The organism is Rothia nasimurium, from assembly GCF_928381705.1.
In the GTDB taxonomy this organism is placed as follows: domain Bacteria; phylum Actinomycetota; class Actinomycetes; order Actinomycetales; family Micrococcaceae; genus Rothia; species Rothia nasimurium_G.
Genome location: NZ_CAKMSR010000002.1, coordinates 1 through 335420, shown reverse-complemented (window position 1 = coordinate 335420; position 335420 = coordinate 1). Strand labels below are relative to the sequence as shown.

Here is a 335420-nt window from a genome sequence, read left to right as displayed (position 1 = left end):
TGATGGGGTTGATAGGCCAGGTATGGACGCGGGGAATGCCCGTGGAGTTGACTGGTACTAATAGTCCGAAGGCTTACACTTTTATGACTGAGTTTGTTGTTGTTTGCGTCCACTGTATGGTTTTGAGGCAATAACCTGATTGGGGTTGTTGTTGCTGCCCTCCCTGTTGTGGGTGGGTGGTCATCGTAGGTTTACGGTGGTTATAGCGAGAGGGAAACACCCGGTTCCATCCCGAACCCGGAAGTTAAGGCTCTTTGCGCCGATGGTACTGCACTGGTGACGGTGTGGGAGAGTAGGTCACCGCCGGTTTTTGATTGGGATACAGGAAGAGCCTGAGCTTTATAGCTTAGGCTCTTTTTGTTTATGGCTCGGAGCTATCGCTCCGAGCCCTTTTTGTTTTAAAGCGCCGGCCAAGCGTGAAGCTGTGTGCCTGAAAACGCACCGGTAAGACCAGGCAGCCCCTACGCAAGGTACCCCAAGCCAGATAGACTAGAACCTAGCATTAAAAACAGGGCAGAAAAGAGCCCAACCCCCACCACAAACACCATAGAGGAGCTCACTTGGCTGAATACTCACGTAACCACTCAGATAAAAACCGCGGTGGCTACAAGAAGAACAACGACCGTAACTCCTCACGCCCCTACCGCAGCGACCGCTCCGACCGTAACGACAGCGGATACACTAAGCGCGACGGCGACCGCCCCTACGGCGACAAGAAGAAGCCCTTCGATAAGAACCGCGGCGGTGGTAAGCGCTTCGACGACCGTAAAAACAACGGTAACGGCCGCGGCGAACGCTCCTTCGACCGTAAGGGTAATGGCCCCCGCAAGAACTTCGACCGCGACCAGAATAAGCGCGGCTTCCAGGGGGAGCGCAAAGACCGTAACTTTACTGCTGGGGCAAAGAACCCCAGCGGTGACTACCGTCCGTCAAAGAACGCACCCGAAATCGACACTGACGTCACCGGTAAAGAACTTGAAAACTGGACCCTGCGTGCCCTGCGCCAGCTAGAAGCCCAGAACGCAGATACCGTAGCCAAGCACCTGGTCATGGTCGGCCGTTACCTCGATATTGACCCCGATTTCGCCCTGGAACACGCTGTTGCTGCCTCAAAGCGCGCAGGCCGAATCGGCGTCGTCCGCGAGGTCGTCGGTATCGCAGCCTACGCTGCAGAGGACTTTGAACTGGCCCTGCGTGAACTGCGCACCCACCGCCGTATCTCGGGCTCCAACGAGCACCTCGCGCTGCTCGTAGACTGCGAGCGTGCCCTGGGGCGTGTCGAAAAGGCCCTGACCCTGGCTGAAGAAGCGAAGAACGAAGAGGTACCTGCCGCCGTCCGCTCTGAGGTCGCTATCGTTGTCTCCGGTATCTACAGCGACCAGGGCGAGCTGAAGAAGGCTCTGAAGGCCCTTGAGATTCCTGAGCTGAACCCCAAGCGCGGGTTCGACTACTCACCCCGCCTCTTCAACACCTACGCTGAACTGCTGGAGCAGGACGGGCGTAGCAAGGAAGCAGCCCGTTGGGCGCGCCTTGCCCTGATGACTGAGGCCGCTCTAGGCCAGGGTGACTTTGTTGAACCTGAAATCTTCGATATTTTCACTGAGCAGGACCTGCTTGAACCCGAAGAACCCTCCGTTGATCTTGAAGCCGCTGAAGCCCAGGCACCGGCTGCTGAAGCTGTAGAGGCCGACGCGGAAGCAGACGCTGCTGAAGCCGCCGAAACTGAGGCTGTCGATGCAGTAACCTCCGAAGAGCCTGAAGCCAGCGAAGACGGCGCCCTTTTTGAGGTCGACGAAACCCTGACGACCACTGAAACCGTAGTAAGTGAAGACCAGGCAGAGGAAGAAGCCCTCTTCGAGCTGTCTGCTGAAGCTGCTGAGGAGGACCGCGACTAATGCTGCTGGCAGCCCACGACGCTATTCTCTCTGACCTTGATGGTGTAGTGTATGCCGGACCCTTCGCTATTGAAGGTGCCCCTGAGGCTCTGAACAGGGCACAGGATGCCGGGGTACCGGTAGCCTTCGTGACCAACAATGCCTCGCGCAGCGTCCAGGCCGTTGCTGATCACCTGGTGGAACTCGGCGTCAACACCGATGCCGACCATGTGATTAGCTCAGCCCAGGCGGCAGCTGAGCTACTCAAGGCCCAGCTACCTGCTGGGGCTAAGGTGTTGATTACCGGGGCACAGGCTCTGGCCGATTGCGTGGCGGCTGCCGGGCTAACCCCCGTCACCAGCCAGGCTGACGAGCCGGTCGCAGTGGCCCAGGGTTTCAACCCTAAGATTGTGTGGGAAGATCTCGCTGAAGCCGCCTACACCCTGGCCGATGAGAAGGTGCTGTGGGTTGCCTCGAACACCGATTTCACTATCCCGAAGGAACGCGGCATCGCCCCCGGTAACGGCACCCTGGTAGGGGCTGTGGCTACGGCTACCGGGCGAACCCCGCAGGTGGCGGGCAAGCCCGAGTCACCTATTTTCGTCACCGCTGCCCAGAAGCTGAACTCTCAGCGTCCTGTGGTGGTGGGCGATCGCCTGGATACCGATATCCAGGGCGGTAACCGGGCAGCGATGGCGACGGCCGTGGTCATGACCGGGGTGGAGACCTACCAGAGCATTCTGGCGGCTATTCCGCTGGAGCGCCCCACCTATATTCTGGAAGACCTCGCCGGTTTCTTTGAGGACTATCCCCAGATCCAGGTGCAGGCTACAGCAACCGGTGTGAGCGCCCGGGGCGCAGGCTGGTCCGCTGAGGCAACCGATACCGAACTCACCATCACCGGTGAGGGTAGCGAGATCGATAGTTGGCGTGTGGCCTGTGCAGCCTGGTGGGCTGCCCACCCCGATGCGTCCGCCCCGGTGTCTCCTAGCCAGGTGCACCGTGGCTAAGGGCGCGGACGAAACCGCCCAGAGTCTCGAAGAAAAGGCAGTTTCGGGGCTACCGACTGAAGAAGCCGAGGCTCTCGACCCCGAGTTCGAGGTGGCGCTGACAGCTGCCCTGGCTCTGGATGCCACCGAACGGATTGAGAGGCTGGGGCAGCTGGCGTCCGCCCTCAAAGAAGACCTAGATTCAAGCCGCTAGAGCTACGCGCGGGGCGGGAAGGAAGAACATGCGACTGGACCAGTACATGGTGCAGGCAAAGATTGCCCGCTCCCGCACGCTGGCGGCCAAGATGGTTGAGGGCGGGCACATCAGCGTGAACGGCCGTACCGTGACGAAGCCAGCCCAAAAGCTGAAGGAGGGGGACCGCGTCCGCGTCCGCCGCAGCGAGCTGACCGAGTATGTGAGCCGTGCCGGGCACAAGCTGGCCGGGGCGCTGGATGCCTTCCCCGAGATTACCGTTGCCGGTAAATTCTGCCTGGATGCAGGCGCCTCTACCGGCGGCTTTACCGACGTGCTCTTGCGCCGGGGTGCCAGCCGGGTTGCGGCGGTTGATGTGGGGCACGACCAGCTGGTCGAACAGATCCGGAACCACCCGGCCGTTGACGTTTATGAGGGCATGAACGTGCGGCACATGAGCCCCGAGGACATCGGCGGGCAGGTTGCCCTTACGGTCTCAGACCTGAGCTTTATCTCCCTAACCAAGGTCGTTGAGCCGCTGGCTGGGGCAACGGCCGCAGGCGGGGACCTGCTGCTCATGGTTAAACCCCAGTTTGAGGTGGGCCCGGCCCGCATCGGCAAGGGCGGGGTAGTGACCGACCCCGAGGTGAGAGCGGACGCCGTGGCGTCCGTCCGCGCAGCAGCGCAGGACGCCGGCCTGCTCGTGCTGGGGGAGCAGGAAAGCCCCCTGCCGGGGCAGGACGGCAACGTAGAATTCTTCCTCTGGTGCCGCAAGCCTGACGAAGCGACCCCCGCTTCATAAGACACCCAAAGTCGAATAAATATTCGAAAAAATCCGGTGTGTTGGGCCCAGAAAAACAGCAAAACCGTTTACGGTCAGCTAGCCTAAAAGTGTGAACGAAACACCTGACACCGCCCTCACACCCCAGCAGACCAAGACACCGGGGGAGCGCAATATTCTTGTCTTCGCCCATACCGGCCGTCTTGAGGCCCGCAACGCTGCTCGTGCTACCTGCACGCAGCTGCACCGGGCTGGCCTGGTGCCCGTGATGAACCGCGCTGACCTGGAAGCCCTGACCGAAAAGTGGGAGAACCCCGTCCCCGTGGCGGTGGCCCACGAGTCTGTGGCGCTCAAAGATATCGAGCTGGGTATGGTGCTGGGCGGTGACGGGTCGATTCTGCGCGCTGCCGAGATGATTCGCCACACCCAGATACCCCTCATCGGCGTCAACCTCGGCCACGTAGGGTTTCTTGCAGAGGCCGAAGAATTCGACCTGACCGAAACCGTTGAGCGAGTGGTCTCGGGCGACTACACGGTCGAAGAGCGCATGGCGATCGACGTGAAGGTCTGGGACGGCAGCCAGAAAATTCTTGAAACCTGGGCCCTTAACGAGGCCAGCGTTGAAAAGGGCAACCGCGAAAAAATGATCGAGGTGGTCATTGAGGTAGACCGGCGCCCGCTCTCGTCCTTTGGCTGTGACGGCGTGGTGTTGGCAACCCCGACCGGATCAACCGCCTACGCCTTTTCTGGCGGTGGCCCGATTGTCTGGCCCAGCGTTGAGGCTATGCTGATGGTGCCCCTCTCGGCCCACGCTCTTTTTGCCCGCCCCCTGGTGACCGCACCGACCTCGATGATGGCGGTAGAGCTGATCTCCACCAACGGGGCAGAAGGTGTGCTCTGGTGCGATGGACGGCGTACCCGCGACCTGCCTCCCGGGGCCCGCGTCGAGGTGACCCGTTCGTCTAAGCCCGTCCGCCTGGCCCGTATGCACCCGGCCCCCTTCTCAGAACGCCTGGTCAAGAAGTTCGAGCTACCTATTGCGGGCTGGCGCGGCCCCCACACCCCCGGCCCTGCGACCAGCGCCCTGACCGTCATCCGTAACGACTAACCTCGTCAAGAAAGTTTTCCCACGTGATTGAAGAAATTCACCTGCGCGATTTGGGCGTTATTACCGATGCCCGCCTGCCTCTTGAACCCGGCTTCTCGGTGCTGACCGGTGAGACAGGTGCCGGTAAAACCATGGTCGTGACGGCTCTGGGCATGCTGCTGGGCGCTCGCTCCGATGCCTCTAGCGTGCGCAACGGCGCTAAGAACGCCCTGGCTGAGGCCGTTATCCGCCTGCCTCAGGGGCACCGCGCCCTAGCCCTGGCCGAGGACGCCGGTGGTTCGGTTGAGGAACTCGACGGCGGTTCTGCCGAGCTGCTTCTGGCCCGCACCGTCAGCGCCGCCGGTCGCTCTCGCGCCCACGTGGGTGGTGTCTCTGCCCCTATCGGCACGTTGGCAGATATCGGCCATACCCTGGTTGCGGTCCATGGCCAGTCCGACCAGCTGCGCCTCAAGGACGCCGCCGAACAGCGTCACGCTTTGGACTCCTACGCCGGGAAAAAACTTGAAAAGCTTTTAGCGGCCTACACCGTCAACTACGAGCGCTACCGTCAGGCCGCCGGGGAACTTCGCGACGTCCGTGAAAATACCCGCGCCCGCGCACTGGAAGCCCAGACCCTGCAAGGGGCTCTAGCAGAAATCGATTCGGTGCAGCCTGCCGAGGGCGAAGATGAGGCCCTGCGGGCAGAAAGCCAAAAACTGGCCAACGTTGAGTCCCTGCGTCTAGCTGCGGCGACGGCGTCCGCCGCTCTATCGGGCACCGAATACGGGGACGCGGACGAGCCCAACGTGCTGGGGCTGCTCGATGCCGCCCGCACCGCCCTGGCCGCAGAAGCAGATGCGGACGCCGACCTGGCAGCTCTCGCTGGACGGCTGAACGAGGCCCTGATTCATGTGACCGACATTGCCGAAGAAATCTCGGCTTATACCTCTGGGCTAGATACCGAGGGGCCAGAACGCCTTGCTGAGGTCGAGCACCGCCGGGCCCAGCTCAAGAGCCTGACCCGCAAGTACGGGGCTGATATTGCCGAGGTGCTGGCCTGGGCAGAAGAATCCCGCGCTCGCCTGGAAACCCTATCCGATGACCCCGCCCGTCAGGAGACCCTGGAAGCCGAACTCCGCCAGCTGCGTGAGACCCTGGGGGAGCAGGCTGCGGAGCTCACCGACCTGCGCACCAAGGCAGCCCGCAAACTGGCAGCGGCGGTCAGCGAAGAACTCTCAGCCCTGGCCATGCCGAACGCTTCGCTGGTGGTTGAGGTAGAAGAAACCGAAAAGTTCCACCGCTACGGTAAGGACGCGGTGACCTTCATGCTGGCTCCCCACGCCCAGGCCGTCCCCCGCCCCCTAGGCAAGGGTGCCTCGGGTGGTGAGCTTTCCCGCGTGATGCTGGCCCTCGAAGTGGTGCTCTCAGAAGTAGACCCCGTGCCCACCTTCATCTTTGACGAGGTGGACTCCGGCGTCGGCGGTAAGGCAGCCATTGAAATCGGTCGCCGCCTGGCTATGCTCGCTAAGAACGTGCAGGTACTGGTGGTCACCCACCTGCCCCAGGTAGCTGCCTTTGCCGACCAGCATATCCTGGTACGCAAAAACGATGACGGCTCCCTCTCACGTGTGCAGGTTCTCACACCCGAGGAACGAGTCGTAGAGCTTGCCCGCATGCTCTCTGGCCACGACCAGTCAGCAGCAGCCCAGGAACACGCCCGAGAACTCCTGGCCGACGCCGGTCAGATCTAGCCCCCGGGCAGGTGCCCTACCTGCTCAGCAGAAGCCGGGGCAGGCGTCCGCCCACCGGGCCCTGCCCCGCAGTGTTTACACGCGCGAAACAGAAACGGTGATAGGCTGGAATTCCGTGGTAGATACAAACGCATCAAACAACGGTAAAGTCACCCGCCAGATTTTCGTCACCGGCGGCGTAGCATCATCTCTCGGCAAAGGCCTCTCAGCCTCATCTCTCGGCCGACTTCTTCGCTCCCGCGGTCTCTCAGTGACCATGCAGAAGCTCGACCCCTATCTCAACGTCGACCCCGGCACCATGAACCCCTTCCAGCACGGTGAAGTATTCGTCACCGACGACGGGGCAGAAACCGACCTCGACATCGGCCACTACGAACGCTTCCTCGACGAGAACCTCTCCCAGGCAGCAAACGTCACCACCGGCCAGGTCTACTCCCACGTCATCGCCAAGGAACGCCGCGGTGAATACCTGGGCGATACCGTACAGGTCATTCCCCATATCACCGATGAAATCAAGCGCCGCATGCGCTTGCCTGCCGAAGGCGAGAACGCCCCCGACATCATCATCACCGAAATCGGTGGCACCGTGGGCGACATCGAATCCCTGCCCTTCCTCGAAGCCGCCCGCCAGGTCCGCCGCGATGTAGGCCGCCGCAACGTCTTCTTCCTGCACGTGTCTCTGGTGCCCTTCATCGGGCCGTCCGGCGAGCTGAAGACCAAGCCCACCCAGCACTCCGTTGCCGCCCTGCGCGGCCTGGGTATTATTCCCGACGGCCTGATCCTGCGCTGTGAACGCGAAGTGCCCGAGTCACACAAGATCAAGATCGGTCATGCCTGTGACGTAGAGCCCGAGGCCGTTATCTCCTGCGCTGACGCCCCCAGCATCTACGACATCCCCAAGACCCTGCACAGCCAGAACCTCGACGCCTACATCCTGGACTACCTGGGCATCGACGCTAACCCCGTTGACTTCACCCAGTGGGATAAGCTGCTGAGCGCCGTCCACACCCCCAAGACCGAGGTCAACGTTGCTCTGGTCGGTAAGTACATCGACCTGCCCGATGCCTACCTGTCGGTCGCAGAGGCCCTGCGCGCCGGCGGCTTTGCCAACGACGCTAAGGTCAACATCAAGTGGGTTGCCGCCGACCTCTGCGCGAGCCGCGAGGACGCCGCCCACCAGCTACGCGGCATGGACGCCATTCTCGTGCCCGGTGGCTTTGGCATCCGCGGCCTCGACGGCAAGATTGGCGCCCTGCGCCACGCTCGTGAAAACAAGATTCCTACCCTGGGCATCTGCCTAGGTCTGCAGTCCATGGTGCTCGAATACGCCCGCAACGTACTCGGTATCAAGGACGCCTCATCGACCGAGTTCGATCCCGAGACCGCATCCCCGCTGATCGCCACCATCGAAGAGCAGAAGGCCTTCGTGGACGGCGCAGGCGACCTGGGCGGCACCATGCGCCTGGGCCTCTACCCCGCAACCCTGGCAGCAGGTTCACTGGCTGAAAGTGTCTACGGGGCAACCGAGGTAGCAGAACGCCACCGCCACCGCTACGAGGTCAACAACGACTACCGCCAGCAGCTGGAAGAAGCCGGACTGGTGATCTCCGGTACCTCACCCGACTCGTCCCTGGTGGAGTTCGTTGAGCTGCCCGTGAGCGAGCACCCCTACTACATCGCCACCCAGGCCCACCCGGAATACCGCTCCCGCCCCACCCGCCCCCACCCCCTCTTTGCGGGGCTGATCAAGGCGGCACTTGAGGCCCGCAAGAACGGCTAGTACTGTTCTAAGGTATGCAACAGAATCTCTCGTATGAGGTGGGGGACGCCCCCCGCCTCGACGCCCCGGCGCTCGCCGCGACCCAAGATACAATCGCTGACATCGCCAACCCCCGCTACGTCACCAGCCGCACCACCAAATTTGAGGGCTACGTCTGGGACGTTATCCGCGAGGGCATAGCACTGGAAGAAGGCGCTGAACCCTTCGAACGAGATTTTCTGTTGCATCCCGGGGCGGTAGCCGTCCTTGCTCTCAACGAGAAGAACGAGGTGCTGCTCATCAACCAGTACCGCCACCCCGTCCGCGCTAACCTTTGGGAAATCCCCGCAGGTCTACTCGACATCGACGGCGAAGACCCCGTGCACGCTGCCGCCCGTGAACTGGCAGAAGAAACTGACCTCCAAGCCGCCCGGTGGGATACCCTCATGGAGTTCTACAACTCACCCGGCGGTATGGGCGAGGCCTGCCGTATCTACCTGGCCCGCGATCTCAGCGCCATCCCCGCTGAAGACCGCGAAGAGCGGGTCCACGAAGAATCAGAAATCGTGCAGCGCTGGGTACCGCTCGATGAGGCCGTCCGCGCTGTGCTGGCCGGACGAATCCACAATGCCGCCTCCACCAACGCGATCCTCGCCGCCGACGCCGCAGCCCGCTGTAACTTTGAAACCCTCTACCCGGCGTCCGCCCCCTTTACCGCCCACCCCGCCCTGCGCGAGGCAAACTACCGCGGCGAAATCCGCCCCGCCGAAGGTCTCTAAGGTGTCCCCCAGCGCCCCGGCTGCCCCCACCCCGCTCGACAGGGCCATCGAGGCCTACCTCAACCACCTGGCCATCGAACGCGGTCTAGCCGCCAACACCCAGGCAGCCTACCGCCGCGACCTCACCCGCTACAGCACCTACCTGGCAGACCAGGGCGTGATCGACCCTGGCACCATCACCAAAAAACACGTGCGCGACTTCGCCGCCCACTGCTCTGCCCCGGGCAAGGACGGGGGAGCAGACCTCGCAGCGAAATCGGTCGCCCGCATCATCAGCGGCGTGCGCGGCGCCCACTCCTTCTGGTACCGCGAAGGCACCACACCCACAGACCCCGCGGCGACCGTCCGCCCGCCCACCCCCGCCGCCCGCCTGCCCAAGGCTCTACCCTTAGCCGACATCACCCGCCTGCTGGAAAGCCCCGACCCCGCCACCCCCGCGGGGCTGCGCGATAGGGCCCTGCTCGAATTCCTCTACTCCACGGGTGCCCGCATCAGCGAAGCCATCACAGTTGATATCGATGACCTGGTCATCGACCGAAACCCCACGGAAGAAAACCCCCAGCTGCCCGCCGTCGTAAGACTCTTCGGTAAAGGCAACAAGGAGAGAGTAGTGCCTGTTGGCTCCTACGCTGCCCGGGCTATCGACGACTACCTGGTGCGCGGACGCCCGGCGCTCGCCTCCCGGGGTAGGGGAGGTGCTGCCCTCTTTCTCAACGCCCGAGGCGGGCGCATCACCCGGCAGGGAGCCTACCTGATTCTTAAAAATCATGCTGAACGCGCAAAAATTCAGGCCGAGATTTCACCGCACACCCTGCGCCACTCCTTCGCAACCCACCTGCTGGAGGGCGGGGCCGATATTCGCGTGGTGCAGGAACTGCTGGGGCATGCCTCGGTGACCACAACCCAGGTCTACACCAAGGTCACCGCAGATACCCTGCGCGAGGTATTTGCCGCTAGCCACCCCCGTGCCCGCTAGATAGAGGAAAGAATACGATGAACCCTTCCGAACAAACAGACAAGACTTCGCCTGATGACGATACTTTTGACGTACTTGTCATTGGTGCCGGGCCGGTAGGTGAGAACCTTGCCGACTACGTCACCCAGGGTGGGCTCAGCGCTGCCCTAATAGAACATGACCTGCTGGGTGGTGAATGCTCCTACTATGCTTGTATGCCCTCCAAGGCGCTGCTGCGCCCCCTGCAAGTGGCGGAAGTCGCTGGGCACCTTCCGGGGCTTACCGGCACCACAGTAAACTCACATGACCTGCTGAAACGGCGCGATGCCTGGGTTTCTCGGTACAGGGATACAGGGCAAATGCGATGGGCAAAGTCCGCCGGTATAACGGTAGTGCGCGGTCACGGTGAGCTAGTCGGTAGGAAAACTGTCAGGGTGACCTCTGCAGATGGGTCACACCGAACTCTGAGGGCGCGAAAAGCCGTAGTTCTGGCAACCGGATCTCGCGCAGCGGTACCTGATCTCTATACGGGGCTTGAAGCCTGGGATAACAGGGACGCCACCGGCGTGGTTGAGGTTCCCCGACGACTCATCATTGTGGGAGGTGGGGTGGTGGCAGTGGAAGCTGCCACCTGGATGACTGCCCTGGGAAGCGAAGTGACCCTGCTGGTGCGCGGACAGCATCTGCTGGGGCAACTAGGGGCCGAGGTCGAGGGGCTCAGCGACCTGATTGCTTCGGCTCTCGCCGACTATGGAGTAACCCTGCACCTGGGCGCTAGAGTTACGGACGCGCGGCGCGAGAACCCCCGCCCTACCGGGCTGGGGAGGGTACACGGTGGGCAGGTGACGCTCACCCTTGACGATGGCCAGGTGCTAGAGAGCGAAGAGCTGCTACTGGCTACCGGGCGTACCCCGACTTTAGACTCGGTAGGTTTAGAGAGTATTGGCTTGAGCTCAGAAGAAGCTCTAGCCGGGCAGGGGCCTGACTGGCTATACCTCATCGGGGACGCAGCCGGTCAGGTGATGCTGACCCACCAGGGCAAATATCGGGCCAGAGTTCTAGGGGCTGCCCTGACCAGCCAGGAAGAATACACCCCGAAGCAAGAAGTCCCGGTGCCGCAGGTGATTTTTAGCCAACCCCAGGTAGCTCAGGTGGGGCTTACCCACGCCAAAGCTCTCCGGCAGGGTCATGCTGTGGTCACTAGCCGCGCCGCTATGAATGAAGCTGCTGGTGCCTCCCTGTTATCGAACCTCAACCGGGGTTTTGCAGAACTGACCGTTGACGCTGATACCGGCGTCCTGCTCGGCGCTGTCTTTGTGGGCGAGGAAGCCGCCGAACTCCTGCACGCAGCTACTATCGCAGTTACTGCTCAACTGCCCGTAAAGGTGTTGCGGCACGCGGTACCCGCCTATCCAACGGCCTCAGAGATCTGGTTGAGACTGCTAGAAAAGCTGCCTAGAGAGCTCCGCTAAAGATACTTACCTACCACAAAAGGCCGGCTGGTTCTGAAGTGATTGACCTCAGAACCAGCCGGCCCTATAGGTGAGCTTATGGGGCTTGTGCTTTAGCTCAGGTGGCGCTCGTCCACACCGTTGTAGGCAGAGAGCGGGCGGATCAGTGAATTCGCTGCGCGCTGCTCCAGGATGTGGGCGGTCCAGCCGGTGATGCGGGAAGCCACGAAGATGGGGGTGAAGGTGGGGGTATCAAAGCCCATCAGGTGGTAGGTGGGGCCAGCAGGGTAATCCAGGTTGGGCTTGATCCCCTTAGCCTCGTCCATTGCTTCAGCCAGACCCTGGTAGAGACCGATAATGTCGTGGCGGCCGTAGTATTCGACCATGTCGAAGAAGGACTTCTGCATGGTGGGCACACGGGAATCGCCATTCTTGTAGACCCGGTGACCGAAGCCCATAATCTTCTTCTTCTCTGCTAGGGCGGCCTCCATCCATGCCTTTGCACGAGCCTTAGCGTCTGCCTGGGACTCACCCTCAATCACACCGATTTCATCGAAGGTGTGCTGCACGGCCTCGTTGGCACCCCCGTGCAGGGGGCCCTTGAGGGCACCGATAGCGCCGGTGACGGCTGAGTGCAGGTCTGAAAGGGAGGAGGTAATGACGCGGGCGGTGAAGGTAGAGGCGTTGAAGGAGTGCTCGGCGTACATGACCATGGAGACGTTGAAAGCGGTCTTGACCTCGGGGGCCGGGACTTCGCCGAAGGCCATGTAGAGGAAGTTGTCGCAGTAGTCCAGGTCTTCGCGCGGGGCGATGATGCTCTGGCCCCGGCGGCGACGCTGGTCGTAGCAGACGACAGCCGGCATGACCGCGAACAGTTCCTTGGCCTTGAGCAGTTCGGTCTCGGGGGAGAGATCCTCGCTCTTGGGGTCGGCTGCGCCCAGGAAGGAAGTTGCTGTGCGGCAGACATCCATGGGGTGGCAGTCGGCGGGCAGGGCGTCGATCACTGCCTTCAACGCTGCCGGTAGCTCACGGTGGACTCGCTCGAAAGCGGTGAACTCTGCCAGCTCTTCGTCGGTGGGTAGCTCCCCGTTCCAGAGCAGCAGGGCTACCTTCTCAAAAGGAACAGTCGCCAGTTCCTGCACCGGGTAGCCCCGGTAGAGCAGGGAGTTGGTTTCTGCGTTGACCTTTGAGATGGCGGTGTAATCAGCAACTACACCGGCCAGACCTTTTTTGACCTCGTTGTCGCTCATGTCTGTTTCTCCTTGTGCGTTTAGGCTTCGAACTTACCGGGAACCTCGAAGTTGAAGATGCCGGTGTCGAACTGGTTGTAGGCCTCGTAGTCGACCAGGTCGTAGAGGCGGGAGCGGGTGAACATTTGGTCCACGTAGGCCTCCTGGGTGCCATCACGCTCGATGGTTTCCAGGACGCGTTCCATGGCTCCCAGCGAGGAGCGCAGCAGGGTGACGGGGTAGATAATCATTGAGATACCCGCTTCAGCTAGCTGTTCCTTGGTGTAAAGCTCGCTCTTACCGAACTCGGTCATGTTGGCAAGAACAGGCACGTCCACAGCGTCGCAGACAGCCTTGAACTCGTCGAGATTCTTCATGGCCTCGGGGAAAATCGCATCGGCGCCGGCATCGACCAGAGCCTTGATACGGTTGATGGTTTCCTCAAGGGAAGAAGTGCCGCGCAGGTCGGTGCGGGCCATAATCAGGAAGTTCTCGTCCCGGCGGGCCTCGGCTGCTGCCTTGATTCGCTTGGTCGCGGTTTCAAGGTCAACCATGTTCTTGTTGTCGAGGTGGCCGCAGCGCTTGGGGTTGAACTGGTCCTCGATGTGGCAGCCTGCCAGGCCGTATTCTTCGAACTCCTGGATGGTGCGGGCCACGTTCATGGGCTCACCGAAGCCGGTGTCGGCGTCCACGATAGCGGGCAGATTGGTAATGCGGGCAATCTGCCCTGCGCGCTGGGCTACCTCGGAGAGGGTGGTGAGGCCGACGTCCGGAAATCCCAGCTCGTTGGCCAGCACTGCACCCGAGATGTAGATACCGTCAAAGCCTTTTTCTTCAATCAGGCGGGCTGAGATGGGGGTGTAGGTGCCGGGGAACTGGCGAATCTGGTCGCTGGCCAGCATCTCGCGCAGATCCTTGCGCTTTTGGGCAGCGGTTTTTGAAGCGTACAGCATTAGAAGATACCCTTCTTGCCGGTTTCCAGGTCGATGGAGGCGGTGATGTTGAGGGCGTCCAGCTCACCTGCACCCAGGTTGGCCAGGTTCTCGGCGGCTTCGATGAAGCGGTTCTGCTCTTCTTCAGAGACCTTGCCCTCGGCCAGCTTGCGGAACTTGCCGATGTAGTCCTCGCGGGCGAAAGGACGGGCGCCGAGCGGGTGGGCGTCCGCCACAGCGATTTCTTCGCTGAAGGTCTCGCCGTTAGCCAGCTTGATTTCAACGCGGCCACCGAAGGCCTTTTCTGCGGGGTCGTTGGAGTGGTAGCGGCGGGTCCACTCGGCGTCCTCGGCGGTGGTGACCTTGTGCCAGAGGGCTACGGTGTCTTCGCGCTGGGCACGCTCGGGGGCGTAGGAGCCGACGTGGTCCCACTCGCCGTCCTGCAGCATAACGGTGAAGATGTAGGGGATGGAGTGGTCCAGAGTCTCGCGGGTAGCGGTGGGGTCGTACTTCTGGGGGTCGTTGGCGCCAGAGCCGATGACGTAGTGGGTGTGGTGGGAGGTATGCAGAACAATCGACTCGATGTTCTCGGGGTTGGTGAATTCGGGGTGTTCGCGGTGCAGCTTGCGGGCCAGGTCAATCCATGCCTGGGCCTGGTACTCCGCGGAGTGCTCCTTGGTGTAGGTGTCGAGGATTGCTCGCTTGGGCTCGCCGATTTCGGGCAGGGGCACTTCGTAGTGGGCGTCGGGGCCGTCCAGCATCCAGGCGATGACGCCGTCCTCACCTTCGTAGATCGGCACGGGGGAGGTCTGGCCGCGCATAGCGCGGTCGACCGCTTCAACTGCCATCTTGCCTGCAAAGGCGGGGGCGTGGGCCTTCCAGGTGGAGATTTCGCCCTTGCGGGACTGGCGGGTTGCGGTGGTGGTGTGTAGGCCCTGACCGATGGCCTGGAAGATGGTTTCGGTATCCAGGCCCAGCAGGGTGCCAATACCGGCAGAAGCGGACGGGCCGATGTGGGCGACGTGGTCAATCTTGTGCTTGTGCAGGCAGATGGCCTTGACCAGATCAACCTGGACCTCATAGCCGGTGGCGATACCGCGAATCAGGTCACGGCCGGTAGAACCAACATGCTGGGCTACTGCCAGAATCGGGGGGATATTGTCGCCGGGGTGGGAGTACTCGGCAGCCAGGAAGGTGTCGTGGTAGTCCAGTTCGCGCACGGCCACACCGTTAGCCCAGGCAGCCCACTCGGGGGAAACCTTGGTGCTAGCGGGGACGCCGAAGATGGCTGCACCCTTGCCGTTGGGGGAGTGGGCGTGGGTCAGGGCCTGGTCGCGGGCGGAGATGATGGGGCCGCGGTTGAGAGAAGCAATAGCGACAGAGGCGTTGTCGATAATGCGGTTGATGACCATCTCTTCGACCTCGGGGAGCACCTCAACGGGGTCGGTGGCTACCTGGGCGAGCTTGTAGGCGAGCTGGTCTTCGCGGGGCAGGTTTTCTTCGGACTTATAAACTCGAACGGAGTGCAGCTTGGTCACTGATGTTTCCTTTCAGGTTGTTCCTACCGGCAGCGGCGCCGGTGAGGGGATTCTTAGGCTGTTGGTTCTGGATGGTTGAAAAGACTGTGTTGGCTCTGAGAGGCTGCGGCCTCTTCGATGGCGTAGAGCGCGTTGGCCAGGTGCAGGCGGGTAGCGGCTTCAGCAAGCTGCGGGTCGCCGGAGGCGATGCAGCGGGCAATCTGGGCGTGCTCTTCAGCCGCCTGCTCTAGCCGGATGGGGTTGGCCTTAGAAAGCTTGCGGATGCGGGTGAGCTGGGTGCGCAAGGACGTCTGTGCTTGGTGCAGGTAGCGGTTGTTGGCTGCCGCGTCGATTGCGGTATCGAGCTCATCCACCAGGGAGTAGTACTCCGCCAGCGAGGCTTCTCCGCGGTGCAGGGCGAACGATGCCTCTTCAAAGGCCTGTGCCAGCTCTTTGAAGACCTTGGAATCGCCTCGACGTGCCGCAAGCGCTGCCGCCGTGCTGTCGAGCGAGGTGCGGAGCTCAAAGAGGGCGTACACATTCGCTAGAGAAATCGGTGCAACGATGACGCCGCGGCCCGGTGCCGGTTCGGCAAGACCCTCGGCAAGAAGGCGGGATATAGCTTCGCGGACGGGGGTGCGAGAGACCCCCAGGCGCTCTGACTGTTCTACCTCTGCAATCACAGAACCGGGAGCGAGCATTCCCTCCATGATGTCGCTGCGCAGGCTCTGATAGGCCAGTTCACCAGCTCTCATTCGCTCTCTCCTTTCACAGTTTTGTGATGTGTTGCACTGAAATTGGCGGTTGTGACCACTCTAAAACACCGACCCGAGTTTTGTATACAAAAGGGGGGAAATTTTCGGACTATGCATGAAATAATGTGTCATTTTCACCAGTTTCACAAATTTCTGTATACAAAACCTTGCTAAATGTGACCCCTCACACTAGGTTAGAGTCACTCCCTCATGACAACCCACCACCGGCGTCCGTAAAGGAGCACCCCACATGGCAACATACGCTGACACCTACACCCGCAGCATCGAAAACCAGGAAGAGTTCTGGCTAGAGCAGGCACAGGCCATTAGCTGGTCAACCGAACCAACCCGCGCCCTCGATAGCGATGCTGCCCCGCTGTACCGCTGGTTCCCCGACGGCACCCTCAACACCTGCTACAACGCCGTTGACCGCCACGTAGAAGCCGGCCACGGCGATCGCACCGCCATCACCTACGACTCAGCCATGCTCGGCACCCGCCAGAACATCACCTACTCAGAACTCAAAGGCGAGGTAGAAAAAATTGCCGGGGCGCTCGCGTCCGCCGGGGTCGAAAAAGGCGACCGCGTGCTCATTTATATGCCCATGATTCCCCAGGCAGCCATGGCTATGCTGGCGGTAGCCCGCCTGGGGGCTGTTCACTCGGTGGTCTTTGGTGGCTTTGCCCCCAACGAACTGGCTAGCCGTATCAACGACTGCTCGCCCACCGTCGTCCTGACCGCCTCTGGCGGTGTGGAACCCAAGCGCCGCATCGAGTACATTCCCGCCGTCGAAAAGGCTATTGAGCTATCGCAGACCAAGCCTGCGACCGTGCTGGTCTTCGAACGTGAGGGCTTTGAGAATTCAGTATCTGATGCGGTGCGCCGAGCTGAAGAGAACTCCACCGGCGTGACCTGGCTCGATTGGGGTCAGGCCGTTGCGGCAGCCCAGCCACACGCGCCTGTCGAGGTGAAGGCCACCGACCCTCTCTACATTCTGTATACTTCCGGCACGACCGGCTCTCCCAAGGGTGTAGTGCGCGATAACGGTGGGCACGCCGTGGCCCTGACCTGGACCATGAAACATATTTACAACGTGGGCCCCGGCGAAGTGATGTGGTGTGCCTCGGATGTGGGCTGGGTTGTGGGCCACTCCTACATTGTCTACGGTCCCCTGCTGGCCGGGGCAACCACCGTTCTGTACGAGGGTAAGCCTGTTAGCACTCCGGATGCCGGCGCCTTCTGGCGGGTTATCCAGGAATCTGGTGCCAAGTCCCTCTTTACGGCTCCCACCGCCCTGCGAGCCATCCGCAAGGCTGACCCCGAGGCTGAGCTGCTCGGCGGCTACGATATTTCCTCCCTACAGCTGCTCTTCGTTGCCGGTGAGCGCCTGGACCCCGAAACCTACCACTGGGCCACCGAGAAGCTGGGCGTGCCCGTGATTGATAACTGGTGGCAGACCGAAACCGGCTGGGCCATTGCGGCTAACCCCCGTGGCCTGGAAGCCCTGCCGCTGAAGCCCGGTTCTCCGTCCGTTCCTTCACCCGGCTACAACCTGCAGGTGCTTGACCCCTTCGGTGAGCCCGTCGGCCCCGGCGAAGAGGGCAACCTTGCCATCAAGCTACCCATGCCCCCGGGCACCCTGCCCACCCTCTGGGGTAACGACGACCGCTACATTTCCTCCTACCTCGATGCCTTCCCCGGCTACTACACCACCGGCGACTCTGGCTACATCGACGAGGACGGCTATGTCTTCGTTATGGGGCGCACGGATGACGTCATCAACGTATCGGGCCACCGCCTCTCAACCGGTGCTATGGAACAGGTACTCGCCGGCCATCCGGCTGTCGCTGAGTGTGCTGTGATCGGTGTGGCTGACCAGCTCAAGGGCCAGCGGCCCGCCGGCTACGTGGTGCTCAAGGCCGGTGCCGACATCACCGAAGAACAGCTGGCCGCCGAACTTATCGCCAGCGTGCGCAATGATATCGGTGCGGTAGCCGACTTCAAGGACGTCAAGATTGTGGAGGCCCTGCCCAAGACCCGCTCCGGTAAAATCCTGCGCAAGACCATGCGTCAGATTGCCGACGGCGAGCAGTACACCGTGCCCTCCACCATCGAAGATATGAGCGTGCTGGACGATATCACTAAGGTGCTGCGTAGCTAATTCATAAGGGGCTTCGCAGGCTCACGCTGGATGGAGCCCAGTAGATTCCGAGCGCGCGAGGAAATAAATCTGCGGGCGGAATAGGCGTAAGCCTGACCCTCACGCCCCGCCTAACGGCGGATTCCGTTCGCTCTTATGTGCTCGCGCGCTCGCACCCGCTCACTTCATCTAGCCAGCAGCTTCGCTGTGAGCCTGCTTCACCCCATTCTGTGAATAAGCCCCTTGGCTTACCCTGGCAGGGGTAAAGTGCGAAATGGGTAGGGCTGGTTGCCCATGTCATACTGGTAGCCATGACAACCCTTCTCGCCGCTGCGCCTGCCCTGCTCGGATTGGGACTCATGATGGGCTTTAGCCCCTCGCTCTACAGCATCACCTTTCTGGCGCTCATCAACGACCCCAGCAAAATGCATATTGTCCGCTGGATTAGTGGCGGGATTGTCATGGGGGCTACCGTCCTCGTCCTACTCTTCCGCTTCGTTGACCCAGAGAACCTGATACAGCTGGTTCACAGTGATGCGAGCAAAATCCTCGTGCGAAAGAGCATCGACGCCGGCGCTGCCCTGCTGCTTGCACTATCGGCAGTCCTGCTCTGGACGCGCAGAAACCGCCCCAAGAGGGCACATAAGGTTAAAAACTTACACCTCTCACCCCGGAAAGCTGTGCTAGAAGGCTTTTTGAATTCGGCTATCGGATTGAGCTCGATGGCAACGATGTATATGGTGGGTCGCCTGCTCACACCGGTGAGCCACAACGCGGTTGAATGGGTGCTGGCCTATCTCATCTTTACAGTCGGTATGGTTGGGCCCTACCTGCTACTCGAAGCAAGCTGGGACCGCTTCCCGGGCTTTGCTCACGCTGTCACAGGTGCGCTTACAAGGATTAAGAATGCCAACCTAACCGCTCTCTATAGCCTAATGCTGCTGGTTGGCGCAGTCTTCTTTGGGGTGCTGGCTGTTCGTTAGCTGGGGAAGATTTGATTTGTGTCGATTCGTGCCCTATATTTGTATCTGTTGCTGAAACAAATACAAAAAGGATGTTCTGTGGATACAAAATTCTCGGTCGCCGTACACACCCTGGTTATGCTCTCGGAAGCCGACGACAAACTCACCTCCGAGGCCATAGCAACCAGCGCGGGCACCAACGCCAGCTACATTCGCAAAATCATCTCCCTGCTCAAAAAAGCAGACCTGCTTGACCGCATCCCCGGTAGCTTTGACTACCAGCTCGGTAAGCCGAAAACCGAAATGACCCTGCTCGATATCTACCGGGCCGTTAACCCCAACATCCACATTGATACCCACCAAAACGCCAACCCGGAATGCCCGGTAGGGGGCCACATTAACTCGGTACTCGACCCCATCGCCGCCCGCGCCGAACAGGCCATGACCGACCAGTTAGCAGGAATCACCCTGGAGGCGGTCATCGAAGATATCAGGGCCAGCTACCTAGCAGCCCAGCCCGACGCTTAAATCTAACATCACTATCATCACCCACCCGAAAGAGAAAACCATGAAAGCATTTACCCTCACCTCCTACGTCGACGGCGGCGCTACCCAGTGGGCGGACGTCCCCGCCCCCGTCGCCGGGCCCGGCCAGGTGGTTGTTGGCGTCCGCGCCGCAGGCCTCAACCCGCTTGATGCCATGATCTCCCGCGGTGATTTCAAGCAGCTCCTGCCCTACAAGCTCCCTCTCATCCTGGGGCAGGAAGTCGCCGGGGACGTCCTTGCCGTCGGTAGCGGCGTCACCGACTACGCGGTGGGGGATAAGGTCTTTACCCGCCTGCCCATCGACGCTATTGGTGGCTTCGCCGAGCAGGTCGCTGTAGACGCTGCCCAGGTTGCGCCCATGCCTGCCAACCTGACCTACGCTGAAGCTGCTGGCCTGCCCCTCGTCCTGCTGACCGCTATCCAGGCCTTCACCGAAAAGGCTCCCATCAAGCCCGGCGATAAGGTCTTCATCCAGGGCGGTACCGGTGGATTGGGCTCTATCGCTATCCAGGTCGCCAAGTATCTGGGCGCAACCGTCGCCACCACCGTCAGCACCAAGAATGTCGAGCTGGCTAAGACCCTGGGCGCCGATGTGGTCATCGACTACCGCACCCAGAACTACGAGGAGCACATCTCGGGCTACGACATCGTGCTCGACACCCTGGGTAAGGGGGAAACCACTCGCTCCATGAAGGTACTGGCACCCGGCGGCACCCTGGTGACCGTGGTTGGCACCCCCGACACCGACTTCGCCGCCCAGCTCGGTAAGAAGGCCCTGACACCGGTTATGTGGTTCCTCAGCCGAAAGGAGCGGGCTGCTGCCAAGAAGCTCGGCGTGACCTACAAGTTCCTCTTCATGCGGGCCGAGGCAGACCAGCTCAAGAGCTACACCCCCGCCATCGAATCCGGCGCTATTAAGCCCCTGGTCGCCCAGACCCTACCCTTTGACCGCCTGGAAGAAGCCCTCAACCTGCTCGCCGCAGGTAAGGGCGGTCCCGGCAAAATCGTCGTTGAAACGAATTAGAGGTAATCGAATTTTGAGTGAAACCACCGAACTCTCGAGAGTTCGGTGGTTTCACTTAATAATCTTACTTCAACAATTGAATTTAGCTTTTCTTTCTATTTTTTAGAGAAAGGGGAAGCTTTCCTTTTGCTGAACCGATAATTTGTTTAGCTTGCTCTTTTTTGTTGGTCTTGGACTCATCTTCATCGAGGATAAACTCTTCGGGCACCTTGCCATCGGGCCATGCTAGTGGGAGTCCCTTTAGGTGCTTCTGAAGCTGGCCTGATTGGGATTTAAGGGACGCGTAGGTTAGGCTTCCGGAAATTATCCCGCCAGCCAGGGGGACAGCCTTTGCTACACCTTTTGCAAAGCTGTCTTTGGTAACCTTAACCCCGATAAATCTCAGTGTCTTTTTGATTGGGTCGTAATAAAAGGTTTTCGTTAGAGCCTTTTTAGCGATATTTCGTTGAACAGCAGGGCGAGCTATATCGTTCGCAAATTTCATGAGATTATTTGCCGCACCCCCTACTCCAAGCATTACTCCAAGAAACATCGCAAATTTTGCAACTGTTTCATCATCTTTTTCGTTCAAATCAGAGATGAACGACTGCCATCCATACAAATATGCTAATTTCTGCATCACGCGGAATGCATGTACATAGTATTGCGTAACATCAGCGGGAATGGTTGCAATCATTCCAAACCCGCCAGGAAGGCCGGCAGCAAAAGAGATTGCTGAGGATTTACGAGTCTCAAATTCGATAGCAGATTTTGCAAGTTTATCGATAAGACGCGAGTCTATACCGGCCTGAGCGGGAGTAGAATTGATTACCTCATCAATTTTGTCTTCAGGAATGAATGCCTTTTCAAGTTCACTCCTAATGAACGCCTCTCTGTCAATTTTGACACCCTTAAGGCGAGTGATGGTAGTGATAAATTTTCTACCTATTTCTTCTGCCTCGTCGTCAGTAACTTCGTCTGTAACGGGTTGAAGGGCCTCAGACGGGGGTAACGCTGAATCTAGATTTAGTTCAGTGCTTTTAGAGTCTTCATCTACTGTTGGCCTAGCGGCAGGAACTGTGGAATCCATGGGCAACCTTTACTTATAAAATCAAGAGATTTGGAGTTCTGATGAGTTGTTAACGATTGTAGTGGCATGTAGTCACCGCACAGAAGGTTTTGAGATTCCAAATCTGGTAAATCTGTAACTTCAGTGACTGCTGAGGTCGCTCATACTGATAACTCACTCAAGGTGTTCCCTAACAACGATCATTGGTTTAATCCTTTGGAGCTGTGGTAACAGCTACCTGGCATAACCTCCTGGTTCCTAGCGTTTGGAAGAAGCCCTCGACCTGCTCGCAGCAGGCAAGGCGGCCCCGGCAAAATCGTCGTTGAAATGAACTAGAAGGTGATGACTTGCACCCACCGGCTAAACTGATAGGTAAAAGTCTTAGAACCCAACCAAAGGTGAGAACACAGTGACTGAAACCGGCGCTGAGCAGCTCGGCCCCACCGGCCGCCCCCTGCGCATCTACCCCGACCCCGCCCCGCTCTCCACCCACGGGCCCGCCCGCATCATCTCCATGGTCAACCAAAAGGGCGGCGTCGGAAAAACAACCTCCACCATCAACCTCGGTGCAGCGCTCGCAGAAGCCGGACGTCGCGTCCTGCTCGTTGACTTCGACCCCCAGGGCGCCCTCTCCGCCGGTTTCGGCGCCAACCCCCACGAACTCGACCTCACCGTCTACAACGTCATGATGGACCGCAAGGTCGACATCCGCGAGGTTATCCAGAGCACCGAATTCGAGAACATCGACCTGCTCCCCGCCAACATCGACCTCTCCGCAGCCGAAGTGCAGCTAGTCAACGAGGTCGCCCGCGAGCAGGTTCTCGCCAGCGCCCTGCGCAAGGTCGAAAACGACTACGACGTTATCCTGATTGACTGCCAGCCCTCCCTGGGCCTACTCACCGTCAACGCCCTGACCGCCAGCCACGGCGTCATCATCCCGCTCATCTGCGAGTTCTTCGCCCTGCGCGCGGTAGCCCTGCTGGTGGACTCCATCGAAAAGGTCCAGGACCGTCTGAACCCCAAGCTCGAAATTGACGGAGTGCTGGCCACCATGTTCGACTCCCGCACCCTACACTCAAAAGAGGTGCTGGCCCGCATCGTTGACGCCTTTGGTGACAAGGTCTTCGACACCGTCATCAAGCGCACCGTTAAGTTCCCCGATGCCTCCGTATCGGCAGAACCTATCCTGTCGTATGCCTCTAACCACCCCGGTGCCGAGGCATACCGCCAGCTGGCCCGCGAGCTGATCTCCCGCGGCGGCGCCCCCTAAGCCCACCTGCCCCTATGCTCTAGGCTACTTTTGCCCGTCTGCCCTTGAAGAACCTCGGGGCAGGCGGGCACAATGGTTAAAACACAGTAAAAGAACGGCTCATGAGAAGCCGCCGAATCCTGGCTCAAAGACCCACAGGAGACTCGCTGCCGTGACGGTACCGAACATACTTACCGAGAGCGCCCCTGCGCCCTTTACGCTCACCCTGAGCAACTTCGAAGGCCCCTTCGATCTGCTGCTCACCCTGATTTCCCGCCGTAAACTCGATATCACCGATATCGCCCTGGCCGAAGTCACCGACGAATTTCTCACCTACATCCGCCCCCTGCTTGAAGACGGCAGCGATGCCGCCCTCAACACCGCAAGCGACTTCCTCGTCACCGCTTCCACCCTGCTCGAACTCAAAACAGCGCGACTGCTCCCGCGCAGCGACAAAGCTCTAGCCGCTAACCCCGACCTGCTTGAAGCCCGCGACCTGCTCTTTGCCCGCCTGCTTCAGTACCGGGCCTACCGCGAGGTGGCAAGCGTGCTCGAAGAGCGCTTCACCGCAGAAAATCAGCGCTTTTCCCGCACCGTAGCCCTCGAACCGGCCTTCACCAAGGTGCTACCCGAGCTGGTCTTCGACCTGACCCCGCAGGCATTTGCTGAGATTGCCGCCCGCGCCCTGCGCCTGCACGAAGACCCCGACATCGAGCCGGAACCCGAGCACATCGACACCGGCCACATCTACACCCCGGCCACCACCATCGCAGCCGAAGAAGCGACGCTACTGGCCAAGCTGGGGGAGAGCGGCGGGCAGTTGAGCTTCGCCGAGGCCTGTGCGGACGCTGCCAGCCGCGAAGTCGTGGCCGTCCGTTTTCTTGCGGTTCTAGAACTCTATAAAGAGGGCAAACTCGCCGTAGAACAGAGCCAGGCCCTGGGCCCCATCACCCTGCGCCTTGAAAGCTCAGCAACCGCCCACCGGGAAGGAGAGACAGAATGAGCGGGAACCCCGACTACACCGACGATGACCTCAAGATTCTGCTCTCCGGCAGCTGGGACGCTGAACCGGAGCCGGAGCCCGAAGCTGAGCCAGCACCGCAGCCCGAGCCAGTACCAGAAGAAACCTCCCCGGTAGCACCCCAACCCGTTACCAAGCCAGCGAAAGCCGCTCCGCAGGTGGCGGCGTCCGCCCACGAACTCAACCGAGTTGAGCTCCAACCCGGCGGTGTGAAAGCCGCTATCGAGGCGATTTTGGCGGTAGCCGATGTGCCGGTGAGCGTCCGCGAGTTCGCGGCGGCCCTGATCGTCTCAGAACGAGCCATCGAAACCGCCCTCGACGAGCTGATGCGCGACTACGACGGCTACGACGATGCCACCGGCACTCACGAGCCCCGCGGCTTTGAGCTCCGCCAGGTGGCAGGTGGCTGGCGGCTCTACTCCCGGGCTGATTTTTCACCCTGGGTCAGCCGGTTCGTGGTGGGCGCCCAGACCGTCAAACTCACCAAGGCAGCCCTCGAAACCCTGGCCGTTATTGCCTATCAGCAACCGGCCACCAGGGCCTATATTGCCCAGGTGCGCGGGGTTTCGGCAGACGCGGCGGTGCGCAACCTCCTACAGCGCGGCCTCATCACTGAGACCGTGCCCGATGAAACCGGGGCCACCCAGTACATCACCACCGACACCCTGCTTGAAAAGCTGGGGCTGAACTCCCTTGACGAGCTTCCCGCCCTGGCCCCCTACCTACCCGACCCCCACGAGGTGGGCAGCAGTACCACCCTAGACTTGGATGACCCCAGCTAGCGCACACGCTAGCTGCGGCATCACCAGAAACTACGACACAGAGGAAAGAGATAAAAGAAATGGCATACGGAAACAACTCATCACGAGGTAACTCAAACCGCGGCGGCCGCCCCGGTGCAGGCAAAGCAGGATCCGGACGCGGCGGCAAGGGTTTTGCCGGCGCTGGCAAGGGCGGAGCCGGTAAGGGCGGTTCAGGCCGCTCAGGTTTCGCCGGTAACAAGGGCGCTAAGCCCGGCACTCCCGGTGGCCCCCGCAAGGCCGGTACAGGTAAGGGCCCTAAGTTCCGCTCAGGCCAGCCCTTCGCTAAGGAAATGGGCGAGTTCCGCCCCGCTAACCGCGGCTCCAAGAACTTTGGCCCCCACCGTCCGCGCCGCCCCAAGAATGCGCCCGTTGACCACTACCCCTTCTACGACCATGAGGGCGTCCGCCTGCAGAAGGTCATGGCGTCCGCAGGTGTGGCCTCCCGCCGCGTCTGCGAAGAGATGATCGAAGAAGGCCGCGTCACCGTCAACGACACCCTCGTGACCGAACTGGGTGTGCGCGTCAACCCCGATAAGGTCACTATCCAGGTCGACGGCATGACCATCCAGACCAACGACAAGCTGGTCTACATGATGCTCAACAAGCCCGCTGGCGTTGTCTCAGCCATGGACGACCCCGACGGTCGCCCCAACATCTCCAACTTCCTGCGCTCCTCCATGACCGAACGCGTCTTCCACGTGGGCCGACTAGACGTTGAAACCGAAGGTCTGCTCCTGCTGACCAACGACGGCGAACTAGCCAACCGCCTGACCCACCCCTCCTACGAGGTACCCAAGACCTACCTGGTGCAGGTACCCGGCCCCATGGAACCCGGCATCGGCGCAGCCATGAAGAAGGGGCTACGCCTGGAGGACGGCGTCACCCGCGTCGACGAGTTCAAGCTGGTGGACTCCACCCCCGGCCACGTACTCGTTGAAGTCACCATCCACTCCGGCAAGAACCGCATTATCCGCCGCATGTTCGAGCACGTCGGCTACCCCGTCGAAAAGCTGGTCCGCGTCGAAATGGGCCCCATCCACATCGGCTCCCAAAAGCAGGGCACCGTCCGCAACCTCTCCAAGGTCGAAATCGGTAAGCTGCTGGCCTCGGTAGGTATGTAATGAGCGGAGCAACCCCCGCTTTTGACTCCCACCTGCACGGCCCCGTCCTGGTCATCGGGGCGGGCCTGCTGGGCGCCTCCATCGGGCTGGGTTTGAGCCACCGCGGCTACACGGTCTATATCTCTGACATCTCACCCACCACCGAAGCCGTCGCCGAAGACATCGGCGCCGGCACCTCCCTGCGGGCTCTGACCCGCGAATGGCAGGGCAAGGACGGCCAGGACGCCCCCGCCCAGCTGGAACTCGCCCCCCAGCTGGTGGTCGTGGCAGCACCCCCGGACGTCACCGCCGACCTGGTGGTGCGTGCGCTCGCCGACTACCCGGCGTCCTTTGTCATCGATATTGCCTCGGTCAAGTCGGGAATCTTGAGCGCAGTGCGAGTATCTGGGGCCGATGTGAGCCGCTACCTGGGCACTCACCCCATGACTGGGCGCGAGAAATCTGGCCCCGTGGCCGCCCGCGGTGAGCTGTTTTCAGCCCGTCCCTGGGTGCTCTGTGACCACGAGACAGTGCGCCCCGAACTGGTCAAAGTGGCCCAACAAGTAGCCACCGAGCTGGGCTCAACCATCACCCATATGGATGTGGACGAGCACGACCGCACCGTCGCCTTGATTTCGCACGTGCCCCAGGTCATGAGCTCCCTGCTGGCTTCCCGCTTGCAGGACACCCCCCTCTATGCGCTGGGGCTGGCCGGGCAGGGCTTGCGCGATACCACCCGTATCGCCGCTTCAGACCCGGGCCTGTGGGTACAGATACTCTCAGCCAACGCCGAACCTGTGGTACAGACCCTCTACGGGGTGCGTGAGGACCTTGAACGTCTCATCAGTACCCTGGAAGCTCCCACCGCAGCCGGAGCCCGGCTCGATATCGCTCAGCTCATGAGCGAGGGAAACTCGGGTGTTGCCCGTATCCCCGGTAAGCACGGCGGATCGCCGTCCGCTTTTGCCCAGCTCACCGTGCTGGTGGACGACGCCCCCGGCACCCTAGCCCGACTGCTCGTAGAAATCGGTGAACTGGGAGTCAACCTGGAGGACCTGCGCCTAGAGCATTCCCCCGGTGCCCAGGTCGGCATGGCCGAAATTTCGGTCAACCCCAATGAACACGAAAAACTCATCGAAGACCTCACCAGCCGCGGCTGGAAGGTCGTCAAGTAAGGAAGAAAACTATGTCTGACAAGCTCGTGATCGCCATTGACGGCCCTTCTGGCTCCGGCAAGTCCTCGGTCTCTAAGGCCGTGGCCCGCCACTACGGGCTCGAATACCTGGACACCGGCGCAATGTACCGCGCCCTAACCTGGTACTGCCTGGACGCCCAGGTGGACACCTCCGACGCTGCCGCCCTGGTTGCTGCTGCCCGCAGCTTCCCCTATGTGCAGGGCACCAGCCCCGACGAAGAGGTCATCGAAGTCGGGGGAGTAGACGTGCGCGAGGCTATCCGTGAGCCCCGCATCTCAGAGGCCGTCTCAGCGGTTGCCTCGAATATGGACGTCCGCCAGATCCTGATTGACCTGCAGCGGGATTTCATCGCCCGTTCTAAGACCGGCATGGTGGCAGAAGGTCGCGACATCACCACCGTCGTTGCCCCCGACGCCGACGCCCGCGTCCTGCTCACTGCCAGCGAAGAAGTTCGTCTGGCCCGCCGCGGTCTGCAGCTGGGCGGCACCCAGAACTCCGAACAGCTGGCCGCCCAAGTCTCAGCCCGTGACGCCAAGGACTCCAAGGTCACCAGCTTCACCGAAGCCGCCGACGGAGTTACCCTCGTTGACTCGTCAGACCTCAACTTTGAAGAGACCATCGCCGCCGTCATCGACGCTGTAGAAGCCCAACTCAACAGCTAAGACCAGCCCGGGCGGCCCGCGTCCGCCCCATTCATTAGACTTAAGACCACACCCCGGCACCCGCCGGGCCCGCACCACAGGAGGTATCGCCCATGAGCGACGAACTCACCCCCCACGACGACTACGAGGTCAAGTTCCTCGGCGGCGACGATGACGTATCGGACCGCCTAGCCGACATCGACGACGAAACCGCCAACCAGCGAGCCGAAGCCCTGCTGGCCGGCCTCGAAGACTACGACCTGGACGAAGAAGACCGCGCCCTGCTGGGCTCCTGGGGATTCGATATCGACGAGGATGACAACCAGGAAGCTGACCCCGTTGTCGCTATCGTGGGCCGCCCCAACGTCGGTAAGTCCACCATCATTAACCGAATCCTTGGCCGGCGTGAAGCCGTGGTTGAAGACAAGCCCGGCGTGACCCGTGACCGTGTCTCCTACAAGGCCGAACACAACGGCAAGGACTTCACCCTGGTCGATACCGGCGGTTGGGAAGCCGACGCCAAGGGCATCGACGCGCAGGTTGCGGCTCAGGCCGAAATCGCTGTTGCCCACGCCGACGTCGTCCTGCTCGTGGTAGATGCCATGGTCGGCATCTCCGCCACTGACGAAGCTATCGTGCGTATGCTTCGCCGCGTCGACAAGCCCATCCTGCTGGTTGCCAACAAGGTCGACACCGAACACCAGGAAGCTGAAATTCACGCGCTCTGGTCACTCGGCATGGGCCAGCCCCACCCCGTCTCAGGTGTCCACGGCCGCGGCCTGGCTGACATGCTCGACGCCATGATGGAAGTACTGCCTGAGCACTCTCAGTACGCCGAGCCCGAGGCCCTGGGTGGCCCCCGCCGTATCGCCCTGATTGGTCGCCCCAACGTGGGCAAGTCCTCCCTGCTCAACAAGCTGGCAGGTGAAGAACGAGCCGTGGTCAACGACCTGGCTGGCACCACCCGCGACCCTGTGGACGAAATCGTCGAACTGGGCGGTCGCCCCTGGCGCTTCGTCGATACCGCAGGTATCCGCCGCCGCCAGCACATGGCCAAGGGCGCTGACTTCTACGCCTCCCTACGCACCCAGACCGCGATTGAACGCGCCGAGGTTGCTGTTGTTCTGCTGGATGTTTCTGAGCCCCTGAGCGAGCAGGACGTCCGTATCGTCCAGATGGCTGTTGACTCCGGGCGCGCCATGGTGCTGGCCTTCAACAAGTGGGACACCCTGGATGAAGACCGCCGCGAAATGCTCGAACGCGAAATCGAGCGCGACCTGGCCCATGTGAAGTGGGCGCCGCGTGTGAATATCTCAGCTAAGACCGGCTGGCACAAGGACAAGCTGGTTCCCGCCCTGGAACACTCCCTGGAATCCTGGGATTCCCGTATTCCTACTGGCCGTCTCAACGCCTTCCTGGGTGAAATCGTGGCCGCCCACCCCCACCCCCTGCGCGGTGGCAAGCAGCCCCGTATCCTCTTCGGCACCCAGGTGTCCTCCCGTCCGCCTAAGTTCGTTCTCTTCACTACCGGCTTCCTGGACCCCGGCTACCGCCGCTTCATCGCCCGCCGTCTGCGTGAAACCTTCGACTTCACCGGCACCCCCATCGACATCACCATGCGCGTGCGTGAGCGCCGCAGCCTAGGGGAGCGCCAGAGCGGTAAGTCAGGTAAGGGCGGACGCCGCTAACACCGGCCCATTTGAAATGTGACCTAAAACGCTCCAAAAAAGCCCCAAAAACCCGGTTTTCGATTTTGCACTCTCTCAAAGAGGTGTGTATAGTTATACGAGTGCTCAAGGGAACAGCAAAGTTCACGAGAGACAATCGGGTTGTGGCGCAGCTTGGTAGCGCACTTGACTGGGGGTCAAGGGGTCGCAGGTTCAAATCCTGTCAACCCGACAGACAAAGCCCCGGTTACTAGGAAAAACACCTAGTAACCGGGGCTTTTCTTATCGGTACAAATACCCCCAGTCCATCAAAAACCCATCAAAATCACTTCATCTCCAGAGCAAGAGCCGAATCAATCACCTCTGAGAAGTCCACGATCTGATCGCGCTCCACGTAATACTTCCGAGTAATCTCCGGCGAGGAGTGACCCAGGGCCTTGCCTGCTGCCTCCATACCTTCTGCGCGTTCAATCAGCGTAGCTACGGCCTTCCGATAATCAGCAAAAGATACATGGGAGTATTTTTCGCTCACAGCCGCCCGCCACATGCGGCGCATGTTCGAGTCACTTATATAGGTGCCGTTGCGGGTAGCAAAGACTGGGCCGTCCACTGGGTTGCCTGCCCGTGAGCGCCGCGCCCATAGCACTCGCTCTACCAGCTCCGGCATGCGCAGGCCGCGCTCCGAGTAAAGGCTCTTCGGGGTCGGCTGCACTACTAGCCCCTGCCCCTTGACCTGTGTCAAGGTGGAATGCACAAAGATGACTCCGGTGGCGAAAGAAATATCACGCCAGGAAAGGGCCAGCACTTCACCCGGGCGCATACCGGTACCGGCCAAGACGTCCACGAAGTCTAGGAGCAAGTCGGCCTGCCGGGGCGGGCCTGGTACCCGCTGGGCACCCCAGGCCAGAATATCTTGCCGTATGCCGAGGATATCCTCTACAGTCATGGCCTTGACCGGGCGGGCTCTGCGGCGCGGGGCCTGAGCGTGGGTTACGGGGGAGTGCTCCAGTACGCCGTCGTGTATGAGCATTTTGTAGATCAGGGAGAGGCAGATTTTGGCGTGGGCGGCTGAGGTTGGCCCTCCTAGTGTCGTGCCGTTGTTGTCTGTGGGTCTGGGTTCGGCTACCTGCTGTAAGAACTCGGTGACTCTGCTGGTGGTGATTTCTTGGATGGAGAGTTCGCCGAGCAGGGGGATGATGTGGAGGCGTGTGGCTTGTTCGTAGGTTCTGATGGTGGAGGGTTTGAGGCCGGAGCCGGTGAGGGTGGTGACCCATTTTTCGGCTGCGGTGGTGAGGCGGGTTTGGCCGGTGATGGCGCTGGTGCCTGTGGGGAGGGTTTTGGTGGCTTTGGCTTTGAGAGCGGTGGTGGCGCGGGTTTTGGTTTCGGCGGTGGCTTGGAGTAGGTGGGTGCGTCCGTCTTTGCCTCTGATTCTGGCGCGGGCTTCCCATTTTCCGTTGGGGAGTTTGCGGGTGTTGATGCTGCCGAGTTCGCCGATGGGGAGTCTTTCGCGGGGCATGGTAGGGGTGTCCTTCCTGTTTTTGGGTGCGCTGATGTAGCGCCAGTGTGTGTGAGTGAAGCGATAGGGGAGGGGTTAGAGTTCGCCGCGTTCTATTAGGAGCCGGTCTGTGAGGACGGTGAGGGTCACGTCGTAGTGCTCTGCCACCTGATGCGGGGTGAGGTCGTCGTGGGCTGTGGGGAGCTGGGGCAGGAGTATGAGCGCGGTTTCACGGCGGGCGCGGCGCTCTGCCTTCTCGCTGTGGCAGGTGTCCCCGTGGGCGAGGTGCCGGTGTTCGTGGACGAGGGCGCACCGGCGCTCTGTGCGGGTGAGCCGGGGGTCTACCCATATGCGCCCGAGACCGTCTGTATATGCCACCGCTACGGCGAGGTGGGTGCTGATGATGTCTAGGCAGTAGAACATTAATTCGACATTTAATCGAATGAGTGTACCAATTTTATTTAGTATGTTTTAGGCGTCTGGGGCTTAGAAACAACCTGCTTATAGACCTGCGACAAGAGAGTGGCAACCTTGGCAAAAAGGGTAATCGGGGTCAGGGCCGTTGCGGCTACCGCCGCTGAGGCGATTGGGCACAGCGCGGTATTTGCAGGGGTAACCGCGATAATGCATGCCAGCACGGCTGCAGAGGCGGCGGAACAGCATGCACCAAATAGGAGCAGCGTGGCAGTATGATCCACAAACCTACGTTCAGGGGCTCTGGAGTATGTGTACTCTTCCTCTTGCTCTGTTAGCTTTTGCCTAATTGTTGAGTAGTGGACGAAGCCTGAAAGATACCCGCTAAAGAGCAACGCGACCATGGTTAGAATCGCGGCAGGCGCAGTAATAGAAACATTGAAGAAGAGAATGAGCAGGCTAGCGGCCAGAGGGACACCAAAGATAAACAGGGCCCACCTGCTCACGCGAGGAAGCCTGGTACTGCCTTGTATCTCCTTAAGTGCATCTTTCACTAGCATGCTGCACCTCCTTTTAACTTTCCTTTGTTATAAATCTAGCTCAATCTCGAGGGGTTCTTGAAGAGCATGTGCTGTAGATCGTGAACTGTCGATGAACTCCATCATCGATGGGCGACGTGTTCCCAGGTGGTATTGAAAGACAGCTGACATGTCGTCGGGGCTGATGGTTTTGTTCTGGCCATCATCGGTGCGGAAAGTAATTGATCCGTCATTCCAGTCGATGTTTTCAACTTCAGGTGCGACATGAGCAACTACGTCTCTGATGTCTGAGTCGTCTTCCATTTCTGGGGTGATCTTTTTCCGGAACCAGCTGGTGGATGTGCGCTTGACTTCAGCTGCTTCATCGTCGGTAAATGCTGTTTGAGTGTAGGTTTTCTCAGCTTCGTGGCGTCGTCCGTCTTGATCTACACGTTTTACTTGGAGCTTTACCTCTTTGATGGTTCCATTTTCGAGTTGACGTTCGAGCCTGTTGGCGTCTGCTGCGGGCTGGATGCGGAAGTCCCACCACCCGGGCTGTGGGAGTGGTTGAGCAACGCTGTAGTCTTCGAGTAGGCATGAGATATATCTGATGAAGTCTGAGGCGACGTTGAGGCGGCCTAGTGTTTCTACGGCGAGAATTCCGGTCTTGGTGTTGCCCTTTGGTAGGTATAGGACTGCTCTGAAGAGGTTTGAGGGTGCGGCTTCGGTGCCGAGTGGTACGTCGACATCTCTGCGGCTGAGGGCTGTGTCGTGGGAGCCTGGTTTGCCCCAGCGGAACTCGAAGGTGATGTAGCCGCTACTGTGCTCGGCGCTAATGAAGGTAAGTGCTTTGTCTTTTTCGGGGTCGAGCTCGTTGCGGTCTTCTGGCATGTAGCGTAGGTGCTTCAGAGGGTGGAAGTATTTTACGCCGATGTTTGCGTTGGCGATGTTGAGGATGTCATCTACTGCTGTGCCGTCTGGTACGTGCAAAGCATCAGTGGTGAAAGGGAGTGCTGTTCTGCGGTGTTCTTTGAGGAGATTGATGGTGAAGAGTCTGTAGCCGTATTTCATGTTCTGCTTTCCTTGTATTGTGTGGGTGTTTTAGTCTTGTGGTTCTTCGCCGAGGTTGTCGAGCCAGTCCATGCGCGCCCGGGCTTCGTCGTCGTGGTGCGCAGCCAGATCATAACCAGCCCGCTCCGGGTGGAAGTCACCAAACTTATTCGCCAGGCGCTCCAGTTCTTGCTCACGCCGTATTTCTTCTACCTGGTGAGCGACGGTGCCGGGGAGCGATGTGGGTAGCTTGCTGGCAACCATGACGTCAATGAGATGAAGAATCGCGGCACGCTCCGCTTCGTTGAGGGTTGCAGCTTTCGCAGGTAGCTCGAAAGGATACCCTTCCTCCGACTGATTCCCCAGCTCTATGAGAGGTTCAACAGAGACGCCGAAAGCTATTGCGAAAGCTTCCAGAGGGGCGCGCTTGGCGGGGATTGGGTGATCTCCCCGCAGGTAGCGAGACAGTGTTACATGGCTTGCTGATACACCCTGCTTGGCGGCCATGTTGGAAATTTGGCGCGTCGAAAGCTCTCCGCGGTTCAAATTGTTTAGGTGTTCAGATAGTTTGCTCATGTCTTGATAGTCTCGCTGAAATGTCGCCCTGACAAGGGGTTATGTTTATGGATTATAAACAAATTACAAGCGTGAAACTCGCGTACTTCCAAGCCCCACGAGAAAAATTATCTCATGTGCGTTTACAAAATCGTAAACGTGTGTGTATGCTGGAGGTGTGCCAAACGGAACAGAAACGAACGAAACAGGTGACGCCATGAAAGTGCGAACCCAGCCCGGTCGAATCAAGGTTGATACCTACAATCTGAACTGGGCTATGGAAATCCGAGGGCTGGACTACAAGGCCCTTGCAAAAAGAGCGGGGCTAAACCCTCAGACGGTCTGGAACATATCCAGTGGCTATCGAGGTACTTGCAGCTCTAAGACGGCTGGGGCTATCACTGAGGCTCTGGCTATGAAAACTGACCATATTTTTTTGGTCGAGCTGTTTCAAATGGAACAGAAACAAATGGCTTAGATGGTCTGCGACTTACTTGCAGGTCATGTGAATTGGAAAGGATCCCCTACTCATGGAGCTAATCAAGATTGAGAACACCCCCGGCCTACAGGTGGTCGAGGAAGAGTTTATTGCTCTGAAGCCTATGTGCGACGCCCTCGGAATCAGCTTCGCTAGCCAGACTGTAAAGCTGCGAGAAAAGAGCTGGGCAACTGTTTCGAAAATCGAAACGGTTGGTGCGGACGGGAAAACCCGTGAAATGACGGCTTTGCATAAGGACGCTGTGCCGATGTGGCTGGCGGCCCTTAGTGAGAACAAGGTTAAGCCTGAGGCTCGCCCGGTGCTTATCGCCTACCAGAAGGAGGCTGCTAAAGCCCTCAATGATTACTTCACTACCGGCTCTGCGACTCGTTTCAACGTGCAGGTGAAGGAGATTGAGGTCGCCCAGTTCAAGGAGCAGGCGTTGCAGCTTGCCTGTCAGTCTCAGCTTAACGCTTTGCAGGCGGCTAAGGGTCTGGTTCACCCTGACCACCTAGAAGCTAAAGCCCGTGTCGTCCTTGCTCGCTCACTCCATGAAGTGCCGGAGCTTGACCCAGCTCGTACCCCGCTTTATACCACTGATTTCTTAAAGGAAAAGAACCTGTCACGGTCGCAGATGAAGCGTGCTGGTCAGTTCGGCAAAGAAGTGAAGAAGGCCTACATCTCGGAGCACGGTGTGGAACCTGGCAAGTCGCCGCTGACGCTTGCTAATGGGCAGGTTCGGCAGGTTCTGGCGTATACGGAAGCTGACCGTCCTTTGTTTGAGCAGGTTTTTGCCCGTTATTTTGGGCAGTTTCTTTTGGCGGCTTAGATGTTTGAGCCGTTAGATCCGAGGGCGCGGCTGACTGAGTCGGAGGCTGCGGAATATCTCGGGGTGAAACCCGAGACTTTGCGGGGCTGGCGTACCGCCGGTACTGCACCAAGATTTACCCGCGCTGGGCGACAAGTTCAGTACCGGGTGCAGTGGCTTGAGGATTACCTCGATGCCCATGCGGAAGAGCCGATTTATTGGCCGGGCGCCGCAAGGCGTAAAGGCTCGCAGGTTCTGCGGGCGGCCTAACCCCTGGGCTATAAGCGGGGGTGCTGTTTGGAAATTGAATATCCCGCCGTGGAGAGATACGGGGCTAGCGAGACACCGCGCTCGGCCCTACACCCTGAAAGAGCCCCTGCCAGAGCGTAGGGGGGTACAGCCCATAAGGCTTTCGGGAGGTAACGGTAGACGGTTGGGAGTCATGGCGCTAGGTCGCGCCGTGCAAGATATGCCTCTCACCTTGTAGAGACACTGCTGGGTGCAAGACCCAGGGGAGGCGCGAAGCGGGACACCCCACCTAAGTGCAAAAAGCTTTAAACATGACAGTTCACCCATTTAGCTTTTGAAACCCATTGGGGTGCCCCGCTGACCTACCTGAAAAAGGAAATGACCCGCAAGCGGAAGGAGCGTTGCGGGCCGAATGTTGCAAAGGAGTCTACCAGATGGCCAATCTACTCGAAATACTAAAGCAACGAGGAGAAGTACAGGGCGCTGTCATGCGCCGTATGGGCGAAAATATCGACTCTCCATACGGGCTTGACCCTCGCATTGTGCAGCTCATTGATTTTGAGCAGAAGCTCAGCGAAATTGTTGCTCAAAAGGGTGCACGGCTTGACGAGCCAGCGTTCTCTTACCTTGAGATTTCAACATTCATTTGGTCTGAGATTCGTGAGATTAGCCAGCAGATATGGCAGGAAGAATTCGAGAAGTTAGGAATGGGTAAGTCAAATGCGTAAAATTAAAGAAAAGGATAACTCTTTGTCTGAGAAAACAACTATTCTTGAATTTTTCAATAGACCAACATTTATCCCATTTTCCCACAGACTGAAATTAGAGAATAAGCTCAGGGAACTTGATAACCCATACGACCCCGTAGAAGTTTATGACGCCGTGGCTCCCTTTGTGGTGACCTATTTACTCTGCGAGGGTAAAGCCGCCGTCAGCAACGATTTGACATATCGTTGCCGCCAGAAGCGCCTGGGTCTTGGCGTTCTCACGGGTAGGCTCAACAGATTCCAGCGTTATGTTTCCGCCGTGATGTACTTCAGCGTAGGGCATCATCTTAAGCAGTTCGACGAACTTGAGCACAGGGCTCGTGTCCTCGCCGGGCTTAAGCGGGATTGAGCAACGGTACTTACTGGGCTTTACCTCAATATCTCGTATGAGTTTTGTGATGGTTGAGTTGTTATTTTTCGGGTGAACAATTGGCTTGAGGATATTCTCTACAGCTTTGCGCGCTTCATCCCATGCCTTCTGTGGGTCTCCCTTGTGCCCGTATGCTTCTTTCCATGCATTTGAGAGTAGGTGAGATGTCACCTCGGGAACTGTGTGAGCGGTATGTAGGTACTGCTTCTGAACTGCTGGTAGAACGCGGTGCATAAGCCTGTGTGGCGCTTCTTCGCTGTATTGGTAGTTCAGGTTCGCAGCTTCGGTAATAAGGCTAAACTCTTTGAGTTTTTCGTGCCCTGTCCAGGTATTAATGTGCTGAAGAATAAAATCTATTCCATCGAGCAAATTTTCATCTGACTTGCATACCCAAGAATCGAAAGTCGCTACGTAGTCTATAGAGTCAAACCTTGAATATTTAAAATTATCAATATCGTACTGAAGTAAGAAACGTTGAAAGTCCGAATCGTCTCCTACGTAATAGGTGGCACTGCTTACCCATAATTGTAGTGCTATTTTCGCGCCGGGTCGGTCGGAAATTTTATCAGTAAGTGCGAAAGGCTCTCGAAGCCCCATTCGGTGAGTATAGGGAGCCACACGAATCGGTTCAAACATATTTTCTTCTCTATCGGTCAATCAATATAAAGGTTAGCCCCCTGGCGTGTACAGCACACAGGGGGCTTTTGATTTCCCATGAAAGGGGATTAATCCAATGGAAATTCTATCAAACAACAACGCACATGCTGATGTGCAGACTTTCGACTTCAACGGGCTGACCCTGCGGGCGCTGCTCGTAGAGGGTGAGCCTTGGTTCGTGCTGGCTGACTTGGTGAAGGCACTTGGGCTGACCAACGCCTCAGTGGTAGCCAACAGGCTCCGCGAAAAGGGGGTAAGCAAAACTTATACCCCTACGGCCGGTGGTCGTCAGCTCACCACCATCATTGACGAGGGCAACCTGTACCGGGTTATTATGCGCTCTAATTCCCCAGCTGCGGAACCATTCGAATCGTGGGTAACAGACGACGTCCTCCCGGCTATTCGTAAGACCGGGGCGTATGAGAAGCCTAAAACTGAGGCAGAGAAGGTGCTTGAGGTTTTCGAGCTGCTTCGGGCGCAGGCTGAGGAGTCACGCCGGGAGTTGGAAGTTGCCCGCCCCAAGGCTGAGGTGTACGACAAGATTCTGACACCTGAGCATACTTTTGGTTTCCGTGATCTGTGCAAGTCTCTACGCGAACATTTCCCCGTGAACGAAGCTGATGTGAAGCGAGTGTTGCGGGAGAAGAAGATTCTTACCCCTGGGTTTCGTCTTGATGTGTATTCGGCGGCGATTGATAAGGGGTACGCGGTTCGCCACCCCTCCGGTAAATGGGGTGGCAAGGAGCGATTCCAACCCAGGTTCACGACTAAGACTCTGGAGTGGTTGCTGGCTGAGCTGGCCCCGCTTGAGGAGGTGGCGTAAGTGCCTTTTCCGAAGCATTGGACGGTGGCTATGCACGCTCAGCGGACGCCGGTGAGTGACCGTGTGAGCCCGTCATATCGGCCAGTTGATTTGACGGTTATCCGTGCTGAGTGTTCGAAGCCTGACCCGCGCCGAGTCGCCTTGAACCTTGCGTATTTGACCAAGGGACTGCCGGTGGGAGACCGCCGGGAGCTATTCAAAATGATGGGAGTCACCCCGTGAGCATTATCAGCCCTGACCATTTCCTGTTTGACACGCTGCCGGAGGACGAGGCGACCTGCCCCGACTGCGGCGGCTCCACCCGCTACCCCTATATCTGTGATTACTTCGCAGACCCCGACGATAAGGATTTTTACAATGACTGATTTACATTATGAGTTCACTGGTGAGACCAAGGTTAACTGGGCTGGTGTGACTCTGCACCGTATCCGCGCTACTCGTGATTTGCCGCGTTTTGTTGTGTCTGCTGGTGATGAGGGCGGCTGGGTTGAGGATACGAAGAACCTCTACGGCGACGCTTGGGTCTCCGGCGACGCTGAGGTCTACGGCAACGCTCGGGTCTACGGCGACGCTCGGGTCTACGGCGACGCTGAGGTCTACGGCGACGCTCGGGTCTACGGCAACGCTGAGGTCTACGGCGACGCTGAGGTCTCCGGCGACGCTTGGGTCTACGGCGACGCTGAGGTCTACGGCGACGCTGAGGTCTCCGGCGACGCTCGGGTCTACGGCAACGCTTGGGTCTACGGCGACGCTTGGGTCTACGGCGACGCTGAGGTCTCCGGCGACGCTCGGGTCTACGGCGACGCTTGGGTCTACGGCGACGCTTGGGTCTACGGCGACGCTCGGGTCTACGGCAACGCTCGGGTCTACGGCAACGCTCGGGTCTACGGCAACGCTCGGGTCTCCGGCAACGCTCGGGTCTCCGGCAACGCTCGGGTCTCCGGCAACGCTCGGGTCTCCGGCAACGCTCGGGTCTCCGGCAACGCTGACTACATGCATCTCATCACCTGCACCAGTCTGCGGCTGATAACCACTCTCTTCAAGGAAAAGAACGGCAAGCACACCATCAAAATGGGTTGCTGGTCAGGCACCGTTGATGAGCTAGAAGCACTTTTCAAGCGTGATGAGTGGGTTGATACCAGCGGTGACGATGCTGACGAGGCTCGTGAAGAAATGCTGGCGCTGTGCCAGGTGTTCCGCGCCCGTATTGCGAGGTGGGGCAGTGAACCTGAGAGCTAAGGCCCTGCTGTGCTGGGGGTTGTTGATACCTCTGGCTGTTTTGAACCCTACCCCTACTGGCGGCGCGATGTTGATTATCGCGCCGCTTGCTGTTTTTACCTACTACACCACAAAGGACTGGCTCTATGACCGAACCCATCGTGAAGCTCACCAAGAAGCAGAAGAAAGCTATCAAGAAGCAGCAGAAGCGGCAGGCTGAAAAACACCGCCTGCACGCCCTGCTCATTGAGTACAGGTTAGCGGCTCGCCGGGAGGCTTATGAGGATATTCATGAGAGCAATATCAGCGCATTAGGCGACGTGGAGAATGAGCGGGAAATAGCCCAGCGGGCGGTTGATTCTTCTAACGAGGCTCTGGACGGTTTCGCTGCCGCTCACCCGAATATCCGCCCTCTAGAGGTCGTGCACCGGCAGATTATAGGAGACTGACCATGACTGAATTGTTTACCGCGCCGCCCTGTGAAGGTTCGCCGGAGGAAAGCCCGGAGCTTCTGCGGAAGTGGTATTTTGACCGCGCCGGGGTCAAGGGAGTCACCCCCGGCGATGATACGCACAAGCGGCTGATGACGGCCTCAAAAATTAGTGCCGCCTTTATCCCCTCCCGCTCACCCTACGAGTCCTACTACAGCCTCTGGCACAAGATGGCGGGCACCATTGACCCGCTGCCCCCGAATGAGGAAGTGCTAGAGCGCGGGCACATGCTGGAGCCCGCGGTGGCCTGGTGGTTCGCGGCCCGACACCGTGAGCTCAACGTCCGCAACCCCAAGAACAAGGTCTGGTTCTACGACCGAGAACGCGGGTACGGAGCCACCCCCGACCGCTACCTGGAACAAGGCGGTTACGTCGTCGGGCTTCTGGAAATCAAGACCTCGACTAGCCCGGACGGGTGGGGTGAACCCGGCACCGACCAGATACCGGCCCATTATTACGATCAGGTGCAGTGGCAGATGCTCTGTACGGGCGTGCCGGTGACCTACGTGGCGCGGCTTGGCTCCCGGTTCACTTATGACGAGTACAAGGTCGAGGCGAACCGGGCGTGGCAGAACACGATGCTTAAGGCCGCTGACCGGCTGACCGAGAGCATCAAGACTGACTCGAAGCCTTCCCTTGAAGATGTGGAGCACACCGCCACGTATGAGGCGGTTCGTGAGCTACACCCTGAGATTGACGGCTCCACCGTTGAGGTGCCCGCTGAGATGGTGCGCGCATATTACGAGGCAGTTGAGGCTAAGAAGGCTGCGGAGATTGCAGAGCGCGCAGCTAAGACCCGCATTCTCGATTTTATGGGCTACGCCAAGACCGGCACCGTCGAGGGTGAGAAGTTCGTGACCCGTACTGCCCGCAACGGTGGCACCCCCTACCTCCAAGCGGTGAGAGGCAAAACCACCGCAGACCTACCAACCTACGAGCTGAAAGCAGCATAACAATGACAGACGCAATCGCAACCCGAAAGCACAACGCAGTAGCCCTCGTAAACCAAGCGCGGGAAGACTTCCAGAGCGCGCTACCTGTTGACCAGCAACGCTCCCTTAACCAATGGCTCACTCATGCGCAACTTGTCTTGGTGGAGAACGAAAAAGTCGCTGAAGTTATGAAGGTAAACCCTTCAAGCGCCCTGCTCGCCCTGCACCGAACCGCAGCCCTTGGGCTTGACCCGACCCCCAGCGCTAAGCAGGTCTACTTCATTCCCCGAGGCCGAGAAATCACCCTCAACGTTAGCTACATCGGCTACATCGAGCTGATGATGCGAACCGGCCTAATCGAACGTATCGAGTCCGATGTGCTCCACGAAAACGACGTCGTGGAGTTCGATGCCGATGAGACCCCGCGCATTATCGCAGGCGGGCAGAACGCCGACAGTCGGGCGCGGTTCCTTGGCAAGGCGGTACGCGGTGAGCCTATCGCCTCATACGCTTACGCACGCTACAAGGACGGCACCCGCTCCAACGTCGTCATTGCCGACGTAGACCGCGTCAAGCGAGCCCGCGAAGCCTCCGAATCATACAAACGCGACAAGAAGAACGGCACCTCCTACTCACCGTGGAATAACGACCCGGTGGCCATGATCCGCAAGACCGCGATTCATGACCTGGTGAAGTGGGTAGATATTTCCACTGAGGACTGGCGCGAAAAGGCTCGTCTGGAGAGCATGGACGCCACCGGCGAACTCACTCTGGCAGCGTCTAAGGCCAAGGCACTTGAGGCGCTAAAGAATGCTGAGGCTATGGACGGCGAAGTGATTGAGGAAGAGCCAGCGCCTCAGTCTAGCGGTGAGCTTATTAGCCAGCCGATGGCTAACGAGATTATTTCTCGGGCTCGGGCTAAGTGGCAGGTGCCTTCTGCTGAGGCTCTGGACGCTGAGCTTGCCAACTTCTTCCAGGTGGAGGGGCTGACGCTTGGGCAGCTGACGGTTGAGCAGGGCAGCACGGTTTTGGCTGAGCTTGCCAAATAGAAGAATACGAACCCGTGAGGGGTCAGGGCGTGATGTTCTGGCCCCTCACCTTTTTTGAGAGGAAGTTATGAGCGTTCAGGCGACGTCCTGGGTGTGGAATCATTCCCAGGCTGAGGGGACTGCACGGCTGGTGCTTTTGGCTATTGCGGACGCCGCCAACCGGGAGGGGCAGAACAGCTGCCAGTCGGTGCCGACCATAGCCAAGATGTGCAGGCTTCACGACGCTACTGTTTATCGGAAAATATCGGAGCTGGTAGCTATTGGTGAGCTGGCGAAAACGGGTAGTGACCGTAAGTACGGGACGACGATTTATGCACTGCCGAAGATGAGTGACCCCTCGCAATCTGCGACCCCTCGCAATTCAGACATGACCCCCTCGCAATCTGCGACCCCTCGCAATTCAGACATGACCCCCTCGCAAAATGCGACGGCACCCCTCGCACCGTTGCGAGACAACCCCATTAACCCCAGTAGTTCTAAAGAACTACACCCCATTAATAACGCGCACACGCACGAAACAGTGGGGGAGCGGCAACGCCCCGCCCCCGGACGCGTCCACTACTCACCAGCCTTCGAACAATTCTGGGAAGCCTACCCCCGCAAAGAAGGCAAACTCGACGCCTACAACGCCTGGCGCTCCGCCTCCCACTTCAACAACCCCTCCCACCTCATAGCCGCAGCCGGACGCTACCGCGACAACCCCAACCGCGACCCCAGATACACCAAAACCCCCACCCGCTGGCTCAACACCCGAGGCTGGGAAGACGGACCCGCCGAACCCCCACGCCCCCAACAACCCACCCGCGTCCCCGGCTGGGTCGAACGCTCCCAAGTAACAGCACAAGCAGGCCAACAATTCCTCAACCGCTACTACCAGCAACACGAAAACAGACCCGAACAGGGCAACGATTGGATAGCAGGAGAACTCGCATGACCCCCGAAGAAACCATCTGGTTCGTCGACTGGCTCAACAAACTAGACCCCCGCGTCGAAAACAACGACCCCAGTATCGAAGCCTGGCACCGCGCCCTCAAACCCTTCGACCTCCGCATGGTCAAAGAAATCACCCTCTCCTACCGCGAAACCACCGACAAAAAACCAGTCGTCTCAGAAATCAAGCGCCTCTGCTCCGCCGAAAAACAGCGCATCAAAGAACTCAACGAAGCCTTCGCCGCCCGAGCAGTAGACCCCCACAAAGTCACCCTCGCCACCTGGAAGCAACGCCACCCAGGGCGCTGGGAAGATCTCCGCGAAGAAGGAGCCCGGCTCCGAGACCGCGACCTCACCCAACGAGGCATACCCACAGACCCCCGCCTCATAACCCCCGACCTGAACTTCATCTACGCACCACACCCCCGCATGGTCTAAACCACCAGGAAGGAGAACCCCGTGAGCGCCCCCGCCCAGCTGCCCGGCCAGCTCGACCTGCTCGACGCCCTAACCGCAGAGGAAACCCGCCTAGCAGAGGGCCGGGCCTACATTGCCACCGAGCTAGCCAGAACCCCCGACGTCGAGCGGCCCCTGGTCTGCCCCTGGTGCGGGTACGCCAGCACCTGCCGCGCCTACAACATGCGCGTCTACCACTGCTGGAAAGAATACGACCCGGTAAAAGAACCTGGGGTCTGCTGGTCGATGTGGCTCACCCGGAACCACGTCCGCCACGGCCTTCAAACAGAAACAGGGGCGAAACTGGCAGCGACCCTCCGCCGCGCCTACACCATCTGGGGCGAAAGAGCCCGCACCTTCATACCCGCAGAGCACTGGGAAACAGCCACCCAGAAAGGCTAGAACCATGCCCAGAGCCCCTAACACCCCAAAACCCACCAACCACCCACCCCAACCATTTCCAGCCCCGCAGAAAGGCGCGCAGCAAACATGGACGAACCAACCCTCGCCACCCTCCATGCCGCACACATGACCATCTACGAAGCCCCCATCGAATTCCACCGGGAAGCACACCCCCACCTCACCGAAGCCGAAGCAGAACAAGCGCAAAAAGTCGTTGACGCCCTCCAAGCCGAGCACAAAACCCGAGCCGACCTACTCACCACCAACACCCGAACCCCACTCATCTACGAGGAACAATAACCATGACCGACCCACAAATGTTCATCACCCACATGACCAACCTGGTCTACCTCAGCACTATCACCCAAGTCCTCCACTCGACAGCATTCGAAGAAGCCCAGAACGAAACAGCGCAGCCCCTGAACCAAGCAATGGGCAGCTTCACCAGCGCCGACGTGAAAGAAGGCTGGGAACTCACCTGCGAAAGCATCACCACCGCCGTCCGTGAAATCCAAGCCCAAGCCTACGAGCAAGCTGTGGACACCGCCTACGAGCACTACCTCACCGAAGAACAACGCGACCACCTGCACACCCTCAACCCCTACAAGGAGACTAACTAAATGGCTGACATCCGCTTCACCGCCTTCGTCCAAGGCGTCAACCCCAACACCGGCAACGGCAAAAACCCCGAACTTCGCCACACCAACAGTGGCCTCCCCGTCCTCAACTTCAACACCGCAGAACCCCACTCCACCAAAGACCAAAACGACCCCACCGGCTACCGCAAAACCGGCACCACCTACCGCAAAATCACCCTCTGGGGCACCCTCGCAGACACCTGGGCCAACATCCAACCCGGCACCCGCATCGAAATCATCGGACGCGAAGAAACCCGCGAATACCAAACCCAAGACGGTGCTGCCGGGCGCTCCCTCGAAGTCACCGCAGACTTCATCCGAATCGCCCCCACCAAAAACGGCCAACAAAACCAGCAGAGCAACGCCACCGGCCCCGTCCAAAACGCCTACGCAGGCGGCTTCGGCACACCCCAAGGGGGTACACAACCCCAAGGACAGAACCCCCAGCAGAGCGCACCCCAAGCCGACCCGTGGGCACAGCAAGCTCAGGGCAACTACGACTGGGGGCAGGGTGGGGCCGATGAAAACCCGCCCTTTTAGGAAGGTGAACCCTCATGAATCTGTGGCTTATCATCGCGTACTTCGCGGTAGCACTCGTATGGTTCGTATCGTTTGGCCTTGCTGCTGAATCATTTAGGAAGAAAGGGGAGACCCAGGACGCGAAGTTAGCTAGCACGTTTGGTAGCGCTTTTCTTGTGTGGCCGGTGGTGCTTGCATACGTCACGCTGGTCTCGCTGGTGAAGATTTTTGCCGCCCCGTTTACGAAGAACCGCAAGAGATAGCTCTGCTCTAACTCCCAAAATGCCCCTGTTTTGGTAGTTAGCACCCCGCAACCCTGCCCCTATCTCCCAAAAACACCCGTTTTTGTGAGATTAGGGCACCCCCTTATCTGTCAAGCGCCAGGGGCTACCCAGAAACTTTGACAGCAACCCGGCCCCGGCGCACCCTGCCGGGGCCTACCCACACCCAAAGGAGAAACACCAATGACCGTGAATAAGTACCCCGAAGATATTTACCCGAAGCTCGGTTTCAGGACTGATGGTTTTGGCCGCCTAACGTATCGGACCACTTACAACAGCGACTTCGAGCGCGCCTACGACCTGGGCTACCAGGACGGCCAGCAAGCCCAGGGCGACCACCCCCTGGCGGGCTGGTCTAACCTCACCGAAGCTATCGCCGATGGTGAGCGTATCGACTGGGAGAAGCTAGACGGCCTCGAAGCCAAGTGCGTCCACCCAGAGCTGGGCGCCCTTACCCACCGGATGGAGCGTGACAGCGCCTACCCGCCCTATGAATACGTCGGATGGGACGAGGAGGCCAGCTTCGCCGTATGGTCTGAAGCCTTTTACAGCGCCTGGTACGGGCGTAATGGTTGGTCACTCTGGGTCAAGGGTGACCTGCCCCTACGCAAGCTGACCGCCAACCAGCTGGCCCTGGGCACTATCTTCATCGGTAAATGCCCGGCAGAAGGCGAAGACATGAGCCCCGAGCCAATGTTTCGAACTGCCGGGCATGTAATAGCTTTCGATTATTTTCAGCTCCTACAGGTAGACCCAAGCGAGGTCGAGGTTTACAAAGTCGTCGGTCAGCTGAAGACCCCCAAGGAGGACGCATGACCCCGGTTCGTGTCCAGCGAAAGCGCACCAAGGGGTGGCGCATGCCCGAGAACACCGTCTACGTCGGACGCGGCTCCAAGTGGGGCAACCCCTACAAGGTAGGAGCTGCGTACCCTGGCATCGTCTTGGCTCATAACGGGGCCAAAGGGCTCCGGCTATTTCTATCTGGAATGCTCCGGGTCAAGGACAGGGCTGACGCCGTTTACCGTTTCAGCTGGCTTCTACGCCCGGTAGAGAACCGCGATGAACTGCCGTCGTATCCGACCCGTGCTGAGATTTGGGCTGAGCTGGCTGGTAAGAACCTGGCCTGCTGGTGCCCGCTCGACCAACCGTGCCACGCCGATGTGCTGCTAGAAATCGCCAACTACAAGGAGAACCAATGACCCCCGATGAGCTAACCCGGCTCCGTGAGCTACACGAAGACGCCAGCCCCGCGCCGTGGAAGATTGAACCCTACATAGAGGGGCAAGAACCAAGCAATCCAGTGATTGATTCAATCGCAAGTCTTGAAGGTCCCATAATCTCTCAGCTAGGTTGTGGCTGCTGCGACGTTGGGCTGGAATCAAACCGTCTGGCTAACTTCGAGCTAACCATTGAAGCCCGTAACGCTCTGCCCGGCCTGCTAGCCCACATCGACAAGCTCACCCGGCGGCTTGAAATCTACGAGGCGCGCCTGGGCAGGGTAGCCCGCAACCACCCCGAAGCCTACGCGCAGGCCCTGGCAGGTGATACCGAGTGACCCGCGCATCTGAGGCAGATATGACCCGCCTACTGCACCGCAGATACTCAGGCCGCAACCAGGCAGGTCTACCCCGCTACATCGCCGCCTCACAAGTCCTCATGGCCGACCCTGGCAAGGGCATACGACGCGCTGACTTCATCGCCCTTGACTCGCAGACAGAGGAAGTCTGGAACGAAAACAAGGAAAGGTTCGAACGCCACCGCCCGCCTGTTCATGGCTTTGAAATCAAAGTTTCCCGCGCAGACTGGCTCACCGAGCACCGCACAGCTGGGGAGAAATCAGAGGCCTGGCGCTCCTACTGCAACTACTGGTGGATAGTCGTCCCAGAACAGGGGATAGTCAAGCCTGAAGAGCTGCCGGAAGGCTGGGGACTACTTGCCGGTGTCAAGCAACTCCGGGCAGTTGTGAAACCTGCACGGGTAGACGCCAGGCCGCTGGACGCTGAGCTTGTTCTGATGATTGCCCGCTATTCACAAAGGAGAAAGAAATGACCCGCCGTGCCCCTGCCGCCGGGTGGGTGCTCCTACCCGTCCTGCTCCTGCTGGGTGGGTGCGTGGGCACCTCCCCAGCGTCCGCACCCGCCACTGAGTCCGCCCCTGCCCCTGTGGCGGGGGCAACCCCCAAACCCAAACCGCCCATGAAGTTCCACTACACCTCCCGCGAACCCGTCATAGGCGCATACATCACCACGGACGGCACGCCCCGGGCGGAACTCGATGGGTGGTCGACCGGCCCCACCGGAACCGAGGGCATCTGGTACGCCAACGGCAAGGAAACAGACGAGCTGCTGATTAGCTCCACCAAGACCGTCACCCGCATCACCTGGGTACTCCCAGACGGCTCACAACGCATTCAGGTCGGCGACCTCACCTACTACAACCCAGAAACAGGGGAGTACCAGTGACCCTAGCCGTCCTCACCTGGGCTACCCTCACCGCCGCCGCCCTTGCCATTGCCTGCCTGGGCGCAGCAGTGACCCTAGCCATCATTGCCCCTGCCCGCGCCGTCCTCACCTGGTGCGGGCTCACCTTTACTCACCTCACCGCCGAATGGTGGTGGGGCCTCACCGAAAGAAATAACCCATGATCTTCCAACGCAAACTCACCCCGGACTCTGACAATCTTTGGGCCTGGCAATGCCCCCGCTGCCTCAACGGCCTCTGGGGATTCGACACCGAAGCCGAAGCAAAAGCCGATGCCCGCACCCACAACTGCTGCACGGAGGCACCATGCTAACCAGCCAAGCCCCCGACAACTGGGGCGGCTGGTACTGGGCCCACTGCCCCCCACCCCACCTGCTACTGGGTACACCGTGCCGCCACCCTCCTTGATGCCAAGGCCGCCCTATCCATTCACCAAGCGGAGGCACACCGATGACCACACAGCCCCACGACCCCTACATCATCTGGCTACCCCGCACCCGCAAACCTGTCGCCCGCTGCCGGTTATGCGACTGGTACGCCACCCAAACACCATTCCACGCCGCCGCCCAGCACCTCATACACCAAGGAGAAGAACCATGCCCCGCACCTGGACACTAAAACTCACCGTCGAAAACGGGCGAAAATGGCTCTCCCTCAACGACCGCGACCATTACCGGGCCCGCGCTGTGAAGGTCAAAGCCTGGCGAACCTACGCCGAACACACCACCCGCACCGCCGAAGTCCCCACCCTGGCACGGGCAACCATCACCGGCCACATCTACAAAAACCGGGCAGGCCGCTACGACCCCCACAACCTCTTCGCCACCCTCAAGGCATGTATTGACGGAATCGTAGACGCCGGAGTCCTCGCCGACGACGACCACACCCACCTACGAGCCGCCCTAGAACACGGCGGCATCGACCGCACCCAACCCCCACACATCATCATCACCATACGAGAGGACACCAATTGATCCACCAAACCACCGTCGCCCGCGTCCGCACCTTCTGGGGTCGAACCCTCTACCAGGTAACCTGCACCTGCGCCCAGCTCCACACCGAAACCGACTCCAAGGCGCTGGCTAAATCAGTCGCCCGAAGCCACGAAAGGACAGCCCGCTAATGGCCCAGCACCGCGTCACGTACACCGAGATACCCGGCCCCACCGGCGAACCCGTCTACATCAAAATCACCTGCCACATCTGCGGCCCCCTCGGAACCCACAAGACCGAGGACGACGCCGACCACCACGCCCGGAAACACATTCACTAACCACGCCCACCCCCACCCAGTTAGGAGCCACCCAGTGCCCCACCCCTGCCAAATCTGCACCAACCCCACCCACGCCGCAACCTGCCCCGACTGCGTCGCCTTCACCGAAACCCAGCTCACCCAGTCAGCGACCCTCCTTGTCGAGCTACGTACCGAAGCCGCCAAAACCACCACCAAAACCCAGGGCGGGTACACCACCGGACAAGAGGGCCAGCCCCTCGGCATCAACCTCGGAGCACTCGCCGTCAGTGACCGGCTCACCCGCGCTATCGGCGACCTCGGCGCACGGGTAGGCGTAGGCTCCACCGACCCCCACATAGTACGGGAACAGGTCTACAAGCTCGCCTGGGCTCAGCAAGACGACCCCGCCCCCGAACTCGTCCGCGAACTCGCTGAGGCCGTGAACGCCGCGACCCGGCTCGTAGACCTCGCCCCACAGATACGCACCCACGGCAAATGCACCACATGCGGGGTATTCATCAAAGCCCCCGCAGACCGCCAAGTCCACTTCTGCACCGCCTGCGGCACCGAGCAGAACCTCGAAACCGTCCGCGAAAACCTGCGCGACCTCGTCCTCGACGCCCTCGGCGGGGCATGGTTCACCTATCAGGAAATGCCCGCAGCAATCAAACTCTGCGGGTACGAGATTAACCAGATGGACGTGCGTAACTGGCACCGACGCGGCAAACTCCCAGCAGGTAGACGCAGACGCACGGGCGGCGGGTACGAGTACCTTTTCGATGATGTGCTGGACGCCGCAGAGCGACAGGCAATCAAACGGGCGTGGGGTGCTTGACCTGAAAGCAATTTTGAACAAGAATAAAAGGTAAGTTCGGAAGTCCTGTAAGCAGGGGCGACCGGGCTTTTTTGTTTGCCTGGGTAGCCGAGTGGGGGCGTCAGTAAAAGGGGCGCTCGAACGCGCCCCCGCCGGTCCAGGTAAAAACTCGAGCCGTCAAGCGCTGCTCTTCCATGTGTGTACAAAGAAAGGAGCCCACCCTAACCGGTGGGCTCCTTTTTTGCGTTAAAGGCGGTGACAACGATGACCAGACGACTACCTGACCTGTACGAGCTTCTAGCCGCCGACACCAAGCGCACCGCCCCCGCTGAGCCTGCCAAGCGCGCCCCGGCCTACCTCCGCCAATACATCACCCCAGACCTCACCGAGCGCAAAGACGCGCCATTACCCCATGCAGACCCCACAGCACGAAAGGCGGTAGCCAATGCAGAACCCCGACGCAAACGACGCCGCCGACGCCGTCGCCACCTGTAACCTCGACTGCTTCGCCACCGGACGCTGCACCTGTAGACCAGACCCCAGAGAAGAAGCCGCCTAAATGCAATACCAGGGCGGTAAAACATACACCCCCTGTTAGGAGGCAACCCGCATGGCTCAGCCTCGCCCTGATGATAAGCGATGTACGGCGCTCTCCCGCAACACCGGGGATCGCTGTGGGCAGTGGGCCATGAAAGGGCAAACCAAGTGTCGCTACCACGGCGGGAAGTCCCCCAACGCCCTGCGGAAGGTCAAAGAACGCCAGGTTGAGAAGAAGATTCTTACCGAGCTAGAGCGCAAAGCCCTCACCGGCAAGGCCACCCAGGGTAACACAGACCCGCTAGGGGAGTTGCAGAAGCTCACCGCTGAGCTGGTTCACATGAAAGACCAGCTCACCCAGCGGGTCAATGACCTGGGCGACGAGCTGGCGAGCTACACCGCCGAGGGCGCGGAAACCGTCAAGGTCGAGATAGACATCTACCTGAAGGTTATCGACAAGCTCACCAAAACCCTCGACATTGCTTTGAAGCACGATATTGAGGGGAAGAAGCTCAGCCTCGAAACCGCCAAAGCCGAACTCGTAGCAGCCTGCCTGATTCGCGTCCTGACCGCCCTAGACCTCCCCAAGGCAACCACAGACCGGGCCAAGACTCTACTAGCTGAGGAGTTTCAGAAGATAGGAGCCTAAAAGCCGTGGCCTCTAACTTCTTCACCGCCCTCGCAGGGCACTTCAAAGCCCCAGAACAGCTCTGGGCAACCCCCTACGAGGCAGCACGGCACTTTGACCCCAAAACCGTGCAAACCCCAGCCCTCGAAGCTATCGACCAGTTCCTCATGAAGGCGTACACAACCCCCGACTTTCGGGGCATTATCAGTATGCCGCCGCAGAACGGTAAAAGCCTGCGGGCCTCTATCGCCTTCCCCGCCTGGGTACTACAGCAAGACCCCGACACTCGTATCGTCATAGCGTCCTATGAATCGCAAATCGCTATCCGCTTTTCTGACGCGCTGCGCCGTCAAATCAAAGACCGAGGCGAAAGCGCCGGACTCGTAATCGGCGGCAAAGACACAGAACGCAACTGGCAGATACGAGGACACCGAGGCGGCGTATACGCGGCCTCCGTTGGCGGTGCGCTCACCTCCCGCTCTGCTGACCTGCTCATTATTGACGACCCCGTCAAGGGCTTCGCCGAAGCCGCCTCACCCACCTACCAGACAAAAACCTGGGACTGGTGGACAGGCACCGCACTACCCCGCGTACAGGGTGGAAGCTCCGTTATCGTGATCCTCACCCGCTGGCATGACGACGACCTCGCCGGGCAGCTCATGAGAGCAAACCCCGGCGTATGGGAGTTCCTACGCATACCCGCCCAGGCTGACCACCGCCCCGAGCTGGGGGAGAGCGACCCGCTAGGCCGTGAGCCGGGCGAGTATATGAAGTCGGTTCAGGGCTTCACCCGTGAGCAGTGGGAGGAACGCAAAAAGCAGGTCGGCCCCAAAACCTGGGCGGCCCTCTACCAAGGTGTGCCGTCACCTGATGAGGGCGGTATCTTCCCTGCCGAGTGGGCACGCTATGAACAACCCTTGTGGGAGGTTCAGCCGAACGGGGCGCGCCTGGTGCCCGGTGTTGGCCGTGCTGACCATGAGCTAGTCCAGTCCTGGGACTTGGCTTTCAAGGGTACGGACGGCTCCGACTACGTTGTTGGGCAGGTCTGGCTCCGCGTCGGGTCACAAGCCTATCTGCTGGATATGGTGCGCGACCGAATGAACTTCACCCAAACCCTCGACGCCATTCGGGGCCTGTCGGCCAAGTGGCCGCAAGCCTACGCCAAATACGTCGAGGATAAGGCTAACGGCCCTGCGGTGATGACCACGCTCTCCGGCGAAATTGGCGGGCTAATACCCGTAAACCCCGAGGGCGGGAAGATAGCCCGCGCTAACGCCGTATCAGCCTACGCCCACGCCGGGGACATCCTGCTACCGGCCCCGGCCCTGCTGCCGAACGTCGGGGAGCTACTGGAAGAGCTAAAACTCTTCCCCGCGTCCTCTCACGATGACAGCGTGGACGCGCTCACCCAAGCAGTGTCCCAGCTACTGCTATACCGCATAGACACCGAGGTTGAGGAAACCTTCGAGCTCTTCGACGACTACACCATAGCCCCATACGACTACTAGACGAGGAGGGGGTGAACCCTTTTGGGTATCATCAAGAACCTACAAGAATCAGTGATTACCCGGCTGGGGGGTGAACCCGACCGCCTCGGCGTCACCCAAACCATTGAGCACCTGCGCGAAGCCATGAGCGATATGTCCCTCTCCCTGCGCCGTGAGGACGCCGGGTGGGCGCGACTAGGAGGCACCACCGGCGCTGACGAGTTTGACCATGCCGCCCGCGTCCGCAACGCCGAAACCTGCCGCGTCTTTGCCGTCACAAACCCCCTCGCCAAGCAAGGCCTAGGTATCCGTGCCGCCTACATCTGGGGCACCGGCCTAGGTATCACCGCAACTGACCCCGCCGTAAATGAGGTTATCCAGGGCTTCCTCGACGACCCGGCGAACCGGGGCACTTTCACCGGGCACCTCGCCCGCCTTTCCCTAGAATCAGCCCTCAGCACTGACGGCAATGTTTTCGCCGCCTGCTTCACCGACCCCCGAACCGGGCGCGTCCAGGTGCGCGTCATACCCTCGGTTGAGGTTGCCGAGATCATCACGAACCCGGAGGACGCCGCCGAACCCTGGTTCTACCGGCGCAGGCATACCGTGAACCGGAAGCAGGTAGAGACCCTTTACCCGGCCCTGGGCTATTCCCCGGTGGCTCGTCCTCGTATCATGGGCGGAACCCCGGTGGAGTGGTCGGCACCGGTCTATCACGTCAAGGACGGGGCACCGAATGGCTGGCAGTACGGTGTAGGCGATTTGTACGCCGCGGTGCCCTGGGTACGCGCTTACGATACCTTCCTCACCGATTGGTCACGCCTGACCAAGGCCGTCTCAATGATTGCCTACAAAATCACGGGCAAGACCAAGACCGATACGATGGCCGCCCGCGCCGCCATGCAGCAGGCAGTAGCCCACGGTCAGGCCGGGGGAACCTTGGCTATGACGGGTGCGGACATTCAGGCCATGCCCTCGACCGGCGCGCAGATTGACGCAACCAGCGGTGACCCTTTGGCGCGTATGGTTGCCGCAGCCCTCGGCCTACCCATCACCCAGCTACTAGGCGACCCTGGGTCTACGGGGGCGCGGGCTGTGGCTGAGACACTGACCCAGCCGATGGTGCTGCGCTTCAAGAATCGTCGGGAGGTCTGGACAGAAACCTACCGCGCCATTCTGAACCACGTTATGGACGCCCACCTCGCCGCGCCGCTGGGTGACCTGACCGGCACCGCCCGAATCACCGGCGGCCGCAAGACCTGGCACCTGACCAGCGGGGAGCGAACCCTAGTCTTTGACTGGCCTGAGATTGAAGATATCGGCCTAGCTGAGACTCTGAAAGCTATCACCTCGCTGGACGCGTCCGGGCTTGCCCCCAAGGAGACTCTGGCGCGTCTGGGTCTGCGCGCCCTACGCGTCCGCGATGTAGACGAACAGCTCGACTCCATGCGGGACGGGAATGGGGAGTTTATCCCCGCCGGAGCCCAGGTTGCTGACGCCCTCATGGCCTCCTATCAGGCCGGTGAAGCGTGATTGAGCAGACTCAGGCGCTGGCTCTGGCGCAAGACCGTTGGCTCACCGCTGCCGAGGCTAACCTTGCCCGCCGGTATTCGGAGCTGTGGGAGTCTCTGGCGGTGGAGCTAGAAGCCGAGCTAACCGCAATCTTCGATAAGCACCAGCTTGGGGGTCTGCCCGCCTGGCAGCTGGCGAAGTCGCGTCGCCTGGCTCTGGCTATCAAGAAAGCCCACGACGAACTCAAGGCCCTGCTGGAAGAGTACGGGGCAGAAATCACCGGGGCACTACCCGCTGAGGTGCAAGCCGTCCTGACCCTGCATGACCAGCTCCTACAGGCTCAGCTACCCGGTGCGCCGGGGCTGGGGGTGAACTTCGTTGGGGTCAACGACGAGGCTATCCAGGCTATGGTCACCAGGGCCGGTGAACGAATCACCGCCCTACACCTGACCCTACCCGCCCAGATTGAAGAGCTACTGCGCGCCGAGCTTATTCGGGGCGTGGCTATCGGAAAGAACCCGAGAGAAACAGCCCGCCGAATCATCAACCAGGCCGGGGGCCGGTTCAAAGGCGGGCTACCGAGAGCCACCATGATAGCCCGCACCGAAACTATGGACGCCCTACGCGCCGCCGCCAAAGCCCACGACGACGCAAACGCCGAAGTCTTGAAGGGCTGGGTGTGGACGGCAACCCTCGGGGCGCGAACCTGCCCCGCCTGCATAGCCATGCACGGCAGCGTCCACCCCCTCAGCGATCCAGGCCCGCAAGGCCACCACAACTGCCGCTGCGCCCGAACCCCCTTGACCATGTCCTGGGCTGAACTCGGGTTCAAAAACCTGCCCGATGCCCGCCCGGTGATTCAAACCGGCGAGGACTGGTACAACCAGCTCACCCCCGAAGCACAGGCGGCAGTGGTGGGGGAGCGGCGGCACCAGCTCCTACAGGCCGGGCGCATACAGTTCTCCGACCTGGCCTACACCCGGCACACAGACGGCTGGCGCGACGCCATACACCCGACCACTATCAAAGATTTGGAGGCAATCAGCCGATGAAACTAACCGAGCAAGGCGGGGCTACCAGCTCCACCACATCGACCGGTGCCCGGGCCCGGGTCACTATCATCAGCCCCGGCCAAGGCTCCAGCGGGTACTACTCCCCGGAGGTTATCGCCGAAGCTGCGCCCCTCTTCGAGGTAGGTACGCACATGTACCTTGACCACGCCACCGAAACCGAACGAGCAGAACGCGGCGTCCGCTCCCTCGACCGGCTGGTCGGCGTCCTCGAAACTGCCCCCACCCTCAACCGCAACGGGGCCCTGGTCGCGGACGTCAAGATTATGCCCGCCTGGCGTGAATTTGTGAAAGAGGCCTACCCCTACATTGGGGTGTCTATCAGCGCGTCCGGCGAAATCGAGGAATCAGAGCAAGGCCGCGTCGTCAAAAAGCTCACCGCCGTCGAGTCTGTGGACTTTGTGACTAAGGCCGGGCGCGGGGGCAAGATTGACGCGCTCCTAGAGTCTGCCGTCACCGAAGAAGATTTATCCGAATCAACCGAAAAGGAGGGCGGCATGACCGTCACCATCACCGAGGCCGAACACAAGGCCCTCACTGAAGCGGCAGAAACTGCCGCCACCGCCAACAGCAAGGTCGCGGAGCTTGAAGCCAAGAATGCTGAGCTCACCAAGGAGCTTGAAGCCGAGAAGGCTAAGGTCGCCCAGGCCCAGGAATCAGCCGCGCATGCCACCGCTGAAGCCGTCAAGACCCAGGCCGCCGCCATCGTCGAAGAAGCCTTCCAGGGTATCACCGCCCCGGCTGGCAAGGCCCGCCTGATTGAAGCCGTAAACGTCGAGGGCTTTGACGCTGAGGCATTCCGTGCCGCCGTCACCGAAGCCGCAGCCGAATACGCGCCCGCATCACCCGTCAAGGGCATGGGCGCACCCGGCCCCGAACCCCAGTCCATCGAAGAAGCCGAAAAGGCAATCCTCACCAACCTAGGAGTAACCCGTGGCTAAGAACCGAATCCTCCCCGAAGCCCGCCATATCGCCCTGACCGCCAACAAGGCCTACAAGTCAGGCGACCCCGTAGCAATCGGCCAGATCACCGGTGTTGCAATCACCGACGCCGAAAACGGCGCGCCCCTCTCCGTCCACACCGACGGCTCCTGGGCGCTGACCGTCACCGGCGCTCTCACCCAGGGCCAGGCCGTTTACATCACCTCAGCAGGCAAGCTCACCGCCACCCAGGACTCCAACAAGCCCTACGGCGTCGCCCTGAAGTCTAAGGGCTCCGGCGAAGGCCTGGTCGAGGTCGCCCCCTACGGCTACGTAGCCGCCTAACCGAAAGGAAAAAACACATGTCTTTCACCATTGAAGCCCTAGAAGAGGGCGCAGCAAAGGCCAAGGTGGCTAAGACCGCCGAAGCCACCAAGATTCTCACCGAGGGCCTGCGCGGCGGAACCCACGCCATGCACCGCCTCGAAGAAGCCATTTCCACCAGCGATTTCCACACCAGCCTGCTGGACGGTTTCAAGCTCGCCTCCGTTGAGCTCATGGCCCAGGCAACCCGCGAATGGGAACCCCTGGCACTGCGAACCACCGTCCCCGACTTCCGCACCGTCAAGGTACGCGACTTCTTCGGCGGCCTTGATCTGAAGCGCGTCCCCGAAGGCACCGAGTACCCCCTCGCCTCCGTCGAACAGACCGAGCTTGAACTCAAGGCTGAGAAGTTCGGCTCCGGGTTCCTGTTCACCTGGGAGATGTGGAAGAACCGCGACTTCTCCGGGCTGCTGAATATCCCCCAGATGTTCGCAAGCGCCGCCATCGAATCAGAAAACCGCAACGTCTTTGGTCTGCTCCTGGACGGCGCTGGCGGTCTGAACGCTGGCTTCTTCAAGGAAGCCTCCGCAGGCACCGGCGCACTCTCCTGGGACTCCCTCGAAGCCGCGTACAAGGCGCAGGCTCTGCGTAAGCGCATTGATGGCCGTTCCGGTGTAGACCTGAGCGATTACTACCTGGTGGTTCACCCTGCTGCCGCGATTGACGCTGAGCGTCTGATTAGCGCGTCTGAGATTGAGGTGACCGAGGGTAAGCGCAAGGTTCGTGAAGCTAACCCCTTCCGTGGTCGCCTGAAGGTGCTGGCACCTCAGACCCTGGCAGACCTGGGCATGAAGCCCAAACAGTGGTTCCTGCTGCCCGGTGCGAAGTCCAAGAACCCCGCCCTGGGCATCACCTTCCTTCAGGGTCATGAGAACCCTGATATGCGTGTCCAGAACAACCAGGGCAATGCCCTTGGTGGCGGTCAGATTCTTTTCGAAGATGGTTCGTTTGAGAATGACACCATTCACTACCGTGTTCGCCATGTCCACGGCGCTGCGACTCTGTTCGATTCTGCGGCTTACGCTTCTACCGGCGCTTAGACGCTGACCCGCTAAAGAGGGGGTGGCTTTGAGCCACCCCCTTCTTGTGTACCCGTTTAGGAGGTGTAGCTGTGTCCTGCGAATACTACGAACAGCTAGACGACGTCCGGCTACTGACCGGCGACCTCGACCCAGAGAACCAGCTCTTCACCGATGACCAGGTTTTAGCCTTCCTGCGCCTGGCAGAGGGCAGCGCCTACCGTGCTGCGGCTGAGGCTCTGCGGGTCATGGCCCGGTCTGAGGTGATGATCTCTAAGAAAATCACCACGCAAGACCTCTCGACTGATGGGCCTGCGGTGGCGGCTGAGCTGCGTAAGCAGGCGGCTGAGCTGGACGCTAAGGCTGATGCACTGGACGCGGCGGGTGAGGGGTCTTTCGCGGCGTTTATCCCCGGCCCCGGTTCGGGTGCTGGGCACCTGGAGGGGGTAGAGCACCGTGTCACCTATCCCTGGTAGCCGGGTTGTCCCCGCTGGCTGGTCTGAGCGTCACCGACCGGTTGCTGTTGGCTCTATGACCGGGCGGGCTGATGTGGTGGTGACGGTGCCGCGTACTTCGATTCTTGACGAGGGCGGCGACGCCCTGGTCGCTGAGGGCGTGCCCTGCCGGGTGCAGCAGCTCAACCGCGCCGCCAACGGTGCCACGGTCGGGCAGGAAGCCCACCTGCGTGACTACCTAGTAACCGTGCCTGTCGATACCCCCGTGGGCTTCCGCGCTGGGGCTGACGGGCACCGCCTCCGCATCACCCAAGCGGACGCGACGGCGGCTGTGGGGCTGGAGCTGACCATCAAGCAAGTTCTCAAAGGCACCCTGCTCTGGGAGCTTGATTTGATTTGTGAGCACAACCAGACCCAGCAGGGGGCGTAATGGCCTCGCTCTACGACGGCACTGAGGTGGAGGCCTTGGCCCGCAATCTCACCGCCAGCGGTGACGCCGCCCGCCTGAAAGCCCGCCTAGCTGTCCGCAAGGCAGCCCGCGATGTGAAAAGCAAGGCGCAATACTACGCGCCGGTTGATACTGGTAACTTGCGTTCGAGCATTCACACCAGGGCGGAAGATGACTTGACGAGTGTCATCGCTTCTACGGCTGATTACGCGGTTTTTCAGGAGTACGGGACGCGGTTTCAGCCGGGAACCCCGCATATGGGGCCTGCTCTGGACGCTGTCGAGCCTACCTTTATCGAGGCTATCGGTCAGATTGGAGATGAGGTCTTGTGATTACCCCCGCTCAGGTGCGTGAGGCCCTGGCTGAGTCTCTACGCTCTGCCCTACCCGATGTGGTGTCGGTCTATACGGGGCGCGTCCCCAGCAAGGTGCCAACCTACCGCGACGGGACTATCAAGCCCTACATAGGCTTATGGGTCTCAAACTCCGTGGGTGACCCGCTCATGAAGGCGCTGGACTCACTCAGCCCAGTGGACGCCGTGCGCGTCACCGTGCAAACCCAGATAGTCGCCGCCACCGAGCCGGACGTGTACGAGACAGCTGATTTGGTAACCAAAGCCCTCACCAACCACCAGGTTGGCGGGGGCTTTCTGCTGCCCGACGCCGACCAACACGCCAACGCCTACCCGCTTTGGGACGAAACCACCACCCCCGCTATACCCTACCTGCCGCTACTGTGGCGGCTCGAAACCCAATAAAGGAGAACCTGTGGCTGAAAAAAACCCCTCAGACCTGGTGCTAGCCAAAAACAAACAAACCGGCGAAACCGCCTGGGTCAAACGAAACCTGGTCACCAACTTCCCCAACACCTGGGAGCTATCCCCCAAGGGCCGCTCCATCGACGCAAAGAAAGAGAGCAAATAAAACATGGCTGATGTACCCAAGACCCTAGCCGACGGTCACACCCTGCTTATGCTGCTGGCGGCAAAGCCCGCAGATATGAAGAAGCCCACCGTCGCCGAGATCACCGCAGGCAAGGATATCTCCTGCCGTATCACCAAGGCCGACTTCCGCCTGTCGGCTACCGCTTCTGAGACCGTGGACGGCACCGCCCTCTGCGACGAGGCGACTGTGAACGTCTTTGGCGCCTCCAACTTTGAAGGCACCATCGCCCCCTTCCGCTACTTCAACCCCGAACAGCCCGGCCAGCACGACACCGAGGGCGACTTCGCTTTCCAGGCCTTCAAGGAAAAGGGCGTCACCCTCTACCTGGTTGTTCGTAGCACTGGTAAGAAGTACGACGCGCCTATCGCCGCTGGTGATGAGGTCTCCGTCTTTGAGGTTATCCCTGATAACTGGCAGACCCCGAGTGAGTCTGGCGGTTTCCAGCGTCGCCTGGTGCCTCTGTCGGTTACCAAGGCTGAGCTGAACGCCGTCGTCGCCGCCTAAATGCTTGCCCCGTGCTGGTTTATTTTGGTCAGTCCCCAGCACGGGGCACACCTCATTCTCTGACTGGCCCCCACCGTTTTTGAAAGGACTGACACCCGATGACCGAAACCCCCGACACCAAGACCTTTGACCTGACCGACTGGTTGGTTGGTGGCACCGAACACCGCGCCACCAAGACCGTCACCATCTACCGCGACGCCAACCTGGTAGAAGAGATTGAAGTGTACAAGGCACGTCAGACAGCTATCTCCGAGGGCGAAGAAGCCACTGGGTACGATTCCCTGGGCGAGGCAGACCCCGCCGAGGATGTGGCGCTGCTGGCTCGTATTGAGGCGTCCAAGGCTGAGGTGAAGGTATTTGCCCTGATTGAATCGGAGATGAAGCAAGCCCGCGCCGCCCTCGGCGAAAAACCCGAAGGGTACGACTACGGGCAGGACACCTCCTACTGGTACGAAGTTTTCTCCCGCGCCGCCACTCTGGAAGGTCATAAGCTCACCGCCGAGCAGTGGGCCCAGGTACACAAGACCATCGGAGCCCAGTTCGCCCAGATTATCCAGGCTTACGTTATCGCTATGCGCCCGGATGTGACGCCTCGATTTCGTGGCCGAGGTACTGGCCGACCAGCCTAACCCCTCCCTGCTGGCGGTTATCAAGACCGCCCAGGCGTGGGGTAAATCCCCGTCCTTCATGCTCACCGGCGCGGGGGAGTGGGGGGAGCGCGACAGGGTAATAGCTATCGGTTACCAGCTCTACCAGTCTATGTTGTGCCCCGAGTGCGGGAACCCGCTAACAGTTTGCCGCGACGAGGGCAACGTGGGCTGGTGGGAAACCAGTACAGCCACCTGCCACGCTGCTAAAGCCGTTGCTGAGCGTACCAGCGAACCGGGCTACAAACCCCAGCCCGGCCAAATCATCTACCCGGTACTAGAGAAAACAGAAGGGGGCGCACCAGGTTACGGCGCACCCCCAGAAGGCTGGGAGTTTTAGGGTTTATTTTTTGGAAGCAATTTTCTGTAGGTAACCGATAAGTACCAGGAAGCCCGAGAAAACTGACAGGGCGATAAAGAAGCCGAATGGTGTTCCGCCTGCAATCCCAATGATTGCGCTAGCAATAAGCGTGGAGATAAAGAAGATTGTCCCGCCCGCAATCAGCGTCTCTCCAGGTTGCGCTGTGCTTTTCCTCTTCATCTGGAATGTGCCGTAACCGATAAGAAGCATGGAAAACGGAAGCGTCATCAGGACTAGTGCGTAGCCTCCGCTGCCCATTGCGGCAATTATTCCAAGTACTAGAAGTGCTGTGGGGAGTACGGCGAGTGTGAGGGTCGTCTTGTACCAGGGCGTGTGTGTATTTTTCATAATCAAAATTGTATAAGGAGTTTCCTTGGGTAACCGCGATGTGACAGTCCGTCTTAAGGCAGAAATTAGTCAGTATGAGCAGGCTATGCGCCGGGCCAGCTCAGCTACCAAGGAAGTTTCCACCAGCGGGCAGGGCGCTTTCGATAAGCTGGCACAGGCCCAGAGGGAGCATGAGCAGTCGTGGTCTACGCTTTCTACCGCCGCTATGGTGGCGGGCGGGTCTATGGTCGCCGCCGTCGGCTCCGTGGTAGCCAAGTATGCCAGCTTTGATAAGGCTATGAGCGCGGTGCAGGCTTCTACCCACGCTAGTGGTGTGGAGATGGAACAGCTCCGTGAGCTAGCCATGCGCGCCGGTGCTGACACCGCTTACTCGGGTGAGGAAGCTGCCGCCGGTATCAACGAACTTGCCAAGGCGGGTGTCTCGACCAACGACATTTTGCGCGGGGGTCTGACTGGTGCTTTGTCTTTGGCGGCTGCTGGTGAGATTGAGGTGGGGGATGCCGCCGAGCTGGCCGCTACCGCTATGACCCAGTTCAAGCTAGAAGGCAAGGACTTGGGGCATGTGGCGGACTTGCTGGCGGCGGGGGCAGGCAAGGCTCAGGGCTCAGTGGGCGACCTCGGCTACGCTTTGAAGCAATCCGGCCTTGTGGCTTCGCAGGCGGGTATCTCGATTGAGGAAACCGTGGGCACTCTGGCTGCTTTCGCCTCCGCAGGCCTCACCGGCTCCGACGCCGGTACTTCCTTCAAGACTATGCTTCAGAAGCTACAGAAACCCAGTGACCAGGCCGCGCAGACTCTTAGCGAGCTGGGCGTGAGCATGTACGACTCCCAGGGGAACTTCGTGGGTATGGTGGAGCTGGCTGACCAGCTTCGTGCTGGCATGGAAGACCTCACCCCGGCCCAGCGCGACGCCGCGATGGCGACCATCTTCGGTTCTGACGCCGTCCGCGCCGCAAACGTCCTCTACGCCCAGGGCGGAGCCGGTATCCAGGACTGGATTAACAAGGTCAATGACGCCGGGTACGCTGCTGAGACCGCTGCTGCGCTACAGGATAACCTCGCCGGTGACTTGGAGAAACTGGGTGGCGCTTTCGACACTCTGGCTCTGCAGAGCGGCGGTTCGCTGAATGACATGTTCCGCGATATTGTCCAGGGCGCGACTGATCTGCTCGAACTCATCGGCCAGATTCCCGGGCCGGTACTGACCGCTACCACCGCTATTGTCGGCCTCGGCGGCGCTGGCCTGCTGACTGTCGGCGGAATCATGAAGGGCGTCGCGGCTGTGGCGGAGTTCAAGGACGCCGCAGACGACCTCGGCCTATCCCTGCCGTCACTTGATGGAAAAATGGGCAAAATAGCGGGAACGGCAACAGCGGTCGGCGCGGCCTTTGCCGCTCTGGCTATTGCTGGCCAGCTGGCAGGCTCAGGGCTTGAGAAGCTAGGAGATGCGACAGAGTACGCAACAGCTTTAAAGATACTTGAAACAGATGCTGAGGCAGGCGTTAGACGGCTAAACGAACTAAGCACAGCGTCCGGTTCAGCAGGAACAAGTGTTAACGGACTAGGCTATGCCCTAGAGACTGTTAACATGAATGGCTTTATGAAAGGCTTAGATTTCGTTGGTTCAGGATTTGGGAAATTCGACTCAGATGTAAAACTGGCTGAAGAAGCGTTAAAGAATTTCGACGCAGCTCTAGCAACTACAGCTTCTACTTCACTGGAATCCGCAGCCAAGGGATTTCAAGAGTTTAAGACTCAGGCTGAAAATAGTGGCATGTCGCTAGAGCAGGCCGCCGCAGCTGTCCCTGGCTACGCTAACGCGCTGAGAGATCTTGCTGTCGAGCATGGCGTGGTTCTCGAAGGAGAAGAGCTTTATCAGGCAATGCTAGGCAATCTACCCCCGAAGCTTGTCGAGGCTCAGGCGGCAGCGGAAGGCGCGTCCGGTGGGTTAGGCGAATTGGAAGGAAGTCTAGCTGATACGGCTGAGCAGGCAGAAGCCGCCCGGCTCCCGCTTGATGAACTTGTCGAGGCATTCCGTGTCCTCGGCAACGTTCATATGAGTGAGACCGAAGCTATGGGGAACTATAACGAGAAGCTGGTTGAAATGCAGAATAATCTCGCTCTCACAGGTGCGGGGTTGGACGCGACGGGTGATCGTTTTGATACCACGACTGAGGCAGGTCGAAAGGCGAACGCCATGCTTGCCGATAACGTAGATGCTATGTGGGAGCTGACTGAGGCGCAGGCTCGCAACGGGCGCTCCCAAGAAGAGTTGCAGGCCACTATGGCAGGTACTTATAATTCCATGATTGCGTCTATGGAATCTATGGGGCTGACCACCGAGCAGGCAGATATTCTGACCCGCGCTGTTCTCGGTGTACCCGAGGGCGTGTCCATCGACTCATGGATGTCGGATAAGGCATACCAGATGGCGAATGATACTACGGAGGCTGTGAATGCGGTTCCTGATGAGCATTTCACTGATTTGACAGCTGGCTCTCAGGCGCGGGATATGGCTAACCAAACCCACGACGCAATCGTGAATATCCCTCTGCGTAAGGGGGTCACGATTGAGGTGAACGAAGTAACCACGAAGTCCACACTTTTCAATGCTTCTGGCGCTGGCAAGTACACCGGTGGTTTCGCGTCACCGTCACGGGGCTTCTTCTCTGGTGGCCTGCCGGGCACTTTTGATTCACTGCGGCGCTTCGCCTCTGGCGGGCTGCTGCCTGGGGTGCCGCCTGCGTCCCCGACGATGGACAACCTGGCGGGGTATGTGGTGGACACAGGGGAACCTGTTCTTTTGCGTTCCCGTGAGTACATCGTGAACGAACCAGGCACCTGGCGCGGGGAGAACCTGTCCTGGCTGCGCTGGATGAACGCCGGTGGGTCTATGCCCACGCCTGCGCCCCGTGGTTTTGCGGTCGGCGGGTCACCCGCCACCCTACCAGCACCCGCCGGGGTTGGGGCTGAGGTTCAAGCTACCCCTATCCATGCCGCCATAGAAAGCGGTATTGACTCAGCGCTTTCACGCTGGCAGATCCGTATCGAAGAAAATGACCGTGGCTTTGCGGCCCGCATGAACCGCGTACAGAAAATGAGGTAAACACATGGCTGGTCATATTGGCACGCTTGCCCATCTGCTACCTGCCCTGCCGACCCGTGAAGCCCCCGCCACCGCGCCTGACCGCTTCGCACTTCAAGAAGCAGCGCATAAGCGGTGGGCTTTCGTGGAGCGCACAGGCCCGCGCCTGCGCACCTGGCAGGTAGACTCCACAGCACTGACCAGCGAGCAGGCCGGGGTGCTTGCTGAGCTGGCAGAAGGGGCCTGGGGGTACGGACCTTTCATCTTCATCCCGTGCCCCGCGCATGCGACGAATGTGCTGACCCCAGCCCAGTCGCTCCTAGAGGGTGTGGCAAATGGTGGGCCTGTGGGTCTGCCGGGTGGGGCTGTGGCCCCGCGCACGGTAGTCGGCGGGCAGACCGTGACCCTGGCCGATAAAGTGCCGGTGATACCCGGTAAACCTGTCACCGTCTCGCTCTACATGGCTGGCGGGTCTGCCGCCGTCTCTTTCAAGACCCTCACCGGCTCCACGGTCGGCTCCCGGCCTCTTACCCCCACCGGCGATTTGATGCAAAGGGTCAGCGCAACTGCTCCTTCTGTGCCTGCAACGGCCCGGTACGCGACCATCACGGCCACCGGGTACACGGCCCTGGCCCGCCCCCAGCTATCTTGGACCGCCGAAACCGTGCCCTGGGCAGCTGGTGGTGGGGCTGCACAGGTCGTCATTCAAAATAGCTCCCCGACTCCCATTCGTGGGGGCTGGTCAACCGCAAGTACGCAGATAGTGGAGGTAGGCTAATGCTCCCAGGGAAGTATGAGCCCGGCCCGGTCATTGAGGCCACCCTGCGCATCTACGTGAACGGGGTCGAGCGACCTCATATCTCCGCCTCCTGGGAGGGTAATACCACCGGTGGGCTGCCTGAGTCCCTGGTGGCTGCCGGTGACGACATCTACTCCCGCACCGGCAAGGTAACCTGGGCACCGGGGTCGGCAGTGACTTTGCACCCGCTGGCCCCGGTCGGCGAAACCCGCTGGACCCCCCAGCACGGGGATAAAATCTACATCGAAGCTGAAGTGGGCGGGGTGAAATTCCCGCGCTTCACCGGCTACCTCGGGGCATCCACCTACGACCTCACCGAAGACCAGGTGACCACCAAAATCACTGATGGTCTCGGCGCGGCCCTGCAAACCATTATGAGCGTACCCCCTGGCCTTGGCCGGTACCTGCGCTCTTCCTGGGTAGCCTACCGCGCTATCGAGCAAGCAGGGCTGGGCATTCTGCCCCCGGTCACCGCTGATACCGTGCTACAGGACGCCTACCAGGGGGGCATCCGCCCGGTCGTCGGTGAGACCATCGCCACCGGCAGCGAATTCGGGGGGCAAGCCGGCGTGATAGCTTGGACCGGCACGAGAACCCGCCCTGCCGCAGTCGCCCGTGCTGGCCGAGATATTATGGCTTACTCCCGGGCATGGGATACGGCAAATATTTCTGAGCTTCGCCTGACCCTCAGCAGTGGCCAGGTCGCCGCTTTGCGCTATGACCCCACCGGGAGGTGGCTTAGCTTCACTATCAGTGGAATCGGCGTCCTTTTTCAGCAGGCCCTTCCAGCAGCATCTACCCCACGTATCCTGGCTTTCAAAATGAACGCCGCCGGGACGCGTATCTGGCTTTCGCAGGAAGAGTCTGTGCTAGTCACCGCGGCCACTATCCCAGAAGATGTTACCGTCACTGAGGCGACTGGCACCCTTATCGCCGGGGTAAAAATCGATTACCTGACTGACTGGGAAGACGGTGGGCGCCGGGTGGCCTCCATGCCTGAGAAGCCCCCTATCCTCAAGCTCAGTGCCTTGGAGACCCAGCACCTGCGCGCCGTGCGCGGCTTCGAAAACGTCACAGCCGAGAAGATAATCTCCGAGTGGTGCGCAGCAACCCTGGGCACGGTCTGGGTCGATGAGGAAGGCCGCCTGAACATGGCGGCCCGCGACCGCCTAGCCACCGGCAAACCGCAGATCACCGATACCTTGGGGGAAAAGGTCTTTGCCGGGGCCTGGACCACCGCCCGCGATGGCATACGAGGCGAGGTGCTCGTCAAATCGCAAGAACCTCATTTTGAAGGAAGTAGCGAAAATACCATCGCCAAGGTCTACCAGCCAGAAAATATAATCGAGCTAACCCCCAACGAGCCCAAAGAAATCTTCTACACCCTGCCTGATGAGGTGGATATGGTGGGCCTTGATACGAATTTCAGGCCGGTGGTCAAGGCTCGTGATGGCATCTACGATTGGGTTGCCTTTGATGCTCCCGCTGGGTCGTGGTGGGCTATCAGCTTTGAAAATGGTGGGGAGCCGGAGGGCTACCGGTGGACCGGCAGTCACCAGGAACATGAAATCCTTTCAGCTTCCCTAGAGGCCCTGGGCCAGCGGGCCTTGAAAATGACCTTCAAGGTCGACACGAACAAAAGCCGTGGTATTGAAAAGTACTACCTTGTCACGCCCACTATTGCTACCGGTGATTTGCGCTACGGTAATCGCGGGGTGCCCATGCCGCTTATCCGGGCGAACTGGGTCATCATCTGGGTAGACAAGCCAATTCGCGTATCCAGTGGCGCGCCCGGCGCTGACTTCGAGCTGGAGGCCACCTGGTGGCTCCAGCCAGAGGACGCCACCCGGGTAGCCCAGGCACTCGCTGATGAGATAGGTCAGGAGCGAATCACCTTCGATTCGCTGGCCATGCTCTGGGACCCCCGCAAGCAAATTGGGGACTCTCACACCTTGAAGGCCACAGATGAAGCCGGGGACCGGTGGAAAGTCGAATACATCCTCACCGGCTACAAGGAGGCCTGGGAAGGCAATGTGCCAACCTGCTCCTATGACTTGGACGCCAAGCGGCTGACGGACCTTCGCGCCGGTAAAACCTATGCTGACTTGGGTAAAGCCTACGGCACGTATGGTGATATCCCCGCTGCAAGCTATGGGCAGGTTTACGCTGCTCTTCCTGAAAGGAGCCAGTAAATTATGGCTGATTACGGCGGCACCACCCCGCATGCCGGTATCCCCTACAAGGGCAATGATTCACCGGCCACCATTGATGATGACAATGAGGCCGCTTACTTGGTGATTGATGCCAAGCTCGCCGAGCTGGAGGCGCGCCTTTCAGCCCGGGAAACCATTTTCGCCACCCATGAAGGGGACGGCACCTGGTCTTTCACCAATGGGCTAGGCGAGCCAGTCGCTTTAAGCAATGATGGCGATGATGGATATCAAATCATCACCTAAAACCAAGGAGAAAAATGAGCAACAACGTTTTTAGAGGGCTGAAGCCTGATGGGACTTTGGGTGCTACCGCCACCGGTCAGGTCCAGGCCATGATTGACGCCGCGTCCAAATCTTACAAGCCTACCCGCGAGCAGATTTTTACTGCTATCGGCGCAGCCCTGCATATCGGTGATATCGAGCCGCCTGCTTCCCACGAGTATGGGCTGCCGGTCATCTGGCTTGATACGAGCGTTCAGCGTCAGCGCTCTGCCTGGGTCCCGAAAGCCCCGGTCTTTGATTTCGAGCATAAAACGTACATCATCCCCCGCGATGAGGGAGTGACCTACACTGTGGCAGGGAAGGACACCGCCCCTGGGGTATACCCTGTCGTGCCGCCTGCTTCTATCAGCGTGCAGGCTACAGCTATGCCTGGGTACACCCTGGCCGGACGCACTAGCTGGGATGCGGTTTTTGAAGAGAGCCTAGCCCCTTATGACATTCTCGCTTTGGGGGCTTCCCCTGAATTTTATTGGCGTATGGATGATGCCACGAGCTCTACCAGCATGCCACGAAACCGCGGCCAGGCCGAAGCTCCGTATTTCAATTCCAGGATAGCTTCTGGCACCTTCGCAGAGCCTGGGGTTGGCCTTGGCCCGACGGCTTTCCAGGCAGGGACCTCTGGCACTATGGTTGTTCTTTCCGATGACCGAGTTTTCAGTGAATTTTCGCTCAGCCTGGTGACGGTGCTTGCTCTGAAATCTCCCGAGCTTGTGCCTGCTCGCACGTGGGATGGTCGTACATCAGTCTCTGTGCGTATGGACCCTTGGGGATCCTCGAAGGCGACTTTTTCCGGCAAGGTTTTTGGGGTCGCTTTCTCCAAGAACCTTGGTATATCTGATGGTCAGCTGGGGCGTCCTATCCATATCGGGGTGACCCTTAAATCTGGAATTTTCGCCATTTTCCTTGATGGCCTAAAAATTCATGAGCAGGCCATTAGCGGTGAGCACACGCTCTCAGCAGGCATCAGTCTTGCTCAAGCCACTGGCGGGACCATCCCCCTGGGGGGTTTGATGCTGACCCGCTCTAGCGCACTGAGCGAAGCAACGATGATTGCCCTAGGAGAGGCGGTGAAAGCATGAAAATGAAAGTTTTTCAGGAAGGCACCTGGGTGCTAGCAAACCCTCAGAGCGCAGACTCTGAGCCGCTGACCCTGCCTACTGAGGGGAGCGTCCGAAATATTGGCACGCTCTGCGCGGCCTCTAATATTGGCAAGCCCATCGCCTATGGGGCCACCCAGGCTCTGGTGGGAACTCGCCATTTGATTACCTGTGATGCGACCAGCTTTACCCTGGGCTGGGAGGTATCGCAGGGCTTCTTGAGGTCCGCTGCTGGTGCTGATTATCTCTTTTTCTATAGCATCAATTCTGGCAAGCCTAAGCAGGTCGCCTTGGTGGGCTCCGGGATGGCCCCGGTAAGGCTTGACCAATCCACGGTAAAGACCCTGGTCTCAGAAAGGATTGAGGAACCAGTCCGCGCAGGCGACTGGGTCGTAATCTACGCGCATGCGACAGCCACAGCCGGAGGCGCTATTCCTTCTGACCTCAGCGGGGAGCGAGCCGGTGACTTGCGCCAATTTGGGCCGGTGGGCTCGGCTCTTGATGATGCTTACCCACTGGCTGATTCGGTGGCTGCCCCTGAGAGCTTCTCTATGCGCCCGGCCCGTATCGCAGCGCTTTCGGATAAGCCTTCCATTCTTTGCTTTGGTGATTCGATTATGCAGCAAGAAGATTCCTACTTGGAGAAAGCCTGCTCCCAGCTTCATCTGGCGGCAGTGAAAGCAGCCGAGGGTGGGGCAGCCTACCGACATGGCAAGAGCATGTATCAAAAATTGGTTTCCCCCCATCTGCCCTACGTGACCCACTGGATTGATGAATTTGGCACCAATGACTGGCAGGCTTCCTGGGCTTCTACTGCTGCTTTAGCGGTGCAGTGGTGGCAGTGGGCTAAGGAGGTAGCGCCTGGTGTAGAGATCATCAAGAACACTATCACTCCCCGCCCCAGTAGCTCGGATAACTGGGTCACTCAGATACCTTATGGTGGGGTTGGCAAGGTGAATAATGATGCTTTCAATGCGTGGTTGCGTGCTGGTGCTCCCCTCGTTGATGGGGCTCCGGTGGCTCCTGGGACGGGGGGCGCGGTCACCTGCGATGTCATCGGGTTTGATGGGAAGATGCGACCCGGGTCTGGGGGGCATCTTCTGCGTGCTGTGATAGATATCGCTGGGGCGATCGAGTCAGCTCCTGATAGCGGCATCTTTAATGAGTCTGCGCGGGCTTTGATGGCTCAGTTTAAACATCGTGATGGTTTGCATTTTCATGTGTCAGTGCATGCTCTGGTGGCGCAGCGTGTAGTGGAGGACTTGCTGAAGCTGGGGATTTCGGCGTGATTTTTCCTCCTATCCCTGCTGAGGCTTGGGCCTTGCTCGGCGTCGCTATCACCGCTATCGGCGGCGTCTCTGGCGCGCTGATGACGGCCTGGGTGCAGCGCGGCAAGAATAAAGCTGATGCCTCCGGGGCCCTGGTCGATAACCTCCAGGAAGAAGTCGCGGAGCTACGAGCCGAAGTGCGCAAGCTGCGCGATGAAGCGGCCAAAGCCCATAAAGAGATGCATGAGGCCAAGACCGAGGCTTACGCCATCAAGGACGCCGCCAGGCTGCATATCTCCAGGAGCGCGGCCTATATCTACCAGCTGCGTGCGCATATTGATACGGCGCAGCCGCCGCCTGCCCCGCCTATCCCGGATGAGCTGATTCAGTTGATGCCGGATTTCTTGAAGCCACCTACCTCATAGGTGGCTTTTTCTTTACCCAAAACCCAGCGCCCCTTGGCCCATTGGCTGAGGGGCGCACCTATTTAAGAAAGGAAAGGCCCAATGCCTTTTATCACTGACCTGGCCGATAAGCTCCGCTCCTACACCGCCCCCGATGGCTCCAAGCTCACCGTCGTGGAGACCTCCGGCTGGAAGACCCGCGGCTATGCAGGGCAGGGCATGGCAAGCGTCGAAGGCGTCCTCTGGCACCATACAGCCACCGCCGAGGCTGCCTATGCTCGCTCGAACGCGCCGACCCTTAACATCCTTATCAACGGCCATTCTTTCCTGCCTGGCCCGCTCTCACAGCTGTCCCTGGGTCGGGATGGCACCGTCTACGTCGTGGCAGCTGGCCTGTGCAATCATGCTGGCACCGGTAGCGCCTCCGGCCTCTACCGCAACGTCGGCAATTCGTATTTCATTGGTATCGAGATGGAATCCTCCGGCGTGCGTGACGACTGGACCGCGGCTCAGCGTCGCGTCATGCCTCACCTCGGTGCTGCCCTAGAGCGTGGCTACGGCAAGAGCAAGGACTTCATCCAGATTGGCCATAAGGAGTATTCTGACCAGGGCAAAATTGACCCGGCGTATATCGATATGAACGCCCTGCGCCAGTCCATCAATGATCTGCTTTACGGCGGCACCACCCACGTGGCCCCCGCCGCGCAGAACGCCGCCCCCGCAACCGGCCAGCAGACCGCTGTGGGTAACAACCTCAACGCTCCGCACTGGACTGTGCGTTCAGGCGATTCACTGGGCCGTATCGCCCGCTACTACTTCGGCTCTGCAACTGCTGCTGAGGTGAAGAAGATTGCAGATTACAACGGCATCAAGGACGCTAACCGTATCTCGGTAGGCCAGCGCATTTTCATCCCTGGCCCGCTGGTATGGACCGTGCAGGCTGGCGACTCTTGGGAGAAAATCGCCACCTACTACGGCTACAGTGTGCAGGCGGTCAAGGACCGCAACCCGAGCAAGAGCCTCACCCCGGGAACCGTGCTGCAGATTTGGGGAGCAGGTGAACGCTAATGGCAGGCCCCAGCTTTTCCCACGATGTAGAGCCGGTGGTGAGCGTGGACGGACGGACTTCGGACGCCCCTGCTCCGGCCCCGGTACCTGAGGCTAGTGGCGCGGTGGCCGAGCTGATTACCGCCCGTGCCCGCCGCTGGGTCTACGCCCTCTACGCGCTAGGATCGGTAGTGCTTGGTGCTATCCAGGTCGGCTATTCGGCTGGGGGCTTTGCCCACCCAGTCTGGCTGACCATCGCCACCGCCGTCTGGGTATTCCTCGGCGGCCCACAGGGCCTACTCGCCCTACTCAAAACCCCGCCAGAATAAGAAAATCGCCCCCGACCCTTAGCTGGGCCGGGGGCGCTTTTTCTATGCTCTATAAGGTAGTACATGTACTACGACGTTGAAGCCGTGGGCTTTCCGCTCCCCGAAGATTACAACCCCAGCCCCAAAAATACCTAAGAATTTTTAGCCGGCCACCCAGCAGCAGGCACCCTAGCCCGCCAAGCCTCTAAGTGCTCCCGCGTCCACACCGGCTTACCGTTATACCGATAACCCTGGTCAGGGATGGGCCACTGCGCCATAGCTTTCCTAAACCCCGAGAGGGTCTCATACCCCGCCTCCTGCGCCGCGCCATTACCCCCAAAAAGCTCCACCAACTGATTTTCTGCCACAATCTTCCTCCCAATCATGTAAGATGGTCCATGCGCTATACCTTTGGCGCGTTGTTCCCCGCAGTAGCGGGGGTGAGCCATTGTAGATTAAATATCTTCATGTGGCTAAAATTTTGCCCCGCGTAGACGGGGATAGCCCCGGCACCTGCTTTCCAATTTCGGTGCCGGGGCCTTCTTTTATCGGATGTAGCTACGCAGGGCTTCTGCAATCTCACCGGCTAGCCCATCGTAGAAATCAGCTTCCTCTACGCCGCATGCAAATCGCCCCTGAGTCCATGCTCGGTAGTCTGATTCAGGCAATGTGCGATTCAGCGTTTTGTGCTGAGCTGTCGCGTAGTGACCAGCTAGGTGAGCTACCGACGCGAAATCCTCTACAGCCACCGCAGCAGCCTCTAGAGCCTGATTACGCTGCTGGACATCCATGGTCTCGCTGTTGAAGCAGATGAGGCTCAGGGTCTCCTCGGCCTTTGCGTATGCTTCTGCTGCTTCTTTTTCCTGGCCGGCAATCACTGCCAGTGATCGTGCAATTTTCTTAGCCTCGATAAAATCTTTTGCACCGAAGTGTACAGTGTAGGCTGAGATAATTTCGTTGGTTTCTACACCGCGGGCTTCTGCAATGCGGGCGCTTTCCGATGCGGGTGCAGTGCCGCCACGGCGGGCGCGGCGAGGCTTTTCGTTGGTGATGGCCTGGATTTCTTCCTCAGTCAGCTCTATAGTGTCAGCTTCTGCCGCGTCTTCGCGGTAGTAGTCGGGGTCTGATAGTACGTCGATGAGGATTGAGGCTTCGTGCTTTTCCCAGCGGTATCCGTCGAGGTTTTCTGCGCGGACGTTGTCCCACTCGTCGGTGATGTTCAGTTCTGCTTTTGCTACCTGGAGGGCCAGAGTCTTGTCCTCTGCGCTTGCCTTCTTGGTTAGGGTTTCGAGGTAGTTGCGCTGTGCCTTGGTTGCGTTTGCCATTGTTTTTTCCTTTGTTTGTTGTTCCCTGGCCGGTTGGCTTTGGGGGTTTGTGGGGCTTTCCTTCCCTACATCTCTAGTATACAAAAGATGTCCTAGAGTTGTAAACCCCATCACCAAACTTTTCCCAAAAATCTTCCCAGCCCATCAAAAACCCATCACATTCACGCCCCCACCAGAACCGCCAACCACCTCTAAACACCGCCACACACCAGATACCACCACCTCACCAAAACACCCTGAACCTAAACCACCAAGCCAGACCCCATTTAGACCCGATAACAAGGGGTCGCAGGTTCAAATCCTGTCAACCCGACAGATAAAGCTCCGGCCACTAGGGTAAAACCTAGTGGCCGGAGCTTTTTTGTTGCCTGAAGAGCGGGGCTAGCTGGTGAAGCTGCCCTGTGGATATCGCTTACCGGGCGTCATAGTCGCGTCACGGCTCCACCGTTTTCGGGGAGGTGCGGACGCCCGCACCCCGGGTTTGCCCGGAAAATACGGGGTAGGTGCGGTTACAGGGTTATCCACAGGCTGCCCCTGCCTGTACTGGTCAGCCCTGTATTTTCTAGCCTGGTGGCATGACTCACCTTGAAGAACTTAACCAGAAACTACTGACCTGCCAGCAACTTGCCGCCCGTTACCCCAACCGCTACCAGCTTGAGGCGGCTATAGCTCGCGGGCGCTACCGGCGGGTAACCCGCGGTTTTTACCTGCACCGCAGTGACTGGGACAAGCTCACCCCGGAAGAAACTTACCTAGCCCGGGTACTGGCCCTGGCTGCGTCCTACCCCGGAATTATCTTCTCCCACCAGACAGCCGCTCTGCTCCACGGGCTGCCTCTAGAAAGCCTGCCCGAGACTGTGCACGTCTACTGCTACCACCGCACCCGCGCCAAAGACTACACCGTGCACCACGGGGAGCTGCACCTGCCGACCGATACCACCGTGCTCGCCCCGGGCATTCGCATCACCAGCCTGGAGAGAACCCTAACTGACCTGGCAGAAAATCCGAGCGCGCAACGTTACCGCATCAAACTATAAAGAACCGCCTGCCCCGAAGTAGCCGGAGCAGGCGGTCGTACTGCTATCTAGTAGCACTCACAGGCAGGTGTAAGGCAACTGCTACTTGTTGTGAGCGTAGCGGTAGATAAACGCGGCCATGGCATCGCGCTTAATAGGCTCGTAGGGGCGGAAGGTGCCGTCGCCCCACCCCGTGGTGATACCGCGAGAACGCAGCCACATAATTTCACGGTAGAAAATGGTGCTCTCGGGAACATCCACAAACTGCGACCCCTTAGGCGCTACATAGTAGGGCTCACCCGCGTAACGGTAGAAGAAGGCAGCCATGGCATCGCGCTTAATAGGTTCGAAGGGGCGGAAGGTGCCGTCGCCCCAGCCAGTGGTAATACCCTCAGCCTTGAGCCACTCAATTTCCTTGTAGAAGGGGTGGGTCTGGTCTACGTCCTTGAAAGAGGGGGTCTCGGGGGCCTCAAAGGCGGGGGAGCCCGCTAGACGGTAGAAGAAAGCGGCTGTAGCTCCGCGGTCAACATGGTCGTAGGGGCGGAAGGTGCCGTCTGCCCAGCCGGTCGTGATGCGCTGCTGAGCCAGCCACATAATTTCACGGTAGAAAATATCGGCTTCGGTAACATCAACAAAAGAAATCGGCTCGGGAGTCAGGTTCATACCGACCAGCAGGGGGTCGTGGTCTGATGAACGGAACTCGTTAGCCTCGTAGAAATCGGTGATGTTGCTGTTGTAGCGGCTGTATTCGAGCGCCACGGACTCAACAGAGTTGATGTTCCAGACCTGGGCGCTCTCTACCTTCTCAGCCAGGGCAGGGGAAGCCAGAATATGATCGAGCGAGCCAACGCGACCGCCGTACAGGTAGGTATGGCCAGCGTCGTACTTCTCACCCAGGTTGGTGTAACCGGCAGAGTAGAGTACCTGCATGGGGTCCTCCTGGGTGTAGGAGTTGAAGTCACCCAGCAGCATGATGTTCTGGGTGCCGTGCCGTTCCCCCTGGGCCGCAGCGAAGTTCACCAGAGCCTGGGCCTGGGCGACGCGAGAAGCGTTGGAGCTACCCTGGCCGTCATTCTGGTCAGCATCGGCGCCGCTACCGGAGCCCTTGGACTTGAAGTGGTTAACAACAGCTACAAAGACATCGTCACCGCTGGTTGCTGCTGAACCTGCGGGTACAAAAGCCTGGGCTAGGGGCTGGCGGGCATTAGAGAAAGCTGCATCATCGAGAATTGCGGACTCACCGACCGGTTTGACCTCAGAGGGTTGGTAGATGAAGGCGGTGCGAATGACGTCCTCGCTGGCAGGCAGAGCACTGGGTGAAGCAACAGCCGCCCACTTTTCGTAACCGGCGTCCTTATTGAGCTCTTCAACCAGCTTGTTGAGGGCGATATCGCGGTTATCGTGACCGGTGGCTAGTGTGTTCTCGATTTCTTCCAGGGAGAGCACAGAAGTATCAATCTTGTTGATAGCCTGAACAATCTTTGACTGCTGGCGTTCGAAGCTAGCTAGGGTAGCTGCCCCTCGTACCGCGCAGCTGCCGCTGACGGTGATGGGGTTTTTCTCGCGGTCGGTGTAGAACTTGCAGCCTGCGACGGTGTCGCCCACGGTGGTGAAGTAGTTGAGGACGTTGAAGCTAGAGATGCTGTGCTCGCTTGCTACCTCAGGGGCCGCTGTGCGGGTGTTGGACCAGGACGCCGGCAACGCAGCGGGGTCAGTTGCGCCGTTGACCGGAGCGGTGGGCTGCAGACGCCAGGCGTTGAAAGAGTAGCCCAGAACAACCGGGTTGTTGAAGCTGACGGCAGCTCCGACGCGCAGCGGGTTGCTGGTGGAGACATAGGGCAGCGGGGTGCCGGTGCCTGCTCGGCTGTAATCCACGGTTGCACCGTCATCGAGCAGAAGAACCTTAGCCGCATTATCTGCTTCGTAGGCGAGGGCTGCGGCACCGGGGGCTACGACGTCGGTTGCGGTGCGCAGGGCCTGGGTGCCGTTGACAAGGCCAACTTCACCGTAGCGGTTGGTGTTGTAGTTATCGGTGACGGTGATATCGCCGGTGGGCTGTAGGAGCATGCCTTCGAGGGCTTCACGGGCCTCTTCACCCTCAGGTAGCTGGCCGGTCACCGGGGCGACAGGGGCAAAGGGGACAGCAAGGACGGTGAGGTCAGCCGCGCGGGACACCGTAATCTGGGTTTGCCCATTATATTCAGAAACTGCGCCGGTTACTTCAACGAGGTCGCCCTGAGAAACCTGCGCTACGGTGGAGGGGGAGTAAACGAAGATGCCGTCAGAAGCACCCGGAGTGCGGTTCTCTGCACCTGTTCCCTCGGTCTGAATAAAGTAGCCGCGTAGGCCGCCCTCGGCATAGACGGCTGTGACGACACCGCGGGTAGTGACGCTTTGACCGGCGAGCGGGCTGGTAGCTCCGGTGCCCTGGATAGTAGCAATCGGGGTGAGCTCGGCAGCCTGGGCCGGAAGGGCCGTGAGTAGGGGAGTCAGCGTGGCGGTAGAGGCAAGAAGAGCAAGCGCCGCACGGTGGTGTGACAGGCGTCGGAAATCAGGCATGAGAATCCTTGGGGAATGTTAACAGTAGATGTGTGGTGATGTGACTCATGGAGCCACCTCACACCATTCTAGGGTCTTGCCTGTACAAAATTTAAAGCCGCGATTCAAAAATTAAGTAGCGGGACGGTTAATTTTTTACTACTTCGTCGGCGGGTATGTGTGGGTCTGTGGGTTTTGCTTAAGCGGTGTGGTTATTGGGGTGGAAACTGTTGCTGGTGTAAGCAAGTCCACGGTGTTAGGGTGGGGGTGTTTTTAAGTGGGGTAACACATGTTGAGTGGAAGGGTGAGTTGCTTTTGACTAGGCCTGATGTAAAAATGAACCCTCCGATGCAGGTATGCATCTTAGACAGGCTCACTTAGGTCTTTTTTGACCTTTACAGATACCCTCGCGCGGGGTTGGTTTTTGTAAGTTTTGTGTGTGAGTTGGTGGTAATTTAGGAGGTAGAAAAGTGCAAACAGCACACAAAACCAATCGCGGAACGTACCTCCGCAGCGAAGGAACCCATCCTCATGTGGCAGCAGGTCTACGACCCACTGAACAACCAGGCACTCTCAGCCCTCGTGGCGGCAGTGCCGATCCTCGTCTTCCTCTTAGGGCTCACCATCCTGAAAATGAAGGGTCTGCACGCAGCCCTTGTATCCCTGGCCTCAGCCGTGGCGCTGGCCGTCCTCGTTTTCGGTATGCCCTTTGCGTCTTCCCTCTCAGCCATCGGCTACGGCTTCCTCTCCGGTATGTGGCCCATCGGCTGGATTGTGCTCATGGCCGTTTGGCTCTACCGCATCACCGTCCGCGCCGGTAACTTCGAAGTGATCCGCGGTTCGGTTTCCGCAATTTCAGCTGACCAGCGTATCCAGGTGCTCCTGATTGCTTTCTGCTTCGGCGGCTTCCTCGAAGGTGCTGCGGGTTTCGGTATCCCGATTGCTATCTGTGCAGCCCTGCTGGTAACCCTCGGTTTTGAACCCGTCAAGGCATGTCTTCTGGCCCTGGTCTCCAACGTTGCCTCCGGTGCCTACGGCGCTATCGGCATCCCCGTCCTCACCGGCTCCACTGTCTCCGGTGTGCCCCAGGCTGAACTGAACTCCATGATGGTCTGGGTGCTGCAGATTATCACCATCTTCATCCCCGTTCTGCTGGTCATGATGCTGGACGGCATCCGCGGCCTCAAAGAAACCGGCCTGGTCGCCCTGGGTCTGGGCGTGGTTGTCTCCGCTGCCCAGGCAGGCGTTCTGCTGGCTATCGGCCCCGAACTCGTAGACATCATCCCCTTCCTGCTTGGCCTGATTCTGCTGGCCGTCACCATGATGAAGTGGCAGCCCGCCCACATCTACCGCGAACCCGGCGCTCCCTCCCTCGAAGAACTTAAGAAGAGCCCCAGCGCCTTCACCTTCTCCGGCGTCGTCAAGGCTTGGAGCCCCTTCATCATTCTGTCCATCATGATTCTGCTCTGGTCGACTCCCCTCATTAAGGCCCTGGTTAAGGCTGAGACCGAAACCAGCGCAGCGGGTGCCCTTAACTGGACCACCATCCCCGTCCAGATGCCCGCCCTGCACGGCCAGATTTCCCAGGTCGCTCCCATCGTGGCAGAAGAAACCGCCATGAAGGCAGTCTGGAACTGGACCCTCTTCGGCGCATCAGGTACAGCTATCCTCTTCGCCGCCCTCATCACCATCGCTATCTCTAACATCAGCTGGAAGGCCGCCTTCGAAGAACTCGGCGGCGCCTGGAAGCAGCTCTGGCAGCCCATTCTGCTCATCTGCCTGGTCATGGCTGTTGCTAACGTGATGAACTTCGGCGGTATGTCCTCCGCCCTGGCTCTGGCCCTGGCCGCTGTCGGTTCTATCTTCCCGCTCTTCTCGCCCATCATCGGCTGGATTGGCGTGTTCGTCACCGGATCCGTGGTCAACAACAACACTCTCTTTGCCGGCCTGCAGGCCACCACCGCAAGCCAGATTGGCGCCAACTCCGGCCTGCTGGTTGCAGCTAACACCGCCGGTGGTGTGATGGCTAAGGTTGTTTCACCCCAGTCCATCGCGATTGCGGCGGCATCGGTGAACATGTCTGGCCAGGAATCAAAGATCACCAACGCAGCCATCAAGTACTCGCTGGCCCTGCTGGTTATCCTCTGTGTCTGGGTCTTCGTACTCTCGCTGATCATGCCCGCCTAAGGCTGACGACAGCACCCGGCGCTGATATATCAGGACGCCCGCCCCACCACCCTGCCACCGGGCAGGGGAGCTGGGGCGGGCGTCCTTTTCTTGCTCCAGCAAAGTGAAGGCCAACTCGCCTGACTAGCTGGTCTAAATACCCGCTGAAAGAAAGTAAACTGTTGGTATGAGCATCACACCCGTAAAAAACCTATTGAATGACCAGCTGCCCAGCTTCATCAAGCAGGGCTACCTCTTTATGTCGCACCAGCGCCGCAAGGCCGGGGTCTCCGCAGAGTCGCACTGCCCCGTCACCTTCTCCGCTCTGGGTGGCACCGCAACCCTGATTCGTGGCGAAGAAGCCGTGGATTTCTTCTACGACGAGTCCAAGATTAGCCGCGGAGGCGCCATGCCCGCAGCAATCCAGGGGCCCCTCTTTGGCGAAGGTGCCGTTCACACCCTCGACGGTGAAGCCCACAAGGTTCGTAAGGCCAAGATGGCTGAAATGGCTTACGCCGACGAGCGCGTTGAGGCTTTCAAGGGCTTCGTTGAAGAAGAGATGAAGGCCCTTATTGAACGGTGGAAGACCAACCCCGGTAACATCTACGACGATGTTGCTGTAGCCTACGGTCGCGCCGCCTTCCGCTGGGCCGGGGTGCCCGCGTCCGACCGCGAACTCAACAAGCGCGCTACCCAGATGAGCCATCTGCTCGACACCTTCGGTGAGCTCAAGCAGAACGTACTCTCATGGATTGACCGCAAGAAGCTGGATGCCTGGGCCGAAGAGCTCATCGAAAAGGTCCGCTCCGGCGAACTGACCGTCGAACCCGACTCGGTAGTACGTCACATGGCTGACCTGCGCGACGAAAAGGGCGAGCTGGTCACTGCCAAGCTGGCCGGTATTGAGTTGCAGAACCTCACCCGCCCCACCGTGGCTGTCTCCCGTTTTGCCGCTTTCGCAGCCGTCGCTATGGTCGAGAACCCCGAGTGGGCCGCTAAGGTCAAGAAGGCAGTGGAGGACGCCGACGGACGCCTGGTCAACATCCCTGAAGCCGTTGCTTTCGCCCAGGAAACCCGCCGCAAGTACCCCTTCGTTCCCATGCTCCCCGCCATGGTCAAGGAAGATACCGAGCTTTCGGGCTGCCCAATTCAGAAGGGCCAGCGCGTGCTGCTGGACGTTCTGGGTACCAACACCTCACCCCAGCTCTGGAAGAACGCCACCAGCTTCGATCCACAGCGCTTCCTCGACCAGCCCGACTACGAAGCGATCAAGGGCTTCATCCCCCAAGGTGGCGGCGATGTGCTCACCGGTCACCGTTGCCCCGGCGAGAAAATCGCGGTGGCTGCGCTGTCCTCCACCATCGCAGCGCTCTCAGCAGATAATGTCACTATCTCTGAAGACGCTGAAGACACCACCTTCAGCATGACCCAGCTGCTGACCCGCCCCAAGACCGGCGTACGCGTCACCGTCAGCTAGGGCAGGCGTCCGCCCCGCTCAGTAGAGAATAAATCAGCCAGGTCCCGGCTCCCCACCCGCACGGTGGGAAGAAGCCGGGGCCTAGCTATTTTAAGGACGCCCCCGCTCGCCTTCCGCTGCTCACCGCGGATTTGGCGCCACAAGACCAAGAAATCGTCGAGGGCTCCCTGCACTAGCTGGTAGGTTTCGGGGTCAAGCCCCTGCGCTTTGGTGCGCATGAGCTGGATGAAGGGCACAATGTTCTGGCTAATAGCTAGCAGGCTGGTGTAGCCCTCATCCATGGCTAGGCCAAAACAAATATCCACCACCTGCTGCACCTCTTCGGGGGAGTGGCGCTCTAGCCAGGCCCGGGTGACCGTCTCAACCCGGTCGCTGGCGGGCGTGGGGTGCTCAGCCAGCATGAAGTGCCCCCGAGCATCAGCATGCCAGTTAAAAATGGAATGCTGAACCAGGCCGAAGAAGCTACTGGCCACCGCCTGCGGGCTGCCCTGCTTGAACATCAGGCGGCCCACGATGCTGTCGACCGGGATGTACTCCACCGTTTTATCCAGGGTGCGCCGGTAGCCGGGGTGGTCGAGAAAGTCGGGAACAAAGCCCGGGGAGTCAAAGGTAATCAGCTCGTCAATGCGATTCTGGGCCTGCTCGCTCTGCATGCTGGCTGCATGTACCGCCAGATGCCCACCCTTAGAATGGCCGGTGACATACAGGGGCGTATTCGGCGCCCGGGCCAGAGCGCGCGAGAGGTAATCAACCGCCAGCGCCTGAGCCGGGATCTGCTGCCGGGCAGCCAGATGAAAATCCTCTTTCCAGCCGGTCAGCGTATCGTCGGTGCCGCGAAAAATAACCTGTTTGAGCACCCCGGGGAGCACTAAGGTGAGAGCCGCAAACTGAACCTGCTCGGCGTCGTCCTGCCGTACCTCATAGCGGTAGAACTTGAGCCCGGCAAAGCGGGCGGACGCCGCCACCAGCTTAAGCAGCTGCAGCCGCTGGGCGGTAGCCAAGAACCAGTTGGCGCGCAGCTCGCTGTCGCTGTAGAACTCCTGGTAAATCTGCGCCGCACCTAGCCCATAGGTAAGCCCGGCATGGTGCTCTGCAATCACATCAAGGGGAAGGTAGGCCAGCTCATTGAGCAGACAGAGGTCAACGTGGGTGAGCGGACGCTCCTGCGGAGTATCGTGCAGGTGCTTCTGAGCGTAAGCGAGCAGGTTCATAGGCTCTCTACAGTTGGTTCAAATCTATCTTGCCCATGCTCAGTAGCTTGGCGCGGGCGTCCGCTCCCAGCAGGAGCAGGTCGGTGCCGTCTATGCTGAGGGTGCCCATACCGGGAGCCGGGGCGGACGCAGTCAGCGGCAGGGCTTGTGCATAGTAGGTGGCAGCCTCGGCGGCATCACCGTTAATCCAGACGCAGGCGGTGGGAGCTGAGGCGGGAGGGAAAGTGGAAGTCATAGCTCCTATCTTCGCACAGGGGAGTGAATAGATGCCTGCGGCGATGAAGCGCCAGTGACTCATCATAAATAGGTTGTAAAAATATAACTTAATTGCCCTGGTGGCCTTGTCTTGTTTTGGCCTACCTCATTATTATATTTAGGCACCCAAACTTATTTATAAGGTAGCCCTAAGTAATACGTAAGGGGCTGCCGGTGCTCTCCCTACACACCACCTCATCAAGGACGACTGACGTGAAGCCACTACTTGCTACAACCGCTCTCACTACGGCGCTCATTATGGGCGGAGCCGCAGCTCCCACCGCCAGTGCCACACCCACTGCTACTGACCTACCCGCCACCTTTGCTAGCGTTGATAGCCTGCCAGCCTCGGAAGAAAACCGCCTGGTAGCAGGTAGCGCCAACTGGAACTACGTCAATAGCTGGCGGAGCTATCTGGGGGCTAGCTCAGAAAACTTCCTCGACGGTGCAGGTCTAGTGGCCGGTACTAAAGACATCGAATGGCAAGCAAAACCCGGCCAAACCTTTGACCCTGATAACCCCGGCAAACTCCATTTCACCGGCCACGTGCACTGGAGTAAATACGATGGTTACCTCGATGTACATTTCAAAAACCTGACTATTGATTTCGCCACAAAACAACTTCTTGTCGATGCCTCAACCGCTAACACCATGGCAGGCACAGGCCCCGCAAACGCAACCCAAGAAGCCATCGCAGACCTCCCCGATTTAGCCTGGGAAATTCGCGGCAATACTCTGCTGGTCTACTCACATACCCCGGTGATTACCCAGCTCTCAGAACGCATCGTCGGCTTCTACTCCGGCGATAAAGGTGCGCCTTTTGTCGCCACCTTTGAAATCTATACCGGCGACCCCCAGGCGCCTGAGCGCCCTCTCCCTATCTTCTGGAAGCTGTTTCCCGACCGCTACGAGGACCCCTTCTACCGTCCGCCCCTGATTGATCCTGATGAAGAAACCTTCGAAGTTAATGTTCCTGACCCCACCCTGCGAAGCTGCATCTTCTCAACCCTGGGTATCCCCGAAGAAACGGCTATCGTCAACAAGGTACTGCAGCAGCTCCAGACGGTACCCTGCATCGGCTACAACGTACCTGAAGACCAAAAAATCAAAGATCTGACCGGCCTTGAGCATGCCCGTAACCTCAGCTGGCTGCGCATTCCCTACCACGCGGTAGAAGACCTTTCCCCTCTGTCCGGTCTTACCAAGCTGCACAGCATCGATATTTCGCATAATCAGGTAAGGTCTTTGGCCCCTTTAGCCAAGGTGACCTCTTTACAAAGCATCACCGCTGACAACAACAAAATCAGGACTATTGACTCTCTCACAGAGCTAACTGATTTGCAGACTCTCTCGGTGAATAATAACCGTCTCACCAGTCTGAAAGGCCTGCCTTACCATATCTACACCGTGCGGGCAGACAACAACCGCGTGAGCGATATGAGCGGAACCTCTTTCTCAACTACTCCTTATCTGCGCACGCTGTCCCTGCGCCATAACCGAATTACGTCGGTCGGCCCCCTCACTACCCTAGAAACCATTGAAAGCGTTGATCTTCGCAACAACTTCATTAGCGATCCCTGCCCTATGAAAGTCTGGGAAGAAAATACCAGCCTGACCAGCCTGCGGCTCCAGTACAACCTCTTTGACGACTGGAGCTGCCTGAGCGGAATTAGTCGAACCGATGTGGCAGACCCCGCCTGGGGTGAAATCAATGAGACTAACCCCGAAAAGCTAGAATACCTTCTTGCCCAGGATGCAGCCGAGGACGCCCTAGACGCTGAAGAGCCTCTACCCGAAGAGTCTCCGAATCCCAGCGACGAGATTGACGAGACACCCATTGCTCAGCCGGTTCCTGGCCCTGTAACAACACCAGAACCAGCTCCCGAAACAACCGAAACCCCTACGCCTGAAGCAACCCAGGAGCCCAGCCCTGAGGCGGCGCGCGACCCTGAGCCATCAGCTTCAGCTACTCCTGCTGCCCCGGTACCTGCCCCTAGCCCCTCAGCTAGCTCTGGGGCTGAGCAGCAAGCTGCCCAGACTCGACCCTCCCACGGGGGCACAGGGGCTACAGCGAATACCACTGCCGCACCTCAGATTGTAGGTTCTGCAGAACAAGCTACAAGCAGTGCAAAGACACAGGCACACCAAGAACAAACAAAGCCTTCAACAGGTCAGCTTGCCTCAACCGGCGTCGCCCCGGGCCTGGCAGCTATAGGGCTGTGTGCCCTGCTCCTGGTGATTGGAGGCGGAACCACCGTCGTACGTTCTCGTCGCTCCTCATAAAATTCAGCTTGATAAGCTATGAGCCCCGTAGCCTATGTGCGGGGCTCATAGGTTCTAGCTGGACACGGGGTGAAGCCTACGCAGGTTAGCTCTCGGCAGCTCCTATACAGATAAAGAAGCAGTTCAGTAGACTTTAAGAACGGTCACCAGAACTATCTCAGCTTGACCTACTGCACCAACTAGAGGGCCTGATACATGAATACACTGCTTCAACGTACAGAAAATGTACGCACCTCAACGCTTCAGCGCATAGGTCTAGAAAATCTGAGTGAATTTGAGCAGTTCTTCACGCCCATTGCGGTAGCGGAAATTATGGCAGACCTGGTAGACGTCTCACCATTAGCAGAGAAAAAAGAAATCAGAATTCTTGATCCCGGTGCAGGTATTGGCGTATTGGCCATTGCAGCAGGTCAACGTATCCGAGAAGCTTTACCCCAGATGCCTATCCACGTTGTAGCTATCGAAAAAGACCCTTCGCTGTTAGCAACTCTTGAAGCCGCTCTTGCTGATGCTGAGGCTCACCTGGGAGATTTCACCTACACCGTCCAGCAGCAAGATTTTGTGTATTGGGCGTACCAGGATCTTATGAGCTCGGGAGACCCACAGGAGCAGGACTTTGACGTGGTCATCATGAATCCCCCTTATGCGAAGATAGCTGCGTCAAGCGCTGAAGCAAAGCATCTGAGAGTGCACGATGTAAATGTTCCTAACTTGTATGCTGCATTTGTTGCCCTTGGCGCACAGATGCTTTCACCTGATGGGCAGCTTATCGCTATTACTCCCCGCTCATGGATGAACGGTCCCTATTTTCAACAGTACCGAGAGCTTCTGCATCGTACCTGCTCACTTACCCATATCCATACCTTTAAGTCTCGGAAAGAAGTATTTAAAGACACCGGAGTACTTCAAGAATCGGTCATCACTAAGTTCGAGAATAAGCTGCCAACCGAACACGTGCTGATTAGCAGCTCAGTAGCGCAAGGGCAAGAAACCAAGACCCGAACCGTTGCTAGAGAAGCAGTTGAGTCGCAGGGAGTAATCTTTGTTCCTGCCCATCAAGAAGATGAAGAGATTATCGCTTGGATGGCACGGGCTACTCATCACCTCAGCGATATTGGACTGCAAGTGTCAACTGGAAAAGTTGTTGACTTTAGGAATAAAGATAAACTTCAACTCAAGCCGAATAAACTAACTGTTCCCTTGGTATATCCAGCGCATTTTACAGCAGGAAATCTGCAGCACCCGAAAGCAGATCTGAAGAAACCTCAGTATTACCAAACAACAACAGAAGATAAAAACACTGTTGCCCCTGGTATTTTTGTGCTGGTTAAACGTTTTAGCGCTAAAGAAGAAAAACGTAGAGTTACAGCAGCGATCTGGTCGTCGAAAGAGAAGGCTGCTTTTGATAATAAGACCAATTACTTTCACAGTCAGGGGGAGGGGCTTTCGCAAGATTTAGCTCTAGGGCTAACACTGTGGCTGAACTCAAGCTACGTCGATAGATACTTTCGTATTTTCTCTGGCCATACTCAGGTGAACGCTACCGATTTACGGATGATGCCCTACCCTTCGACACAGCAACTAAGAGATATAGCGCGCACCGGGCTTGACCCCGATGCAGCTGTATACGAAGTGCTAGGCAACAAGGACAAAGTGCATGCCGCAGCTTAACGACGCACAAAAACTTCTCACTACGCTAGGGTTTGATAGGCAGCGCACTAACGTAATGGCCGCAAGAACCCTTCTAGCTTTAGCCCAGCTTAATTTTGAGCAAGACTGGGCCGAAGCAAGCAACCCTCGCATGGGTGTCCGCTCGATTATGGACTGGATGCGGCAGGAGCTAGATTTTCAGGTTGCTGAAAATACGCGAGAAACTATTAGACGATTTGTGCTGAAGCAGTTCGTTGAAGCGGGGTTTTGTCTACATAATGATGATGACCCTGAAAGACCCACAAATTCATCAAAAAATGTTTACCGTCTTTCTGATGAAGCGCTCGCAGTCGTCCGCTCCTACCAGGGCGATAGCAGTGGAAAAATAATAGAAAAATATCTAAAGTCCAAGGTCGTTCTTACCGATAAGTACGCTAAAGCTAGAGAGCGGTCGAGATTTAGCATAACTCTGCCGCAAGGGGAAAAGGTCTCGTTAAAGCGAGGCGGGCAAAACCAGCTGATTGAAAAGATCATCACAGACTTTTGCCCTCAGTTCATTCCTGACGCTCAGGTTCTCTATATCGGCGATGCTGATAGTAAGGAAGGCACATACGATAGGGAACGGCTTCGTGAGCTAGGTATCGAACTCCCGGAACATGGAAAAATGCCGGATCTTATCGTGTATCAGCCCGATAAACATTGGCTGTTTCTTATAGAGGCATGCTCAACGCACGGCCCTGTCGACCATTGGCGTTATTCAGAGCTCGAATCTCTATTTTCACAGACTTCTGCGGGGCTGGTATATGTTTCTTGTTTCCCAGACCGCGCAACGCTTCGGAGGTTTATTGCTGATTTGGCGTGGGAGACCGAAGCCTGGATTGCTGAAGAGCCAACTCACATGATGCATTTGAACGGTTCACGATTCATGGGTCCTTATAACTGATGTTCTAGAAGCTTGCTTGGCCATTGAATCTGGCTCCCCGCATACGGAGTTTCAGTTTCGCCGCGTGCCGTCCTCGCTCCACAGGCCTGAGATGCCGCGGCGGTGGGAGACCACCAGGTGGGTATCGAGCACGCCGATAGCTTCCATCATGGCGTAGGCACTGGTGGGCCCGATGAACTTAAAGCCCAACTTCTTCAAGGTTTTGGAGAGAAGCAGGGAGTTCTCATCCTGGGTGGGAATATCGGAGAGGACGGCCGGGGTCGGGGTGCGCTCGGGCATGAAAGACCAGATGAGGGCGGGTAAACCTGCCTCAACCTGCTGGCCTGCCGCAAGCGTCCGCGCCGCTAGGTCGATGGCGGCTCCGCCGGGAGCCGTCACGCAGCCGACCGACCGCAGGGCGACTGTTGCCTGGGCGTTGCCGATAGCTGCGCGAATCTTGCCGCGGTGGCGAATAATGCGGGCGTCCGCAGCTAGCCGCTCCACGTCGTCCTCGGTGAAAGCCGCAACCTTCTCAACCTCAAAGCCCTCAAAGAGCTCGCGGAAGGCCTCGCGCTTGGTCAAGATAGTGCGCCAGGAGAGCCCGGCCTGAAAACCTTCGAGGCAGAGGCGCTCAAAGACTCCCTGCTCGTCGGTGACGGGCACACCCCACTCGGTGTCGTAGTAGGCCTGCATATCACCATCGTCTGCGGCCCAGACCGGGCGCACTAGCCCGTCGGTACCTACCCGGGTATCGGTCATTAGAAGAGCCGCCCTTCAATCTCGGCGCTGGGCTCTTCGAGGGCCAGCAGAAACTCTTTACGTTCCAGCCCGCCCGCGTAGCCGGTGAGCTTGCCGTCTGAGGCTACCACCCGGTGGCAGGGGATAAAAATGGTGACCTTATTGCGGCCCACGGCCTGGCCAACCGCCTGAGCCGGGGCACCCGGTCCCACAATCTTGGAAATAGCCCCGTAGGTGGTGGTGTAGCCGTAGGGAATCTCGCGCAGGGCCGCCCACACCGCCAGCTGAAAATCGGTGCCGTCAGGAGCGATCGGCAGCTCAAAAACGGTCCGTTTCCCGGCAAAGTATTCCAGCAGCTGGGCCTGGGCATCGGTCAGCACCTCACAGTCGCTCACCTCAACGCGATGCCCCAGGTCCTCCTGCTTGGGGAAGTGGGCTTGGCCGGTAAACCAGGCACCGGTGAGGGCCTGCCCGTCGGAGGCCAAGATCATTTCACCCAGCGGGGTAAGGGTATGGGCGTGGTAGGTCATGTAAGTAGTCTAGTTCGGCGGTATACAAATAGCCCTGCACCTCACCGGTAGGTGACGATGCAGGGCTATTGTTTCAGCGCAAGACAACCAGCCTAGCGCTAGATTGCGACTTAGCCGGGTGCTTAGTCCTGTTCGACGTCCTCATCGACCCAGTCCAGGGTCTTGGAGACAGCCTTCTTCCACAGGCGGTACTGGCGTTCGACCTCGTCCTTGTCCATCTGGGGTTCCCAGCGCTTGTCTTCGGACCAGTTGTCGATGACGTCCTGCTCACCGTCCCAGAAGCCGACGGCGATACCTGCGGCGTAGGCGGCACCCAGGGCGGTGGTTTCAATGACCTTGGGACGGATGACGGGTACGCCCAGCAGGTCAGCCTGGAACTGCATGAGGAACTCGTTGGCGGTCATACCGCCGTCCACGCGCAGTTCCTCTAGGGAAACCTTGGTGCCGGCTGCCTCGGCGTCGGCGTTCATGGCGTCCAGCACTTCGCGGGTCTGGAAGGCGGTTGCTTCAAGAGCAGCGCGGACGATGTGTGCGCGGTTGACGTAGCGGGTCAGGCCAACGATGACGCCGCGGGCATCTGACTTCCAGTGGGGAGCGAAGAGGCCGGAGAATGCGGGGACGACGTAGGCGCCGCCGGAGTTCTCAACGCTGGTCGCCAGTTCTTCTGACTCGGAGGCGTTGTCGATCATCTTGAGGTTGTCGCGCAGCCACTGGATCAGGGAGCCGGAGACCGCAACGGAGCCTTCGAGGGCGTAGACGGGGTCGGCGTCACCCAGCTTGTAGGCCACGGTGGTGAGCAGGCCGTTTTCTGAGATAACGGGCTTGTTACCGGTGTTCATGAGCATAAAGTTACCGGTGCCGTAGGTGTTCTTGGCCATGCCCTTTTCGAAGCAAGCCTGGCCAAAGGTGGCTGCCTGCTGGTCGCCCAGAATACCTGAGATGGGGGTGCCGTTGAGCAGGCCCTTGGAGCGGCCGTAGCCGTAGATTTCGGAGGAGGACTTGATCTCGGGCAGCATGCTCATGGGAATGCCCATGTCAGCGGCAATTGATTCGTCCCATTGAAGGGTCTTGATATTCATCAGCAGAGTGCGGGAAGCGTTGGTGACGTCGGTGACGTGTACGCCGCCCTCAACACCACCGGTCAGGTTCCAGAGCACCCAGGTGTCGGTGTTACCGAAGAGCAAATCGCCTGCTTCTGCCTTCTCACGGGCGCCTTCGACGTTGTCGAGGATCCACTTGACCTTGGGGCCTGAGAAGTAGGTGGCCAGGTTGAGACCGACGATATCGTGGTACTTACCGGGGCCGTCCTCACCAGCCAGCTCGTCGCAGATTTTCTGGGTGCGGGTGTCCTGCCAAACGATGGCGTTGTAGACGGGCTTACCGGTGTTCTTGTCCCAGACAACGGCGGTTTCACGCTGGTTGGTGATGCCGACGGCGGCGATTTCGTGGTGGTTAACCTCTGCCTTGGTGAGGGCTTCACCGACGGCCTTGCGGACGTTCTCCCAGATTTCCAGCGGATCGTGTTCAACCCAGCCAGCCTTGGGGAAGATCTGTTCGTGCTCGTACTGGCCGACGCTCTTGATTTCACCGGACTTGGTGAAGAGAATGGCGCGGGAGCTGGTGGTGCCCTGGTCGATGGAGAGGACGTACTTCTTACGCTCGGGGAGCTGTGACATGGTTTTTCTCTTTTCGTGTGCGCGCCGTCCTTGGCGCGGTAAGGGGTTGTCTTTAGTTTAGGGCGCGGACGCCGGTGCTCGGCTTAGACCAGCAGAGCGGGGACGAGGATGGCAGCTGCTGCTGCACCGATGAGGGGGCCAACAACGGGAACCCAGGCGTAGGCCCAGTCGGAGGAACCCTTACCCTTGATGGGCATAAGGGCGTGGGCGATACGGGGAGCCAGGTCGCGGGCGGGGTTGATGGCGTAGCCGGTGGGGGTACCCAGGGAGAGGCCGATTGCTACAACGATGAAGGCGACAGCTAGAGGGCCAAGACCCGAGGGGGTGCTGCCGGAGGCCAGGACGAAGCCCACCAGAACGAAAGCGCCGAAGGCCTCAGTCACGGTGTTCCAACCGTAGGAGCGGATGGCCGGGCCGGTGGAGAAGATGCCCTTGGTGGTTCCGGGCTCTGCCTCATCGAAGTGCTTCTTGTAGACCAGGTAGGCGCCCCAGGCGCCGAGGAAGGCGCCGATCATCTGGGCTGCGACGTAGACGAAGAAGTTACCGATACCGGGTGCAATTCCGGGGGCAAAGTCGTTGCCAGCAATCAACAGACCCAGGGTAACAGCGGGGTTGAGGTGAGCACCTGAAGGGGCAGACATATAAACGGCCGCGAAAACCGCAAAACCCCAACCAAAGGCGATGGTCAGCCAGTCGGTATTCTTAGCGGCTGACTTGGGCAGGGTAACTGCGGCACACACGCCAGCACCCAGCAGAATCAGAATGCCGGTACCGATAACTTCAGAAACAAAAGCGCCAAGCAGGGTCGCATTGCCGTCTGCTGAGATAAGGGCGCTTGCCTGGACGCTAGCTTCAGCGCCAGCTACCAGTAGTGAGCTCATCGTTGACCTCGTATTTTCTGTGCGGGCCGGGTGCCCGAAACGGGCACCCGGCAGTTGTTAGTGATTAATGATGTTTTAGTGGAGAGTAGTGACAGGACGTCGGGGAGCCACGTGGGTTGCCCCGAGAACCTCAGCCGCGGCGTCCGCGTCCTCGGTATGGGTTTCAGCTGCGGCGATAGCCTCAACCCGCTCGGCGTAAATCGCCTTTTCGCGGGCCACGGTGGCCTCGTCCCAGCCAAGTTCAGCGGCCATAATCTCAAGGATCTCGTCGGCGGCGGACAGGCCGCGGTCGGTAGCCTCAAGATCCAGGCGGACGCGGCGCACCAGCACGTCCTCAAGGTGCAGGGCACCTTCGGCACGCACGGCCATGGCCACATCGGCCCGCAGGAACTGGGGGGCCTGCGCCAGGGGAGTACCCAGGGAAGGGTCTTCCTTGATGAGGGCGATAATATCGGCCAGCTCAGCGCCGTAGCGCTCCAGCAGGTGCTCCACGCGGGCAGCATCCCAGCCGTTCTCAGCGGCCAGCGCATCGGCGCGGGCAGCCAAAGCTTCATAACCTTCAGCACCGACCAGCTTGATGTTCTCGGTGACAGAGGGCAGGGTCTTAGCGCGGTCGCCCAGGGCAAAGTCCACGGCGTCCTCAGCCATCACGCGGTAGGTGGTCAGCTTACCACCGGCAATAGCGCTCATACCCGGGGCGATTTCCATGACGGTGTGCTCACGCGACACCTTGGTCGATGCGGCGTTCTCACCCTTCTTAGCCACCGGCTGCAGCAGGGGGCGCAGACCAGCGTAAGAGCTAATGATATCGGCCTCGGTCAGCTCATCGGCAATCAGCTTATTGGCCTGGTCGAGCACGTAGCGAATGTCAGCCTTGGTGGCGACGGGGCGCTCGCGGTCCTCGGTGTAGGGGGTATCGGTGGTACCGATGATCCAGTAGCGCTGCCAGGGGATGATGAAGAGCACGGACTTTTCGGTCTTGGTGAAGATACCGCTGGTTGCCTTGATACGGTCGCGGGGCACGGTGATGTGCACGCCCTTAGAAGCCAGCACCTTCAGACCCTGCTCCTTGGTTGCCATGGACTCTGACTCTTCGGTCCACACGCCGGTTGCGTTGATGATATGGGCGGCCTTGACGGTCTTCTCGTCGCCGGTTTCAAGGTCTACGATCTGGGCGCCGGTGACTCGACCGGCGGCGTCCTTGTTAATAGCGGTGACCTGGGTGCGGGAAGCTGCCAGAGCGCCGTAGCCTGCGGCGGTGCGGACGAGGTCGATGACCAGGCGGGCGTCGTCCACGCGGGCATCGTAGAACTGAATAGCGCCGGTGAAGGCTGAATCTTTGATACCGGGGAAGACCTTCTTGGTGCCTTCCTTGGTGAAGTGGCGCTGGGCGGGCACGGTGCGGTGGCCGCCGGCACCGGCGAAGGCCATGGTGTCGTACATGCCGATACCCACAGCGGAGTAGGCGCGCTCAATCACGGGCATTTTGAGGGGCCAGAGGAAGGGCTGGGCCTTGACCAGGTGGGGGGCAGTGCGTTCGAGCAGCAGGCCGCGCTCCTTGAGAGCTTCGGCAACCAGTTTGAAGTCGAGGTTGTAGAGGTAGCGCAGGCCGCCGTGCACGAGCTTGGAGGACCAAGCGCTGGTGCCAGCTGCCCAGTCGCCTGCCTCAACGATGGCGGTGCGTAGGCCGCGGGTTGCGGCGTCCAGGGCGATGCCTGCGCCGGTCACGCCGCCGCCGATGATGAGGACGTCTACGCCCGCTTCATCGGTCATGGTGGCTAGGGCCTGGGTGCGGGTTTCTGCGGTGAGGTGGGATTGGGTGGTGAAGGTGGCAGTCATGGGGATCTTCCTTGCGACGGGTTGCCTGTTATTGTCTTTGACACTATTTCAATCACTGGGTGTAGGTTAGGCCAGCTGGGTGAACGAAGTTTCATCTATGATGGAGGGGTGGTGAACAAAAGTCAGAATCAGGTGGTTGAAGCAGCCCACCTTTACTACGGGGAACATCAGACCATGGCAGCGATTGCCAGCCGCCTGGGGGTGTCTCGGCCAACGGTATCCCGCCTGCTCAAAACGGCTCGTGAAACCGGGGTTGTAACTATTCAAATTCATGAACGCGCCTACCGGTCCGACCCCCTTGAAAAACGTCTTTCTGATATGTACCGGGTCAGAGCTACGGTGGTGCGGGCCCCCGGTCATGCAACTGAGCAGGCCCGGATGCGCCGGGTGGCAATAGCTACAGCGAACCTGGTGGATTCTTTGATGGTTCCCGGCACTACTCTGGGGGTTGCCTGGGGTTCTACGGTCACCGAGGTTGCCCAGTTCCTCCCCAAGCGTCCTTTGACCGGTGTCACTGTGGTTCAGCTCAACGGGGCGGGCAACGCGGTGCATACGGGCATTCCCTATTCGGGGGCGATTCTGGGGCAGGTGTCAGCTGCCTACGGGGCCCAGATGGTTCATTTTCCGGTACCTGCCTTCTTTGATTTTGCCGATACCAAGGCTGCTATGTGGCGGGAGCGGGCTGTCCGCGGTGTGCTGGCGGTGCAGCGGCAGGTTGATGTCGCCCTCTTTGGTGTGGGTGCTTTCGGTGGTGAGCTGAAATCGCATGTCTATAGCGGTGGCTATTTTGATGGTGAGCAGATGCGGCAGCTGCAGACTGAGGGGATTGTGGGGGACTTGTGCACCGTCATGATCCGGGAGGACGGTACCTGGGCTGATTTGGCGGTCAACCAGCGGGCCACCGGTCCCACCCCGGCTGAGCTGGTGAAGATCGGACGACGGGTGTGCGCGGCTGCTGGCCGCCACCGCGCAGTTGCCCTGCGGGCCGCCCTAGCCACCGGCGCGATCACCGACCTGGTGGTAGAGGCAGACCTGGCAGAAAGGCTTCTCTAGGCTTTTCTTCTGGCGGCGGTGCCAGCTACCAACACTGGCCTCAGCTGCCCGCCTTTCTTTCGAACGTCCGAAAATCTTACAGACATTCGAAAGAAAAGTGGGCACTGGACGCTGAGGGTCGGGACCAAAAACAGCTACAGTAGAGACTGACCCTTAGACCTCAGCAGCCACTTCATACGCCAGAAAGGGCAACCATGCCAACCGCCAAACAGCGACTAGCCGCCTGGCTCGTCCACGCCTTCACTCTCACAGGCCTCGCCTGGGCAACCCTCGCCGGGATCGCCCTCATAGAAGGGGACTACACCGCTATGTGGCTGTGGCTGGGCATTGCCTTAGTCGTTGACGCTGTTGACGGAACCCTGGCCCGTAAGGCCCGGGTTAAGGACGTCATCCCCTGGTTTGACGGAGGAATCGTCGACATCGCCGTCGACTACCTCACCTGGACCTTCATCCCTGCCCTCTTCATGTACCTTGCCCTACCACTCGGCCCGCAGCCTGTGGCCTTGGCCCTCGTTATTCTGGTTCTGACCTCTTCCATGTTTTGCTACGCCAACGAACAGTGGAAATCCAGCGATTTCTACTTCGTTGGGTTCCCCGCAGCCTGGAATATCGTTGCTGCCGTGATGTTTATTATGGGCACCGGTGCCACCTTCAATATCATTGCTATCGTCCTCCTGGCCGTCTTGACCCTGACCCCCACCTATTACACCCATCCTTTCCGTGTGAAGAGGTTTATGGGTATTAACATCGCAGCTATCACTGTTTGGATTGCAGCAACGGCTGCCCTCATTGCCCTTGCCCCCGCAAAACCCTTCTGGTTGCTGGTGGCTTTTTGGATCAGCGGGGGCTGGTTCGTTGTCACCTGTGCCTGGCGGACCTTCTTCGGTGCAGAGCAGCCCAGAAAACTGGCTGACTAGGATAAGCACCCACCGCAGTTATCGGTGAAAAGGGGGAGCGCCTGCCTGAGCTACTCGGGCCCGCACCCGTTTTTCGCGTATATATCGGAAAACTTCAAATCCTACCGCGCAGGTGATAATGCAGGCCACAATGACATTGACATAGAAAGGGTAGTGTTGGCCAGCGGACCAGAAATAGGCATAGGGGGCCAGGAAGGTAATAAGCGCAAGGACGAGGGCGGCAAGGCGTACCAGGACCTTTTGGGCGGTAAACATGGCAATGACACCCCAGGCATAGGGGAGGGCCCCGCCGACGTCTAGGCCCCACAGTATCCATATGTTGCCCTGGAAACCTGGCAGGAAGGCCACCGGAATTGCCCGGCATGCCGAATAGAGCATGATCAGGGCGTAGGCCCACACTATCGGTGAATGGGCTAGCCGGAATGGTAGGGAGCGGGGAACCATGGGGATTCCCTTGCTCTGCAGCTCAAGGAGTTCTGACCTGGCTATACGTTTGGGGTCGATGCCTTCAAGGTGCCGCAGGGTACATTCTTGGAGGGGGCTGGAGGGGGCTAGGAGGATCCGCAGGAGTCGCTGGGGGCTGACGGCGATGGGCTGGACGCTGGAGCTTGTAGGTAGACGGTGTTTCCAGCTCTCAGGTGGGCTGACTTCTGGGCCCGCTACTTGGCAGGAGTCACCAAGAATAGCCTGGATACGGGGTAGGTCATTTACATCTACAAGACCGAGCCAGAGGCAAATCCGCCGTTCTATGGAATAGCGAAGGGCAGGTCCCAGGTTTTCCATTGCCGCGGTGGGGGCTTGGCTACCCAAATAACTCAGAGATTCAACCTCAAGTACATGGGAAGAGAGTAAGCGCCCTAGGCATGGAGTGTCAGCTACTTCAGCCAGTACGGTGGGGTCAAGGGAAAAATCTTGGGCGATGGGGGTCTCTGCAACTGAAAAAAGGGTGAACATGTGTTTTACTGCCTTCTTTTTGGGTCCAGATGCGGGGGAGTGTCCACCGCTGTTTGCAGGGCGTCCTTCACCGCCCTAATAGCGGGTTGGCCTGTGCTTTCGGTGCGGGTAGCCACATAAATTTCGCGGTAGGGGGCACCTGGCAGCGGAATAGCCTTCACCCCGTGTGCCCGGCTCAACTCGTTGCCGGCAGCGGGCAGGGCAAAGGACGGCATAATGGCCGCTGCCCCGCCCGCTGCCAGCTGCAAATGCGTGTTCAAATCATCGATTACATAGCGCACCTGCGGCTCAAACCCCGCAGCCCGGCACTGATTGATACCCCAGGTGCGTGACGTATTATGCTCACCCTCAAAAACCCAGGGCAGGCGGGCTGCATCGTCCAAGCTCTCAACCTCGGAATCGGTGGCAACTACTAGGTTGAGGGCGTCCTCGGTCAAGAGTTCAGAGGTGAGCTCGGGGTACTCGGGAATGTAGTGGTGGGGGTAGGACTCCGCAATCACAAGGTCAAACTCCCGGCTTCGGGTCAGTGAGAGACCGGTTTCGGGGTCAATCTGCACCACGTGCAGCTGCACCTGCGGGGCGTGCTCCGCCAGATGAGCCAGGGCGCCCGGCAACAGAGCCTTGGCTGCCGATTGGAAAATCGCCAGTCGTACCTGCCCGGCAGGTACCCCCTCCAGCAGGGTGATGCGGGTGCGGGCGGCGTCCAGCTCCTTCAAAATATTGCGGGTGCTCTCCACCAGAATTAGGGCCTCGGTGGTCAGCTCCACTCGGCGCCCCACCTTACGCAGCAGGGGAGTGCCCACCTCTTTTTCCAGGGTGGTTATCTGCTGGGATATAGCGGAGGACGTCAGGTGTAGGTCTTTAGCTGTAGCGGCGAGCGTGCCTCGCTCGTGGATCTCAAGCAGCATGGCCAGGCGGCGCAAATCGTACATGGGGCACTCCTTAGGAAGGGGTGAATAGCGTCACGAATACAGATTAGCAGAACTAAACGTACTGCCTAAATAATATTCATTTTTTCTAATAGTGTAACTTACACCTAAAGATGGTGAAATGGATAACAAGCAACAAATTCACCCCGCCCTTGTGCGGGCTAGCAGGAGGTACCACCCTTGGCACAGCCTTTTAGCGATACCCACCATCAGCAGCTAGCTGACCAGGCCGTCCAGCTCGTCGCGGACTGGGTCAAAGCAGCCCAGAACATCCCCGCCGACCCCGCAGCAGAGAAGCTGGCAGGCGTCCTGAAGGACCCCAACGGCCTTGAATTTACCGTCGGCTTTGTCGACGGTGTGGTACGCCCCGAAGACCAGGCCGTTGCCGGTAAGAACCTGGGCCGCATTGCCCCCATCGTGCCCTCCTTCCTTCCCTGGTACATGAAGAGCGCCGTAGGTTTGGGTGGCAAGCTGGCCGCTAAGGCCTCCTGGCCCACCGTGCCGATCGCCCGCACCGTCCTGCGCCAGATGGTCGGCCACCTGATTGTCGATGCCCGCGACGAAAAGCTGGGCCCCGCCATCAAGCACCTCACCTCAACCGGCAACAAGCTCAACATCAACCTGCTGGGCGAAGCAGTGCTCGGCGACCGCGAAGCAGAGCGCCGTCTGACCGAGACCAAGCGCCTGCTGGCCCGCGACGACGTCGACTACGTTTCCATTAAGGTTTCCTCGGTATCTGGCCCCCACTCCCACTGGGCCTTCGAAGAAGTCGTGGACGAAGCCGTCCGCCGCCTGACCCCTCTCTACGAGCTAGCCGCTAACTCTCCTGTCCAGAAGTTCATCAACCTGGATATGGAAGAGTACAAGGACCTCGATATGACCATCGAGGTCTTCACCAAGATCCTTGACCAGCCCCACCTGAAGAACCTCGAAGCCGGTATCGTGCTCCAGGCCTACCTGCCCGACACCCTGGCTGCGATGCAGCGCCTGCAGGAATGGGCAGCTAAGCGCGTTGAGGCCGGTGGTGCCCGTATTAAGGTCCGCCTGGTTAAGGGTGCCAACCTTTCTATGGAGAAGGTTGAAGCCGCTGTACACGGTTGGCCCCTGACCACCTGCGACTCCAAGCAGGACTCAGATACCAACTACAAGCGCATCCTCAACTACGCCCTGCAGCCCGAGCACACCAAGAACATCCGCCTGGGTGTTGCCGGCCACAACCTCTTCGACGTCGCCTTCGCCCTGCTGCTGGCCGAAGACCGCGGTGTCGAAAAGGACATCGAGTTCGAAATGCTCATCGGTATGGCCTCCCAGCAGGCTGAGGTCATTCGCCAGCGCGTAGGCCACCTGCTGCTCTATACCCCCGTCGTACGCCCCGAAGAGTTCGACGTCGCAATCTCCTACCTGGTTCGCCGCCTGGAGGAAAACGCCTCAAGCGAGAACTTCATGAGCGCCGTCTTTGACCTCGATTCTTCACTGGCCCTCTTTGACCGCGAGAAGAACCGCTTCCTGCGTTCCCTGAATGAGGTCACCGACGAGGTACAGCCCCCGCAGCGTACCCAGAACCGTCTGGAAGAAACCGAAGAGAACGTATTCAAGCCCGCCGACGGCACCTTCGAAAACACCCCCGATACCGACCCCGCCCTGGCAGGTAACCGCGAGTGGGGCCGCGCTATCCTGGAGCGTTCAAAGACCACCCAGATCGGTATCGAAACCCTGGCCGCCAATGAGCTGGGTTCTGCCGAGGACGCCGAAACCCTAGTTGCCGAGACCGTGGCAGCTGGCGAGGCCTGGGGTGCCCGCCCCGCCTCAGAGCGTGCCGAGATTCTGCGTAAGGTAGCTGTAGCCCTGGCAGTACGCCGCGGCGACTTCATGGAAATCATGGCCCACGAGGCTGGCAAGACCCTGGACCAGGGCGACGTTGAAGTCTCAGAAGCCGTTGACTTCGCCTACTACTACGCCATGCTGGCAGAGCGCCTCGACTCGGTAGACGGCGCCCAGCACCGCCCGGTCAAGCTAACCCTGGTCATCCCGCCGTGGAACTTCCCCACCGCAATCCCCGTCGGTGGCGTTATCTCAGCCCTGGCAGCGGGTTCAGCGGTTATCTTCAAGCCCGCCTCCAACACCGCCCGCATCGGTGCTCTCATTGCTGAGGTGCTGTGGGAAGCTGGTGTACCCCGCGAGGCCCTGCGCCTGGTCAAGGTCACCGACCGCGACGCCGGTTCAAAGATGATTGCCCACCCCGCCGTTGACCGCCTGATTCTGACCGGTGGCTACGAGACCGCCGAGATGTTCCGATCCTGGCGTAAGGACCTGCCCCTCTTCGGCGAGACCTCCGGCAAGAACTCCATCATCGTCACCCCCAATGCCGACCTCGACCTGGCGGTCAAGGACGTCGTCTACTCAGCCTTTGGCCACGCAGGCCAGAAGTGCTCGGCTGCATCCACCGTGATTCTGGTTGGTTCGGTAGGGGAGTCCAAGCGCTTCTACAACCAGCTGGTTGACGCCGTGAAGTCCCTGCACGTTGCCCACCCCCAGGACATCGAATCAGAAATGGGCCCCGTCATCGAGAAGCCCGAGGGCAAGCTCAAGCGCGGCCTGACTACCCTGGGTGAGGGGGAAACCTGGATCATCAAGCCCGAACAGCTCGATGAGACCGGCCGCCTCTGGTCACCCGGCGTTCGCGCAGGCGTCAAGCCCGGCAGCGAATACCACCTGACCGAGTACTTCGGCCCCATCCTGGGCGTCATGAAGGCCGCTACCCTCGAAGAGGCTATCGAACTGCAGAACGCCACCGACTACGGTCTGACCGCTGGCTTGCACTCCCTTGACTCCGGCGAGCTGGAACTCTGGCTCTCCAAGGTTCAGGCAGGTAACCTCTACGTCAACCGCGGTATCACCGGCGCTATCGTGCAGCGTCAGCCCTTTGGCGGCTGGAAGAAGTCAACCGTAGGTTCCGGCACCAAGGCCGGTGGCCCCAACTACCTGGTTGCCCTCTCCGACTGGGAAACCGCAGAGTCCACCGCCACCACCGCCCCCTCACACGCGGGCGTCCGCTCCATTCTGGCTGCCCTGCGCGAACCCACCGCCACCAACGACGGCTCCCTGGACATGCTGGCCCGCGCGGCTAGCTCCGATGCCGAAGCCTGGGCTACTGAATTCGGTGTAGGCCACGACCCCAGCCAGCTGGGCGTTGAGCGCAACATCCTGCGCTACCTACCCACCACTGTTCAGGTACGACTGGACGAGAACGGCGACCGCGACCGTGCCCTGCGCGTGCTCCTTGCAGGTGTAGCAGCCGGTGCCACCATCGAGTTCTCCACCGGCCAGAGCATCCCGGTAGCTGTTGCCGGCGCCCTGCGCAGCGCAGGCGTCACCCTGCTTGACCAGAGCGACGCCGCCTACCGGGCTTCGCTGGCCAAGATTGCAAAGACCCCCTCAAAGCAGCTTGAGGGAACCGCCTTCGAAGGTGCCCGCATCCGCTACATCGGTAGCGACGTCACCAGCATCTACGAGGCACTCGACGGCCGCCCCGACATCGCGGTCTACTTCCAGCCTGTCACCGAAGCCGGCCGCATCGAGATGCTGCCCTTCGTGCGCGAGCAGGCAGTCTCCATCACCGCCCACCGCTTCGGTAACCCCTACAAGTTCTCTGAGGGTGTTATCTAAGAGGTCTAGGTAAGGACGCCCCACCCCGCTTCCCCGGCGTAGGGAAGTGGGGTGGGGCGTCCTTTTTTATTTAAGAGAAAACCCGGTCGTTTCGGTGGCGCCCGCCACCAGCACCTGTACCCTGTGTCATATAATCGTTAGGTGAGAGCTCCTTCTCCCTCGTCGGAGCTCACCTCGTCGAGTTTCACGCACCTCGATCGGCACTCCCACAAAAGTCCCACGAAAGAAAAGGACACCTCCGATGAGCAACGTTCCTGCAGAACTCAAGTACACCAAAGAGCACGAGTGGGTCAGTGAACTCACCGCTGATGGCACCGTCCGTATCGGCGTCACCGACCACGCACAGGGCGAACTGGGCGACGTAGTCTACGTCGATCTGCCCGAGGTAGGCGAAACCATCGACGCAGAAGCAACCTTCGGCGAAATTGAATCCACCAAGAGCGTCTCTGACCTCTTTGCCCCTATTGCCGGTGAAGTTGTTGCCGTCAACGAAGACCTGGCTGATGCTCCCGAAACCGTCAACTCAGATCCCTACGGCGCTGGCTGGCTGATCGAAGTTCGCCCCAGCGACGCCGCAGACCTTGAGGGACTGCTCTCAGCCGCTGATTACGAGGCAGAAATCGCCTAAAAAACGGCTAGAACGCCCGGTTACGACCGCCTGCGAGGGCCGCCTTTTCTATGTGAAAGGGCGGCCCTTTTGCGTTCGGTAAAAATCAGGAAAATTTGGTGAGAGAACACGGCATGAACTGGGCAGAATAGGAGCGAAGTGGCTAAGATTAAACGAACGGTTCACTGTTTACCATTTTGTGACCTTGAACCGCTTACACCACACCACACATAACGTTTAGAACACAGGCACAGTACGGGCGTAGGCCCCGCCGCCCGAAGACATAAGGACGAGACCGTATGGCCCAGCATGAAGCACACCCGCCCACAAGCACCATCGCCATGGTAGCCCTGGGTGTATCCCAGTCCCATAACCCCACCGCCGAAGAACGCGACCTGCTGGCAACCCTGCCCGCCGGGTCGGCCGTCCTCATTGGTCTGGATGGCCAGTTCAAGGGCGCGCGCTTCCTCCTGAACCCCGAAACCGACGAAGATGGCGCTGACCTGCCCATCATCGCAGGCCGTAGCCCCCAGTCAGACATCTACCTGGATGACGTCACCGTCTCCCGCCGCCACGCCCTCTTCATCCCCAACGCGGGCAGCTTCATCCTGACCGATGCTGACTCCCTGAACGGCACCTACGTCAACAAGGACCGCGTGGACGAGGCCTACCTGCGCAACGGCGACGAAATCTACATCGGCAAGTTCCACTTCGCCTTCTACCAGGGCCAGGGGCAGTAACCATGGCTCAGGCTCACTCTGCTGAAACTGCTGGGGCAAAAAATAAGACCATCGGTCAGGTGCTCAGCGCCCTTGAAGGGGAATTTGAGGGCATTAGCGCCTCGAAGATTCGCTTTCTTGAAGATAAGGGTCTGGTGAGCCCGCAGCGTACCAATACCGGCTACCGCAAGTACTCCGAAGAAGATATTGAGCGCCTGCGTTTTGTGCTGCAGCTGCAGCGCGACCAGTACCTGCCGCTCAAGGTGATCCGCCAGCGCCTGGCTGACATCGACGCGGGGCTAGCACCCGCCCCCGGTAGCGAACCTGCCGAGGGGCAGGGGAGCGGGGCGGACGCGTCCGCGCAGCCGGGTGCCGAAGAGCTGCCGAGCGCCCGCCCGGCAGCCGAGGCAGAACCGGCCCGCACCTACACCCTGCGTGAGCTGGGCCAGGCAGCCGGGGTCGATATGCCCCTGCTACGTGAGCTCATGAACTACGGTCTGCTGGCAGACAACAAAGAAGAGTACGACCAGTACGACCTGGCTGTTACGAGGGTGAGCGACCAGCTCACCGCCCACGGCCTGCACCCGCGCCACCTGCGAGCCTTCCGGGCCGCTGCCGACCGCGAAGTCGACCTGGTTGAAACCGCGGTGGGCCCCCTGGCCCTGCGTAAGGACGAAGAGTCCCAGGCCCGTGCGGCCGAACTCGCCGGTGATATTGCCCAGCTGCTGCTCCGCCTGCACATGGCCCTGGTAGCCGGGAGTATGCCCAGCTTCGACTAACCCCACCTAACCTTGCGCGAGGGGCACCGGGTGAACGTGGTCTGTCTTAATGACCAGAACCACGTTAAAACGCCGGTGCCCCTGCCGACCGATTAACCGACAAAAGGGTGGCCGGGCAGGTAGGATAAGAGAGTCCATGATTAGTTCAAGGGAAGGAACCTCAAGCCGTGACACAGTACAACGGTGAACCTAGCGCTCCCGCCGCGCTGCGAGGCGTACCTGCCCCCATGGATCAGCCCCTGCTGGGCTTTGAAGATGTCATGCCCCGCACCTCACCGGTGGGTGAGCAGGGCGTCCTCTTTGACGACCCTGTTTCTCTGGTTGATGAAAACCTGGGCTACCGCGGCCCCACCGCCTGTAAGGCAGCAGGCATTACTTACCGCCAGCTCGACTACTGGGCCCGCACCCACCTGGTGGAGCCCACCGTCCGCTCAGCCCAGGGTTCTGGCTCCCAGCGTCTTTACTCTTTCCGCGATGTGCTCGTACTCAAAATCGTTAAGAGCCTGCTTGATACCGGCGTATCTCTCCAGCAGATTCGCACCTCGGTCGACCACCTGCGCTCCCGCGGCGTTGAAGACCTCGCCGGAATCACCCTTATGTCCGACGGTGCCTCGGTCTACGAATGCACCTCGGCCTCTGAGGTCATTGACCTGGTGCAGGCCGGCCAGGGCGTCTTCGGCATCGCTATCGGCCGTGTCTGGCGCGAACTGGAAGTATCGCTGAGCGAACTGCCCGGCGAAAGCACCGCCCAGGAAATCCAGGCAGAGACCGAGATCCACGACGAACTTTCGGCCCGCCGAGCCCGCAAGGCCGGCGCCTAAAGAACATAGAAAACTACCCCGCCTCGCAGATGTGATGGAGGGGTAGTTTTTTGCTGCGCTAACGGGGAGGGCACGGGCTCACGGCGAAGCTGTTGGCTGGGGCTGGCGTGAATCGCGCCTGAGCGAAGCGAAGCTGCGAGAGGGTCAACAGCAAGCGTGAGCTCCGTGCCCTCATATACGTCTTATTCCGTAGCTACATCGAGCAGGCCTGCCAGCAGCGCGGTGAAGGCGCTGGCGAGTTCCTGGGCTTCTTCTTCGGGCCAGTAGTGCACCGGGTAGGCGGATCCCTGAATGCGCTGGAGCAGGTGCGTCTCGGGCAGGATAGTCTCAGCGACCAGATCGCCGAAGAGCACCTTCATTTCCTCGATGCGGTAGTCGTGTTCGGGGTCGCCTGCGCGTACCTTATTGATCACGATGGAGGCTGACTCCACGGCATAGGGGGTATTGGCTTCGAAACGGGCGATAGCGCGCAGGGTGCGCTCGGAGCCCGCGACAGAGAAGAGGGAAGGCTCGGCGACAGACAGCACCCGGTCAGAGGCAGCCCACGCCATTTCAGTGAGACGGCCCAGGGTGGGCGGGCAGTCGATGAGAATCAGGTCAAAGCTCTCGCGCACAGGCTCAAGGAGGTCTGCCAGGCGGGGGAGCAGGGTGGCTGAGTCGAGCTGCTCTAGGGCGGTGAGACGGGCGGACGCGCGCCCAACCCAGGTGCCTGCGTCCAGTCCGGTGCGGGAGGCGTTGCCCAGGCTGCCGAGGGTAGCCCACGAAGCGGGGGTGAGCTCGTCCGCCAGGGAATAATCCGAAGGGGCGAGCAAGATGGTGCCCATGTCGGTGCCTTCGGCGGTGTTCACGCCGAGGCCGGTTGAGGCGTCCCCGTGGGGGTCGAGGTCGATGACGAGGGTGCGGAGCCCGCTGGCCTGAGCGGCAGAGGCCAGCCCCAGCACGACCGATGTTTTGCCTACGCCGCCCTTTAGGCTGCTAATACTTACCACGCTGCTCATTGCCACGAAAGCCTCTCGAATTCGGCGGATACACACTGACCTTCTATGCTACCCAACAGGGCAGGGGCCTGCCGCTAGGTGCTAGGGAAAGTCAGGGAAGCTCACAGCTCACACCCTATCGCGTGTAGTCATGCTCACAATAAAATCTTTTCGTTACGTCCCGCATCACAAAAAATGAGACAAAACCAGGTGCTTTAGGAAGTCTAAAGATATATTTGAGGTGTTCACACACGAACTGTGGCTTAGCCTCACCGCACCCCGCTGTGCTGGGTGGGGCGGAACGGAAGAAAATGTTTTCAAAGATTCTGGTCGCTAACCGCGGCGAAATCGCAATCCGCGCTTACCGTGCGGCCTACGAGCTCGGCGCTAAGACCGTCGGCGTCTTCCCCTACGAAGACCGCCACTCCATTCACCGTCAGCAGGCTGATGAGGCCTACCCGATTGGTGAAGAGGGCCATCCCGTCCGTGCCTACCTCGATGTTGAGGAGATTATTCGCGTCGCCAAAGAAGCCGGCGCTGATGCCATCTACCCGGGTTACGGCTTCCTCTCGGAGAATCCTGATCTAGCGCGCGCCGCCGCGGACGCCGGTATCACCTTCATCGGCCCCCCGCCGGAGGTTCTGGAACTGGCCGGTAACAAGGTTGAGGCTCTGAAGGCTGCCCGCCGTGCCGGTATCCCGGTGCTCAAGTCCACCGAGCCCAGTGCCGATGTTGAGAAGCTGCTGGCTGAGGCTGAAGAAATTGGCTTCCCCATCTTCGTTAAGGCTGTTGCCGGTGGTGGCGGCCGCGGTATGCGCCGCGTTGAGAAGCGTGAAGATCTGCGCCCCGCTATGGAAGCGGCTATGCGCGAGGCCGACACCGCCTTCGGTGACCCCACTGTCTTCCTTGAGCAGGCAGTACTGCGCCCCCGCCACATTGAGGTGCAGATCCTTGCCGACGGTGAGGGCAATATCGTTCACCTCTTTGAGCGTGACTGCTCCCTGCAGCGCCGCCACCAGAAGGTCGTTGAGATTGCCCCCGCCCCCAACCTTGATGAAGAGATCCGTCAGGCCCTCTTCCGCGACGCGGTCAAGTTCGCCAAGGAACTGGGCTACGTGAATGCCGGTACCGTGGAGTTCCTGGTTGATACCGCCGGTGAACGCGCTGGCCAGCACGTCTTTATCGAGATGAACCCCCGTATCCAGGTTGAGCACACCGTGACCGAAGAGGTCACCGACGTTGACCTGGTACAGTCCCAGATGCGCATTGCTGCCGGTGAGACCCTGGAGGACCTGGGCATCCGCCAGGAAGATTTGCGCGTGCGCGGCTTTGCCCTGCAGTCCCGCATCACCACCGAAGACCCAGCGAACGGCTTCCGCCCCGACGTTGGCAAGGTTACTTACTACCGCTCAGCCGGTGGCTCTGGCATCCGTCTGGACGGCGGTACCGTCTACACCGGTGCCCAGATTTCACCCCACTTCGACTCCATGCTGGTCAAGCTCACCTGCCGTGGCCGCACCTTTGAGGACGCCGTCCGCCGCGCTTCTCGCGCCCTGGCCGAGTTCCGTATTCGCGGCGTCGCCACCAACATCCCCTTCATCAAGGCGGTGCTCGAAGACCCCACCTTCCGCGCTGGTGACGTCTCCACCCCCTTCATCGATGAGCACCCCGAGCTGCTGACCAAGAAGCCCTCAGCTGACCGCGGCACCAAGGCCCTGCAGTACCTGGCAAATGTCACCGTGAATAAGCCCCACGGCGAGCGTATCGAGGGCCTTGACCCCCGCTGGAAGCTACCTGCCTTCCCCGGCGATAAGACCGAAGAGCCCTACCGCTCACCCTTCGACGCTTCTACCCACGAGCCCCCGGCAGGCTGGCGTCAGCGCCTGCTCGAACTGGGCCCCGAAGGGTTCGCCAAGGCTGTACGCGACACCAAGGAAGTGCTGATCACCGACACCACCTTCCGTGACGCCCACCAGTCCCTGCTGGCCACCCGCGTCCGCACCCGCGACCTGCTAGCCGCTGCGCCCGCAGTAGCCCACGTAACCCCCGAGCTCTTCTCAGTAGAAGCCTGGGGCGGTGCAACCTACGACGTCGCCCTGCGCTTCCTCTCCGAGGATCCCTGGGAGCGCCTGGCCCACCTGCGTGCGGCCATGCCCAACCTGCCCATCCAGATGCTGCTGCGCGGCCGCAACACCGTGGGCTACACCCCGTACCCCACCGAGGTCACCGACGCATTCGTCAAGGAAGCAGCCGAGACCGGCGTCGATATCTTCCGTATCTTCGACTCCCTCAACGACGTCTCCCAGATGACCCCGGCTATCAAGGCCGTGCGTGCCACCGGCACCGCAGTTGCCGAGGTCGCTATCTGCTACACCGGCGACATGCTGGACCCTGCCGAGCAGACCTACACCCTGGATTACTACCTGAACCTGGCTGACCAGGTGGTAGAAGCCGGCGCACACATCCTTGCCATCAAGGACATGGCCGGCCTGCTGCGTCCGGAAGCCGCCCGCCGCCTGGTTACCGCCCTACGCGAGCGCTTCGACCTGCCGGTTCACCTGCACACCCACGACACCGCAGGTGGCCAGGTCGGCACCCTGCTGGCTGCCGTTGAGGCAGGCGTGGACGTCGTCGACGTAGCAACCGCCTCCATGGCAGGTACCACCTCCCAGCCCTCCTTCTCCGCCCTGGTTGGCGCCCTCCAGTACACTGACCGCGCCCCCTCCATCACCCTGGAAGCTGCCTGCGCGCTGGAACCCTACTGGGAAGCCGTCCGCGCCATCTACAAGCCCTTCGAGATGGGCCTGTCATCGCCCACCGGTCGTGTCTACACCCACGAAATCCCCGGTGGCCAGCTCTCCAACCTGCGCGCTCAGGCAACCGCCCTGGGCCTGGGGGAGCGCTTCGAGGACATCGAAGACATGTACGCAGCTGCTGACCGCATGCTGGGGCACATCGTCAAGGTAACCCCCTCATCGAAGGTTGTTGGCGACCTCGCCCTACAGCTGGTTGGCATGGGCGTCTCACCCGAGGACTTCGAGAAGGACCCGCAGAAGTTCGATATCCCCGACTCGGTAATTGGCTTCCTCAACGGCGAGCTGGGTACCCCGCCCGCTGGCTGGCCCGAGCCCTTCCGTACCCGTGCCCTGGAAGGCCGTAAGCTCTCCAAGCCCTCGGTCAACGACCTGTCAGCCGAAGATCTGGAAGCCCTGAACGGGGACTCAGCCACCCGCCGCGCCACCCTCAACCGCCTGCTCTTTGCCGGGCCCACCCGCGACTTCGAGAAGGCCCGCGAGGAATTCGGCGACCTGTCGATTCTGCACACCCGCGACTTCCTCTACGGCATGATGTTCAAGCGCGAACACGTGATTTCGCTGGGTAAGGGCGTGCGCCTGATCGCAACCCTGCAGGCTATCTCAGAACCCGACGAAAAGGGCATGCGCGAGGTGATCTGCACCCTGAACGGCCAGCAGCGCACCGTCAACGTCCGCGACACCTCCGTGGAGTCCAACGTGAAGGAAGCTGAGAAGGCCGACGCTTCTAACCCCGGCCACATTGCAGCGCCCTTCGCAGGTGGCGTGTCTATCTCGGTCAAGCCCGGCGACGAAATCTCAGCCGGCGACCAGGTAGCCACCATCGAGGCCATGAAGATGGAAGCCTCCATCACCTCAGCGGTCTCAGGCACCGTCGAGCGCGTTGTCTACAACGAGGTCTCCCAGGTAGCTGGTGGTGACCTGCTGATCGTGGTCAACGTCAAGTAACCCCGTATCAGGAATACCCAAGGGGCGGACGCCCGCACCCGGCTTGCGTAAGCTGGGGCGGGCGTCCGCTCTTTTGCTCCCAGTAGGGACCAGAAAAGTGCCGATTGTATGCGCTGTGCAGAAGGGTTTGGGGAGGAATCTGGTCCCTACCTGTAGGCTAGGAAGCATGAACGTAACTCACCTGATAATTATTGGTTTTGGCGCAATCCTGCTGCTAGCTGGGGTTCTTGCCCCGCAGGGCGGCTGGAATATCTATGTGATGATTCTGGGCTTCCTGCACATCGTGGTCGGTAACGTGCTGGTTTTCCGCCAGATGCAGAAGAACTTCCGCGATAACGCAGAAGCTGCAGCACAGGCACGCAGTGGAGCTGACAGCCGGGAATGAAACATTAGCCTATCCCGTTGAAAACCACAGACATACCCCGCACGAAAGGTAGCCCCATGAGCTCACCCCGCCACTACGACCTCATCATTATCGGCTCTGGCTCCGGTAACTCCCTGCCCAACGAGGACTACGAGGGCAAGAAGATTGCCATCATCGACGGCGGCCGCTTCGGCGGTACCTGCCTCAACGTGGGCTGTATTCCCACCAAGATGTACGTCTACCCGGCATCTACCGTTGCCCGCGCCAAGGACGCTGCCCGTCTGGGCGTAGAGCTAGAGCACAAGCACACTGCCTGGCGGCAGATTCGTGACCGAATCTTCGGCCGTATCGACGCTATTAGTGAGGGCGGGCTGGCCTGGCGGAAGTCCCTTGAGAACGTGGATGTCTACGAGGAGTACGCTAAGCTGACCGGCCCCCGGAGCGTGGTTACGGCGTCCGGCCTTGAGTTGACCGCTGACCAGCTGGTGCTGGCTACCGGCTCCCGTGTTACCCTGCCCCAGGTCCCCGGTATTGACCTGCCCCAGGTGCACACCTCAGATACCGTCATGCGCATTGATGAGTTGCCCGAGCGCGTGGTGGTCATCGGCGGTGGCTTCATCGCAGCCGAGTTCGCTCACGTCTTCTCGGGTCTGGGCGCTCAGGTGACCCAGGCTGTGCGCTCAGACCGTCTGCTCCGCAGCCACGACGATACCATTGCCGAGATCTTTACCCGTGAGGCCGCCCGCCAGTGGGACCTGCGCACCAACCACGCCCTGAAGGCTATCGAGGCTGCCGACGACGGGTCTGTGACGGTGGTATTTGAGGACGCCGGTGAGCGGGTTGCCGTGCCCGCTGATCTGGTGCTGGTGGCAACGGGTCGCACCCCCAACTCCGATACTCTCGATGCTGCCACCTACTTTGATGTGGATGAGCGGGGCCTGGTGCAGGTGGATGAGTACCAGCGGGTGCTCTCCGGAGGCCAGCCGGTCAAGGGCGTCTGGGCCCTGGGCGATGTGAGCTCCCCCTACCAGCTCAAGCACGTGGCGAACGCCGAGATGCGCACCGTGCAGTGGAATATCGTGCACCCCGACCAGCTACGCGCCACCGACCACCGCTATGTGCCCGCTGCTGTGTTCACTCACCCGCCCATTGCCGCTGTGGGCCTGACCGAAAGCCAGGCGCAGGAGCAGGCTGCGGCTGAAGGGTTTGAGATTACCGTCAAGGAGCAGAAGTTCGGCGACGTAGCCTACGGCTGGGCTATGGACGATAGTGAAGGTGTCTGCAAGCTGATCGCCCGCAAGGATACCGGCGAGCTACTGGGTGCCCACCTTATCGGTGAGGAGTCACCCACCCTGATTCAGCCCCTGATTCAGGCCATGAGCTTTGGCCTGAGCGCCCGCGATATGGCCCGCGGCCAGTACTGGATCCACCCGGCCCTGACCGAGGTCGTGGAGAACGCACTGCTGGGGCTTGAACTCGACTAGCCTGTAACCCACCTAACGCACGACCCCCGCTCCTGATAACAGGAACGGGGGTCGTGTACTTTACTGAGAGTCCTTTTCTGCCTCGGTGACCTCTACCCAGTCACTAGCGGCCTTCTCAACCTGCTCGTCGGCATCCGAGCTGCTGGCGGCGTCCTTGTCCTTCGCTCCGGGTAGGGGAGCGACCTGCTGGATCTTATCTGCCAGCTCGTGCAGCTTCTGCCCCTGGGTTTCGGTGAACTCCTGAATCTTCTCAGCCTGCACAGCCTTGAACTGGTCCCATTTCTCGGTCTGCTCGGCACGCAGCTCCTGAACACGCTCAGCGGTATGCGCGGCGGTCTCGGTCACGGTGGACTTGGTGCGGTTGTACATATCTTCAACATAGGAGTTGAAGTCAGCCAGCACCTGCTTGCGGCGCACCTTCATGGAGGGGGTCAGGTGCCCCTCAGCCTCGGTGAAGTCCTTATCAAGAATGCGGAACTCGCGGATAGACTCGGCCCTCGACACAAAGGCGTTGGCGTCGTCGATGAACTTCTGGATAGCCTCACGGACGCGGGGGTTGGTGGAGGCCTCCTTGAGGGAGAGGGTGCGGGGCAGCCCGATGCGCTCGAGCTCATCGGGCAGGACGTCTGGGTCCAGGGTAATGAGTGCCGAGATGAAGGGCTTCTCGTCGCCCACCAGCATGGCCTGGGAGACGAAGGGGGACTGGCGCAGGCGGTCTTCGGCGGGTACCGGCATGACGTTCTTACCGCCGGCGGTCACAATGATTTCCTTCTTGCGGCCGGTAATAAAGATTTTGCCGTCATCGTCGATACGGGCCAGGTCGCCGGTGCGGAACCAGCCGTCCTCGGTGAAGGCCGCAGCGTTCTCTTCGGGGTTGTTGAGGTAGCCAGAGATAAGGCCGATGCCCTTGAACTCGAGTTCGCCGTCCTCAGCGATACGGGCAGAGCCACCGGGAATCAGGGTACCCACGTTGCCGATATCAAAGTTACGGATGCGGCCAACGGCCAGGGGCGCGGTGGTCTCGGTCAGGCCGTAGCCCTCAACGACCTCGATGCCCACAGCGTGGTAGAAGTGGCCGTAGTGGGGGGCCAGACGTCCGCCGCCGGATACCGCGAAGCGTACCTTGCCGCCCATGGCGTTGCGCAGCTTGGAGTAGACCAGTTTGTCGTAGAACCTGTGCTGCAGGGTGAGGGTGCGGGTCATCTTGCCCGCAATCTTGGCCTGGGACCACTTGATAGCGACGTCCACTGATCGCTGGAAGAGCTTGGCGTTGACCTTGCCGCCCTTTTCCGCCTTCTTGATAGCTCCCTCGTAGACCTTTTCAAAGACGCGGGGCACAACCAGCAGCATGGTGGGCTGGAAGGACGCCAGGTCGGTGGAGAGGTTCTTGATGTTGGGGGCATGGCCTACCGTCAGACCCGCGTCGAAAGCCAGTATCTGAATCAGGCGACCCAGCACGTGGGCCAGGGGCAGGAAGAGCAGGGTCGAGTTGGTCTCGTTGGCAATCTCAGGGATGGTGAGCTTGGTATTGGCAGAGAGACGGACGAAGTTACCGTGGGTAATCGGGCAGGCCTTGGGGCGGCCGGTGGTGCCGGAGGTATAGACGATGGTGGCCACGGTATCGAGGTTGGCGAGGGAACGGCGTTCTTCGACATCCTCGTCAGAGATAGAAGACCCACCGGAGACCAGGGTGGGGAGAACCGAATCTTCGATGACCCAGACGTCCTTGAGAGCATCGAGGGAGAGCTCCTCATCGGTGAGCTCACGAGCCTGCCCAATGACGTCTGCCAGTTTGCTGTTCTCAACGAAGACAGCCTTGGCGCCGGAGTGCGACAGGGCCCAGGCAGCCTGGGCAGGAGATGAGGTCTCATAGACGGGTACAGATACAGCGCCCGCGTACCAGATAGCGAAGTCAATCAGGGTCCACTCGTAGCGGGTACGGCTCATAATGCCAACGACGTCGCCTGCCCCAATACCTGCTGCCATAAGGCCCTTAGCCAGATCAATGACCTGACGGCGGAAGTCCTTGGCGGTGACAGGCACCCAGTTGCCGGTTGATTTCTGCACCCGGTAGACCAGAGGATTGCGGCTGTCCTGAGCGCGGCGTTCCACCATGTCGGTGATGTTGACTGCCGGATCAACAGTAACAATCTGGGGGGAGTGAATTTCTTTCACGGTGTTACCTTGTCTCTAACGGGCCCCGGCGGCGGGGGAGGGCTAAGGTGCGCTGGCGACGATGCCGGGCACGCGGTTCTTCCTGGCCATTTTACAGCCCGCCCCCGGCTAAAACCCCACTTTTTGCGGGTGTGACGCTCTGAGGGGAATAGCTTCACCTCGTTGGGGAGGGCTTTGTAACTCCTGTTTCTGAGCTGGTCGCCCTCGGGCATACAATATGTAGTGGAAAGCCGCTCGCTGACTGCTTTAGCCACGAGACCCCTGACATTGCTCTATCGCAAGGAGAGACACCATGTATATGCAGCTACGCACCGTGCTCAAGCCCTTCTTGCAGCGGGCCTATCACCACGAGGTTGTGGGGGCTGAAAATATCCCGGCAGCAAGCGGCGCTATTTTGGCAAGTAACCACGTGTCTTTTATTGACTCTATTTTCTTGCCCCTTGCGGCACCGCGTCAGGTGTTCTTCTTGGCTAAGTCAGATTATTTCACTACGCCAGGTGTTAAGGGGCGTGTGATGAAGTGGTTTTTCACCTCGGTGGGCCAGCTACCTATTGACCGCTCCGGTGGCGCTAAATCAGCTGAATCTCTGGCTGCTGCCGTTGCCGCCCTGCGCGAGGGCAAGCTCGTGGGTATCTACCCCGAGGGGACCCGTAGCCCCGATGCTCGCCTCTACCGGGCCAAAATTGGTGTGGCCCGCCTGGCTCTGGAGGCCGGCGTCCCCATTATCCCCGTTGCCCAGTTCGGTAACGAGGATGTGCAGGTGCCTGGCTCCAACCGCTTGCGCCTGCGGAAGGACGGCAAACCGATCCGGGTGAAGACCGTCATCGGTGAACCCATCGATGTGACCCCCTATATGGGGCGGGACGACGAATGGGCTGCCCAGCGGGAACTGGCAGACCTGGTTATTGAGCGGATTAGCCAGATGACCGGCCGCCCCATCACCCCGGTCTATGCGGCCGACGTTAAGAAGCTTATGACGGCTGAAGGAATCAGTGCGGACGAGGCCACCAGTCGTCTGCTTGAAACCCGCTCCTAGCTCGTCCGCTCCCGTTCTAAGAGCTGTATGTCACATGGTGGACACAGCTTTGAACCCTACACCTAAGCCCCAATACTTTTGAATAAGAGACAAGAGCCTAACCCTCAGCTAGGCTCTAGCGACCATATACAAAGGAGTCACCCCGTGACCAACCCCGGCGCCGTACCCACCCCGAACGACTTCCCCGAACTCGAAGAGTGGCGCTCCCTGCACATCGACCAGCACCCCCAGTGGGCTGAGCACCTCGACTTTACTGCCGTCATCAATGAACTGAACAGCGTTCCTCCGCTGGTTTTTGCCGGTGAGGTTGACCAGATGCGCGCCGACCTGGCTCGCGTTGCTGAAGGTGAAGCCTTCTTGCTGCAGGGCGGCGACTGTGCCGAAACTTTTGCTGGTGCTACCGCCGATAAGATTTCAGGCCGTGTGCGCACCCTGCTGCAGATGGCCGTTGTGCTGACCTACGGTGCCTCTATGCCCGTGGTTAAGATGGGCCGTATGGCAGGGCAGTTCTCTAAGCCCCGCTCATCGAACGACGAAACCCGTGACGGCGTCACCCTACCCTCCTTCCGCGGTGAAATGGTCAACGGCTTTGACTTCACCGAAGAATCCCGTGTGCACGACCCCAACCGTATGCTGCGCGGCTACCACACCAGCGCCAGCACCCTTAACCTGATTCGGGCCTTCACTAAGGGCGGCTTCGCTGACCTGCGCTCGGTGCACTCCTGGAACAAGGGCTTCACCTCCAACCCTGCCCACGCCCGCTACGAGTCCATCGCCGGTGAAATCGACCGCGCTATTAAGTTCATGGAAGCCTGCGGCACCGACTTCGGCCCCCTGAAGACCACCGACGTCTACACCGGCCACGAGGCCCTGCTGCTGGACTTCGAGCGTGCCATGACCCGCGTTGACTCCCGCACCCACCTGCCCTACGACACCTCCGCCCACTTCCTTTGGATCGGTGAGCGTACCCGCGGCCTGGACGATGCCCACGTCAACTTCCTCTCCAAGGTTCGCAACCCCATCGGCGTCAAGCTCGGCCCCACTACCACTGCCGACGACGCCATGGCCCTGATCGACAAGCTGGACCCCAACCGCGAGCCCGGCCGCCTGACCTTCATCACCCGCATGGGCGCCGGCAAGATCCGCGAAAACCTGCCCGCCATCGTTGAGGGCGTGCAGAAGGAAGGCGCCAAGGTCGTATGGGTCACCGACCCCATGCACGGTAACACCATCTCCGTACCGTCCGGTTACAAGACCCGCCGCTTCGATGACGTCATGAACGAGGTTCAGGGCTTCTTCGAGGTGCACGAGGCCCTGGGCACCTTCCCCGGCGGCATCCACGTAGAGATGACCGGCGACGACGTTGCTGAATGCTTGGGCGGTTCTGACCCCATCGAAGAAGCAGCTTTCGCAGACCGTTACGAGACCCTCTGTGACCCGCGTCTGAACCACCAGCAGTCCCTGGAAATCGCCTTCCAGGTCGCTGAGTACCTGGCCCGCCGCTAAGGCCCAGGCCCACAGGGCACAGAGCAAGCCGCCGTTGCCTGCCTCTTGAACACAGGTTTCAAGAGCAGGGCTACGGCGGCTTTTTCTTTGTGTGGCTTCTAGACGGGCTCTAGAGCCGGGCAAGAGCGGGCGGGTGCTAGAGAATAAGGCTGGCCAGCCACCAGCCCACAAAACCTGCGGTCACAAAGCCCAGCAGTATCAGGGTTAGGATCAGGGCCAGGGCCGCTGGGGAGAGGGGTGGGCGCCACCTCTCAGCCGGGGTACGCCGCTGCGCGTCAGTCCACTGGGCGGGGTCGGTGGGGCGCGCCGAGGCCGCTTGCGGGGCGGACGCGGGTGTGGCGTCCGCGCGCTCGCTACGGTAGGCGGCAGCCCGCTGCCGGTTATAGCCGGCCGAGATAGGGGGGTGCTCGACCACCGCTGGGTCCTGGTCAGCTTCATGCTCAGAGAGCTGGGCATCGAGGACGGCCTGGGTTTCGGTCTTGGGCCCAACCCCGGGGAAGCCGGTGGGGGCATAGACCTCAACGGGGGCGTCCGCGGCAGAGCGCACAGCCTGCTCGTGTTCGCTGAGCGGGCCAGAAGAACCTGCATCGAGTAGGTCATCGGCGGCCCCAAAGCCGGTGATAGCGGTCTGCCCGTGGCGTACCCGCCCCGACTGTTCGGCGATGTCGGCGACGTCCTCCCAGAGGGTGGTAGTGGGCTGGTCTACCTGATCTAGGCGGTAGCCCTTTTCCTGCTCGCTGGCGCGGGCCTCAATATCGCGCAGGGCCCGGTAGAGTTCGGTGGCGTCCTGGGGGCGGTCGCGGGGGTTGCGGCGGGTGCACCAGCTCACCACACCCGCGATATCGGACGAGATGCCCTCAGCCAGGTGGGTGAGCGAGGGAATGTCGGTGTTCATGTTGTGGTAGAGCACCTGCTGGTCGTTATCGGCCCCGGCGAAAGGCATACGGCCGGTGAGCATGCGGTACATCATCACGCCCAGGGCAAAAATATCTGCAGGAGGCCCGACGGGTGAGGCAACGTCGAGAATCTCGGGAGCCACAAAGGAGGGGGTGCCCATGAGCTGGCCGGTTGCGCTCTGATCGGCCCTGCGCGTCAGACCAAAGTCGGAGAGCTTAACGCCCTCTGTATCGGCCTCTAAGAGAATGTTTGCGGGCTTGATATCGCGGTGGATCAGGTGGTGGGCGTGCACCTCAGACAGGCCCTCAACCGCAGGGATCATGACATCGAGCATCTCGCCCACCGACAGCACCGGGCGCAGCTGCATGAGTTGGGCCAGGGTGCAGCCGTGCACGTATTCCAGCACCAGGAACATGACCTGCTGGCCGTGCACCAGCTCGGTGCCCTCGTCGATGACGCCCACCACGTTCTCGTGCTGAATCTTCTTGAGTGCCGAGCCCTCCCTAAAAAACTTCTGTTGCTGGGCGGGGTCGGTAGAGAGATGGGGGAGTAGCACCTTGAGCGCCACCGGGTTATCTGACCACAGGTCAACCGCATGGTACACCTCGGCCATGCCACCGCGCGCAATCAGGTGGCCCACCTCAAAATGGCCCTTGAATATCACCCCGGTCAGCCAGGGGGCAGCAGAGAAGTCATCAGTCATCCTCACCATTGTACGGGCGGCCCCTGGGAAGAGGCCGAAAACCCGCCTTAGGAGCTCCCGGGCGGGCTTGCCTACCGATTCCCCGGTTTCTGGGGCACAATGGATAGGTGACTGATGAAAAAACTACACCCGAAGTAATTGCTCTGGTTGGCGACTGGCTGACCATCCCCGATATCGCAGAAGCCCTTGATCTCAAGGTCACCCGCGTCCATAACCTGCTGGCTGACGGAACCCTGCTGGCCGTGCGCGACCCCGAAACCGGCGTCCGTAAGGTCCCCGCTCTTTTCATGCGTGAAGACCGCGTGCTTGAGCCCCTCAAAGGCACCCTGAGCGTACTGGCCGATGCCGGTTTCACAGCAGAAGAAGCTATCGTCTGGCTCTACACCGCTGACGAGACCCTGCCCGGCCGTCCTATCGACGCCCTGATTGACGGTCGCAAGACCGAAATCCGCCGCCGCGCCTCGGCCCTGGCCTGGTAAGGCTTTTAAAGATTTAGATAGAGAACAGCAGGCTCACACTCCGGTGTGAGCCTGCTGTTCTCTTACCTGATAGATGCTAGTGCTGCTCTAGAAGGAGCGGTGCAGGGCCTTGGCCGCAATGGCCCGCAGAGCCTGCTGCACTGACGCTTCGAGGGTGAGGGCCTCAAGGGTAGCTAGGGCCTCGTCCCCCTTGGCCTGGATCATCTCTTCAACGGACTGGAGGGCACCGGAGTCTCGCATGAGGTCCTGGAGCTCTTCGATGGTTTCTGCCCCCAGGGCAGGGGAGCCCAGGGAGCCTTCGAGGAAGGCCCGCTGGTCGGCAGAAACCTTCATCGCGGTAAAGGCCGTGAGGACGGTGCGCTTACCCTCACGCAGGTCATCGCCGGCAGGCTTGCCGGTGGTTTCTGGCTCGCCGAAGACCCCCAGCACGTCATCGCGCAGCTGGAAACCCTCGCCCAGGGGCAGGGCAAAGGCCCGGTAGCCATCAAGCAGCGCAGAGTCCTGGCTGTGGGGCAAGCCTAGCCCCAAGGCTCCGCCCAGGGCGATGGGGTGCTCGCAGGAGTATTTAGCGGCCTTATAGCGGATTACGTTCTTGGCCCGTTCAAGGGCAACTTCTGGCTCTTCTTCGGGAACGACTTCGCCCACAATATCGAGGTACTGGCCGGCCATGACCTCAGTGCGCATCAGGTCAAAGATAAAGCGGGCCTCACTGGCGGCGGTGAGCTCAGGAATAGACGAGAACACCATTTCTGACCACGACAGGCATAAATCGCCGGCCAAGATAGCGCTTGAGACCCCGAAGGATGAGGGGCTGGTCTTATAGCCCAGTTCCCGGTGCATGGCCTCAAACCGGCGGTGCACACTCGGGGCGCCCCGTCGGGTATCGGAGGCATCTATAATGTCATCGTGAATCAGGGCAGCGGTCTGGAAGAGCTCAATCGCCACACCCGCCCGAACGATGGACTCGGTCACTCCCGCTCCACCTGCCCCGCGGTAGCCCCAGTAGGCTAGCAGCGCCCGAAGGCGCTTACCGCCGGTAGAAAGGGCGCGGACGGACTCCAACAGGGGCAGGGTCTCAACCGAGACGGTCGCCATAAGTTCCTGCTGGGTATCAAAAAAGCGGCCCATTTCGGCTTCGAGAGCCTCAAGGTAGGCTGCGGACTCGTCGGGGCCGGTAGCGGGGGCTGGCTGGGGGGTCATGACGTCCTTGGGTCTGGGGATAGCTCTGCACACCAGTCTAGTAGATAGGGGCCTGCGCCTGGTCAAAACGTACCTGACTGGCTAGGATAAATTAGAACATAGTTTCGATAGATGGGGGTGGGGTTCATGGGCCAGCAGTCTACTCAGGGTGTGCGTGCGGATGCCCCTGCCCGCATCATCATGCACCTCGATATGGACGCCTTCTTTGTCAACGTTGAACTTCTTTCCCAGCCTGCCCTGCGCGGGCGTCCGCTCATCGTTGCCCGCAACTCGCCGCGCTCGGTCGTCCTCTCCGCCTCCTACGAAGCCCGCCGCTACGGGGTGCGCTCAGCCATGCCCCTGGCCCGCGCCCGCCAGATCTGCCCAGCTGCCCTGCTGCTGGAGCCGTCCGCCCACTACCGCAGCTACTCGGCCCAGGTCATGACTATCTTGGGAGCTATCACCGACCGCCTAGAGCAGGTCAGTGTAGATGAAGCTTTTCTGGATATTACCGGCGCCGTCCGTGCCCAGGGGAGCCCCGTCGACATCGCCCAGCAGGCCCGCGACCGCATTAAAACCGAGCTGGGCCTACCGAGCTCCGTAGGGATTTCATCGAGTAAATTCGTTGCCAAGATGGCCTCAGCCGGTTCCAAACCCAACGGCCTCTGGGTGGTCCCGCCCCACCGGGTGCAGGAGTTCCTGGACCCCCTGTCGGTGGGCAAGCTCTGGGGCGTCGGAGCTAAAAGCGCCGCCTACCTTGAGGGGCTGGGCATTCATACCGTTGCCCAGCTGCGGGAATGCGACCTGCCCTGGCTCCAGGGTCGCTGCGGGCAAGCGGCAGGCCTGCACCTCTATGAACTAGCCCGCGGCATAGACCGCCGCGAGGTCACCCCCGAGCGCATCGAAAAATCAATCGGAGCCGAACATACCTTTACCACTGACCAGACCGATGTCGAAGCGATCGCTGCCGAGCTCTACACCCTCTGCCTGACCGTAGCCCGCAGACTGCGGGCCGCCGGGCGGCAAACCCGAACCCTCAGCCTCAAAATCCGCTACTCGGACTTCGAAACCCTCACCCGCTCCTGCCCCCTACCCCTTGCAACCGTATCTGGCCGCGTCATGTTCGACGCCGTCATTGCCCACCTCAAGCAGCTCGAAGTTTTACAGGCGGACGGCTCCTCCCATCGGCCAATACGCCTGCTCGGCGTGCGCGCAGAAAAACTTGAAGGACGGGACGCCGGTGTGCAGATGCAACTCTTCACCCCAGGCTCACCAGGGGCGGCTCACCAGGCTGCCCAGCCGACCCAGGATTCCCTTGCCGAAGAATGGGAAGAAGCGGAAAACGCCATGGACACCATCAACGCCCGCTTCGGTGCCAAGGGCCTCCTACCCGCTAGCCTGCTCACTCCTGGCAGTCGAAAACAGCAATGAAATGCAAGGTCATTTTCAGGGAGCAGCTAGGCTGCCCTCAAGAGCAACCGGTAAGATGGGGAGACAACCTGACGCGCGCTCGCACATAGGCACCCTGCCTCATTCAGCGCGTTGGGGCTCACCGCACAAGCTAAGGAGACACCATGGCGCTTTCAGAACGGGAACAGGAACTTCTTGCCCAGCTCGAAAAGCAGCTCAACGAAGACCCCGCCTTCGCGTCAACCATGACCGGCCCCCAGCCCCTGGTGGCTCCCGCTGTTACCTCTTCTCCCCGCAACCTGGTCATTGGTGCCCTCGTTGCCGTTGTTGGCCTGGGCGTTATTATTGCCGGGGTATCCACCAAGATCATTCTTCTCGGCGTTCTTGGCTTCGTGCTAGCCGCCGCCGGAGTCTACTTTGCCACCACCGCCCCCAAGGGCGCGAAAGCTACCGGTGGTGGAGCGTCCGCCCGCCCAGCCACCTCAAAAGCTAAGGGCAATTCCCGCTTCATGCAGAACCTCGAAAATAAGTGGGACGAACGCCAAGGCGGCTCCCGTTTCTAGTCTCCTTCCCACCCCTATACATTAACCGCCCGGTTTGTGCCGGGCGGTTTTTTGTATGCCTTCAAAGTTATATACAGAGCGGCGGGCTGGCCTCAGTGAAAGGGGCCGAGATGGGCCCCTGTAGCAGAATCGGTCGCAACCGTCATATTCCGTGTGAAAACACTCAAAAACCCGGTAAAAATTCCGTATTTGGTACATTCGGTGGGGCGTAGTGGAGTAAAGTGGAGGGGATAGAACAACACTGATGTAGTTTCCCCGCTTGCTAGGGGGAGCACAGGCGACAGGTAGAGGCGGTGGTGCCATGTTCCTCGGAACCCACACCCCGCGTCTGGACGCCAAGGGGCGCCTGATTCTTCCCGCGAAATTTCGCGAGCAACTAGAAGCAGGTCTAGTGCTCACGCGCGGGCAGGAGCGCTGCCTATACGTCTTTACCATGACCGAGTTTGAGCGCATCCACGAACAGCTGCGCACAGCTCCACTGTCGTCAAAGCAGGCGCGAGACTACATCCGAGTTTTTCTATCGGGGGCCTCAGACGAGGTGCCCGATAAGCAGGGGCGAATCACCATACCTCAAAACCTCAGAGACTACGCTGGGCTAGAAAAAGACCTCACGGTCATCGGCGCAGGCTCACGAGCAGAAATATGGAGCACCGAAGCCTGGGAGGCCTACCTGAAAGAACAGGAAGAAGCTTTCTCCGGCACCGACGATGAGATCCTGCCAGGGCTCATGCTCTAACCCCAAAAGACAGCGGACCACAAAACCACCAACGCGAGGAGCACCCCTTGACTCAGGTAGAGAACCTCTCACCCGGCAAGGACGCCAAAGACAGGCACGTGCCGGTCATGCTTGACCGCTGCCTCGACCTCCTCGCGCCCGCAATTTCCCGCCCCGGTGCCGTCGTCATCGACGGAACCCTGGGCATGGGCGGCCATTCTGAAGCTATGCTTGAGCGCTTCGAAGACCTCACCCTCATTGGTATTGACCGGGACCTCATGGCTCACAAGCTCGCCGGTGAGCGCCTGGCCCGCTTTGGCGACCGCTTCATCCCCGTACACGCCGTGTACGACGAGATTCCCCGCGCTATGGCAGAAGCCGGCGTCACCCAGGTCGACGGCGTGCTCTTTGACCTGGGCGTATCGTCCATGCAGCTCGATGAGCGTGAACGCGGCTTCGCCTACTCCTACGACGCCCCGCTCGATATGCGTATGGACAACACCGAGGAGCTCACCGCCGCTATCGTGGTCAACACCTACGAAGAAGCAGAGCTTCGCCGCATCATCCGCCAGTGGGGTGAAGAAAAATTCGCAGCCCGCATTGCCTCCCGTATCGTGGCGGCCCGCGCCGAGCGTCCTTTTGAGACGACCGGCCAGCTGGTCAAAGTAATTCAGCAGGCCGTGCCCGTAGCCGCCCAGCGCAAGGGCGGCCACCCCGCCAAGCGCACCTTCCAGGCCCTGCGCATCGAGGTCAACCACGAACTCGATGCCCTAGAGCGTGCCATACCGGCAGCAATCGACGCCCTCAACCTGGGCGGACGCTGCGTGGCCATGAGCTACCACAGCCTAGAAGACAAAATTGTCAAACGAGCCTTCACCGCCCGGGCCACCTCCAGCGCCCCCAAGGGCTTTCCCGTTGAGCTCGAAGAACACAAACCCGAACTCAAAATCATTACCCGCGGTGCTGAACCCCCCACCGAGCAGGAAATTGAAGAGAACTCGCGGGCGGCGTCCGCAAAACTGAGGGCAGCAGAAAAAATCAAGACACCAAAGGCAACACGATGAGCGCGGAACCCCGTTTCCCCACCTCAACCGACGAGGGCGGGCAGCTGAACAAGCCCCGCCTGTCTGTGGTGCGCGATGAACCCCAAGAAGCAGCCCCCGCCCGCCGTCCTCTCTCACGCTCCCGGGCCCTGCGCGCTACCTCCAACCGCTGGCGCGTCTTCGTGGCCCTGGGCGCCATGCTCGTTGCCCTGCTCACCGTGCTGGTGCTGAGCATCGTCATGGCCTCCCGCCAGTACGACCTGGTTGAGCTACGAGCTCAAGAGCAGGCCCTCATCCAGCAGAATGAGGCCCTGGCCCAGGAAATCGAATTCCACCAGGCCCCCCAGGACCTGGCTATCCGCGCAAGCCAGCTAGGGCTGGTAGCTGCCTCTAGCCAGGCCACTCTCGACCTGCAAACCGGTGAAATTACCGGCACCCCCCTGGCTGCGGTTGAAGGCGAAGCCGCAACAAAGAACCTGATTGCACCCCCTGCCCTGGCCGACACCCAGGCCTACGAAGAGGCCAGCGCCCGGGCCGAGGAACAGCGCAAGAAGGAAGAAGCCGAAGCCAAGGCCTCAGCAGAAGCATCAGCCAGCGCGGCCGCTTCAGCAAGTGCCCAGGCCTCAGCTCCTGCCAGCGCCTCACCCGCGGCCCAGACCTCAGCCCAGCCGTCCACTGCGGCGAGCGCAGGCGGTCAATAGCAAGCGCGTGATACGGTGCCTGCCTCAGTGGTGGGCACCTGTTCGCGTTCTGAGCCAGCAGGTAACCTCGGGCTAGGCAACCGGAGGTAAGAGTGAATCACAGCAGAAGAGAAATAGGGGACGATGAGCGGCACTGAGCAGAACGAACCCGTCCAGGGCATCAAACGCACCGTAGGGAGGCGTGGCTTTATCGCGGGTACCCTGGGTATCGGTGGCCTGGGCGTCGTGGGCCTGCGCCTTGCCTGGTTGCAGGGTCTTGATTCGAACGGTCTAGCCGATGCTGCGAAAGCCCAGCGTACCCGTAAGCAGACCATTCCGGCCCTGCGTGGAGAGATTCTCGATATTAACGGCAACGTGCTAGCGCGTAGCGTGCAGCGCTACAATATCACCGTTGATCAGTCTGCCGTGGCTAACTTTAAGCGCTACACCGAGGAAAGCCGTGACCCGGTCGAAGTGACTCCCACCGAGCTAGTGTATGAGCTGGCCGATATTCTTGAAATGAGTGACGCCGATGTGAAGGCGGCGCTCGATGGCGACCTCAAATACAAGATTGTGAAGGAGAACGTTACTCCTGCGATCTATAACAAGGTCGATGCCCTGGGCGCTCCCTATATTTACGGTGAGATTCTGTCTGATCGTAAGTACCCCAATGGCCAGGTAGGTGGCTCGGTGGTGGGCCGCTTTAGCATTATTGAAGAAGCCGTGGACGGTACCAGCGGCGAGACCCGCCAGGTGAATAACTCGGTGGGTATTGAACGCACCATGGGGGAGTACCTGGCCGGTATTGATGGCGAACGCATCTACGAAATTTCAGCCGACGGCATCCGCATCCCTATCGGGGATGAACAAAACACCCCCGCCCAGGACGGCAAGAGTGTGCGCCTGACCATTAACCAGGATGTACAGTACTTTGCCCAGCAGGTGGTCAAGGCCCGCGCTGAGGAGCTGAAAGCCGAGTGGGGAACGGCTATTGTGATGGACGTGCGCGACGGCTCTATCCTGGCCCTAGCGGATTCTTCGACGATGGACCCCGGCGCTGAGCGCTTTGAGCTAGCCGATATGAACCCCCGCGCTATCACCCAGGTTTTTGAGCCTGGCTCTCCCGAGAAGATTTTGACCATTGCTGCCGTCTTTGAAGAGGGTATCGCTGAACCTGAGACCGTTTACGATGTGCCTGCTGAGCTCGAAATTGACCAGCAGACCATTACTGATCCTTTCGTGCACCCCGCCCAGAAGCGCACTGTTGCCGGTATTATTGCTGACTCGATGAACACCGGTACCGTCATGATGGGTAGCAAGCTCACCAAGGAGCAGCGATACAACTGGCTTAAGAAGTTTGGCATGGGGGAGTTCACCGGTATTGAGCTAACCGGCGAATCCCAGGGCCTGGTCAGTGACTGGCGGGACTGGGATATCCGCCAGCAGTACACGGTTCTCTTTGGCCAGGGCGTTGCCCAGTCGGCCCTGCAGACCTCAATGATTTTCCAGGCTGTGGCGAATAAGGGGGTTATGCTCAAGCCCCGAATTATTGATGCTGTGATTGATACGGACGGCACCGAGGAAGTCCGCGAGGTCGCTGAAGGTACCCGCATGGTGAGTGAAGAAACCGCCCGGAAGACCCTCCAGGTCATGGAAGCTGTCGTGTACCAGGGTCGTGGTGCGAAAGGTGCCCAGATTAACGGTTACCGGGTTGCCGGTAAGACCGGTACCGCAGAAAACGTGGGTGAGGGTTCTAGTACCTATGACGGTTGGGCTACCTCATTTGTGGGGGTCGCTCCCACCGAGAACCCCCGCTTCCTGGTCTCGGTAACCATGCACCGTCCGCAGACCACGGCATCGGCTGTTGGCCTGGCCAACGCTACGGCCCAGTTCGCGGAGATTATGGAGAAAACCCTGCACATCTACAATGTGCCGCGTTCCACCACTGAGCCGCAAGAGACCCCTAAGTTCGCTGAGGGCCACGACGAAAACGGCTAAAGTAGACCCTACTAGCACCCGCGCCCGAGGGCGCACCTCAACGATTGACCGCCTATTGGAGGGAAAGCCTGTGACAGAAAACCGAGCACTTGAGGGTAGCGCCCAGACGTTGCGCCCCCGTCAGGTTACCGAGCGCACCGGCGCTGAGGTCGCCGACTGGCTGACCGAGGTGGGGTTAGGAGCGCAGCTAGTGCAGGCGTCCGCCCGCCCTATCACGGGTATCACCATGGACTCTCGCGAGGTGCAGCCCGGCGACCTCTACGTTGCCCTGGGCGGTGCTAAGGTGCACGGGGCTGCCTTCCTGCCCGCAGCTATCGAGCTGGGAGCGTCCGCCCTGCTGACCGATGAGGCTGGCCTTGCTATTGCCCGTGACCTGGGGCTCCCAGAGGGGCTGGGCCTTGTGACCACCGACCAGGTACGGGCCGCTGTGGGGCCGCTCTCTGCCCGTATCTATGCCTCCCAGCCCAGCAGCGGGGGAGCACCCCGCCTTTTTGCGGTGACCGGTACCAACGGCAAGACCACCACCACCTACATGACCAACTCGATCATGCAGGCCCTGGGTCACACTACCGGCCTGATCGGTACCATCGAGATTCTTGCCGGTGGTCAGGCTATTCCCTCTAAGCTCACCACTCCCGAGTCCCCCCACGTGCACTCCCTTATCGCTCTGATGCGTGAGCAGGGTATTACCAGCGCAGCGATGGAGGTGTCATCCCATGCCCTGGATTACCGCCGTGTCGATGGCATCCGCTACGACATTGCGGGCTTTACCAACCTCACCCAGGACCACCTAGACCTGCACGGCACCATGGAGAGCTACTTCGACTCCAAGGCCGAGCTCTTCACCCCGGCCCGCACCCGCCGCGCCGTCATTACCGCCGACGACCGCTGGGGCCTTGCCATGGCAGAGCGCGCAGTTCAGGCTTTGGGGGCCCGCGCCGTGGTCCGCCTCTTTACCAACTTCGGTGCCGGTTACGAGCCGGGGGCGGACGCTCTCGCCTCCCTTGCTGCCCAGGACTGGGCCCTGGTGCAGGTAGAGCGCTCCGGTATTGGCCACTCCTTTACCCTGCGCCGTGGCGACGGTTTTGAACTGCCCAGCGCCACCTTACTTCCAGCTGATTTCAACGTCTCGAACGCTGCGCTGGCCGCCGTGATGGTTTTTGAGAGCGCCCGCGACGGGCTAGAGCGCGACCGTATTACCGAAGTGCTAGCCCGTACCGAGACCCTGACTCCCGTTGTGCCCGGTCGTATGCAGCTGATTTCCACCGAGCCCACCGCCCTGGTGGACTTCGCCCACAACCCCGATGCCCTGAAACGTGCGCTTGAAGCAATCGAGCCGGCAGAGGAGGACGGCAAGGTCATCATTGTTTTCGGTGCAACCGGTGAGCGTGACCAGACCAAGCGCCCCTTGATGGGCGAAATCGCCGCCACCTACGCCGATATCGTGGTAGTGACCGACGACGACCCCCACGGCGAAGACCCCGCCCCTATCCGCGAGGCTGTTGAGTCTGGTGCACTCGCAGCTCTTGAAGCCGGGGCCCGCGCCCAGCGTGTGCTCAACATTGAGCCCCGCGCCGCTGCCATCGATGAAGCTATCGCCCTGGCTGGCCCCAAGGACTCAATTCTGATTGCTGGCCGCGGCCACGAGGTAGCCCAGGACGTTGCCGGTACCGATATCGAGCTTGACGACCGTGTAGAGACCGCCCGCGCTCTTCAGGCTGCCGGTTTCAGCGTGCTCCCGGCCTACCAGAACCACCAGAAGTAACCTAAAGGTAAACCTATGATTGAACTTTCAGCGCTTGAGATTGAAGAAGCTGTAGCGGGTACCCTGCTGGGCTTAGACTCCGCCGGTGCTTCTGCCCTGACCTGCACTTCTGCTACCACTGACTCCCGTGAGGTCGGCCCCGGTTGCCTCTTTATCGCTAAGCCTGGTGAGGTAACGGACGGCCATAACTTCTTACCCGCCGCCTTCGAGCAGGGGGCCTCTCTAGCTCTTGTTGAACGTGAGGTTCAGGATGCTGCTGGTCAGGTCTACCCCTCCATTCTGGTGGACGATGTCGTGCTGGCTATGGGCCGTCTGGCCGCCTACATCGTGGCCCGCCTGCGTGAGCGCGGCGACGTGACGGTCGTGGGTATTACCGGCTCTGCGGGTAAGACCACCACCAAGGACCTGCTGGCCGCCATCTTCGGGGCAGAGGGCAAGACCGTAGCCCCCATCGGCTCCTTCAACGGCGAAGTCGGCGTACCGCTGACCGTCTTCCGGGCCGAAGAAGACACCAAGTATCTGGTCATTGAGATGGGCGCTGACCGGGTAGGTAACATCAAGTACCTGACCGATATGATTTCCCCGGACTACGGCGTTGTACTCAAGGTGGGCACCGCCCACGCCGGGGAATTTGGTGGCGTCGATAACATCGAAGCAACCAAGGGCGAGATGGCCGAGGGCGTCCGTCTGGGCCTGGGCCTGAACATCGACGACTACCGGGTGAGGCGCATGCTGAACCGGGCGTCCACCCCCGTCACCTACTTCGGCGTTGAAGGACGCGAAGCGGAACTAACCCACACCGCTAACCCCGGCGTGGCAGAAAACCGCATGACGGCGTCCAACCTCACCACCACCGATGAAGGCAAACCCGCCTTCACCCTGACCTTCCCCGACGGGCAGGCCTACGAAGTGAGCTCCCAGCTCATCGGTGAACACCACGTCTATAACCTTCTGGCGGCAGCCACCGTTGCCTACCAGGTAGGAATTGCTCCCGACCGCATTGCCCAGCAGCTCAACACCGCTGGGGCAGCCTCCAAATGGCGCATGCAGCGTACCGACCGGGCCGACGGCGTGACCGTCATTAACGACGCCTACAACGCCAACCCCGAATCCATGACCGCTGCCCTGCAGACCCTAGCCCAGCTGGGCCGTCTGCCCTCAACCAACCGCACCTGGGCCGTCCTCGGTCCCATGCTGGAACTGGGCGACCAGACCCTCACCGAACACGACCGTATCGGTCAGCTAGCCGTACGCCTCAACATCTCCAAACTCATTGCTGTTGGGGATATTGCCAAGCCCATCTACAACACCGCCCACCTTGAAGGTTCCTGGGGCAATGAGGCAACCTGGGTTGCCAGCACCGACGAAGCCTTCGAGCTCCTGCGTGGCGCTCTTGAGCCGGGTGATATCGTCCTCTTCAAGTCCTCCAATGGGGCTGGCCTGGGCCTTCTCGGGCAAAAAGTTGCCGACTATGAGGGCAACCTCACCCATACCGAGCGTGATAATGGGCAATCACAGCCCTGGTTAAGCGCCGGTGACTTTGTTCAGGCACTAAACTCAGACAGTGGCGCCCAGCCCGATGCTGCCGCCAAGACTACAGATAACTCATAACCGGGAAGGCACAGACACCGCATGATTTCTATCCTGTTGGCTGCCGCTTTCGGCCTGATCATCTCGATCGCCGGAACCCCGCTCTACACCAAATGGTTGGTGAAGCAGCAGTTCGGCCAGTTTATTCGCGAAGACGGCCCCACCTCACACCAGACCAAACGGGGCACCCCCACCATGGGCGGTGTCATGATGATGGCAGCAACCGTCCTCGGTTTCTTCCTGGCCCTGGGCCTCTCAGCCCTGCTCACCGGGACTAGCCTGGCTCCGTCCGCCTCGGTTCTTTTGGCTATGTTCCTCATGCTGGGTATGGCTGGCGTTGGCTTCATCGACGACTTCCAGAAGATTTGGAAGAAGCAGAGTGAGGGCCTGACCCCCAAGGGCAAGATTGTGCTCCAGGGGCTGATCGGTACCCTCTTTGCTGTGGGCGCCCTGCTGATTAAGGACGAACGCGGCTGGTCACCTGCCTCCTTCAACCTCTCCTTCACCCGCGACATCTCCTGGCTCGATCTGGCCTTTGCCGGGCCTGTGGTGGGTATTATCCTCTTCATCATCTGGGCCAACCTGATTGCTACCGCCACCACCAACGCGGTAAACCTCACCGACGGCCTGGACGGTTTAGCAACCGGTGCTGCCATCATGGTATTCAGCGGCTACCTGCTGATTTCTATGTGGCAGCAGCAGCACCTGTGCGCCCCCGGCTCCCTCGATAACGTCTGCTACGAGGTACCCGATTCAGGGCAGATGGCTATGCTGGCTGCCTCCCTGATTGGTGCCCTGATCGGCTTCCTCTGGTGGAACACCTCACCGGCCACCATCTTCATGGGCGATACCGGCTCCCTGGGCCTGGGCGGTGCGCTAGCTGCTTTCGCTATCATCACCCGCACCCAGATGCTTCTGCCGATTATCGCAGGCCTCTTCGTGATGATTGCCCTCTCCGTCATTATTCAGGTGGGCTACTTCAAGATGAGCGGGGGCAAGCGCGTCTTCCGCATGGCCCCCCTGCAACACCACTTTGAGCTCAAGGGCTGGACCGAAGTGAACGTAGTAATCCGCTTCTGGATTCTCGCTGGCCTGTTTGTGGCTATCGCATTGGGCATCTTCTACGGTGACTGGCTACTGAGCAACGGAGGTGTTTTCTAATGCAGGCAACTAATGCCAACCCCGTCTACGGGTATGAACGCCTGGAAAAGCTGACCAGCTGGGAGTCTGACTGGGCCGGCCTGCGCGTGGTCGTAGCCGGTTTGGGTATCTCAGGTTTTTCAGCTGCCGATACCCTGATTGAACTGGGCGCCCGCGTGGTCGTGGTGGACGGTAACGACAACGAAGCTACTCGCGGTAAGGCCGATACCCTCAAGATTGTGGGCGCTGCCGGATCAGTGCTGGGCACCGGAGCCATGGACGCCCTGCCCCTGGTCGAGGGGCAGCCCGCTGACCTGGTCGTCACATCACCCGGCCTTGCCCCTACTCTGGGCATCCTGGCAGATGCTGTAGCCCAGAAGATTCAAATCTGGGGTGACGTTGAGCTGGCCTGGCGTCTACGTCAGCGCGAAGGACGCAAGGTCGCCCCCTGGCTGGCCATTACCGGCACCAACGGTAAAACCACCACCGTGGGCATGACCGAATCTATCTTGCAGACCGCAGGCTACAAGGCTATTGCCGTGGGCAACGTCGGCACCCCTATCCTGGACGCCCTGCGCGACCCCGTTGACTACGACTTCTTTGCCGTTGAGCTCTCAAGCTTCCAACTGCACTGGACCTACTCCATGTCACCCCTGGCGTCCGTTGTACTCAACGTGGCAGAAGACCACGTTGACTGGCACGAGGGCTACGATAACTATCTAGCCGATAAAGCCCGTATCTACGAGAACACCCAGGTAGCCTGCATCTTCAATGCCAACTACCCCGAGATCGTGCAGATGGTCGAAGAGGCGGACGTCGTCGAGGGCGCTCGCGCCATCGGTTTCTGGGCAGATACTCCCGGTCTTTCCATGCTGGGTGTGATTGACGGTCTGCTCATTGACCGGGCCTTCCTTGACGACCGCCGCAACCAGGCCCTGGAAGTGGCTGAGGTAGCAGATACCGGCCAGCTGCCGACCAAGCACACCGTAGAAAACGCCCTGGTTGCCGCTGCCCTGACCCGGGCCGCCGGTATTGAACCTGAACAGGTCAAGGCAGGCCTGCAGAACTACGAACCTGGCGCCCACCGCATCCAGCTGGTGGCCAACACCCACGGGGTACTCTGGGTCAACGATTCTAAGGCCACCAACCCCCACGCAGCGAATGCTTCCTTGGCCTCTTTCAACCCCGTGATTTGGGTAGCCGGTGGCCTGTCGAAGGGCGTGACCTACGACGAGCTGGTTGCTGAACACAAGGACCGCCTCAAGGCCGTGGTCATGATCGGCACCGACACCGCAGCCCTGGTATCTGCCCTGGCTGAGCAGGCCCCGGACGTGCCGGTCTACAAGATCAGCGAGAGCTCCCTGCTGGCTGATGCCAGAGACGGACGGGCCGTCATGAAACTGGCGGTTGCCAAGGCCCACGAGATTTCGGAACAGAACGATACCGTGCTCATGGCCCCTGCAGCAGCCTCAATGGACCAGTTCACCTCGTACGCTGAACGCGGCAACGCCTTCATCGACGCGGTAGCTGACCTGGTCAACCAGATCAATTCCTAGAACCTATCTGTGCGGAGGGCGGGCAATCAGTAACCACTGGTTCCCACCCTCCCTCACCTTTAACCGCACCTACGGTGGGGCGTCCTCACCCGAGAGAAGAGAAGCGAAAAGACTATGAGCCTGGCAGCAGAACCCCGGTCACCGCAGCGTCCTGGCTTGATTCGGCGTCTGTGGGAGAAATCCCGGACCACCTGGGAGAACGCCCAGGTACGTTTGGGATCCATGGTGCTGACCGATGTGCCCATCGTGCTGGTAGTGACCGCCACCGTGCTCACCCTCTTCGGCGTGATGATGGTGCTCTCTGCCTCAAGCGTGGAACAGATTTCATCGGGCGCAGGTGCCTTCAGCCAGGCCCGCTCCCAGGGCATGTTCGCGATACTGGGTCTCGTTGCTATGCTGATCGTGGGCTACCTGGTACCGGTCATCTGGTACCGGCGGCCCTGGGTAGCGCACACCCTGCTGGGGGCAGCAGCCCTACTGCTCATCGCCGTGATTTTTGTAGGTAGCACCGTCAACGGCAACCGCAACTGGATCAACATCGCTGGTTTCTCGATTCAGCCCTCAGAATTCGCCAAGCCCATCATGATTCTCTGGCTGGCCTCGGTCTACTCCCGTCAGGGGCGCATCGACCGGGGAACCCTGGCCCAGACCGCCTACAAGGGGCTCATTCCCGCCCTCCTCGGCTTTGGCCTGATTGTCACCCTGATTCTGGCAGGCCACGACGTGGGTACCGTACTCATCTACGCCCTCTTCTTCAGCGCAATCTTCCTGGCAGCCCGCCCCTCCCGCGGGCTAGTGATGATTAGCGCGGGCCTGGGCACCTTGGCCGCCATCATGATGGTAGCCATCAGCCCCAACCGCATCGAGCGTCTCTTCAACACCTTTGCCTTCTGGCGCGACTGCGTTGAGGCCACCTGCGACCAGGCCAACTCTGGCCTGGCAGCACTCGCTACCGGCGGCTTCTGGGGCGTGGGCCTGGGCCAGTCCCGCCAGAAGTACAACTACCTGCCTGAAGCCCACAACGACTATATTTTTGCGGTGGTCGGTGAAGAACTGGGTCTGATTGGTGCTATCGCTGTGCTGCTGCTCTACGCAGCCCTAATCTACTGCGCTATGCGTATCCTGCTGCGCTCCTCTGACCTCTTTATTCGCTACGCCACCATTGGCATCATCACCTGGATCGCCGGCCAGGCCCTGCTCAACATCGCTATGGTGGTAGGGCTTATGCCCGTCATCGGTGTGCCCCTGCCCTTTATTTCTGCCGGTGGTTCCGCCCTGGTCTCGTCACTGACCGGCATCGGTATCCTCATCGCCTTTGCCCGACAGACCCCCCTCAACCCGATTGTGGGGGAGCGTACCGGCATCGCCAACAGCAAGATGCAAAAGGACGCCGCCCGCCGCCTTGCTCTGGCCCGTATCGCTGAGCGGGAGCAGGCCATCATCGCCGCAGACCCCGACGGCACAGGCTGGACTCTCGATAAGCTCACCACCCGCCTGGGCGCCCTCGTCGACGGGCGCACCCCGGCCCGCCCGGCGGCGTCCGCCCCTCAACGCGCCCAGGGGAGTGCGCGCACCGTGAGGCCCTCGGCAGCTACGGCGCGTCCGTCCGCCCAGACCGTCCGCCGGTCAAGCCCCCTGTCAGCTGAAGCCAGTGCCGAGGCCGCTATGGCCCGACGCTCTAGCTCGGCCAGCGGCGCCCGCCCCTCTGCCAGCGTGCAGCAGGCTCACACCCGCACCACTGCGGCTCAGCCCCAGCACCCTGCCCGCCCGGTTGCGCCCACCACCGCAGCCAAGCCGCAGACCACCGAGCCGCAAGCCCCCACCCCCAAGGAGCAAAAACTCCCTGCTGGCCTGCGCACTATCCGCAAAGCCCGCAAGCTCCCCGAGGAGCACTAAGGGGGTAAGGTGGCTCACGACCAGGGGCCTCAAGATGTACCTGTGGCCCAATCCGCGTAAACTAAGGGTCGAAACAGAACACTAAGGGAGTGAAACCTGATGACCCACGCACCCACTGTCGTGCTGGCAGGCGGAGGCACAGCCGGGCATATCAACCCCATGCTGGCTATCGCCCGAGCCCTCCAGGAGCGCGAGCCCGACGTCACCATCATGACCGTCGGCACCGAAAACAGCATGGAGGCCCGGCTAGTACCGGCAGCGGGCTACGACATCAGCTTCATCCCGAAAGTTCCCTTCCCCCGCCGCCCCAACCTTGACGCCATCAAGTTCCCCGGCCGGTTCCGGGCCTCGCTCAAGCAGGCCGAGAAGATTCTGACCGATACCGGGGCGGACGTCCTGGTGGGCGTGGGTGGTTACGTGTGCACCCCCATGTACCTGGCAGCCCGCAAGCTGGGTGTGCCCGTAGTGATTCACGAGGCCAACGCCAAGCCCGGCCTCGCCAACAAGGTGGGCGCGAAGAAGGCTGCCCTGGTAGCTACCGCCTTCCCCGATACCCCCATCGCCGGTGCTCGCACCGTGGGTATGCCCATGCGCCAGAACATCGCCGACCTCGACCGCGCTTCTGAACAGGGGGCTGCCCGGGAGCGTCTGGGCCTTGACCCGGCCCTGCCCACCCTGGCGGTCACCGGTGGGTCTCTGGGAGCCTTGAGCCTTAACCGGGCAGTTGCCGAAATCATCGACGAGATTGGCCCGGCAGGCTACCAGCTGCTGCACATCACCGGTCGTGACAAGGCGGTTAAGGACGAGTCCGGCCAGCTCCGCACAGCCCCCGGCTACCAGCAGGTTGAGTTCATTACCTCCATGGAAGATGTCTACGCCGCTGCTGACCTCATGATTGTGCGCTCTGGTGCGGCAACCGTCAGCGAGGTCGCTGCCGTGGGCCTACCGGCTATCTTTGTTCCCCTACCCATCGGTAACGGCGAGCAGGCTCTCAACGCCCGCTCTCTGGTGGCGGCCGGGGCAGCCCTGCTGGTGGACGACTCAGATTTCACCGCTAGCTGGTTCCGTCAGAATGTACCGGCCCTGCTAGCAGACACCGATAAACTTACCGACATGGCAGAAAAGTCCTACCGGCACGGCATCCGCGATGCTGCGCAGGTTATGGCAGACGAAGTACTGAAGGCGGCCCGCGTATGAGCACCTCACTAATGGATCTTTCAATCGACCTTCCCGCACCCCTCAACCCTCCCTTCCCCGAGCGTCCGACCCTGGCCGACCTGGGCCGGGTGCATTTTGTGGGTATTGGTGGGGCCGGTATGTCGGCTATCGCCCGGCTCATGCTGCGCGCTGGCATGACCGTGAGCGGGTCTGACCAGGCTGAAAGCGCCGCTGTTGATAGCCTGCGAGAGCTGGGTGCCCGGGTATCGGTGCCCCAGGCTGCCGAGAATATCGAGGGCATCGATACCGTGGTGATTTCAACCGCAATTCGCGAAGATAACCCCGAACTCGCTGCTGCCCGGGCCCGCGGCCTGCGCGTGATGCACCGCTCTGAAGCTCTGGCGGCGACCATGCGCGACTCCAAGGTGATCGCGGTTGCCGGTACCCACGGCAAGACCACCACCTCATCCATGATTTCGGTGATGCTAGACGGCCTGGGGCTGGACCCCTCTTTTGCGGTCGGCTCTACCATCGCCGGCTATAACACCAATGCCCACCTGGGGGCGTCCGGGCCGGAGTCCTGGTTCGTGGCTGAAGCCGATGAATCCGACGGCTCTTTTGTGCGCTACCGCCCCGAGATTGCGGTTATTACCAACGCTGAGCCCGACCACCTGGACTTCTACGGCACCAACGAGCGGGTCTTCGAGGCCTTCAACCGCTTTATCGCCTCTATGGCGCCCGGCGGTGTCTTCGTGACCTGCGCTGACGACGCCGGCGCAGCCGCCCTCGCTGCTCAGGCCGCGGACGCCGGTGTGCAGGTTGTCACCTACGGTGAGGGGGAGGGCGCCATGGTTCGCCTGACCGGTATCACCTCTGAAGGAACCGACTGCTCTTCGAACCTGGTCTGGGACTTTGCCGTAGGCGGCCAGCAGTTCGCGGGGCAGATTACCCTGACCCTGCCGGTGCCCGGCATTCATAACCAGCTCAACGCTACGGCGTCCTTTGTCTGTGCCCTGCTGGCAGGCGCCAGCCCCGAAGAGGCCGTGAAGGCGCTGGCCCACTTCTCGGGTACTGACCGCCGCTTTACCCTGCGCGGTGAAGCTGCCGGGGTTAAGGTCTTTGATGACTACGCCCATCACCCCACCGAAGTACACCGCGCCCTGGAAACCGGCCGTACGGTCGCTGCCGGGCACAACCTCTACGTAATTTTCCAGCCCCACCTTTTCTCCCGCACCAAGGAGTTCGCTACCGAGTTCGCTGAGTCGCTGTCTCAGGCTGACCGCAGCTACGTGCTCGATATCTACCCTGCCCGCGAGAAGCCCATGGAGGGCGTAACCAGCCGTCTCATCACCGAGGCCGGTTTCTCCGAGGTACACTACGCTGAGAGCACCGACCAGGCGATTGACGCTGTCGTAGCCGCCGCCCTGCCCGGCGATATCATCATGACGGTTGGTGCCGGTGACGTGACTGCCCTGGGTCGGGTGCTGGTAGAGAAGCTTTCTGCCCGTGAAGGTTCTGCACTCTAGTGGCCGATGAAAAGAAGCCCCGTATTCGCCTGAACTCCGCTAAGGTGAGCCAGCTACCAGAGGCTGGCGATAACCTGGTGGATATCTCTGAAAACAGCCGTTTCGCCCAGTGGCGCCAGGCCCAGGAAGAGGAGCGGCAGAGCGGGCAGAACGAGCCTCAGAGTCTGCCTTCTGCTCCCGTGCAGTTGCGCCCCAAACGTCGGGCAGCCGGTAGCTGGAAGAAGTGGGCCTACGGGGCAGGTGCCCTGGTGCTCGCTACCCTGATTTTTGTGGGGGTTGTTTTCTTCTCGCCCCTGCTGGCTACCCGGACGATTACGGTAGAAGGCGCTTCTTTGCTGGATGAGGCTACTGTGCAGCAGCAGCTGAGCCAGCTCCAGGGGGTGCCCATGACCCGCATTAGCGAGTCTGAGGTTGCTTCTCTGATTGGTAACGAGAACGTGCTCTACGGGGTGACCCTGCAGGCGAATCCGCCCCACGAGCTGGTAGTGCAGTTGCATGAGCGGGTGCCCGTGGCCGTGGTGGAGAACGAGGGCAGCTTCGTGCTGGTCGACAATGAGGGCATGCAACTGGGCACCGCAGCGTCGGTTGAGGACGCCGGTGTTCCGCTGGTTGCCGGAGGCCTGGATATTCTGGGATCGGCTGCTTTTAGTACCGTAACCGGTGTGCTGGCGGCCCTGCCGACCTCGATTTTGTCTCAGGTATCTGAGGCTAAGGCTGACTCTGCATCAACCATTACCCTAGAAATGGTGGACGGGACGCAGGTAGTCTGGGGAACCCCGGAAGACAGCGACCTTAAAGCTAAGGTTCTAGTTCAGCTTATGGACTCGGTGGGTGGTCAGCAGGCCGTAGAAACCTACGATGTCTCAAGCCCCCTCGTCCCCACCGTAAAATAGTTTCAACTTCTACCTGAAGTTCCTTCTTGACCTTGATATTTTCTGAGAAAAATAAGGTCATGGGTGAAACGAGGGCGACATTGCAAGGTGAAGTTGATACTCTTTCATTGATTGAAACAATAGGTTTACTCCAATCTCAACTTTCACTCTAAGGTTGAGTTGGTTTGAAACAAGGCACAAATTAGTAGGGAATCCATGGATACAGCAACTCCCCAGAACTACCTGGCAGTCATTAAGGTCGTCGGTATCGGCGGCGGTGGCGTCAACGCTGTCAACCGCATGATTGAGGTTGGTCTGCGTGGCGTTGAATTCATTGCGATCAACACCGACGCCCAGGCTCTGCTCATGTCTGATGCAGACGTCAAGCTCGACGTAGGTCGCGAACTGACCCGCGGCCTGGGCGCAGGCGCTAACCCCGACGTTGGACGCCAGGCAGCAGAAGACCACGAACAGGAAATCGAAGAGGTACTTAAGGGTGCCGACATGGTCTTCGTGACCGCAGGTGAAGGTGGTGGCACCGGTACCGGTGGCGCCCCCGTTGTTGCCCGCATTGCTCGTTCTCTGGGCGCACTGACCATCGGTGTTGTGACCCGCCCCTTCACCTTCGAAGGCCGTCGCCGCTCCAACCAGGCAGAGACCGGCATCGCCGCCCTGCGCGACGAGGTCGACACCCTGATCGTTATTCCTAACGATCGCCTGCTTTCCATCTCAGACCGCAACGTCTCCATGCTCGACGCCTTCAAGTCAGCAGACCAGGTTCTGCTTTCCGGTGTCCAGGGCATCACCGACCTGATCACCACCCCCGGCCTGATCAACCTCGACTTCGCAGACGTCAAGTCCGTCATGCAGGGTGCAGGTTCAGCTCTCATGGGTATCGGCTCAGCCTCCGGTGAAGACCGCGCCGTCAAGGCAGCCGAACTGGCTATTGCCTCACCCCTGTTGGAAGCATCCATCGACGGTGCTCATGGCGTTCTGCTCTCCATCCAGGGTGGTTCAGACCTGGGCCTCTTCGAAATCAACGAAGCTGCTCGCCTGGTGCAGGAAGTTGCCCACCCCGACGCCAACATCATCTTCGGTGCCGTCATCGACGACGCTCTGGGTGACGAGGCTCGCGTGACCGTTATTGCCGCAGGCTTTGACTCGGTCAACCCCGAAACCAACTCCAACAACACCAACCCCGCCGCTAACCAGGCTGCTCGTACCCAGCAGAACTTCGGTGGCGCTTCAGCGGCTCCCGCCGCAGGCGCTGGCTTCGGTTCAGCACCCGCAGCAGGTAACAGCTGGAACAAGGGCGGCAATGACGTTCCCACTAACGCTGGCTTCGATGTTGACCTGCCCCCCGTTGTTGAGGACTCCCAGTCAGCACGTCGTGACACCCTCGATGTGCCCGACTTCCTGAAGTAAAGACTTCAGACCCACACCCTAGACGGAAACAAGCCGTCTAAAGGCCGAGAGGGGGTGAAAGCTAGACTTAGCTTTCACCCCCTTCAGTATTTCCCGCTCTTTTTCGAAAGGTAGGCGAGGCCCATGGTCGACGCTCTTTTCTCCCACCGGCTAGTAACCCTGGCGAATGGTGCCCGGGTCAATGTAGCCTTCACATCGGCTGCTGCCGGTAACCTGGGTCTGCACGTGGGCGATGACCTTGACCAGACCCTGGCCCACCGGCAGACCCTTGAAGAAGCGCTGCTGGGGGAAGGCGCGTCCTGCGGCTTTACCTACCTCAACCAGGTGCACGGCACCGTGGTCTTTGATGCGGACGCCTCAGACCGGCTTAGCACCGAAACCGAGAAGGATCTTAACCCTCAAGAGATTCTCGATACTGCACCGGTCGCCGATGCTGCCGTCTCTTGTGAGGGGCGGCCCCTGGCCATTATGGTGGCTGACTGCATTCCCTTGGTCTTTGTGGGGGAGCACGCTGTAACGGGCCAGCCGGTCTTGGGCGTGGCCCACGCCGGGCGGCGGGGCCTGCTCGATGGAGTGATTCAACGCCAGGTTGAGGCCATGGCACAGAACGGTGCCGAGAATATTCAGGCCTGGATTGGCCCCTCAATCTGCGGACGCTGCTACGAGGTTCCTGAGGCCATGCGGCAGGAATCTGCTGAGCTGATTCCCCAGGTTTATTCCACCACCTCCTGGGGCACTCCTGGCCTTGACCTGCCTGCCGGGGCTCGTGCCGTCCTCGCCTCCCTGCCGCAGGTAACCCGCGTGCATAGCGACCTTGCGGCCTGTACCTTTGAACATGAGCACCTCTTCTCGCACCGCGGCCATACTCAGAGTCAGGAGCCCGCCGGGCGTATTGCTGGCCTGGTCTGGGTAGAAGCTGGTCCTTTGGCCACTGAGATGCCCAGCCCCTCCCACCTTTAACCCAGATGCCCGCTCTAAGGAATGGAAATATGACCCTGACCTACAGCCCCGAACGTCGTGCAGAACTCAGTGACCGTCTAGCTCAGGTGCAGGCCCGCATTCAGGACGCTGCGGAAGATATGAGCGGCGCCCGAACCGCCTCGTCCCCCCTGCCCGAGCTGATTGTGGTCACTAAGTTTTTCCCGGCCTCAGATGCCGCCGCCCTGTATGACGCGGGTGTGCGCGCTGTGGGTGAGAACCGCGACCAAGAGGCCGCTGGCAAGGCTCGTGAGCTGGCCGCCTACACGGGCAGCGATGACCCGCTGCGCTGGTCCTTTATCGGCCAGTTACAGACCAACAAGGCTAAGTCTGTGGTGCAGTACGCGCACGAGGTGCAGTCGGTTGACCGCCCCCAGCTTGCCGATGCCCTCTCTAAGGCCTACGTCAATCGTCTGGCCCGCTATGAGAACGGTGATGCGGACGCCCCGGCAGCACTGGCACAGGGTGGTCTGCGCTGCCTTATCCAGGTAGGGCTCGATACCACTGTTGAAGCCACCGCCGGGCAGGCTGCCCTGGGCGCGCGCGGGGGAGTAGACCCCACCGAGATTTTGGCCCTTGCCGACCATATTAGCTCCCTGCCGGGCCTCACCCTGGGCGGGCTCATGGCGGTTGCCCCGCTGGGGCAGGACGCCGCAGTCGCCTTTGAGAGACTGCACGGCTACTCCCAGCAGCTGCTGGAACACTACCCCGAGGCCACCACTATCTCAGCGGGTATGAGCCACGATCTGGCTGAGGCCATACGCTGGGGAGCTACCTCGGTGCGGGTTGGCTCCTCGATTATGGGAGCCCGCCCGGCCCACTAAGGGCAGACGCTCATAATTCATCGGGAATACTGAGGTTTCCCTTGGGCTTGTCTGCGAGAAAGACAGGCAACTTTTTGGTACCGTAAAAGGTTGATAGGAACAGAGGTTTGTAAGCCCCGTCAACCGGCGGACAGGCTACTCATAGGGAGGGTAAGAATGGCTCGCACACTACACCAGGCAATGGCCTACCTGGGCCTGGGCCAGGTAGAAGACGAAGCGCAGCGCACAGAGCGGCCCCAGCGCCGCCCCGAAACGATCTACGAAGAGACCGTTTTCGAGGCTGACGACCACTACGACGCCTACCCCGATGAGCTGGCTCCCACCGAAGGGCGCGCCCATATCTCATCAACCGCTGACCGCGACGTCCTTCTGGGTATTTCACCCGAGACCCCCCGCAGCCGTCCGGCTCCCGAAGCAGCCACCGGCAGCGTTTCTGTAGCCGAGGCTGACGACCAGCTTCTTGAGCAGGCCGAAAGCACCAGCACCGACTGGGACTTCCCCGGTACCCGCCAGCAGGCAACCAACTACACCTCAACCGCCCTGACCCCCTCCTTCTCCGAAGAAAGCAGCGAAGAATTGCGCCGTATCACCACCATTCACCCCCGCTCCTACAACGACGCCAAGATTATCGGTGAGTCCTTCCGTGAGAACATTCCCGTGATCATGAATGTCACCGACATGGGTGATACCGACGCCAAGCGTCTCATCGACTTCTCTGCAGGCCTGGCTTTTGCCCTGAACGGCCACATCGAGCGTGTGACCGACAAGGTCTTCCTGCTGACCCCCGCTAACCTTGAGGTTCTCGGTGCCGAAGGCACCGAAGTGCCTGTAGCTCTGGACAGCGACGACGTCACCCCCTTCAACCAGGCCTAAACCGCAGTGGGCTATCTCTTTGCACTGCTGGCCATCGCGGCCTACCTGCTGATTGTTGTGTTCATGATTCGCCTGGTGCTCGACTGGGTGCAGATGTTTGCCCGCTACTGGCGGCCCAAGGGTCTAGTGCTGGTAATTGCATCGTTTGTGTATGCGGTCACTGACCCGCCCATGAATGCTGCCCGCCGCCTAATTAAACCCATTAACCTGGGCGGTATCTCCCTGGATCTGGGCTTCATGATTCTGTTGATGGCTCTCTGGTTCGCTTATTCCTTGCTAACTAACCTGGCCTACAACCTCTCCGTTTAGAACCTGGTAGGTAAACGCCTGCTGCATGTTAGGGTGTGCAAGGTGGCTCTTGAAGCCTGTCAGTCAGCAGGCTGGGGGTTGTCCCCTCAAGTGGTGACGTGACCAGTGGCTCACACTTAACTGGGGTCATAGTGTTGCGCGGTGCCCCTTTGCCAGGTAATTTTGTGTTGTAGTAAATAGGGGACTACCCGAACTTTTAGCGCGCTGAAAGTTCGAGCTTCATGCGCCTGACTCCAGCACATACTGCGCACCGGGAACACTACGGGCCAAAGCATAAAGATTTTTAGAAAATAGAGGTGAATGATCGTGGCACTCACGCCTGAGGAAGTAATCAATAAGCGCTTCCAGCCGACTAAGTTCAAGGAAGGCTACAACCCTGAAGAGGTTGACGATTTCCTTGACGAGATTGTCATTGAACTGCGTCGTCTGAACGCCGAGAATGCTAGCCTCAAGCGCCAGCTTGAAGAGGCAGAGGCGAAGATTTCACTGGCTCCTGCCCAGCAGCAGGGCGGTGCCCTGGCCGAGGCTGAAATCGTCGTTGATTCTCAGCCCGCTGCGGCAACTCCTGCTCCGGCAGCAGCACCTGCCGCCGCTGAGCCCACTCTGTCACCCTCTAGCGCCACCGGCCTGCTGGCTATGGCCCAGAAGGTTCACGATGACTACGTCTTCGAGGGCAAGCGCGAGCGTGAACGCCTGATTACCGAAGGTCGTGACGAAGCCGCCAAGCTTGTTTCTGAAGCTGAGCAGAAGTCGAACCAGGTGCTTGGCGATCTGGAAAAGACCAAGAGCGACCTCGAGGTTTCTGTTGCCAAGCTGCGTTCCTTCGAGAACCAGTACCGCACTTCCCTGCGCGATTACCTGAACAAGCAGCTGACCACCCTCGAAGAGACCCCCGCTCTTGAACCCAAGGCTGAGGGCGCTCCCGCCGCAGCGGCAGCACAGTCCCAGGGCTTCGGCGCGTTTGGCCAGCGTAACGGGGTTTTCAGCAACAACTCCTAGGCTTTCCTAGTGTTTAGGCGGTAGCCTCAATACGCTCAGGCGGCTCCTCGGTAAGAGGGGCCGCCTGAGATGTTTAAGATACCGCCCCGCGGTACCGGCTGGGTGCCGAACGCGATAAGCTGGTGTGTGCAGTTTTTGATGTTTGAAGGCAGGGAGTACGGTGGCTAAAACCCAGCAGGAGGGCACAGTTTTGGTGCCGGTTCGTACGATTTCTGGGGTGGCTAAGGCCCTGCTAGCCCTGGCCCTCTTTGCCCTGGTATACGGGGCTGACCAGTGGGTCAAGCACCTGGTAGAGACCACCATGACCGTGGGGCAGACCATCACCGTGATCGACGGCTTGCTTTGGTGGCGTTATTACCTGAACCCGGGTGCCGCTTTCTCTATGGGTGAGGGGTCGACCTGGTTATTTACCCTGATCTCAACGGTGGGCGCCCTGGTGGCGCTGACCCTGGTGGTACGGGCTAAGACCCTACCCTGGGTTATTCTGCTGGCAACCCTGGCAGGGGGCATCGTGGGCAACCTACACGACCGCCTCTTCCGGGAGCCTGGCTTTGGCATCGGGCACGTGGTCGATTATATTTCTGTACCGAATTTTGCGATTTTTAATATTGCCGATGCCGCTATCTGCGTATCAATGGCGGCGATTGTTCTGCTGACTTTTCTGGGCTACCGCATGGACGGTCAGCGTGAAGTACGAGCCAATAAGGCAAAGAAGAACGAGGTGGGGGTCTAGTGTCTCAGAAGATTGAACTGACATTTGTGGTAGGAGCCGACCAGGCCGGTACCCGGCTTGATGCCCTGCTCGCTGAGCTGAGCGGCCAGTCGCGCACAACGGTGAGTAGCTGGGTTAAGGACGGCGAGGTTCAGCTTCTCGATGCCAAGGGCAGGGGAGTGAAGGCTAAGGCTTCGTCCAAACTGCTTGAGGGAATGACCGTGCAGGCTGCGGGCACCCCGCCGCGTGATCTAACGCAGATTGAGGCTGAGCAGGTTGATGGCTTTTCGATTGTCTACCAGGATGACGATATCGTGGTGGTCGATAAGCCTACCGGTGTTGCTGCCCACCCGTCGATGGGCTGGCACGGCCCTACGGTTGTCGGGGCGCTGAAGCACGCCGGGATTGATATTGCCACCAGCGGTGCTGCTGAGCGTCAGGGGATTGTGCACCGCCTGGACGTCGGAACCTCGGGGCTGATGGTTGTGACTAAGAACGAGCGAGCCTACTCGGTCATGAAGAAGGCCTTCAAGGACCGTACCGTCACCAAGGTCTACCACACCCTAGTGCAGGGGCTACCCGACCCGCTCAAGGGTACTATCGATGCCCCTATTGGCCGCCACCCCGGCAGCGAATGGAAGTTTGCGGTCAACGAGGACGGCAAGCCGGCTATCACCCACTATGAGGTGCTCGAAGCCTTTGGGCCAGCGTCCTTGGTTGAGGTGCACCTTGAAACCGGCCGCACCCACCAGATTCGTGTGCATTTCTCTGCCCTGCGCCACCCCTGCGCGGGCGACCTGACCTACGGGGCAGACCCCACCATGAGCGCGCATCTGGGCCTCACCCGCCAGTGGCTGCATGCCCACCGGCTGGGCTTCACCCACCCCACCAGCGGCGAGCAGGTGGAGTTCGAAAGCCCCTACACCCCTGACCTTCAGTACGCTCTCGATACCCTGCGTGAGGGCAACTTCTAGAGCCCGACGCTAAGGACGCAACCCGCATGGCTAACACCGACTTCACCCACCTGCACGTGCACACCGAGTACTCCATGCTCGATGGCGCTGCCCGTCTAACCGACCTCTTTGAGCACTCGAAGCAGCTGGGCATGAATGCCCTGGCAACCACCGACCACGGCTTCCTCTTTGGTGCCTTCGACTTTTGGAACAAGGCCAATAACGCCGGGGTTAAACCCATTATCGGTGTGGAGGCCTACCTGACCCCGGGTACCGCCCGTCAGGATCGCACCCGCGTGAAATTTGGTGAGGGCGGGCGCGATGACGTCTCCGGTGGTGGTGCTTATACCCATATGACCATGTGGGCAGAGAACACCCAGGGTATGCATAACCTGTTCCGGGCGTCCTCTCTAGCCTCGCTTGAAGGCCACTTCTATAAGCCGCGTATGGACCGTGAGCTACTCCAGACCTACGGTAAGGGTCTGATCGCCACCACCGGCTGCCCCTCGGGCGAGGTGCAGACCCGCCTGCGCCTGGGCCAGTACAAGGAGGCAATGCAGGCAGCCAGCGACTTCCGCGATATCTTCGGCAAAGAAAACTTCTACTGCGAGCTCATGGACCACGGGCTTGATATCGAGAAGAACGTCATGGCCGACCTGCTCAAGCTGGCCAAAGAACTGAACCTCCCCCTGGTTGCCACTAACGACCTGCACTACACCCACGCAGAGGACGCCAAGGCCCACGCCGCGCTGCTGTGCGTGCAGTCAGGCTCCACCCTGCAGGATCCCAAGCGCTTCAAGTTCGATGCCGATAACTTCTACCTCAAGTCGCCGGCTGAGATGCGCGAGCTCTTCCGCGACTACCCCGAGGCCTGCAACAACACCATGGAAATCGCCGAGCGATGCTCCGTGGAATTCAATACCAAGGCCAACTACATGCCCAACTTCCCCGTGCCCGAGGGCGAAAACGAGGAATCCTGGTTCGTCAAAGAGGTTGAGCGCGGCCTGCACTACCGCTTCCCCAAGGGTGTGCCCGATGAGGTGCGCAAACAGGCCGAGTACGAGGTGGGCATCATCTCGCAGATGGGCTTCCCCGGCTACTTCCTGGTGGTTGCTGACTTCATCAACTGGGCCAAGGAGAACGGTATCCGAGTAGGGCCTGGCCGTGGTTCAGGCGCGGGCTCTATGGTAGCCTACGCCATGCGTATCACCGACCTGAACCCCCTAGAGCACGACCTGATTTTCGAACGCTTCCTCAACCCCGACCGCGTCTCCATGCCCGACTTCGACGTGGACTTCGATGATCGCCGCCGTTCTGAAGTGATTCACTATGTGACCGAGAAGTACGGCGAAGACAAGGTGGCAATGATCGTCACCTACGGCACCATCAAGGCTAAGCAGGCCCTCAAGGACTCCTCTCGCGTGCTGGGCTACCCCTTCTCCACCGGCGAGCGCCTGACCAAGGCCATGCCCGAGGACGTCATGGGCAAGAACATTGCCCTGGCCAACGTCTATAACCCCGAGGATAAGCGCTATAACGATGCCCAGGAGCTGCGCGACCTCATCGAATCTGATGCCGATGCCTCGAAGGTCTTCGAGACCGCGAAGGGTATCGAGGGTCTGAAGCGCCAGTGGGGCGTGCACGCGGCGGGCGTCATCATGTCGAGCCACGACCTGATTGACGTTATCCCCATCATGCGCCGTGAGCAGGACGGCCAGGTTATCACCCAGTTCGATTACCCCACCTGTGAAGGGCTAGGGCTCATTAAGATGGACTTCTTGGGCCTGCGAAACCTGACCATCATCTCGGACGCGATTGAGAACATTAAGCTCAACCGCGGCGAAGACCTAGACCTTGAAACCCTGGAACTGGATGACGCCGAGTCCTATAAGCTCCTGGCTCGCGGTGATACTCTGGGCGTCTTCCAGCTCGATGGTGGGCCCATGCGCCAGCTTCTCAAGCTCATGCAGCCTGACCACTTTGAGCACATTTCGGCGGTCTTGGCGCTCTACCGCCCCGGCCCCATGGGCGCGAACTCCCACACCAACTACGCCCTGCGTAAGAACGGCCTGCAGGAGGTCACCCCCATCCACCCGGAGCTCGAAGAGCCCCTGGCGGAGATTCTCGATACCACCTACGGCCTGATTGTGTATCAGGAGCAGGTTATGGCGATTGCCCAGAAGGTCGCTAACTACTCCCTGGGTGAGGCAGATATTTTGCGTCGCGCTATGGGTAAGAAGAAGAAGGAGGAGCTGGATAAGCAGTATGCCACCTTCCACCAGGGCATGCTCGATAACGGCTACTCCGAAGGGGCGGTAAAGGCTCTTTGGGATATTCTGCTGCCCTTCTCTGACTACGCCTTTAACAAGGCTCATACGGCGGCCTACGGTCTGGTCTCCTACTGGACGGCCTATCTGAAGGCCCACTACCCCCAGGAGTACATGGCAGCACTGCTGACCTCAGTGGGCGATGATAAGGACAAGCTCGCCCTCTACCTGAACGAGTGCCGCCACATGAAGATTACGGTGCTGCCGCCCGATGTGAACGAGTCTGCCCTGAACTTCACCCCTGTGGGCGACGATATCCGCTTCGGCATGGGCGCTATCCGTAACGTGGGTGCCAACGTGGTCTCTGCTATGGTCGATGCCCGCGAAGAAAAGGGCCGCTACGAGAACTTCAACGACTTCCTGGCCAAGGTGCCGATTGTCGTCTGTAACAAGCGCACCGTGGACTCCCTCATCAAGGCCGGTGCCTTTGACTCGCTGGGGCACGACCGGCGTCCGCTTTCCATGATTCACGAAGAGGCTATCGACGCGACCGTCTCGGTTAAGCGTCAGGAGGCTGCCGGTCAGTTCGACCTCTTCGGCGGGCTGGGGCTGGACGACGATAACCCGGCGAACGAGCTGGCGGTACAGATTCCGGACGTCCCCGAGTGGGAGAAGCGCGATAAGCTCAACTTTGAGCGCGAGATGCTGGGCCTCTACGTCTCTGACCACCCCCTACGCGGTCTCGAAGATGCCCTTGATGCGCTGTCAGACTCTACGATTCAGGGGCTGGTCTCTGAGGATTCGGTCAAGCCTGATGGGGCGATCGTAACTATCGCGGGCATGATCACTAGCGTCTCCCGCCGTATCGCGAAGAACTCGGGCAACCCCTACGCCCGTATCGAGATGGAAGACCGCACCGGTTCTATCGAGGTCATGTTCTTTGGCCGCGCCTATGAGCCGATTGCCGGTGTGCTGGCCGAAGACCTGATTTGTACCATCAAGGGCCGCCTGCAGCGCCGTGATGACGGGTCGGTGACCCTGAGCGCCCAGGAGCTGAATATCCCCGAGATTTCAGCAGACGGCACTGGCGGTCCGGTCACTATCGCTATTCCCGAGTACAAGGCGACCGAGGAGACCCTGGGCCAGCTGCGCGATATTTTGCGGAATCACAAGGGTGAATCAGAGGTGCGCATCGCGATGACCACCCGCACCAAGCGCCTGCTTATTAGGCTAGGTGCAGACCTTCGGGTCAACCCCAACCCGGCCCTCTTTGGCGACCTCAAGGTGCTGCTGGGCCCGGCCTGCCTGGACCTCTAGGTAGCTAAGAAGCACCGGATGTGCCGCCTGATGTCGAGCGGGGGAGTAAGACTCCTGCGCTCGGAACCGGGCGGCACATTCTTTGTTAAAGGGTGTTTGTTAGAGAGCCTGGGCGGCGTCGTAGCGCTCGCGGTTGGCCTGCACCTCTTCCAGGTGGGTTTCTGCCCAGAGGCGGACGGCGGTGAGCGGCTCAACGGTGGTCAGCCCCAGGTCGGTGAGCTGGTAGTCCACGCGCGGGGGAACGCTGGCGGTGATGTGGCGGGTCAGCAGCCCGTCACGTTCCATAGAGCGCAGGGTTTCGGTCAGCACTTTGGGGGAGACCCCCTGGATGGTGCTTTTGAGATCCTTGAAGCGTACCGGTTCACCGTCTGCTAACACGGTGACAATCAGGGGAGTCCACCGGTCGGTGAGATGGCGCAACACGGTGCGTGAGGGGCAGTTCTGGTCGAGGACGTTGGCGGGCAGCTGCTCTGCTGCCGGCTGGGAGGTGGGGCGGACGTCCGCGCTGACCTGGGTCGATGATGCCACGGTGGGCCTTTCTGAAAGTTTTTTAAAAATCTTCTAATAGTTACCTTGAGGTAATTGGTTTCTAAAACATACTATAGAACTGTTTGATACAGAAAACCAACTCTTCAAGGAGAACCCCCATGAACATCTCAGTGATCGGCGCAGCAGGCATGGTTGGCTCAGCAATCGTTGCAGAAGCACAGAACCGCGGCCACCAGGTAACCAGCTACACCCGCAGCGGCTCAGCCGGCACCCTGGCCCTAGACCTGGCCAACACCGAGGCTCTCGTTGAGGTCATCAACTCATCTGAGGCAACCGTCATCTCCGTCGCCAGCCGCGACGACTACTCCGCAGCCATCGCCGCCCACCGCGCCCTCATCGCAGCAGCCCCCACCGGCCGCTTCCTCATCGTCGGCGGTGCCGGTTCCCTCACCGCTGGCGAGGGCCTGCTGCTGGAAAGCCCCGACTTCCCCGAAGAATACCTAACCGAAGCCAAGACCTTTGCTGAGATTCTGGGCGACTACCGTGCAGCGTCCGACCTGAACTGGACCATGCTGGCCCCCTCACCCATGATCGCCCCCGGTGCTCGCACCGGTGACTACCGCACTGAGCTAGATGTACCCGCCGGCATGTTCGTCTCAACCCAGGATTTCGCCGTCGCCACCATTGACGAAATCGAAAACCCTGCCCATGTTGGCACCCGTTTCACCGTCGCCTCCGCCGACGAAGCTGCAGCCCAGGGCAAGTAGGCTAGCAGGCGCGAGAAGGGAGAGGAACGGTATGCGCGAACTCGTTTATGTGCTCGATACCTACTGCGGCTGGTGCTACGGCTTTGGTCCGACCGTGCGGGAGCTGGCGGCTGACCCAGAGGTAAGCCTAACTGTGCGTCACGGTGCTCTTTTCACCGGCGACCGCAGCGTCCCCATCGGCCAGTACGGCCATATCCCCGCCGCTAATGCGCGTATTTCGGCCCTGATCGGGGTGGAATTTGGGCAGGGCTACGAGGCTATGCTGGCGGAAGGGTCAACCGTCATGGACTCGAACGACGCTGCCCGCGGGCTCATGGCCCTGCGCCAGGTAGCAGGTGAAGACCGCGCCCTGGAAGCTGTCTCGGCCCTGCAGGCCGCTTTCTACGGGGAGGGGCTGAGCCTCTCGAACGAGGCTGCCTATGATTTTGCCGCCGAGCGCTTAGGGCTGGATGCTGAGGCCGTCCGGGCGGCCCTGAAAGATCCGGACGTCGCTGCCCGCGCCGCTGCCGAGCAGCAGCAGGTGCTGGGGCTGGGCGTGGACCATTACCCCACTCTGTTGGCGGTAACCGAGCGCGGCCTGGTCGAGGTAGGCTCACCGACGGCGAGCGCAGCTGAGATCAAGGCTGCCCTGTAAGGTCGCTGCCATCGGAAAAGTGCATGTGCCGTTGCTTTTTGCAGCGGCACTTGCACTTTAACGGGGGTACTAAACTGGGGTCCATGCCCCTTTCCACCTCCCGCGCCCTCTACGAGGCGGCGTCCGCGTCCGCCCTGGCTCTGCCCGCAACCGAGCTCTACCGCTTCACCTCCCGCAGCGACGCCGAAGCTGCCCGCGTGGGCGGCAAGTGGTTCATGGTGCTAGCTGAGAAGGACGGCACCCAGCTGGTCAACCTCAAAGCCCACCCCGCCGACGTTGCAGCTATCATCGAAACCCACCCGGCGGCGTGCCCTGCCTGGCATATGAACAAAACCCACTGGTACAGTCTCGTACCCCACCCAGATGTGGCTGGTGAGCTGCTAGCCGAGCTCATCGCGGAGTCCTATCTCACCGTGGTTGAGTCCCTGCCTGCTCGTAAGCGTTCGCCCGGCTGGCAGGCCGTGGCAGAAAAACTCAAGGCGGCAGAATCTCACCAGCCGGAAAACCCACTAGCCTAACCCGCTGCGGCTTGACGGCCGCGTTAAAATCAAAGAGTGAGCACAACAGACAGCACCCAGAACTCAACTGCATCTGCAGACTTCACCCTGCGCACCATCGACCTGCGCGGCAGCAACCACTCCTACGCCGAGCTGCGCCGTATCGTCCCGCGCCAGACCACAGAGTTCGTGGGCAATGCGCTCACCACCGTGCACGAAATCCTCGAGAACGTACAGGACCGCGGCGCTGACTACCTGCGAGAACTCTCCGCCCGTTTCGATGGAGTAGAGCAGGGTGCCCTGCGCGTACCGCAGAGCGCTATCGACCGGGCGGTGGAGAACCTTGACCCGGGCGTCCGCAAGGGCCTAGAAATTGCCATCGAGCGCACCCGTGCTTTTGCAGCCGCCCAGCGCCCCGCCGATCAGACCATCGAAGTTGCCCCCGGGGCCGTCCTCACCAACCGCTGGACTCCCGTGCGCCGCGCCGGCGTGTACGTGCCCGGCGGCCTGGCCGTCTACCCCTCATCGGTCATCATGAACACTGTACCCGCCCAGGCGGCGGGCGTCGGCTCCATCGTGCTCTGCACCCCGCCCCAAAAAGAATTCGACGGCCTGCCCCACCCCACCATCCTGGGCGCAGCCGGACTGCTGGGCATCACCGAAGTCTGGGCCATCGGCGGCGCCGGTGCCCTGGGCGCTATGGCCTACGGACTGGACGACGCCGGTGAAGTTCTTGAACCCGTCGACACCATCACCGGCCCCGGAAACATCTTTGTCGCCATGGCCAAGCGAGCCCTGCAGGGCGTTGTGGGTGTGGACGGCGAAGCTGGAACCACCGAAATCGCCGTCATCGCCGACGACACCGCCAACCCCGACTACGTTGCCGCCGACCTGATCTCCCAGGCCGAACACGACCCCAACGCCGGGTCCGTCCTCATTACCCACAGCCCAACCCTCGCCGCCGCCGTGCAGGACGCCATCAATCAACGAGCCGCTGCGACGAAGCACAGCGAGCGCGTGGCCACTGCCCTGACCGGCCCCCAGTCCGGCGTGGTGCTCACCGACAGTCTCGAAGCCTCAATCGCGGTAGCCGATGCCTACGCAGCAGAGCACCTCGAAATCCATACTGAGAAGGCAGAAGAGGTGGCCGGTCGGGTGCGCAACGCCGGTGCTATCTTCATCGGCCCCTACTCGCCGGTGCCCCTGGGGGATTACGCGGCAGGGTCCAACCACGTCCTGCCCACCGGCGGTTCAGCTGCCTACGCATCGGGGCTGAACACCACCGTCTTTATGAAGGCTGTGCAGCTCATCAACTACAGTCAGAGCGCCCTGGCCGAGATCGGCGATGCCATTGTCGCGGTTGCCCATGACGAAGACCTACCCGCCCACGGTGAAGCCATCACCGCGCGTACCGGCCAGACCAAATAAGGTACCCACCGGAGGAACCACATGAACTGCCCCTTCTGCCGTAATTCCACCTCAAAGGTAGTTGACTCGCGCACTACCGACGACAACTCAGCAATTCGCCGCCGCCGCCAGTGCAGCAACTGTGGCAAGCGGTTTACCACCGTCGAAACCACCGCTGTTTCGGTGATTAAGCGAAGTGGCGTGACCGAACCCTTTGACCGGGCCAAGATTGTCTCTGGCGTGCGTAAGGCCTGCCAGGGGCGCCCCGTGGGGGAGGACGACCTGGCTAAGCTAGCGCAGGAAGTCGAAGAGGCAATCCGTGCGAAGGGTATCGCTGAGATTGACGCCCATGAGGTAGGGCTGTCTATCCTTGAGCCCCTGTCGAAGCTGGATACCGTCGCCTACCTGCGTTTTGCCAGCGTCTATCAGGCCTTTGAGTCGCTCGATGACTTTGAGCGGGCTATCGCTGCCCTGCGCGAGGCGGGGGCGGACGAGGGGGAGCAGCCTACCCTGCTCTAGCTCCAGAAAAAAGGACGCCGCCCACCCACCTTCTGCCTTACGGCAAGAAAGGTGCGCGGGCGGCGTCCTTATCTTGGGGAGCTAGTAGGGCCTAGCCCTGGGCGGCGGCGCGGCGCTCGTGTTCGCTGGGGTGGCCAGCTGCCCACAGGGCAGCACCCACAATGCCAGCGTTGTTCCGCAGCTGGGCCATGACCATGGGGGTGCGGATTTCATCCTCAAAGTAGGGCATAAACTTCTCGGGGTTCTTCGAGATGCCACCGCCGATGATGAACAGGTCGGGGGAGAAGAGGAACTCCACGTGGGAGAAGTAGCGCTGCAAACGCTTACCGTACTTCTTCCAGGACAGCTCGTGAATTTCACGGGCACGGGCTGATGCACGAGATTCGGCGTTGTGGCCGTCAATCTCAAGGTGACCCAGCTCGGTGTTCGGAATCAGCTGGCCGTTGATGATGAGGGCTGAACCGATACCGGTGCCCAGGGTAATCACGGCAATCAGGCCGTCCTTGTCCTTACCCTGGCCGTAGGTAGCCTCGGCCAGGCCGGCAGCGTCCGCGTCGTTCAGGGCGTAGACGGTACGGCCGCCCAGGGCCTCGCTCATGATGCCCTCAAGGTCAGCACCAATCCAGGACTCGTGCACATTCGCAGCAGAAAGGGTAACACCGTTCTTCACGATGGCGGGGAAGTCGATACCGATAGCCGCATCGGGCAGGGGAGCAAGCTCACGGCCCTGCAGCTCATCAACGATTTCACGGACCACAGATGCGCAGGCCTCGGGGGTGGCAGGCTGCGGGGTGGGGATGCGGAAGCGCTCGCCCACCAGCTGGCCGGTGCGGATATCAACGATACCGCCCTTCATGCCGGTGCCTCCGATATCGATACCGATAACCAGGTCAGCTGCGGTAGGTGCCGGGACCTCGGGGGTGACTGCGTCAGTCATGAGCGCTCCTTTGAGAGTGATGGTGTTTAGGGCAGGGTAAGGATGTCCACGCCGTCGGCGGTGACAACCATGGTGTGTTCAAACTGGGCGGTACGCTTGCGATCGCGGGTGACGACGGTCCAGTCGTCCTCCCACATATCCCATTCGATGGTGCCCAGGGTGAGCATGGGTTCAATGGTGAAAATCATGCCCTCTTCGATGACGGTGTTGTAGGCAGGAGCCGCATCGTAGTGGGGGATAATCAGGCCGGAGTGGAATTCACGGCCCACACCGTGACCGGTAAAGTCACGCACCACGCCGTAACCAAAGCGGGCGGCGTACTTTTCGATGACGCGCCCGATGACGTTGATTTCGCGGCCGGGGCGCACGGCTTTCATGGCCCGGTTGAGGGCTTCTTCGGTGCGTTCGACCAGCAGGCGGGACTCTTCATCCACGTTCCCAACGAGCAGGGTGCGGTTGGTGTCACCGTGCATATCGTGCAGGTAGGCGGTTACGTCGAGGTTGAGAATATCGCCGTCTTCAAGCACGGTGGAGTCGGGGATACCGTGGCAGATGACCTCGTTCAGCGAGGTGCACACGCTCTTGGTGAAGCCGCGGTAGTCAACGGTTGAGGGGTAGGCCCCGTGGTCGCAGATGTATTCGTGCACCAAGACGTCGATGTCGTTGGTAGTGGTGCCGGGAACAGCGATCTTTTCAGCTTCAACAATGGCTCCGGCGGCAATTTTGCCGGCCGCCCGCACCTTTTCTACTTCTTCGGGGGTGTAAAAGTTTGAACCCTGACCCTCGTTGGCTTCGGGCTTACCCACGTATTCGGGGCGGACGATGTGCGCCGGTACCGGGCGCATGGGGGCAACGACGCCGGGCGTCAGGTTGCCCACGGGGGCTTTGCCCGGTTCGGCGGGCAGATTGTGGCTTACAGTTGATGTCGACATGTCTTCTAGCTTATCGGCTGGTCGCCAACCTGCCGGGCTAGGTGCGTTGCCAAAAGCTGTATCTTTTGCCTAACCGGGCGTAAAGTGGTGCGTGCAACACTTTTGGCAATGAGAAGGAGACGCCGTGTCACTGAACGACTACACCCCTGGCCCCCACGACACCCAGTACTGGTACAACCTGAGCACCGGCCAGGTTGAAGAAGGTCAGCAGTCCAAAATCACCGAGCTTTGGGGCCCCTTTGCTACCCGCGAAGAAGCAGAGCAGGCCATGGAGAAGGCTAAGAAGCGCAACGAAGAATGGGACGAGGGCAAGGACGCCTGGTAGAGGTGCGATATTTCATGATTTCAGAAAATCTTTAAAAGTATTTTGCAGGTTTTTGAGGGTTATTCATCAGGGCTCTGGTGTATAACCCTCTTTAATAGATGATTTAAATTTATTGGAGATGTGATGAGTAGATTCATAGAAAATATTCAGAAATTTGGGGTTTCGGCAGATGATTATGAGGCTGTGCCGCAATGTTTTGATGTTTCAATCGACGATTTGAGAAATGAAGAATATCAAGATATCCCTCGGGGTGTAGTTTTTTCCGCTCCTATTGTGGAATGCATAGTGGAGGGGCTTGACGTCAGGCTCTATGGTTCTTCGGGAGATCTATACCTTATTTCACGCAACTATCTTGATGAATTCATTGGTAGATTTATAACCCCATATTCATCTATTATTTTCCTTGAGTCGTTGATTAAATCATGCAATAATCCTCAACTTTCTCTTGTGTATAAAGAAGAGGATATTCGCATGATTGATGAATTAGGTCAGTATGTCGAATACTCTTACAAATTAAATGAGATAGAATCGTTGTATGATGAGGTTATTGAAGGGATTTCATGTATCCATAAAATTGAGAATTCACATATTGAGAGGATTGATGCGGTCTGCGATATAATTGAAGACTTTGGGGAGTCTCGCCTATCTGTTGATAGTGCTCGTATACAGTCGGTTGCAGATGCTGATTCTCGAAGAAAGGGTGAGCTTTTGGAAAGTTTAATCTGCGATGCGTTCTATTCGGTAGGAGGGCTCCGTATCAAAGAAAGAAACCTCCATGCTGTAAATCAAGAAATTGATATCGTAGTAGAAAATTTTAGTCAATCTTTCCTGCCTTTCAGTGGAGCTAATTACGTTATTGTTGAGTGTAAAAATTGGTCTAGTACGGTAGGGCGTTCTGAATTTGATGCGTTTGAAAATAAAGTGAAAGATGGGGGTTATGATGTCGGAGTGTTTGTTGCTTGGCCTAGAGCGAGCAATGAATTTAAAATGGAGATGCTAAAAGCGTGTAGGGCGCCTTACAAAATTATTCTGATTGAAAAAAATGACTTTTTCGATAAAGAAAATAATGTCTTAAGTTTTCGCCAGGTTTTAGAAAATTCTTACACTAAAGAGTTTTCAATATCTAATTCATAAAACCATTCTAAAACTTTTTATATTGAAGAAAGTTGTGTGTGGATAAATATTGAAAATTAAATAGGATGGGTGTGTGAATCTGTGGTAGAACTTTCATTTAAAAGCTTCCTCGGATTATGTTTGTGGTGCCTAATGGGTAAGGGTGTCTGAAGAATGAGAGAGATTTAATAAATATGAAACCAGGTGCTCATATCTATTTATGATGGTACTGGAAAATTGATTTATACGCTGAAAGATTATTTTCTTGTTTACTGCTTGGATATTAAAAATTCGTATTCAGGGCCTGAACCTACGGCATAGTAAACGAGGGGGAATAGCTCTTCGTAGGCTCTAAAATTTTAGCTATCAAACCTGTGTTCCGCCGCCGGGTAGGCGCCTGAGCGCACGTCTGCCCGGTAGGCGGCTGCTCCTTCGAGCAGAGTGTCGTAGAGGTTGGCGTACTGCTTGACGAAGCGGGCCATCTTGCCCTGCCGCAGCCCGAAGGCGTCCTGCCAGACGAGCACCTGCCCGCTGACGTCCGCGCCCGCCCCGATACCGATGATGGGGATGCGCACTGAGGCGTCGATGTCGGCGGCAACATCGGAGCGGGTCATTTCCATGAGCAGGCAGAAGGCACCGGCTTCTTCGAGGGCCAGGGCTGTGTCTTTGAGTGCCTGACCGCCGTCGCGGCCCTGCACCCGGTAGCCGCCGAGGGCATGTTCAGACTGGGGCGTGAAGCCGATGTGGGCCATCACGGGTATGCCCGCTGCAACCATGGCTCGTACGTGGTCTACGTGGTGGGCGGTGGCTTCCATCTTGACCGCGTGCGCTCCGCCTTCTTTCATGAAGCGCACAGCGGTTGCCACGGCCTGGGCGGGGGATTGCTCGTAGGAGCCAAAGGGCAGGTCCGCGACGACCATAGCCCGCTTGGCTGCGGTAGAAACAGCTTTGACCAGGGGAATCATCTCGTCAACGGTAATGGTGAGGGTTGATTCGTGCCCCAGCACATTGTTGCCCGCAGAGTCACCAATGAGCAGCAGTTCGATGCCGGCCCGGTCGAAGATGGTGGCGGTTAGGGCGTCGTAGCTGGTGAGCATGGCGAACTTTTCACCGGCGTCCTTGGCCTGCTGCAGGTGCACGGTGCGCACCTTTTTGACGGCGAGGACGCTTGCCTCAGCGTCCTGAGGAGTGCTGGCGGGGGTGGGGTTTGAGGACCCGTAGGGTGCTGTTTCTTCGTTGAGCATGCTTTAACTCTAGTAGCCTGCAGGCGCACCGCAACCGGAGCGGGCCCGCTTTATCTCAGTCGGTGAAAGAAATGTTTAAAACACGTTACTGTTACCGGGGTCAGAGCGTGCCAGGTGGGCACGCGAGGCGGTTACGTTCTAGAGTTGATGCTAAGGATTCGTTTGCCCGCCCACCGGGGTGCGGGCGCCACCTTTAGACATGAACGGATAGGTTACATGGATCGTCAGCAAGAATTCGTTTTGCGCACCATTGAAGAGCGCAATGTGCGTTTCGTCCGCCTCTGGTTTACCGATGTGGTGGGCCAGCTTAAGTCTGTTGCTATTGCACCGGCTGAGGTTGAGAGCGCCTTTGACGAGGGTATCGGTTTTGACGGTTCATCGATTGAAGGTCTGTCCCGCGTCTACGAGTCAGATATGCTGCTGCAGCCTGACCCCTCCACCTTCCAGGTGCTGCCCTGGCGCGGGGATGAAGAGCCGACCTCCCGTATGTTCTGCGATATTCTCACCCCCGACGGGGAGCCCAGCGCCTCAGATACCCGCGGTGTGCTCAAGAACGTGCTGTCTAAGGCAGCGGGTATGGGCTTTACCTGCTACACCTCACCCGAGATTGAGTTTTATCTGCTCAAGTCAAAGGAACTGGGCCCCAGCGGCTTCCCCGAACCGGTTGACTCCGAAAGCTACTTCGACCACACTCCCGGCGGCGTGGTGCAGGACTTCCGCCGCAAGGCAGTGACCACCCTGGAAGAAATCGGCATCTCGGTGGAGTTCTCCCACCACGAGACCGGCCCCGGCCAGAACGAAATCGACCTGCGCCACGCTGATGCCCTGCAGACCGCCGATAACATCATGAGCTTCCGCACCGTGATCAAGGAAGTCGCCCTCTCCCAGGGTATCTACGCGACCTTCATGCCCAAGCCCTTCACCGAGCACGCAGGCTCCGGTATGCACACCCACTTCTCCCTCTTCGAGGGCGACACCAACGCCTTCTTTGAGGCAGGGGCTGAGTACCAGCTCTCCCGCACCGCCAAGCACTTTATTGCCGGCGTCCTGCGCCACGCTCCCGAGTTCACCTCGGTCACCAACCAGTTCGTCAACTCCTACAAGCGCCTGTGGGGCGGCGGCGAGGCCCCCTCCTACGTCTCCTGGGGTCACAACAACCGCTCCGCCCTGGTGCGGGTTCCCCTCTACAAGCCCAACAAGATGCAGTCAGCCCGCATGGAGTACCGCGGCATCGACTCAGCTGCCAACCCCTACCTGGCCTACGCCGTCATCCTGGCAGCTGGCCTCAAGGGCATCGAAAACGAGTACGAGCTGCCCAGCGCCGCCGTCACCGAAGACATCTCAGCGATGACCAGCGCAGAACGCCGCGCCATGGGCTACCACGCCCTGCCGTCCTCTCTCCACGACGCCATCCACCGTACCGAAGAATCAGAGTTCATGGCCGAAACCCTCGGCGAGCAGGTCTTTGAGCAGTTCCTGCGCAACAAGCGCCGCGACTGGAACGCCTTCCGCGCCGAAGTAACCCCCTACGAACTCAAGAACAATCTCGGTATCCTCTAGTGCCCGTATGCAGGCGCAACACCACAGGCGGTGTTGCGCCTGCTGTAATTAATACCCAAGGAGACAGCGGTGACCCAGACCCCGCAGAACGAAACCCCCGAAGAAGCCGCCCGCCGCGCCGAAGAAGAACGCAAGGCCCAGGTGCGTCTGCTGAGCGAGATGGCATCGCTGGGGTTCTACGATGCGGCTAAAAGCGCCCGCTGGCTCAACTCCCGGGAGCTAGAAGGCCTAGACCGCGCCAAACTGTTTGAGGGCCTGCGTCTAGCCCCTTCTCCCGATATCGCGCTTCCTGCCCTGGTTAGACTCATTGAACGTGCCCCCAAGGTGGCGCAGCTAGCTGCGCGGGGAGCGGACGCCGAGGCCCTCTACCGCTTACTGGGCGGCTCCGAGGCGCTGGGGGAGTTCTTGGTTCGCCACCCCGAGCACGCAGACCTGCTAGAGATTGACCCTAGGGCTTTTGACGGCCAAGATTTTCCCGTCTCGCTACTGCCCGAGACCGACGAAGAATACCTCACCCCTATCGCTCCGCTCGATACCGTCTACCGCCGCGACCTGCTAACGGCTGTGGGAGCCGACCCGGCTGCGTCCGCCCCGGTCGCCCAGCTCACCGGCAAAGAAGCCTACACTGCCCTGCGCGTTGCCTACCGCCGTCACCTGACCGAACTCGCGATCTACGACCTCACCAGCTTCGCACCGGTACAGTTCATGCCCACCGTTGGCCGTCTTCTGGCAGACCTGGCCGCAGCTGCCCTCGAAGGGGCTCTAGCAATTGCCCGCGCCGAAGTAGCCCAGAACCGCAGCGAACAGACCGTAGCTGCTGTAGAACTTGCCATTATCGGCATGGGCAAATGCGGTGCCCGCGAACTGAACTACATTTCAGACGTCGATGTGGTCTACGCTGTCGCCCACAAGCCCTTGGCCGACCTGCCCGAAGATTTTGCCCCCCTCGACGAAAATACCCTGACCCAGATCGGTACCGAGCTGGTCATGGCCCTCTCCAAGGCCATCATGGCCCCGGCCCCCGAACCCGCCCTCTGGGAGGTCGACGCCAACCTGCGCCCCGAAGGTAAGGACGGCGCCCTGGTACGCACCGTGGAGTCCTACACCACCTACTACAAGCGGTGGGCCGAAAACTGGGAATTCCAGGCCCTGCTCAAAGCCCGCCCCATCGCAGGTACCCCCGAGCTGGGCGTCCGCTGGGCCCGAGCCATGCGCCCCTTCATCTGGGAATCTGCCGCCCGCGATTCCTTTGTAGAGTCAGTGCAGGCCATGCGCCAACGCGTCACCGACAACATCCCCGCCGCCGACGTCGACCGACAAATCAAGCTCGGCCCCGGAGGCCTGCGCGACGTAGAATTCACCGTTCAGCTTCTGCAGCTCGTGCACGGCCGCACCGATGAGAGCGTCCGCACCCAGAGCACCACCGACTCCATCGCGGCCCTCGCAAAAGCCAGCTACATCGGCCGCAAGGACGCCCACGACTTCGCAGATAACTACGCGACCCTGCGTGTGATGGAGCACCGCATCCAGCTGCTCTACATGCGCCGTACCCACCTGATGCCGGTCAAAGAAAACGACCGGCGCTCGCTAGCGCGCGCCATGAACTCCCCCCTGGCCCCCACCCAGCTGACCGAGCCAGAGATGCTCAAACAGTGGGCCGGTATCAAACGCGCCGTGAAATCCCTGCACGAGCGCCTCTTCTTCCGTCCGCTGCTAGCCGCCGTAGCCCACCTCTCCAAGGACGAAGTGGCCCTCACTCCGCAGGCAGCGCAAGACCGCCTGGCAGCCCTGGGCTACAAGGACCCCCGCCGCGCCATGGGCCACATCGAAGCCCTCACCAGGGGCCTACGCCGCTCAGCCGAAATCCAGCGCACCCTCATGCCTGTGCTTCTCGGCTGGTTCGCCAAGGGCGTGGACCCGGACGCCGGCCTGCTCGGCTTCCGCCGCATCAGCGAATCCCTGGGTGGCACCCCCTGGTACCTGCGAATGCTCCGCGACTCACCGGCCGCAGCAGAGCGCCTCTGCACCCTGCTGGCGTCCTCCCGCTTCATCACCGACCTGCTCGAAGATACCCCCGAACCTATCGCCTGGCTCGACCGCACCGAAGACCTCAAACCCCGCGCCACCGACGTCATCATCGGCGAACTGCGCTCCCAGCTCACCCGCCACACCGACTCAGCCGAAGCGATCCGCGCCGTCCGCATGATGCGCCGCCGCGAAATTCTCCGCCTCGCCATGGGCGAAGCGCTCGGCATCAACAGCAACGCAGAAGTAGCCCACGGCCTATCCGACATCGACCGGGGCGCCATCCAATCGGCTCTTGCCATCGCCGAACGAGAAACCTACATCGATGGCCGCACCCCGCTCACCGACGTAGCGGTCATCGCCATGGGCCGCCAGGGCGGGGCCGAAATCGGCTACGGCTCAGACTCCGACCTCATGTACGTGCACATACCGCGCGACGGGGCCGACGAAAAAGCCGCCCAAACCGAAGCCACCGACCTGATCAACCGCATGGTCGCCCTGCTCAAACAACCCACCACCCCGCCGATCCGCGCCGAAAAAGTGCTCGAAATCGACGCTGACCTGCGCCCCGAAGGCAAGGCAGGCGCCATGGTGCGCTCGCTGGAATCCTTCCGCGAATACTACGAGCGCTGGGCAGACACCTGGGAATTCCAGGCCCTGCTGCGGGCCCGCCCCTTCGCGGGCTCCGAATACGTAGGGGCAGCTTTTATTGAGCTCATCGACCCCTACCGTTACCCCACCACCTTCCCCACGGAGAAGGTCACCGAAATCCGCCGTATGAAGGCCCGGGTCGAAACCGAACGCATGCCCCGCGGCGCCGATAAGACCCGCCAGCTCAAACTGGGTAGAGGCGGGCTGACGGACGTCGAGTGGCTGGTCCAGCTCCTACAGCTGCAGCACGCCCACCGGGTCGAGGGCATGCGCACCACCTCCACCCTCAAGGCCCTGGACGCCGCCGTGCAGGCAGGGCTGGTCGATGAACGGGACGCAACCCTGCTCTCATCAGCCTGGAAACTGGCATCCAAGATACGCGGCCTGAACGTGCTCCGTACCGGCCGCGCCTCGGACACCTTGACGACCACCCGCTCAGACCTTGAAGCTATCGCCCGCTGGTGCGGGTATGCCCCCCACTCAGCGCGCGTCCTCGAAGATGACTACCTGCGCATCACCCGCCAGGCCCGGGCAGTCTACGAAAAGCTGTTTTACCCGGGGTAGAGATTAGCCGTTTACCTAGTGCTTCTCAGCCTTTGAAATCTGGTCTGCCAGGTCTTCAGGCGATAGGTCTGCGTTCGAGAAGGCTTCGTTCAGGGGCAGGTGTAGGCGCAGGCCGGTGCCGGGGCAGATTTCCACGTGGGCGCTGCGCAGCTTGAAGTCGACCACATGCCCGCCGCGGGTGCGCTCGTCGTCGATGAAGTGGGCATGGCAGCCGGGCACACCGATACCCTGCTCGTAGATGGGAGTGCGGAAGCCCACGATGGTGCCGGGTACATTGTCGAACTGGACGATGTCTTCACCCTCTACGGCGTCTACCATCTTGGGGTAGGGCTTCTCCTGTTTCTTGACGGTGCGGGTGCGTACCCACTCGAAGTCGCCCACAATCTTGATGGCGTACATGTAGTTATCTGACAGGGTGAAGTTATCCAGTACCTGGCTAGCTGAGGTGCGCAGCAGGTTGGTGGGGAGTTCGCGCTTGATGGCGGGCACGAAGTTAGTGATGACGGCAAAGGGGGTCTTCTGGTCGAGCGAGGCGAGCGAGATGGAACCGTCGTAGCGCATCTGGTAGCAGGTGCCGTCAAGCACGATCATTTCCCCGTCGAGGCTGTCGAAGGTGCCCACGCCGAAGTTGCCGTGACCCAGTAGCTCGCCGATGGTCATATCCCCGTCGTAGATGCCGTCGAGTAGCTGGCTCATCAGGCCGGTTTGGAAGACCTCGTTGCGGTAGATGGTGGAGCGGCCTTCGAGAATGGTGCTTTGGGGGCTCATGGTTATCTCCTTGGGGTAAGCGGCGGGTGTGCGCAAAAGCCGCGCTGCGGCGTCCTTGCGGTGCGGACGCCAGCGCGGCTTTGTGCTTGTGAATGTCAGTTTACCGGGGCTTAGACGCCGTAGTACATCTGGTATTCGAGGGGGTGGGGGACCAGCAGCAGGGGAGCGAGCTCGTTGCTGCGCTTGTAGTCGATCCAGGCTGAGATGAGGTCTTCGGTGAAGACGTCGCCTGCCAGCAGGAAGTCGTGGTCCTTTTCGAGGGCGTCAAGGGCTTCTTCAAGGTTGGCGGGTGCCTTCTTGATGTCTGCTGCTTCTTCGGCGGGCAGCTCGTAGAGGTCCTTGTCGATGGGTGCAGGGGGTTCGATGCGGTTGCGGATGCCGTCCAGACCTGCCATGAGCTGGGCTGCGAAAGCCAGGTAGGGGTTGGAGGAGGGGTCGGGTGCGCGGAACTCGAGGCGCTTTGCCTTGGGGTTGGTGCCGGTAATGGGGATGCGGATGCCGGCGGAACGGTTGCCCTGGGAGTACACCATGTTGACCGGTGCTTCGTAGCCGGGGACCAGGCGCTTGTAGGAGTTGACGGTGGGGTTGGTGAAGGCCAGCACTGCTGAGGAGTGCTCAATCAGACCACCGATGTACCAACGGGCGACGTCGGAGAGACCTGCATAGCCGCGCTCATCGTAGAAGAGAGGTTCACCGTTCTGCCAGAGTGACTGGTGGCAGTGCATGCCTGAGCCGTTGTCGCCGAAGACGGGCTTGGGCATGAAGGTGACGGTCTTGCCCCACTGGTCAGCGGTGTTCTTGATGACGTACTTGAACTTGAGCAGGTCGTCTGCTGCCTGGGTGAGGGTGGAGAACTTGTAGTTGATCTCAGCCTGGCCGGGGGCGCCTACTTCGTGGTGGGAGCGCTCTACTTCGAGGCCTACCTCGTGGAGGGCTACGCACATGGCGTCACGCAGGTCAGCCTGCTTGTCGACGGGGGAAACGGGGAAGTAGCCGCCCTTGGTGAGGGTCTTGTTACCGAGGTTGCCGCCCTCTTCCTTGCGGCCGGAGTTCCAGGGTGCCTCGTCTGAGTCGATCTTGAAGAAGACTGACTGGGGGGTAACTTCGTGCTGGACGTTTTCGAAGACGAAGAATTCTGCTTCTGATGCGAAGAAGGCGGTGTCAGCGATACCGGTTGACTTCAGGTATTCTTCGGCGCGTTCGGCGACGCCGCGGGGGTCGCGGTGGTAGGACTCGCCGGTGCGGGGGTTGACGATGGAGCCGGTAACGACCAGGGTCTTCTCAAGGCGGAAGGGGTCAACGTAGCAGCTGGTGACGTCGGGGATCAGCTGCATGTCTGATTCGGCGATGCCCTGGAAGCCGCGGATTGAGGAGCCGTCGAACATCTGGCCTACGGTGAAGAAGTCTTCGTCGATAGCCTTAGCGGGCAGGTTGAAGTGCTGCTGTACGCCGGGCAGGTCGCAGAAGCGGATGTCAACGAACTTGATGTCTTCGTTCTTGATGAAGTCGAGGACTTCCTGTGCGGTAGTGAACATGGTCGTTTGTTCTCCTTGAGTTGTTTTCGACCCATGGGTGCCCGGTTGGGTGGGCTCCCTCGCTGTTGTTTCTAGCCTAGGGTGTATTTTTTGCCCTAAAGTATCGCTTTTGTTTCGCGTGTGTAACGTACCGGCGCTTGAGTTGCGTTGGTGTTACGTGGGTTTGGGTGGCTAGGTTCCCCTTTCCTAGTGTAGGTGGTTTGGGGCCGGGTTTCTCAGAGGGTAGGACGCCTGCGCCCGGTTTTCTTGGGCGGAAAGGGGGTAATAGCCGGTAAGGTTAGTTGGGTGGTTACGAGAAGAGATTTAGGTTCTTGGATAGAGGGGGCTCCTACCGACCAGGAGTACCCCGGGCAGAATATGGGCAGGCCGCGGTCGGGGCGGGGTGCTATCGCTCGCCCGGTGCGCCGTTTGCTGGCCTTTTGGATTGACTGGCTGCTCATTGAGGGCATGTTTTTTGTGCTGGGGCAGACGGTTTTTCCGGGCGTGAATACCGCTGTGCTTGATGTTGCCCAGCTGGTTATTTTCTGGCTCTATATGGTTGCTGCTGTCGGTTTTATGGGGCATACGGTGGGGCATTTTGCTCTCGGTATGCAGGTACAGCGACTTGATGGTAAGCCCGCTGGCTGGCTGACCGCTCTGATTCGCCAGTCTATGGTCATGCTGGTGCTACCTGTTGTCATTATGGATGCCGACCAGCGCGGCCTGCACGACCGGGCTCGCCACACTATTTTGGTGATGATTCGATAAATGAAAGACGATATGACGAACCCTACCGGCGAAGAGCCGCCGAAAGAGAACGACCCGGCGCTGCCGTCCTTTCTGATCCAGCCCAGGCCAATCGACAAGATCTTGCTGAGCCTGCTCGCCTTCATGACCATTTTCTCGATGGTCATGATTCCCCTGCGACCTAATCTGCTGGTCAACGCGCCCTGGCTGGTTTCTTTGCTGACCGGTTCGGGGCTGGGGCTGCTGATTACCGCTGCCCAGAATCAGGGAGCTGCCCTCATACTGGCAGCCCTGACAGCAGCTGCTGCCGCCAGCCACATCAAGTTCATGGCGGTCTACTTCTTTATGGGGAAGCACTGGGGGCAGGATTTCATCACCTGGCTGTTCGCCAACCACACCCCCCTATGGTGGCGCAAACTTGAGGGTTTTGTTGAGAAGCACCTTTTTCTGAGTCTGCTGCTGGGTTTTATCCCTTTCTCACCGATTCCGGCGACGATTCTGGTGGCTATCGCCGGTATCCGTCAGCTCAAGGGCTGGGTTATCGGCCTCTACATCTACCTGCTAGCAATCGGCAATAAACTCTTTTACCTCTACCTGGGGCTGCGTTTCGGCGAGGGTATCCAGCCCACCCTTGAGACCATCGACCGCTACATGATGCAGATAACCCTGGCACTGATTGCCTACGTTTTCATCATGAACTGGTGGCGCGGTTCAAAGAAGAAGCCCGTGCAGTAAAAGCCTGTACGCATCAAGAAGGGGCCCGCTCAACATCTGTTGAGCGGGCCCCTTCTTGATGGGAAACCTGCGGCTTAGCGCATGCCTCGACGGTCGGGGCGCATACGCATGGGGTCAATACCCTTAGGAATAGCGTTCAGCATGTTGTTGTGCTTGGAGAGCGAATCAATGCGGTTAGCTACCTGGTGCATTTCCTGCTGGGTGAGCTTCTTGGGCAGCTTGTTCATGGTCTTGGTGAGCTGCTTGAGTTCAACCTGGCCGTCAGCGTGCCCGGTGTTGATGACGGTTACGGGAACGGTCGGTACGATCTTGGCGTACTTGAGCTTTTCCTTCTGGACCAGGCCGTTGACGCGGCCGGTAGGGCCTTCGGTGACCAGGACGATGCCGGGGCGGCCGATGGCGCGGAAGACGATGTCCTGGGACTTGTTAGCGGCAACGGGCTGCTGCTCGAAAATCCAACCGCGGCGCAGGGTTGAAAGAGCTGCACCGGAGCGACCGGGCTGGCCTTCCAGCTGGGCGAAAGCTGCCTTTTCTGCCCGGCGGGAGAGCACCATGACAGAGAAAAGAACGCCCAGGGGGATACCGATGAGAAGGAAGGTAATCCAGTTGTTGAGCAGCAGGCCGATCAGCAGGAAGACCAGGACGGTGCCAAAGAAGACCAGAGCAAGAATCCAGGGGATGTTGGGGTCCTGCTCGCGGGTCATAGCATAGACCTGCTTCATCTGAGCAAACATGCCGGGGCCGCGCTTGGCGCGGCGCTCTTCGCGAGCCTTCTTCTTTTCTTCGCGGGTCTGTGCGCGGGTGCTGCCACGGGATTCAGCCACTGTGTTTCCTTCGTGAGTCGATTCTGGGCGGGCGGGTGCGATACGCGCCCTAACTTACCCATTCTATACGGCAAGCGCCCACCGATGAAACCGGTGGGCGCTTGAAACCCTAGGGGGTAGCGTCCTTTAGGCCCCTGCTGCTACCAGGGAGCTAGCCTCCTGCATAGCAAAGCCTGAGTCGTCGATATGCGACAGGTGCTCAGGGATTTCGCGTCCCTGCTTCTTCATGGCACGGGCCCAGAGCTTACCGGCCCGGTAGGACGAGCGCACCATGGGACCTGCCATTACACCGGCAAAGCCAATCTCTTCGGCCATCTTTGAGAGCTCAACGAACTCGGCGGGCTTGACCCAACGCTCGATGGGATGGAAGAGGGGGCCCGGGCGCAGGTACTGGGTGAGGGTAATCAGGTCGCAGCCGGCATCGTGCAGATCGCAGAGGGCCTCGTAGACCTCTTCGTTGGTTTCACCCATGCCCAGGATCAGGTTGGACTTGGTAATCAGACCGGCTTCCTTGCCCTGGGTGATGACGTCCAGGGAGCGCTCGTAGCGGAAGGCGGGGCGAATCTGACGGAAGATACGCGGGACGGTCTCAAGGTTGTGGGCGAAGACCTCGGGGGCTGCATCGATGACCTGCTGCACGTCCTCTTCCTTACCCTTGAAGTCGGGGATCAGGATTTCGACGCCGGTGTTGGGGGAAACGCGGTGAATCTGGCGGATGGTTTCGGCATAAAGCCAGGCGCCGCCGTCCTCAAGATCGTCACGGGCTACACCGGTGACGGTGGCGTAGCGCAGGCCCATCTTCTTGACGTTGAGGGCCACCTTAAGGGGCTCGGTGCGGTCAATAGCAACGGGCTTACCGGTGTCGATCATGCAGAAGTCGCAGCGACGGGTGCACTCTGAACCGCCAATCAGGTAGGTTGCTTCGCGGTCTTCCCAGCACTCGTAGATGTTGGGGCAGCCGGCCTCTTCACACACGGTGTGAAGGCCAGAGCCTCGGGCTAGATCAACCATTTCTTTGTATTCGGGGCCAACCTTGGCCTTGGTTTTGATCCATGAGGGCTTCTTCTCGATGGGGACCTCTGCATTGCGGGCTTCAACGCGAAGTAGCTTGCGGCCTTCTGGCTGGGCGCTCATGAGGTGGGGTTCTCCTTTGGTGGTAAACCTGTGGTGGGTGTGCTGGCGGCTTCTGCCGGGGAGCGGTTTATGCGCTGGGGGCCGGTGTGAAGTCGGCGGCGAGCTGGTCGGCGTAACGGGCCAGCTCTTCTTCTACTCGGTCAACAATATCGGCGGGGGTTATATTCCGGCCGAGTTGTTCGCTAATGGTGGTGACGCCCGCATCGGTGATGCCGCAGGGGATAAAGGCGCCGAAGGGGTCGGTGGGGTTATTGCAGTTGATGGAGAAGCCGTGCATGGTGGTGTTCTTTGCAACGCGGATGCCGATAGCTGCAATTTTTTTATCTTGCACCAGGGCGCCATCGCCTAGCACCCAAACGCCTGAGCGCCCCTCGACTCGCTGGCAGGTGATGCCCAGGTCGGTCAGGACGTTGATGAGCACCTCTTCGAGTACCCGCACGTAGCGGACGACGTCGATGGGCTCGGGCAGCTGCACGATAGGGTAGCCAACCAGCTGGCCGGGGCCGTGCCAGGTGAGCTTACCGCCGCGGTCAATTTTGATGACGGGCACGCGGTTATCGGTCGGGTATTCGTGGTCTTCGGTGCGCTTACCGGCGGTAATGACTTCTTCGTGTTCTAGCAGTAGGACGGTATTTTGCCGGACGCCGGTGGCGACTTCTTCGTGGACGGTGCGCTGGTAGTCCAGCGCTGAGGTGTATTCCACATAGTCGGGGGCAAGCCCGACCCGTTCAAACAAAAGTGCCATACCTTCTAGGGTAGCCCTTTTGACGGTGGGGCGAAAATATTCAGGGAGACTCTGGCCGTCTGAACCCGGGATGTGGTGCTGTGACGCTAGATGACGTTTTTATCCACAGGGCACCTTCATGCAGTTGACTAGCGTAAATGCTAGCCCTGTGGATACTCCCGGCGGTGGCTCTATCAGGTGGTGTATAGCTAAAGCATGAGTACCCCCACAGACCTACCCCAGCCGACCCGGGCGTCCGCACCGCCTGAACCAGAAAACGACCAGGCCCTGCTGATACCCGGTAACCTGCCCGACGTAACCCCGCGCTACCGCCTTGAAAGCGGAGCCCACCACAGCACCTGGATTGTGGACTGCGGCTACCAAAATGCCGCCTACCTTGAGGTGCAGGCGGGCCCCTACACTCTGACTCAGATCACCGGCGATGCAGAAGCTAGTGCGAAATCCGCAGAACGGCTGTGTTCCCTCACCCCGCACCCCGCAGTGCTGAGGGTCGATGCTGTGACCTCATCGAAGGGTTCCCACCATATTTGGTATGAAGCGGCCGAGGCCGGAACCCTCGCCGACTATTGCCGAGCCAAGGGAAAACTACCCCTGGGGCAGGTAACCACCGTTGCCCGGGCTCTCACCCAGGCGCTGGGTTACCTCCACGAGCAGGGGTTCGCCTATTCTGCGCTAGCGGCCCGCCACTGCGTCTTCACCGTGCGGGGCGAGCTGAAACTCCTTGCCCCCGACATTGATACCCGCTCACTGGCGTCCGCGGTGCAGAAGAGCCGGCAGGCAGATGACATCGCAGCCTGTGCTGCCCTGCTGTGGCTCTGCCTCACCGGGGAAGAGCCTAAGGCCATGCGTCTGAGGGCTCCCCTGAACCTGGCTGTTCCCCAGGCCAGCGACGCCCTTGCCCAGACCCTTGAGGACGCTATCGACTCTCGTGCCCAGCAGCCCCAGCTTACTGACCTACTAGCACTTATTGAGCTGGCGGCAGACCCCGAGCCCCTCGAACTTCACCTCAGCGCCCACCAGAGCGTGCGTCCCCGTCTTCCTGCCTACAGGCAGCCTGCGCCAGTAGAGCCCCGCCGGGCGGTGAAACAACGCCGTCAGGTGTACGGGAAACTGCCCGATGTATCGCGGGGGAGTAAGGTGCCTCAAGGCGGGCTGTCCCGTATTAGGAGGAAGGGCAAAGGGGCCGGACGACTACCGGTAGGGCAGTATCTGCGGGAACGCTGGGCTATGAGCGGTGCTATCCTGATAGGTTTTCTCGCCATAGCCGGGACCGGGTACCAGCTGCTCGCATCAGAGCCCCAGCAGGACTCAGCTACCCCGGCAGCGGTTGAGGCAGCGGGTTCTCTTCCTGCACTTACACCGTCAGGGGCAGATCAACAGCGTGCTAGCGAGAAGCCGCAGGCCGAGGTCGAGCAAGACCAGGCAGTAGCCCTAGAACCCAGTGATGACGATATAGCTCTTCTTGTAGCAGAGCTCGTAGCTACCCGGAGCCGGGTACTTGCCTCTGGGGAAACTGCGAGCATGGGCGATTACGCGGTTTTAGGCTCACCCCTGGCTGAAGCCGACAGCCAGCTACTGGCAAGTGAAGGCGCGGCCGCTTTAGCCGATATGAGCACAGAACTGGTGGATATCAGCGAGATCACGGCAACCGAGAACGGCTACAGAATCCAGGCTACGGTGCAAGCGAACGGCTACAGTCCCGCCGGTAGCGATCGGGAACTGGCAGCGCAGGGTATAAGTCAGCACGATGGTAGGGTGCTTCAACGCGTGGAGCTGATTCTCCAAGCCGAGGGCGGAACCTACCTGCTGACCGAGGCACGGCCCCTGCCCCTAGACCCGTCCGCCCTATAGCACCTACAGCCCTGCCTCTATATAGACCAGGGGCGGTGTACCAAACCGGTACACCGCCCCTGGGAGTAAGAACCTAGGTGTTCTCGCCTTATTAGATCTGGGGGTACTGCATGAAAACAGCGATAGCGATATTGATCAGGGCCAGGCCACCAACAGTATGGGCCAGGGCTACGTTCTTACCGTTTTCAGGGGTGCCCAGGGCACGGGCGGCCTTGTACTTCTTCTGACCCATAAAGGCCGCTACAGCGATAACCAGGGCAATCACCATCTTGATGCCAATCATCATGTGGTTCAGAGTCATGTTCTGTGACATCTGGATGAAGTAGAGAGCAAAACCGGTAACGACCTGCAGCAGGGCTGCGTGGAACTGGCCGGGCAGAACGATGCCCTGCTTAAAGGTGCCTAGCCACAGGCCGAAAACCATTGCGGCACCAACGATGTGCAAGAAAAGAAGAATTGAAAATGCGATAGCCATGATGACAAGTCTACGTAATACCTGGTTGTTTAGCGACAGTTCGCCACTAAAACCGGTGTGGGGGTGACCACGCGAGCCCCCTAGTAGATAGAAAAGTGCCCCGCTAACTTCTGCCAGCGGGGCACTTGAGAGCCTAGTTCAGAGAACTAAGACCTGTGGTTTAGAGACCAACCTCAGCTTCGAAGGCTGCTTCTTCAAGGCGCTGCTTGAGGAAGGCCAGGAAGCGGCCAGCGTCTGCACCGTCTACAACGCGGTGGTCGTAGGTCAGTGAGAAGTAGGCCAGCGAGCGGATAGCGATAACATCGTTACCCTCGGCATCCTGGATAACAGCAGGACGCTTGTTGGTGGAGCCGATGCCCAGGATCGCTACGTTGGGCTGGTTGATGATCGGGGTGAAGAAGACACCGCCGGTCTGGCCGGTGGAGGAGATGGTGAAGGTTGAACCTGACAGCTCCTCGGGGCCGACCTGGCCGTCGCGGGCGCGCTTGGCAACGTCGTTGATCTTCTTGGCGATACCTGCGATGTTGAGGTCGCCGGCGTCCTTGACAACGGGAACGAGCAGACCCTTGGGGGTGTCAACTGCCAGGCCGATATTCTCGGAACCGTGGTAGGTGATTTCCTTGAAGTCATCGCTCATGGATGAGTTGAACTGGGGGAACTGCTGCAGAGCTTCGGTGACTGCCTTGGTGAAGAAGGGCAGGAAGGTGAGCTTGGTGCCCTCGCGAGCCTCGAAGCCGGCCTTAGCCTTGTTGCGCAGGGCAACCAGACGGGTCAGGTCGATTTCCTGGACGGTGGTCAGCTGAGCTGAAACAGCCAGTGACTCAACCATGCGCTTAGCAACGGTCTGGCGGATGCGGGGAGCCTTTTCGGTGGTGCCGCGCTTTGAGGACGCTGCAGCCTTGGGGGCTTCCTTCTTGGCAGGAGCTGCGGTTGCGGGAGCTTCAGCAGCGGGGGCTGATGCTACGGGAGCAGCGCCCTTCTTAGCTTCAGCAGCAGCCAGGACGTCCTGCTTGCGGATGCGGCCGCCAACACCGGTGCCCTTGATGGTGGACAGGTCGATGCCTTCCTGCTTGGCCAGCTTGCGGACCAGGGGAGTGACGTAGGCTTCGCCGTTTTCGCCGGAGGGCAGTTCAACAGCGGGGGCCTCTGCAGCTGCGTCGGTGGAGGAAACAGCGGGTGCTTCTTCCTTCTTTTCCTCAGCTGCGGGTGCTTCTTCCTTCTTCTCTTCTGCGGGAGCAGAAGCGGCTGAAGCGTCACCGATGATAGCCAGAACCTGGCCGACTTCGGCGTCCTCGTCTTCCTGGATGCGGATTTCGAGCAGGGTACCGGCTACGGGTGAGGGAACCTCGGTGTCGACCTTGTCGGTGGAAACCTCTACGAGGGGCTCGTCAACGGCAACTTCTTCGCCAACTTCCTTGAGCCAGCGGGTGATGGTGCCTTCGGTGACGGACTCGCCCAGGGCGGGCAGGGTAACCTCGGTGCCAGAAGCTGAGCCTGAGGACGCGGGTGCGGCAGCGGGTGCCTCTTCCTTCTTTTCCTCAGCGGCGGGAGCTTCTTCCTTCTCTTCAGCCTTGGGGGCTTCTGCAGCGGGGGCATCGTCAGATGAGCCTGCGCCGGAGCCGTCGCCAATAACGATGAGGGGAGCGCCGACCTCGACGTCCTCGTCCTCTTCAACGAGAATCTTCTCAACAACACCGGCTACGGGTGAGGGAACCTCGGTGTCGACCTTGTCGGTGGAAACCTCAACGATGGGCTGGTCAACCTCAACGGTTTCGCCAACCTCAACGAGCCAGCGGGTAACGGTACCCTCGGTTACGGATTCGCCCAGTGCGGGCAGTTCTACGGTGGTGGACATAGTCCTTCGTGCTCTCCTTGTGAGTGATAAAAATCTGTAGGGGGTAGGCGCTTGCCCTATAACTAGGGTTAGGGCCAGCGCCTACCGCAGGGGCTTGTCTTAGCCGTGCAGGGGTGCGCCTGCCAGAGCCATTGCAGCCTCGCCCAGGGATTCGTTCTGGGTGGGGTGGGCGTGGATGAACTGGGCGACGTCCTCGGGGAAGGCTTCCCAGACAACCCACATCTGGGCCTCACCAATCTGCTCGCCCATGCGCTTACCAACAGCGTGAACGCCGATGATGGGGCCGTTCTTCTCGCGGACGACCTTGACCAGGCCGCCGGTGCCCAGGATGGAGGACTTGCCGTTGCCAGCCAGGTTGTACTCTGCAACCTCAACGTTTTCCTTGCCGAACTTCTCTTCAGCCTTGGGCTGGGAGTAGCCGATGGAGGCGATCTCAGGCTCGCAGAAGGTGACCTTGGGGATGTTGATGTCTTCAACAACCTGGGGGTTGAGGCCTGCGATTTCTTCGGCAACGAAGCGGCCCTGCTGGTAGCCGCGGTGGGCCAGCTGAACACCGGGGACGATGTCGCCGATAGCGTAGATGTTGCCAACGCCGGTGTGCAGGCGCTCGTTGGTGATAACGAAGCCGCGGTCCATGGTCAGGCCCTGCTCGTCGTAGCCAAAGCCCTCGGTGTTGGGGCCACGGCCGACAGCAACAAGAACGATGTCTGCCTCGAAGACGGTGCCATCTTCAAGGGTGACCTTGGCGCCGTTGGCGTCCTGTTCAACGGTCTTGAAGAACTTGCCCAGTGAGGACTTGATGCCGCGCTTCTTGAATTCGCGCTCAACGACCTTGATGATAGAGGGGTCTTCGTTGGGGACCAGGTGGGGCAGGCCCTCGATGATGGTGACCTCTACGCCCATGGAGTTCCACATGGAGGCGAACTCGGAGCCGATGACGCCGCCGCCCAGAACGATAGCGCTCTTGGGTAGGTAGTCCATCTGCAAGGCTTCGGTGGAGGTGAGCACGCGGTCACGAATCTCGATGCCGAAAGTCTTGGAGACAGAACCGGATGCCAGGATGATGTGCTTGCCCTTGTACTCGGTGCCAGCGACGGTGATGGTGTCCTTGCCGGTGAGCTTGCCTTCGCCCTCGATGACGGTGACCTTCTTCATCTTGAGAAGGCCGGTCAGGCCCTTGAACTTGCCGGCGACGATGCCGTCCTTGTAGTCACGAACCTTAGCCATGTCGATGGACTCGAGGGTGGTGTTTACACCGTACTTTGAAGCGTGCTGAGCCTCGGATGCGAGTTCTGCAGCGTGCAGGTAAGCCTTGGTGGGGATGCAACCGGTGTGCAGGCAGGTGCCGCCCAGGTTGCTCTTTTCGATCAGACCTACGGTGAAGCCCAGCTGTACCGCGCGCAGAGCTGCGGAGTAACCGGCGCTACCGCCACCGAGGATGAGGATATCGAATTCTGTTGTTGCCGAATCGGCCACGTTGACGCTCCCTTGCATGGGTCGCGGAGGCCTAAGCCCCCTTATGTACTGTCGTTTTCTAGCTTATCCCTTGAACGCGTCCGCCTGCCACTATTGGCAGGTGTTTTATTGCTCGGGTGGGCATGATTACACCCCGTTACCTGCTAGAACGCGGGCAACGGGGTGCAAATGTAAAAGTTCCCTGGAAAGTAAGGTTTAGGCGTAGGCCTCGATGAACTTAATCAGGGTGGCGATGGAGTGGCCGGTTCCCTCCTTGGGGGTGTAGCCGTAGGGGCCTTCCTCGTTGAAGGAGGGGCCTGCGAAGTCCAGGTGGGCCCAGGGAATCTTTGCGCCGTCCTTTTCGCCCACGAATTCTTCGAGGAACTGGCCTGCTACCAGCATGCCACCGTAGCGGGAGCCGATGTTCTGCAGGTCGGCGACGGGGGACTTGAGGCTCTTGCGCAGGTGCTCGGGCATGGGCATGGGCCAGTAGTCTTCGCCGGCTTCGGTAGCTGCTTCAACAACCTGTTGGCGGACGGTATCGTCACCCATGACCGCTGCGGTGCGCACGCCCAGGGCGATGAGCTGGGCACCGGTCAGGGTTGCGATGTCGAGAAGGACGTCGGGCTCGTCCTCGGATGCCAGGGCCAGGCCGTCTGCCATGACCAGGCGGCCTTCGGCGTCGGTATTCATGACTTCAACGGTGTGACCGCTGCGCATGGTCAGCACATCTTCGGGGCGGATGGAGTTGCCGCCAGGCATGTTCTCAGCCAGGCAGAGGTAGCCGTGTACGGCAACCGGCAGGTTGAGTTCGGAGGCTGCTGCCACAACGTTAAGGACGGTCGCCGCACCAGCCATATCGGACTTCATGGTGGTCATGGAGCCAGCAGGCTTCAGAGAAATGCCGCCGGTATCAAAGGTGATGCCCTTACCCACGATAGCGACGGTCTTCTCGGCATTATCAGGGGTGTACTTGACCTCTACCAGGCGGGGCTTGCGTTCTGAGCCCTGCCCAACGCCAGCGATGCCGCCGAAGCCTTCAGCGACCAGTTCATCGTAGTCCCAGACCTTGGTTTCAATCTTTTCAAGGCCTTCTAGGCGGGCAAGAGCGCGCTCTGCAAAAGTCTCGGGGTAGAGGTGCGACGGGGGAGTATTGACCAGGCGACGGGTGTGGTCAACGGCCTCACCCAGAATGAGAGCCCGAGTCAGGGCACCTTCTGCCTCAGCGGGGGCTACATCGGTGACAATGAGAACCTCGGCGACAGGAGCCTTGACCGAATCGGCGGTCTTGGCCCGCAGCTGGGTATCGGCAAAAGCGCCGTAGGCGGCGCCCTCAGCCAGGGCAGCAACATCTTCTACAGACTCTGCGCCCAGGGCCAGAGCAACAGTTTCAACACCGGCAAGCTGGCGGACGGCTGAGCCCGCTGCGTAGCGCAGGGCAACACGGTGGGCAGCGGCATCCTCCTTCTGAGAGCCTAGGCCGATGAGGGCAACGACGTCGGCGCCCGCCTCGTCGAAGCCGGGAAGCCGAACGAGCTCGTCCTGCCCGCCGCTGACGCCCAAATCTTCCAAAATAGCCTCAAGGCCCTCGGCGGTTTCGGCATCGAGGGGGTTAGCGGCCAGTGAGGGGCCTTCCTTGCCGGAATACACACCGAGCACCAGCACATCGGCCTCAAGGGCTTCAAGGTCGGGGGCGGTTACAGAGAATGACAGATCGTGAGAATCGCTCACAGAAATCTCCCTTCGCAGTAGATATAAGAGGGGCAGCCGCGCTCTAGGGCAACTGCAGTATCGTCTATAAGCCTAGGCCTAAAAGCCCCGTGAATGTAATCTGCGCAACGCCCCTTACGGCTAAATCACCGCAGAGCGAACAGGCAGAGGGGCCAGGGTGAGAATTACGGCCCTGGAAGGAATAGTTCTGCATATTCCAAGCGTTATACCTGCGACATTAGGCTACACAGTGGCTACACCCTGGAGTACTATAGAGACTCACAGAAGACGGGAAGAAAGAAGGGGGCTAGGAAGATGACGCACGAAGATCGGCTGTATATAGCTCACGCCGGGGCGTTTGAAAACGACCGATTGAGAGGTCTGCCCCTCGTCATTGCTCTCTCGCACCCCCAGGACGCCGGTGGCACCGCGGGGCACCTGGGTGAAGTGCTTCTGCATGAACTTGATAATGTGCCGGTCATCGAGTTTGATGCTGACCGCCTGCACGACTACCGGTCACGCAAGCCCCGCATTACCTTCAAAAAAGACCACTACACTAACCCGGTACTTCCCGAACTCAAGCTGTACGCGGTAGAAGACCGTCTGGGTAAGCCTTTCTTGTTGCTGACCGGTGCTGAGCCCGATTTGCTGTGGCAGCGGTTTACAGCTGATGTGGTGGATATTGCCCAGCGTCTTGAAGTGTCGGTGGCCCTGTCTGTGACCGGTTTCCCCATGCCGGTGCCGCATACCCGCCCTATCCCTGTAACGGCGCACGGGTCCCGTAAGGACCTGACGGTCGGCATTTCCTCCTTCCAGCCCGAGGCTTTGGTGCCTGGGTCGGTATCGAGCCTGCTGGAGGTGCGCCTGACCGAGGCCGGCATTGGAACGGCCGGTTTCGCAGTGAACGTGCCGCAGTACCTGTCGGAGTCGGAGCTGCCCCAGACCGCTCTTGTCGCTATGGAGCACCTGTCGCTGGCAGCCAAGCTAAGCCTGCCCTCGGATCGCCTGCGTGAGCTGTCCGAGAATGTTCAGCTGCAGATTGACGAGCAGGCTAGCGCTAGCCCTGAAATTCAGATGATGATTCAGCGCCTCGAAGAGTCCTACGACGCGAACGCCGCCCAGGGGTTCGGTAGCCTCCCCCTCTCTGAGCGTGCCGCTGGTCGGGTACCTAGCCGGGATGAAATCGGTGATGAGGTAGAGGCCTTCTTGGCTCAGCTCGACCATAACACTCGGGATGCGGACGGCGACGGCCCCCGCGGCCTGGGCCCCTCCGGTTCCTAAACCGGCCCGGGCCGGGCCTGGCCCCGCGGTGAAACTGCCTGTGGAAACCCGCTTTAGGGGCGTCATAGATGCGTCACGGGTTCACCGATTTATGGGAAGCGTGCGCCCCGTGAGGGCTTGATTATTTGCTTTGACAGGGGCGGACGTCGGACGCCCAGCGGGTGGGGAATATCCACAGGCCTGCTTGGGCTCGTCTTAGGTACTCTTCTCTATCAGCCTGATAGGTATGACAGAGAATCACCACACCCCAGAAGAACCTATCGTTACCTACCTCAGCTCGGAGCGCGACGTCCTCGCCCTTGCCCTGCATCTTTTAGGCTACTGGCCTGAAAAGTCCATCATGCTCCTGGCTCTGAGCGATGGGGGAATAGGGCCCCTGCTGCGTGTTGATATGCCCGATGTTTCTGAGGTAGCGCCGGATGACTTCCTGACCTATATCTTCGAGGCCTTCCCCACCCATAGCCCTACCGGGGACCCCATCACCAGTGTATTCTTGCTGCTCTTCGCCGATGGCGCAGCATCCGGAGAAGTGGATGTTCCAGTAGAAAAAACCTTCCTAGAAGCAGCCCAATGCTATGCGGAGCTCACACCAGCCCACGCAACCCTTCATGGGCTGAATGTACTCGATGTACTTGCGGTGGGGCAGCAGGCCTACTGGGCTGTGAATCCGGCTGAAGGGCAGCTGGCTCCTGCTGGTTTTCTAGACGAGGTCTTGACCAGCCCGCTGTATAGCGAACTGGTAGCCCACGGGTCGCTTGTTGCCAGTGATTTACATGAAGCCCAGGAACTTAAGAATCGCACAGCCCTGGGAACTGAGGACCCAGAGGAACAAGAACGGTGGCAGGTCAATACAGAAGCCTATAGCGCTTTCTACCTGGAAGAGAAACAAGAGCAAAACCCTCAAGAAGCCTGCCAAATTGCTGCTGAACTAGAGCTGTGGGAGCAGGCTATAGGTGCCGTTGCGTCCCTGCTTGATGGGCCGCGGGGTAGCAAGGGGCTCTACGCTGGGACCTTAGCCGATGCTATACGAGCTGAGGTGATTCCCGATGCAGCTGGTTTTCTGATCGCTTCTTTCGATAGCTTTGCCACCCTCCAGCTCGTGATTCTTCAGGCCTGCCGTACCCTCAAAGACTCGTTAGCAGCTCTGAGAGCTCTAGAACAGGGCAGCCAAGAACTGGGGCTGAACAGGCAAACTACGGGGGATAGGGTTCTGCCCCTGCCGTCAACCCTGCACCGGTACCAGCTCGATCGTCTCAGCCAGCCTGAACAGGGTGCGCACGATCAGATAGATAGCACCGAAGACAGTCTGAAGAAAATGGCTGAAACTCTCTTTGGTGTAGATCCCACCCCGCCAGACTGGAAGCGCCTGGAAGCCTTGTGGCATTTGGCAGCCGTGCTGGAAAGCTCCGCTAGGGGGAAAGCCGAAGCTTCCCTCCTTGCTGCACAGGCGTGGGTAAGCTGGATGCGGGGCAACTCTACGGAAGCTTTCCACCTGCTGGAGGCTATCGACAGCACCTACCGCGATGGGGGCTCTCTACCCCTGCATTACCTTTTGAGCGTCAGTGCTTTCCCTACCTGGCTTACTCTACCCGGCGGAGCCCCAGAGACCTACGTGACCAAGAACCGCAGATAAGCGGCCGTGCCTTCTTCGCTAGAAAACCTAAAACATGTCATACTTGACTATTGACCCCGCTCAAAGTGTCTTTCAAAAATACAGCTTCCTATCGGGAATAGAAGCCCCTACTCGGGCGTTATACCCACCGATAGATACCCTGGAAACTGTATTGTGCGAATCGATCACTTGACAGGGTCTTAGGTGTTTTGACCGCGAACACCGCATCACACTCGCTACGGTCAACTAGCTCAGAAAGGTTTTCTGTGTCACCAGCCGCACGCAAGAAAGCAGCCAGCGAAACCGCTGCAACCAAAGCCACCGCTAAAAAAACCTCAACTCGCGCCAAAGCAAAAAAGGCTGACGAGGCAGCAGACGCCGTAGAAGCAGACGACGAAGAAAGCGCCGCACCTCAGCGAGCCCCCAAGAAGACCGCAGCTAAGAAGGCTGCCCCCAAGAAGAGCCGCAAGGCTAAGGACGAGGACGACGATTTCGCCGACGACGATATCGATCTGGACGACGAAGACCTCGATACCGACGACATCGAAGATGTCGATGAAGACGATGACGAAGACGAGGCAGACTCTGTCACCAAGGAAGAGAAGAAAGAAGCTGAAGCTGTAGCAGCTAAGGGTTCTGGCTTCGTCCTGACCAACAACGATGAAGACGATGCCCCTGCCGTCCGCGTTGTTACCCCCGGTGCTACCGCAGACCCCGTCAAGGACTACCTCAAGCAGATCGGCAAGGTTGCCCTGCTGAATGCTGAGCAGGAAGTCGACCTGGCTATGCGTATTGAGGCCGGCCTCTACGCCGAGCACAAGCTCAAAGAGAACCCCGATATGGACCCGCAGCTCAAGAAGGAACTGCGCTGGGTAATTCACGATGGCCGTCGCGCCAAGAACCACCTGCTGGAAGCCAACCTGCGTCTGGTGGTCTCCCTGGCCAAGCGCTACACCGGCCGCGGTATGCTCTTCCTCGACCTGATTCAGGAAGGTAACCTGGGCCTGATTCGAGCCGTTGAGAAGTTCGACTACTCAAAGGGCTTCAAGTTCTCAACCTACGCAACCTGGTGGATCCGTCAGGCTATCACCCGTGCAATGGCTGACCAGGCCCGCACCATCCGCATCCCCGTGCACATGGTTGAAGTTATCAACAAGCTGGCCCGCGTCCAGCGTCAGATGCTGCAGGATCTGGGCCGCGAACCCACCCCTGAAGAGCTCGCTAAGGAACTCGATATGACCCCCGAAAAGGTCATCGAGGTTCAGAAGTACGGCCGTGAGCCGATCTCCCTGCACACCCCTCTGGGCGAGGACGGCGACTCTGAGTTTGGCGACCTGATTGAGGACTCCGAAGCAGTAGTACCTGCCGATGCTGTCTCATTCACCCTGCTCCAGGAGCAGCTGCACTCGGTGCTTGATACCCTCTCTGAGCGCGAAGCAGGTGTTGTTGCTATGCGCTTTGGTATGACCGACGGCCAGCCCAAGACCCTTGACGAAATCGGCAAGGTCTACGGCGTTACCCGCGAGCGTATCCGCCAGATTGAATCAAAGACTATGTCTAAGCTCCGTCACCCCAGCCGTTCTCAGGTTCTGCGTGACTACCTAGACTAAAAACCGAACTGCTGTAGTTGCGGTACAGGCGGGTGCCCTTGAGCCTTCTAGCTCGAGGGGCACCCGCCTTTTTTGATGGGGCTGGCATAAGAGAAGGTGGGAGTTGCTAGCTATCTGGGAGTTATGCGATGGCGAGGGTGGCAATTTTCCAGTTGCCCCGTTTGCGTTCTGCCCGTAGAGCTACGGCCCGGGTGCGGACGTCGTCGGTCACCAGCAAACTCATTTCATAGGCAGTCTCAGCAACTTTCTGGACGATGATACGTCGCGGGCGGATTACAGCAGGCGGCTTGCTGGGGTAAGGGGCCTGGGGGTAATGACACTGTCGGTAGCGAATGGCGGCTTTTGCCTGTTCAAGCTGCTTTTCTAGGGTGCGGTAGCAGCCGGCTGTCATCCAGGGAGCTAGATGATGCTGAGGCCTGCGCCCCATGAAAACTTCGATGGCAGCGGTACCAATGCGAACCCCCAGTTGCTCAAGGGCCTGCTCTTCTTGATCGATAAAGGAGAGGCAGACGGCGGGTTCTGCTGGCTGACCCTTTTCAAAGTAGGGGGCATATTTTTCGGCGTATTCGGTAGCTTCGACGATGATGTATTTACGGTCATCACGTTCTGGGAAAGCGGTTTTCACGGTGTGCTCCTTTGCAAAACCTAGTGGGGTAGGGTAATCGTCTGACCTGGGAAAATCAGGGTATCTAGGGTGGGAATGGTCTTTTGGTTGAGTTGCCAGATAGTGTGCACGAGTGCTAGCACTTCAGCGCCTGAAGCATCGGGGGCCAGGTGGTCTTCTGCGATACTCCATAGCGAGTCACCCGGGGCTACGGTATAGGTAGTAGCTGCTACGTCTTCTGAAAAGTCCGGCTGCACGCGGGTGCCACCCCCGAAGAGGGGTGAAATGGGCTGGTAGCTCTTTGTCGTAACGGGAAGAACCTTCACTGTTGCTCGTTCCTGGGTTTGTTCTGGGGAAAAGAGGGGCGAAGTAGCAGAGGCTAGGGTGGAGTCAGCTGATAATGCCTCGACGTCGTGGTTAATTTGAGAAGCCTGAGGGAATAGGGGTGAGTTTGTCTCGCTGTTGTGAACTCTAGCTGTTACCGAGATAGCTTGCTCAGAGGGTAGGGCATAGGCCTGGGCGGGAGCCAAAGCTCCCAGACCTAAAGAAGCTCCCGCAAGTGTTTTGAGGAGTCCCGGGGCCCATACCGGAAGTTGTATGTGCAGGGGAGAACGTCGGGCGCGAGCTAGGGCGCTGTAGTAGAAGACTAAACCAGCTAGCCACCAGAGGGCGATGCAGAGACAAAGCAGGCCAGCGATAGCGCAGACTAGCAGGCTCATCCAGGTGCCCGGGCTACGAGAAGTGATTCCTAGGTCTTGATTCCCTTCGCTCAGAAGTGAGTGAAGTAGCATGCCTGAGGCGCCAGCTCCGCCCAGTGCTAGGAGGGGAATTAGATTGGCTGTACATAGGGCAAAAAATCGCGATGCCACTTCTTTCACCTCAAATCATGTCATTTGATGTAGTTTGATGATTTATGCATCATATTACTTCCCTTTGAGATGGATTCAAGAGGCTTGTAGCAAATTTTTCAATAAATTTTCCTTGGCGGGGTATCCTCAGTGCATGGCACACCTAGATTTGCTCTTCCGCGATTACGAAATCCAGATGGAAGCACAAAAACACCGAGATTACGAGGCAGATGCTCGCGAGCTCCGCCAGATAGAGCTTTCTCGCGTCACCGTGGCCGACCGTTTGGCAGCCCAGCTTGGGCAGCTGCTGACTATTCACGGGTCTACTGGAGATATTTGGCGGGGGAGACTGGAGACTTTGGGGCTGGGGTGGCTTCAGCTAGAAACGGACGCCGGCGGCCTCATTCTTCCGCTTGCGCACCTTCTTTACTGGGAAGGTGGAAACCACCAGGCCGTGGGCGAAGCTCATGAAGTGTCTCGCAAACTCACGCTGGGGTCTGCCCTACGGGCCCTCAGCGCTGCCCAACGTGACATCCATATTTATCATGCAGGAGGAACCGGTCTCACCAGTGCAGGTAAAGTGTGGGCAGTTGGTGCTGACTACTGTGAAATCGTGGGGCAGCAGGCACACAAAGAGGACGCCCGCGGAACTCGGGGAGCTCCACGCAGCGTCCTCTTCACCTCAATTGCCGCTATCAGGGTAGCGGGATAAACAGTCTGTTTTAGGAGATATCGGCTCGTTCGGCCTGCTCGGCCCGAATGGCTTCTTCGGTCATCGCATAGCGCTCGCTGATATATGCTTCGAGCATGCTCTTTTCAACCCGCCACTGGTTTCTGCCGCCAATCTGGATGGCCTTCAGCTCCCCTGAGCGCACCAGGGCGCGAGTTTGGCTGGGGGATATATTGAGAATTTCACCGACGTCGGTCAGGGTGAGAAAGCGCTGTTCAACCATATCTGGTTCCTTCTGAAACGGGGGAGTAGGTGGGGGATCCTTTGCTTTAGTTTAGTGCATTTTGAACTACCTTGATAGAAGAAGCAAGGCCTGTGGATAACTTGCTTGATTTTGCGTAACCTTGGTCAAAAATACGTGCAATCTTTGAAATTGATGTTCTGATTAGGGAAACTGCTGTCAACGAGGAAAACTTCCTGACTCAAAGAGGTGTCATGATGGCTCAAGAAAATCTTGCTCCCCGTTTCAGAAAGCCGGGGTTCCGCGACCCTAAGCTGCTGGCGGGCGTCCTAATTATTCTTCTCTCGGTTCTGGGCGTCGTCGGCCTTATCCGAGCTACCAACCAGACTCAGCCCTACTATGTTGCCAGTAAAGATATCGGTATCGGCGAAAAAATTACCACCGATAACGTGACAACTGCCCAGGTCAAGCTAGGTGAATCAGCAGGTCTCTACCTTTCGGCGGAGCAAGTAATCGCTGACGGGTCGGTAGCTACCCGTCCGCTAGCTGCGGGGGAGCTTCTCTCACCCCGGTCGCTGTCCACCGAGGTAAGCGACGGGCGCAGGCTCGTTCCCCTGCTACTTGATCAGTACGCGGTAGCCGAATATGCTCCTGGCAATCGGGTAGATATTTGGGTTGCCTACAAAACAGAGGGGGCCAACTCGTACGGTGATCCCGTGGTCATCGCAGAATCAGCCGAGGTGCATTCTGTAACGGCCCAAGAATCTGTGATTGGAGGAACCGGCCGTTCGGCTGTTGAATTGTGGGTAAACCAGGACGTCCTGCCCACAGTCCTCGGTGCCACCAGCAAGGGAGCGGTCATCAGCCTGGTTCCGTCGGCCTACGCACCGGGAGGGAACTAATGCAGGTTCCTATCGTTATTGTTGGTGATGAGGGCGGACGTTTCGTTTCAGCCATTGAGTCTCAACGTGGCCAGGTGAGCGTGGTCAGGCACGTGCACGATATCGGTGAAATGCTGGGACTTGCCCAAAGCGGCCTTGCCCGCGCTGTGCTGATCGTGACCGGGGGAGAAGAACTCACCCTTTCCATGGTTAAATCCCTGCACCACCTTGAGGTGGCAGTGTGTCTTGTCAATGACCAGGGAACCCAGCCACCTATAGAAGGCATCCACCCGATTGATTCTCTAGCCGATACCGCAGAGATCGTTAGCGAGATCGAAAAGGCCGTCGATACCCTGCTGAATTCAGAGCAGACCGGTGAGCAGGCCAACCAGGCCCAGCACGAGGAGCCTGCCCTCTCCGCCCCGGCTCAAAGTCACCCCATAAGGGGTGACGAAAAGCAGGACGCTCCTGCCCCCTCACCTGCGGAAGGGAAGATAGTAGCGGTGTGGGGCCCCTACGGTTCACCGGGACGCACCACCCTGGCCATCAACCTGGCAGCAGCCTACGCAGAAACAGGGTACTCGGTTTGCTTGGTGGACGCAGATACCTACGGGGCGTCCGTGGGAGCTGCTCTAGGCCTTACCGATGACTACTCAAGCCTCGCCCAACTCTGCCACCACGCAGACCGTGGAGGCGTAACCCAGCAACAGCTCAAAGAACTTACCCACACCGTCTCGCACCGCTCCCAATACTTCGACATCATCACCGGCATCAACCGACCAGATCGCTGGGTAGAGGTACGCTCAAACGCTCTCGACCTCGTACTCGATACACTGGTTTCAACATACGACCTGGTAGTTATCGATACCTCTTTCTGCCTTGAAGAAGACCCAGCCCTAAGCTTTGACGGTTTGACTCCCCAACGAAACGACGCAACCCTGACCAGCCTGGCGCGAGCTGACCACCTGATAGCTCTTGGCCTAGCAGACCTTGTAGGCGTACCGCGTCTTATCAAAGCCTACGACACCCTTAGCCAGGTACTTGGGCCAGCCCTTGATCAAAGAATCAGCATTGTCTTCAACCGCGTCCGCACCGAGGCCCTAGGCCCATCTGCCCAGGCCGCCCTCGAACACTCCTGGGAGCGATTCGGGCCCAGCCTGCCAATAGCAGCCCAGCTACCAGAAGACAGCCCAAGCGCTGATAAAGCCCGCCTAGCAGGAACAACAATTCTTGAAGTAGCCCCACAAACAGAACTGGCCCGCCAGCTACAGGCGCTCGCCGACACCAGCCGAAATACCCTAGGGATCGGAAAACCTGCCCCATCACTAGCGCCCCCTCCGAGCCCGAGCATGGTAGAAAAGAAGAAGCCCTGGGTGCGATTTACCCGCCGCCCCCGCTCCTAACCCACCCCGCCCAGACCACCAGGAGGCCCCCTTGTCACTCACTGAAATCCTCATGCGCACCGGCGCTTACGGGCCGGGCGATATCGAGTGGCTCCACCTGCTCACTAACGAGTGGCAAATCATTGCAGATACCGGCTACTGCGACCTCATGCTCTGGGCGCCCCAAGCCGACACCATCGAGGGCTACTTCTCCCTGTCCCAGCCGCTGCCGGCGTCCGCTGGGTTCATCAACCTCGCCCAGATTCGCCCCTCCACCACCCACACGGTTTTTCACACCGACTGGGTCGGCAAAGAGCTCGACCCAGCCCTCTGCGAGCGGGCGGTTGCAAGCTGGAACAGCCAAACCCCCAAGACCCTCAATGACGAGCACAACCTCACCGATATCGTCCTTGACACCGAGTTCATTCCGCTAATACGCAATGACAGACCCGTAGCCCTCTTGTCGGTCCACCGCGAGAGCCTGGGTACCCGAAAGCGCCAGAAAGCGGAGAGGGTCTACCGCGACGTCTCCCACCATCTTCTACAGATGGTCTCGCGCGGTGCCTGGCCCGAGTTCTCCGCCCCTGTTGGAACGGCCCACGGCAACCCCCGTGTGAGCGACGGCTTGGTCATGCTTGATACGGATGGACGGGTCACCTACGCTTCACCTAATGCTCTGTCTATCTACAAGCGTCTCAACTACGCAGGTGACATGCTCGGTGCGAGCCTACTCGATATCACCCGGGCCCTGCTACCTGCCGGTGAGAAGGCGGACGAAACCCTACCCCTGGTCCTTACCGGGCGCATGCCCTGGCGCGCAGAAATCAAAGCCAACCGCAAAAACGTCACCTTCCGTGCCATCCCCCTGCGCCATTTTTCACGTCTGGGTGAAGAACGCTACGGGGCCCTGCTGCTCTGCCGCGACGTCACCGAGCTGCGTCGCCGAGAGCAAGAAATGATGTCGAAAGACGCTACTATCCGCGAAATCCACCACCGGGTTAAAAATAATCTCCAAACAGTCTCAGCCCTGCTTCGCCTGCAATCGAGACGCATGACTACCCCCGAAGCGAAGGAAGGCCTGGAACAGGCGATGCGCCGTGTCTCCACTATCGCGCTGGTGCACGATGCCCTCTCCCAGGGGCTAACTCAGGACGTAGACTTCGATGACCTCATTAGCCGACAGTTTAGGCTTGCTGCCGAGCTTGCCTCGCCAGGGCAGCACGTTGCCACCCGGATCGAGGGATCCTTCGGGAAGCTACCCAGCCAAATCGCCACCCCTCTTGCCCTCGTTATTAATGAGGTTGTGGCTAACGCGGTAGAACACGGCTTAGCTGGAGAAACCGGTACCGTAACCCTCGGTTGCCAGCATCGCTACTCAGAAGGGCAAGAGCACAGCATTATCGTGACGGTTCAAGATAGCGGCCCCGGAATCAGCGCCGAAAAAATTAGAGAGCTAGAGGGAACTGGCAGCGGAACCGGTCTAGGGACTCAAATTGTTAAAACCCTGGTAGCCAGCGAGCTCAACGGTACTATTCACTGGAGTCTTGCTCCTGAAGGCGGAACACTGGTGACAATTGAAGCTGCCATCGTGTAACTAAAGGAAAGCCGCATAAAAAAGGAGGGGCGAACCGGTACACCGGTTCGCCCCTCCTAAAGAACACTTACATGAAGTTGCTACTATGAGGCCCTGCGGGCTCGGGCAGCACGTCGCTTCATAGCGCGACGCTCATCTTCACTCATACCGCCCCACACACCAGAATCCTGGCCTGTTTCGATAGCCCACTGCAGGCAGGTATCCATCACAGTGCAGCTGCGGCAGACATTCTTAGCTTCTTCAATCTGAAGAAGGGCGGGCCCGGTGTTTCCTACGGGGAAAAAGAGTTCAGGGTCTTTCTCAAGACAAGCAGCACGGCTACGCCAATCCATTAGCATGCTCTCCTATAGGGTTTACCGGATTAAAGCTGAGGCAAAAGCAGCTCAGCAACTAACAAAAAAATCTGGCCCCTTTCCTAGAAGGAGCCAAACTTGAACCTCAATAACTTTCCCACGATATGGGGCGTCATACAAGGGGGTTGTGAGCGAAAATCTGCTTGCAGTGCTGAGGTAAATGTCACAGGCGGGTGCGTAAAGGGGTGCCGGGGTGAGAGGTGACACTCCCGGGTGCCTATTCTAGATAGGAGACCCTTTCTTCGTACATAGAGAAATGAGATAAACGTGGCTTCTTCCAGCGTTTCAGCCCTTCCAATTCCCGTGAAAATCTTGGTCGGGCTGAGCCTCCTTCAGGCCCTGTATCTAGTGGTTACTGCTCTCATCGGGACTTTCGCTTCTGCCGATATTGGGGGAGCATCAGTTATTGCCTCCTTTTATTTCATTATTGCCCTGGCTCTCGCCGTGGGCGCTGTTGCCGTGTGGAAGGCGCAGCGGTTTGGGCAGCCTCTCGTGCTTGTCTGGCAACTCTTTGCGGTCATCATCGGCGTTCAAACTACTCTGGGTGGAGATTACCTGGTAGGGCTAGCAACGGTAGGCATAAGCGGAGCTGTCATCCTGCTACTTTTTACCCGCTCTACCCTTGAGCATCTGGCTCCTTCCTCCCGGTAACCTGTTCATCGGGTAAGGCTGCCTGAAAAGCCGTAACAGTTGCATGATCAATCATGACTCCCCGCCCTGCCGGGAGCTGGCCGTAAGTTTTAAGGTCAAGGGGGAGAGGTACGCCCGGGTAGAAGGACATGTCTGCGGAGCTATGCGGGGTAAGCACGATACCCGTAGAGGTACCGCTGAGGGCAGCAAGAATCGGTGAGCTACTCCACCGCGGCCAGGGAGTATAGGCCACGACAACAGACCCAAACTTTTCTTTCTGGGCCAGTATGGTCTGCTGTATATCGTGGCTGAGCTTATCAAGGTCGTCGATGAGCAGAATGGGGCGGAGCCCCAGGCTCTCGCTCCGTGCAAGAGCTTGACTGATATCTTCTGCTGCGGTGCCGGTATCCGACGAGATAACAATGAAGAAATGCTCAGGATTAGCTTGGACGAGGGTCTTAAGTAGGCTCGTTTTTCCGGATCCCCTCGGGCCGCTGACGCTGATAAATCCACCTCGCAAAGGCGGGGTAAAGGCTACCGAGCCGTCCCTGAGTACTCCGCAGGCGAGCGCGCCGGCGTGGGGCTTGGCTGCTGACGGGAGGGAGCTGACCGGGGAACGCAAGGGGAGCGGACGCCAGGAAAGCCAGTATCTGTGGGAGTCGCTTAACAGGTGGTTAGGGCCTTGCCGAGCACCGGTCTTTGGGGCAGCTAGCGGAGCGCTGAGCTCTGTCCAAGCAAGTGTGCCTGCCTGTACTTTTCCTTCTGAGGAGTCGTAGATAACCTTTCCTTCTATCGCAAACTGCCCGCTGCCCGGCAGGGTGTAATCCCTAGTGTGGGTACGAAGAGGGTCATTCTCAACAGCTGCTCGAGTCATGAAGGTGTGCTCAAAGATATGCTGGTACTTACTTCGTACACCTGTTACTGAAGTGCAGAAAACCTGAACTGTTGGGTGATCACCCAAGTTGAGAATCTGTTGCAGGTGAGCTTCTGCAGCCGGGTACCGTTGGAGCGTATCTAGCAGTGTTTCTAGCGTATCTATGATGAGGAGCTGGCCCGGTCCTGGGGCTTCTGTGCAGCAGGCTAGAAGGTGCTGAAGATAGTTGGAATCCTGGTAGGTAAAGACGTCAAACTGTTCTGCGTATTCCTTGCCCCAGCTGCGTATCTCTCGTGCGCGCTGTTCTGACGGCGTAAGACATAATACGGCGTACCCTTGAACGAGAGCTTGAAGGAGGGTTGCCCGAAGCGCAGGTATCCACTCATTGCTGCCTCCCTGTACTAAAATTGGGCCATCTTCCGCCGACCAGATAAAGGGGGCTTGAAACCCTAGTTCTGCTATCTCGTACTGGCCGAGCAATAAGGCAAAGGGGCCAGCAGACTCCGGCAAATCTGTATGGCAAGGAGCTGAGAGTGATGCCGGAATTGGCTGATAGGTCGGTAGCTGATGTGCAATTTGGTAGGCCTGGTAGATAGCCGTATTGGTGGCATCGAGTTCTGCATCGCTCAGAGCCTGGCAATCGGTGGGCTCCTGGGAACCAGGCAAATCGAGCACAAAACGTGCTCGGCATCGTCCTTGGTGCTCTTGCCTGTAAAGTCCCGTGATTAAAGGAGCTTGAAATTCAACTATCTCATTATCTGCACTCCGTAGAAGGCCCCGACCCGGGAAGCGAGCAGAGATATGAGAAGCTTCTTCCGAGCCTAGAACATTGAAAGATTCCTGGGCAGAACTTACTCTAAGGCACATCACCGTTGAGATATTTGCCCTGATATCGGGAGAAATTGCTCCCTGCGGGCGCTGGGTAGCTAGGACGAGGTGGTAACCCAGCGACCTGCCAATCGTAGCTATCTTCATCATTTCGCTCATAATGTCTGGGTAATCATCGACAAGCATGCGAAACTCATCGATGCAGATAATTAGCTCCGGAAAATCAGGCGCTGTGCGGGCGTTTCTGCAGAGGCCGATGTAATCGTCATAGGAGCTGACGCCCAGCTGCTTCCAGACCTGCTTACGGTGGGTAAGGTCTGCCCGCAAGAACTTCATGGTACGCATTAGCTGAGACGCGTCAAGGTCAGAGATGAGCGAAACACAATGGGGTAGAGGTGCTAGAGGGCCTAAACCAGCGCCACCTTTGAAATCTATGAGGACGAAGGAAAGACGCTGAGGCGGGTAGCTGAGGGCTGCAGACCATAGCAGGGAACGAAGAAGCTGGGACTTGCCTGAACCTGTAGTCCCTGCACAGAGAAAATGCGGGCCATGATGCACAAGGCCGAGTTTTAGGTCATCGTTACTTTCACAGGCTAGCCCCGCATACAGAAAGATCTCTTCTGCCCATAGATTCTCCGGCTGGTTACCCTCCGGCAGCTCAGGGAGAGCATAAGCAGGTAGTTGAGAAGTATTCGTTGCTGCAACGCTAACTTTCTGGAGAAGAGAGGATGTAGTGACTCTTCCCCAACTCGCCAGGAGAGCACAGTAACGCTCTTCGCTGATTCCGTCTAAAACGATGTCGCGCCAGCTCATTGACTGAGAAAAGAGCTCTGCAGGCTCTTTATGAGGCCCTTTGTTGGCTAAGGGAAAGGGGAGAAGCTGCGGAGGTAAGGACGGCGGCAGATAGGAGCACACCAAAAAACCTGTTTCTAAACTACTGAGCTCTGCAAGAGACACCGTACACACGTTTGCTGCTGCAAGAAGCGGGTCAATGAGACGCAAAAACCAAGTAGCCTCCTGCTCCTGAACAAGAAGGTAGACCGGCTGATTCTGAGCCAAGAGCTGGCAGAGGGCTAAACGCTGGGTCGAAAGAGGAAGCCCAGAGACTAGGGGCGCAAGTTCTTCTACGCTTATGACATAAGGGGCTCCCTGGACTTCAGGGAGGCTCCCTAGCTCACGTTGCTTGCCTCTAATTCGTACTGGCCGGGTGCCGCGTCCTATCACGATGCCTGTATCAGCATCAACCTGGTCAGCCCCGCGGTAGCGGGCTATAGCGTCCTCTTCCTCCCGAGCAAGCTGTGTTATCTGACGGCGCACAGAGGATCTTTCGCGCCCCTGAGAAAAAGCGTGAAGTCCCATTAAGAGTGAGGACCCACAGGCCATGAGAAGAACAAGCCACAGCTGGGTCAACCAGGCAATCAGAAGGCCCACAATGAGAGGTAGAACCATCGTTGCTACCAGTAGCAGCTTGGACTTAGGGGCGGGAGCATCAATGTCTTGAACTACCGGGTCACGAAAGAGGGGAGCGCGGTACTCATACTGGTCAAGCACAAGGACGCTCCCACCCAGAATAAATTTTTCCCCTACCTCAAGTTTGCGGTGGGAGCCCTCATCCGAGAAATACACACCGCTAGCCGTCACCTCTAGGAAGCCCTCAATCGGTGCAAGCGCTGGGTCGTCGATTGTGAGCAGGGAGGCCTGCCTACCAATTTCCCAGCTACCTCGAGACAGCGGAAACTGAGAATGAGAATCTGGCCCGTGCACCACACGTAAGGTAAACAGGGCCTTCTCCTCTGGGAAAGGAAGAACTGTTGCATGAGATGCAAGGGGCAGCACCGTGAGCTGGGCACCACTAGTCCAGGGAGCCTGGCCGGGAGTAAGCTCCCTGATATCTTGCCCCTGAACACCCCAACTGAAATTATCGCTACCCCACACATTAGAGAGTTCTCGGTAGATATCTACTCCAGTTGTGCCGGGCGAATAATCAAACTCTACTGTTCGGTAAGATCCCGCCGGTGGCTGCTGGACGCGCACTAAAAGCTTCATAAAGCTACCTAAGTTCTGGAGACCTGCCATTGCAAGGGCACAAAACGGAAAAACAAACTCTCACCATTGTTTTTCTGTCTTTCCGCGAAAAAAGTTGAGGTTCCTCTGCACACAGCACTAGCACAGGGGAAGACCGGGGAATAATCACACGATCTTTACAGCCTGTTAGCGGGTAGTAGCCGACTATATCCGGTACTTTTGTTATTAACTGTGTTTACCTTGCGCGCAAGGAACACACCGAAGTTAAGCTTCTACGCTGTAGTAGCAGAGCACGGTTGCCAGACTCCCCACGATAGCTGTGCAACCCCTAACAAGGAGTAAGTTAAGTGAACGCTGATCTCGTAGTCGTAGGCTCTGGCCTCTTTGGCCTCACCATTGCAGAGCAAGCTGCTACCCAGCTTGGCCTCAAGGTAGCCCTGCTCGACCGCCGTCATCACATCGGCGGTAACGCATACAGCGAAAACGAAGAGAAGACAGGAATCGAAGTTCACCGCTACGGCGCCCACCTCTTCCACACCTCTAACGAACGCGTCTGGGAATACGTCAACCGCTTCACCGGCTTCACCAACTACACCCACCGCGTTTACACCAACCACAACGGTATCGTGTACCCCATGCCCATCAACCTGGGCACTATCAACCAGTTCTTCAACGCCGCCTACTCACCGGCAGAAGCCAAGGCCCTGATCCAGGAGCAGGCCGGTGAACTCGCAGGAACCGACCCCAAGAACCTGAACGATAAGGGGATTTCCCTCATCGGGCGTCCGCTCTACGAAGCCTTCATCAAGCACTACACCGCAAAGCAGTGGCAGACCGACCCCGCTGACCTGCCCGCGTCCATCATTTCCCGCCTGCCCGTGCGCTACAACTACGACAACCGCTACTTCAACGACAAGTACGAAGGCCTGCCCGTCGACGGCTACACCGCCTGGCTTGAGCGCATGGCAGCCCACCCCAACATCGAAGTTCACCTCAACACCGACTTCTTCGAAGAAGGCCACGAGTACTCACGTTCCAAGGTTCTCGGCCAGGTCCCCGTTGTCTATACCGGCCCCGTAGACCGCTACTTCGACTACGCCGAAGGTGACCTCTCCTGGCGTACCATCGACCTCGAAGAAGAAGTCCTTGACATCGAAGACTTCCAGGGCTGCTCGGTCATGAACTACCCCGACGCAACCCACCCCTTCACCCGCATCCACGAGTTCCGCCACTTCCACCCCGAGCGTGACTACACCAAGGACGCTACCGTCATTCACCGCGAATACTCACGCTTCGCAGAAAAGGGCGACGAACCCTACTACCCCATCAACACCGGCGCTGACCGCGAAATGCTCCTCAAGTACCGCGAACTCGCTGGCGGAGAGCAGAACGTGCTCTTCGGCGGACGCCTGGGCACCTACAAGTACCTTGACATGCACATGGCTATCGGTGCTGCACTCTCCATGTTCGACAACAAGCTCCGCCCCCACTTCGAAAAGGGCGAAAAGCTGGTATCTGGCGGAATCGAGGCCTAAAGAATGAGCGTGAAAAATATGGCTGATATGAAAACACTTCAGCGGGTAATCCTTCCTGAAGCAGTCCAAACTGACGTCATACCTCTGTACATCGACAGCGGTAGCGCAACCGGCGTGCAACTTCCCACTCGTCTGGATGGAGACGCGGCCAAAACCATCGAGAAGGCGGCCGCCCAGCAAGAGCTAAAAAACGAAAACGCAGCAGGACCTGTAGCTACCACTTCTGATGTTCTAGGTCGTCGTTCAACCCACCTAGCAGCAGGTAAAACTGTTTCATTTGGAACCTACTTCAATGCTTTCCCCGCTTCGTACTGGAGACGGTGGACTGATTTGAAATCAGTGACCCTGAGAATCACCACTGAAGGTGCGGGCATGGTCGTGGTTTATAAATCGAATGCCCGTGGCGTAATTCAACGTGTTGATGCCAAAGTACTTGAAGGCGCAGAAACAGTAACTTTCGACCTGACGCTAGCTCCTTTTGGAGATGGCGGCTGGTACTGGTTTGACCTTACTGCCACCAAGAGCGACCTCACCCTGGTTGAAGCGGACTGGTTTGGTGATATTCAGCCACGCCTGGGAGAGGCTGGCGGTAAAGCTACTGTACAGATTACAACTATGAATAAGGTACAGTACTGCATCGACAACATTCGTTCCCTGGGCAATAACCTTGATGCTCTCGAGACTGTTAAAGAGATTCTGATTGTTGACCAGGGTACCGAGAAGGTGCAGGACCACCCGGACTTTGAAGAAGTAGTTGCTCCTCTTGCGGGTAAGTTCCGCATCATTAATCAGGCAAACTTAGGCGGTTCTGGTGGCTTCGCTCGCGGCATGTTTGAGTCAGTAAACAATGGTTCAGATTACGTCATGCTGCTGGACGACGACGTCGTCGTTGAACCCGAGTCGATTCTGCGTCTCATCACTTTTGCTGATTACTGTAAGAACCCCACTATCGTGGGCGGTCATATGTTTGATATGTACGATCGTTCGGTTCTGCACGCATTCGGTGAAGTTGTGAACCCCTGGCGTACCTTTTATGATAAGCCGCACGCAGACATGTCGCTTGGTCACGACCTCGGTAGAAATAACCTCCGCAGTACCCACTGGATGCACCGTCGTGTAGACGTTGACTATAACGGCTGGTGGATGTGCCTTATCCCGACCGAAGTTATCAATAAGATTGGGCTTTCCCTTCCCTTGTTCCTGAAGTGGGATGACGCTGAGTATGGTCTTCGTGCTAAAGAAGCAGGAATTGCTACGGTGTCGTTCCCAGGCGCAGCTTTGTGGCATGTATCGTGGCAGGATAAGGACGACTCCGTTGGCTGGCAGGCTTACTTCCACGAACGTAATCGACTCATCACGGCTTTAATTCATTCTCCCTTTGAAAAGGGCGGATCAGTTTTACGCGAGTCGCTCTTCTTAGATGTTAAGCATGCTCTCTCCATGCAGTACTACACCGAAGAAGGTCGTCTCATGGCTATCGAGGACCTACTGTCTGGCCCTACACACCTGCATCCTTCGCTCAGTGAGCGTTTACCCGTAATCCGCGGTAAGGTGAAGGATTTCAAAGACGCCCAGCTCAAGTCGAACCTCGATGACTACCCGCAGCCTAAGACAACTAAACCTCCGTTCAAGGGGCGCCGTAACTTTAGTTCGCCTGGCTACCAGAAGCTGATTCCTTGGACTATTTCTACCGTGGGACGTCAGCTCTTTAAGCCTGTTGATGATCTGGCAAAAACAAATCCTCAGATTCAGCTGAATTACTCAGAGAATCGTTGGTGGACTGTTTCCAAGTTCGATTCGCTTCTTGTCACTAACGCAGAAGGCACCGGTGTCTTCTGGTATCAGCGTGATCCCAAGAAGCTGCGCGAAAATTTGGCTCGTGCTTCGAAACTGCATGCACAGCTCTTTAAAAACTGGGCTGATTTGCGAAACCAGTACCGCTCTGCTGCTGCCGAAGTAGCATCCTATGATGCCTGGGCTAAAACCTTCCAGAAGCATACGGAGTCTGAGCTGACCCGATGAATAAACAAGTAACTCCCCCTCTTTCCCCTCCTGGTCGCGGTAGGGGGCTCCGTGACGTCTTTCAAAATCGTTACCTTCTAAGGCTACTTGTCGATAAAGAAATTCAGGTTCGCTACCGCGGATCTGTCTTGGGTATCCTCTGGTCGTACATCAAGCCGGGGGTACAGTTTAGCGTCTTCTATATTGCGATGGGATTATTCCTAGGCCTTGAAAGAGGCATGCAGAACTACGCTATTTATCTGTTCTCTGGAATGATCGTTATTAACTTCTTCTCTGAAGGGTTCAGTAACGGTGCTAAGGCAATGGTTGTGAATGGAGCTCTTATTAAGAAGATTTATCTTCCGAGAGAACTCTTTTCAGTCTCGACAATCTGGGTAGCTTTAATTCACTTTTTGCCTCAAATCGTGGTGCTTTTGATAGCTTGTTTCTTTGCAGGGTGGAGCCCGGACCTCAAACAGTTGGGGGCTGCACTTGTGGCCATGATTATTATTATGGTTTTCTCAGCAGGACTTGGCCTTATCTTTGGTGTAGCTAATGTGTTTTTCCGGGACTCGGAAAACATCGTAGATATGCTCTTGATGGTCGCTACCTGGTTCTCTCCAGTGCTGTACTCATGGACTATGGTGCGGGACACCTTATATTCGTGGGTTATCACTGTTTATCTGATGAACCCTCTTACCGTTGCTGTTGAGCTCTTCCACTATGCTTTCTGGATGCCTACCCTGTCTGAAGAGGCTTTGGCTCTACCTACCTCGCAGATTCCTCCGCATCTTCTTACCCTGTGGGTACCTGTTGCCCTGGGTGTTTCTCTCGTGACCCTGTTCCTCGGTGACTTACTCTTCCGTAAGCTAGAGGGCAACTTCGCCCAGGAGCTCTGATTTACGTGGATATCAAGAAGTTTGATTTACCACCCGTGGCAGATAATGCTCCTGTGGTTATCAAGGTTGAGTCTCTAGTGAAGCGCTTTGTGCTGCGCCATACTCGGTCGATGAAGGAGGCCTTTGTCTGGCTGATGAAGGGCCGTAAGGGGGACTTGAATGAGAAGTTCAATGCTCTTAACGGGGTTTCCCTGGACATCCGCGAAGGCGAGCGCGTTGCCCTGCTGGGCTATAACGGTTCGGGTAAATCTACCCTGCTCAAGCTGATTTCGGGTGTGATGCACCCGGATGAGGGCAGGGTATTGACCGGCGGACGCATCGCTGGGCTTATCGAGGTTGGAGCAGGTTTCCACCCCGATTTGACCGGGCGTGACAACGTATATCTGAACGCTGCCATCCTTGGTATGAGCAAGGAACAGATTGAAGCAAAATTTGATGAAATTGTTGAATTCTCTGAAATTGGCAACTTTATCGATACCGAGGTTAAGTTCTACTCGTCGGGTATGTACCTGCGACTGGCTTTTGCTGTAGCTGTTCATACTGATCCGGAGATTTTCTTAGTGGATGAGATTCTGGCTGTGGGTGATGAACCTTTCCAGAAGAAATGTATCGCTAAGATTCGAGATCTGAGTGCTGAAGGGAAAACCCTGGTTGTGGTGAGCCATGACCTTGATTTGGTGGCAAAGATCTGTGAACGCGGAGTGGTCCTGGATCATGGCTCTAAGCAGTTCGATGGCCCTATTGACGAAGCGATTGAATTCATGAGGGCAAAATCCCACTAAGGGAGCCTTCCCCAAAAATGCCCACAAGCTAGATAGCTTGTGGGTATTTTTGTGCGTTGTTACTAGTCAGTAACTAGTTGTGTGTCAAAACATTACGTTTATCCGTAGTAGGTTTGAGGTGCTGTGGAAAAACTTTAGCCTTCATGCGTTATGGCTTGTCAGGTGCAACTTCATTGCATTCTTGGTGGCTGGGTAAAGGCGTGCGGGGCACAGTTATCCACAGGGTAGCCCTGGGGTGTTTGATTGTTTTACCTAATCAACTGTATCTTGTTTGGTAATTCATCGACTGATCGCAATGGAGCGTAAGGGGGACAGATGTCTATAGCGCAAGCAGAAGAGCTGGTTGAAGCAGACGTGCGTGACTTGATTCGCCGAAGCAGTATCGACCCACTCGTACAGCAGGTGGAAGCCAAGGAGCTCATCCAGCAGGCCATTGCTGAGTACGAGCGCCAGATGCTACGGGGTGTAGTGCCGCGACTTGAGAATGCTGACTCCCTGATCAGCTCCCTTTTCGACAAGGTATGCGGCTTTGGCGAGATTCAGCAGTATCTTGATGATAGCTCTGTTGAAGAGATCTGGATTAACGCTCCGGACGAGATTTTTGTGGCTCGTGCTGGAGAGTCTGAGCTCACCGGGCTTACCCTGAGCGAGGAACAGATTCGTGCGCTGGTAGAGCGTATGCTCAAGACCTCGGGACGACGTCTTGATTTGAGCACACCTTTTGTCGACAGCTCCTTGCCGGACGGTTCTAGGCTCCATGTAGCTATTCCTGATGTTACCCGCCGTCATTGGGCCATCAATATCCGTAAGTTTATTGCGCGAGCAACTCGCTTGAGTGATTTGGTTAAGCTGGGGTCTCTCAGCCTAGATGCGGCAAAGTTTTTAGATGCAGCCGTGGCCAGCGGGTTAAATTGCCTGGTCTCTGGTGCTACTCAGGCTGGCAAAACAACCATGTTGAACTGTCTGTCAGCATCTATTGGCATGCGGGAGCGCGTTATTACCTGTGAGGAGATTTTTGAGCTCAAAATTCCCCTCCGCGATGTTGTGAATTTGCAGTGCCGTCAGCCCAACCTGGAAGGGCACGGCGAGATTCCGCTCCGGCGCCTAGTGAAAGAGGCTTTGCGTATGAGACCCGACCGCCTCATCATTGGTGAGGTGCGCGAAGCTGAGTCTCTTGATATGCTCATCGCGCTCAACTCCGGGCTCCCGGGGCTTTGTACTATCCACGCTAACTCAGCTCGCGATGCAATCACGAAGATGTGCACCCTTCCACTCTTGGCCGGTGACAACATTTCGAGTTCGTTTGTCGTCCCCACCGTGGCTTCTTGCTTTGATTTAGTGGTTCACTGCGACCGTAATCTGCGGGGCAAACGGCAGGTACGAGAGATTCTTGCTGTTGGTAACCGGGTCGAAAACGGGGTAATTGAAACCAGCACACTGTTTAGACGAGAAGGTGACCAGCTGGTATGTGTTGCTTCTGAGGTGCCTTCGCCTGAGAAATTTATTCGTGCTGGCTACGCCCCTGAGACCCTTCTTAACTGCGAGGGAGCACTGGCATGAGTGCTTTATTCGGGCTGATGTTCGGTATCGGCGCCCTCTTAATCTATATGTCCTTTTGGGAGCTCCCCGCTAAGGAGAAAAAAGAACGAAAAGCCCCAGCGATACAACAGCTGCTGCGCCAGGCAGACCTAGAAAAGTTCACGGTAACTATGTTTTATATGGTTTCTGCTGTAGCTGCTCTTGTTGCAATGGTGCTGACCTTCGCGTTGACCTCACTGGTTCCTCTGGCTGCCCTGGCTGCGGGCGTTGGGTTCTTTAGCCCTCGGTTAGTGGTTAAGCATCGTGCTGCTCAGCGGCAGGCTCAGTTGCGGGATTTATGGCCGGATGCGGTGGACCATCTGCGGTCAGCAATCCGTGCAGGTTTGTCGCTTCCGGACGCTCTCATGCAGCTTCAGTACCGGGGGCCAGAGCCCCTGCGTCCGGCTTTTACTAGTTTTGCTTCAGACTACCGTGCTAGCGGGGAGTTCCTTCCAGCCCTCAATCGTCTTAAAGACCGCTTGAGTGACCCCACCGCTGACAACATCATTGAGGCTCTCAAAGTTACTCGTGAGGTGGGTGGAACTGATTTAGGTCGTCTTCTGGGGACTTTGAGTGCTTTCCTCCGCGAGAATAGCAGGACACGCTCTGAACTTGAGGCTCGACAGTCGTGGACGGTTAATGCTGCCCGCCTTGCCTGTGTTGCTCCCTGGGTCGTCCTGGGCCTTATGGCTACCCAGCCCAGCACTATCAGAATTTATAACAGTTTTGCGGGTTTCCTAGTGTTAGCGAGCGGCCTAGCCCTGACCATCATCGCCTACAGGCTGATGATGCGTATCGGTGCTCTGCCGGAAGAGAAGAGGGTGCTGGCATGAACTTTTCCCTTCTCCTCGGCCTTTTCCTAGCGGCAGGAATCTGGCTGGTACTTTCGAGTATCTGGACCCAGCGCCGTGAGAGCTTTGCAGACCGTATAGCGCCTCAGCTTCGTGCGGCGGAGCTTAAAAAGAACCGCCCGGACGCACCGTATAGCACGCTACCTGAAGGTATTTACGGGGCGAGCGCTGCCCTCCTTGCGCCGTGGGTTGAAAAGCTGTACCGGAGTCTCGGTAAGTCTAGCTTTGATACGGTGGCCCTCGAAAAACGACTTACCCAGCTAGGTGGGAATCTGACAACCGCAGAGTACCGGGTGCAGCAGGTGCTCTGGAGTCTCTTGGCAGCTACTCTCTGTATTTGTTTGGTGGCTGTGGGGCTCGCCCAAGGGACGGTAAGTTTTGTGCCGGGAGTCCTGCTGATTGTTCTGGGCGCCTGTGCTGGCTTCCTTGCACGCGACTATTGGCTGTCTCAGCAGATTGCAAAACGGGAGAAAGCCATGCTGGCTGAATTTCCTGCTTTGGCAGAGCTCATGGCCCTATCTGTTACCGCTGGGGAATCTGCCATCGGGTCGCTTGAACGGGTGGTGCGGAGTTCGCAGGGAGAGCTTTCTCGCGAGTTCCAAACTATTCTCGCGATGACTCGTTCCGGGGAGTCCCTTGTGGTCGCTCTGCAAAGTTTTTCGCAGCGTACCTCGGTAGCAGCCCTATCCCGTTTTGTGGATGGCCTGGTCGTAGCTATCGAGCGTGGCACGCCCCTGGCAGATGTCTTGCGGGCTCAGGCCCAGGACGTCCGCGATAACGCTAAACGAGAGCTCATGGAAACTGCGGGAAAGAAAGAAATCGGGATGATGGCCCCCGTCGTTTTTCTGATACTTCCGCTCACCGTATTGTTTGCGATGTTTCCTGGCCTTTCCCTACTGAATCTTAACTTCTAAACCCGCCCGCTTGGGCACCTTCTATCACACTCATATTCAAAGGAGAATCCCATGAAGAAGTTCATGACCGACACCTACCTCAAGGCCCTTCTCACTATCTTTGCGCCTCTGACAAGCCAGGACGACCCTGAGCGCGGGGATGTGCCTGGCTGGGTAATGATCACGATGATGTCCGCGATACTCGTGGCCGCTATCTTGGTGGTTGCCCAGGACGCCCTCGTCAACATGTTCAATAACGCAATGGCAATGATTAACCGCTAGGAGAGCCACATGAGAGCTATGCCCCCTGAGAAGGAGAGAGGCAATGCAACGGCGGAGTTCGTGATGGTATCTGCCTTAGTTGTCATACTTTTTCTAGGCGTTTTACAGGTTGCTTTCGCGCTGTTCACCCGTAACGTGCTGCAGGACGCTGTATCTCAGGGGGCCCGCTATGGGGCCATGCTCGATAAAACACCGGCTGACGGAGAAGAACGCACCCACGAGCTACTGTATTCGGTGCTGCCTTCCCACTACTCAGCAACGATTAGCAGTTCTGTTACCCAGTGGCAGGGGGCGGACGCCGTGCAGGTCACCGTGGTTGCCCCGGTGCCCCTCATCGGTCCCTTTGGGGTAGCTGCCCAGTGGGAGGTGAGTGGTCATGCTGTGGTTCAGCGATAAACGCGGTGATAGAGCCGTAGACACGCGAGAGGCAGACGACCCTGAGCAGGGCAGTGCTCTTGTTGAGTTTATTGGACTGGGTGCCCTGTTGATGGTGCCCACGGTCTATTTTCTGTTATCAGTCTTTTCGATGCAGTCGGCTGCTTTTGCAGCTTCTAACGCTAGTGCCCATGCGTTGCAGGTGATTCAGTTTTTGCCACCGGAGCAGCGTACCCAATCTGCTGTGCAAGCGGTTGCCGCTTTGACGGCTAGCGACTTTGGTTTAGAGGCCGAAACCATTACTGCCACGCTGAGCTGCGAGGACGTCTGCGCCCAGGGCGAGCGAATGACGGTAGATGTCACTGTCGAGGTTGGGCTGCCTCTGGTGCCCTGGCCAGGGGCACCGACTCTTGCCACTATGACCTCACAGGCTGTGAGTTGGGGAGGAGACTACTCATGACACAGATTAGACAGACCCAGCTTCAGCGGAGGCCGTGCCATGAGGCCACCGAGCGCGACGCTGAGCGGGGCAGCGTCCTCCCCCTCATCGTGGGGTTGTGCCTGGTACTTCTGCTGGTCGCTTCCACAGTCGTTGGAGTAAGTTCCGTCTATCTTGAAAGACAGCGTCTACAGTCTTTAGCCGACCAAGCGGCAACGTCCGCTGCTCAGCGTATTGAAGGCATCACCGCGGTGGGGGAGACCCAGGCCCAGGTGACCCTCACCAGTGCCGGGGTGCAGGCGTCCGCTCATACCTTTCTGCAAGAAAGCGGTGCTGGCACCGACTTTTCCCACCTGACCTTAAACCCCGCAACCGGGGCGTCGGGAAACAACACTGCGGTTATCGTCCTTTCTGCCAGGGCCCACCCGCCCTTACTCTCCGTTGTGCTACCTGACGGCGTCGATATCACCGTTACCGGACGGGCGCGCGTCATCACCACCCAAGACTAGAATAGAAGCGCTCTGCCCCGTCAGCGCAAAACAGGGGCAAAACCGGGCGCTTGCCATCGTTTTCAGCTAGGGTTAATAGTCATGGCTACTTTAGATTTTTCTGCCCAGATCAAAACCCTGCGCTCAACCTACGCCTCCATCGAAGAGGTCAGCGACGTTGAGCAGCTGCGCGCTACCATCGCAGAACTCTCTGAAGCAGCCGGCGCCCCCAACCTCTGGGACGACCCCGACGCCGCCCAAAAGGTCACCTCCCAGCTCTCCCACAAACAGGCCGAACTCGATAAGCTCGTTAAACTAAGCCAGGCCATCGACGATCTTGAGGTCATGGTAGAACTCGCCGACGAAGAGGGCGATGCTGACACCCTTGCCGAAGCAGAAACCGAACTGCAGGCTATCGAAAAGCGCCTAGCAGAGCTCGAAGTAATCACCCTGCTCTCGGGTGAGTACGATCAGCGCGACGCCGTCGTGACCATCCGAGCAGGAGCCGGTGGTGTGGATGCCGCCGACTTCGCAGAGATGCTTCTGCGCATGTACCTACGCTGGGCCGAGAAAAACGGCTTCGACACCACGGTGATGGACACCTCCTACGCTGAAGAAGCCGGCCTTAAATCGGCAACCTTTGAGGTCAAAGCCCCCTACGCCTTTGGGCGCCTATCTATCGAAGCGGGAACCCATCGTCTGGTGCGCATCTCTCCCTTCAACAGCCAGGGCAAACGCATGACGTCCTTCGCTGCGGTGGAAGTCCTCCCCCTCATCGAGCAGACCGACCACATCGAAATCCCCGAGTCCGAACTCAAAATCGATGTATTCCGCTCCTCAGGGCCCGGCGGTCAGTCCGTGAACACCACGGACTCCGCCGTCCGTATGACCCACATCCCCACCGGCATCGTGGTCTCCATGCAGAACGAAAAGTCCCAGCTACAAAACCGAGCCGCAGCACTGCGCGTCCTGCAATCCCGCCTTCTCTTGCTCCGCAAAGAGCAAGAGGACGCCAAAAAGAAGGAACTTGCCGGTGACGTCAAAGCCTCCTGGGGTGACCAGATGCGATCCTATGTGCTCAACCCCTACCAGATGGTCAAAGACCTGCGAACCAACTATGAAGAGGGAAACCCCAGCGCCGTATTCGACGGTGCGCTCGACGGTTTCATCGATGCCGGCGTGCGGTGGCGCGCGGCAGAACGACAGAAGAGGAAGAACGAAGAATAATCGTGGCTAAGAAAAAAGTAACGAAAGAAGACCCGAATAACCACACCATAGCGTCCAACCGCCGCGCTCGCCATAACTACAACATCGTAGAGACCTGGGAGGCAGGGCTGGTGCTTATGGGCACCGAGGTTAAATCCCTGCGCGATGGGGGAGCCTCAATCACCGACGGCTTCTGCCAGATGTACGGCAATGAGCTGTGGCTAGAGGGCATCCATATCGCTGAATACGGGCGCGGCTCCTGGACCAACCACGCAGCCCGTCGCCGCCGTAAACTGCTCATGCACCGCAGCGAAATCAATAAGATCGCTCAGAAGCTCAAGGAAAGTGGTTACACCGTCGTGCCCCTCAAGCTTTATTTCAGCAAGGGGCGCGCCAAGGTAGAAATTGCCCTGGCCACCGGTAAACGCGACTACGACAAGCGCCAGGCCCTGCGTGAGCGTCAGGACAACCTCGAAGCCCAGCGCGCTATGCGCTATAAGAACCTGGGCTAGCCTAACAACCTACTCGAAGGAGAGAAATGACCACCGGAAACAACAAGGAAAACCCCTACGGCGATTACGTGCCCGGGCAGTACAGCTCAGGTTCCACAGAGCAGGGAAACGGGGACTATAGCCAGCAGGCTAACAGTGCTTCCTCACAGCCTAACTACACACAGCCCAACTACTCACAGCCTACCTACGGCCAAGCAGATTACAGCCAGCAGCCTGCCAGCTACCCGTCCTACGGGTATGACGCTTACGGCCAGCAGGTAGCCTCAGCACCTAAGGGGCTAGCCATTACGTCGCTGATTCTAGGTATCCTATCTTTCCTGAGCGGCTGGGTCATTCTGGGCGGTATTTTGGGTATCGTTGGCCTGGTGCTGGGCATCGTTGCCCTGCGTAAGACCAAGACCGGTGGCGGCGGCAAGGGGCTGGCTATCACCGGCATCGTATTTAGCTCCCTGGGCATTCTTATTTCCCTGGCAATGCTGGTGTTCTTCGGCTGGATTTTCTCGGCCTTCGGTGAGTGCATGGCCTACTCTCAGGACGAGGTTCTCATGGAACAGTGCATTAACCAGCAGCTGGGCCTTGACGTCACAGATTCAAGCAGCAACGTCTAATCAACCTGCCAGCTGGCTCTTTACAGCATGGAGAGCCAGCTGGTAGACTGGTACATCCGAGCTAATTGGGCCGGTATCTTTCACCGATGAGTTGCGACTCGAAAGAGCACTGGAAAACGCTTAGCTTGGCGTTCTTTGATAAAAGAATATGGGGATGATCGGTTTCGACGATGTGAGTTGAGATGGATGAAGCGTGCCGAGGACGCAGGGTTATCTCGTTAACGCCCTCTGCAAAAAAATAAGTGCAGAATCTAAGCGCACTGACTTCGCACTCGCTGCCTAATAATCCCAGCGATGCAGTCTGGTAGCCTGAGCTTGCCTTTGGCTCAGCCCCTACCATCAGTTTAAAAGGCCACTGCTGCCCGTCCTTGTCGTAGGGCCGGGTGGGACTTTTATACGGCTAGGTTAGGCCTTGTAAGTGTTTGCGCAAGCAAGGTAGCCGAAAACACCGCTTTCACAAACTGCGCACGGAGAAGACCCGTTGACGCCACATCGGACCGGGGTTCGATTCCCCGCATCTCCACAGTATTGAGGCCCTCCGCCCGGGTAATCCGGGCGGAGGGCCTTTTCTGTATCTTCACGAAGGGGCGTTACTTCTTAGGCTCGACCGTGGGGATAGATGAAGTAGCAACCTTCTCCATGAGGTCAGCATCGGCATCTCGTACCCGCTGATAGTTTTTCTGGGTGGTAAACGCCGCGGCAAGGAATGAGAGAACCGCGCACCCGATGAAGAAGTACATGGGCGAGGTAATGTCGCCGGTTGCATTGACCAGGTAGGTGGCTATGAAGGGCGCGGAGCCACCGAAGACTGCAACGGGAATGTTGTAGCCCATGGAAATGCCGGTGGCGCGAATGGACGTGGGAATCAGGTCGCTCATCACCGCGTAGGGGGTTGAAGAGTAGAGGCCAAAGAGCACGCAAATCACCATAAAGGGCAGGAAGATTTCGGACGGCGTTGAGCCGGGGGCCGTGGTGAAGTACCAGTAGAGCGCGGGTATGGTGAGCGCAGAGGTTGCCATGAGGAACCAGCGCCGGCCGAAAACGTCGGTAATCAGGCCGCCCAGGGGCATGAGGGAGGCCGCCGTTAGACCGCCGATGGTGATGAACCAGAAACGGGTATTAGCTGAGAATCCTAGGTCCTTGACGAAGTAGGTGGAGGAGTAGGTCAAAATAAGGTAGAACATGCTTGCCAGCAGGGCGATGGAGCCTGCGACCAGGGTGATGTTGAGTTTCCACTGGAAGGTGGCGCGGATGGGGCGCTTCTCCTGATGGCCTGATTCTGAAATTGCCTCAAACTGGGCGGTGTCTTCCAAGCGGGAGCGGATGAAAGCTGCGATGAGGCCGAGCGGGCCTGCAATGATGAAGGGAATACGCCAGCCGTATTCCTGCATGGCAGCATCGCCCAGGATTGAGGCAAGGCCGTTGGCTACGATGGAGCCCAAGATAAGGCCTGAGACTGCGATAGTCATGAGTAGCGATGTGGCTAGGCCGCGACGTTCGGGGCCTCCATATTCGGCGACGTAGGAAGTGACGGTACCGATTTCACCGCCCGCAGAGAGCCCCTGAAGGCAGCGCGCCAGGATCAGCAGAGCTGGGGCTATAAAACCGATGGTTTCGTAGGTGGGGAGCAGGCCAATCATGAAGGTGGAGCCCGACATGAGGAACATGACCAGGGCCATGGTGTTTTTGCGTCCGATGCGGTCACCGAGCGGGCCGAAGACGAAGCCACCGAGGGGGCGCATGAAGAAGGAAAGCGCGAAGGTGGCAAAAGAGGCGAGCAGGGCTACTGCCGGTGTGTTGGCCGAGAAGAAGGCCGCGCCTACGTAGATGGCGACGAAGCCGTAGACGCCGTAGTCGTACCATTCGATGAGGTGCCCGGAGACGGCCCCGATAAAGGCTTTGCGCTTTTGCTTTGTGGTACGTACCGGCTGCATCACCTTTTCTGCTTTGAAGATTGCTTCTGTCATCTTTGGTTCCCTTGGTGTTGTTTGTGCGGACGCCCCCTGTGCGGTAGGCGTTGCACTAACACTAATAATGTGATTTACATCATGGCAATGTAGGTTTTTTCATTACATGTTGTGCTTGTGTGTAATTTCCTACAATGGTGATATGAGTGAGATACCTTACATTAGGCTGGATGTATTGCTGCAGTCTTTAGCGGTGGAAAAGGACGCCCTGGTGGTGGGGGCGGTTGGTGCTGTTGTTGATGAGCTTCTTGAGTATCGTGCTGTGCCCCGCGAGGAGCTAGTTGAGAGCGTAGCCGGTGTTTTTGATGCGGCTATAGCCTGCTTGGGTAATTCTGCTTCTGTTGACGAGGTGTTGGGTGAGGGGGTGGGGAGCCTTTATGCGGTTGCTCCGCGCCGAAAATTGCAGGGGGTTTCTTTGGCTTCAGTCTTGAGGGCGCACCGTTTGGCTCTATCTGCAACCCAGAGTAGGTTGGCGCAAATGGCGGATGATTCTGGCTTGCCTCTTGAGGAGCGGTTGCGGGCGATGGGTGTGATCTGGGAAGTGGGTGAGTGGTTTATGGTTCAGGTTGCTCGTGACTATGAGCCTGCGCAGCTTGCCGAATCTGAGCGACGAGGGGTTGAAAAGCGAGATTTCTTGACTCGTCTTTTCCAGGGGTCTTTGAGCGCTGCGGAACAGCAGGTTCGCTCGAGTGGTTTGGGGTTACCTGGCGATCAAGAGTATCAGGTGGTTTTGGGGCGCGGGTTTGCGCCATGTGATTGGGTATCTGGGATTGAAGGAGCTTTTTCGTCGTTGCATGCGCCGGCTCTTGCTGATGACGTTGAGGGAGGTCTGGTGGGTGTGGTTCCGGTGCTGGAGAGTGTGGACGCTGCCACCTCCCGAGCGGGTGGCTGGCAGGAGCTTCGCGGTGGAGTTTTTGCTCTTGGGCGTCCTGTTCACATGGGTAATCTGGCGGCGTCGCTGGAGGAAGCTCGAACTGTCTTGGCCTCATTAGAGCCGGGTATAGCGGGGTGTTTTGATGTGCGCAGCCGAGGGTGGCGTCTGGCTGTTGCTTGTATCCCTTGGCTGGGGGATCTTCTAGGACAATCTTTAGTGGAGCCTCTGCATGATAGTCGCGGCGTTGGGGAATCTTTGCTGGTATATGTATGGGCGTTTTTGGAGCATGGTCGTAGTTATCGTGATGCTGCCCAGGCTCTTTATGTCCATGAGAATACTTTGCGTAATAAGGTTGCAAAATTTGAGCAGATAACCGGCCGTAGTCTGAGTGATATTGATACCTGTATCGAACTAATGTGGCTGCGGCACGACATGGCCCTGAAAGGTGCTCTTAGTGTAGGTGATTCAGTCTGAAGCATTTCTTGAGAGGGCTACCATGTCATGCCTTGCCGGGCTTGTAGCGATTCTTGCCGCTATCGTCATGCTGACTGGGGTGCCACCGTGTGGGTTGCAGCGAGCAACCAGCTCGCAGAAGAACTTCAGACCTGCCGCAACCTGGTGATGGACGCTTCTTTCTTGCGCGCTTCTCTCTTCACCTCGGTTGTTTCCTTTGGTGTATCAGCCCTGGTCATGGGACTGGGAGTTGTACTTGGTTTTATTGGTGCCGCCCTGCTCAAAATTGCTCCGAAAAAGGTAGCTGTTACCGCCTAGTTCTCTGAGTAGCAGCAAGTTCCAGCCCCGTTTCTTCGCCTCTATGCGGTGAGTAGAAGCGGGGCTGTTGCCTAGATTACGAGGTGACGGTGCTGGTAAGCTGACCATAAGATAAGGCCCAGTAGCGGGCCAATGGTTTTAGGAAGAAAGAGGACGCCGTGAGCACCCAGCCCCCCGCTTACCCCCAGCCGCAAGTACCCGCGGGCACAGGCGTCCTTCTGCCTCCTGTTCTGGACTACGAAACCCCGGGGGAGCCTGCCCAGTACCGGGTACCAGGCACCCACCGCCGCCCCTACGGAGAAATGGTGCGGGATAAGCGAGGCCGTGGCTACTACCAGGCTGTCATGGCTCTATCGGTGGGCGTGGCGAGCTGGCTTGTAGTGCTCATGGCGGGCGTTTTTGCCCTGCTAGCTCTCATTCCTGCGGTGGCAGCTATCGTGCTGGGTATCAAAGCCTTACACGCTCGCAAGCGTAACCCGCGCACCCGCTTTCATGGGCAGACAGCCGGTATGGCCTGGGGCGGCATTGCCCTGGGCATTCTCTGCATCCCGGTGGCGGTCTTCTTCTACTTCATGGCGAGCTGGTTCCTGAACGGGGCCGAAACCGCAAACTGCGAAATCACCCACGCCGGGGACGAAGAGGCTATCACCCGCTGTATCGAGAGCAACACCAGCTACTAAAAATGAGTGGGAGCCTGCAGCGACTCTTATTCTTCCACTAATCATCGAGAGGGCCCATCGCAACCATGGGGCTGTGAGCTCCACCTCAATCGCGTTATGATGGGGGAAAGCGCCCCCAGCATGCCCAGGAGCACCCCGTGACTGAATCAGAAGCACCCGCAGGCCGCTACGAGCAGGACGGCCACGCCCCACGTTTCACCCCGGCTGACCCAGCCCACCCCACAACCGACGAAATCCCCTTCATCTACCCGGCCCACTGGGAGGCGGACGTCGTCCTGCGCGACGGAGCCACCGCCAACCTGCGCCCCGTCGTCCCCACCGACCGGGCAGCCCTCGAAAAAATGTACGCGGGCCAGTCAGAGCGTACTATCTACCTGCGTTTCTTCACCCACAAACCTACCCTGAGCGACAAGGAACTGACCCGGTTCACCACGGTGGATCACAATAACCGGGTCGCCTTCGTCATCATGCTGGGTGATGAAATGATCGGCATCGGCCGCTACGACCGCACCCACAACCCCACCGAAGCCGAAGTGGCCTTCATGATCTCTGATGCCCACCAGGGGCGCGGCATCGGGTCAATCCTGCTAGAACACCTCGCAGCAGCTGCTAACGAACGCGGTATCGACAGGTTCAGCGCCGAAGTCCTGCCCCAGAACCGCAAAATGCTCAACGTCTTTACCGACGCGGGCTACGAGATTTCCCGCGAATTCGAAGACGGCCTGGTCATGGTCTACTTCAACATCGACCCCACCGACCGCTCCCGCGGCGTGATGGAAGCCCGCGAACACCGCGCCGAAGCCAAATCTATCGCCGAGCTCCTTGCCCCCGACACCGTTGCCGTGATCGGTACAGCACCCCGCTGGGAAGCCAACGGCCACAAGGTCATTAAAACCCTGGTGGCAGGTGGATTCACCGGCACCCTCTACGGCGTCAACGAGGATCAGCTACCTGCCGGTGAGGTGCCCATTTACCCCAGCATCGGTGAAGTACCGGCCCGTGTAGATTTAGCTATTATCGCCGTCCCCATCGCCGAGGTAGCCGCAGCCGTAGAAGCCTGCGGCGAGGCGGGCGTCCGCGGCGTCCTCATCTACACCTCCGGCTACGCGGACGACGGGGCCCGCGGCCGCGCCCGCCAAAAAGCCCTGGTGAAATCAGCCCGTAGCCACGGTATGCGCGTCATCGGCCCTGCCTCCTTCGGGCTGCTGAACAATAACCCTGGCGTCCGCCTTGATGCCACTATCAGCGCCCAGGACCCCAAGCCCGGCGCCCTGGGTCTTTTTAGCCAGTCCTCAGCTATTGGCGCCATGTTCTCTAACACCGCCGTCAAGCGCAATATCGGTGTATCGTCCCTGGTTTCAGCGGGCAACCGCGCCGATGTGTCGGGTAACGACATCATGCAGTACTGGGAAGACGACGAAGCAACCCGCGTCTGCGCCCTCTACCTTGAATCTATCGGCAACCCCCGAAAGTTCTCCCGTATCGCCCGCAGGCTTTCCCGCGTCAAGCCCGTGCTCGTGGCCAAGAACGCTGTGACCGGCCAGCAGCTCCCTCCCGGGCATTCGGGGCGAACCTCCATCGCCCCCACCGAAGCCCTGGACGCCATGTTCAAGCAGGCCGGAGTTATCAGCGCCGAAACCTTCGACCAGGTGCTCGACGTTGCCCAGGTGCTGGTCTCCCAGCCCCTTCCCGCTGGGCGGCGCGTGGCTATCCTCTCCAACGCCTCAGCCCTGGGGCAGATTATCGCCGACAAGTCCGAGGCCCTGAACATCGATGTGCGGGTGACCGAGTCTATGCTGAGGCTCACCGATGACGGTATCGACGGGCTAGAGGTGCTTGAAGACGTGGCAACCAGCGCCCTCGAAGCATCAGATATTGATGCGGCCATTGGCGTCTTCCTTACCGGCGACTCTATCGACCCCAAGGACGTTGCCCGCGTCCTTTACCGTGCAGGCAAGCGTACCGGAAAACCCGTGGTTGCTGCCTTCCCCGGCACGCTCAGCTTTGATGCCGCCCTTCGCGGAATCTGGGAAGACCCGGATGAGCGGACGCCCGCCCCGGCAGAGGGGGACACAGCGGGGGAGAGCGCCCCCCTCCTGCAAGAAGGGCTGCCCTGCTTTGAGTCACCGGGGGCTTCTATCCTGGCTTTGGCAAGCGTCATGGACTATGTGGAGTGGCGCGAGAAAGAAACCGGGGTTCTGGCTACTCCCGAGAACGTCAGCCCCAAGGCTGCGGCCGCGGACATCGCCCAGCACCTGACCCAGGTGAGCGGTGAGAACCTGCTCGATGTACCAGCTTCTGCCACCGAAGAACTCCTTGCCCACTACGGCATTAGCCTGCTGCCCGAGTACGGTTTTGACACCGCAGAAGAAGCGGTTGAGGCCGCTGCCCGGGCAGGCGGCTACCCGGTCGTTTTGAAAACCACAGACGACTTCCTGCGCCACCGCATAGATCTGGGCGGTGTGCGCCTGGGCATTGAAAGCGACGCCGAACTCATCAGCGAAATAGCCCAGATGCACCGCGTGCTTGAACCCTACGGCAGGTTCGACCTCACCGTGCAGAAACAGGCCCCGGCCGGCCAAACAGCGGTACTCACCGGCATCGAAGACCCCCTGATTGGCCCCGTGGTCTCCTTCGGCATGGCTGGGGATGCCACCAGTCTGTTGGAAGACTGGGCCCACCGCATCCCACCGCTGACCGAACGAGATGTCTACAAGATGGTGCGCTCGCCTAAGGCAGCAGCCAAGCTCTTTGCCGACGGCGACCTGCCCCAGGTGCGGGTTGACCTGCTCGAAGACCTCTGCGCCCGGGTAGCCCTGATGAAGGACAACCACCCCGAGATTGCCTACCTTGAGCTCAACCCCGTCCTGCTCTCACAAGAGACCCTCACGGTGGTGGGCGCCAAGATACGCCTGGGCAACCCCCAGCAGCGCACCGATTCTGCCCGCCGAACCATGAGCAGCTAAGCGTGACCTCGTCATGACCTAAGATGGAGGGTAGACCTACTGGCCAGATTCACCCTAGAAAGAGACGCGACGATGAACCTCAGCGCAGCCGAAGCCCTCACCAGGGATATTCAGCAGGCAGGCTTTTACCCCGAGCTCGTCCTCGATACGGTCGATGAAGCCCTGGTGGGGCTGGTGCCTACCTCACACCTGGTTCAGGTAGAGACCCACTTTGACCAGAACGAGGTGCACCGCCACATTACGGTGCTGGTGCTGGCCGGTCAGATGCTCCTGGTCGCCCACCTGGATGATCAGAACCTCGACGAAAGCGGACAGCAGGTTCTTGCCCACGTGTCGGTTGAGACCCTGCACGTGAGCCGTATTCGAACCCTGACCATCAGCTACACCTACCCGCAGCCCCAGCACTACCAGGCCGGTAGCCCCGTCTCAGAAGTCTCGATGCTGATTGCCTGGACGGGCTCCCAGCGCCTTGACGTGCAACCGGCAGACTGCCCCGACCCCGCCTGCGACGCCGACCACGGCTACACCGGCATGGGCCCGCGGGAAGACATGCTCCTGCGCGTGAGCGCCCCGGCCGACGGAGAAGAGGCTACCGCCCAGGCTAGGAGCTTCGCCCGCGCACTGCGCTCTGCCCACATGGCAGCAATGAACCAGGTAGCCGCCCCAGCAGGCGGCTCCGCGCAGGCAGGAGCCTAAGATGAGCATTCTGACCGATTACTGCGGTAACGCCCTACCCACCGAACCCGGCTATGGCGGCAACAACCTAGCTGACCTCTTCGAATCCTGTGGCACCCTGGTCGCCCAGGGGTCTATCACCCCCGACCCGCACCCCTTGCACGGGGCAGGGCGTCACGACCTGCTCGGCCTGGCAGACCGCCTGCGCGCCGCCGGGGTTGACCCTACCCGCTACCGTAGCGTTTGCCTGGTCATGGTCGATGGTCTGGGGCAGAGCTTGCTGAGTGTCTATGGCTCCTACGCCCCCTTCTTGAAGAAGGCCACCCAGCTTGGCCCGATTCACTCGGCCGTCCCCTCAACCACGGTGGCTTCACTCAGCAGCCTGGGAACAGCGACCCCGCCGGGCTATCACGGCATGGCGGGGTACGAGGTGAAAAATCCGGCTACCGGGGCCGTCATGAACCAGCTCTCGGGCTGGGACAAGGCCGTCGACCCCCACCAGTGGCAGCCCCACCCCACGGTCTTTGAGCGCTACCAGAACCACCTGGATGTAGCGACAGTATCGCTGAGCAAGTATGCGGGCACCGGCCTGAGTGAGGCTGGCCTGCGGGGCGGACGCTTCGTGCACGCAGCCGGGTATGCTGCCCGCACCACCCTGGCCGCTAGCCTGCTAAATTCCCGTAAGCCGTCCCTGGTCTACCTCTACTGGGGGGAAATCGATCAGGCCGGGCATAAGTTTGGTACCCGGTCCGACCAGTGGCTAGAGCAGCTTGAAGAGCTCAACCTCGCGCTGAAATCGCTGGCCCGCAGGCTGCCCCCGCACGTGCTACTGCTGGTGACGGCAGACCACGGCATGGTCGATATCGCCCCTGAGAACCGCATCGACTACTCGGGCGATACGGCTCTGCTGGATAACATTGAGCTGACCGCGGGCGAACCCCGCATGGTGCAGCTCTACCTAAAGGACGCCAGCGCTTCTGCCCGCCAAGACGCCCTGGGCCGGTGGGCTGAAGCTTGGGGAGAACAGGCCTGGGTCTTTGACTCAGAAGACCTGTTCGATGCCGGTTATTTTGGTCAGCCGATAACCGACGAGGCCCGCCGCCGTATCGGCGATATTATCGTGGCTGCCCGCGAACCTATCGCCCTCTACGACATGCGGCACTACAAGCCCCACGCCCTGCAGATGGTGGGTCAGCACGGATCGCTCACACTTGAGGAAACACAGGTGCCCCTGTTGATGCTACCCACCGGCTAGAACCGGTGCGGACGCCCGCCCCGCCGCGCGCGGCTAGGGGCCGGTAGTTGCCGCTAGGGTGGGGTCTACGCTACTGCCGTCCGCAGCCGGAGCGCTAGATAGGCTCGCTGCGCTAGCAGTATCGGTAGCGGCAGTTTCAACGGAACGGTCCGGTTCTTCGGCAGGTGCAGCGTCATCAGGAGCTACAACTTCGCCCGGATCAGTAGCCACCTCAGTCGGCTCCAGAACCAGGGTTTCTTCTGCTACCGGCGTCTCTTCTACGGGAGCCGGTTCGGTAGCTTCAATGACTGTCTCAGCTGCTGTAGGCTCAGCGGCCTGCTCAACTATAGGAGCTTCTTCGGTCGGCGCGTAAAGAACACTGCCGGGGGAGACCGGCTCTTCGGTACCGCCGTCTTGTTCCGTGACAGTCGGTGCCTTGGTGTTAAAACTAGGAACGGGTGCCGCCGTTGAACTTTCTGCAGCCGCTGAGCTGGTCTCTGCTACCGTGGGTGTCGGGGTCGCCTCTACCGTGGTTTGTTGAGAGCTTTCGTCGTTGAGGGGTAGTAAGAAAGCGGCGACTAGGGCGATAGCGGCTGCCGTGAGTACCGCGGAACCGATAAAAAAGACCTTTGACCCGATCTTGCGTTCTTCCTGCTCATCTTCCGCATGACGGGGGTTCAGCTAATCACGTTCAGCTGCTGCGGCCGCCGCTGCGGCAAGAGCCACCTGCCTGCGGGCCTCTTCTGCCCGTTCAGCTTCTTTAGCTGCGGCCTTTTCGGCAGCCCTGTCTGCCCGTCGCTCTTCCCGGGTGAGTTTCTCAACGACGTCGCCGTTGCGCATGAGGCCAAAGGCCAGAGAGTCGTCGTCCGTATCTACAACAGTACGGGTGCTCCCGCTATCTTCAGTCACGTACTCGTAACCGTTAGCTAGCGGCATAGCTTCGGTTGCATCATCGGTAGCGCCCTCGGCAGCGGGGGAAGGGAAAGCTTCTGTGGCGTCGTCGGCGGCGGTGGGCTTCTGGTCTTTAGAATCTGGTGACTGGTGGGAACGGGGCGTGGTCACGGTTTCCTTATCAAGTATTTATAAGCCCTTTACCCGTCTGCGAAAGGGGCGCGACATGGGCTGGTGCGGTGAAAATAAGAGAGATTACTGTATCTAGTGTACGCGCTGAAAGCTTGCCGGTACTGTGGTGCCTCTAACGAAAATGCTGGCGGTGCGGGGCAACCCCCTTCCGTTTCTCGTCAGACGGTAAGGCCCCGCGTTCTACCTAGACAGGCGGACGCGGGGCCATAACCTACACCGGATAACGGTGGCTCTATCGGCGCTGGTTGCCGAAGATGATGTCATCCCAGCTCGGTACGCTCGTGCGCTTGGCCCGGCTCGACTTGGGCTGCTGGGTCTTAGGCTCCTCTGCCTGCTCGGCCTGCGCCTCAGGGGCATCTTCTGCAGTCTCGGCGAGGGGGGCCTCAGCCTCCTGAGTGTCGTCTTCACTCTTAGACTCCACAGCGACGGGCGAGCCATCGGTGCCCTGGACCTGCTCATCAGGCTGGGCGCCCTGAGCACTTGAAGTCTCGGCGGGCAGGGGAGCTTCCTCAAGAGCTGCCGGAGACTCGGCGCTATTCTCGGTAGCCTCCTCAGGCACCTGCTGCTCTACGGTATTTTCACTAGCGGTATTTTCACTGGCTGTATTTTCGCTAGCGGCAGTCTGCTGCTGGGCTGCTTCTTCGGCTACCGGCGCAGCAGGTTCTTCGGTTTCAGGGGCAGATTCGGCCTGCACCTCGGACGCGGGGGCGGGGCGGGAGCTACGGCGGGCACGTTCGAGCAGGTCAGCTAGCTTGCGCTCGCTGGCGGGGTCAAAGGAGCGGACGCCGCGGCGGGCGGTCAGCTCATCGAGCAGCTCGTTCTGTTCCTTCTGCTCGGGGATGCTCACGCGGGCGATGCGGGGCTCGGCAACCTGAACACCAACGGTGGCGGGAGCAGCCTGCTCGGGAACGTCGCTTGCAGCCTCATCCTGGGGTGCCGCTGCCTGCTTGGCCGGGCCCGGAATGGGGGCATCGTGGGAGTGGTCGCGGCCCATGAGGAAGTAGGCGGCTTCGTTTGAAGCGTAGATGCTCTGGTTGGCAGGGTTGAAGTTCCACCGGGCGGGGAACATGACGCCGCGCGGCAGGTTAGCCTGGGCGTCCTCGCTTAGCTCTACATCAACAGACACGGTCCACTGGCCTGATTCCTGCTGCCAGGTGCTCCACTCCATCGGGGCTTGGGAGAAGTCGAAGCGTTCAGATACAGCTTCGATGTGCTGATTGAGGCTCTGAGCAGTTCCACCCTTGCCGGGGGCAGGGGAGATGACCACGGTACGGGCTGTCTGGATGATGTTGGCGCGTTCAGCGACGATGGGCCACTCGTAGCGGCGCACGCGCTCCGGCTCCCACCCTGACTCTGCGGCAATCTCTTCAACCGTTGCACCCTGGCGGAAGCGGGTCTGGATATCGCGGGGGCCAAAGGCTCCGCTAGCGCTGCCGCCGCGCAGGGGGCTAATACGGCGGGCGCGGGCAATGCTCTGCCGTAGGTTCTGGTCGATGGGCAAGAGGTAGGTTGCGCCGTCAGATGATTCGAGGACAAGGTTTTCACCGTCGTCGTGAATGCCAGCAAGTCGCAGTTCTCGCACTGCTCGGTCTCCTTAGATGGGGCCGGGCACCACCTCAACAGAGAGGGGTGCTCACTTCAATCTTTACACTTACTTGAAAGACTACCGGCTCAAGCTGTGCTTGAAAGCTAAAGTAGCTGGGGCAGGGGCGAAGTTTTGAAAAAACCCGGTTTTTCAAGGGTTTTTTGCTCAAGTTCAGCAAGAGCTTGAAATATTTTTCTTGCCCCGAGGTGCCCCCGGTCAGGCCTTTGTGACTCGCTGAGAGAGAACATGAAGTTTGCACTTGCATTATCGGGGGCAATGGTGAACAATTCTACCCGTCACCTCAACACAGTCGTAGACCCTGACGAGCGCAGAGTTGGTCGACACCAAGACCGAGGTGCAGGTACCCCAGACCAGACAGAGGGGGTATCTACCCTTCGCACACTTAATACGGAGAAAACCATGGCAACCGATTACGATGCACCTCGCAAGCAGGACGAAGAGAGCAAGGACCAGTCCTTTGAGGAGCTGCGTTCACGCCCCTCAGAAATGCAGTCAGGTGCAGTGGATGAGGACGAAAACGCAGCGGCCGAAAGTTTTGAGCTGCCCGGTGCTGACCTCTCCAATGAAGAGCTGAACGTTGTGGTGCTCCCTGCACAGGACGACGAGTTCACCTGTGCTTCCTGCTTCCTGGTGCGTCATCGCTCCCAGATTGCCCGCGAAGAGGGCGACCTCAAGTTCTGCATCGAGTGCGAGAGCTAAAGACTAAGAAACTTCAAAAGTAAGAGGGCGGGCCCGCGTTATACAACGCGGGCCCGCCCTCGTATCGCATAGAGATGATGCCTGCCAGGTGCTTAGCAGCCTTTGGACGTCTTAGTCTTCTTCGGGTAGCCCCTCATTCAGGATGGCAGCAATTTTTTCTGGGTGGCGGGAGGACGCAATCCAGTAGGGGGTGGGGTCAGCCGGGTCAGTAATCTGAACACGAATGACCGAGGTAATCCACCCGCGGAAACACATGTAGGCGCGGCCATCGAGGGCCGGGCCGGTAGCGAGGCGGGCATCTTCACCTCGGAAGGCGTAGGCTCGACCAACATAGTCACGTTCGATACGGGCCCGGCCAAAGCGCACGGTAGTTTCGGTAATTTCGATGGTGGGGGAGCTGCCGTAGAGTATTCCGCCGACCAGCAGGAACATCACGATACCGGCAACGATGCCAGCGGTGATATCAATCGGTGCGCCTACTAGGAAGGAGGCTAGACCAACGCCCAGGCAGCCTATCCACAGGCCGATTCCGGGGGCCAGTCGTTCACGGTACAGCACGGTGGGGGCGGTAGCAGGCATAGCTTCCTTCGACGAGGGACAAGTTGTGAAGTATGAGCCGGGGCAAACCCGGTGCACAGGTTCTAGTCTAAGGGGTTTTGGCGCCCGATGTGGGCGGCACCGGAGCGCTTAAGCCGGTACAGTAAAGAGGGTGATGAACCAGCTTAAGATTGATATCAAGATGCTCGATGAGGGAATTGAGCCCCCCGCCTACGCCCAGCCCGGGGACGCCGGTGCTGATTTGCGCTCTCGCGTGGACCTCACCCTGCAACCGGGTGAGCGGGCCCTGGTGCCGACCGGCGTGGCGATTGCCCTGCCTGAGGGGTATGTGGGTCTGGTGCACCCCCGTTCGGGTCTGGCTGCTAAGCACGGCGTTACGATTGTGAACGCACCGGGCACCGTTGATTCCGGGTATCGGGGTGAGCTTATGGTCTGCCTGCTCAATACCGACCGGGAGCAGGCTTTTGAGATTCAGCGCGGTGACCGCATTGCCCAGCTGGTGATTCAGAAGTTTGAGGCGGCTACTTTCAATGTAGTGGAGAGCCTGAGTGAAACTGAGCGTGGGACTGACGGGTTCGGTTCAACTGGCGTACAGTAAGAGCAGTAGATAGGCGAGGGCCCAAGGAGGCATCATGTTTGGTTTTGGTAAGAAAAAGAAGGGCGCGGACGCCGCAGCTGAGGCTGAGCAGGCCAAGCTAGCGGCAGCTGTAGAGAGCGACGAGAAGGAAATCGCCGCTGAAGAGGCACCTGCTGAGGCTGCTCAGGGCGGCACCCAGCAGCCTGTCGCGCAGGAGGAGCCTGCGGCGTCCTTCGTGGAATTTACCCGTGATAACGGCCCCTTTGACATTACCGAGCAGCGCACCGGCTCTAGCTACATCGACCTGGGCGGCCTGCTGGTCAAGAGCAACCCCGGGCTGAACCTGCGCCTTGAGGCTGACCAGAAGACCCAGCAGGTTATCGCGGTGACCCTGCAGCTGGGCGAGGGCACCCTGCAGGTGCAGGCTTTTGCGGCTCCTAAGAGCCGCGGTATCTGGGATGAGATCCGTAAGGAACTGTCTGAGAGCGTGCGCCGCCAGGGTGGCCAGGTTGATATCAATGACGGCCCCTTCGGGCGTCAGCTGATCTCCCGCGTACCCGCTGAACTCCCCGACGGACGCAAGGGCTTCCGTATTGCCCGCTTTGTGGGTGTGGACGGGCCCCGCTGGTTCGTCCGCGGTGTCTTCTCGGGCAAGGCCGTGCTATCCGGTGAGAGCGCTACTGCCCTTGAAGAGGTCTTCCGCACCATCGTGGTCAACCGTGGTTCTGACCCCATGCCCCCGCGCGATCTTTTGCCCATGCGCGTACCCCAGAACATTCAGGACGCCGCCGCCCAGGCCGCTGCCGCAGCGGCTGCCCAGGCTGAGAAGAAGCCCACTGTTGAGGTGCCCCGCCGCGGCCCCGAAATCACTGAAATTGGCTAGCGCCCATGCCTGAGACTGAGTCTCCTTTTACCCAGCAGCGGGTTGCCGGGCCGGTGACCCGCCTGGAAGAGTACCCCGAGCGTTTTCGTGCCAGGGCCGCCGGGCGGGTAACCCGCGTGCATATGTCGCATGTGGGGGCTAACCCCCGGTTCGAGGTGACCCTGCTGGTCGATAAGTCTAAGCCTCTGCCCCCGGCCAAGACCCACCCCATGACGGGTATGCCCATTGCAGAGACCGGTGAAGATCTTGATGACACCACCGATGTGAGCACCACCGAAGACACCTCAACCGGCCAGATTTCTGTGCTGGATGAGGAGACCGGCTTCACCACCCGGTTTAGCGTCAACCGGGCGGCTCCCCGGGTGCTCTACCCGGAGTTCCCGCCCCTGAACCCCGGTACGGTGCTGACCCTGATTTGGCAGGGCCAGCGTCAGGTGCCGGGAATAGAGGCAGGCGGCTATCTTCGGGTCTCGGGCATGCTGAGCACCCGCGAGAAGCCCCTCATGTACAACCCACGCTACGAGATTGTTCCGGCCCTCTAGTAGCAGGCACAAGGACGCCGGCCCCACCTTCGGCGAAGAAGGTGGGGCCGGCGTCCTTTTGCTGATAAGCAGGAAGAGGGCTAGCTGAAGAGGGCGCGGATGTCGTCCTCACCGGTGGGGGTGGTGATGAAGAAGAGCTCGTCGCCGCCCTCAATCACGTCGTCACCACTGGGGGTGATTGGCACCCCGTCGCGCAGGATGGCGGTGAGGGTGGTCTCGTAGGGCCACTGCACGTTATCGACGGTGTGACCAATAATCGGGTGGTCGGTAGGCACGGTGTACTCGACCAGGGTGGCGCTGCCGGTCTTGAGGGTCAGCAGGCGCACCACATCGCCCACCTCAACGGCCTCTTCCACCAGGGCGGTCATGAGGCGGGGGGTAGAAACCGCAACGTCCACACCCCAGGAGTCGTCGAAGAGCCACTCGTTTTTGGGGTTGTTCACGCGGGCCACGGTGCGGGGCACCCCGAACTCACTGCGGGCCAGCAGCGATACCACCAGGTTGGTTTTATCGTCGCCCGAGGCTGCCACGATGACGTCCGCGTTCTCGGGCTTGGCCTGACGCAGGACGGACAGCTCGCAGGCGTCCCCAATTACCCAGTGGGCGTGCTGAATGTCGCTGCGGGAAATCGCCTCGGGCTTGATGTCGATAATGGTGACCGTGTGGCCGTGAGAAAGCAGCTCGCGGGCGCTTGATGAGCCCACCGAACCAGCGCCGATAATGATTACTTCCATTCCAGATCCCCCTCAGCGTTGCGTGCTGGGGGAGCACCCAGCACCCTGGCAATGTCGTTGATGTCTTCGGTGCGCATCATGGCGTGCACCGTATCGCCCTGCTGGTAGGAGGTTTCCTTGGTGGGGAGCATGCCCTCCCCAAACCGGGTCAGGTAGGCCACGCGCACACCGGCAGCGTGCTCAATCTCCGTCAGGGCGTGCCCTGCCCAGTCCTCGTGCAACTGTAGCTCACCGAGCATCAGGCGGCCCGAAGCCTCACGGAAATCACCGGCCATAGCCTGCTCCGGCAAAATGCGGCGCAGCACCTGGTCAGTCGACCAGCGCACCGCAGCCACCGTAGGAATACCCAGACGCTGGTAGAACTCAGCCCGGTTGGGGTCGTAGATACGGGCCACCACGTGCTGCACCCCAAAGGTCTCACGGGCCACACGGGAGGCAATAATATTGGAGTTATCGCCAGAAGACACCGCAGCAAAAGCGTAGGCGTGCTCAATACCGGCCCGCTTGAGGGTCTCGCGATCAAAGCCCACACCGGTCACCTTCTTACCCGCAAAATCCTTGCGCAACCTGCGGAAAGACCGGTCATCCTGATCGATCACAGCAACCGAATGACCCGCATCTTCTAGGGTATGGGCCAGCATAACGCCCACACGACCAGCACCCATAATCACAAAATGGGGCACTTAGCACCTCACGAAACCACGACGGAAACAAACATAAACCCCGCACAGCAGGGTTGCATCTAGTCTACGCCCGGCGGCCCCACCACCCAACCGGCGCGCCATAGCCGCGCGGGGGCGTCCTTGCCCACGAGCAAAATGTGGTGTGTATAGCTGTGTTTTCCCCGCTCTACCGACTACGGTTAGAGCCTGTGAGAAATATTAGGAGCGCGGCCACCCGCCTGATTTTTGGTGCCCCCGTCACCAGCAGGCACGCCAAGAAGGGCAACCTGCCCAAACGCCGTGCCCTACCCCTCTTCGGGGCGGACGGGTTCTCGTCGGTTGCCTATGCCCCCGACGAAATTTTGCTGACCCTGCTCCTAGCCGGCCACGGTGCCCTAGCCTACTCGCCCCTGGTGGGGCTGGGCATTGCCCTGATTCTGCTGGTTGTGGTGGGTGCCTACCGTTATAACATCCAGCATGTGGGGGAGCACGGCGACTTCGCCCTGGTGCACCAGAACCTGGGGATAACCGCCGCTATCGTGCTGGGCGCTGCCCTGATGGTTGACTTTATGCTCACGGTTGCGGTGTCGCTGTCTTCTGCTGCCCAGTACCTTGAATCGATTACCCCGGTACTGCTGGGGCATCAGCGGCTGATTGCCTGTTTCCTCATTGCTCTGGTGACCTTTATCTGCCTACGCGGCCTCAAGGTGATGCTGCGGGTGTCGCACCTTCCCTCCTACGTCTTTTTGGTGCTGCTTGCGGTAACCGTGGCCTGCGGTCTCATTGCGGACGCCACCGGGCAGCTTGGGCGCGCGGTATCGGCTGAGTACACGGTGGTGGTACCCGACGGTGCTGCCGAGGTGCTGACCACCCAGCTCGGTGTTGGCCTGCTGTTGGTGAGGGCTTTTGCCTCCGGTTCTGTGGCGCTGACCGGGGTAAACACCATCAGTAACGCCGTGAAGGCCTTTGCGCCGCCGCGTCAGCGCAATGCGGCCACCAGCCTGATGGTGATTGGTGGCCTGTCTGCCCTGTCCCTGCTGGGGGTGCTCTACCTGGCCCGACAAACCGGGGTGGTCAGCGTCCTTGACCCGGCTCAGGGGCTACTGATTAACGGGCAGCCCGCGGGCGAAGACTTTCACCAGGTACCCGCTCTGCTCCAAATCACCGATGCTATCTTCGGCCTCCCCCTGGCCAGCGTCCTGCTGGGCGCAGCCACCATCGGAGTGCTCATCGTGGCGGCCATGACGGCCTTCACCGGCTTCCCCATGCTAGCGACCACCATCGCCGCGAAACAGTACCTACCGGTGCACCTCTCAGCGCGCAGCTCCACCGCGCTCTACGCCAACGGCGTGCTGGCCCTGGGGTCCAGCTCTATGCTGCTGGTCGCTATCGTCGGCCCCAACGTGCACGCCCTGGTGCAGATGTACATTGTGGGTGTCTTTACCGCCATGACCCTCACCCAGTACGCGGTGCTCCGCAACCGCTGGCGGGCCCAGCGCATCACCCTCGATACCAAAAAGCGCCGCACCCTCTGGCGCGACATCGGCATCAGCGCCATCGGTACCGGTGCCTCGGTTACCGTGCTCGTGGTCATCATTCTTACCAAGTTCACCCACGGTGCCTGGGTCACCGTGCTGCTCATTCTTCTTCTGACCTGGCTCATGATCAAAACCAACAAACACTACAGCAATATCGACCGGCAGCTAGCCCTCTCAGCCGACCCCGAACAACTGGCCGCAGACCGGGCGCTGCCCTCCCGCGTCCACGCCCTCATCTACGTTGAGCGGGTACGTAAACCCGTGCTCCGGGCCCTCGCTTACGCACGGGCCTCCCGCCCCTCATCCATCGAAGCTCTCGTGGTGAACGTGGACGAAGCCCGCACCCGCGAAAACATCGACACCTGGGAAACCCTCGAACTGCCCGTCGACCTGACCGTACTGGACTCGCCCTACCGCAACCCCGCCGCCAGCGTGCTCGAATACGTGCAACAGATGCGCCAAAAATCCCCCCGCGACGTACTCGTGGTCTACCTGCCCGAATACGTGGTCTCCCACTGGTGGCAGGGCATCTTCCACCGCCGCACCGTGCACAAACTCAAAGCCCGCCTGCGCCACGAACCGGGCGTTGTCGTGGCCTCCGTGCCCTGGCAAATCGAACGATAAAATACAAACCCACCGAGCCACCCTCAAAGCGAGAAACACATGTCTACCACCCCCACCACACCCGAACCCGCTATCGGCGACCTCCTAGAAGTTACCCCCGAGCGTCCGGCCCACGGCGGCGCCCTTGTCGCTAGAGCGGACGACCGCGTCATCTTCGTCCGCCACGGAGTCGTGGGAGAAACCGCCACAGCCCGCATCACCGGCCGCGGACCCAAAGGCCGCTTCTTCTTCGCAGACGTCGTCTCCGTAGAGACTCCCGCACCGGAGCGCCGCCTCCACCCCTGGGCACCGGCGGACTCGCTCGCGTCCGCTCACCCCCTCGGCGGCATGGAATACGGCCACCTGGACCTAGCGACCCAGCGGGCCTACAAGCAGCAGATCGTGAAGGAACAGCTGGTGCGCCTGGGCGGGGTGCCTGAACATCACCCCCTGCTGGCTTCCCTGCCCGTTCACGCCCTGCCCAGCGATGACCGGGGGCTGCACTGGCGCACCCGCGTGCATTTTGCGGTGGAGCGCGAAAGCCAGCAGATCGCCATGTTCCCGCACTCTAGCTCAACCCCCGTGCCCGTCACCGGCTTCCCTCTGGCCGATGAGCGCATCGAGGCCCTCGAACTGCACCGCCTCAAGCTGGCCGGTATCACCCGAGTTGATGTGGCTGTAGCCGCCACCGATATGCTGGCGGTGGTCTTTACCGTGTCATCGCGGACTACGCCCGCCGAGGTCGCCGAAGGCATCGAAGAGCAGGCCCGGGCCCTGTGGGGTTCGCTGGAAGAGCGTATGATTACCCTGGTCTTCACCCCCGAGAAAAAGGGCGGACGCCGCCGCGGCACCAAGCCCGCTGACGTCATCGCCGGTGCTGCCAACCCCACCCTGCTGGAAACCGCCACAGTCTATGCCCAGGACTTCTACTGGAACGTTGCCGCTACCGGCTTCTGGCAGATTCACCGGGCTGCCCCCGAGGTGCTGGGTAACGCCGTGCTTGAGGCTGCCCGCCTGAAAAAGGGGATGACGGTCTACGACCTCTACGCAGGTGCTGGCTTCTTCACCGCCCTGGCTGCTGACGCGGTGGGGGACAGGGGCACGGTGCTGTCCGTTGAGGGATCCCCGGTGACCAGCGGCAACGCGTCCGAGAACTTTGGCGACGAAGGCCCGTCACGTACTCATAGGTCTGAGCGGACGCGTGTGCGCGTAGAACGCGGGGACGTCGCCCGGGTGCTTGAGAAGATCAGCGGTGAGGTGGCCGAGGGGCGCTACGCCGCCCCGGACGTGGTGATTTGCGACCCGTCCCGTGAGGGCGCAGGCCGTACCGTGATGGAGCAGGTATCTGACCTGAACCCCTCCACCCTGGTCTATGTGGCCTGTGACCCGGCAGCCCTGGGGCGCGATACCGGCTACCTGCGCGCAGCGGGCTGGCGACTTGTACGCGTTGAAGCCTTCGACATGTACCCCAACACCCACCACGTGGAAGCGGTGGCGGTGTTTAGCCGGTACGGGGCCTAGGCAATACGCTGCGAAAGTAGCAGAATCTCTGAGGCTTATTCAGAAGAGGTTACGCAGGCTCACGCTCGCTGCCGACCCTCTCGCTGGTTCGCTAGCGCTCACAAGCGATTCACGCCAGCCCCGAGCCAGCAGCTTCGCTGTGAGCCTGCTTCACCTAATCCTTATGAATAAGCCTTCTAGATGGTTCCGTCTGAGTCTTCTTGCAGAGTTATTCCTCGTCGTAGGGCTCCCTCAATAAAGAACAGGGTGGCAATAAAGAGAACTGTTATTAGACCCTGATCGGACATAAAAGTTGGTTCCCACTCAAGTTTGCTAAGCCCAGCAGATTTTTCTATTCCGCGGGCGGTCAAATCGGTGAGTAGGGAGTACCCAAGCATTCCGACCAGCAATACAATGGGGGCGACCCGAAGGCGGTTCAGCGCCCTGAGCGTGAAATCTGCCTTGCGGTAAAAAGACTTAGCGACCTGATGAAGAAGTACAGCTACACAAAGGTACATGAGGAACTTCCAAGCAAAAGCCGACCAAGCCAGAATCTGGGTGCCTGTGCTCAGCCCCTCCGAGCTGACCCAGTAGGTACCACCCTCTAGCTCAGGGTTGTAGCGGTGAAGAGAGCTGGGAATTCCATGCTCGGGCCACTGCACAAAGGCAACATAAAGAATAAGAACTACGGCAAAAGCTGTATAGGCCGTCGCAACTGAGAACTGGTATTCAGCAGGCTGAGGCTTGCTGTTGTCGGTTGTAAGACCAAAATATTTTGATAGAGCTTTCATGAGTCTTTTCCTTCGTCCTTGTAGGTAAAGATGTCACCAGGGGTGCAGTCGAGTACCCGGCAGAGGGCAGTGAGGGTAGTAAACCGGACGGCGCGGGCGCGGTTATTTTTCAGTATGGAAAGATTCGCAACAGAGATTCCAACCTGATATGAGAGGTCCACCAGGCTCATGTTGCGCTCTTCCAGGAGCTTATCTAAGTGGCAGGTGATGCTGTGTTCTTCTTCTGATGCCATAGGGTCCTTTAGTGCGGTAAGTCATATTGATTATCAATATGGCTCTATCGTTTCATATTGAAAATCGATATGCAAGGCTTCTTTGAGCCCATCATGAAAAAGAAAAGACCACTTAAATCAGAAAAACCCACCTAGTTCGTGGGTTTTTCTGATTTAAATGGTACCTACCCCTGTGGGGCGTGGCGGAGCAGGCGTTAGCTCAGGCGGTCAGTCTGGTCGTCCCACTCGGCCGCTACAGCGCGCAGGGCCTCTTCCTTGGCACGAGCATGGTGGCCGCAGAAGAGCAGGTCGAGACCTGACTCCATCACCACACGCACATAGGCCTGGGCGCCGCAGGCATCGCAACGGTCAGCAGCGGTCAGTTCGCGGCGGGTCTCAAGAGTTGCACTCACGATAGGCTCCTTTCAAAAGCTTTCTTCCTCACCCTCCATACAACCACCGACCGGGCTGCCCCGCACTTCCTTTCGCCCACAGCGCTAAACCCGCCCTCCCCGCCCGCCGGCCGCGGGCGTCCGCGCCGCCAAAGACCCGCCAAACCGAACACGTGTACTACACTAGATAGGCACCCCGTCCATACCTGCAGGAGAGTTTCGTGGCAGCAAACAACTACACCGCCCGCAACCTATCGGTGCTCGAAGGCCTCGAAGCCGTGCGCAAACGCCCCGGCATGTATATTGGCTCCACCGACTCGCGCGGCCTTATGCACTGCCTCTGGGAAATCATCGACAACTCGGTCGACGAAGCCCTGGCAGGGTTCGGTCAGTCCATCCAGGTCATTCTCTACAAGGACGGCTCGGTTGAGGTGCAGGACGACGGCCGCGGCGTGCCCACCGACATTGAACCCCGCACCGGCCTCTCCGGCGTTGAGGTGGTCTACACCAAGCTGCACGCCGGCGGTAAGTTCGGCGGCGGCTCCTACAACGCCTCGGGCGGTCTGCACGGTGTGGGTGCCTCGGTCGTCAACGCGCTCTCTTCCCGCCTGGACGTACAGGTGGACCGCGGCGGTAAGACCTACCAGATGAGCTTCCGCCACGGAGTGCCCGGCATCTTCGAGGACTCCCGCACTCCCAAGCCCGATGCCCCCTTCACAGCCTCATCCGACGCCCTGCAGGTGGTGGGCAAGGCCAAGCGCGGGGTTACCGGCACCCGCGTGCGCTACTGGGCCGATCCCATGATTTTCACTCCGGACGCCCGGTTCAGCTACGAGAACCTGGCGGCTCGTGCGCGCCAGACCGCCTTCCTCATTCCCGGTCTGCGGATTGCCGTGCGCGATGAGCGTCGCCTGCCCGGCACACCCGGCGAGTTCGAGACCCACGAAGAGGTCTTCCAGCACGATGGTGGTATCTCTGAGTTCGTGGACTACCTTGCCCACGACCAGGCCGTGACCGACATCTGGCGTTTCACCGGCACCGATACCTTCACCGAGACCGTCCCCGTGCTCGATGCTGAGGGGCACTCACAGTTGACCGAAGTGGAACGCGAGTGTGAGGTTGATGTTGCCCTGCGCTGGGGTACCGGCTACGAAACCAAGCTGCGCACCTTCGTCAACATCATCGCCACCCCCAAGGGCGGCACCCACCAGACCGGCTTTGAGCAGGGCCTGCTCAAGACCTTCCGCAAGCACATCGCCGATAATGCGCGTAAGTTCAAGGCAGGCACCGACAAGATTGAAAAGGACGACGTACTGGCGGGGCTGACCGCTGTGCTCACCGTGCGCCTGGCTGAGCCCCAGTTTGAGGGACAGACCAAGGAGATTCTGGGTACCCCGGCGGTGCGGCAGATCGTTTCTAAGGTGGTTGCCAAGCAGCTAGCTGCCAAGCTGACCTCCACGGCCCGGGGAGAGAAGACCCAAGCGGCGGCTGTTTCTGAGAAGGTTGTTGCCGAGATGAAGTCGCGTATCTCAGCGCGAGTTCACAAGGAAACCCAGCGCCGTAAGAACGCCCTGGAAACCTCATCCATGCCCACCAAGCTGGTGGACTGCCGGTCTACCGATGTTGAGAAGTCTGAGCTCTTTATTGTCGAGGGTGACTCGGCGCTGGGCACAGCGCGCCTAGCTCGTTCTTCGACCTACCAGGCTCTCTTGCCCATTCGCGGCAAGATCCTGAACGTTCAGAAGGCCTCCCTGACCGACATGCTGGCTAACGCCGAGTGCGCCGCCATTATTCAGGTCATTGGGGCTGGCTCTGGCCGCACCTTTGACCTGGAGCAGAAGCGCTATAACAAGATCATCATGATGACGGACGCGGACGTGGACGGCGCCCACATCCGTACCCTGCTGCTGACCCTCTTCTACCGCTACATGCGGCCGCTGGTTGAGGCAGGCCACGTTTACGCTGCCGTGCCGCCCCTGCACCGGGTTGAGGTGGTCAACCGGGGTAAGGCTAATGAGATGGTCTATACCTATTCTGAGAAGGAGCTGCACGAGCTCTTAGATAGGTTGGAAGCTGAGGGCAAGAGCTATAAGGAGCCAATCCAGCGCTATAAGGGTCTGGGTGAGATGGACGCCGACCAGCTGGCGGAAACAACGATGGATCCTCGCCACCGGATGCTGCGCCGGGTTCGGGTGGAGGACGCAGAGGCTGCCGAGCGGGCCTTTACCCTGCTGATGGGCTCAGAGGTTGCCCCGCGTAAGGATTTCATTATTCGCGGTGCGACCAAGCTGGACCACACAGCAATTGATGCCTAACAACAATCAACTGGGCTGCGATATGCAGGTGCGGCGTGCCGGAGTCTGTGCGACCTAGCAACTGGGTAAAATGTTGCCCATGACACATGCAAAGAAGCACCCTGTTACTGTCACCGTGACCGGCGCAGCCGGCCAGATTGGTTACGCCAGCCTCTTCCGCATCGCGGCGGGGGAGATGCTGGGGGCTGATACCCCCGTCCGCCTGCGTCTACTCGAAATACCCGCCGGACTCAAAGCCGCTGAAGGCACCGCCATGGAACTAGCAGACTGCGCCTTCCCCCTGCTTGAATCGGTTGACATTACCGATGACCCCACCGTCGGCTTTGAAGGCAGCAACATTGCCCTGCTCATCGGCTCTCGCCCCCGCACTAAGGGTATGGAACGAGCCGACCTGCTCGAAGCTAACGGCGGTATTTTCTCGGTTCAGGGGAAAGCCATCAATGACCATGCCGCTGATGATGTCAAAGTGGCAGTCGTGGGCAACCCGGCTAACACCAACGCCCTGATTGCGGCCTCTCACGCACCGGACGTCCCCTTAGAACGCTTCACCGCTCTGACCCGCCTTGACCACCACCGCGCGGTTGCTCAGCTGGCTGCCGCAACCGGGGCGTCCGTACCCGAGATTGACGGCATTACCATCTGGGGCAACCACTCAGCCAGCCAGTACCCCGACATCTTTCACGCCACCGTCGGTGGCCGCCCAGTCCTAGATGCTCTTGCAGAAAAGAATCTGGGCCAGGCCTGGATCGAAGAAGCCTTCATCCCCACCGTCGCCCAGCGCGGAGCTGAAATTATCGCGGTGCGCGGTGGGTCTTCCGTCGCCTCCGCTGCCCACGCCGCCCTGGCCCACGTGCGTGACTGGGTGCTGGGAACGGGGGAGCGGAGCACCTCCATGGCGGTGCCCTCCGACGGCTCCTACGGGGTGCCCGAGGGGCTGATTTCGTCCTTCCCGGTGGTCTGCTCCAGCGGGGACTATGAGATTGTCCAGGGCCTGAAACATGACGCTTTTGCCCGTGAACGCATTGACCGCTCCGTGGCTGAGTTGACAGAAGAACGCCAGGCTGTGGAAAGCCTTGGCCTGTTGGGTAAGAGGTAGGAAAAAAGTTCTTGACGTGAGGGGCCTGGAAATCCTAATGTGATTCATATCAACTCTTGTTGATTTCCCCTCCGGTGGGCAAAAATCCTCCCCTCACAGAAAGGAGAAGGCAATGAAGCCTTCGAAGATTACTGCTCTACTTGCGAGTTTTGCCATTGGGTCATGTCTATTGGTTCCTGTTAGCCATGCAGAAGCTGCTGTGCGAGATCCTGGTTGTGCAAACGATAGGGTATGCGTTTGGGATCATCGCGCATTTGGGCAAGGTGGGTCTAGTGGTGTATTTCGGTTTAGGACACCGTGGATTGGAAATACACTCAATGACAAGATTTCCTCTTATCGTATTGGATATAGCAATACACGGTACAAGTATGTAATGTTCTATGAGCATTCCTATAATGCTAATGCTGCAACTGGATATGGCCCGAGTTTCTATGACCGTCATAATCATGGCATACCTTATCTTCATGAGATTCGACATCCAAATGGTGGTACCTGGGAAGATAAAATTTCATCGTTTGATGAGGCAAGTTAGAATAAATGTTTAAGAAAGTAACCACCTCATTGATGATAATCGGTTGCTTGTGTCTGGTTGCTTGTGGAAACACGGGCAACCAGGCTTCACAAGAACCCGAGTCTAGCAACCTAGATTCTACTCTAGATATCCCAGAGGTAGATAGAAGCGCCTATCAAAATATTCACGCCATATTTGATGAGCAGAAACAAATTGTAGAAACTCCCCTCAACCGTTATGTTCATTCTGAGGACGAATCTACAATGATTGTCACTGCAAACTTTTTCCCTTTTAAACAATGCGTGAATAATGCTGGGTATGAAACCAGCCGTCACACCTACCAAACTGAGTACAGGCCACATATTCCCTTTGCTGTCTGGTCATATCCCTTTGCTGAAAAATATGGATATGAAATCAACCCGGTACAAGGCAAGGTTTACCTTGACCAGGGTGAAACTGATGAAAATCCTGATCGAGATAAAGTGCAAACAGATTGCCTAGAAAAGACCCAAGGAAATGAAATACCCGTTATCATGGGTGGCGTTTCTGCAAGGCCAGTCGGAGACATGGTTATTTTGAGCGAGGTAGGTAGCCAGGTCCAGACCCTGATATCTCAAGACCAGGATGTACACACTGCAATCCAGGAGTGGATTCAGTGCCTAGAGGGACAGGGCATCTCAATGGATACCAACTATGAGCAGCCCATACCGATTATTCCAGAAGAAAAGGAAGCCAACATCAAGCAGGCCCTGGTTGATGTCCAGTGCAAAAAAGACGTGCGGCTCATGGAACGCTACTATGACGCCCAAGCCCAGTACGAGCAGGCCCTCATTGAAAAGAACCAGGCAGCCTTTAACACCCTTGCCGAGCGCAAGGAAGAATATATTACTCAGGCCAAGCAAGTTCTCCTTCAGAACGGAATCACCCCATGAACCCAACCCGCAGGGTGGCTAACCCCCGCCTCGTCCTCGGCTTCGTGCTCGCCTGCCTGCTGGTAGCAGTTACCAGCTTCATCATCGGCAAAAACAGCTCCAGCAGCCAGGACGAGGCGCTCGCCTCCGCCCAAACTACTCTCGCCGTCCACGCCCCTGCAGAACGCCGCACCCTGGGCACCACCGCCACCTACCAGGGCAGTGTCCATGTACCCCCGTCCCAAGACATCACCTACAAGGGCACCGGAGTCGTTACCACCGTCGCCGTCAAACCCGGCGATACCGTACGTCCTGGAACCCTCGTCGCCACCGTAGACAGCAACCCCGTCATCGCAGTCACCGGTTCCAACAAACCCATCTACCGCGACGTCCACCCAGGGGATGCAGGCTACGATATCGAAGCAATCCAAGAAATCCTCAACCAACTCGGCTACCCACTCACCATCACCGGAAAATTCGACGAACCCACAGAAAAAGCCGCAGAAAGACTCTTCGCCAACATCGGCTACACCAGCCCCTGCGGTGAAAAAATCTGCTTCCACACCGGCACCTTCCTCCCTATCCCCGCAGACCTACCCCCGGTCAGTACAGTCACCACACCCGGCACCAACACCGCAGAAAACGCCGTACTCTTCCAAACCAACAGCGGCACCCGCAACATCACCGCCCGCATAGGCGTCGCCCAAAAAACTGACTTCGACGAACAGCCCGAAGTAACCGTCACCGGCCCCAACGGCGAAATCACCCGCACCACCGACTACAGCTTCAGTGACTTCAAAGAAGGCACCGACAGCCTCCTACCCGGCTACGACCTCACCGTCAACCTTCCCCCAGACCTGCCAACAATCCCCGACAACAAAACCATCGTCACCCTCAGCCTCAACACCTCCACCAAAGAATACCTAGCCGTACCCGCCGTCGCTATCCGCCAAGAAGGAACCACCACCTACGTCCTCACCGAAGACGACACCCGCATCAACGTCACCGTCCTCTCCCAGGTACAAGGCTGGGCCGGAATCGAAGAAACAGACGGCCTCACCGAAGGCACCAGCGTCCGCGTTTCCTAGGAGAAACCCCCGTGCAACCACTCATCATACTCCGAGGAATCACCAAGGAATACAAGAACCAAGACATTCCCGCGCTGTCCTCCATAGACCTCGACATACACGCCGGAGAGTTCATCGCCATCACCGGGCTCTCCGGCTCCGGCAAATCCACCCTCCTCAACATCCTCGGCCTACTCACCAGCGCAGACAGCGGCACCTACACCATCGACGGTAAAAACCTCAAGGACGTCAGCGCCCGCGAACGCGACACCCTCCGCTCCCACTACTTCGGTTTCATCTTCCAAGCCTCCCACGTGCTCGGCTACGAAACCGTCACCAAAAATGCCATGCTCGGGCTCCGCACCCAAAACCGGCCCCTTACCGACCGCGCCACGGGAGCCGCCACCTGGATCAAAAAAACAGGGCTCACCCACCGCACCAACGCCAAAGGCAACGAACTCTCCGGCGGCGAACGCCAACGCCTCGCCATCGCCCGCGCCATGGCAACCCAACCCAGAGTCCTCCTCGCCGACGAACCCACCGGCAACCTAGACTCCAACAACGCCCAGCGCGTCTTCAACCACCTCAAAGACATCAACGCCACCGGCACCACCGTCATACTCATCACCCACGACCCCACCCTCGCCAGCCAGGTACCCCGCCAAATCACCCTCCACGACGGAAAAATCATCAAAGACACCGGGGCCACCCACCCCAGACCCGGCACCACCGCACCCAGCACACCAACCCCCAACTCCACAGCAGAAGGCAATACCCGCCCCTGGGTAGACGACGCCCTCGACGCCCTCAACTACATCTCCATCACCCCCATCAAAGCCCTCACCCTCATCTTCGCCTTCATGCTCGGTGTCGGCGGACTCATAGCCGCCCAAGGACTCTCCGCCACCGCCTCCCAACAAGTCTCCCAAACCCTAGCCACCGCAGCCCTCGACGACGTCAAAGCCACTATCACACCGTCCGACGCCACTACCGCCTACGACGGCAAAACCATCAACACTCTCACCCAAGACATCGCCAGCTACCCCGGCGCGAAAACCGTCACAGCTTCCCGTTACCTCCCAACCCGTGACCTCGCGCCCAGTGCCCTCCCCAACCTCCCCAGCGGATTCAGCGGCACCGCCTACGCCGTAGACTCACACCACTTCACCTACCTCGACGCAACCGTCAGCCACCCCCACGCCCTCTGGCAACTCGACGGAAACCACCCCGTAGCCTTCGTCGGAACCAAAGCCGCCGAAGAACTCGGCATAGGTAACCCCAACAGCGGCAACGGAATCATCTGGCTAGCCGGCAAACCCGTCACTGTCCTCGGACTGGTAAAAGATAGCCCCAGGGACGTAACCGCTAGCTCCAACATCTACACCAACTTCAGCTACGGCCTGTCTCCTGAACAGGCAAGCCAGGTGGTAGAAAGCGAGATTTTCATACGCACAGAACCGGGCTACCCGGCTCCCCTCGCCGAAGCCCTGCCTCTCATCATCAACCCCGTAGCCCCCGAAACCATCAGTGTCAGCACCGTAGCCGACCTGCGCAATATCCAACGCGGTGTATCCTCCAACCTCGCCACCCTCGTCACCGGAATCTCCTGGCTCCTCATCTTCCTCGCCAGCCTCACCAGCGCCACCACCCTCTACACCTCAGTGCAATCCAGACGCACCGAAATAGCTCTGCGCCGCGCCATCGGAGCAAGCAAAGCCTCAATCCTCAGAATCTTCCTGCTCGAAGGAACCTTCGTCGGTCTAGCGGGCGGAATCGCAGGAGCCAGCCTCGGCACCCTCGGCATAGTTATTACCAGCCTCAACCTGGGCTGGACCCCTGTCATGTCTACCGGCTGGATTTGGATCGGCCTCGCCATCGGCGCCCTCACCGGTATGCTCTCCGCCGCCTACCCCGCCTACCTAGCAGCCCAGGCCCAACCTGCTGAAGCGATGAGGGCCTAGATAGGTATCTGCCCTCATTACCCTGGGTAGTATTCGCTTGCCAGATAGGGTTAGTCCACCCATTGGATATGAGATTGTTCACGGTTTAGAGCACTCGGATTTTGCCCGCCAGCGCATTGCTGCCTCCGTGGCAGAGCTGGTTGAAGAGAAGGACGCCGTCGCCCAGCTTGGTCTGCTCGGCCCCCGTTAAACTCGCCGCCCCGGTGTGACTAGACAAAGTGTCACTAACTGGGCACTCGGTGTAAAAACCGGCAGAGACTCCCGTACAACCCCAGTAAGGTAGCGGGAGTCTTAGCGTTTAAGTGACCTTTAGTGAAGCGTCAAATCACCTGGTGAAGAGGTCAAAACTACCCTAAGGGTACGCTCATGCAAGCCCGCTATCCTAGAGCAAAACACACCCGCACCGTTGCGCCGGGCCCACGGCAGGTTGCCAGCCCGCAGGCGGTGCATCACTTTAACTCTCAAGGATGTCAATGGATCCCCTCGAACTAGCGCGGTGGCAATTCGGTATCACCACCGTCTACCACTTCATGATGGTTCCGCTGACCCTGGGCCTGGGTGCCGTTGTAGCTGGCTTCTACATCGCCTACGTGCGAACCAAGAAGCACGAATACAAGCGCATGACCAAGTTCTGGGGCAAGCTCTACCTCATCAACTTCATCATGGGCGTTGCAACCGGCCTTGTGCAGGAATTCCAGTTCGGTATGGCCTGGAGCGAATACTCCCGCTTTGTGGGCGACGTCTTCGGTGCCCCTCTGGCGATGGAAGGCCTGCTGGCCTTCTTCGTCGAGTCCACCTTCTTGGGCCTCTTCATCTTCGGCTGGGACAAACTTGCCCCCAAGGTACACGCAGCCTGCCTGGTGATTGCTGTAGCGGCCTCCTGGCTCTCTGCCTACTTCATCATCGTGGCTAACTCCTGGATGCAGCACCCTGTTGGCGTTGAAATGATTGACGGCCGCCCCGTCATGACCGACGTCTTAGCTGTGCTGACCAACAACACCGCCCTGGTGGCCTACCCCCACGCTATCTTCGGTGCCCTGCAGGTTGCCGGTGGCTTCCTGGTCGGTATCGCCTGGTACAAGCTCTGGAAGCGCCGCCGCGACGGTATCGACACCATCGGCGAGGACGGCAAGGTTATCGTCGGTGAAACCACCGAAGGCGCCCGCGACAAGACCGATTTCAAGGTCTGGTTCAAGTCCCTGCGCATTGGCGCTATCGTCGGCCTGCTGGCTTTTGTTGGCACCGCCTTTACCGGCCATCACCAGGCCCAGCTCATGATTGAGCAGCAGCCCATGAAGATGGCAGCGGCAGAAGCCGCCTGCCACGACGGCACCGGCTTCTCCGTTCTCTCCCTGTCCTCACCGGGTGCCCAGAACTGTGACGAGGTGCAGGCTGTTATTGAAATCCCCGGTCTGCTCTCCTTCCTGGCCTACAACAACTTCACCACCGACGTCCCCGGCATCACCACCCTGCTGCCCCAGTACGAGGAAACCTACGGCACCACCATCCCCGATAACCCCGAACTCTACGGGGAACGGGCCGGAACCGAGGTTGAATACCTGCCCCTCATGGAAGTGACCTACTACGGCTTCCGCGGCATGATCACCTTTGGCGGTATCAGTGCCCTCTCCTTCCTCTACGTTCTGTGGGTGACCCGCAAGAAGGGTGAAGGCACAGTCCCCGAGGCCAAGTGGATCTCCAACCTGGCGATCGCGGGTATTCTAGCCCCCTTCGGTGCCAACGCCACCGGCTGGATCTTCACCGAAATGGGCCGTCAGCCCTTCGTGGTTGCCCCCAACCCCGATGGCAACCCCGCCATCATGATGTTCACCGCCGCAGCCGTCTCACCCGGTGTTTCGGGCTACGAGATTCTCTTCTCGCTCATCTCCCTGGGCCTGGTATACGGCGTCCTGATGGTTGTCGAGGTCTACCTGCTGGCTAAGTACGTCAAGGCCGGTGTCGCAGCGGCCATGCCCGAGCTGGTTGAGGACCCGCACGATAACGACGAGAAGAACGACCGCGACGTGCTCGCGTTCGCCTACTAAGAAAGGGGCTTACACACATGTTTGAGCTTTTTGCTGATCAGCCTCTTCTGCCGACGCTCTGGTTCGCCGTCATCGGCTTCTTCTGGGTGGGTTACATTATTCTGGACGGCTTCGACCTGGGCGTAGGCATGCTCATGAGCCGAATCTTTGCCAAGAATGAGAAAGAACGCCGCCTGCTGCTGAACACCATCGGCCCGGTCTGGGACGGCAACGAGGTATGGGTTGTGACCGGTGGCGCTGCCACGTTTGCCGCCTTCCCCCTCTGGTACGCTTCCCTCTTCTCAGCCCTCTACATCCCCTTGACCCTAGCCCTACTGGCCCTGATTTTCCGTGCGGTTGCTATCGAGTACCGCGGTAAGAAGGACTCTGAGCGCTGGGTCGCCGGCTGGACGCTTGCCATCTCGCTGGGTTCTTTCTTCATCGCCTTCCTGGTCGGTGCCCTGCTGGCGCTGACCTCCACCGGCCTGCCCATCAACGCAAACGGTGACCGTGTGGGCGGTGCCTTCGCCTGGCTAACTCCCGCTGTCTTTATGGGCGGCCTGTCCATGGTCGGTGTTTCCCTGGTTATGGGTCTTGCCTTCATCGCGCTGAAGACCGACGGCGAGGTGCGCCACCGTGCCGGGTCCGCCCTGGTCAAGTTCTCGCCCCTGCTAGTACTCCCCGTTGTGGCCTGGGTGGTCTACATGCAGGTCACCACCGGCAACGGTATCTCCTATGCTTTGACCGTCCTGGCTGTGCTGGCTCTGGCTGCTGCCTGGTTCTTCGCCAGCCGCAAGAGCGAGGGTAAAGCCTTTGCGGGATTTGCGGTATTCGTTGCCTTCGGCGTGCTGGCTATCTTCCTAGCTCTGTACCCCAACGTCCTGCCCTCAACCCTCGATGAGGCTTATAACCTCACTATTTCTAACGCCTCAAGCTCCGAATACACCCTGAGCGTGATGAGCTGGGTTGGTCTCTTTGGTATTCCGATCCTGCTGGTCTACCAGAGCTGGACCTACTGGGTCTTCCGCAAGCGCTTGCGCGTGGAGAGCATCCCCGATGCCCACGACGCCACCGAGCTGGCCACCCGCGCCACTCGCGCCAGCGCCCACAACGCCTAGCAGCTAGCTCACGGCGTAGAGACGAAAGGACGTCGGGAGCAGCTCCCGGCGTCCTTTCGCCTACCCGGGGTGGGCAGGTGTGCTCATACCCACGGCCCAGCCATAGACCGGGCGTATACCCGGCTGGAAAGTTCCCACTAGAATAGTGAACAAACTATTCGCGGCACCAAGGACACAATCGAGAATGACCGCTCCTATACCGAGCAAACGACCCCCGCTGGGGCCCCACGCCAAGAGAAACCTCACCGTTTTTGCTGTGCTCACCGCGCTCAAAACGCTGGCGCTCATTGTCTTTGCCGCGGTGCTGGGCACCGCCATCACCCTGCTGGCCCGCATGACCTACGCGGTGCTGTACGAGGGCAAAACCTACGAGTCAGCCCATGCCGAGCAGCTGGCTGTCTTTGCTGGCAACGGCCAGGCCCAGCTGACCGGCATCTTCTTTGCCACCCCCTTTATGCAGCCGGGCCTGCTCTCACTGGCCGTCACCGGTGTCATCGCGCTACTCGTGCGCGCCGCCGCCGACTGGTCCCTGGGCTTCTACGCCCAGCAGGCAGCGACAGGCGCCAAAACCACCATCCGCCGCAAGCTCATTCGCCGCGTCCTTGCAACCGGCGGCATCGACACCCCAGACGGCACCGGTGCCACCGCCGTCCTGCTGTCCCGCGGTCTAAACGCTCTCGATGACTACTACACCAAGACCCTCACCGCCTTTGTGTCTACGGCTGTCGTCCCGACGTTGCTACTGGTCTTTATCGCCTTCTATGACTGGGTCTCAGCCCTGGTCATTCTCTGCACCCTGCCCCTGATTCCCCTCTTTATGGTGCTCATCGGTAGAACCACAGCTGAAGACACCGCCCGTGCCCAGCGCGACCTGCTCCGCCTGTCAGACCACATTGTTGAACTGGTCAAAGGTCTGCCCGTGCTGGTGGGCCTGGGGCGTTCGCGTGCCCAGTCGAAGGCACTGGGGGACTTGGGGGAGCGCTACCGCAAGGCCACCATGTACACCCTGCGCTCGGCCTTCCTCTCATCGCTGGCCCTGGAACTGATTACCACCATCTCGGTAGCCCTGGTAGCGGTGCTGATTGGCCTGCGCCTAGTGGAGGGGAACCTGGGGCTCGACGTCGCCCTCTTCGCCCTGCTGCTGGCCCCCGAGTGCTACCAGCCCCTGCGCGATGTGGGCACCGCCTACCACCAGTCTGAGGACGGCGTGGCAGCCCTCCGCCGCGCCGAGGCCATCATCGACCAGCCCATTCCCCACGCCACCGTCGCCCCCGGCGGCGACCGCATCTCGGTGCGCCAGCTCTCTGTCGCCTACCCGGGCCGCGACCGCACCCTCACCGGCGTGAGCTTCACCCTGCGCCACGGAGCCACCACCGCAATCACAGGGCCTTCCGGCTGCGGCAAAACCACCCTGCTCTCGGTACTGGGCGGAGCCCTGCGCAACGACCTGGTACCCACCGGCACCACCGACCCGGTGCACGTCTCCGGCCTGGTATCTGGCACCGGCTCCACCGTCTGGATTAGCCAGTCACCCACCTTCATCGCCCCCACCGCCCTGGCAGAGGTCGCCCTCTACGCCACCGTAACCCGCGGCGAAGGTGCCCTCGAAGGCATCAACTACGCCTCAACCCTGCTCGATGATTCCGTCGCTTTTACCGCTGAGGACCGCGACTACTTCACCTCCTTCCTGCACTCGGTAGGGCTGGCTGACCTCGCCGACCTGCCGCCGGAAGCCCTTTCAGCCGGCCAGATGCGCCGTCTTGCTATTGCCCGCGCCCTGGCCCGCGTTGCCACCCTGCAAGCCCAGGAAGAACGCGTCACCGTACTGATTGACGAACCCACCGCCCACCTTGACCCGGTTTCAGCGGCCAAGGTGAATGTTGCCCTAGCTGCCCTGCAGGAAACCGGCGCAACCCTGATTATCGTCACCCACGACACCGCCCTGGCTGCCGCCACCAACAACCTGCTCCAGGCGACCTCAAAGCCCCACGGCGTTACCTGGGAGCTCACCGCCCAGAACACCGACGGGCTGGGTGGTTACGCTCTTGCAACCCTGGCGGACGCCGTCGCCACCGGCGAGCTCGAAGACTCTGCCCCCGTGCAGGCTGCTGCAAGCTCAACCGAACAGGCGGCAGAGCCGGCCGCGGCGGGCGTCCTGAAAACCCTGCGCCACCTGGGGGAGCTCACCGGCATCCGCAAGCGCGATATGGCCCTGCCTATCCTGCTGTCGGTACTCACCGTGGTCTTTGCCGTCAGCCTTACCGCGCTTTCCGGCTGGCTTATCGTGCGCGCCGCCGAGCAGCCCGCCATGATGTACCTGCTGGTAGCTGTTACCGGCGTCCGCTTCTTTGGCCTGGGCCGGGCGACCTCCCGCTACGCCGAGCGCCTGCGCACCCACAATCTGGTGCTGGGGGCGGCTAACACCCTGCGAGTGCGCGCCTGGGATGCTGCCGGACGTACCGTCCTGTCGGTGCGTTCCCTGCTGCGAGGCGACAAGATTCTTGACCGACTGGTCGGCGACATTGACGAGCTGCGCGACGCTATCCCGCGCGTCATCCTGCCCGTTGCCGCCCACCTGATTGTGATGCTGCTGGTGCTGGGTGTGACCGCCTGGGCTACCCCGCAGGCCCTGCTACCGGTCGTCATCGCTATTCTTATCTCTACCTTCGTGATTCCGGCAGTGGTGCTGCGTGCGGACGAGCGCGCGGACGCCGTGGCCCGCCGGGAAACCTCGGCCATGCTCCGCCTGGGCGTCTCGGCTCTCGATGCTGCTACCGACCTGCACAACAACGGCCTTGACCAAACCGTCGCCCTGGCTGTTTCCCGTCAGGACGGCTTTGCCCAGGCCTCCCGTCTCAAGAGCTCCCGCGCCATTGGTGTGGGGCAGGGGCTCATGGTCGTGACCTGGTGGGGCGCTGCCTTAGCCGTGGTCGCTAGCGTCTGGCCAGCAGTTGAAGCTGGTACTGTAACCGCGCCGACCGCTGCCATCGTTATTCTCATGATGACCGGCCTGTTCGAGAGCACCGCCGCCCACCTGGACGCTGTCCGCGGCTGGCCCGCCTTTGCTACCCTAGTTGCCCGCACCCGGGCTAACTTTGAGACGGTGGACGCTGCCGCTGCGGTTGAGGGGCAGGACGCCGGTAAGGGAGAGATTCGGGATATCCTCGGGGACCCCGGGATTGGTGCTAAGAACCGTGCCGCTCATAAGTCCATCACCCTGGAACTTGATTCGCTGGCTACCCGCTGGCCCGATATGGAGCAGCCTGTCTTTACCGGCCTGTCAGCGTCTGTATCGTCGGGGCAGTGGCTGGGTATTACCGGACCCTCGGGCTCGGGCAAGACAACGGCTCTGGCTACCCTGCTGGGCTTCTTGCCTGTTGAGCAGGGGCAGATTCGGGTGAACGGTCATGCCTTTGATGCCCAGTCTTTGCGCGGGTACGCGGCCTGGTGCCCCCAGTCTGCCTATATCTTTGAGTCCACTATCGCTAATAACCTGGCGATTGCCCGTTCGGCGGACGAGCGCCCCACAGATGAAGAGATGTACGAGGTACTTGACCGGGTAGGGCTGGGCGATTTTGTGCGGTCCCTGCCTGCTGGCCTGCAGACCCTGGTGGGGGCTGGTGGTTCTTATGTGTCGGGCGGTCAGCGTCAGCGTATTGCGATTGCCCGCACCCTGCTGGTTGATTCGCCCCTGCTGCTCATGGACGAGCCGACCGCCCACCTTGACGCCCCTGCCGCTATTGCCCTGATCAATGAGGTAGCCCGCGGTACCAAGCGTGCTCCAGGCCAGAAGGTCAAGGGCAAGACCAAGCTGCCTGCGGTCGTCCTGGTCTCCCACCGCGCCGAGGACATCGCGGCCTGCGATACCGTGGTGAAGCTTCGGTAGCTGGCAGAAAACCCCCTCCTAAGGTTCCTATCAAAGGACGCCATGGGAGGGGTTTTCTGTATCTAGAGTGGCAGTGGAAATGTATCTGCTGTCTGGAAATTTACCATGGGGGGGTAAAGTGTGTTCTAGGTAATAAATTTCTAGAGCTCGAGCGACAGATAGTGAGTGAATCCCATGCCTACTCTTCAAGAGCACAGCTATGTTGCGCCCCTGACCAAGAACTTCAAGCTCACCCTCTGGGGGCTCATAGTTTTTGAGCTGTTGAGCGTCACCCTGCCTATCATGATTTTTGGCCCCGCTGATCAGGACGGCAGCAGCCAGGGGCTTCACATTTCGGCGTTTGTGGGAGCTGCCGTAGCCCTGATCATTATTCCGATCATCTTCAGCAGTACCCGCATTGACCTGCTCGAATCCTCCGTCAAAGTCACCACCATGAAGTTCTTCTCGAAAGAGCTACCCTACAGCGAGATTGAGAAGGCAGAAGTGGGTCCAGAAACCGGTCTGGCACAGGGGGCCGGTCTCAGAATTATGGGCGGAGGTAACACCGGCTACCTCACCGGCGGCCCTTCCGTTACCTTTACCCTGGCCAACGGTAGGCGGGTGACGGCGTCCGCTACCAACCCCGAGCAGGTGGTTGCTGAGGTGAACTCCCGGCTGCGTTCAGCAGTGTAGCGGAAGAAAGTAGCGGGCGCGCCCGTAACTGACTGCAGGGGAGGGAGTGTTGGTGTGCCTGCGGGCTCGGGGCTGGCGTGAATTGGGCGAGCGCCCCAGCGCGAGCCCAAGAGGGTCGGCAGGCACACCAACACTCCCTTTCCCTGGTGCTATTTAGGAAAAGGTCCGCCCGCTACTTTGTCTTTCTAGAAGAGGGCGTCTTCTTCAACCTGAACTTCAGGCTGGTCGGCGGGTTCTTCTGATAGCTCTGATGCAGGTGCGGGGGAGGTCAGTGCCTGGTAGTTGGGGCCGATTGCGTCGATGCTCTGGGCCAGGAGCACGCCTGAGCCGTCGCGGGGGCCGAACTCGGTAGGCAGGGTGCGGGCAACCCCGGCTGATGAGACAGCCTTAGCTGGGCCGACACCTACCCAGGCCAGGGCGAGGGCGGTTTCTCCCTTGAGGAAGCGGTGGGCTCGGACGCCACCGGTGGCCCGGCCCTTTTGGGGGAACTCGGTGAGCTCGGTGACCTTGGCAGTGGCTCCTTCATCACCGCCGTCGGTGATGGTGACGACCTGGGCGTCCGCGCCGGGGGCGGTGACGCCGAAGGCGATGAGTCTGTCGTCGTCGGCTACCTTCATACCGGCCATGCCGCCGCCGGTACGTCCCTGGGGACGTACCTTGGCGGCATCAAAGGTGAGGAGTTTGGCTTGTTCGGTGATGAAGGTCAGCACATCGTCGTTGGAGTCGCAGACGGCTACGCCTACTACCGAATCCCTGGGCTTGAGCTTCATGATCTCAAATTCGGTGGCATTGAGCGGGTAGTCGGGGTTGACTCGTTTGACGACGCCGCGTTCGGTGGCCAGGGCCAGGATGGCGTTGAGCGGTGCTAGGCCGATGAGTTTTTCGCCGCGGGCTAGGGTGATGGCGTCCGCGGCCTTGACGCCGCTGGTGGGCTGGGGGGTGCCGCCGGCTTCTTCGAGGACGGGTAGGTCAATGACGGGCACACGAATCAGGCGGCCGCTTGAAGTTACCGCACCGATTTCGCCGCGGGCGCTGGTGGGTACGATGGAGAGGTAGGCGTCGTGTTTGATGCGTTTGCCCGGGTCGAGCAGGGTGGGGCGTTGGCCCTTGACGCCGCTGGTGCGCCCCAGCTGGCCCGAGGTGGAGAGCAGGACCCAGCAGGGGTCGTCCGCGATTTCCAGGGAGAGGCCGGCTTCTTTTTTGGCCTTGGAGGCGGACGCCGACAGGGCGGCAACTGCGTCGGCCAGCTCGTCCTTGGTGACGATTTTGGTGCGGCGGTCGGTGCCGTATTCGTCGGCGACCTGCTGTAGTTCTTCGGAGACCAGGGCGCGGAGTTTTACGTCGGAGCCGAGGATTTCTTCGAGGGAGGCGATTTCTGCCAAGAGTTCGTCGCGTTCGGCTTCAAGCTCGATGCGGGAGTACTTGGTGAGCTGGCGTAGGCGCAGTTCGAGAATGTGGTTGGCCTGTACCTCGCTCAGGTCGTAAATCTGCATGAGGCGCTCACGGGCCTGGGCGGTTTCGTCGGAGGAGCGGATAATCTGGATCACCTCGTCGATATCGACGATGGCTACCAGCAGGCCCTCGACCAGGTGTAGGCGGTCGCGGCGCTTGCCTAGGCGGTGGTTGGTGCGGCGGCGCACGACGTCCAGGCGGTGGTTGACGTAGACGTGCAGCAAATCGAGCAGGCCCAGGGTCTGGGGCTGGCCGTCCACCAGGGCTACGTTGTTGATGCCGAAGGAGTCTTCCAGCGGGGTGTGCTTGTAGAGGGCGGCGAGCACGGCCTTGGGGTTGAAGCCGTTCTTGATTTCAATGACCATGCGCAGACCGTTTTTGCGGTCGGTCAGGTCAACGACGTCTGAGATGCCCTGCAGCTTCTTGGAGTTGACGCCGTCCTTGATTTTTTCGATGACCTTTTCGGGGCCAACCAGGTAGGGCAGTTCGGTGACCACAATGCCCTGTTTGCGGGCGGTGACCTGTTCGATGGAGACCTTGGCGCGGGTCTTGAAGATGCCGCGCCCCTTTTCGTAGGCGTCCTTAATGCCGGTGGTGCCCACGATGGTGCCGCCGGAGGGCAGGTCAGGGCCGGGCACGAACTTCATGATGTCTTTGAGGGTGGCCTCGGGGTTATCGAGCAGGTGGCGGGCAGCGGCTATGACCTCGCACAGGTTGTGGGGGGCCATGTTGGTGGCCATGCCGACGGCGATGCCGGCTGAGCCGTTGACCAGCAGGTTGGGGTAGGCGGCGGGTAGGACGGCCGGCTGCATGAATTGGTTGTCGTAGTTGGGGACGAAGTCCACGACGTCTTCGTCCAAGTTGGCGGTCATGGCCAGGGCTGCCGGGGCCATACGAACCTCGGTGTAGCGGGAGGCTGCCGGGCCATCGTCCAGAGAACCAAAGTTACCGTGGCCATCGACCACAGGCAGGCGCATAGAGAAGGGTTGTGCCAGGCGCACCATAGCGTCGTAGATGGCGCCGTCACCGTGGGGGTGCAGCTTACCCATAACTTCGCCGATCACTCGGGCGCTCTTGACGTGGCCCTTGTCGGGGCGCAGACCCATCTGCTGCATCATGTAGAGGATGCGGCGCTGCACGGGCTTGAGGCCGTCGCGGGCGTCGGGAAGGGCGCGGGAGTAGATGACCGAGTAGGAGTATTCCAGGAAGCTGGTTTCCATCTCGCTGGTCACGTCGATATCGACGATATTTTCGACGACGTCGGTGGGGTAGTCATCGTGCGCGGTGGTGCGGCGAGCCATGGGAACCTCAAAGCAAATAGACGGTGAAGGTATTGCCCCACCAGTTTACCGTGTTCCCCGCAAGTGCCCCAGAAAAGCCGAACCTACCAGCCTCTCACACAGAGACAGGACGAGCCGAATTCTGTTCTACGACCTTTTTCGTCCCAACCGGTATCGACTAGCCTTGGACCAGCCACGTTTAGACTCTACCTGCTTGCTGGGTACCGTAGGCCTACGCATTAGGGTTATGCCCTCAAAATCAACGGGATCCCACTGGTGCCGGTGTACTTTGAAATCTAGGCCCTGCTCTGTGTTGGTAGAGAAGACCATAAGCGCCCGACCAGACTGTACCGAAGAAACAATACGCTCCCACAAGTGCTCGCGTACTCGGGCGCTGACCTTGCCAACATAGACTCCCGAACTGATTTCTAAAAGCCAACGGGTCAAATCACCGCGTAGAGCAGGCGGACAGTTTGAGAGGATAACAACAATCATGCTTCCTCCCCATAATTTCTCCTGCTTTCTATCGTTTCTTCGCGATCTCCCCAGAGGGCAAGGACGTCGGTATGCCAGTCTTCTTCAGCAATTTCCGAGCTGAGAAGTAGTTTCTGAATATCGCTAGTACAACGTTGCAAGATTTTGCCGTCCCGGAGCTTGTCTCTCACTGCACGGCGGGCTCTGGACGCCACGTCCTCCTTGCTTTCTGCAACAACCTCAAAAGCCGCAGGAATACTTACTTCTGCCTTGTAGAGGTCGGCAATATCATAGATAAAAGACCGGGAATGCCCCGTATACACAAAGCCTAGACCAGGGGAACAGCCCAAAGAAACTACTACCGCATGAACTATCCCGTAGAGGCAGGCATTCGCTGCCGAGAGAGCCATGTTGATTGCATCTGCGTTATCAAAATCATTGGGGTCGTAGTTACGGTTATCCCAAGGCACACCGGTACGACCAGATTCCTGGCGGTAAATACGGCGTACTCTAGCGCCCTCCTTGCCCCGTAACTGTTGCATTGTTAGTTCCCTGACATCTTCATCGGGGAAGCGCATGTTATACATTTCCTTAGCAACAGCTAGGCGCTTGCGAGTATTACTGACCTTATCTGCCTGGGCCTGAAGCAGACGAGTGGTTTTAGCCAAGGAGCTACCGTGAGCATAGTAGCGTACCCCCTGCTCACCTACCCACACCGCGGTTGCACCGCAGTCGCCAAGTAACATCATGGCGTGGTGGGTAATACGGGTGCCTGGACCAAGCATAAGAGCGCCTAAAGAAGCGGCAGGTATATGCACGGTTCCCTGGCTATTAGCTGCGGTAATAGCGCTGTCTTCTCTATGGATAACGCTGTGCTCAACATAGATAAAGGAAAGCCGGTCAGAACTTCTGGTGAGTTCCTTGGTGGTGGGTGGGGTGGCACCAATCATGGGTTTCTCCTGGATCTGAGAGATATAAAAGAATCTGGGATGCACACAAGTGTGCATCCCAGATTCTTAGGAAGAATTTTTACGGATAGTAAGCAGACCACATCCATAGGCCTTTCCCTTGCCCATGCCCTTGAGTATGGACTCTCGGAAGAGGTCTACATCGGTGATAACAAGAGCCCCGTCAAATTGGGTTTGCCGGAGGGTCACAGAAGCACGTCGTCCGTCATCGTGAGGATTAGCACGGCTAAAACGCTGGTCAGATCGTGAAGTGACAGCTGCCAGGTAACTTCCTGGCTCAGAGCCTTCAGCTACCCTAAAGCCCCATTGCGGAGCCTTATGCACTAGCCAGCCAAGTTGCTGTTCAGCAGTAACATGGGGGACGACCCTACCACGCTTCCCATTTTCTACAGGAAGAGACTTAACCGGGTTTCCAGTTAGCCGGAAGGACCAGGCCTGGCCCTCCCTTAGGCTGGCTAGCAACTTACCAAGATGAGCAACTTCAGCAGGACGTGACTCCCAGCCGGCGGCCTCCTGAATATGCCGTAGATCCGGCTCTTCAGGACTTTGAACGTAGAGGGTATAGGAAGGGCCTTTAACATCGAGCCGCCACAGTACCCGGCTGTCTGCGCTCGCCTGCACATCTGGCGGGAAAGCAGAGAGGACGGCAGCATGCATGGCTTGGGGGCTGGCTATGAGCTTTCGCGCTTCACGACGCTGGGGATTGATGAGTATGCGGGAAAAGAAACTCATGCTTCAGTAACCACCTTCATGAATTCGTCCTCCGGCTCAGTTTCTCCCTCAGGATTGTTGATTTCTAAGGGCTCTGCCCGGAAAACAGACCGTAGCGAATACTGCCGGAACTCTGGATTAAAGCTTACCGGGATATCTCGTAAGGTATCTGCTGGTTCGCCTAGGCGGGCATCGCGCAGGATCGCAAGTGAGACAAGCTCTCCGGCGTTTTGCTGAGCCCACTTGGGTGCGTACCAGGTATTTTCTGCTCGCAGAACTTCTTCCGCGTTGCCCTCTCTGATACCCAGTACTAGATCAGGGTTAGCGGGGCAGGCCCGCCGCCCTAGGTAGAGCGGATAGACAGGACGCCGCAGGGCGGCTTCTAGTTCTTCCAGGAACGCTTTCTGGGGTGAAGCTAGGGCTACCAGAAAGACAGCATCCGCCAGGTAGTAGCGGGTACTGAGCTGGGAATTTTTGTCCTTACCGAACCAGTTACGGGCCGTGTGATAGTCGCGAGTCAGCTGACCTGGGTGGTCTACCCGCACCGCGAATTCAAGCTGGGCCAGGTCGTCTACGGGCTCTTGACGGTCGCGCCCCAGGGCGGCGGAAAGAAGCCCAATAACTCCTGACTTTGTAGGCTCGTTGTTGGTATGGCGGACCTTGAACCGGCTCTCAGCTCCCCAGGCCTGTAGCGGCGCCTTGAATTTGAGGAGTAGCGAGTACATTAGTCTGCCAGCACCTCGGAAAGATCGCTTTCAACTGCGGAAAGGAGTTCCTTGAGGTTTACGCCCTGGCCAAGGTTTTCTAGGGCATCCTTGAGGTCTCCTACTGCAAGAAAGTAGCTCTTGACGGGCTCCAGACCGTATGTTTCTGCCAGCTCCTGTGCTTCATGGGCTAGGGCAGTGGCTGCCTGGTAACGGCGGCCCTTCTCCGCGCTCTCCTTGACAGGGGTTTCAAAGGCATTGACGTAGGAAACTGGGCGGTCATCACGCAGGGTAACCACTACTGCCTCGGGCAGGGTGCGGTTAGCGAAGCTGTTCTGCTTGCCGGTGGGCATAGCGGTGATGAAGCTCTTGATGAACTGGGTTGCGGCCTCTACAGCGGCCTCCTTGTCACCCAAGTTTGCCTGTAGGCCGGTGAAGTTGATGTTGGCGTAGCGGTAGAGGGTGGAGGACATCATCTCGACGGTGCCAATCATGCCTGCGCCGGTTTCGTCTGCGTCGCGGACAACGTCATCGACTGCGGTGAAGTAGTCGAATTCAGGCTCTGACTCATGAACGCCAATAGCGTGGGCTACCTGGCAGGAGGCATCAACGTTGAAGTCGGGGGCGTCAGCAAGCATACGGCCAAAGAGGGCAATGTCAACGCTGTGCTGTTCGTCCAGGATTTTTTCTACATCCGCTTTTTTCAGTTTGCTGCCTTCAGCATCGATGATTGCCTGGGCCAGGCGTGAAATCTGCTGGTTGCTGACCAGCAGAAGATAACCGGATTCCAGGGTCTTCGGCGCCTCTTCTTCTTTCTTCTTTTTGGGCTCAGCCAGGGAAATTTTTACTGTTTTGAAAGCTTCTGCAACCTCGGAAAGAGCCTGGTCATAGTCGTATCCTTCAGAAATTTCCTGAATTTTGGTAACGACTTTTTCGGCTACTCGCTTGGTGCGGATTCCCATCTTATCGGTGTCGAGGTTGGCGACGAAGTCCTGACGAATAGCAGACTTCCAAGCCTGGGAAGAAACACGCTGGCGGGGTACCCCGCCAAAAACAGCAGACTTGGGGGAGCCCGTATCGTCGCGGTTGATGTTGGAGGGGGGAAGGGTCTGTAGGGCGTGGATATCGATGTAGAAGCTCATGATTTCTCCTTTTAGTTTCTTGGGTTAGTTGTTGGTAGAGGTATTTGTTGGGCGGCGAGTGTAGCCGTAGGCAAAGTCTCGGCTCCAGCGGGTAATGACTTTTGCACGGTGCCTGGGGTGCTGGAGCCAGTAGAGGTCGGTAGTGAACCTTCCATAGTCGAAGGTTAGTTCTTCCTGTTTGAGGAGCTGAACCAGGGAACGAGCGTGGTAGACGATACCGCTAAAGTTCCTTGCCTGAAGTAGGGCATCAAAGCGTTTTTTGATGGAGGGGGTGCGCTTTGCAACAAGCTGTCCTATTGAGTAACCAAAGCTAATGTCTTTGGTGTGCATGTTTCTTTGCTCTGATTGCTGGTGGACAGCGTAGAGGGTGAGGGCCATGTAGGTGGCTAGTTCACCGTAGCTGGCTTCGTCTCCTCGGCCTCGGTAGTTATCTGGAAAGTCGATATTTTCATCGCCGGTGAGGACATACTGCCAGGCTAGCGGGTTTTTAGCAGGATCTTGACCTACTGCTTGACGAAGGTCGCTCAGCTCTTTTTTGGACGCTGAGGAACCTGCATTGTGTCCTCCGTAGAGGCGATGGATTTTGTGGGTGACAAAGTTATAGAGGGTAGGTGTCACCGTCTCAGAAGGATGAGACATCGTTGCCTTCTTTCTACTGGGTTTTGTCTTCGTAGGCTAGAGGAAAAATCTTTTTGAACTCGCGATGGCAGGCTCGTTGGGCTGTTGCTGCACTGATGAGTTTGTCATCCTTGATCCTGCCGATGAGGGCTTTCGAGCTTGCACCGATGAGCATATTTTCTACTTCCCGTTTGAAGAAGGAAGAGGCAAGTTTCTGCCAGCTTTCCTTAAGCTCTTGTGGATTTGCTTCGTGGGTAACCTGGGAAAGCCAGATGCGGAATTCCTTTTCGAGCCTGTGAAGTACAGCTTCGGTTGCCGCTGGCTGGAATTCGTAGCTTTGACCGGCAGCTTCCAGCAGACTTCCGGCGAAGCGTCCCAGCTGGATTGCAGCGTCCATACTCTTTTGGGAGTTTTCAAGGATGGCTGCTGTATGTTCTGGGAATTCATCGGTTAGCAGGGCTAGTTCTACGGGAATTGATTCATCGATGGTGGATTCGATAACAGCGTTTTGGTTGCCGTAGACAACTCCTACTAGCTGGACCTGTACCTTCATATTGTGAGGAAAGTAGCGGCTGAGGTCTTGTATAGTTTGAGGTTTTTTGGGCGCGTATTCGTCCCCGCCTTGGTTAGGACTTAAGACCAGGAGAGCATCTAAGCCTCGCCAGAAGGTACGCTCCTGGTTGTGCTGTAGAGGCATCCAGATTTCCTGTCCCTTTTTAGACTGGTTTTTGCTGTAGCGAAGGCCGGTCCAGGGGTCTTCACAGCCGATGCCGTCTTGGAATTTCTCAGAAGCCTTATCTCCATTGGAGACAAGAACTCCGGTAACTTGACCGTTCTTGGGGAACAGCCGGACGCGCCGGGATTGCCAGGTGAGGGTGTCACAAGGTCCGGTAGGAGTGGTTATCTCTTTGGGGTAGCTTCTGGGGGCAGCGCCATCAAAGGGTTCTCGTTCCCAAACGGGTAAGTCATTGGCGATTTTGAAATCTTCCTCCCCGTTCTCGTTAATGGTCGGCTCAAAGAGTCGGCTGATAGGCAGGTTGAGGAGGAGAGTCTCAAAGATGTTTTCTCCGTGAAGAATAACCCTTCCTGTGGCGCCTTGCCAACCAACACCAATGGGATATCCTCGGCCACCTTTGACGCGCGGGTCACCTACTGCACCGGATTTAATGCCGGAATAGTCGTAGGCCTGTACAGTGATAAGCTTTCGGGCTGCATCGGCATAGTCTAGGGTTCCTTTGCCACTAGCTGCGCGCATGGAAAAGTGATCTGAATCAGAGTCTAGGAGAATGCGGGAAACAGGGGAGAAAGTGCTCTTTTCAGTATGTAGGTCTGCTACCTGCATGAAGGGGTGCTCTGGATGGAAGAGTTCAAAGTAGGGTTTGATGTCTTCATGCTGGAGGTAGTCCAGTACGAAATCAAAGTTGCCTACTTTCTTCTCTCTGAGGGTGGCTATCCAATTTCGACGGGCTTCAGTTCCAAAGGCTGCTAGGTCAAAGTCTTCGGCGTCTGCGAAGTGGAAGAAGGACGAGCGTAGAAGAATGGGCTCTAAGAAAGCCAGCATAGCGGAGTCTTCTAGTGCGCTTTCATGAGCAAGCTTGGTAATGGAATAGCCTTCGCGGAAGAGCTGCTCTAAAGAAACAAGTTCTAGCTCACCGGCTGTCTTCTGAACCTTAATCCAGGGTGAATCTACGAGATTAAATTGGGGAATGGTGTCTTCGCTCACTCTATCCTCCTAAAATTTTGTCTAGGGGCTGCGTGGGCGAGTCTTGATGGCGTCATCGCCCTGCGTTCTTGAGTAAGAGCCTAATTCTGTCTAGAGCGGCATGTCAAGGGGTTCTAGATATTTAATTTACAAGTTCATTACTTTTTGCTCTTCGGGTAGGATAAGAGTATCTCGTCTTCGCGAGGAGCATGGGGTGATCCCTGGATAGATACTTCATCTACAAGGGGTCATCACCGTATAGGCGGTGCTTTTCTAGGTTACATGAGGATTTTGGGTGGGGCTGTCGTTCACCTGCAGATTTACCCCCCCGACTCGAAGGAATATTGTGATACATTAATGATGAAGGTAATTTTTCTTCCCAGCGCTTCCAAGCATGGCTACACGGAAGCAGATGCCCTGTGCGCTATAAAGAACTACCAGCACTATCTTTCAGCCTTTGAACCTTCGCGCATAGCGCATCTACCAGACCCGAATCTCTACATCGGCCCAGCGCTCAACGGTGATCTGCTAGAGGTCTTTACCTACGTGATAGACCCTCAAACCGTTATCTTCCACTGTATGAAGTTACGGGGGAAGACTTACATGCGTGCTGTGCAAAACTCTGAGGAAAGGAGCTACCAAGGTGACTAAGGAATACAGCCTGGAGGAACTAGAGGCTATTGGCCAGAAGCTATCTTCTTGGGTGGAGTCTGACGAATATTTTGAAACTTTAGAGAACGCCCAATTCCAGGGCCGCACCTCCGAGGGGGTTGCTCAAGCGGAGGCAATAGTGCAGGCTGCTACCCGAGGCCGTCCTTCTCTCGCCGCAGAGATAGATGGCAAGTCTCCCACTATCAATGCGCGAGTAACCCCAGACCTTAAAGAACGCCTAGCAGCCTACGCAAAAGAGCGGAAGGTTAAGCCCTCTGTTGTGGTGAGAGAAGCCCTAGAACAATATCTGCCCCGTTCTGCCTAGTAGTTGACGAGCGCCCCGAAAGGATAACGCCACTGTGAAGACTAACCCTATCGAATCCTTATCTGCTGGTGCTCAAACTTTTTGGGCCAAGACAGGGCAGGAAGAATCACCCGCAACAGGAATGAGCCTAGCCCAGCATATGCTGGATAGTTCCCAGGTGGCCCACTATCTGTGGGAGAACTGGCTATCCGACGGCAGCAAACAGTGGATTCAAAAAAGCCTGAACCTTGAAGAAGCTGAAGCCCAAGCCCTTGTTTCCTGGTTGGTGGGAACCCACGATATTGGTAAAGCTAGCCCAGAATTCGCTGGGCAGCTAGATGCGCGTCAAAATATTGACCTTCTGGTTTACCGCCAAAGGATTGAGGACGCTGGGTATGACTTTATGCTAGACCTCACCAAGGTAACAGACCGTTGCCCTCACTCCCGCTACAGCTATAGCATTATCAGGCACTGGCTGGCACAGAAGTACCCTGCTGTTTCTGAAACAAGCGTCAACAGTCTGGCCCAGGTGAGCGGCTCCCATCACGGCAAACCTGCGGCCGCCTACGCTGAGGGCAGGGACACCGAGCTTGTTCAACGCGTCCTGCAAGACACAAAATTTAAGAACTGGCTAGAAGCCTGGGACGAGTTGCTCAGCTTCATCGAAAGAACCACGGAGGCAGGCCACGCTATCCTAAAAGCCTTAGAAAACGGCGGCTTGAAACCTGACCTCCAATTCTTCATTACCGGGCTAACCATCATGTGCGACTGGATAGCTTCCAACCCCGACTACTTCCCCTACGGGCAGGTTACCCACCAGGAAACCCGACCCCAAGAGGCCTTTGAAAAGCTAAACCTTAGCCAGCCCTGGCAACCTGAAGACCTCAGCGCTTTGAGCCCAGAAGAAATCTATTCCAGCAGATTCTCCCTCCCACCAGGTGCTACCCTGCGTCCCATGCAAAAGGTCGTAGTGGAGGCCGCCCGCTCCCTCCAAAGCACCGGGCTTATGTGCATTGAAGCCCCCATGGGCCAGGGAAAAACAGAAGCAGGCCTGGTTGCCGCAGAGATCCTAGCTCACACCACCGGCAAAAACGGCCTGATGTTTGCCGCACCCACCCAAGCCACCGCGGATGCCCTCTTTGACCGTGTCGCGGACTGGGGGCGAAAAGCCGCCCACGGTAACGAGACAATCTCCATGTTCCTTGGGCATTCAAAAAGCAATCTCAACGAAAATTTTAGTCGTATGCGGTTTGCAGGTATCCACGCTGATGAGGGGCGTAAAGGCCACCAGGAAGAGGCTCGGGTTATTGCGCATCAGTGGTTTTCCCGCAAGAAAGGAGTGCTCTCTAATTTTGTAGTGGGCACTGTAGACCAGGTACTGATGATGGCGCTCGCCAGCAAACATGTGATGCTGCGGCACTTGGGGTTGGGCGAGAAAGTGTTGGTTATCGACGAGGTTCACGCCTACGACGCCTACATGAATGTTTATCTTGAAAATGCCTTGGAATGGTTGGGCAGGATGCAGGCCCCCGTGATTCTGATGTCTGCTACCTTGCCAGGGGTAGCTAGGCAGAAGCTGATGCAGGCTTACGCTCGGGGGCTGGGTTTCCGTAAGTCTAAGCCAGGTGTGGTGCCTGCTAGGAGAAGTAGGCGCGGGGGAGCTGCTAAAGTCTCTCAGCCTGTTGTGGAGAGCGTGGATCTTTCCTACCCCGTGATTCATACAGTCTCCATTGAAAACGCGGGTGAACCCAGGAAGTGGGAGATCGAACAGCCTAAGGAACAACAGGAATTTTCACTCAGGCTCATTGATGATTCCTTTGCTGAGCTAGATAGTGTGCTTGCGCCCCTCGAAAATAATGGGGGATGTGCCGCCATTATCTGTAATACGGTGAGCCGGGCCCAGGAAGTCTATGAACACTTGCAGGGGATCTTTGCTCCGCATGAGCTGATGCTGGTACATTCTCGTTTCATTGCGCGCGACCGCGTCAAAAATGAGAAGGTGCTTGTTGAAGCTTTGGGCAAAAAGAGCCGTGCTGGAGCCGGGCGTCCCGAGCGTTTTGTGGTCGTGGGGACGCAAGTCATTGAGCAGTCTCTAGACATTGACTTTGACGTGATGATTACGGACCACGCCCCGGTAGACCTTGTACTACAGCGTATGGGGCGTTTGCACCGTCATGACAGGGCAGGGGAGAGGGCACCCCACCATCTTGACCCGGTGTGCTACGTGCGCGGTGTCCAAGAACTTGGAACTGAAAATGCCGCCCCTGTCTTTACTGAATCTGCTGAAAAAATTTATGACAGGTCGATTCTGCTATCAAGCTATGCCCAGCTGATGCCTCATTTTGAGGGTAAGAAACTTCAGATTCCTGCTGATATAAGCGCACTGGTGCAGGGCGCTTACTCTGCTCAGGCATCTGTTCCTGAGGGCTGGGCTGAAACCTACGCGGAGGCCGTCCAGGAATGGAAGAGCAAGGAAGCAGAGAGCCGGAGAAAAGCAGGCGCGTACTCTATGCGCCCTGGCTCAGGCATCGACTATTTGTGTGATTTCTTTGGTGAAAAGGGTGTAATGGGCGATGCCGATGAGCTGAAATCTCAGGCTAAAGTGCGTGATACGGACGATACCTTGGAAGTGCTGGTGGTGCAGTCGGACGATGGTGGCCAGACCTACCGGCCACTGGGTGATGAATACGTGGATCTAATGTTTGAGGCTGACGCTTTAGAGAAACCTGATTGGAAACTGGCGAACGTGCTCGCAGGGTCTTCTATCCGTTTGCCCTACCAGTTTGCGGATAAGGGGTGGGCACCTAACAAGAATCCTTTTGACCTGGCCCTTAAGGCTTTAGAAACGAATCAATTTTCTGCCTGGCAACAGCATCACCTACTGAAAGGGGAGCTGGTGCTTCTGCTAGATACCAATATGGAATGTTCCTTAGCCGGGTACAGGTTGCGCTATTCGCAGGAACTGGGCTTGGAAGTTCTTCGGGAAGCAGATTCGGGTATGATTATCGAGGGCTAGCCGGCTAAAAGTAAAGTAAATTTCCTTGTTGTCTCGGTGTTCTACCATGTCAGCAAGTGTGCTCCCCGCGTAGACGGGGATGAGCCTGCCTGGCGTAGTGGCAAGGGGTTGTGTATCCCGTGCTCCCCGCGTAGACGGGGATGAGCCGGACTCCAACAAGCCCTACGGCGTCGCCCTGAAGTGCTCCCCGCGTAGACGGGGATGAGCCGAAAAGACCCCGGCTAGGGGGTCTCGGGCTTCGGTGCTCCCCGCGTAGACGGGGATGAGCCCACGATGCTCAAGGCCGCTGACCGGCTGACCGAGTGCTCCCCGCGTAGACGGGGATGAGCCTTCTTCTTCGGTGACGGCGGACTCTAGGAGTGCGTGCTCCCCGCGTAGACGGGGATGAGCCGGGAATAACCCCCGGCGATGATACGCATAAGCGGTGCTCCCCGCGTAGACGGGGATGAGCCGTATGCTCAGGGGTAAGAATCTTGTCGTACACCGTGCTCCCCGCGTAGACGGGGATGAGCCCGCTACCTCGAAGCACAGATTGACCGCATGTGGGTGCTCCCCGCGTAGACGGGGATGAGCCTGCACTACCGTAACGGGCTGTTACGGAAAATCGGTGCTCCCCGCGTAGACGGGGATGAGCCCCGACCGAGCGGAAATTGGACGTAACAGATTGAGTGCTCCCCGCGTAGACGGGGATGAGCCGTCATCGGCTATCGGCGAATTATCCACCCTGAGGTGCTCCCCGCGTAGACGGGGATGAGCCGCCCGCCAGACTCGCTTCGACGAGCTCGACAATGTGCTCCCCGCGTAGACGGGGATGAGCCGTATCAGGGGCTACCCAGAAACCTTGACAGCAAGTGCTCCCCGCGTAGACGGGGATGAGCCGCAGCAGTGTGTAAGAGAGTGCAGCGGCAAGAGGTGCTCCCCGCGTAGACGGGGATGAGCCCCTAGTGCCCCTGCAACAAACTCTGTAGCCTGTGTGCTCCCCGCGTAGACGGGGATGAGCCGTGGCGGTAGCATCCCAGGTGGCTTGCGAGTCAGTGCTCCCCGCGTAGACGGGGATGAGCCGTAGGTGCCGGTCTGTGAGAGAGGGCCAATCATAGTGCTCCCCGCGTAGACGGGGATGAGCCGGATCTCATGACCATCCACACCGACCGCGACCCGTGCTCCCCGCGTAGACGGGGATGAGCCGTATGCGATTCATGCAGGCGGCGGGGCTACCGCGTGCTCCCCGCGTAGACGGGGATGAGCCGTGCCCCCGTTATTCTGGCCAGGGTTTGCCAGCGTGCTCCCCGCGTAGACGGGGATGAGCCCGAGAACAGCGAAAGGCGCGGGCTCGAAAGGTCGTGCTCCCCGCGTAGACGGGGATGAGCCGGATAGTGCCATTAGAAACCTCAAGATAGGCAGGTGCTCCCCGCGTAGACGGGGATGAGCCGTGTCCTGGATTCATATCCGGCAGGGCGTCTTGGTGCTCCCCGCGTAGACGGGGATGAGCCAGAGTAGGAGTAGCTACCGAGGGTTTCTTGCTGGGTGCTCCCCGCGTAGACGGGGATGAGCCGTCGGTATTACGTGCGCCGTCGTCCATTGCTTGGTGCTCCCCGCGTAGACGGGGATGAGCCGGACTTGCCGGACTTCTCAACAAGCTCCTGCGCGTGCTCCCCGCGTAGACGGGGATGAGCCGTTCAACTTCAAGCTAGTTGGGTATAAGGAACCGTGCTCCCCGCGTAGACGGGGATGAGCCCGGGTACCGGGTCTTCAAGGGCATCGTGGACACGTGCTCCCCGCGTAGACGGGGATGAGCCGGTGCTGACCGTTGAGGGTGCTGTCGATACTGAGTGCTCCCCGCGTAGACGGGGATGAGCCGTACAAACTTGAGGTAATCCCGTGTTTCCTCAGGTGCTCCCCGCGTAGACGGGGATGAGCCGTACCACGGCGCGGGGGTGGCGGCGGCGTGCGCGTGCTCCCCGCGTAGACGGGGATGAGCCGCGCACGCTCCTTAATAGCCTGGAACTCAGTATGTGCTCCCCGCGTAGACGGGGATGAGCCGCCGCCGAAAATCAGCTTCTTTCGCCTGCATAAGTGCTCCCCGCGTAGACGGGGATGAGCCGTACATGGAGGCCATCTAAATGCTGACCGTCTGGTGCTCCCCGCGTAGACGGGGATGAGCCGGTGGTGGTAGCTATGGCAACCGCTGGAAGCATGTGCTCCCCGCGTAGACGGGGATGAACCGGCAACGTGGGTCATAATGACGGCATCCCAGTCGTGCTCCCCGCGTAGACGGGGATGAGCTAGAACGTGAATCCTACCTACGGCTTATCTCAAGAGTGCCACCCGCGCGGACTGGGAAAGCCAGTAAGCAGGCTGGTTAGCCTAGCGGGTGCGGGCAGGTACAAAGAGCCCGTAGATGCCCAGCGCGCCGAGCACGAGGGTAGCTACCCCAAAAGGAATAGCTGTGGGGGAGTGCTCACCGCCGGTCGTTATGAATGTATCTGCCAGCCCCACGCCCATGTGCCAGCCCCACCCCAGAAAGAGAAGGAAGCAAGCGATAGCTACAGCAAGAGAACAGAAACCGATAGCGCGCTTGGTGCTGTAGGATGCCATGCCCCGCAACCACTCGTGCACGTTCGGCAGGGCGGCTAAAAGAAGTGCAACGATAAAGCCCCACACAATCACGACAAAGAGGCTAAATTGGTTGGTCTCCTTCATCAGGCTGTAAATCTCGCTGAGGGTGTAGCCTGGGGCTGTTGCTAGGGGATTCCACCAAAAGACATGCAAACCGTAGTAGATAGCTAACACCAGCCCCAACCCACAAAAGGAAAGAGGCAGACGGACGCCCGGGGTCGGCTTAACATACTCCCTGCTGGTTTTTGTTTCAGCGGATGTACTGTGAAAAATCTCGGTGATACCCACTCCCAATAGGGAAGCGGCACCTGCAAGGAAAGAAAGCACTGCCGCCCAGTTGATGAGGGACGCGAACTGAATTGAGGCGGGGAAGGGAAGCGCTAGAGCTACCGAGATGGCCAGCGCAAAAACCGCAGCACTACCGATAAGAAGCCACCGAAAGGCTACATTGAGTGTGTTTGCCACAGGCCTAGTTTGTGCCCGGTGCAAGTGCTTAGGAGAAACCGTCATGCCCCTATTCTGGCACGAGAACGCAATATATTAACGGCATATTTTCCTTGCCAAAGCCGGAAAGTCGCGCCCGAGGTGGGGCGGGCGTCCGCTCCCTGAAACATGCAGGCGAAACATTTGCTTACGAACCGTCTTCAAAATATGTGAACAACGTGATACGCGGTACACTAAAAGGCAGTGGCCTCGTGCCCACAGGCTCAAGAGCGAGCATCACACACCCGTCGCGCAGACGCGACGGTGCCCACCGGCGCACGAGCCAATCGCAAGACAGTGTCGAGAGGAGTCCCACATATGAGCACTGTGGATAGCTTCGGTTCAAAGGGCGTACTTTCCGTCAACGGAACCGACTATGAAATTTTCCGTCTAAAGGCAGTAGAAGGCTCACAGAAGCTGCCTTACTCCCTGAAGGTTCTACTCGAAAACCTTCTGCGCACCGAAGACGGTGCCAACATCACCGAAGGCCACATCAAGGCACTCGCTAACTGGGATCCCTCCGCGGAACCCGATACCGAAATCCAGTTCACCCCCGCCCGCGTCATCATGCAGGACTTCACCGGCGTTCCCTGCGTAGTTGACCTTGCCACCATGCGTGAGGCCGTGAAGGAACTGGGCGGCGACCCCTCCAAGATCAACCCCCTGGCACCTGCCGAACTGGTCATCGACCACTCCGTGCAGATTGATACCTTCGGCACCGCCGACGCTATCACCCGCAACATGGACATCGAATACCAGCGCAACGGCGAACGCTACAAGTTCCTGCGCTGGGGCCAGACCGCCTTCGACGACTTCAAGGTCGTTCCCCCGGGCATGGGCATCGTGCACCAGGTCAACATCGAATACCTGGCCCGCACCATCATGGCCCGCGAAGTCGGCGGCGTACTGCGCGCCTACCCCGACACCGTCGTAGGTACCGACTCCCACACCACCATGGTCAACGGCCTGGGCGTGCTCGGCTGGGGCGTTGGCGGCATCGAAGCTGAAGCAGCAATGCTCGGCCAGCCCGTCTCCATGCTGATTCCCCGCGTCGTCGGCTTCAAGCTCACCGGCTCCATCCCCTCCGGTGCCACCGCAACCGATGTCGTCCTTACCATCACCGAAATGCTGCGCGAACACGGCGTCGTCGGCAAGTTCGTTGAATTCTACGGCGAAGGCGTAGGCCAGGTGCCCCTGGCAAACCGTGCAACCATCGGTAACATGAGCCCCGAATTCGGCTCCACCGCCGCCATGTTCCCCATCGACGAGAAGACCCTCGAATACCTGCGCCTGACTGGCCGCAGCGAAGAGCAGGTCGCCCTGGTTGAGGCCTACACCAAGGAACAGGGCCTCTGGCACGACCCCTCCGTCGACGTCGAGTACTCCGAGTACCTGGAACTGGACCTCTCCACCGTGGTCCCCTCTATCGCAGGCCCCAAGCGTCCCCAGGACCGCATCCTGCTCTCAGAGTCCAAGAGCCAGTTCGAATCAGACATCAAGAACTACGCCAAGGACGGCGAGACCGACAAGTCAGCCCAGGTCTCCATGGCCGACGGCCGCGAGTTCGAGCTCAAGAACGGTGCAGTGTCCATCGCTTCGATTACCTCCTGCACCAACACCTCAAACCCCTCGGTCATGATGGCAGCAGGCGTGCTCGCCCGCAACGCCGCAGCCAAGGGTCTGACCGCCAAGCCCTGGGTCAAGACCTCCATTGCCCCCGGCTCAAAGGTCGTCACCGACTACTACGAGAAGGCAGGTCTGCTGCCTGACCTCGAGAAGCTCGGCTTCTACGTCGTCGGTTACGGTTGCGCCACCTGTATCGGTAACTCCGGCCCCCTGGAGCCCGAAATCTCAGAGGCAATCCAGAGCGAAGACCTCTCCGTTACCGCGGTTCTCTCGGGTAACCGTAACTTCGAAGGCCGTATCTCACCGGACGTCAAGATGAACTACCTGGCCTCCCCGCCGCTGGTCATCGCCTACGCCCTGGCCGGTACCATGGACTTCGACTTCGAGAAGGACGCCCTGGGCACCGACGCCGATGGCAACGAGGTCTTCCTCAAGGACATCTGGCCCGACCCCGAAGAAGTACAGAAGATTATCGACGAATCAGTCGATACCGACATGTACACCAAGGAATACGGCACCATCTTCGACGGTGACGAGCGCTGGCAGGCCCTGGAGACCCCCACCGGCTCCACCTTCGAGTGGGACGACAAGTCCACCTACGTGCGCAAGCCCCCGTACTTCGAGGGCATGACCATGGAAACCACCCCCGTTGAGGACATCAAGGGCGCCCGCGTGCTGCTCAAGCTGGGCGACTCGGTCACCACCGACCACATCTCACCGGCCGGTTCCTTCAAGTCAGACACCCCCGCAGGTAAGTACCTGATTGAAAACGGTGTTGAGCGCAAGGACTTCAACTCCTACGGCTCCCGCCGCGGTAACCACGAAGTTATGATTCGCGGTACCTTCGCCAACATCCGCATCAAGAACCAGCTTCTGGACGGCGTTGAAGGCGGCTTCACCCGCGACTTCACCAAGGACGGCGAACAGTCCACCGTCTACGACGCATCCATGAACTACCAGGCTGCCGGCATTCCGCTGGTTGTTCTGGGCGGTAAGGAATACGGTACCGGTTCATCCCGTGACTGGGCTGCTAAGGGCACCACCCTGCTGGGCGTCAAGGCAGTTATCGCTGAATCCTTCGAGCGTATCCACCGTTCAAACCTGATCGGTATGGGCGTTGTACCCCTGCAGTTCCCCGCCGGTGAATCCCACGAATCACTCGGCCTGACCGGTACCGAAACTTTCGATATCACCGGCCTGACCGAACTGAACGAGGGCACCACCCCCAAGACCCTCAAGGTCACCGCCACCGCTGAAGACGGCAAGGTCACCGAGTTCGACGCTGTAGTTCGCATCGACACCCCCGGTGAAGCCGACTACTACCGCAACGGCGGCATCCTGCAGTACGTTCTGCGTAACCTGGTCCGCGGCTCCTAAGTTCTAGAGCGCTAACAGGTTCACGGTCTGTGGCCCCCACTTTTCAGTGGGGGCCACAGACCTTTTTGTTTGTTTTCTATAGAGTTGGGACCAGATAACTGTTCGAAGTATCGGTAGGCATTGAGGATTTGGGGAGGAATCTGGTCCCTTATGTGTGGCGGCGGGGACGGGGGCAGGGACGGGACGTGGCTAGGTGAGTGGCTGCGTGGAGTCCCAGACCTGCCGCCACTTATCCGCTAGGGAATCAATATTTTCGTGGGCGTTTAAACCGCTAGGCTGAGGCACGACCCAGAGCTGGCTCGCCGGGTTCCACCCCTCAATCTGGGAGGTGTCTTGTCGCCCCAGCTGAGCCTTCCTATCGCCAAAGGCCGTCCGATAGGCTGTGATGCCCGCAATCGCTACAGCCTGCGGTCTATAGGAGTGGGTGAGGGTAACTAGCCGGGGGAGGGCGTCCTTCAGCTCCTGGGCTGTGAGCTCGTCGGCTCTTGCTGTTGCCCGGTCAACCAGGTTAGTTATGCCGATACCCAGGTGGGCTAGCTGTTCCTCAACCTCGTCGCTCAAACCGCGTGAAGCGTCCACCCTGGGAGTGACGATGCCTGCCCTATCAAGCGATGGCCAGAAGCGGTTGCCGGGAAAGGCGAAGGGGGCGTTGACGGCGGACGTCCACAGCCCGGGGTTGATACCCACGATCAGCAGACGGAGGGGAGTGCCAGCCACAGGCAGCCGGTCGTCAAGGGTGCCGTTGACGAAGTCTTGAAGCTGCTCCCGAGTGGGGCGCTGGTCGCCCAGCGGGGAGGGGTGAAGAGTGCTCATGACCCCACCCTACACGCAGAAGTGCCCCGCACAGCCTAGGGCGGTGCGGGGCACTTGACGCTAGAGCGTAGAGACGGTTACTTGGCGTCCTGAACCGGGATAGCGCCGGTCTTCACGTCGTAGTAGGTCTCCCAGAAATCAGCGTTCTTAATGCCGAGGGGGCGGGGGTCGAACATGGGGTCAAGACCCTGCTTCTTCTGCTGCTCGTAGTCCTTGAGTACCTGCAGGGCGGGCTTCTGGATCACCAGAATACCCACGATGTTCAGCCATGCCATCAGACCCACACCGATGTCACCCAGTGCCCAGGCGGCACCTGCGGTGCTGACACAGCCAATAACGGTTGCGGTCAGAATCAGCAGCTGCAGCAGACGCAACAGGGCGTTGCCCAGGGTCTTGTTCTGCAGGTTACGGGTCAGGTAACGCAGGTTGGTTTCTGCCATGTAGTAGTAGGCCACGATGGTGGTGAAGGCGAAGAAGCCGAGCGAAACCGCAATGAAGATGGGACCTGCACCGGGGATGAAGGTGTCAAACGCAGCCTGGGCGAAAGCCGGGCCAACGGTAACGCCCTCGGCCAGGTTGCCCGAGCCCTCTGCCAGCACGGGGGTGTCGGCTGAGCCGCCCTCGTAGACACGGTACATGCCGGTTGAAAGAATCAGGAAGGCAGTAGCGGAGCAGACGAAGAGGGTATCAATGTAAACGGCCATCGCCTGCACGAAGCCCTGGGCAGCGGGGTGCTTGACCTCAGCAGCTGCAGCGGCGTGGGGACCGGTGCCCTGGCCAGCTTCGTTGGAGTAGATGCCGCGCTTGACGCCCCACTCAACGGCGGTGCCGATGATGGCACCGAAGGTTGCGTGCAGACCAAATGCTGATGAGAAGATCAGGTTGATAACGTCACCCAGCATGTTGATGTTGATGAAGGCTACGATCATGGCCAGCACGATGTAGATGATAGCCATGAAGGGAACCACAACAGAGGCGAAGGTTGCAATACGCTTGACGCCACCAACGACGATGAAGGCCAGCAGGATGGTGATGCCGGTGGCGGTCATCCAGGGGTGAACCTCGGGGAAGGCTCCCTGCATGGAGGTTGCAATACCGTTAGCCTGAACGCCCGGCAGGAAGAAACCGCAGGCAAGGACGGTGGCAAAAGCAAAGATGGAGGCGTAGACCTTGAAGAGCCCGGAGTACTTGGTGTGACGGTAGGCCTTTTCAAAGTAGTAGGCAGGGCCGCCGCGGTACTCGCCGGTGACCTTATCGCGTTCCTTGTAAATCTGGCCCAGGGTGGACTCGATGAAGGAGGTTGATGAGCCCAGGAAGGCTACGGTCCACATCCAGAAGACGGCGCCGGGACCGCCGAAGGCGATGGCGGTGGCAACGCCGGCGATGTTACCGGTGCCTACGCGGCCAGCGAGTGACATGGCAAGGGCCTGGAAGGACGAGACGCCGTCCTTAGATGACTCGCCCTTGAAGGTCGCGCGAATCATGGTGGGAATCTGGCGAATCTGGAGTAGGCGGGTGCGGATGGTGAAGTACACGCCAACAGCCAGGCAAAGATATACCAGCACGGGTGACCAGATAATACTGTTCGCCCAGTCGATTGCTGCGGTCATAGAAGAAATCCATTCGTGCGGGGCTAGTGAGGGAACTAGCCTGGTAATGATTCAGTCTCACTGTGACCTATATTTGTGTGCCAGTGCACAGTGTGAGCTGTTGAGCACTGATACTAGCGGCTCGTATATACATTTGAAAAGTGCCACGCGTGATGAAACCTAACTGAAACACAAGCGCTACACTGCTTCCCACACTGTGAATCGCTAAACCAGCACTGAGCGGGTAAAGTTACTTAATTGCAACACACTAGACTTTTGACCGGTGACCGCCGCCCACAGCTACAAGGACGTTGGGGCGCAGCTAGCCGGTGAACGGGGGAGTAATCGTGGGACTACTAGAAACTATTGGTGAGCCGAGCGACCTGAACGCTCTGAGCTCCGAGCAGCTCACCGAGCTTGCCCAAGAGATTCGTGAGTTCCTCGTTAACAATGTCTCGCGAACCGGCGGGCACCTGGGCCCCAACCTGGGTGTTGTCGAACTGACCCTGGGCATCCACCGGGTCTTCAATTCCCCCCAAGATTCCATCGTCTTTGATACCGGCCACCAGTCCTACGTACATAAGCTGGTGACCGGCCGCCAGAATTTTGAAACCCTGCGCCAGAAGGGCGGCATTGCAGGCTACCCTGAGCGCGCAGAATCTGACCACGACATCGTTGAGTCCTCGCACGCGTCCTCGTCTCTTTCCTGGGCAGACGGCATCTCCCGCGCCTACCAGCTCACCGGGCAGGGCGACCGCTACACCGTAGCCGTCATCGGTGACGGTGCGCTTACCGGCGGTATGGCCTGGGAAGCGGTCAACAACATCGCAGCGGATAAAAACCGCAAGGTCGTCATCGTTGTCAACGACAACGGCCGCTCCTACGCCCCTACCGTCGGCGGCTTTGCCAACCAGCTGGCTGCCCTGCAGCACGAACTGCAGAACCGTCTCGATAAGGTGCGCCTGGATTCCCGTTACGAGCGCACCCTGGCCGCTGCCCGCACAAAGCTCCAAAAGGGCGGCTCGGTCGGCCAGATGATTTACCGCGGCCTGCACGGTATGAAGGCCGGCATCAAGGACGTCATGGTGCCCGGCGGTATCTTTGAAGACCTCGGCATGAAGTACGTGGGCCCCATCGACGGGCACGACCTCGAAGCCGTAGAAACCGCCCTGGAGTCCGCTAAAAACTTTGGCGGGCCCGTCATCGTACACGCCATCACCGAAAAGGGCCACGGCTACGCGCCGGCCGTCAGCGACAAGGACGACATGTTCCACGCCGTTGGCGTCATCGACCCCGATACCGGCGAGGCTCTGGCGAAGTCGTCCGGAAAATCCTGGACCAGCGTCTTTGCCCAAGAAATCAAAGACATCGCCGACGAGCGCGACGACATCGTCGGTGTCACCGGCGCTATGCTCATTCCCGTTGGCCTCAAGCCTATGGCCGCCGCACACCCCGACCGCGTCATCGACGTGGGTATCGCCGAACAGCACGCTATCGCTATGAGCGCGGGCCTGGCCTACGGCGGCCAGCACCCCGTGATCGCCCTCTACGCGACCTTCCTCAACCGCGGCTTCGACCAGCTGCTCATGGACGTTGCCCTGCACAAGGCCGGCGTAACCATCGTGCTGGACCGATCCGGCGTCACCGGCCCCGATGGAGCCTCCCACCACGGCATGTGGGATCTTGCCCTGCTGCAGTTCATCCCCGGCCTGCATCTAGCTGCCCCCCGCGACGCCGTGACCCTGCGCGAAGAACTCCGCGAAGCCGTCGCCATCGAGGACGCCCCCACCGTGGTGCGCTACCCCAAGGGCTCAGTCGGCGCCGACATCCCCGCACTTGAGCGTCTTGCAGACGGCACGGACGTCCTCGCCCGCCACGGCGAACCCAACCCCGAAAGCGGCCAGCGCGACGTGCTCCTCATCGGAGTCGGTGCCTTTGCCCGTCTCGCCCTCGACACCGCAGACCTGCTCGCCGAGCAGGGCGTGAGCGTAACCGTCATCGACCCCCGCTGGGTCATGCCCGTACCCGCCAGCGTAGTAACCCTCGCCGGTGAGCACCGCATTGTGGTGTCAATGGAGGACGGCGTACGCGCAGGTGGTGTGGGATCCCGCATCCGCCAGGAGATGCGAGCTGCCGGTATTGATACTGCCCTCAACGAACTGGGCCTGCCCGCTGAGTTCATCAAGCATGCAGAACGCGGCGAAATCCTTGAAGAAGTGGGCCTTACGCCCCAGAAAATTAGCGCCGACATCCTGGCCCAGCTCGCCGGTAACATGGTGCCCTTCGCCCGCACCGAAGGGGAGAAGCCGAAGCACACTAGCTAGGAAACCCAGATCCTGCCGTCCTTGACCTCCACCGTGAACTCGGGCAGGGCGGTTTCTGCTGGGCCGCCTTGAACCGAGCCGTCCTCCAGTGAGAATACTGAGGCGTGGCAGGGGCAGATCATGGTCTTTTCTTTCTGTGCGTTCAGCTGGCAGCCCTGGTGGGTGCACACCGATGAGAAAGCGTGGAAGGTGCCCTCGGTCGGCTGGGTAATCATTACGGTTACCCCGTCGCTATTGGCCTGGATGACGCCGCCTACGGGGACGTCCTCAACCGCGGCCATGTCGGTGGCCTGCGCCGGGCGGCCGTCGTTGGCGGTCAGGCTCTCAGACTCGTCAGAAGAACCGCAGGCAGTTAGCAGCGCGGCACCGGCGCCCAGACCCGCAGTGCCCGCTACCGCCTGGCGGCGGGTGAGCCCGCGCCCACCTGTCTCGGCCTGCTCAGCGGGGGCGGGGGCGTCCTTGTTTTCCTTCTGACAACCACAGGTAGTGCACATAGTTGAACCTTACTTTGTAGATGAATGTCTAACCCGGGCAAAAATATCAGCCAGGTCAGGGGCTATAAGTTCAATCTGCCACTGGCGTGCCCCAAGTTCAAGCAGGGCTACCCTAAGTTCCTCAACGGACGACCCGGTAGGCGGGTCCCAGCACAGGCGGCGCAGTACATCGGGGGCAAGGACGTTCTCCTGCGGCATGTTTAGGCGCTCGCCCACAGCGAGCACCGCAGGTTTTGCCTCAGCAATGAGCAGGGCGGACTCGGGGCGCTTGACCTCCCACGCCTTCAGCGGCGGGGGACCGGACGCCGGGGTCGTGAAGGGGACGGGCTCCGCCTCCTTCTTCGCGTCCGCCAGGGCCTTCAGCCAGCGCGGCGCCTCCCGCTTGAGAGCGCGGGTTTGAAAGCCGGGAATCTGCAAAATAGCCGGGACGGTGCGCGGCATCAGCCGGGCAGCAGTAATCAAGGACGCATCGGGCAGCAGACGCTTGGGGGCAACGTCCTTCTTCTGCGCCAGGTGTTCACGCTCGTACCAGAGGTTGCGCAGGGCGGTGAGCTGGCGGCGGGTTTTCAAATCGCGAATACCCTTGGTCTTGCGCCAGGGGTCGGGCTTCTCTTCACGCTCAGGGTGCTCACACACGTAGCGGAACTCCTCAAGCGCGTAGGCCAGCTTGCCCTGGGCCCGTAGCTCATCTTCCACCGCATCGCGCAGATCAAGCAGAATATCAACGTCTAAAGCGGCATAGTTCAGCCAGACGGCGGGGAGCGGACGGTGGGACCAGTCCACGGCAGAGTGCTCCTTGGCCAGCTTGTAGCCCAACAGGTTCTCTACCATGTACCCCAGCCCGACGCGCTCAAACCCGGCAAGGCGTCCGCCCAGCTCGGTATCAAAGAGGGCATCGGGGTACATGCCGATCTCCGCCAAACACGGCAAATCCTGGGTTGCGGCATGCAAGACCCACTCAGCCCCGGCCAGGGCGTCATTAATCAGGGTGAGGTCATCGAAACTCTCGGGGTCAATCAGAATCACCCCGGAATTACCGCGCTTGAGCTGCACCAAAAAAGCTCGCTGACCATAGCGAATGCCAGAAGCTCGCTCGGTATCAACAGCAACCGGGCCGCTCTCGGCCGCCAAAATATCGGCAACGCGGTGCAGGCCGCGTTCGGTGTTAATGACGCTCGGCGTGCCTCCCTCAGGCTCGTCGAGATACACCACCTCGGGGATACTAATCCCCTCAGGTAAATCAAACTGAGAACCTGTTCCCCCTACAGGTTGCGCCACCATAAAACTCCCTCCCGGTGGAAAACTACCTCCCTATTATGCCAGGTTTTGCCCAGCCCTACCGGGGTGAGCGTTGTCCGCTCACCCATACCCCCGGACAGAGAACCTACTCAGCTACCGGCTTCTCGTGCAGGGTCAGGCTGATGGAGTTAATGCAGTAGCGCAGGTCGGTGGGGGTGTCATAGCCTTCCCCCTCAAAGACATGGCCCAGGTGCGAATCGCAGGCAGCGCAGCGTACCTCAACGCGCACCATACCTAAAGAGCGGTCCTCGATGTAGCGCACCCGGTCAGCAGCGAGCGGCTCAAAGAAAGAGGGCCAGCCGCAGTGGCTCTCAAATTTCTCGGTCGACCGGAACAGCTCGGTACCGCAGGCCCTACAGGCGTAGACACCCTCGGTGGTGGTGTCCCAATACTCACCGGTAAAAGCCCGCTCCGTGCCACCTTGGCGCAGCACCGCGTACTCATCGGGGTTCAGAACTTCCTTCCAGTTCTTGGCAATGGCACCAAGGCCGGGCAGAGAATCACTCATAGCTTGCTCGCTTTCATCACGGCTGTATCTGTGCACCAGTATAAGCAGGCGCAGGGGGCTCTTATTCCCGTAAACTGGACATTATGGCTACTGAGCACGCACACCCCACACCCGCCCGCACCCTCACCCTAGCTACCGTAGCGGGGGTTGCCGGGGCCGCCGGAGCGACCCTGGCCTGCGCCGCTGCCCTGGGCACCGCAGGAATCGCCACCCACTTCGCCCGCAAAATCGTGGTTCCCCCCAAGGCGCCGGTTGAGGACGTCCGCGTGCACTCCCTGGGCTACAGCAGCGCCGACATCGCCGAGGGCCAGCAGCCTACCAGCATCCGTATAGACGCCACCGAGCGTACCTTGGCCCCGGGCCACTACGGCTTCTACTTCTCGGGCGGGGCGGGCTTTGCCCTGCTGGGGGAGCTGACCTCCTACCTGCCGGGGGATAGGACCGTGGTACGGAGCATCGAAAAAATTTACCGGGGCGATATCGCAGGCATTAAGCGCGGACGCCTGACCGGCGTGGTTGCCACCAACCCGGCAATGGCTGGCTACCGGGCAGAAGATATCGAACTATCTTTGCCAGTAGGTGTTGCACCGGCCTGGGTCGTGCACCCCGGCGCAGCCCTGGACCGGCAGGGAGCAAACGACCCCGGTGCACCTGAGCCCAGCGACACCTGGGCCATCATGGTGCACGGCATGGGCGCAACCCGCGCCGAAACCCTGCGCGCCCTCGACGCCACCCAGGCCCTGGGCCTCACCAGCCTGCACATGAGCTACCGCAACGACCGCGAAGCACCCGCCAGCGAAGACGGCCGCTACGGCCTGGGATTCACCGAATGGCGGGACGTCGAAGTCGCCATCGACTACGCCCTGGCCCACGGCGCTCGCAGCGTGGTGCTCTTTGGGTGGTCTATGGGCGGGTCAATCTGCATGCAGACCGCCGACCTGGCCCGTAACCGCCGGGCTATTCAAGCCCTGGTGCTAGACGGCCCTGCCCTGGACTGGCTTGAGCTCATCCAGTACCACACACACCTGAACAAGATCCCGCTGCGCATCGGGCAGCTGGGTGTACAGATGATCACCCACCCCGCCCTCAGTACCCTCACCGGGCTGAAAGAACCCATCAGCCTGCAACAGATTTCCTGGCCCCACCGGGCAGGTGACATTACCGTGCCTACCCTAATCATGCACTCGGTAGATGATACTTACGTGCCCTACCAGCCCTCACAGGCTCTGGCGGAGCTATCGCCCCTAGTGGACTTTGTACCCTTCGAAAAGGCCCCCCACACCAGGGAATGGAACGTAGACCCGCAGCTCTGGTTCGACACCGTCACCGGCTGGCTAAGCAGCCGCAATATCGGCGTAAGCCCCCTGCGTCAGCGCAACCAGGTCATCGGCAGCTAGCTCCACATCCAGGCCGCGCCGCCCACCCGACACCAAAATCGTGTCAAAAAGCTGGGCAGTTTCGTCCACCAGGGTAGGGTGAGCCGTCTTCTGCCCCAGGGGAGAAATACCGCCCACCACATACCCGGTGCGCTTCTCCGCCACATCAGGGGCAGCCATCTTCGCAGACTTCCAACCCAGCGCAGCCGCAGCAGCCTTCACATTCAGCTTGCCACCCACCGGCACCACACAGACCGCAAAATCCTTCTCGTGGGTAATCATCAGGGTCTTAAAAACCTGCTCGGGGGAGCGGCCCAGCTTTTCGGCAGCCTCCAGACCAAAGTTGGTTTCACCGTCCACATGCTCATACTCGCGCACCTCAAAAGCGGTACCGGTCTGCTGCAACAGAGCCAGAGCAGCCGTAGCCGCCCCCTTCTTCTTCGCCTTCGCCACCGTTTCTCTTCCCTTTCACTCACGTCAATAGGTATGCACCTACCAGCCTAAAACGAGAAGCTGCCCACCGGCGTCCGCCCAGAGCCTCACCAGCAAATCTGTGAACAAGCCAACCGGCTTAGAGTCAGCCCCGCACTAACCCCACCGCAACATTGGGCAACCTGCCCACCAGCTACTAGACTGTGGGTGTACGAATCACCAGCGCACCGTCGCGCCCAAGGGAAAGACCACACGTGGCAACCTATACCCACCTCACCGACCGCACCCCCCACGTCTCAGCCGACGAACTCCTCTCAGGGTTCAGACCCTCAGAACGCTTCGGTGAAGTGTCTTTCAATACCTACCGCCCCGACCCCGCCCAGCCCTCCCAGCAGGCAGCAGTCGACGCCCTGCGCGCCTTCGGCGAAACCATCAACCGCGGCGGATCAACCAGCGGGGGCGGCTTCTTCGGCAAACTCTTCGGCGGCGGCAAAAAGAAGGACGACACCAAGGCCGGTCTCTACCTCGACGGCGGCTTCGGCGTGGGTAAAACCCACCTGCTCGCCTCCCTCTGGCACATGGTCGAAGGGCCCAAAGCCTTCGGCACCTTCGTCGAATACACCAACCTGGTCGGCGCCCTGACCTTCCGCAAAACCGTCGAAGCCCTTTCACACTACAAACTGGTCTGCATCGACGAATTCGAACTCGACGACCCCGGCGACACCGTACTCATGTCCCGCCTCATGCGCGAACTCGCCGAAGCAGGCGTCAAACTCGTCGCCACCTCCAACACCCTGCCCGGCGCCCTCGGCGAAGGTCGCTTCGCCGCAGCCGACTTCAAACGCGAAATCCAGGTACTCGCCGACCAATTCGACGTGCTGCGCGTCGACGGCGAAGACTTCCGCCACCGCGGCCTACCCGCTGCCCCCGCACCCGTCGCAGATGCTGATTTCGATTCCCTGGTCGATAGTCGTTTCGACGGGCTTGGCACCGTCGCCATCGACGACTTCGAAGCCCTCATCGACCACCTCTCCCGCGTGCACCCCTCCCGCTACCGCCAATTCATCGACGGCCTCGACGCCATTGCCTGGCGCAACGTCACCACCATCACCCAACAAGCCGTCGCCCTGCGCTTCGTCGTCCTCGCCGACCGTCTCTACGACAAAGACCTCCCCATCATCGCCTCCGGCGTACCCTTCGACCGGGTCTTCACCGAAGAAATGATGACCGGTGGGTACCAGAAAAAGTACTTCCGTGCGGTTTCACGCCTTACTGCCTTGGCCCGTGAAGGGATGTTGGACGATAAGGCCTAGCCGGGGAAACCCAGCTCAGCCCAGCGGTCGCGCGTCAGCTCAGCGGCGCGCATATCAAGCAGGGGAGTGGAGCCGTCCTCAAGCGGGCGGCCCGGCTCGCTTTTCACCAAGGTACGGAAATCGGTAAATCCAACCCGGTGAGCCACCCGCTCGGACGCCTCGTTATCAGCAAGCGCCTTCCAACTCACCCGATCAAGGCCCAGCCCCTGGGGGTCCAGGGCAAAGCCCATCACTATACCTAGGGCCTCGGTCAGAAAGCCCTGACCACGGCTACCCGGTGCTAACCAGTAGCCGACCTCAGCCGAAGAATCTGTGACGTTAAACAGGCTCACCACACCGGCGAAAACCCCGCTCGCATCAATACCCCACACCAGCTCATGCCCGCTCTCGCTCGCCTGATGGGTGTAGGCAACGAAATCACGGGCAGTCTCTTCCGTATAGTTCAGGGGTACGGATAGACAAAAGCGAATAATGTCCGGGTCCTGGCAGGCCTGAGCCATCGCCGCTGCATCGGCCTCACGCAAGGGGCGCAGGGTAAAACGTTCGGTGAGAAGCTGGGGGTGCATGAAAACTCCACGATGAATAGAAATGTTTTTTACAGTGTACGCGCTCAAAGATGTGGCGCAGGGCATAGAAGAAAAATTTTGAACTGGGCGGGGTTGCGGCGGTAAAAACCGCGAAAACACGCGGTAAAAAAGGGTTTACGTGAAGGTGCGTGTTGATTTGGCAGGAGCCAGAAAAGTGTGTAAAGTATTTACTCGTTGGTTCGGTTCCCCAAAGGAATTGAAACACAATGCGGTTGTAGCTCAGTTGGTAGAGCACCACCTTGCCAAGGTGGATGTCGCGAGTTCAAGTCTCGTCAACCGCTCGCAGCACTCCTTGCGAGTGTAATGCGCGATTGGCGCAGCGGTAGCGCACTTCCTTGACATGGAAGGGGTCACTGGTTCGATCCCAGTATCGCGCACTGGATGAAAATCCATTGCAAATAATTGCATATGCGGTTGTAGCTCAGTTGGTAGAGCACCACCTTGCCAAGGTGGATGTCGCGAGTTCAAGTCTCGTCAACCGCTCCACGTAAGCCCCGGCTCAATGAGTCGGGGCTTTTTTATTCCGCGCGAGCGTATGCGTGTGGTGCATGATTTGAGGTTTTTCTGCCGAGCGTGCGTCATATCGCTGAGCGTGCGGCAGACAGATGCACGCTCAGCGATATGGCGCACGCTCGCTTAACCTGTGGAAAACTGCCGGCTCAGTCGGTAAAAGCCGCTGAAAACCCCGAGTTATCCACAGTGTCGCTGAAATCTTCAGAAATAAATGGTTCCCGCTCTAAGGCATTTCACAATAGCGCTATGAAAGAACTTAGCGACCGGGTCAAAACCTCACGAGAACTTGCCGCGAGAGGGATCTCGCACACGCGCGTCCGCACTTACTGCGCACAAGGGCTCTACGCCAAAATTGCCCCCAACAGCTACTGCCTAACGCGCGAATGGAATTCCCTCACCCCAGAACAACAACTAAAAGTCAGGCACTACGCATTCGCTAAAAATCACCCGGGGTATGTTCTGAGCCATGCCTCGGCGGCACTGTTCTGGGGTGCTCCTTTTCTGAGTCTGCCTGGCCATATCTGGGCTAGCGTGCCCTCGGCGCATATTAGGGCGCGAACGCCACATCATAAAATTTTTTCTAATCGAGCAGTAGAGTGCGAGCGGGCGCTACTGCACGAAGGGGTCTACCTGACCGACCCGCTGCAGACCTCAGTTGATTGTGCCCGCACCCTTCCTCTGACTGAGGCACTGTGCATCGTGGACTACATGCTGAACAGTAAGCTCTGCTCGCCGGCTGCTTTGAAACCACTGCTGATGAACGTGAGTGGGCGAGGTGCTGCGCGGGCCCGCCAGATCGCGCAGCGAATGAGTCGGTACGCGGCCTCTCCTGCAGAAACGATTGCCAGAAACCACATGATTGACTGGAAGTTTCCCCGGCCACAAGAGCAGGCCAAGCTGGTGGTTAAGGGAAAGGTTTATCGGCCAGATTTTCTGTGGGAAGAGCTGAAGCTCATCTTAGAAGTCGATGGGGCCATCAAATACGACGGTACCTACGGAGAGCCAACCGGGGTGATACAGCGGGAGCACCTGCGACAAAGGGAGCTTGAACAGCTCGGATACGTTGTGGTGCGTGTGAGGTGGGACGACATTACCGCGCACCCCGAGAATCTTAAAGACCTACTAATGCGCCACGGGCTGAAGCCAGTTACCTAGTGCCGGGGCGGCTTTTTGGCGAGCGTGCGTTAAATCGCCGAGCGTGCGGCAGAAAGATGCACGCTCGGCGATATGGTGCACGCTCGTTGTGTAGGGGGGGCGGACGCACGGGGCGGCCTCGATCTGGCAGGGAAGTCAAGCGGGCGTAGAGCGAGCTAGGCAGCTCGGTTGAAACTCTGCCTGGCTTCGTGTAAAGTAATGCGAGTTGCGGTTGTAGCTCAGTTGGTAGAGCACCACCTTGCCAAGGTGGATGTCGCGAGTTCAAGTCTCGTCAACCGCTCTCTCGAAAACAACTCGTTTTCGCAACTCAGGCCACGGTCTGAGCGTGTGGTGGGGTGGTCGAGTGGTTAGGCAACGGTCTGCAAAACCGTGTACGCGGGTTCGAATCCCGTCCTCACCTCCACGCGCGATTGGCGCAGCGGTAGCGCACTTCCTTGACATGGAAGGGGTCACTGGTTCGATCCCAGTATCGCGCACAAAGAAAGGCTCCCTAGCTAAAGCTAGGGAGCCTTTTGCTTACCCCGCATACATCAGAACACGCTGTGCAAGACTAGAACCATGCACCTCACCGTCACGCACTTCGGCTACAGCCCCCTCAAAGGTGCCCGCCATCAAGCGCGCACCACAGCCGAGATCACCGCGTCCGGCCCCCTCTACAACCGCCGCTGGGCCCTCGTCTCACCCGCCGACCGCACCGTGCTCCGCACCGTTGCCCACCCGACCCTGATGGGAATTACCACCGATCTGACCGCCCGCGACGGAAAGACAGACCTCACCCTGCACATACCTGGGGCGGGTAGCTACACCGTTCCCGCCCTCACCAAGGCTGCCACTAGAACCTTCACTTCGTGGGGCGCTACAAAGCAGCTGGCGGTCTACAAGCACCCGGTCAATGATGCCCTGAGCACCCACCTGGGCAAGCCCGTGGCCCTGGCTTTTGCTCCCCGGCAGAATCTGGTCTACGACGGCGCCCTATCACTTGTCGGCAGTGCGACCTTGGACGACATAGCCGCGCGGCTCAACCCCGAGAACCCTCCGCCTGCAGACGAGTTGGGCGCCAGGCTGCGCTGCAACCTGGTGGTCGAGACCTCAACGCCCTACACCGAAGATAGGTGGCAGGGGACAACGCTGACCCTCCAGGCAGGACGCGGCGTGCCGGCTGAGCTGCACGGTCTGCAACTGGTTGCTGGCGAAGGTATCGGCAGATGCGCTGTGATTGACTACCAGCCAGACACCGGCCAGCGCACAGCTAGTTTTCTCAAGCTCTTGGCCTCCTATCGTCCTAGAAACCAGCGCGGTGAACCAACGGCGGGTATATACGCGAGCCTCACAGCTACCGCGCCGGGTCTGCTGTCCGGCCCTGTAAAGGGTGATAATAAAGGGTAAAGACCCTCAACGAAGAAGGTGCCCCCCGTGACTGTCTACCGCCCTTTCCCTGCCCTTGCCAGTTTGCTGGCTACCGGCGTCCTGCTTCTCACCGCCTGTAGCGCCCCCACGACTACCTCGACCGAGCAGAGAGGTAGGGTGAACATGGACGACTTGCTCGCCGTGCAGGTGCCCACCGGGACCCCGTCCATCGAGCTGGAATGGGCGGACGGCCCCCACGCACCTGCTGACCGAAAGGTCGAGGAGCGCGTGTGGGCTGAGGACGACACCGTAAAACTCCATCAGGTTGATGTTGGGAACGTGACGGTAGGGGGCTTCACCGCCCCGGCCCGGGGTACCTTTGCCGAATCCAGGAGCACTGCTGGCCCCAAGCCGCTGATTGTCATCAGTCACCTGCGCGGCCCCAACTGCACTGGGGAAAACTACACCTACCCCTGCCCGAGTGGGACTGAAGAGATCCGCTACGACCGGGGCATGAACTACCTGGCCCATGAACTGGCGGCTCAGGGATACGACGTGCTGATCCCCGACTTGGGGTCGGTCTTTATCGGGTCAGATGTGGAAGGTGCCTACGACCAGCGAGAACTCTGGAAGGCCGTGGTCACCGAGCTCATATCAGCTGCCCAGAGCCCCAACGATGCTACCGGTATCACCCTGGATGACGCGGGCGATATCACTCAGGGCCAGGTTGGCCTGCTGGTTCACTCGCGCTCCGCCAGCATGATTGAAGCTGCCCACGAGATCTTCGGCGACGGGCTCAAGAGCGTCATGGCCTACGGGCCCTACTACGCGACCGAAACCCCCGAGACCTTTGCACCGGCTCTACCCGATGTTCCCTACCTGTCGCTGACCGGGGAGCTTGACCAGGACGTCAAAACCGCTGGTAACCGCCTGCTCACCCGCTACCTGGCTACCCCGCGCATCGCCCCTGCCTACGAGGTGGGTGTTGAGGGGCTGGGACACCTGTCCGTGAACCGGGCTCTATCTGCGGCGGGAGTCGATGACCGCGTCGGTTGCGACCTGATGGACTGCCCCGACACCGCCACCCACGAGAAGGTTCTCACCGAATCAGCAACCAGCTGGTTCGCAGCCACCATGCCTATCGAGGGCTACCAGATGGATGCAGCGGGCGATATCGACCTGGCACCGGTGGTCCCGGCCTCGTCCGCCGCCCTGCCCACCTCCTTCCCTCAAGAGCTTGCTGGCCTGCCCACCCGCTGGCTGGCGGCCACCCACCGCCCCGAGGCAACCAGGCTAACGGCTCTTGACCTTACCCACAGTGGGGACTCAACCCTCTGCACCCTGCCCGAGAACGTGGTAGCTGCCGCGGGGGCGTCCGCCTGCCACGAGCCCCAGGCTGGTGTGGCTGAATCCACCGTACCGCTGCTGACCTTTACCCACACCACCCTGACAGGCTCCTGGCCCGCAGCCGATGCCCTGGCCCTGCACCTCATGCCCTTCGGAGCGCCCGCCGACCAGCAGGGCTTGCAGGTCACCATCACCACCGACCGCGGGCGCCACACCGAGACCCTGCCCGCCAGCACCCCGGCCATTGCCGGTCGGGTGACGGACTACAGCGACGGCTACTACATGCCCTCGACTGCTCGCCTGGCTCTGCCCAAGGAGCTGCAGGGGGCTACGGTAACGTCCATCGAGTTGCAGGGCGGGGCTTCAACCTACGCCCTGGCAGGCGTAGACATCTGGTAACAATATGTACCCTGCGGCACCTTTAGGTAGGGTTGTGGTGGTAACACCCCTGCTGAAAGGACCCCACCGTGCGCCGTCACCTCTTTGCCTTCCTCTGCCTGAGCACCCTAGCCCTGGCAGGTTGTAGCTCGCAGACGACGGAAAGTAGCGGGGCGGACGCCGCCGCTCAGCAGGACGGGCAAGGGCAGGTGGCACGCGCAGAGGCAGGGCAGACCAGCGAATCGGGTACCCTGACTGCGTCGGCAGCAGGTGGAGCCTGCGGCGAGGCAGACTGCGTCTCCCTGCTCTTCACCGGTGATTTTCTCATACACAACATGCTCTGGGATCAGGCTGAAGCTGATGCAGCCGCAGCCGGGGCCACCGGATTAGATTTTAGGCCCCTCATCAGCGAGCAGAAGCCCTACCTTGATCGCGCAGATTTGGCGGTCTGCCAGATGGAAACAGCGGTTGCCACCGAAGACGGCCCCTTTTCTGGCTACCCCAACTTCAATGTGCCACCCCAGATTTTGACAGCCGCAGCGGACACCGGGTGGGATGTCTGCATGACGGCCTCTAACCATTCGTTCGACCAGGGTACTGTGGGGCTAGAGCGAACCTACCGTGCGGTTGAGGCCGCCGGTATGGGTGTTACCGGCACCTCGCTGACCGAAGAAGAAGCATCCCAGCCCGATATTTTCACCACCGCCAACGGCGCCCGGGTAGCAATTATCACCGGAACCTACGGGCTCAACGGTTACGTTCCTGAACACCCCTGGCAGGTCGATATGCTCGACTCAGAAGCCATGATTGCTAAGGCTGCCCGTGCCCGCGAAGAGGGCGCTGACCTGGTCATTGCCAACATGCACGCTGGCGATGAGTACGTGCACGAGCCCTCTGCCCAGCAGGTTGAGGTGGCACACGCTCTTGTTGATTCAGGGGAGTTCGACCTGATCGTGGGCCAGCACGCCCACGCCGTACAGCCCATCGAATACTACAAGGGAACCTGGATTGTCTACGGCATGGGGAACAACCTCACCGAGCTTTCACCCTCCTACGTTGCCAACAACGAGGGAATTATGGTCAACCCTATTTTTGAGCGAGGGGAGGACGGCACCTGGCAGGTGCGCGATTTCCGCTGGGTTTCTAGCACCATGGTCGATGACCCTGCCTACCGTTACTGCATAACCTCACCCAGCCGTCCTGCCTCCGACTGTGTTGATGAAGACTACGCTCAGCAGTCCAATGCCCGCGTCCAGCAGGTTGTTGAGTCTATGGGGGCGGCTGAGGCCGGTGCCCGCCAGTGGAGCTAGGGTAAGCGGTCTAACCCGCTCGCCCTCTCGTGCCCGGGAAGAGAGGTGCGTATAATCGATAGAGCGCCAGATACGCTGTGAAGGCTGGGCGCTTTTCGATTTTTCTCCCGACGTCAGGACGGCCGCGTGACCACACCCATGCTAGCGTCAGCAACCGACCACGGTCGCATGTACGCGCGCACGGTCGGCGGGGAGCTACTGGTTCCCTCGATTACCACGGTGATTGGGCAGCAGGCTAACGACCTCTCGGGCTGGCACGGCTATATGGCCGCCAAGGCCGCCCTGGAAGACCAGCGTTCCTACCGGGCTTCTAGCTCGGCTGGGCTTAAATTCGCGGTGATTCGGGACGCCGCAGCCGCCTCGGAGCGCTACCGCGACGCAGCGGCGGCGCGGGGGGACCGCGTGCACAATTACGCGGAACAGGTAGCACTGCGCGCCATGGGCCTGCCCCACGAGATAGAGGGCTATCGCGAAAACCTCATCGCCCACGGTGAGCAGGCCTACGCCGACCGCTTTGACGAGTGGTGGGACCTCTACCGGCCCAAGCCCCTGGCCACCGAAGTGACCATCTGGAACGAAACCGTGGGCTATGCCGGTACCCTCGATTTGGTCGCCGAAATCGCTGGTCACACCTGCATTATCGACTACAAAACCAAGGGCACCGACCGCAAGGGGCGGGTCAAGCCCCTGGACGATAAGGTGGTCATGCAGCTGGTTGCCGGCGTCAAAGCAGAAGAAGCACTGGTTGACGGTGAACACGGCAGCTGGGAACCCTGGCAACACGGGGGAGCGAGCATCCTCATGGGTGTTGCCCTGGGTGAAACCCAGGTGGTGCCCCAGCAGGCCAACCCCCGGGTACTAGAACGTAACTGGTACAAGTTCTGCGCCCTCAAACGGGTCTGGGATCTCAACCGCGACCTCTCCGAAACCCCCGAAGACTCCCTCATGCCGGTAGTTCCGCCCCCGGCAGCTACCGGAACAGACCTACCTGACGCAGCGGCGTCCTAACCTCACCGACGAGAAAGAGAAGCATGACTATTCTGCCCATTCGCACCGTAGGCGACCCCGTGCTACGCACCGAGTGCGACGACATCACCGTATTTGACGCCGACCTGGAAAAACTGGTGGCTGACATGCTCGAAACCATGTACGACGTTGAGGGAGTAGGTCTAGCTGGGCCCCAGGTGGGTATCTCTAAGCGCATCTTTACCTTCGGCAATATTGACGGCCGTGAGGGGCACATCATCAACCCCGTGCTTGAGGTAGGAGACGAACCCCAGGAGGGCGGCGAGGGCTGCCTGTCGGTACCGGGCCTGTCGGCTGCCACCCCGCGCAAGAACTGGGCGCGCGTGACCGGCGTGAACTGCAAGGGCGAGCCGGTGGTCTACGAGGGTGAGGGCCTCTTTGCCCGTATGCTTCAGCACGAAACCGACCACCTCTACGGCACCATGTTCATCGACCGGGTTGAGGGCGAAGACAAGAAAAATATCTGGCGCAAGATTCGCCAGGCCGACTACAACCAGGTTGCCGCCGCTGTGCAGGGTGAACGCGCCGCGAAAACTTCATCGGGCTTTGGTGCCCTGGGTGGTTCCTTCGGCGCTGCTAAAAAGCCCGGCGCTTTTGGTATCTAAACCTGCTAGTTCGAAAGTTTGAGTGGAAAGGTAAGCATGAAGGTTCTCTACGCCGGTACCCCGGAGGTCGCCGTCGCGCCCCTGAACGGCCTGCTTGAGGCGGGCTATGAGGTGGTGGGGGTGCTCACCCGCGAGGACGCCCCCGTCGGGCGCAAGCGGGTGCTGACCCCGTCCCCGGTGGCAGCCCGCGCCCAGGAGCTGGGCCTGCCCATCATCAAGGCCAACCGCTGGTCCGATGAGGTTGCGGACGCCGTCGCGCAGCTGGGTGCCGATATCGCGGCGGTGGTGGCTTTCGGCGTCCTGCTGCCGCAGAGCGCCCTCGACCTGCTGCCCCAGGGCTGGATTAACCTGCACTTCTCGCAGCTACCTGCCTGGCGCGGGGCAGCTCCTGTACAGCGGGCCCTGATGGCGGGGGAGACCGAGATCTTCTCCAACACCTTCCGTATTGACGCAGGGCTCGATACCGGCCCGGTCTTCCGGTCCGAATCGGCGCACGTGGGGGAACTCGATACCGCCGGGGACATGCTCAACCGCCTGGCTTCGACCGGCGGCGCCCTGCTGGCTGCTACCTTTGACGATATTGCCGCCGGGGCTACCGGCACCCCGCAGTCCGGCGAAGCCACCCACGCAGCCAAGCTCACTATCGACGATGGCAGGGTTGATTTTGCCCGTTCCTGCGCTGACGTTATTGCCCAGCTGCGCGGTGTGACCCCCGAACCCGGGGCCTGGGCAGAACTGGACGGAGCCCGCTTCAAACTCGGCATGGCCAAGGCCAGCCAGGCGCAGCCTGTGGGGGAGCCCGGAACCCTCTTCTGGGCCGGTAAAAAGGTGGCCGTCACCTGCGCCGACGGTGCTCTAGAACTGACCCAGGTGCAACCTGCAGGCAAGAAAATGATGAACGCCGCCGACTGGGCGCGCGGTCAGGGCTCGGCCCTGGCAGAAGGGAAAGTGGTGCTGGTATGAGCATGAACGCAGGTGGACGCGGAGCAGGCGGACGCTCGAACGGCGGCAAGGGCCGGGCGGGGGCTAACCGATCCGGTGCTAACCGGGCTGGCCAGGGCCGCAGCGGGGCTCGCAAGCGCGATGACCGCACCCAGCAGGGGCAGGCCGGGGGCACCCCGAACCCCCGTGGCTCGCGCGGTAACCGCAACCCCGGTGGCGAGCCCCAGGCCAAGCGCGGCGGCGGGGGAGAGACCCGCCGCAATGCTAAGGGGCACGAGCGTAACCGCAAGGCGGTCAAGGACCGGGCGTTTTCGGCGTCCGCTCCCTCACAGCGCGCCCGCACAGCAGATAGGGCCCGCACCGTGGCCTTTGAGGTGCTGAGTGCTGTTGCCCTGGACGACTCCTACGCGAACCTGGTGCTGCCCAAGGCGATTCGCTCTGCCCGGCTTGATGCCCGCGACGCTGGCTTTGCCACCGAGCTGACCTACGGCACCCTGCGTAACCAGGGCACCTACGACGCGATTTGGGCCCACTGCGTTGACCGCCCGGTGGAGAAAATCGGTACCAAGATTCTGCTGGTGCTGCGCCTGGGCGTCCACCAGCTGGTGGCCATGCGCGTGCCCGACCACGCCGCCCTCAACCAGACGGTTGCCCTGGCCCGCGCCGAGATCGGCACCGGCCCGGCTAACTTTGTGAACGCGGTACTGCGCAGGGTTTCTGAGCGAACCCCCGAAGACTGGTACACCCTTATCGCCGAGGAAGCCCCCGACGAGCTCACCCGTCTGGCCCTTGAGAAGTCTCACCCGGCCTGGGTGGTGCGCTCCTTCCGTCAGGCTCTGGCTGCCCACGGCCGGACCCCCGGCGAGGTTGAGGCCCTGTTGGACGCCGACAACGCCTCACCCGTGGTCAACCTGGTTGCCCTGCCTGGCCTGGGAACCCTGGACGAAGCCCGTGCCGCCGGTGCCGAGGACGGCCCCCTGGTTGAGGGTTCCGCCCTCTACTCGGCAGGCGACCTTGCCCGCCTTGAATCGGTGCGGGAGGGTACCGTTCGTGCCCAGGACGCCGGCTCCCAGCTGGTTGCCCGCGCCCTGGCTGACGCTCCCCTTGAGGGCAGCGACAGCAACTGGCTTGACCTCTGCGCCGGCCCCGGTGGTAAGGCCGCCCTGCTCGGTGCCCTGGGCGCCCAGCGCGGGGCCCGCCTGCTGGCCAACGAAGCTGCCGAGCACCGGGCCGAGCTGGTGCGCCGCTCCCTGGCCCCGCTGCCGTCCGCCTCCTACTCGGTAGTGGCTGGTGACGGTCGCCAGATTGAGCGCACCGTCGCTGCGGGTACCAATCTGCCCGAGGGAATGCCCAGCGATGTGCGCTTTGACCGAGTGATGGTCGATGTGCCCTGCTCAGGTCTGGGCGCCCTGCGCCGCCGCCCCGAAGCCCGCTGGCGCAAGAGCCCCCGCGACATCGCTGAACTGCTGCCCCTGCAACTCGACCTGTTTAAGGCAGCAGCATCAGTTACCCGCCCCGGCGGCCTGATCGCCTATGTAACCTGCTCACCCCACACCGCTGAAACCCAGAGTATTGTTCACGATATTCTGCGCAAGGTCGATGTAACCCTGTTGGACTCCGGTGCTGCCCTGCGGGCCGTTGCCCGCAGGGACGAAACGGGGGCGTCCGTCCTTGCCGGGGAACTGGACCCCGCCTTCACCCCCGAAGCGCCCAAGGGAGCGACCCTAGCGGAGGGGGCTACGACCGCCCAGCTCTGGCCGCACATCCACGGCACCGACGCCATGTTCTTCGCCCTCTTCCGCAAGAACTAGGCCCCTGAGCTTTCACCGAACACAAGGGGACCGCAAAACTTAAAAAGGACCGCGTATTATGCGGTCCTTTTTAAGTTTTGCGGTCCCCTTAGGGCACAGGGCGACTAGAGAACCATCGCCGCTACCCAACCTGCAATCATCAGGGGGATGTTGTAGTGGATGAAGGTGGGAATCACCGAATCACGGATGTGGTCGTGCTGGCCGTCCACGTTCAAACCGGCGGTGGGGCCCAGAGTGGAGTCGGAGGCAGGGGAGCCCGCGTCGCCCAGGGCACCGGCGGTACCGATAATAGCCACGGTAGCCAGGGGCGAGAAGCCCAGAGCCAGGCAGAGGGGTACATAGATGGTGGTGATGATGGGCAGGGTGGAGAAGGACGAGCCGATACCCATCGTCACAATCAGACCCACCACCAGCATGGCCATGGCAGCTGCTGCCTTGTTGCCAGCGAAGAGGTCAGCCACGGTGGTCACCAGGGGGTCAACGTCGCCGGTGGCATCCATGACCGCAGCGAAACCCTGGGCCGAGATCATGATGAAGCCGATCAGGGCCATCATGCGCATACCAGCGGTGAAGACATCGTCGGCCTCCTTCCACTTGACCGCGCCGGTGACCATGAAGATGGTCAGACCGACCAGGGCACCGACCAGCAGCGAGTTAGCTTCGGTGCCCAAAGCCTGCATAACTACCTGAACCACGAAGGTTGCAACAATAGCGATGATCGCGACGACCACGTTGAACTTCTTGACCTCGGTGGTCACGGTTTCAGTGGGTGCCAGCTCAATGGTCTGGTAGGCGCGGGGCTTACGGTAGCTGAAGAAGACCGCAATTAGTAGACCAACGACCATGCCCAGGGCGGGGATAGCCATGGCGGTCATGACGTTGATGCCGCTGGTATCCATACCGGCTAGTTTGATGTTGCCCAGCAGAATATCGTTGAGGAAGATCGCGCCGAAGCCTACGGGCACGTACATGTAGGTGGTGACCAAGCCGAAGGTGAGCACGCAGGCAATGAGCCTGCGGTCTAGCTTCAGGCGGTTAAAGACGGCCAGCAGGGGCGGAATAATTAGCGGAATGAAGGCGATATGAACGGGAATCAGGTTCTGCGACATAATCGACATGGCCAGAATACCGGCCAGCAGCAGCCACTTGACGGTAAATTCGATGCGATGGTTGGTCTCTGAGCTTTCTGAGCCGACCTTGGCAATGATGCCGTTGGCGATGAGCTGGGGCAGGCCCGAGCTTGAAACCGCCATGGCAAAAGCACCGAGCAGGGCGTAGGAGAGCGCCAGCATAGCGCCGCCGGAGAGCCCCTCCTGGTAGGCGACCATGGTGCCATCCAGCCCGAGCCCGCCCACAAGACCACCCACGAGAGCGCCGATAAAGAGCGCCAGGACGACGTGTACGCGTACTGCGGAGAGGACGAGCATGACCAGGACCGCAAGCAGAACCGAGTTCATAATTTTCCTAACCGTTGAATAAATATGTCAAAGACCGTTAAAGTGTAGTCCTCTCTAGGTGCGGGGCGTCCCTGAAAACCACCCATTGGACTGTGATGGGGCTTGCTTTTCGCTTGTCCGGGAGCGCGGCACTACGATGGGTATAAGACCGGCAACGAAAGGACGCCCATGACCTGCCTGATTAACCCTTCCATTTTGAGCGCTGACTTCTCTCGGCTGGGGGAGGAGCTCACCGCTATCTCGACCGCTGACGCCGCCCATATTGATGTGATGGATGGCCACTTCGTTCCCAACCTGACCTGGGGGCTGCCCGTCGTGAAGCGCCTCAAAGAGGTCTCGCCCATTCCTTTTGATGTGCACCTGATGATTGAGGACGCCGACCGTTGGGCCCCTGCCTACGCTGAGGTTGGGTGTGAGTCAGTGACCTTCCACGCCGAGGCCGCTATCGCTCCCATCAAGCTGGCCCGTACCCTGCGTGAAAGCGGTGCTAAGGCGGGCATGGCCCTGCGCCCTGCCACCGGCGTTGAACCCTACATGGATATGCTCAGCGAACTCGACATGCTCCTGATTATGACCGTTGAACCGGGCTTTGGCGGCCAGGCCTTCCTTGACGTTACCCTTCCCAAGATTAAGCGGGCGGCCGCCGCCATTGAGGGCTCGGGGGCTGAGGTGATTCTGCAGGTTGACGGTGGTATCACCGAAGAAACGATTGTGCGTGCGGCCGAGGCCGGTGCCACCTGCTTTGTTGCCGGTTCGTCTGTCTACGGTGCGGACGACCTCGAAGCCGCTATCGCGGGCCTGCGCCGGGCTGCCGCGTCCGCCCATACCCACTAGGATGCCATGACCCAGAACCTTACTCCCCTTGAAGAAGCCGACCGCGAGCTGGCCCGTGCCCAGGAGCTCATCGCTGCCGGGCAATTGGCCGACGCCCTGCCCGCTCTGCAGGCCGCCGCCGGTGGTTTTGAGAGCGCTGGTGAAGTCTTCGGGCAGATTCTTGCCCTGAAAATTTTGAGCGAGGTCAACCGCGACCTGGGGAATCTCGCGCCAGCTCTCACAGAAGTCACCCGTGCCCACGCCCTGCTGGCCGATGCTAAACCTGATGCCGAGCAGTTGCCCGACTTCGCCACCGAGGTGGGTTCCCTGCATGCTGAACTGGGCGACTTTGAGCGCTCCAAGACCTGGTACGCCCAGGGGCTGCGCGGCTATGAAGCTCAGGGGAATGCCGAGGGTCAGGCCCATAACCTGGTTGCCCTGGCGGGACTTGCCCGCCAGGCCCAGGATGAAGCTGGCGCCCAGGGCTATCTGGCCCAGGCTTATGAGCTGTACGCCGCGGGCAAGCACACGGTTCAGCTCATGCATGTGCGCAATGCCCAGGCTCAAGGGTTGCTGGCGGTGGGGGATACGGACGCTGCCCGCCCCCTGCTCAGCGAAGCCCTCGGTTTTGCTGAGGAGCTGGGCGACCAGGCTTTTCTCGCCGAGACCTATCAGCTGCTTGCCCTGGTCACAGCTCAAAGCGGGGACGCGGACGCCGCCCAGGGCTACCTGGTGCGGTCGGCGGAGCACTACGCCGCCGCTGGGGACGCCGATAATGCGGCCTTTGTGAAGGAGCTGCTGAACCGGCTCCCCGGCAACTAGTGAGCCTTAGGCCATGTTCTTCTCGGCCCGCTCGGCAGCCTGCTCGTTGCCCATAGAGCGGTGGATGGTGGCCAGCATGGTGTAGTAGGCTGCGGCGTCCTCTGACCCAGCAACCAGTACGGGCTTGGCTAGGGTCAGCACGTTCAGGGCCTGCTTGCCCTGGCCTTCGTCCAGCAGTTTCTGGGCGCCCTTTACAGCGCGGGCGACAGCCTGCTCGGGCTTGCGCTTGACCAGGTGCGCCACGGCACCGTGCTCCTGCTTGAAGGTGGTATCACGTTTTTGAATATTGGCGGGTTTCGCGTCAGACACAGCTCACCTAAGGTCGGGGGTAGAAAACTTTATGCACCTCAAGTGTAGCGACTGATGACCGTCTCGGGGTTAGGCGAGCTGCCTGCCGCGGGTTTCAGGCAGCAGGAAGGTCGCGCCAGCTGCCGTGCAGAAGGTTAGAGCAAACAGAACAAAGAGCCCCGAAACACCTACCAGCGGCAGCAGGGCGGGCACGAGTAGGGGAGCAGCGATAGAGGCTAGACGGCCGAAGCCAGCTGCCGCACCCGTGCCGGAACCGCGTAGGTGGCCGGGGTAGAGTTCTGGCCCGATGGCGTAGAGGGCACCCCAGGCACCCAGGTTGAAGAAGGAGAGCATGCAGCCGCTAGCTACCAGCGCCCAGACCTCGTGCGATAGGCCGTAGGCTACCGCTGCCAGCGCTGATCCCAGTAAGAAGGTAGCTAGGGTAGAACGCCTGCCCCAGCGCTCAATCAGCCAGGCACTCACCGCATAGCCCGGTAGCTGGGCCAGGGTCATGATGAGGGTGAAGGTAAAGGAGCTGATCAGGCTAAAGCCCTGCTGAATCAGTAGCGAGGGAATCCAGATAAAAGCCCCGTAATAGGCAAGGTTGATGCAGAACCAGATGACCCAGAAGGCAAGGGTGCGGCGGCGTAGCGCCGCTGACCAGATGGAGGTTGCCCGAGCCAGCTCGGCTGAAGCCTGCCCGGCAGCGGCAGGGGCGGACGGCGTCCGCGCAGCTTCTGCCCGCAAGGGCGGGGAGGTAGCGAAACCAGCGACCACGGACCGGGCGCGGGTAAGGTCGCCGCGTCGGGTGAGAAAGCGCACCGATTCGGGGAGCCCCCACCGCACCACCAGGGCGTAGAAGGCAGGGACGCAGCCGATGGCAAGAGCCCAGCGCCAGCCGTCCTCGGAGCGGCTCACGACGAAGGTGCCGATGAGGGCAGCGAGGATCCAGCCAACCGCCCAGAAGGCTTCAAGGACAACGACCATGCGCCCGCGCACAGCCTGCGGGGCAAACTCAGAAATATAGGTGGAGGCTACCGGCAGCTCAGCGCCGAGCCCCAACCCCACGATGAAACGCAACACCAGCAGAACGGTGAAGGTCGTAGCGAGGGCAGAAAAACCGGTAGCCAGCCCGTAGACCAGAAGCGTGCCGGCAAAGATTGCGCGCCGCCCAAACCTATCCGATAGACGCCCGCCCAGGGTGGCACCAATCGCCATGCCCAAAAACCCGATAGAGCCCAACAGCGATGCCTGCCCCGAGCTAATACCCCAGTGGGCAATCAGGGCAGCCATGACGAAGGAAATGAGGCCGATGTCCATGGCGTCCAGGGCCCAGCCGATACCCGTTACCCCCAGCAGGCGGGCATGGCGGCGGGTTACCGGGAGCTGGTCAAGGGCAGTGGTGAGTTGCTCGGCGCTCAGGGCCTCGGGGTTGAGGGCATCAGCAGTCGTGGCGGTAGTGAGTTGGCCGGGTGCGGACGCCCGGGGCTGGTTTTCGTGCGGGGAAGTCATGTGGCTCAGGGGGCAGGAAATAATGTCAAACTGACTTTATCAGTAAGGGCTTCGGGAAAGGCCCCGCACCCGACCAGATAGCGGGAATAAGTCACAATATGACGGTTACAGCCCCCGGCCGTGCTATAACTTGAAGGGTAAATATACATATCGTGCTCCGGGACCCGGTGAAAATCCGAACCTGCGGTGACAGCCCGCTAATTGACGGCACATCCACGTGCCCGATACCTGCAAGGTGGAATTCCTTGGCAGACAGTACAGTCTGGATGGAAGGTAGCACGAGCAAACCGTAAGGTGCCCCCGCGGCACCTGCCGTACCCGACTGCCTGGCCCACCGGCGTCCTCACCGACACCCACCGAAGCCAGCCAACACCGGGTACCCTCGATTTGTTCTCCCGGAGCCACTCGCTTTGGGAGTTTTTTATGGATTTCTTGCGGTGGCTCTTCGACGCTCAAATTGCGATTGGCGATAACCAGTCCCTCTTGGTGCGCGAAGTCCTTGGCAACATCTTTGGCCTACTATCAGCCCTCGGCGGCATGCGCCGCAAAGTCTGGGCCTGGCCCGTCGGTATTCTCGGCAACCTGCTTCTGCTCACCGTCTTTTTAGGCACCCTCTTCGGGTCAACCTACGGCACCGCTAACCTGCTGGGGCAGGCAGGCCGCCAGATCATGTTCATCGCCGTTTCCGTCTGGGGCTGGTACCGCTGGAACCAGACCCGCAAGACCGGGGACGCAGGCCAGGCAGCAGTGATTCCCCAGTGGGCCAGCTGGCGCGAACGGGCTTTCATGGTCGCCTTCATGCTGGTCGGCACCGGCGCCTTGACCCCGATCTTCCGTGCCCTGGGCTCCTACGAGCCGGTCTGGTCAGACGCCTGGATCTTCACAGGCTCCCTGCTCGCCACCTACGGCATGGCTAAGGGCTGGGTAGAGTTCTGGCTGGTCTGGGTCGCCGTGGACGTGGTCGGCGTGCCCCTGCTCTGGTCCGCGGGCTACTACGCCAGCGCCTTCATGTACCTCTTCTACGGGGCCTTCACCCTCACCGGTTTCTTCGTCTGGTGGCGCACCCGCAACCGAGAGGCTGGCAAGGTTGAAGTTGAAACCGGCTTCCCCGACCCCACCGTCGACGTACGCTAACCATGGCACACCTTACCGACACCCAGGCCATGGGCCTTGCCCTCGATAAGGCCCGCAAGGGCGTGCGCGGGGCTAACCCCCTAGTCGGGGCAGTAATTGTGGACGCCACCGGGCAGCTGCTTGCCACCGGATGGCACCGCGGCGCCGGCACACCCCACGCTGAAGCCGACGCCCTCGCCCAAGCCCGAGCCGCCGGCATCGACATCCGCGGGGCCCGCATGTTCGTCACCCTAGAGCCCTGCAACCACACCGGCCGCACCGGACCCTGCTCAGTTGCTATAGCCGAGGCCGGTATCGCTGAGGTCACCTACGCCTACGCCGACACCACCGACGACGCCGCCGGGGGAGCAGCCTACCTGCGCTCGCAGGGCATAGCTGTTCGTGGCGGGCTGTTGGAAGATGACGCCTACGCCCTCAATGCCCGCTGGTTCACTGCCGCTGCCGGGCGGCGTCCTTTCGTCACCGCCAAAATCGCAAGCTCCCTCGACGGCTTTATTGCAGCCGCCGACGGAACAAGCCAGTGGATTACCGGTGAGCACGCCCGCGCCGACGGCCACGCCCTGCGCACCCGCGCGGACGCCATCATGGTCGGAACCGGCACCGTCTTGGCCGATAACCCCCAGCTCACAGCAAGGACGCCCGAGGGGCAGCTTGCCGAGCAACAGCCCCTGCGCGTGGTTGTGGGGGAAAGCGCTTTGCTAGAGGGCAGCCACCTGGCCCAGGCCGTGAACCAGGGCAGTGCCCTGCACTACCGCACCCACGACCTCACCAGCGTCCTCACCGACCTACACGCCAGGGGAGTACGCCACCTCATGGTAGAAGGCGGCCCCACCCTCATCACCGCCCTCATCCGCACCAACCTCGTCGACGAACTCTACTGGTACCGAGCGCCCCTACTGCTCGGCGCCGGAAAACCAGCCCTGGGCGACCTCGGAATCAACAGCCTGAACCAGGCGGGGCGTTGGCAGATTGACCCAGCAGGGCAGACACCCGCTCTAGATGTTCTAGGTGCAGATACTCTGACTCGCCTCATACCTTCACGATAGGCTCAACAGGCTCGCGCTCGCTGCCGACCCTCTCGCCCGGTTCGCTAGCGCTCACAAGGGCGATTCACGCCAGCCCCGAGCCAGCAGCTTCGCTGCGAGCCTGCTGAGCCAAGCAAACTTGGAAAAGTTTCTAAACATTTGAAAGATCTCCTCATGTTTACCGGAATCATTGCCGCTGTCGGCACCGTAGAATCTCTTGAACCCGTACTCGATAGCTCGGGCCGGGTCGAATCAGCCGTTGTGACGATCAAAGCGGGCCCGATTATCGACGACCTGGAACACGGCGGCTCCCTGGCTGTCAATGGCGTCTGCCTGACTGCTACCCGCACCCGCGAGCTTGCCGACGGCTACTTTGCCGCCGACATGATGGGTGAAACCCTGCGCCGCACCAACCTGGGGCAGCTGGCCCCTGGTGCGCGCGTCAATCTTGAGCGCTGCATGCCAGCGGACGGCCGCTTTGACGGTCACGTCGTGCAGGGTCACGTGGACGGGCTCGGCACCGTGGTCAAGGTTGAAGACCACGAATCCTGGCGTACCGTGCGCGTGCGAGTGCCGCGGGACATGGCAGCCCACCTCACAGAGAAGGGATCCATCACTGTCTCGGGTGCGTCGCTGACCGTCACCGCCGTATCCTACCCGCAGGCCGACACCCACTGGTTCGAGGTAGGTCTGATTCCCGCAACGCTAGAAGCCACCACATTAGGCGAGCTGACCGTGGGCGATACCGTCAACCTCGAAACCGATGCCCTCGCCAAGTACGTGCAGCGTATTCTGGCGGTATCGGGGTCGGTTGCCGGCCTGGGCGTTACCCCCACCGGTAGCGCTGGTGGCTGGGAACGCCGCGCCGCCGCCCTCGACACCATCGACCGAGCAGTTGCCGAAATTGCCCGGGGCGGGGCCGTCGTCGTGGTCGATGACGAAGACCGCGAAAACGAAGGCGACATCATCTTCGCCGCCGAACACGCCACCGCCGAACTCATGGGCTTCACCATCCGCTATACCTCCGGCGTCATTTGTGCCCCCATGAGTGCCGCCCGGGCAGATGCCCTGAACCTGCCGCCCATGGTTGAGGTCAATGAGGACGCCAAGGGCACCGCCTACACCGTCACCTGCGATGCCCGCGAAGGCGTGACCACCGGTATCTCAGCGGCAGACCGGGCCCGAACTGTTCAGGTCCTTGCCGACCCGGCGTCCTCAGCGAACGACCTGACCCGCCCCGGCCACGTCCTGCCCCTGCGGGCGGTCGACGGGGGAGTGCGCCAGCGCCCCGGCCACACCGAAGCCGCGGTAGAGCTCTCCCTGCTCGCGGGCCTATCGGGAGTCGGCGTGATCTCTGAAATCGTGAACGACGACGGCACCATGATGCGCTTCGACGCCCTCCGCGCCTTCGCCACCCAACACAACATGCCCATGATTTCCATCGCTGACCTAATCACCTACCTGCAGGAGCGCGACGGTGACCGATAAAAACACCCTGGTAGCCAGCAGTGAGCCGGTGCTGGTACCCACCCCTCACGGCACCTTCGCCGTGTCTGCCTACGAGTTTGCCGACGGCACCGAGCACATGCTCGCCACCGCCGTCGGCGCGGACGGACGCCCCCTCGTCCCTGCGCAGGAAGGGCAAGACCACCTGATTCGGCTCCATTCCGAATGTGCCACGGGCGACCTGCTCGGATCCTACCGCTGCGACTGCGGCCCTCAGCTAGAAAAAGCCCTAGCCACCGTGCAGGAGCTGGGTGGTTCGGTGCTGTATCTGCGCGGGCATGAGGGCAGGGGCATTGGCCTGGTCAATAAGCTCCGCGCCTATGCCCTGCAAGACGCCGGGGACGACACCCTGGACGCCAACCTGCACCTGGGCTTCCCAGCTGACGCGCGTGACTACACCCAGGCGTCCGCTATCTTGAAGGCAGCCGGGCTGACCCGCGTGCGCCTGCTGACCAACAACCCAGCCAAGGCCGAGGCTCTGACCGACCTGGGGGTGGAGGTGACCGGGCTGGTGCCCGACATCATCGCCCCTAGACCCGAAAACGAGCGCTACCTGGCCACCAAGCGTGACCGCATGCGCCATATTCTTGACTACTAGCGACTTTTCTTGGCACCCACGGGCTCGCGCTCGATGGAGCCCTGCAGATTCCGAGCGCGCGAGGAAAATAATCTGCGGGCGGAATAGGCGCAAGCCTGACCCTCACGCCCCGCCTGACGGCGGATTCCGTTCGCTCTGATGTGCTCGCGCGCTCGCACTCGCTCACTTCATCGAAGCCAGCAGCTTCGCTGCGAGCCCGTGATGCCTTACCACTCAATCAATACAACCCTAAGGAGAACACCATGAGCGGAGCAGGAGCACCCGCCCCCAAACTCAACCCCGCAGAGACCGCAGGTCTGAAGGTCGCTATTGTTGCGGCGTCCTGGCACACCCAGATTATGGACGGCCTGCTCGACGGCGCCCAGCGTGCAGCAGCGGACGCCGGCATCGAGCCCACCATCGTGCGCGTCCCTGGCACCTTCGAACTGCCCGTTGCCGCAGCCACCCTGGCCGACACATACGATGCGGTGGTCGCCCTGGGCGTGGTTATCCGCGGCGGCACCCCGCACTTCGACTACGTTTGTGATGCCGCCACCAGCGGCCTGACCAAGGTCTCAGTGGAGACCAAAACCCCCGTTGGCTTCGGCGTGCTGACCTGCGACACCGAAGAGCAGGGTATAGACCGCGCAGGCCTACCCGGCTCCACCGAAGACAAGGGCTACGAGGCAATGGCCGCGGCGCTGGAAACCGTGGTGGCCCTGCGCGGGCTCTAAAACCTAGAGGCAAGCCCCCAAATGTTATGAGCGGACGCCCGCCCTCCTATCTTTAGCGAAGATAGGAGGGCTATACTTTGTCTTCACCTATGCAATAGAACATATTTATAGTATTCTGGCGTTATGCAAGGGTGGACGGTTGAAGTAGGTTTCGTTCAAGACTGGCTCATGGAACTACCTAGCCAGGAGTATCTTCATGTGCTTGCAGCGCTTGAATACCTTGGGTCTGTAGGACCTCATGGGGGTAGGCCCTTTATTGATCGTATTACCGGCTCGTCTTTCCATAACCTCAAAGAACTAAGACCCCGCGGCCACGCAAAAAATATTAGAATTCTATTCATCTTTGATCCAGAGCAACAGGCGATTCTGTTGGCAGCTGGTGACAAAACCGGCCAATGGAACAAATGGTACAAACAGAATATCCCTCTTGCTGAGAAACGCTATGAAGAGTACCTAAGGAAACGCCATGACAACTCTTGAAGAACTGAAACAAATGCGCCCGGTAGATTCCCAGGAATTACAAGGCCTGGTTGATGCCATGCATGCTGAAGCGCATGTATACCAACTGCAAAAACTGCGTAAAGAATTAGGAATGACGCAGACCGATCTAGCTGAAAAGATCGGTGTCTCCCAAAAAAGAATTTCCCAAATGGAAAAGGGGGATATTGGGAGCGTGAGTCTCAAAACCCTCCACAAATACATCACAGCACTTGGTGCAGAACTTACTGTTTCGGCTAGTTTTCCGGTGGGTACAAGCCACACGATTTACAGCACCCGGTAAGTAGGTCCCGACGCCCGCCCTCCTGCCCTGCCCTGGGATAGGAGGGCGGGTGCGTCCTTACCGGAAAAAGAAGGGGGCATGACCGAAAGATGAAATCTAAACCTGCCCGGTAACGCCAGCACCTCAAAGAGCGGTACGCTAGAGACCGTGAAGAACTTTGAAACCCTATTCGCAGAGCTAGCCGAAAAGGCTGAAACCCGCCCTGAGGGCTCCGGCACCGTTGCGGAACTCGACAAAGGTGTGCACTTTATCGGCAAGAAAATTGTAGAAGAAGCAGCGGAAGTCTGGATGGCCGCTGAATTCCAGTCTGACGCCGAGTTCGCTGAAGAGGCTTCACAGCTGATTTACCATTTGCAGTGCATGATGATCGCCAAGGGACTGACTCCTGAAGATATCTACAAGTACCTCTAAACCATCACTGCAAAGGACTAACCTATGCTGCGCGTTGCAGTTCCTAATAAGGGCATGCTTTCTCAGGCTGCCATCACCATGCTGACCGAGGCTGGTTACCTCCAGCGCCGCGACTCCCGCGAGCTGGTGCTCGTTGACCAGGACAACGAGGTTGAATTTTTCTACCTGCGCCCCCGCGACATCGCCGTGTACGTGGGCGAGGGCACCCTGGACGTCGGTATCACCGGCCGCGACCTGCTGCTCGACTCCGGCACCCACGCTGAGGAAGCGCTCAAGCTCGATTTTGCCCGCTCCACCTTCCGCCTGGCTGGGCCCGCCGGTACCTACACCGACCCGTCCGAACTTGAAGGTAAGCGCATCGCCACCAGCTACAAGCGCCTGCTGACCGACTACCTGGAACGCTCCGGCATCAACGCGTCGGTGGTGCGCCTGGATGGCGCTATTGAGTCCTCGATTCGGTTGGGCGTTGCGGACGCCATCGCCGACGTCGTAGAAACCGGCAACACCATGCGCGCTGCAGGTCTGGAACCTTTTGGCGACCCGATTATGCGCTCCGAGGCCCTGCTGATTAAGCGCCCCGGCGTTGAGGACCACGCCGGTCTTGAGCGCCTCCAGCGCCGCCTGCAGGGTGTGCTGATTGCCCGCCAGTACGTGATGATTGACTACAACATCGAAGAGGCTAACCTTAAGGCTGCCACCACTCTGACCCCCGGCCTTGAAGCCCCGACCATCTCGCCGCTCTCGCGCGAGGGCTGGGTTGCCGTGCGCTCCATGGTGCCGCGCAAGGCAGCGAATAAGGTCATGGATTCCCTCTACGACATCGGCGGCCGCGGCATCCTAGTCACCGCCATTCAGGCCGCGCGCCTGTAACTTTACCCGGCGGCGTCCTTGCCCCCTGATATGGGCGGACGCCGCCGCTTCAGTTTTGCTTTCAAGGAAAGGGGGCGCGCCCGTGGGTGTTGCCATTCGTGTTATTCCGTGTCTTGATGTGGACGGCGGCCGCGTGGTCAAGGGCGTCAAGTTTGAGGGCCTGCGCGACGCTGGCGACCCGGTAGAACTCGCCAAGCGCTACAACGCTGAGGGCGCCGATGAACTGACCTTCCTGGACGTCACCGCCTCTTCTTCGGACCGCCAGACCACCTTCGATGTGGTGTCGTCAACCGCTGAGCAGGTCTTTATTCCGCTAACTGTGGGCGGGGGAGTGCGCACCGCTGAGGACGTCGACCGTCTGCTACGCACCGGCGCCGATAAGGCCTCTATTAACACTGCGGCTATTGCCCGGCCCGAGGTGATCAACGAGATTACCGAGCGGTTTGGATCCCAGGTGCTGGTGCTCTCGGCGGACGCCAAGAAGTCGGATGCTACCCCGTCCGGCTACGAGGTGACCACCCACGGCGGCCGCACATCCACCGGGCTTGACCTGCTCGAATGGGTTGCTGAGGCCCAGGAGCGCGGCGTAGGCGAGATCCTGCTGAACTCCATTGACGCCGACGGCACTAAGGCCGGCTTTGACCTGCCCATGATCCGCGCAGTGCGCTCTGTTGTCACCGTACCCCTGATTGCTTCGGGCGGCGCGGGCGCAGCCGAGCACTTCCCACCCGCCATAGAAGCAGGAGCGGACGCCGTCCTCGCCGCTTCCATCTTCCACTTCGGCGAGGTCAGCATTGGGGAAGTGAAGGACGCAATCCGAGCGGCGGGGTACGAAGTACGTTAGGAGAGGACGAGTAAGGCTCACCAGGCTCACGCTTGGCGTGCTCTCGGGCTCGCGCTCGCTGCCGACCCTCTCGCCTGGTTCGCTTCGCTCACGAGGCGATTCACGCCAGCCCCGAGCCAGCAGCTTCGCTGCGAGCCCGAGAGCACTTCTAGCCTAATAAGTAAGTCTCAGAATGGGAATAATCCTGCTCTTCGCGTTTCTGGAAAGGCACATCATCTAGTGCCTTTAGTACCCAGTCAGGGTTCAGTATAAGGTCTCGCATTCCTAGCATGTATCGGCTGAAATATTCGTTATTGTACTCAATGCCAGTTGAATGAGTTCAGCGGCATCAAAGTCGACCTTGACCTGCTCATGACTCGGGCGATTGGTATATCACGAGGTTACTTCATTCATCCAGATAATATTTTGCCCCCTCTTGCTGAGGCGTACGTAATTCCGTATTGTTGGGGTATGACTACGATTTCAGTAACTAACGCCCGCAGTGACCTCTACCAGTTGGTTGACCAGGTCAATGCTGACTCGCACCCTGTTACCATTGCAGGAAAGCGAGGTAACGCTGTGTTAATTGGCGAAGATGATTGGCTGGCTATCCAAGAAACTCTATACCTCAGCTCTATCCCTGAAGTCCGAGAAAGTATCCAGCAGGCTCGCAAGGAGCCTCTGAGCGAAGGCAGCACGGAGCTTCCTTGGTGAGCTGGAAACTGATTTACTCCAAGCAAGCGCAAAAGGATGCACTCAAACTCAAACGTTCTGGCTTGCAACCTAAGGCTCAGAAGCTGCTAGAGGTAATTGCTGAAAACCCTTGGCAGAACCCTCCACGCTACGAAAAACTCGTCGGAGACATGGCGGGCTTGTATTCCAGACGAATCAACGTTCAGCACAGACTTGTTTATGACGTGTTCGAAGAGGAACACACTGTCCATGTGCTAAAAATGTGGACCCACTACGAGTAAACCGTACAGAGCCCATCTAGCAGTTCATTTTGAGCATGAACTGGACAAATTGCTCAGCTGGCATCTTGCGCACATGTACAACTTGATTTATAGCGTTCTATCCCAGACTCCTTGATACTAAGAAACTTGACCTACTTGCTGTTGTGCCTGTCGTGGTTATAGAGGGGGCTCGTACAGTTGGGGAAGACAATCTTGGTGAACAAGCTGGCTCACAGAGCGATTCACGCCCCGCCTGACGGCGGATTGCGTTCGTTCTAGCGTTTCTCTGAAGCTAGACGGCTAAATGCCTTTTCGAGGTCTTTGACGGGCAGGCTGTTGTGTAGAGACTTTGCCTGTAGCGCATAGAGACTCCGTTTTGCGTCTGTTAGACCATCTGTGCCACGCGTATGTTCGGTGCGTGAGCGACGAGTTGTAATTTTGCTACTGGCCTTTAGTACCTTTTTAGCTTTTCTGACTGCTCTATACATCGCAGAACTCACAGCGCTAATAGTCATTTCCTACCCTCCTATCCCTTGAAGATGACTACTGAGGTGAACTGGTTAATCCACTTAGTACTTTAACAACTTGTACATCCTATGTACAAAATTTTGTGCATCGAATGTACAATTTGACCTATGACCTTCTATCCCAGATTCCTTGAGCCCAAGATCCTAGACCTACTTGCTGTTGCGCCTGTCGTGATTATCGAAGGCGCTCGTGCAGTGGGGAAGACAAGCTTGGTGAACAAGCTGGCTCATGAGGGGTATCTTAAGGCAGTTTATTCGATGGCTGATACCGGTCTGCGAGCAGTGGTTGAGGCTGATACAGTGGGTTGGCTCCGTGGTCTAGAGTGGCCCTGCGCAATCGACGAAGCTCAGCTGGTTCCTGAGCTACCGGTTGCTGTGAAACAGGTTCTAGATGAGAACCAGGACTCAATTCGTCTAGTTCTTACCGGTTCTTCAAGCATCGGGCAAAGCGGCTTTGGCGGCACTGACCCTCTGGCACGCAGGGCTTTACGAGTATCATTAGAGCCTTTAAGCGAGGCAGAAATCAACTCTCCCCATCAGCAGCCGTGGTCTGTGATAGATGCTCTATTTGATGCAAATCCGGTTACAGGGGAACAAACACAACCTCTGGATATTGAATCTGACGCGATTGTTTTAGGGGGTATGCCCCAGTATCGTCGGTTTGCTGGCAATTCAGTGACCTCAACGTTAGGCCTGGCTATTGACGAGGGGATAAGAAGCATCCTAACTCAGCGGGTAAAGCCAGGTGAGTCGTTTGATCAGGTACGTGCACACGAGATTTTGGCTTATGTTTTAAGGCACCCTGCTTCAGAGCTAAATATCTCTGAAATGGGCAGAGAACTCTCAATGGACCGCCGCACAGTTGATTCTTATCTCGACGCTCTCGAAAAACGTTTCTTGATATATGAGGTCCCCAACCTGCATCGGGCTTCAAAGAGGTCTTTGCGGTCTTCAGCTAAGTTTTTCCCCGCAGATGTGGCTTTATCCGCTCGGTCTTTGGTAAGCACGAGTGATGCACAGTTAGTTGATGCAGATGTACGAGGGCGTCTGATTGAGACGCTGGTGATGCAGCAGATACGTGCCCATGCTGGATGGGCTGAGCGTAGTGTGGATATATTCCATTGGCGTCAGCGGATTAAGAACAAGGACGTTGAGGTCGATGTAGTCTTGCGTGATTCTGCAGGTTCTCTCATTGCTGTGGAAGTGAAAGCTTCTGCGCGTGTAAAACCTGAATTCTTGAAGGGGTTGAAGAGCTTTCAAGAATTGTATGGTGACAGGGTTACACGGGGCTTTGTTGTTTGTAATGTGGCTCGGCCTGTGCCTTTAGGTGAGAAAATTTGGGCTCTTCCCTTGGCCGCCTTGTGGGACGCTAGTTTGTGGCAGGGGTTGATGAACAGAGCGCGCGCAACTGCGATAGAGCCACGGGCAGAGCTTGAGCCCTCTAAGAAAACTGGCGATGTTGATGTGCGTGTCGTTGCTAGTTTCGCTGCGGCTGATGAGGGCTCTGCGTTAGCAGGGAATATTCGTGGCTTTGCTGAAGATGTTGCTGATGCTGTTGAGGGTCTGTCTGGTTTGAGTGTTGAGCTTGTTTTAGATGATGATCCGGCACATTTTGCTCATACGCTGGGCGCGGACGCTGACGAGCAGGTACCCCTTGTTGGCTTGGCTTTGGTGACGCCTCGCTGGGTAAAGCAAATTAGTGACTTGTCTGTGTTAGACGGCAAGAATATTGTGCCGGTTCTGTGGATTGCTAACTCTAAGATTCCAGAGGAACAGAGTAGGGCTGTTCTTGATTTAACGGATGTGCGTCGTGCAGATCGTGATTCCGCACAGTACCGCCTGGGCGTGGAGCAGGTGGCGGAGAGCTTGCTCTCTAAGATGTCCCACAATATCTAGTGGCTCAGTTCCTCCACCTTCTCACCCCGCAGCAGTTCGTAGAGGCCCATGCGGAATATTAGTTATTCCAGATTTCTAATTCTTGCCAGTTGCCAGGAAAACCCATGTTACGTTCGGCAGTAATAAGCGGTTCAGATAATTCTTGCAGATATATTTGGGGTAACTTTTTAACCTGCGTTTTGAACGTATTGTGCCAGTTAGTGCCAGATTCATGGCATCTAAGCATATGGGCGAGTAAGACACACGGCATGTATATTTTGTCGGCAGGGAGTTCCTTATCTATATGCTTTAAATATTTTTTGAAGTAAGAGTTTGAATGAACAGACACATTCCTTTTCATGCTCTTATTGAAAACTCTAGCACCATGAGCGCAGTCGTTTCTTAAGTCCATGATTGCAAGTAGCCAGGAGCCAAACTTGGTGCCTTGTCGAACCCCGAAATTTCTTGCCACATCATTTTGGTCTTCTGCCTTCATCAAAAGATAAAAGTGAATTAGGGTTCCAAAGGACACAATTTCTAGTGCTGCCCACACAGGAATTTCTGTCTTGTAGACAAGCGTATGGTGCGCTATGAAATCGTCATTATTTTTGGATTTTTTGGCGCTCTCGTACTGAGCTTTCCAAGCCTCAAACTTGGTTGTTTGATCTCGAGAAGAAGTAAGTTCATAACATTTTGTGGAATCTAAGCATGAAATCTCAAGATGCCCTTTTGGATTTTTCTTTGCGATGACATGGGCGATAGCGGTTCTTAGTCTTACCTCTAAATCAAAGATACCTGTCAAAATGACGGCACGTAGTTTGGTGTCGAAATCTGCTAACGCTATAGAGTCTTCGAACCTTGAGCCAGCTTCAAACTCATCATGGCGGAACTCTCTACGTTTGATGAGATCATCGGTGAGGGGCTCTCGAAGTTTTCTAAAGGGATATCTGTAGCCGCTCGTGCGGTGGTAGCCGAGTCTTCTGAGCTCTGCTTCAGCTTTAGTCTTATCGTCGATTTGCATCCCCAGCTGCTCAAGTCTGTTGATGAGATCTGGGTGGTCTAGGAACCCTTTTTCAGCCATAAGCACCTACTTAAAATGAAAACCGCCACATGATACATGCAGAACTTTGAGGTTCCATGTAACAGAGGTGGGCGGTGTCTGATACCTTTACCCTACCACATGCGATGTTGCATTTGAATGCTGGGAGAAACTTGATTCCAAACCGCGTAACAATTTCTAATAAGGTTATAGCCTACTTCGATTCGATGGTCGGAGTTATACCAGCATACAAAGATCGCTAAGGTGGTCCCCTTTTACGGAGTCAGCTCCTCCACCTTCTCGCCCCGCAGCAGCTCGTACAGGCCCATGTCGAGCATGAACTCCACGAACTGCTCCGCCGGCAACTTGCGCACGTGGTCAATCAGGTCAGCTGTATCTGAGCTGTAGTCCCAGAGCTTATTCGCCAGGCCAACGCGCACATTCTTCGAATGGTAGAAGTCCACCTTGGTGTTGGCCATGGCGCTTTGTTTGAGCCCGGCGTCCTTGGCCGCCTCAGCCACGAAGGTAGTAGCAAAGCCCACCTGGTGCTCGTCACTCAGGTCAAGGCCGTGGAAGTACTTATTAATCTTCTCAATCAGTTCAGAGCGGGCTTTGCGCTCGCGCTCCTGGATACTGGCGAGGCCGGCCTCCGTCATGCCCTGCAGCCCAGCCGCCTGGGAGGACGATAGCTTCAAGTCTTCCTCTTCGCGCAGCTTTTCGAGGCGGTAGTGGGTGAGCACGATGTCGTCCACGTTCACTACCTCGGGTGATACCTCATCGAGGGTGAAGCGGCGCAGCTTGCGTGCGAGCAGGTCAGCGAAGGCGGAGAGTTTCTCGTAGTAGGGGTCGCCGAAGTTGAAGATTTGCGAGAAGAAGGCGTAGGACTTCACGTACTGGGCGAGGGTTGAGCGGAACTCCAGCAGTACTTCAAGGGTGGCTCGGTCAGTAGAACCATCAACCCCCTCCTGCGCTGCCTGCCAGCGCGTCACAAACCGCTGCACGGGTATGGAGATGAGGGAGTCAAAGGACGCCTGCCGGGCACCGGGTGCAACCCACTTTTCCCAGAACTGTTCCACATCTGCCCGGTTGTAGATACCGGCCGCGTCGAGCTTGTCGACCTGTTTGGCAACCAGGTCGAGGTCTGATTCGGTCTCGATGCGGGCGTCCTCGTAGTACTCGGCGAAGGCGGCGCGAATCTGCTCGGGGTCGTTGACGAAGTCCAGAATGTAGGTGTTCTCTTTGCCGTCAGCCCGGCGGTTGAGGCGGGAGAGGGTCTGCACGGCGGTGATACCCGAGAGCTTCTTATCCACATACATGGCAACCAGGAGGGGCTGGTCGAAGCCGGTCTGGTACTTGTTGGCCACAATCAGAATGTGCTGGCCGTCCTGGTTGAAGACCTCAGCTAGGTTCCTGCCCCTAAGGTCAGGGTTCATGGACGCCTCAGTCACGGTGGGGGTATCAACCCCGGGCACTACCTCAAGGTCGGGGTCGGGCAGTTCACCGGAGAAAGCAACCAGGGTCTTGAGGGGCAGACCCTTTTCAGCAATGGCCTTTTCGAAGGCCCGCTGGTAGCGCACGGCAGCTGCCCGGGAGGACGTCACCACCATGGCTTTAGCTTTTCCGCCCAGCTCCTGCTTGACCCGGCCCTCAAAGTGCTCAAGAATCACCGCTACCTTGGAGGCAACATTGGTGGGGTGTAGCTCCACAAAGTTGATCAGGCTCTTGGTGCCCTTGCGGATGTCGATTTCTTCATCGGCCCCGCTGTCCTCGTTCTTCTGGGCGATTTTGGCGGCCATCTGGTAGGTGGTGTAGTTCTTGAGCACATCAAGAATGAAGCCCTCTTCAATGGCCTGCTTCATGGGGTAGAGGTCGAAGGGTTGGTGGGGGCCGGTGCCGTCGGCCCGTCGCCCAAAGACCTCTAGGGTTTTTGCCTTAGGAGTGGCGGTAAAGGCAAAGAAGGAGACCTGGTGGCCTTCACCGACGACCCGCTGGGCCATTTTGGTGAGGGCCACCTGGTCGGCTTCGGGGTCTGACTCTTCGATACCGGCGTCAATCTCGGTGTTGAGCATTTCCTTGATGGAGTCGGTTGCCTTGCCTGACTGGGAGGAGTGGGCTTCGTCGGCAATAATCGCAAAGTGCTTACCGGCGAGCTGGCCGCCTTCCTTGGTCATTTCTGCCAGGGCGAAGGGGAAGGTTTGCAGGGTGACGCCGATGATGGGCACGCCGGTGGTCAGTGCCTCGACGAGCTGCTTAGATTTGGAATCGCCACTGCCGCGCGTAATGGGCTGGAAAGTGCCGGCGGTGGTGACGAGCTGGTCGATAGCGTCCTGCAGCTGCTGGTCGAGGACTTGACGGTCGGCAATGACGATGACGGAGTCGAAGACGCGCTCGCCCTCTGGGGTGTGCAGGTTGGAGAGCCGGTGGGCCGTCCAGGCGATGGAGTCGGTTTTGCCGGAGCCTGCTGAGTGCTGCACCAGGTATTTGTGCCCTGCGCCTTCGGTGCGGGCTGCTTGCACGAGTTTGGTGACGGCCCGCCACTGGTGGTAGCGGGGGAATCTGATGTGGCTCTTATGGGTGGTTTTGCCGGTGAGGGGGTCGGTGATTTTTTGGTGGTTGGTGTAGATGAATTTGGTGAGAATAGTGATCCAGATGTTGGGTTCCAGGATTTCTTCCCAGAAGTAGCTGGTGGCTAGTTTGCCGTCGATGATGGGGTTTCCTGCTCCGCCATTGGCTCCGCGGTTGAAGGGGAGGAAGTTGGTGGCGCTGCCTGCCAGTTTGGTGGTCATGGCGATTTCGTCTTGGGAGAGGGCGAAGTGCACCAGGGCGCCGCGGTGTTCTTGGAGCAGGGGTGAGGTTTTGGGGTCGCGGTCGGTGCGGTACTGCTTGATGGCGTCTTGCAGGGTTTGGGTGTATTCGCTTTTGAGTTCGATGGTGGCTACGGGTAGGCCGTTGATGAAGAGGACGAGGTCGATGCGGGCGGTTTCGTCTGCTGGGTTGTAGCGGACTTCTTCGACGACTCGCAGGATGTTCTTCTGATAGAGGGCGGTGAGGTCGGGGTTGCGGTTGTCTTGGGGTGGGTAGGCCAGTAGCTGGAAGGGGCGGCGTGCGCCGGGCACACTGAAGCCTTTGCGCAGGACGTTGAGGGTTCCGCCGCCTTGTTTTTCCGGGGCTGAGAGTTTGGTGACGAGTCGGTCGAGCAGGCGGTTTTCTTGGGCCTGCTGGGTGGCGGGGTCTGTGCCGGGTTTGATGAGGGTGGCGTAGTTTTTGGGGTCGCTAGTTTTGAGCCAGGTGAGGACGTCGGCGGGGTAAAGGGCACGGCGGGCGTCGTAGCCTGCGGAGCTGGGGGAGTGCACCCACCCATGAGCGGCCAGGTGAGCGCAGATGTCTTGCTGGAGAGGACGTTCGAGGTGGGTGCGGGGCATAGTGAAATTTCCTGACTTTATTATTCAATTGAAATGAACGCAGACTCTTGGCTAAGCGTTTCCGAATTCAAAAGGTATTTCCTTGTACATATTATGCAGTTCGTGCGGTTCATGATTGTATATTAAATACAAAAAACCAGTATCAATTTTTTCTAATGCATCTTTGAGTGAACCTCTGGCTGTTTTGTGTTCTGCTAGATTAAGTTCATGCTCAGGAAAAGTCTGTAATTTTAATCTGGTTGAGTTAGCTGGGAATTTTGAAATCTCTGCAAAAATTATCTTATGATTCGCGACATAGGATTCGAAAGCGTCTGATGACAAAATCACTATTTCTTTTATTTTCTTTCGATATTCTTCTTTTAATTGATAGTGGTATATTAATGCGCGATTGTCACCATCATATTCAAGATCATTATCATTTTGTATCTCGAACCACATCCTTTGTAGATAGTTCATGTAATCTACAACTGCACTTAGATTTTCTAAGTCGCGATCATGGAAAGGGTATGTGATAGTCTTTATAGACCCAGTTTCGATTTTATGCTTGATATTTTCGATATTATAAATATCAGGATGATACAAATCGAAAAATAACTTATCATTTCTGTGTAGAAGTAAAATATCTATTGGAGGACCAAAAGAAGGGTTATTATTCTCATCAAATACAATATTACTAATTTCATAATTTTTGCTTAAGCCCCTATGGTATTTCATCCATATGACGTGTGGCCCGATTAAGTCTGGATATAAGTCCATAATTTGAGACCTAATATTTTCGATCCAATTTGTAAGATGGTGTGACTGGGTTCCACCAGCTCTAGGTTGAGAAACGATAATTAATATCTTTTCATCAAGATTAGAATTAGTAGAAGATAATTTGAAAACCTGTATATGGACAAAAATTTCAAAATCATCAAGTAAAATCAACTCAATGCTGTCGTTGATTTTTTCCCATGCACTAACCAATTCAATTGACTCAAGTGAAAAACCCATTGTAGGCGAAATCAGTTGTTTATATTTTTCATCGTTCAGAACCCATGAGCTAGTCCCATCTCTCCTAGAAAGAAGACCAAGATTGATGAGCTCATTGACTGTCTCAAATTTTACATGGAGCTTATCTGCAGCGGAAGAGATATTAATATCTCCTCTTATTGTTGAAAGAAAATCTTTATATTTTTTCTGAATTATTGTTGATTGCATCAATAATATCTCTCTCAATTGATTTAATGTTTGTCTCTGGGGACAGTACGATCGATCGTTCAAAATCTTTGTTTATTGAAAACATGTATGAATTTTTCTCTTTATTAATTTCAAGTGCAGAAGCGGTGGCAATTATGTGCCAAAAACTTCGAATGTTTTTACTATATAATGATGAATAATCGATAATAATTTTATTAATAAGCGAATAGTCAATGATATCATCATTTATTCGACAGGATCTATCAAATCCAAAGTATTCTGAAGAGAAATGGCTTAGGGTTCTTCTGTCATATAGATAGGATGCGTGCCTAGCCCAATTTTCTCCCAGGTCGATAATTTTACAATATAAACTATATTCACCAGTTTCTAATGTTATGCTGCCATACTGGAGGAGGTTTTCACCATTTCCATCCTTTAGTAATTTAATTAATTCAACAGTCTTTGATTGCATACTGTTTAAAATTATTGGATTTTCTCCAACTGACAACTTTAAAGTAAAGTTTACTTCGATACGTCTAGACCTAACTTGGCAAAGCCTAAATTTCTTGACTGATTCCCAGTGGTGATTGAATTCATCAGATCCACAGTAATGCAACGTTTGAACATGGTGTCTATTAGCTACTGGATTTCCAATTTTTGTACTTCTACTGTCTATATTAGCTTTTAAGTGAGGATTAATTGACATTGAATCTTTATGTATGTCAAGTGCCAATTTTCTGATATTTAACTTGTTTGCTTTATTTGATAATTCGAATGAATTTTTGGAAATTATAAGAGCAATAAATGCGAAAACTGCTGTAATCCAAGCAGGTACTGTTCCAAAATTTAGAGAGTGAAACAAGTTTCTAAAATTTTCACTTTCTATATAAAAATTAACTGCTATTCCAAATAGCAGTAACACAATAAGCAAAAATAATCCTATATTCTTTAGTTTTTTCATTGTTTATTGATTCTGTTCACCAGAAGTGATTCTTTTATTTCGTTTAAATAGGTTTCTGCATTGAGGTTGAAGCGGGAGTTGTTTCTATTTATTTTTACATTTCTTAAAATAGGGATATTTAATTCCTTAATATCTTCCAGGTTTAGTTGAATCTTGGTTCCACCATATGATTTTTGTTTTATCTGATGTTTCACTTTGCTGCTAAGAATTGCTTCGGCAACCGAATAAGGATCATATTTATCCGTATTGATTCGTACAAGAGCAAGATGTTGGCTAACGTAACCACCCGCAATACGCTCATCAACAACGGTCACAGAACCTAAGTCAGCAGTAATTGAAATAAGGATATCCCCAATCTGAAGTTGGGATCGTTTCCCTTCATCGTTGGGCAATTTAGCTGTATCTACATACAACAAATTCGATAAATCAGGTTCAATGGAATTACGCCGCAGATTAGTGATTCGCATGAAAGGACTACCGATGTCACCGACATAATCACCCCAGCCACGAGACCCGCTTGTAATGAACTTAGCTATGTATTTCAATGGAACTGAAGTTTCAGACTGTTCAAAAGCCCAATCTCGCTCAGCAACAATAAGTTCCTGCTCTAAACTTTCAAGTCGCTGTGCATCAGCGATTAGCTTATCAATCTCCGCCAGTTCTCGGTCTAGCTCATCAGCAATTTTCTTTTGTTCCTCAAGTGGGGGTATAGGAATAAGAGCTGCCTTGAGCTGTTGCTGGTTCAATATCTTAGCACCGTAAATATTTGTCCCGGCGGCTTGTTCAAAAGCCAGCGGGAGTACATAGCGTGCAAAAGGTAAGTGAATTTTGCTTGATTTATGGATAGTTGCGATAGCTTCATTAGTTACAACAGGCTTTTTAACAAAAGCAGTTTTGCCAATGGAAAGCTTAAAGCTGTACAATAAATCACCGGGTTCAGACCATCGAATATTAGAATGACGTAAACCAGACTCAGATAAGTAATGGCTAGAGCCGAAAATTTCATCTGAGTTCATGTCAGCAATTGTTACCCAAGGAATATCGCCATCAAAAAACTCTGGATTGCTTGTGGGAGGAGTTCCACCAACTGAAATATCTAAAATATGTGAAGCTTTACGGATTTCCCAATGGCTGGGTATGTTGTGAAGCCAATCTGGAATTTTCACTTTGTTAGCACCTCTTCCAGCCTCTTCTTGATTCGGCCCAGTACCTCGTTCAGGTCGCGGTCAATCTCCTCCAGGGAGCGGGGCGGAACATACTCGTAGAAGTGGCGGGTAAAAGGAATCTCCGCACCCTCCTTAGTCTTAGACTCATCAATCCAGGCATCCGGCACAAAAGGCTTAACTTCGCGTTCCAGGTACTCGTGGATATCCTCGCCCCAGGGCACATTCTCAGTATCGCGCAGGGTAGAATCAGCAACCGGCTTCTTAGCCTTCATCACCACCTCGGCGGATTCATCGCGTTCAGCCAACTCATCCACCAACTTAGCCAACGCCGCAGGCTTCACCAGGGCACCGGCGTCCGCACATACCTGCAAAAGCTCAGCCTTCACGCTGGCCACTTCAGCATTAACAACACCCGCTGTGCTCTCAACCAAAGCAGCAAGCGAAGCCCGCACGGCGGCGTCCTCACCCTCAGCCAGCTTGAGCTTGCCAAACTCCTTAGAAGCCAAGAGCCGCTCAACCCGCTCAGCAGTAAAACCCCAATTCAACCGCAAGGGGCGCTCCACCGTAATCGTGCGGTACATAAACTCCTCACGATCAAAAACCTTAGACCGTTTATCATTAGCAGTATCAAAAGCAGCGTAAAGGCGGGTAATCTCAGCAATCTGCTCCTCGCTCAAGCGCTTCCGCTTAGACCCCACCGACTTACGCATCTTCTCAAACATATTCGTCGCGTCAATCAGCTGAACCTTGCCCTTACGCTCAGCCTTTTTCTGCTTATTCAGCACCCAAATATAGGTAGAAATACCGGTGTTATAGAACATGTCAGTAGGCAGGCCAATAATTGCCTCAAGGTAGTCCTGGTCCAAAACCCACTTACGAATATTGGACTCACCAGAACCCGCGCCACCCGTAAAGAGGGGAGAGCCATTCAACACAATAGCCCCGCGGCCGCCCACCTGGGCAACACCATTGCTAGCAACCGTCGGCTCATTGAGCTTAGAAATCAGGTGCTGCAAGAAGAGCAGCGAACCGTCAGAGACCCGGGGCAGGCCAGCACCAAACCGACCCGTAAAACCCTGGTTCTTATGCTCAGCCTCAACCACAGCCTTAGCGCCCTTCCAGTCCACGCCAAAGGGCGGGTTGCTCAGCCCGTAATGGAAGGTGCGGTTCTCAAAAGCCGGGTCAGTCAGTGTGTTGCCGAGAGCGATATTATCGACGTCCTGGCCCTTCACCACCATGTCAGCCTTACAAATCGCATACGACTCAGGGTTGAGCTCCTGACCCAGCAGGCTCACATCGGCGGTGGGGTTCAGCTGATGAATCTTATCGTCAGCCACCGACAACATACCGCCGGTGCCAGCCGTAGGGTCATAAACCGACCGGGCAATGTAATCAGTACGCAGGTCTTCATCATCAGCCAGCAGCAGGTTAACCATGAGCTCAATAACCTCACGCGGGGTAAAGTGCTCACCGGCAGTCTCATTCGAAGCCTCAGCGAACTTACGAATCAGCTCCTCAAAGATATTGCCCATCTGCTCATTGCTCACCTGATCAGGGTGCAGATTCACCCGCGAGAAATGCTGAATCACCTGATACAGCAGGTTATGAGCGGCAAGGTCTGCGATGGTGTCTTCGAACTTATACTTCTCAAAAATATCGCGCACGTTCTCACTGAACTGGTTAATGTAAGAACGCAGATTCTGCTCAAGAGTATCGGGGTCATTCGCGACCGTCTTGAGATTGTGCTGGGAGAGGTTATAGAAACTGTAATCGTGACCCGCCCGGGCAGACAGCATCGCCGGGGGAATTGTATCGAGCACATAACCGTCTGCCGCCTCTAGAACAGCCTGCTTAGTCGGCTCAAGCACCGCATCAAGACGCGCCAACACCGTGAAAGGCAAAATAATCTGACCGTACTGATGCTGCTTATAGGTACCGCGCAAAACATCAGCCACATTCCAAATGAACTGAGAATAGTTCAAAGAAGACACATACGCCCCTCAAGATTGGCAAACTAATGGCTCAGCATAAAAGCCCTAGCCACTAGGAAGAGCTTTTACCCTGATGAAAACTAATCATACTCAAGGGGCAGGCTGGGGGGCTGAAGTGCAGTTTTTGTGTCTCACCTGCTTACCAGGGCTGGATGTCGATCTAGCCAGGTGCCCGGTAGGGTAGAAGTAAACCCCATAGAAGCGCAGGCGAAAGGACCCCACATGAAACCCCGCCCCTTCACCCAGGTCGATGTATTCGGCTCGGTTCCGCTCAAAGGCAACCCCCTCGCCGTGGTGCTCGACGGCAGCGGCCTCACCGACGAGCAGATGCAGGACTTTGCCCGCTGGACCAACCTCTCCGAAACCACCTTCATCACCCAACCGACTGACGCTCGGGCCGACTACGCCGTCCGCATCTTCACCCCCGGCGGCGAACTACCCTTCGCCGGGCACCCCACCCTGGGCAGCGCCCACGCCTGGCTAGAAGCAGGCGGCCAGCCGCAACGCCCCGACGTTATCGTGCAAGAATGCGCCGCCGGGCTCATCGACATCACCCGCAGCGGCCAAGAGCTCTCCTTCGCCGCCCCAGCGACCATCCGCACCGGTGCCCTCGACGAAGCAACCCTGGCAGGCATCGCCACCGCCTTAGGGCTGGAGCGCAGCCAGATTCTCTCCCATCAGTGGGTCGACAACGGGGCCGGCTGGTGCGCCGTCGAAATCGCAGACCCTGACCGTCTGCTAGCCCTCACCCCGGACTTCTCCCGCGGCCCAGACCTCAAACTCGGCGTCTTCGCCATGCACCCGGCAGGTTCAGACATCGCCTACGACATCCGCGCCTTCGTGCCCGGTATCGGCGTTTCTGAGGACCCGGTCACCGGCTCCCTCAACGCCTCAGTCGCCCAGTGGCTCGCCCGCGAGAACCGGGTTGCCGGAACCTACACCGTACGCCAGGGCACCTGCCTGCACCGCGACGGCAGACTCACCATCACGGTAGGGCAGGACGCCAGCCCCACCGGGTCACCCGACATTTGGGTTGGCGGAAGAACCCACACTCTCATCAGGGGAGAGGTTAGTCTTTAGGTCTTTACTCCATCTGTTGGCTTGTGCTGCCCCGCTAAGCCGGGGCGGACGTCCGTCCGCTCATTGAATGTAATCGAAAATGCCATCTGCGCGGTCAAAGAACACGCAGATGGCATTTTCGGTTACATTCGGGAGCGACTGTGATATAAAGGTGTGAGGCGTCACCCACCGCCCAGCGCTTTGCCCCTGTGACTCTAGCAAGCAGGTCGTCAGCGCGAAGGGAAGAGAATTCTCGGGTTGCACCGGCATTCCAAGACCGGGGTAGGCACCACCGAACCGTCGATTGATACCGCAGCTAGAGTGCGAAGAAAGTCGATACCCGTGACTGCCCAATCAAACTTCAAAAAGCTCGTGCGCGCCCGCATGGAAGAAACCGGTGAGAACTACACCACCGCCCGAGCAGCCCTCCTCGAGACCAGGCCGTCGACCGACGTCCTGAACGATCCCCGTGAACAAGCCTACGCAGAGCACCGCACCGTCGTTGACCGTTTTATGCAGGGCGGACGCCTGACCTCCTGGCCCTCCAAGCGCCGCACCCGCGCCCACCTGCTGCTGCACCTGGTGACCTATTTTGAGCCAGGGCGCACCTACACCGAGAAACAGGTCAACGAGATTCTGGCCGCCCTCTGGCAGGACTATGCCTTTATGCGTCGGGAAATGGTCGAGTACGGTTACCTGGTGCGAACAGCTGACGCCTCCGCGTATTGCCTGGCAACCCGGGCTCCCAACCGGGAAGGTACCGTGCTGGCTGCCGAGGCCCCGGCCTGGGAAGCGATGTGGCTGCCGGGCTACCTGGCCGCAGAGGCTCTGTAGCAACTAGGGACCAGATTCCTCCCAAAATCCTTGTGGTGCATACATACTATTGAGAGTTTTCTGGTCCCTACTTGGGGTGGGGCGGAGCAGGCGTGCGCCACAACCGACCCTTAGCTCACCTCAACCCGGGCCGCAGCCTCGCGCCCGAAGAGGTAGAGCACCAGTTCGCCCGGCTCGCCGGTCAGCACAGTCGCAACCTGGCCAGCAGGCGGAGCAATCACAGTATGAACAGCGGGGGAGTAGCCCGGTGCTTCTAGCACCAGCCCGTGAGGGTACTTCTTCCCTGCCATCAGGCGAGCGCGCGCCCGCAGCACCTTCCACATCTTCTCCTGCACACCCTCAGCCAGCTCGCGCGGGGCAGGCTGCTCGCCGTCAGCGAGTGAGGCGCGGCGGACGTCCTCGGTATGCACAAAGTACTCAATCAGGTTCATCGCCTCGTCCAGACCCGGGAAGCGCGTGCGCATGTGCAGGTAACCCGGCAGCGCCTCAAAATCGCGCAGGGCCTTCTCGTAGCGGCGCTGGCCGGTCAGCTCATTGGCAAGCTGGTCGGTGTAGCGTTCGGTGCGAGCTGCCAGCGGGCCGCCCGGCATGCCCGCTGCAATTAGAGGCTTGCTTTCGCGCACCAGCAGGTGGGCCGCCATGTGGCGGGTTTCCCAGCCCTCACAGAGGGTGGGGGCGGACGGCCCCGCCGCAGCGAGAGCGTCAAGTAGGGCCGTGCGTTCTGAGGTAACAAGGGCAGAAGAAGTCATACGCCCAGTCTAAACCTGAACGATGGGTTGCCCAGCGCAGGCACCAGCCCTACAAACACCAGCCCCAGCCCGTAGCCAGATGCTGAGAGCTGCCCCAGCCCTGCTACCGCCATCAGCTAGGATGGAAAGGTGAGTACACCAGCACCCAGCGCCACCGAGGGCGCTTCACTGCCCGCCGATATCGCCGCACGCCTCAAACGCGATGAGCACGGCCTATTCGCCGCAATTATTCAGCAGCACGACACCCGCGATGTGCTCATGCTCGGCTGGATGAACGAAGAAGCCCTGCGCCGCACCCTCACCGAAGGGCGGGTCACCTTCTGGTCCCGCTCCCGCCAGGAATACTGGCGCAAGGGCGACACTAGCGGCCACTACCAGTACGTCAAAAGCGTCAGCATCGACTGCGACGGCGACGCCCTGCTTATTCAGGCCGACCAGGTAGGCGCAGCCTGCCACACCGGAACCACCACCTGCTTCGAAGCCGGCGGGCAGCTGCCCGCCGCAACCGGCGTCCGCCCCGAATAGCTCCCCAGACACACCACAACCAGAGGAAACCATGCACGACTTGGGAATTGTCGAACCGACCCTAGAAGAGTTCCGTGAATTAGCTGCCAGCCGCCGCGTCATTCCCGTGCGCGTCAAAGTTCTCGCAGACGCCATGACCCCCATCGGCATCTACCGTGCCCTGGTTGCTGCCGACGGCGCACCCGCCCCCGGCACCTTCCTACTGGAATCAGCGAACGAGCAGAAGCAGTGGTCACGCTACTCCTTCATCGGGGCCTCAAGCCGCTCAACCCTCACCACCAAGAACGGGCAGATCGTGTGGCAGGGGCTCACCCCCTCCGGCGCACCCACCGAGGGCGACCCCGTTGAGGCTATCCGCGAGACCCTCGAAATGCTGCATACCGAACCCCTCGATAACCTGCCCCCGCTCACCAGCGGCCTGGTCGGCTACATGGGCTGGGACGTCGTGCGCCACTGGGAGAAACTACCCGGCGGCCCAGCGGACGACGTCAACCTGCCCGAGTTCGCCCTGAACATCGTCTCAGACATGGCAGTGCACGATAACTCTGACGGCACCGTCACCCTCATCGCCAACGCCATCAACTTCAACGGCACCGACGACAACATCGACGCCGCCTACGCCGACGCGCTCTCCCGCGTCTACGCCATGATGGACAAACTGGCCCAGCCCGCCCCCGAGTCGGTCTCAACCCTCACCGGCACAGCGGACATCGAGGCGCAGGTAGCGCAGGTCAAGCACACTTGGGCAGAGCAGGGCTTCTTGGACGCTATTGAAAAGTCCAAGAAAAACATCATCGACGGTGACGTATTCCAGATCGTGATCTCCCGCCGTTTCGAGGCAGAAAACCGCGCCAGCGCCCTGGACGTTTACCGGGTGCTGCGCCAGTCCAATCCCTCGCCCTACATGTACCTCTTCAACTTCGAATCTACCGAAGACGGCGAGCCCTTCCAGATTGTCGGCTCTTCCCCCGAAGCCCTAGTCACCCTCAAAAACGGCACCGCCACCACCCACCCCATCGCCGGGTCCCGTCCGCGCGGCGCCACCCGCGAAGAGGACCTCGCCCTGGCCGAAGAGCTGCTTGCCGACGAAAAAGAACGCTCCGAGCACCTCATGCTCATCGACCTGGCCCGCAACGACCTCTCCCGCATCGCGGTACCCGGCAGCGTCAACGTCACCCAGTTCATGGAAATCGAGCGCTTCAGCCACATCATGCACATCTCATCCGAGGTGCAGGCCCAGCTGGCCGACGGCATGAACGCCTACGACGTACTGCGCGTAACCTTCCCCGCAGGCACCCTCTCAGGCGCGCCCAAGCCCCGCGCCATGCAGCTACTCGACGAGTACGAGGTGAGCGCTCGCGGCGTCTACGGTGGTGTGTGCGGCTACTTCGATTTTGCGGGCAACATGGATATGGCCATTGCCATCCGCACCGCCGTGCTCAAGAGCGGACGCGCCTACGTGCAGGCAGGAGCCGGTATTGTCATGGACTCCGTGCCAGCCTCCGAAGCTCAGGAAACCGTGAACAAGGCGGCAGCGCCCCTGCGCGCTGTGCTCACCGCATCGGGACTGGCCCCTCTGTCAACCGAGGTGATCGACTAAATGGGCGAGAATCAGGCTCTGCCTGCTGAAGCTGCACGTGTACGCCCGGTACCGGGCTGGGCTAAGCCTGCCCGCGTCATGCTGGGGTCTATGGCGGTTTCAGCCGCCGCCTTCCTGACCACCCTGCCCACCTGGATTCGGGCCGAGGTCAGCACGGTCGTGGCGACCTCCACCCTGGACATTTCCGGTGCGGACGCCGGCCCCACCGTCTCTGCCCTGGCCCTGGTTGCCCTGGTGGCGTCGGTTGCCCTGCGTATTGCCGGGCCTAAGCTCCGCAAGGTGCTGGCTCTCTTGCTGGTGGGCGTGGGGCTGGGCCTGGCGGTAGCCGCCTTCGGCGTGAACGCCGATCCGCAGGCTGCCTCTATGGCCCAGGTCAGCGCGATGACAGGCACTAACGCCCCGGCCAACTCCTACGCTGTGACCGTCATGCCCCTGCTGGCGACCGTGTGCGGTGTGCTGGTTGCCCTGGCCGGTGCGTGGGCCTTTGTTGCTACCTCCCACTGGAAGACCGGGCGCAAGTACGACCGGTCAGCTGCCCGGGCTGCCCGCGTGGCTTCTGCCGAAGAAACGGACGAAATCGACGCCTGGGACTCCCTGAGCGAGGGTAAGGACCCGACCCTGTAAGAGGGACAAAACGTCTAAAGCCGCAGACCCGCTGTGATTGGCGGGCTGCGGCTTTGCTGTATCTAGAGGGGGTTACAGGCCGAAAGAACCCTCTAGGCGGCTGCGGGAGCCGGGGTGCAGTAGCACTACCTGGCTGATGAGTTCATCGCCTGACCAGGTGCTGCGCAGCAGGCGCAGACAGGGCTCGGTGGGGTTGATCTGCAGGTCGGACGCCTGTGAGCTGGTGGGTAGCACCGCTTCGACGGTGTGCGTGCCCCGGGTGATAGGGGAGCACTGCCCCAGGTAAAAGTTGGGGGTAATGCTGGTGAAGTCCTGCTCTAGATAGTCGGGTATGGCTACGGCGTTGACATAGCGTTCTTCGCGCTGGATGGGCAGCCCGTCATCGTAGTGGACCAGCACGCTGTGGAAGACCCTCTCGCCCAGTTCGGGGGCTAGGCGGCGCAGAGCTTGGGCTGCCGGCATCTCTTCGAGGGTGAGTACTGTACTGCTGTGGGTGTGGCCGCGTTCGGTGATTTCATCGGCAATGTTGCGCACCTCAAGCAGGGCAGAGGGGTTCTTGTGCTCGGCCACAAAGGTGCCGACCCCGCGGGTACGCACGAGCAGGCCCTCAAGCGTCATCTCGCGGATAGCTCGGTTGACGGTCATGCGGGAGAGACCCAGGGCGCTAGCGAGCTCGTTTTCTGAGGGGATGCTTTCGCCCGCTGCCCAGTGGCCGCTGTTGATCTGCTCGGTGACGATGGTTTTGAGCAGCTGGTAGGCGGGGGTTTTTGCGGCCTTGTGATCAGCGAACTGCTGGGACAAGTCGGTGATTTTTTCCACGCCTACTCCATTGACAAGTGGTTGTATATACAAGAAGATAGGTGTGTGACCTTCTTCATCTTCCCACTGTACCGCCCCGGTGCGATCAGGTAAAAGCAAAGAACCAAAAGCTGGGAAGAACAGACCATCATGTACAAAGGAGTAAACATGACCACCAGCGGCCCCCGCCCCGTCCGCGCCCCTCGCGGCCCTGAACTCAATACCCTCGGCTGGCAGCAGGAAGGTGCCCTGCGCATGCTCATGAACAACCTCGACCCCGAGGTTGCCGAGCACCCCGATAACCTGGTGGTCTACGGCGGCACCGGCCGCGCCGCCCGCTCTTGGGAAGCCTTTGACGCCATCGTCGCCACCCTCAAGACCCTTAAAGATGATGAAACCATGCTGGTGCAGTCCGGCAAGCCCGTAGGTGTCTTCCGCACCAACGAGTGGGCCCCGCGTGTGCTGCTGGCCAACTCCAACCTGGTGGGCGACTGGGCCAACTGGGAGCACTTCCGCAAGCTCGAAGCCGAAGGCCTGATGATGTATGGCCAGATGACAGCTGGTTCCTGGATCTACATCGGCACTCAGGGCATTCTGCAGGGCACCTACGAGACCTTCGGCGCGGTTGCCCGCAAGCGCTTCAACGGCACCCTGGCAGGTACCATTACCCTCACCGCAGGTCTGGGCGGCATGGGCGGTGCCCAGCCCCTGGCCGTGACCATGAACGAGGGCGTCGCAATCTGCGTGGACGTTGATGAGTCCCGCGTTGACCGCCGCATCGACCACAAGTACCTGGACGTCAAGGCCCGCGACCTCGACCACGCCCTAGAGCTTGCCATCGAGGCCCGCGACGCCAAGAAGCCCCTCTCTATCGGTGTGGTTGGCAACGCCGCTGAGATTTTCCCCGAGCTGCTGCGCCGCAAGGCCCCCATCGACATCGTCACCGACCAGACCAGTGCCCACGATCCGCTGAGCTACCTGCCCACCGAGGTCACCTTCGAGGACTGGAAGGCAGAAGCCGCCCGCGACCCCGAACTCTTCACCAAGCGCTCCCGCGAGGCCATGGCAGCCCACGTCGAGGCTATGGTGGGCTTTATGGACGCCGGTGCTGAGGTCTTCGACTACGGCAACTCTATTCGCGATGAAGCCCGCAAGGCCGGCTACCAGCGAGCCTTCGACTTCCCCGGCTTCGTACCCGCCTACATCCGCCCCCTCTTCGAAGAGGGCCTGGGCCCCTTCCGCTGGTGCGCCCTCTCCGGCGACCCCGAAGACATCAAGAAGACCGACCAGGCCATTCTCGAACTCTTCCCCGAGAACGAGCACCTGAAGCGCTGGATCACCATGGCCGGTGAGAAAGTCGCCTACGAGGGCCTGCCCGCCCGTATCTGCTGGCTGGGCTACGGCGAGCGCCACAAGGCAGGCCTCAAGTTCAACGAGATGGTAGCTAGCGGTGAGCTCTCTGCCCCCATCGCCATTGGCCGTGACCACCTGGATTCCGGTTCGGTGGCTTCCCCCTACCGCGAGACCGAGGGTATGAAGGACGGCACCGACGCCGTTGCCGACTGGCCCCTGCTCAACGCCCTGGTGAACACCTCATCGGGTGCCTCCTGGGTATCCATCCACCACGGCGGCGGCGTGGGCATGGGCCGCTCCATCCACGCGGGCCAGGTCTGCATCGCTGACGGTTCGGAGCTGGCCGCTGCCAAGCTGGAGCGCGTACTGACCAACGACCCCGGCATGGGCGTAATTCGCCACGCGGACGCCGGCTACGAGTACGCTCAGCAGGTTGCGGCTGAGCGCGGGGTCCGTATTCCCATGCAGGAAAACCGCTAGCCATGACCAGCCGTCTCTTTACCAACATCGGGTCGCTGGTCACCAACGACCCCACCCTGGACCGCGGGCCCCTGGGCGTTCTCGAAAACGCCGCCTTCGTGGTGGAGCAGGGCAGAATTACCTGGGTTGGCACAGCCAGCCAGGCACCGGCGTCCGACCGCTGCCTAGATCTGGGCGGGCGCGCCGTGCTGCCGGGCTTCGTGGAATCCCACTCTCACCTGGTCTTTGCCGGGGACCGCTCGCACGAGTTTGCCGCCCGCATGGAGGGCAAACCCTACGAGGCCGGTGGCATCCGCACCACCATCGAGGCCACCCGGGCCGCCAGCGCAGCGGAGCTGGAACTCAATACCCGCTCGCTCATGCAGGAGTACGCCCGCGCCGGGGCAACCACGATTGAGGTAAAGACCGGCTACGGCCAGTCGGCTGAGTCTGAGCTGAAGTCGGTGCAGGTCGCCGCTGCCTGCACCGACGAGGTGACCCTGCTAGCTGCCCACGTAGCTCCGCCGGAGTACCGGGATAAGCAGGACGAATACGTTCAGATGGTGGTAGACACCATGATTCCCGAGTGCGCCCCCTACGCCTCCTGGATCGATGTTTTCTGCGAGCGCGGGGCTTTTAGCGAGGACGAGTCGCGGGCAGTCCTGCAGGCAGGTATAGCAGCCGGTTTGAAGGCTCGCGTGCACGGCAACCAGCTGACCTACGGGGCCGGTGTGCAGCTGGCAGTGGAGCTGGGTGCTGCCAGCGTGGATCACGTGGTTTACCTGACGGACGCGGACGTAGACGCCCTGGCCAATAGCTCAACGGTGGCTACGGTTCTCCCCGGCGCCGACTTTTCTACCCGGGGTGACTACCCCAATGCCCGCCGCCTGCTGGATGCCGGGGCTACCGTAGCCCTGGGAGCAGACTGCAACCCCGGCACCTCCTTCACCACCTCCATTCCCTTCTGCATTGCCCTGGCCGTGCGCGATCTGCACATGAGCCCGGACGAAGCTGTCTGGGCGGCAACCGCCGGGGGAGCGGCAGCCCTGGGTCGCACCGACATCGGTGCCCTGACCGTGGGAGCCCGCGCCGACGTCCTGGCCCTGGACGCCCCCAACCACCTGCACCTGGCCTACCGCCCCGGCGTGCCCCTGGTCGCCGGCGTCTGGAAGGACGGGCAAACCGTCGTACCCCTGCACGAGGAGGACATCTAGTGATACAGGCTTTTACCGACCGGCAGGCCCCGACCTGGAGCGGACGCGACGACGGCCCCGGTGCCGAGCACCGCAGGCTCTTCCAAGCGGTACAGCCGCTTGCCCAGCTCACCCAGAAGCCGGACGCGGTCTTCGTCGGCTTTGCCTCCGACGAGGGGGTCCGCCGCAACCAGGGGCGCACCGGCGCAGCAGAAGGGCCCACCACCCTGCGCTCAGCCCTGGGAACCCTAGCCCTGGCTCAGGGAACCACCGGCAACCGCCGCACCGACCTCGTCCTGGGGGACGCGGGTGACGTGGTTGTCAATCACCGCGACCTCGTCGGCGGCCACCGCAGGCTCTCAGAAGCCGTTACAGCCACCATCGACGAAGGCTCCCTGCCCGTGGTGCTCGGTGGCGGCCACGAAGTAGCCTACGGTACCTACAAGGGGCTGGCGGCGTCCTCTCGTAGACAAAACTACCGGGGCCGGGGTAGGGCCGCGCGCATCGGCATCCTGAACCTGGACGCCCACTTCGACCTGCGCCAAGCGGACGAACCCACCAGCGGAACCCCCTTCAGCCAGGCGCTCGCCGACGAAGAATGGGCGGGCACCGAACTGACCTACGCGGTCGTGGGCATCTCTGAAGCAGCCAACACCCAGGTACTCTTCGACGCCGCAGACCGCGCCCGCGTGCACTACCTGCTCGATGAAGAAACCCACTGGGGCAACCTACAAGCCATCGACAAGTTCGTTGAGGTCTTTACCGCACACGTCGACCTGATCTACCTGACCCTGGACCTGGACGTCCTGCCAGCGGCCGTTGCGCCCGGTGTCAGCGCCCCCGCCGCGCTCGGCGTTGACCCAGCTATCATCAACCGCATCATGAGCAGGGTTGCTGCCTCTGGCAAGCTCGCCGCCTTCGACGTGGCCGAACTCAACCCCTCCCTCGACATCGACGGACGCACCGCCAAAACAGCAGCCCGCCTGATACACACCGTCCTGACCCGGCATACGCCTTTGCCGGAGTAAAACTCTATAGGTTCTGCAGTCTCACGCTCGCTGCGAGCCTGCTTCACCTCGTACACTTTCAAAGGAGAAAACCATGACCACCACCGTCACCGTGGGCCTTAGGCCCGTGAGTTTCGCCGACCTCATCGCTGTTGCCCGCCACGGCGCGGCCGTCACCATCAGCGACGAATCCCTGGCTGAAATCGAAAAATCTAGCCAGCGCATCCGCGACCTCGCCAACTCCGATACCCCCGTCTACGGCGTCTCCACCGGCTTCGGCGCCCTGGCGAATAAGCACATCCCCCTTGAGATGCGTAAGGCCCTGCAGCGCGGCCTGATTCGCTCCCACGCCGCAGGCTCCGGCCCCGAGGTCGAAACCGAAGTGATTCGTGCCCTCATGCTCCTGCGCCTTTCAACCCTGGCAACCGGCCGCACCGGCGTCCGTCCCGTCGTCGCCCAGGCCTACGCCGACATGCTCTCTGCCGGCCTCACCCCGGTGGTGCGCGAGTACGGTTCGCTGGGTTGCTCCGGCGACCTGGCACCCCTGTCGCACTGCGCCCTGGCCATCATCGGTGAGGGGCAGGTGCGGGACGCCGACGGCCAGCTCTACGAGACCGCTGAGGCTTTCGAGAAGTTTGGGCTGACCCCGGTTGAACTGGCAGAGAAGGAGGGCCTGGCCCTCATCAACGGCACCGACGGCATGCTGGGCATGCTGGTGATGGCCCTGACCGACCTGGACGCCCTGGTCAAGCTTGCCGACATCGCTGCGGCCATGAGCGTGGAGGGCTTGGCCGGCACCGACCGCGTCTTTGCCCCTGAACTGCACGCGCTGCGCCCTCACCCCGGCCAGGGGGCAGCGGCTGCCAACATGAAGAAGGTGCTGGAAGGCTCCGGCATTATCCAGCACCACGCCGAGAACGTGACCACCTACGTGCAGGACGCCTACTCCCTGCGCTGCGCACCCCAGGTCGCCGGGGCCGTGCGCGACACCATCGAACACGCTCGCACCGTTGCCCTGCGCGAGCTGGCATCGGCGGTCGATAACCCCGTGGTGACCCTCGATGGCCGTGTGGAATCCAACGGTAACTTCCACGGCGCCCCGGTCGCCTACGTGCTGGACTTCCTGGCCATCGCCGTAGCCGATGCTGCCTCTATCTCGGAGCGCCGCACCGACCGTTTCCTCGATGTTGCCCGCAACCGCGGCCTGCCGCCCTTCCTAGCCGACGACCCCGGCGTGGACTCAGGCCACATGATCGCCCAGTACACCCAGGCTGCTATCGTTTCTGAGCTCAAGCGCCTGGCTGTTCCTGCTTCTGCTGACTCTATTCCTTCGTCTGCCATGCAGGAGGATCACGTCTCCATGGGCTGGTCAGCTGCCCGCAAGCTGCGTAAGGCAGTGGACGGGCTCACCCGCGTCCTTGCCATCGAAATCCTCACAGCCGCCCGCGGTATCGACCTGCGTGCCCCGCAGACCCCCTCACCGGCAACCGCCGCAGTGATTGAGCGCCTGCGTAAGGACGTCGCTGGCCCCGGCCCCGACCGCTTCCTCTCACCCGAAATCGAACAAACCGTCGAACTGGTCGCCAACGGCGAACTGCTGGCAGCGGCTGAGAGTGTCACCGGACGCCTCGCCTAAGCACCTACCTCAAGGAAATAAAAAGGCACACGGGTGCCTAAACTGGGCCAAAGAGCCCCCAATCTTCTAAGATAGAGATAAGCACCCGTGTGCTCGGCACCCCATACACCGGCAAGCGCACGCCCACACACTACAAGGAGACTCACATGGCACAGCAGACCGTTGAGATGGTCCCCGACCTGCCCTACAACAACCACGGCAACACCACCGCCTCATGGGCCATGGTCATCATCATGATTGTCGGCTCAATCATCGGCGCCGTCGGCTTCTGCATCTCAAGCACCCCCATCTTCGTGGTCGGCGTTGCCATCATCGCCATTGGCGTTGTTGCCGGTATCGTACTCCGTTCAGCTGGCTACGGCCAGGGCGGCAAGCACACCAAGTACCACCACTAAAACCCGAACCCATCCGGGCGAGGCGAGACAAGGGGCACCCCGCACAGACGCGAGGTGCCCCTTGCCTTTTCTTCACACGTGTTCTCACCCGGTGAACCCGTCTGGCAAACGTTCAGGCACCTGAGCGATACTAGAGGGGCACGACCAACCCAACCTGCGCCGTCCGCGCACCAGCACCAAGGGGCACCATGACCGTACTTGATGACATCATCGTAGGCGTCCGCGAAGATCTTGAAACCCGCCGCGCCGCCCTGCCACTTGAAGAGATCAAGAAGCAGGCAGCTGCTCAGGCTCCCGCGCTTGATGCCCTGGCCGCCCTGCGTGGGGCTGAGCAGGGAAGCGTCGAAATTATTTCCGAGGTCAAACGATCCTCCCCCTCAAAGGGTGCCCTCTCAGACATTCCCGACCCTGCTGAACTGGCCGTCGCCTACCAGGCCGGGGGAGCGGCCGCTATTTCGGTACTGACCGAAGAGCGCCGCTTCAAGGGAACCCTGGCAGACCTGGATGCAGTCCGCGCCGCCGTCAGTATCCCGGTCCTCCGCAAAGACTTCACCGTGGACGAGTACCAGATTTGGGAGGCCCGCGCCCACGGGGCTGACCTGGTGCTCCTCATCGTCGCCGCCCTGGACGACGCCACCTTGCGCCGCTTCCTGGACCTCACGCATGAGCTGGGCATGAACGCCCTGGTCGAAACCCACACTCCCGAAGAAATCGAACGGGCTGTTGCTGTGGGTGCCCGCATCGTGGGCGTTAACGTGCGTAACCTCAAGACTCTCGAGGTCGATAACGCCAACTTCAGCAAGCTAGCCCCCCTGCTGCCTGAGGACGCCATCATCGTGGCTGAGTCCGGCGTTGCCAGCCCCCAGGACGTCGCCGACTACGCCTCGCACGGTGCCAAAGCTGTGCTGGTGGGTGAGGCCCTCGTAAAATCTGGCACCCCCACCGAGACCCTGCGCGACTTCCGCGCTGCCGGTGCCGAGGCCCGGCAAACCTGGCTGGGCTCCCAGCCAGCCTAACCCCACACCTTACTTACCCCGCACCGCGCCTGCTGCGCCCCGACAGAGCCGGGCCCAGGCGTCCGCCCCCATCAGACACTCAACGTTTAGCCCACCGAAGGGAAACCCCATGACTGAAACCCTCGCAGATCAATTCCTGGCCTCGGGCCAGAGCCTCAAAAACGCGCCAGGCCCCTACTTTGGGCAGTACGGCGGGCGCTACATGGCAGAATCCCTGATCGCTGCCATGGACGAGCTCGAAGAAACCTTTGAAAAGGCCAAACTCGACCCCGACTTCATCGACGAATTCCGCCGCCTCTCGGCCGAATACTCCAACCGCCCCTCCCTGCTGACCGAGGTTCCCCGCCTCTCCGCCGAAGCCGGGGGAGTGCGCTTCTTCCTCAAGCGCGAAGACCTCAACCACACCGGATCCCACAAGATTAACAACGTCATCGGCCAGGCCCTGCTGGCCAAGCGCATGGGCAAGACCCGCCTGATTGCCGAAACCGGCGCAGGCCAGCACGGCGTAGCCACCGCCACCGCAGCCGCCCTCTTCGGCATGGAATGTGTGGTCTACATGGGCGAAGAGGACACCGAACGTCAGGCCCTCAACGTCGCCCGCATGCAGCTGCTGGGCGCAACCGTCATCGCCGTGCAGACCGGCTCCCGCACCCTCAAAGACGCCATCAACGAGGCCCTGCGCGACTGGGTATCCAATGTCGACACCACCCACTACCTACTCGGCACCGCAGCAGGCGCCCACCCCTTCCCCGCCATGGTGCGCTACTTCCACGACGCCATCGGCACCGAAGCCCGCGAACAGTTCCTCGAAGCCACCGGCACCCTACCCACCGGCATCGCAGCCTGCGTCGGCGGTGGCTCCAACGCCATCGGCCTCTTCCACGCCTTCCTCGACGACGCCGACGTCAAAATCTACGGCTTCGAAGCAGGCGGCGACGGAATCGACACCGACCGCCACGCTGCCACCATCTCCCTGGGCCGCCCCGGTATGCTCCACGGGGCCATCACCTACCTCATGCAAGATGAGGACGGCCAAACCATCGAGTCCCACTCCATTTCAGCGGGCCTTGACTACCCCGGCGTCGGCCCCGAACACGCCTACCTCTCAGACATCGGCCGCGTCGACTACCAGGCTGTCACCGACACCGAAGCCATGGACGCCCTGCGCCTGCTCTGCCGCACCGAAGGCATCATCCCCGCCCTCGAATCGGCCCACGCCCTGGCAGGTGCCCTGCGCGTTGCCCGTCAGTGGGCGGCAGAAGACCCCGCCACCGCGCACGAAAAGTCCATGATTGTCTGCCTCTCAGGCCGAGGGGATAAGGACATGGAAACCGCGCTCAAGTGGTTCGGCCTGGGCAAGGCCATTCCCTCCACCAGCCTGAACGTGGGCAACAAGGAAGCAGCGGCAGAGACAACCGCACAGAACGAAAGCAAGGGTGCCTAATGAGCCACATCGATTTTCAGGACGAAACCCGCTACTCCGTGCGCAAGGGTAGCTTCCCCGCCCCCAACCCCGACTCCAAACTGGCCGCCCGCCTTGCCGAGTGCAAGGCTGAGGGGCGAGCAGCCCTGATCGGCTACCTGCCGGTAGGCTACCCCAGCGTTGATGAGTCTATCGAGGCTGCGATTGAGATGGGCCGGAACGGGGTTGACATTATCGAGCTGGGTCTGCCCTATTCAGACCCGGTCATGGACGGCCCCGTGATTCAGCGGGCTACCGTTGAGGCCATTGAGAAGGGCTTCCGCACCGACGACCTCTTCCGCGCGGTCCGCGAGATTACCGCCGCCACCGATGCTGTAGTACTGGTGATGACCTACTGGAACCCCGTGCTGCGCCGCGGCGTCGATCGGTTCGCTGGGGAGCTAGCTGCAGCCGGTGGTGCGGGTCTGATTACCCCCGACCTGGTTCCCGATGAGGCCGCTGACTGGTTTGAAGCGTCCGAAAAGCACGGCCTGGACCGCATTTTCCTGGCAGCTATTTCATCTAGCCCTGAGCGTCTAGCCCTGATTTCGAAGGCTTCGAGCGGCTTTGTCTACGCTGTCTCGGTCATGGGCGTGACCGGTGCCCGCTCGTCGGTGAACACCGCCGCAGAGACCCTGGTGTCTGACCTGCGTGCCGCCGGTGCCCCCGCTGCCTGTGTGGGCCTGGGCGTGTCCAAGCGTGAGCACGTTGAAGAAATCGGTGCCTACGCCGATGGCGTGATCGTGGGTACTGCCCTGGTGAAGGCTCTGGCTGAGGGCGGCCCGTCCGCTGTGGGCACCCTGACCCGCCAGCTGGCCGGCCGCGAGTAGGGTAGGGGCTGTGACTTCAACTGTTCTTGCATCTATCCCCTCGCCGTCCATCTCGACCATTGAGCTTGGCCCCCTGACTATCCACTTCTATGCCCTCTGTATTTTGGCGGGCATTGTGGTGTGCATGTGGCTCACCGGCCGCCGCTGGGCCGCCTGGGGCGAGGACCCCGAGAGGGTCTGGGACGTTGCCATGTGGGCCATTCCCTCGGGCATTATCGGTGCCCGCCTCTACCATGTGCTCATTACCGACCCCGGCTCCTACTTCGGTGCAGGCGCTGACCCCCTTGATGTCTTCAAGATTTGGGAAGGCGGCATCGGTATTATGGGCGCGATTTCGGTCGGTGGCCTGGGTGCCTGGTACGCCTGCCGCCGCTACGGCATTTCGCTGGCTAAGTTCGCGGACGCCGCCGCCCCCGGCATCATGATCGCCCAGGCTATGGGCCGCTGGGGCAACTGGTTTAACCAGGAGCTCTTTGGCAAGCCCACCACCCTGCCCTGGGGTCTGGAAATTTCGGCCAACTCGCCCAACTTCCCTGACCAGTACCCGGCGGGCACGCTCTTTCACCCGACTTTCCTCTATGAGTCCTTGTGGAACCTACTGGGTGCGGCCCTGCTGATTGCCCTGGGGCGCCGCGGTATCTTCCAGCTGGGCCAGACCTTCTGGGCCTACGTTGTTTGGTACGGTTTTGGCCGTCTCATGATTGAGACTTTCTTGCGAATCGATACCGCTGAGATGCTGCTGGGGGTTCGTATTCACGTGTGGACATCCGGTGCTATCTTCTTGCTGGGTATCGTCATGTTCGCGCTGATGGGGCTACGAGCGCGTAGGCGCGGCGAGCTCCCAGGTGCCTATAGGCAGGGCGGTGTCGTGCCCAGCGCGGACGAGCCAGCCCCGGCGTCCGTCCGCTCCGGCGACTAGCGCACAAGTGTAGAAACTAATCCGCATTTATTCTGAAAAGTCCGCAACTAGTTGCGGGTACATCAGAATAAGTGCGGATTAATTTTTTGCCCTGGGCCAGCAGTAAATTGATATGCCTGCTTATTAAAAGGTAGGGTAGATGTAGTCAGCTTCACAGAGGAGGTAATCATGAAGTATTCATCTTTCCCAAATCTCACAACGGTTCCGGCGTATCTGCTGTCTTCTACCGTATGGGCGCTGGCAAGTTACGGGCTGCTTGTCTCATTAGGAACAGTATTTTCTTCGCGATTTTTCCAGCCCGGGCTAACGATTTTGTTCGGAGCCTGGGGTGGCGCCGCGCTGGTGTTCTTGGCTCCACATCACCAGGTAAAAGCTGAGCGTGAACAAGCAGATGGTGCAAAGCGCCGTGGATATTTCGACTCCTGGCTGCCGGGTAACCCTGTTGAAGCTGTGGCGGCACTGCTTATATATGGTTGTGCTGTCAATGGTGCTGTATATGTCATTGCGTCAATGGCTGGAGTAGGTTTTACCTGGGTCATGGCGCTCATGGGGCTGGTGGCAGCGCTTCCGGTTGCCGCTGCTGGTTTTAACCGAAACCTGGCTCGCGGTGGTAACTCCTAACCAGGCGCCTGATCCGCATTTATTCTGAAAAGTCCGCAACTAGTTGCGGGTACATCAGAATAAGTGCGGATTACTTTTTGCTCTGGGCCAGTCTGGTGTTGCTCTCGGGCTTACCACCTGCGACGGCTGGCTTAGACCCTACTCTTTTTCTCTTGACCCTACGGATTATCTCGGGACGAAGAGAGAAGGGGTAGGGTCTTGTTGTATCACTTAACAAATTGATATGTTTGCTTATTAAAAGGTAGGGTAGAGGTACGTATTATGTCAGCGCGTCTACGATTGGCGCAGATTTCACCTGGGTCACGGCGCTCATGGGGTTCGTAGCAGCGCTTCCGCTCGCCGCTGCTGGTTTTAACCGAAACCTGGCACAGTGGGAGCGTAACGAATACCAGTAGGTGCGATAAGAGATGGTGTGGAGATATGAAGCGACAACGCTTACAAATGCTTGGGCTAGCGGGAATGATGCTCCTGTCTGGTTGCTCCGCAACTAAACCAAGCATAGATTCAGTGAGCCTGGAACCACCGGCGGATGCTTATGTGTGGACTCCAATTACTGAAGGTTTTGACCGTTCTGAAATAACTCTCTCCCTTGTGCAGGGCAGAGCGTATGTCATTAATGCTCAATGTGGCGGTGAAGAGGGTACCGGCTTTGCTATCGATGTTTTACACGAAGATGGTACGTCTATCGCTAGTTATCAGCTTCAGTGCCCACAGCAAATTAATGAATCTTTAGGTGTGACTAGAGATGAGCAAGTAACTATGGCAGTTTCTTCACTAGATGGAAAAGACCTACCCACACATAACTCGTATGCGAGTATTCTGGGCGAGGGCGAATAGCACCTACACATTAGAATCTGATCCGCACTTATTCTGAAAAGCCCGCAACTAGTTGCGGGTACATCAGAATAAGTGCGGATTACTTTTTGCCCTGGGCCAGTCTGGTCAGCAGGGCGGACGCGCGGTGAGCCCGCATGCCCACCAGCGACGAGTTCGTGGAGTCACTGGGCTTCTGCATCGAAGCGTAGAGATAGTAGCCCGCTAGTGCGATTACATTGGCCTTCAAAAACTCAAGCGGAGGGCGCCCGGACGTCGGAATCAGCTCCCTTACCTTGGTGAGGCTCAGGCTAGGGTCGGCAATCAGGGCGTCCGTCGCTACAGAAGCGACGTCAAAGTGGGGATTGCCCACCGTTGCCCAGGGCCAGTCAATCAAAACTGCTTCACCAGTGGGGCGAATCAGAATATTGTCACCCCGCAGGTCCGTATGTACATAGGAACTTCCTGCCAAGTGGGCAACCAGATGCTCATCGACAAAGGCAGCAAACTCGGCAGCCTTCCGGTTAACAAAGGGCAACAGGTCTGCCAGCTCCTGGTAGGAGTCGGTTCCCCGAATGTAGGCTAGCTGCTCTGGGACTACACCCTGGGCGAGCCTGTGCCAAAAAACGAGTTCTTCGGTTAGGTCCGCTTCGGTGGTCGGCAGCTTGAGCTCCGCATTCACAGGAACCCGGCTCATGCCGCCCAGGGCCCGAAAAACGGCAGCCAGTTCCTCTCTTCGCCAGGGGTATTCTGGGTGCCGCCCCTCGATATCTTCCAGAAGCAGGGCAACCCACGCTGTGCCGTCCGCCCCTGAAAATTCACGGGTGGCGAGGACGGCCGGGGTCGGGGTGTTGCTGGGGAAGGACGCGGTGATGCGGCCCTCCTTGCGGTGCAGGTCAGCTGTTTGTGGGTGAAGGTTGGCGTCAACAGCCTTAAGGAAAGCCCTGCGCCCTGTGCGGGTGACCAGGCGGTCTGCGGTGCCCAGGCTAAACCCACCGCTTTGCGACTCGGCCCCGACTACGGCGTCACCTAGCTCTTCTTCCACCCAGGCCTGCACGGAATGAGGGAGGTCTGCCCAGGTAGCACGCTGGGTAAGGGGCACTGGGGAGGGTATCTGATCACTCATGGCTCTAGCTTAGCTACCTTGCTTTTTGGGGTAAGCAATTATTGCCGAACTAGAGCCCTTAGGGGTAAAAGCGCCGTAACAGAGTAGAAAAAATATCCAACCCCTGGCGCCTGGATACTCCCAGAATCTAGGCTTTAAGTGAGCCACAACACTCAATCTGCTGTATTTCTAAGGAGCTCTCACATGGCCACCATGAAAGCTGTTGTTGTTTCTGACCGTCTTGATGGAACCGTGGATATCAAAGATGTGCCCGTCCCCGAGGTGGGTCACGGTCAGGTACTTGCCAAGATTGAATACTCAGGTATCTGCCATACCGACCTGCACGTAGCAGCCAGCGACTTTGGCGAAAAGCCCGGTCGTATTCTGGGTCATGAGGGTGTAGGCGTCATCACTGAAGTCGGCCCCGGCGTAGAACACCTCAAGGTGGGCGACCGCGTCTGTGTTCCCTGGTTCTTTAAGGGCTGTGGCCACTGCGAATACTGCACGGACGGCCGCGAAACCTTCTGCCGCTCCGTAATCAATGCGGGCTACACAGCAGACGGTGGCATGAGCGAATACACCCTGCTCTACGCTGACTACACCGTCAAGGTTCCCGATGCTCTCGACCCGGTTGAGGCAACCTCCATCACCTGTGCCGGTGTGACCACATATAAGGCCGTGAAGGAATCAGGCGTCCGCCCGGGTCAGTGGATTGTCTGCTTTGGTGCAGGCGGCCTGGGCAACCTCTCTGTGCAGTACGCCAAGAACGTCTTCGGGGCCCAGGTTATTGCCGTCGACCTTAATGAAGACAAGCTGCTGCTGGCTAAGGACAGCGGGGCAGATGTGGTCATCAACGCTAAGAATGTCGAAGACGTCGTGGAAGAAATCAAGAACACCACCGGCGGGGCTGGTGCCCACGTTGCGGTAGTAACTGCGGTAGCTAAGGCTGCCTTTAATCAGGCTGTTGATTCCGTCCGCGCCGGTGGCACCGTGGTTGCTGTTGGCCTACCCACCGAGTCTATGGATCTCAACATCCCCCGCCTGGTGCTCGACGGTATCAAGGTGCAAGGTTCCCTGGTGGGTACCCGCCAGGATCTCGCCGAGGCCTTCGAATTTGGCGCCCAGGGGCGCGTCAAGCCCGTGGTTCAGCTGCGCCCGGTCGAAGATGCCCAGGCAATCTTTGACGAAATGCATGCCGGCTTAATTAACGGACGCATGGTGCTCGACTTTACGGGGGCAACCCGCTAAATCGCCTACCGTTGGGTGGGGTTCTGGGGTTTTCCAGGCCCCACTTTTCTACTCTCTATATGAAATATTTATCTCGCATATCAAGATTCAAAGTTTCAAGTCTGTTTCATTTTGCCACCCCTGCGTAACGTCACCCTTTGAATAATTACGCAAAATATTCATGACCTAATCCGGTTTTGCCTAGGTCATACGGGCTCAATTTCTAGACAAAAAGCGTATCTAGTAGGGGAGCGGCCCCAAGCCCACCTGTGTAACACCCAGCCGCCTGTTGAATCTTTACACGCAGGGGCGTATAAATTTACACATACGTAACGAAGTCTCTAGAGACTGATGGAAGATTGCTCTCGCACCTACCCGAATGCGAGGCGAACCGCAGGCTCAGGCCCCCACCCGGGCGTCCTTGAGTCACCACACGCTCCATCGTCACAGCGAGGCGACCACCGACATCTTGTGCTGCAAGGGAGCGGCTAAACCGCAGGCGTCCTGTGCCATCAGCTCCCGCGCGCCAGCCGTTTAGCCCACTCCACCGGCACCAGAGCCCAACGTAAGTAGGAACGGCCCACATGAGTCACACCACGCTCGGCAGTGCAGTCCACGCCGATAAGACCTTCACCCAGGACCCCCACACCCTCGGGCACGCCCCTTCACCCTTCACCACCTTTGCTTCCATTCCCGAGGCAACCGGTCTCTATAGCCCGGAGAACGAAAAGGACGCCTGCGGTCTGGCCATGATTGCCACCTTGCGCGGCACCCCCGGCCACGACATCGTTGACCACGCCCTAACCGCCCTGCGCCGTCTGGAACACCGCGGTGCGGTCGGCGCGGACGAAGGCACCGGCGACGGCGCCGGTATTCTCCTACAGATTCCCGATGCCTTCCTGCGCGAGGTCGTTGATTTTGACCTGCCCGAACTGGGTAAATACGCCGTAGGTACCGCCTACCTACCCACCGGTGGCGAGAACGCAGATGAACTCAAGGACGGGCTAACCCAGATTGCCCAGCGCGAGGGCCTGCGGGTGCTCGGCTGGCGCGAGGTGCCCGTCAATGCGGATATCGTGGGTAAGGCTGCCCGCGAGGTCATGCCCTACTTCGTGCAAATGTTCATTGCAGAAGCCTCAGGTGAAGACCTGGACGCCGTCAACGCCCCCTTCACCGGCCACATCCCCGTGGTCAACCTAGATGAAGATTCAGAGCGCCGCCAGCTGGACCAGAAGGCCTTCCGCGTGCGCAAGCGGGCCCAGCACAAGCTTGGCGTCTACTTCCCGTCCTTCTCATCGCGTACCATCGTCTACAAGGGCATGCTGACCACCGCCCAGCTGGAACCCTTCTACCCGGATCTCTCCGACCCGCGTTTTGCCACCAAGCTGGCGATCGTCCACTCGCGTTTCTCGACCAACACCTTCCCCTCCTGGCCCCTTGCCCAGCCCTTCCGCACCATCGCCCACAACGGCGAAATCAATACAGTCAAGGGCAACCGCAACTGGATGCGCGCTCGCCAGTCCCAGCTCAAGTCCCCGGTGCTGGGCCGCAACCCCGAAGAGCTCTTCCCGATTTGCTCCGTGGGCGCTTCTGACTCCCAGAGCTTCGACGAGGTCGCTGAACTGCTCATGCTCTCGGGCCGCTCGGCTGCCCAGGTGCTCATGATGATGGTTCCCGAGGCCTGGGAAAACCACGAGACCATGGACGAAGACCGCCGCGCCTTCTACCGCTACCACTCCTCTCTCATGGAGCCCTGGGACGGCCCTGCCGCTATCGCCTTTACGGACGGCGATAACGTGGGTTCTGTGCTGGACCGCAACGGTTTGCGTCCCGGCCGCTACTGGATTACTGATGATGGCTTGGTCATTCTGGCCTCAGAGGTCGGCGTGGTCGATATGCCCGAAGAAAAGATTGTTGAGAAAGGCCGTGTTTCCCCCGGCAAGATGTTCTTCGTCGATACTAAGGCAGGACGCCTGGTGCCCGACGAAGAGGTCAAGGCTAGGGTGGCTGCCGAGCAGCCCTGGAAGCAGTGGGCTGATGAGAACATCGTTGACCTTGCTGACCTGCCCGAGCGTGAGCACATCCGTGCCTCCCGCAAGTCCATCCTCAAGCGCCAGCAGACCTTCGGTTACACCGAGGAAGAGCTGCGCAAGATCTTGGCTCCTATGGCTAAGACCGGGGCTGAACCCATCTACGCCATGGGCACTGACACCCCCATCGCGGTGCTTTCAACCCGCCACCGCCTGCTCTTTGACTACTTTGTGCAGTCCTTCGCACAGGTGACTAACCCGCCCCTGGACTCCATCCGCGAAGAACTGGTCACCAGCCTCAAGACCTCTATCGGTGCGGACGGCAACCTGCTGCGCAACGGCCGGGTGAAGGTGCAGCACGTTGGGCTGAACTTCCCCGTCATCAACAACGATGAACTCGACAAGATCGCACATATCGAGGACGAGGACGGCATGCCCGCCGCCCTTAAGGTCAGCGGCCTGTACCCGGCCCACGGGGGAGAGGATGCCCTGCGGGCCCGTATCGCTGAAATCTGCGAAAAGGTGTCAGCTGCGGTAGAACGCGGTGTGCAGTTCCTGATTCTCTCTGACCGTAACTCTAACGGTGCCTGGGCCCCCATCCCCTCCCTGCTGCTGACCAGCGCCGTCCACCACCATCTGCTGCGTTCAGCAACCCGCACCAAGGTTGCCCTGATCGTTGAAGCCGGTGACGTGCGCGAAGTCCACCACGTTGCTACCCTCATTGGCTACGGCGCCTCAGCTGTCAACCCCTACCTGGCTATGGAATCGGTCGAAGAGCTGGTAGCCCAGGGCGAGATCACCGGAGTGACCGAGTCTGAGGCGGTCTACAACCTCATCAAGGCTCTGGGTAAGGGCCTGCAGAAGATTATGTCCAAGATGGGCATCTCCACCGTCTCCTCCTACTGCGGGGCCCAAACCTTCGAGGCCCTGGGTCTATCCCAGAGATTGGTTGACCAGTACTTCACCGGCACCCACTCCCAGATGGACGGTGTGGGGCTGAACGTCATCGAAGCTGAAACCCGCAAGCGCCACCACGACGCCTACCCCGACGACGGCGTCTCCGTGCCCCACCGCGCCCTGGAAACCGGCGGTGAGTACGACTGGCGCCGCGAGGGCCCGCCCCACCTCTTCAACCCCCAGACCATCTTCCGTCTGCAGCACTCGACCAAGACCCGTCGCTACGACATCTTCAAGTCCTACACCAAGCTGGTTGACGACCAGGCCAAGGACCTGATGACCCTGCGCGGCCTCTTCACCTTCACCGAAGACCGCACCCCCATCTCCATCGACGAGGTTGAGCCCGTCAGCGAAATCGTCAAGCGTTTCTCCACCGGTGCTATGAGCTACGGCTCCATCTCCAAGGAAGCCCACGAGACCCTGGCAATCGCTATGAACCGCCTGGGCGCTAAGTCCAACACCGGTGAGGGCGGCGAGGACGTCGAGCGTCTGCTCGACCCCGAACGTCGCTCCGCCATCAAGCAGGTAGCCTCCGGCCGCTTCGGCGTCACCTCCCTCTACCTGACCAACGCCGACGACATCCAGATCAAGATGGCCCAGGGCGCTAAGCCCGGTGAGGGTGGCCAGCTCATGGCTGCCAAGGTCTACCCCTGGGTGGCCAAGACCCGTCACTCCACCCCCGGCGTCTCCCTGATTTCGCCCCCGCCCCACCACGATATCTACTCCATCGAGGACCTCGCCCAGCTCATCTACGACTGCAAGCGGGCTAACCCGTCCGCCCGCGTCCACGTCAAGCTGGTGTCTGAAATCGGTATCGGCACCGTGGCCGCAGGCGTCACCAAGGCTAAGGCGGACGTCGTGCTCATCTCGGGCCACGACGGCGGCACCGGCGCAGCCCCGCTCAACTCCCTCAAGCACGCAGGTGCCCCCTGGGAGCTCGGCCTGGCTGAAGCCCAGCAGACCCTCATGATCAACGGCCTGCGCGACCGCGTAGTTGTACAGGCGGACGGCCAGCTCAAGACCGGCCGCGACGTCATCATCGCCGCCCTGCTGGGCGCCGAAGAATACGGCTTCGCCACCGCGCCCCTGGTCGTCGAAGGCTGCATCATGATGCGCAAGTGCCACCTGGACACCTGCCCCGTGGGCGTCGCCACCCAGAACCCCGACCTGCGCGCCCGCTTCACCGGCCAGGCAGACCACGTGGTCAACTTCTTCGAGTTCATCGCTGAAGAGGTGCGCGAATACCTGGCTCAGCTGGGCTTCCGTACCCTGGACGAAGCTATCGGCCACGCCGAGGTGCTCGACATGTCCCAGGCCATCGACCACTGGAAGGCCGACGGTCTTGACCTGACCAAGGTGCTCACCTCCACCGCCGTGGAATACGAGGGTCAGGGCATCCGCCACCTCAAGGACCAGGACCACGAACTCGACCAGCATATCGACAACACCTTCATCGCTGCCGCCCAGGCAACTCTGAGCGACCGCACCCCGGTTACTATCGACTCACCGGTGGTCAACACTGACCGATCCGTGGGCACCATGCTGGGCCACACCGTCACCAAGACCTTCGGTATTGAGGTGCTGGACCACGACTCCATCACCCTCAACCTCACCGGCCACGCTGGCCAGTCACTGGGCGCCTTCCTGCCGCAGGGCATCACCATCCGCCTGACCGGTGACTCCAACGACTACGTGGGCAAGGGCCTCTCCGGCGGCCGCATCATCGTGGCTCCGGACGCGGCAGCCCCCCTGGTTGCCGAAGAGAACGTGGTTGCCGGTAACGTCATTGGCTACGGCGCCACCAGCGGCGAAATGTTCATCCGCGGTATCGTCGGTGAACGCTTCTTGGTCCGTAACTCAGGGGCAACCGCCGTTGTTGAAGGTATTGGCGACCACGGCTGTGAGTACATGACCGGTGGTAAGGCCCTGATTCTGGGCTCAACCGGTCGCAACTTCGGTGCGGGCATGAGCGGTGGTACCGCCTACGTGCTCGACCTCGATATGGCCAAGGTCAATAAGCAGTCCCGCGAATCCGGTGAACTCGGCTTCCTGGAACTCTCTGAGGACGACCGCGCAGAGGTCGCCCAGCTGCTGACCCGCCACCACACCGAGACCGGCTCGACCCTGGCGTCCGCCCTGCTCGAAGACCTGGAGGGTACCTACGCCCGCATCACCAAGGTACTGCCGCGCGACTTTGCCGCCGTACAAGCTATCCGCGCCGAGGCCGAAGCCGCCGGCGAAGACACCGAATCCATGCAGGTTTGGAACAAGATTTTGGAGGTGACCGCTCGTGGCTGATCCCCGCGGTTTTCTGAAAGTAACCACCCGTCAAGACCGGCCTAAGCGCCCCGTGCCCGTGCGAATCCTGGACTGGAAGGAAGTTCAGGTCGCCCAGAACTCGGCTGTGCTCAAGACCCAAGCCTCCCGCTGTATGGACTGCGGTGTTCCCTTCTGCCACGTCGGCTGCCCCCTGGGCAACCTGATTCCTGAATGGAACGACCTGACCTGGCGGGAACAAACCGAAAAGGCTGTTGAGCGCCTGCACGCAACCAACAACTTCCCCGAGTTCACCGGACGCGTCTGCCCGGCTCCCTGCGAAACCTCCTGTGTACTGGGTATCAACCAGCCTGCGGTGACCATCAAGCAGATTGAATACACCATTGCTGAGCAGGCCTTCGAGGGCGGATACATCGAGCCCATTATGCCCGACCGTATGCTCGATAAGACCGTGGCAGTGGTCGGTTCAGGCCCCGCCGGTCTGGCAGCTGCCCAGCAGCTGACCCAGGCAGGCTTCACCGTTGCCGTCTTCGAACGTGACGATAAGGTGGGCGGCCTGCTGCGCTACGGTATTCCCGATTTCAAGCTAGAAAAAGATATCGTTGACCGCCGTATCGAGGTCATGAAGGCCGAAGGCACCCGCTTCCGCACCGGCGTTGAAATCGGCAAAGACATCACCTGGGATAACCTCAAGCGCCGCTACGACGCCGTCATCGTGGCCACCGGGGCCACCGCACCGCGAGCCCTGCCCATCCCTGGTGCCGACCTGGAGGGCGTCCACTACGCTATGCCCTACCTCACCGAAGCTAACCGGGTGGTAGCTGGTGACCTAGAAGCCTCGACCATCAATGCCGCAGGTAAGCACGTCATCGTGCTGGGCGGTGGCGACACCGGCTCCGACTGCATCGGCACCGCCGTGCGTCAGGGAGCAGCTTCCATCACCACCCTGGCGATCGGCAAGAAGCCGGGTGCCGAGCGTCCGGAGAACGAACCCTGGCCCATGTTCCCCAAGGTCTTTGAAGTCTCTTCCTCCCACGAAGAGGGCGGCGAACGCAAGTACCTGGCCTCCACCGTCGAATTCGTGGGGGAGAACGGTAAACTCACCGGCCTCAAGGTCGCTGAAACCGAATACCTGCCCGACGGGCGCCGCGTGCCTAAGGCTGGCACAGAACACGTCATTCCTGCCGACCTGGTCTTCCTAGCCTTGGGGTTCACCGGCCAGGACAACGACTCCATCACCACCCAGGTGGGTGCAGAACTCGACCGCCGCACCAACGTTGCCCGCGACGAGAACTACATGACTAACGTCCCCGGCGTCTTCTCCTGCGGAGATGCCGGACGCGGGCAGTCCCTGGTCGTGTGGGCTATCGCCGAAGGACGCGCCTGCGCAGCAGCCGTCGAAAAGCACCTGACTGGCTCAACTCTGCTCCCTGCCCCCGTAGCCCCCAGCGACCGGGCGATTGATTTGGCGCTCTAGTAAAGAAACCGGCCCCGCCTCAGAATCTCTGGGGCGGGGCCGGTTTTCTGTGGGTGTCTTAGAACTTCCCTTAGGCGAGAGCGGCTACTGCCTCGACCAGCGGTTCAACCTGCTCTTGACTGGAATAGTCAACGGTTTTGCGGGTGAAACTGTCGAGCATTTGCTGGTTAGCTTCAGTTTTCTTGGGCAGGGCGGCGATGGCTGAGCGGATGCCCACCATCACTGTCTTGTGCTTGAAAGAAAGCCGGGTGTGGTCGAGGCCGCCGCGCAGGTGAAAGGTGCCGAGGGCGTCCTGAACCAGGGTCTCACCCAGGTTCTTGGCCAGCAGGGCATCGAGCTTCTGCTGGCTTGCCCCCGCCAAGCCACTGAACGAGACGGTGAAGAGGGCAAAGGGCTTGACCCTCAGCTCCTGCTCGTACTTTTTGAGCTCCTGGGCGCCGGTGAGGAACCCGCCGTAGTCGCTTAGACCCGCCACCAGGACGTCCGCGTCGGCTACGGCGCGTTCGGTTAGCTGGTCTAGGGGGAGTAGCTGGGTGGTAAAGCGCCCCTCTAGCTGCTGGCTGATCCAGCGGGCGTACTGCTCGGTGTAGCCGTACTGGCTACCGTAGGCAATTAGTAGTGTTTTCATTGCTAGGAGGCGGCGATGTCGGTCAGGTAGGTTTCAACCTCGGCGACCAGGGGCTTGGTCCATTCTCGGTTGGTGTGGTCGGCGCCGCCGTTTTCGAAGGCTTCGATGAGCTGCTTGTCGTACTCGTTCTGCTTGGGCTTGAGCTTGTAGGCGGTCTTGACGCCGGTGAGGGCGGTCTTGTGCAGCTTGGACATTTCGTCCATCTTGAGGCCCCCGCGGAAGTGGAAGGCGGGGCGGTCGCCGGCAACGTCCGCCTTGTAGCTCTTCATGACGCGCTCATCGAGGTAGGAGCGGGGGTAGACTTCGGTGCCGTTGAAGGAGACGGTGTAGAAGACACGGTTGGGCACGGTGAGCATGGCTTCGCGGCGCTTGCGCAGGGTGGGGGCGCCGGTGAGGAAGCCGCCCAGGTAGCTGGCGCCGACGATGAGTACGTCGGCCGCTTCGATCATTTCGTCGGTGGCTTCGGCGACGGGGGAGAGGGTCACCTGCGGTGCGGACGCGTGGGCGCGCAGGTCTTCTGCGATCCAGTGGGCGTAGCGTTCGGTGTGGCCGTAGGTGGAGCCGAAGAGGATAAGGACGTTCGGGGTAGGCATGGGCACTCTTTCATCGGTTTGCGGGTGGGTGGCTAGCTTTGTGTTCTGCATTCAGGATACGCGCCCGGGGCGTGTGCTCTCAAAGCTGACAAGCTAGATAACGGATTTTGTTTGTTTGTGACTGTTTATGTGTGTTTTGGTGGGGTTTATGTCGAATATTTACACAGAAAGTGCCCGATGCCTCCACCAAAACCTCACGAAACAACGTATAATGAGGTGTGGACATGTTGGTTTCATGCTGACTATCTGTGAATATGTTGGTTGTTGGCGGTGGTCAATCCGCTACCGACAGAAACCACACCAAAGGTTCTCAGACCCCTACAAACCTAAGGTTGATTGATGAGACGCGCAAAGATTGTTTGTACTATTGGCCCCGCAATTTCTGCACCCGAGAAAATTGCAGCGGCTATCGAAGCGGGCATGAATGTCGCCCGCCTGAACATGAGCCACGGTGACCACGAGGTTCACACTAACTCATACGCAACCATCCGCGAGCAGGCCGAAAAGCTTGGTCACAACGTCGCGATTCTCGCCGACCTTCAGGGCCCCAAGATTCGCCTCGAAACTTTCAAGAACGGCGCTGAGGTTCTCGAACCCGGTGATACCTTCAAGATCACCATCGAAGATGTTGAAGGCACCAAGGAAATCTGCGGCACCACCTTCAAGGGTCTGCCCGGTGACGTCAAGCCCGGCGATACCCTGCTGATTGATGACGGCAAGATCCGCCTCGAAGCTATCGAGGTTGACGAGACCACCGTGACCACCCGCGTCATCGTCGGCGGTCCCATCTCCAACAACAAGGGCATCAATCTGCCCGGCGTTGCTGTTTCCATCCCCGCCCTCACCGAGAAGGACGAGCGTGACCTGCGCTTCGCCCTGAACCTGGGCGTGGACATCATCGCTCTCTCCTTCGTCCGTTCCGGCGACGACATCCAGCGTGTTCACGAAATCATGGAAGAAGAAGGCCGTAAGATCGCCGTCATTGCCAAGATTGAAAAGCCCCAGGCAGTTGAAAACCTGCAGGATATCGTCGACAGGTTTGACGGCATCATGGTTGCCCGTGGCGACCTGGGTGTGGAGTTCCCCCTCGAAGAGGTTCCCCTGGTGCAGAAGCGCGCCATTGAACTGGCCCGCCGCTGGGCAAAGCCCGTTATCGTGGCAACCCAGGTGCTGGAAACCATGATTCAGAACCCCACTCCTACCCGTGCAGAGGCCTCCGACTGCGCTAACGCTATCCTCGATGGCGCGGACGCCGTCATGCTCTCCGGTGAAACCTCAGTGGGTAAGTACCCCATCATCACCATCCAGACCATGGCTCGCATCATCAAGTCCACCGAAGAGCGCGGCCTCTTCCGTGTTCCCGAACTGGGCACCTCACCCCGCACCCGTGGCGGCGCTATCACCCGCGCAGCTGTGAACATTGCTGACCAGCTGGATGTTAAGTACATCGCTACTTTCACCCAGTCCGGTGACACCGCCCGCCGTCTGGCCCGCCTGCGTCCGGCCAAGCCCGTGCTGGCTCTGACCCCTGAGCCCTCCGTCCGCGCCTTCCTGTCCCTGCTGTGGGGTGTTGAAGCTGCTGTTTCACCCACCGCTAAGGACACCGACGAGATGACCGCCGTGGTTGACCGTTACATGCTGGCCAACGGCCTGGCTGAAGCCAACGACATGATTGTCATGGCAGCAGGTTCACCTCCCGGCGTTGCTGGCTCCACCAACACCGTCAAGGTCCACCGTGTTGGTGACCTTGATGACGCCGGCGCTGTGCTGCCTGAAGCTCGCGAAACCGTCGGTCCCTTCACTGACTAAGTGACTAAAGGATAAACGGCTCCGTGAAGCCACGCTGAGGGCCCCGCCACTTCAAGACCTGAAGTGGCGGGGCCTTTGTCTCTGTAGACTGGTTGATATGACAAATACTTTTCTTACTCGCTCCACCGTTATCGACGCGCCCCTTGAGCGCGTCCGCTCCCTGCTTGAGGACCTGCACGCCTGGGAAAACTGGTCGCCCTGGCAGGAGCAAGACCCCGCCATGCAGCAGACCTACTCGGGTGCCGAGAGGGGTGTCGGCGCAAAGATGGCCTGGGCTGGTAACAAGAAGGCCGGTGAGGGTCGCATGACTGTAGTGACGGCGGAGGACAACCTGGTTGAGGTTGATATTGAATTCATCAAGCCCTGGGCCGCTCAGAACCGTAGCCACTTCAAGCTGCAGCCTACCGAGGGCGCTACCGCAGTTGCCTGGTCGATGAGCGGTGAGCAGAACCTGATGATGAAAGCAATGTTCAAGGTCTTTAATATGCAAAAGCGCATCGGTGCTGATTTTGAGTGCGGATTAGCCCGTCTCAAGGCGGCGGCAGAGGGTTAGGACGCCTGCTGGCACCGCTTGCCTGTGGGGAAGTCCTTCGTCATATAGGGGTCATAGTTGCCTATTATGGTTAATGAATGAACTTTAACCTGCCTGACAGGCGTAGACTGGTTCTTGGTGATTCAGGACCGGAGATTTGGTTTTGAATCGAACCGCCGTAGGAACCACAAGATCAAAGCCTGGCTTCGGTCTTGTATCCTCACCAGCCCGCCCGCCCCTCTGGGGTGGGCGGGTTTTTTGTAAAGATTATTTCGCTTGATGAGCAGCGCGAGCTGGCCTAAAAATGAAATGGGGTTCAAAAAGGGGTTTACACTATTTTTGAGAGGGCAAAGAAAAGCCCCCGACCTGGAATGTTTCACCAGGTCGGGGGCGTGCTATGTGCCCAAGGTGGGACTAGAAGAGGAAGACGCTATGCAGCGAGTGCTCTCTGAGTGGTGCCGCCGTCTACATAGCGTCCGTTGAAGAGTCAACCCCAGCTCCAGCAGATATCTACTACACTATCTGCTCTGCAGCTAAAGACGCTGGAGCGGTACCCGTCTATGTAGGGCAATCCGGATACGGAACCCATTTAGACCGAGATGGCGACGGCGTCGGCTACGAGTAGAAATAGTAAAGCCCGCTTCTAACTATAGAGGTGGGCTCTTTTTGCACGTAATCGGCCACATGTGAGCGCGGTTAATCGTATCTTTTAACCATGACCGCACAGTCCTACACAGCAGACCAGATACTCGCCGCTTTTAGTAAAGGCCTCAAAAGCACCCGTATGAAAGCTATGGCACAAGAGATTGCAGGCTTAGCTAACGAGAATGCTGCCCTCAAACAGCAACTGGCGAGGCTAGGAGATCAGCCCACCATTGATGAAATCGAGCTCGCCAATGAAGAAGCGGCACGCATCTTTGCGGAAGCTCGCGCTCAAACCTTCGTGGAAGTCGCCCGTGCATGGAACGAAGGGCATGAGAAGTGGAAACACGCACACAGCCAAGGGGAGTTTATCCCTTCGCCTTTACGTACGGCTTCTGTAGAAATTGCAGAAATCTTGGGAGAAATCGGAGATTTCAGCGCACCATCTTTGGTATTTATGCCTTACGAGCAGGCGCAGGCGACACTATCAGGAAATAAGGAAGAAGGGATTGAGGGCTATCTGAATGAGCTGGGACGCCCTGAGAATGGTGAAAGCATCACACAACATACAGAGGCTTATTCAAAAGTAGACACGCACCCCACACCCACCAACTAGACAACGGCCCCACCCGCAGCAAAAATATGAGCGTTAAATCTCTACAAATAACCTCAAGCCATACCGGACAAGACCGTTGCTA

General features: G+C 59.4%; 308 protein-coding genes, 7 tRNA genes, 1 rRNA gene, 1 other RNA gene, 1 pseudogene, 1 CRISPR repeat array and 1 riboswitch. Of the genes and pseudogenes, 233 read left to right on the top strand and 85 right to left on the bottom strand.

Translation table 11 applies throughout. The features are described 5' to 3' along the window. Window positions 1-192: 192 nt before the first annotated feature. The 11 genes from rrf (at window position 193) to L6762_RS03245 (ending at window position 11640) form a co-directional block, all read left to right on the top strand. Window positions 193-309 (top strand): 5S ribosomal RNA (rrf, locus tag L6762_RS03295). A gap of 251 nt (window positions 310-560) precedes the next feature. Beyond that, on the top strand, window positions 561-1895 hold the full coding sequence (locus L6762_RS03290) for a tetratricopeptide repeat protein (protein WP_237185559.1): 1335 nt from the start codon (window positions 561-563) through the stop codon (window positions 1893-1895). After that, window positions 1895-2884, top strand: coding sequence for an HAD-IIA family hydrolase (locus L6762_RS03285; RefSeq protein ID WP_237185558.1), 990 nt, complete (start codon window positions 1895-1897; stop codon window positions 2882-2884). Before L6762_RS03290 ends, L6762_RS03285 begins: the two co-directional genes overlap by 1 nt. After that, window positions 2877-3077 carry a hypothetical protein gene (locus L6762_RS03280; RefSeq protein ID WP_237185557.1) on the top strand — a complete coding sequence of 67 codons (201 nt, stop codon included), beginning with the start codon at window positions 2877-2879 and terminating at the stop codon, window positions 3075-3077. Before L6762_RS03285 ends, L6762_RS03280 begins: the two co-directional genes overlap by 8 nt. Before the next feature lie 28 nt (window positions 3078-3105). Then, window positions 3106-3858, top strand: coding sequence for a TlyA family RNA methyltransferase (locus L6762_RS03275; RefSeq protein ID WP_237185556.1), 753 nt, complete (start codon window positions 3106-3108; stop codon window positions 3856-3858). Window positions 3859-3949: 91 nt separating this feature from the next. Further along, window positions 3950-4945: an NAD kinase gene (locus L6762_RS03270; protein WP_237185555.1), complete on the top strand. Its 996-nt coding sequence runs from the start codon at window positions 3950-3952 to the stop codon at window positions 4943-4945. A gap of 23 nt (window positions 4946-4968) precedes the next feature. Continuing rightward, window positions 4969-6675: a DNA repair protein RecN gene (gene recN, locus L6762_RS03265; protein ID WP_237185554.1), complete on the top strand. Its 1707-nt coding sequence runs from the start codon at window positions 4969-4971 to the stop codon at window positions 6673-6675. 97 nt (window positions 6676-6772) lie between these two features. After that, window positions 6773-8455 carry a CTP synthase gene (locus tag L6762_RS03260; RefSeq protein WP_237185553.1) on the top strand — a complete coding sequence of 561 codons (1683 nt, stop codon included), beginning with the start codon at window positions 6773-6775 and terminating at the stop codon, window positions 8453-8455. Between the two features lie 14 nt (window positions 8456-8469). After that, window positions 8470-9213 (top strand): NUDIX domain-containing protein, encoded by a 744-nt coding sequence (locus tag L6762_RS03255; RefSeq protein ID WP_237185552.1) that lies wholly within the window; start codon window positions 8470-8472, stop codon window positions 9211-9213. 1 nt (window position 9214) lies between these two features. Next, a complete protein-coding gene (locus L6762_RS03250; protein ID WP_237185551.1) occupies window positions 9215-10189 on the top strand; it encodes a site-specific tyrosine recombinase XerD in 975 nt (324 codons plus the stop codon). Window positions 10190-10206: 17 nt separating this feature from the next. Next, a complete protein-coding gene (locus L6762_RS03245; protein WP_237185550.1) occupies window positions 10207-11640 on the top strand; it encodes a dihydrolipoyl dehydrogenase family protein in 1434 nt (477 codons plus the stop codon). Between the two features lie 92 nt (window positions 11641-11732). Here the strand turns inward: L6762_RS03245 and L6762_RS03240 are convergent, their stop codons facing one another. The 4 genes from L6762_RS03240 to L6762_RS03225 are packed head-to-tail and all read right to left on the bottom strand — an operon-like array spanning window position 11733 to window position 16052. Continuing rightward, the gene (locus L6762_RS03240; RefSeq protein ID WP_237185549.1) at window positions 11733-12869 is read right to left on the bottom strand and encodes a bifunctional 2-methylcitrate synthase/citrate synthase; all 1137 of its coding nucleotides are present in this window, start codon (window positions 12867-12869) and stop codon (window positions 11733-11735) included. A 20-nt stretch (window positions 12870-12889) separates the two neighbouring features. Further along, the gene (prpB, locus tag L6762_RS03235; RefSeq protein ID WP_237185548.1) at window positions 12890-13801 is read right to left on the bottom strand and encodes a methylisocitrate lyase; all 912 of its coding nucleotides are present in this window, start codon (window positions 13799-13801) and stop codon (window positions 12890-12892) included. After that, window positions 13801-15318, bottom strand: coding sequence for an MmgE/PrpD family protein (locus L6762_RS03230; protein ID WP_237185547.1), 1518 nt, complete (start codon window positions 15316-15318; stop codon window positions 13801-13803). The genes prpB and L6762_RS03230 overlap by 1 nt, the downstream gene beginning before the upstream one ends. Before the next feature lie 53 nt (window positions 15319-15371). Then, complete coding sequence (locus tag L6762_RS03225; protein WP_185173207.1) at window positions 15372-16052, bottom strand: GntR family transcriptional regulator; 681 nt, start codon at window positions 16050-16052, stop codon at window positions 15372-15374. Between the two features lie 250 nt (window positions 16053-16302). On the opposite strand from L6762_RS03225, the gene L6762_RS03220 reads away from it, so the two are divergent. The 4 genes from L6762_RS03220 to L6762_RS03205 all read left to right on the top strand — a co-directional run bounded on the left by L6762_RS03220 (window position 16303) and on the right by L6762_RS03205 (window position 20724). Then, complete coding sequence (locus L6762_RS03220; RefSeq protein WP_237185546.1) at window positions 16303-18213, top strand: propionyl-CoA synthetase; 1911 nt, start codon at window positions 16303-16305, stop codon at window positions 18211-18213. 290 nt (window positions 18214-18503) lie between these two features. Next, entirely contained in the window at window positions 18504-19175 is a 672-nt protein-coding gene (locus L6762_RS03215) for a hypothetical protein (protein WP_237185545.1), read from the top strand. Between the two features lie 78 nt (window positions 19176-19253). Continuing rightward, window positions 19254-19682, top strand: a complete 429-nt coding sequence (locus L6762_RS03210) for an Rrf2 family transcriptional regulator (protein WP_237185544.1) — start codon at window positions 19254-19256, stop codon at window positions 19680-19682. 40 nt (window positions 19683-19722) lie between these two features. After that, complete coding sequence (locus tag L6762_RS03205; RefSeq protein ID WP_237185543.1) at window positions 19723-20724, top strand: NADP-dependent oxidoreductase; 1002 nt, start codon at window positions 19723-19725, stop codon at window positions 20722-20724. Between the two features lie 82 nt (window positions 20725-20806). Here the strand turns inward: L6762_RS03205 and L6762_RS03200 are convergent, their stop codons facing one another. Further along, window positions 20807-21793 carry a hypothetical protein gene (locus L6762_RS03200; protein WP_237185542.1) on the bottom strand — a complete coding sequence of 329 codons (987 nt, stop codon included), beginning with the start codon at window positions 21791-21793 and terminating at the stop codon, window positions 20807-20809. 388 nt (window positions 21794-22181) lie between these two features. Between L6762_RS03200 and L6762_RS03195 the strand changes: the two genes are divergently transcribed. From L6762_RS03195 to L6762_RS03160, 8 genes are all read left to right on the top strand, one after another. After that, window positions 22182-23042: a ParA family protein gene (locus L6762_RS03195; protein WP_237185541.1), complete on the top strand. Its 861-nt coding sequence runs from the start codon at window positions 22182-22184 to the stop codon at window positions 23040-23042. Between the two features lie 151 nt (window positions 23043-23193). Further along, window positions 23194-24024, top strand: a complete 831-nt coding sequence (locus L6762_RS03190; RefSeq protein WP_237185540.1) for a segregation and condensation protein A — start codon at window positions 23194-23196, stop codon at window positions 24022-24024. Next, the gene (scpB, locus tag L6762_RS03185; RefSeq protein WP_237185539.1) at window positions 24021-24824 is read left to right on the top strand and encodes an SMC-Scp complex subunit ScpB; all 804 of its coding nucleotides are present in this window, start codon (window positions 24021-24023) and stop codon (window positions 24822-24824) included. The genes L6762_RS03190 and scpB overlap by 4 nt, the downstream gene beginning before the upstream one ends. Before the next feature lie 59 nt (window positions 24825-24883). Continuing rightward, window positions 24884-25966: a pseudouridine synthase gene (locus L6762_RS03180; RefSeq protein WP_237185538.1), complete on the top strand. Its 1083-nt coding sequence runs from the start codon at window positions 24884-24886 to the stop codon at window positions 25964-25966. Beyond that, complete coding sequence (locus L6762_RS03175) at window positions 25966-27120, top strand: prephenate dehydrogenase (RefSeq protein WP_237185537.1); 1155 nt, start codon at window positions 25966-25968, stop codon at window positions 27118-27120. Before L6762_RS03180 ends, L6762_RS03175 begins: the two co-directional genes overlap by 1 nt. Before the next feature lie 11 nt (window positions 27121-27131). Next, the gene (cmk, locus tag L6762_RS03170; RefSeq protein ID WP_237185536.1) at window positions 27132-27803 is read left to right on the top strand and encodes a (d)CMP kinase; all 672 of its coding nucleotides are present in this window, start codon (window positions 27132-27134) and stop codon (window positions 27801-27803) included. 92 nt (window positions 27804-27895) lie between these two features. After that, entirely contained in the window at window positions 27896-29470 is a 1575-nt protein-coding gene (gene der / locus L6762_RS03165; RefSeq protein ID WP_237185535.1) for a ribosome biogenesis GTPase Der, read from the top strand. A 137-nt stretch (window positions 29471-29607) separates the two neighbouring features. Next, window positions 29608-29681, top strand: a tRNA-Pro gene (locus L6762_RS03160). 93 nt (window positions 29682-29774) lie between these two features. On the opposite strand, the gene L6762_RS03155 is transcribed toward L6762_RS03160, so the two are convergent. The 5 genes from L6762_RS03155 to L6762_RS03135 all read right to left on the bottom strand — a co-directional run bounded on the left by L6762_RS03155 (window position 29775) and on the right by L6762_RS03135 (window position 33502). Further along, window positions 29775-30965, bottom strand: coding sequence for a tyrosine-type recombinase/integrase (locus L6762_RS03155; protein WP_237185534.1), 1191 nt, complete (start codon window positions 30963-30965; stop codon window positions 29775-29777). A gap of 75 nt (window positions 30966-31040) precedes the next feature. Next, window positions 31041-31367, bottom strand: a complete 327-nt coding sequence (locus L6762_RS03150) for a hypothetical protein (protein ID WP_237185533.1) — start codon at window positions 31365-31367, stop codon at window positions 31041-31043. A gap of 38 nt (window positions 31368-31405) precedes the next feature. Next, window positions 31406-31918, bottom strand: a complete 513-nt coding sequence (locus L6762_RS03145) for a hypothetical protein (protein ID WP_237185532.1) — start codon at window positions 31916-31918, stop codon at window positions 31406-31408. Window positions 31919-31945: 27 nt separating this feature from the next. Then, complete coding sequence (locus L6762_RS03140; protein ID WP_237185531.1) at window positions 31946-32947, bottom strand: hypothetical protein; 1002 nt, start codon at window positions 32945-32947, stop codon at window positions 31946-31948. 30 nt (window positions 32948-32977) lie between these two features. Continuing rightward, window positions 32978-33502 carry a hypothetical protein gene (locus L6762_RS03135; protein WP_237185530.1) on the bottom strand — a complete coding sequence of 175 codons (525 nt, stop codon included), beginning with the start codon at window positions 33500-33502 and terminating at the stop codon, window positions 32978-32980. Window positions 33503-33659: 157 nt separating this feature from the next. Between L6762_RS03135 and L6762_RS03130 the strand changes: the two genes are divergently transcribed. The 4 genes from L6762_RS03130 (at window position 33660) to L6762_RS03120 (ending at window position 35744) form a co-directional block, all read left to right on the top strand. Further along, on the top strand, window positions 33660-33959 hold the full coding sequence (locus L6762_RS03130; protein WP_237185529.1) for a hypothetical protein: 300 nt from the start codon (window positions 33660-33662) through the stop codon (window positions 33957-33959). Window positions 33960-34011: 52 nt separating this feature from the next. After that, window positions 34012-34788: a phage antirepressor N-terminal domain-containing protein gene (locus L6762_RS03125; protein ID WP_237185528.1), complete on the top strand. Its 777-nt coding sequence runs from the start codon at window positions 34012-34014 to the stop codon at window positions 34786-34788. Then, a complete protein-coding gene (locus L6762_RS12015; RefSeq protein WP_423817076.1) occupies window positions 34789-35037 on the top strand; it encodes a helix-turn-helix domain-containing protein in 249 nt (82 codons plus the stop codon). Window positions 35038-35450: 413 nt separating this feature from the next. Then, a complete protein-coding gene (locus tag L6762_RS03120) occupies window positions 35451-35744 on the top strand; it encodes a hypothetical protein (RefSeq protein WP_237185527.1) in 294 nt (97 codons plus the stop codon). Between the two features lie 178 nt (window positions 35745-35922). Here the strand turns inward: L6762_RS03120 and L6762_RS03115 are convergent, their stop codons facing one another. Further along, window positions 35923-36789 (bottom strand): hypothetical protein, encoded by an 867-nt coding sequence (locus tag L6762_RS03115; RefSeq protein ID WP_237185526.1) that lies wholly within the window; start codon window positions 36787-36789, stop codon window positions 35923-35925. A 97-nt stretch (window positions 36790-36886) separates the two neighbouring features. Between L6762_RS03115 and L6762_RS03110 the strand changes: the two genes are divergently transcribed. The 39 genes from L6762_RS03110 to L6762_RS02920 all read left to right on the top strand — a co-directional run bounded on the left by L6762_RS03110 (window position 36887) and on the right by L6762_RS02920 (window position 59972). Then, complete coding sequence (locus L6762_RS03110; protein WP_237185525.1) at window positions 36887-37633, top strand: BRO family protein; 747 nt, start codon at window positions 36887-36889, stop codon at window positions 37631-37633. A gap of 218 nt (window positions 37634-37851) precedes the next feature. After that, on the top strand, window positions 37852-37998 hold the full coding sequence (locus tag L6762_RS03105; RefSeq protein WP_237185524.1) for a hypothetical protein: 147 nt from the start codon (window positions 37852-37854) through the stop codon (window positions 37996-37998). After that, window positions 37991-38872: a polymer-forming cytoskeletal protein gene (locus L6762_RS03100; RefSeq protein ID WP_237185523.1), complete on the top strand. Its 882-nt coding sequence runs from the start codon at window positions 37991-37993 to the stop codon at window positions 38870-38872. The genes L6762_RS03105 and L6762_RS03100 overlap by 8 nt, the downstream gene beginning before the upstream one ends. 125 nt (window positions 38873-38997) lie before the next feature. After that, window positions 38998-39300, top strand: coding sequence for a hypothetical protein (locus L6762_RS03095; protein ID WP_237185522.1), 303 nt, complete (start codon window positions 38998-39000; stop codon window positions 39298-39300). A gap of 2 nt (window positions 39301-39302) precedes the next feature. Beyond that, a complete protein-coding gene (locus L6762_RS03090) occupies window positions 39303-40295 on the top strand; it encodes a YqaJ viral recombinase family protein (protein WP_237185521.1) in 993 nt (330 codons plus the stop codon). 2 nt (window positions 40296-40297) lie between these two features. After that, a complete protein-coding gene (locus tag L6762_RS03085; RefSeq protein ID WP_237185520.1) occupies window positions 40298-41323 on the top strand; it encodes a RecT family recombinase in 1026 nt (341 codons plus the stop codon). Between the two features lie 67 nt (window positions 41324-41390). Further along, a complete protein-coding gene (locus L6762_RS03080) occupies window positions 41391-42257 on the top strand; it encodes a helix-turn-helix domain-containing protein (RefSeq protein WP_237185519.1) in 867 nt (288 codons plus the stop codon). After that, the gene (locus tag L6762_RS03075; protein ID WP_237185518.1) at window positions 42254-42691 is read left to right on the top strand and encodes a hypothetical protein; all 438 of its coding nucleotides are present in this window, start codon (window positions 42254-42256) and stop codon (window positions 42689-42691) included. The genes L6762_RS03080 and L6762_RS03075 overlap by 4 nt, the downstream gene beginning before the upstream one ends. Window positions 42692-42712: 21 nt before the next feature. Further along, window positions 42713-43111, top strand: coding sequence for a hypothetical protein (locus L6762_RS03070; RefSeq protein ID WP_237185517.1), 399 nt, complete (start codon window positions 42713-42715; stop codon window positions 43109-43111). Between the two features lie 87 nt (window positions 43112-43198). Further along, window positions 43199-43411 carry a hypothetical protein gene (locus L6762_RS03065; protein WP_237185516.1) on the top strand — a complete coding sequence of 71 codons (213 nt, stop codon included), beginning with the start codon at window positions 43199-43201 and terminating at the stop codon, window positions 43409-43411. 2 nt (window positions 43412-43413) lie between these two features. Further along, window positions 43414-43731: a hypothetical protein gene (locus L6762_RS03060; protein ID WP_237185515.1), complete on the top strand. Its 318-nt coding sequence runs from the start codon at window positions 43414-43416 to the stop codon at window positions 43729-43731. Next, complete coding sequence (locus L6762_RS03055; protein WP_237185514.1) at window positions 43732-44289, top strand: single-stranded DNA-binding protein; 558 nt, start codon at window positions 43732-43734, stop codon at window positions 44287-44289. A gap of 14 nt (window positions 44290-44303) precedes the next feature. Then, window positions 44304-44531: a hypothetical protein gene (locus L6762_RS03050; RefSeq protein ID WP_237185513.1), complete on the top strand. Its 228-nt coding sequence runs from the start codon at window positions 44304-44306 to the stop codon at window positions 44529-44531. Window positions 44532-44732: 201 nt separating this feature from the next. Further along, on the top strand, window positions 44733-45365 hold the full coding sequence (locus tag L6762_RS03045; RefSeq protein ID WP_237185512.1) for a hypothetical protein: 633 nt from the start codon (window positions 44733-44735) through the stop codon (window positions 45363-45365). Further along, window positions 45362-45748 carry a DUF4326 domain-containing protein gene (locus L6762_RS03040; protein ID WP_237185511.1) on the top strand — a complete coding sequence of 129 codons (387 nt, stop codon included), beginning with the start codon at window positions 45362-45364 and terminating at the stop codon, window positions 45746-45748. The genes L6762_RS03045 and L6762_RS03040 overlap by 4 nt, the downstream gene beginning before the upstream one ends. Further along, window positions 45745-46104, top strand: a complete 360-nt coding sequence (locus L6762_RS03035; RefSeq protein ID WP_237185510.1) for a hypothetical protein — start codon at window positions 45745-45747, stop codon at window positions 46102-46104. The genes L6762_RS03040 and L6762_RS03035 overlap by 4 nt, the downstream gene beginning before the upstream one ends. Continuing rightward, entirely contained in the window at window positions 46101-46598 is a 498-nt protein-coding gene (locus tag L6762_RS03030) for a hypothetical protein (RefSeq protein ID WP_237185509.1), read from the top strand. Before L6762_RS03035 ends, L6762_RS03030 begins: the two co-directional genes overlap by 4 nt. Further along, window positions 46595-47011 carry a hypothetical protein gene (locus tag L6762_RS03025; RefSeq protein WP_237185508.1) on the top strand — a complete coding sequence of 139 codons (417 nt, stop codon included), beginning with the start codon at window positions 46595-46597 and terminating at the stop codon, window positions 47009-47011. Before L6762_RS03030 ends, L6762_RS03025 begins: the two co-directional genes overlap by 4 nt. Then, entirely contained in the window at window positions 47008-47193 is a 186-nt protein-coding gene (locus tag L6762_RS03020; protein WP_237185507.1) for a hypothetical protein, read from the top strand. The genes L6762_RS03025 and L6762_RS03020 overlap by 4 nt, the downstream gene beginning before the upstream one ends. A gap of 432 nt (window positions 47194-47625) precedes the next feature. Then, window positions 47626-48003 carry a hypothetical protein gene (locus L6762_RS03015; protein ID WP_237185506.1) on the top strand — a complete coding sequence of 126 codons (378 nt, stop codon included), beginning with the start codon at window positions 47626-47628 and terminating at the stop codon, window positions 48001-48003. Further along, window positions 48000-48152, top strand: a complete 153-nt coding sequence (locus L6762_RS03010) for a hypothetical protein (protein ID WP_237185505.1) — start codon at window positions 48000-48002, stop codon at window positions 48150-48152. Before L6762_RS03015 ends, L6762_RS03010 begins: the two co-directional genes overlap by 4 nt. Beyond that, window positions 48152-48301 (top strand): hypothetical protein, encoded by a 150-nt coding sequence (locus L6762_RS03005; RefSeq protein WP_237185504.1) that lies wholly within the window; start codon window positions 48152-48154, stop codon window positions 48299-48301. The genes L6762_RS03010 and L6762_RS03005 overlap by 1 nt, the downstream gene beginning before the upstream one ends. Before the next feature lie 34 nt (window positions 48302-48335). Then, on the top strand, window positions 48336-49097 hold the full coding sequence (locus L6762_RS03000) for a hypothetical protein (RefSeq protein ID WP_237185503.1): 762 nt from the start codon (window positions 48336-48338) through the stop codon (window positions 49095-49097). A 243-nt stretch (window positions 49098-49340) separates the two neighbouring features. Continuing rightward, a complete protein-coding gene (locus tag L6762_RS02995; RefSeq protein ID WP_237185502.1) occupies window positions 49341-49571 on the top strand; it encodes a hypothetical protein in 231 nt (76 codons plus the stop codon). Window positions 49572-49686: 115 nt separating this feature from the next. Beyond that, entirely contained in the window at window positions 49687-50262 is a 576-nt protein-coding gene (locus L6762_RS02990; protein ID WP_237185501.1) for a hypothetical protein, read from the top strand. Window positions 50263-50267: 5 nt separating this feature from the next. Continuing rightward, window positions 50268-51749 (top strand): phage terminase large subunit, encoded by a 1482-nt coding sequence (gene terL, locus L6762_RS02985; RefSeq protein WP_237185500.1) that lies wholly within the window; start codon window positions 50268-50270, stop codon window positions 51747-51749. Between the two features lie 21 nt (window positions 51750-51770). Next, on the top strand, window positions 51771-53261 hold the full coding sequence (locus L6762_RS02980) for a hypothetical protein (protein ID WP_237185499.1): 1491 nt from the start codon (window positions 51771-51773) through the stop codon (window positions 53259-53261). After that, window positions 53258-54292 carry a phage minor head protein gene (locus tag L6762_RS02975; RefSeq protein WP_237185498.1) on the top strand — a complete coding sequence of 345 codons (1035 nt, stop codon included), beginning with the start codon at window positions 53258-53260 and terminating at the stop codon, window positions 54290-54292. Before L6762_RS02980 ends, L6762_RS02975 begins: the two co-directional genes overlap by 4 nt. Beyond that, window positions 54289-55251 carry a hypothetical protein gene (locus L6762_RS02970; RefSeq protein WP_237185497.1) on the top strand — a complete coding sequence of 321 codons (963 nt, stop codon included), beginning with the start codon at window positions 54289-54291 and terminating at the stop codon, window positions 55249-55251. The genes L6762_RS02975 and L6762_RS02970 overlap by 4 nt, the downstream gene beginning before the upstream one ends. Then, a complete protein-coding gene (locus L6762_RS02965; protein ID WP_237185496.1) occupies window positions 55244-55576 on the top strand; it encodes a DUF2190 family protein in 333 nt (110 codons plus the stop codon). The genes L6762_RS02970 and L6762_RS02965 overlap by 8 nt, the downstream gene beginning before the upstream one ends. A gap of 17 nt (window positions 55577-55593) precedes the next feature. Next, window positions 55594-56655 carry a hypothetical protein gene (locus L6762_RS02960; RefSeq protein ID WP_237185495.1) on the top strand — a complete coding sequence of 354 codons (1062 nt, stop codon included), beginning with the start codon at window positions 55594-55596 and terminating at the stop codon, window positions 56653-56655. A gap of 71 nt (window positions 56656-56726) precedes the next feature. Beyond that, window positions 56727-57110, top strand: coding sequence for a hypothetical protein (locus L6762_RS02955; RefSeq protein WP_237185494.1), 384 nt, complete (start codon window positions 56727-56729; stop codon window positions 57108-57110). Then, window positions 57091-57519: a DUF6093 family protein gene (locus tag L6762_RS02950; protein WP_237185493.1), complete on the top strand. Its 429-nt coding sequence runs from the start codon at window positions 57091-57093 to the stop codon at window positions 57517-57519. Before L6762_RS02955 ends, L6762_RS02950 begins: the two co-directional genes overlap by 20 nt. After that, window positions 57519-57869 carry an HK97-gp10 family putative phage morphogenesis protein gene (locus L6762_RS02945; protein WP_237185492.1) on the top strand — a complete coding sequence of 117 codons (351 nt, stop codon included), beginning with the start codon at window positions 57519-57521 and terminating at the stop codon, window positions 57867-57869. Before L6762_RS02950 ends, L6762_RS02945 begins: the two co-directional genes overlap by 1 nt. Beyond that, window positions 57866-58294 carry a hypothetical protein gene (locus L6762_RS02940; RefSeq protein ID WP_237185491.1) on the top strand — a complete coding sequence of 143 codons (429 nt, stop codon included), beginning with the start codon at window positions 57866-57868 and terminating at the stop codon, window positions 58292-58294. Before L6762_RS02945 ends, L6762_RS02940 begins: the two co-directional genes overlap by 4 nt. 10 nt (window positions 58295-58304) lie before the next feature. After that, a complete protein-coding gene (locus L6762_RS02935) occupies window positions 58305-58460 on the top strand; it encodes a hypothetical protein (RefSeq protein ID WP_237185490.1) in 156 nt (51 codons plus the stop codon). Window positions 58461-58463: 3 nt separating this feature from the next. Continuing rightward, window positions 58464-58985 (top strand): hypothetical protein, encoded by a 522-nt coding sequence (locus L6762_RS02930; RefSeq protein ID WP_237185489.1) that lies wholly within the window; start codon window positions 58464-58466, stop codon window positions 58983-58985. A 98-nt stretch (window positions 58986-59083) separates the two neighbouring features. Further along, window positions 59084-59614 (top strand): hypothetical protein, encoded by a 531-nt coding sequence (locus L6762_RS02925; protein ID WP_237185488.1) that lies wholly within the window; start codon window positions 59084-59086, stop codon window positions 59612-59614. Next, window positions 59586-59972, top strand: coding sequence for a hypothetical protein (locus tag L6762_RS02920; RefSeq protein WP_237185487.1), 387 nt, complete (start codon window positions 59586-59588; stop codon window positions 59970-59972). Before L6762_RS02925 ends, L6762_RS02920 begins: the two co-directional genes overlap by 29 nt. A gap of 3 nt (window positions 59973-59975) precedes the next feature. On the opposite strand, the gene L6762_RS02915 is transcribed toward L6762_RS02920, so the two are convergent. Continuing rightward, entirely contained in the window at window positions 59976-60347 is a 372-nt protein-coding gene (locus L6762_RS02915) for a hypothetical protein (RefSeq protein WP_237185486.1), read from the bottom strand. Window positions 60348-60381: 34 nt separating this feature from the next. Between L6762_RS02915 and L6762_RS02910 the strand changes: the two genes are divergently transcribed. The 9 genes from L6762_RS02910 to L6762_RS02870 all read left to right on the top strand — a co-directional run bounded on the left by L6762_RS02910 (window position 60382) and on the right by L6762_RS02870 (window position 70865). Then, window positions 60382-63447, top strand: coding sequence for a phage tail tape measure protein (locus L6762_RS02910; protein WP_237185485.1), 3066 nt, complete (start codon window positions 60382-60384; stop codon window positions 63445-63447). 4 nt (window positions 63448-63451) lie between these two features. Next, on the top strand, window positions 63452-64204 hold the full coding sequence (locus L6762_RS02905) for a hypothetical protein (RefSeq protein WP_237185484.1): 753 nt from the start codon (window positions 63452-63454) through the stop codon (window positions 64202-64204). Next, a complete protein-coding gene (locus L6762_RS02900) occupies window positions 64204-66417 on the top strand; it encodes a hypothetical protein (RefSeq protein ID WP_237185483.1) in 2214 nt (737 codons plus the stop codon). The genes L6762_RS02905 and L6762_RS02900 overlap by 1 nt, the downstream gene beginning before the upstream one ends. A gap of 3 nt (window positions 66418-66420) precedes the next feature. Further along, complete coding sequence (locus L6762_RS02895) at window positions 66421-66681, top strand: hypothetical protein (RefSeq protein WP_237185482.1); 261 nt, start codon at window positions 66421-66423, stop codon at window positions 66679-66681. Window positions 66682-66695: 14 nt separating this feature from the next. After that, complete coding sequence (locus tag L6762_RS02890; protein WP_237185481.1) at window positions 66696-67799, top strand: hypothetical protein; 1104 nt, start codon at window positions 66696-66698, stop codon at window positions 67797-67799. Next, window positions 67796-69106, top strand: coding sequence for an SGNH/GDSL hydrolase family protein (locus tag L6762_RS02885; protein WP_237185480.1), 1311 nt, complete (start codon window positions 67796-67798; stop codon window positions 69104-69106). Before L6762_RS02890 ends, L6762_RS02885 begins: the two co-directional genes overlap by 4 nt. After that, a complete protein-coding gene (locus tag L6762_RS02880; protein ID WP_237185479.1) occupies window positions 69103-69510 on the top strand; it encodes a hypothetical protein in 408 nt (135 codons plus the stop codon). The genes L6762_RS02885 and L6762_RS02880 overlap by 4 nt, the downstream gene beginning before the upstream one ends. Before the next feature lie 81 nt (window positions 69511-69591). Further along, window positions 69592-70557, top strand: a complete 966-nt coding sequence (locus L6762_RS02875) for a LysM peptidoglycan-binding domain-containing protein (protein ID WP_237185478.1) — start codon at window positions 69592-69594, stop codon at window positions 70555-70557. Then, window positions 70557-70865 carry a hypothetical protein gene (locus L6762_RS02870; protein WP_237185477.1) on the top strand — a complete coding sequence of 103 codons (309 nt, stop codon included), beginning with the start codon at window positions 70557-70559 and terminating at the stop codon, window positions 70863-70865. Before L6762_RS02875 ends, L6762_RS02870 begins: the two co-directional genes overlap by 1 nt. A 524-nt stretch (window positions 70866-71389) precedes the next feature. Here L6762_RS02870 and L6762_RS02865 read toward each other — a convergent pair. Next, window positions 71390-72169 carry a hypothetical protein gene (locus L6762_RS02865; protein WP_237185476.1) on the bottom strand — a complete coding sequence of 260 codons (780 nt, stop codon included), beginning with the start codon at window positions 72167-72169 and terminating at the stop codon, window positions 71390-71392. 575 nt (window positions 72170-72744) lie between these two features. On the opposite strand from L6762_RS02865, the gene L6762_RS02860 reads away from it, so the two are divergent. Further along, window positions 72745-73206 carry a hypothetical protein gene (locus tag L6762_RS02860; RefSeq protein WP_237185475.1) on the top strand — a complete coding sequence of 154 codons (462 nt, stop codon included), beginning with the start codon at window positions 72745-72747 and terminating at the stop codon, window positions 73204-73206. A gap of 81 nt (window positions 73207-73287) precedes the next feature. Here the strand turns inward: L6762_RS02860 and L6762_RS02855 are convergent, their stop codons facing one another. After that, window positions 73288-75744: an ExeM/NucH family extracellular endonuclease gene (locus tag L6762_RS02855; protein ID WP_237185474.1), complete on the bottom strand. Its 2457-nt coding sequence runs from the start codon at window positions 75742-75744 to the stop codon at window positions 73288-73290. Window positions 75745-76254: 510 nt separating this feature from the next. On the opposite strand from L6762_RS02855, the gene L6762_RS02850 reads away from it, so the two are divergent. Together L6762_RS02850 and L6762_RS02845 are read left to right on the top strand one after the other, a co-directional pair. Then, window positions 76255-77910 (top strand): L-lactate permease, encoded by a 1656-nt coding sequence (locus tag L6762_RS02850; protein WP_237185473.1) that lies wholly within the window; start codon window positions 76255-76257, stop codon window positions 77908-77910. 166 nt (window positions 77911-78076) lie between these two features. Then, window positions 78077-79366: a cytochrome P450 gene (locus tag L6762_RS02845; RefSeq protein ID WP_237185472.1), complete on the top strand. Its 1290-nt coding sequence runs from the start codon at window positions 78077-78079 to the stop codon at window positions 79364-79366. Here L6762_RS02845 and L6762_RS02840 read toward each other — a convergent pair. Both L6762_RS02840 and L6762_RS02835 read right to left on the bottom strand, forming a co-directional pair. Then, window positions 79363-80577, bottom strand: a complete 1215-nt coding sequence (locus L6762_RS02840; protein WP_237185471.1) for an Mbeg1-like protein — start codon at window positions 80575-80577, stop codon at window positions 79363-79365. The genes L6762_RS02845 and L6762_RS02840 overlap by 4 nt on opposite strands. A 7-nt stretch (window positions 80578-80584) precedes the next feature. Further along, a complete protein-coding gene (locus tag L6762_RS02835; protein WP_237185470.1) occupies window positions 80585-80812 on the bottom strand; it encodes a VOC family protein in 228 nt (75 codons plus the stop codon). Window positions 80813-81045: 233 nt separating this feature from the next. Here L6762_RS02835 and L6762_RS02830 point away from each other — a divergent pair, with 233 nt between their 5' ends. The 3 genes from L6762_RS02830 to L6762_RS02820 all read left to right on the top strand — a co-directional run bounded on the left by L6762_RS02830 (window position 81046) and on the right by L6762_RS02820 (window position 85708). Beyond that, window positions 81046-83115, top strand: coding sequence for a leucine-rich repeat domain-containing protein (locus tag L6762_RS02830; protein WP_237185469.1), 2070 nt, complete (start codon window positions 81046-81048; stop codon window positions 83113-83115). A 195-nt stretch (window positions 83116-83310) separates the two neighbouring features. After that, on the top strand, window positions 83311-84786 hold the full coding sequence (locus tag L6762_RS02825; RefSeq protein WP_237185468.1) for an Eco57I restriction-modification methylase domain-containing protein: 1476 nt from the start codon (window positions 83311-83313) through the stop codon (window positions 84784-84786). Beyond that, window positions 84773-85708, top strand: a complete 936-nt coding sequence (locus tag L6762_RS02820; RefSeq protein WP_237185467.1) for a BsuBI/PstI family type II restriction endonuclease — start codon at window positions 84773-84775, stop codon at window positions 85706-85708. The genes L6762_RS02825 and L6762_RS02820 overlap by 14 nt, the downstream gene beginning before the upstream one ends. Window positions 85709-85759: 51 nt before the next feature. Here the strand turns inward: L6762_RS02820 and L6762_RS02815 are convergent, their stop codons facing one another. The 5 genes from L6762_RS02815 to L6762_RS02795 form a co-directional block, all read right to left on the bottom strand. After that, the gene (locus L6762_RS02815; RefSeq protein ID WP_237185466.1) at window positions 85760-86446 is read right to left on the bottom strand and encodes a DNA-3-methyladenine glycosylase I; all 687 of its coding nucleotides are present in this window, start codon (window positions 86444-86446) and stop codon (window positions 85760-85762) included. Beyond that, entirely contained in the window at window positions 86446-86955 is a 510-nt protein-coding gene (locus L6762_RS02810; RefSeq protein ID WP_237185465.1) for a methylated-DNA--[protein]-cysteine S-methyltransferase, read from the bottom strand. Before L6762_RS02810 ends, L6762_RS02815 begins: the two co-directional genes overlap by 1 nt. A gap of 122 nt (window positions 86956-87077) precedes the next feature. Further along, window positions 87078-88631: a glycerol kinase GlpK gene (gene glpK, locus L6762_RS02805; RefSeq protein ID WP_237185464.1), complete on the bottom strand. Its 1554-nt coding sequence runs from the start codon at window positions 88629-88631 to the stop codon at window positions 87078-87080. 83 nt (window positions 88632-88714) lie between these two features. Then, window positions 88715-89512 (bottom strand): MIP/aquaporin family protein, encoded by a 798-nt coding sequence (locus L6762_RS02800; RefSeq protein WP_237185463.1) that lies wholly within the window; start codon window positions 89510-89512, stop codon window positions 88715-88717. Between the two features lie 75 nt (window positions 89513-89587). Further along, window positions 89588-91351 carry a glycerol-3-phosphate dehydrogenase/oxidase gene (locus L6762_RS02795; protein WP_237185462.1) on the bottom strand — a complete coding sequence of 588 codons (1764 nt, stop codon included), beginning with the start codon at window positions 91349-91351 and terminating at the stop codon, window positions 89588-89590. Window positions 91352-91462: 111 nt separating this feature from the next. Here L6762_RS02795 and L6762_RS02790 point away from each other — a divergent pair, with 111 nt between their 5' ends. Next, window positions 91463-92404, top strand: a complete 942-nt coding sequence (locus L6762_RS02790; protein ID WP_237185461.1) for a sugar-binding transcriptional regulator — start codon at window positions 91463-91465, stop codon at window positions 92402-92404. Between the two features lie 194 nt (window positions 92405-92598). Continuing rightward, window positions 92599-93321, top strand: a complete 723-nt coding sequence (locus tag L6762_RS02785; RefSeq protein ID WP_237185460.1) for a CDP-alcohol phosphatidyltransferase family protein — start codon at window positions 92599-92601, stop codon at window positions 93319-93321. A gap of 18 nt (window positions 93322-93339) precedes the next feature. Here L6762_RS02785 and L6762_RS02780 read toward each other — a convergent pair whose 3' ends face one another. Both L6762_RS02780 and L6762_RS02775 read right to left on the bottom strand, forming a co-directional pair. Beyond that, on the bottom strand, window positions 93340-94275 hold the full coding sequence (locus L6762_RS02780) for a hypothetical protein (protein ID WP_237185459.1): 936 nt from the start codon (window positions 94273-94275) through the stop codon (window positions 93340-93342). A 5-nt stretch (window positions 94276-94280) separates the two neighbouring features. Then, window positions 94281-95207, bottom strand: coding sequence for a LysR family transcriptional regulator (locus tag L6762_RS02775; protein ID WP_237185458.1), 927 nt, complete (start codon window positions 95205-95207; stop codon window positions 94281-94283). Between the two features lie 177 nt (window positions 95208-95384). Between L6762_RS02775 and L6762_RS02770 the strand changes: the two genes are divergently transcribed. The 5 genes from L6762_RS02770 to L6762_RS02750 all read left to right on the top strand — a co-directional run bounded on the left by L6762_RS02770 (window position 95385) and on the right by L6762_RS02750 (window position 101796). After that, window positions 95385-98870 carry a proline dehydrogenase family protein gene (locus L6762_RS02770; protein WP_237185457.1) on the top strand — a complete coding sequence of 1162 codons (3486 nt, stop codon included), beginning with the start codon at window positions 95385-95387 and terminating at the stop codon, window positions 98868-98870. A 241-nt stretch (window positions 98871-99111) separates the two neighbouring features. Further along, on the top strand, window positions 99112-99498 hold the full coding sequence (gcvH, locus tag L6762_RS02765; protein ID WP_237185456.1) for a glycine cleavage system protein GcvH: 387 nt from the start codon (window positions 99112-99114) through the stop codon (window positions 99496-99498). Between the two features lie 278 nt (window positions 99499-99776). Continuing rightward, window positions 99777-100217, top strand: coding sequence for an FHA domain-containing protein (locus L6762_RS02760; RefSeq protein WP_237185455.1), 441 nt, complete (start codon window positions 99777-99779; stop codon window positions 100215-100217). 2 nt (window positions 100218-100219) lie between these two features. Beyond that, window positions 100220-100975 carry a MerR family transcriptional regulator gene (locus tag L6762_RS02755; protein ID WP_237185454.1) on the top strand — a complete coding sequence of 252 codons (756 nt, stop codon included), beginning with the start codon at window positions 100220-100222 and terminating at the stop codon, window positions 100973-100975. 227 nt (window positions 100976-101202) lie between these two features. Further along, complete coding sequence (locus tag L6762_RS02750; RefSeq protein ID WP_185174822.1) at window positions 101203-101796, top strand: MerR family transcriptional regulator; 594 nt, start codon at window positions 101203-101205, stop codon at window positions 101794-101796. 182 nt (window positions 101797-101978) lie between these two features. On the opposite strand, the gene L6762_RS02745 is transcribed toward L6762_RS02750, so the two are convergent. Then, entirely contained in the window at window positions 101979-102794 is an 816-nt protein-coding gene (locus L6762_RS02745) for a ParA family protein (protein ID WP_237185567.1), read from the bottom strand. 290 nt (window positions 102795-103084) lie between these two features. Between L6762_RS02745 and L6762_RS02740 the strand changes: the two genes are divergently transcribed. From L6762_RS02740 to L6762_RS02730, 3 genes are all read left to right on the top strand, one after another. Further along, window positions 103085-106534: a pyruvate carboxylase gene (locus tag L6762_RS02740; RefSeq protein WP_237185453.1), complete on the top strand. Its 3450-nt coding sequence runs from the start codon at window positions 103085-103087 to the stop codon at window positions 106532-106534. Between the two features lie 166 nt (window positions 106535-106700). Then, window positions 106701-106919 carry a hypothetical protein gene (locus L6762_RS02735; RefSeq protein ID WP_237185452.1) on the top strand — a complete coding sequence of 73 codons (219 nt, stop codon included), beginning with the start codon at window positions 106701-106703 and terminating at the stop codon, window positions 106917-106919. A gap of 56 nt (window positions 106920-106975) precedes the next feature. Further along, window positions 106976-108382: a mycothione reductase gene (locus tag L6762_RS02730; protein ID WP_237185451.1), complete on the top strand. Its 1407-nt coding sequence runs from the start codon at window positions 106976-106978 to the stop codon at window positions 108380-108382. Window positions 108383-108442: 60 nt separating this feature from the next. On the opposite strand, the gene L6762_RS02725 is transcribed toward L6762_RS02730, so the two are convergent. Then, window positions 108443-110557, bottom strand: coding sequence for an AMP-dependent synthetase/ligase (locus L6762_RS02725; protein ID WP_237185450.1), 2115 nt, complete (start codon window positions 110555-110557; stop codon window positions 108443-108445). A 292-nt stretch (window positions 110558-110849) separates the two neighbouring features. Between L6762_RS02725 and L6762_RS02720 the strand changes: the two genes are divergently transcribed. Together L6762_RS02720 and L6762_RS02715 are read left to right on the top strand one after the other, a co-directional pair. Continuing rightward, a complete protein-coding gene (locus L6762_RS02720; protein ID WP_237185449.1) occupies window positions 110850-111593 on the top strand; it encodes a lysophospholipid acyltransferase family protein in 744 nt (247 codons plus the stop codon). 144 nt (window positions 111594-111737) lie between these two features. After that, window positions 111738-113099: a class II 3-deoxy-7-phosphoheptulonate synthase gene (locus tag L6762_RS02715; protein WP_237185448.1), complete on the top strand. Its 1362-nt coding sequence runs from the start codon at window positions 111738-111740 to the stop codon at window positions 113097-113099. A 136-nt stretch (window positions 113100-113235) separates the two neighbouring features. On the opposite strand, the gene L6762_RS02710 is transcribed toward L6762_RS02715, so the two are convergent. Continuing rightward, complete coding sequence (locus L6762_RS02710; protein ID WP_237185447.1) at window positions 113236-114699, bottom strand: serine/threonine protein kinase; 1464 nt, start codon at window positions 114697-114699, stop codon at window positions 113236-113238. A gap of 107 nt (window positions 114700-114806) precedes the next feature. Between L6762_RS02710 and L6762_RS02705 the strand changes: the two genes are divergently transcribed. Further along, entirely contained in the window at window positions 114807-115178 is a 372-nt protein-coding gene (locus L6762_RS02705; protein ID WP_237185446.1) for an Rv2175c family DNA-binding protein, read from the top strand. Window positions 115179-115265: 87 nt separating this feature from the next. On the opposite strand, the gene L6762_RS02700 is transcribed toward L6762_RS02705, so the two are convergent. Next, a complete protein-coding gene (locus L6762_RS02700; protein WP_237185445.1) occupies window positions 115266-116378 on the bottom strand; it encodes a polyprenyl synthetase family protein in 1113 nt (370 codons plus the stop codon). 126 nt (window positions 116379-116504) lie between these two features. On the opposite strand from L6762_RS02700, the gene dinB reads away from it, so the two are divergent. The 23 genes from dinB to dnaE all read left to right on the top strand — a co-directional run bounded on the left by dinB (window position 116505) and on the right by dnaE (window position 144926). After that, complete coding sequence (gene dinB, locus L6762_RS02695) at window positions 116505-117788, top strand: DNA polymerase IV (protein ID WP_237185444.1); 1284 nt, start codon at window positions 116505-116507, stop codon at window positions 117786-117788. Between the two features lie 143 nt (window positions 117789-117931). Then, window positions 117932-118330 carry a DUF3040 domain-containing protein gene (locus L6762_RS02690; RefSeq protein ID WP_237185443.1) on the top strand — a complete coding sequence of 133 codons (399 nt, stop codon included), beginning with the start codon at window positions 117932-117934 and terminating at the stop codon, window positions 118328-118330. A gap of 301 nt (window positions 118331-118631) precedes the next feature. Then, the gene (gene mraZ, locus L6762_RS02685; protein ID WP_135011380.1) at window positions 118632-119066 is read left to right on the top strand and encodes a division/cell wall cluster transcriptional repressor MraZ; all 435 of its coding nucleotides are present in this window, start codon (window positions 118632-118634) and stop codon (window positions 119064-119066) included. Between the two features lie 47 nt (window positions 119067-119113). Next, entirely contained in the window at window positions 119114-120109 is a 996-nt protein-coding gene (gene rsmH, locus L6762_RS02680) for a 16S rRNA (cytosine(1402)-N(4))-methyltransferase RsmH (RefSeq protein WP_272878681.1), read from the top strand. Continuing rightward, window positions 120106-120789, top strand: coding sequence for a hypothetical protein (locus L6762_RS02675; RefSeq protein WP_237185442.1), 684 nt, complete (start codon window positions 120106-120108; stop codon window positions 120787-120789). The genes rsmH and L6762_RS02675 overlap by 4 nt, the downstream gene beginning before the upstream one ends. A 123-nt stretch (window positions 120790-120912) precedes the next feature. Further along, on the top strand, window positions 120913-122766 hold the full coding sequence (locus L6762_RS02670) for a peptidoglycan D,D-transpeptidase FtsI family protein (RefSeq protein WP_237185441.1): 1854 nt from the start codon (window positions 120913-120915) through the stop codon (window positions 122764-122766). A gap of 70 nt (window positions 122767-122836) precedes the next feature. Continuing rightward, entirely contained in the window at window positions 122837-124531 is a 1695-nt protein-coding gene (locus L6762_RS02665) for a UDP-N-acetylmuramoyl-L-alanyl-D-glutamate--2,6-diaminopimelate ligase (RefSeq protein ID WP_237185440.1), read from the top strand. Window positions 124532-124546: 15 nt separating this feature from the next. Next, window positions 124547-126142: a UDP-N-acetylmuramoyl-tripeptide--D-alanyl-D-alanine ligase gene (locus L6762_RS02660; RefSeq protein ID WP_237185439.1), complete on the top strand. Its 1596-nt coding sequence runs from the start codon at window positions 124547-124549 to the stop codon at window positions 126140-126142. Window positions 126143-126163: 21 nt separating this feature from the next. Further along, the gene (mraY, locus tag L6762_RS02655) at window positions 126164-127282 is read left to right on the top strand and encodes a phospho-N-acetylmuramoyl-pentapeptide-transferase (protein ID WP_237185438.1); all 1119 of its coding nucleotides are present in this window, start codon (window positions 126164-126166) and stop codon (window positions 127280-127282) included. Beyond that, window positions 127282-128817 (top strand): UDP-N-acetylmuramoyl-L-alanine--D-glutamate ligase, encoded by a 1536-nt coding sequence (gene murD / locus L6762_RS02650; protein ID WP_237185437.1) that lies wholly within the window; start codon window positions 127282-127284, stop codon window positions 128815-128817. Before mraY ends, murD begins: the two co-directional genes overlap by 1 nt. Before the next feature lie 114 nt (window positions 128818-128931). After that, complete coding sequence (locus L6762_RS02645) at window positions 128932-130713, top strand: FtsW/RodA/SpoVE family cell cycle protein (protein WP_237185436.1); 1782 nt, start codon at window positions 128932-128934, stop codon at window positions 130711-130713. Window positions 130714-130812: 99 nt separating this feature from the next. Continuing rightward, a complete protein-coding gene (gene murG, locus L6762_RS02640) occupies window positions 130813-131910 on the top strand; it encodes an undecaprenyldiphospho-muramoylpentapeptide beta-N-acetylglucosaminyltransferase (RefSeq protein WP_237185435.1) in 1098 nt (365 codons plus the stop codon). Beyond that, window positions 131907-133397, top strand: coding sequence for a UDP-N-acetylmuramate--L-alanine ligase (murC, locus tag L6762_RS02635; protein WP_237185434.1), 1491 nt, complete (start codon window positions 131907-131909; stop codon window positions 133395-133397). Before murG ends, murC begins: the two co-directional genes overlap by 4 nt. Next, complete coding sequence (locus tag L6762_RS02630) at window positions 133397-134290, top strand: cell division protein FtsQ/DivIB (RefSeq protein ID WP_237185433.1); 894 nt, start codon at window positions 133397-133399, stop codon at window positions 134288-134290. The genes murC and L6762_RS02630 overlap by 1 nt, the downstream gene beginning before the upstream one ends. Before the next feature lie 195 nt (window positions 134291-134485). After that, the gene (gene ftsZ, locus L6762_RS02625; protein WP_237185432.1) at window positions 134486-135694 is read left to right on the top strand and encodes a cell division protein FtsZ; all 1209 of its coding nucleotides are present in this window, start codon (window positions 134486-134488) and stop codon (window positions 135692-135694) included. 123 nt (window positions 135695-135817) lie between these two features. Further along, entirely contained in the window at window positions 135818-136654 is an 837-nt protein-coding gene (locus L6762_RS02620; RefSeq protein WP_237185431.1) for a polyphenol oxidase family protein, read from the top strand. 29 nt (window positions 136655-136683) lie between these two features. Continuing rightward, complete coding sequence (locus L6762_RS02615; RefSeq protein ID WP_237185430.1) at window positions 136684-137496, top strand: YggS family pyridoxal phosphate-dependent enzyme; 813 nt, start codon at window positions 136684-136686, stop codon at window positions 137494-137496. A 156-nt stretch (window positions 137497-137652) separates the two neighbouring features. Continuing rightward, window positions 137653-138369: a cell division protein SepF gene (locus tag L6762_RS11935; RefSeq protein ID WP_272878680.1), complete on the top strand. Its 717-nt coding sequence runs from the start codon at window positions 137653-137655 to the stop codon at window positions 138367-138369. Between the two features lie 6 nt (window positions 138370-138375). After that, window positions 138376-138678, top strand: a complete 303-nt coding sequence (locus L6762_RS02605; RefSeq protein ID WP_237185429.1) for a YggT family protein — start codon at window positions 138376-138378, stop codon at window positions 138676-138678. Window positions 138679-138984: 306 nt separating this feature from the next. Further along, a complete protein-coding gene (locus tag L6762_RS02600; RefSeq protein ID WP_237185428.1) occupies window positions 138985-139677 on the top strand; it encodes a DivIVA domain-containing protein in 693 nt (230 codons plus the stop codon). A gap of 160 nt (window positions 139678-139837) precedes the next feature. Further along, a complete protein-coding gene (gene lspA / locus L6762_RS02595; RefSeq protein WP_237185427.1) occupies window positions 139838-140410 on the top strand; it encodes a signal peptidase II in 573 nt (190 codons plus the stop codon). After that, window positions 140410-141363 carry an RluA family pseudouridine synthase gene (locus L6762_RS02590; protein ID WP_237185426.1) on the top strand — a complete coding sequence of 318 codons (954 nt, stop codon included), beginning with the start codon at window positions 140410-140412 and terminating at the stop codon, window positions 141361-141363. Before lspA ends, L6762_RS02590 begins: the two co-directional genes overlap by 1 nt. 26 nt (window positions 141364-141389) lie before the next feature. Next, on the top strand, window positions 141390-144926 hold the full coding sequence (gene dnaE / locus L6762_RS02585) for a DNA polymerase III subunit alpha (protein ID WP_237185425.1): 3537 nt from the start codon (window positions 141390-141392) through the stop codon (window positions 144924-144926). A gap of 99 nt (window positions 144927-145025) precedes the next feature. Here dnaE and L6762_RS02580 read toward each other — a convergent pair whose 3' ends face one another. Beyond that, on the bottom strand, window positions 145026-145454 hold the full coding sequence (locus tag L6762_RS02580) for a winged helix-turn-helix transcriptional regulator (protein ID WP_237185424.1): 429 nt from the start codon (window positions 145452-145454) through the stop codon (window positions 145026-145028). A gap of 119 nt (window positions 145455-145573) precedes the next feature. On the opposite strand from L6762_RS02580, the gene L6762_RS02575 reads away from it, so the two are divergent. The 5 genes from L6762_RS02575 (at window position 145574) to nrdR (ending at window position 149239) form a co-directional block, all read left to right on the top strand. Then, window positions 145574-146182: an NAD(P)-dependent oxidoreductase gene (locus L6762_RS02575; RefSeq protein ID WP_237185423.1), complete on the top strand. Its 609-nt coding sequence runs from the start codon at window positions 145574-145576 to the stop codon at window positions 146180-146182. A gap of 31 nt (window positions 146183-146213) precedes the next feature. Then, window positions 146214-146816 (top strand): DsbA family protein, encoded by a 603-nt coding sequence (locus tag L6762_RS02570; protein WP_237185422.1) that lies wholly within the window; start codon window positions 146214-146216, stop codon window positions 146814-146816. An 83-nt stretch (window positions 146817-146899) separates the two neighbouring features. Beyond that, complete coding sequence (locus L6762_RS02565) at window positions 146900-147334, top strand: MmcQ/YjbR family DNA-binding protein (RefSeq protein WP_237185421.1); 435 nt, start codon at window positions 146900-146902, stop codon at window positions 147332-147334. A gap of 36 nt (window positions 147335-147370) precedes the next feature. Beyond that, complete coding sequence (gene hisD, locus L6762_RS02560) at window positions 147371-148741, top strand: histidinol dehydrogenase (protein ID WP_237185420.1); 1371 nt, start codon at window positions 147371-147373, stop codon at window positions 148739-148741. A 21-nt stretch (window positions 148742-148762) separates the two neighbouring features. After that, complete coding sequence (gene nrdR / locus L6762_RS02555) at window positions 148763-149239, top strand: transcriptional regulator NrdR (RefSeq protein ID WP_135011358.1); 477 nt, start codon at window positions 148763-148765, stop codon at window positions 149237-149239. 91 nt (window positions 149240-149330) lie between these two features. Here the strand turns inward: nrdR and ppgK are convergent, their stop codons facing one another. Further along, window positions 149331-150176, bottom strand: a complete 846-nt coding sequence (gene ppgK / locus L6762_RS02550) for a polyphosphate--glucose phosphotransferase (RefSeq protein ID WP_185173136.1) — start codon at window positions 150174-150176, stop codon at window positions 149331-149333. Window positions 150177-150202: 26 nt separating this feature from the next. Next, window positions 150203-151108 carry a type I methionyl aminopeptidase gene (map, locus tag L6762_RS02545; RefSeq protein WP_237185419.1) on the bottom strand — a complete coding sequence of 302 codons (906 nt, stop codon included), beginning with the start codon at window positions 151106-151108 and terminating at the stop codon, window positions 150203-150205. A 124-nt stretch (window positions 151109-151232) separates the two neighbouring features. On the opposite strand from map, the gene L6762_RS02540 reads away from it, so the two are divergent. Beyond that, window positions 151233-151433: an SPOR domain-containing protein gene (locus tag L6762_RS02540; RefSeq protein WP_135011355.1), complete on the top strand. Its 201-nt coding sequence runs from the start codon at window positions 151233-151235 to the stop codon at window positions 151431-151433. 123 nt (window positions 151434-151556) lie between these two features. Further along, window positions 151557-152567 (top strand): restriction endonuclease, encoded by a 1011-nt coding sequence (locus L6762_RS02535; protein WP_237185418.1) that lies wholly within the window; start codon window positions 151557-151559, stop codon window positions 152565-152567. Between the two features lie 338 nt (window positions 152568-152905). Here the strand turns inward: L6762_RS02535 and panB are convergent, their stop codons facing one another. Then, window positions 152906-153790, bottom strand: a complete 885-nt coding sequence (gene panB, locus L6762_RS02530) for a 3-methyl-2-oxobutanoate hydroxymethyltransferase (RefSeq protein WP_237185417.1) — start codon at window positions 153788-153790, stop codon at window positions 152906-152908. Between the two features lie 216 nt (window positions 153791-154006). On the opposite strand from panB, the gene glnA (L6762_RS02525) reads away from it, so the two are divergent. Further along, window positions 154007-155350 (top strand): type I glutamate--ammonia ligase, encoded by a 1344-nt coding sequence (gene glnA / locus L6762_RS02525; RefSeq protein ID WP_237185416.1) that lies wholly within the window; start codon window positions 154007-154009, stop codon window positions 155348-155350. Between the two features lie 69 nt (window positions 155351-155419). After that, window positions 155420-158590 (top strand): bifunctional [glutamine synthetase] adenylyltransferase/[glutamine synthetase]-adenylyl-L-tyrosine phosphorylase, encoded by a 3171-nt coding sequence (locus L6762_RS02520; protein WP_272878679.1) that lies wholly within the window; start codon window positions 155420-155422, stop codon window positions 158588-158590. A gap of 15 nt (window positions 158591-158605) precedes the next feature. Here the strand turns inward: L6762_RS02520 and budA are convergent, their stop codons facing one another. Further along, entirely contained in the window at window positions 158606-159358 is a 753-nt protein-coding gene (gene budA / locus L6762_RS02515; RefSeq protein WP_237185415.1) for an acetolactate decarboxylase, read from the bottom strand. Window positions 159359-159468: 110 nt separating this feature from the next. Further along, window positions 159469-160893 carry a type I glutamate--ammonia ligase gene (gene glnA / locus L6762_RS02510; protein ID WP_237185414.1) on the bottom strand — a complete coding sequence of 475 codons (1425 nt, stop codon included), beginning with the start codon at window positions 160891-160893 and terminating at the stop codon, window positions 159469-159471. A gap of 357 nt (window positions 160894-161250) precedes the next feature. On the opposite strand from glnA (L6762_RS02510), the gene L6762_RS02505 reads away from it, so the two are divergent. Continuing rightward, window positions 161251-161640: an RDD family protein gene (locus tag L6762_RS02505; RefSeq protein ID WP_237185413.1), complete on the top strand. Its 390-nt coding sequence runs from the start codon at window positions 161251-161253 to the stop codon at window positions 161638-161640. A gap of 12 nt (window positions 161641-161652) precedes the next feature. Next, complete coding sequence (locus L6762_RS02500) at window positions 161653-162354, top strand: hypothetical protein (RefSeq protein ID WP_237185412.1); 702 nt, start codon at window positions 161653-161655, stop codon at window positions 162352-162354. 74 nt (window positions 162355-162428) lie between these two features. On the opposite strand, the gene L6762_RS02495 is transcribed toward L6762_RS02500, so the two are convergent. The 3 genes from L6762_RS02495 to lipB form a co-directional block, all read right to left on the bottom strand. Beyond that, the gene (locus L6762_RS02495; RefSeq protein WP_237185411.1) at window positions 162429-163178 is read right to left on the bottom strand and encodes a DUF4191 domain-containing protein; all 750 of its coding nucleotides are present in this window, start codon (window positions 163176-163178) and stop codon (window positions 162429-162431) included. 126 nt (window positions 163179-163304) lie between these two features. Next, window positions 163305-164312: a lipoyl synthase gene (gene lipA, locus L6762_RS02490; protein WP_185173127.1), complete on the bottom strand. Its 1008-nt coding sequence runs from the start codon at window positions 164310-164312 to the stop codon at window positions 163305-163307. Window positions 164313-164379: 67 nt separating this feature from the next. Then, window positions 164380-165057: a lipoyl(octanoyl) transferase LipB gene (gene lipB / locus L6762_RS02485; protein WP_135011347.1), complete on the bottom strand. Its 678-nt coding sequence runs from the start codon at window positions 165055-165057 to the stop codon at window positions 164380-164382. Between the two features lie 195 nt (window positions 165058-165252). On the opposite strand from lipB, the gene L6762_RS02480 reads away from it, so the two are divergent. After that, window positions 165253-166908 (top strand): protein kinase, encoded by a 1656-nt coding sequence (locus L6762_RS02480; protein WP_237185410.1) that lies wholly within the window; start codon window positions 165253-165255, stop codon window positions 166906-166908. A 91-nt stretch (window positions 166909-166999) separates the two neighbouring features. On the opposite strand, the gene L6762_RS02475 is transcribed toward L6762_RS02480, so the two are convergent. The 4 genes from L6762_RS02475 to L6762_RS02460 form a co-directional block, all read right to left on the bottom strand. Next, complete coding sequence (locus L6762_RS02475) at window positions 167000-167383, bottom strand: hypothetical protein (protein WP_135011345.1); 384 nt, start codon at window positions 167381-167383, stop codon at window positions 167000-167002. A gap of 160 nt (window positions 167384-167543) precedes the next feature. Continuing rightward, a complete protein-coding gene (gene sucB / locus L6762_RS02470; RefSeq protein WP_237185409.1) occupies window positions 167544-169238 on the bottom strand; it encodes a 2-oxoglutarate dehydrogenase, E2 component, dihydrolipoamide succinyltransferase in 1695 nt (564 codons plus the stop codon). 99 nt (window positions 169239-169337) lie between these two features. Then, the gene (gene lpdA / locus L6762_RS02465) at window positions 169338-170732 is read right to left on the bottom strand and encodes a dihydrolipoyl dehydrogenase (protein ID WP_237185408.1); all 1395 of its coding nucleotides are present in this window, start codon (window positions 170730-170732) and stop codon (window positions 169338-169340) included. A 177-nt stretch (window positions 170733-170909) separates the two neighbouring features. Next, a complete protein-coding gene (locus L6762_RS02460) occupies window positions 170910-172424 on the bottom strand; it encodes a leucyl aminopeptidase (RefSeq protein WP_237185407.1) in 1515 nt (504 codons plus the stop codon). 294 nt (window positions 172425-172718) lie between these two features. On the opposite strand from L6762_RS02460, the gene L6762_RS02455 reads away from it, so the two are divergent. The 3 genes from L6762_RS02455 (at window position 172719) to L6762_RS02445 (ending at window position 176906) form a co-directional block, all read left to right on the top strand. Continuing rightward, window positions 172719-173684 (top strand): proteasome assembly chaperone family protein, encoded by a 966-nt coding sequence (locus L6762_RS02455; protein WP_237185406.1) that lies wholly within the window; start codon window positions 172719-172721, stop codon window positions 173682-173684. A gap of 226 nt (window positions 173685-173910) precedes the next feature. Continuing rightward, entirely contained in the window at window positions 173911-175317 is a 1407-nt protein-coding gene (locus L6762_RS02450) for a DUF4192 family protein (RefSeq protein ID WP_237185405.1), read from the top strand. Window positions 175318-175505: 188 nt separating this feature from the next. Next, entirely contained in the window at window positions 175506-176906 is a 1401-nt protein-coding gene (locus L6762_RS02445; protein WP_272878678.1) for an RNA polymerase sigma factor, read from the top strand. A gap of 121 nt (window positions 176907-177027) precedes the next feature. Here the strand turns inward: L6762_RS02445 and L6762_RS02440 are convergent, their stop codons facing one another. Both L6762_RS02440 and L6762_RS02435 read right to left on the bottom strand, forming a co-directional pair. Further along, on the bottom strand, window positions 177028-177531 hold the full coding sequence (locus L6762_RS02440) for an Rv3235 family protein (RefSeq protein ID WP_237185403.1): 504 nt from the start codon (window positions 177529-177531) through the stop codon (window positions 177028-177030). A 20-nt stretch (window positions 177532-177551) separates the two neighbouring features. Beyond that, window positions 177552-178301, bottom strand: coding sequence for a LysM peptidoglycan-binding domain-containing protein (locus L6762_RS02435; protein ID WP_237185402.1), 750 nt, complete (start codon window positions 178299-178301; stop codon window positions 177552-177554). A 211-nt stretch (window positions 178302-178512) separates the two neighbouring features. On the opposite strand from L6762_RS02435, the gene L6762_RS02430 reads away from it, so the two are divergent. Then, window positions 178513-179070 (top strand): hypothetical protein, encoded by a 558-nt coding sequence (locus tag L6762_RS02430; RefSeq protein ID WP_237185401.1) that lies wholly within the window; start codon window positions 178513-178515, stop codon window positions 179068-179070. A gap of 10 nt (window positions 179071-179080) precedes the next feature. Here the strand turns inward: L6762_RS02430 and L6762_RS02425 are convergent, their stop codons facing one another. After that, window positions 179081-179311, bottom strand: coding sequence for a helix-turn-helix domain-containing protein (locus L6762_RS02425; protein WP_135011335.1), 231 nt, complete (start codon window positions 179309-179311; stop codon window positions 179081-179083). A 212-nt stretch (window positions 179312-179523) separates the two neighbouring features. On the opposite strand from L6762_RS02425, the gene L6762_RS02420 reads away from it, so the two are divergent. Genes L6762_RS02420 through L6762_RS02410 form a run of 3 tightly spaced genes read left to right on the top strand, consistent with a single transcriptional unit; the run spans window position 179524 to window position 183126 of the window. Next, window positions 179524-180171: an SAF domain-containing protein gene (locus tag L6762_RS02420; RefSeq protein WP_237185400.1), complete on the top strand. Its 648-nt coding sequence runs from the start codon at window positions 179524-179526 to the stop codon at window positions 180169-180171. After that, entirely contained in the window at window positions 180171-181553 is a 1383-nt protein-coding gene (locus L6762_RS02415; RefSeq protein WP_237185399.1) for an AAA family ATPase, read from the top strand. The genes L6762_RS02420 and L6762_RS02415 overlap by 1 nt, the downstream gene beginning before the upstream one ends. A gap of 31 nt (window positions 181554-181584) precedes the next feature. After that, window positions 181585-183126, top strand: a complete 1542-nt coding sequence (locus L6762_RS02410; protein ID WP_272878829.1) for a sensor histidine kinase — start codon at window positions 181585-181587, stop codon at window positions 183124-183126. 83 nt (window positions 183127-183209) lie between these two features. Here the strand turns inward: L6762_RS02410 and L6762_RS02405 are convergent, their stop codons facing one another. Then, the gene (locus L6762_RS02405) at window positions 183210-183458 is read right to left on the bottom strand and encodes a WhiB family transcriptional regulator (RefSeq protein ID WP_135013289.1); all 249 of its coding nucleotides are present in this window, start codon (window positions 183456-183458) and stop codon (window positions 183210-183212) included. Window positions 183459-183746: 288 nt separating this feature from the next. On the opposite strand from L6762_RS02405, the gene L6762_RS02400 reads away from it, so the two are divergent. After that, the gene (locus L6762_RS02400; RefSeq protein WP_237185398.1) at window positions 183747-184130 is read left to right on the top strand and encodes a hypothetical protein; all 384 of its coding nucleotides are present in this window, start codon (window positions 183747-183749) and stop codon (window positions 184128-184130) included. Here L6762_RS02400 and L6762_RS02395 read toward each other — a convergent pair. After that, window positions 184096-187857: an FtsK/SpoIIIE domain-containing protein gene (locus tag L6762_RS02395; RefSeq protein WP_237185397.1), complete on the bottom strand. Its 3762-nt coding sequence runs from the start codon at window positions 187855-187857 to the stop codon at window positions 184096-184098. The two genes, L6762_RS02400 and L6762_RS02395, sit on opposite strands and share 35 nt — an antisense overlap. Before the next feature lie 326 nt (window positions 187858-188183). Between L6762_RS02395 and glf the strand changes: the two genes are divergently transcribed. From glf to ssrA, 15 genes are all read left to right on the top strand, one after another. Continuing rightward, entirely contained in the window at window positions 188184-189371 is a 1188-nt protein-coding gene (glf, locus tag L6762_RS02390; protein WP_135013292.1) for a UDP-galactopyranose mutase, read from the top strand. Between the two features lie 18 nt (window positions 189372-189389). Continuing rightward, on the top strand, window positions 189390-191393 hold the full coding sequence (locus L6762_RS02385; RefSeq protein ID WP_237185396.1) for a glycosyltransferase: 2004 nt from the start codon (window positions 189390-189392) through the stop codon (window positions 191391-191393). Beyond that, complete coding sequence (locus L6762_RS02380; RefSeq protein WP_237185395.1) at window positions 191390-192271, top strand: ABC transporter permease; 882 nt, start codon at window positions 191390-191392, stop codon at window positions 192269-192271. Before L6762_RS02385 ends, L6762_RS02380 begins: the two co-directional genes overlap by 4 nt. Window positions 192272-192276: 5 nt before the next feature. After that, entirely contained in the window at window positions 192277-193053 is a 777-nt protein-coding gene (locus L6762_RS02375) for an ABC transporter ATP-binding protein (protein ID WP_237185394.1), read from the top strand. 315 nt (window positions 193054-193368) lie between these two features. Continuing rightward, a complete protein-coding gene (locus L6762_RS02370; RefSeq protein WP_135013296.1) occupies window positions 193369-194613 on the top strand; it encodes a CpaF family protein in 1245 nt (414 codons plus the stop codon). Further along, window positions 194610-195464: a type II secretion system F family protein gene (locus tag L6762_RS02365; RefSeq protein ID WP_237185393.1), complete on the top strand. Its 855-nt coding sequence runs from the start codon at window positions 194610-194612 to the stop codon at window positions 195462-195464. Before L6762_RS02370 ends, L6762_RS02365 begins: the two co-directional genes overlap by 4 nt. Next, window positions 195461-196396, top strand: coding sequence for a type II secretion system F family protein (locus L6762_RS02360; RefSeq protein ID WP_237185392.1), 936 nt, complete (start codon window positions 195461-195463; stop codon window positions 196394-196396). Before L6762_RS02365 ends, L6762_RS02360 begins: the two co-directional genes overlap by 4 nt. A gap of 63 nt (window positions 196397-196459) precedes the next feature. Beyond that, window positions 196460-196657, top strand: coding sequence for a hypothetical protein (locus tag L6762_RS02355; protein ID WP_237185563.1), 198 nt, complete (start codon window positions 196460-196462; stop codon window positions 196655-196657). A gap of 9 nt (window positions 196658-196666) precedes the next feature. After that, on the top strand, window positions 196667-197053 hold the full coding sequence (locus tag L6762_RS02350) for a TadE/TadG family type IV pilus assembly protein (protein ID WP_237185391.1): 387 nt from the start codon (window positions 196667-196669) through the stop codon (window positions 197051-197053). Continuing rightward, window positions 197034-197492 carry a pilus assembly protein TadE gene (locus L6762_RS02345; protein WP_237185390.1) on the top strand — a complete coding sequence of 153 codons (459 nt, stop codon included), beginning with the start codon at window positions 197034-197036 and terminating at the stop codon, window positions 197490-197492. The genes L6762_RS02350 and L6762_RS02345 overlap by 20 nt, the downstream gene beginning before the upstream one ends. Beyond that, window positions 197489-197980 carry a pilus assembly protein TadG-related protein gene (locus L6762_RS02340; RefSeq protein ID WP_237185389.1) on the top strand — a complete coding sequence of 164 codons (492 nt, stop codon included), beginning with the start codon at window positions 197489-197491 and terminating at the stop codon, window positions 197978-197980. Before L6762_RS02345 ends, L6762_RS02340 begins: the two co-directional genes overlap by 4 nt. Before the next feature lie 81 nt (window positions 197981-198061). Continuing rightward, a complete protein-coding gene (gene prfB, locus L6762_RS02335; RefSeq protein WP_237185388.1) occupies window positions 198062-199186 on the top strand; it encodes a peptide chain release factor 2 in 1125 nt (374 codons plus the stop codon). Then, on the top strand, window positions 199183-199677 hold the full coding sequence (gene smpB / locus L6762_RS02330; protein WP_135012007.1) for an SsrA-binding protein SmpB: 495 nt from the start codon (window positions 199183-199185) through the stop codon (window positions 199675-199677). Before prfB ends, smpB begins: the two co-directional genes overlap by 4 nt. Window positions 199678-199703: 26 nt before the next feature. After that, window positions 199704-200285, top strand: coding sequence for a DUF4190 domain-containing protein (locus tag L6762_RS02325; protein ID WP_237185387.1), 582 nt, complete (start codon window positions 199704-199706; stop codon window positions 200283-200285). A 150-nt stretch (window positions 200286-200435) separates the two neighbouring features. After that, window positions 200436-200811: a transfer-messenger RNA gene (gene ssrA, locus L6762_RS02320) on the top strand. A 64-nt stretch (window positions 200812-200875) separates the two neighbouring features. Here ssrA and L6762_RS02315 read toward each other — a convergent pair. Beyond that, window positions 200876-202252, bottom strand: coding sequence for an MFS transporter (locus L6762_RS02315; RefSeq protein WP_237185386.1), 1377 nt, complete (start codon window positions 202250-202252; stop codon window positions 200876-200878). A 142-nt stretch (window positions 202253-202394) separates the two neighbouring features. Between L6762_RS02315 and L6762_RS02310 the strand changes: the two genes are divergently transcribed. The 6 genes from L6762_RS02310 (at window position 202395) to L6762_RS02285 (ending at window position 209473) form a co-directional block, all read left to right on the top strand. Next, entirely contained in the window at window positions 202395-203600 is a 1206-nt protein-coding gene (locus tag L6762_RS02310) for a PucR family transcriptional regulator (protein ID WP_237185385.1), read from the top strand. Window positions 203601-203687: 87 nt separating this feature from the next. Continuing rightward, on the top strand, window positions 203688-203897 hold the full coding sequence (locus tag L6762_RS02305) for a hypothetical protein (protein ID WP_336603579.1): 210 nt from the start codon (window positions 203688-203690) through the stop codon (window positions 203895-203897). 158 nt (window positions 203898-204055) lie between these two features. Next, on the top strand, window positions 204056-204577 hold the full coding sequence (locus L6762_RS02300) for a DUF4190 domain-containing protein (protein ID WP_237185384.1): 522 nt from the start codon (window positions 204056-204058) through the stop codon (window positions 204575-204577). 233 nt (window positions 204578-204810) lie between these two features. After that, complete coding sequence (locus L6762_RS02295; RefSeq protein ID WP_237185562.1) at window positions 204811-207543, top strand: GNAT family N-acetyltransferase; 2733 nt, start codon at window positions 204811-204813, stop codon at window positions 207541-207543. 72 nt (window positions 207544-207615) lie between these two features. Next, entirely contained in the window at window positions 207616-208239 is a 624-nt protein-coding gene (locus tag L6762_RS02290; RefSeq protein WP_237185383.1) for a DUF5998 family protein, read from the top strand. Window position 208240: 1 nt separating this feature from the next. Continuing rightward, on the top strand, window positions 208241-209473 hold the full coding sequence (locus L6762_RS02285; RefSeq protein ID WP_237185382.1) for an alkaline phosphatase family protein: 1233 nt from the start codon (window positions 208241-208243) through the stop codon (window positions 209471-209473). 33 nt (window positions 209474-209506) lie between these two features. On the opposite strand, the gene L6762_RS02280 is transcribed toward L6762_RS02285, so the two are convergent. From L6762_RS02280 to sepH, 3 genes are all read right to left on the bottom strand, one after another. Continuing rightward, complete coding sequence (locus L6762_RS02280) at window positions 209507-209683, bottom strand: hypothetical protein (RefSeq protein ID WP_237185381.1); 177 nt, start codon at window positions 209681-209683, stop codon at window positions 209507-209509. A gap of 450 nt (window positions 209684-210133) precedes the next feature. Further along, the gene (locus L6762_RS02275) at window positions 210134-210514 is read right to left on the bottom strand and encodes a hypothetical protein (RefSeq protein ID WP_237185380.1); all 381 of its coding nucleotides are present in this window, start codon (window positions 210512-210514) and stop codon (window positions 210134-210136) included. A 253-nt stretch (window positions 210515-210767) separates the two neighbouring features. Then, complete coding sequence (gene sepH, locus L6762_RS02270) at window positions 210768-212117, bottom strand: septation protein SepH (protein WP_237185379.1); 1350 nt, start codon at window positions 212115-212117, stop codon at window positions 210768-210770. Between the two features lie 423 nt (window positions 212118-212540). Here sepH and L6762_RS02265 point away from each other — a divergent pair, with 423 nt between their 5' ends. Continuing rightward, a complete protein-coding gene (locus L6762_RS02265; protein WP_083091691.1) occupies window positions 212541-212840 on the top strand; it encodes a DUF4193 domain-containing protein in 300 nt (99 codons plus the stop codon). Window positions 212841-212951: 111 nt separating this feature from the next. Here L6762_RS02265 and L6762_RS02260 read toward each other — a convergent pair whose 3' ends face one another. After that, on the bottom strand, window positions 212952-213419 hold the full coding sequence (locus tag L6762_RS02260) for a DUF3093 domain-containing protein (RefSeq protein ID WP_237185378.1): 468 nt from the start codon (window positions 213417-213419) through the stop codon (window positions 212952-212954). 133 nt (window positions 213420-213552) lie between these two features. On the opposite strand from L6762_RS02260, the gene dut reads away from it, so the two are divergent. Genes dut through L6762_RS02245 form a run of 3 tightly spaced genes read left to right on the top strand, consistent with a single transcriptional unit; the run spans window position 213553 to window position 215400 of the window. After that, complete coding sequence (gene dut, locus L6762_RS02255; RefSeq protein WP_237185377.1) at window positions 213553-213996, top strand: dUTP diphosphatase; 444 nt, start codon at window positions 213553-213555, stop codon at window positions 213994-213996. A gap of 34 nt (window positions 213997-214030) precedes the next feature. After that, window positions 214031-214858 (top strand): DUF3710 domain-containing protein, encoded by an 828-nt coding sequence (locus L6762_RS02250; RefSeq protein ID WP_237185376.1) that lies wholly within the window; start codon window positions 214031-214033, stop codon window positions 214856-214858. A gap of 5 nt (window positions 214859-214863) precedes the next feature. Continuing rightward, window positions 214864-215400: an asparaginase gene (locus L6762_RS02245; RefSeq protein ID WP_237185375.1), complete on the top strand. Its 537-nt coding sequence runs from the start codon at window positions 214864-214866 to the stop codon at window positions 215398-215400. 80 nt (window positions 215401-215480) lie between these two features. Here the strand turns inward: L6762_RS02245 and L6762_RS02240 are convergent, their stop codons facing one another. Both L6762_RS02240 and L6762_RS02235 read right to left on the bottom strand, forming a co-directional pair. Further along, a complete protein-coding gene (locus tag L6762_RS02240; protein ID WP_237185374.1) occupies window positions 215481-216134 on the bottom strand; it encodes a potassium channel family protein in 654 nt (217 codons plus the stop codon). After that, window positions 216125-216817: a potassium channel family protein gene (locus L6762_RS02235; protein ID WP_237185373.1), complete on the bottom strand. Its 693-nt coding sequence runs from the start codon at window positions 216815-216817 to the stop codon at window positions 216125-216127. Before L6762_RS02235 ends, L6762_RS02240 begins: the two co-directional genes overlap by 10 nt. A 188-nt stretch (window positions 216818-217005) precedes the next feature. Here L6762_RS02235 and L6762_RS02230 point away from each other — a divergent pair, with 188 nt between their 5' ends. Both L6762_RS02230 and L6762_RS02225 read left to right on the top strand, forming a co-directional pair. Beyond that, the gene (locus tag L6762_RS02230) at window positions 217006-218958 is read left to right on the top strand and encodes an APC family permease (RefSeq protein WP_237185372.1); all 1953 of its coding nucleotides are present in this window, start codon (window positions 217006-217008) and stop codon (window positions 218956-218958) included. Between the two features lie 39 nt (window positions 218959-218997). Continuing rightward, window positions 218998-220458, top strand: coding sequence for a class I SAM-dependent RNA methyltransferase (locus L6762_RS02225; RefSeq protein ID WP_237185371.1), 1461 nt, complete (start codon window positions 218998-219000; stop codon window positions 220456-220458). Window positions 220459-220634: 176 nt separating this feature from the next. Here L6762_RS02225 and L6762_RS02220 read toward each other — a convergent pair whose 3' ends face one another. The 3 genes from L6762_RS02220 to L6762_RS02210 all read right to left on the bottom strand — a co-directional run bounded on the left by L6762_RS02220 (window position 220635) and on the right by L6762_RS02210 (window position 221853). Beyond that, a complete protein-coding gene (locus tag L6762_RS02220) occupies window positions 220635-221228 on the bottom strand; it encodes a hypothetical protein (RefSeq protein ID WP_237185370.1) in 594 nt (197 codons plus the stop codon). Continuing rightward, window positions 221225-221461: a helix-turn-helix domain-containing protein gene (locus L6762_RS02215; RefSeq protein ID WP_237185369.1), complete on the bottom strand. Its 237-nt coding sequence runs from the start codon at window positions 221459-221461 to the stop codon at window positions 221225-221227. Before L6762_RS02215 ends, L6762_RS02220 begins: the two co-directional genes overlap by 4 nt. Window positions 221462-221655: 194 nt before the next feature. After that, a complete protein-coding gene (locus L6762_RS02210) occupies window positions 221656-221853 on the bottom strand; it encodes a DUF7455 domain-containing protein (protein ID WP_135011882.1) in 198 nt (65 codons plus the stop codon). A 200-nt stretch (window positions 221854-222053) separates the two neighbouring features. Between L6762_RS02210 and L6762_RS02205 the strand changes: the two genes are divergently transcribed. From L6762_RS02205 to L6762_RS02155, 11 genes and pseudogenes are all read left to right on the top strand, one after another. After that, window positions 222054-224147, top strand: a complete 2094-nt coding sequence (locus L6762_RS02205) for a DNA gyrase/topoisomerase IV subunit B (RefSeq protein WP_237185368.1) — start codon at window positions 222054-222056, stop codon at window positions 224145-224147. A gap of 79 nt (window positions 224148-224226) precedes the next feature. Beyond that, the gene (locus tag L6762_RS02200) at window positions 224227-225243 is read left to right on the top strand and encodes a malate dehydrogenase (protein WP_237185367.1); all 1017 of its coding nucleotides are present in this window, start codon (window positions 224227-224229) and stop codon (window positions 225241-225243) included. Window positions 225244-225355: 112 nt separating this feature from the next. Then, on the top strand, window positions 225356-225775 hold the full coding sequence (locus L6762_RS02195) for a hypothetical protein (RefSeq protein WP_237185366.1): 420 nt from the start codon (window positions 225356-225358) through the stop codon (window positions 225773-225775). Between the two features lie 5 nt (window positions 225776-225780). Then, on the top strand, window positions 225781-226686 hold the full coding sequence (locus L6762_RS02190; RefSeq protein WP_237185365.1) for a hypothetical protein: 906 nt from the start codon (window positions 225781-225783) through the stop codon (window positions 226684-226686). Further along, entirely contained in the window at window positions 226683-227753 is a 1071-nt protein-coding gene (locus L6762_RS02185; protein WP_237185364.1) for a peptidoglycan-binding domain-containing protein, read from the top strand. Before L6762_RS02190 ends, L6762_RS02185 begins: the two co-directional genes overlap by 4 nt. An 11-nt stretch (window positions 227754-227764) precedes the next feature. Next, on the top strand, window positions 227765-229693 hold the full coding sequence (locus tag L6762_RS02180) for an ATP-binding cassette domain-containing protein (protein WP_237185363.1): 1929 nt from the start codon (window positions 227765-227767) through the stop codon (window positions 229691-229693). 67 nt (window positions 229694-229760) lie between these two features. Further along, window positions 229761-229883, top strand: a pseudogene (locus L6762_RS02175) (malate dehydrogenase); the annotation flags it as partial. 283 nt (window positions 229884-230166) lie between these two features. Beyond that, the gene (locus tag L6762_RS02170; protein ID WP_237185362.1) at window positions 230167-231738 is read left to right on the top strand and encodes a cytochrome ubiquinol oxidase subunit I; all 1572 of its coding nucleotides are present in this window, start codon (window positions 230167-230169) and stop codon (window positions 231736-231738) included. A gap of 17 nt (window positions 231739-231755) precedes the next feature. Beyond that, the gene (gene cydB / locus L6762_RS02165) at window positions 231756-232835 is read left to right on the top strand and encodes a cytochrome d ubiquinol oxidase subunit II (RefSeq protein ID WP_237185361.1); all 1080 of its coding nucleotides are present in this window, start codon (window positions 231756-231758) and stop codon (window positions 232833-232835) included. A gap of 184 nt (window positions 232836-233019) precedes the next feature. Beyond that, the gene (gene cydC / locus L6762_RS02160; protein ID WP_237185360.1) at window positions 233020-236721 is read left to right on the top strand and encodes a thiol reductant ABC exporter subunit CydC; all 3702 of its coding nucleotides are present in this window, start codon (window positions 233020-233022) and stop codon (window positions 236719-236721) included. 174 nt (window positions 236722-236895) lie between these two features. After that, on the top strand, window positions 236896-237393 hold the full coding sequence (locus L6762_RS02155; protein WP_237185359.1) for a hypothetical protein: 498 nt from the start codon (window positions 236896-236898) through the stop codon (window positions 237391-237393). A gap of 185 nt (window positions 237394-237578) precedes the next feature. Here the strand turns inward: L6762_RS02155 and L6762_RS02150 are convergent, their stop codons facing one another. From L6762_RS02150 to casA, 8 genes are all read right to left on the bottom strand, one after another. Continuing rightward, a complete protein-coding gene (locus L6762_RS02150; RefSeq protein WP_237185358.1) occupies window positions 237579-240146 on the bottom strand; it encodes a DNA gyrase/topoisomerase IV subunit A in 2568 nt (855 codons plus the stop codon). A gap of 126 nt (window positions 240147-240272) precedes the next feature. Next, window positions 240273-240620 (bottom strand): type I-E CRISPR-associated endoribonuclease Cas2e, encoded by a 348-nt coding sequence (gene cas2e, locus L6762_RS02145; RefSeq protein ID WP_237185357.1) that lies wholly within the window; start codon window positions 240618-240620, stop codon window positions 240273-240275. Next, window positions 240617-241549 carry a type I-E CRISPR-associated endonuclease Cas1e gene (gene cas1e / locus L6762_RS02140; protein ID WP_237185356.1) on the bottom strand — a complete coding sequence of 311 codons (933 nt, stop codon included), beginning with the start codon at window positions 241547-241549 and terminating at the stop codon, window positions 240617-240619. The genes cas2e and cas1e overlap by 4 nt, the downstream gene beginning before the upstream one ends. A gap of 66 nt (window positions 241550-241615) precedes the next feature. Beyond that, window positions 241616-242299, bottom strand: coding sequence for a type I-E CRISPR-associated protein Cas6/Cse3/CasE (cas6e, locus tag L6762_RS02135; RefSeq protein ID WP_237185355.1), 684 nt, complete (start codon window positions 242297-242299; stop codon window positions 241616-241618). Continuing rightward, the gene (cas5e, locus tag L6762_RS02130) at window positions 242296-243003 is read right to left on the bottom strand and encodes a type I-E CRISPR-associated protein Cas5/CasD (protein ID WP_237185354.1); all 708 of its coding nucleotides are present in this window, start codon (window positions 243001-243003) and stop codon (window positions 242296-242298) included. Before cas5e ends, cas6e begins: the two co-directional genes overlap by 4 nt. Next, window positions 243003-244124, bottom strand: coding sequence for a type I-E CRISPR-associated protein Cas7/Cse4/CasC (gene cas7e, locus L6762_RS02125; protein ID WP_237185353.1), 1122 nt, complete (start codon window positions 244122-244124; stop codon window positions 243003-243005). The genes cas5e and cas7e overlap by 1 nt, the downstream gene beginning before the upstream one ends. 24 nt (window positions 244125-244148) lie before the next feature. Next, a complete protein-coding gene (casB, locus tag L6762_RS02120; RefSeq protein ID WP_237185352.1) occupies window positions 244149-244763 on the bottom strand; it encodes a type I-E CRISPR-associated protein Cse2/CasB in 615 nt (204 codons plus the stop codon). A 13-nt stretch (window positions 244764-244776) separates the two neighbouring features. Continuing rightward, on the bottom strand, window positions 244777-246465 hold the full coding sequence (casA, locus tag L6762_RS02115; protein ID WP_185173071.1) for a type I-E CRISPR-associated protein Cse1/CasA: 1689 nt from the start codon (window positions 246463-246465) through the stop codon (window positions 244777-244779). Window positions 246466-247087: 622 nt separating this feature from the next. On the opposite strand from casA, the gene L6762_RS02110 reads away from it, so the two are divergent. Further along, window positions 247088-247420, top strand: a complete 333-nt coding sequence (locus L6762_RS02110) for a hypothetical protein (protein ID WP_185173070.1) — start codon at window positions 247088-247090, stop codon at window positions 247418-247420. 34 nt (window positions 247421-247454) lie between these two features. Further along, entirely contained in the window at window positions 247455-250415 is a 2961-nt protein-coding gene (gene cas3, locus L6762_RS02105) for a CRISPR-associated helicase Cas3' (protein ID WP_185173069.1), read from the top strand. Window positions 250416-250473: 58 nt separating this feature from the next. After that, window positions 250474-252700: a CRISPR direct-repeat array (repeat unit 29 nt; unit sequence GTGCTCCCCGCGTAGACGGGGATGAGCCG). Between the two features lie 79 nt (window positions 252701-252779). On the opposite strand, the gene L6762_RS02100 is transcribed toward cas3, so the two are convergent. Continuing rightward, window positions 252780-253496, bottom strand: coding sequence for a hypothetical protein (locus L6762_RS02100; protein ID WP_237185351.1), 717 nt, complete (start codon window positions 253494-253496; stop codon window positions 252780-252782). 336 nt (window positions 253497-253832) lie between these two features. On the opposite strand from L6762_RS02100, the gene acnA reads away from it, so the two are divergent. Beyond that, entirely contained in the window at window positions 253833-256517 is a 2685-nt protein-coding gene (gene acnA / locus L6762_RS02095; RefSeq protein WP_237185350.1) for an aconitate hydratase AcnA, read from the top strand. 189 nt (window positions 256518-256706) lie between these two features. On the opposite strand, the gene L6762_RS02090 is transcribed toward acnA, so the two are convergent. Next, on the bottom strand, window positions 256707-257330 hold the full coding sequence (locus L6762_RS02090; RefSeq protein WP_237185349.1) for a mismatch-specific DNA-glycosylase: 624 nt from the start codon (window positions 257328-257330) through the stop codon (window positions 256707-256709). 77 nt (window positions 257331-257407) lie between these two features. Then, window positions 257408-258940: an alanine/glycine:cation symporter family protein gene (locus L6762_RS02085; RefSeq protein ID WP_237185348.1), complete on the bottom strand. Its 1533-nt coding sequence runs from the start codon at window positions 258938-258940 to the stop codon at window positions 257408-257410. 326 nt (window positions 258941-259266) lie between these two features. On the opposite strand from L6762_RS02085, the gene dxs reads away from it, so the two are divergent. Beyond that, on the top strand, window positions 259267-261243 hold the full coding sequence (gene dxs, locus L6762_RS02080; RefSeq protein WP_237185347.1) for a 1-deoxy-D-xylulose-5-phosphate synthase: 1977 nt from the start codon (window positions 259267-259269) through the stop codon (window positions 261241-261243). Here the strand turns inward: dxs and L6762_RS02075 are convergent. The 3 genes from L6762_RS02075 to msrB all read right to left on the bottom strand — a co-directional run bounded on the left by L6762_RS02075 (window position 261240) and on the right by msrB (window position 263544). Further along, on the bottom strand, window positions 261240-261737 hold the full coding sequence (locus L6762_RS02075) for a Rieske (2Fe-2S) protein (RefSeq protein WP_237185346.1): 498 nt from the start codon (window positions 261735-261737) through the stop codon (window positions 261240-261242). The two genes, dxs and L6762_RS02075, sit on opposite strands and share 4 nt — an antisense overlap. Window positions 261738-261746: 9 nt before the next feature. Beyond that, window positions 261747-263018, bottom strand: coding sequence for an HRDC domain-containing protein (locus L6762_RS02070; protein WP_237185345.1), 1272 nt, complete (start codon window positions 263016-263018; stop codon window positions 261747-261749). Between the two features lie 103 nt (window positions 263019-263121). Beyond that, on the bottom strand, window positions 263122-263544 hold the full coding sequence (gene msrB / locus L6762_RS02065) for a peptide-methionine (R)-S-oxide reductase MsrB (protein WP_237185344.1): 423 nt from the start codon (window positions 263542-263544) through the stop codon (window positions 263122-263124). An 83-nt stretch (window positions 263545-263627) separates the two neighbouring features. Between msrB and L6762_RS02060 the strand changes: the two genes are divergently transcribed. Beyond that, entirely contained in the window at window positions 263628-264941 is a 1314-nt protein-coding gene (locus tag L6762_RS02060) for an alpha/beta hydrolase family protein (RefSeq protein WP_237185343.1), read from the top strand. On the opposite strand, the gene ybaK is transcribed toward L6762_RS02060, so the two are convergent. Beyond that, window positions 264879-265373, bottom strand: a complete 495-nt coding sequence (gene ybaK, locus L6762_RS02055) for a Cys-tRNA(Pro) deacylase (protein ID WP_185173059.1) — start codon at window positions 265371-265373, stop codon at window positions 264879-264881. The genes L6762_RS02060 and ybaK overlap by 63 nt on opposite strands. Window positions 265374-265606: 233 nt before the next feature. Between ybaK and zapE the strand changes: the two genes are divergently transcribed. Further along, entirely contained in the window at window positions 265607-266665 is a 1059-nt protein-coding gene (gene zapE / locus L6762_RS02050) for a cell division protein ZapE (RefSeq protein WP_237185342.1), read from the top strand. Here zapE and L6762_RS02045 read toward each other — a convergent pair. Beyond that, window positions 266662-267231: a GNAT family N-acetyltransferase gene (locus L6762_RS02045; RefSeq protein ID WP_237185341.1), complete on the bottom strand. Its 570-nt coding sequence runs from the start codon at window positions 267229-267231 to the stop codon at window positions 266662-266664. The genes zapE and L6762_RS02045 overlap by 4 nt on opposite strands. Before the next feature lie 229 nt (window positions 267232-267460). On the opposite strand from L6762_RS02045, the gene L6762_RS02040 reads away from it, so the two are divergent. From L6762_RS02040 to L6762_RS01975, 14 genes are all read left to right on the top strand, one after another. Next, window positions 267461-267533, top strand: a tRNA-Gly gene (locus L6762_RS02040). Window positions 267534-267557: 24 nt separating this feature from the next. Next, window positions 267558-267629: transfer RNA gene (locus L6762_RS02035), tRNA-Val, on the top strand. 33 nt (window positions 267630-267662) lie between these two features. Next, a tRNA-Gly gene (locus L6762_RS02030) sits at window positions 267663-267738 on the top strand. 273 nt (window positions 267739-268011) lie between these two features. After that, on the top strand, window positions 268012-268920 hold the full coding sequence (locus tag L6762_RS02025; RefSeq protein ID WP_237185340.1) for a DUF559 domain-containing protein: 909 nt from the start codon (window positions 268012-268014) through the stop codon (window positions 268918-268920). A gap of 207 nt (window positions 268921-269127) precedes the next feature. Continuing rightward, window positions 269128-269200 (top strand) — tRNA-Gly (locus L6762_RS02020). A gap of 49 nt (window positions 269201-269249) precedes the next feature. Next, window positions 269250-269323: transfer RNA gene (locus tag L6762_RS02015), tRNA-Cys, on the top strand. Between the two features lies 1 nt (window position 269324). Then, window positions 269325-269396 (top strand) — tRNA-Val (locus L6762_RS02010). An 82-nt stretch (window positions 269397-269478) separates the two neighbouring features. After that, complete coding sequence (locus L6762_RS02005) at window positions 269479-270306, top strand: MOSC N-terminal beta barrel domain-containing protein (RefSeq protein ID WP_237185339.1); 828 nt, start codon at window positions 269479-269481, stop codon at window positions 270304-270306. A gap of 27 nt (window positions 270307-270333) precedes the next feature. Then, the gene (locus L6762_RS02000) at window positions 270334-272013 is read left to right on the top strand and encodes a hypothetical protein (RefSeq protein ID WP_237185338.1); all 1680 of its coding nucleotides are present in this window, start codon (window positions 270334-270336) and stop codon (window positions 272011-272013) included. Between the two features lie 68 nt (window positions 272014-272081). Next, the gene (locus L6762_RS01995) at window positions 272082-273302 is read left to right on the top strand and encodes a CapA family protein (protein WP_237185337.1); all 1221 of its coding nucleotides are present in this window, start codon (window positions 272082-272084) and stop codon (window positions 273300-273302) included. 126 nt (window positions 273303-273428) lie between these two features. Next, entirely contained in the window at window positions 273429-274310 is an 882-nt protein-coding gene (locus L6762_RS01990) for a PD-(D/E)XK nuclease family protein (protein ID WP_237185336.1), read from the top strand. Window positions 274311-274333: 23 nt separating this feature from the next. After that, the gene (gene def / locus L6762_RS01985) at window positions 274334-274933 is read left to right on the top strand and encodes a peptide deformylase (protein WP_237185335.1); all 600 of its coding nucleotides are present in this window, start codon (window positions 274334-274336) and stop codon (window positions 274931-274933) included. A gap of 36 nt (window positions 274934-274969) precedes the next feature. After that, window positions 274970-275896, top strand: coding sequence for a methionyl-tRNA formyltransferase (gene fmt, locus L6762_RS01980; RefSeq protein ID WP_237185334.1), 927 nt, complete (start codon window positions 274970-274972; stop codon window positions 275894-275896). Between the two features lie 2 nt (window positions 275897-275898). Continuing rightward, window positions 275899-277686 carry a transcription antitermination factor NusB gene (locus L6762_RS01975; protein WP_423817077.1) on the top strand — a complete coding sequence of 596 codons (1788 nt, stop codon included), beginning with the start codon at window positions 275899-275901 and terminating at the stop codon, window positions 277684-277686. Between the two features lie 104 nt (window positions 277687-277790). Here L6762_RS01975 and L6762_RS01970 read toward each other — a convergent pair whose 3' ends face one another. Beyond that, window positions 277791-279143, bottom strand: a complete 1353-nt coding sequence (locus tag L6762_RS01970; RefSeq protein WP_237185332.1) for a Na+/H+ antiporter family protein — start codon at window positions 279141-279143, stop codon at window positions 277791-277793. Window positions 279144-279311: 168 nt separating this feature from the next. Between L6762_RS01970 and rpe the strand changes: the two genes are divergently transcribed. Both rpe and L6762_RS01960 read left to right on the top strand, forming a co-directional pair. After that, window positions 279312-279977 (top strand): ribulose-phosphate 3-epimerase, encoded by a 666-nt coding sequence (rpe, locus tag L6762_RS01965; RefSeq protein ID WP_185173050.1) that lies wholly within the window; start codon window positions 279312-279314, stop codon window positions 279975-279977. A 6-nt stretch (window positions 279978-279983) separates the two neighbouring features. Beyond that, window positions 279984-280778 carry a hypothetical protein gene (locus tag L6762_RS01960; protein ID WP_237185331.1) on the top strand — a complete coding sequence of 265 codons (795 nt, stop codon included), beginning with the start codon at window positions 279984-279986 and terminating at the stop codon, window positions 280776-280778. 6 nt (window positions 280779-280784) lie between these two features. Here the strand turns inward: L6762_RS01960 and L6762_RS01955 are convergent, their stop codons facing one another. Together L6762_RS01955 and L6762_RS01950 are read right to left on the bottom strand one after the other, a co-directional pair. Continuing rightward, the gene (locus tag L6762_RS01955; RefSeq protein ID WP_237185330.1) at window positions 280785-281087 is read right to left on the bottom strand and encodes a hypothetical protein; all 303 of its coding nucleotides are present in this window, start codon (window positions 281085-281087) and stop codon (window positions 280785-280787) included. Between the two features lie 69 nt (window positions 281088-281156). Continuing rightward, on the bottom strand, window positions 281157-282578 hold the full coding sequence (locus L6762_RS01950) for an MFS transporter (protein ID WP_423817075.1): 1422 nt from the start codon (window positions 282576-282578) through the stop codon (window positions 281157-281159). 149 nt (window positions 282579-282727) lie between these two features. Continuing rightward, window positions 282728-282861: riboswitch (FMN riboswitch) on the top strand. Between the two features lie 140 nt (window positions 282862-283001). On the opposite strand from L6762_RS01950, the gene pnuC reads away from it, so the two are divergent. From pnuC to L6762_RS01885, 13 genes are all read left to right on the top strand, one after another. After that, window positions 283002-283712: a nicotinamide riboside transporter PnuC gene (gene pnuC, locus L6762_RS01945; RefSeq protein ID WP_237185329.1), complete on the top strand. Its 711-nt coding sequence runs from the start codon at window positions 283002-283004 to the stop codon at window positions 283710-283712. Between the two features lie 2 nt (window positions 283713-283714). Further along, window positions 283715-284758: a bifunctional diaminohydroxyphosphoribosylaminopyrimidine deaminase/5-amino-6-(5-phosphoribosylamino)uracil reductase RibD gene (ribD, locus tag L6762_RS01940; protein ID WP_237185328.1), complete on the top strand. Its 1044-nt coding sequence runs from the start codon at window positions 283715-283717 to the stop codon at window positions 284756-284758. Between the two features lie 153 nt (window positions 284759-284911). After that, a complete protein-coding gene (gene ribB, locus L6762_RS01935) occupies window positions 284912-286225 on the top strand; it encodes a 3,4-dihydroxy-2-butanone-4-phosphate synthase (RefSeq protein ID WP_237185327.1) in 1314 nt (437 codons plus the stop codon). Then, complete coding sequence (locus L6762_RS01930; protein WP_237185326.1) at window positions 286215-286841, top strand: GTP cyclohydrolase II; 627 nt, start codon at window positions 286215-286217, stop codon at window positions 286839-286841. Before ribB ends, L6762_RS01930 begins: the two co-directional genes overlap by 11 nt. 242 nt (window positions 286842-287083) lie before the next feature. After that, complete coding sequence (ribH, locus tag L6762_RS01925; RefSeq protein WP_237185325.1) at window positions 287084-287554, top strand: 6,7-dimethyl-8-ribityllumazine synthase; 471 nt, start codon at window positions 287084-287086, stop codon at window positions 287552-287554. Window positions 287555-287722: 168 nt separating this feature from the next. Next, window positions 287723-288034 (top strand): type II toxin-antitoxin system RelE/ParE family toxin, encoded by a 312-nt coding sequence (locus L6762_RS01920; RefSeq protein WP_237185324.1) that lies wholly within the window; start codon window positions 287723-287725, stop codon window positions 288032-288034. After that, window positions 288021-288335 (top strand): helix-turn-helix domain-containing protein, encoded by a 315-nt coding sequence (locus tag L6762_RS01915; protein ID WP_237185323.1) that lies wholly within the window; start codon window positions 288021-288023, stop codon window positions 288333-288335. Before L6762_RS01920 ends, L6762_RS01915 begins: the two co-directional genes overlap by 14 nt. A 147-nt stretch (window positions 288336-288482) precedes the next feature. Beyond that, window positions 288483-288746 carry a phosphoribosyl-ATP diphosphatase gene (locus L6762_RS01910; RefSeq protein WP_135012131.1) on the top strand — a complete coding sequence of 88 codons (264 nt, stop codon included), beginning with the start codon at window positions 288483-288485 and terminating at the stop codon, window positions 288744-288746. 24 nt (window positions 288747-288770) lie between these two features. Then, entirely contained in the window at window positions 288771-289616 is an 846-nt protein-coding gene (gene hisG / locus L6762_RS01905) for an ATP phosphoribosyltransferase (RefSeq protein ID WP_185173039.1), read from the top strand. 82 nt (window positions 289617-289698) lie between these two features. Continuing rightward, a complete protein-coding gene (gene hisF / locus L6762_RS01900; RefSeq protein ID WP_237185322.1) occupies window positions 289699-290460 on the top strand; it encodes an imidazole glycerol phosphate synthase subunit HisF in 762 nt (253 codons plus the stop codon). Between the two features lie 351 nt (window positions 290461-290811). Continuing rightward, window positions 290812-291153, top strand: coding sequence for a type II toxin-antitoxin system Phd/YefM family antitoxin (locus L6762_RS01895; RefSeq protein ID WP_336603464.1), 342 nt, complete (start codon window positions 290812-290814; stop codon window positions 291151-291153). Next, window positions 291150-291413: a Txe/YoeB family addiction module toxin gene (locus L6762_RS01890; protein WP_237185320.1), complete on the top strand. Its 264-nt coding sequence runs from the start codon at window positions 291150-291152 to the stop codon at window positions 291411-291413. The genes L6762_RS01895 and L6762_RS01890 overlap by 4 nt, the downstream gene beginning before the upstream one ends. A gap of 614 nt (window positions 291414-292027) precedes the next feature. Further along, window positions 292028-293815, top strand: a complete 1788-nt coding sequence (locus L6762_RS01885; protein WP_272878677.1) for an ATP-binding protein — start codon at window positions 292028-292030, stop codon at window positions 293813-293815. 58 nt (window positions 293816-293873) lie between these two features. Here L6762_RS01885 and L6762_RS01880 read toward each other — a convergent pair whose 3' ends face one another. The 6 genes from L6762_RS01880 to L6762_RS01855 form a co-directional block, all read right to left on the bottom strand. Then, the gene (locus L6762_RS01880) at window positions 293874-294875 is read right to left on the bottom strand and encodes an Abi family protein (RefSeq protein ID WP_237185318.1); all 1002 of its coding nucleotides are present in this window, start codon (window positions 294873-294875) and stop codon (window positions 293874-293876) included. Window positions 294876-295108: 233 nt separating this feature from the next. Beyond that, window positions 295109-298255 carry a type I restriction endonuclease subunit R gene (locus tag L6762_RS01875; RefSeq protein ID WP_237185317.1) on the bottom strand — a complete coding sequence of 1049 codons (3147 nt, stop codon included), beginning with the start codon at window positions 298253-298255 and terminating at the stop codon, window positions 295109-295111. A 51-nt stretch (window positions 298256-298306) separates the two neighbouring features. Continuing rightward, on the bottom strand, window positions 298307-299455 hold the full coding sequence (locus tag L6762_RS01870) for a hypothetical protein (protein WP_237185316.1): 1149 nt from the start codon (window positions 299453-299455) through the stop codon (window positions 298307-298309). Further along, window positions 299424-300395, bottom strand: coding sequence for a hypothetical protein (locus tag L6762_RS01865; protein WP_237185315.1), 972 nt, complete (start codon window positions 300393-300395; stop codon window positions 299424-299426). The genes L6762_RS01870 and L6762_RS01865 overlap by 32 nt, the downstream gene beginning before the upstream one ends. Further along, entirely contained in the window at window positions 300392-301561 is a 1170-nt protein-coding gene (locus tag L6762_RS01860) for a restriction endonuclease subunit S (RefSeq protein ID WP_237185314.1), read from the bottom strand. Before L6762_RS01860 ends, L6762_RS01865 begins: the two co-directional genes overlap by 4 nt. Beyond that, window positions 301558-303552: a type I restriction-modification system subunit M gene (locus tag L6762_RS01855; RefSeq protein WP_237185313.1), complete on the bottom strand. Its 1995-nt coding sequence runs from the start codon at window positions 303550-303552 to the stop codon at window positions 301558-301560. The genes L6762_RS01860 and L6762_RS01855 overlap by 4 nt, the downstream gene beginning before the upstream one ends. A 222-nt stretch (window positions 303553-303774) precedes the next feature. On the opposite strand from L6762_RS01855, the gene L6762_RS01850 reads away from it, so the two are divergent. Together L6762_RS01850 and L6762_RS01845 are read left to right on the top strand one after the other, a co-directional pair. Further along, complete coding sequence (locus L6762_RS01850) at window positions 303775-304632, top strand: PhzF family phenazine biosynthesis protein (protein ID WP_237185312.1); 858 nt, start codon at window positions 303775-303777, stop codon at window positions 304630-304632. A 321-nt stretch (window positions 304633-304953) separates the two neighbouring features. Beyond that, a complete protein-coding gene (locus L6762_RS01845; RefSeq protein WP_237185311.1) occupies window positions 304954-305445 on the top strand; it encodes a DUF2087 domain-containing protein in 492 nt (163 codons plus the stop codon). 110 nt (window positions 305446-305555) lie between these two features. Here the strand turns inward: L6762_RS01845 and L6762_RS01840 are convergent, their stop codons facing one another. Continuing rightward, window positions 305556-306194, bottom strand: a complete 639-nt coding sequence (locus L6762_RS01840) for a TIGR03085 family metal-binding protein (RefSeq protein WP_237185310.1) — start codon at window positions 306192-306194, stop codon at window positions 305556-305558. 129 nt (window positions 306195-306323) lie between these two features. Here L6762_RS01840 and hisI point away from each other — a divergent pair, with 129 nt between their 5' ends. From hisI to L6762_RS01825, 3 genes are read left to right on the top strand one after another with little or no spacing between them, the layout of a single operon-like run. Continuing rightward, window positions 306324-306719, top strand: coding sequence for a phosphoribosyl-AMP cyclohydrolase (gene hisI, locus L6762_RS01835; RefSeq protein WP_237185309.1), 396 nt, complete (start codon window positions 306324-306326; stop codon window positions 306717-306719). A gap of 31 nt (window positions 306720-306750) precedes the next feature. Then, window positions 306751-308319: an anthranilate synthase component I gene (locus L6762_RS01830; protein ID WP_237185308.1), complete on the top strand. Its 1569-nt coding sequence runs from the start codon at window positions 306751-306753 to the stop codon at window positions 308317-308319. Continuing rightward, window positions 308320-308943: a Trp biosynthesis-associated membrane protein gene (locus L6762_RS01825; protein WP_237185307.1), complete on the top strand. Its 624-nt coding sequence runs from the start codon at window positions 308320-308322 to the stop codon at window positions 308941-308943. A gap of 72 nt (window positions 308944-309015) precedes the next feature. Here L6762_RS01825 and hutC read toward each other — a convergent pair whose 3' ends face one another. Then, the gene (gene hutC / locus L6762_RS01820) at window positions 309016-309762 is read right to left on the bottom strand and encodes a histidine utilization repressor (RefSeq protein WP_237185306.1); all 747 of its coding nucleotides are present in this window, start codon (window positions 309760-309762) and stop codon (window positions 309016-309018) included. A 129-nt stretch (window positions 309763-309891) separates the two neighbouring features. Here hutC and hutU point away from each other — a divergent pair, with 129 nt between their 5' ends. The 11 genes from hutU (at window position 309892) to L6762_RS01765 (ending at window position 321469) form a co-directional block, all read left to right on the top strand. After that, window positions 309892-311574, top strand: a complete 1683-nt coding sequence (hutU, locus tag L6762_RS01815; protein ID WP_237185305.1) for a urocanate hydratase — start codon at window positions 309892-309894, stop codon at window positions 311572-311574. Window positions 311575-311576: 2 nt separating this feature from the next. Then, window positions 311577-312767, top strand: coding sequence for an imidazolonepropionase (hutI, locus tag L6762_RS01810; RefSeq protein WP_237185304.1), 1191 nt, complete (start codon window positions 311577-311579; stop codon window positions 312765-312767). Then, entirely contained in the window at window positions 312767-313774 is a 1008-nt protein-coding gene (gene hutG / locus L6762_RS01805; protein WP_237185303.1) for a formimidoylglutamase, read from the top strand. The genes hutI and hutG overlap by 1 nt, the downstream gene beginning before the upstream one ends. Window positions 313775-313847: 73 nt before the next feature. Then, window positions 313848-315389 carry a histidine ammonia-lyase gene (gene hutH / locus L6762_RS01800; RefSeq protein WP_237185302.1) on the top strand — a complete coding sequence of 514 codons (1542 nt, stop codon included), beginning with the start codon at window positions 313848-313850 and terminating at the stop codon, window positions 315387-315389. Window positions 315390-315535: 146 nt separating this feature from the next. Next, entirely contained in the window at window positions 315536-315784 is a 249-nt protein-coding gene (locus L6762_RS01795; RefSeq protein ID WP_237185301.1) for an HGxxPAAW family protein, read from the top strand. 188 nt (window positions 315785-315972) lie between these two features. Beyond that, window positions 315973-316800 carry an indole-3-glycerol phosphate synthase TrpC gene (gene trpC / locus L6762_RS01790; protein ID WP_237185300.1) on the top strand — a complete coding sequence of 276 codons (828 nt, stop codon included), beginning with the start codon at window positions 315973-315975 and terminating at the stop codon, window positions 316798-316800. A 109-nt stretch (window positions 316801-316909) separates the two neighbouring features. Next, entirely contained in the window at window positions 316910-318244 is a 1335-nt protein-coding gene (trpB, locus tag L6762_RS01785) for a tryptophan synthase subunit beta (RefSeq protein WP_237185299.1), read from the top strand. Further along, on the top strand, window positions 318244-319092 hold the full coding sequence (gene trpA, locus L6762_RS01780) for a tryptophan synthase subunit alpha (protein ID WP_237185298.1): 849 nt from the start codon (window positions 318244-318246) through the stop codon (window positions 319090-319092). Before trpB ends, trpA begins: the two co-directional genes overlap by 1 nt. A gap of 10 nt (window positions 319093-319102) precedes the next feature. After that, complete coding sequence (gene lgt, locus L6762_RS01775) at window positions 319103-320011, top strand: prolipoprotein diacylglyceryl transferase (RefSeq protein WP_237185297.1); 909 nt, start codon at window positions 319103-319105, stop codon at window positions 320009-320011. Window positions 320012-320179: 168 nt separating this feature from the next. After that, the gene (locus L6762_RS01770; RefSeq protein ID WP_237185296.1) at window positions 320180-320632 is read left to right on the top strand and encodes a hypothetical protein; all 453 of its coding nucleotides are present in this window, start codon (window positions 320180-320182) and stop codon (window positions 320630-320632) included. Between the two features lie 420 nt (window positions 320633-321052). After that, entirely contained in the window at window positions 321053-321469 is a 417-nt protein-coding gene (locus L6762_RS01765) for a hypothetical protein (protein ID WP_237185295.1), read from the top strand. A 79-nt stretch (window positions 321470-321548) separates the two neighbouring features. On the opposite strand, the gene L6762_RS01760 is transcribed toward L6762_RS01765, so the two are convergent. Beyond that, window positions 321549-322571 (bottom strand): aminoglycoside phosphotransferase family protein, encoded by a 1023-nt coding sequence (locus L6762_RS01760; protein ID WP_237185294.1) that lies wholly within the window; start codon window positions 322569-322571, stop codon window positions 321549-321551. Window positions 322572-322754: 183 nt separating this feature from the next. Between L6762_RS01760 and adhP the strand changes: the two genes are divergently transcribed. From adhP to L6762_RS01745, 3 genes are all read left to right on the top strand, one after another. Further along, window positions 322755-323798, top strand: coding sequence for an alcohol dehydrogenase AdhP (gene adhP / locus L6762_RS01755; RefSeq protein WP_237185293.1), 1044 nt, complete (start codon window positions 322755-322757; stop codon window positions 323796-323798). Between the two features lie 563 nt (window positions 323799-324361). Next, entirely contained in the window at window positions 324362-329062 is a 4701-nt protein-coding gene (gene gltB / locus L6762_RS01750) for a glutamate synthase large subunit (RefSeq protein ID WP_237185292.1), read from the top strand. Continuing rightward, the gene (locus L6762_RS01745; protein WP_237185291.1) at window positions 329055-330518 is read left to right on the top strand and encodes a glutamate synthase subunit beta; all 1464 of its coding nucleotides are present in this window, start codon (window positions 329055-329057) and stop codon (window positions 330516-330518) included. The genes gltB and L6762_RS01745 overlap by 8 nt, the downstream gene beginning before the upstream one ends. 70 nt (window positions 330519-330588) lie before the next feature. On the opposite strand, the gene L6762_RS01740 is transcribed toward L6762_RS01745, so the two are convergent. Together L6762_RS01740 and L6762_RS01735 are read right to left on the bottom strand one after the other, a co-directional pair. Continuing rightward, window positions 330589-331146 carry a flavodoxin domain-containing protein gene (locus tag L6762_RS01740; protein ID WP_185173016.1) on the bottom strand — a complete coding sequence of 186 codons (558 nt, stop codon included), beginning with the start codon at window positions 331144-331146 and terminating at the stop codon, window positions 330589-330591. A gap of 2 nt (window positions 331147-331148) precedes the next feature. Beyond that, window positions 331149-331739 carry a flavodoxin domain-containing protein gene (locus tag L6762_RS01735; RefSeq protein WP_135012079.1) on the bottom strand — a complete coding sequence of 197 codons (591 nt, stop codon included), beginning with the start codon at window positions 331737-331739 and terminating at the stop codon, window positions 331149-331151. 339 nt (window positions 331740-332078) lie between these two features. On the opposite strand from L6762_RS01735, the gene pyk reads away from it, so the two are divergent. The 4 genes from pyk to L6762_RS01715 all read left to right on the top strand — a co-directional run bounded on the left by pyk (window position 332079) and on the right by L6762_RS01715 (window position 335338). After that, window positions 332079-333548 (top strand): pyruvate kinase, encoded by a 1470-nt coding sequence (gene pyk / locus L6762_RS01730; RefSeq protein ID WP_237185290.1) that lies wholly within the window; start codon window positions 332079-332081, stop codon window positions 333546-333548. Window positions 333549-333645: 97 nt separating this feature from the next. Beyond that, window positions 333646-334101, top strand: a complete 456-nt coding sequence (locus tag L6762_RS01725) for an SRPBCC family protein (protein ID WP_237185289.1) — start codon at window positions 333646-333648, stop codon at window positions 334099-334101. A gap of 427 nt (window positions 334102-334528) precedes the next feature. Next, window positions 334529-334705 carry an excalibur calcium-binding domain-containing protein gene (locus L6762_RS11985; protein ID WP_336603580.1) on the top strand — a complete coding sequence of 59 codons (177 nt, stop codon included), beginning with the start codon at window positions 334529-334531 and terminating at the stop codon, window positions 334703-334705. A 168-nt stretch (window positions 334706-334873) separates the two neighbouring features. Further along, window positions 334874-335338, top strand: coding sequence for a hypothetical protein (locus L6762_RS01715; RefSeq protein ID WP_237185288.1), 465 nt, complete (start codon window positions 334874-334876; stop codon window positions 335336-335338). Window positions 335339-335420: the final 82 nt, after the last annotated feature.

Coding starts and splice junctions, on each gene's coding strand:
- L6762_RS03285 (WP_237185558.1), top strand. CDS start 1,895: ATGCTGCTGGCAGCCCACGACGCTATTCTCTCTGACCTTGATGGTGTA.
- L6762_RS03275 (WP_237185556.1), top strand. CDS start 3,106: ATGCGACTGGACCAGTACATGGTGCAGGCAAAGATTGCCCGCTCCCGC.
- L6762_RS03255 (WP_237185552.1), top strand. CDS start 8,470: ATGCAACAGAATCTCTCGTATGAGGTGGGGGACGCCCCCCGCCTCGAC.
- L6762_RS03245 (WP_237185550.1), top strand. CDS start 10,207: ATGAACCCTTCCGAACAAACAGACAAGACTTCGCCTGATGACGATACT.
- L6762_RS03240 (WP_237185549.1), bottom strand. CDS start 12,869: ATGAGCGACAACGAGGTCAAAAAAGGTCTGGCCGGTGTAGTTGCTGAT.
- prpB (WP_237185548.1), bottom strand. CDS start 13,801: ATGCTGTACGCTTCAAAAACCGCTGCCCAAAAGCGCAAGGATCTGCGC.
- L6762_RS03225 (WP_185173207.1), bottom strand. CDS start 16,052: ATGAGAGCTGGTGAACTGGCCTATCAGAGCCTGCGCAGCGACATCATG.
- L6762_RS03220 (WP_237185546.1), top strand. CDS start 16,303: ATGGCAACATACGCTGACACCTACACCCGCAGCATCGAAAACCAGGAA.
- L6762_RS03215 (WP_237185545.1), top strand. CDS start 18,504: ATGACAACCCTTCTCGCCGCTGCGCCTGCCCTGCTCGGATTGGGACTC.
- L6762_RS03205 (WP_237185543.1), top strand. CDS start 19,723: ATGAAAGCATTTACCCTCACCTCCTACGTCGACGGCGGCGCTACCCAG.
- L6762_RS03200 (WP_237185542.1), bottom strand. CDS start 21,793: ATGGATTCCACAGTTCCTGCCGCTAGGCCAACAGTAGATGAAGACTCT.
- scpB (WP_237185539.1), top strand. CDS start 24,021: ATGAGCGGGAACCCCGACTACACCGACGATGACCTCAAGATTCTGCTC.
- L6762_RS03180 (WP_237185538.1), top strand. CDS start 24,884: ATGGCATACGGAAACAACTCATCACGAGGTAACTCAAACCGCGGCGGC.
- L6762_RS03175 (WP_237185537.1), top strand. CDS start 25,966: ATGAGCGGAGCAACCCCCGCTTTTGACTCCCACCTGCACGGCCCCGTC.
- cmk (WP_237185536.1), top strand. CDS start 27,132: ATGTCTGACAAGCTCGTGATCGCCATTGACGGCCCTTCTGGCTCCGGC.
- der (WP_237185535.1), top strand. CDS start 27,896: ATGAGCGACGAACTCACCCCCCACGACGACTACGAGGTCAAGTTCCTC.
- L6762_RS03155 (WP_237185534.1), bottom strand. CDS start 30,965: ATGCCCCGCGAAAGACTCCCCATCGGCGAACTCGGCAGCATCAACACC.
- L6762_RS03150 (WP_237185533.1), bottom strand. CDS start 31,367: ATGTTCTACTGCCTAGACATCATCAGCACCCACCTCGCCGTAGCGGTG.
- L6762_RS03145 (WP_237185532.1), bottom strand. CDS start 31,918: ATGCTAGTGAAAGATGCACTTAAGGAGATACAAGGCAGTACCAGGCTT.
- L6762_RS03140 (WP_237185531.1), bottom strand. CDS start 32,947: ATGAAATACGGCTACAGACTCTTCACCATCAATCTCCTCAAAGAACAC.
- L6762_RS03135 (WP_237185530.1), bottom strand. CDS start 33,502: ATGAGCAAACTATCTGAACACCTAAACAATTTGAACCGCGGAGAGCTT.
- L6762_RS03125 (WP_237185528.1), top strand. CDS start 34,012: ATGGAGCTAATCAAGATTGAGAACACCCCCGGCCTACAGGTGGTCGAG.
- L6762_RS12015 (WP_423817076.1), top strand. CDS start 34,789: ATGTTTGAGCCGTTAGATCCGAGGGCGCGGCTGACTGAGTCGGAGGCT.
- L6762_RS03120 (WP_237185527.1), top strand. CDS start 35,451: ATGGCCAATCTACTCGAAATACTAAAGCAACGAGGAGAAGTACAGGGC.
- L6762_RS03115 (WP_237185526.1), bottom strand. CDS start 36,789: ATGTTTGAACCGATTCGTGTGGCTCCCTATACTCACCGAATGGGGCTT.
- L6762_RS03110 (WP_237185525.1), top strand. CDS start 36,887: ATGGAAATTCTATCAAACAACAACGCACATGCTGATGTGCAGACTTTC.
- L6762_RS03100 (WP_237185523.1), top strand. CDS start 37,991: ATGACTGATTTACATTATGAGTTCACTGGTGAGACCAAGGTTAACTGG.
- L6762_RS03095 (WP_237185522.1), top strand. CDS start 38,998: ATGACCGAACCCATCGTGAAGCTCACCAAGAAGCAGAAGAAAGCTATC.
- L6762_RS03090 (WP_237185521.1), top strand. CDS start 39,303: ATGACTGAATTGTTTACCGCGCCGCCCTGTGAAGGTTCGCCGGAGGAA.
- L6762_RS03085 (WP_237185520.1), top strand. CDS start 40,298: ATGACAGACGCAATCGCAACCCGAAAGCACAACGCAGTAGCCCTCGTA.
- L6762_RS03080 (WP_237185519.1), top strand. CDS start 41,391: ATGAGCGTTCAGGCGACGTCCTGGGTGTGGAATCATTCCCAGGCTGAG.
- L6762_RS03075 (WP_237185518.1), top strand. CDS start 42,254: ATGACCCCCGAAGAAACCATCTGGTTCGTCGACTGGCTCAACAAACTA.
- L6762_RS03065 (WP_237185516.1), top strand. CDS start 43,199: ATGGACGAACCAACCCTCGCCACCCTCCATGCCGCACACATGACCATC.
- L6762_RS03060 (WP_237185515.1), top strand. CDS start 43,414: ATGACCGACCCACAAATGTTCATCACCCACATGACCAACCTGGTCTAC.
- L6762_RS03055 (WP_237185514.1), top strand. CDS start 43,732: ATGGCTGACATCCGCTTCACCGCCTTCGTCCAAGGCGTCAACCCCAAC.
- L6762_RS03050 (WP_237185513.1), top strand. CDS start 44,304: ATGAATCTGTGGCTTATCATCGCGTACTTCGCGGTAGCACTCGTATGG.
- L6762_RS03045 (WP_237185512.1), top strand. CDS start 44,733: ATGACCGTGAATAAGTACCCCGAAGATATTTACCCGAAGCTCGGTTTC.
- L6762_RS03040 (WP_237185511.1), top strand. CDS start 45,362: ATGACCCCGGTTCGTGTCCAGCGAAAGCGCACCAAGGGGTGGCGCATG.
- L6762_RS03035 (WP_237185510.1), top strand. CDS start 45,745: ATGACCCCCGATGAGCTAACCCGGCTCCGTGAGCTACACGAAGACGCC.
- L6762_RS03025 (WP_237185508.1), top strand. CDS start 46,595: ATGACCCGCCGTGCCCCTGCCGCCGGGTGGGTGCTCCTACCCGTCCTG.
- L6762_RS03015 (WP_237185506.1), top strand. CDS start 47,626: ATGCCCCGCACCTGGACACTAAAACTCACCGTCGAAAACGGGCGAAAA.
- L6762_RS03005 (WP_237185504.1), top strand. CDS start 48,152: ATGGCCCAGCACCGCGTCACGTACACCGAGATACCCGGCCCCACCGGC.
- L6762_RS02995 (WP_237185502.1), top strand. CDS start 49,341: ATGACCAGACGACTACCTGACCTGTACGAGCTTCTAGCCGCCGACACC.
- L6762_RS02990 (WP_237185501.1), top strand. CDS start 49,687: ATGGCTCAGCCTCGCCCTGATGATAAGCGATGTACGGCGCTCTCCCGC.
- L6762_RS02970 (WP_237185497.1), top strand. CDS start 54,289: ATGAAACTAACCGAGCAAGGCGGGGCTACCAGCTCCACCACATCGACC.
- L6762_RS02960 (WP_237185495.1), top strand. CDS start 55,594: ATGTCTTTCACCATTGAAGCCCTAGAAGAGGGCGCAGCAAAGGCCAAG.
- L6762_RS02945 (WP_237185492.1), top strand. CDS start 57,519: ATGGCCTCGCTCTACGACGGCACTGAGGTGGAGGCCTTGGCCCGCAAT.
- L6762_RS02930 (WP_237185489.1), top strand. CDS start 58,464: ATGGCTGATGTACCCAAGACCCTAGCCGACGGTCACACCCTGCTTATG.
- L6762_RS02925 (WP_237185488.1), top strand. CDS start 59,084: ATGACCGAAACCCCCGACACCAAGACCTTTGACCTGACCGACTGGTTG.
- L6762_RS02905 (WP_237185484.1), top strand. CDS start 63,452: ATGGCTGGTCATATTGGCACGCTTGCCCATCTGCTACCTGCCCTGCCG.
- L6762_RS02900 (WP_237185483.1), top strand. CDS start 64,204: ATGCTCCCAGGGAAGTATGAGCCCGGCCCGGTCATTGAGGCCACCCTG.
- L6762_RS02895 (WP_237185482.1), top strand. CDS start 66,421: ATGGCTGATTACGGCGGCACCACCCCGCATGCCGGTATCCCCTACAAG.
- L6762_RS02890 (WP_237185481.1), top strand. CDS start 66,696: ATGAGCAACAACGTTTTTAGAGGGCTGAAGCCTGATGGGACTTTGGGT.
- L6762_RS02885 (WP_237185480.1), top strand. CDS start 67,796: ATGAAAATGAAAGTTTTTCAGGAAGGCACCTGGGTGCTAGCAAACCCT.
- L6762_RS02875 (WP_237185478.1), top strand. CDS start 69,592: ATGCCTTTTATCACTGACCTGGCCGATAAGCTCCGCTCCTACACCGCC.
- L6762_RS02870 (WP_237185477.1), top strand. CDS start 70,557: ATGGCAGGCCCCAGCTTTTCCCACGATGTAGAGCCGGTGGTGAGCGTG.
- L6762_RS02865 (WP_237185476.1), bottom strand. CDS start 72,169: ATGGCAAACGCAACCAAGGCACAGCGCAACTACCTCGAAACCCTAACC.
- L6762_RS02860 (WP_237185475.1), top strand. CDS start 72,745: ATGACTCACCTTGAAGAACTTAACCAGAAACTACTGACCTGCCAGCAA.
- L6762_RS02855 (WP_237185474.1), bottom strand. CDS start 75,744: ATGCCTGATTTCCGACGCCTGTCACACCACCGTGCGGCGCTTGCTCTT.
- L6762_RS02850 (WP_237185473.1), top strand. CDS start 76,255: ATGTGGCAGCAGGTCTACGACCCACTGAACAACCAGGCACTCTCAGCC.
- L6762_RS02845 (WP_237185472.1), top strand. CDS start 78,077: ATGAGCATCACACCCGTAAAAAACCTATTGAATGACCAGCTGCCCAGC.
- L6762_RS02840 (WP_237185471.1), bottom strand. CDS start 80,577: ATGAACCTGCTCGCTTACGCTCAGAAGCACCTGCACGATACTCCGCAG.
- L6762_RS02835 (WP_237185470.1), bottom strand. CDS start 80,812: ATGACTTCCACTTTCCCTCCCGCCTCAGCTCCCACCGCCTGCGTCTGG.
- L6762_RS02825 (WP_237185468.1), top strand. CDS start 83,311: ATGAATACACTGCTTCAACGTACAGAAAATGTACGCACCTCAACGCTT.
- L6762_RS02820 (WP_237185467.1), top strand. CDS start 84,773: ATGCCGCAGCTTAACGACGCACAAAAACTTCTCACTACGCTAGGGTTT.
- L6762_RS02815 (WP_237185466.1), bottom strand. CDS start 86,446: ATGACCGATACCCGGGTAGGTACCGACGGGCTAGTGCGCCCGGTCTGG.
- L6762_RS02810 (WP_237185465.1), bottom strand. CDS start 86,955: ATGACCTACCACGCCCATACCCTTACCCCGCTGGGTGAAATGATCTTG.
- glpK (WP_237185464.1), bottom strand. CDS start 88,631: ATGTCACAGCTCCCCGAGCGTAAGAAGTACGTCCTCTCCATCGACCAG.
- L6762_RS02800 (WP_237185463.1), bottom strand. CDS start 89,512: ATGAGCTCACTACTGGTAGCTGGCGCTGAAGCTAGCGTCCAGGCAAGC.
- L6762_RS02795 (WP_237185462.1), bottom strand. CDS start 91,351: ATGACTGCCACCTTCACCACCCAATCCCACCTCACCGCAGAAACCCGC.
- L6762_RS02785 (WP_237185460.1), top strand. CDS start 92,599: ATGCCAACCGCCAAACAGCGACTAGCCGCCTGGCTCGTCCACGCCTTC.
- L6762_RS02780 (WP_237185459.1), bottom strand. CDS start 94,275: ATGTTCACCCTTTTTTCAGTTGCAGAGACCCCCATCGCCCAAGATTTT.
- L6762_RS02775 (WP_237185458.1), bottom strand. CDS start 95,207: ATGTACGATTTGCGCCGCCTGGCCATGCTGCTTGAGATCCACGAGCGA.
- gcvH (WP_237185456.1), top strand. CDS start 99,112: ATGAGCAACGTTCCTGCAGAACTCAAGTACACCAAAGAGCACGAGTGG.
- L6762_RS02760 (WP_237185455.1), top strand. CDS start 99,777: ATGGCCCAGCATGAAGCACACCCGCCCACAAGCACCATCGCCATGGTA.
- L6762_RS02755 (WP_237185454.1), top strand. CDS start 100,220: ATGGCTCAGGCTCACTCTGCTGAAACTGCTGGGGCAAAAAATAAGACC.
- L6762_RS02750 (WP_185174822.1), top strand. CDS start 101,203: ATGGATCAGCCCCTGCTGGGCTTTGAAGATGTCATGCCCCGCACCTCA.
- L6762_RS02745 (WP_237185567.1), bottom strand. CDS start 102,794: ATGAGCAGCGTGGTAAGTATTAGCAGCCTAAAGGGCGGCGTAGGCAAA.
- L6762_RS02740 (WP_237185453.1), top strand. CDS start 103,085: ATGTTTTCAAAGATTCTGGTCGCTAACCGCGGCGAAATCGCAATCCGC.
- L6762_RS02735 (WP_237185452.1), top strand. CDS start 106,701: ATGAACGTAACTCACCTGATAATTATTGGTTTTGGCGCAATCCTGCTG.
- L6762_RS02730 (WP_237185451.1), top strand. CDS start 106,976: ATGAGCTCACCCCGCCACTACGACCTCATCATTATCGGCTCTGGCTCC.
- L6762_RS02720 (WP_237185449.1), top strand. CDS start 110,850: ATGTATATGCAGCTACGCACCGTGCTCAAGCCCTTCTTGCAGCGGGCC.
- L6762_RS02710 (WP_237185447.1), bottom strand. CDS start 114,699: ATGACTGATGACTTCTCTGCTGCCCCCTGGCTGACCGGGGTGATATTC.
- L6762_RS02700 (WP_237185445.1), bottom strand. CDS start 116,378: ATGACCCCCCAGCCAGCCCCCGCTACCGGCCCCGACGAGTCCGCAGCC.
- dinB (WP_237185444.1), top strand. CDS start 116,505: ATGGGCCAGCAGTCTACTCAGGGTGTGCGTGCGGATGCCCCTGCCCGC.
- L6762_RS02690 (WP_237185443.1), top strand. CDS start 117,932: ATGGCGCTTTCAGAACGGGAACAGGAACTTCTTGCCCAGCTCGAAAAG.
- mraZ (WP_135011380.1), top strand. CDS start 118,632: ATGTTCCTCGGAACCCACACCCCGCGTCTGGACGCCAAGGGGCGCCTG.
- L6762_RS02675 (WP_237185442.1), top strand. CDS start 120,106: ATGAGCGCGGAACCCCGTTTCCCCACCTCAACCGACGAGGGCGGGCAG.
- L6762_RS02670 (WP_237185441.1), top strand. CDS start 120,913: ATGAGCGGCACTGAGCAGAACGAACCCGTCCAGGGCATCAAACGCACC.
- L6762_RS02660 (WP_237185439.1), top strand. CDS start 124,547: ATGATTGAACTTTCAGCGCTTGAGATTGAAGAAGCTGTAGCGGGTACC.
- mraY (WP_237185438.1), top strand. CDS start 126,164: ATGATTTCTATCCTGTTGGCTGCCGCTTTCGGCCTGATCATCTCGATC.
- murD (WP_237185437.1), top strand. CDS start 127,282: ATGCAGGCAACTAATGCCAACCCCGTCTACGGGTATGAACGCCTGGAA.
- L6762_RS02645 (WP_237185436.1), top strand. CDS start 128,932: ATGAGCCTGGCAGCAGAACCCCGGTCACCGCAGCGTCCTGGCTTGATT.
- murG (WP_237185435.1), top strand. CDS start 130,813: ATGACCCACGCACCCACTGTCGTGCTGGCAGGCGGAGGCACAGCCGGG.
- murC (WP_237185434.1), top strand. CDS start 131,907: ATGAGCACCTCACTAATGGATCTTTCAATCGACCTTCCCGCACCCCTC.
- ftsZ (WP_237185432.1), top strand. CDS start 134,486: ATGGATACAGCAACTCCCCAGAACTACCTGGCAGTCATTAAGGTCGTC.
- L6762_RS02620 (WP_237185431.1), top strand. CDS start 135,818: ATGGTCGACGCTCTTTTCTCCCACCGGCTAGTAACCCTGGCGAATGGT.
- L6762_RS02615 (WP_237185430.1), top strand. CDS start 136,684: ATGACCCTGACCTACAGCCCCGAACGTCGTGCAGAACTCAGTGACCGT.
- L6762_RS11935 (WP_272878680.1), top strand. CDS start 137,653: ATGGCTCGCACACTACACCAGGCAATGGCCTACCTGGGCCTGGGCCAG.
- dnaE (WP_237185425.1), top strand. CDS start 141,390: ATGGCTAACACCGACTTCACCCACCTGCACGTGCACACCGAGTACTCC.
- L6762_RS02575 (WP_237185423.1), top strand. CDS start 145,574: ATGAACATCTCAGTGATCGGCGCAGCAGGCATGGTTGGCTCAGCAATC.
- L6762_RS02570 (WP_237185422.1), top strand. CDS start 146,214: ATGCGCGAACTCGTTTATGTGCTCGATACCTACTGCGGCTGGTGCTAC.
- L6762_RS02565 (WP_237185421.1), top strand. CDS start 146,900: ATGCCCCTTTCCACCTCCCGCGCCCTCTACGAGGCGGCGTCCGCGTCC.
- nrdR (WP_135011358.1), top strand. CDS start 148,763: ATGAACTGCCCCTTCTGCCGTAATTCCACCTCAAAGGTAGTTGACTCG.
- ppgK (WP_185173136.1), bottom strand. CDS start 150,176: ATGACTGACGCAGTCACCCCCGAGGTCCCGGCACCTACCGCAGCTGAC.
- map (WP_237185419.1), bottom strand. CDS start 151,108: ATGTCGACATCAACTGTAAGCCACAATCTGCCCGCCGAACCGGGCAAA.
- L6762_RS02535 (WP_237185418.1), top strand. CDS start 151,557: ATGAGTAGATTCATAGAAAATATTCAGAAATTTGGGGTTTCGGCAGAT.
- panB (WP_237185417.1), bottom strand. CDS start 153,790: ATGCTCAACGAAGAAACAGCACCCTACGGGTCCTCAAACCCCACCCCC.
- glnA (WP_237185416.1), top strand. CDS start 154,007: ATGGATCGTCAGCAAGAATTCGTTTTGCGCACCATTGAAGAGCGCAAT.
- budA (WP_237185415.1), bottom strand. CDS start 159,358: ATGAGCCCCCAAAGCACCATTCTCGAAGGCCGCTCCACCATCTACCGC.
- glnA (WP_237185414.1), bottom strand. CDS start 160,893: ATGTTCACTACCGCACAGGAAGTCCTCGACTTCATCAAGAACGAAGAC.
- L6762_RS02505 (WP_237185413.1), top strand. CDS start 161,251: ATGGGCAGGCCGCGGTCGGGGCGGGGTGCTATCGCTCGCCCGGTGCGC.
- L6762_RS02500 (WP_237185412.1), top strand. CDS start 161,653: ATGACGAACCCTACCGGCGAAGAGCCGCCGAAAGAGAACGACCCGGCG.
- lipA (WP_185173127.1), bottom strand. CDS start 164,312: ATGAGCGCCCAGCCAGAAGGCCGCAAGCTACTTCGCGTTGAAGCCCGC.
- lipB (WP_135011347.1), bottom strand. CDS start 165,057: ATGGCACTTTTGTTTGAACGGGTCGGGCTTGCCCCCGACTATGTGGAA.
- L6762_RS02480 (WP_237185410.1), top strand. CDS start 165,253: ATGAGTACCCCCACAGACCTACCCCAGCCGACCCGGGCGTCCGCACCG.
- L6762_RS02475 (WP_135011345.1), bottom strand. CDS start 167,383: ATGGCTATCGCATTTTCAATTCTTCTTTTCTTGCACATCGTTGGTGCC.
- sucB (WP_237185409.1), bottom strand. CDS start 169,238: ATGTCCACCACCGTAGAACTGCCCGCACTGGGCGAATCCGTAACCGAG.
- lpdA (WP_237185408.1), bottom strand. CDS start 170,732: ATGCAAGGGAGCGTCAACGTGGCCGATTCGGCAACAACAGAATTCGAT.
- L6762_RS02455 (WP_237185406.1), top strand. CDS start 172,719: ATGACGCACGAAGATCGGCTGTATATAGCTCACGCCGGGGCGTTTGAA.
- L6762_RS02450 (WP_237185405.1), top strand. CDS start 173,911: ATGACAGAGAATCACCACACCCCAGAAGAACCTATCGTTACCTACCTC.
- L6762_RS02435 (WP_237185402.1), bottom strand. CDS start 178,301: ATGCTACTTCACTCACTTCTGAGCGAAGGGAATCAAGACCTAGGAATC.
- L6762_RS02430 (WP_237185401.1), top strand. CDS start 178,513: ATGGCACACCTAGATTTGCTCTTCCGCGATTACGAAATCCAGATGGAA.
- L6762_RS02425 (WP_135011335.1), bottom strand. CDS start 179,311: ATGGTTGAACAGCGCTTTCTCACCCTGACCGACGTCGGTGAAATTCTC.
- L6762_RS02420 (WP_237185400.1), top strand. CDS start 179,524: ATGATGGCTCAAGAAAATCTTGCTCCCCGTTTCAGAAAGCCGGGGTTC.
- L6762_RS02415 (WP_237185399.1), top strand. CDS start 180,171: ATGCAGGTTCCTATCGTTATTGTTGGTGATGAGGGCGGACGTTTCGTT.
- L6762_RS02405 (WP_135013289.1), bottom strand. CDS start 183,458: ATGGATTGGCGTAGCCGTGCTGCTTGTCTTGAGAAAGACCCTGAACTC.
- L6762_RS02395 (WP_237185397.1), bottom strand. CDS start 187,857: ATGAAGCTTTTAGTGCGCGTCCAGCAGCCACCGGCGGGATCTTACCGA.
- L6762_RS02385 (WP_237185396.1), top strand. CDS start 189,390: ATGGCTGATATGAAAACACTTCAGCGGGTAATCCTTCCTGAAGCAGTC.
- L6762_RS02380 (WP_237185395.1), top strand. CDS start 191,390: ATGAATAAACAAGTAACTCCCCCTCTTTCCCCTCCTGGTCGCGGTAGG.
- L6762_RS02370 (WP_135013296.1), top strand. CDS start 193,369: ATGTCTATAGCGCAAGCAGAAGAGCTGGTTGAAGCAGACGTGCGTGAC.
- L6762_RS02365 (WP_237185393.1), top strand. CDS start 194,610: ATGAGTGCTTTATTCGGGCTGATGTTCGGTATCGGCGCCCTCTTAATC.
- L6762_RS02360 (WP_237185392.1), top strand. CDS start 195,461: ATGAACTTTTCCCTTCTCCTCGGCCTTTTCCTAGCGGCAGGAATCTGG.
- L6762_RS02355 (WP_237185563.1), top strand. CDS start 196,460: ATGACCGACACCTACCTCAAGGCCCTTCTCACTATCTTTGCGCCTCTG.
- L6762_RS02350 (WP_237185391.1), top strand. CDS start 196,667: ATGAGAGCTATGCCCCCTGAGAAGGAGAGAGGCAATGCAACGGCGGAG.
- L6762_RS02345 (WP_237185390.1), top strand. CDS start 197,034: ATGCTGTGGTTCAGCGATAAACGCGGTGATAGAGCCGTAGACACGCGA.
- L6762_RS02340 (WP_237185389.1), top strand. CDS start 197,489: ATGACACAGATTAGACAGACCCAGCTTCAGCGGAGGCCGTGCCATGAG.
- prfB (WP_237185388.1), top strand. CDS start 198,062: ATGGCTACTTTAGATTTTTCTGCCCAGATCAAAACCCTGCGCTCAACC.
- L6762_RS02325 (WP_237185387.1), top strand. CDS start 199,704: ATGACCACCGGAAACAACAAGGAAAACCCCTACGGCGATTACGTGCCC.
- L6762_RS02315 (WP_237185386.1), bottom strand. CDS start 202,252: ATGACAGAAGCAATCTTCAAAGCAGAAAAGGTGATGCAGCCGGTACGT.
- L6762_RS02310 (WP_237185385.1), top strand. CDS start 202,395: ATGAGTGAGATACCTTACATTAGGCTGGATGTATTGCTGCAGTCTTTA.
- L6762_RS02290 (WP_237185383.1), top strand. CDS start 207,616: ATGAACCTCAGCGCAGCCGAAGCCCTCACCAGGGATATTCAGCAGGCA.
- L6762_RS02285 (WP_237185382.1), top strand. CDS start 208,241: ATGAGCATTCTGACCGATTACTGCGGTAACGCCCTACCCACCGAACCC.
- L6762_RS02265 (WP_083091691.1), top strand. CDS start 212,541: ATGGCAACCGATTACGATGCACCTCGCAAGCAGGACGAAGAGAGCAAG.
- L6762_RS02260 (WP_237185378.1), bottom strand. CDS start 213,419: ATGCCTGCTACCGCCCCCACCGTGCTGTACCGTGAACGACTGGCCCCC.
- dut (WP_237185377.1), top strand. CDS start 213,553: ATGAACCAGCTTAAGATTGATATCAAGATGCTCGATGAGGGAATTGAG.
- L6762_RS02250 (WP_237185376.1), top strand. CDS start 214,031: ATGTTTGGTTTTGGTAAGAAAAAGAAGGGCGCGGACGCCGCAGCTGAG.
- L6762_RS02245 (WP_237185375.1), top strand. CDS start 214,864: ATGCCTGAGACTGAGTCTCCTTTTACCCAGCAGCGGGTTGCCGGGCCG.
- L6762_RS02240 (WP_237185374.1), bottom strand. CDS start 216,134: ATGGAAGTAATCATTATCGGCGCTGGTTCGGTGGGCTCATCAAGCGCC.
- L6762_RS02225 (WP_237185371.1), top strand. CDS start 218,998: ATGTCTACCACCCCCACCACACCCGAACCCGCTATCGGCGACCTCCTA.
- L6762_RS02220 (WP_237185370.1), bottom strand. CDS start 221,228: ATGAAAGCTCTATCAAAATATTTTGGTCTTACAACCGACAACAGCAAG.
- L6762_RS02215 (WP_237185369.1), bottom strand. CDS start 221,461: ATGGCATCAGAAGAAGAACACAGCATCACCTGCCACTTAGATAAGCTC.
- L6762_RS02200 (WP_237185367.1), top strand. CDS start 224,227: ATGACACATGCAAAGAAGCACCCTGTTACTGTCACCGTGACCGGCGCA.
- L6762_RS02195 (WP_237185366.1), top strand. CDS start 225,356: ATGAAGCCTTCGAAGATTACTGCTCTACTTGCGAGTTTTGCCATTGGG.
- L6762_RS02190 (WP_237185365.1), top strand. CDS start 225,781: ATGTTTAAGAAAGTAACCACCTCATTGATGATAATCGGTTGCTTGTGT.
- L6762_RS02185 (WP_237185364.1), top strand. CDS start 226,683: ATGAACCCAACCCGCAGGGTGGCTAACCCCCGCCTCGTCCTCGGCTTC.
- L6762_RS02170 (WP_237185362.1), top strand. CDS start 230,167: ATGGATCCCCTCGAACTAGCGCGGTGGCAATTCGGTATCACCACCGTC.
- cydB (WP_237185361.1), top strand. CDS start 231,756: ATGTTTGAGCTTTTTGCTGATCAGCCTCTTCTGCCGACGCTCTGGTTC.
- cydC (WP_237185360.1), top strand. CDS start 233,020: ATGACCGCTCCTATACCGAGCAAACGACCCCCGCTGGGGCCCCACGCC.
- L6762_RS02155 (WP_237185359.1), top strand. CDS start 236,896: ATGCCTACTCTTCAAGAGCACAGCTATGTTGCGCCCCTGACCAAGAAC.
- L6762_RS02150 (WP_237185358.1), bottom strand. CDS start 240,146: ATGGCTCGCCGCACCACCGCGCACGATGACTACCCCACCGACGTCGTC.
- cas2e (WP_237185357.1), bottom strand. CDS start 240,620: ATGATTGTTGTTATCCTCTCAAACTGTCCGCCTGCTCTACGCGGTGAT.
- cas1e (WP_237185356.1), bottom strand. CDS start 241,549: ATGATTGGTGCCACCCCACCCACCACCAAGGAACTCACCAGAAGTTCT.
- cas6e (WP_237185355.1), bottom strand. CDS start 242,299: ATGAGTTTCTTTTCCCGCATACTCATCAATCCCCAGCGTCGTGAAGCG.
- cas5e (WP_237185354.1), bottom strand. CDS start 243,003: ATGTACTCGCTACTCCTCAAATTCAAGGCGCCGCTACAGGCCTGGGGA.
- cas7e (WP_237185353.1), bottom strand. CDS start 244,124: ATGAGCTTCTACATCGATATCCACGCCCTACAGACCCTTCCCCCCTCC.
- casB (WP_237185352.1), bottom strand. CDS start 244,763: ATGTCTCATCCTTCTGAGACGGTGACACCTACCCTCTATAACTTTGTC.
- acnA (WP_237185350.1), top strand. CDS start 253,833: ATGAGCACTGTGGATAGCTTCGGTTCAAAGGGCGTACTTTCCGTCAAC.
- L6762_RS02090 (WP_237185349.1), bottom strand. CDS start 257,330: ATGAGCACTCTTCACCCCTCCCCGCTGGGCGACCAGCGCCCCACTCGG.
- L6762_RS02085 (WP_237185348.1), bottom strand. CDS start 258,940: ATGACCGCAGCAATCGACTGGGCGAACAGTATTATCTGGTCACCCGTG.
- L6762_RS02075 (WP_237185346.1), bottom strand. CDS start 261,737: ATGTGCACTACCTGTGGTTGTCAGAAGGAAAACAAGGACGCCCCCGCC.
- L6762_RS02070 (WP_237185345.1), bottom strand. CDS start 263,018: ATGGTGGCGCAACCTGTAGGGGGAACAGGTTCTCAGTTTGATTTACCT.
- msrB (WP_237185344.1), bottom strand. CDS start 263,544: ATGAGTGATTCTCTGCCCGGCCTTGGTGCCATTGCCAAGAACTGGAAG.
- L6762_RS02060 (WP_237185343.1), top strand. CDS start 263,628: ATGGCTACTGAGCACGCACACCCCACACCCGCCCGCACCCTCACCCTA.
- L6762_RS02045 (WP_237185341.1), bottom strand. CDS start 267,231: ATGCACCCCCAGCTTCTCACCGAACGTTTTACCCTGCGCCCCTTGCGT.
- L6762_RS02025 (WP_237185340.1), top strand. CDS start 268,012: ATGAAAGAACTTAGCGACCGGGTCAAAACCTCACGAGAACTTGCCGCG.
- L6762_RS02005 (WP_237185339.1), top strand. CDS start 269,479: ATGCACCTCACCGTCACGCACTTCGGCTACAGCCCCCTCAAAGGTGCC.
- def (WP_237185335.1), top strand. CDS start 274,334: ATGACTATTCTGCCCATTCGCACCGTAGGCGACCCCGTGCTACGCACC.
- fmt (WP_237185334.1), top strand. CDS start 274,970: ATGAAGGTTCTCTACGCCGGTACCCCGGAGGTCGCCGTCGCGCCCCTG.
- L6762_RS01975 (WP_423817077.1), top strand. CDS start 275,899: ATGAACGCAGGTGGACGCGGAGCAGGCGGACGCTCGAACGGCGGCAAG.
- L6762_RS01970 (WP_237185332.1), bottom strand. CDS start 279,143: ATGAACTCGGTTCTGCTTGCGGTCCTGGTCATGCTCGTCCTCTCCGCA.
- rpe (WP_185173050.1), top strand. CDS start 279,312: ATGACCTGCCTGATTAACCCTTCCATTTTGAGCGCTGACTTCTCTCGG.
- L6762_RS01960 (WP_237185331.1), top strand. CDS start 279,984: ATGACCCAGAACCTTACTCCCCTTGAAGAAGCCGACCGCGAGCTGGCC.
- L6762_RS01950 (WP_423817075.1), bottom strand. CDS start 282,578: ATGACTTCCCCGCACGAAAACCAGCCCCGGGCGTCCGCACCCGGCCAA.
- pnuC (WP_237185329.1), top strand. CDS start 283,002: ATGGATTTCTTGCGGTGGCTCTTCGACGCTCAAATTGCGATTGGCGAT.
- ribD (WP_237185328.1), top strand. CDS start 283,715: ATGGCACACCTTACCGACACCCAGGCCATGGGCCTTGCCCTCGATAAG.
- ribB (WP_237185327.1), top strand. CDS start 284,912: ATGTTTACCGGAATCATTGCCGCTGTCGGCACCGTAGAATCTCTTGAA.
- ribH (WP_237185325.1), top strand. CDS start 287,084: ATGAGCGGAGCAGGAGCACCCGCCCCCAAACTCAACCCCGCAGAGACC.
- L6762_RS01920 (WP_237185324.1), top strand. CDS start 287,723: ATGGAACTACCTAGCCAGGAGTATCTTCATGTGCTTGCAGCGCTTGAA.
- L6762_RS01915 (WP_237185323.1), top strand. CDS start 288,021: ATGACAACTCTTGAAGAACTGAAACAAATGCGCCCGGTAGATTCCCAG.
- hisG (WP_185173039.1), top strand. CDS start 288,771: ATGCTGCGCGTTGCAGTTCCTAATAAGGGCATGCTTTCTCAGGCTGCC.
- L6762_RS01895 (WP_336603464.1), top strand. CDS start 290,812: ATGACTCGGGCGATTGGTATATCACGAGGTTACTTCATTCATCCAGAT.
- L6762_RS01885 (WP_272878677.1), top strand. CDS start 292,028: ATGACCTTCTATCCCAGATTCCTTGAGCCCAAGATCCTAGACCTACTT.
- L6762_RS01880 (WP_237185318.1), bottom strand. CDS start 294,875: ATGGCTGAAAAAGGGTTCCTAGACCACCCAGATCTCATCAACAGACTT.
- L6762_RS01875 (WP_237185317.1), bottom strand. CDS start 298,255: ATGCCCCGCACCCACCTCGAACGTCCTCTCCAGCAAGACATCTGCGCT.
- L6762_RS01870 (WP_237185316.1), bottom strand. CDS start 299,455: ATGCAATCAACAATAATTCAGAAAAAATATAAAGATTTTCTTTCAACA.
- L6762_RS01865 (WP_237185315.1), bottom strand. CDS start 300,395: ATGAAAAAACTAAAGAATATAGGATTATTTTTGCTTATTGTGTTACTG.
- L6762_RS01850 (WP_237185312.1), top strand. CDS start 303,775: ATGAAACCCCGCCCCTTCACCCAGGTCGATGTATTCGGCTCGGTTCCG.
- L6762_RS01840 (WP_237185310.1), bottom strand. CDS start 306,194: ATGACTTCTTCTGCCCTTGTTACCTCAGAACGCACGGCCCTACTTGAC.
- L6762_RS01830 (WP_237185308.1), top strand. CDS start 306,751: ATGCACGACTTGGGAATTGTCGAACCGACCCTAGAAGAGTTCCGTGAA.
- L6762_RS01825 (WP_237185307.1), top strand. CDS start 308,320: ATGGGCGAGAATCAGGCTCTGCCTGCTGAAGCTGCACGTGTACGCCCG.
- hutU (WP_237185305.1), top strand. CDS start 309,892: ATGTACAAAGGAGTAAACATGACCACCAGCGGCCCCCGCCCCGTCCGC.
- hutI (WP_237185304.1), top strand. CDS start 311,577: ATGACCAGCCGTCTCTTTACCAACATCGGGTCGCTGGTCACCAACGAC.
- hutH (WP_237185302.1), top strand. CDS start 313,848: ATGACCACCACCGTCACCGTGGGCCTTAGGCCCGTGAGTTTCGCCGAC.
- L6762_RS01795 (WP_237185301.1), top strand. CDS start 315,536: ATGGCACAGCAGACCGTTGAGATGGTCCCCGACCTGCCCTACAACAAC.
- trpC (WP_237185300.1), top strand. CDS start 315,973: ATGACCGTACTTGATGACATCATCGTAGGCGTCCGCGAAGATCTTGAA.
- trpB (WP_237185299.1), top strand. CDS start 316,910: ATGACTGAAACCCTCGCAGATCAATTCCTGGCCTCGGGCCAGAGCCTC.
- trpA (WP_237185298.1), top strand. CDS start 318,244: ATGAGCCACATCGATTTTCAGGACGAAACCCGCTACTCCGTGCGCAAG.
- L6762_RS01770 (WP_237185296.1), top strand. CDS start 320,180: ATGAAGTATTCATCTTTCCCAAATCTCACAACGGTTCCGGCGTATCTG.
- L6762_RS01765 (WP_237185295.1), top strand. CDS start 321,053: ATGAAGCGACAACGCTTACAAATGCTTGGGCTAGCGGGAATGATGCTC.
- L6762_RS01760 (WP_237185294.1), bottom strand. CDS start 322,571: ATGAGTGATCAGATACCCTCCCCAGTGCCCCTTACCCAGCGTGCTACC.
- adhP (WP_237185293.1), top strand. CDS start 322,755: ATGGCCACCATGAAAGCTGTTGTTGTTTCTGACCGTCTTGATGGAACC.
- gltB (WP_237185292.1), top strand. CDS start 324,362: ATGAGTCACACCACGCTCGGCAGTGCAGTCCACGCCGATAAGACCTTC.
- L6762_RS01740 (WP_185173016.1), bottom strand. CDS start 331,146: ATGAAAACACTACTAATTGCCTACGGTAGCCAGTACGGCTACACCGAG.
- L6762_RS01735 (WP_135012079.1), bottom strand. CDS start 331,739: ATGCCTACCCCGAACGTCCTTATCCTCTTCGGCTCCACCTACGGCCAC.
- pyk (WP_237185290.1), top strand. CDS start 332,079: ATGAGACGCGCAAAGATTGTTTGTACTATTGGCCCCGCAATTTCTGCA.
- L6762_RS01725 (WP_237185289.1), top strand. CDS start 333,646: ATGACAAATACTTTTCTTACTCGCTCCACCGTTATCGACGCGCCCCTT.
- L6762_RS01715 (WP_237185288.1), top strand. CDS start 334,874: ATGGCACAAGAGATTGCAGGCTTAGCTAACGAGAATGCTGCCCTCAAA.